This window comes from Aliiroseovarius sp. YM-037 (assembly GCF_048060095.1).
Classification (GTDB): Bacteria; Pseudomonadota; Alphaproteobacteria; order Rhodobacterales; family Rhodobacteraceae; genus JBLUOA01.
The window spans coordinates 1,750,758-2,151,033 of the sequence record NZ_JBLUOA010000001.1 but is presented as its reverse complement, the minus strand read 5'-3'; the positions used below and the strand labels follow the sequence as shown (position 1 = coordinate 2,151,033).

Sequence of the window (400,276 nt, the reverse complement as noted above, 5' to 3'; positions counted from 1 at the left end):
GTCGGCGCCGAGGCGAAGACCGGGGCCGACAAAACCAATCGAAGTCGGACGCTTAAGTAAGAGAACTTGAATGGACCACCCCCTGCGCAGCGATGATCACAAGTCGCTGCGCAGGAAGCTATACAAGCTGATTTCAAACGGCTTCACTATCCCACGACAGAGCAACATCGTTTTCGTTTGTGGTGGCAGCGAGCTCCACCACATGCGCCGTCGCTTTCAGGAAGAATTTGAGGCGCTTCTGCCCGACCACGAATTCTTCGAACCTGAGTTTGCGATGCGTAAGTACTGGACACTCGGAGATAGCGAACCGTTCGACATTACCACATTCGAAGAACTGATCGGGAACCTATCCCACTCAATCGTAATTTTCCCCGAGGCGGCGGGCTCACTTGCCGAAACAGGCTACTTTTCTGCCCGGCCAAACATCGCCAAGAAGATTCTGCTCGCAATAAACGCGGCACATCTCACCACTGACAGTTTCATATCAATCGGTCCCGCGAAGAAGATAGCCGATGTGTCCATCTTTCAACCGAACATTCAATTCGACTATGAAAATCCAAATTTTTGTCTCATTTCACAAAGACTACTTGACCGAGCGCCGCTTCACGCGACCAGACGGGCGCTGCGGATCAAGGCGTTTTCAGATATGGATAGTTTTGAACTATTTGGGATTATCCAGTCTATGGTTGCGTTACTGAGTATTGCGACAGTCGACGACATTGAGTTCTTTCTTCGCGGCTTGTTTGCCGGGCACATTGGACCGTCGAAGGCAAAGCAGATTGTTTCAATCCTCGTAGGTTCAGGGCGGCTCTCGGAAATCGGAGACTACGGCCATCTTAAGGTCAAAGACGAAGGTAGTTTTATCCTGCAAATCAAGGACGGAGCGAGGACCGAACGCGATGTTTTGATGGTCGAACTCTCGGCGGTCTATCTGGGGGCGGACCCAGAGTTTTCCTCATTGCTGGGGACCTGACATGTTGATCGAACTCCTCAGCAAGACCTCCAACATACCGGAATCCAAACTCCTGAGTTTGTCGTTGACGGCAAGTCGTCGTTACAAGGTCTACACAATTCCGAAGAGGTCTGGCGGCGACAGGTTGATTGAGCACCCCAGCCGAGAGTTGAAAGCGGTTCAACGCTGGATCGTGCAGGCTTTGTTCGCCCGGTTTCCGGTGCACGAGGCAGCAACCGCCTACCGGAAGGGTACAGGAATTAGAGAGAATGCAGAGCGGCATCGCCAAACCAAGTTCACGAACAGATACGACTTTTCGAGCTTTTTCCCTTCGTTCTCGCAAGACCGTGTCATTCACTACGTGTCAGAGCAATCCAAGAACCTTGGGATCGAACTTACACAGCGCGATTTGGACTTTGCCGGGAATATCGTGTGTCGACACCGAAGACTCACGATTGGAGCGCCGAGTTCCCCGGCGATCACAAACACGATGATGTTCGAGTTTGATCGACGAATGCATGAAGTATGTCAAAGGCGAGGACTCGTATTTACAAGATATGCTGATGACATTTTTGTCTCCTCTTTCGAGCCCAGAGAGCTAGGAGGATTGGAGGCATTGATCGTGCAAAGTAAGCGCGACATTCCCCACCTGCGGTTACGGTTGAACCACCAAAAGACAACATATCTCTCGAAGAAGTACAGCAGGAAGATCACTGGAGTCGTCATTACTCCTCAGCATACCTTATCAATAGGTAGGGAGCGAAAGAGAGAAATTAAGGCACTCGTACACAAATGGATCAAAGGCGATATTGAACCGCAGAAATTCTACTATCTGAAGGGTCTTTTCGCTTTCGCGATTGATATTGAGCCCCAGTTCGAGGCGCGACTGATAGAGAAATACGGGAAAGCACATATACAGCGTCTTAGAAGCGCCAAATTTGATCTTCCGATTGGGCTCATTTAGCGGAAGGTCGAGTTTTTCGTCTGTTTTTCTGGGCAATACCAGACATCTGTCGTCAGCGCAGCGAACTTCCGCTTCCAAACACTCGACCGGACAGGCGTTTAGAAGGCATCCTAGACGCGCTGGATAAGAGTTCGGCACCCCGACCCTAGCGAGAGACGTTCGCGGGCTTCAGTGGCCGCGAAAATCACATTCCGCCATTTTGGAACTGATTTGAGCGTCAAGGAAGAGAGTTTCAGAGTTCGGACCAATTTCAACGGCTGATCGCAATCGCCAAACGCAGCCCCGATTCCCCGGAGACTTTAAGTATCGGAGGGGGAGCGGGGCGGGCAGACCATGCATACACCCGCTTGATCCTGTATGCATTTAGTGACACCTTTTCGCCGTTCAGAGGGCTCAGATTCCAACTCGAACACTTCGCTTGAATGCCTCTCACGTGCGATCAAAATTCCCGATTGAAGCTGTAGCGCATAGCGGCCCGAAAAACCGTCAAGCGTTTTGGTGGGTAGAGGGCTTTGTGGTAATTATTTATCAGAGAGTTCGGCAAATTTGTCACGCTTCTCTGTATGCACTTAGTGACACCAGTCTCCGGTTCTAAGAACAAAATCTCTGGCGGTTGTTGCCGCAGAATCCGAGCTTGCCTAGAATCTCGATCAGAACAGTTTGCATGGGCGACATCAGCACATTCACCATAACTGGTGCGCGAACTAAACGAGATTGAAAGGCACTCGGGTTGGGACAATGGCGGCAACGAGCATCGAGCAGAAGGCACTGGGATTGCTCAACGCCTTTGAACGCGCCGGGAAGGCGGTCAGCCGGGTAACAGTTGAAGGCCGAAAAATTGAGATCGTGCTTTCGATGCCCGTGAAGGACGATGAATTTGATAGGATTGATATGCGCCATGACAAAACGTGAGCTTCCAAAACACGTCTACAAGCAGCGAAACGGTTTATATTTCCAGCGCCGGGGCTGGCGCTCTACAAAGTTCCAAAACGAATTTGGTACTCCTGAGTTCTGGCAGGAGTATGCGGGAATTCTGAACGGTGAAGTAAAGCCTGCTCGGGTGATTGCGCGAACCTTCGATGCGTTGATTAACAGCTATCACAAGTCACCACGCTACCGGGGTTTGAAGCCTCGAACGGCGCTGGATTACGACAAGTATCTGAACTTCTTTCGGGAGCGTATGGGGGATGCAAATCCAACAGCCATGAAACGTAAGGATGTGATCCGGCTACGTGATGCAAACGCCGAGAAGCCATACTTCGCCAACTATTCGCTGCGGGTTTTGCGCATCCTCATGGAGCATTGCGTTGACTTGGGTTGGCGGGATGACAACCCGGCAAAGGGTGTCTCTGAAATCAAGACCAGCAAGAAAGAGCGGGAGCCGTGGCCGCAGGCACTCTTGGACACCTACAGGGCAAGTTGTCCTTTGGGGTCCAGAGAGCGCTTGTTGATGGAGCTTTGTGTTGGCACAGGTCAGCGGATCGGCGACGTTCTCGAAATGCGCTGGTTCGACATTCAGGACGATGGCTTTGTCGTCCGGCAAAACAAGACCGGCAAAGAGCTTTGGATTCCGATCCTCCCAGAATTACAAGCTGCGCTCAACGCTGCTCGTCGCCACTCTGTTTTCATTCTGACCAACGAGCGGGGAACGAACCGGTGGTCCTATCGGGGTGCGTCACAGGCGATCAGAAAGGTCAGGGAAGCAATTGGCGCTCTCGACTATGATATTCATAGCTGGCGATACAATGCTGCTTGCGAACTCGTTCAGGCAGGTTGTAGCGATGACCTGGTTGCCGCCGTGACCGGGCAAAGTCCTGCGATGGTCTTGCACTACACCAAGAAGGTGCGGCAGAAGATCAGGGCTATCGAGGCGCAGCGTAGGCGAACACGTAGAACACCGAACTGAATAGAATTAACTGTCGCATGGGAAGGCGCGGCTCATAGCAAGCCATATGGTGCTTGCAGCGCTATAATGACGTGTCTCAGGCGTGTCTTCCAGATGACCCAACGCAAGATCTACCAGCTGGTCTAGGGTAGCCTCCGGCGGTACACACGCACTAACAATTCCGGATCCAATAAATCTGCTGTCACCATAGTGCTGGACGTCGGAACCCATGTTGACTGATCCAAGAATGAATCCTTGGCAAAAGCTGACGTCCTCTGGCGAACTTCTTCTGCAAATCTCAAGAAGTTGGTTACCACTCAATCCAGCCAATGCAGGAAGTGTGGAGGCCAAATAAATCAGTGTTGTTGCTAATTGTTTCATGTATCGCCCAGTCGTTTGATTGTCGGCGTAATTACTGTCCAAAACTTACGCATCCCGTCGTTCTTTTGAGCGCCAGTCCTTCCGAAAATTCGACCGTCAATATCTTCACCTAGGAGTGTAGATAGTTCGGCACAATGCGAACAGAACAAAAACAGAATGTTTAGACATTTGTTTAGACTCGGCTGCGCAAAGCTACGGAAACTGCTACTAAGTTATTGAAAAGATTTGGAGGCGAGTACCGGAATCGAACCGGTGTACACGGATTTGCAATCCGCTGCGTCACCACTCCGCCAACTCGCCGTATCGCTTTGTGGTAAAGGGTTATTATGGTGTTCGAAAAACGGGCGCAAGTGGTGTTTCTCGACATTTTCTCGACATTCGTGTTTTGGTTGCGTTCTGTTCTCACTGATTTTCCGCGCTCAAGCGGTGATCGGGGGCGTCTGCTCTGTTGCTGTCCCCGGGGTTCTGTGGCAAGACAGTCTGACCGAAACTAGACGAATGAGTTTAGTCATGACCGATTACGCCAAACGCCGTTCGATGATGGTGGATACCCAAGTTCGCCCGTCTGACGTTACCAAATTTCCGATTATCGATGCGATGTTGACTGTCGCCAGAGAGTATTTCGTGCCCGACAGCAAGCGCGAGACGGCGTATGTCGGTGAGAATATCGACCTTGGCCAAGGGCGGGTGATGCTTGAGCCGCGCACGCTGGCCAAGATGCTGGATGCGATTGACGTGCAGCCGGATGAAATGGTGCTCGATATCGGGTGCGGGCTGGGATATTCGTCCGCGCTTCTTGCGCGGCTGTCCGAGGCTGTTGTCGCGGTTGAAGAAGATGCTGACATGGCGGCTGAGGCCCAGTCTCTGTTGTCCGCCAGCGGGGCTGACAATGTTGCGGTGATCGAAGGCATGCTGGTCGAAGGCGCGACAAAGCACGGGCCTTACGACGCGATTATCTTGCAAGGTGGCGTGGTGCACGTTCCCGAAACGATTTTGGATCAGCTGAAGGATGGCGGGCGGATCGCCGCGCTGTTCATGGAAGGCGCGTTGGGCGTCGTTCGGATCGGTTATAAGATTGATGGCGCTGTCACGTGGCGCTTCTCGTTCAATGCCTCTGCGCCGGTTTTGCCGGGCTTTGAAGGGGCAAAGGAATTTGCGCTCTGACTCGATATTCGGCACGATCTGGTAGATTCTGAGGTCAAAGGGATGAGTGTCATGAAGGCCTCAAAAATCCGAGCCGGGATTCGCAGTTTGATCGTGGCGGGCGCGATGGGTCTTAGTGCGGTGAGCGCTCATGCTGAAACGCTGACGGACGCGCTGATCTCAGCTTATCAGGAAAGCGGATTGCTCGATCAGAACCGCGCGCTCTTGCGGGCCGCGGATGAGGATGTTGCGCAAGCTGTGGCGACCTTGCGCCCGGTCATCGGCTGGACGGCGCGGGCGACCTACAGCCACGACCCGGTCAATCTGTCGGGCGATCACCTGACGCAGTCGCTTGGGTTGTCGGCGGACTTGACGGTCTATGATTTCGGGCGCAACCGCCTTGCGATTGAGGCGGCGAAAGAAACCGTGCTTGCCACGCGGGAAGCGCTGGTTGGGATCGAACAGCAGGTTTTGCTGCGCGCAGTTGAGGCGTTCATGAATGTGCGCCGTGAGGCGGAGTTCGTCAGCCTTCGCAATAATAACGTCCGGTTGATTACGCAGGAATTACGCGCCGCGCAGGATCGGTTTGAGGTTGGTGAGGTGACGCGAACCGACGTGTCGATCGCCGAGGCGCGGCTGGCATCTGCCCGGGCTGGCCTTGCCGCCGCCGAAGGTGCGCTTGCCCAGGCGCGCGAAGAATACAAGGCCGCCATCGGGCGCTATCCGGGGCAGCTTGCCTCACCCCCAACACCGCCGCAGACCGCGCGGTCGATGAGTGCTGCGCAGGGCATAGCGGTGCAGAACCACCCTGACGTGCGCCAAGCGCAGCGCGAAGTCACCGTGGCGGAATTGAATATCCGGCGGGCCGAGGCGAATTTCCTGCCAAACGCGACGTTGAACGGCCAAACAACCGTCGATCAGGACGGGGACGCCAACGCGACGCTTAGCCTGAACTTGGGTGGTCCGATCTACCAGGGCGGGCAGCTAAAATCGCTGCGCCGCCAATCTATCGCACGGCGCGACGCCAGCCGGGCCGCGCTGCATTTGGCGACGCTGTCGGTTGCGCAGAATGTCGGCAATGCGTGGTCCTCACTGATCGTTGCGCGGGCGAGCATTGAGGCGACGGATCGGCAAGTTCGCGCCTCTCGCGTTGCCTATCGTGGTGTGCGGGAAGAGGCAACGCTCGGCGCGCGCACAACGCTCGATGTGCTCGATGCCGAACAGGAATTGCTTGATGCACAGGCCAACCGAATCTCTGCCGGGGTGGATGCGCAGATTGCGTCATATCGCCTGCTGGCTGCGATGGGACACCTGACGGTGCGCCACCTCAACCTCGGGATCGCGACCTATGATCCGGCAGATTACTACAACGCTGTTCGAAATGCGCCCACACGACCGATCAGCGAACAGGGTCAGCGGCTCGACGGGGTTTTGGAGCGGCTCAACAGAAATTAGAATCCTTACTATCTGTTGTGTGGAATCGCAGGTAGGTCTACTATCCCTGTGGGGCGCAATCGGGAATAACCCATGTCAGAACCTGTATCTAACTCTGAAATCGAAGACGTGCTGTCTTCCATTCGGCGACTCGTGTCTGATGACGCGCGTCCGACGCTCAATCGGTCGGGGGCGTCGACGGCACCGCCGGAGGATGAGGCCGGGCGGCTTGTTCTGACGCCCGCGTTCCGCGTGGCGGAGGAGGCTGAGGTTGCAGAGCCTGCCGAGGTGGAAGAGCCGCCAGCGGAAACCCCCGCTGACGAAGTGCTTCAACTGAACGCCGAAGACCACGCGCCCGCCAATATGGATTGGGCCGCCGATCCGACACCGTCAGGGCTGAGCGCGCTTGAACAAACGATCGCAGAGCTGGAAGCAGCCGTCGGCGACCGCGAGGATGAGTGGGAGCCTGACGGATCCGAGGACGAAGACGAATCTCTCGACCGGATGCCAACCTTTGATCAAGTTGCGGCAAAAGTCGTTGGAATTGATTTCAAATCAAAGCAAGAGCCTGCGTTCGAGTCCGAGATTTTCGAAGCGGTCGAGGAAACCGCGAAAGAGCGGTTGGCCGCGGATGAAGATTTCGACGAGGACGGTTTTGCTGACGAAGACGCTTTGCGCGACATCGTCGGTGAAATCGTCCGGCAAGAGCTTCAAGGCCCGCTGGGAGAGCGCATCACGCGCAATGTCCGCAAGCTCGTCCGGCGAGAGGTGCAGCGCGCAATGGCTGCGCGGGATATCGAATAGCACTCACTGATCGTCGCGAAGGCTCGATAGGCGACGCCTATTGTTCGTCATCCGATCTCACCTATGCTGTTCCAGAACGGTTGCGGAGCGAAAGGGTCGATCAGTGAACACGCCTGCACATCTCATACTGGGCGCTGCGGTGTTTTCAAAACCCCGGCAGGTGGCCGTGACTGTCGCAGCGCTGTGCGGTTCGCTCGCCCCGGATCTGTCGCTTTATATCATGGCGGGATGGTCGATCTTTATCGCGGACATTCCGGCGGAAACTGTCTTTCGCCAGCTTTACTATTCGCCGGAGTGGCAGGGGATATTTGCAATCGACAACAGCTTTGTCCTGTGGGGCATCGCGCTGGCGGTCGCGCTGTGGACGCGGGCGACGACCTTTGCGGTGTTCTGCGGCGCGGCTTTGCTGCATCTGGCGTTTGATTTCCCGCTGCACAATCACGATGCGCGAATGCACTTCTGGCCGCTCACCGATTGGGTGTTCATCAGCCCGCTATCCTATTGGGACAGCCGCCACTACGGCGGGGTGATCGGGCCGCTAGAGATTATGCTGTCGCTGGTTGCGTGTATCGTCCTGTGGCGGCGGCATTACGGCACCGCGTCGCGCTGTGCGATTGCGGTCGCTGCAACTGCGCAGATCGCGCCTGCCTTTATCTGGGCGTGGGTGTTCGCAACCAGCAACGGCTGAAACGAAAACAGGCGCCACGATGGGCGCCTGTTTTCGTTCATATGCGGTATGCTGTCTGCCTAGGCTGCTTCGGCCTGCTGACTGCGGCGTTCGCTTTCTTCGCGCGACAGGGCGACCGATGTGCGGACACCTTTCGACACGAATTCCATCAGCCCGGCAACAACGCGTTCGTTCGGGTCGATCCCCGCGCAGGACAAAACCTCGCGCCCGTCGCGCGAGCGCGCCCAGCGCGCAATCTGTTCGGGCCCGTTGCCATATTTCTTGTCGTCCGCGATGGCATCATCCAAAGCGGCCAACACAACTGCGGCGAACAACTTTCGCGCCCGATTGCCTTGCTCGTGGTTAAAAGCAGTGCCGTCAACGAAATCCAACATTCGTCGTCCTCTTTATTCTTGCTCTTGCGTTTGGTGGCTTGGTGCCCAATATGGCGAATTCTGAACGATTCGGTATGCCATTTCAGACATGCCTGCTATTCACTGGTTGCATAGCTGTTCGCTGATTTCGCCGTCTTGCGCGCCCATTACCTCCCATATATAGGTTCCGCCAAGAAATCATCAAGTTTTTGTCAGGACTCCGCCACAATGCCGAAAATCAACGGGAACGAAATCAGACCTGGAAACGTTCTAGAACACAATGGCGGCCTATGGGCTGCCGTTAAGGTCGATCACGTGAAACCCGGCAAGGGCGGAGCGTTCGCTCAAGTAGAACTCCGCAACCTGCGAAATGGTTCCAAACTAAATGAACGTTTTCGCAGCGCCGATAAGGTTGAGCGTGTCCGGCTTGAACAGAAAGACCAGCAATTCCTGTATGAAAACGACGGAATGCTCGTTTTCATGGATACGGAAACTTACGATCAGATCGAACTTCCGGCCGATATTCTTGGTGAAAGACGCCCGTTTTTGCAGGACGGAATGACCATCACGGTGGAGTTTTACGAGTCCGAAGCGCTGAATGCCTCGCTGCCGCAAAAGGTCACCTGCAAAGTGGTTGAGACGGAGCCTGTCGTGAAGGGGCAGACCGCAGCCAACAGCTTTAAGCCCGCGATCCTCGACAATGGTGTGAAGGTCATGGTGCCGCCTTTCGTTGGGCAAGACGAAGACATCATCGTCAATACGGAAACGATGGATTACGCCGAACGCGCGTAACGACCGCGATTTTTCAAAACTCAGACGGGGGGCAGGTTGATGCACAAATTCACCGCGCCGCCCGTGCTTGAAACAGATCGCCTGCGCTTGCGCGGGCATCGCGCGGATGATTTTGACGAAAGCGCCGCGATGTGGGCCGATCTAGAGGTCGTGCGATACATTACCGGAGAGCCTTCAACCGAGTCGGCCTCATGGTATCGCCTTCTGCGCTATGTCGGGCATTGGCCTGTCGTTGGTTACGGTTATTGGGTGGTTGAGGCCAAGGACGACGGACGCTTTGTCGGAGAGGTTGGTTTCGCGGACTATAAGCGCGACATCCAACCATCGCTTGAAGGGATGCCCGAGGCCGGCTGGGGTCTGAAAGGCGCTGAGCACGGCAAGGGGTATGCGTCAGAGGCGGTGCAGCGGATCGTTGCGTGGGCGGATACGGCCCTTTGCTGCGAGCGGACCGCCTGCATATTAGACCCTGAGCACGCTGCATCCATTCGCGTGGCTGAAAAGGCGGGTTACGAAACCCTCACCTTGGCAGAGCTTAATGGCCAGCCGACATTGATCATGGCCCGGACTCGCCCCGCGACGAGCTAGGGCAGGCGCACTTTCGCGTCTGCCGCCGTCATTTCGTCCGACACGCGCTGAAACCGCAGATAGGCAATGCCTTTTCCGTCCGCTTGGGTGAACAGCGTGCCCGCGGGCTTGCCGTTCGCTTCAATCGTCGTGCCGACGGGGCCGGAGCCTTCGACCAGCACCGTCGTCAGCCCCTTGGCGAGTTCTGTCTTATGCTTCATACGTGCGGTGACCTCTTGCCCGACATAGCAGCCTTTCCGGTAGTCAACGCCGTTCAACCGCTCAAACCCCGCCTCAAGAATATAGGTGTCGGGCGTCAGCTCGATTCCAGTTTCGGGGATGCAATGGGCGACGCGGATAGCGTCCCAGTCGACCGTCTCCTCCTTGCCCGGTGTTTCGGTGTAAAGCCGCCAGCCGAGCGCCGTATGGCGCGGGTCGGCCAGCGCCCCCTCGGGTGCGTCACCAAGCCCGCACCGGACGGACAGTGTCGATCGTTCAATCGCCACATCCGCCCGCAGTTTATACATCGACAACCGGCGGAGCAGTTCGTCCGCCAGCGTCGTCTTTACATCCAGCACGATCCGGTCGCCTCGCTGTAGCAGCAGAAAGTCGGCGAGGTATTTCCCCTGCGGCGTCAGCAGCGCGGCGTAGACAAGGCCATCCGACAGTTTCGCGATGTCGTTGGTCACGAGCCCTTGCAAGAAATGCTCCCCATCATTGCCAGTGATGTCGAAAAGCGTGCGGTCGGTCATTTCGCGGTCCTCATTTGCCTCAACCTGTCATATAGGATGCCGATAGGAAGGAAAGCAGATGCGGGCGCCGATTTCGATCATCATTCCGACGCTGAACGCGGAAAAAGAGCTTCCGCGCGTGCTGGCGTCGTTGGGCGAGGGGCTTCAGGCGGGTCTGATCCGCGAACTTGTTGTGACGGATGGTGGGTCGAGTGACGCAACACTCGCCATCGCAGAGGCGGCGGGGGCCTTGGTCGTGAGCGGCGATGCCGGGCGCGGTGGGCAGCTTGCGCGCGGGGCTAATGTAGCGGCGGGGGAGTGGTTGTTTTTCCTTCACGCCGACAGCCAGTTGGCAGAGGGCTGGGCGGGCGTTGTTGTCGAGTACTGGCGCACAGAGCAAAGCGCCGCGTGCTTTCGCTTGCGTTTTGCCGCACGCGGATTGATGGCACAGATCGTCGCGGGCTGGGCTAACCTGCGGACGCGGCTGTTTCGCTTGCCGTATGGCGATCAGGGGTTGCTGGTGCGGCGGGGCGACTATGATGCGGTCGGAGGCTTTCCCGACATACCGCTGATGGAGGATGTGGCGTTGGCCCGTGCTTTGCCAAAGATCGTGATGCTGCCAGTCACCATCGAAACCGGCGCGGATCGTTACTTGGTCGAGGGGTGGCTTCGACGTGGCACGCGCAATCTAAAAACGCTAATCCGCTATCTTCTGGGGGCCGATCCAAAGGCATTGGCGCAGGATTACGCCCGCCGCTGATTACCCGTCTTCCGACTTGATCTGTAGCGCGTGAAGGTCCGCATAAAGCCCACCCCGCGCGAGCAGTTCCGTATGCGTGCCTTCGTCAATCACCTGTCCGTGATCCATCACCACGATCTTATCAGCGTTCTGGATGGTGGACAGACGATGCGCGATGACCAGCGTTGTGCGGTCTGCGCTTAACTTTTCAAGCGCGTCCTGCACGGCGGCCTCTGAATGTGCGTCAAGGGCAGAGGTCGCCTCATCCAGCAGCAGAACCGGAGCGTCGCGCAGCAGGGCGCGGGCGATGGCGACGCGTTGGCGCTGCCCGCCCGACAGGTTGTCACCCCGCGGCCCGGCCGGGCTGTCGAGGCCGTCTGGGAGGTCACCGAGGAAGTCCGCGACATGCGCCGCATCCAGCACACGTTTCAACCGATCTTCGGAGATGTCCGGCTGGCCCAGCAGGATGTTCTCGCGGATGGTTTCGTCAAACAGCAGCGTGTCTTGCGAGACGACCGAAAACAGCGACCGAAGTTCGCCCAACGACAGGTCCGTGATATCGCAGCCGCCGATTGTGACCGTGCCGGATTGCGGCTCTACCAACCGGGTCAGCACGTTGAACACGGTGCTTTTGCCCGCGCCGGACGCACCAACAAGGGCGGTGGTTTTACCCGCGCCCGCGGTCAGGTTCAGGCCGTTGAGGGCAGGCAAATCGCCAAAGGCGAGCGATACATTCTCAAGCCGAATTTCCGCTTCATCGCGCGCGGGCACCTTAGCCGGGCTTTCGACGGCGATGATCGTCGGCTTTTCGTCGAACAGGCGGTAAATACGCTCAAGGCTCGTCGCCGCGACCTGCCATGTGCCGGCGATCCCACCGAGCCGCCGCAGCGGTTGGAAGGTCAGCGACATGGCGGTGAAAAAGCTCATGAACTCGCCAACCGACTTTTCGCCAGCGATAATCTCCTGTCCGCCGATCAGAAGCACGCCGAAAAAGCCAAGTCCGGTCACGATGTCGATCATCGCCGGGATCGTGGCGCGGCTGGCGGCGGTTTTGATCTCGGCCCGGACGATCCGATCGACGATCGCCTCAAACCGGCCCATCTGGTAGTCTTCCATCTGGTTCAGCTTGACCGGATTGATGCCGTGAAACACCTCATCAAGTCGGGTGGAACGATGGCTGGCTTCTTCCCGCAGTTGCCGCGTCTTGCGGCGGATATAGCGTTGCAGCGCCGCCGTTGGCAGGATTAGTACCGGGGCTGCGACGATGGCAACCAGTGTCCAGACCCAGTCAATCGACAACGCCACCGCGAACAACCAGATCAGAGAGAAGAAATCCCGCCCAACGCCCTGAATAATAACCGACCAGACGTTCTGAACGGCAAGGGTGTCGCCCTGTACCCGCTCCATCAATGCGCCTGGTGGGTTCTTTTGGAAAAATCCGCTGTCGAGCGTCATCAGATGCCGCAGCAGATCGACCTGCATTTCGGTTGAGGATCGTTGCGAAATACGGGCGAGCACGGTTTTCTTGATAAGTTCGCTAATGCCGCGAATGGCGAACAGGCCGAAGATTACACCGCCAATCCACCAGATCGCGCCGGAATCTCCGCCAACGAACACCTTGTCGAACATCGGTTCCAGCATCTTTGCGAGAACGGCAAGCGTGCCACCTTCGATCACCATCAGGATCAATGACAGGATGAGCCACGGACGGTGCTTGGAAAGATAATCGCGCCAAAGCCGCCCGAGCAGGCGGCGAGAGGAATAAGGGTCGTCTGAGGGTGCAGTCACGGACGGCTCTTCTTGCTGGCCACGGGTCGATAGGGTCTACCCCGATCTTTCGGACCGTGCAAGCCGCGCTATCCCCGGCGCGATGGGATCAGAGTGTTGAGGCCGACCGAAAAGACAAGCGCCGGGATCATGCCAAACACGGCCCACAGCGCGAAAAGCGTTGAGAACAGCAGAACAAAGGCCGTCACCAGAAACGGGTTGGTGTAATTTTCGACGGGTTTGACCGGATGTTCGCGCATCGGTACCTCTGACAGCGGGTCCGGTCAGCGTAGCGTGGCAGCGCCACGTTGGCAAAGTCACGTTCGCGTCAGGCGGCAGCGGCCTTTAACGCGCGGGGCAATGCCTCCGCCAGCAGGTCCAGATCGGCCTCGGTGCCTGCCGAGATGCGGATGCAGCGATCCTGCGGCGCGACAAAGGGCATACGGACAAAGATACCGTCCGCGACCAGCGCTGCCAGAACCGCGCGAGCGAAGTCTCCGTCCCGTCCGCAGTCGACCGTTACGAAGTTCGTGGCAGAGGGCAGGGCGGTCAGCCCGTTATCCGCCGCAATCTGAGTGATCCGATCGCGGGCAGTCGCGACCTTTTCGATGATCTTGCTTAGGTAATCCTGATCGCGAAGCGCCGCCAGCGCGCCGATCTGGGCACTGCGGTTCATGCCAAAGTGATTTCTGACTTTGTTGAATCCTTCGACCACTTCGGGATGACCGATGGCATATCCGACACGCGCCCCGGCCATGCCGTAAGCCTTTGAAAACGTGCGCATCCGAATGACGCGCCGATCCGTCGGGTCAGTCGGAGGCGCGGTCCCTTCGGGCGCGAATTCAACGTAGGCTTCATCAAGAACGAGAAGGCTGCCGCCAGGCACCGCTTCGATCATCTGGGCGATCACATCGGCAGAGTGCCAGGTGCCCATAGGGTTGTCTGGGTTGGACAGATAGATCAGCTTTGCGCCGGATGTGCTGGCCGCTGCGATCAGCGCGTCGGGGTCTTCATGGTCGCCCTTGAATGGCACCTTCACAAGCGTCCCCCCAAAACCCGCGACGTGGTAGTTGAACGTCGGGTACGCCCCTTCAGAGGTCACGACCTTGTCGCCCGGTCCGACGTAAAGCCGCACCAAATCGCCGAGAAGCCCGTCGATCCCGCAGCCCATCATCACGGATTCCACCGGGATTTCATGGTGTTGGGCAAGGGCGTGGCGCAGGTCGTGGCTTTGCGCGTCGGCGTATTTCCAGATTTCCGGTGCTGCTGCCTGCAGCGCCTCTATGACCTTGGGGGATGGCCCGAATACGTTTTCGTTTGCGCCAAGCCGGGCGCGAAAGGCGGCTTTGGCGGCGCGTTCCTGTGTTTCCGGGCCGACGAAGGGCACGGAAGCGGGTAGGTTGGCGGCAAGCGGGGTCACGCGGGGGTCAGTCATACCGCGAAATAAGCGCAAACAATCCGGCGCGGCAAGGTTGAAACCGCCCGGATCATGTCTAGATGAGAATGAGTCGCAAGTTTGGAGGCGAAATTGGCGAAACTGACACGGCGCGGTTTTATCGCGATGACGGCGGCCACCGGGGTGGCGCGCAGCCTGCCTGCCATATCGACACGGGTCGGCGGGCGGCGGATTTTGACGCTGGTTTATGACAAGTCGCTTGGCATGATGCGCGCGGTCGAGCGTTTGGTGCCGTGATCGGGCTAGGTGTCCGCGTCGGAAAACGTCATTCGCGTCACCTGTCGGTAGGTCTGATCAGGTTCTATCGAGATGCTGGGAAAGCCTGCGTTATTTGGCGCGTCGGGCCAGCGCTGTGCCTCTAGCGCGATGCCGGCATAGGGTGCAAATCCAGCCTCATCCGTATTTCGCGCGTCGTAGACTTGCAGGCCGGGTTCGGTTGTTTCCAGTGCCATCGCGACACTACCGGACGCGACAAAATGCGCGGCGGCCCGCAGTTCGCCAGAATGATCCGTCAGGCAGAAATTGTTGTCGAGCGGGGGAGTGGCCGCCTCGACCAACCGCAACTCCCGAAAATCGTAAACAGTGCCATCGACGGGAAGAACCTCGCCCGTCGGAAGGCCATCAGAGTCCGTCGGCAGCATATGCCCTGCGTTGATTTGCAACTGGTGCCCCTCGAACGTATCCGCCCCGGTCAGGTTCCAATAACTGTGTCCCGCGACGTTCATCAGGGTCGTCTGATCGGTCGTCGCCTTGATCGTCATCGTCAGGCACGCGGGTGCGTCGATTCGATAAGTGACTTCAATCTCGCGGTTCCCCGGAAAACCGCCCTCGCCATCGGGCAGGGTCAGGGCGAGCGTTACGGACGCCTCATCCATTGCAGCAATGCGCCAAACCTTTAGATGAGTCCCCACACTGCCGCTGTGCAGCAGATGGCGACCGTCTTGATTGGCCTCAAACTGGTGCATCCGCCCGCCAATCGGAGCGCGAGCGTTGGTAATCCGATTGACCACCGGGCCGATGACGGACCCGAAATAGGACATCGGCCCCTCATAAGGTGCAAGCTCCGGCGCTGTAAGGACGAGGCTATGAGGATGCCCCTGCAATCGCACGTCATGAAGCACCGCACCCCATGTCAGCACCGCCACGCGCAACCGTCCGGCACCGATCTGAATGCGGTCGACGGGTTGGTCGTCGGTGGTCGTTCCGAAGGGTTCGGATGTCATGGCAGATCGGTCCAGACGGCCCCGGCAGGGGGAACGGAAATACCATTAAAAGTAATCTGTTCAGGCGCGTAGTTTATGTAGAAGCGATGGCTTTCCGTATCGCGAATGCGCAATCCGTCGGGCAAGTCATGCGTCTGAATACCGACCCCATCGCAAAGATCGCGAACGATTGCCCGGAACGTGTCTTCGTCCGGCCACCCGGCGAGGTAGTGAAGATCACCCGCGTGCACCAAGGCTGGCGCGCCGCTTTCGGTCTGGCGCACTATTTCAGCCTCGCCTTCGATTCGCTCCACCCAATGCACGAACCGTCCACCATCGCTCAGCGGGATGTCGGTGCCGGGCGGCAGGCTCTCCGCTAATGTCACGGTCGCGTCTAAGCCGGGCAGGTTTGGACCCATTGGGATTGGTATCGACAACTCAGCCGTTTTTGACCCACTTCTCGGCCCGATCAGCGCGGTACCTTCGAAGGCTGCAAGCGCGTTGCGAAGCGCATCGGGAATGGTCATCAAACCGGGCGCGAGCACCAGCTTGTAGGCGGACAGATCGGTGGTGTCGGGTGGCAAAATATCAATCGATAGCCCGCACTGACGCAATGCGCGATAGGCGCTAAGGGCGAGGCGGAACATATTGAAATCCGCGCCTTGCGGTTGCGCCTCCCACGCCCAGCACGACTCGTAATCTAAGATCAGCGCAACATCAGCTTTCCCGGTTCCAACATCGGGTAGGGCCTCAATCTCTCGCTTGATCTCGGCCAGTTCGTCCAGCGCCGGGGCGGGCTCCCCATCCGTGCGGAGCAGTCCTGCGTGCATCTGCTCTTGCCCAAACGGAGCCTGCCGCCAACGGAAATAACACACAGCCTCCGCCCCATGGGCGAACGCTTCCCACGTCCAAAGGCGGACCATGCCGGGCAGCGGCGCCGGGTTATAGGGCGCCCAATTCACCGGGCCGGGCTGTTGTTCCATGACCCACCAGCGCCCCTTGCCGACGGTGCGGTAAAGGTCGTGGTGAAAGGCCTGCATGTCCGGATCACCTTGGCGCAGAAACCGCGCCTTGTGGTCGTCCGACGCTTCCAGTCGGTCGCTGAGGAACCCGATCGGATAACTGTCCCACGTCGCGATATCGAGGTCTCGGCCCATCGCGTAGTGATCGAAATCCGTCACCCGGCCCATGTAGTTGTGCAGGATCGGCGCGTCAGAATGGGCGCGGATCTCATCCACCTGAATTTTGTTGAGGGCGATCACCTGATCGGAACTGAAGCGCCGAAAGGCGAGCTGATGCGGATGGTTGGCCTCCGTCACCGTTTGATTTGGCAGGTCGATCTGGTCAAACCTGTCGTATTCCATCGACCAGAATACATTACCCCAAGCGCGGTTCAGCGCGTCCGGCGATTGATACCGCCGGGCAAGCCAATCCTGAAACGCGTTCCGCGCGGCGTCGGAGTAACTTAACACCGTGTCGTGGCAGCCATATTCGTTATCCGTCTGCCACGCGGCGACATGCGGGTTCGCGCCGTAGCGTTCGGCAAGCAGGCGCGTGATCCGGCGGCTTTCCTTGCGGTAGCCTTCGTGGCTGAAACAATAGTGACGGCGCGATCCGAACTTTCGCGGATGGCCGTTTTCATCCAGCGCCAGCATGTCAGGATGCTTGTCGAGCATCCAGCGGGGCGGGGTCGCCGTCGGCGTGCCAAGCACGACGCGTAGGCCGGCGTCGCCCAAAATCTCAATCGCGCTGTCGAGCCAGTCGAATTGCAGATCGCCCGGTGCCGGTTCCAGCCGCGACCACGCGAATTCACCGATCCGCACCCAAGTCAGGCCGATCTCGACCATTTGGGCCGCGTCCTGCGCCCAGCGTTCTTCCGGCCAGTGTTCAGGGTAGTAGCAAACGCCGAGCGTTCGTTTCATAGGATGACCTGATGTTCTCTCTGCCCCTTGGCATCGACGGGGGTTACGAAAGTTTTGCCCGCGTCGGGCTGCTTTGCAAGGTCATCGTCGCTGAGGCCAGTCGCGGCAGAGGTGCAAAAGAGCTTATTGAGGTCCGCACCACCAAAGGCAGGGCAGCTTGATTGTCCGGCGGGGAAGGCAACGGCATTTAAAAACTGACCGTTCGGGCTGTAGCATGCCACCCGGAACCCGCCCCATTGCGCGTTCCAGACGTTGCCTTTTTCATCCACGACAGCCCCGTCCGGGCGCCAGTTTGTATCGCTGAGGTCAAGCCAGACTTCGGGCTCACGCTCCGGCCAGCCGTCGGGTTCAGAGAGCCTCACCCGCATGATTTTCTGCGTTGGCGTGTCGGTGAAATAGGCATAATCCCCATCCGGCGAAAAGCAGATCGCGTTGGAAATCGTGATCGGTGCGAACAGGGTTCGCAATTCACCCTTGTAGTAGCGGTAAATCGCGCCTGCGTCCTTTTCACCGTTGATCCCCATCGTGCCAATCCAAAAGCCGCCCCACGGATCGGCGCGGCCATCGTTGGAACGAGTGATCGGGTTATCAGCCTCAAGCCGGCAGACCGTGTCGTGCTCTCCGCTTTCGATATCAAAGCGGCTGAGGGCGCGGTCGGAGGCGAATAGCAGCGTGGAGTCGTCCACCCAACCCGCGGCGGAAACGTAGCTGTCGAACTGCCATTCTCGCCCGTCGGCGAGCAAACGATGGCCGAGGATGTCGAACCAGAAAAGCTCCGCGCGCAAGGGATGCCAAAGCGGCCCTTCGCCCAAGGCGCAAACGCGTGCGTCGTGGATCATTTCAAAGCCTCATCATAGGCGGCGACGATATCGCGCGTCCGGGCTGCGACATCCGCGACACTGCTGTCGGGTGTGTAAAGCGACGCGCCGATGCCGAACCCGCTGGCCCCGGCTGCGACCCATTCGGCGAAGTTGCCCGGACCCGCGCCGCCAACGACGTAGACGGGTGTTTCGGACGGCAGCACCGCGCGGATCGCCTTCAGCCCCGCGACGCCAAGCAGGTTGGCGGGGAAAATCTTCAGGCCATCGGCCCCCGCCTGAAGGGCGCCGAAACATTCCGTCGGGCTGAGCACACCGGGAAAGCTCTGCATCCCCGCGGCCTTGGTCGCCTTGATAACCCCGGCGTCGAAATTCGGCGACACGATCAGCTTGCCACCGGCGCGGCCAACCTCGGTCACTGCATCGGCGGTCAGCACCGTGCCTGCGCCGATCAGGGCGTCGTTGCCAAAGGCGTCGGCCATCGCCTTAATGCTTTGATACGGATTGGGAGAGTTCAGCGGAACCTCGATCCGGTCAATTCCGGCGTCGATGATTGCGCCGCAAATCTCTGTGGCCTCATGCGGTTCGACCCCGCGCAGAATGGCGATCAACGGGCGGCTCATGCGGTTTCCTTTAGCTGGCTGTAGGCGGTGGAAAGCCCGGCGAGTGTCATGCGGCTCGCGTCGACAAGAGTTATCGGAACCCCTTGGGTTTCCAGCGCTTTTTTGTAGGTTTCGGCAAGCGATTGCGCCCCCAGAATGGCAACCTGTTGGCCAAGCCAGTAGGGGCGGGCGGCGGCGAGCTCTGCCCCGATCAACGTTCCGGATAGGCGGGCGCGGGCGGAGGCACCGTCAAGGTCGTTCAGCAGGCTTTCCGCGCGAAGGGAAAACAATCGCGCGGCGATTTGCTCGGGCTTGCTTATTGTGTTGGACAGGGCGTCGTGGAAGGCATCGTCGTTCCAGCCATCGGCGGCGACCGTGTGGCGCAGGACGGTTTGCTTTGAAATGGTCGCGAACAACTCTCCGGTCAGGAACGTCTGAAAGCTAACGACTTCTCCTGCGCTGACATGGGCCCATTTCGTATGAGTGCCGGGCAGGCAGATGACTCCGTCCCAGTTGGGATTCAGCGCGAGGAACCCGGCGATCTGCGTTTCCTCACCGCGCATTACATCGGCGGGGGATGTCTGTCGAATACCTGGAATGACAAACACATCGACTTGTGGGTGGGACACCGGTGCTTTCACAAGATTGCCGGATAGTGCGGGGCAAGGGGTGGTGGCATACGGTGCCTCAACCCAACCCTGCCGCGATCCGACCATGCCGCAGGCGATGACCGACGTTTTTTCCGCCGAAAGCCAAGGGGTGATGAGGTCGAGCAGGGCGGCTTCAAACGCCTCGCGCGCCAAGGTTCCGGCGCCGTGTGCGGACTCTGCGGATGCGATATGGGTGCCAGACACCGTCATCGCCCATGCCCTCAGGTTTGATGACCCCCAATCGACCGCGATCCAGTCGGCATATGTCGTCGCGCTGTCCGTCATCCGGTCACCACCACGCCTCCGTCAATGACCAGGGCTTGGCCGGTCATCGCTTTTGAGGTGTTCGAGGCGAGAAAAAGAACGCCATCGACGATGTCGCGCGGCTCTAGCGGATCGGGCAGGCATTGACGGGCGAGATGGGCGGCGAGGCCTTCTTCCGTCACCCACATATCCTTTTGTTTCTGCGTCAGAACCCAACCGGGGGCGAGCGCGTTGACGCGGATGTGGTCGGGGCCGAATTCGCGGGCGAGCGACCGGGTGAGGCCATTGATGCCGGAATTCGCCATCGTATACAGTGGATAACCCGCGTTGCCCATCATGTAACTGATTGAAGAGAAATTGATAATCGACCCGCCACCCGCTTTGCGCATCGTCGGTGCGGCGGCTTGACAGGCAAAGAAATAGGCCTTGAGGTTGATGTCGAGCATTTTGGTCCAAAACGTCTCATCCACCTCATTCGCAGAATGGCGGGCGTCGTTCGCGGCGTTGTTTACAAGCGCTTTCAGGGGGCCGTGGCGTTCGGTTGCTTCGTCAATCGTCGCCTTCAGCGCGGCGATGTCAGTGATGTCGCAGGGCATGAAATGCGGGCGATTGCCGTCGTGTTTTTCAGCCATTTCATCGCAGAACGCTGTGGCGTCTGAGCGGCCGACAAAAGCGACCTTGGCCCCTTGTTCAAGAAAGCCATCGGTCAGCGCGGCCCCAATGCCAGAGCCTCCGCCGGTGATGTAAACCGACGCGCCTGAGAGGTCGTGGAAGGTGGCAGTTCGGGTCATCAGATGAGTCCTCCGAAGGTCGATAAAGAGTGTATGGATCGCGTGTGGATCACGAATGGGTGGCATAGCGCAAGTATAGCCGGATAGCCCTTGTCCCCGTCGCGGTCGGCAGAATTTGAGTATTTATGGCAAGATGAAATCATAGCTTGGTGCCTTCAAGAACCCACATGGATTCGGGGAAGCTCCACGGGAGGGTGATCCCGTTATGCATAAGGTAAGCACCGGAAAGTTCGATCGGCCCGGTTTTGAGCGCGGGAGTGCCGCGTGACAGGGTGGAGAGTTCGTCGCGGTTCACGAGGTCGATCCGGTAGGTCGCCTTCGGGTCGAGTGCGGTCAGGCGCAGCGGGCGCGGTGCGATCTGGGTGCTGGTGTTGGCCTTGCCAACGAACGTCACAAAGCGGGAGGCATCGGGGGCCATTTGCTGTTCGGCGAGCACCGCCGCATCCGGGCTGTCAAGGCGCAGAATGTCAGCGCGATAGAGCCAGTCGCGGTTGTCTTTCCACCATTGCGTGATGGTCTTGAGGGTTTTAGCCTCATCTTCTGTCAACTCGCGGGGGTCCATTTCAAAGCCCATGTGGCGCTGGGCAGCGACCCACGCGCGGAAGGCCATCGGCAGGGTGCGCCCGGAGGTGTGGCAGCGGCGTGGGCCGACATGGCTTCCGGTGACCGCCATTGGCAGGAAGAGGGCGGCGTTGTGCTGCATCTTCAGCCGTTCCAGCGCGTCGTTGCTGTCAGAGAGCCAAATCCGCTGGGTGCGGGACAGGATGCCAAAGTCGATACGTCCGCCGCCGGAGGCACAGCTTTCGATCTCCACGGTCGGGAATTCCTCGCGCAGCCGGTCGATCAGCCGGTAGGAGCCGCGCGTCTGCGCCGCATCCGGCGCGGGCAGGACGCGGTTATGGTCCCACTTGATGTAGTCGATGGGGTGATCGCGCAGGATCGTGGCCATCCGTTCATAGATGAAATCCCGCACCTCTTTCAGCGCCATGTTGAGCGCCTTTTGCTGGCGGCCAAGCGTTTGATCGGCGCTGCCGAGCGCCCAGTCGGGATGGGCGCGATGCAGATCGCTGTCGGGGTTTATCATTTCCGGCTCGAACCAGATGCCGAAGCTCATCCCCAGACTGTGTACATGGTCGATCAGCGGGTGCAGGCCGTCGGGATATTTGCGAGGGTCGACCTCCCAATCCGAAAGGGCGCGGGTGTCGTCGTCGCGGTTGCCGAACCAGCCGTCATCCAGCACGAAGCGTTCCGCGCCAAGATCGGCGGCGCGGGTTGCGATGTCGTTGAGGGTATCGAGCTTGTGATCGAAATAGACCGCCTCCCAGCAGTTGTAATGGACGGGGCGGGGCGCGCCGGGTTTGGTCCACGCGACGATCCGGTCGCGCAGGTGGCGCTGGAATGCGATGGCGCAGCCGTTGAGGCCGGTCTGCGAATAGGTCAGGTAAAGCGGTGCGGTCTGGAAACGGATTGCGGCCTCCGTCTCCATCCGGGCGGCGTGGCCCCATTGGATCTGGCGGCGTCCGTCGGGGAGTTCCTCGGCGATCATCCGGTGGCCACCAGACCAGCCGTAATGGAAGGCATAGGCCTCGCCCTTCGTATTCGTCGCACCGGTGCAGGGGACGATCAGGCCGGGGAAATGTTCGTGCCCGGTGCGGCCAGTGCGGTTTTCGCGGTAGCGGATGCCGGGGGACCATGCGGTGCGGTTCAACTGAAACTCTCCGCACCAGCGGCCTGTGACGTCGATCATCTCGTCCGATTGCTGCGGACCGGGAAAGACCGGCGCGGCCAGCCAGTGCAGGTGCACGGGCCGGGTCGCCTCAAGCGTTGTTTGCGCGGTGATGATGCTGGTTTCCGGGTCCGTCACGAAATCGAAGACCAGCGTCATCGCGTTGTCCGCGTCTGTGTAGCGCAGCGTAAGGTCTTTGCCGTTCTCAACGCTTTCAAAGCAGAACTTCGGCAACAACGGCGTGCCGTCCGTGTCGCGCACGATCAGGCCGGGTTGGCCTGGGAAGGTGCGGCTGGCCTCGGGTGACAGGCTGAGATCCGGGTTTTCATCCAGCATTCCGCCCGTCACGTCCAAGGCGTGTGCCGCGTGAAGCGCCATCAGGTCTTCGTCACCCGGCAGGGGTGCACCCCAATACACCACTTCGGGCAGCCTTTCGCGGCGGGCCGCCAGCACAAGTGTCTGGTGGCCATCATCAAGTCGATAGGTCTGAGTCATTATTTACTTACTTTACGGCGCCCAGCGTGAGGCCTGCGATGAAGTGTTTCTGCATGAGGAAGAACATGGCAACCGGTGGAAGGGCTGCGACGATCGATCCGGCGCTCATCAGGTGGTAGGCCGCCCTGAATTGCGCGTTAAAGCTGGTGATCCCTGCGGTGACGGGCTGGCTTTCCGCGCCCTGTGTCAACACTACCGCCCAGAAATAGTCGTTCCAGATGAAGGTGAAGATCAGAACCGCAAGCGCTGCGATAGCCGGCTTCATCAATGGCAGCACGACATACCAGAAGATGCGCCATTCCGCGATGCCTTCGACGCGCGCGGCTTCGATCAACTCGTAAGGCAGCGCGCGGATGAAGTTCCGCATGAAGAGGGTGCAAAACCCGGTTTGAAACGCGACGTGGAACAGGACTAGCCCGGTTTTTGTGTTGTAGAGCCCCATGTCGAGCGTCAGGTCACGCACCGGAACCATCAGGATTTGGAACGGCACGAAGTTGCCCGCGACGAACAGGAAGAAGATCCAGATGTTCGAGCGGAACTTGTAGATGCCAAGGGCAAACCCCGCGAGGCAGGACAGCGCGACCGCGCCGATCACCGTCGGGACGGTAATCAGGACCGAGTTCAACATGTAGCGCGGCATGTCGGAGTTGAAGAACACCTGGCCGTAGTTGCTGAACGCCTCAAACGATCCGGGGAGACCCCAGTAGTTGCCTTGGGTGAAGTCCGTCGCTGGCTTGACCGAGAAGATGGCGACTGCGATCAACGGCAGCAGCCACATGATCAGAGCGACCGGGATCAGCGACTGATAGGTCAGTTGCCAGGAGCGGGATGTCTTCTCAATGGGTGTTGGGAACATCTTAGCGCACCTTCTCTTCTTTCCACATCGACCACAGGAAGTAGGCGATGAAAATTAGCATGATAAGGAACAGGACAACAGCGATAGCCGCGCCATATCCCATGCGGAAGCCGTATTCAGACAACGCTTTCTCGAACATATAGAACGACAGGACGCGGGTCTGACCGAACGGGCCACCGCCTGTCATGATCGAAATCAGGTCAAACGACCGCAGCGCACCGATGATCGTCACGACGAAGGCGATGAAGGTCGCGGGCTTTAGCTGCGGAATGATGACATACCACAGCATCTTCCAGCCTTTGGCACCATCAAGGCGTGCCGCTTCGACTTGCTCGGGGTCTACGGCGTTGAGGCCGGTGAGGTAGAGGATCATGCAATAAGCGGTCTGCGGCCAAAGGCCCGCGGCGATGATCCCGTAGGTCGCCAGCGTCGGATCGCCTAGCACGTTAATCGGACCCATTCCGAAAAAGCCAATGATGCTATTAAACAACCCTTCATTCGGTAGGTAGAACCACGAAAAGACGAGGCCGACGACCACTTGCGAGATCACGAAGGGGAAGAAGAACAGCGATTTGTAAATGCGGATGCCCCGGACCGTCTGGTTCAGGAACAGCGCGATGAATAGACCGCCGGGAATCGCCAGGAGATAGAGCACCAGCCATTTGAGGTTATTCCAGAGCGAGACTTCGAACGCGGAGTCGCCGGTCAGTTCGACGTAGTTCGACATGCCGACATAGCGTGCCTCGCCCAGACCATCCCATGCGTAAAAGGACACCACGAAGCTTTGGTAGATCGGCCAGATCACATAGACCGCGAAGAACAGGATCGCCGGGGCCAGGAACAGCCACGGCGTGATCGCGATTTCGTTTCGCTTGTACCAGCCGCGCTCTGAAGAAGCGGTAGGGGTCACGACGGGGGGGGCAGTTGTCATCGACACGTCTCCTCGGTGGTGCGGCACATACGGCAACCCATCGGAAATGGGCTGGCGAATGGGTCGAAAGGGCAGGCCGGGCGCCCGGGGGGACGCCCGACCCAGGATCAGATTACTGGTAAACCCGCTCGCGGACGGACTCGAGACGGTTCAGGATGTCGTCGAGGTTGTCAGGGAAGACCATGAACTCTTGAAGACCCTGCATCGCTTCGGCTGCCATTTCCGCCGGGAAGTCGCGGTCAAAGAACTGCGCAACACCGCCGGGGCTGTTGGATGAAAGCATCTCGAAGCCTTCGTTCAGGAACTTGTCGTCATCGACAGACGCGCCAGCGTTGACCGGCAGTTGGCCAAGGTTTTCACCGTTGTTAATTTCGGTCTGCACGTTGGACGACACCACAAAACGCAGGAATTCGCGCGCGTTGTCTTTGTTCGACGCGTTCGCCGGGATGTGGAACGTATCGGTCGGCGCGTCTTCGGCCAGTTCGACATCCGGGTTGATCGCCGGGAACTGGTAGAAGTCGAGCTTGCTATCGTCCAGACCAGCTTCGCGCAGCGGCGCCACGGCAAAGTTGCCTTTCAGGATCGCAGCCGCTTCGCCGGACACGATCGCGGGCAGCGATTCCTGCCAGCTATAGGACTGGTGGTTGTCAACGAACGCGCCCATGTCCAGAAGCTCGCGCCAGTTGGCGAAGGTTTGACGCACGCGGTCATCGGTCCACGGGATTTCGCCACGGGCCAGTTCCATGTGGAAGTCAAAGCCGTTGGTGCGCATGTTGAGGTAGTCAAACCAACCGCCAGCGGTCCAGTAGTTCTTGGTCCCGATCGTGTAGCACTTGCGGCCTGAATCGATGATCGCCTGACAGTTGGCCTTCATCTCTTCAAAGTTTGCAGGCTCCGTCAGGCCCAGCTCTTCGTAGATGTCTTTACGGTAGTAGATGCCCCACTGGTAGTAGGTATAGGGCACGCCCCACTGCTTGCCGTCGATGGTCATCGCACCTTTGGTCGAGGCGAGGTTTTCCGCGATCTCGGGTTCTTCCCAAAGGTCAGAGACGTCTTCGAACAGACCGGCCGACACGTAGGGGCTCATCCGGTTGGCCGCATACCACGTTGCCACGTCAGGCGCGTCGGCGGTCAGGAAGTTGCGGATTTGCGTCTTATACGCCTCACGGTCGATCACCGTGGTTTCGATGTTCAGGTCCGGGTGCATTTCCTGAAAGTCAGCGATCATCGCTTCCATCGTCGCCCGGGGTGCGGGGTTGGATGTATCAAGGAAAATTTTCAGATCACCGCTGAGTTGATGGCTTTCAGCAAATGCGCCGGTCGCCATCGTAGCAGCAGTCGCAAGCGCCGCAACGGACGCTTTCATGATGGAATGCATGGTGTTCCTCCCTAGTGCTTCCAGTCGATTTGAGTTCCAATATGTGAAACTCGGTTTTGCTTATTGATACTAAACCGCGACTCTCCTATGCTTGTCAACATCGTTCAAGCGTAACACCGATCACAACCTGATGGCGAAGCGCGGCGCGATAAGGGAGGATACAGATGGCTCAAAATGCCGGAGGAGGCACTGTAGGCAAGGCGTTGCGCGTGCTTGATCAAGTCGCGGCACATGGTGCCCCCGTGCGATTTTCTGAGCTGTTGGCGGCTTCTGAATATCCCAAGGCAACGCTGTTCCGATTCGTGCAAACACTGACCGATCAAGGGATGTTGGCTTACGATCCAGAACGCCAAACCTACGCGCCCGGCGTCCGTTTAATGCGCCTTGCCCATGCGGCATGGGCGCAATCATCGCTCGCCCCCATTGCGCGACCGTATCTGGATGGCCTTAGCCGCAAACTCGGTGAAACCGTGCATCTGGCGCAGCTAGACCACGCGCAGGTGCTTTACGTTGATAAGCGAAACGCCGCCCAACCGATTGAGATGTATTCAGAGGCGGGCAAAGTCGGCCCGGCTTATTGCACTGGCGTCGGCAAGGCGATGATGGCGTTTCTGGATGACGCCATGCTCGACGGCGTCATTTCGCAGCAGTCGTTTCACAAGTTTACGCCGGGAACACTCTCGGGCTCGGACGCGCTGCGGGCAGAGTTGAAGGAAATCCGCAGCAACGGATACGGGTTTGACCGGGAAGAACATGAACCCGGCATCATTTGTGTGGCCGTGCCGATCCTGACCCCGCGGGGACGGGTGCTTGGCGGGTTGTCTGTTACAAGCTCCACCACGCGGACCAATTTGGCCGAGATGGAAAAACTGGTGCCGGACCTGTCCGCCACTGCAAAGAACATTGCCGAAGAAGCGCAAAGTTGGCGTTTTCCGGATCATCAGAAATCAGAGACAATAGGGGTCTAAACTATGTCAGGTGTTACGCTAGGCAACGTCATCAAACGCTACGGCGACGTGCAGGTTATCCACGGTGTCGACTTGCAAATCGAAGACGGAGAGTTCTGCGTTTTCGTCGGACCGTCGGGCTGCGGGAAATCGACGCTTCTGCGAATGGTCGCGGGGCTTGAGGAAACGACCGAAGGCACGATCAGCATCGGTTCGCGCGACGTGACCCATATGGACCCGGCGCAGCGGGGCGTGGCGATGGTGTTCCAGACCTACGCGCTTTATCCGCATATGACGGTGAAGGAAAACATGGGTTTTGGCCTGAAGATGAACGGCCATCCGAAATCCGAGATCGACCAGAAAGTGGGGGAGGCGAGCCGTATTCTGAAGCTTGATGACTACCTGTCGCGCAAACCTGCCGCCTTATCCGGTGGTCAGCGTCAGCGGGTGTCGATTGGCCGCGCGATTGTTCGCGGGCCGGAGGTTTTCTTGTTTGACGAACCCCTGTCGAACCTTGACGCCGAATTGCGGGTTGAGATGCGCGTTGAAATCGCGCGTCTGCACAAGGAAATCGGCGCGACGATGATCTATGTGACGCACGATCAGGTTGAAGCGATGACGCTGGCCGATAAGATCGTCGTCCTGCGCGCGGGTTATATCGAACAGGTCGGTGCGCCGATGGAACTTTATCGCGACCCGGACAGCAAGTTCGTTGCTGGTTTTATCGGCTCACCTGCGATGAACTTCTTGAATGGCGTGGTGAAAGAGGGCGGTATCGACGTGCCCGCGCTTCAGACAACCGTTCCGGTGAAACTGCCTGCCGATCATGTGGGCCGAAGCGTCACGATCGGCGTGCGCCCCGAGCATATTGAGGTTGATCGCGCGGGCAAAACCCACTCCGTCGATCTGAGTGAATCGCTTGGCGGCGTGTCCTACGTGTATCTGATGTCCGAAACCGGCGAGAAAATCGTGGTTGAGGAACGCGGCGACGAACGGTCTAACGAAGGCGACACCGTCAGTATGCGCTTTGACACCGGGCATGTCATGGTTTTCGACGGTGAGACGGAAAAGCGCATCCGCTTTTAGCGCGGTCACGAGTTACGATTTGTTATCAGTATATTGTGTAAGAGTGTTCAGGTGGCGCGAGACCCTTTACCGGGCGCGTCTGCCTGATCTTTTCAGCGCAAGCACCGCTGGCACGTAAACGCTTAGAAACAGCAGCCGCATCACATGATGGATCGCGACAAAGGCCGGGTCCGCGCCAAGGATCGCGCCCATCGCCACCATTGTTTCCAGCCCACCCGGCGCAATGCCGATCAGCATGTCGACCGTTGAAATCCCCGTCAGTTTCGACAGCAGGATCGCTACGCCGAAGGATATTAGCAAACCCACAAAGGTCAGGGCAAATCCACCAATCGCCGCGTGGCGCAGCATGCCGGGGGTTACGCCGCTGAATCGCGTGCCGATCAACGTGCCCATGATGACAAACGCCGCGATGGATAAGGGCTGCATCACCACGCCGGGGGTTAGCCCGGTGCTATGCCCAATGCCCGAACAGATCATCCCTGCCAGCAGAAACGCCGCCGGAACCCTCAGCCGCAGCATCACGAGGCCGACGATGAAGGACATCGCGGCGAGCAGGCCGAGGTGAAGCAAAGATAGCGACTCCCCGACCCGGATCTGCAACGTCATATCCGCGTCGGTCAGCAGGCCAATCAGGATCGGCACCATCAGCGTCAGGATCAGCACGCGCATGGATTGGATGACCGAGATGACAGCGGTATTCGCACCGATATCGGTACTGAAACTCAGCACATAGGACAGATGACCGGGGCTTGAGGCCAGCAGCGCGGTGTTACGGTCAAAGCCAAACACGCGTTGGAACATCACGCTGCCCGCATACATGATGACCGCAACGCCGGCGCACATCCCGATCAGGCTGATCGGCCAAGCACGGGCGGCGGACAGAACCTCTGGCGTGACGGAGGAGCCGAGGGTGATTCCGATCAGCAGGAAACACGCATCCCGCAGAGCGGTCGGAATGCGGCAGGTCACACCGAACACACCAGCCAGCGAAACGAGCGCAGCCGGGCCAGTCAAAAAAGGGGCGGGCGCGCCGATGACCCAAGCCAGAACCGCGCCGACAACCCCGATCAGCAGCGTGGTAAGAACGACCTGCACTGGATCACCCTTTTACTTGGCGGGTTGGAGTCAGTTCACCTCTACCTCACCCAGCAGTGCGGCCCAAGAGGCGCCGTGCATATCGCGGTCGGTGATGGCCCCCTGAACGGCGGGGCGGGGCAGGCTGAACTTCACGACGTTCAGCGACGGGATTTCAAAACGCTTGATGTCCGCCGCATCGGTCTGGAACACGGTTGCGACACGCTCGGTCGATAGCCCGTCGCAGACTTGCGCGAAGGCGTCAGGCGTGCCGCAGAACAGATCGACGGTTAGCCAAAAAGGCCCCGCGTTCTTGCTGCGGACTTTTTCGACGATCCGACGAAGCTCAGGCACCCTCGTGCACCTCAAGCGTGAAGGCGTCCATCGGGTCAGACAGTTCAAGCACGTGATTAAGGGCGAATTCGTAGATGGCCCCCCGATTGAGTTCGGCGGGCGAGAACGGAAACGCGAAGGTCGGTTGTTCCTCTTCCACCGTCAACGGGTGGTGCAGCAGGTAGGGGTTCAGCACCTTGCCAATCTCCATCGCGAGTGCTTCGGTTTTGGCCGTCACGATGCCAAGCACGCCGATTTCGGGCGCGTCCCCCGCGCGAGTTTCAAGTGCGCCAAAGCTCGCACTTTGCCCGATTAGGCGGAGTTCAACGCTGTAATCATCGGGGGACAAAGCCAGCCGATCCTCAACCTTTGCGCGGCATTTCTGTTCAATGTCGGCCGCCCAGTCGGCGGCGTTGGCGACGTAGTGCGGATCACGCAACAGCACCATCAGCACGCATTGGAACCCGGCGCGCCGCGCGCCTTCAAGCTTGACCGTGTAGCGGTCGGACGGCACCCATTGAGATCCTGTGACCCGAACGGTTTTGTCGTCGATAGCGGCATAGTGGGCGGCGGTCACGTCAAGATGCCCGCCCGGTTCGTAAAGGATGAACGGGTCGCTGTTTTCGTAGAGCATATGGGCGGAAACCGTGTGCGGGGATGCCTTCGCGCCGTCGGCCATCGGGGTGACGGTGAACCCGTCCGCGTCAAAGTCGATCAGGATGACTCCCGATTGCGGTTTCGTCGCACAAAGCGCGCCGCACTCGCCGACCTTCGCCCCGTGCCACGCCGCGCCCGCGTGACAGCCGTGCATCAGCGGCAGTGCCGCGATAATCGCCGTATCGGTTGTGCGGCCCGCGATGATGATGTCGGCGCCGGTTTCGATTGCCTTGGTAATCTGCTCCGCCCCGGCAAGGGCGACGATGTTGGTGCAGGTGCGGATGCTGTCCTCCGTCACCTCTGGCGCGTGGGGCAGGGGTGTGACGCGGCCATTCCCCATCGCGGCGGCAATCGAGTCCGGCGGTTGGGAGCTTCGCAGCACCGCGATTTTCGGCGTCTGCCCCAGATCGCGGGCGATTTCGCGGGTGATGTCGAGCATCCAGTCAACCGCACTGTCCGTGCCGCAAGTGCCTGCGGTGCCGATGACAAGAGGGATGCCCGCCTTCGCCCGCGCCTCAATCAAACCGCGCCATTCGATCTTGGTGGACGAGCGGGAGTATTTCGACACCCCTTCGCCCAGATAGGCCGGGCCGGAATCGGTTGATCCGCCATCAATCGCGATGATGTCAGGCGTCATCGACAGCCCGCGTTCCAAGGCGACCTTGTCGTAGTTCAGGCCGAGCGCGCCGCTTGGCACCAATACGCGAATTTTGTCAGTCTGTGACACGTTGGGGCTTCTTTAAAATGTTGCGCAAGAACATCGGCGCGACGAACCCGGCAATTGCCGCGATCCACAGGCCAGTGGCGATCCAGCTTGAGAAAAGGTAGGTTACGTCGCCGTCGGACAGGGTCATGGCACGACGCAGCGCATCCTCCATGTTGCCGCCCAGCAGAATGCCCAGAATTACCGGCACAGTCGGGATATCCAGCTTGCGCAGGAAATAACCCAGCACGCCGAAGCCGATCATCAGCAACAGGTCGAAATAGCTGCCGGACAGGGAATAGATGCCGACGAACGAGATCATCGTGACCCCCGGCAGCAGGATCCAGGCGGGCACCGACAGCACTTTGACGAAGATTTTTACCATCGGCACGTTCATCGCCAGCAGCACGAAATTGGCGATGAGAAGTGATGCGATCAGACCCCAGACGACCTCTGGCCGCTCGGTGAACAGGGTCGGGCCGGGGGTGATATTCAGCGTCATCAGCAGCGCCAGTAGCACCGCGGTGGTGCCCGAGCCGGGCACGCCGAGGGTTAACATCGGAACCAGCGCGCCACCGGCGGCAGCGTTGTTGCCAGCCTCTGGCGCGGCGATGCCCTTGGGAACCCCGGTGCCGAAGCCGCCCTTTTCACCGGCGATGGATTTTTCCGACATGTAGGCCATGAATGACCCGAGCGATGCCCCCGCACCCGGCAAGATACCGGCGACAAAGCCGACGCCTGAGGCGCGCAACATCGTCCATTTCGTCGACATGATGTCCTTCCAAGGAATACGCACCTTGTCGAGCTTGACCCCGATGGACGATCCCGCCCCGTGGCTTTCGATGAAGAAGAACACCTCGGCGATGGCGAAGAGGCCGACGATGGCGACCAGAAAGTCGATGCCGTCGTAAAGATGCAGGTTGCCCCCGGTCATGCGCGGCAGGCCCGAGGAACTGTCGACACCGATCATCGCGATGCCGAGACCGATGCAAGCGGCGAGCGCTGACTTGGCCTGATTGTTCGAAGCCATCCCGCCGAGCGTGCAGAAGGCCAGCAGGTAAAGCGCGAAATACTCGGCCGGGCCGAACAGGAAGGCCACGCGGGCCAGCGACGGCGCCAGCAGCATCAGCCCGATCGTGGCCAGTAACGCGCCGACAAAGCTCGCGACGCCCGATAGCACCAGCGCATCGCCGGCGCGGCCCGCTTTGGCCATCGGATAACCGTCGAGCGTCGTCATCAGTGCCGGCTCGTCGCCGGGGATATTCAGCAGGATCGAGCTGATCCGCCCGCCGTACATGGCGCCGTAATAGACTGATGTCATCAGCACCAGCGCGCTTGTGGCATCGAGGCCCATGGTAAACGTAATCGGGATCAGGATTGCGACACCGTTTGAGGGGCCGAGCCCCGGCAGCGCGCCGATGATCGTGCCCAAAAAGCAGCCGCAGACCGCCAGGAATAGAGTGTAAGGCGACAACGCGATGCCGAAGCCCAAGCTGAGATTCGCAAGGATGTCCATATCAGTGCCCCACGAACGGAATGAGAATGGATATCGCGTTCCACAGCTTTTCCGGGGTCGGAATGCGGTAGGCAACGATATTGCCCAGACCGAGGGCGTATTTGAACAACACGAACAGCCCCAGCGACAGCCCGAGGCCCGAGATCGCGGCGGGTCCGGCACGGGGCGAGATCTGATAGCTGAGGATACCGGCGGCGAAGATCGTGGGCAGGATGAAGCCCAGCGGCGTCAGCAGCACGGCGTAGATCGCCAGCACCAGCACTGCCACGCCCATGGACAACCACGTGCGGGACGCTGGCCAGTCCGGATCAGGGTCCGGTTTGAAAACCATCACCAGCGAACAGATCGCCGCCACACCGCCGATCATCAGCGGAAACAGCTTGGGCAGCCATTCGCCAGAGAACTGGTTTATCTGAATCTGTGTGGCAGCCGCGAGATACGCGACTGCCGTGATCAGGGCGATCAGACCGAAAATACGGTCTGAGGCCATTACTGGGTGACCCCCAGCGCTTTCGACATTTCAGCGATGTCCGCCACCAGCCCGTCAACATAGGACTGGAAGTCGCCGCCGACTTTGGTGAACGGGGCAAGGCCGTTGTCTTTCATCGCCTGCGCCCATTCTTCGCTGTCAGCGACCTGCTGCAACTTGTCGGCCCATTCCTGGAACCGCTCGTCGCTGATGCCCTTCGGCACGTAAAGGCCGCGCCAGTTCACCGCCACAACGTCGTAGCCTTGCTCTTTCGCTGTTGGGATGTCGTCAAAGCCCGGCACGCGTTCTTCGGTCAGCACCGCCAGCACGCGGATGTCGCCGTTTTCAAGAAAGCTGACGACCTCGGACATATCGCCGGTCATCGCTTGGGTGAAGCCGCCCACCGTTTGGGTGATGGCATCCGCGCCACCGTCAACGCCGATATATTTGACGGCGGTGATGTCGGTGAAGCCCGCTTCTTGCAGTATCATAAGTGGTTTCATGTGGTCGAACCCGCCAACGGCAGAGCCACCAGCGAAAGCGACCGAGCCGGGATCGGCCTTGATCGCGTCAATAAGATCGTTCAGCGACTGATAGTCACTATCGGCAGCCACTGCGATGATGCCGGGGTCCGCGCCGATTGCACCGACGAAGCGAACTTGGTCGGCCGTCATGCCCGCATAGGCGTTTTGCGCAAGGCGCGTCGTTGTTGCAGAAGACGCCGCGACAATCAGATCGGGGTCGTCGCCGCGTTCGTTGACCACGTTACCGTAGGCCAGACCGCCGCCGGCGCCCGGCATGTTGGTGACTTGCACCGGCTGGTCGACAGCACCGATGTCAAACATGATTTTGCCAATCTGACGGCAGGTGAAATCCCAGCCGCCGCCGGGGTTGGCCGGGGCGATACATTCGGCGGCACTTGCCGCACCCACCGCACCGGTTGCCAGCACGACACTCGTCGCCAGCACTTTGAATAAGCGTTTTGTCATTCGTCTCTCCCTATTGACGGGCGGAGTTGATCTCCGCCTTGTGATTGCGGAGTCCAGTAGAGGGACCGGCGCACGTTCCGTCAAGTAAAGGAAGTGGTGCAGTGCGAATTTTAAGCACGGAGTCTCAATATCCGGGACGTGTCGGGGTTGCAGTGCGCAAAAAGGAAGCATCCGCAGGTGTTTCGCCAGCGGGTGCTTCGGGGTGTTTGGTTAATGATAGCGCGTTAGCCGCGATTCATACGGTTTTCGATCAACTCATCCACCACCGACGGATCGGCAAGGGTCGAAGTATCGCCAAGCGCGCCGTAGTCGTTTTCGGCGATCTTGCGCAGAATCCGACGCATGATCTTGCCAGAGCGTGTCTTGGGCAGCCCCGGCGCCCACTGGATCAGGTCAGGCTTGGCAATCGGGCCGATTTCGGTGCGGACCCATTTTTCAAGCTCTTTCCGCAACTCCTCCGACGGTTCAATCCCGTTCATCAAGGTCACGTAGGCGTAGATGCCTTGCCCCTTGATGTCGTGCGGATAGCCCACGACGGCGGATTCCGCGACTTTCTCGTGCGCGACGAGAGCAGATTCAACCTCCGCCGTGCCCATGCGGTGGCCGGATACGTTAATCACGTCATCGACACGCCCGGTGATCCAGTAGTAGCCATCCCTGTCCCGGCGGCATCCGTCGCCAGTGAAATAGTAGCCTTTGTAGTCGGAGAAATACGTTTTCTCGAACCGCTCATGGTCGCCATAAACGGTGCGCATCTGGCCGGGCCACGATTGCTTGATGCACAGCACACCTTCGGCTTCGGTTTCCGTAATCTCCTCACCCGATGTCGCGTCTAGGATCACAGGTTCAACCCCAAAGAAGGGTAGGGTGGCCGACCCGGGCTTCGCTGCTGTCGCGCCGGGCAGGGGGGTCAGCATGTGACCGCCGGTTTCGGTCTGCCACCATGTATCAACGATGGGCACTTTGCCCTTGCCGACGACGACGTTGTACCAGTTCCACGCTTCTGGATTGATCGGTTCACCCACAGTGCCCAGCACCTTGAGGTCAGACAGATCGCATTTCGTGACAAAGTCGTCGCCCTGACCCATCAGCGCCCGGATCGCGGTCGGCGCGGTGTAGAACTGGTTAACCTTGTGCTTTTCGCAGACCTGCCAAAAGCGCGACGCGTCGGGGTAGGTCGGCACGCCTTCGAACATCAGCGTGGTCGCGCCGTTCGCCAGCGGGCCGTAGATGATATAACTATGGCCCGTGACCCAACCGACATCGGCGGTGCACCAGAATACATCGCCGTCGTGATAGTCGAACACAATCTCATGCGTCATTGAGGCGTAGGTCAGATACCCGCCGGACGTATGGACGACGCCTTTGGGTTTCCCAGTAGAGCCTGACGTGTAGAGGATGAACAGCGGATCTTCGGCGTTCATCTCCTCCGGCGGGCAATCGGCCGGGACGTTTTCGGCCAGCGCGTTGTAGTCGTAGTCGCGCCCGTCGGTCCAAGTCGTCTGGCCGCCGGTATGTTTGACGACAAGGCATTTCACCTTGTCCTTGCAGTGCAGCAGCGCGGCGTCGGTGTTTGATTTCAGCGCAGTCTTGCGCCCACCGCGCGGGGCTTCGTCCGCGGTAATCACGACCTTCGCGTCGCTATCATTGATCCGATTGCCAAGCGCATCGGGTGAGAATCCAGCGAACACGATGGAATGAACCGCGCCGATCCGCGCGCAGGCGAGCATGGCGTAGGCCGCCTCCGGGATCATCGGCAGGTAAAGCACGACGCGGTCGCCTTTCGTCACGCCAAGGTCTTTCAGCACGTTCGCCATGCGGCAGGTGTTTTCGTGCAGGTCCTTGTAGGTAATGTGCTTGGCGGGCGTGTCGGGGCTATCCGGTTCCCAAATGATCGCTGTCTGGTCGCCACGGGCTTTCAAGTGGCGGTCGATACAGTTCGCCGCGACGTTCAGCGTTCCATCCTCAAACCACTTGATATCTACAGAGCCGAGCGTGAAGTCCGCGCTTTTGACCTTGGTGAAGGGCGTCATCCAGTCCAGACGCTTGCCATGTTCGGCCCAGAATGCGTGCGGATCATCGATCGACGCTGCATACATCTTTTCGTATTTTTCTTTGTCCACATGGGCATTGGCGGCAAAGCCCGCTGCGGGCGGGTAAATCTTGTCGGTCATGGAAGCCTCTCTTGTCCCTCAGGTCGGTGCGTCTGGCGAAATCAGATAGCCAGATATTCGGCACGCAACTCTTCGTTGTCCAGCACCTCTTTTGCGGTGCCGTCGAAGACGACCTTTCCAGTGTCGAGGATTACGGCCCGGTCGGCAAGTTCAAGCGCACGGATCGCGTTCTGTTCGACGATTACCGTGGTCATGCCCTGTTCTTTGATGATGTTGAGCGTTTTTTCGATCTCATCGACGATCACCGGGGCAAGGCCCTCATACGGCTCATCCAGCAGCAATACCTTGATCGACCGGGCAAGGGCGCGGGCGATGGCAAGCATCTGCTGTTCGCCGCCGGACAGGGTCACGCCTTCTTGTTTGCGGCGCTCGCCAAGGCGGGGGAACAGGTCATAAAGACGATCAAGCGACCAGCCGACGGGTTCGACGATCTGGGCGAGTTGTAGGTTCTCCTCAACCGTCAGGCCGGGAATGATGCGGCGGTCTTCGGGGACAAGGCCGATACCGGCGACAGCCGCTTCATAGGATTTCTTGTCGTGCAGGCGCTGGTGATCCAGCCAGATTTCCCCATGCGTCAGCGCTGGATCATCCAACCGGGCAATCGCCCGAAGGGTTGAGGTTTTACCCGCCCCGTTCCGGCCAAGAAGGGCGAGGATTTCGCCCTCATGCACATTAAAGCTGACGCCCTGAACGATATAGCTTTCGCCGTAATAGGCGTGGACATCATAGACCGAAAAATAGGCCGGAGCGGTGGCGGCCTTATTCTCGTGGCGGCTGAAATCGGGTTTTTCGTTCATATCTTCGCGTCCCTTATCCATGCGCCTGGCCAAGATAGGCTTCTTGTACCTTCGGGTGGCCTTTGATGTTTTCCGGCGTATCCTCAACCAACGGCGTGCCCTGGGCGAGCACGGTGATCCGCTCGGCCAGCGAAAAGACAACGTGCATGTCATGTTCGATGATCGCCATCGTAATGTCGCGCTTGTCTTTGATCTCTTTCAGCAGATCGATGGTGTTGTTGGTGTCCGCGCGGGCCATGCCAGCGGTCGGTTCATCAAGCAGCAGCAGGCGCGGGTCTTGCGCAAGGCACATCGCCATTTCCAACCGCCGCTTGTCGCCGCGGGAAAGCGAGGCCGCCGTCATGTCGATCTTGTCGAGCATGTTGACGTCATCCAACATCGCGCGCGCCTTTTCGACAATGTCGGTTTCTCGCGAAACCGTTTCGAAGGCGTGCATCCGGAACGATCCGTCGCGCTTGGCGAAACAGGGGATCATCACGTTTTCGAATACGGTCAGGTCGCCGAAGATTTCCGGCGTCTGGAACACGCGGCTGATGCCCATCTGGTTGATCTCATGTGGTTTGCGGCCAAGCACCGACTGGCCGTCAAACATGACCGATCCGGTGTCCGGGATCAGCTTGCCCACGAGGCAGTTCAGTAGTGTGGACTTGCCCGCGCCATTTGGCCCGATGATCGCATGAACCGAATTTTCCGCGACCGACAGATTCACATCCCCGAGTGCCTGAAGGCCACCGAACCGTTTGCCGACATCTTTGACTTCAAGAATACCCATTTCCGTATCCTCCTTACTCAGCCACGTGCGGCGCTTGTTTCGGGGCGTGCTCTCCGTCATCGCCCGAAGTGCCAGCGGATTTGCGGCGGAACAGGCGGCCGATCCGCTGACCCGCTTCGACCAGTCCACCCGGAAGGAAAATCACGACCAGCATGAACAGCAGGCCCAGAGTCAGGTGCCAGCCCTTGCCGACGAAGGGGTGGATGATGGTAACGACGAAGTCCTCGATCCCGTCCGGCAGAAAGCTGAACCAGCCATGCAATACGTTGTCGTTGATCTTCGAAAAGATGTTTTCGAAATACTTGATGAATCCTGCACCCAGCACTGGCCCCATCAAGGTGCCCGCGCCGCCGAGGATCGTCATTAGAACGACCTCGCCAGAGGCTGTCCATTGCATCCGCTCCGCCCCCGCAAGCGGGTCCATTGAGGCAAGAAGACCGCCTGCCAATCCGGCATACATGCCAGAGATCACAAACGCCGCCAGCGTGTAAGGGCGGGAATTCAGCCCGGTGTAGTTCATCCGCTGTTGGTTTGATTTCACTGCCCGCAACATCATGCCAAAGGGCGAACGGAAAATGCGCAGCGACAGGTAGAACGCGAGGATCGCGATGATCGCGCAGAAGAAATACCCGTTGTTGAAGGTGAACTGCCAGCCGCCGACTTGCGGTTCCCAAAAGTTTTCACGCATCACGATGCCGAAGAAATGCGGCACGTTCGGCTCATTCGCGCCCAGCAGCACCTGCGGATCGCTCGTGTAAACCTGAAGCCCGGTTTCGCCGTTGGTGACAGTGGTTCCGATGAACCGTCCGGCAAGGTCGGAGTAGGAGATCGCAAACATCATCTGCGCGAAAGCCAACGTCAGGATGGAAAAATAGATGCCAGAGCGGCGGAGCGAGATGAACCCGATGCCAAGGGCAAAGATGCCCGACACGACGATAGCCACCGGCAGGCCCCAGATCACGTTGTAATCCAGCAGTTTATACATCCAGACGACGGAGTAGGAGCCGATGCCGAGAAACGCGGCATGGCCGAAGGACAGGTAGCCGGTCAGCCCGAACAGGATGTTAAAGCCGATGGCGAAGATGCCGAAAATCGCAAAGCGTTGCATCAAGTCGGGGTAGCCCGCGTTGAACTGCGCGAGGGCTGATCCTTCGGGGAACGGCTGCAGCAGGATCGGTGTGAACAGCGTCAGCCCGATCACGATCAACAGGAATTTCGTATCTCTTTTGTTGAGACCCAGCATAAATCAGTCCTCCATCACGCCTTTGCGGCCCATAAGCCCTCGGGGGCGGGTGAGCAGGATTAAGATTGCGACCAGATAGATGATGATCTGATCGACGCCGGGGACGATCGCCTTGATCTCGTTCATCGATGCAAAGCTTTCGAGGATGCCAAGCAGAAAGCCGGCGAGCACCGCCCCCGGAAGGGAGCCCATGCCGCCGACGACTACCACCACGAAACTCAGCACGAGGAAATCCATACCCATGTGATAATTGGGTGAGTTAATGGGCGTATACATCACCCCGGCCAGACCAGCGACCGCCGCCGCCACGCCGAACATGATCGTGAACCGCTTGTCGATGTTGATGCCCAGCAGGCCGACCGTTTCGCGATCCGCCATTCCGGCCCGCACCACCATGCCGAAGGTGGTGAATTGCAGAAAGGCAAAGACCCCGCCGATGATGACGACTGCGAAGAAGAAATAGACCAGTCGCCAGTAGGGATAGATGATGACGTTTGGGTCAAAGCCCAGCAACACACCGAAATCGAACGAGCCGCGGAAGGCGTCCGGCGCCGGGGTCGGGATCGGGTTTGCGCCGTAGTAAAACTTGATGATCTCTTGCAGGACGATGGCAAGACCGAATGTGACGAGGATCTGATCGGCGTGGGGACGCTTGTAGAAATGCTTGATCAGGCCGCGTTCCATGATGAAGCCGATGGCCACCATGACCGGGATCGCAAAAATGATGGCAAGGGGAACCGACCAGTCGATGATCGCTGCCCCGGTTTCCGCGCCGAACCAGCTTTCGACATAGGGGGTTTCGACCTTCATCGGGTTGCCGAGGAAATCGGTTTTGGTTTCGTCCAGCTTAACGCTCGATAGCGTCAGCAGCTTTTGCACCGTAACCGCGCAGAATGCGCCGATCATGAACAGTGCGCCGTGGGCAAAGTTTACCACACCAAGCGTGCCGAAGATCAGCGTCAGGCCAAGGGCGATCAGCGCATAGGCTGAGCCTTTGTCGAGGCCGTTGAGAATTTGAAGCAGGATAGCGTCCATTGGTCCCCACCTTCAGGAAAGTTGCGGCAACGCGCCCGCCATGCGGGGTGCCGAAGACCGGCCGCGCATTGGCGCGACCGGCTGGGTTTTTGGTGTCGCTTACGCGCCCGGGTTACATTCGCCCAGATCGCCGCCTGCGAACATCGGATGGTCCGGTTCGTAGGTGACTTGCTCGGCCGGAGTAACTTCGACGATTTCCACAAGGTCGAACTCGTTTTCCGGGTTCTCCTTGCCGCGCACGACAACAACGTCCTTGAAGCACTGGTGATCGCCCGCCCGGTAAAGGGTTGGGCCGTTGCCAAGGCCGTCGAACTCAAACCCTTCAAGCGCTTCTGCAACCGCGCAGGGGTTGAAGCTGCCGGCGCGGGTCACGGCGTCGGCGTAGATCAGCGTTTGTGCATAGCAGGTCTGTGCTGCCTGGCTCGGCGGGAAGCCGTATTTTTCGCCGAACGATTTTACGAACGCGTTGGTGCCAGCATAGCGGTCGCCCAGTTCGTTTTCGATCTTCCAATCCCAGTTCTGAGAGCCCGGAATACCAGCGATGTTCTGACCCGCACCGCGCGCCATCAGCTCCGAATACAGCGGCACGACGATTTCGAAGGTCTTGCCGTTGGCTTCTTTCTCACGAAGGCCGAACTGCACTGCGTTGGTCAGAGAGTTGACCATGTTGCCGCCGTAGTGGTTTAGAACCAGAACGTCAGCGCCGGAGTTGATGACCGGTGCGATATAGGACGAGAAGTCTGTCGAGGCGAGCGGTGTGCGCACCTTGTCAACGGTTGTCCAGCCCATCGCTTCGGTCGCCGCTGCAATCGACTCTTCCTGCGTCCAGCCCCATGTGTAGTCGGCGGTCAGGTGGTAGGCCGCGCGATCTGCGCCGTAGAGTTTTTCAAGTACGGGCGCGAGCGCCGCAGCGGACATGTAGGCGTTAAAGAAGTGACGGAAGCCGTTCGCCTTCTTGTCTTTCCCGGTCGTGTCATTCGAGTGGGTCAGACCCGCCATGAAGATCACGCCAGCCTCTTGGCAGAGGCCTTGAACCGCGACAGCCACACCGGAAGATGAACCGCCGGAGATCATGATTGCGCCGTCTTTTTCGATCATCGAGCGGGCCGAGGCACGCGCGGCGTCAGATTTCGTTTGCGTGTCGCCGGTCACAAACTCGACCTTCTTGCCGAGGATGCCGGAACCGTCGAGGTTCTTTTCAGAGAAGGTCGCAAGCATACCGCCGTCGCCTTCGCCGTTCAGATGCTCAACCGCAAGCTGGAAGGCGCGCAGTTCGTCTGCACCCTCATCCGCGTAAGGGCCGGATTGCGGCACGTTAAAGCCAAGCGTGACCGTGTCGCCCTGCGGCGCGTTGGTAAAGCCGGAGTGACCGTCGGCCCAGGCAGAGCCATCAAAGATCGTGGGCATCGCAAGGCCAGCGCCCGCGAAGGCCCCGGTCTTCAATAGGCCACGACGTGTCGGTGTAAATTTGGACATAGAAATCCTCCCATTGGATTGTCTGCGCCGATGCCTCCTCCGCATGCGGCGCTCACCTTTTACAGGCTGGCCATAGTATCGGTTGCTTTCTGAAAATTTTTCAACAACTGCTTTGAACGAAACAATATTCTTGTTAATATATCGACAAATTTCGGGTTGTTTTTGTAAATAAGTTTGCAATAAGTGCCGGAAGTCCTTGTATCGACGGAGAATTTCATGCCGACACGTGTTCTGACGGGCACCCGGATCAGGAACCGCCGCTCTGCCTTGGGGCTAAAGCAGACAGAGGTCGCAACAACCATAGGTATATCACCGTCCTACCTCAATCTCATCGAACATAATCGGCGCAGAATCGGGGGCAAGCTGCTGGGCGACCTAGCCCGCGCCTTGCGGGTCGATGTTGCGGCACTGTCTGAGGGGGCGGAAACCGCGCTGCTGACGGGGCTGCGAAGTGCTGCCGCCTTGTCGGTTGAGCCGCCCGCAGAACTTGACCGGGTGGAAGAACTTGCAGGCCGCTTTCCCGGTTGGGCCGAATGCCTCGCCGCGCATCAACGCCGGGTGGAGCAGTTGGAGCGGACCGTTGAAACCTTGTCCGACCGCCTGACGCATGATCCCTACCTTTCGACGTCCATGCACGATGTTCTGTCGACGGTGACGTCGATCCGCTCCACCGCGTCGATTCTTGCGGAGCCGGGGGATATTGACCCCAATTGGCAGGCGCGGTTTCAGAAGAACATCCACGAAGACGCGCGGCGCCTGTCCGAAAGCGCACAGGCGCTCGTCACCTATCTGGACGGGGCGGGCGATGCGGAACGGAGCCTGATTTCGCCACAGGAGGAATTGGAGGACTGGCTGGACGATATCGGTGGCTACGTCGCGGGACTTGAGGATGGAACGGCTGAGGCTGAGGATTTGGTTGCCGCCAACCGCCACCTGACGACCGATGCGGCACGGCGGGCGGCCGCCGCATACTTGGCAGGCTACACTGCAGATGCCGAAGCCTTGCCGATGCAGCCCTTTCGGGAGGCTGCGGAGGCGTTGCACTTCGACCCGATGCGCCTTGCCGCGCAATTCGGCGTTTCCGTTGATCGCGTATTCCGGCGACTTGCGACCCAGCGGTTTGAGGACGACGATCAACGTATCGGTCTTGTTGAATGCGATGGCTCTGGCACATTGACATTCCGTCGGCCCATCCCCGGATTTCAACTGCCGCATTTCGGCGCAGCGTGTCCGTTGTGGCCACTTTACCGCGCGTTGTCGCAGCCCGCGGTGCCTGTGCGGATGGTGGTCGAACAGGCGGGGCGGGATACCCGTAAACTGATCGCGTTCGCCTTTGCGCAGATGAGCTATCCGGAGGGTTTTGACGGCCCCGCCGTTCTGAAGGCGCAGATGGTTCTGGTGCCGTCCGACCTGATCGGCGCCACTAGCGGGATGGGGATGGAAGTTGGGCAAACCTGCCGGATTTGCCCGAAACCCGACTGCGTCGCCCGGCGCGAGGAGTCGATTTTGAGCGACCAGTCTTAACGCCTAATCGGGCGCACCGGTCGGTTTGAAGTTTTGACAGTTGCAGAGGTAATCGCGATAGTCAGCGGCAGAAAGACTACGGCACTGTCAGGGGAGGGCAGATGGCACACACCGTTCTTTTGATCGAGGATGAGCAGAACATCACCGAGGCGATCCGCTTTATCCTGTCGCGAGAGGGGTGGCGGGTCGAAACCCATTCAAACGGCAGCACCGCGCTTGAGGCGATCCAAAGGGTTTCGCCGGATGTTGTTGTGCTGGACGTGATGCTACCGAACCGGTCGGGCTATGACATCCTGAAGGATTTGCGTGCCGATCAAGCGACGCGTGATCTGCCAGTCTTGATGCTGACCGCGCGGGGGCAGACAAAGGACCGCGAATTGGCCGAACGGCATGGCGTCAACTGCTTCATGACCAAACCGTTTTCCAACACAGAGGTGGTGGAAAGCCTGCGCGCGCTCGTCAGCCCATGAAGGAGCCGGGCGAGCCGCTGTTCCTTGCCGACGAAGGATACCGACGGCGGCGCGCGACCGATGCGGTGCGTTTGCTGCCGTTTCTCGGTCTGCTCCTGTGGCTTGTGTTTCCATTGTTGCGCGATCCCGCGACGACGCCCGAGAATGAGACTGCTGGCGCTGTCCTCTACGTCTTCGGCGTCTGGATCGGTTTGATTATCTGCGCGGCGAGCCTGTCTCGCCCCCTGCGTGAACCCCCGGATGACGTGGATGATCAGTCCGCTCCGGAGACCCAGCCATGATGGTCGGCTTCAACGCGCTGATCGCGGTGTGCCTTGCCTATGTCGCGCTTCTGTTCGTTATCGCGTTCTTTGCGGACAGGCGGGCGGCGATGGGGCAGGTGGGGTGGCTGCGCTCTCCGGTTGTCTACACGCTGTCGCTGTCGATCTACTGCACGGCGTGGACGTTTTATGGCGCGGTTGGGTATGCGGCACGGTCCGGGTTGGAGTTCGTGTCGATCTATCTGGGGCCGACCCTCGTGATGGTTGGGTGGTGGTGGCTGGTGCGCAAGCTCGTGCGGATCGGTCGGGTGCAGCGGATCACGTCGATTGCTGACCTGATCTCCTCCCGCTATGGCAAGTCGAACCTGCTCGGCGTGCTGGTCACGCTGCTCGCCGTGATTGGATCGACGCCGTATATCGCGTTGCAACTGCAATCCGTCACATTGTCCTTCGCGGTTTTTGCGAGCGATAGCACGAACGTCTGGACGCTGCCGGAGCTTAACGCCACCGCGCTTTGGGTGGCGGCGGGGCTTGCCCTGTTCACCGTTCTATTCGGCACGCGAAACCTGGACGCCAATGAGCGCCACTATGGCGTTGTAACCGCCATTGCGTTTGAAGCTGTGGTCAAGCTTGTCGCGCTGGTCGCCGTCGGCGTTTTCGTCGTCTGGGGCGTGGCCTCCGGGCCGGGCGATATCCTCGCCCGGATCGAAGCATCGCCCATCGCCGAATGGGATATGAAGCCGGGGCGCTGGGCGGGGCTGATCTTTCTGTCCGCCGCGGCCTTCATCTGCCTGCCGCGAATGTTTCAGGTGATGGTCGTCGAAAACTCCGACGAACGGAACGTCGCGACCGCGTCTTGGGCGTTCCCCCTTTACCTGATGTTGATGAGCTTGTTTGTCATCCCGATTGCCGTTGTCGGGCTGGACCTGATGCCAGCCGGATCGAACCCGGATTTGTTCGTGCTGACCTTACCGCTCGCGCTCGGGCAGGACGGGCTCGCCTTGCTCAGCTTCCTTGGCGGGTTTTCGTCTGCAACGTCAATGGTGATCGTCGCGGCCATTGCATTGTCAACGATGGTGTCAAACCACATCGTTATGCCGATCTGGCTGGCTTCGAGGCCAAAGGGGGCGACCGTGTCAGGTGATGTTCGGCGGGTGATCCTGATGTCCCGGCGGCTGTCGATTGCTGGCGTGCTGGCGCTTGGCTATGTCTATTTCCGCTATTCGGGCGGCGGTGCCGCGCTCGCCGCTATCGGCCTGATTTCCTTTACCGGGGTCGCTCAGGTCTTGCCATCCTTGATGGGCGGTCTGTTCTGGCGCCGGGCGACGCGGATTGGGGCGGCGGGCGGCCTCGTGACCGGGTTCGCGGTCTGGGCCTACACCTTGTTCCTGCCGTCAATTGGCGGCTTGGGCCTGATGTCTGAGGCGTTCCTTTTGAACGGCCCGTGGGGCGTCGAGTGGCTTCGCCCACAGGCGCTGTTCGGGATATCGGGGCTTGATCCGCTGGTGCACGCGGTCGTGTGGAGCATGGTGCTGAACTCCGTCGTGTTCTGCGTCCTGTCACTGCTCAGCTTCCCGACACCGCTTGAACGGTTGCAGGGCGCGCAATTCGTCAATGTCTTTAACCATTCGACGGGGCCAAGCGGTTGGGTCTCGGGCGAGGTCGGCGCCGAAGACCTGTTGGTCATGTCACAGCGGATCATCGGGTCCGATCAGGCGCAACGGATGTTTCAGCAGGAAGCGGACGCGCAGGGGAAGGTCGGGTTCCTACCCGACATTTCACCTGATTTTCTTGAGCGGCTGGAAAAGGAACTCGCCGGATCCGTCGGGGCCGCCACCGCCCACGCGATGATCGGGCAGATCGCCGGCGGGGCCAGCGTGACGGTCGAAGACCTGCTGGCGGTCGCAGATGAAGCCGCGCAGATCATGGAATATTCCAGCGAGCTTGAGGCGAAATCAGCAGAGCTGGGCCACACCGCGCGCCAATTGCGCGAGGTTAACGCGAAGCTGACTGAAATCTCCGTCCAGAAAGACGCGTTTCTGAGCCAGATCAGCCACGAACTTCGCACGCCGATGACCTCAATCCGCGCGTTTTCCGAAATTCTGCGCGACTCCGGCGATGTGAGCGCTGAGGAACAGCAGCGCTATTCGTCGATAATCCATGGGGAGGCGATCCGGCTGACCCGCCTGCTGGACGACTTGCTAGACCTCAGCGTTTTGGAAAATGGGCAGGTTGTTCTGAACACCGCCAAGGTTCAATTGCACGACGTGTTGGAGCGCGCGGTTTCGGCCGCAATGCCATCGGACGCCACGGGCGATCTGAAGATCATCCGCGACCTCGATAGTGAGAAAGTCGACCTCGTTACCGACAGTGACCGTCTGGCGCAGGTGTTCATCAACCTCATCACCAACGCGCGTAAATACTGCGTAGCAGAGGAGCCGTGCCTGACGATCCGCGTGCGGCAGGTGGGGGATCAGGTTGAGATCGACTTTGACGACAACGGCGAAGGCATCCCGGCGAAGAGTGAGCCGTTGATTTTTGAAAAATTTTCTCGCCTCACGGATAATCAGGCGGCGGGCGGCGCGGGCCTTGGCCTCGCCATCTGTCGAGAGATTATGTCGAACCTCGGCGGGTCGGTTCGCTATCGGCACGGAACGGGTGGCGCGTCGTTCCGGGTGACGCTGCCGCAGGGCGCGATGCCCGAGCAGGCGAAGGCGCTTAATGGTGCCGCGTAGAAGTCGCGTGATCGGTAACTGAATCTAAACCTCACCACGAAATGATCGGGCCTCGTCAGTTGGGGCAAATCGGAATGACGGATAATCAGGCATCTTCTGTCTTGCAGCGGCTTGCGTCGAAGGGCGCCGCACGCGGGCCAGCTGCCATGACGCCGATCAAGGCGCTGCACATCGCCGTATCGCGCGCGGCGGAGCGGGGTTATCAACTGCCGCTTACGGTAACGGAAGTGCGCGAGTCCGAAGAAGGGCTTTCGACGCTATGTGAGCAGTTGTCGGATGAATCTGTCTTGGCGTTGCTTCGGGCGAAGGACGGGGCGCAAGGGGTCGTGTCGCTCGATCACGGATTGCTTGCGGGGTTGATTGAAATCCAGACGACGGGCCGGATCACGCCAGCCGCGCCAGCTCCGCGTGCGCCAACGCGCACCGATGTTTCGATGTGCGAAGGCTTCGTCAACCACGTCTTTTCGTTGCTCGAACAGTTGTTGGATGCGGATCACCGGGGCGCGTGGTTCTACGGCTACCGTATGGGGCCGCGGGTCGAAACCACGCGCAAGCTCGGGCTGCTGTTGGATGATGGGCCGATGATGGTCTTACGCCTGACGCTCGATCTGGGGCAGGGGGCGAAGACGGGCGCAATGCTGCTGGCGTTGCCTGCCGATATACGGGCGGCCGCGGCGAACGGAACACTTGCACCCGATGCGGAGGATTGGCGCGAAGGGCTGCGCAACACGGTTCTCGGCAGCGAAGTCAATCTGGACGCCGTCCTGCAACGACTGACCCTGGCGCTCAGTGATGTGCAGCGGTTGGAGGTTGGCCAAATGCTCAACCTGTCGGAACGGGCCTTGTCCGACGTGCGACTAGTGGCGTCGGATGGATCAACGGTCGCTGTCGGACGGCTTGGCAAATTCCAAGGCGCGCGTGCGCTTCGCTTGAACGGTGAAGAGGTCGGCCAGACCTTCGCGTCGCGGCGGCCTTTCGATGCGGCGGTGTCAGCATCTGCCGGGCAGTCCGCGAACACCCCGCAGCAGGTTGGGGTCAGCGCTGGCGAAAATCCCGTCCCGGATGGCGTCGCAAACCGGGATACGACTGCCGCAGAGTAATCGATCGATACCTCGGGCAACGACCCATCGCGGGCGATTGCCCGCCCGAACCCATTCAATTTCACATCTGACGTATTTCCGTTGCAAACGGCGGTTACGTTGATTTGCGTCAAGGCGCGCTTCTACCGGTGGGTGTAAACTAACATCGGGAAAGGAGACGTGTAATGACGACAATGGAAACACGACGCGAGGTGCTGACAAAACGGCTTTCTGAACTGAAAAACCGCCTTCACGAAATCGAAGAAGAGCTCGAATCTCACAACTCCAAAGATTGGGAGGAGTTGGCCGTCGAGCGTGAGGAAGATGAGGTTTTAGAGGGGATGGGGCTATCCAGTCAGGCGGAAATCCGCAAAATCGAAGCCGCCCTTGGGCGGATTGATGCGGGCGAATACGGCCTCTGCGCAAAATGTGGAGATAAGATCACCAATGAGCGTCTTGATGTGTTACCCTATACTCCGTTCTGCAAATCCTGTGCTGTATAACGGTATGAGCCGATACCGAAGCATCCAACCCTGGGGAGAGTTAAATGACCTTTGAAAATCTGAAGGCAAGTGCAGTTTCGTTGATGGACGAAGTCGAACGGCGACCAGCCGATCCACGTGTGGTGCAGGCCCGGTTGCGGGCAAAAATGGCCGAGTTCAAAGCGTTTGGGCAGCCTGTGCCGTCAAAGCTGAAATCCCTCTACCACAATGTTGAGGAGGAGATGGCCGAGGCGATGTTTGACAATGTGCCTGTCTGAACACGCGCCACGCAATCTAATCTCGCGCAAGCATTTGCGGTGTTTGCATTATTTTCCCGGACTGCCATAATCCCACCAACTGTTGCGTGGGGGAGAGCATGGATCAGGCCGTAACGGTGACAGTCGAGGATGGTGTCGCCGTCCTAACAATACAAAATCCGCCCGTGAATGCGTTGAATGCGGCCGTCAGAACCGCGCTTGTTGACGCGATTGATGAGGCGAACGCCGATCCGCGAACCATCGCGATCGTGATTATTGGCGACGGCAGAACCTTCTCCGCCGGTGCGGATATCGATGAGTTCGGAAAACCGTTCGTTTCGCCTTGGCTGCCGGAGGTTTGCAACCGGGTTGAGGCATCGGCGAAGCCTGTCGTTGCGGCGTTGCACGGCACGACGCTTGGCGGGGGATTTGAACTCGCGCTGGCGGCGCATTACCGGATTGCGGACCCGAGGGCGCGGGTCGGGTTGCCCGAGGTCACGCTTGGCATTCTGCCGGGGGCCGGGGGCACGCAGCGCACGCCGCGACTGGCCGGAGCGGCCATTGCGCTTGACATGATGTTGTCAGGCCGTCCGATTTCGGCGGATGAGGCGGCAAGCGCTGGTCTGATTGACGAAATATCCGACGGCGATGTGCGGGCGCACGCGATTGCGTTCGCCGCCTCGCTGACCGAGCACGCACGTCGCCCGACGGGAGAACGGCGTGATGGATTTGCTGACAGCATCGAATACGAACAGGTGATCGCAGCGGCCCGGCAGGAGTTTGGCCGCTCGCCCCTGATCGCGCAGGGCAAGATCATTGATTGTGTTGAAGCTGCGCTTTTGCTGCCGTTTGAGGGCGGTCTGGGGTTTGAGGAATCTGCGTTCCTCGATTGCCTTGAGACCGATCAGTCCGCCGCCCTGCGTCACGTGTTCTTTGCCGAACGCCGCACTGCTAAAATACCGGAGCTTGAGGGCGCGACCCCCAGACCTGTCGAACTGGTCGGGCTGGTCGGGCGCGAACCGATGGTGGTCAATCTGGCCGCGTTGCTGCTTGATGCGGGCTTGGGCGTCGTGCTTCTGGAAAGCGGCGCGACCGCGCTCGCCGATGCGACGGGGCGGGTGGAACGGGTCTATGACCACCTTGTCAGCGGCGGCAATGTGACAGCACATGATGCGGCAGAGCGGCTGTCCCGGCTGACCGGCGTTTTACAATATGACGCGCTGTCGAGCGTGGATATGGTGATCGAAGCGACACCCGAAGACATGGACATCAAGAAAAGCGTGTTCGGCTACCTCGACGGTGTTCTGAAGCCGGGCGCAGTTCTTGTGACGACAACGTCTTGCCTCGATGTGAATGACCTCACGCAGCATATCTCGCGCCCGCAGGATGTGTTGGGCCTGCATTTCAACGGGCCGGGCGCGTCGGCAAAACTTGTTGAGGTGGTTGTTGGGACAACGACTGCGCCGGATGTGGTGGCCACTGGTTTTGCGCTGGCGAAACGGCTGGGCAAAGCGCCGGTCCGCTCAGGCATCGCGGATGGGCTTATCGGCGGTGCGGTGATGGCCGCCAGTCGACACGCCGCCGATCTGTTGGTTGAGGAGGGCGCGACGCCCTACCAGATCGATGCGGCGATGCGGGCGTGGGGCTTTGCCCTCGGCCCATATCAGGCGCTGGACGCTGCCGGGCTTGATAACGAACTCGCCCGTCGTGCGCGGATGGCACATCTTTGGGACCCCACCGCGAAAGTGGTGCAAATCACCGATAAGCTGTGCGAGTTGGGACGTTTCGGGCGGAAGTCCGGCGCCGGCTATTACGACTATGCAACCCAAAACAGTCCCGGCACCGAAAACGACGAAGTGATGGCCGTCGTCGCGCTTGAGCGTCAGGCGAAGGGCATCGTTCCGCGAGAGGTCTCGCAGGCGGAGATTCAGGACCGCCTGCTCGCTGCGATGGCAAATGAGGGTGCCGGGCTGCTTGACCGCGGGATCGCCCACCGCCCCTCTGACATCGACGTCGCGATGATCCACGGCCACGGCTTTCCGCGGGCGCGGGGCGGGCCAATGTTGTCCGCCGACCTTGCCGGATTGCTGACCGTGCGAAACCGTCTGCGCGATTATGCGATGGATGATGTGTTCTGGACGCCCGCGCCGCTGTTTGATGAGCTTATCAAGAACGGGCAGGGGTTTGATGCGCTGAACACGGTCTAGCCAAGGAAGATCCCAACGATCACCATCATCAGACCGATGGCTGACACCAGCAGCGCCGCCATGTTCAACACGACGACACGTTGAAGGCGCGCGCGCATTTCTTCGCCTTCCAACCCGGCGCGTTTCGCGCGAAACGCCAGAAGGATGCAATAGATCAATCCCGCGAGGCCAAGAAGCGACACCGCCGCGCCAAGCCAGATCAATACCTCCATCGCCTTATTCCTTTGCCGTTTCCAAAGCGGTCGTTCGAAAAAGCGGGTATCCAATGCGTCATCGATGTGCAAGCCCTTGCGGTGATCCCGGCGGGCGGATAGTCAAAGGCTCCCAGCTATGAAACGAGGCATCAGATGAACGATTTTTCCGCAGACAGCAGCTATCGCGTGACCGCAGATGAATTGCGCCAGTTCATTGAGCGCTTTGAACGGCTGGAGGCCGAAAAAAAAGACATCGCCGAGCAGCAGAAAGAGGTGATGGCTGAGGCGAAAGGCCGTGGCTACGACACTAAGGTCATGCGCAAAGTCATCGCGCTGCGCAAGCGTGATGCCGAAGACCTCGCCGAAGAAGAAGCCGTGTTGGATATGTATAAGCAAGCGCTTGGAATGTCCTGATTTTTCGGGCTTGTCGTAGGCGGTGATCTGCAAAACTACGGCGACGGCCCTTCCGCGCTGATTCTGGACAGCCCAAACGCTTTCGGGTAGTCGCACCGTTATGACCGACGCACCCACCACGTCTGACCAAAACGTCCCCCGTGCAAAAATGCTGCGGGTCGGTTTGATGAGCGGCTGGTCGTTCGGCGCAGCGATGATCGCGGTGCTTGTGATTTGCCCGATCCTCGCCGTGGTGTGGATCGCGTTCAATCCGACTGAAAATATCTGGCCGCATCTGATTTCAACCACGCTGCCGCGATACCTGTCAAACACGCTGATCCTGATGTTTTCGGTTGGGGCATTGTCCGCCGCCGTCGGAACGGGCGCGGCTTGGCTGCTGGTGATGTATCGGTTTCCGCTGTCACGCTGGCTGGAATGGCTGTTGCTGCTGCCGCTCGCGATCCCGGCCTATGTCGGGGCCTACGCGTTGGTCGATTTTTTGGAATACGCCGGACCCGTTCAAACCGCGATGCGGGATGTGTTCGGCTGGGAAAACTCCCGCGATTACTGGTTTCCCCAGATACGGTCGCGCGGTTCTGCGGTCGTCGTACTGACCGGGGCGCTGTTTCCTTACGTCTACCTGCTCGCCCGCGCGGCGTTTCGCGAACATTCCGGCACGAGTTATGAGGTGGCGCGGGCGTTGGGTGCTGGGCCAATCGCCCGTTTCCTGCGGGTTGGCTTGCCGCTGGCGCGCCCCGCCGTTGCGGCTGGCGTTGCGATCGTGATGATGGAGACGGTCGCCGATTTCGGCGCGGTTGAGTATTTTGCGGTTCAGACCCTCACCACCGGCATCTTCAGCACTTGGTTGGAAAGCAACAATGCAGGCGGCGCGGCACAGATCGCCGGAGTCGTCCTGCTGCTTGTCCTGCTGCTTGTCGGCATCGAAAAGACCAGCCGCAAGAAACACCGCTACCATAATGCGCCGAAGCATCAGCGCCCGACAATGAAGGCCGAACTGCGCGGCGCGAAGGGATGGTTCGCAACCGCGCTATGTTCGATCCCCTTCGCCGTTGGGTTCCTGCTGCCCGCCGCTGTGATCGGGGCGCACGCGCTCGACAATGCCGACCTGTGGCTTGACGCGAAATTGCTGGCGGCGCTTGGGAATACCATTCTGGTCGGCGCGTCAGCCGCCATCGTCACCGTCGCCGCCGCACTGTTCATGGTTTACGGCGTGCGGCTGACCGGGCGGCGGTTGCCGCGCCTTCTGCTGCCAGTCACGACAATCGGCTACGCCGCGCCCGGGGCGGTTTTGGCGGTTGGTATCCTTATCCCTCTGGCCTGGCTCGACCATCGCTTGGCCGACGCCATCCTCGCGATCAGCGGGTCCGATCCCGGATTGCTGATGACCGGCTCCGCCTTCGCTTTGGTCTACGCCTACGCAGTGCGGTTCTTCGCCATCGCGCAAGGCGCATCCGACGCCGCAATGGGCCGCATCTCACCCAGTCTGCCAATGGCGGCCAGGTCGCTTGGCCGAAGCGCTGGCGGCGTGCTGCGCGAAGTCCACGCGCCCTTGATCAAAGGCTCCGTCGCGACGGCGCTGCTGCTGGTGTTCGTCGACTGCGTGAAAGAGCTTCCGGCGACCCTGCTGTTGCGCCCCTTCAACTTCAACACGCTATCAACCCGCGTCTATGAGGAAGCCTCGCTCGAAAACCTCGAAACCGCCGCGCCGGCTGCGGTTCTCATCATCATCGTGGGGCTGGCGGCGGTTCTGATCCTCGCCCGATCAAACAGATAGGGCGGCGGTTCGGGAAGATTTGGCAGAGCCATCGGCACCACCAAAAATTCCACAAAACCCCCATTGCCCTTGCCGTTCAACTGCTGCTATATCGCCCTCGTCTGGCGAAGGTCCGACACAGGACCGCTCAACGGTCTGCCCCTATAGCTCAGCTGGTAGAGCAACTGATTTGTAATCAGTAGGTCCGCGGTTCGAGTCCGTGTGGGGGCACCATAGTTTCTTGCAAGTCTCAGAAATTAAATATTTTTTCTGAACCTCGTTAATCAAATCCACCCCTCAGTCCACCCTCTACCGCGTAGACTTCGCTGTTGAGCGGTGCAACGCGTTGCAATGCCGAGTATTCCATCTGTGTTGCTTGACGGTCTTAGCATTTTGGACAGCGGCTTACACTCGCCCCAGACTTTTCCACACCTATGAGGTTTGAACTACGGCGTGTCAGGCAGACAGTGATAAACGTCTCAGTTCCCAAGCAGGACAGTCTTCCAGATGCGACGCCAACCAGCAGGACGCCGAATTGGCAATTCACCAATCTCAGTAGGCGATGGGCTTCGCCAGCGTATGTCAGTAAATTCCATTGTTTTGCATTTTGAGCACTCGAAGGGCGGGATGTGGCAGGGGTGATTGTGGTCAATCACTTCGATTAGATCAGTTGCCAAATAGTGGGTGCATCTACGGCAGAGATTACAGCGTAAAACCATCAATTCCCCATTCTTCGCAGCGTCCGTTACGGTTCGAAACGGCTTTGCGGGGTGTGCAGTAATTGGTGGGCGACCTGCGGGCATAGGCGCAATTCTATATCAGAACAAAACAGGAACGCTAGTCGTAGTCGGTCTTGCCGTGCCATATTCTAGACCCTAGCATAACGGAATGTGCAACCTAACTAGCAACACCACGGCACAAGAGGCGATGCGCCAACTATTTGACGTCAAGCCCTCGCAAGACCGCTTGGGAAACTATCGCCCGCAAACAGCAATATTTCCTCGGTATAGTGCGCCAGTGGTGCGTCTAACGGCAAAAAATGAGCGCGAATTGAAATATATGCACTGGGGGTTCCTGATGCCCCAAAAATCCAAGAAGACAGGCAAGCCGATAATGCCGAAGGCCGTGAACAACGCACGTGACGACAAAGTGCAGTCAGCTCCATATTGGCGGTCTAGTTTTGAGGAGCGACGGTGTCTTGTCCCGGCAACATCGTTCTGCGAATCCAAGGGTAGGAAGCCCGCGACATATTATTGGTTCGGCTTGGCTTCAGATCATCCTGATGACCGACCGCCATTTGCGTTTGCGGGTCTGTGGCGTAAATTCGAAGGCAACTATCGTGATGAGCTTGTAGAAATTGAAACTCATACAATTGTGACAACTACGGCCAATGACATTGTCAGACCAATTCATCCTGACAGGTCGCCAGTAATTCTGTGTCCTAGCGAATACGAAGTATGGTTGATGGGGAGCACCGATGATGCCGCAAAGCTGCTCCGACCCTATCCGAGTGACGGGATGAGAATCGTAAGGCATGGCGAGGGACTGAAGGCGGATGAATGAGTTGGTCTGCCGACAACGTATCAGATGCGGCCCTAGACTGCCCCAAAAGCGGAGAAAGTAAATTGCAAGACGAAGTAGAAGAACTAGAAGAACCGTCAGGAAACTTTACGGTAGATTTTTTTTACCGAGGAACAGATTGGTTACGCCGAAGAACTTGCCATGAAAACAACCCTCAATGAAGACGAACGTGGTTGGTCTAAGCGTCTTGCGATACGGTTAGAATTGGCAGAGGCATATGCAATGCCCAACCGCGACCCCTTCAACCCACCAACAAATGCAATTGAGCAATTGCCGGAAGGCGAAAAGTTCAATGCGCGGATTGAGTTAGCCAAGCGATTTGTTGGCGAAATTGAATTTCATGCAGACCCGGAGTTCTCAATATTGATTGCGGAATTAAAGCTGACGGACTTGGTCGAACCAAAAGACCCAACCACAGGGCTAAAGCCCCAGCCAACCTCTTGATGAAAATCCGGAAAATCGTAACTGCAACAACTAGGATCAAGGAAGCAAATTCCAAATGAAAGATGTCGAATACGTTGAGGCCATGCTGTCGACGGAATACGAGACAGAGCACTCCAATGAAATTCCCTATCCTAAGCTGGATGAGGTCATTGGCGGGACTACGTTTGAGTATTTGGCGGGACGTGTCGAAGGAGAAACACCAAACGGAAGCAAGAGCCGCGAGGGGCACGACTATCTGTGGTTCAAGTACGACAGGAAGTCGATACTTTCTCACCGCTTCATTGCGGCGATAACGCTAGAGAAATGGATACCGAGGGACTTTGACGTGGACCATATAAACCACAACCCATCTGACAACAGACCTATCAATCTTCGGATTGTGACCCGCCGAGACAATGCTGGAAACAGGAGAACAGCTCTCCTTTCAGAATTGGCTGACCTCAAAGCGGTTTCTCTGGCACTCAAAGAGCGCAAACCTGCAATAAAACCGGAACCCAAACCGGAGCCGCTGCCTGTTAGTGTTAGCCCTCCGCCTGACGTGTCGTTCGACGAACCAGTTCCTCAGACTATTTACACAGGGGAAACCAAGCCAGCAACTCACGGTGGTAAGTGGCATAAAACTAAAGTTGGGTCATGGCATTTGATTTTCGACTGAATCCAGATGCCTATCAAATACATTCGACCTGCTGGGTAATAGAATTCGAGTAATTGCAGAGAAACCAATTATGGAGAACTTTGCGGTATTGCGATGACCACGAGCGACCACCAATGTCCGCTGGAGTGTCGTCAGACAGATAATTGTGGTTCGATCAGCCACAAGCACATGCGCCGGTATCTGGACGAGTTCACTTTCCGCGCAAACCATCGCAGGGAGGCAAACCTGATGTTTGATCGTCTTGTAGCGGCGTTTTAATCACCTGCGAGGCGGTTTCATCGAACTCCGCCTCGCTTATCGGGCCGACACCTTCAGCCTCGGCTTGGACGATGAACTCGTCTAGTCGCCCCTGTTCTAATGCTTGTTGCAACGTTAACATCGTGAAGATTCCCTCGTGTCGAGATTAAGTTTTTGCTATAATTGCTATATTTCGGCCAAGTCGACAAGATGGTGATATGCACGGCGAGCAACTAGAGCTAGACCTTCAACCTCCACTCCCAAGTCTAACACAGCTTTGGACCCCGGACGACATCTTTGGGGAACAAGACCCCTCAGTGGTTCTTGGGTTCAAAGAAGACCCAAGGGTGGAACGAAAGCGAGCCAAGATAAGTCAGAAGGCGTTGGCCGACTATGTTGTTATGTGGGCGAATACACAGCCCCATGGTGGTCTCGTTTTGATCGGTGTTGAAAACGATGGCTCGGTATCGGGCTGTAAGGCTGTGGCTGTTGAACATTTAAATGCCTTGAGGACTGTGGGAAGATTGGTTCCTGATGCACGGTTCGAGTTTCGCAATCTCGCAGTCAAAAACTCAAAGGGAGAAGACGACTACATAGTGATGCTCAGAGTCTTCCATCGCGAGAATAAACTAGTAGAGAATGTATCGGGAGATGCCTTCATACGTGAAGGCGATGAGAAGCGAAAATTAACGGAAGCCGAAAAAAGAGAAATAAGACTGAACCGCGGCGAATTGGATTTTGAGTCCGAAGCATGCAGCCTATCTTTCCCTGACGACTTCGCCACGGAAGTAATGGCGCAGTTCAGAACATCTTATCTTAACAAGCGACAGCTACCTTCGCGCTATAACGTTGAAGATGTTCTACAGCTGGCGAACCTAGGCAAGAAATCTGCTGATGGGTTCAAGCCAACTAACGCATGTGCGATTCTATTTGCACTGAACGCCAGGGCTGTCATGCCAGGCTGCTTTATCCGCGTTTTGCGATACGATGGACCAGAAGAGCGCTTTGGCCTCAATCTGAACTCTGTCGCGGACCGTGTCTTCGAGGGGCCTCTGGCGCAGCAAATCCAACAAGCTGAAGAATATATAGGAACACAAATTCGAAAATTCACCCGCCTCGGATCAGATGGAAAATTTGCTAGCAAGCCGGAATACCCGGACGAGGTTTGGCTGGAAGCTGTCGTAAATGCAGCAGTGCACAGATCATACAACCTGAAACAAATGAACATCTACGTGAAGATGTTTGAAGATAAATTTGTAGTCGAGTCTCCTGGTTCATTCATGCCGCCGACAACTGGTGAAACGGTCTATGAGTCCCATAACCCGCGAAACCCCAAACTGATGTGGGGGCTATACTATTTCGACTACGTTCAATGTGCATTTGAAGGCACCCGACGCATGAGGGAAGGGATGCGGCAGGCGAACTTGCCTGACCCCGTCTTTATTGACCGGCAATCGGGAACCTTTTCAGTAACAGTGACCCTTGAAAACGACGTGGAACACCGCAAACAGTACGTGCGATCAGAAGCGGCGGCCTCAATCAACCCAGAACAATATGATGGCCTTTCGGAAAGCGAAAAGATGGTGGTCAACTACCTAGCTGAAAACCATAAGGTGAATGTTACCGATGCTGGCTTGGTCATTTCTCAGGACTGGCGCGGCACAAAACAAGTTCTGGATAGTTTGGTGAGTAAGGGAATTGTTGATAGGTCACCGGGGAAGCACAGGAGCCGCCATCGCTTCTACTTCTTGAAGCGGAAGTAACTTGCCTCAAGGGGATACACCCCAAATATTAATGAGCTACGTGAAACTAGGGAAGAAACGCGCCTTCTCTCAAATCAGAATTCCAGCGATGTTGAATTTGAGGATGACGACCTCGACGACGAGGAGGAAATCGAAGATTAGCGAATTGCGTCGCTTTGTCTGCTAGTAACGTTTTCTAACATTTGACGACCAGTTAAACTACTATCTTCTAAGCTAGTGAAAAACTAGGCAATCCTTTGACTGTGCTCGTAGAATGTTCGTCGGAAAATTAGTTGCAACCCGTTGCGTCACCACATCCGGAGCCTATGTCGTCAATCCGTTGAAGACTGCTTGCCAAGGGATTTCCCGTCGGAGTATCGCGCATTGAATTCCGGACTGCCTCACCGCCTTCGTCACGGCTACGTAGGCGCGATCTACGGCCCCGTCAGGAACCGACGCGGCTTCCGCCAACCAAAACAGCATTGGGGCGCATCGGATGTGGTTGTAAGCGAACTGGGCGGTTCTATCGTGGCGGATTAATCGACCATAAGCACCGGGTCCATCGTAGTCTTGCAGCCAACCTTGCCAATGCTCTTTCTGCGACGAATACCAAGCGGCACCATAACCGACCCCGACAGCTAACTCGTGCTCCAACATCTTATGTTTTGGCGTGCCCTCATCTAGCTGGTCGATCTGTCGAAGAAGCTGGCAGGGTGTCATGTTCTTTGCTGTCGGGGTGTTGTTCATACGCGGAGCATAGAGGGTAGGTGAATGCAGGAAAGGCTAAATTAGGTCAGATAGGGTCACGAGCGAGGACCGATTGTTGGCGCGGTAAATTTTGCTTTCTCCCCGGATTTCTACTGCGCGAAGACCGCTCGCGCGGTCGTAGCGTGTATTCTAACCAATAGTAACTGTGTGTATTCTTACTGTTTGTATTCTTACTCCTGTATTCAGTCTTCGTTTAATGGACTTCTTGGAGCCGTTTATTGGATTTCTCAGGTTCATATATTGAACGCCTAGGAATGCGCTCAAGGCACTCCTAGGCTATTGGCTGGTTACTCGAAATTGCACCAGTTCGTATGTAGCCAGATGCGGGTCCGGTCCCGATGGCTTTTTCTGCTGATAGCACCCGCCGCTTCTAATGACCGCAAGGAATTATAGTATGCCGTCCTTCCAACTCCAACGCCAGCATACTCCCGGTCGCCGTAGAGCACGTTATCGCCGCATGCAACGAAGTCGCCGCGACCCCAACCTGCGCTCCGATCAACGATGTAGGAAAGAACAACGAACTCGGTTGGGGTCAAGTAACGCCGCCAGTGTCGTGAAAGCGTCTGGTATATCATCAGCTTTTCAATGGCAGTGAGCATCCGGTTTCCTCGAAGTTTCTCTTCCAGCCGGGGCGCGTTTCGAGGTGAGACTTGGGAGACATTCGCTAAATAGTCGCTCATATCCGCACCTCCGTATCAATATTCCAAGCGATCTGAGACATGAGCACATAGCGCCCATGCGTGCCCGGAAAACTGCCATCGTTAGGCTCGCGATAAGTTGCAATCTCGACGCCACGTTTGCGGAGTTTGTAGACATATGCCGCCAGCCTTATTCCGGGAGCATATTGCAACGCGGTGCAACCCGTGCTTCCCGCTGCATCGAGTTCCAGCAACATCCACAGTTCCCGACCGCTAATCGAAATAATAATGGGTTTTTCGTTGTTTGTGACGACACAGGTCTTTCTTGCCCACTTGTGGGATGGTTTTCTCATAACCGGTTCCTCTTGATTGAAGGAGCGCGTCGGACGGGCTATGCTCTGACTGCAATACTGAGTGTAAGTGAGCCCTGTCCGCTACGGCGTTCGGGGGTTTCTTAAGCGCTGCGCTGAGCTTCGAGCCGTTGCAGTGCTTCGTTCACTTCGCTTTCCTTAAAGCGAGATAAGTTCCCAATTTTGATTGGTTTGGGGAGAGTGCCGTCTTCAATCCGGCGGTAGATTGAGCTTTTGCCCAATCCAAGTTTCGCGGCAAGGTCGCGAAATGTGAGGTATTGTTCGTGCATCATTGGTCTCCAACTTGTTTCGTATGGAGTCAACGTGATCGATGGGGTTTCACACCTCATTAGAAAAGTTTAAGCGCGATTTTTCGAATGCTCAGGTGAATGGCTGTAGACTAGAACGCGACTGCAATATCGCATCAGTCGCTCGCAGCAGATCGCCTTCAAGTTTGGCGCGCTTTGTCCAAATTTCGGTGGCCGTATCCAGTGTCATGCGGACAGAGTTGGCTTCACCCGAGCTTAGGTATCGAAATGCGGCTACGACAACTTCTGCTCCAGACGTGACTTGAGAAGCACTCGACCCCTCACGAGTTTCTTTCGACTTCGTGGGTTGAATACCTAGTTGGTCTGAAAGAGCCTTCATTGCGGTCAATACTGCAACATCGCGTCGCCACCGTTTTATCGACGTTACGCCGGATTTGTTGCCTCTAGATTTGCGCGGTTCAGGGAAGCTGCCCTGTAAGACAAGGGATGAGAAATGAGCAAGTGGTTCGGGTAGTACTTCACCCCGACCGATAGCAGCTCCGCAGAGCATTTTCACCAGATGATATGCCTCTTCATCTTTGCTCGCCGCGTTCAGTAGCGCAGTCGCGCTTGCCTCGGGTGCCCTTAGGGCGGCTTTGCCCGATTTCTGATTGGCAGGCTCAACGGTGACGCCAAGTTCAATGCAAAGCATGTATGCCGTTGGTCCAAGCCATGACAATTCCTCGTTCCATAGTTGGAATGGCCCAATCATTTCTATTGCTAATGCTACCGGACGAGAAAGTCGCTTTCTTGTATCAATCTGCATTGGCCCTACGCTCCAACTTTAGAACTCTCGCATTCTGCCCAGTCACATGCGCTGCCCAGCGTTCCATCAAGACGCTTCTTTGCTCCAGAAAATCTGTCCGGCGATAAGAACGCTCCACCTTGCCACCCGTGACATGAGCCAGCGCCGTCTCAGCGACGTCTCGGGACACGTCAGTGGCTTCAGCGCACCATGTTCGAAAACTGGACCTGAATCCATGTGGGCGGGCTTCCAGACCGCACGTCTTCATATACTTGGACATAGTGGCATCAGAGATAACGCCTTTGCGAACGCCGGGAAAAAGAAAGCCGTCCCGAGCGAGCAATTTCGCGGCTTCGACAACTCGTTTCGCCTCGGCTGACAGTGGAACGCGGTATTCCTTGCCAGTCTTCATCCGGTAACTGGGAATGATCCACGTATCGCCTTCGATTTCACTGAGGTTCATGTGCCGAGCTTCAGTGGATCGGACAGCGGTCAGGATTACCAGCCTCAAACAAAGTTGCGTGACGGTTCCGTCGGATAGGCTTTCATAGAAGGTCGGGACGTCGCCCCACGGCATGGCCGGAACGTGCTCGGGTTTGTGGCGCGATTTTCCTAGCAACGCGCGAGCCTTTTCCGTCGCTTGAATATCGACATTGAGGCCCATCGCGGCTCCGTGTTTGATGACAATTCCGAGGCGGTTCATTGCCTTCTTGGCAGTTTCAGCTTTCGTGTGCCATATCGGAGCCAGCGTGTTCTTGATATCCAACTGGTCGATGTCTTCGACAGGCATTTTGCCGAGCTTGGGTAGGACGTGCAGCTCTAGCGGCGAAAACCAACGGCTCGATTTACCGTCGTTCTTTAATTCAGCTTTCCGTGCTTCGAACGCCGCTTCGGCAACAGATTGGAGTGTATTATCGGCCTTCATATCCTCTCGACGGAGCCGTTCGCGTTCTTTGATCGGGTCTTTGCCTTGTCTAGCCACAGCACGCCATCTGGCAGCGCTTGTGCGGGCCTCTCTTAAATCGACGTTTTGAAGCGCTCCTAACCCCATCTCGCGACGTCGCCCGTGAACTACGACACGCAGAAACCACTGCGAACCGCCGTCTGCTCGTTTGTGCAACCAGAGACCATTTCCATCCGAGTATTTCCCCGGAGGTGCCGTTTTCACCTTAATCGCAGTAAGCTTGTGAAGCGCCGCCACCTGTCCACCTTTCTATCCACCCCCAAATACGGGATAGTATGGTGCAAGCTGAAGTGCAACGATACATTTATCGTAATGCAATCAAGCATTTATGTCGTGAAGCGGAATGCCCTGAAACCTCATGAAATAAGACTCCAAAGCCGTGTGGGGGCACCATTAACTTACTGTTTTGAAATAATAAAATGCTCTGTCGCGGTCGACTATTGCCCAGCCGATACGCCAGCCGTCCTCACACTCATTATAGCAGATCAAAGCTCCGTTTCGGCCCCGGCTTCCCGGTCTTGCCCAATAAGGCCGTCAATTTCTACCACCACACCTTTTGGGAGTGCCCCAAAATCCAAGGCACCGGCGATGCCCTCAATCTGCTCCACCGTCCGCGCGCCGGGGATGGGGATGTTCTTGCCGTTCTTCGCCCACAGCCAGCCAATCGCGCCCTGCACCAGGCTGCGACCGTCGACGGTCAGCAACTCTCGCACGGCGTCGAGTTTCTTCAGGAAATAGGGATTCGCTTGCGTGTCCTTGAAATATTCGATCACCAGATTGGAACTCGCCCGGATGTCGCCAGCCTGCATCGTCGCGCCAGTCCCGTATTTCCCGGTAAGCAAGCCCATCGCCAACGGCGACCGGATAAGGGCGTGAAGTTGGTTTTTATCGACCACGTCTTGAATTTGCGGAACATCCACAAAGACGTTCATCGCATGTTCGACAGCTGCAAAACCCGGCCTTGATGCGACCGCTTTGACGCTTGCTGAAAAATCAGTGCTCCACCCATAGGCGCGGATTTTTCCGGCGTTGCGTGCTTTTTCCATCTCGTCGAAAACCGCTTCTGCTTCGGACACGGCAAGCTTGTTGTCATGCAGTAACATCAGATCGACGCAATCTCGCCCCAGCCGGTCAAGGCACTGATCAATCGCGGGGATGATGCGCTTCGGATCAGTGTCGCCAAAGGTCAGTTGCTTGGAGTCTTCATCAATGGCGATGCCAATCTTTGTGACGATCACGGCGTCTGGCCGGTCTGTCAGGGCGTGTGCCAACAGGCGTTCGGAATGACCGGCCCCATAGGCGGCGGCCGTGTCGAAAAGGGTGATGCCCCGATCCAATGCGGCGTGGATTGTGCGGATCGACTCGTCGTCGTTGGCCTTCGTGTAGCCCAGTGACTCTTCGCCCGAATACATCGCGCCACCTATCGGCCAGCACCCCATTCCAAGCGGTTGAATATCTGTGTCGAGAAATTTCATCGTCATGCTCCATCTTGTGACAGGCACGAAGTAAACAGCTTGGCGGTTCCATTGGAATGAAACGTAATGTAATGATCATTTCATGAATGAAACGAAATTCGATTGGGATGATTTACGTCTGTTCCTTGCTGTGGCCCGCGCAGGCGGTCTTGCCTCCGCGACCGCATCGACCGGAAAAAGCGCGCCGACATTGGGGCGGCGGATGCTTGCGTTGGAGCGTCGTCTGGGTCGCGAATTGTTTCGGCGGTTGCCAAGGGGGTATGAGTTAACCGACGACGGACACAGCCTGTTGTCGAAGGCCACCGCGCTTGAACAGGACGTGCAGCCGATCATCGCGTCTGGTTCGTCGCAGGCTGTGCCACTCGTCAAAGTTTCAGCCGGGCTTTGGGTTACGCATCGGCTTTGCACAAAGGTGGCGGAGATCATTGGCCCGGACCCGGTTCGGTTAAGGTTTATCGCTGATGACGAAGTGGCCGATATTGGACGGCGGGAAGCGTTGATCGGCATAAGAAATCGGCGACCCACGGGGGCAGGGCTGGCGGGCCGGAGGGTGGCGCGGGTTCACTTCGCCACCTACGCCCGCAACGAAAGAGTCGAAACATACGTGCAGGTCGTCGGATCGACCCCCTCCGCCAAATGGGTGCGATCGGTTGCTGATGGCAAGAATACGATTGAGGTTACAAATTCCCGAAACGCGCTGGATCTAGCTTTGACGGGGGCCGCGCGAGCGGTGCTGCCGACGTTTATTGGGGATCGATTCAGCGAGTTGAAGCAAATCTCACCCATTGTGGAGGAGTTGGAGCACGATCAATGGCTGGTGACACATCACGAAGACAGGTTCCTGCCGGAAGTGCGTCGGGTCATCGATAGAATCTACACGATCCTGAGGGCGCAAACGCAAGGCAGCTAACTTTTCTAAGCAACCCTTGGCCGTATAACGGGAAACAGAAAGCGGGAGCCTTACCGGATACCTTTTTGGGTATCAGCAAGGCTCCCGTTTGGATTGATGCGAGTTGGTCATCATAGGTAGAGGAACCAACGCCGCTGTTTGGGATCGACCCGTTTCGGTGGATAACCAAGCTCAGTCAAAGCGATAGCGTCCAAACCTCGCGTGATTTCCTGATGCTTTCGGCGGGCTTTCTGGCGGCGGTATGCGTTGACCATTGTGTTTTCGATGCTGTTGTACATTGGGTTTCCTTTCATGGTGGGATGTTCGCTGGCGCGGACCTTCTGGAGAGCCGCACCGAGCAGTGTCGGGGGTTATTTCTTGATGACGATTTCAAGGTAATCGCCGGGGACTTTGACTGTTCCGTCGGTGGCGACGTTCATGCGGTCGACCAGCGCGATGATGTCATGCTCAAGCGCATCGCGCCCCTCGGTATCCAGCGCCAAGAACGCTTTGTGCACCGGACCGTAAAGCGTGCGGAACAGATCCACGAAATGCTGCGCATCACGGTAGCGGAAGTTGAACTGGCGCATCCGGCAATCGATGGATGTCGCCGGAGCAAAGGTTTCTTCCAGCCAGCTGATGTCGCCCCAAAGCGCGGGTGATTTGACGCCGGGCGGGGGTGAGACGTGGCCGCCGAGTGTCTTGAACAACTGTCCGATGAACCCGGACGGCGTCCAGTTTGCCATCCCGATGGAACCGCCGGATTTACACACGCGCAGCAATTCCGCCGCTGCCTGTTTCTGGTTCGGCGCGAACATAACGCCGAATGTCGATACGACACTGTCGAACGCCCCGTTTTCGTAGGGCAGTGCTTCGGCATCGGCGGTTTCGAACGCGATGTTCAGGTTTTCGGCCTGCGCACGGACACGCCCCTTTTTCAACAGCGTCGGCACGTAGTCGGTAGACGTCACCTTGTGCCAACGGCGTGCCATGGCCAAAGTTGCGTTCCCGTTGCCCGCGGCAACGTCAAGCACCGTCGCGCCGGGTGCAAGATCAAGGGCTTCTGCCAGATTTTCGCCAACGATCTGAAGTGTTGTTCCGACGACCGCATAATCGCCAGAGGCCCACGCAGCGTTCTGCTTGGATTTGATGGCGACGAAGTCAGGTTGAATATCAGTTTGAAGTGTCATGGTGTTTCCTTTCAGTGCGCATCGCGCTTAGCTTCCGGCGTGATTGCCGATGGGCTACTCATCGCAGGCCACCGCAAACGCTGCTTGAGCGGATCAAGGGGAAATCGGGGGGAGTTTGAGGGGATATGCCTAAGCTACCCTAAAATACCCCGCCATTTGTCAAATAACCCTGTTTCGTGCATCCTGCGCGGCGGAGGGTGTGGTGGGCGCGACATTGGACTTCGGCCATTTTTCGATCGACACGGATGCGTTTGCGCTGCGCGTGAACGGCGCCCCGGTCGCGGTTGAGCCGTTGGTCCTGGACCTCATCATCGAATTGACCCGCCAGCCCGGCACTTTGCGCACGCGCGATGATCTGATCGAAACGGTCTGGAAGGGACGTATCGTTTCAGACACAACCATTTCGACCGCGATCAAATCCGCACGAAAAGCACTGGGCGACACGGATACCGACAAACGAATAATCCGCACCGTGCGCGGCCGCGGCTTTCAGTTTGTTGGTGACGCGACTGGCGGGCAGGGGAATACGGAAACCCCGATGGCCACGAACCCAGAGCTACCGATTTTGCGCATCGACGTCGCAACACTGGATGACTCTGTCTCGCCCGCTTTGTCCCAAGCGCTTACCGCGCGACTGCGTGCGGTCTTCAACCGAATTCCGTTTTTGAACATCGTCGCGCCGATCAGCAACGGGGGCGGGTCTTCCGCACCTGCATCAACTCATCTGATCGAAATCGCACTCTCATCAATAGACGAAGTTATCTACGCCGATGTGAGCCTATCGGATACCAAGAGCGGACTTCAAAAATGGGCGCGTCACTTTTCAGTGCCATCGCAAGACGTGATCGGAAACCTGCTGGCTGAAATCGGTTCGAAGGCAGAGCCGCAAATCCTGATGGAAGTGTCGGCGTATCTGGCGGCGCGGGATAACGACGAACCTAGGGCGCTGATCCTGAAGGCAATGCAGGTCATTGCCGGGCGCGGTTGGAATCCGAAAACCATCACCGTTGCGTCGGACCTGCTGGAGCGGTCGATTGCTAAAGACAATACGATCCCGATCGCCCACGCGATCCTGTCGCTGTTGAATGCCATTGGCTATCGCGTGGGGATGCTGCGCCATGACGACAGTGCCGTGAAGCGGGCAATTGAAAGCGCGGAAATTGCGCTGTCGCTGGAAAGCCAGAGCTCGGCCGTCTTGGGCCTTGCGGGGTGCGCCTTGTGCGATGTCGGGCAGCTTGCCCGCGGAGAGCCGATTATCAATCGCGCCCTCGATCTGGACCCGATGAACGGGCACGCCCATGCGGCAAAAGGCGCGGCGTTGATGATGAAGGGGGATTTCGCGGGCGCCGTGTTGCCGTTGCGAAAAGGCATCGAAATCAGCCCGGCAGACAGTCGGCTTGCGGTTTGGGGTGCAGTGCTTGCGGCGGCAGAGCTGAGAATCGGACAGATCGAAGACGCGCGGCGAAGTGCAGAACAGGCCATGTCACGCGATGACGTCAATTACCTTCCGCGACTCGCGGCGGTCGCGGTCCATCTGGTTGCGGACGATAAGCGGGCGTTCAAAGCAGCGCTAAAAGAACTACTGCGCGTTCATCCTGATATTACTTCAAACGAGGTGCTGTTCTTTGTCGGACAAGATGCGAAAGATGCGATTTGGCCGATTATTGAAGCTAAGCGCGAATAACCGGAACGCCCCGCCAAACCCCTACAAAATCCCCGGCAGGTTCAACCCGTTTTCGCGCGCGCAATCCTTTGCGATGTCGTATCCCGCGTCGGCATGGCGCATCACTCCGGTCGCGGGGTCGTTCCACAACACGCGCTCTATCCGGCGGTCGGCATCCTCGGACCCGTCGCAGCAGATCACCATGCCTGAATGTTGGCTGAACCCCATGCCGACTCCGCCGCCATGATGGAGCGATACCCACGTCGCGCCCGAGGCGGTATTTAGCAGCGCGTTCAGCAACGGCCAGTCGCTGACCGCGTCAGAGCCGTCCTTCATCGCCTCGGTCTCTCGGTTGGGCGAGGCGACGGAGCCGCTGTCGAGGTGATCGCGCCCAATGACGATGGGGGCGGACAATTCACCATTGCGGACCATTTCATTGAACGCTAGCCCTAGCTTGTGGCGCACGCCAAGGCCGACCCAACAGATGCGCGCGGGCAGGCCTTGGAACGAAATCCGCTCCCGCGCCATGCCGAGCCATGTGTGAAGGTGTTCGTCGTCAACAAGCTCCTTCACCTTCGCGTCGGTCTTGTAGATGTCCTCCGGGTCGCCCGACAACGCGCACCAGCGGAAGGGGCCGACGCCGCGGCAGAATAGCGGGCGGATATAGGCGGGGACGAAGCCGGGGAAAGCAAAGGCGTTGTCCAACCCTTCTTCTAGTGCCATCTGGCGGATGTTGTTGCCGTAATCGACGGTGGGAACGCCCGCCATGTGGAAATCGACCATCGCCTTGACCTGCACACGCATCGACGCCCGCGCGGCTTTTTCGACGGCCTTGGGATCACTTTCACGCTTCTGCCGCCATTCGCCCATCGTCCAGCCTTGCGGCAGGTAGCCGTTGACCGGATCGTGGGCGCTGGTCTGGTCGGTCACAACATCTGGCCGCACGCCACGCTTGACCAGTTCGGGGAAAACGTCGGCGGCGTTACCAAGCAGCGCGACAGATTTCGCGTCTCCGGCCTTTGTCCAACGCTCAATCATCTCAAGCGCTTCGTCGAGGCTTTCGGTTTTTTCGTCGACGTATTTGGTGCGCAGGCGGAAATCGATGGAGTCTGGGTTACATTCGACCGCCAGACAGCACGCCCCGGCCATCACAGCGGCAAGCGGTTGTGCGCCGCCCATACCGCCAAGGCCGCCCGTCAGAATCCATCGCCCGGACAGATCGCCGTCATAGTGTTGACGGCCAGCTTCAACAAAGGTTTCGTAGGTGCCCTGCACGATGCCTTGCGACCCGATGTAAATCCATGACCCGGCGGTCATCTGGCCATACATCGCAAGACCTTTCTTATCCAACTCGTTGAAGTGATCCCAATTGGCCCAATGCGGCACGAGGTTGGAATTCGCGATCAACACGCGCGGCGCGTCCTTGTGGGTCTGGAACACACCGACGGGTTTGCCGGATTGAACCAGAAGCGTCTGATCCTCCTCCAGCTCCTTCAAACTGGCAACGATCGTGTCAAAGTCATTCCACGTCCGCGCCGCGCGCCCGATGCCGCCATAGACCACCAGTTCGTGCGGGTTTTCCGCCACGTCAGGGTGTAGGTTGTTCATCAACATCCGCATCGGTGCTTCGGTCAGCCAGCTTTTGGCGGTGATTTCGGTTCCGGTAGCGGGAAAGACATCGCGGGTGTTCTTGCGGGGATCGCTCATGTCGTGCCTCCAAGGGTCGGGGCCAGGTTGGCCAAGGTGGTGAGGATGGTTTTCAAATGCGGGCGCAAGGCCGCGGCGCGGTCCGTGTCGTAGGTCCACGGCGCGGCTTCGGCGGCCAGATAGGTCGATTGCGCAAGCTCCATCTGTATCGCGTGAATGCCGGTTTCGGGTTGGCCGTAACGCCGGGTCGTCCAGCCGCCCTTGAAACGGCCATTTGTGGTTGCGGAGTATCCGTCGGCACTCCGGCAAATCCGCTCCACTGCCATCTGGATACGGCTGTCACAAGTCGCGCCCATATTCGTTCCGATGTTGAAGTCGGGCAGGGTGCCGTCGAACAGATAGGGGATGCGGCTGCGGATGGAGTGGCAATCGTACAGGATCGCCACCCCGTGGAGCGCGTAAACCCGGTCAAGCTCTGCCCGCAACGCCGCGTGATAGGGTGCGTGGAAGGCCACCCGCCGCGCCTCAATCTGGTCGGTGTCGGGCGGGGTGTTCCAAATCTCCTGCCCGTCGAAATCGGTCAGCGGCACCAGCCCGGTCGTGTTCTGGCCGGGGTAAAGGCTCTGCCCGCTCGGGTCGCGGTTCGCATCGATGACGTAGCGGTGGAAGATCGCCCGCACGGTCGTCGTGCCGGCCAGCAAGCCATCGTAAAGTTGGTGGATATGCCAATCTGTGTCTTCCAACCCCTTACCGCGCGCATTCAGGTTTGCGGCAATCTCCGGCGGAACATCGGTGCCGGTGTGGGGCAGGCCCAGCACAATCGGGCTGTCGCCGCGCGTGACCTCAACGGGTATCATGCGGAGAGGTCCGGTATAGCGGTGCCGGTGCTTTCCACGACCGCGCCTGAGCGGATGAGGAGCGCCGCCTGCTCCAGATCAGGGGCGAGGTAGCGATCCTCGGCCAACGTCGGAACGGTTTGCCGGAGAACCGCGATCACCTTCGCTAGCGCATCGCTCGTCGTCAAAGGCGCGCGAAACTCGACCCCCTGCGCGGCGCAGAGGAGTTCGACCCCCAAAATACGTTCGAGGTTTTCAACCATCCGACCCAAACGAACCGCGCCGTGGGCGGACATGCTCACGTGGTCCTCCTGATTGGCGCTGGTCGGGGTGCTGTCCGTCACACAGGGATTGGCGAGGTGCTTGTTCTCGCTCATCAGCGCGGCGGTGGTAACTTCGGCAATCATGTAGCCTGAATTCAGGCCGGGGTCCGGCGTCAGGAATGGCGGCAGGTCAAAGCTAAGCGTTGGGTCCACCATCAGCGCCACCCGACGTTGCGCAATCGCGCCGATTTCTGACAGAGCCAGCGCGATCATATCCGCAGCAAAACCAACGGGTTCAGCGTGGAAGTTCCCACCGGACACGATCATATCGGCACCCGCCAGAACCAGCGGATTGTCGGTGGCGGCGTTCGCCTCAACCTCCAAAGTCCGGGCGGCCATACGCAATATGTCCATCGCCGCGCCTGTGACCTGTGGCTGGCAGCGGATGCAGTAAGGGTCCTGGACGCGGGAATCGCCTTCGCGGTGGCTTTCGCGGATTTCCGAGCCACTCAGCAATTTGCGCATCGTGGCGGCGGCGTCGATCTGGCCCGCATGACCGCGCAGGGTGTGGATTTCGGGCTGTAGCGGCGCGGTGGAGCCCATGATCGCGTCGGTCGACAGCGCCGACGTGACCAGCGCGCTTTGCATCCCGCGCCACGCGCCGAACAGCCCGGCCAGCGCAAAGGCGGTGCTGAATTGCGTGCCGTTGATGAGCGCTAGCCCTTCTTTCGCACCAAGCACGACGGGGGCCAGCCCCGCACGTTTCAACGCCTCGGCACCGGGGAGCGTTTCGCCCTCAACCTCTGCCTCTCCATGCCCCATCAGAACGGCGGCCATATGTGCAAGCGGGGCAAGGTCGCCCGACGCCCCGACGGACCCCTGCACGGGGATCACCGGGGTGACGCCCTTGGCCAGCATCGCTTCGATCAGGTCCACGATCTCAAGCCGCACGCCCGACGCCCCGCGCCCGAGGCTGAGCAGCTTAAGCGCCATCATCAGCCGAGCATGTCCGCGCGGGATTGGATCGCCAACGCCGCAGCAATGAGAAAGGATCAGGTTGCGCTGTAGGTCGGCCGTATCCTCCGCCGCAATCTTGACGCTGGCGAGCTTGCCGAAGCCCGTATTGACGCCGTAAACTGCCGCGTCCCCATTCGCAGCGGCTGCAATCCGCGCCTCTGCGTCCTGCATGGCCGGGCGGCAGGACGGGTCGAGCCGAATGGCGGCTTCGTTGCGAAAGACAACCTCAAGATCGGCCAGGGTGACGGCGCCGGGGGTGAGTGTGAGGGTTTTCATTGCGTCGCCCCTACAATCCGCGTGTGAAGCGGGTTGAACCCGATGCGGTAGGACAGTTCGGCCGGGTGTTCGACATCCCAAACCGCCAGTTCGGCGCGTTGGCCTTCGGTGATCGTGCCGACATCCGTCAAACCAAGCGCACGGGCGGCGTTGACCGTTACGCCGCGCAACGCCTCCTCCGGCGTCATGCGAAACAGGGTGCAGCCCATGTTCATCGTCAGCAGCAGAGAGGTCAGCGGCGACGATCCCGGGTTGCAATCCGTCGCAAGCGCCATCGGCACGTCATGGTTGCGGAAGGCGTCAACCGGCGGTGCCTGCGTTTCGCGCAAGGTGTAGAACGCGCCGGGCAGGATGACGGCGACGGTGCCCGCATCCGCCATCGCTTCGGCTCCGTCTTCGTCGAGGTATTCGACATGATCCGCAGATAGCGCACCGTAACTTGCGGCCAATTTCGCCCCGCCGAGGTTGGAGAGTTGTTCGGCATGTAGCTTCATCGGTAGCCCCAGTTCCTTCGCCACATCGAAAACTCGCGCGATCTGGTCGGGTGAAAACGCGATGCCTTCGCAGAAACCGTCCACCGCGTCGACCAGCCCTTCGGCATGGGCAGCGCGCAGGGCGGGGATGCAGACCTCATCAATGTAGGCGTCATCGCGGCCCTTGTATTCCGGCGGCGTGGCGTGGGCGCCGAGGAACGATGTGCGCACCCGAACCGGGCGCTTGGCGGCAACGGCCCGTGCGACGCGCAGCATCCGCAGTTCGGTGTCAACGTCGAGGCCATAGCCCGACTTGATCTCCAGCGTCGTGACGCCTTCGCCGATCAACACATCGGCGCGGGTCAGTGCATTGGCCAAAAGGTCATCATCAGTCGCATTCCGGGTGGCGGTCACGGTCGACACGATGCCCCCGCCAGCGCGGGCGACCTCTTGGTAAGATGCTCCGTTCAGGCGCATCTCGAACTCAACGGCGCGGTCACCGCCATGGACGATATGCGTGTGGCAGTCGGTCAGGCCGGGGGTGATCAGACGACCGTCCAGTGAAACCTGATCAAAGCCGTTAAAACGGCCGGGCAGATCGGACTGCGGCCCGACCCAAACAATGTGCCCATCCCGCAAGGCAATCGCGGCGTCCTCAATCAAGCCGTAGGGCGCGTCGCCCCCCGCCATCGTCGCCGCCTGAAGATCGATAAGCACTTGTCCGGAGTTCGCCATGATCGGTCAACCTTCTGCAAGAATCGTCTTTTCTGGTATAAATTATCATGTAATATGTCTATACATAAAATCCTTTAGCATGGGAATAACCGGGTGATTTTTGCAAAACAGGCATTGCTTGGCGAAGTTTGGGCAGAAGACGTCCGGCTGACCGTTCAGGATGGGATGATTGCTTCGGTCGATGTGGGGGCGAAGCCCTCGGCGGGCGACGCCCGCGTTGACACTTTGCTGCCTGCGCTTGGGAACCTGCACAGCCACAGTTTTCAGCGGGCGATGGCGGGTATGACCGAGTATCGAAAAGCCGGGCGGGATAGTTTCTGGACCTGGCGCGACCTGATGTATCGCTTCATGGATCGCCTGACACCGCCGCAGATTGAGGCGATTGCGGCCCTCGTTTTCATGGAGATGCAGGAGGCGGGTTATGCCGCCGTCGGTGAATTCCACTACGTGCACCATCAAAAGGGCGGCGCGCGGTATGGCGATATCGCTGAGTTGTCACACCGCATCTTCGCCGCTGCATCGCAAACCGGCATCGGCCTGACACATCTTCCGGTGCTTTATACCTATGGCGGGGCCGGGCAGGTGGCGCTGTCCGAAGGGCAATTGCGCTTTGGCAATAGCGTTGATGAGTTTCTGGCGTTGGTCGATTCCGCAGGCGCTGGGCTGGGGGATCTACCAAGCGACACACAGATCGGTATCGCGCCGCATTCGCTGCGCGCGACCTCCCCGGACGACCTGCAAGCCGTTTTGGCGGGCCACGATAGCGGGCCGATCCACATCCACATCGCAGAGCAGCCAAAGGAAGTGGTCGATATCGAAGCATGGCTTGGCGCGCGGCCCGTCGATTGGCTGCTGAATAATGCGTCCATCAACCGGGATTGGTGCCTGATCCACGCGACCCACATCACGGACGGCGAAACGCAAGCGATGGCCGAGTCGGGTGCCGTTGCGGGCCTTTGCCCGATCACAGAGGCGAATTTGGGCGACGGTCCGTTCAATGGCCCGACCTATCTGGGGGCCGGTGGGGCGTTCGGAGTCGGGTCTGACTCCAACGTGAATATCTCTCTCACCGAAGAACTGCGCACGCTTGAGTATTCGCAGCGTCTCCGGGATCTGGCGCGGAACGTGATGGTCGCGGGTGAGGGATCGGTCGGCCACACGCTTTACACTGGAGCGGCGCTGGGCGGGGCGCAGGCGCTGGGTCGGAACGCGGGAGAGATTGCGGCGGGCCGTCTGGCCGATCTGGTTGCCATCGACAGCAGCGACCCAAGCCTTTGCGCCCTGGCGCCGGATCAAATCCTTGACGGGCTTGTCTTCACGGCCAAGGACAATGTCGTCACCGACGTATGGTCTGCCGGGCGCCATATGGTGAAGGGCGGGCGGCACGTCGCGCGGGACAGCATTGTCGGCACCTATCGCGGTGCCATCGCTGACCTGTTGGAGTCTATCTAGCCACGCCGCATCATCGCGTTCAGCGCGGGGTAGTCGATCTTTGATCGGTGGCGACGGTCAAGCGGGATTTCACTGACGACCCGGACATCATCCAACCCCAAAGCTACGGTCTTGCGGGCGCAGTCGGTTTCGTTGATCCCCGCGCCTTCGATCACCAAAACCAAGCGATCATCACCCGACCAAAGTGCGGCGCGGGTGACACCGGGCCAGCTTTGTGCTGCGACCTCAACCGGGAAGGGGTGGATGCGGTGGCCGTTCTTCGTCGCCACCGCGGACAGCCGACCGAGCAGCCAAAGCCGCCCTTCATCATCCAACCGGCCCGCGTCGCCGGTGCGGTGCCAGATCGTGTCGCCCTCGCGAAGCTTCGTGCTGCGGTCATCGGCGGGGTTGAGGTAGCCATTATTCACATGCGCACCCGCGACCTGAATCTCTTCGTCAACGATGCGCAGGCGGATGTCGGGGACGGGCTTGCCAGCCAGCAACCCTCCGCCCGTTGCCATCGTGTTGTGGTCAGCAGGGAACAGGTCCGCCCAGTCGAGTTCGGCAATCGGCTCCGCCTCGGTCGAGCCATAGACGGAAACGACGCGCAATCGCGGCTGGTTGCTTTTCAACCGTTCAACCAAGCCCGGAAAGACCGGACCACCGCCGGTAAAGATCGTGTGGACGCTGTCAGGCAGGTCGAACCGTGACAGCGTTTCGCAAAGCGCCGGGGGCAGCAGCAAGCGGGTCGCCTTGTTCGCGTCGATCCAACGTGCAAGCGCATCGCCAGTAACATCATCCTGCTGACCCGCCCGCCAGTTCGGGAGCACCGATGTGCGCCCCGCCGCGAGGTTGAGCAGGACAAAGACCGGAAAGGCGACCAGATCGACATCATCCTTGTCGGTCGTCAGCAACGGATCGACCGCCGCCTTCTGCGCCATGAGGAAACCGTGACCGCGCAAGATTGCCTTTGGCGCACCGGTAGAGCCTGAGGTGAAAGAAATCAGCGCCGGATCATCGTCAGTCAGGGGGGCAGGAGCGTGGGCGTCGGTGTCGGACGCCCTTGGGGCCAGCGTCTTGCAGCGCCAGAGTTGCGGCAGGATCAACCGCAGCCAGCGGTATCGGCCGCTGCCGAAAAACGCGCGGGGCTGGGTGGTTTTGACCGCGTGGCGAAAGCCGCGCAGGCCCATTGCCGGTTCGGGAAAAACCACCGTGGCCCCCAATGACCAAGCCGCCGCCAATGCAATGTAAAGATCAATGCCGACGGGCATCGCCACGATAATCCGATCCCCGCGCGAGATGCCGTTTGCCGCACACCGCGCAGCAAAGCCCATTGCGCGGGTGTGGAGGTCTTGAAAACTGATTTCTCCGCCTGGCTCAACCAAAGCGGTGCGCGACCCGAACCGATCAGCTGCCTCGGCAAAGACGGAAACGAGGTCAGCCATCGATTCGTAGGCCCATCAGATCATAGCGGCGGAAGACGGTCGCTCCGTGCATCCGGCTGCGTTCGGCGGAGTCGTTGTCATCGTGGATCAGCGCATGGATCGCGGTTTTGAAGCCAAGGTCATGTGCTGCCTGATGAAACGCCTTGCTCAGCGCGCGTCCGGCACCCGGTTGAAGGCTCGCGTAGGTCTTGAGGATAACGCTTTCGGGCGCTTGGCCTTCCTGAAAATTCGGGATGCCGAATAGGAAGCCGACCAACTCCCCCGTCGCGCTGTCTCGCGCCAGAAGGATCAGTTCTTTCCGAAGAAGCGGGACGAACGGCATATACATTTCCAGAAACACTTCGCGGCTGATCGGGGTGTAGAACGCGTTGTCAGAGAACGCTTTTATCGAAAGATCGTAAACATTTGAAAAGTGTTCTTCGGGTTTTGTTCCATCCCACGTCGTGACCTCAATCCGGTCGTCCGCCTGCGGTAATGTGGCAAGCGTGTCCGCCACCGACGCGCTGGCTGAGAAATAGCGGCCAATCGTATCGAACCCGGCCTGCTTGAATGCCTCGGCGTCATGTGAATTTGACGTTGGCTCCATCAAAAACGGGGATCTGCCGTCGCTTTCCGACACCAGCCGATAGCTGTTCCACGTGTTGCCGTTCATCGGGCCGATCACGGCGCTGAACCCTTCAGTCGCGACGGTTTCCGTTATCTGCCGAAGCAGGGCCGCGCCGGTTTCTGCGTCTTCGCAACGGAAATCCCCGATGCTGGCCGTCTTCATGCCGTCCCAACGCGGGGCATCGCGGTAGATCGCGGCGCGGGCCCCGTCGGATTTGATGACGTCCTTGGTCATAAAATGCCCCTTTGTGCGACGAACAGGAAGTAGAGCAAAGCGGGCGGAAGCGCGCCAAGTGCCGTCACGGTCGCACTGCGGGCCGTGGCAAACAGCGCCGGACGCGCGGCGGCGAAGCCCGCGCTGGCGGCGACGCAAAGGGCGGCGATCAGGCCAAGGTTCGGATGCCAATGCGCCTTGACCGGGTTGGATTGCACCACGGCCCACCACAAGGCGTAGAACAGAACCGCCGCGATGCAGGCGGTCAAGGCTCTGATCCAGGGCGCATGGTCAGCCGCCCAGAGCGTCGCGAACCCCGTGGCTGTCGCCGCAGTGGCAAGCGCAAAGAAGTTGAGCGCATTGGCCCCGACCGCTTCGCCCGCCGCTAGAAATCCGAAGCTGACAAGCGCAAGCGCTGCGACGATATCAAGATCGGGGAATTTTTCGGCCGAGGGGACGGCCATGCGCGCGCCTGCATGTGTTGCAAGCATCAACACGGGGAGCAGGGCGTTCTGGACCGTGGTCACGGACAGCAGCATGAACGCCGCGATCACGTAGACGCGGGCGGCGTGCGTCGACAGGCCCAAACGCGGCGCAATGGCCAGAAAGCCGATCATTGCGGACAGGAACAGCCCCATGCGGATCGTCACGTCGACGGGCGACGCGTTGATCGTCGTGGCAAGGAAAACCAGAACGCCCATCGGCAGGAACAGGTTGTCAAACCCGCGCCAACTGTCGGCCTCAACCAAAGTCGCAAATCCTGCAATAACAACAGCTAAGACAACGACATTGATCCGAGGAACATTGCTGAGCAGCAAAAGGCAAACCATCGCAAGAACGAGCGTCACGAGAAAGAACGCCGTGCTGCCCTCAACGCTTTTCAGCCCGTCTTCGACTTTGAAGAACCGTCTTCCGTAGGTGCTACCGGCCAAGGCGGCGGCGGCATCGCCAAGCGTCAGAACGGCGAGCGGCAGGACATAGAGAACCGGCACCCGATCGGATAACAGAAACACGAGGCCAACCGCGATCACGAGGAGGAATTCACCGTAGGAACGACGCTCAACACTATGAAGAGACGCGCCAAATATCCCGAGGGCAGGCAAGCGCAGCGCGACCATCACAAGCAGCGTCATGCCGAGCAGAAGGTAAACCGGCCAATCGTCCGTGAACAGCCACGGCAGCACCATCGCAAGGCACCCTGCGCCGACATGAACAGTTTTGCGCTGCACCTCAGCCGTCCATTGCCAGCGCGTGCCCACATGGCGCAGCACGGCCATCCCGGCGAGCAGCAGAGCAATTGCGCCGAATGCGACGGCTATTTGCGCGGTCGCGGTCACAGCACCTCCTCAACCACGAAATCGGAGTAGAAAAACGCCATGTCGGCGGCTTTCAAGCGGTCTTCCAGCTTGGTCAGGGTTTCAACCTGATCGGCGAAGGTGTCGGGCCTGCGCCGGGGGGCCATCATGTTCCAATAGACCAGCCGCGTGCCGGGGGCGGCCATATTCAGAAGGCCGCCGTAAGCCTCGGCCATTGCGTCAGGAGACATATATTCAAAGATGTCGGACAGGTTGAAGCCAGCGATACCGGTCTGGTCGAGCGCTTCCATCGGGCCAAGGTGGGTTTCGACGCGATCAAGGCGGTCGCGGATCGTGTCGTAATGTTCGGCCCGCCACGGCAGGGGCAGCGCATCGCCGTGGGTCGTCGTCATGATCCAGTGCAGATAGGGGTTCTGCGACGGGTCCGTCGTGACGCCCGCATGCCGCACCCGGCGCAGCACGTGATCGGCGACGCTGCCATCGACGTGATCGAAGAACGCGGCGTCGCGGCCCATCCGCCCCATGACGAAGCGGGAAAAGAACAGGCGGACCAGCCCACGCCAGCGCCATGTGTTGAACCGGGTGTCGAAGAACTTGGCCCGGTCGGTGGGGTTTCGCGGAGTGAAGATGTCATTGACGGTTCGGCGCGAATGAACAAGAGGCAATAGGTATTTGGAAAATATACGAAAATATTTTTCAAACTTACCAACACCACCAGCGCCACGGGCGATGACTTCGGGTTCCAGCGCCTTCCAAAAAGCGCGAACGTCATCTGTCTGTTCTGCCAACGCTTGGTCCAGTAGCGCGCCGCGTCGGTCGCTTGGTCGGGCGCCCATCAGCTCCAGAAACGCGCCGTGGTCCAGTGCCCGTATCGCGCCGATCCGAAGATGCAGGCAGTTCAATTGCGCAGGCGACAGATCCACCGCGATCACGCGGGCGGGGTCGAGTGTCAGCAAGGCCAGCGCGTTGTCCCCGGCAGAACAGATCGATACCAGCGTGGCACCCGCGACGTCGCCCATTGCCGCCGTCAAAACGTCTGCGTCTTCCCAAAGCTGGGCGTAGCGGATCGCGTCAAACTTCGCGCGGCTGGCGATGGAGGCGTCAGTCATTGCATTTCCTGACCTGTCCGGTGGCCCCGTCAACTTCGATCATATCGCCTGTTTGCAGCCAGCGTGTTGCGTCGCCAATACCAACCACGCAAGGGATGCCAAGTTCGCGGGCCACAATGGCAGAGTGGGAGAGGAGCGAGCCGCGTTCCACCACGATCGCCGACGCGTTGGAAAATACTGCGATCCAGCCCGGGTCGGTATTGCGGGCGACGAGGATATCCCCGGCGGTGAGCGATTCTGTGCGCGGGTCTTGGATCACGCACGCCTTGGCGCGGATGGTTCCGGCGGAACATCCGGTGCCTGTGCGGACCTCTCCGGTCGGTGGGGGCGCGTTTTTGGTGGGCAGCGATTCCGACGCGAGGATAGCCGCGCCGCGAAGGGTGATCCGTTCCGGCGGATCGGGGCGGGGTTCAGCCTCTTCCATCTCGCGCGACCGCAAGGCGACGAGGTCGGAGAGGTTGGCGGACATCCCGGCCCCTTCGATTGCGCCGAGCACCTCTTGCAACGTCAGGTAAAAGATGTCGCGCGGATCGTTCAGGCGACCAAGGGCGTGAAATTCCCGTCCGATGGCTAGGAAAACACGCCGGGCGTGGCCGAAGATGCGGGTGCGTTCAAAACGCAGGTTTTCGCGATCCCTGACCCGCGCCCGCGCCCAGTTGCAAAGCGCTTTGGCCAAGAAACGGCGGATCGGACGGCCCGGAAGCAGGGCGTTCCAATCGGGCTGCGCGCGCTCCTCATGCGGTTTCATTTCGCGTGATGCACCGGCCCGCACCGCCGCGATCAAGGACGATGGATCATCGGTGAGCGGAATACTCTCAAGCTTCAATTCCTGTGTGCAGCGGTCGCCGAATTTCGCGATGTAGGCGTCGAACTCCGCACGAAGGTCGGGGTGGGCTTCAAGCCCGTCGAGGCCGTGCGCCGACAGCGCATCCTCCGCGCCGCTTTCCCTGACCATCGCCGCCATCCGCGCAATCCGTTGCGCGGGTTCTGCCGAGATGATGTTGCCTTGCCCGATCATGATGTCGTTGTGAAAGGCCAACCCCTTATCGCCCGCCCAACGGCCCAGCAGCGCCCGCGATGCGCCAAAGCCGATCATGCACAGGAAGTCATTGACCAGCGGCGCGTCCCATTTATCAAGTAGGTTGCTTTCGATGGTCCGGTATTCCCCGGCCAGGGCGACCAGTCCGGCGTCTGACAGCGATGGGCCGGTCGTCAGCGCGGTTTCCAGTCGCGCCATAAAGCGGCGGCGCGTGCGGGACAGTAGAATGGCTTGGCCGACGAGGCCGCCCGCCACCCGCATCAGCCGTGCGATTTCAACGATCTTGCGCGAGCCTTTCGCGGGCGGTGGGCCGATGCTTTGGGTCAGTTCCTCGGGCAACGGCTCCGACACGCCCATCATGGTTTCCATATAGCCCCGGTTCAGCGAAAAGCCGGGCAGTAAGGCCAATGCACGATACCAGTTACCGAGATTGTAGTAGACCCGCCCATCGATCCGGCAGAGGAGGTTTGCGAAAATCACCGCGTTTTCACTGATCTGGCGATCCGACAGGCCCAGCAGTGATACAAACGCCCGGTAAACACGGTCATAGCTATAACTCGCGAAGGAGTAGGTGAGGGGGCTGACGAGCCCTGGATAGCTTTCGACAATGTTTGAGTTATCGAGCACGACAAGGCCGTCGTCAGCGTTCGGCGCGGGGCGAAGAGGTGTCGTGATCGGGCGCGACTGAAGGATATGGAGCCGGTCGCCATCAAGCGCCCATTCGATGTCTTGCGGGCTGCCAAAGGCGGTTTCCGCCTTGCGGGCGAGGTCTGCGACGCGGCGGGCATCCTTGGCTGTCAGGGCGGCCGGAGTCTCTGGCCCGTCGATCACGTTGCCGCCGGTGGATAGCGTCCAGTCCTCTCCGTCGACTTCGCCGCTCACCAATGCGTCGGCCAGACCGCTGACGGCGGAAACGGTCGTGCGGTCGCGGCGTCCGCTGACCGGATCGGCGGAAAAGGCGACACCCGCGGCGCGGGCCGGGATCATCCGCTGAACAATGACGGCGGGCGCGGTGCCTTCGCCGGTGCCTTTCAGGGCACGGTAGGTTTCAACAGTTTGTGAATGGCCGGAGTCATAGACCTTGCGGGCCTGCCGCGCGATGTCCTTCGCCGCGACGTTCAGGACGGTGTCAAACTGTCCGGCGTGGCTGTGATCCGCGCCGTCCTCATCGCGGCTGGACGACCGGACGGCGAAAGGGCCGGGGCTGAGGGTTTCGACGGCTTTGGCAATCGCGGCGGACAGGTCTTTGGTTTTGGTGCTTTGAAATGACGTTTCCGGAATGACGAAGAAGTCCGGAACGTCAAAGCCCTTCGAAGCCAACCGCGCAAGGTTCGCCGCCTTGCCACCGACAAGCGCCACGTCTGTGGCATCGGTTGATGTGATCGTCAGGTCAGTCATCCGACCCCCGTGAATAGCGGAAGGCAGGCAATGACGCCGTAGCACAGCAGCACCCACAGTCCGGCAGCGTTGTCCACGCGGCTTTGCCATTCGGCAGTCGGGTTGCGGCGGAAGGATGAAGCGACCCAAGCGCAGCCCGCGCAGCCAGCAAGCCCGACAAGCGCAACGACAAGAGGCGCGCCAGCAGCCAAACCGATTGCGATCAGGAAAAATAGCGCAAGCGCGACGACGCAAAGCCAGATCATCGCTGACCGCTCCGCCCCCCACAGCCCCGAATAGCTATCGACGCCTTCACGTTCGGACTCCAGCGCCCAAACCTTGCGCCCGATTTCCAGCACGCAGCCGTTGATGATCGACAGGACAAGGAACAACCACAGTGCTGGGGCCGGGCCGCCCGCTGGCACCCATTCGATTCCGGTCAGCATCAGGTCGATCAGCGGCATGATCGCCATATGGCTGACCAGATAGATCAGTGGCCGCGCCTTCAACCACTTCGCCACACCAAATTCGGCGGTCATCAGGGCAAGCCACGCCCAGACGAGCAGCAGCAGCCAGAACACACCCGCCGCCCAAAGCCACGCAACAAGCGCCGCGACGGGGACCAGCGCCAAGCCGATGCCAAGGATCAGGCGAAGCGAAACCAGCCCGCGCGGGATCGGGCGTTCGGGGCGATACCTCGTGTCATCGTCGTGGTCCTTAAACTCATCCGTCGCACGCATCTGGAAAAAGATGATGAGCGCGAGCAGAAGCCCGACGGCATATGCTCCTATCCCCGGCAACTCGCGCCCGGCGAATACAGCGGAGACATTGATGCTTGCCGCCGCGAAAACGGCAAGCAGCGGCACGGTTCGGATCAAGGGGAACCGTTCGGCCTGATAGGTCCAGAGCCTTTGGCCAACGCTCACGCGCCACGCCTCCGCGCGAGCTTTTCGTGGGCGTTGGTGAAGTGCCCCGCCGACATCGCGGCAACGATTGAGATTTCACCGCACAGGCACAGCGCCGCCGCAACTTCGGCAAGGGCCGCGCCGTTGCCCGGCCCGTCAAGGCCCATAACCCGAAGGCTCGCGGATTGGCTTGGCAACCCGGTGCCGCCGCCGATGGAGCCGACAAGAATGTTGGGCATCGTGACCGAGCAGAACAGATCATCCCCACGGGATTCCATTCGCGTGAACCCTACGGCACTTTCTGCGACACAAGCGGCGTCTTGCCCCGTCGCGATATAAAGCGCCGCCAAGCCATTCGCATAATGCGCCTGCGCGCCAAGTTGCCCGGACAGAAGAGAGCCGAGGTTCGCGACCCGCCCGTAATCCAGCATTTCACGCACATTGGTTTTCAACACGCTTTCAACAACATCTGCGGGCAGAGTGACGGACGCGCTGACCTTCCGGCCGCGTCCGGTCAGTGTGCCAAGCGATGAGGCTTTCTTGTCGCCGGAAAAATTTCCCTCGACATACCATTTTTTGATCGCGACCGGGCAATGCGCCGCCGCGTGTTCGCAAAGCGCATGGGTCGCGATTGTCACCATGTTCTGCCCTGCGGCGTCGCCCGTCGTGTAACGGCAGAGGAGAAAGACAATATTGTTGTCGATCATCGGCTCAAGCGACACGAGCTTGCCATAGCGCGTTGTCGCCTCAGCCGCCGCCTTCAGCGCGTCGATATTGGTAACAACCCAATCGACGAATTGCCCGGCCTGATATAGCCCGTCAAAGATGAATGCGGGGCTGCGCAAAACGCCTTCGTAAAGCACGGCGGTGCTGACGCCGCCCGCCCGCGACGCGGCCAACGCACCACGGGCGTAGGAGGCGACAAGCGCGGCCTCGGTCGTCGCAAGCGGAACGGCGTAGTCGCCGGACGCATTCACCCCATTGATCCGAAGCGGCCCGACAAGGCCGATCGGCATTTTCACGGTGCCGATGAAGGATTCGATATTGGCGGAGTATTTTTCGGCTGTGGCGAGCGTTTCTTCGTCAGCCAGCGCGTTTTGCGTTTCAACATCTGCCGCGAGACGCTTCCAATAGCGCAGCACCGACGCGCGGGTTGCGGACCGGACCGGGCGAAACGGGCTGTGCGTATCGCTGCGCGGTTGCAGTCGCTTTTTGTCGTCCGGCGTGGAAAACTTGCGTTGCACACGCCGCAACATCTCCGTCACATGAAAGGGGATAATCAAATTTGTTTGCCCTGTTGTGGCGCACCGGAAATTGGTCGCCGACAATATGTCTGCTTCCGCCTTCAGGTAATCTACAAGTCGGGCTTTTTTTAGACAAGTTCGTTGAGGGTAAGGTTTTCCCACCGGCGGCGCGACAAAGTTCTGTTGACAGATCGCAGGGTGCGCAGGTTGATAGATCTGCAGAAGTAAGGACCGCGCAATATGCAGATATATTTGAACGACGAACGGCGACTTGACGCCCTGAAGGATCGGCTATCAGACGTGCCGTTTCCTAGCGTTGATGTGCACCGGGTGCGGGCGCTGTTGAATCGCTGTCCGCCGGCAAGGGAAACGCCGCTGGTGGCGTCGGCGGATATCGCTTCCCGCGCCGGGGTCGCGTCGGTCCATGTCAAGGACGAGCGCACCCGCATGGGCCTTGGCAGTTTCAAGGCGCTCGGCGCGGCTTATGTCGTCGCGACGGATGCAGTGAACACCGACGCTGATGATTTGACCAAGGCGCTGTCGGGCACGACCTACGTCACCGCAAGCGCGGGCAATCACGGCATGTCCGTCGCAGCGGGCGCGCGTGCGTTCGGAGCCGATGCGGTGGTCTATATCGCTGAAACCGTGCCGGAAGGTTTCGCCAACCGCTTACGCGACAACGGCGCAACGGTCGTTCGAGAGGGCGAGGATTATGCGGCGAGCATGGCCGCCGCCTTGGCTGCTGCGGACAAAAACGGCTGGCATCTTTTATCCGACAGTTCGTGGGATGGTTATGTTGAGGTGCCGCATCGCCTGATGGAAGGTTATCTGATCCTGATGGAAGAAACCCGGTCCGCACTTTCCGCGCCGCCGACGCACATCTTTCTACAGGCGGGTGTCGGCGGGCTCGCCGGGGCCGCGGCCGCAATGGCGCGCGAATATTGGGGTGCGGACCCGATGATTGTCGTGGTGGAGCCTGAAGTCGCCCCTGCGCTGATAGAATCCGTCCGCGCCGGAAAACCGCTTTATGCCGACGGCCCTACCTCGTCGATGGGGCGGCTTGATTGCAAGGAACCATCGCTGATCGCGCTGAAGGGGCTCGCGCGGGATGCCGATGCCTTCGTGACGATATCCGAGGATGAAGCGGCCCACGCCATGCCGTTGCTTTCTGACGCGGGCCTTGCCACGACACCCTCGGGCGGCGCGGGCCTCGCCGCGCTTTTGTCGGTTGGGGAGCATCGCGAAGCGCTGAAAATCGGGCTGGACAGTCGCATCCTCACTATCCTCAGCGAAGAGCCGGAGTGATGGTATCCTCACCCCGCGGATTTGACGTTTCGGAGTATCAAGGCCGGGTCAACCGTGCCCAGACGCTGATGGGCGAGGTGGGGCTTGATGCGATACTTCTGACCACAGAACCGGATTTTCGCTATTTCACCGGATTCCTTACTCGGTTTTGGGAAAGCCCAACCCGCCCGTGGTTCCTGATTGTCCCGGCGTCCGGTGATCCGGTTTGCATAATCCCGAGCATTGGCGCGGCGTTGATGGCGCAAGCATGGGTTGAGGACGTGCGCACATGGCAATCCCCCGATCTGGTCGATGATGGTGTGTCGCTATTGGCCCAGACCTTGCGCGACGTCGTTGGAGCCTCTGGTCGCGTCGGCTTGCCGTCCGGCTCCGCGACGCATCTGCGGATGCCGCTTGCGGATTACGCGCGGCTGAAAGGCGAACTCGACCCGATCGAGCTTGAAGGCGACGCCGAGATCATGCAGCGCCTGCGGCTCGTCAAATCCGACGCCGAGATCGCCAAGATCCGCAGCGCCTGCCAGATCGCTGACCGCGCCTTCGCCCGCGTTCCTGAGATTGCAGCGGTAGGCCGCCCGCTCGACGACGTGTTCCGCCGGTTCCAGATGCTGTGTCTGGAGGAGGGGGCGGACAACGTCCCATACCTCGCCGGGGCTGCGGGGCAGGGCGGGTATGGCGATGTGATTTCCCCGGCGACGGCCGAACTGCTGATGGTGGGCGACGTGTTGATGCTTGATACCGGCCTTACCCATGATGGATATTTCTGCGATTTCGACAGGAACTTCGCGATTGATACCGTCAGCGCAGAGGCCGCCAGCGCGCACGCGAAATTGATTGATGCGGCCGCCGCCGGGATGGACGCCGCGAAACCCGGCGCAACGGCGGCAGACCTCTTTCGCGCGATGGATCAGATCGTAACCGGCGGCAGCGGCACATCTGCCGTGGGTCGCCTGGGACATGGGCTGGGGATGCAGCTAACCGAATGGCCGTCGCTGATCCCGGAGGATCAGACCGAACTTTGCGACGGCATGGTCCTGACGCTTGAACCGTCGATTGAGGTCGGCGCAGGCCGCATGTTGGTGCACGAAGAAAACATCGTGATCCGCTGCGGTGGCGCTGAATTTCTGTCCACCCCTTCTGGCCCGGCGATGGCGGCGATCGAATGACCGATCTTTCCTTCACCCTCGATACGCTGACGCCGAAACGGCTCGGCCTCGTCGTGCTACAGACCGACGAAACGATCGAACAAGATTTTCGCAGGCTGCTGCCATCTGACGTGAGCCTTCACGTGTCGCGCATCCCCAGCGGAACCGAGGTCACGCGCGCCACGCTCAAGAAGATGGAGGCGCACCTGACAGCATCCGCCAGCCTGTTTCCCCGAGCCGTTGAATTTGATGCGACCGGCTACGCCTGCACTTCTGCCGCGTCGGTCATCGGCCCGGCCCGCGTCGCCGAACTCGTCGCGTCAGGCACAAAGACTAGGGCCGTCACTGATCCCGTCACGTCACTGGTCGCCGCGTGCCGCGCCCTCGGGCTAAGCCGCATCGCCTTGCTGTCACCCTACGTCGCCGAGGTATCAGACCGCTTGCGCCGCGTGCTTGCCGAAAACGGTATCGAAACCCCCGCCTTCGGTTCGTTCAACATCGCCGACGACGCTACCGTCGTGCGGATCTCAGGTGCGTCCATCAAAGACGCGGCCTTAAGGCTCGTCAATCAACAGGAGGTTGATGCGATCTTCTTGTCTTGCACGAATCTCAGAACGCTCGATCTGATCGAGGAGCTGGAAGCCGCGATTGGAAAGCCCGTTCTGTCGAGCAACCAAGTGCTCGCCTGGCATATGTGCGGTCTGGCTGATGCGGGCGATTTACCGGGCTGGGCCGGGGCGTTGGCGGAGGTGACAGTGCGCTGACACAGACACTCGGGGAGCGGGTGTTGCGGCTAGGTTTGTGAATTCCAGAACGACCGAGTAGCCGTGGATTGTACCATTGATATTCAACTTTGAGAAAAGTAAATGGTGGCCGGAATCGGCCCCTGAAGAGCATCCTTCTCTCACACAGCGTTCGGCCAACTTACGGCGGAATGAACTTAATCGATACCGCCGTACACCCGTTCGCCAAGACAGAAGTTGGTGGGTTCAAGGTAGCTTTTGAACGAAATTCGAACGGACGATACGCTCAACCAAACAGCGCAAGGATATCCTTCAACTGATGCACCACCGCCGCTGGCGATGTGCGGGCGCGGATATCGTGCATAACATCCAGTCCACGCACCCATTCGCGGCCGCCAAACATCTCTCGGGCCTTGGCGATACCGTCGCTGATCGCCGCTTCTGAGGTGTTTTCGATCAGAAACGGATAGTCTTCGCCCAAATAGTCAGTGGCATCGTCAACCTGTCGATTGACCAACACGTTTGCGCCGACCGCCGCCGCGTTGAAGCCTTTGGTGAATGGTTTGGCCATTTTGGACTCGACGCCCGGCCGCGCGACTGGCCCTCGGACACCATAGTGCATGGGGCATTGCTGCATTGCCTCAATAGCTGATCCAAAATCCACGTCTTTCCCATAGTCGGGAATAATCACGCCAGATTGTAGTGAGCCAGGCATGATCGTATTCGACAATTTTCCGAAGTAGCCAATATTGAAAGATGTCGGTGCCTTGTCCGCGGCCCTCAGACGAGGGTCGGCGTGATGCGCGAGATGGACGGCTTGGGTGCCACGGGGGTTGTCCGAAAGCGCGGCTAGTCTCGCCGCCAGGATTTTTTCGCCCTTGTAAGACGCTGCGATGTGAACATCGGCGAGGGTCAGCGTCGCCTCTGTGGCCGGAACGTCGAGGTGATCTATGCAGAGGCCACGCACACTCTTGCGCAGAACATCGACAGCCTGCGGAGTGAACGCCGCCAGCGTGTTCTTGAGAAGGATGACGATGGCCCCGTCAAGATTTCGGGCGAACCGTCGCTGACGGACCGCGAACCTTTTTCGAGGTGGGGCCAGAACCTCAAAACTATAGCCGTCCCCGGCATGTTCACGGGCGAGGGCAGCAAGCTGATCGCAGCGCATGATCTTGCCGCCGGAATTTATATGGCCGGGGCGATGTAGGAAAACGACCCGGATCAAGGGCGTCCCAGATTGATTGTGGCCAAAGAGGCGTCCCCGAACTGCCGAACTTAACGAATTAATAACCTAACTCTGAACGCAGTCCAGAAACATTTGTCCGCTGATTCTTGGGACAGCCAGCGCAGCAACACAGTGAGTGCCGCGGGGATAGGTGATTTCGTTTTCGGGGTGCTTGGTAGCGGAGGAGGGACTTGAACCCCCGACACGCGGATTATGATTCCGCTGCTCTAACCACCTGAGCTACTCCGCCAAAAGCGAGGGTCGGAATAGGCGGTGGCGGGCGGGGCGTCAAGTGAGAAATTGGGGTTTGGGGTTGGAATGCTTGCGGTCTGCGTGTTCGACAAATCGGTTCAACGAACTGTGGTTTTTCGGGCAATAACGCTAAAGGTCCGGTCGGCCCGCGGCGGGAGCGGCTGACACCGTGTCACCAACGCTGGAAAAGGTCGCGAAGTGCGCGCACCTGATCGGCGAGGACGGCGATATCCACGCCAACCGCGGTGAACGCCGTGCCCGCGTCGATAAACCGCTTGGCCTCTGCCGGATCAAGCCACAGGATGCCGGACGGCACGTCTAATTCAGCGAGTTTTGCCAGCGCTTTGTCGATCTCTGCCAGAACATCGGGATGGTTGATCTGGCCGGGCAGGCCCATGCTCGCGCTGAGGTCCGCCGGCCCGATGAAAACACCGTCAACGCCGTCGGTCGTGGCGATCTGTTCCAATTCGCCCATTCCAGTGATGGTTTCTACTTGTACGATCAGGCAAAGCTCGTCTTCGGCCTTGGTGAAGTAATCCTCTACCGCGCCGTATCGCGTCGCGCGCGTCGATCCTGCCATGCCGCGAATGCCACGCGGGCTGTAGCGCATCGCGGCGACGGCGGCTTCGGCCTCCTTTGCTGATTGGATGTAGGGCACCAGCAGCGTTTGCGCCCCAAGGTCGAGCAACCGTTTGAAAAGCACCGGATCATTCCCGGCGGGGCGGACGATTGCAGAGACTTCGGGGTATTGTCCGATGGCCTGAAGGGCCGGCAAAACCTCAATCGTTTCAATTGCCGCATGTTCGCAATCGACCAAGACCCAATCGAACCCGGCACCGGCCAGCAGCTCTGGCACTGTGCTGCTGCTGATCGAATTCCAGATCCCCAGCTGATGCTGTCCGGCCTTCAGCGCAGCCTTGAAGCGGTTGGTCGGGTTTTTCATCGGACGATCCCTTCTGCGTCGGTGCCCAGAGGGTAGTTTTGCACACCCGGCCTGAGAGAGCCAATGGAGATCGTCTAAAGAGACTTTAGGATCGCGTCAGCGCTCGAAAGATAGGCGTTCTTCTTGTCATCGCCCATCCTGTCCCACGTCCGATAGACTTGTGCCAGCCGTGGATTGCCGCGCAGTTTCTTTTCGTTGCGGATCAGGAAATTCCAATAAAGCGGGTTGAACGGGCAGGCGGTTTTGCCGGTCTTTTGTTTCACATCATACCGGCACTTGCCGCAGTAATCGGACATCTTGTTGATATAATTCCCGCTGGCAGCATAGGGCTTGGACCCCAACAGGCCGCCATCGGCAAACTGGCTCATCCCGATCACGTTGGGGGCTTCGACCCATTCGTAGGCGTCGAAATAGACGGCCAGATACCATTCATGCACCTCATGTGGATTGACCCCGGCCAGCATGGCGAAGTTTCCCGTCACCATCAGCCGTTGGATATGGTGGGCGTATGCTTCGTCGCACGTCTGGCCGATGGCGGCGGCCATGCAAGCCATATCCGTGTCGCCGGTCCAGTAGAAGGCGGGCAGCTTTGTTGTCGCGCCAAAGAAATTTTCTTCGGTGTAGCCCGGCATGTTCAACCAATAAACGCCGCGAATATACTCCCGCCAACCGATGATCTGCCGGACGAACCCCTCAACCGCGTTGAGCGGCGCGTGTCCTTCGTAATAGGCGCGTTCTGCCCGGCGGCAAACCTCAAGCGGATCAAGCAGGCCAGTATTGATGTAGAGCGACAGGACGGAGTGATACAGGAACGGCTCTCCATCAAGCATTGCGTCTTGGTAATCCCCGAAGGACGGCAGCGCATCGTCTATGAAGGTAGCGAGCGCCTTCTCAGCGCCCTCACGAGTGACCGCGGACCAGAAGGGGCGGAGCGTGCCGAAATTATCGGGAAACTCCGCCTCAACCAGATCAAGCACGTCTTTCGTGATACGATCCGGCGAGATACGCAGGGGGCGGGGCATAAACAGGTCGCCCTTGGCCGGCTTGCGGTTTTCAGCGTCGAAGTTCCACTTGCCGCCCTCGGGCTGATCGCGGTGCATCAGAAGACCGGTTTTCTTCCGTATCTCGCGATAGAAATACTCCATCCGCAATTGCTTGCGCCCCTTCGCCCAATCTTGGAATTCTGCATGGCTGGCGATAAAGCGCGTGTCGTCGACGCATTCGACATCCGCGCCAAGCTCATCCGCCCAAGTGTCAATCTCGGCCTTCAGCCGATACTCGCCGGGCTCGGTCAGGATGACGCCCTTGGCACGGTGTCGGGTGATCGCGCGCTTCACTTCTCCGCGCAGGGAACCGGCGTTGTCGGGGTCGCCAAACTGCGTGTAGTCGACAGACCAACCCTGCGCCTCAAGCTCCTTCGCAAAATGGCGCATGGCCGAGAAAACAAACGCGATTTTCTTTTTGTGATGGGCGACATAGGTGGCCTCTTCCGCTACTTCCGCCATCAGAACGATGTCTGTCTTCGGATCCGCACGTTTCAGCGCGTGCATATCGGGGGATAGTTGGTCGCCCAAAATCAAAACGATCCGCGGGTGATCTGTGGATTGAGGTTCTTGACCACTCATCGAATTCTCCGGCAGTAGCGCTGATTGCGGCGCTGTTTTTGCATGAGGAGGCTACGATGTGGGCGTGTTAGCGGACCATTCTTCGGCTAGGGCGCGTCCACAGCGACGAACTAAAATGATAGACTGTGCGATTAGCAATCGCGTCGGCCAAACGCGGACGGTTCATCGACCGACCAAAACGAAGCTTCGGCGGCTGCCAAACAGAACTATTCAAGAATGGAAAAATGGTACTCCCTAGGGGAATCGAACCCCTCTTTCCAGGTTGAAAACCTGGCGTCCTAACCGATAGACGAAGGGAGCACCGTTGGTGAGCGGGTATTTAGCGTCTGATGTCGGGTCGCACAAGAGCAAATTTGGAAATTTTTCTGCCGGATTTCAGAATTTGTCGCGCGGCGGTTAGCCGGCTTTTGATGCGTCTTCCAGGCGGAGTTGAACGCTCGTTCGGCCGCGAAACTGGTTGAGTTCAAGGCGGCCCGCAAGATGGAAGCGCGCGCCGCCGTGGTTTTCAAGCGCGGGGCCGAGTGCTGTGTCAAACGCGCCGAAGGAAATCGCATCGATCCGCGCGCCCAGACCGTCGCCAAAACTGATTTTGAGGTGGCTGTCACCGACCCGCTTGGCAAAGAAAATCTGCTGATCGGGAAAGACATAGCGGGGGGCGGCGGCCCCCGCGCCAAACGGGCCAGCACCCTCGATTTGGTCGATTAGGTCTTCGGTCGCGGCACCTGGCATCAGGACGGAGTCGAGTTTCAGATCGGCTGGCCCCTGAGTGCCTGCACCCTGACGCTCCAACAATTCAGACAGGCGGGCCATTGCAGCGTCAAGCTGGTCGCGGGCGACTGTCAGGCCAGCGGCCATCTTGTGCCCACCGCCCTTAAGCAACAGCCCTTCAGCGGTGAGCTTTTGGATAGATGCGCCAAGGTCGACGCCAGTGACGGAACGCCCCGATCCTTTGCCTTCATCCCCATCAAGGCCGATGACGATTGCGGGTCTGTTCGTCGCCTCCTTCAGACGGCTTGCGACGATACCGACGACGCCGGGATGCCAGCCTTCGCCAGCGGCCCAGACCAGCGGGGCGTCAAGCCCGCGTTCTTCGGCTTGGGCTAGGGCGGCGTCGCGCACGGCGGCTTCGACGTCGCGCCGCTCGGTGTTCAGATCATCCAACCGCTGGGCCAGCGCTTGCGCCTCATTCGTGTCATTCGTGGCAAGCAGCCGCGCACCAAGATCGGCCTGTCCGATCCGCCCCCCGGCATTGACCCTTGGGCCAAGCAAAAAACCAAGGTGATAGCTGTTCGGTTTGCTATCCATCCGCGCAACGTCTGACAGGGCGACAAGCCCGGGGCGGTTTCGTTGCGCCATCACCTTCAGCCCCTGGCGCACCAGCGCCCGGTTGACGCCGATCAGCGGGGCGACATCCGCAACGGTGCCAAGCGCGACGAGGTCGAGCATGGCCAGAAGGTCCGGCCCTTTGTCGCCCGCCTCGCGAAGCTGGCGGCCCGCCTCGACCAGCATCAGGAACACGACGCCGGCGGCGCACAGATGGCCGAGCGTTCCGTCCTCGTCCTGCCGGTTGGGGTTCACGACGGCGAGCGCCGGGGGCAGCGTTTCGCCGCCAAGGTGGTGGTCGAGCACGATAACGTCGGCCCCCTTTGCCGCCGCGATCGGATCGTGCGACAGCGTTCCGCAATCCACGCAGACGATCAGGTCGTGATCCTTGGAAAGCGCTTCCATCGCCGGTTCATTCGGGCCGTAGCCTTCATCAATCCGGTCGGGAATATAGAGCGTCGCCTGCTGCCCTTTTTGCCGCAGCCAGTCGATCAGCAGCGCGGCAGAGGTTCCGCCATCGACGTCATAGTCGGCGAAAATCGCGATCCGTTCCTGATTGGCGACGGCTTTCAGGAACCGTTCGGCGGCGTGATCCATGTCTTTCAGGCTACGGGGATCGGGCAGCAGGTCGCGAAGCTGCGGTTCAAGGAACGCTTTGGCCTCCTGCGGTTCAACCCCGCGCCGGACGAGCGTGCGGCACAGCGCGCCGGGCAGCCCCGTCGCCTGTTCCATCGCTTCGGCGAGGCGTTCGGCCTCAATCGTCGGGCCGACCCAACGCCGCCCGGTCAAGGATTGCTCGACACCAAGGAATGCGCTCACGGCAGACGGCCCAGCAGCGTTTCGGTTGACACGACGGTCACAAACTCTCCGCTGATATGCGCGACGGCAAGGTCGTGGATCATTTCGGGGGATGGGGCGTCAGCACCCGGTTTCCACGACATATCCGCGCTGGCCGCAAAGGCGGCGCAGGCATCTTCGGCAAGTTCGACGTTAAACCCGAGGTTTGCCGCCATCCGTGCGGTTGTTGACACGCAATGCGGCGTGGTCAGTCCGCAAATCACCAGATCGGTCGCATCCATGTCCCGCAGCCGGTTCAGCAAATCCGTTCCGATGAAGGCGGAGTTCACGTCCTTACGGATCACGGTTTCCCCGGCGCCGGGCGCGACCTCTGGCTTCAGCGCGTTGCCGGGCAGGCCGGGGCGCAGGGGGCTGTCAGGCTCCGCACTCATGTGTTGCACGTGGATGACGGGGGCGTTCGCCGCGCGCCAATGGGCCAGCAGCGCGCCCGCCTTTTGTTCGGCGTCGGGATTGTTGCGCGCGCCGAATTTCGGGTCGTCGAGGCCTTTCTGGATATCGACCAGAAGAAGCACCGCTGCCATGTGTCGCCCCTTTTAGCTGGTCGGGTTCCGGTAAGACATCCGCCGGACAGAGCCGGTCTTGGACCGCATCAGCACAGTTTCGGCGGTCAGATACCCGACCTCGCGCTTGATACCCGGCACGAGCGATCCATCGGTCACGCCGGTTGCGGCAAAGATAACGTCCTGCGTGACCATGTCATCGCGGTTGTAAATCCGGTCGAGGTCTTCGATCCCGGCCTTGGCGGCGCGGGCCTTTTCGTCGTTGTTGCGGAACAGCAGGCGGCCGAAAATCTGCCCGCCCATACATTTCAACGCAGCAGCGGCCAGCACGCCTTCGGGTGCGCCACCTGATCCCATATACATATCGATCCCGGTCGTTTCAGCCTCGGCACAGTGCATCACGCCCGCGACGTCACCGTCAGTAATCAGGCGGATCGCAGCCCCGGTGGAGCGGACCTCGGCGATCAGATCCTCATGGCGCGGGCGCTCAAGGATACAGACGGTGATATTGTCCGGCTCACATCCCTTAGCGGTTGCCAGAGCGGACACCCTTGTTGCTGGCGGCATGTCGAGCGTCACGATCCCCTCGGGATAGCCGGGGCCAATCGCGAGCTTATCCATGTAAACGTCCGGCGCGTGGAGCATGGAACCACGCGGTCCCATCGCGATCACCGCCAGCGCGTTCGGCATGTCTTTCGCGGTCAGCGTCGTGCCTTCCAGCGGGTCAAGCGCGATGTCAACGCCGGGGCCGTTGCCGGTGCCGACCTCTTCACCGATGAACAGCATCGGGGCTTCGTCACGTTCACCTTCGCCGATCACGACCACGCCGTTTATGTCGAGCAGGTTAAGCTGCGTGCGCATCGCGTCGACAGCGGCTTGGTCGGCGGCTTTTTCATCCCCCCGGCCAATCAGACGGGCGGATGCCAAAGCGGCGGCTTCGGAAACGCGGGCGAGGCCCAGCGACAACATGCGATCGTGAAATTCGACCTCAGAGACCATGCGAAAATCCTGTTTCAAAGGTTCTGCCATCCGACGGGCGCCGGTGGCGTAGGGGTAGGTTAGACAGTTTCGATGCGGATCGCTACAGGGTCTTGCGCAAGAACCCCTGTTCCGCCCAGCCCGGACAGTGCGGCATCCAGCGCAGACCGGGTCACTTTGTGCGTCACGATCAGAACCGGCGCGGTTTCGGCGGAGTGTTCGTTCTGCCGCATCCGGTCGATTGACACGCCCGCTTCGCCCAGAACGCTCGACACTTTGGCCAGTGCGCCGGGCTTATCTTGCAGCTCCAACCGCAGGTAGTAGGGGGCGGGGGCCGTGGATTTCGCGGCGCGGGCCGGTTCCAGCGTGGTGGCGGGCTGGCCGAATGTCGTCAACCGGGTGCCGCGTGCAATGTCGATGATGTCGGACATGACGGCGCTGGCAGTCGGGCCTTCGCCAGCGCCCGCGCCGCGCAAGACAATCTGGCCGACCGCGTCGCCCTCCAGAATGACCATGTTCGTCGCGCCTTCCAACTGACCGAGCGGTGAATCGGCGGGCACGAGGCAGGGGGACATCCGTTGCTCCAACCCGCGGCCCGTCATCTGCGCAACGCCTAGCAGTTTGATCCGATACCCCATATCGGCAGCATGCTCGATATCTTCGATTGAAATGCGTTCGATGCCCTCAAGCTCAATCGCATCAAAGCAGACCTTGGTGCCGTATGCGATTGAAGCGAGCAGGGCGAGCTTGTGCCCCGCGTCGATCCCGCCGACATCAAGCGTCGGGTCCGCTTCGAGGTAGCCGAGGCTGTTCGCCTCCTCAAACACCTCTTTATAGGGCAGGCCAGCGCCCTCCATCCGGGTGAGGATGTAGTTGCAGGTGCCGTTCATCACGCCCATCACTCGGGTGATGTCGTTGCCTGCCAGCCCTTCGGTCAGCGCCTTTACGACGGGGATACCGCCTGCGACCGCAGCCTCAAACCGGACGACACGGCCGTTGGCTTCGGCGTCTTCGGCAAGTTCCTGTCCATGCAGCGCAAGCATCGCCTTGTTGGCGGTCACGACGTCCTTGCCTGCAGCCAGCGCAGCCTCGCAAGACGCCTTGGCCGGGCCGTCGCTGCCGCCCATAAGTTCGACGAACACGTCGATATCGTCGCGCTTTGCCAGCGCGACGGGATCGTCTTCCCAATCATATCCAGAAAGGCTGACGCCCCGGTCCTTGTCGCGGTTGCGCGCGGACACTGCGACGATTTCAACCGGGCGACCAGTGCGCGCGGCAAGCACGTTTGCCTTTTGTCGCACGATCTTGATGACCCCGACACCAACGGTGCCCAGACCTGCAATGCCAAGGCGCAAGGGTTCGGGCATGAGAAGTCTCCGTCTTTATTGGAAGGTTTTGGGTCTGTTAGCGGGATTCCTGCGAAGGTTCAATCTGTAGCAGCATCCCATGCGGGGCTAGTTGATCGCCGTCCCCCGCAACGCCGCCGCGCGGGCGCGCAGACGGGCGGCCCGTGCCCTTAGAATATCAATCTCCGCCTCGGAGTCTTCGGCCCCGTCGCCATGCGCCAGCAACGTGTCGATTGGCAGCAATGTTGGGTAGTCTGCAGCATCCGCTTGTGCGGACCGGTCGCTGCCGACTTCGGGAAAATCCGAACAACCGGCGATCAGCAATATTCCCAGACAGGCGACAAGGGTGTGTTTCATTCACGGCTCCGGTTCAGACCTGCGCACCTTACGTCAGCACCAGCGCGCAAAACAAGCGAGGTTTCGGGCGGTCGGCGCGGTTTGGGTTTGAAATGAACGCACGTTCATATAATGAAGACCCTATGGCTCGCAAGACCGGTTCACATTCACAGATCACAGGCCCGAAAGTTCGGGCGGCGGCGCAATCGTTGTTTGCGCGCAAGGGGTTTGCTGCCGTGTCGATGCGCCAGATCGCGGCCGAGGTCGGCGTTCAGGCCGGGGCGCTTTATCTATACACGCCTGATAAGCAAACCCTGCTTCTGGATCTCATGGAAACCCATCTGACCGAGCTGCTTGCCGGGTGGGAGGATTCGGACCCAAAAGGCGACGCGCAGGATCGGCTAGAGGCGTTCGTGCGTTTCCATATCCGCTTTAACCTCGACCGCGCAGACGCTGTTTTCATTGCATATATGGAGCTTCGGAACCTCACCGACGAGAACTTCGCCAAGGTCGAGGCGCTGCGCGGGCGCTATGAGGATATGCTGGAAGATATCCTGCGCGACGGTCAGCGGGCAGGTCGCTTTGACATACCGGATACAAAGCTCGCCACCCTCGCGGTGATTGCTATGTTGACGGGGGTCAACACGTGGTTCCGCGAGGGCGGACGGCTGTCGCGCGACATGGTCGAAAACGTCTATTGGGACATGGTGCGCAAGGCGGTCGCGACGACCTAGCTAATGCGCCGGTTTGATGAAAGTCCCGTTCCGCAGGTCGCTGAACGCGGTTTGCAGTTCCTCGCGGGTGTTCATGACGATTGGCCCGTGCCATGCAACAGGCTCGGCAATTGGCGCGCCAGAGATCAGCAGGAACCGCACGCCGTCCGGCCCGGCCTGCACGGTGACTTCATCGCCCGTGCCGAACTGAACAAGTGTCCGGTTTCCCGACAAATCGCGGATGTTAAGCTCCTGACCCATAACCTCTTTTTCTAAAAGAACGCCCCGCGGTTTCGACGCATCGGCGAAGGCCGCCGCCCCGGCGAAGACATACGCGAAGGCATGGCGGTAAGTGTCTATTGGGAAAGTCTTTTTCACACCCGGTGGGATGGATATATCGAGGTATTGCGGTTCTGCCGCGATCCCGTCGACCGGGCCGGTCTTGCCCCAGAATGATCCGACGACAATCCGCACGCGGGTGCCATCGTCATCAATGACTTCGGGAATATCGGCGGCTGTCACATCTTGATAGCGCGGAGCGGTCATTTTCTGGCTGGACGGCAGATTGCCCCAAAGCTGGAAGCCGTGCATCTGGCCCTTGGCGTTCCCCTTCGGCATCTCCTGATGCAGAATGCCAGAGCCAGCGGTCATCCACTGGACATCGCCCGCGCCAAGTGTGCCTTCGTTGCCAAGGCTATCGCCATGCGCGACGGTCCCTTCCAGCACATAGGTGATGGTTTCGATACCGCGATGCGGATGCCATGGGAATCCAGCCTCAAAATCCGCGGGCTGATCGCCCCGGAAATCGTCGAACAGCAGAAATGGATCGAAGGCCTCTGGGTTATCAAAACCAAAGGCGCGGTGAAGTTTGACTCCGGCCCCCTCAAGGGTCGGGCGGGCGAGGGTGGTGTTGGTCACTGGACGAATAGACATGGGTGATCCCCTTTCAAATTTGAACATAAGTCGAAGGTCGCCCAAGTCAAAGTGCAGCAGCGCACACTGTGTGTGGTCGTGTGCAGCGCTGATCTATGTCGCATTCGGACCCGACGGCGCGGTCCGCCACCGCTACGGTCCTGAAAACATTGGGAGCGTGAATGATGGCAGCGGAATTGTCGGTTGGGTTTATTGGTTTGGGGAATGTCGGCGCGAAGCTGTCCGGCAGTCTGTTGCGCAATGGTGTGAAGCTTAGCGTTCACGATCTCGATCAGTCACTTGTCGATGGGTTTGTTGAACAGGGCGCGACGGATGGCGAAAGCCCGGCAAAGATGATGGACTCCTGCGATGTGGTCATCACTTGCTTGCCAAGCCCCGCAACCTCCGCCGCCGTTGTCGAAGGCGAGGGTGGTCTGCTTAGCACCCTCACGCCCCGCAAAATCTGGATGGAGATGTCGACAACCGACGCGGCAGAGGTCGAACGCCTCGGCGCGATGGTTCAGGCAAAGGGCGGGCTGGCCGCTGATTGCCCGGTGTCCGGCGGCTGTCACCGGGCGGCGACGGGGAATATCTCGATCTTCGCGGGGTGTGAGCGGGACGCCTTTGAACAGGTTCTGCCCTTGCTGACCAAAATGGGGCGGCGCATCCTTCACACCGGGCCGCTTGGGTCTGCGTCGGTGTTGAAGGTCATCACCAACTACCTTGCCACTGCCAACCTCATCGCGTGTTCCGAAGCGTTGACGGTCGCCGCGGCCGCCGGGATGGACCTCAAGACGAGTTACGAGGCGATCCGAATATCCTCTGGCAATTCCTTCGTCCATGAAACCGAAAGCCAGGTCATCCTGAACGGATCACGCGATATTTCCTTCACGATGGATCTTGTCGCGAAGGATATCGGGTTGTTTCAACAGGTCGCTGACAGGGCAGGGGTCGCTCTCGACCTTAACCCGAAAATGATTGAAGTTTTTCAGGACGGCATCGCACGCTATGGCCCGAGGGAACTGTCGCCGAACATCATCCGCAGGCTTGAGGATGCGACCGGCCTCGATATCCGCGCGCTGGGCTTTCCGGCTGAGATGACGGATGATGAGCCGGAGGAGATCGGGGCTGAGGTGATCGTCTGACGCTCGACCTTTTGCGGGGCAGGCTGTATGGGTCGGCAACTGCAAGCGAATTGGATTCTGCGTGACCGATACATCAGACGCCGCCGGCCCCGACATCCTCGCGAGGATACGTCCGTCACAGCCACGGCGGATCGTTACGTTGTGCATATTGTTATCGCTCGGCGTTCTGGTGATCCTGATTGCATTCCTGCGGCCACCGCCCGAGTTTCATTGGCGCATATTGCTCTTGCTGTTCGGGGGCGTTGTCATTTGGTTTGCCGACCTGCTTCGCCGTGCGACGTTGAAATCGCTGATCCTGACCAAAGACGATCTGCGCGACAGCAATGGGCGGTTGCTGGTAAGGGTCGAGGATATCGTCAGCATTGATCGAGGCGTATTCGCAATCAAACCATCAAACGGCTTCATGCTGAAAACGGCGACCTCCATGGATCGCGCTTGGGCGCCGGGGGTCTGGTGGCGGATCGGCAATCGCATCGGGGTAGGGGGCGTCACCCCCGCAGGCGAAGCAAAGTCGATGGCCGAGATTATTACGGTGATGTTGGCGCAGCGCGGATAGCGCTACGCCTCTACGCAGGTGTCCCAGCAAAGGCGGGGTGCAAAGCGCGGGCTTGTGACAACGAAATTGTCAAAGTCCAGCGTCCGCAGGCCCAGACGGAACATCGGTTCATACGTCATGTGCGTTTCCACGATGATGACCGTATCAGCATGTGACATGGCCGGGATACGCGGCACGATTGCGTCCAGCGATTCCGTTGTCCATGCTTCCTGGCTTTTTGTGGATTCTGACCACTCGACCTCAAACTGCACATCGTCTTCGTCCCACGTCACGACGGACACCCTGATCCAAGTCGGGTGGGGGGAGGAGGCGAGGAAGTCGTAAACTTCGTTCAACCCGTCCAGATAGGCTTGGTTGACCGGGTTGGTCTGGCGCGACAGCATATCTGAAATCGTGTAGGCGGCCTTCATATTCGCGTTCTTCGTGCGGAAAGCGTCGAAGAAAACGAAGGTTGAGACATAGGCCCAGATCAGCAGCGGGAACATCAGCAACGCTTCTAGCGTCACGCTCGCGCGGCTGTCCTCAATGAACTCTTGAATGCGGATTTTGATATACTGTTTCAGCATGATACTCACGACGGTTCGTTGACGAAGGCAGAGGTTGAGACCAGCGCATAGCCGCCCCTGTCGTCGACTGAGGGCAGGCGAAGGCCAATGCCGGTTGAAATAAAGACCGGGTCAAACACGGCGCAGGCCCGCACCAGCATCATTTCGCTGCTGCCGCCGGATACAAAGGTTGTTACCGGTTGAATGACTTCGTCACGGTCGACGCACGTCGCGCCACCTTGCAAGGGTTGCCAGGTCACGGTGCTGACCGGGCGCAGTTCCAACAGCACCGCGTTGCCGCAATCTGGGATGACAAGCGCCTTGCTACATACCGTGTCTTTCAGTTCCTGATGCGTTGGCGGATTCCATGTGCCGAGACGAAGGTCGCGCACGGCGAGGTCCAAAGACCGCTCCAGCATGACGTGCCGGGTCATCATGATCCCGCCCTCAAAGGCCGACAGGAAGACGATGATGAAGATCGGGAACATCATCACGAATTCTAGAGTGGCGTTCCCCCGAACGTCGGACCGAAGCCGCTGTAGTAGGCGCTTTAGACTTGTCATTGGGTCAACCTCAGCGATGTGATCTCTGCCGCGATTGCCGCGAACGCATCCGATATGTCGGTGCCCTGAACATCAAAGTAATGCGATGGAGAGGATGCGCAGTCGAGCAGGGCGGCCTGACCCCCTGATGGGGCTTCGAAGGCAATCGCGTAAACCAGAATACCGGTGTTGCGGGTCTTCGCGCAGATCGTCGAAAGGCGAGAGTCTGCCTGACTACTATTGACGATCGGATCGACTGCCCATTCGGGCCCCTTATACTCGTTGTAGCTGATGTAACCGCGGTCGTAAGCTTCATACATCAGATAGCTGTCGATTCTTTTGTATTCGAAGGTCGCGTAGATTTCGGACCAACGCACGCGTGTTACGGTGTCGGTGCTTTCGGGCGGGATCACCTCAAGGCCATTTTCGTCGACGATCACATCGTCATACTCATCATAGCCGTAGGGGTGGGTCAGTTCGCGGTCGCTCCAACCGACATTCAGGCGGAAGAAGGAGTCGTCCCGCTGGGTGTCGGTGTTGCCACCATCATAACGGATCGAGAACCGGTTTTTGTTGTTGTTGTAGGCCTCGTGAAGCGGCTGACCGACATATTGGCGTTTTACCCAGATGTTCGACCAGCCATTACGATAGTGGTCACTGTCGACATCGTATTCCGTTGTATTCGCACCATCGGACATCACCACAACAACCTTCAGGCCTTCGCCGTAGACTTGCGGACGACCAAAAGAGATTGCGGGCATATCACCGGTTGCCATCATATTATTGAAGACCGGGCGCGCGGACGGGTCGAGCAGTGCAGCGCCCCATTTCATGCCCATGTCGATGGCGGTGTTACCATATGCGTCCAGATCGTCGATCTTGCCTTGCAGGTAAGATACATTGTTCGACCCAACGATGATTTCGTTTCCGCGATACGCCACGGTTGGGCACCAAGGCCTATTGATCGGCTTGGAGCTGCCGCTGCCATATTCAAAGTGCGTCACGAGGTCGAGCGGCGTTGTCGGAGAGATCGCGAGTTCGTCAAACGCACTCGACGGGAAGCGCGGGCAGTGTGAATAGAGGCCGTCGCTGGTGGGCGCGAAGTGCGAATTGACCAGATTGTATTCGGCACCCAGACGCGGGCCAAGGCTGACCGTCGCGTTGTAGGGGATGATATTTACCGTTGTCAGGCTCGGGTCCAGCGGTTCCTTGGTGGTGACCGCGTCAACAAACTCTTTCGCTGCGACTTTCAGGTTCTGAATGCGGCTGCTGCTGTTCATGGAACCCGACACGTCGAGAACCATGGAAATTTCGATATCCTGGTATTGTTCAACCGCGGTGCCACCGGCAGCGGCGACCAGGTTGTTGCGGCCCATGTTGTCCAGCCAGTATTTCATCCGGCGGCGATCGGGGTGATCGGCGGGCGGCTGGTTGGGTGGATTGAATGACATGAACAATGTCGGAATGCTTGCACGGGTGTCTGCAGTGACGGAACGGTAGTTCAACGCCTCCTGCACGTTAACGGCGACCAGAAAGTCCGACATCCCCGCTTTCGCGAAGTAGTCTTCAACAACACTCTGCGGGTCAAGATCGTTGTCGAGGTCGGCCGCCGCAAGAATTGCGCGGTCGACGGTGTTCTGAAGCGTCGTCCGGGTGGCTTCATAGCGCATCAGGTCGATGGCCATGCCCGTGATCATCAGCATGAGGACAAACATAAAGAGCGCAAAAACGGTCAGTGACCCGCGCTCGTCTTGCTTAAATTGCTTGGCCCGACGAATAATGGATATACGTCCGGTCTTTTCGGCACACTCGCCTTCTGTTCCGGAAATCGGACCCATTCGAAAAACCATTTCCTAACCCTTTCATGACACGGCCTAAGCCATGCCCCCACACACACGACTATAACGTGCGCCAAGCCATGTAGCTTCAGAGATGTGGCCAAAATTGGGCAACGATCTGTTGTAACTGGTAAATTCAACGTAAAAATCGGGGTTTTGACGATGAGCCTCTGAATCACTGTTCAATTACCGGAGACAAAGCCCCCAAATTGACGGAATTGGCATCAATTCGGCGCAGTCTTTAGGGCGCGAATGCTGACCCAAATATGCCCCGAAAGTGATTCCTTTGAGGATTTCCGCTGGGATGCGCGCGGCAAAACGTCTTAGTGTCGCAGCAGGTGTAAGGGGCAGGGGCGATTCCCTAAGCCCAGGTTTGGAGGAAAAGAATGACAAATCTCAAAGAGCCGAGTTTCCGAGAGTCAGTCGATCTGATGTTCAACCGAGCGGTTGCGCTTATGGACCTCCCGCCGGGGCTTGAGGAAAAGATACGGGTCTGTAACGCGACTTACACCGTCCGGTTCGGTGTCCGCCTTCGCGGACAGATCCATACCTTCACCGGGTATCGGTCCGTTCACTCCGAACATATGGAGCCGGTCAAAGGCGGTATCCGCTATGCCATGGGCGTCAATCAGGATGAGGTCGAAGCGCTTGCCGCGCTGATGACCTACAAGTGCGCACTGGTCGAAGCACCCTTTGGCGGGTCGAAAGGTGGCTTGCGGATTGATCCACGCGAATACGAAGAACACGAGTTGGAACTTATTACCCGACGGTTCGCCTATGAATTGGCGAAGCGCGATTTGATCCATCCCAGCCAAAACGTCCCCGCCCCCGACATGGGTACGGGCGAGCGTGAGATGGCGTGGATCGCTGACCAATACAAGCGGATGAACACGACTGACATCAATGCTGTCGCTTGTGTCACGGGTAAACCGCAAAACGCTGGCGGCATCGCTGGCCGGGTCGAGGCGACCGGGCGCGGCGTTCAGTATGCGCTGCAAGAATTCTTCCGCCATCCGGAAGACATCAAGGCGGCGGGGCTGAAAGGCACGCTGGAAGGCAAGCGGGTGATCGTTCAGGGTCTGGGTAACGTGGGTTTCCACGCGGCCAAGTTCCTGTCGCAGGAAGACGATGCGATCATCACGGGAATCATCGAACGAGACGGCGCTTTGTTCAACCCCGACGGGCTGGATGTCGATGCTGTCCGCGCTTGGATCATGAAACACGATGGGGTGACGGGCTATCCCGATGCCTCACACCACGCCGACGGCGCGACTGTGCTGGAGGAGGATTGCGATATCCTGATCCCAGCGGCGCTTGAGGGCGTGATCAATATGTCCAACGCCAAGCGCATCAAGGCGCCGTTGATTATCGAGGCTGCGAACGGCCCGGTGACGGCGGGTGCCGATGACATTCTGCGCCAGAAGGGCACGGTTATCATTCCCGACATGTATGCCAACGCGGGCGGTGTGACGGTGTCTTATTTCGAGTGGGTCAAAAACCTAAGCCACATCCGCTTTGGCCGGATGCAGCGGCGGCAGGAAGAGGCGCGACACCAACTGGTTGTGGATGAGCTTGAGCGGCTCGACCGCTACCTTGGCGATGCGTGGTCGATGACGCCGCAGTTCAAGGACAAATACCTGCGGGGCGCGGATGAGCTTGAACTGGTACGCTCCGGCCTCGATGACACGATGCGGATCGCTTACCAATCGATGCGAGAAGTTTGGCACTCCCGCAAGGATGTCGACGATCTGCGCACGGCGGCCTACCTCGTGTCGATTGGCAAGGTCGCGGCAAGCTATCGGGCGAAGGGTCTGTAGGACCGCAAAGATCACAAAGTTTGGATCGTGCCCGCAGTTGTCGGGCGCGATCCATCCAGAACCGACAAACCCAGTCGCGAAGTGACAACTTCTTGTCGCGCAGCGATGGGGAAGGCATGATCCGGTTGGTCATATTGCCAGTATCAAAGTAGGACTGTGGCTGATCGGTTAGGGAGGATCATGCGCTTTTCCGCGTGGCAGGTTCTGAAACAAGGTTTGACCGGAAACGCCGGTTGGACCCCTCATTGGCGCAGCCCGGAGCCGAAATCCGAATACGATGCCGTTATCATTGGTGGCGGAGGGCACGGCCTTTCCACGGCCTACTATCTGGCGAAGAACCACGGCATAACCAATATCGCGGTTCTTGAAAAAGGCTATATCGGGGGCGGTAATGTTGGCCGGAATACCACGATTGTCCGCGCCAATTACTTTCTGCCTGGCAACTCCGAATTCTATTCGCATTCCCTGAAGCTTTGGGAAGGGATGGAGGCCGACCTCAACTTCAATGCGATGCACAGTCAGCGCGGACTGATCAACCTGTTCCATTCGGATGGCCAGCGCGACGCGTTTGCCCGGCGCGGCAACGCGATGGTCAATCAGGGGGATGATGCGGAGCTGCTGGATCGCGATGGCGTGCGTGAGCATCTTCCTTACCTTGATTTCGACAACGCCCGGTTTCCGGTTTATGGCGGGCTGCTGCACAGGCGTGGTGGAACGGCACGCCATGACGCGGTCGCATGGGGCTACGCTCGCGGAGCTGACCAGCGCGGCGTTGATATCATCCAGAACTGCGAAGTGACCGGGATCGACATTGAAAACGGACGTGTGACTGGGGTTCAGACGACGCGCGGCGCGATCCGCGCGAAAAAGGTCGGCATCGTTGTCGCCGGTCGGTCCGGTCAGGTCGCTGCGATGGCTGGGATGCGGCTGCCAATTGAATCCCATGTTTTGCAAGCCTTTGTGACCGAAGGGTTGAAGCCCTGCATCGACCACGTCGTCAGCTTTGGCATGGGCCACTTCTATATCAGCCAGTCAGATAAAGGCGGTTTGGTGTTTGGCGGGGATCTCGATTTTTACGCGTCTTACGCCCAACGCGGGAACTTACCGATGGTCGAGCATGTGATGGAAGCCGGGATGGCGCTGATGCCGATGATCGGCAAGGCGAAGGTCTTGCGAAGCTGGGGCGGGATCATGGACATGACGCCGGACGGATCGCCCATCATCGACAAGACCGATACCGACGGTCTGTTTATCGATTGCGGTTGGTGCTACGGCGGGTTCAAGGCGGTGCCGGGGTCCGGTTTCAGCTTTGCGCATCTGATGGCGACCGGACTTCACCACGAACCGGCGGCCGGGTATCGGTTGGATCGGTTCCGCACCGGGCGCGGCCTGATGGATGAGGAGGGCACCGGTGCGCAACACAATCTGCATTAGCATTTTCGGAGAGGGTCGGATGCCTTCGGCGAGGATATTTGCGGAAAGCGGTTTTGCCGGGGTGGCGCAATGAGGATCACCTGTCCGATATGCGGTGAGCGGGACCGGCGCGAATTTTACTATGTCGGGGATGCAATCGCCTTGGATCGGCCCGCGCCGGATGCAGGCGACGTGGCGTGGGATGACTACATCCACAATCGTGAAAACCCGGCGGGCGTGACAAAGGATCTTTGGTATCATGAGGCGGGCTGTTCGGCTTGGGTTGTTGTCACGCGCAACACGGTCACGCATGAGGTTCTGTCGAGCGTCTTGGCGCGGGATCTGAAACAAGGGACCAGCGCATGAGGATCGCAGATCGTGGATTGGTGGATCGTCAAGCGCCGATTCCGTTCCGGTTTGACGGGCACGAGGTGCAGGGCTTTGCCGGTGACACGGTGGCTTCGGCGCTGCTTGCCAATGACATCAAGCTTGTCGGGCGCAGTTTCAAATATCATCGCCCTCGGGGAATCCTGACGGCCGGGAGCGAGGAGCCAAACGCGCTTTTGACTGTTGGCGAGGGCGCGTCGCAGACACCGAACGTGCGCGCGACAATGCAGGAGGTTCATGCAGGGTTGGTGACGCGTAGCCAGAACGCGTGGCCCTCAGTCTCTTTCGATGCTTTGGCGGTGAACGATTTGCTGTCGCGCTTTCTGTCAGCTGGGTTTTACTACAAGACCTTCATGTGGCCGCGGTCCTTTTGGGAAAAACTGTATGAACCAGTGATCCGCCGGGCTGCTGGCTTAGGCGGGCTTTCCGGTGTCGCAGACAGCGAGACTTACGAAAAAGCCTTTGCGTTTTGCGACCTGTTGGTCATTGGTGGCGGGCCTGCCGGATTGATGGCGGTGCTGACGGCGGCGCAAGCGGGGGCAGATGTGATCCTTGCCGAGGAGGATAACCGCCTGGGCGGGCGTTTGCTTGCCGAGGTGGAGGAGGTCGACGGCAAGCCGGGCCATGTCTGGGTTGACGAGATCCGCGCCGAGCTTGAGGCGATGGATAACGTGCGGATCATGCGGCGCACGACCGTGACCGGAGCTTATGACCAAGGAACATACGGCGCGCTGGAGCGCGTGACGCACCACATAGCAGCGCCCGACGCCAACGCGTCGACGGAGTGTTTTTGGCGGATCGTGGCGAAGCGCACGGTGCTCTGTGCCGGTGCTTTGGAACGTCCGATTGCGTTTCCAATGAACGACCGACCGGGAGTTATGCTCGCCGGGGCGGTTCGGGCCTACCTCAACCGATGGGGCGTCGCGCCGGGGCAGCGTGTGGCGGTGTTTGGCAACAACGACGACGCGCATCGGACTGCCCGCGATTTGGTTGCTGCGGGGGTTGAGGTTGCGGCGCTGATCGACAGCCGCGCAGACGCCGATATATCAGCGGATTACCCTGTGCTGACCGGGGCCGAGGTTGTCGGCACGAAGGGGCGGTTGGGGCTGCGGGAGGTTTCCGTGCGCACCGGGTCTGGCACGCAGACCATCGCCGCGGATTGCCTCGCCGTGTCGGGCGGCTGGAACCCCTCGGTTCATCTGACGTGCCACATGGGCGGGCGACCGACATGGGATGACACGATCAGCGCGTTTGTTCCGACGCCGGGCAATGTGCCGGGGCTGACCGTCGCGGGCGCGGCGGCAGGTGTATTCACCACGGCAGAGGCGCTAGCCTCTGGCGCGAAATGTGCGGCGGAGGCGGTTGGCGATCTGGGATTTAACGCTCCGCCAGCGAAGCCGCCTGTGGCGGAGGACAGCCGCTACGCAATCTCTCCGCTTTGGCAGGTATCGGCGAAGGGGCGGGCGTGGCTTGATTTTCAGAACGACGTGACGACCAAGGATGTCGCGCAGGCGGCGCGGGAAAATTACCGGTCTGTCGAGCATATGAAGCGTTATACGACGCAAGGCATGGCGACGGATCAGGGCAAGAATTCGAACGTTAACGCACTGGCGATTTTGGCGGATGCGACCGGGCGATCCATACCGGACACCGGGACGACGACATTCCGCCCGCCGTATACTCCGGTCGCCATCGCGGCGCTTGGAGCGGGCGCGCGAGGGAAGGGCTTTGCGCCGGAACGGTTCACCACGTCCCACGACGCAACCATCGAACGCGCCGCGCCGATGATCGAGGCGGGGCTTTGGTATCGGCCAAGCTATTTCCCGAAACCCGGAGAGCAGACCTGGCGCCAGTCCTGCGACCGAGAAGTTAATATGGTGCGCGACAGCGTGGGGGTTTGCGATGTCTCCACGCTTGGCAAGATTGACATTCAGGGCAAGGACACCGCCGCGTTTCTGGATTTCGTCTACATCAACACGTTATCGACACTGAAGGTTGGCCGCACGCGCTATGGGCTCATGCTCAGGGAAGATGGGCATGTGATGGATGACGGAACTACCGCGCGGCTCGGCGAAAACCACTATGTCATGACGACGACGACGGCGGCGGCGGGGCAGGCGATGCGGCATCTGGAATTCGTGCACCAATGCCTGCGGCCGGAATTGGACGTTCGGATGATCTCGGTCACGGAGCAATGGGCGCAGTTTGCCGTGGCGGGGCCGAAATCTCGGGATCTGTTGAACGGTTTGCTCGACGTGCCAATCGACAACGAAAGCTGGCCGTTCATGGCGTGTGGCGAGGTGTCGATATCGGGTGTTGACGGGCGGTTGTTCCGTATCTCGTTCTCAGGCGAACACGCCTACGAAATCGCTTTTCCCGCGCGTTACGGCGACGCGCTGTTTCGGGAACTGGTTGCGCGGGCCGAGGGTCTGGATGGCGGCCCCTACGGCATGGAGGCGTTGAACGTTTTGCGGATCGAAAAGGGATTCATCACCCACGCTGAGATTCATGGTCGCGTGACCGCGTTCGACATCGGCATGGAACGGATGATCAGCGCCAAGAAGGATTGTATCGGCAAGACTGCGGCGGCCCGACCCGGTTTGGTGGAGGAGGACAGAGAGCAGCTCGTCGGCCTGAAACCAGTCGGCACGGTCAAGCAACTGACCGCCGGCGCGCATCTGTTCAACGAGGCGGATGAGGCGGTTCGGGTCAACGATCAGGGCTATATAACCTCCGTCGGGTTCTCGCCCACGTTTGGTTGCTTTCTGGGGCTTGGTTTCCTGAAACGCGGCCGCGCCCGTCACGGAGAGGTCGTGCGCATGGTCGATCACCTGCGTGATGTCGAAACGCTGTGCGAGGTCTGCGATCCGGTCATGCACGATCCAAGCGGGGAGAAGGTTCGTGACTGAGTTGACGGCAAAAACTCCCTGCGATGGCCTGCTGCCGATCACGATTGGCGATTGCACCCTGTCAGAGGTTGAGCCGGATCGGATCACATCGGTCGCCTTCTATGACGGGCAGGAAAAGGCAGTTGGAAAAGCGCTGGGCCTGCCGATTCCGCCGCCCAACAGGACGACGGGCAAGGGGAACGCGCGGGCGATTTGGTTCGGGCAGGGGGTGGCGATGGTGCTTGGTGCTCCGGTGCCGGGCGACGTTGCGAAATATGCTGCTATCACCGATCAGTCCGACGCGTGGGCGGTGATGCGGCTGGAGGGCGCGGCTGCGGAAGATATCCTCGCCCGTTTGGTTCCGGTCGACCTTCGGTTGGCCAAGTTTGCGGTCGGCAGCACCGCGCGAACCGAGCTTCAGCATATGATGGCGTCGATCACACGGGTCGATGAACACGCGTTTGAGGTTATGGTCATGCGATCCTTCGCCCGGACGGCAGTGCATGATCTTGAAGGTCCGATGCGGACACTTTCGGCCAGACCGTAGCGCACAAAGGCGCTGGGCGACGATTTCGGTATCTGGACAAGTGACCCGGCTTCGCCTGATACTGCGCGGATGAGTCTGCCCCCCGGTTTCCTTGACGAACTTCGCACCCGCACCAGCCTGTCGCAGGTTGTCGGGCGCAAGGTGATGTGGGACAGCCGAAAATCCAATCAGGGCAAGGGCGATATGTGGGCGCCATGTCCCTTTCATCAGGAAAAAACCGCGTCTTTTCATGTGGATGACCGGAAAGGGTTTTACTACTGCTTCGGTTGTCACGCGAAGGGCGATGCGATTTCCTTCGTGCGGGAAACCGAAAACGTCGGCTTCATGGAAGCGATTGAGATTCTGGCGCGGGAAGCCGGAATGCCCGTGCCCAAGCAAGATCCCCAAGCGCAGGCGAAAGCGGATTACCGCACCGAACTTGCCGAAGTGATGGAGCAGGCGGTCCAGTATTACCGTCTGCAACTGAAAACGGGTGGCGCCACGGACGCCCGCGAATACCTGGAACGGCGGCGGATGCAGCCCGCGACGCAAGACACTTTTGAGATCGGATTTGCACCAGACGCCCGGCAGGGTGTTTTCCAGCATCTGACCGGCAAGGGTGTGTCGCCGGACCTGATCGTTGACTCGGGTCTTGCCGCGCGGCCCGATGATGGCGGCCAGCCCTATGACCGCTTCCGCGACCGGATCATCTTTCCGATCCGGGACACGCGCGGGCGGGCGATTGCGCTGGGCGGGCGGGCGATGTCACCCAATGCGCGCGCCAAGTATCTGAATTCGCCGGAGACTCCGTTATTCGACAAGGGGCGGACCCTCTACAACCAGGGTCCCGCGCGGGAAGCCGCGGGCAAGGGCCAGCCGCTGATCGTCGCCGAAGGGTATATGGACGTGATCGCCTTGGCGGAGGCGGGGTTTTCCGCGACCGTCGCGCCGCTTGGAACCGCCATTACCGAAGATCAGATCAGGCTGCTCTGGCGCATCGCGCCAGAGCCGATCATTGCGCTTGATGGCGACCGCGCCGGACTTCAGGCCGCGATGCGGTTGATCGACCTTGCGCTGCCGCTGCTTGAGGCGGGTCAATCACTACGGTTCGCGCTGATGCCCGAGGGCGAAGACCCCGACGACCTTCTGAAAGCACGCGGGGCGGGCGCGATGCAAAAGCTGATAGATCAAGCGCAGCCAATGGTCAGCTTGCTGTGGCGTCGCGAAACCGAAGGCAAGAATTTCGACAGTCCGGAGCGGAAAGCCGCGCTCGACAAATCGCTGCGTGCTGCGATCAAGACGATCCGCGATCCGTCGATCCGCAACCACTACGGTGAGGAAATCAAGCGCCTCCGGTGGGAACTGTTCGGCAACCGTCGTCCGCAACAGGGCGGGTTTCGCAAATCCAAGGGCGGGTTCAACGCGCCGCCAATGGCACCGCTTTCCGGCACTAAAAGCTCCATCCTCGCGGCGGGCGCGCGGGTGCAAGAGGCGCTGCACGAAGCGGTCATTCTGGCGACGCTGTTGCTGCACCCCGATTTGGTCGAACAATTCGAGAGCGAGCTTGAGCGGATGGAACTGTCCACCCAAGATCACAACGCGCTGCGAACCGCCCTGCTGCGCCACGCCGGGGAGGGCGACGACTGCCGCGCAAAAATTGAAGCGGAAATTGGCGTTGATGCCCTTGAAAAACTGCTGGCGGCAAGCCATGTCAGCCTCGCCCCCACCGTGCGAAACCCAGGCGATATCGAAATAGCGGCCTTATGCGTCGCTGAGGAACTCGCAAAACTCGAAGCACGACGCGGCATAACGCGAGAGATTGAGGACGCCGTTCAGGATTTGTCCGGTGTTGCTGATGAAGGGCTGACCTGGCGATTGGGTCAAGCCGCCGAAGCACGCAACCGTGCAGAACGGTCAGAAACGGAAGATACGGCGGAGTATGACATTGCCGATAACGGTGCAGCACTGAACAAAGACGAACGCTCGCGATTCGATGAACTGCTGAAGAAGATCACATTTACCAAGGGGTCCGGGGGCAACACCTGAGGGCTTTGGTAGGTTAAAACTAAACAAAACAAGGTAAACGGGTTGCGAATCACTTCGTCCCGTTATTGATTCGTTTCAGACCGAATCAGCCGCCTTCGCCGAGGAGCTTTGAATGGCCGCCAAGGATACCGACGACAACAAGACCGACGACAAGGACAACGCTCACTCACTAGACATGAGCCAGGCCGCGGTCAAAAAGATGATCGCCGAAGCGCGAGAGCGCGGATTTATCACCTACGACCAGCTTAATCAGGTTCTGCCGCCGGATCAGGTCAGCTCCGAACAAATCGAAGATGTTATGTCGATGCTCAGCGAAATGGGCATCAACATCATTGAGGATGATGAAGCTGAAGACGACGAGAAGGGCTCGACCGAAGTGGTCGAAACATCCTCGTCCCGCGAAGTGGCGGTTTCGACCACCGAAACGGAAAAGCTTGACCGCACAGATGATCCCGTTCGGATGTATCTGCGCGAAATGGGCTCGGTCGAGCTGCTGTCCCGCGAGGGCGAGATCGCGATCGCCAAACGGATTGAGGCGGGTCGCAACACCATGATCCTCGGGCTGTGCGAAAGCCCGCTGACCTTTCAGGCGATCACGATCTGGCGCGACGAACTTCTGAACGAAGAGATTTTGCTGCGGGATGTCATCGACCTTGAAACCACGTTCGGCAACACGCTGGGCGAGGAAGAGGAGGAGACAGAGCCGGTCGTCGCCAACGTCAATCTGAATGGCGCGACAAAGCCCGAAGCGAAATCCGATCAGCCGGAGCTTGATGCAGACGGCAACCCGATCAAAACCGAAGACGATGATGACGACGACGATGACGAGCAGGCAAATATGTCGCTCGCCGCGATGGAAGCCGCGCTTAAACCGCGCGTGCTGGAAACGCTCGACCGGATCGCCGACGATTTTGCCAAGCTGTCTGACATGCAGGACGCCCGGATTTCGGCAACCCTGAACGAAGACCAGAGCTTTTCCGACAAGAACGAAAAGACCTATCAAAAGCTGCGGGCGGAGATCGTTGAACTCGTCAACGAACTCCACCTCCATAACAACCGGATCGAAGCGCTGATCGACCAGCTTTACGGCATCAACCGCAAGATCATGTCGATTGACAGCAACATGGTCAAATTCGCGGACCAAGCGCGGATCAATCGGCGGGAGTTCATCGACGCCTATCGCGGGTATGAACTTGATCCGACATGGCTGGAACGGATGGGCGAAAAGCCCGGCCGTGGCTGGCAGGCTCTGCTGGAAAGATCGACGGACAAGGTCGAAGCCCTAAGGGCCGAGATGGCGCAGGTCGGCCAATATGTCGGCCTCGACATCAGCGAATTCCGCCGCATCGTCCAGCAGGTCCAGAAGGGCGAAAAAGAGGCGCGTCAAGCCAAGAAGGAAATGGTTGAGGCGAACCTGCGGCTCGTGATTTCGATTGCCAAGAAATACACGAACCGTGGCTTGCAATTCCTTGATCTTATTCAGGAAGGTAACATCGGCCTGATGAAGGCGGTCGACAAGTTCGAATATCGCCGCGGCTACAAGTTCTCGACCTATGCGACCTGGTGGATCCGTCAGGCGATCACCCGGTCCATCGCCGACCAAGCCCGCACGATCCGTATTCCAGTCCATATGATCGAGACAATCAACAAACTGGTCCGCACCGGTCGCCAGATGCTGCACGAAATCGGCCGCGAGCCGACGCCGGAAGAACTGGCCGAAAAGCTGCAAATGCCGCTGGAAAAGGTCCGCAAGGTGATGAAAATCGCCAAGGAGCCGATCAGCCTTGAAACCCCGATTGGGGATGAGGAAGACAGCCAGCTTGGTGATTTCATTGAGGATAAGAATGCGGTGCTGCCGCTGGACAGCGCGATTCAGGAGAACCTGAAGGAAACCACGACGCGAGTTCTGGCGAGCCTTACGCCGCGCGAGGAACGGGTTTTGCGGATGCGTTTCGGCATTGGCATGAACACCGACCACACACTCGAAGAAGTCGGCCAGCAGTTCAGCGTCACACGCGAAAGGATTCGTCAGATCGAAGCCAAGGCGCTCCGCAAGCTGAAGCACCCCAGTCGGTCGCGCAAGCTACGAAGCTTCTTGGATCAGTAATCAAAGCGGCGCCTTCGGGCGCCGTTTTTCTTTGCCATGGTGACGCCGACTTCATTCCTTCCTGACGATCTGCAACACGCGCTTTCCGACCGCGATTTGATCGTCTTTGATGGCGAGTGCGTTTTGTGCTCTGGCTTCTTCCGCTTTGTGCTGCGGCACGATCAGAAAGAACGGTTCGCCTTCGCCGTCGCACAGTCGAAATTGGGGGAGCGTCTGTATCACGCGCTGAACTTGCCGACGGATGAATACGAAACCAACATCGTCATCATCGACGGGCTGATCTACCAACGGCTTGATGCGTTCTGCCATGCAATGCGCGCCATTGGCGGTGTTTGGGTCGCGCTGTCCGTGCTGCGCTTTCTTCCGGGCCCGATCAAAGATTTCCTCTACCACCGCATCGCCCGCAATCGGTATCGGATCTTTGGTCGTTATGACACCTGCATGATGCCCGATCCAACGCTTCGGACACGGTTCGTTGACGGGGGCTTGGCACCATAAATTGGCGCGACGATTGCGGCGACCAAGCCAAGATTTCTTAACGTTGCCACGCAAAAAACCTTCCATTGCCACAACCCGCAGTTAAGCTGTCCGCATTCTGATGAGAGGAGTTTTATTATGCGTTCGGTCTTTTTCTGTCTTACTGCTTTGTTTGTGCTCAGTTTTGCGTCTTCGGCATCCGCCCACCATCTGTGCCCCGACTACCGGTATGAGGAAGAGGCGACGATATACGCCAGCGCGACCCAGCTTTTTCAGGCCCAGCAATACAGCCTTCGGGCCGGTGGCGACCACGAGGTCACAAGCTGCAACTACTATTCCCAAACCGGCGAACGGATCACCGGGCATTTCATCCGCCAGCCTGACTTCCAACTGAACTATCAGAAGGACGCGAACTTCAAATTGATGTTCCGGGTGCAAAGCGCCTGCGACTCCGTTCTCTTGGTCAACACGGGCGCTGGCAACTGGTATTGGGATGACGATGACGCGGGCAATCTGGATGCGCAGATCGTGCTGAGCACTCCGTCGAACGGTGTCTACGATATCTGGGTCGGCACGGTCGGCAGCGCGAATTGCGACGCGATCCTGCATCTGGAGACGTTCAAGAAGTAACGTGGTGAAGCGCTCGGCAGGCCGCAAGATAAGCCGGGCCAACGTGCATCGTTGAATATCTCAGTCCAAACCGAGGGTCCGGGTCTATACGAAATCACCCGGCACGTGCTCCGGCAGGTTGAAGGCGCCGGGGCATCGGCCCGTCTGCTCACTCTGTTCGTGCGCCACACGTCGTGCTCTCTTCTCATCCAAGAAAATGCCGACCCTGATGTGCAGACGGACCTTGCCGCGTTCTTCGAAAAACTGGTGCCACCATCGGATCATCCGGCGATGGCTTATCTACGCCACACCTATGAGGGGCCGGACGATATGCCCGCCCATATCAAGGCGGCTTTGTTGCCGGTCAGCCTGTCCATTCCAATCGAAAACGGGCGTCTGGCCCTCGGCACATGGCAGGGCATTTATCTGTTCGAACACCGCCGCGCGCCGCATGTCCGTCAGGTCGCCCTCAGCATTGTTTAGCGGTGTCGAATTCGCTCTACCCAAAACCTAGAGTTGGCCCTATAGTCATTGTGGATAACTGGGGACGAAACTCAAGGGAGAGGCCATGCGCTGCCCATTTTGCGGTAATGTTGACACGCAGGTGAAGGATTCCAGACCGGCTGAGGACCACGTGGCGATCCGTCGCCGCCGGTTCTGTCCGGCTTGCGGGGGGCGGTTTACAACCTACGAAAGGGTTCAGCTTAGGGATCTTGTTGTGGTCAAAACCAATGGCCGACGAGAGGAGTTCGACCGCGATAAACTCGAACGCTCCATTCGCATCGCGCTTCAGAAACGCCCGGTAGAACCGGAGCGTATGGATCAGATGATTTCCGGTATCGTGCGGCGGCTGGAAAGCATGGGCGAAACCGACATTCCGTCAAAAACGATTGGTGAGATCGTGATGGAGTCGCTGGCCCGGATCGACACCGTCGCCTACGTGCGATTTGCGAGCGTTTACAAGAACTTCCAAGCTGCGGACGACTTTGACAAGTTTGTCAGCGAATTGCGCCCACCGACCCCACCGGAAGAGTGACCAATCAGCCCGACGAAATCTGGATGGCGCGGGCGCTTGCGCTCGCGTCCCGCGGTTTGGGCAATGTCTGGCCCAATCCCGCTGTCGGTTGCGTGATCGTCAAGGATGGACGTGCTGTCGGGCGTGGTTGGACGCAGCCCGGCGGCCGCCCTCATGCAGAGACTGTTGCGCTGGCGCAGGCGGGCGATGCGGCCAAGGGCGCGACCGCCTTTGTCTCGCTCGAACCCTGCGCCCACCACGGCAAAACCCCGCCCTGCGCGGACGCACTGATCGCGGCAGGCATTCGGCGGGTCGTCAGTGCGGTAGAGGATAGCGACCCGCGCGTCGCGGGCGGCGGGCATAAGGCGCTGCGGGACGCGGGCGTTGAGGTGACGAGCGGCGTTATGGCCGACGACGCCCGCGCGCTGAATGTCGGGTTTTTCAAACGGGTGGAGTCGGGCCTTCCTGCGCTGACCCTGAAACTCGCGAACAGCTTTGATGGCCGTATTGCAACCGCGACGGGCGAAAGCCAATGGATCACCGGACCGGAAGCGCGGCGGGCGGTCCACGCCATGCGCGCGCGCCACGATGCGGTAATGGTTGGCGGCGGCACCGCGCGGGCGGATGATCCATCGCTGACCGTGCGCGGGCTTGGTATTTCGCATCAGCCGGTTCGAGTGGTGGTGTCACGCAGGCTTGACCTGCCGCTGGATGGGCAGCTTGCGAAAACCGCGAAAGAGGTGCCGCTGTGGTTATGTCACGGGCCGGACGCTGACCCCGGTTTGGTGGATGCCTGGAACGGGATCGGCGCGCGGCTGGTGCTGTGTGACCGAAACGCGACGGGGCAGCTTGATCCGGTATCCATCCTGCAGGCGCTCGCGGTAGAGGGCCTGACGCGGGTGTTTTGCGAAGGCGGCGGGGCGCTTGCCGCGTCCTTGCTGAGCGCGGGGGTGGTTGATGAGCTTGTCGGATTTACCGCCGGGCTTACGCTTGGGGCCGAGGGGCGACCGGGCATCGGCTCTCTGGGGCTTGGGCGTCTTGGAGATGCGCCCCAGTTTGCATTGGTCCAATGTCGCCCGATTGGGCCGGACATCCTGCATCGCTGGCGACCGATCGGTCAGCGCCACAGATGGGCGTAGCTGGCAAATATACCCTGAAGTTTCGATAGCGCGCGATTGAACGGGCCATTATTCGGCAATTGCCCGTCTTTCAATCGGTCAACGATAACTTCGACCGGGCAGGGCCGCCCTGTCACTGGGTCGAGGTATCGCGGATAGTCAATCAGCGTGGCGTGGACGAGGCCCTCAAGGCCGACATTCACCGTTCGGCGGTCAGTGACCGGTCCGCGATCATTCGTCAGACCCCATCCTGCATAAAACGGTGCGCCGAGGCAGGTGACGGCGGTGCCGCGCAGCAGCGCCTCAAGCCCCAGAAGGGAGGTCATGGTCCAGACGCGATCGACCGCATCGATCAACGCGATTGGATCCGTATCGGTCAGAATTACATCGGCGAGGGGCAGGGCGTCTGTTTCCGCGATGGCACCTGCCCGCAATTCAGCCTCAACATCCGGGTGCGGTTTGTAGAGGATAACCGCATCGGGATTGGCGGCGCGGGCGGCCTTGAGCAGATCGAGGTTCGTCTTGACCTCACCGCACCCCAATCGGATCGACGCATCGTCTTCGACCTGTCCGATCACCGCGATCCGATGGCCTTTGGGTAGCTCGGTTATGCCGTGCGCGTCGAGGTTATATTTCGATATCCGCGCCGAGGTCAGGCGTCGGATCAGTTTTCTTACGCGGGCCTCGCAAGCTGGCGAAAGGTCGACCCGCGCCGCGATCAACCGTTCTAATCGGCTTTCCCGCGTGGGGTCGTAGTAGATGCCAAGATCGTCAACGACGAGCGACAACGCAGGCACCAGCTGCGCCCCCAAGCCCTTTGAACGGACAAAGCCATCCTCAACCCGCAACACCGGAACATCGTCAGCGGCGCTGCGCAATGCCTCCGTTTCCTTGCTGGCCCAGACCAGCATGCTCCGGCCCTGCTCACGGGCGCTGGCGGCGGCCCGGTCCGGGTCGTTTTCAAACCGCAGCTTCGCTGCCCCGCCGAACCATTTCTGGAGCGCTGCGCGTTTCCACAGGCGCATCCCGACGGCGATGTGGCCGTTACGGTCATCGCGCCACGCGCGGGCTTCCGCCTCTAGCGTGCTGATCGCGTCCTCAAGCTCGCACAGCTTGTCGCGATAGGGGTCATACCATGTCGGGTAAAGGATCATCGCCGCCGCGAACAACTGCGCCCGCGAAAGCTGCCGTTCCCGTCTCGGGACGGGGTTTTCATCCTGCGTCAGCCCCCAACCGGCGTAGAAGGGTTGTCCGAAGACGCGCGGTTTGTGCCCGGCATAGATCGCTTCGAACCCGAACTGGCTGGAAACGGTGTAGACCGCCCGTGCTCCTTCCAGCAGGGGCCATGGTGAAACGGCTTCGTCAAACAGGCGGACTCGTCCGGTGGCGTCGGATTGATCGAAATAGCCGTCCCGGTGCCCGGCCAATGTTTCCGGGTGCGTTTTGATCAGGATGCGCGCGTCCGGGTGTTCGGTTTGGGCGAAGACGAGCATTTCCCTGAACGTCGCCTCGGTCGCGCCGCTGCTGGTGACAGAGGCATCACCGCGCGTCTGGTCTATGACCAAAACATAGCCCGGATCAGGGACAGGTGCTGCGGAATCGAAGGCGTTGTATTTCGACAGATGCGCGTCTTTGATCCGGTCAACCGCGTCGCGGGCACGGTTGAGCATAGCGGTATCGTCAAGCGGGTGGGTCGCCAGCAGGTGCTCAAGATCGCTCGGCGCACTCGGGTCGAAATGCACGCCGCGCGTGTCGAGGTTCAGGCCAATCGGGGCGCTTCCCGACCTGCCCGGATGGACGGACCGCAGAAAGGTATCTTCGACACGCAGGATCGGAGCATCGCGCCGCTCTGCCACAGCCTCACCCCGGGGCGACGTTGGGCTTTTGCCCCAGACACCGACCAGATCGTTGTCGCCCGGACGACCCAGCCGGATTTTGTAGCCGGAAAGTTCAAGAATACGCCGGATCCGTCCGTCGGTCAGAAAACCGCCGCTGTAAACGAATAACTGCCGCGGCGTGGTATCCGCGGCAGTCGTCAGATCCAATTGGACTGACATAGATGGATCAGTTGGTCGCCAGATTGTTCAGCGTGTCCACGCTGTTCAGCGAACCGGTCAGGGCGGAGATGGTCTTGTTCCAGCGCACGAACGGGGCTTCGGTGACATAGATCGTATCGCCATCGCGAATACCGAAATCGCGCGCCATGAACATGCCCGTCGGTTCTGTCAGATCAAGGACATAGGCCATTCGCTGCGTGCCTTGCAGATCGGTGCGGCCCAGAACGGCGTTCGCGACCGCTGCATCTTCGTTCCTGAGAACGAACATACCGGTCGGGTCCGCGACGTTAGAATTCAGCCCGCCAACCTGCGCAACCGCTTCGAGTGCGGACAGCGTTTGGCTGACGAAAGGCACGCGGTTCTGACCGCCTGTCGCGCCAAGAACGGTGTAGGTGCGGGTATCGCCTTCGACCAGAATACGGTCGCCGTTGCGTAGCGCGATGTCGTTGGAGGCGTTGTCGTAAAGATCTTGCAGCCAGATTTTGCTGCGGTGGCTGCCGCGAGTGACCGTGATCGTCGCGATTTCTGTTTCGACATTCACACCGCCGGCAGCAGCGAGCATACCTGACAGCGTCCGTGTCGGGCGCTGGATCGGATAAACGCCTTGGCCGTTGATGTCACCGACGACCGAAACGGTCGCGCCATCGCCTGCAATCCGGCGCACGGTGACTTGCGGATCGGGTGTCTGGTCTTCCAGCTTTTCGGTGATGATCCGGCGCAGCGCCTCGGGTGTGTTGTCCGCTGCGCGAATCCGGCCGGCATAGGGGACAAAGATCATACCGGCGCTATCGACCTGAACCTCTTCAAGTGCGGCGGGGGCGCCTTCGGTCGTCAGGATGCCGTCCTGCACGTTTTCCCAGAAGGTGAGGCCCAGCGTGTCGCCCGGACGGATCGTATCTGCGCCAAGTTGCCCGGCGTTGCGGAAAGAATCGCTGAACCCATAGGCGGGCGTCACGGCTGTCGCGTTCGCAACATGATCGGTCACGGCGACGACGAATGCGTTGCCTTCGTTCTGGACCGAACCTGCGAAAATCTCATTTTTTGTGGGGCCAGAGCGCGGCAGACCACAGGACGCAACTGTGCTTGCGATAACCAGAATCGCCACTTTCGACGCTAACCGCGAAGACATGCTACTCACCCTAATGGCTCCTTACACACAGACGTGCCTCAATTTTCACGGGAAATTAGCGGAAGGTTGGCGAAATGACCATGGGGTGTTTCGGCAAGGTTAACTCACCGCATATAACTGTTGCCTCGGTGCCGCGTTGCCGGACAAAAGCGCATCATACGGATCTTCGGGGGCGAGCATCAGGTCAATCACTTGCCGCAACAATTGCCGCCGCCCGCGACCGGAATAGTAGCCTCCGGTTATCTGTGATGTTTCAAGAAGATAGTGGCGATAGTCGCGATAGGCGCGGGTGTCAGGGCGGGTCGGTTGCGCGAAGAAGTCGGGCAGGGTCTGGGTCGAAACAAACTCAGGTTTCGCATAAACCGCATCGCCAAACACCCTAAGCGGCAATCCGCGCCAGAGAACTTGCTGCGCGGCGGTCGAATTTACGGTGATTGCGCTGCGGGCATAGTCAAGAAGGCGGGCAAGTTTGCCACCGCGCACGTAATGCACGCGATCCGCAACATTATGTTCGACCGCTAAGCGTTTGATTTCACGCCGTTGTGGGGCGCGACCATCCTCAAGCGGGTGGGCCTTGAAAACAAGGTGATGGTGCGCCGGGGCGCCTTGGGCAAAGCCCGCGATGGTCACTTCGAAGAACTCGGCCATCGTGTTGAACGGGCTGTGCGCCTGAAAGCTCGAATCGTGCTCTAGTTGTAGAAGGACCAGATGAAACGGGAACCCGCCGCGCTTGATCCGCTGGGTGGCGGCAATCCGGTCAATCGCCAGAAACGGCATCAGCAGAAGGCGTTTCAGGTAAAGCTGGAATTCCCGTGAGACGGGCAGTGCGCGGTGTGGGCGGAAGTTGCGAAAGTCACCGTTTCTGAGCAGGACATGCGCGTGGTAAAGCGCCCCATAAAATATGTGGTGCCGCATATCGCCCCAATGGGACGGGGCGTCCGGCAGGTCAAGGTCGATCTCCTCAAGCGCGGATTGCATTGAGGCGACGTCAAACTCCATCAGGCGGGAATGGCCGTTGGAGCCGCCCCGTTCATACGTCACCCAATAGGGGCGCATGTAGCCTTCTTCAAAGATATGGACGGTCAGCCCGGCGGCCTTTGCCTGCGCGACCGCTGTGGCGTGAATCGGGCGGGTGTCGCCGTAAAGAACGATGTCGGTGATCTGTTTCTCGGCCAGGATCGCATCGAACCGGGCGGGCCAGGCGTCGGGGGCATCCTGAAAGGGGATGAACGACGTGGAATCTGACCAGAACGCCCGATCCCCGGCATTAAAGCCGACGCGCCACACCTCGGCGCCGGTGGCCTGCATCATGCGACCCAAGCGATCAAAAAACGGGCCGTGCGGCCCTTGCAGCAGCAAGAAGCGGCGGCCTGATCCGGTTTTGACACTCATTACTGACTTCTTTCGTGGCCTCTTGTTCACTTCGATAATCTCAAACCGGCGTTTCACCAAGAAAAATGCGTATTCGCGCGGTCTGTTTCAGCCCGCGATGCTTGCGCCCCGCGCCTGCAAGGGCTAGGTGACGGATGAACTGAACCGGGCGAAAGGCACCCATATGTTCACGGGTATTATCACTGACGTTGGCCGTGTCGAAGCGCTTGAGAAGCGCGGCGACCTTAAGGCGCGTATCGGGACGGCATATGATGTGGCGGGGATTGAGATTGGCGCATCCATCGCGTGCAATGGCGTCTGTCTGACTGTGACCGCAACCGGGGCGGAGCCTTCGGGCTGGTTCGAGGTTGATATTTCCGCAGAGAGCGTGGCCAAAACCAATATCGGCGCATGGCAGGTCGGCACCCCGCTGAACCTCGAACGGGCGCTGAAGGTCGGCGACGAACTCGGCGGGCATATCGTGTCGGGCCATGTGGACGGCGTGGCTGAGGTGATCCGCATGGAAGATGAAGGCGACAGCACCCGCATCACATTCCGCGCACCGGATCATCTGGCCGGATTTATCGCGCCGAAAGGGTCGGTCGCGCTGAACGGCACGTCTTTGACGGTGAATGATGTTGATGGCACCGAGTTCGGGATCAACGTCATCCCGCACACGAAAGAGGTCACGACCTGGGGAACCATCGCCGTCGGGGACAGTGTGAACCTCGAAATCGATACGCTCGCGCGGTATGTCGCGCGGCTTCAGGAGTGGGCCGGTAAATGAGCGAACTGACGGGCGCGATCTCTCCCATTTCCAAGATTATCGAAGACGCGAAGGCTGGGCGGATGTTCATCCTCGTCGATCATGAGGATCGAGAGAATGAGGGCGATCTTGTCATCGCGGCGGAACATGCAACGCCCGATGCGATCAATTTTATGGCGACGCATGGACGCGGATTGATCTGCCTGCCGATGACGTCAGAGCGGATCGACCGACTGGGGCTGCCAATGATGGCGGTCAACAATTCGTCCCGCCACGAAACACCCTTCACCGTGTCGATTGAGGCGCGGGAAGGGGTCAGCACCGGGATTTCCGCTGCCGACCGTGCGCTGACGATTGCGACGGCGATTAATGAACAGAATACGATGGCGCATCTTGCGACGCCGGGGCACATCTTTCCGCTGCGGGCGCGGGATGGCGGCGTTCTGGTTCGTGCGGGTCACACCGAAGCCGCCGTTGATGTTGCGCGTCTTGCTGGCCTCAAACCCGCAGGCGTCATTTGCGAGATAATGAACGAAGACGGCACGATGGCGCGGTTGCCGGAACTGCTGCTCTTTGCGGAAAAGCACGGCCTCAACATCGGCACCATAGCTGACCTGATCGCCTATCGCCGCCGCCACGATCATCTGGTCAAGGAAACGCACACGCAGCAAATCACCTCGGCCTATGGCGGGGAATGGACCATGCGCGTCTTCACCGAACAGACCGAAGGGACGGAACATGTGATCCTCGTCAAAGGCGATATCACGACGCCGGAACCCGTGCTTGTGCGGACCCATGCGCTAAAGGCGCTGGAGGATGTGTTGGGCATCGGCATCGACGGCGATGCAGAACTGCCCCGCGCGATGGAGATTGTTGCGAAAGAAGGGCGGGGCGCGATTTGCCTGTTCCGCAATCCACGGGCCAAGCTGATCGAAAACGATGACGACGGCCCGCGCACGATCAAACACACCGGGCTTGGGGCGCAGATCCTGTCGGCGATGGGGCTGCACGAACTTATCCTGCTGACGGATTCCCCCGACACCCGCTATCTGGGGCTGGAGGCGTATGACCTGTCGATTGTCGGCACCCGCCCGATCACAAAGGACTGACCCATGGCTGGCCAAGAACAGCACTACATCCTGCCGCGTCCGAGCTTTGATAAGACCGTAAAGGTGCTGATCGTGGTTGCGCCTTACTACAAGGACATTGCGGATAACCTCGTTGCCGGTGCGCAGGCTGAGATTGAGGCGGCGGGTGGTACGTGGGATATCGTCGAAGTCCCCGGCGCGCTTGAGGTTTCGACAGCGGTTGCAATGGCAGACCGGCAGTCGAACTTCGACGCCTACGTCGCGCTTGGTTGTGTGATCCGGGGGGAAACGACGCATTACGACACGGTGTGCAACGACAGCTCTCGGGCGTTGCAATTGCTTGGGCTTCAGGGGCTTTGCATCGGCAATGGCATCCTGACCGTCGAAAACCGCAAACAGGCCGAGGTGCGCGCCGATCCGAAAGATCAGAACAAGGGCGGCGGCGCTGCGGCTGCGGCCTTGCATCTGCTAGCGCTCAGCCGTAAGTGGGGCGCCCAGACCAAAGGCATCGGGTTTAAGCCATCCGGCGAAAGCTTCCGATTGGCCGGCGATAATGACGGACCCACACGCGCATGACCCAACCTGACGCCCCCCTTTCCGGCAACCAGAAACGCAAGATGCGGTCCGCCTCGCGTCTGTTCGCGGTTCAGGCGCTGTTTCAGATGGAGGCGTCGGACCAGAGCTTTGACGCCGTCCGGCGGGAGTTTGAAGATCACCGTTTCGGCGAGCATCTGGAAGAGGGCGAAATGGCCGAGGGCGATATCGGCCTGTTCCGCAAACTGATTGAGGATGCGGTGACCTTTCAGGGCCGGATTGACCAGATGACCGATCGGGCGTTGGTCGCGAAATGGCCAATCGCGCGGATTGATCCGACTCTTCGGGCGCTGTTTCGCGCCGCCGGGGCGGAACTGATCGAAGGTAAGGCACCGCCGCGGGTCGTCATCACCGAATTCGTCGATGTCGCCAAGGCTTTCCACCCCGAGGGGAAAGAGCCGAAATTCGTCAACGCCGTGCTTGACCACATGGCCCGCGAGGCGAAGCCCGAAGCGTTCTAGGCGGCTGCGACGATCTGCTTCTGGATATCGGGCGGCCGACGGCTTATCTTATTAGTTGAGCAATGAAGGAGTGCGCCATGCCCCGCCCTGTCCGTCTTTACATCAAGAATGTGATTATCGGCTTTCTGCTGGCCGCTGTCTTTGTGGCGTTGCTGCTTTGGGCGAATGTCGGGAATCTTTGGCATCTGATCAGCACCAGCGATATTGGCTGGATCGCGGTCGTGATGCTGGTGATCTTCAACGGGATCGTCTTTGCGGGTGTGCAATTCGGCATCGTCATCATGCGGATGGGCCACGATGACACGCCGTCGGGCGGCAAGCGCCAGCAACCGCCGTTGATTGTCGAACATGCCACCATTCCGGTGCCAGTCGACCGCTAATCGCACTGTTTGATGGGTGACGGGACCGCCGCGACCGTGTGGTTATCTCATTCCCGAGGACCTGTATGTACAGGTGGGCGCCAGGTAATCAGGCCAGGGCCAGAACAGAGCCAGCTCCCTCGGAATTGCTTAAGGCCACCGGAATGCAACCGTGTCACGAGAAGGGCAGAACCCGCCACCACCCCACATAGGGGTTGGCCGCGGGCCCGGCAAGCCTGATCGCAGGTTTTATTCTTCCTCGTGAAGCGATGCACGCATCCGCCCCATGTGGTCGTCCCAACCTTTGTCGAGGGCGAGTGTCAGGCCAAATGCTTCGGCCCCTTGGGGCAGGCCGCTATGTTCAAGTGACAGGTGCGTGCCGCCTGCGACCTCTTCCAATGTCCATTTGACGGTGCTGATTGCGTCGCCCATCGGGGCAATCGTAAAGGTGTATTCCAGATAATCGTGTGGCGTCGCGGTCAGAACCTTGCCCCACATCAGCTTGTTGCCGCTTTCCGCGCCAAACATCTCATATTCCTCCCCATCCGAGAGCGGTTTTTTCGGCACATGAAACCAGATCGCCAGCTTGTCGGGGTCGGTCAAATAAGCCCAGACCTGTTCCTTGGTCGCGTTCAGGTAAATGGATTTTTGAATTACGGTATCGGTCATTTACTATCCTTTTCGATGGCGGTTTTCAGGTCTGACAGACGATCATCCCAGAAGGCATCAAAGTAGCTGAGCCAATCGAGAACGGGCGCCATGCCCATTGGGTTGAATTTATTGATCCGCTCGCGCCCACGGGCGCGGACGTTGATTAGCCCACCGTCTGACAGCACGGTCAGGTGCTTTTTGACGGCGGCGCGGGTCATGTCGAAATTGTCCGCGACCTCTGCGATTGTCATGTCCTGACTGCGTAGCATCAGCAGAATGTCACGACGTGTCGGATCAGCGAGGGCGCGGAAGGTGGCTTGCGTTTCGGGGGGCATTTTATCCTCTAATAATACCGAACGGTATCATTAATATGAAACCCAATGGTATCATGTCAAGCGAAACTCTCGCCTTGATATTTGTTCACGAATTGTTCATGTTTTCGGAATGGACGACGCAATCCAACCCGGCCAGCTTCTCGCGCGTGGCGTCAGCCGACATCTGCGGCACCATGCCTTTGTTTCGGTTGAGGAATTCGTTCCCGACCGTGGCTTGCGCGTTGACGTCATGGCGCTTGGCCCGAAGGGTGAGCTTTGGGTCGTCGAATGCAAATCCTCCCGCGCGGATTTTCAGACAGATCGCAAATGGCAGGGCTATCTTGAGTGGTGTGATCGCTATTTTTGGGCGGTCGATACAGAGTTTCCGACCGAACTGCTGCCGCACGACACCGGGCTGATTATTGCGGATGCCTATGACGCGGAGATTATCCGCATGGGGCCGGAAACAAAGCTCGCCGCGGCCCGGCGGAAAGTTCTGACGCAGAAATTCGCACGGCAAGCGGCGTGCCGGTTGCAAGGGTTCAAAGATCCGGGTGTGGCCGGGCTTATTTCAATGACAGGTGAGGAGGACGTGGAATGATAAAATATCTCTACCCGAACGGCGACTGGTGTTATCGGGCGCTGCACACTGCGCACGCGGTTTATCACGATGAAGATGGCAAGCTGATCGCGCGGGCGGAAAAGCCCGACGGCTCTGCGCTGTATGAGTTTGAGATTGTCGGATTTGAGCTGATCGAACCGGGGCAGGTTTATACCTGACGGGCAGTGCGACGGTTCAGGATTTCGCCATCGCCTCGGCCCGCTTGGCAGCGGCAAGGATTTCTTCGGCAATCTCGCGCGCTTCTTCGGGGTCGAAATCAAGCGGCAGGTCGACTCCGTTACCCTCAACGTAGATGCGCACCATTCCAAGTGTTGTCGGGCCAATCTGTAGATTGGCGGCAATATCGCTTTCGCGGTCGATGCCCATTTTTGCCTCCATCAATAGCGTCGTTCACCTAGCGCGCCGCCATGCGATTGGCAAGGTCGGCGGTTGGTTTGCCGGATTCCGGCCCGCCATCGTGCCGTCGCGGGGCGGCACTGGCGGCGTGTGTTTTGCGTTGCATAATTCGTATTGGAAACTGGCGTGCAACCCTCTTGCAATCGCGCAATAGTGGCGCTAAATCAGCCGCAGTGCCGCCTTAGCTCAGTTGGTTAGAGCGCCTGATTGTGGATCAGGAGGTCCCTGGTTCGAACCCAGGAGGTGGTACCACTCCCCAAGCCATACCTAGTTGGACGTTGCCCCTTCGATCTGGAACGTCTGGCGAATGTCACCGGTCATCCGGTCAAAGATCAGGATTTCATTGGCGTCTGTCACAACGGCATACCAATCCTGCGCCTGCGTGAATGAAACAGCGGTGGCCCCATCGGGAAGCGTGATTTCGTTGGGCAGGGGGACCGACGCGGGCTGTAGCCGGATGACAAGCAGGGCGATCACGACTACAAGGCCGACAATCATCGTGCCGGTCAGAATCGTAACGAGACGGCGCAAAAATTTCAGATTGGCCGGCAATGTGTCGTTGTCCGGTGTCGGAGCATCCATCATGGCTGACGCCTCTTCCTTATTGGTAACGGTCACGATTGCCGCAGACCCGCCTTCGCGTCTTGATAAGGCGCTTGCCCGCGATGTGCCAGAGGAAGCATCGCTAAGCCGGTCACGACTGGCAAAGCTGATCGCGGCAGGCAAGGTCGTGCGGCAGGGGCAGGTCTTGGACGACCCGAAGGCAAAGGTGGCCGAAGGCGACGAAATCACCATTGAGGTGCCGACCGCCGAGGAAAGCTATATTGCGGCGGAAGCCATCCCCTTGGATGTCGTGTTTGAAGACGAGCACCTAATCGTCGTCAACAAACCCGCCGGAATGGTGGTGCATCCGGCACCGGGCACACGCTCCGGCACGTTGGTCAACGCGCTGCTGGCGCACTGCGGCGATACGCTTTCCGGTGTGGGCGGAGAGAAGCGCCCCGGCGTCGTGCATCGGATCGACAAGGATACCTCTGGCCTGCTGGTGGTGGCGAAGTCCGACAAGGCGCATCACGGTCTGGCGGAGCAGTTCGCCGCCCACACCGTTGATCGGCACTATTATGCGGTGGTTCATGGCGTGCCCGACGCGTCCGATCCACGCTTGCGCGGCGTTCGCGGCGTGAGTTTTGAGGCAAGCAATGTCATGCGGGTGACGACCCAACTGGCGCGCCACAAGCATGATCGGCAAAAACAAGCGGTGCTGTTCAGCGGCGGGCGTCATGCGGTGACGCGGACGCGGTTGGTTGAAACCTTCGGCACGCCCGCGGTTGCTGCGCTGGTGGATTGTTGGCTTGAAACCGGGCGCACCCATCAGATCAGGGTGCATATGGCGCATACCGGGCACGGGCTGATCGGGGATCAAACCTATGGCGGGCGGCGGAAGTTATCGACTAAGGCGGTGGGCAAGGGCGCGGCGGATGCGGCGCGGGCGTTCCCTCGGCAGGCACTTCACGCCGCTACTCTCGGATTTGTGCATCCGGTCAGTGGTGAAATGCAGCGGTTTGAAGCGCCATTGCCACCCGATATGGCTGCTTTGATTGACGCGCTGCGTGGTCGCGGCGACGATGGGTAAATCCCCCTCACAACCGCGCGAAATTCGATGTCTGGGCATAGCGTATGAAACTTTTTCAATGCACAATCCGTTAATATTATACCGCACAGAATTGCGGACTTGAAACCGACAGTGACTATGACTAGCTGACACCATGTTAATCTCGTAAACATCGAGATAAGAGCAGACAGGGACGCGAAATGAGCAATTATACACAACTTCCAGCACCCTCCCCGGAACAGGGCCTGAATCGCTATCTTCAGGAGATCCGGAAGTTCCCGCTATTGGAGCCGGAAGAAGAATACATGCTCGCCAAACGCTGGGTCGAACACGAAGACAGCGAAGCCGCGCATCGCATGGTCACGTCGCACCTGCGTTTGGCTGCCAAGATCGCGATGGGCTATCGCGGCTACGGTCTTCCGCAGGCCGAGGTGATTTCCGAGGCGAACGTTGGTCTGATGCAGGCCGTGAAGCGGTTTGACCCGGAAAAAGGCTTCCGTCTTGCGACATATGCGATGTGGTGGATTCGCGCCTCGATCCAGGAATATATTCTGCGTAGCTGGTCGCTGGTTAAACTGGGCACAACGTCGGCCCAGAAAAAACTGTTTTTTAATCTGCGCAAAGCCAAGGCCCGCATCGGAGCGCTTGAAGATGGCGATATGCGGCCTGAAAATGTCGAGCGCATCGCGACCGACCTCAATGTGACCGAGGAAGAAGTCATCTCCATGAACCGTCGCATGTCGGGGGGTGACGCGTCGCTGAACGCCACTGTCGGCACCGAGGGCGAGGGGACGATGCAGTGGCAGGATTGGTTGGAGGACGAAGACGCCGACCAAGCCGCAGACTACGAGGCCAAGGATGAGCTTGAGGTTCGCCGCGAATTGCTTGCCGACGCGATGGACGTTCTGAACGACCGGGAAAAGAAAATCCTGACGAAGCGTCGCCTGCAGGACCAACCGCTGACGCTCGAAGAACTCTCCGGCCAGTTTGACGTTAGCCGCGAACGCATCCGTCAGATCGAAGTCCGTGCTTTTGAAAAACTGCAAAAGCGGATGCGGGATCTCGCCCGTGAAAAAGGTATTCTGGAGCGCGCCTAGAATTTCCACGTTCGTTGTGGCATCTCCGTTCGCAATCGCTGCGGACGGAGTTTTTCATGGATGAAGTGGTCAGGTGGGGTGTTCTTGGGGCCGCCAAATTCGCCCGCGAACATATGGCCCCGGCAATCCATTCCGCACGAGGGGCAGAGCTGACTGCACTCGCAACCCGGACGCCGGGCAAGGCCGAGGACTTTCAGGCGTTTTGCCCGTCGCTTCGCGTTCATGACAGCTACGATGCGCTTGTCGATGACCCGGACATTGACGCTGTCTACATTCCTCTGGCCACGCATCTGCATGTCGAATGGTCGATCCGCGCACTAAAGGCGGGAAAGCATGTTCTTTGCGAAAAGCCGATTGCGATGGCGGAGCGGGAGTTCGACGATCTGATCGCCGCGCGCGATGCCTCTGGCTGCCTTGCCGCCGAGGCTTACATGATCGTGCACCACCCCCAATGGCCACGCGTGCGTGATCTTGTTGCGGCGGGCGAGATCGGAGAGCTTCGACATATCCAAGGCTTCTTCACCTACAACAACGAATCCGATAGCGCGAATTTCCGGCAAGTCGCGGAATATGGTGGCGGGGGCGTGCGCGATATCGGCGTTTACCCCGTCGGCGCCGCACGTTTTGTCACCGGGCTGGACCCGGAAAAGATCGCCGCGCGGGTGCAATATGAAGGCGGGGTCGATACGTTCGCCGATATCAACGCGCGCTTTGGCGATGTGACCTTTAACGCCATCGTCGGGATGCGTCTGTTTCGGATGCAGGACATGGTGTTTCACGGAAGCCGCGGGCTGATCCGGCTGACGGCCCCGTTCAACCCCGGCGTATTTGCCGAAGCGCAAGTGCGCCTGCAAACCGAAGGCGGCCAAGCCCGGATCGAGCGTTTTCCGATCGGCAACCAATACCAGATGCAGGTTGAGGCGTTCTGCGCCTCAGTCCGAAACGGCGTGCCTTATCCGTGCCCGCTGGAATTCAGCCGGGGCACACAGGCGGTGCTGGACGGGATTTTCAATGCCAGCGCCTAGGGGTCAAGACGCGCCCGCAGCACGCGGAGCATGTTTTCACCCATGACCTTGCGGATTTGCGACTCTGGCAGGCCCGCGTCCAGCAAGGCTTGGGTCAGCGCCGCAAGCTCTGACGTATCGAACGCCGTGCGGACGGACCCGTCGAAATCCGACCCGAGCGATACGTGATCCTCGCCAACGACCGCAATCGCCGCCTTGATCGCCGTTGCAATCCCCGCCGGGGTTTCGTCGCATGTCACGTCCCGCCAATACCCGATGCCGATCACACCACCGGTTGCGGCGATGTCTTTCATCAGATCATCGGTGAAGTTCCGTTTCACCCGACAATGGCTGTGAAGGCCAGTGTGGCTGACCACGATTGGGATGTCGGTCATCGCAAGCACATCCCGCGCGACCTGCGGACTGGAATGCGCAACGTCGAGGATCAGCCCGCGCTCAATGACAGCGTCCACAACGCTCCGCCCGAAATCGGTCAGGCCGCGATTGCCCGTGCCGTGCAGCGAGCCGCCAAGTTCGTTGTCAAAGAAGTGCTGAAGCCCGACAAGGCGGTAGCCAGCGTCCGTCAGCTTGTCGAGGTTGGCAAGATCGCCCTCAAGCGGATGTCCGCCCTCGATCCCAAGGATCGCGCCGAGGATATCTTCGCCCGCCGCCCGACGTGTCAAAACGTCTTCAAGGTCGGTCGCATTCCGGATGATCTTGATCTGATCCGGAGCGCGGCGTTCGTAATCGTGCAGACGCTCCGCCTGATACAGTGCGCGTTCCAGCAGGCTGTCCCATGTACGCGGCGGCCAAAGCTGCGCAATCGAAAGCCGCGTGATGTTGTCGGGCGCTTCCGTCGCGTTCTGTTCGTAGTTCAGCCCCGCGGGACTTTTCGTAACCGCCGTAAAGACTTGCACGGCAACGTTGCCTTCGCGCAGGCGTGGAATATCGACCTGTCCCCGCGAACCGCGGTCCAGCAGGTCGCGGTTCCAAAGCAGGCTGTCGGCGTGCCAGTCACCGATCACAAGATCGTCGTGCAGCGCCTGCGTCGCTTCGGAGATTTCGTAAGGCGCGTGGTCAGCGACCGGGTTTAGCTGGTTTTCCAGATAGCCCGGCGCGAACCACAGGAATGCAATCAGTGCGATACCTGACACAAACAGAAATCGTCCCAGAAATTTACCGAAAGCGCGCATCTCGCCCTCCTAAACCCAGCGCGGTGGTCGTACTCATTAAAGGGTGCGGCAGTGTCCTTCGCTGCGGTATGCACCGGTTCGTCCAGAACCTGACACGCTGATCCAAGCATTTCCGCTTTGCCGTTTGATGCCCAGTCGATACTCGACCCAAAGAGACTGACGCCTTGTTGTCTGGCGCGCATACCAACCCCAAGATGCAATCAGAATGTCTTGGTTGGCACGATAGATCCTGCCGTTGTTCGTTGACCCATCGTCTTCCAGCCAGACGCTGGGTTGTACGATTTCCACTTCACCGGCTGCCTCGTTGATCTTCAGAACAAACTGCTGTGGGAACCATCCACCCGAACTCGCCAGTGATTTCATCGTGCACAGGATAGGCCGACCGTCAAAACCGGGCCCGCGGGCACTTGCGCTGGCTTGCAGTGGGGTAGCAGATGTTGTGGCGGTGGTTCCAGCGGGGGAACTTTCCTCTTTCACACAAGCGCATAGGGTCGCAAGTGCCAGCAAGGGCAGAAACTTTCTTAGCATATATCGTAGACTCCGAGTGTTATGTATTTGAAGAAGAATAATTAATCAGGTTCCACCTCTATCGCTTCCAACTCATCAATCATACTTGAAATCATGCTGAGACCCTTGTCCCAGAATTTCGGGTCCGCGGCGTCGAGCCCGAAGGGGGCGAGCAGTTCTTTGTGGTGTTTGGACCCGCCCGCTTTCAGCATGTCGAAATACTTTGCCTGAAAATCGGCGTCGCCTTCCTGGTAGACCGCGTAAAGCGCGTTCACCAACCCGTCGCCGAACGCATAGGCGTAGACGTAGAACGGCGAATGCACGAAATGCGGGATATAGGCCCAGAAAGTTTCGTAGCCGTCCATGAAGTTAAAGACCGGGCCAAGGCTTTCGGCCTGAACGCTCATCCACAGGGCATTGATGTCCTCGGGGGTCATCTCTCCTTCGGCGCGTGCGGCGTGGAGTTTACATTCGAAGTCGTAGAACGCGATCTGGCGCACGACGGTGTTGATCATATCCTCAACCTTACCGGCGAGCAGGCGCTTGCGGTCTTCTTGCGTTTCGGCGGCATCAAGCAGCGTGCGGAAGGTCAGCATTTCGCCGAACACAGACGCGGTTTCGGCCAGCGTCAGCGGGGTCGAACTCAGCAATTCACCCTGATCGGCGGCCAGCACCTGATGCACCCCATGGCCAAGTTCATGCGCCAACGTCATCACGTCACGCGGTTTGCCGAGGTAGTTCAGCATCACATAGGGATGCACGTTGGTGACGGTCGGATGCGCAAACGCGCCCGGTGCCTTGCCGGGCTTCACCCCCGCGTCGATCCAGCCCTTGTCGAAGAACGGCTGCGCAAGTTCTGCCATCTTGGGATCGAACGCGCTGTAGGCGCGGGTCACGATGTCGCGTGCCTCCTCCCACCCGATGGTTGCTTCGTGCGCAGCGGGCAGGGGCGCGTTGCGGTCCCAGACTTCCATCTTGTCAAGCCCGAGCCATTTTGCCTTCAGCGCGTAGTAGCGATGGCTGAGCTTCGGGTAGGCCGCAACGACTGCATTGCGCAGCGCCTCGACGACTTCGGATTCGACGTGGTTCGAAAGGTGGCGGCCGGTCTGCGGCGTCGGCATCTTGCGCCAGCGGTCCTCAATCTCTTTATCCTTGGCGAGCGTGTTGTGAACCCGCGCGAACAGTTTGACGTTTTCGCCAAACACACGGGCGAGCTCATGCCCAGCCGATTCGCGTTTCGCGCGGTCGCGGTCGGTTAGCAGATTCAGCGTCGATTCAAGGCTCATCTCCTCGTCGTCGATCTTGAACGTGAGGCCAGCGATCGTTTCGTCAAACAGCTTGTTCCACGCGGATGCACCGACGCTCGACTGATCGTGCAGGAACTTCTCCAACTCATCCGAAAGCTGGTGCGGCTTCATCGCTCGCATCCGGTCAAAGATCGGTTTGAACCGGGCGAGGTTCGCGTTTTCGGCATACATCGCCGCCAGCCTGTCTTCGTCCAGCCGATTGATTTCGAGCGAGAAGAACACCATCTGCGCCGTCATATCGGTGATTTTTTCCTGACAGTTCTGCAAGAATTGGGCGCGGCCCGCGTCGGTCGTGTTCTGGTAGTAGCGAAGACCCGCGAAGGACATGATGCGCCCGCCAATCAGGTCGATGGCTTCGTAGTCGTTAAGGCAGGCCAGCAACCCGGCGGCGTCGAGATCGGCCAGTTTGCCCTCGTAGGTCTTGGCGAAATCGGTGCAGGCGCTTTCCAGCCATTCCATATCCCGTTCAAGTTCCGGCGCGTCTTCAGATGCGTAAAGGTCCGACAGGTCCCATTCCGGCAACGCGCCAAGGTTGTCGTCAGAGGCGGAAGCGTTGGCATCAAAGACGGGGCGTGGGGTGGCTGGGCGCATGGGAACCTCTGGTTTGTTTGCGGTTGGATCAGAGATAGGGGCGCAGGGTAGGGGCGTGCAAGCGCGTTCCGACGAAAGCGGATTATTCGGCGGGTTGTTTTTCGGCCGGGCGGCTTGCGGCGTCGTGTTCGGAAAACAGCGCGTCGGCTTCGTTAAAGATCATCTTGCGGATTGCGGGGGTTTCCATCAGCACCTCATGCTCCGCCCCTTGGACCTTCCGAAGCGTGCCGTTGGGCCAGCAATGCATGTAACGCTCCACCGCGTCTGACACCACAATCCGTTCTTGCGAGCCAAGAAAGGTCAGCCCCGGCTGCTTCGGTGGCGGCAGCGCATGAAGTTTGCGGATTTCGGACAAGGCCGCGAACAGCCAGCGCAAGCTCGGCCCGCCAAGGGCAAGCTCCGGGTGCGCGGCAAGCTGGCGCTGCATGTAGGCATACATATCAGCGTCCGTCGTCAGCATATTGTCTTCAAACGGCGCGACAGAGACATAGGAGTCCGCCACCGATCCCGGCGTGAGGCGATGGCCCATCCCGATAAACCGGCTGAGCCATGAAAAGACCCAAGCGGCGGGCCGCTGCACATTCGACATCTGGATGCCCCACATCGGGGCTGTGAAGACGCTCGCCCGGACATCCAACCCGCGATGCAGCGCCCGAAGGCCGATACAGCCGCCCATCGAATGTCCGATCAGGAAACGCGGGCCGGGTAGATCAAGCTGATCGACCGCTTGAAGCGCCGCGTCGACGTCGTGCTGATATTCGGCGAAATCCGTCACATGGCCGGGGGCCGGGTCTTTTATCAGCCGATCTGCCAGCCCTTGCCCGCGCCAATCGATGGCTACCATCGCATAGCCGCGATCCGCCAAATCACGTGCGGCGCGGCCGTATTTTTCGATGTATTCCGTGCGCCCCGGAAACAGCAGCACAGTTCCCTTGCTGCCCTTAGCCCAGACGCCGATCCGAATACGCACCCCGTCCGCCGTGGTCAGCCACCACGCCTTGCCCCCGTCGGGTGCATCGGCAATATCGGTGAAGAGGGGCGCGTCTTCCATGGGTCAGCTCAGTAAACCGCCCAGTTTCATCGCCGCACCCATATCGCCATCAACGCTAAGTTTGCCGGTCATAAACGCGGTTGTCGGGTTCAGATCACCGTCCAGGATCGACTGGAACGTTTCGGTGTCTGCGGTCAGCGTGACGTCGGCATCATCATCGCCTTCGCGCACGCCGGAATCGTCAATGATGATTGATCCTTCATCCTCAATGACAAACTTCGCGGTTCCGTCAAATCCGCCATCAAGTTTCTGTTGCAGCGCGGCGACCGCGCCCTTCACGACTTCACTCATCTACTAGTCCTCCGATTGTGAACCCCGGACAGTGGTATTTCCCCGTGGGTGCGTTACACTAGCGCCCGTTATGAGCATTTCGGTCCACATACTCAAACCTATCGTTACGGCAGTCTTTCTGACAGTCGCGTTTTCCCTACCCGCAAGCGCGCAAGACAGCCTTGATGATCTGTTCACCCAGCTTGCAACGCCAGAGCTTGAGGCGTGGGAGCAGGTTGAGGAAAAGATCGTTGAGTCGTGGTCACGATCAGGCTCCGCATCGATGGATTTGCTGCTCAGTCGGGGGCGCGACGCGCTCGAGGAGGGTGACTCCCTTGCGGCCATCGACCACTTCAGCGCATTGACTGACCACGCACCGGATTTTGCCGAAGGCTGGCACGCCCGTGCGGCTGCCTTTTTTCAGGTCGGGGAATATGGTGCCGCGATTGACGATATACAGCGCGCACTTGCCCTGAACCCGCGCCACTTCCGCGCGATGGCGGGGTTGGGCATTATTCTTGAGGAACTGAAATACGAAACTGATGCGCTCGCCGCCTATCGCGCCGCGAACGCTATACATCCGCACCGTCCCGAAGTAGAGACCGCGATCAAACGCCTTGCCGCGCGACTCGACGGGCAAGATATCTGAAATCCCCCAAGGGACGGCGACAATGGGTGCAGAATCTCAGATCACTGCGGTGCTTGGCCCGACCAATACCGGCAAGACACACTATGCCATCGAACGGATGCTGGCGCACCGGACGGGGGTGATCGGCCTGCCGCTGCGTTTGTTGGCCCGAGAGGTTTACGACAGGATCGTGGCGCTGCGCGGCCCGTCGGTCGTGGCGCTTGTTACCGGCGAAGAACGGATCGTGCCGGCGCGGGTGCAATATTGGGTCTGCACGGTTGAGGCGATGCCAGACGGCCTCGGCGCCGATTTCCTCGCCGTCGATGAAATCCAGCTTTGCGCCGACCCGGAACGCGGCCATGTGTTCACCGACCGACTGCTGCGATCCCGTGGATTACTTGAAACGCTATTCATGGGCGCGGACACCATGAAAGGCGCGATTGCCGACCTCGTCCCCGAAGCGCAGTTCATGTATCGGGAACGGTTCTCGGAACTCACCTATGCCGGATCGAAAAAGATCAGTCGGATGCCGGGGCGCAGCGCCATCGTCGGGTTCTCGGTCGAAAACGTCTATGCGATTGCCGAACTTCTGCGCCGCCAGAAGGGTGGGGCTGCTGTCGTAATGGGGGCGCTGTCGCCAAGAACGCGAAATGCGCAGGTGGAGTTGTATCAGAACGGCGACGTAGATTATCTGGTCGCGACCGATGCCATCGGGATGGGCCTGAATCTTGACATCGATCATGTCGCGTTTTCATCTCTTACCAAATTTGACGGCCGCCGGATGCGGCCCCTTGCGCCAAATGAACTCGCGCAAATCGCTGGGCGCGCCGGGCGGCACATGAACCACGGATCGTTCGGTGTGACGGGCGAAGCGCCACCGCTTGAGGATCACGTCGCCGAAGCGATCTGCACCCACCGCTTCACGCCGATCAAGACGCTTCAATGGCGGTCGTCGCGGCTAAGTTTCGGGACAGTCGACGCGTTAATCGGCTCGCTTGAGGCGGGCACGGACGATCCACGCCTTTCGCGGGCGAGGGAGGCGGACGACCTAAACACCCTGCGCGTTCTGTCGGCCTTGCCGGATACCCGCGCCAAGCTGCGGACGGCGACTGATGTGCGCCTGCTGTGGGATGTCTGTCGTATCCCGGATTTTCGCGGTATCAGCCACGGCGAACACGCGAACCTGCTGGAGCAGATATTTGCCTATCTTCACGACCTCGGGCGCGTCCCTGACGACTGGTTCGCGCGGCAGATCAAACGGCTTGATCGCAGCGATGGTGACATCGACACGCTGTCCAAACGGCTCGCCTATATCCGAACGTGGACCTACGTGGCGCAGCGCGCCGGTTGGATAGATGACGAAAACCATTGGCGCGGGGCGACTCGCGCTGTAGAAGATCGTCTGTCAGACGCGTTGCATGAACGCCTGACACAGAGATTTGTTGACCGGCGCACGTCCGTTTTGCTGCGCCGGTTGAAGCAGAGGGAGGGCCTTGTGGCCAACGTGAACGACAAAGGTGAAGTGACTGTCGAGGACCAATTCGTCGGCCGTCTTGAGGGGTTCCGCTTCAGTCAGGACGCGGGCGCGACGGCGGACGAGGCGAAAACGCTGCGCGCCGCGGCGTTCCAGTCGCTGGCGCCCGAATTCCATCTGCGGGCGGATCGTTTCTATAACGCCCCCGACACAGAAATGGACTTTACCGAGCAGGGCGGCCTGATGTGGGGCGAGCACGCTGTCGGCAAACTCGTTGCCGGGTCCGATCCGCTGAAACCGCAAGTTGCCGCCTTTGTCGACGAAGAGGCCGGGGCCGAGATCACGGAAAAAGTGACCCGTCGTCTGCAACATTTCATTGATCGCAAGATCGCCACGCTGTTTGAACCACTGCTCGCGATGAGCAGGGATGAAGCGCTGACCGGCCTTGCGCGCGGCTTCGCGTTCCGGATGGTCGAAGGGCTGGGTATCCTGCCGCGTGACGAAGTCGCCGCCGAGGTGAAAGAGCTTGACCAGGACGCACGCGGCAGCCTGCGCAAGCATGGCATCCGCTTTGGCCAGTTCACGATTTTCATGCCGCTGTTGCTGAAACCCGCGCCGACGCGGTTGCGGCTGGTCCTTTGGTCGCTGGCACAAAACCTAAGCGAATTTCCCGAAAGCCCGCCGCCGGGCCTCGTGACGATCCCTAGCGCCACCGGTGCGCCGGAAGGCTATCACCGCATGTCCGGCTACCGCAAAGCGGGCGAACGCGCGATCCGCATCGACATGCTGGAACGTCTCGCTGATTTGCTCCGGGTCGAAGACAGCCGCGGAGGGTTTGAGGCGACACCGGATATGCTGTCGATCACCGGCATGACGCTCGATCAGTTCGCGGACCTGATGCGTGGCCTCGGCTATGCCGCTGAAAAGGGCGAGCGCACGAAGGTAAAGGCGGTCGATACTACCGTTCCAAGCGATGCAGGGCAGGCGGATACAGGCGACAAGCCCGTCATGGACAAGGCTGCCGAAGCACCCGAGGGTGGTATCGTCGAGACGCCAGAGGTGACGCCCGCCGATGATGTGCCCGCAGGCACCGAAACCATTGCCGACGAGGGCGCAGCCCCGGTCGCGGCAGAACCCAGCGACGCAGAAAAGATTGACGCCGAAATCCCCGAAACCCCTGCGGAAGAGGTTCCGACCGGAACAGCGCCCGATACAGAGGTCGCGGGGCCAGAGATGGAGGTTTTCTACACCTTCACATGGTCGCGCCCGCGTCCGAACCGGGCTGCGCCGCCCAAGGGTAAGCCGCGCGGCAAGCCGAAGGGCAAGCGCCCGCCTAAACAGCAGCAGGGCGCCAAGACCTACCAATCGGCCCCGCAGAAGAAAGACAAGATCGACCCCGATAACCCGTTCGCAGCGGCGCTGATGGGGTTGAAGGACAAGGGTTAAGTTGGCTGAGCAAACGCAAGATCCGACGATCCGCGTTGACAAATGGCTGTGGCACGCCCGCTTTTTCAAAACCCGCGGTTTGGCGACCAAGCTGGTCGCGGGCGGGTATCTTCGCATCAACTCGCGTCGTGTTTCCAAGCCCGCGCAGACTGTGGTGCCCGGTGACGTTCTGACGTTTTCGCAGGCGCGGGCGGTCCGGGTCATCAAGGTGCTTGCCATCAGTGAACGCCGCGGCCCAGCAAGCGAGGCACAGACCCTCTACGAAGATCTGTCGCCACCAAAGGACAGCGTTCCACCCGCGCCGCGCTACGAAGGAAAAGGCCGTCCAACTGGGAAAGATCGCCGCAATTCGCTCCTTTCCCGGCGGTGAGCGCTTGAATGATTGCGCGCTCTGCAATAGCTAAACGCCAGTGATACAAACCCGAGTGCCCTCATGACCTACATTGTCAATGATGCTTGCATCGCCTGCAAATACACGGATTGCGTGGAAGTCTGCCCTGTGGATTGCTTCTACGAGGGCGAGAATATGCTGGTGATCCACCCGGATGAGTGCATTGACTGCGGCGTGTGTGAACCCGAATGCCCCGCTGACGCAATCCGCCCCGATACCGAACCGGATATGGAGAAGTGGGTGGAATTCAACAGAAAATACTCCGAGCTTTGGCCGGTCATCATCACCAAGAAAGACCCGCTTCCCGATGCGGAAGAACGTGATGGCGAAGACGGCAAGCTTGAAAAATACTTCTCAGAAGCCCCCGGCGAGGGCGGCTAACGGGTGATTCGAGAAATCGGCTGAAAACGGCTGTTTTTGACGCCTAAATCACGTTAGAAACGGTGTGTATCCGCTTGTGAATTAAATACAAACGCCGCCTGCTGCGCCGCAGCACTTCCGGGGACGTCATTTTTCTGTTATACTGACCCTCGACATGACAATGCAAACGTGACCGCCATCAACCGGGTCTTCCGCCGGATGAGTGGTTAGATAGACCCAAATTTAACCGTTGTCGGTAGAACCCGTTTCTACCGCTGCGGTTTCTTACGCTGGCGGGCACCATTCTGGAAAGCAGGCAGACGATGAGTAAAAGAAAAGCAGACTTCCACCCGAACGACTACGTGGTCTATCCGGCCCACGGTGTCGGGCAGATCATTTCGATTGAAGAGCAGGAGATCGCAGGCATCTCGCTAGAGCTTTTCGTGATTTCCTTCGAGAAGGACAAGATGACCTTGCGGGTTCCCACGAACAAGGCGACCGAGGTTGGGATGCGCTCCTTGTCGTCGCCGGATGTCGTGTCAAAGGCGATGGATACGTTGAAAGGCAAGGCGAAAGTCAAACGCGCCATGTGGTCCCGCCGTGCGCAGGAATATGAACAGAAGATTAACTCCGGTGATCTGATCGCGATTGCTGAGGTCGTGCGCGACCTGCACCGCACCGACGATCAGCGGGAACAAAGCTATTCTGAGCGTCAGCTTTACGAAGCCGCGCTTGAACGCCTGACCCGCGAAGTTGCCGCCGTATCCGGCACGGACGAAGTGAACGCTGGCCGTCAGGTTGGCGACGTGCTGCTGTCCCGCGCCGCGTAAGCTGAGTTAGACGAAAGTAAGGGCCGCCCCGAAACGGGCGGCCTTTCTTATGCGAACGTGGCGCTAAGAACGCAAAGCGCCGTGATTTCTGCGACCTGCTGTGACGCGCCCAAAATGTCCCCCGTCTGCCCGCCGATCTTGCTTCGTGCGATCCGTCCGACGGCCAGCGTTGTCAGCGCGATCCAGAATGCAATCCAAACGATCGCCCAGCCGACAAACAACAACGACGCGATCACGCCAATCGCGATGGTGAGTGCGACAGCCCGCGCCTCTGGTCGGGCAACGGTTGCGCCCAGCCCGTCCGACCTCGCGGCAGGCAGCCATGCCAGCAGCACCGCCATCGGCACGCGGGAGACCGCGCCGACCGCGATCAACGGCGCGAACAGACCGATCTCCCACGATACGATTGCCGTCAGCGCCGCCCACCTGACGATGAACGACATGACCAGCGCGATCACGCCGTAGGTGCCGATACGGCTGTCGCGCATGATCTCCAGCCGTCGGGCGCGGTCCCAGTCGCCCCAAAGGCCGTCGGCGCTATCCGCCAGTCCGTCTTCGTGCATGGCGCCGGTGGTGACGGTGAAGGTGAGGAGGGTCAGCGCCGCAACGATGGCCGTATTCAGCCCAAGCCAAAGGCCGATTGTCCCGACAAGCGCCGCAAGCGCCCCGACGACAACCCCGGCGACAGGATAGGCCCAAACCGCCTGCGCAGAACGCTTCGGCGCGTCGGTTGCGGGTAGTGGCAGCCGCGTCAAAAGCTGTAGCGCCGTGACGACGTCAGAGCTTTCCACCAGCTTTTCATTCGATCCGGTCACGAACTTACCCTCTTGGTCTTTTCAAAGCGCCCCCAAGCGTTAAAGAGAACCGAAGCGCATTTCAACGAGGGCCACCATGACGCAACCGGATTTCGAAACTGTTGAGGCGTTTCGCGCCCTTCTGTCGGACGCAATGGCACCCGACCCCGACGCCCGTCAGGGCGCGCAGGATCGGAATTTGCAACTGACCAAGCCACCCGGCGCGCTGGGGCGGCTTGAGCATTTGGCAATCTGGTATGCAGGTTGGCATGGGACCGCACGGCCCGCGCTGGAGAAGCCGCAAGTCCTGATCTTTGCAGGCAATCACGGGATCGCTGCGCAAGGTGTGTCGGCGTTTCCGGCTGAAGTGACTGCGCAGATGGTATTGAACTTTCAAAACGGCGGTGCTGCGATCAATCAATTGGCCAAGGCGTTCGGCGCGTCGCTGACTGTGCATCCGATCATGCTCGATACCCCTACAGCTGATTTCACGATTGAACCCGCCATGACAGAGGCGGAATTTACCGACGCCTTGCACATCGGTTGGCAAGCGGTCGACCCGACCGCTGATTTGCTGGTCGCGGGCGAGATGGGGATCGGCAACACGACGTCAGCCGCGGCAATTGCCTGCGCGCTTTATGGCGGCGCGGGTGAAGACTGGGTCGGGTGCGGAACGGGCGTTGATGACGTCGGGCTACGCATCAAAGCCCGCGTGGTGGATGAGGGCGCGGAACGGCACGCGTCGGACGACCCTCTTGAGGTGCTGCGCTGCCTCGGCGGACGGGAAATCGCGGCGATGGCGGGGGCCATTGCGCGGGCGCGGGTTCTCGGCATTCCGGTCATCCTCGACGGGTTTATCTGCACCGCCGCTGCCGCCGTTTTGCATTCCCTGTCAGATGACGCAATCGCCCACACTGTCGCTGGCCATTTGTCGGAGGAGGGCGCCCATGCCGCCCTGCTGGATCGGATTGGGAAACAGCCGCTCCTCAGCCTTGACATGCGGCTTGGCGAAGGGTCGGGGGCCGCGCTGGCGATTGGCGTGCTGAAAGGCGCTATCGCGTGTCATTCGGGAATGGCAACCTTTGCAGAGGCCGGAGTCTCCGGCGGCTGATCAGGCGGTTTCGGCGTCGTCCTCTTCCTGCGCGATCTTCTCAACGATTGCGGTTTCAAGCTCTGCATTCAGTTCGCGGGACCGTTCGATATAGGCGTCATTTCGTGACACCGGCTGGTTCGGGTCCCAAAGCGCGGCAAGCTCTTTCAGCGCGTATCGATCGAGCTGGAAGAACGCTTTTTCGTGTTGGGACGCCTCATATTCACTAAGCCCGGTGTTTTCCAGAACGTAGCGCGCGGCGCGAAGGGAACTGTCGAACATCTCTCGCACGATATCGTTTGCCCCGGCACGGTAGAGTTCATAGGTATGCACCCGATCCCGCGCGCGGGCGATGATATGAAGGTCAGGCCTGCGCTTGCGGGCGAGCCGTACCAGCTTGACCGCATCGACGGGGTTGTCGATCGCGACGACAAAGACGGCGGCCTTGTCGATTCCCGCCGCTTGCAGCAGGTCGGGCCGGGTCGGGTCGCCAAAGAACCCTTTGAAGCCGAATTTCCGCATCAGTTGGATCGTCTCAAGATCATGATCCAGCACGGTCGTTTGCTTGCCCGCAAGCTGCACCATCCGGTTGACGACCTGCCCAAACCGCCCAATGCCCGCGATAATGATCGGGGCCTGTTCGTCGATATGGTCGGGTTCGTGGTCGGTCGTGACCTCGCCCATCCGCTGGCTCAGCCAATCGTAGAGGATGAAGAACAGCGGCGTCAGCAACATCGACAGCGCGATAATCAGCAGCAATTTCTGCCCAAGGTCCGTGGGGATGACGTTCTGTTGCAGCGCAAAGCTCGATAGGACAAAGCCAAACTCACCGGCTTGGGCGAGGCCGAGCGTGAACAGCCACTTATCCCGCTTGTGCAGGCCAAAGAAACTGGCGAGGGCGAACAGAACCACGCCCTTCAGCACCATCAACAGAATGGTCAGCCCGATCACATCGCCAAGGTCCGCCCATAAAGCGGCAAAGTTGATACCCGCGCCGACCGTGATGAAGAAAAGGCCAAGCAACAGCCCCTTGAACGGCTGGATGTCGGTTTCAAGCTCATGCCGGAATTCGGAGTTTGCCAGCAGGACACCCGCAAGGAACGTGCCAAGCGCAGGGGACAGGCCCACAACGGTCATCAGAAACGCAATGCTGATGACGATCAATAGGGCGAGCGCGGTATACATCTCGCGCAGTCGGGCTTTGTGGATGTAGTGGAACACCGGGCGGATCAGATAAATCCCGGCCAGCACGACGATCCCGACTGCGGCGAGGGTGACAAGCGTCACGCCCCAGGCGGGCAGGCTTTCTACGAAGGTCATCGCCTCTTCCGCCGGGTTGTCGCCACCGTGATCGTTCTTGTGGGACGCCGCGTTGAAAATGCCCGAAATCGCCAGCAGCGGCAGCAGGGCGAGCATCGGGATCACTGCGATGTCTTGCGTCAACAGGACCGAAAAGACAGACCGCCCGCCAGAGGTTTGCATCAGGTTTTTCTCGGACAAGGTCTGTAGCACGATCGCGGTTGAGCTGAGCGACAGGATCAACCCGATCGCCAGCGCCACTGGCCATTCATGGCCCAGCCAGATCGTTGCGGCCGTCACAAGGATCGTCGTGCCGACAATCTGCAACCCACCAAGTCCGATCAGGCGGTCGCGCATGTTCCACAGGGCGCGGGGTTCAAGCTCTAACCCGATGAGGAACAGCATCATCACCACGCCGAATTCCGCGAAATGGCGCAGGTCTTCTGCTTCTGCCCCAACAAGGCCAAGGATCGGGCCAATGACGATCCCGGCCAGAAGGTATCCCAGAACGGAGCCAAGGCCCGTCCGCGCAGCCAGAGGAACCGCGATCACCGCAGCGGCAAGGTAGATGGTCGCTGAATACAGGAAAGTTTCCATGAAATCCTCAGGTTGGCAGTGGGGCGTCCGACTTGAACTGGTTCATAACGATCTGGCTTTGCACGCGGGCCACGGCCTTGTGCGGTAGCAACGTATCATGGATCAGAGTATTCAATGCGGGCAGGTCTTCACAATAGACGCGCAGAAGATAATCGGCTTCGCCGGTCAGGGTCCACGCGCTGGTGATTTCGGGCTGGCGATCAACCAGCCCGGCAAAACTCTTGGCCGTGTCGGGATCGTGGTCAACCATCTGGACCTGCACGAAGGCCTGCACCGTCAGTCCGACGCGATGCGGATCAAGCCGGGCCGAGTAGCCGCAGATATACCCCTCAGCCTCAAGCCGTTGGCGTCGGCGACCCACCTGGCTGGCCGACAGGTTCAACAATTCGCTCAGCTCTTGCGAGGTCAGATACGCGTTTCGCTGCAGGGCGGCAAGCAGGCGGCTGTCGGTTTCATCCAGTTTCGTGCGGGGAATTTGCATGATAGGTAGGTTACGCGCGAAAACAGCGCAATTCAACCCGCGAAGATGCACCAGAACGCGCAAATTCGCCGCCGAAACGGGCGTATCCTGCACGGGAATCAGCGCACAGGAGCATGAAACATGGGACCATTCCCCCACAACGCCCCAAGATCGACCATCACCGATGAAAACCCCGCGGGCACCGACGGGTTCGAATTCGTCGAATTTGCCCACCCCGAGCCGCAGGAACTGCGCGACCTGTTCGCCAAGATGGGATACGAACACGTCGCAAACCACAAGACCAAGAAGATCGAACTGTGGAAGCAGGGCGACATCTCATACCTGCTGAACGCAGAGCCGGGATCGTTTGGCATGAACTTCGTCGAGGAACACGGCCCCTGCGCCCCGTCGATGGCGTGGCGGGTGGTGGACGCTCAGAAAGCGTTTGAACATGCGATGGCGAAGGGTGCGAAGCCCTACGAAGGCGATGGCAAGTCGATGGACGTGCCCGCGATCTATGGGATCGGCGGATCGCTTCTGTATTTCATCGACCAGTATTACGCGACCAGCCCCTATAACGATGAGTTCGAATGGATCGCCAACGCGCATCCGAAAGGCGTCGGATTCTACTACCTCGATCACCTGACCCACAACGTCCACAAGGGCAACATGGACAAGTGGTTCAGGTTCTACGGCGACCTGTTCAACTTCAAGGAAATCCGGTTCTTTGACATCGAAGGCAAGTATTCCGGCCTTGTCAGCCGCGCGCTAACCTCGCCCTGCGGTCGTATCCGTATCCCAATCAACGAAGATCGCGGCGAGAAGGGGCAGATCGTGTCCTACCTCAAGAAATATAACGGCGAGGGCATCCAGCACATCGCTGTCGGGACCGAAGACATCTATGCCTCAACCGACGCGATTGCCGATAACGGGCTGAAATTCATGCCCGGCCCGCCGGATACCTACTATGCGCTTAGCAAAGATCGCGTGGTCGGCCACGAAGAACCGCTCGACCGGATGAAGAAGCACGGCATTCTGATTGACGGCGAAGGTGTGGTCGATGGCGGCGAAACCCGCATCCTGCTCCAGATCTTTTCCAAAACCGTGATCGGCCCGATCTTCTTTGAGTTCATCCAACGGAAGGGGGATGACGGGTTCGGTGAAGGGAACTTCAAGGCCCTGTTTGAATCGATCGAGCAAGAGCAGATCGACACCGGAGAGCTGGCAGCGGAATAAACCAGCGACCGTCGAAAGACTTGGCCCCGGCGCAACCGCCGGGGCTTTTTTGTGGGGGGCGTTCAGACGTAAAGCCCGGCGACACTGTGCAAGCCGGCTTTCGGGCCTGCGCGCCGTGCGATATGACCGATCAAGACTCTTGCATTGAGGATTGCACATGCCCGTCAGATTTCGCGCCGCACAACCGTCAGATACTGAGGTAATGGTCGATTTGCTTCTTCAGGATGCGGAGCAGAGGCGGGCCGTGAACCCAACGCTTTGGAAGCTGGACGATAACGCGCGCGACAAGGTTCGGTCGACTGTCGGGTCAGCGATGCAAAACGATAACCCACCGTTCCGCCAGCAGTGGCTTCTGGCCGAATTCGACGGTGAGGTTATTGGCTTAACCCACACGATCCTGCTTCCTGTTCCGCCCATCTATGCGGGCGAGTTCGGCGCACCGGGGCTAATTATGGAGGACTGCTTTGTCGCGGACAGCGCGCCGGAGGGAACGCAGCAATCCCTTCTTAAAGCCGCTGAGGCTGATCTTGTCGAGGCGGGCGCAAAAATCTTGGTGGCGTCGTCCGCGCAAGGCGGCCCGTGGGAGGCCGAATACGCTGCCCAAGGCTATCAGCCTTTGACGCTGTATTTCGCCAAAACCGATCTGCGCGACAGCCCAGCGTCTGAAGGCGTCCGCGCGGCGCAGCCAGACGATGTGCCCGCAATCGTCGCCTCAAGCGCCATCAATCGGCGCATCCTGCACGACCTTCACAACACGTTTTGGAAACCGCATCCCGAGGCGAACGCCCGGTTCGGGTCTTGGATGGATCGCAGTCTGACTTTGCCGGATCGCGATATGTTTGTTTCGGAGCGCGGTGGCGATGTCGATGGATACGCGATTTCGCAGCCCGCAACCGCACTGCACTTCCCTGCGGCGCACGATGTCGCCGGCACTGGCTTTATCGACGACTATTTCCATAGCGATTTTGAGAACCCAGATCGGCTTGGGCGCGACGGTCTTGCAGCAACCGCCCTTTTGAATGCGGCAGAAAGCGCTTTGCAATCGCGGGGGAACAACGCCGTCTTGCTCGTTTGTCCTGCGGCTTGGTCATCGAAAATAGTGCTGTTGGAAAAGGCGGGTTACAGCAACGCGATCACTTGGTTCATCAAGACGTGAGAGCGGGCGACGGCTTTCGCCAACCCTCAGGTATCCGGCATCTGAAGCGTGATATTCCGCCCGCCCTTCGTGTATTGCAGGGCGCTGTCGCCGATGGCTGAGACGCGGCCACCGTCCACCCGGTCGCCGACTTCGACCTTGACGTAACGCCCGTTGCGCAGGCGCAGCAATGCGCGGCGTTGGGACGATGTGCCGTAGACGCCGATCAGGCTAAGCTGGCGCAGGTTGATCGCGTTTTGCACGGTTGCCTGCCGCGCGACGGATGCACGGGTGGGGATTGACGGGGCTTGGCCAGCGGCGACGCTTGCCGATGCTGCGGCGGCGGGCGCTGAATTGCCGCTGGATGCTGCGGCGGCCGCAGCGGCAGCGATGTTGGCCTGCGCCGCTTCGATGATCTGGGCGAACTGGTCTGGCCGATGACGCGGCGCGGGGGATTGCGCAACGGCAAGGGCCGTGGGCGCGGTATCGACACTTGCGGCAAGCTGCGGCGCTTCGGGACGCGGGGCAGGGCGCTGTGCTGCAAGCTCCGTCCGGGTCAGGCCGCCATATTGCGCCCGTTCAAACCGTTCTTGCAGATCGTCGGGGCGCGGGCGTGGCTTGAACGTCGCCATGATCGCGGCTTCAATCGGGTCGAGCGCCTCTGCCGGTAACGCGACAGATCGGGGCCGGGGCGGCGTGATCTTGGACGGGCGACCCGCGAAGACGGGAACGCCATCGGGGTTGATCGCCCCCTCGGCGGTTGGAATGACGAAACCACGTTCATCAAGTTCATACCGCGTGCCTTGCGGGGCCGGATTGACCTGCTGTGGCAGCTTGCCTTCGTTCGGCATCGGGTCGACGGTCGGCAGCGCGATGGCGTCATGTGATGCGGCGGGCGGGTCGATTGAGGCGACGTATAGATCGTCGAGCCCCGGCGACGGCGGTAGGCTGGGCCGCGTCGGAACACGAAGCCAGACGCCGGTTTCATCGTAAAACGCCTGCGCGACCTCTTCGGACATCGGGGGCGCGACCTCGACCTCCGCCGTTTCTGCGGGTTCGCCTTCGTCAATCGGTTCGCCCAATTCGCCTTCTTCGACATCGGCGGTCGTGGTGGTTTCGCCGCCGCCAAACCAGCTCGACAATCCATCGCCAAGGACGAAGGTCGACCAGACCGCGGCAAGCGCCAGGAACGCGAGCAGCACCAGCGTCAGGATGAGGGCAAGATGCGGGGGCTTGCCGCGCTGTGCCGGCTTCCTCTTCGCGCCAAACGCGGTCAGCGCGGCGGGCCTTTCAACGGGTGTCGGCGGCTCCACCCCTTCGATCGGGGCCGGCTTTGGCACGCCAAGCAGAGAGTCAAGGCTGGTCGCCGCAGGGGTCGGGGCGGGGACGGAAATATCCGGGGACGCCGGAACGTCCAACTGTGGCGGCGGCGATGATAGCGAGGTCGTTACGACCGGCTCCGTCGGTTTTCTGGGCGACAGCGCAGGAAGGTCAGGCGGCGATGCAATCGTGACGCCGGGTGTCTTGATCGCCGCGCCAAGCACCGGCGCGTCGCCCTTGCCGTTACCCGGAACGATCGCCAGCCGCGCTTGCGAGAGCAGCAGCGGTTCAACGGGGTCGTCGTCAGACTCAGCACTTTCCGGCTCCGCACTTTCGGTACGGCTGGAGGAGAAGGACGGGACGACAGGCTGATCCTTATCCTTGGATTTGCGCTTGCGCGGTTTGGAGGATGTAGGGCTAGGCGGCGTTTCTTCGGTGCTGTCAGGCCCCTCGGTCCGTGGCGGTTCTGCCGGTTTCTCAGGTCGCGAAATTCCCGCAGTCAGCGGGACGGTTTTTTCCGGTTTAGGCTCCGGATCAGGCTCAGACACTGGGTCAGACGCGACCTTTGGTTCTGGCTCGGGTGTCGTCTCGGGTTCTGCTGCAGCTTCCGGCTCGGGTGCGGCATCCTCTGCGAGATCGTCGGTCTGATCCGGTTCTTGAGAGTCATCATGTTCATCGTCAGAAGAAAATTCTTCGTCTACAGTATCTTGAACATCACTCTTCACGCCGCCCTGTGAAGTCTCTGCTTCGGCCTCAACCGCTTCCGGCATCTCATCAACAACCGGCTTTTCATCCTTCGGCGGATCTTCCGGCGGTGCGCTTGGCGGCTCCACCACCTTTTCCGGCTCAGCGTGCTTGAAACTCGCAGCCTCGGGCAGCGGCACGATCTTGACGGGGAACGCGTCCCGTTCGACTTTCTCGTTCCGCTCAAGGAAGGTGCTGGATGCGCCGGTCGGGCCGAAAAACGGCTCCCCCGCGAAGGTGTCGCCATCGGGGATCGCGACAAAGCTGACCGGGTTGAAGCGATGTTCGACGGCGAAATCTTCGGCCTCGTCCAGTGTGACCTTGGCAACGGCGGCGACCTGAACTTTGGCCCCCTTGGCGCGCCAGTCAAAACTTAGATCCTCAACTTCATATGGGGTGCGGTCGGCCAGCGCCGCTTTGATCTGCTCTTCCCGCTCCGCATCGCTGGGGCCGGGGGCGTCGATTTCGGTATATAGGATTTCGGAATTCGGCAGGATCAGCTTTGTCGCCAACCCGCGCCCGCCCAGTTCGACCGCTGTCTGGCGCAGGAACTCCAACGTCTCGGTGAAATCGAAACTATCAAGCGCCGTTTCGCCGATAAGATGCCAGCCCCCTGGCGTGCGATGCAGAAGGCTTATTCCGTCGTGCGAAAGATTCAGGGCGAAATTGGGTTTCATCTCGTCAAACTAGCACAAACGCTCGCTGGCCTCGGGTACATCAATACTGAACTATTTCTACATCAGTAAGTTAGGCAAGAAAAGCAGAAGCCCCAAGGATTTGGTTGCGGGGCGCGTCTAAAGGGGCGAGTTTGAACCGAATGAAAGGAATGACAATGCGGTTTTTGATAGTATTAGTGGCGAGCCTTGCAATGGCGGTTCCCGCGATGGGCGAACAGATGCGCCAAATCACGGTGACGGGCGAGGGGCGAGTCGATGCAGCCCCGGACATGGCTACGATATCGCTGGGCGTGGTGACAGAGGGCAAAACAGCGGCAGAAGCGATGGCCGCGAATTCCGAACGGGTCAGCGCGATGCTGAAACAGCTTTCGGCGGCGGGGATCGAAGATCGGGATATGCAGACCAGCAACCTGAACATCAATCCGCGGATGGATCACAACTCCTCCAGCACGCGGTCCGGGCCGATCGTGATCGGGTTTGTCGCGTCAAACACTTTGACGGTGCGGATGCGTGATCTGGCGACTATGGGCGGAACGCTTGATTCCGTGCTGGAAAGCGGAGCCAATCAGTTCCACGGCCTGAGCTTCGGGTTTCAGGACCCGCAGCCGCATCAGGACGACGCGCGGCGTCGCGCGGTTGAGGATGCGCGCCGCAAGGCAGAGCTTTATGCAGAGGCGGCAGGTGTCACGCTTGGCAACGTCATGACAATTTCGGAACACGGGCGAGCGTCACCGCAGCCGATGATGATGATGGAGGCGTCGATGGCCCGTGGCGCAGATGTTCCGATCGCCAGCGGTGAAGTCACGACGCAGGCGAATGTCACGATCGTTTATGAGCTTGTCGGCGGGGAATGACCCCCGCCGATCAGTGACAATCAGCTTGTCGCCTTGCTTAGCGCCTGGTCAAGGTCGGCGATGATGTCGTCGGCATCCTCGATCCCGATCGAAAGTCGCACGACATTGGGGGCCGCGCCTGCGGCCTCCTGCTGTTCTTCGGTCAACTGCCGGTGGGTTGTTGAAGCGGAGTGAATAATCAGCGACCGCGTATCACCTAGGTTGGCGACATGGCTGAACAACTCAAGGCTATCGACCAGTTTCACGCAAGCGTCATAGCCGCCCTTGACCGCGACCGTGAACAGCGCACCGGCACCTTTCGGGCAGATGTTTTTGACGCGGTCGTAATAGGGGCTGGATTTTAGCCCGGCATAGGTGACGCCTTCGATCCGGTCGTCGTTTTCCAGCCAATTCGCCACTTTTTCCGCGTTGGCGACGTGCTTATCCATCCGCAGGCTTAGCGTTTCGATCCCCATCAGCGTGTAATGCGCCGCTTGCGGGTTCATCGTCATACCAAGGTCGCGCAGACCAACGGCGATGGAGTGGAACGTGAACGCCATCGGGCCAAGCGCTGCGTGGAAGTTGAGGCCGTGATAGGCGTCTTCCGGTGTAGAGAGGGAGGGGAACTTGTCGCTCGCCGACCAGTCGAAATTGCCGGAGTCGACAACCGCGCCGCCGGTGACCGTGCCGTTGCCGGTCAGGTATTTCGTCGTCGAATGCACGACCAGCGTCGCGCCGTGCTTGATCGGGTTGCACAGGTAGGGCGTCGCCGATGTGTTATCGACGATCAGCGGAACGCCCGCGTCATTTGAGATCGCGGCGATGGCGTCAAGATCGGTGATATAGCCGCCGGGGTTCGCGATGGATTCACAGAACACCGCGCGGGTGTCGTCATCAATCGCAGCTTTGACCGCATCGGTGTCGTCGAAATCAACGAATTTCGCGCTCCACCCAAAGCGTTTGATGGTGTGGCTGAACTGCGTGACCGTGCCGCCGTAAAGGCGGGTGGAAACCACGATATTGCGGCCCGGACCCATCAGCGGGAACAGCGCCATAATCTGCGCCGCATGGCCCGACGAACAGCAAATACCGCCAACGCCGCCTTCAAGCGCCACGATCCGTTCGGCCAAGGCGCTGACGGTCGGGTTGGTTAGGCGGGAATAGATGTAGCCAACTTCTTGCAGGTTAAACAGCGCGGCGGCGTGTTCCGCATCCCGAAAGACGTAGGCGGTCGTCTGATAGATCGGAACCTGACGGGCACCTGTGGCCGGGTCCGGGTTGGCGCCTGCGTGGATTTGCAGCGTGTCGAAGGCTTGGGTGGGCTTGTCTGTCATTGCGGTATCTCCCTGAAATCAAGCTTTGGTCTAGTGGAACAAGGCGCAATCCTCAACTTTATAAATCGAGGGCGGGGCGGATGTCAGCGCATCCAGAACCCTTCGCGCTTGATCCGGTTTCTGATCTGTTGTTCGCGGCGGGGCAGGTTGTTCTGGTCAAACATCGCCCGAACCTTGGTGCCGCGGCCCTGAAATATCATCCGTTTTGCCGGGTCGTATTGCTTCAGCACCTTCTTGATCTTGTTCGGCGCGGCGGCGCTTTCCAGCACATCAACGACGCGATCCGATTCACGGGCATAGAGCAGCGGCAGCACGCGGTAGTGGCAGGTGACATCCCCATCAAGGCCCGCAAGCTCTGGCCCCGGACGTCCACCGCCGAAGGAATGAATGACAAGCGGCAGCGCGATTTGATCGAGCCATGGGTCCATCTGCTGGCAAACCAATTCTTCCGGTGCGTTGTCGCGGATTTCCAGCGCGTATTCCGCAAAGCGATAGCCAAATTCATGCGGACAGCGAAAGTGGAACCAACCGGCGTTGAAATAAAGGTAACGTTCCCAGTATTCGTCTGGCTGGCTGAGGTCGAGCGTGCTTTCATACTCAAGCCCGAACTTGTCATAAAGCGCCTTCCACGTCTGGCCATAGCCGGGGCCATAAAGTTCGATCACTGGCCACGTGTCCTCGCGCCGCATCGACGCGCTGGGCCGGTCGAAGTCGAAGGCGACCTGCGACAGCGGGCCGGTGACAAGCGTGTCAGTGTCGAAAAACACGAACGGCTCGCCTTTTGGCAGGGCCAGCAGCGCTTCGATCTTGTTGCCGTAGGGGTAGGACTCTCCGAAATGGACGCTGTCGAAGGGGATGATCTCGGCGCCCAAATGTTCAAGCAATTCGCGCGTTGCGGCGTTGGTGATACGTGGATCATCGCCCCATTTTGGGCCGGGCTGGGGTTCCGCAACAAACAGCCGACCGGCAAAGTCGGGGTCGGACTGGCGCAGGGACGCGGCGAACAGCACCGCCTCATACTGCAAACGGCCCGACTGGCCGACGATCATCACGTTAAAGGGGGGTCGCTTTGCGGGGTTCTTTGCCATACTCTGCCTGCGCACTCTCCGGGGTCGGAGGCGTGTTTTGCGCGACTATAGCGAGGTTATGCGCCCGTCAAAAGGCAAGTTTCGCCGCGCATATGGGAGGACGAATGCGACTAGGACTTGCGATACTGACCGCGCTGATGGCGATGCCGGCCAGCGCACAGCAATTCACCACAGCGGGCGAGGTGCGGCCGATCCTGACGGCGACCCGTGCCAACTGGATCGCGCTGCGCCGGTATGAGGGGCAGGATCTGCTCTACTTCACACAGCTTGAAAGCTGGCGCTGTGGGCTGAGCGAGGTTCGATTTTCGATCAACGGCGGACGGGAACAGGTGTGGCCGCTGGAAACCTGCTATGAAGGCACCCCGACGCCGAATGCGATCCAAGGCAATAACGGCTTGCCCTACACCGCCCTGCCGCTCGATTCCGTCAATCAAGTAACTGTCACGGTCATCTACGACGACGGCAGCGAAGATTCGGCGAGATTTGAGCGTCAGGCGATCCTGATCCCCTGACGCGTTCTTATTTCGTTAAGATAAGTTTGCCCTGCCGGGTGATCCGCAGGGTATATAGCTGCCCGTTCAACGCGATATGGGCGAGGCTTCCGTTCTGCGTCAGCTCTTCTGCGTCATAAACGGGAAGGTCGGCGGGCCTGACCGGGCTGGTCGACTCCAGCTGGCTTGGGCGAGTCATCATCATCGCAAAGGTCCTTTCGGCACGATCGTTTCAGATTTGGCTGGCCCGAAGGGGTGGCTTGCGATATTTCTGACTGAAAGAGTAGGAATTGTCAACGCGAGGTTTCAGATGCGGCAAAGCCCGCGCGAATTGGCCGATGGTTTGGGGCGAAGGGATTCAGATGTGGAGTGGGAGCAGACTGCACCATTATCGCTTACACGAAACGATTGCCAAAGGTTCGGTTTTGGGGGAGTCAGTCGCTTTCCAACGGGAAAGGAAGTGGTGGGCGACCCTGGAATCGAACCAGGCATGAGTCTCCTCGGCGGAGTTACAGTCCGCTGCCGCACCTTGCAGCACGTCGCCCAACGGGGCAGGGGATAGCCTTCGCGGTGTGATGCGTCAACAGGAAAATCCCTTGCACCTGACCACGCCCCATCGCATTGTCCGACGCGCATTGAACGAGGTTGGAACCGCAATGAAAAAGCCGAAATGGGTCGTCGAAAAAGAGCAGGCGAAGAAAGCGTCGGCGGCGGAAACCGTCTGGCTGTTCGGCCTGCACGCGGTTCGCGATGCGCTGCGCAATCCGGCGCGGGAAAAGCTGCGGCTGATCGTGACCAAGAACGCGTCCGACAAACTGGCCGATGACATCGCCGTGTCGGGGATGGAGGCAGAGGTCGTCGATCCGCGCAAATTCTCCGCGCCGCTCGACCCGCAATCGGTGCATCAGGGGGCCGCGCTTGAGGTCAAGGCGCTTGACTGGGGCGCGCTGGAAGAATGCTGCATGGCGGCCGACGGCAGGCCGCCGCGCGTCGTGCTTCTTGATCGGGTGACGGACCCGCACAACGTCGGCGCGATCCTGCGCTCTGCCGAGGTGTTCGGCGCGCGCGCCGTCATCGCGCCCGCCCGCAATTCCGCGCCCGAAACCGGGGCGCTCGCCAAAACCGCCTCTGGCGCGTTGGAGAGGCAGCCTTACCTTCGCATCCGCAACCTTGCCGACGCGATGACGACCCTGCAAGGCATGGGGTATCTGGTGCTTGGGCTTGACGGGGAGGCCGACGAAACGCTTGAAGATGCGACGCGCGATATGCTCGACCGCCCGATCGCGCTGGTCCTTGGGGCTGAAGGTCCGGGCCTGCGCCACAAGACGAAAGAGACGTGCGACAAGCTTGTCCGTATCGATTTTTCCGGCGGGTTCGGATCGCTGAACGTGTCGAACGCGGCGGCGGTCGCGCTATATGCCGTGCGCGGGTGATCGCCCACGTGTGATCACAGTTGCGTCAGCCCCCTTCTTTTCGCACGTCCGATCCCCGATCTTGGATCGGAAGACGAAACGGAGGAACAGTCATGACCACACGACGCGCCTTTCTTGGCCTGCTTGTCGCCCTGCCGGTTGTCGGCACCATTGTCAGACCGGCTATCGCCGCAGCGCCCGAGGTGTTCGCGCCCGGTGGCGTGGCGATCAACGGCTATGACCCAATCGCCTACTTTACCGACGGTGCCCCCGTCGAGGGCAGCGCTGATAATAGCGTCAGTTGGAACGGCGCGACGTGGCATTTCGCGACCCCCGAAAATAAGGAACAGTTCGCCGCCGATCCCGCCGCCTTTGCCCCGCAATACGGCGGCTATTGTGCCTACGCGGTGTCGAAGGGCGCGACGGCCTCGACAGAGCCGGACGCATGGACGGTGCATGACGGCAAGCTTTACCTGAACTACAGCCTGTCGGTGCGCGGAATCTGGCAGCAGGATATTCCCGGCAACGTCGCGCTTGCGGATCAAAACTGGCCCGGCGTCCTTGAAAACTAGGTGCTCTGGGTCGCGGGTCAGCGTTCACAAGAGTTTTACAACCCCTTTATAAGCTGACCCCACGACCCCATGTCTAAGGCGAGGCGCAATCTCGGAACCTTGCGCCTTTCTTCACTGTCCCTCGTTCCGTAACTGGCGCCCTTGCATTCTTGCTTGGGCGCTTTTTTCTGCCGCCACAGAATGTTAGGGGGGAGTATGACCTATTCTGATGATCTGTTGCGCACCATCCTGACCGAAACCAAAACCATCGCCTGTGTGGGGATGTCGTTGAACCCCAACCGGGCGAGTCACGAAGTCTCCCACTATCTGCATGAACGCGGCTACCGGATCATTCCGGTCAATCCGGGGCACGTCGGGACGCCGATCTTGGGCGAGGTCTTTCAGCCAGATTTGTCGGCGGCGCGTGGCGTCGCGCAGATTGACATGGTGGATGTGTTCCGTCGGTCAGAAACCGTTCCAGAGGTGGTGGATGACGCGCTGGTCAATTTGCCCGATCTTAAGGTGATCTGGATGCAGCTTGGCGTTCAACATGCAGAGGCCGCCGCGCGCGCCGAAGCGGCTGGCGTGACCGTGATACAGAACCGCTGTCCAAAGATCGAATATGCCCGCCTGATCGGGCGCTAGCGCGGGGCGCACACGCCCCGGCAAAAGGCTATCTTAGCCTTCAGCCATGCAACGCTATCTAGAAAATTGGAGCGGGCGATGAGATTCGAACTCACGACCCTAACCTTGGCAAGGTTATGCTCTACCCCTGAGCTACGCCCGCATCCATTGGGTGAGGCGTGAGATAATGGCAAGCCTCTCACGCTGCAAGGGGAAAATCGTCCTTTCGGCGAATTTTTCTACTGCGCCCCCTTCGCGCGGCGGCGGTTTCGCGCGCGCAGAAGGTTCAGACCCTCGACAGCGCCGGCAAACACCATCGCCGCATAGATGAAACCGCGTTCCACATGAACGCCAAAGCCGTCAGCGACAAGGGCCATGCCGATCATCACGAGGAACGCGAGGGCCAGCATTTTCGTTGACGGGTGCGATTCCACAAAGCTCGCGATTGGTTCTGCCGCGGCCATCATAACAAGGATCGCAACGACCACAGCAGCGATCATAACCTCAAGATGATCCGCGATGCCGACGGCCGTAATCACGCTGTCGAGCGAGAAGACAATATCAAGCACCATGATCTGAAAGATGACCGCTGTGAATCCTGCGGCCACCACCGAAGTTTCCTCATGCTCGCCCTCTACCTCTTCGAAAATCTCGGTCGACGCCTTCCAGATCAGGAACAGGCCACCGGCCAGCAGGATCAGATCGCGCCAACTGAAGGATTGGCCGAACAGTTCGAAGATGGTATCTTTCAGCGATACGATCCACGCGATTGAGAACAGCAGTGCGATCCGCATCACCAGCGCCCCGGTCAACCCGATCATCCGGGCACTGCGGCGTTGTTCTTCGGGCAGGCGCGACGCGGTGATCGAGATGAAGATGACGTTGTCGACGCCCAGCACGATTTCCAGAATCGTAAGTGTCAGGAAGGATGCCCAGACGGACGGATCACTCAGAAGTTCGGTCATGCGTGGTCTCCAATAAGCGTCAGGTCTCGTAAGATTGAATATCGCGGGCGGGAAGATCGAAATCCTCCGTATGCACGATGGTGCTGTCCGGTGTGATCAGAACGATTCCGTAGGCACCGGGTTCCACGATGGAATGCGCAGTGCCCGCTGCGCCCAGCAGCATGGGCATCTGGTGGCACGGGCTTTTCAGGATCGAAAACGGGATGCCGCCGATCTGGCCCGAGATCGTTCGGTGGACATGCCCCGCGAAGATGTGGGTGACATTCGGCATGTTCCGAAGCCGCGCGATGAAAGCGTCGCTGTCGTCCAGGCGGATCGAATCCATCCCGTCGAAACCGACGGAAAACGGCGGGTGATGCATGAACACCATCAGTTTCCTGCCACCCGCCTCGGCAATCGCCGTGTCAAACCACGCGAGGCGATCTGGGCAAAGCCGTCCGGCATGGTGGCCGTCGGGGTAGGGTGGGCCATCGAGCGTATCGAGAAGGATCAGCCGGGTGCCTGCGACGTCGATTACCGTTTGGACGTGGCCGGAGCCTGTGACGGGCGTATCAGGGAAAACCTCAAGAAACGCCTCCCTCCGGTCATGATTGCCGACCATCAGGTGCACCGGGATCGGCACATCGCGAAGCGCCCCCGCGAGCCGTTCGTATTCCTTGCGTGAGCCGAAATGAACAAGGTCGCCCATCACAATCAGCCGTTCAGCATCCGGGTGGTGACCCAGCGCATGTCGTAGCCCGGTCTGAAACCTCTCAAGCGGATCAAGGCCGATGATCTGTTGACCGGCCTTGGTGATATGCACGTCCGTAAAGACAAGTATCTTGCTGGCGTTGGTCAGCACCGCGCGTCCTTTCCCTAATCAACCCACGCCATTTGACATGGCCGGGCCTTGAATACCAAGACCGGAAAGAACGCGGGGTGATTACTCCAATTCGACAAGCAGATCCTTCGCGTCGATCTGGGCGCCCGGCTGAACATGCACGGCGGCGATGGTCGCGTCGCGCTCCGCATGAAGCCCGGTTTCCATCTTCATCGCCTCGATCGTCAGCAGCAGATCGCCCTGCTTGACCTTCTTACCCACGACCGCCGAGACGGATGCCACAACCCCCGGCATCGGCGCGCCGACGTGATCCGCGTTGGCGGGGTCGGCCTTGGGGCGGGCCTGGGTCTGCGACTTGATCAAACGGTTCGGAACGCGGATGACACGGGGCTGGCCGTTCAGTTCAAAGAACACCTTCACTTCGCCGTCTTCGTTGGTTTCGCCAACGGCCTGCAAACGGATTTCCAGCGTTTTGCCCGGATCAATCTCTGCCGTGATCTCCTCGCCCGGCTCCATGCCGTAGAAGAATGTCTTGGTCGGCAGCGTGCGGACCGGGCCGTATTGGCGGTGCCGGCCCATGTAGTCGAGGAAGACTTTGGGATACATCAGGTATCCGTTCAGGTCTTCGCCATCGACCTTGAACCCCTCAAGCTCCTCAATCAGCGATTTACGGGTTTCTTCAAGATCGACAGGCTCCAGCCGTTTTCCGGGGCGTTCCGTGTCGGGCTTTTCGCCCTTCAGAACCTTGTTCACTATCCCTTCAGGGAATCCGCCCGGCGGCTGGCCGAGGTTGCCGCGCATCATGTCCACCACGCTGTCGGGGAACGACACATCGGTTTCGGGGTCTTCGACATCCGAGCGCGACAGGCCTTGGCTGACCATCATCAAGGCCATGTCCCCAACGACCTTTGACGATGGCGTGACCTTCACGATATCGCCGAACATCAGGTTCACGTCCGAATAGGTCTGCGCGACCTCGTGCCAGCGGTCTTCAAGACCAAGCGACCGCGCCTGCGCCTTGAGGTTGGTGAACTGTCCGCCGGGCATTTCGTGCAGGTAGACTTCGGAGGCGGGCGCCTCCAGCCCACTTTCAAACGCCTTGTATTGGGCGCGGACGCCTTCCCAGTAGTTGCTGATCTCGCGGATCGCGCCGATGCTAAGGCCCGTATCGCGTTCGGTGTGGCGGAGCGCCTCGACGATAGAGCCGAGGCAGGGCTGCGACGTGCCGCCCGAAAACGCATCCATCGCACCGTCGACAATATCGACACCCGCCTCGGCAGCGGCAAGCACCGTTGCGCCCGCGATACCGGATGTATCATGTGTGTGGAAGTGGATCGGCAGGCCGACCTCATCCTTCAGCGCGGTCACGAGCTTGCGCGCGGCGGTGGGTTTCAGCAGCCCCGCCATGTCTTTCAAGCCAAGCAAGTGCGCCCCGGCGGCCTGAAGGTCTTTCCCCATATTTACATAGTATTGCAGATCATACTTCGCGCGATCCGGATCGAGGATATCGCCAGTGTAGCAAATTGTGCCTTCGCAGACCTTGCCGTTCTCGATCACCGCATCCATCGCGACGCGCATGTTTTCGATCCAGTTGAGGCTGTCGAACACACGGAACACGTCGACTCCGGTTTCAGCCGCTTGGCGCACGAATTCCTGCACGACATTGTCGGGGTAATTGGTATATCCGACGCCGTTCGATGCGCGCAGCAGCATTTGCGTCATGACGTTCGGCAGCGCCGCCCGCAGATCGCGAAGACGTTGCCACGGGCATTCCTGCAGGAACCGGTAGGCGACGTCGAACGTCGCGCCGCCCCAGCATTCGATGCTGAACAGTTGCGGAAGATGCGCGGCGTAGGCGGGGGCGACCTTTATCATGTCGATCGAACGCATCCGGGTCGCAAGCAGCGACTGGTGCCCGTCGCGCATGGTCGTATCGGTCAGCAGCAGTTCGGAGCGGTCGCGAACCCAATCGGCCACCGCTGCCGGTCCCTTGTCATCCAGCAGGTTCCGGGTTCCGGGGGCGGGATCAACGCGGGGTTTAGGTGCCTTTGGCGGCTTCGACACTGCCGCCGGCTTTTCCCGCCCTTGCGTTTCCGGGTGACCGTTTACCGTGATGTCCGCGATATAGATCAGCAGCTTCGTCGCCCGGTCGCGGCGCTTGCGGAATTCGAACAGCTCCGGCGTTTCGTCGATGAATTTCGTCGTGTATTCGTTGTTCAGGAACGTCGGGTGCTTCAGCAGGTTTTCGACGAAAGCGATGTTTGTCGACACGCCGCGAATCCGAAACTCCCGCAGGGCGCGGTCCATCCGGCGGATCGCGGCGTTCGGCGTTTGAGCCCATGCCGTGACCTTTACCAGCAATGAGTCGTAATAACGCGTGATAACCCCGCCGGAATAGGCGGTGCCGCCGTCAAGACGTATCCCCATGCCGGTGGCGGAGCGGTAGGCGGCGATCCGGCCATAATCGGGAATAAAGTTGTTCAGCGGATCTTCGGTCGTGATCCGGGTTTGCAGCGCGTGGCCGTTCAGGCGCACGTCGTATTGTGAGGCTTTGCCGGTCGCCTCAGCAATCGTCTTGCCCTCCGCAATGCGAATTTGCGCCTGCACGATGTCGATGCCAGTGACCTCTTCCGTCACGGTATGTTCGACCTGAACGCGGGGGTTCACCTCGATGAAATAGAATTTCTCATCATCCATATCCATCAGGAATTCGACCGTGCCCGCGCATTCGTAATTCACATGCGCGCAGATTCTCCGGCCAAGCGCGCAGAGGTCTTCGCGCTGCTCGTCGGTCAGGTATGGGGCAGGGGCGCGTTCAACGACCTTCTGATTGCGCCGCTGGACGGAACAGTCGCGTTCGTAAAGGTGATACATCCCGCCGTGCTGATCGCCGAGGATCTGAACCTCAACATGGCGGGCACGCTGGATCATCTTTTCCAGATAGCCCTCGCCGTTGCCAAACGCGGCCTCAGCCTCGCGCCGCCCTTCGAGGACTTTTTCCTCGACCTCAGACTCACTCATGATCGGGCGCATCCCGCGACCACCGCCGCCCCAGCTAGCCTTCAGCATGAGGGGATAGCCGATTTCCGCAGCCTCGCGCCGGACGGCATCCATATCGTCGCCCAGAACATTGGTTGCCGGGATCACTGGCACGCCAGCCTCAATCGCGACGCGCCGGGCGCTGGCCTTGTCACCCAAAGCCCGCATTGTCTCGGCTTTCGGACCGATAAAGGTGATGCCCGCCGCATCGCAGGCATCGACAAATTCAGGATTTTCCGACAGCAGACCATAGCCCGGATGGATCGCGTCGGCACCGGACATCTTTGCGACGCGAATAATCTCTTCAATCGAAAGATAGGCTGCGACCGGGCCCAACCCTTCGCCGATCCGGTAGGCTTCATCGGCCTTGAAACGGTGCAGGCCCAGCTTGTCCTCCTCCGCAAAGACCGCCACGGTTTTCTTGCCCATCTCGTTCGCGGCCCGCAGGATTCGAATTGCGATCTCGCCCCGGTTTGCGACCAATATCTTTTGAAATTCGGGCATCAGAACGCTTCCTTTACGTCAGGTCCGTGGATCAGTTGCTTATCGGTAAGCGTCGCCGCGTTGCAGCGCAATACCGAGGTTTTGGTATTTTCTAACAAAAGCTGGGTTCAAGGGGTTTCGGATTTGGCAGGCGTGATGACCGTGTCGCGCAGTTCAGGCAGCGTGGCGGTCCCAAGCTGCCCCATGTTCGCGGCCATGTCCTGCGTCAGCATATCAACAAGATGCGCCGGACCCTCCGCGCCCAAAGCGCCAAGCGCATAGTGAAAAGCCCGGCCCAGCATGACGAAATCCGCCCCAAGCGCGAGCGCGCGAAGGATGTCCAACCCGCCCTCAACCCCGCCATCAAGGATGATCGGATAGTCCTGACCGACCGCCTGCCGGACCGCGGGAAGGGTTTCGATGGTCGCCGGGGCGGCGTCGAACTGGCGGCCCGCGTGATTGCTGATCCAGACACCGTCAACGCCCGCGTCTTTCAGTTTGATCGCGTCCTCCGCCCGTAACACGCCTTTGACGATGAACGGCCCATCCCATGCGTCACGCAGGCTGTGCAGATAGTTCCAATCGGGCGAGGTGCGCAGCAGGTATCCTGCATGAGCATTTGACGGCAAGCCTTTGGTTTCGCCTGAATAGCTGTCGATAAACCGCATCCGCGGCATACCGTGCTGCAGTGTCCCCAGCGCCCAGGCCGGACACCGCGCGACCTGCGCCATCAGGCGCGGGGTCAGGCGGGGTGGCTGCACAAGCCCGCCGCGCGTTTGGCGTTCGCGGCGGCTGGCGACCGGGACGTCCACCGTCAGCACAAGCGTTTCAAACCCGGCGGCACGGGCGCGGGCCAGCATACCGTCGAGGATCGACAAATCGCGGGGCGGGTAGAGTTGGAACCAGCCATGATCGCCCAAAACCGGTGCGACCTCTTCGGGGGTTCGTGATGCCACAGTGGACAGGCTGTAGGGAATACCTGCCTGCGCCGCCGCGCGGGCCAGCAACCTTTCGGCATCGGGCCAGATCAAGCCGGACATTCCCACGGGCGCGATGCCGAAGGGCAGGGGGTGCGTCTGTCCAAACAGCTTGGTCGATAGATCGACCTCAAGCTCCCCATGCAAGATCGACGGTCGCAGCAGCACCCGGTCAAGCTCGGTGCGGTTCCGCACCAGCGTCGCCTCATTACCGGTGCCGCTATCCAGATACTCCCACACGAAATGCGGGATTCGCCGACGGGCGCGGGTCCGTAGGTCAGAGATCGCAGGGTAGCGTTGAAACAGGTCCATCCGGGTATTAGCGATGGCCGCCCGGCCGTTGTCCAGCGCGAAGGCGTCGTTCTGTAATTTGGCGCAGAACATTACGCGAACACCTCTTTCATTTGTTAACGCGCCTCGCTATCTTGCCGGGCATGAGCAGCACAGACGAAAATGACGCGCCGGGCGCGCTATCGCTATCCGCGCAAGCTATGGCGGCGCGGCCCATGCCGTATCTGGATGAACTGAACCCCGCGCAGCGCGAAGCGGTTGAGGCGCTGGATGGTCCTGTCCTGATGCTCGCCGGGGCGGGGACGGGGAAAACCAAGGCGCTGACGGCGCGCATTGCGCATTTACTGACCACCGGACGGGCGCGACCCAACGAAATTCTTGCCGTGACCTTCACCAACAAAGCGGCGCGAGAGATGAAGAACCGCGTCGGCGCGCTGCTGGGTCATACGGTCGAGGGTATCCCGTGGCTTGGCACCTTCCATGCGATTTGCGTAAAGCTGCTGCGCCGCCATGCGGAATTGGTGGGGCTGAAATCGAATTTCTCGATTTTGGATACCGACGACCAAATTCGTCTGTTGAAACAATTGATCCAAGCTGCGGGCATCGACGACAAGCGCTGGCCCGCGCGGCAGTTGGCGTCGATCATCGACAACTGGAAAAACCGCGCCTGGACGCCGGAAACTCTGCCTGCGGGTGAGGCCTCGGCGTTCAACGGCCAAGGGCCGGAGCTTTACGCCCAATATCAGGCGCGATTGAAAACCCTCAACGCCGTCGATTTCGGCGACCTGCTGCTGCACGTCGTGACGATCTTTCAGCAGCACGACGACGTTTTGGCGCAATACCAGCGTTGGTTTCGCTATATCTTGGTCGACGAATACCAGGATACCAACGTCGCGCAATATCTCTGGCTGCGGCTGCTGGCCGGGGGGCACAAGAATATCTGCTGCGTTGGCGATGATGACCAGTCCATCTATGGCTGGCGCGGGGCCGAGGTTGGCAACATCCTGCGATTTGAAAAGGATTTTCCGGGCGCGAAGGTCGTGCGGTTGGAGCAGAACTACCGCTCCACCCCGCATATTCTTGGCGCTGCGGCGGGGGTTATTTCGGGCAACGAGGGGCGGCTTGGAAAGACGCTGTGGACCGAGGTTGACGAGGGCGAAAAGGTCCGCCTGATCGGCCACTGGGACGGGGAAGAGGAGGCCCGCTGGATCGGCGAAGAGGTCGAATCCATGCAGCGCGGCACGCGTGGTATGACCCCGATGAGCCTTGATGACATGGCCATCCTCGTCCGCGCCAGTCACCAGATGCGAGCGTTCGAGGATCGGTTCCTGACCATCGGCCTGCCCTATCGCGTGATCGGCGGCCCGCGCTTCTACGAGCGGATGGAGATCCGCGATGCGATGGCTTATTTCCGCGTCGTGGTCAGCGGTGACGACGACCTCGCCTTTGAACGGATCGTCAACACCCCGAAACGCGGGGTGGGGGATAAGGCGCTTCAGAATATCCAACGCGCGGCCCGTGATCTAGGCGTGCCGCTGCTGGATGCGACGCGGGCGCTGCTGGGCGCGGGCGAGATCAAGGGCAAGGCGAAGGGCGAACTGGAAAAGCTGGTCGCCGGTTTTGATCGCTGGTCCGCTGCCGTTCACGACCTGACCGTCAGCCACGTTGAACTCGCCGAAACCGTGCTGGAGGAATCTGGTTATATACGTTCATATTTCAAGCCCCAAACTGAGGAAGAAGAGGAACGGGGCGATCCTTTGGTGCCGAAGGACGCCGAGGCGCCGGGGCGGCTCGAAAACCTCAAGGAACTCGTGAAGGCGCTTGAAGGGTTCGAGAACCTGCAAGGGTTCCTCGAACATGTCGCGCTTATCATGGACAATGAAAGCCAGGAGACGGAGGAGAAGGTCACGATCATGACCCTTCACGCCGCCAAGGGGCTGGAATACCCCGCTGTTTTTCTGCCGGGGTGGGAGGATGGGTTGTTCCCCTCCCAAAGGTCGATGGACGAATCCGGCCTGAAAGGGTTGGAGGAAGAACGCCGCCTTGCCTATGTCGGCATCACCCGTGCGGAGGAGTTGTGCACGATTTCCTTCGCCGCGAACCGCCGGGTGTATGGCCAATGGCAGTCTGCGCTTCCGTCCCGCTTTATCGACGAACTTCCGCAGGAACATGTTGAGGTGCTGACGCCCCCCGGCCTTCACGGTGGCGGCTACGGCGCTGCGGCGGCAGGAATGGGTGCGCGGATGGAGGATCGCGCGGCGCGGGCGGATGCCTATAATTCCCCAGGTTGGAAGCGGATGCAGGCGCGCAGTTCGACGCGCCCGATCAGCCAGCCGAAAGAGTCGCGCAATATTGTCATAGATTCCGAGGCGGTGTCGGCCTTTACCCAAGGCGATCGGGTGTTTCACCAGAAATTCGGCTACGGCACCGTGATGGGGATCGAGGGCGACAAGCTAGACATCGAATTTGACAAGGCGGGTGGTAAGAAAGTCGTTGGCCGTTTCGTCATGCCCGCCGCCAACGCGGATGACGTTCCGTTCTGACGCGCCCCATATCCCGCGCATAAAAAAACGGCGGCGCCCGGGGAGGAGTAAGGGCACCGCCGTTCAAATTCCATGCACAGAACCCCAGGGAGGAGGAAGTGGCCCTGTGCAATCGCGGGGTCGTGCGACCCCTGATCCAATGAAATGACGCTAGGGAGGAGGAAACGCATCATTCCATCGGTTGCTCCGAACCCAAGGGAGGAGAGGGCTCTTCGCATCTGGTTGGGGCTTATCTTGCGCCCCGCATCTTGCGGGGTGACGGCGCCAGGGAGGAGAGGCAGCCGTCACCCAATTAGAGCACCCGGGGAGGAGGTCGGGCGATCCAATCTGTTGTTCTTATTTGCCGTAAGCAGCTTCGTATGCGACAGAGCGCAGGGAGCCGCGGCTAAGGCCGAGGTCGTCAAGTTCACGTGTGCTGAGTTCGTTCAGCTCTTTGAAGGTCCGGTTGAACAGGCGACGACGCTCCAGACGTTCGGTGACGTCTTTCAGGAACGCGGATACGCGATCACCAAGGCCAGCTTCAAACGTGCGGGTTGTTGTTACAGTAGCCATTTCAGTTCTCTTTCATCTCGTTTATTGCTGCGCCGTATTGCGCTAACACCGAGGAAGATAGGCAAATGCTGCAGATGCACAATCCCTAGCAACGTCAATGCCGCTATGCAGCAAGTGCATAAGTGGCACTGACATATTGGATTGTATGTATTACAAGGAGTTAGCGGGAAAATAGACGTGTTTATGACCCCGAAAAAAGGTGTTACGCAGCGTCAATTTGGAAGCGATTGGAGACGGAAATGACAGTAACGCGCGACGATATTCTGGCCGCCCTCAAGAAAATCTCCTTGCCGGACGGGGGTGATTTGGTTTCGCGCGACCTTGTGCGGGCGTTGTCCATCGACGGCGGAGTCGTCCGTTTCGTGATCGAGGCTGAGTCCGCCGAGGTCGCGGCGAAGCTTTCGCCGGTCAGGGATGTGGCCGATCAGGTTGTTTCGGCGATTGAAGGGGTAGACTCAACGTCCATCGTTCTGACCGCCCCTGCCGCATCGTCGAAACCCGCTCCTTCGGGTCCGCCGAAAGGTGATGCGCCAAGCCTCAAGATCGGGCGACACCCGACCGGGCAGCAGGGACCGCAGGCGGTGACGGGCGTTGATCGCATTCTGGCGATTGCGTCGGGGAAGGGGGGCGTCGGGAAATCGACTGTGTCGTCGAACCTTGCCGTGGCGCTCGCCCGGCAGGGGCGGCGTGTCGGATTGCTTGACGCGGACATCTACGGCCCCTCGCAACCCCGCATGATGGGGGTCAACAAACGCCCGGCCTCGCCCGATGGCAAAACCATCATCCCGCTTCAGGCGCATGGGGTCACGATGATGTCGATTGGCCTGATGGTCGACCCGGATCAGGCGGTCGTCTGGCGCGGTCCGATGTTGATGGGCGCGCTGCAACAAATGCTTGGTCAGGTCGAATGGGGGGAGCTTGACGTTTTGATCGTCGATCTGCCGCCGGGCACCGGGGACGTTCAACTGACCCTGTGCCAGCGCACCGCGCTGACCGGGGCGCTCGTCGTTTCGACGCCGCAGGACGTTGCGCTTCTGGACGCGCGCAAGGCGATCAATATGTTCGCAACATTGAAGACCCCGGTTCTGGGGCTGATCGAGAATATGTCGGCCTATGTCTGCCCCAATTGCGGGCACGAGGCGCATATCTTCGGCCACGGCGGCGTGCGGAAAGAGGCGGAGAAACTGGGCGTGCCGCTGCTGGGCGAGCTGCCGCTTGATCTGCGCGTGCGCGAAGCCGGAGACGCCGGAACGCCCATCGCGGCAGAGGACGGACCGCTTTCCGAAGCCTATGCGCAGCTTGCCGCGGGATTGGTGAAGGGCGGGATCGCCTAGGCGGATCGGCGGGCCAGCCCCAGCAGGTTCGACGCCGCAAACAGCAGGGCCGCGACGCAGACGATCGTCGGCCCTGTCGGTGTGTCGTAAAGGAACGACAGCCGCAGCCCCAGCAGCGCCGACGCCGCGCCGATAACCGCGGCGAGCGCGGCCATGATTTCCGGCGTTTTGCTGATCGGGCGCGCGGTTGCGGCCGGTATAATCAGCATCGCGGCGATCAGCAGGGCACCGACCACCTTGATCGCCACTGCGACGACAATGGCAAGGCTGACCGTCAGGATCAGTTGTTCCCGCCGCGGGTCTATGCCGCTCGCATAGGCAAGATCTCGGTTCAGGGTCGCCGTCAGCATCGCCGACCAACGCCACCCGATCAGCGCGAGCACCAGCGCGGCCCCGCCCCAGATCACAACAAGGTCGGTGACCGTCACAGCAAGGATTTCGCCGAACAGGTAGGCCATCAGATCAAGGCGCACGCCGCTGATGAAAGACACCGCAACCAACCCAAACGCCAGCGCCGAATGGGCGAGCACGCCCAGCAATGTGTCGATGGCATAGCGCCGTTCGGACAGGGTGGAGACGGCCAGCGCCATGACAAGCGCCACGGCAAGCGCCCCGACGAAGATCGACGTTGAAAGCGCCAGCGACAGCGCCACGCCCAAAATCGCCGCGTGCGCGGTCGCATCACCAAAATACGCCATCTTGCGCCAGACGACAAAGCAGCCGAGCGGGGCGGCCGCCACGGCAACGCCAACGCCCGCCAGCGCGGCGCGGATCAGGAAATCATCAAGCATCGACAGCAGGCTCCGCATGCGAATGATGGTCGTGGTCGTGGTCGTGGTCGTGGTCGTGGTCGTGGTCGTGGCGGTAGAGCGCGAGCGCCCCGTGCGTTCCCGTGCCGAACAGCGCCCGATATTCCGGGGCAGAGGCGACAACCTCCGGCGTGCCCTGACAGCAGACGTGGCCGTTCAGGCAAATCACCTTGTCCGACGCGCTCATCACAACGTGCAACTCATGGCTGACCATCAGCACCGCGCAGCCGGTTTCCGTCTGCACCTGTTCGATCTGCTGATAGAAAGACGCGGAGCCGGGCTGATCCAGCCCGGTCGTCGGTTCATCCAGCACCAAAAGCTCGGGCCGTTCCAGCAGGGCGCGGGACAGCAAGACACGCTGAAACTGCCCGCCGGACAGTGCCGCCATTTGCCTACCGATCAAGCCAGTTGCCCCGGCGTTTTCAAGGGCAGCGCGGATGTCAGCGTCAGACCGTCGCGTCGGAAGGTTCAGGAACCGACCAACCGTAAGGGGCAGGGTCGGGTCGATATGCAATCGCTGCGGGACATAGCCGATGCGCAGCCCGGCTTTGCGTTTGACACTGCCGCGGCTCGCCCTCTGCGCCCCTATGATCGCGCGGAGCAGCGTCGTCTTGCCGGAGCCGTTGGGGCCAACGACGGTCACGATTTCACCGGGCGCAATCGCCAGATCGACATGGGCCAGTGCCGTGTGATCGCCGACCTTCACAGTCAGGCCGCTGACATTGACAAGGCTCATCACGGCGCGTCCTCGGATTTGCAGACGGGGCAAAGCCCTTCGGCCTCCACCACCGTCTTTTCAATCTGAAACCCAAGCGCCTCAGCCGCGTCGCCGAGCGTGCCGGTCGCGACGCGCGACTGTGCCTCGACCACCGCACCACAGGCGCGGCAGATCATGAAGGCGGGTGAATGCACCTCTCCGGGGTAGGAGCAGGCGATATAGGCGTTCAGCTTTTCGACCTTGTGGGCAAAGCCGTTCGACACCAGAAAATCGAGCGCCCGATAGGCAACGGGGGGTTGCGATCCCATCCCTTCCGCGCTGAGCTGGTCGAGGATTTCATATGCCCCCATCGCCCGGTGCTGGCCGAGCAGGATTTCCAGAACGCGATGCCGAACCTTGGTCAGTTGCAGCTTGTGCGCCGCGCAATATTGCTCCGCCGCTGAAAGCGCATCGGATACGCAGACCGCGTGGTCGTGTTTTTCAAATCCGATGCTGACCATTTCGGTTTCCTTCGTTCGGCGGAGTAGTTCGACTTGATATGATATAACGTTTCATATAGTGGATATGCAACTGTTATAACATCACATGGATTCACGATGCTCAAATTGATGCGCTGCGCTGTTGCACTGACCGTTCTTTCTGCTGGAAACGTCTTGGCTGAACCCCCGACCGTCACCACGGACATTTTGCCGGTTCACTCTCTTGTCGCAGCAGTGATGGAGGGCGTCGCTGAGCCGTCGGTCATCATTTCCTCGGGCGCGACGCCGCATGACTATTCGATGCGCCCGTCGGACGCGGGTTTGCTTCAGGATGCAGAGGTTGTGTTCTGGGTCGGGCATGATCTGACGCCGTGGCTGGGGGATAGCATCGGATCGCTCGCGCCGGACGCCCGGATCGTGGAATTGCTGGAGCATGAGGGCACTGCCACGTTGTCGTTTCGTGAGGGTGCGCAGTTCGGGGCGCATGGTCACGACGACGATCACGGTCACGATCATGAGGGGGACGACCCCCACGCATGGCTCGACCCTGCGAACGGGCAGGCGTGGCTGCGCCTGATCGCAGAGGTTTTGGCCGAAACCGACCCCGAAAATGCCATCCAATATGCCGCCAACGCGGATGCTGCGATTGCAAAGATCGACGCAGTGGTTGCCGATGCCGAAGCGCAAATTTCAGAGGTGCGCGGGCGCAACTATGTCGTCTTCCACGATGCGTTTCAGTATTTCGAAACCCGGTTCGATATCGAAGCCTCTGGCGCAATTTCCATCGGGGATGCCGAAACGCCAAGTGCGGCGAGGATTGCCGAGATCACCGCGCTGATTGACGAAAAAGACATCGCCTGCGTGTTTGCAGAGCCGCAGTTCAATTCGGCGCTGGTCACGACCGTGTTTGGGGAGGCCGACGCCAAGGCCGCTATTATCGACCCGTTGGGATCGACCCTACAGACCGGGCCGACGCTTTATCCAAACCTGATCCGGGACACGGCGGGGTCGCTGGCAGATTGTCTTAGGTAACAGATGCCTGCCCGCCGATGCTGCCCTTGGCAATCGACACCGATTTGATAATCGCGTGGCAGTCCGCGCCGACCCTTAGCGCCAGCACGCGGGCAGACCGCTGGGTGACGCGGGCGAGGATGTGATCCTGCCCGACCTGCACCCGCGCAATCACGCCGGCGTCTTTCCCTTCTTTAAGCGACGTGATCGTGCCGGAAAAGATGTTGAGCGCCGATAGCCCCGACGGCTTTTCCCGCGCCAGCATCACGTCCTGCGCCAGAACGCGAACGCGCACTGTGGCCCCGGTTTGGGCGGAGAGCGTCGGCAGGAACAACGTGCCGCCCGACGCGCGCAGTTCCGTCAGGCCGTCATCGTGGTGTCTGACGATTTCGGCGGTCAGAATCGCGCCAGCTTCCCGCAATCCGAACAGCGGGGCGAGGTGCGGATCGGACATGACGTGCTCTGCCGGACCAGCGCTGGTGACGCGGCCATCGGTGAGGATGACGACCGTCGTGGCAAGCCGCGCGACTTCGGCGACGGAGTGGCTGACGTAGAGGGTCGGGATGTCGGTTTCATCCCTAAGCCTTTCAAGATACGGCAGAATTTCGTCTTTCCGCGCATCGTCAAGCGCGGCGAGCGGCTCGTCCATCAACAGCAACTCCGGTGAGGACAACAAGGCCCGCCCAAGCGCCACCCGCTGCTTTTCCCCACCAGACAGGGACTCCGGGCGACGGTTAAGCAGGGGGCCGATCCCCAACATTTCAACAATGCGCTGTGCGTCGGCCGGTTTGATCTGCGATTTCGACCACCGCTGCCCGTAGTGCAGGTTTTGGCTGACGGACAGATGGGGGAAAAGCCGGCCGTCCTGAAAGACATACCCGATGCGGCGGCGATGGGCGGGCAGAAAGTGCCCCACGCCGGTATCCATCAAGGTCTGATCGCCCAACGTCACGCGCCCTTGATCCGGCTTCAACAGCCCCGCGACCGCGTTCACCAGCGTCGTCTTGCCCGACCCTGACCGCCCAAAAAGGGCCGTCACCCCGGCGGGGGCGTCGAATGTCGCATCAAGCGCGAAGTCGGGAAACGCGTGCTGGACTGATACGGAAAGTGTCATCGCGCCCCGATCCGTTGCCGGACCCGCCGGGCAAAGACTTCGGACAGGATCAGTGCGCCCATGGCGATGACGATCGATATGACCACCAGCCTAAGCGCCGACGCCTCACCGCCGGGCACTTGCAGGAAGGAATAGATCGCCGAGGACAGGGTTTGCGTTTTGCCGGGGATGTTCGACACAAAGGTGATGGTGGCCCCGAACTCCCCTATGGCTTTGGCGAAGGCGAGGATCGTGCCGGTGATGATCCCCGGCAGGGTCAGGGGCAGGGTGACGGTCAGAAACACGTGGATGCGCGACGCGCCCAAGGTGCTGGCCGCCTCTTCGAGCTTTGGATCGACGGATTCAATCGCCAGCCGGATTGCCCGCACCATCAACGGGAACGCCATAACCGCAGCGGCCAGCGCCGCCCCCGTCCAGCGGAAGGCCAGCACGATGCCGAGGGTGTCTTCAAGGAACCCGCCAACCGGCGCCCGCGTGCCGAATGTCAAAAGCAGCAAGTATCCTGTCACAACCGGCGGAAGGATCAGCGGCAGATGGACGATGCCGTTGAGGAGTTGCTTCCCCACAAACTCCTTCCGCGCAAGGACATGCGCGACCGCGATGCCGAACGGCAGGCTGAGCAACGTCGCCCAAAACGCGACCCGCAGCGACAGGGCGACCGCAGACCATTCTTCGGGGCTGAGAAACTCCATCACATGCCATCCTCGCTGAGGGTGGTGAACCCATGCGCTTGGAACGCCGCGCTTGCCGCCTCGCCGCGCAGATGGGCGAGGAAATCGACGCTGAGGGGGTTCTCGCTTTCTGCCACGACCGCTGCGGGATACCGAATGGGCGGATGCGATTCCGGCGGGAAGGTTGCAACGACGGTCGCGTCGTCATCCGCGCTCGCGTCGGTCGCATAGACGATGCCCATCCGCGCCTCGCCCGTGGCGACCAATGCCAGCGCCGCGCGCACGTTTTGGGTTTGGGCGACCATCGGCGCGACGTCGCTCCAAACGCCGAGGCTGGTCAACGCGGCCTTGCCGTAAATGCCCGCTGGCACAGCCTCAACCAGCGCCATGGCGAGCCATTCGTTGCCCAGACGGTCGACCAGTTCGCCCGGCGATGACAGGTCCACTGGTTGCGCGTCAGGTTTCCCGGCGATCAGCACCAATTGGTTGGTAAGCAGATCGACGCGGGTGTCTGGTTTGATAAGACCGTCCGCCTGCAAAACGTCCATCCAGTCGGAATTGGCCGAGATAAAGATGTCCGCAGGCGCGCCCGCCTGAATTTGCTTGGCGAGCGCGGAGCTTCCGGCGAAGACCGGCACAACCTCATGCCCGGTTTCGCCCTCCCACGCCGCGCCGATGTCGTCGAGCGCGTTTTTCAGGCTCGCCGCCGCGAAAACCGTGACCTCGCCCGCAAAAACTGGTGATCCCAACAGCAGGGCTCCGGCCACGAATAGGCCAGCCGCTGTCATTTGGGCCACCGCAGGCGCGCGCATTGCTGGACTCCTCCGCATCACATGGTTTGGCGAAATATCTGGCGGGGGATGGGTCAATGCAACAGCAAACTCAGCGGGCCGCTGCTGCGGGTCACTCTCTGTCCGCGATGAGGTCCGACAGCGCTTGGGACGCGGCGACCAGCCTTGGCTGGTGACCCATCAGCCGTTCAAGCGTGATCCGCTGGACCGGGGCGTGGATCGAAACCGTCGAAAGCAGCCGGTCCTGATCGTCTTTCACCGGGACGGCGATGGCGACCATGCCGTCCATAAACTCCTCATCATCGGTGGAGTATCCGCGGGACCGGATCGCCTCAACTTCTTCGCGCAAGGTCTTGCTGTTGGTGATCGTGCGCGGCGTCTGGCGGTCGAGCTTTGCCGCGGCCAGAAAGCGATCAAAATGGGTGGAGGGCAGGGAGGACAGATACATCTTGCCGCTGGCTGTGCAATGAAACGGAACGGTCGTGCCGATGGGCAACTGGATGCGCAGGGGCCATTTTGTTTCGACCCGATCAAGGTAAACCATCGCGTCGCGGTCCGGTGTCGCGATATTGCAGGTCTCGCCTACATCCTCGGCCAGTGATTTCAGGATCGTCAGCCGCGCCGTGCGCACCCTGAGCGACGAAAGCACATTCACCGACAGTTTTCGCAGCCGACGACCGGGGCTGTAGGATCGCCCATCGATGTCGCGTTGCAGGAAACCTTCCTGTTCCAGCGTGTGAAACAACCTGTGGATCGTTGGTTTCGGCAGGTTAAGGGTCTCGTTCACCTCGGTCGGAGTGACGGGCACGCCGACCCTTGCCAGTTCCTCCAGCAACAGCAGCAAGCGCATATTGGTCGGGATCGTTCCGCTATCGGTTGTGGCTGCGTCGTCGGGCATAGGTCACATCTGTCGCTATCTGTCTGGCAGCAGCATCAGCGCGAGGTCTGGCGTCAGGCAAACCAGCAACCAAACCCCGATCAATGCCGCGAGGTAAGGCACCGTATAACGAAGCAACCGGAAATATGGAACGCCCGTTACGCCGCTCGCGACATAAAGGTTCAGACCATAGGGCGGGGTGATAAAGCCGATGGACGCCCCGACAAGGAAGATGACCGAGAAATGCACAGGGTCGATCCCGACCGACGCCGCGATCGGCGCGAGGATCGGCGCAAGGATGATCGTGACCGGAAGGCTCTCCAAAATCATGCCAGAGACAAAGACAATCGCCATCGACGTGAACAGTACGGCATAATAGCCGCCCATTCCGGTTACAAACCCGCCGATCACCTGTTGCGCCCCCAGCAGTGACAGGATCTGCTGCATCACGACGCTGACCGCGATCAGCGGGGCGAGGATACCGGTGATCTGCGCCGAACGCACAACGATTGAAGGAATTTCCGTGAGTGTAAAGCCTTCAACGACGAGCATGTCTGAATAGGTTTTTTCCGTGACCGGGGTGTTGGCGTCGTTCTTCATCAGTTTGTTGAGTGGATAGCTAACGAGGCCAACGATGACACAGAATCCGACGGTCACGCCCGCCGCTTCGGTCGGGGAGAACTTGCCGGTATAGATGCCCCAAAGGACAAGGCCGATGGCGAAAAAGCCAAGCCACGCGCCCAGCCCGGTTTTCAGAACGCGGGCGATCTGCAATGGGATCAGGTAGCCCCAGCCGTTCTTCACACAGATGATCCAGCAGGCGAACTGCATCGCGAACACCATCAGCGCGCCGGGGATGATGCCCGCGACGAACAGGTCCGAAATCGGCAGGTTCATCAGGAAGCCGTAGACGATGAAGATGATCGACGGCGGAATGATGATGCCCACCGTGCCGCCCGCCGCTGCGGTTGCGGCAGAAAAGCGTTCGTCATAGCCGCCCTTGACCATTTCCGGGTGCAGCATTGACCCAATCGTCGCCGTGGTCGCGGAGTTTGAACCAGAGATCGCTGCAAACAACCCGCAAGCCCCGATAGACGCCATCGCAAGGCCGCCACGTAACCAGCCCAGACAGGCATAGGCGAAATCGGACAGCCTTCGCGCGATGCCGGATTTGTTGATCAAGTCACCGGTCAGGATGAACAGCGGCATGGCCAAAAGTGCGAAGCCTTTGTTGAATACGTTCAAAAGCTCCGCGCCCATGTTGTCGAGCGTCAGCCCCATCACGAAGCTGCACCCGATCACCCAGTAGGCAATAATCAGAAGGACGGGCACGCCGATCATGAACAGAAAGGTCACGCCCAGCGAAATAATGGTTATCCAGGTGCCATCGGTCATCCCGTGTCTCCTCCGATGACGGCTTGCCGGATCAGCGGTTCACCCGTGCGATAATTGTGCAAGTCTTCCAGCAGGTTTTCGAGAACCCGCCCCGCCATCAGGATAAAGGCGAAGGGCACGGTGACAATGAACCACCACTGCATAGTGTTGTCGGTTCCCAGCACGATCTGGAAATTGGCGATGGAGTTGACGGTCACCCGCGCGGTCGTCGTCACCACGATCACGCAGAAGCCGAACCAAAGGGCGGCGTCCAGCATCAGGCACCCCAACTGCAGGGGTCGCGGCATGTTCACGCGGAATTCGTTAAAGCTAAGGTGCGTGCGCAGTCTGACGTTATAGGAACACCCGAACCACGCCATGATCATGAACAGAAGGGGCGGAATCGTCGTCGACCACGGGGGTTGGCCCGACAAAACAAAGCGCTGGATCACCCCGACAAAGATAATCGCGGCGATGGCAAGGTAGGTGTAAACGATGATCGCCCGCTCCAGATGGCGATCCAGAAACGGAATACGACGATACATGAAGGCAACCAAAACGGCCCCGATGGCTGTCACCGCCCCAAAAACCAACCACGCGCCATTGGCGCGAAAGGCGGATTTCATCGTGAACGGATCGCCCGCGATAAGCGAAGAAATGATACTACCAGCTTCGGCCCAGATCGACATATCCAACCCCTAATATGCTCGGATGCCTCGGATTTTGGTGGAAAAGGCTGGCCCGCGTTTTCGCAGGTCAGCCCTTTCTAGGAGTCTATCGTATCAGCCTTTCCACCAGCGGCGGGGCTCAACATTCTCAGGCTTCATATCGACCGGGATTTCGCGGGCGATATTGTAGATTTCCTGATAGGTGTCGATGCCACCGGCCCAGCCGTTCAGACGCTCGCGCCATTCTTCCCAAAGCTGGGGCTGGAACTCGGGCGAACACATTTCCTCGGCCATTTTGATCTGATCGTCGGCGAGGAACGCGTTGCGCACGTTATTCTCTGCAAAGATCGTGCCGGGAAGCTGCGGATCGGAGTGACCGACGGTTTTGACCAGCGCGGCTTCGTTGGCTGCCTGCACGTGGGTCTGCGCCCAGTAGGCGGATTCCATCACCGCGTCTTGCAGGTAGTCTTCCAGACCGTTGAACACGGACGCCGACATCGACGTGTGTTCCGTGCCGCAGAAGAACTTGAGGTCGACGGATTGGCTGACAACCGGCGCCATATTCGCATATGCCACGGCAGAGGCCCACGTTTCCGCGCCGTCGATCAGACCCTGCTTCAGACCATCAAGCGTTTCTTCCCAAGCCACCGGAACCGGGTTCAGGTTCAGCGCCTGCATCGCAATCCGGCCAAGCTGTGTGCCCGTCACGCGGTTCTTGGTGCCGAAGAGTTCTTCGAGCTTGGTGACCGTCGGCTTGTCCTCCCACGCCAAACCCATCTGGATGCCGCGAAGTTCACAATGGCTGAACAGGAACTTCAGACCGTGGTTCGCTTCCAGTGGATCACGCAGGATGCGCTGCGATTCGGGGTGGTAGAGGAAGTGATACTGCGCTGCACGGCTTGGGAACATATAGGCGTAGTCGAGCACGTTCAGATAAGGCGCACCCCCGGCAGAATTCTGCGTGGATGCAGCGTAGATATCGACGATCCCTTGCTGGGTTTTCTCAACGCAGGATGTCTGACCGCAAATCGCGTTGTCACCGATGAATTCGATGCGAATTTCGCCATCAGTCCGGCTTTCCAGATCGCGTGCAAATTCAAGCGCTCCTGCGCGTTCGATCAACAGGTTACGGGCATTAAAGCCAGCCGCGCCGAATTTCAGCGTGTGCTTTGCCTCTTTCGCGAAGCGCCGTTCGTATGTCGACTCTGCCGCTCTGGCGAGGTTCGCGATGCTCATCGCGCCGCCGAATGATCCTGCGGCCAGAAGCGTTGAGCTCATCCCATATTGGCCAGCAAGTTTAAACAGATCCCGACGGGATATTCCGCCAAGTTTGTTCGCGATACTCATGTGATTTCCTCCCAGAAAGTTATCATTATTGAGACTTATGGTTTCAAAAAAGGCTAGTATATTTGTAAGCACCTGTATAGAATTTTTTTGATACAGCGGTGGGGGACAGCTTTGTGAACGCAGATTTCGTGATTGTCGGAGCAGGGTCAGCCGGGTGCGTGCTGGCCAATCGGCTAAGTGCCGATCCCAACAATCGCGTTGTTTTGCTAGAGGCTGGCGGGCGCGATACAAACCCGTGGATTCACATTCCGGTCGGTTACTTCAAGACAATGCACAATCCCAGCGTCGACTGGTGTTACCGGACCGAACCCGATCCGGGGTTGAACGGTCGGTCGATCGACTGGCCGCGCGGCAAGGTTCTGGGCGGGTCATCGTCGCTGAACGGCTTGTTATATGTCCGTGGGCAGCAAGAAGACTACGACCGATGGCGTCAGATGGGAAACACCGGCTGGGGTTGGGACGATGTGCTGCCGCTGTTCAAACGGGCAGAGGATCAGGAACGCGGCGCGGACGACTATCACGGCATTGGCGGGCCACTGTCGGTGTCGAACATGCGGATACAGCGCCCGATTTGCGACGCGTGGATCGCCGCTGCGCAGTCGGCGGGCTATCCGTTCAACCCAGATTATAACGGCGCGACGCAGGAAGGGGTTGGGTATTTCCAACTGACCACCCGCAACGGACGCCGATGCAGTTCGGCGGTTGCCTATCTGAAACCGATCCGGGATCGCGAGAACCTGCAGATCATCACGAAGGCGCAGGTGCAGCGCATCCTGCTGGACGGAAAACGCGCCACCGGTGTCGCCTATCGCGATGCGAGCGGGGTGGAGAAAACGATTCATGCCGACCGCGAGATCATATTGTCCTCCGGCACCATCGGTTCGGCGCAGATCTTGATGTTATCGGGGATCGGCGACCCCAATCACCTGAAAGAAAACGGGGTCACTCCGGTTCACACGCTAAAAGCCGTCGGCCACAACATGCAGGACCACCTTCAGGCACGGCTTGTCTATAAATGTAATGAGCCGACCCTGAATGACGAAGTGCGTAGCCTGTTCAATCAAGCCCGGATCGCGTTGAAATACGCCTTGTTCCGCGCCGGCCCCATGACGATGGCGGCAAGCCTTGCGACCGGGTTCCTGAAAACCAAGACGCATCTCGAAACGCCTGACATCCAGTTTCATGTGCAGCCGTGGTCCGCCGACAGCCCCGGCGAAGGGGTGCATCCGTTTTCGGCATTCACCATGTCCGTCTGCCAATTGCGCCCCGAAAGCAGGGGAGAGATCCGCCTGAACGGCCCCGATCCACTGACCTATCCCAAGATCGTGCCGAACTACCTGTCGACGGAAACCGACTGCCGAACCATCGTCGATGGCGTGAAGATCGCCCGGACCATCGCGCAGCATGCTCCGCTTGCCTCAAAGATATCCGAGGAGTTTCGCCCACCCGCCGCGCTGTGCATGGACGATTACGACGGCACGCTTGACTGGGTGCGGGACAACACCGCGTCGATCTATCACCCGACCGGCACCTGCAAGATGGGCGCGGGCGAAGATGCGGTTGTCGATCACAAGTTAAAGGTTCACGGGATTGAGGGGCTGCGCGTTGCAGATTGTTCGATCATGCCTGAAATCGTGTCAGGCAACACCAACGCCCCCGCGATCATGATCGGCGAGAAAGCGAGCGATCTGGTGTTGAACGACGCTTAGACGCTCTGCGCCTTCAGAAACGCATCTACGTCACCGCCCGACGGAATAGCGTCTGCCGCGCCCGGTTTGCCGATCTGAAGCGCCGATGCCGCACTCGCCCGCGCCAGTGCCTGTTGCGGCGTTGCGCCCTGACACAATGTGCCAAGGTAGTAGCCAAAGAACGTGTCACCCGCGCCGGTGGTGTCAATGACTTCGACCTTATGGGCTGGCTGGATGATAGTGTCTTTCCCGGCGCTATGAAGAACCGCGCCTTCCGCGCCCTTGGTGATCAGCAGGCTGGCGATGCCGAGGTCTTCGGCGGGTTTTCCGGCAGCTTCGGCAAGCTGGGCCGCTTCGATTTCATTCACCGCCAGCAGGTCAACATGATCGAGCATCCCGAGTGTTACGTTCGCATCAAAAGGGGCGGCAGCGTAGGCAACGCTCAGCCCCGCCTCTCGTGCGGCGATCGCGGTTTTCTGAACGTCGGAGGTTTCGTTCTGAAGCAGCAGCCAATCCCCCGCCCGCGCGTTCTCGATTAGCCGTTCGGGGAGATCACCCGGCAGCGCGAAATTCGCGCCGGGGAACAACGTGATCGCGTTCTCGCCCGAGTCCGCGACCATGATGATGGCGTGGCCCGTCGGGATGTCGACCGTTGCGATTGAAGATGTCTCCACCCCCTTGTTCGCCAGCACGTCACGCGTCCATTCGCCTTCGGCGCCGACCGCTCCGTAGTGGTGGACCGCGCAACCGCTTTGCGCGGCGGCAATCGACATGTTGGCCCCTTTACCGCCCAGACCTTCTGACCGATCCTGACAGGCAAGCGTTTCGCCCGGCGAGGGGATGTGGGGCACGCGATAGACGATATCAATGTTGATAGAGCCCAGATTGTGGATTTTCACGGCAACCTCATCCTATCGATGCGTTTAGGTAACTGTGATGGGATCGGGGCGGTGCCGCAAGCCAAGATGTGAACGGATTTGCAGTTCAAAGGTTTGACGGAAATTCAATATTCGATTAGAACAAAAGAAGAACATTGGAATCGGATTTTGTGTGTCGTGCATGTCATACGCCTTAATGAAACGAAAACTGGCTGGGCGAAACGAAGGGGTGCCAAGCGCTCGTTCCGCCGCCATGTTGTCAGAGGTTTTTCCAACCACTGCGGTCGATGCGGGGGCGTTGGGGTTCGTTTTGTCACGGCTTCCACGCACGTCTTCTGCGATCCTGTGGATACAGGATCGCCTGTCCCAGAAAGAGGCGGGGCGCCCCTACCTGCCGGGACTGGGCGCGCAGCGCCCCATTCTGCGGGTGGATGTTACGCGCCCCGTCGATGTTCTTTGGGCGATGGAGGATGGCTTGCGCTGCAAGGGGTTGTGCGCGGTTATCGGCGAAATCTGGGGCGATCCGCCTGCGCTCAGCTTTACCGCCACCAAACGGCTGGCCTTGCGGGCCGAAGCGGGGCAGGTTCCGTGCTGGCTGATCCGGCGCGCCTCAAGCCCAGATCTGAGCGCGGCGCGGGATCGCTGGCGTGTGGCGTCCGTTCCGTCGGCCCCGCACCCCGACGATGCCAAGGCACCGGGCGACCCGCGCTGGCGGGTGGAACTTTTCCGGTCGCGCCAGTCGCGCCCCGGCGAATGGCTGGCCCGCTATGACAGCGCGTCGGATCGTGTTCATTTCACTGCCCCACTTCGCGATGGAGCGGTGGCAGAGGGTGATGGAACGCTCGGGCAACGCGCCGCCGGATGACCTGCCCGTTGTTCTGGCCCGCGAAGGCACGCATGGCCCGGTCGTTCACGCCGCGAACCGCGCCGCCCAGTTAAGCGGTATCCATGCGGGTGCGCGGGTGGTCGATATGCGCGCGATCTGCCCGGATTTACGGGTGGAATACGCCGATGTCGCGGGGGACGCACAGGCGCTTGAAAAACTGATGCTCTGGGCGCGGCGCTGGTGCCCGTGGACGGTGATGGATGGTGCGGATGGGCTGGTGCTCGACACCACGGGGTCGGACCACCTGATGGGGGGTGAGGCCGCGATGCTGGTCGAAATGGAAACCCGCCTGTCCCTGCTTGGTTTGACCGCTGGCTTGGCCGTCGCGCCGACTTGGGGCGCGGCGTGGGCCTTGGCCCGTTATGGCGATGTGCGTGCGGTCTGCGGTCAGGATCAGATAGCCGCGCAGCTTGCCCCCTTGCCGGTATCGGCCTTGCGGCTGGATGCGGAAACATTGCTGCTGTTGCGCCGTCTGGGCCTGAAAACCATCGGTGCTGTGGCAAAGGTGCCGCGCCTTTCGCTGACCCGCCGCTTTGCCCGGACCGATATTCAGGCCAACCCGCTAATGCGGCTGGATCAGGCGATGGGGCGTCTGGCAGAACCCGTTTCAAGCGTTGAGGCGCGCCAGACCTTCCGCGTGACCTGCCGCTTGCCCGAACCTATCCAGGATCCGGTGCCCTATCTGCCCGACCTGTGCGGGGAATTGTGCGAAAAGCTGACGCAAGCCGGGTTCGGCTGCCGCCGCCTTCACCTCGTCGTCTATAAAACGGACGGAGAGGTCAGCACCGTTGATGTCGCTACCTCTACCCCCAGCCGGGATGCGGACCATCTGCTACGGCTTTTCCGGGACAAGGTTGAACGGATCAACCCCGGTTTCGGCTTTGACCTCATCACGCTTCAGGCTGGCGCGGTTGAAGCTGTCGAGGTCGCGCAGCGGCGGCTTGATGGCGGCGTTGACGAAGATTTGCACCTGTCGCGTCTGATCGACAGGCTGACGGCCCGGTTCGGATCGCGTTCCGTTACTCGCCCGGTTCCATGCGAAAGCCATGTGCCGGAACGGGCCGAGGCGCGGTCGAACGCCTTGGCCGACGCGCCGGACCCCTCAGGCGTTGTGACGAAACCCCGCCCGGTCCGGATGCTGGAGCCGCCCGAGGAGGTGCGCGTGCTTTATGCCGTTCCCGAAGGGCCACCCGTGCAGTTTATCTGGCGGCGTCAAACCCATCGCATCACGCGCTATGCCGGCCCCGAACGCATCGCGCCGGAATGGTGGCATGACCGCCCCGGCACGCGGCTTCGGGATTACTTCAGGATCGAGGATCAGGCGGGCCGCCGGTTCTGGCTATACCGCGAAGGGCTGCATGGCGACGGGCGTGGGGGCGACCCGCGCTGGTTCCTGCACGGGATGTTCGCCTGATGCCCGAGATGGACAACCAGCGCCCGCGCCGCACCTTGCCCGAGGGGGGATTTACCCCGAACCCCCGCACGCCTTTTGTCGAACTTGGGGTGACAAGTTGCTTTTCATTCCTGCGCGGCGCGTCCGATGCGGTGGACCTTGCCGCGACCGCGTGGGCGCAGGGGCACGACGCGTTGGGGATTGCCGACCTCAACACACTGGCCGGTGTCGTGCGTATTCATGCAGAGGCCCGGAAAGCCTGCCTGCGTCCGGTGATCGGCTGTCGCTTGCAACTGATTACGGGTGAGGCGTTTCTGGCCTATCCCCGCGACCGCGCGGCCTATGGGCGGCTTTGCATGCTGCTGTCCAAGGGCAAGATGGAGGATCGGGACGGCAACTGGCAGGCGAAGGGCGTGTGCGACATCACATTGAAAGACCTCGCCACCCATGCGGAAGGGGTGCAACTGATCGCGCTGCCCGGCGATGACCTGGCCCATTTCGCCGCCGATCTGCGCCGTCTGGTCCGCGCGCTGCCGACGCTGCGCCATGTCGCGGCAAGCTATCTTTACCGTGGGGATGACCGCGCACGGATCAACCGGTTGGACCGGATGGCTCGTGATCACGGGCTGTCGATCCTCGCCACCAATGACGTGCATTACCACGCGCCGGATCGGCGGCCGTTGCAGGACGTCATGACCTGCATCCTGTACAAAACGACGATCACCAAGGCGGGCCTGCTGCTGGATGCCAATGCCGAACGCCACCTGAAATCACCTGCCGAGATGCAGCGCCTGTTCGCAGAATGGCCGCACGCGATCCGCGCGAGTCGCGACGTTGCGGATGCCTGCAAATTCGATCTCACCGAACTCGCCTATGAATACCCGCAGGAAACAGTGCCGGACGGGCGCACACCGCAGGAATATCTTGAGGAACTCACCTGGAAGGGCGCCAAGTGGCGCTATCCCGACGGAACCCCCGACAAGACCCGCGCGGTGCTGAAGAAAGAACTCGCGATGATCGAAAAGCTCGACATCGCGCAGTATTTCCTGACGATCCGCGACGTGATCCAGTTCGCGCGGCATGAGGTCAGCCCACCGATCCTGTGCCAGGGGCGCGGCTCCGCCGCCAATTCCGCTGTCTGCTACGTTCTCGGCATCACCGCCGTCGATCCATCTAAGCACGACCTGCTGTTCGAACGCTTCATCAGCGAGGAACGCAAGGAACCCCCCGATATCGACGTCGATTTCGAACATGAACGGCGCGAGGAGGTGATCCAGCACATTTACGACAAATACGGCCGCGACCGGGCCGGCCTTTGCGCGACCGTCATCCACTACCGCCCGCGCATGGCGATCCGCGAGGTCGGCAAGGTCATGGGGCTAAGCGAGGATGTGACCTCGGCTCTTGCCAAGACGATTTGGGGTAGTTTCGGCAAGGAGGTGGGTGAAAAAGAGGCGGCGGAAGCGGGGCTTGACCTGACCGACCCGCTGATGGCGCGCACGATTAAGCTGGCCGATCAGATGATTGGGATGCCGCGCCACCTGTCCCAGCATGTCGGGGGCTTCATCCTGACGGAAAACCCGCTGACCCAGACCGTTCCCATCGGCAACGGCGCGATGAAGGAACGCAGTTTCATCGAATGGGACAAGGACGATATCGACGAATTGCGCATCCTCAAGGTCGATGTGCTGGCGCTGGGTATGCTGACCTGCATCCGCAAGGCGTTCGACATGATCGAGGCGCATCATGGCGAAAAATACCGCCTTGCGACCGTGCCCGAGGAAGACGAAGCGGTTTACGATATGCTGTGCAAGGGCGACAGCCTTGGCACGTTTCAGGTGGAAAGCCGCGCGCAGATGAACATGCTGCCCCGCCTGAAACCGCGCAGGTTCTATGACCTCGTCATTCAGGTCGCCATCGTCCGGCCCGGCCCGATCCAGGGCGACATGGTGCACCCCTACCTGCGAAGGCGCAGCGGGAAAGAGCCGGAGGAATACCCCTCACCGGGGCCGGAGCATGACCCGGCTGAGCTGGAGAACATCCTGAAACGCACCCTTGGTGTGCCGATCTTTCAGGAACAGGCGATGAAGATCGCGATGGTCGCGGCGCAGTTCTCTCCGTTGGAGGCCAACCAGTTGCGCAAGGCGATGGCAACATTCCGGTCGCGCGGCACGATTGGGGAGCTTGAGGAAAAGATGGTTGGACGCATGATCGGCCGGGGCTATGACCCTGAATTCGCCCATCGCTGTTTCAACCAAATCAAAGGCTTCGGTGATTACGGCTTTCCCGAAAGCCATGCGGCGAGCTTTGCGCTGCTGGTCTATATCTCAAGCTGGATCAAGCATCATTACCCGGATGTGTTCTGCGCCGCGTTGCTGAATTCGCAACCGATGGGGTTCTATGCCCCGGCCCAGATCGTGCGAGATGCGCGGGAGCATGGGGTAGAGGTGCGCGCGCCGGACGTGAATTACAGCAATTGGGACAATACGCTTGAACCCACCGCCCCCGGCACCTTCGCTGTGCGTCTGGGGTTGCGACAGGTCGATGGAATGCGCAAGGAAACGGCGGAGAGGATGTCTCGCCTGCGCGACACGCCATATCGCGACCTTGAAGATCTCAAAACCCGCGTAAAACTGGATGCCGGGACAATGCGCCGGCTTGCCGCTGCGGACGCGTTCCGGTCAATGGGACTGGACCGCCGTGCCGCCTTGTGGGAGGCGCGGGCGCTGAAAGATGCGCCCGACCTGCCATTGTTCACGTCGAACGATGTGAGGGACGAGGGGGGCGAAACCCCCGTTGCCCTGCCGCAAATGCCGATTTGTGAACACGTCGTTGCCGATTATCAGACGACACGGCTTTCGCTGAAGGCGCATCCGATGTCCTTCCTGCGCAAAAGCATGGCACGGCAAGGGTATAGCGCGGCGGGCGAACTGCCCAATATGCGGAACGGGCAGCCGGTTTCACTTGGCGGGATCGTCCTAATCCGGCAACGGCCCGGCAGCGCGAAGGGTGTGTGTTTCATCACGCTTGAGGATGAAACCGGTGTCGCCAACCTTGTCGTCTGGTCGAAGGTGATGACGCAGTATCGCAAAGTCATCATGCGGGCCCGGCTGATCGACGTGCGCGGATATGTGCAGCGGGATGAGGATGTGATTCACATCGTCGTGCACCATCTTGAGGATCGCACCGACGCGCTGAACCGGCTGTCCAATGACCCGCTGGATGTTCAGGTCGCCCGTGCCGATCATGTCGTGCGGCCCTTGCCATCCTCTTCGCACCGGCATCCGCGCGATGTTCGTATCATCCCGAAATCAAGGGATTTTCACTGAACGGGCGTTGAAGGCCGCACGGCAAGATGTAACTGACCGAAGCGCCCGACCTCGCGCTTACTCCGTCTTATCCGCCGTTAGGGCCACGTCGACCCCGACCGAGAACCCGACATTGCTTTCATCGGGCATTGATTGACCAACTCCGAAATCGAGGCGTTGGAGGGTTAAGGCGCCCTCCATCGTCGCGGTGTCGCCATCGAGGGCGAGCGTGAATGGCAGGCTGACCCGCTGTTTCACGCCCTTCATCGTCAGTGTGCCATCGGCTGTATAGGCGTCGCCCGCGCGGGTGATATCAGCCGCGAACACCGCTGTCGGATGGTTCGCCGCGTCAAAGAAATCCGCGCCCATCGCTTGTTCGGTGACCGACCCGAGGGTGAGGGACGCAATATCGACCGTGACTTCGACCTGTCCTGCAACGCCGCTTTCGACGGTTTCGTCAAAGGTGATGTCGGCAGACCAGTTCGCGAATTCACCCCTGACATCGCTGCCAAGTTGCTTGACGGTAATGGCGAGCGTTCCGTCCGTGACCTGCCAGTTGCCCTGGGTTTCGGTTTGTGTGGTTTCGACGGGCTGTTTTGGGGTTTCGAGGCCTGGAAGATACCAAAGGAATGTGCCAACGACCAAAGCGACTCCGTAGGCGGCGACGGCGGCGAGGATTGGCAGGCGGGAGTGGGTCTGCGCTGGCAAATCGGGCAGGGCGGGGTAGCCCGGCAGCATCCGGCGCAGGGTGGCATCGCGGTCGATGACGTGGTGTTTCAACGCCCCGGCGATGTGCAGCAAGACGGAAAACGCCAGCACCCGTTCAAACGCGAAGTGGAGCGAGCCGAACAAATGCGCGACCCAAAGGTCGTTTGTCGGGACGAAAGGCAGGTTCTGCCCGAACGGCCACCAGATCGGCGCGAAGCCTTCGGTGGCGGCGTGGTGAATCCACCCGGTCAGCGGCACCAGCACGAGGGCAGAGTAGAGCAGCCAGTGGATCGTCTGGGCCAAAAACGCTTCGGGTTTGTTGTCGGCGTTCAGCAGGCCGGGTTTTGGCTGGGTGATCGCCCAAGCGATGCGGGCGAGGGCGATGAAAAACACCGCAACGCCCAAAGTTTTGTGGATCGAGAACAGGAAAGCCTTCCACTGAAGCTCTTCCGACGTGGCGAAGGGCGCGTCATGGGCGACGATGCCAAGCGGAATCAGCGTCACGACCAAAAGCGCGGTGGTCCAGTGAAACCATTTGGTCACGGCACCATACCGCGTGCTGCTGTTTGAAATCGGCATTGCGCCCCCGGAATCCTGACTCGCCGGAGTGTGCGTTCACGCTTCGCCAACTGCAATGGCTTTTGCTGCACAACGCCCGTGCAGGAATGCAGGGGGCGATTGCGAAGCGCGGCGAGGCAGGGTATCTCCAAGGAAACGCGATAAAGGAGGGGCTATGAGCCGCGCATTCGTATTTCCGGGACAGGGCGCACAGACAGTCGGGATGGGCAAGGCATTGGCCGAAGCATATCCCGAGGCACGCGCCGTTTTTGATGAAGTCGATGAGGCTTTGGGCGAAAAACTGAGCACGCTGACATGGGAAGGCGATCAGGAAACGCTGACCCTGACGCAGAATGCGCAGCCGGCGCTGATGGCAACATCGCTTGCCGCGATGCGCGCGCTTGAGGCGGAGGGCGTGACGATCGACGCCGCGGCCTACGTTGCCGGGCATTCGCTGGGCGAATATTCGGCGCTCGCCGCTGCTGGGGCCATGACGATTGGCGACACCGCGCGGCTGTTGCGCATTCGCGGCAAGGCGATGCAAGAGGCCGTTCCGGTCGGTGAGGGCGCGATGGCGGCGCTGCTGGGGCTGGATTTCAACACGGCCGCCAAAGTCGCGCAGAACGCCGCGCAGGGCGGGATCTGTCAGGTTGCGAATGAAAACGATCCGTCGCAAAGCGTGATTTCCGGTAATAAAGAGGCCGTCGAACGCGCGGTTGAACTGGCGAAAGAGGCCGGAGCGAAACGGGCGGTGATGCTGCCTGTATCGGCTCCGTTCCACTGCACGCTGATGTCCCCCGCCGCCGGAGAAATGGCGCGCGCGCTGGACGAAGTTGACATCAAGGAACCGAAAGTGCCGCTCGTCGCGAACGTGCTGGCGGCGCCGGTCACGTCAAGCGGTCTGATCCGGTCGCTGCTGGTCGATCAGGTGACGGGACGGGTCAGGTGGCGCACCTCGGTCGAATGGATGATCGAAAACGGCGTGGATGAGTTCTGGGAGATCGGCGCAGGTAAAGCGCTGTCCGGCATGATCCGGCGGATTAACCGTGATGTAACCTCGCTTACCGTCGGCACACCGGACGAAGTCAAGGCAACCGTTCAGACGATGAACTAAGGGGCATAAATGTTTGATATAACTGGAAAGAGCGCGTTGGTCACAGGTGCTTCGGGTGGCATTGGCGGGGCGATTGCGAAAGCACTGCACGCAGCGGGCGCGACGGTTGCGCTGTCTGGCACGCGGGTTGATCCGCTTGAGGCATTGGCGGCGGAACTGGGTGATCGTGCCCATGTGCTGCCCTGCAATCTGTCGGACGCAGAGGCCGTGGACGCGCTGCCAAAACATGCGGTTGAGGCGATGGGATCGGTCGATATCCTCGTCAACAACGCAGGAATCACCCGCGACAACATCTTTATGCGGATGTCGGATGAGGATTGGCAGTCGGTGCTGGATGTCAATCTGACCTCGACCATGCGGCTGTGTCGGGGGGTCATGCGCCCGATGATGAAGGCGCGCTGGGGTCGAATCGTAAATATCTCATCCGTTGTTGGCGCGACAGGGAATCCGGGGCAGGCGAACTATGCGGCGTCAAAGGCCGGGATGGTCGGCATGTCGAAATCCATCGCTTATGAGGTCGCGAGCCGGGGAATCACCGTCAATTGCGTCGCCCCGGGCTTTATTACGACCGCGATGACCGAAAAGCTGACCGATGATCAGAAATCGGGAATCCTGACGTCGGTGCCCGCCGGACGGATGGGCGATGCGGAGGAGATCGCAGCGGCCGTCCTTTATCTTGCAAGCCCCGAGGCAGGCTATGTCACCGGAACGACCTTGCATGTGAACGGCGGTATGGCCATGTTGTAGGCGGCTTCGGCGATTTGCCGGAACCCAAGCGAAAGCGTTTGCGAAGCCTGAATGATGTGTTATAGGCGGCGCAGTTTTTACCGGTGGCGCGGTATATGCCCGTCGGTTTCCCGCCAAAAGCGGGGCCAGAGCGGCCTAAACTTGTGGAAACACCGGGCCAAACGGAAGCAAATACGGGGGCTGTCCCCGAAGACATGTGAGGAATTGAAATGAGCGACGTCGAAGACCGCGTGAAAAAGATCGTTGTCGAGCATCTGGGTGTTGAAGAAAGCAAGGTCGTTGAAAACGCCTCTTTCATTGATGATCTGGGCGCTGACAGCCTGGACACCGTGGAACTGGTTATGGCTTTCGAAGAGGAATTCGGTATCGAAATCCCCGACGATGCAGCCGAAACCATCCAGACGTTTGGCGACGCGACGAAGTTCATCAAAGAAGCTTCGTAAGCCATTCCTCGACCAAGATGTGAAGGCGGCACCCAATCGGGTGCCGTTTTTCGTTGCGCGGATGCCTTGTCCTGACATTCGGCGTGTCTTGTGCTAGATTAATGCAGAGTGTGTAGCCGCCGAAGACAGGCACGCGTGGCCAATTGCCCGGTGCTTGCCCAAGCCCATATCTGCCGAGCGCACGAGGACTGCCATGATCGTAATTCCTACAATCGAACTTCAGAACGGTAAGTGTGTAACCCTGTATCGCGGGCGTATCAATGAGCCGACAATTTGGCACGTCGATCCGGTTCAGCGGGCGATTGATTTTGCCCATGCCGGGGCCGAATGGATGCATGTGACGGATTTCAACGCGGTCGTGAATGACGGCGACAACAGCGATCTGGTGACGCGGATCATCCGCAGCGCTGGCGTGCCGGTTCAGCTTGCCGGTGGTTTCCGCACGATGGAGCATGTCGAGGCCGCCATCGACAAGGGTGCGGGCCGGGTCGTGATCGGGACCGCCGCGGTGCGCAACCCGGATTTCGTGAAGCAGGCTGCAAAGCTTCACCCCGATCAGGTGGTGCTGGCGGTGGACGTGTTCCAAGGCAACGTCGTGATCGACGGCTGGCGCCAGAAAACCGCGTTTGAGCCTGAAAGCTTTATCCGCGAATTTGAAACCGCGCCGCTGGCCGCGATTCTCGTCACGGATGTCGATACGGATGTGGGCGACAGCGATGGGTCGATTGGCCTGATCTCTCACCTTGCGGACATCGCCCGCGCGCCGGTGATCGCGAGCGGGGTGGTCCGAACACTCGACGATATTGCGCGGCTGAAATACGTGCGCAACATCGCAGGGGCGTTGTGTGGCCGTGCGCTGTTCAGCAAGACGTTCAGTCTGCCCGAGGCGCTGGAGGTTGCGAAGCGCGACGCGTCAGAACCCGTCGCAGAGATGATCTGAGCCGCGAAGGCCAACCCGTTGATTAACAAGCGCCCCGGAAGCTTTGCCTTTCCGGGGCGTTTCTTTGCCTGCTGCGCGAAAGCGCCTTGCCCCCCGGTCCCGTCGCGCGGTATCAGTTCGGGAACTTCGCGCTAGGAATAAGAGGGCAATGCCATGCGTCGTGTCGTCGTTACAGGATTGGGAATGGTCACACCACTGGCTGACGGGGTCGAGGAGACCTGGTCACGGCTGATAGACGGGCAGTCGGGCGCCGGCCCGATCACGCGGTTTGACGCAAGTAATGTGACGACGAAATACGCCTGCGAAATCCCGATGGGGGATGGCAGCGACGGCACGTTCAGCCCCGACGCCTATATGGAGCCGAAAGAGCGCCGGAAGGTTGATGACTTCATCCTCTACGGTATGGCTGCGGCGGATCAGGCGGTGAAAGATGCCGGCTGGACGCCTGAGGATGAGGAAAGCCGTCTGCGCACGGGCGTGATGATCGGGTCTGGTATCGGTGGGCTGACGTCGATTGCCGAAACGGCGGTTCTGATCAAAGAACGCGGCCCACGCCGGGTATCGCCGTTCTTTATCCCCGGTGCGTTGATCAATCTGGTGAGTGGTCAGGTCGGTATCCGCTATGGCTTCAAAGGGCCGAACCACGCGGTTGTGACGGCCTGTTCGACGGGTGCCCACGCGATTGGCGACGCGGCACGGCTGATCCAGTGGGGCGACGCTGATGTGATGATTGCCGGGGGCACCGAAAGCCCGATTTCGGAGATCGGGATAGCGGGCTTCAACGCCTGCAAGGCGCTTTCAACGGGCCACGAGGATGATCCGACCAAGGCCAGCCGCCCTTACGACGCGGATCGCGATGGGTTCGTGATGGGCGAAGGCGCGGGCGTTGTCGTGCTGGAAGAATACGAACACGCCAAGGCCCGTGGCGCGAAGATTTATGCCGAGGTTCTGGGCTATGGCCTGTCTGGCGATGCCTACCACATTACCGCGCCGAGTTCTGACGGTGATGGCGGATACCGTTCCATGAAGGCCGCGCTTGAGCGGGCCGGGATCGAGCCGGGCGAAGTCGATTATATCAACGCGCATGGCACATCGACGATGGCGGATACGATTGAACTTGGCGCGGTGGAACGCCTGATGGGGGATGCAGCGGCGAAGGCGACGATGTCGTCGACCAAATCCGCGATTGGCCACCTTCTGGGCGCTGCGGGCGCTGTCGAGGGGATTTTCTGCATCCTCGCGATCCGCGACCAGATCGCGCCGCCGACGCTGAACCTTGAAAATCCGGCGGTAGAGCCGAAGCTGGACCTTGCGCCGTTGAAGGCTGTGAAGCGCGAGATCAACGTCGCGCTGTCGAATTCCTTTGGTTTTGGCGGCACGAATGCGTCGCTCGTGTTGGGAAAGGTCACTGACTGATGTGGCGCAACATCGCCTCGACCGGGCTGACACTGCTTGTCGTGCTGGTTTTTGCGCTGGGTGGGCTGATCGCCTGGGCCAAGTCGCAATACACGGCTGCCGGGCCGCTTGAAGCGTCGATCTGTCTGCGGGTCGAAGGCGGGCAGAAGATGGCGAATGTCGCGAGCAAGCTCGCTGACGAGGGTGCGATTTCAAGCTCTGCCCTGTTTCGCATGGGTGCGGAATACACCGAGCGGGCGAGGGATCTGAAGGCGGGCAGCTTCCTCGTGCGCGCGGGAAGCTCGATGGATGAAATCACGGCGATCATCACCGGGAGCGGGCGGTCGACCTGCGGGACCGAGGTGAACTTCCGGGTCGGCGTTTTGACCAATAAGGTCGTGGTGAGTGAACTTGACCCGGCCACGGACGAATATGTCGAACTCGCCGCGTTCCAGCCCGGTGTCGATGAGGTGCCGGAAACCTACACCGAAGTGCGCGATGATGCGGATGTACGGTATCGCGTAACGCTCGCCGAGGGCGCGACAAGCTGGCAGATCACCGAAGCGCTGAAAGCCGCGGATTTCCTTGAGGGCGAAGTTGAGGCCGTGCCGGATGAGGGCACGCTGGCGCCGGATAGCTATGAGGTGACAGCCGGAGCTGATCGCGCAGAGCTGATCGCGCGGATGCAGGACGCGCAGCAGGCGATCATGACCGAAGCGTGGGAAAACCGGGCGGACGACCTGCCCATCGCGACGATTGAGGAAGCGCTGGTGCTGGCTTCTATCGTCGAAAAGGAAACTGGTGTGCCGGAAGAGCGTCCTCAGGTGGCATCCGTCTTTGTCAATCGCCTGAACCAAGGGATACGTCTGCAAACTGACCCGACGGTGATCTATGGTCTGACCAAGGGGCAGGGCGCATTGGGGCGCGGGCTACGGCAGAGCGAGCTGCGCAGCAATACACCGTGGAACACCTATGTGATCGACGGGTTGCCGCCGACACCGATTGCGAATCCCGGCCGGGCGAGCATTGAGGCCGCGCTGAACCCCGCGGACACGCCATATCTGTTCTTCGTGGCCGACGGGACGGGCGGGCACGCCTTTGCCGAAACGCTGGCCGAGCACAACGAGAACGTCGCCCGCTGGCGCCAGATCGAAGCGGAGCGGAACGAGGCGACGTCAGAGTAATCGGCGGAACTGGGAGAGTGCGCGTGTCAGACTTGCCGGTTATCGCGAGCTTTTGGCACGGGTCCGATCTTACGTTTTTTGAACAGGTTGTGGTTCAGTCCTATCTGGACCGCGGGCATCGGTTCCAGCTTTATGCGCTGGGGCCGATTGGCGGTGTTCCGGCCGGGGCGGAGGTGTGCGATGCCCGCGAGATTCTGCCCGCCCTTCCGTTTTCGTTGGAACCGCCCGACCGTCACCGCGTCGCTGTGTTTTCAGATATTTTCCGCCTGCACCTGATGGCGAAGCAGGATTGCATCTGGGTCGACATGGATGCCTATTGCGTCCGCCCGTTTGATTTTGGACCCGGCCCGATCTTTGCCTGCAACCCGGAGGGCCGGGCGTTGACCGGGGTGATGCGACTGCCGCCGGAGTCGCCGTGCCTGCGCGGGATGCTTGATTTCGTGATGGCCGAAAACCCGATTCAGCCGTGGCGGGGAAGGCGGTTTCGGGCAAGCCGCGCAGCTGAGGTGGCGAATGGCGCGCGCTGGGGTATCAAAGATCTATCCTGGGGGTGTTCCGGCCCAAAGGCGTTTACGCATTTCTTAAAAGAGAGCGGCGAGTATGTCGCCGCAATGGCGACCCCGGTGTTTTACCCTTTGTTGAGGGACCAAGTGCTAAAGATATTTGATCGAAAGGGTCCATGGGATGAGATTGAGCAGCCCGAAACGCGATCTGTTCATCTGTTCGGGTTTGCAAAGCGGTTGATTCTGTCCGACCTCGGGGGTTTGCCGCCGAAGGGTAGCTATTTGGACGGGATTTGCCACCGTCACGGGGTGGATGCAGGTGCTGCACCGGTGCGGGCGGAAAGTATCTTTTGAGCGTGACCCCCTTTTTTTATTGGCTAAAGCCATTGTGAGTCACAAAATCAAATACAACCAGGAAGAATGTTCTTGACTTATCGAACGCCTTAAAGTATACCTTCGGGCAAGCTAGAAGAAGTGGGCAAGCGGCCTCGGGGTGACCCGGCGGCCGTTTTTTCGTTTCGCTCGTGCGGAGAGCATGAGAGGCAGGTTCAGAAAAACATGACAGATACAGGGCCCGTGGGGGATGCGGGGACATCGGATTCAATCAATTCGGTGGCCAGAGACCAATTGAATCGTGCGGCTGAAGCGCTGAACGAAAAGATCAAAAAGCTAGAGGCCGGATCGGACGTCGATGCTGTGGAAACAAAGAAGAGAATCCGCGCATACGGCGAGGCCGTGACCGTCGCGAACAAGGAAAAGGAGCGACTGGATGAGCAACTTAGAAAGGCAGAGGGTGCCGTCTGCTATACCCCAATCGACTTTGACGTCGCGCGGGCTGAGATCGGGCGCCGCCTTGATCGCCTCAGAGCCGCTAGAGGTTCAGACGGCCTTTCTGGATGATCTGGATGAAGGAGCGCTTTCGGCGCTCCTTTTTCTTTTCCAGTTCTGGGCGATGGACCATCAAATGCCGCCGGATGGCGATTGGAAGACATGGGTGATCCTTGGCGGGCGCGGTGCGGGCAAGACGCGGGCCGGGGCGGAATGGGTGCGCAGCGAAGTAGAGGGCAGTCGCCCGCTGGACCCGGGGCGGTCCGCCCGGGTCGCCTTGGTGGGCGAAACGATAGAGCAGGTTCGCGAGGTCATGATTTTTGGCGATAGCGGTATATTGGCGTGCTCCCCCCCGGATCGGAAACCGGAATGGCAGGCGACGCGCAAACGGCTGGTCTGGCCGAACGGCGCCATCGCGCAGGTGTTTTCGGCGCATGAACCGGAGAGCCTTCGCGGGCCGCAGTTTGACGCGGCATGGGTCGATGAGTTTGGCTGCGCAGCGATAGATAAGGGCGCGAACCAGCCGAACAAATTTCTCGACCCCAAGTCGTCGGAATCAAGCCTGCCTCACTATTCGGACGGCCGCCGGGACGAGTTAATGCAGTTGCAATATTTACGCGCTATGGCGGAATTCTGGTCTGATCCCGGGAATAATCCAACATCCGAAGAGTATGGCGTGCAGATGGTCGATATGTCCCGCGCGCACGTTTGGGCATGGGATGCGCGACCGTTTCCGCATTTCCCCAACAACTCCGCGCTATGGAGCGATGGGGAGAATTACGCTCGTGGCCACTGGTTGAACGGGCGAACGGCGGCCATCGCGTTGTCCGATTTGGTCAGGGAAATTTGCGCGAGATCAGGTGTGGACTACGTCACTGTGGACGACCTTTGGGGATATGTCCGGGGCTATGCTATCGACGGCGCGTCGGATGCGCGGGCCGCGTTGCAGTCTTTGATGCTCGCCTATGGGTTTGATGCGGTGGAACGCGACGGCAATCTGGTTTTCAGAACGCGGGACGGGCATCCGGACGCGTCGCTTGACCCCGAGCGTTTGGCGCTGGAGGGGCCGGATGTCGCGCGGATAGAGGCAGTGCGTTCGCACGCGGCGGAGTTGGCTGGGCGCGTCCGGTTGAGCTTTGTCGAGGCGGAGGGTGATTTTGCCATTCGTTCGTCTGAGGCGATTTTTCCGGATGATACGACTTATGGCGTTTCGCAGTCGGAGTTACCGCTCGCGCTGACGGCTGCGGACGGGCGTGCAATCGCGGAGCGGTGGTTGGCGGAGTCGCGCGTGGCGCGGGATACGGTTCGATTTTCGTTGCCCCAATCCGCGCTGGCGTTGGGGGCGGGCGATGTCGTCACGCTCAACGCGGACAGCATTTTCGGGCGGTTTCGTATTGACCACGTCGATCAAGGTGGATCGCAAATGGTTGAGGCAACGCGGGTTGAGGACGGGGTTTATGAACCAAGCGATGGCGCGGATGATCGTCCCCGGGTCGATCCGTTTGTGCCGACGGTGCCAGTCTCTCCGATCTTTTTGGATTTGCCGGTCGCGGCGGAGGCCGAGCAACCGCATGCGCCTTTCTTGGCCGTCGCCGCCGATCCGTGGCCGGGGAACGTTGCGGTTTTTAGTTCAGCGAATGATAGCGGATATGCGCTCAACACGCTGATTTCGGCTGCGGCGACGGTTGGTAGGACCGAAACGCCGCTGAGATGGGCGAGGTCAGGCGTCGTTGACCGAGGCAACGCGTTGCGGGTGCGGTTGAGCACGGGAACGCTGTCGAGTGCTACCTGGGCCGATGTGCTGAACGGCGCAAATCTCGCCGTGATCGGCGACGGATCAACCGACAACTGGGAGATTTTTCAGTTCGAGAAGGCCGACCTGGTTGATGGCGATACCTATGACCTTAAAACGCGTCTGCGTGGGCAGTTCGGGTCAGATGGGGCGATCCCAGATAGCTGGCCGATTGGAAGTTACTTCATCCTTCTGAACAAAACCCTCCAACAGATCGAGTTGTCGCCATCCGCGCGGGACTTGGCGCGTCATTATCGGATTGGGCCGGGGGGAAGACCCAATGATGATCCGAGCTACGTTCACAGCGTCGAAGCGTTTTCCGGGATTGGTCTGAGACCGTATTCCCCGTCCCATCTTACCGTGCGTGAGGATGAGAACGGCGCGCTATTGGTCCGTTGGACGCGGCGAACCCGGATCGATGGGGACAGTTGGAGTTCCTACGAGGTTCCGCTGGGCGAGGAGCGGGAACGGTATCTTGTTCGCTTGACACAGAATGGTTCCGTCGTGCGGGAGGAGGTGGTTTCGACGCCGGAGTGGGTTTATTCCGCAAGCGCCCGAACAGCTGACGGTCTGACCGGGTTTTACGAGGTCGCGGTCGCCCAAATATCGGATCGATTTGGCCCGGGTTTGTTTGCTCTCGGTTCCGTGGGTGCTTGACGGTTAAAGGAGGCGGCTATGCGTCCTGTCTTGTATGGTGACGTGCGCGCGGCGGCGCTTGTTTTGCTTGGTTTGCCCGAAGTCGCGCGTGAGGTGGCAGTCCGTCGGATGCTAAGGCAAGCAAACGCGGCGGATGCATATCGCAAGCGATACGGTCGGGCCCATCCGTTCTGGGGTAATGGATCGCTGATGTCCGCCGCTGGTGTGTCCGGCAGGTCCGAGCCGTTTTTGGATGACCCGGAGTATTGCGACTGTCTTTCGACGGTCTTTCAGGCAATCATCGATTGGCGCGGGGAAAACGCGTCTATGACCCGGCCGCGCAGGTCACACAGATCGTTGTCGTCGGATCGAGATCAAGACGTTTAGGGGCGATTTCGTCGCCGCACTCTACGCAATAGCCGAATTCGTCTTCTTCAATTCGGGCAAGCGCTGATTGAATTCGGCTTTTAAGTTGTTCCCGCCGTGCCTGCGCCGCCTGTGCAATCGCCTGATTTTGGATGGCATCCATACGGCTGAGTCGGCCAACCGATTGTTGGTCAAGCATCACCGTCTTGGTTCCTTCGGTCCCGCGTTGTGTCTCGTCGGCAAGTTCGGATTGCATTTCAAGCAAACGGAACTTCATCTCTTTCAGTCGAATTTCGTCCATATGCCGGTTTTTCCGTTTCTGGCCTTTGTGCTTGGCGAAGAATGACTATCTATGTAGAACGGCACGGCGAATGAAGGAAGACAACATCATGGCCGAGACGCGCGCAAAACTTTCTGAGATTGATCCAGTCTGGCAACGTATCCGTGAGGAAGCCGAGATTGCACATCGGGACGAACCGATGCTTGGCGGATTGCTTCATTCCTCTGTGCTTCACCATAAATCCCTCGAACATGCTTTGGCCTATCGGATCTCATTAAAGCTGGGGTCGGGCGAAATGTCCGAACAGCTGTTGCGGGAATTCGCGGATGAGGCTTTTGCCGACGATGAGACACTTGCCGGTGCTGCACGGGCCGACCTCGTCGCGGTTCTTGAGCGTGACCCGGCCTGCCACCGCCTTATGCAGCCACTGTTGTTCTTCAAGGGGTTTCAGGCCGTTCAGGCCTATCGATTGGGCAACTGGCTGTGGCGTAAGGGACGGCGGGATATGGCGTATTTCATCCAGATGCGTGTTTCCGAAGCCTTTGGAATCGACATTCATCCCGGCGCGAAAATCGGTAAGGGCATCATGATTGACCACGCGCACTCCATCGTGATTGGGGAAACTGCGGTTGTTGGTGACAATGTTTCTATGTTGCACTCGGTGACGCTCGGCGGAACCGGCAAAGAAGATGAAGATCGCCACCCCAAGATCGAAAACGGTGTTTTGATCGGGGCAGGCGCGAAGGTTCTGGGCAATATTCGCGTTGGGCATTGCAGCCGCATCGCGGCGGGGTCTGTCGTTTTGGAGGACGTGCCGCCTTGCAAAACCGTGGCGGGTGTTCCGGCGCGTATTGTTGGAGAGGCCGGGTGCGATCAGCCATCGCTGACGATGGACCAGCTGCTTAACCTCGTCGGCGGAACCACGGACGACGCGAATTCGGACTCCGGCTGAGGCCCTCAGGCCAGCATTGCGATCGGGTTTTCCAGATTGTCGACGATTGCCTGTAACAACTCGGCCCCTAGCGCCCCGTCGATGACGCGATGATCGACAGACAGCGTGCATGACATCATGGTTGCCACTGTCAATTCGCCATCTTCCCCGACAACTGCTTTCTTCTGACCCGCGCCGACAGCGAGAATCGCTCCGTGAGGTGGATTGATGACTGCATCGAAATTCTCGATGCCGAACATCCCGAGGTTTGAAATCGCAAAACTGCCGCCTTGGTATTCATGCGGTGCGAGTTTCCGGTCGCGGGCGCGTGTCGCGAGGTCTTTCATCTCGGCGGAAAGAGTCGATAGAGTTTTGGACTCTGCGTCTTTCAACACGGGTGTGAATAGGCCGCCTTCGATCGCAACCGCGACTGCGACGTCAGACGGTTTCAATTGTAATACCCTGTCCCCGGCCCAAACTGCGTTTGCCGCCGGAACGGATTGCAGGGCGAGGGCGCAGGCCTTGATGATGAAGTCGTTCACGCTGAGCTTGATGCCGCGCCCTTCGAGTTGCTTGTTCAACTGACTGCGGAATTTTAGCAGCCCGTCCAGTTGGACGCTCCGGCGCAGATAGAAATGCGGTATCGTCTGTTTTGCTTCGGTCAGTCGCGCGGCGATGGTTTTGCGCATCCCGTCTAGGGGTATTTCCTCATACTCACGATCTTCATACATCTTGGCGATGGTGTCGGCGGATACAGTTGGCACGGAGGTGGTTTGAGGCGTTACCGCGCTATCCACAGGTTTTGCCGCTTTGGCGACAGGTTTTGCATCTTCGACATCTGCCTTGACGATCCGACCCTTTGGACCTGACCCGGCGATCTGCGAAAGATCGATCCCGCGATCCGCGGCGATCCGGCGGGCGAGGGGGGACGCGAAGACCCGATCTCCGTCATCGCGTTTGGGCGCGTGTGCAGGCGTGTCCTTTGGCGTGCTTTTGGTGACGCTCTCGGCGTCCTTTGTCGGTGCGGGTTTTGCCCCGCCATCGCTCGCCGACGTGTCGACATCGTCCATGCTCTCGCCGTCTTCCAGCAAGACCGCGATCGGCGTGTTGACGGCGACGCCGGAACTTCCCTCGGTCACCAGTAGCTTCCCAACCACACCCTCGTCGACGGCCTCGAATTCCATCGTGGCCTTGTCGGTTTCGATTTCTGCAAGCAAATCGCCAGAGGATACCTCATCCCCTTCCTTGACGAGCCATTTCGCGAGCGTGCCTTCTTCCATCGTGGGTGACAGGGCGGGCATCAGGATTTCTGTGGGCATCCGTCTTTTCCCCTTACCGATAGGTGACTTGGTTGACGGCCTCGACAACCTCGTCCGTGGTTACGAGCGCGAGCTTTTCAAGATTGGCGGCATAGGGCATCGGAACGTCCTTGCCCGTGCAATTGATGACTGGCGCGTCGAGGTAGTCGAACGCCTGCTCCATTAGAACCGCTGAGATATGGTTGCCGATGGAGCCGACGGGAAACCCCTCTTCGACAGTGACGCAGCGGTTCGTTTTCATCACCGACTGGATGACCGTATCGGTGTCCATCGGGCGTAGGGTGCGCAGGTCTATGACCTCGGCGGATACGCCATCTTCGGCGAGCCGATCTGCCGCTTCCAAGGCATATTGCATACCGATCCCGAAGCTGACGATCGTGACGTCTGTCCCCTCGCGCCAAATCTTCGCGCGTCCGAATGGAACGGTGAAATCGTCCATCACCGGGACGTCAAAGCTACGCCCGTAGAGAATCTCATTCTCAAGGAAAATCACCGGGTTCGGATCGCGGATCGCTGATTTCAAAAGACCCTTGGCATCGGCGGCGGAGTAGGGCATCGCGACCTTCAGCCCCGGCACTTGGGCGTAGAGTGCGGCGTAGTCATGGCTGTGCTGGGCCGCGACGCGGGCCGCAGCGCCGTTTGGCCCCCGGAACACCATCGGTGCGCCCATCTGTCCGCCAGACATATAAAGCGTTTTCGCGGCGGAGTTGATGATCTGATCCATCGCCTGCATTGCGAAGTTGAAGGTCATAAACTCTACAATCGGCTTCAGACCCCCAAAGGCCGCGCCGACCGCGATCCCGGTAAATCCGTGTTCGGTGATCGGCGTGTCGATGACACGTTTGCTGCCAAACTCATCCAGCAACCCTTGGCTGACTTTGTAAGCCCCCTGATATTCAGCGACTTCCTCACCCATCAAATAAACCGTGTCGTCCCGGCGCATTTCTTCGGCCATTGCGTCGCGAAGTGCTTCGCGCACAGTGGTTGCCTTCATTTCCGTGCCTTCAGGGACTTCGGAGTCGGGTTGCACCGTGGCCGTCTTTGGCTGGGCGGGGGTTTTTGCTTCGGGCTTTGATGATGCGGGGGCGTCAGGCTTTGCCGATGCCGTGGGGGAGCTTTCGCCGACCGCCGACGCATCCTCGCCGTCTTCCAGCAGCACGGCGATTGGCGTATTCACCGCGACGTTCTCTGTGCCTTCGGTGACAAGTATCTTGCCAACGACGCCTTCATCGACGGCTTCAAACTCCATCGTCGCCTTGTCGGTCTCGATCTCGGCCAGAATGTCGCCTGACGATACGTCGTCGCCCTCCTTGACCAGCCATTTGGCGAGCGTGCCTTCCTCCATCGTCGGGGACAGCGCGGGCATCAGAATTTCGGTCGCCATGTTCAAAGCTCCCCTTCATCCGACTTTATCATCCCAACTACATTGCCTTGGCCATCCTCGACATAAGCGCAGCGTCCAATGCCCGGATAATCCTCGGGCGGCAGCGCTTCGGCGCCACCGTTTGCCAGCGCCCATTCGTATCGCGCATCGCAATCGTCAACCTCGAACGTCATGGTTCCCCCGCGAATGGGGGCGCCCTGTTCCGGCGCGTCGCCCATGCGGCGCATCAGACCGGCGGTGACGCCCTTGTCCATGCCGACCTCATCGCCTTCAATCAGGTGATAGTCCATTTCTTCGCCGCCGGGCATGGCCGCGAACGTCCAGCCGAACAGCCCGCTATAGAATGCCTTGGCTCTTTCGACGTCGGTCGCGTGAATCTCAAAATGGGGCATTACAGGGCCTCCTGCGGGATTTCTTCGGCGTAGATGTCTGTCCACAACTCTTCTACAGCGGGTTCGGGGCTTTCTTTTGAGAATTCAGCAGCCTCGTTGACCACCGCCTTAATCTCTTTATCGATGGCTTTCAGGTCATCTTCGCTTGCGTGTTTGCCTTGCAGCAGCAGGTCGCGGACGTGTTCAATCGCGTCCCGTTCATCCCGCATTTTCTTAACTTCATCGCGGGTGCGGTATTTCGCAGGGTCAGACATTGAATGCCCGCGATACCGGTAAGTCTTCATCTCAAGAATATAGGGACCTTTGCCAGCCCGGCAGTGGGCAACGGCCTCTTCGCCCGCGGCCTTCACCGCCAAGACATCCATGCCGTCGACCGCTTCGCCCGGAATGCCAAACGCCTCGCCCCGCGTATAGAGGTCAGGCGTGGACGACGCGCGTTGCAGCGACGTGCCCATCGCGTATTGGTTGTTTTCGATTACGAAGATCACCGGCAAATCCCAAAGCGACGCCATATTGAAGGTTTCGTAAACCTGCCCCTGGTTGGCCGCACCATCCCCGAAATACGCGAATGACACGCGATCATTGCCAAGGTATTTGTTCGCAAAGGCCAGCCCCGCGCCAATCGGCACTTGCGCACCAACAATGCCGTGCCCGCCGTAAAAATCCTTCTCTTTCGAGAACATGTGCATGGAGCCGCCCTTGCCCTTGGAATAGCCGCCCTCGCGCCCGGTCAGTTCGGCCATCACGCCCTTCGGGTCCATGCCACAAGCCAGCATATGACCGTGATCGCGATATGAGGTGACGCGCTTGTCGCCTTCTTCAGCGGCGGCTTCCAAGCCAACGACAACCGCTTCCTGACCGATATAGAGGTGGCAAAACCCGCCGATCAGGCCCATGCCGTATAGCTGGCCGGCCTTCTCTTCAAACCGCCGGATCAGCAGCATCTCGCGGTAGTATTCCAACAGCTCTTCTTTTGAGACGTTAGGTTTCCTGGATGTTTTCTTTGCAGCCATTGGTCATCCCCCGACGATTGCATGGTTAGTTCAGCGCTAAACCATTGTTTCGAGGAGTTTACACAAGGTGGACAGAAAGAAAAGGCGACTCCGCCACGATGTCAGGGAATGACGATTTCGTCCGCGCGCACCATGCCAAGAATTTCCCGTGCCTGTTCGTCTAGCAGATCAAGGTCAAGATAGGTGTCCGAAAGGCGGCGGGTTTTGTTTTCCAGTTCGGCCACCGCGATCTGGTAGGTTTTCAGATCGTCCTGCAATTCGGCTTTTTCAGCTTGAATTTGCAGCCGTTGAAACAGCCCGTAATCGCCCTGAACAGCCGCAAACGTAAAATACACGCCAAGCGAAAAGCAAATGGCGAAATATAGAATGGCACCGAGTGTCGGGCGTTTGCGGTTCATCTTCTCTGCCTCGTTCCAGCCTCTTGTCTGGCGGGTAACAGCACCATGACACAGGTGATTCGCTTTGTGAATCCCCGATTAACCAATCAGGCGAAAAATCTTTCAGAGTCATGGCCTTGAGGTCGTGAAATCCTACCATCACAAAGACCACCAAATCCGGTAAACTCGGGGGAGGAGGAGATCGCATGACCGATGCCGATACCGACGCCCTCAATCAGCCGACGCCACTCGGTTCGCGCAACCTCTATGCGGAGGATACGGCCCTCGTCGATTATGTGGATGCTTACGGCGGGGATGGCAGCGCCCTCAACCAATTCGGCGTTTGGATCGGGTCGGAAGACGCCCGAGAGGCCGGGCGCCTCGCCAACCGTCACGCGCCGGAGCTTGCGCTGTTTGATCGCGGCGGGCGACGGCTTGATGAGGTTCGGTTCCACCCCGCCTATCATCAACTGCTGACACAGGGGCTTTCCGCAGGCTACGCCGCCGCACCGTGGGAAGGCGCGGCTGGCGGACATCTGACCCACGCCGCAATGGTCTATCTGCAAAGCCAGACGGAACCCGCAACAGCCTGTCCAATGACGATGACCTACGCGGCGGTGCCCGCACTGACTGGTCCGCTTGGTGATCTCTGGCGGCCAAAACTGATCTCGCGCACCTATGACCCAACCATCGCGCCGGTGTCCGAAAAGGCTGGCGCGACGATGGGTATGGCCATGACCGAAAAGCAGGGCGGCTCTGACGTTCGCGCAAATACGACACGGGCGGAGCCGGATGGGGAGGGTTATCGCCTCTACGGTCACAAATGGTTCTGCTCCGCTCCGATGTCCGATGGCTTCCTGACGCTTGCGCAAGCGCCCGGTGGCCTCACCTGTTTCCTTGTGGCCCGCTGGTTGCCAGACGGAACCCGCAACGGGGTCCACCTGATGCGATTGAAAGAAAAGCTCGGCAACCGCGCCAATGCCTCCGCCGAAATCGAATATCACGGCGCATGGGCTGAACGGCTGGGGGAGAAGGGCGACGGCGTCCGCCAGATCATCAGGATGGTGCACCACACCCGGCTGGATACCGCGCTCGCTCCGGTGGGCCTCATGCGTGCGGCATTGACCGAGGCGCATTGGTGGTGCGCCGGGCGCACCGTCTTTCAGCGCCACCTGATCGACCAGCCGTTGATGCGCACCGTGCTCGCCGACCTCGCGCTTGAATGGGAAGGGGCGCTCGCGCTCGGGATGCGCGTTGCCGCGGCGTTTGACCGGGACGACGAAGCGCCCTTCGCCCGTATCGCCGTCGGGCTGGCGAAATTCCTGAACAACAAACGCTGCCCGAACGTGATTTATGAGGCGATGGAGTGCCTCGGCGGGATGGGCTACACCGATGACACCCCCCTGCCGATGCTCTATCGCGAAGCGCCGCTTAACTCAATCTGGGAAGGGTCGGGCAATGTCATATGCCTCGATATCCTGCGCACACTGGCCCGCGACCCTGACGCTGGCGCCGCCTTGTTTGCAGAGGTGGAGGCCAGCAAAGGCGCTTACCAAGCCTATGACACTGCCCTGAAAGACCATCGAAACCGCTGGGCAAAGTCCGTGCCGGAGGACGAGGCCCGCCTGTTCGCAGAACGCACCTCGACCCTGCTTGCCGCCGCGATCCTGATCCGCCATGCACCTTCAGCCGTCGCTGACGCCTACGTAAAAACCCGCGTGGCTGGCGGACGCGGCCATGTCGCGGGAGCCGCATCAGCCCTCGACACCGACGCGCTCATCGCACGCCTCGCGCCCGCTTCATCTTTCTGAAAATATCCCCGCCGGAGGCGGCGCAACCGCGCAGGGTCAGCAACGCCAGCGAACGCCGCTCAGCCCGCCACAGACGCCGAATAGATGCTGTCGATTGTCGAATCCAACGTCCCGTCGAACTCGGCATCGCTTTGCTTTGCCGACAAACCTTCGGTCAATGCGCGGGAGAAACTGGCGATCACGCCTGTATTCTCGGCCAGCTTTTCATTCGCTTCCGCCCGTGAATACCCGCCCGACAGCGCGACGATCCGCATAACACGGTCATGCTCAACCAGCGATTTGTATTGGTTCGCCTTGCTTGGCAGCGTCAGTTTCAGCATGACCTGCTGATCCGCAGGCATTGCGTCCAGTTGCTTGGTCAGCTCGGCCAGCAGGATGTCTTCCGCCTCGGCCTTGTCGCTGATCGAAATCGTCACTTCCGGCTCAAGGATCGGAACGAGCCCATGCGCAAGGATCTGACGCCCGACTTCAAACTGCTGCGCGACGTTGGCGGCAATACCGGAAGGGGAAGCGGCGTCAATCACCGACCGCATCTTGGTGCCGAACATCCCGGCATCCACGGCGCGTTTCAGCGTGTCATCGAGCCCGTCGATTGGCTTCATCAGGCGAACGCCGTCGACCTCATCCTCAAGCCCCTTATCGACTTTCAGGAACGGAACCACCCCGAAATCATCCCAAAGACACTTCGCGGCGGGTTTGCCGCCGATGTCCCGGTTCATCGTTTTTTCAAACAGGATTGCCCCGATCACGCGTTTTCCGTCGAACGCTGGCGACAAAACAATCCGCGAGCGCATATCGTGGATCAGGTCGAACATTTGGTCGTCTGAGGAATAGGCGTTCTCTTCAACCCCATACAGGCGCAACGCCTTGGGGGTGGAGCCACCACTTTGATCGAGGGCCGCGATAAACCCGTTGCCCGACCGCATTTGTTCCGCTTGTTTTTCGTTCGACATATCGTTTTCGCCCAATCACACTAAAAAACGGGGGATAACCCCTTTCGCAGCGGTTCTAAGCGACAGGGGGGATCGTTGCAATCGTGGTCGCGCTAACGGCGGTGATTTCCGCTATGTTTCGTCAAGGGCGGCAACGCCGGGCAGCTCTTTGCCTTCCATCCACTCAAGGAAGGCACCTCCCGCGGTTGAGATGTATGTGAAATCATCGGCGGCTCCTGCCGCGTTCAGCGCAGCAACCGTGTCGCCGCCGCCTGCGACGCTGACCAGTTTGCCGGATTTCGTCAGGTCCGCCGCGGTTTTCGCAGCCGCGTTGGTTGCGGCATTGAACGGTTCAATCTCAAACGCGCCGAGGGGGCCGTTCCAGATCAGCGTCTGACACTCCCCGAACACGCCGTTGATCTTCTCGACGGTCTCTGGCCCGGCGTCGAGGATCATGCCGTCGGCAGGGCAGGCGTCTGCCGCGACGACTTCGTTCGCGGCACCAGCGGCAAATTCCTTCGCGACGACGACATCGACAGGTAGAACGATGGTGCAGCCCGCATCCTCCGCCGATTTCATAATCTCAACCGCTGTATGGGTCATATCGTGTTCGGCCAGCGATTTGCCGACGTTAATCCCTTGCGCGGCGAGGAAGGTGTTGGCCATCCCGCCACCGATCACGAGGTAATCGACCTTGGTCACAAGGTTGCCGAGCAGGTCGAGCTTCGTCGACACTTTCGCACCACCCACAACCGCACCGACGGGGCGCGCGGGCGCACTCAGCGCCGCTTCAAGCGCTTTCAATTCGGCCTGCATCAGCCGTCCGGCGCAGGCAGGTAAAAGCTGCGCAATGCCTTCGGTCGATCCATGCGCCCGGTGTGCGGCGGAAAACGCGTCGTTGCAGTAAAGCTCCCCCAGCGCGGCGAGAGAGGCTGCGAACATCGGGTCGTTCTTTTCTTCGCCGTCGTGGAACCGTGTGTTTTCGAGCAGCAGAACTTCGCCCGTTTGCAAAGCGCCAACCGCCTTTTTCGCAGGCAGACCGATACAATCCTCGGCAAATCGGACGGGCACGCCGAACGCCTTTTCAAGCTCCGGCACCAGCGGTTTTAGCGACATCTCGGGCACGATCTTACCTTCGGGGCGGCCAAAATGCGCCAGCAGGACAGGGCGCCCACCTTTTTCAAGGATGTCCTTCACCGTCGGCACGATCCGCTCGATCCGGGTCGCGTCCGTCACTTTGCCATCCTCAACCGGGACGTTGATATCCACACGGGTCAGCACAGTTTTTCCGGCAAGCTCCATATCGTCGAGGGTCTTCCAGGTCATCGTGCATCCTCCGGGTTGTGGTTTCACCTCTACTCACCCGATTGCCGGGGGAACGTCAACAGGTCGCTTTGCCCTTTTCCTCTGCCACGCACGCCATTAGGGTCGCGCCCGAGTTAAGAAGTAAAGGAGCGCCCGATGGCCGAGATCAAAGACCCCGAAAACACAATCCTGATGGAGCTGAAAGACGGGACCGTCACCATAGAACTGCTTGCGGACGTCGCCCCCAAACATGCAGAGCGGATGAAGGAACTCGCCCGTTCTGGTGCCTATGACAACGTGGCGTTTCACCGGGTCATCGACGGATTCATGGCCCAGACCGGGGATGTTGCGAACGGCAATATGGAAAACAACTTCGATCTGGGTCGTGCGGGCACGGGTGGGTCTGACTTGCCGGATCTGCCCGCAGAGTTTTCCAAGCTGCCGCATGATCGCGGAACGCTTGGTGCTGCGCGCTCGCAGAACCCGAATTCTGCCAACAGCCAGTTTTTCATCAACTTCAAGGATAACAGCTTCCTTAACGGTCAATACACGGTCTATGGCCGCGTGATCGACGGGATGGAGCATGTGGACGCCATTCAACGGGGCGAGCCGCCCGCGAGCCCGGACCGCATGATAAGCGTTAAGGTTGCTGCGGATGCGTGAAAGTTCGCTCTTCCTCGGGGCGGTCGCGATCCTTGCGGCGGGTGGCGTTGCCGCGTGGCTTTACATGGGCCAGACCAGCGAAACGCAGGTTGAGATTGCCGATGGCGATACGCCGGGGCCAAACCTGCTGATCGAGGTCGCGGGTTCGACCGAAGGCACCATCGTGGTCGACCTTCTGCCGAACGTTGCGCCGAACCATGTAGAGCAGATGACCGCACTGGCGGAGGAGGGTGCCTATAACGGTGTCGTCTTCCACCGGGTGATCGACGGCTTTATGGCCCAGACGGGCGATGTGGAGCACGGCAAGGTCGATGGTGACATCAGCGCCGCCGGAACCGGCGCGTCAGATCGCCCGAACATCGACGCCGAATTTTCCAACGTGCCGTTTCGCCGGGGCACGGTCGGTATGGCCCGGTCGGCCAGCCCGAATTCGGCCAACAGCCAGTTTTTCATCATGTTCGACGAAGCACCGCATCTGAACGGCGAATACACGGTCGTCGGGCGGGTGATCGAAGGGATGGACGTCGTCGACGCAATCAAAAAGGGCGACAGCGCCCGCAATGGCGGCGTTGATGCGCCTGACCACATGGCCGAAGTAACCGTCGCACGCTAGGTCAAACTCCCGTGAAGGGGGCTATCGCGGGGGCATCCCGTCTGTCAGGTTTCAGATGGCAGAGGAGGTGCCCCATGCGATTGATCCCCTTGATGACCGTAGCGGCGCTGTGCGTCTTTGCGCTGATGACCGCGGCAAGCGCCAATCCCGACCGTTGGCGCAGCGAATGGCCTGATACGGATTTCGAAAACTCCAGCGTCAGTAATTGGGGTGAAATCCTTGATGGGGGTCCGCCGAAAGACGGTATTCCGGCGATCACGGGGCCGAACTTTATCCCTGTTGTCACCGAAACCGACATCCCCGACATGGAACCTGTCATCACCGTCGAAATCGCCGGCGAAACGCCCCGCGCATATCCGCTGCGCTATCTGACATGGCATGAGATCGTCAACGATACCGTCGGCGGTGTTCCGATTGCCGTCACCTTCTGCCCGCTTTGCAACTCAGGCATGACGTTCGACCGGCGGCTTGATGGGAAGGTGCTGGAATTCGGTGTGTCAGGCAAGCTGCGGAATTCCGACATGGTGATGTATGACCGCCAGACCGAAAGCTGGTGGCAACAAGCTATAGGCACCGGGATCGTGGGGGAGTTTAACGGTAAGGAACTGACCCAGCTTCCGTCATGGATGGAGAGTTTCGGTCAGTTCAAGGCCCGCAACCCCGGCGGTGCTGTGATGGCTGAACCTGCCTCAAACCGACCCTATGGTCGCAACCCCTATCGGAACTACGACAGCTCCACCCGGCCATTCCTTTATTCGGGTGAGATGCCGCCGCATGACATTCCGGCGCTTGCGCGGGTCGTGCGGGTTGGTGATCGGGCATGGCCGGTGTCGCGGCTGCGGGAGGCTCAGAAAGTCACCGAAGCGGGCCTGACCATCGATTGGACAGCCGGCCAAGCCTCAGCGCTCGATACCGACAAGATCGCGGATGGGCGCGATGTGGGAACGATCCGCGTGCGCGACGGGCAGGGGCGCGACGTGCCCCATGACGTCATGTTCGCGTTTGCCTTCCACGCGTTTTTCCCGAATGGGCAGTGGATGCTGAACTAGGCGGAACTTCCCTGCCTAGTCTTTCAACACCACCAACGCGTGCCGCTTTTTCCCGGCGGATAGCTTCCGCGCCTGCCCCAGATCTTCGGTGTGGAAGACCAGCCCCGCATCGACCAGCGGCGCGTCGTCAAGCTTGGCTCCGTTATCGGCGATCAGGCGTTTCGCGTCCTTGCCCGATTTCGCAAGCCCCGCGCGCACGATCAGTTGGACGACGGAAATCCCGTCCCCGATATCTTCGCTGCTAAGGGACAACGTCGGCAGATCATCCCCGATCCCGCCCTTTTCAAACACCTCGCGCGCGGTTGCTTCGGCGGCGGCGGCGGCATCTGCACCGTGGGCGAGCGTCGTGACCTCATTCGCAAGGCGGACCTTGGCGTCGTTGATCTCGGCCCCATCAAGCGCGCCGAGGCGTTCGCATTCGTCCAATGGCAACTCGGTATAAAGCTTCAGGAACCGGCCAACATCCGCGTCGTCAGTATTGCGCCAGAATTGCCAGAAATCATAGGGGCGGCGCATATCCGGGTTCAGCCAAACCGCGCCGTCTTGCGACTTGCCCATCTTCTTGCCGTCCGATGTGGTCAGTAGGGGGGACGTCAGCCCGAAAATTTCGTGGTCCAGCACGCGCCGGGTCAGGTCGATCCCGTTGACGATATTGCCCCACTGGTCCGACCCGCCCATCTGAAGCCGGCAGCCGTAGCGGCGGTTCAACTCAAGAAAATCGTAGGCCTGAAGGATCATGTAGTTGAATTCGAGGAACGACAGCGATTGTTCGCGGTCGAGCCGCGATTTCACGCTTTCAAACGATAGCATCCGGTTGACGGAGAAATGCCGCCCAATATCGCGCAGGAAATCGAGGTAGTTGAGATCGTCCAGCCATTCCGCGTTGTTCAGCATCAGCGCGTCCGTCTCGCCCTCACCGAACGTGACATAGGCGGCGAATACCTTCTTTATGCCCGCGATATTCTCTTCGATCATATCCGGCGTCAGCAGCGGGCGTTCGTAGGCGCGGAACGATGGATCGCCCACTTTGGTCGTGCCGCCACCCATCAGGACGATCGGCTTGTGACCGGTCCTTTGCAGCCAGCGCAGCATCATGATCTGGATGAGCGATCCAACATGCAGCGACTGTGCCGTCGCGTCGAACCCGATATAGGCAGGAACAACACCCTCAACCAGCGCTTCGTCCAGCGCTTGATAATCGGTGCAGTCGGCCAGGAAGCCGCGCTCGATCATCACGCGCAGGAAGTCGGATTTGGGGTGGTAAGTCATCGCATTTTATCCGTGGTTGATGGTTCCGACTTGGGGTATATCGGGGCGGGCGAAGAAGGGGAAGTGTATGTTGAAAACCGACGTGGTTTGGGCGCTGGGCGCTATGTCTGGAACGTCGCTGGATGGGGTCGACGCGGCGCTGTTGCGCACGGACGGGCACAGTATTCTTGAATTTGGCGAAAGCGATTACCGCCCCTACACCCCGGAAGAGCAAGCCGTCATAGCCGACGCGCTGGGCCGCTGGCAGGGCGAGCCGGGCGTTGAAGAAGCCGCCGAAACCATCGAAACCGCCCATGCGGAGGTTCTGTCCCAGTTCGGCGATGCGGAACTGATCGGCTTTCACGGCCAAACCCTCGCCCACGATCCACACGGGCGCGGCACGCATCAGGCGGGTGATGGGCGCGTGCTGGCCGAGGTCTTGCAAACCCCCGTCGTTTGGGATTTCCGCAGCAATGATATCGAAATGGGCGGCGAGGGTGCGCCGCTCGCCCCGTTCTTTCATTTCGCCTGCGCAAAGTGGATGGAGGCGGAAAAGCCGCTCGCGTTCGTCAACCTCGGCGGCGTCGGCAACCTGACTTGGGTGGACCCCCGAAAGGCAGCGCCGGAGGATGAGGGCGCGTTGCTTGCCTTTGACACCGGCCCAGCCAACGCACCGATTGACGATCTGATGCGCCAGCGCGGGCTTGGCAGCTACGACTCCGACGGAGCGCTTGCCGAAACCGGAGAGGTGGACGAACGGATCGTCGAGGATTTCCTTGAACACGCCTATTTCTACCGGATGCCGCCGAAATCGCTTGATCGCAACGATTTCCCCGATTTGACAGAGCAGGTCGCGGTGCTTGAAGACGCTGACGCCGCAGCGACGCTGACGGCAATCTCCGCCGCATCCGCCGCGCGCGGACTGGAACATTGTCCGGTGCCGCCCGAGGGGGTCTTGGTGACGGGCGGCGGGCGCAAAAACCCGACGCTGATGGCGATGCTGGCCGTGTTGATGGATTGCCCAGTTGCGCCGGTCGAAGACGCTGGCCTGAACGGCGATATGCTTGAGGCGCAGGCGTTCGCATACCTCGCCGTGCGGGTGGCGAAAGGGTTGCCGACATCCGCTCCGGGAACGACAGGCGTGCGGGCCGCGGTTGGCGGTGGGCGCAAAAGCGCGCCGAAGGGGCGCCGCAAGTAGGCGCGATTTGATCTTTGTCGCGCGATGCCGCTACACTCCGCATCGGTGGCGAAGAGGAGGGGAAACCGGTGAAGCAACGATTGAAGGCTGCGGCCTGCCTGATCGCCCTCGGCCTATCCCCCGCGATCGCGAAAGATGGCCAAAAGCTCGGCAACGGGTATGAGCGGTTCGCGTTGGAGCATCAGTTCGCCTTTGACGTGTTTGAAGAGTTGAACGTCCGCTCCGTTGACGTGAACCGCGAATATTGCGGGTTTCTCTACTACGACGCGCAGGGAAATTTGCACGCGACCCCGCCGGAAAAGGGCGGGACGCATTCTTGCCTGCCAATCCGACCGACATCGGGGCAGGTTTTCGCGTCCTACCACACACACGCCGCGTTTGATCCGAACAGCCTGAACGAATACCCATCCGAACAGGATATGGAGGGGGATTTTGCCAATCGACAGAACGGCTATATCGCGACACCGGGCGGGCGGATGTGGTTTGTGGATCATGGAAAGCAGGTCGCCCGGCAGCTATGCGGCTATCGCTGTTTGCCGTTTGATCGGCGCTATGTCGAAACCAGGAAGAACCGCCCGAAAACCGCTGTCACGCTCCCCAACCTCACGATCATTGTTGAGGAGACATTCGGCGAGTGATCCCTAGCTGACCGCCCGCCGATAAAGATGCCACGTCGCGTGACCCAGAACCGGCATGATGACAATCAGCCCCAGCAGCAGCGGAATAGACCCGATCAGCAGTCCTGCAGCGACCATCATGCCCCAGATGCAGATTGTGCGCGGGTTTTGCGACAGCACGCGGGTTGAGGTGACAACCGCAACCGCCAGCCCGACTTGACGGTCGATCAGCAGCGGGAAGGACACAACGCTGATCGCCAGCACGGCAAGCGCGAAGATGAAGCCGACGCCGAAGCCCAACAGGATCATCGCCCATCCGGCCACTGTGGTCAGCACCTCCGTCAGGAAGACGCCGATAGAGGCTGGCGGCTCAGGCCCCAGCGTCGCGGCGTAGATCAGGTTTGCGAGGAACAGCCAGACCAGCAGGATCGCCAGCAAATACAGCCCTAACATGATAATCGGGCCGAGTGATGGTGACTTCAGCACCCCGAACGCGTCGGCCCAGCTTGCATCTTGCCCGGCCTCTCGCCTGCGGCTCATCTCATACAGGCCGACGGCTGCGACCGGGCCGATCAGGGCAAAACCTGACATCAGCGGGAATAGCAACGGCAATAGCGCGCGATCAAAGGCGAACCAGATCAGTAACATTCCGACGACAGGGTAGAGGAAGCAAATCACCAGCACATCACTGCGAAACGCGCCGAAATCGTCGAACCCCTTGCGAAGCGCGATGCGCAAATCCTCTGTGCCGATTGTGTTCACAACGGGCATTTCCGTGATTTCGGTGGCGTCTGGGCGTCGCACCTTTCCGATGGCGGATCCCAGATGATTTGCGGCGGCGCCAACCGTTTGCGCCCCCCACGATAGCGGATTTCCGATGGTCTTGACCATGCTCAGACTCCCTTAGAAACAAGTTTCAAGCGGGGCCGAGCAATCTATGCTGGCTGGACGTCACTGTCCGGCGCAGAGGCATCGGCCTCTTGCCGGGCAGTATAGCACGTTTGTGTGGTTGGTTGCTCACGTCTGCGCGACCGGGGCGCAGACGTGAGAAATCGTGGGGGTTCCTAGCGCAGAATGCTGCGCCCAGCGTATTCCGCCGTATCGCCCAGCATTTCCTCAATTCGGATCAACTGGTTGTATTTCGCCAGCCGGTCAGAGCGCGAGAGCGAGCCGGTCTTGATCTGCCCGCAATTCGTCGCGACGGCAAGGTCAGCGATGGTAGCGTCTTCGGTTTCACCCGAACGGTGGCTCATCACATTGGTCATGCGGGCGCGGTGGGCCATATCGACAGCCTGCAGCGTCTCTGTCAGGGTGCCGATCTGGTTAACCTTCACGAGCATCGAGTTGGCGCAACCCTTTTCGATCCCGTCAGCAAGGCGGGCCGGGTTCGTAACGAACAGGTCATCCCCAACCAGTTGCACCTGATCGCCAATCGCGTCGGTAAGCAGCTTCCAGCCGTCCCAGTCATCCTCGTCCATCCCGTCTTCGATCGAGATGATGGGATAGTCCGAAACCAGCGCCTTGAGGTAGTCGACGTTTTCGGGCGAGGACAGGGATTTTTCTTCACCCGCAAGCTCATACTTGCCGTTCTTGAAGTATTCTGTCGCTGCGCAGTCCAGCGCAAGGTGGATGTCTTCGCCCGGTGCGTAGCCGGCCTTTTCGATGGCTTTCAGAATGAAATCCAGCGCGTCGCGCGTCGAATTCAGGTTCGGGGCAAAGCCGCCCTCATCCCCGATCCCGGTGTTATGACCAGCAGCGGAGAGTTCTTTTTTCAGCGTGTGGAAAACTTCGGACCCCATGCGAACCGCGTCGCGGATATTGGCCGCGGCGGTCGGCATAATCATGAATTCCTGAATGTCGATCGGGTTGTCCGCATGTTCACCGCCGTTGATGATGTTCATCATCGGAACAGGCAAAACGCGGGCCGAGGTGCCGCCGACATAGCGGTAAAGCGGCTGCATGGTGAAATCCGCGGCCGCCTTCGCCGCGGCAAGCGATACGCCAAGGATCGCGTTCGCACCCAGACGGCCCTTGTTGTCGGTTCCGTCAAGTTCGATCATCGCGGTGTCGATGGCGGTTTGTTCGGTCGAGTCAAAGCCGATCAGCATATCCGCGATTTCGCCGTTCACGGCCTCAACAGCTTCCAGGACACCTTTGCCCAGATACCGGCCCTTGTCGCCGTCCCGCTTTTCAACGGCCTCATAAGCGCCGGTCGATGCGCCGGATGGCACGGCGGCGCGGCCAAGCGTTCCGTCTTCTAAGATCACGTCAACTTCGACGGTGGGGTTGCCCCGGCTGTCGAGGATTTCGCGGGCGTGGATGTCGAGGATAATGCTCATGATCTGGTCCTTGTTGAGACTCGGGTTGGCGCGTCTATAGCAGGCAGGTCAGGAATTTCAAATGGGCCCTGTTAGCGATAACGGCGTTAAGGTGACACTTGGCGCGACCGGCGCTGAAGCCGATGTTCGCGCGTCAGCGTGTAAAGGCCCGACGCGATGATGATTGCCGCGCCGATCAGCGTCCACGCGTCTGGCCGTTCATTGAACACGGTCACGCCGATTATCAGCGCAAAGATCAGCCGGGTATACCGGAACGGGGTCACAACGGCGATTTCACCGACCCGCATCGCGGCGGTGATCGCGTAGTAGGCGAAGACCCCGACCAATATCCCCGCGCATAGGGCCGCAGTGACGCCTGGCGTCGGTGTCACCATCGACTGTTCCATCACCAGCAGCAGCACCGTGCCGGTCGGGATCAGCATCGCAAACCCATAGGCCGATAGCTTGACGCTTGAAATGCCGGGCGGAACTGCGCGGGTCGCAAGGTCGCGGATCGCCAGCCCGATAACCGCTTGCACGGCGAAAAGCGAAGCAGGTTCAAACCCCGAAAGGCCGGGGCGGATGATGATGAGAACACCGATGAGGCCGACGATAATCGCGCTCCACCGTCGCCAGCCAACCTCGGCCCCCAGAAACAGCGCGGCACCCAGCGTGACGACAAGCGGCGTTGCCTGAATAATCGCCGATGCGCTTGACAGGGGGGTCAGCGCGATTGCCGTGACAAAGCCGATGGTACCGACGATTTCCGCCAGGTTTCGCAGGATAACCGGCGTGCAAAGCAGATCGCGTGACACCAGCGGATCACCCTTGCGGATCGCGACAATGGCGAAGGCAAGCGCACCGCCCGCGCCAAGGGCGATGATGATCTGGCCAATTGGCATAACCTCAGCGACGGATTTGATGAACATATCTTCGATGGCAAAGCCCGCCATCGCGGCGACCATCAGAAGAATGCCGCGGGTATTGTCCATCGAAAGGCTCCGAAAACCGTGGGGATGCCGATGGCGTATCGCAATGTCCGGGAAAGAGAAAGGCGTATTCGCCGGGCCTAGCCCTTCTTCAACGGAACGCCGTAAAGCTCCAACCGATGACCGATCAGCCGATAGCCAAGCTTCTGGGCGATGCGGTCTTGCAGTTCTTCAATCTCGGGGTCGACGAATTCGATCACTTCGCCGGAGTTCATGTCGATCAGATGATCGTGATGGTCGCGATCCGCCGCCTCATATCGGGCGCGCCCGTCGCCGAATTCAAGCTTATCGAGGATGCCAGCCTCTTCAAACAATTTCACCGTGCGATAAACCGTGGCAATCGAAATCTTCGGATCAAGTGCTGCGGCGCGGGTAAAAACCTCTTCCACGTCGGGGTGATCGTCGGCGGATTGCAAAACCTGTGCGATGACCTTGCGTTGTTCGGTCATCCGAAGGCCTTTCGCCTCGCAGCGTTCAATGATTGTCCCGGTCATAGGCTCCTCGCCGTGGTCGTGTCTTGTGTTGGGCGGGTGTAGTCGATTTTCGGGAACGGCTCCATAGGGTCGATAAAAAAGACGCCCGCGAGGGGCGCCTTTTCCGTTTCATGTCGCACGCTCAGCTATAAAGCGGCGGCGCGCCCAGATGCGCGTGAACCGCGTTCACGTCGCGCTGGCCGATATCCATTGCTGAGGCGAGTTGATGCAGGTATTTCGCCTCGTTCTGATTGTCGAGGTCGATGGCCATGACGGACATCATGTAAACCTGCTGCTCCATTCCGCGCGGCACTTGCCGGGCAAGGCCGTCGATATCGATGGGTGCTGCGATTTCGTTGTTCACGAAATCCCGCTCGGCCGCTGAAACGTCACCCAGATTGTCGAGCAGTTTTTTCTTCTCCGCAGCATCAATCTTGCCGTCGGATTTCGCGGCTTGGATCATTGCGCGCAGCAATAGACCGGCTGCGGCTTCCTGATCGGGGGTGGGTTGTTGAGGTGGCTCACCGCGTTCAAACGTCTGGTTCAGCATATCGCCGAAGCTGCCGCCCGGTTTTTCCGCCTGCGCCTTGCCGGTCAGGCTTTCCAGAAGCCCGCCAAGGCCGCCACCTGCCGCACCGCCAGCCAAACCGCCGAGAAGGTCGTTCAGACCGCCGCCGCCGCGCGTTGCCGCGTCACCGCGACCACCGCCGCCGCCAAGCTGTTCCAGAAGGTCGCCCAGCCCACCGCCGCCGCCACTTTGCTGCGCGCTGCGCTGGCCCGCTTGCGAAGATCCGCCGCCGAGGATCGATCCCATCATATCCTCAAGGCCGGTGCCTTGTTGCTGCGCCCGTTCACGCGGCGAATGTTCCCCGCCGAACAGCCCACCGTCGGATGTCTGCCCGCGGGCTTGCCCGCCTTTTTTCATCATCGTGCTCGCTCCTTTGGCCAGCGCGACGCCAATCGCAACCTTTGCAAGTGTCTTCATCAAGCTCATAAATTCTCTCCCCACACACTATCCAATGCACCTTTCTACACTGTAGCGGAGCAAACATGGGGAAAAATCGACAGGCTTTGTCAGAGTCGGCGATTTTGGGCGGTTGTCACATCAATTCCGGTTCCCGGCCAAGGCGCATCGCGACACGCTGCACGGTCAGGCCCTGCACGATGATCGAGAACAGCACAACGACGTAGGTCGCCGTCAGGATAAGGGGTTTCCATTCGTTGTCCGGCATACTCAGCGCCAGCGCGACGGAGATCCCACCTTTCAGCCCGCCCCACGTCATGATCGGGATGGTGCCGGGCGAAAATGTGCGGAACGGGCGCAGCAGCAGCACGGGAACCGCCACCGCCGCCAGACGCGCTACCAACGCGAGTGCGATCGCGAAGACCCCCGCCATCAGCGCATCCGGCGTGAAGGCGACCGCGAAGACCTCGAACCCGATCATCAGGAACAAGACCGCGTTCAGGATTTCGTCGATCATCTTCCAGAAGGCATCGACATATTCGCGGGTTTCCTCGCTCATCCCGTGTTTCATGCCGACATCCCCGATGAACAGCCCCGCGACGACCGCCATGATCGGCGCGGAGATATGGAGCCAGACGGCAAGCTCATACCCCCCGAAGGCGAGGCCGAGCGTAATCAGCACCTCAAGCGACGGGTCGTCGATCCGCCGCATCACCCGGAACACCAGCCAGCCGAGAGCGCCACCCAGCAGCGCGCCGCCAAGCGCTTCCTGCAGGAACAGTTTGACCGCATCGCCAAGGCCCGCGGCGTGGCCGTCGTCTCCGGGAAAGGCGAGGCCCACGAGGACGAGGAAAACGACATAGCCGACGCCATCGTTGAACAGCGATTCCCCCGCGATCTTGGTTTCAAGCGATTTCCGCAGGTTGGCTTCTTTCAGGACGCCCAGCACCGCGACCGGGTCCGTCGGTGAAATCAGCGCCCCGAATACCAGCGCGATCAGCAGGGGGAATCCGGTGATCCAGCTGAAGCCGACGCCGACGATCGCCGTCGACAGCCCGACACCGATCGTTGCCATCAGGAAGACCGCCCGCCATTCCGCGCGAAGGTCCGCCAGGCGCACGTGAAGCGCCCCCGCGAACAGCAGAAGGCCCAGCATGCCTTCCAGCAGCGCCTCGGAAAAATGGATGCCGGTCACCTGCTCGCGCACGATATCCGCCATGCCAAGCGACGGAACGATCAGGTCAAGCCCCATCAGCGCGAGCGATGCGAACAGCGCGACGATCAGGATGCCGATGGCGCTCGGCAGTTTCAGGAACAGGTAGTTGATGGCCCCGAACGCGCCCGCCAGCACGATCAGGAGCGACGTAATCTGCAACAGGTTCATGCGCGGTCCCTTCCTACTGTCGTCGTCCTAGCACGGGGCGACGACCGCCGGAACCACCGTGATCGCGATGGCTACCGAGGGTGTTGCAGAACCGGGAAGGGTTTAGTCGGACGGAGGCGCGGGTGTTTCGGAAATTGCCAGGTCCGCCCAGATCGGCAGATGGTCGGACGCAACGCTCGACACCGGGGTTTCGACGACCCCCGCGTCGCGAAGCGCGACCCGGTTGCACAGCGCGACACGGTCCAGCCCGGCAACGGGGCGGGCCGCATGAAAGCTCATTCCGGGGGAGTGGACGGTAAACGCGCCCTCCAGCGGCTCCATCCCGCGGTCGGGGGTCCATTCATTGAAGTCGCCCAGGATGATCGTCGGCATCTCGTCCCGGCGGGCCAGCGCCGCGCGAACCGCGGCGAGTTGCTGCAGCCGGTAGCGGCGGATCAATCCAAGGTGAAGGCCGACGATCCGAACCGGGCCGTCATCGCTGTCGATCTCTGCCAATACCGCCCCGCGGGGTTCCAGCCCCGGCAGGTCGATCCGCGCCGTGTCTCTCAGGGCCATGCCCTTGCGCAGAAGCAGCGCGTTCCCGTGCCAGCCAAGGCTGACCCCATTGACGGCAAGCGCTGCCGGCTCAAAGTCGGAATCGGCGGCGATCACGTCACGGGGCAGGGCGGCTGGCCGCGCTCCCAGCCTGCGATCGGCTTCCTGAACGGCGATCACATCCGCATCCAGCCCGTTCATCACGTCGATGACCCGCCCCGGCGCGCGTTTGCGATCAAGGCCGACGCATTTGCGAATATTGTAACTTGCAACACGGAGTGGCATGTCATCGATATATGCGAAATAGCGTGAATTGAAAGATGCCCATACGACGCTTCACCTTCGACAACCTGCGCGGCCACTCTTATCTGGTCTACGCGATCTGGTTCGCGCTACTCGCCGCGGGCATCGGTGCGGTGATCGAACGCAACTGGTCGCTGGTCTATCTGGCCATCGCAACCTTCATCCTGTCGCTGCTGCCGGTGTTCTTCGCCAACCGGTTCGGTATCCGCCTGCCAGTCACCTTTTTCGCAATGGTCGTCGCCTTCATCTTCAGCACCATTTTTCTGGGCGAAGCCTACGATTTCTACGAACGTTTCTGGTGGTGGGATATGGTGCTGCACGCCGGTTCCGCCGTCGGGTTTGGCCTGATCGGTTCGATTTTCATGTTCATGTTGTTCGAAGGTGACCGCTACGCCGCGCCCTCATGGGCCATCGCCTTTATGGCGTTCTGCTTTGCCGTAGCAGTGGGCGCGATCTGGGAGATTTTCGAATTCGGCATGGACCAGATCTTCGGCCTCAACATGCAGAAATCCGGCCTTATCGATACGATGTATGACCTGATCGTCGATGTGATCGGCGCAATCATCGGGGCGAGCGCAGGCTACGCCTACCTGCGCTATCGCCGCCGCACCGGCCTCGCCGGGCAGCTCGCCGATTTCATCGAAAACAACCGCCGCTTCTTCCGCAAATCCGACCGGCGCCCGAAATCGAAATAGCGCAGCCCTCTCACCATTTTCCGAAAATATCCCCGCCGGAGGCTCCGGCACTAGCTACACGCACGGCGCCCTACGTTCCGCAAAACGTCTGCAACACTTCCTCATCCGGCTGCGGCGGCCGCTGCAAATCTTCGGCATCCGGCTGAACTGCGAACGGGTCCGACAATACCCGGTTCAATCGCTCAAACGGCGCGAAATCACCCTGGACAGCGGCTTGGATCAATTCCTCAACCCGGTGATTACGCGGAATGAGGGCGGGGTTTGATCGGGCCATCAGCGCCTTCTGTTCATCCTCGCTGCTGCCGTCGCGGGCTAGGCGGGCGTGCCAGCCTGCGGCCCATTGGTCCCAGCCGGCGGGGTCGGTGAAATGGTCGCGTTCCCGTCCCGACCCGAGCGCGCGGAAGGTGTTGGTGAAATCCGCATCACCTTCGGCCATCCGGTCGAGCAGCCCGCCGATCAGCGCGCCATCGCCATCCTCAGCGTTCGTCAGCCCGATTTTCGCGCGGAACACGCCAAGCCATGCGTCGCGGAACAATGGCCCGAATTCATGCACGGCTTCGGTCGCGGCCTCGACGGCGGCTTCTTCGTTTTCGTCGATCAGAGGCAGCAAGCTCGTCGCGAGTTGCGCGAGGTTCCAGACCGCGATGTCGGGCTGGTTCTGATAGGCATAGCGCCCCTGCCGATCAATTGATGAAAAGACGGTGGCGGGGTGGTAGCGGTCCATAAAGGCGCACGGGCCGTAATCGATGGTTTCGCCTGCGATCTGGCAATTGTCGGTATTCATCACCCCGTGAATGAAGCCCACACCCATCCATTGCGCGATCAACCGGGCCTGCCGCCGGATCACGCCTTTCAGCAGATCCAGTGCGCCGTCTGCGTCAGGGTAGTGCCGCCGGATCACATGGTCGGTCAGCATCTGCACCGCTTCGGCATCGCCCCGGACCGCGAAGAACTGAAACGTGCCAACACGGATATGCGATGAGGCAACGCGCGTCAGAACCGCTCCGGGGTATGGCTTTTCGCGCACCACAGCCTCGCCGGTTTTGACAGCAGCAAGCGCGCGGGTCGTGGGGATGCCAAGGGTGTGCATCGCTTCGGACACCACGTATTCCCGCAGCACTGGGCCAAGCCACGCGCGCCCGTCGCCTGCACGGCTAAACGGGGTGCGGCCAGCGCCTTTCAACTGAATATCGCGCCGGACACCGCCTGCATCGATCACTTCGCCAAGCAGGATCGCCCGACCATCGCCAAGCTGTGGAACGAAGTTGCCGAACTGGTGACCCGCATAAGCCTGTGCAATCGGCTCTGCCCCATCGACGCGGGCGTTCCCGGCCAGCACCGCAACACCGTGAGGCGTGCGCAGGGCGTCTGGGTCGATCCCAAGCGCCTCGGCCAGCGATTCATTCACCGTGACGAGCGATGGCTCTGTCACCGGGGTCGGGGATTGTCGGGCAAAGAACCGGTCGCCAAGCTGGGTGTAGCTGTTGTCGAATGGGATGGTGAGCGTCATCAAAGTCTCCTTCCCTCCGAGATAGGCGTGCTGCGCCCGGTTTTACAGGGTGCGCGTCATCAGGAAATACTCTGACCGCGCCTTGAACCCGGCCCGTTGATAGAGCTTCATTGCTTTGGGGTTGTCGTGATCCACTTCCATATGAAGCGCCTTCACGCCCATGTCGCGTAGCATCGGCACCAGCGTCATCAGCGCCTGACTGCCCATCCCGCGGCCCCGCACACTTTCGCGGATAAAGAATTCGTCCAGAAACGCATCGCGCCCGCCAAGCTCAATCGAAAACCCAAACGACACTGCGACATACCCGACCGGCGCCCGGCGCGGCCCGATCAGCCAAGCCGCCGCCTGTACGTCGCCCGAAAACAGCAGATCAATTGCTGCAGCCCGGTCATCCGCAGTGGTTTGAAGATTGCCCCAGGCGTGAAACTTTTCGACCAAGGCCAGCAGGACGGCGCGGTCATCCTGCCCCGCGAGGTGAAGCATATTCATAGCCGGGCGAGCCTTTCGGTCAGCAGGTCAAAGAAGCCATCCGCATCGACATCCCCGATGAACATCGCGTTCGGGGCGCGGTCGGTGACGCGCCACCAATCGGCGACGGTCATTCCCATCGTCAGATCGGATGACGTCTCGACCTCAACATTGACGTGGCGGCCTGAAAACAGCTCTGGCCGGATCAGCCATGCGATGACGCACGGGTCATGTAGTGGCGCACCGTCTGATCCGTATTTCTCTATGTCAAAGCGTTCGAAAAAGTCTGTCCACTCGGCAACCATGCGCCCGACTTCGGTTCCGATGCCGCGGAACGCTTCGATCCGGGCGCGGGTGGTCAGTGCCTTGTGCGTGACATCAAGCGGCATCATCGTGATCGGCACGCCAGAGCGCAGCACGATATCGGCGGCTTGCGGATCGACGTAGATGTTGAACTCCGCCGCCGGGGTCACATTGCCGCCCTCAAAATAGCCGCCGCCCATCAGAACGATTTCCTGCACGCGGGCCTTGATGTCGGGCGCGCGGTTAAAGGCGGTCGCAATATTGGTCAGCGGCCCAATTGGGCACAGCGTAACTGTGCCCGCAGGTTCGTTCCGCATGGTTTCGATAATGAAATCAACGGCGTGTTGATCCTGTAGCGGCATCGTCGGGTCGGCCATGGCGGGGCCGTCCAACCCAGTTTTGCCGTGAACCTCCTCTGCCGTCACCAGCGTGCGTTCAAGCGGCGCATCGCACCCAGCAAACACCTTGGTTTCCGGCTTTCCGGCAAGTTCGCAGACAATGCGGGCGTTTTTCTGGGTCAGGGGCAGGGGGACATTGCCCGCCACTGCGGTGATCCCCAGAACCTCAACGTTTTCGGGGCTGGCGAGGGCCAGCAGAATGGCGACCGCGTCGTCTTGTCCGGGGTCGGTATCGATAATGATCTTGCGGGGCATGTCCGTCCTTTTCGCGTTCGCGCCGAAAGTGGAGGAGCGGCGGGCGGATGTCCAGCGGTGCCGAACGTGCCAAGCGGCCCGTTGCTGAGCCGCCAAAGAAAAAGCCCCCGCCGTTTCCGGCGAGGGCTTGGGTCGGTTGCCGTGAGTGGCTTAGCTGCCTGCGTCGAAATCAACTTCTTCCGTCAGGCGCAGCGCGTCGGCGCGCAGTTTTGCGAGGTCCATCAGGTTGACGTCATCGGCGGTGAAGTCGCCCCAACCCTTCACAAGATCGACGGCCTCGGTGCCTTCGGCGATCGGGTACTCAAAGTTCGCCTCGGCATAGATTTCCTGCGCCTCGGGCGAGGTCAGAAATTCCATCAGTTTCAGCGCATTTTCTTCGTTCGGCGCAGCCGCCGTCATCGCAACACCGGACACATTGACGTGCGTGCCGCCGTTTTCAAAGGTCGGGAAGACGATGCGAACGCTGTCGGCCCATTCGCGCTGTTCCTCATCCGACAGCATTTTTCCCATGTAATAGGTGTTGCCCAAGGAGATGTCGCATTCGCCGGCCCAGATCGCCTTGACCTGCGCGCGGTCGTTGCCTTCGGGCGAACGGGCGAGGTTGCTGCGAACGCCCTGCAACCATTCGCGCGCCACTTCTTCGCCGTGATGATGGATCACGGCAGAGGTCAGCGCGACGTTATAGGGGTGCAGACCGGAGCGGGTGCAGATACGGCCCTGCCATTTCGGATCGGCCAGATCTTCGTAGGTGGTGATTTCGCCATCCGCAACGCGGTCTTTGGAGGCATAAACGACGCGCGCACGGGTCGTCAGGCCAAACCAGTGGCCGTCGGGGTCGCGATATTGCTCTGGCACGTTTTCATTCAGCGCTTCGGATTCAACGGGTTGCGTCAGCCCGGCCTCAACAACCGCGTTCAGACGCGAGATATCGACCGTAAAGACCAGATCGGCAGGGGAGCGGTCACCCTCTGCCTGAAGACGCTCGACCATCCCCTTGTTCAGGTGAACGACGTTGACGTCGATTCCAGTCTCGGCGGTGAACGCATCCGTCAGCGGCGCGATCAGCTCGGGCTGGCGGTAGGAGTATACGTTCACTTCGTCAGCGAGTGCGGGCGCAGCCACAGCCATTGCGGCGGATGCGAAAAGGGCGGGTTTCAGTCGTGCAAACATGATTACTCCGAGGTTTTGGTTGCTGCCCTCCATATCCCTGACAATTTTAGTCGGGTCAATACCTGATTTTTTCAGTCGGAATTTCTTTGCTCGATTTTCACCTCCTCCCAAAGCGCGTCCATTTCCGCAAGATCGGACTGTTCCGGCGTCTTACCGCGTTCTGCAAGTTTGGCCTCTACTGCATTGAACCGCATTGTGAATTTCGCATTGGCGGCACGCAAGGCGGCTTCGGGGTCGACTTTCAGATGCCGCGCCAGATTGGCGATGACGAACAGCAGATCGCCGAACTCTTCCTCAACCTCGACCTGTGACAAACTCTCGCGTGCTTCGGCAAGCTCGCGGGATTCTTCGACGATTTTATCGACCACCTGATCGGTTGAGGGCCAGTCAAACCCCACGCGAGCGGCGCGTTTTTGCAGCTTTACAGCACGTAACAGGGCGGGCAGGCCGATGGCGACCCCTTCAAGCGTGCCGCGTTCCGCCTTCGCCGCACGCTCCGCCGCCTTGATCTTTTCCCAATCGCGGGTTTGCTGGTCGGCGGACTTGTCACGGCTTTCATCGCCGAAGACATGCGGATGGCGGGCGACCATCTTATCGGAAATCGCGCGGGTTACGCTGTCAAAACTGAACAGCCCGGATTCCTCGCCCATCTGCGTGTGATAGACGGTTTGCAGCAGCAGATCGCCAAGCTCGCCTTCCAGATCCGCCCAGTCCTTCCGCTCAATCGCGTCGGCAACCTCGTAGGCTTCTTCGATGGTGTAGGGCGCGATTGATGCGAAATCCTGTTCGACATCCCAGGGGCAACCAGTATCCGGGTCGCGCAGGCGTCGCATGATTTCCAGTAGGCGCGGAACGCCGCCGTTTGGATCGTTCACAAGGGCGTCGGAATCATTCGTCATTGCATCTTGTCCGCAGGTAAGGAAGGCTTTGTGCTAGTTAGTCACGCGTGTGTTCAGGAGTCCACCATGCCCGTCGTCAACCGTATTGCCGACTTCTCCGATGATATGAAAACATGGCGCCGGTATCTGCATCAGCACCCGGAGCTGGCGTTCGATTGCCATAAGACTGCGGCATATGTTGTTGAAAGGTTGCGTGAATTCGGAGTTGATGAAATCCACGAAGGGATCGCAACGTCAGGTGTCGTTGCCATCATCAATGGCCAGAAACCGGGGCGCACGATTGGCCTTCGCGCCGATATGGACGCCCTGCCGATTGAGGAGGTGACGGGCGTTCCCCATGCCTCAACCATCCCAGGAAAAATGCATGCCTGCGGTCATGACGGGCACACCGCGATGTTGCTCGGCGCGGCCCGCTACCTTGCTGAAACCCGCAACTTCGCTGGGCGCGTAGCGCTGATCTTTCAACCCGCCGAAGAAAACGGCGGGGGCGCTGGCGTGATGGTCGACGAAGGCGTGTTCGACAGGTTCGAGGTTGAGGAGGTTTATGCCCTTCACAACCTGCCAAACGAAGATGTCGGGCGTTTTATCACCACGCCGGGGCCGATCATGGCGGCGGTCGACACGTTCGAAATTCACATCACCGGGCAGGGCGGGCACGGCGCGTATCCGCACCAGACCCGTGATCCGATCGTGGCGGCGGTCGGGATCGTCAGCGCTATTCAGACGATTGTCAGTCGAAACACCCTCGCGACCGATGATCTGGTGATTTCGGTGACTCAGATACATACCGGTTCGGCGGAGAATATCGTGCCGCAAACCGCCTTTGTCGGTGGGACGGTCCGGTCATTTGATACCGGCGTGCGGGAGTTGATCGAAAGCCGGATGGAAGAGGTCGTCGCCGGGCAGGCGGCGGCGTATGGGGTTGAGGCGCAATTGATCTACGATCAGCAGTATCCGGCGACGATCAACGATGCGGATCGCACAGCCTTCGCCGTCGATGTCGCGAAGCGGGTTTCGGGCGACGCGGCCGTCGATGGCAACGACGGGCAGCAGATGGGGGCGGAGGATTTCTCCTACATGCTACAAAGCCGACCGGGGTGCTATCTATTCCTCGGCCAAGGCGAAAGCGCAGGGCTGCACCACCCGGCCTATGACTTCAACGACGATGTCGCGCCAGTCGGGGCGAGTTTCTTTGCCCGCACGGTAGAGCTGGCCTTACCTGTATGAATTTCGTTTGGATACAATCGACTATGTGAGGCTTCTAAGATGCCCAACCAACCCATCAGCGGCAATGACCTCGCCCGATTTTCGGGGCCGAACACCTTTATGCGATTGCCACAAGCGGATGGGCCAGAGGGGCTGGATGTCGGAATCATCGGCGTGCCCATCGATATCGGAACAAGCTGGCGATCCGGCACGCGGTTCGGCCCGAAACAGATCCGCGCCGAAAGCGCGATGATCCGGCCCTACAACGTGCAGACGGGTGCCGCGCCTTTCGATCACCTCCAGGTCGCTGACCTTGGCGATGTGCCGATCAACACGTTCAATCTCGGCAAGACTATCTCAATAATAACAGAATATTACGATGCGATGTTGAAGCACGGCGTCACGCCGCTGACCCTTGGCGGCGATCATACGCTGACTTTGCCGATCCTGCGATCCATCGCAAAGAAGCACGGCCCGGTCGCGCTGGTTCATGTCGATGCCCACGCGGACGTCGGCGATCATATGTTCGGAGAAAAAGAGGCGCACGGAACCGTCTTTCGTCGCGCCTATGAAGAAGGGCTATTGAACCCTAAGAAAGTCTGGCAAATCGGGCTGCGGGGCACGGGCTATACTGGCGGTGATTTCGACGATCCGAAAGGGTGGGGATTCAACGTCATCCAAGCGCGGGAGCTTTGGCATAAGCCATTGAATACGTTATCGAACAGCATCGCCGCGGAAGTCGGCGCAACCCCGATATATATCAGCTATGACATCGACAGCCTTGATCCCGCCTATGCCCCCGGCACCGGAACGCCCGAGATTGGCGGGTTGACGACTCCGCAGGCGATGGAACTGCTGCGGGGGCTTCAGGGTTTGAACATCGTCGGGGGCGATTTGGTAGAGGTTTCGCCGCCTTATGATCCGTCTGGGAACACGGCGCTGGTTGGGGCGAACCTTGTCTATGAAATGCTCTGCCTGCTGCCCGGCGTTGGGATGCGATAAGGGCTTAACGTAATGATTCTAAAGACTATTGGTGTGCTTCTGCTGCTTTTTTGTGCGGCGGTTGCCTATGTGCGGCTTGCGCCGCTCCACCCCGACCGATGGCACCACGCTTTGGATATTCCGGCCGATGCGCCGAGCGGAGAAGTGTTTGACGTCACCGCAGGCCATGCGGCGTTTCGGGCGGAGTATGACATCCCCGCCGCGCAGTTGCTTGAGGCGTTTGATGCGGTCGCGCTGACCTCGCCGAGAACAAAGCGGCTCGCCGGATCACCGGAGGAGGGTATGGTAACCTACGCCACCCGGTCGCGCGTTATCGGGTTTCCTGATTTAACGACAGCATCGGCCACGGAGAGCGCGGCAACAACCTCGCTGACCATTCACGGGCGTTTGCGGTTTGGGGCGTCAGATCTCGGCGTCAATGCCGCCCGGATCAGCGGCTGGGTTGACGCTTTGCATCGGCGGTTGGAGCTTTGACGACACGCAGGCCCGCCCGGTTTCGCGCCACATGGGATTGTTCAGCGACATCTCGCACCGCGCCATGAAGGCCCGTCCATCGACGAACAGGCAGATTTCTTCGCCCAACTCGACCCGCGCCCCGACCTTGTCTGTGCAGTAGCAATCGATGGTGCGCCCACCCTGATTGACGTCGCCCCAAACGGGGCCCGCAAGGCAGGCAAAAAGAACGATCAGACGTGTCATGCAGGAATCATAGCACGCCACAGCCCCTTGACCAAATCACGCGTTTGAGGGATTGGGGAGCATGGTTCCCACAGAAAAGCTCACCCAGATCACGGAACGATTCGAGTATCTTGAGGCTAAGATGGCCGAGGGTGCATCAGGGGCTGAGATAGCGACGCTCGCCCGCGAATATTCGGAGCTGAAACCGGTTGTCGAACAAATCGCGGGCTACCGTCAATTGCTTTCCGATTTGGAAGACGCCGAGGCGATGCTGGCTGATCCCGAAATGCGCGAACTGGCGGAGGAGGAGCTACCCAGGCTTCGCCAACGTCTGCCGGATGAGGAAGCCGCGCTGCAACTCGCCTTATTGCCGAAAGATGCGGCAGACGCCCGACCTGCGTTGATCGAAATCAGGCCCGGCACCGGCGGGGAGGAGGCGGCGCTGTTCGCAGGTGATCTGCTTCGGATGTATCAACGCTACGCCGAGGCGCGGGGATGGCGCTTTACCGTGCTTGAAGAAAGCGCGACAGAGCTTGGCGGCATCAAGGAGGTTGTGGCCAATATCCAAGGCGACAACGTGTTTGCGCGGTTGAAATATGAATCCGGCGTGCACCGGGTGCAGCGTGTGCCTGAAACGGAGTCCGGCGGACGTATCCACACGTCAGCCGCAACCGTCGCCGTTCTTCCAGAAGCCGAAGATGTTGATATCGCAATTGATCCCAACGACTTGCGGATCGATACGATGCGATCCTCCGGCGCAGGCGGGCAGCACGTCAACACGACCGATTCCGCGGTTCGGATCACGCATATCCCGTCCGGCATCGTCGTCACCAGTTCCGAAAAATCCCAGCACCGGAACCGTGAAATCGCGATGCAGGTTCTAAAGACACGGCTGTTCGATCTGGAGCGCCAGCGGGTCGACAGCGAACGCGCCGCCGACCGGAAGGCACAGGTTGGCTCCGGCGACCGGTCGGAACGCATCCGCACCTATAATTTCCCGCAAGGGCGCATGACCGACCATCGGATCAACCTCACGCTCTACAAGCTTGATCAAGTGATGCAGGGCGATTTGGATGAGGTGATCGACGCGCTGACCGCCGACGATCAGGCAAGCAAACTGGCCGAGATGGGCGCATGACCACGGCGCAGGATGCGCTGCGGGATGCAGTGCAGCGCCTTCGCGCGGCGGGTGTGAATGATCCGGCGCGGGATGCACGGGTTCTGCTGGCCCATGCGTTAGGGATTTCCCGCGACCGGCTGACTTTGGTGATGCCGGACGACATGCCTGATACCGCGCTGGATCGGTTCAACAAGGCGATCACGGCACGCGAAGCCCGCCAGCCCGTCGCCCAAATCACCGGGCGTCGCGCGTTTTTCGGGCGGGATTTCATTGTTACGCCCGACGTGCTCGATCCACGGCCTGAGACGGAACTGCTGGTTGAAGCCGCGCTATCCCGTCCGGGGGACAGAGTGCTCGACCTTGGCACCGGGTCGGGCTGCATTCTTTTGTCTGTTCTGGCGGAGCGTGCCAGCGCAACCGGCCTCGGCGTTGATGCGTCGAAAGCGGCGTTGGATGTGGCCCGCCGCAATGCCACAGCCCTTGGTGTGGCGGATCGCGCGACGTTTCAATCCGGTGACTGGTTGTCAGGCATCACGGGACCCGTCGACCTAATCCTGTCCAACCCGCCTTATGTCACCGAAGCGGAGATGGCCGCACTATCCCCGGAGGTTGCCAATTGGGAACCGGCAGAAGCGCTGACCCCGGGCGGCGACGGGCTTGCCGCCTATCGAACGATCTGCGCCGATGCGCCGAACGTGCTTGCGCCGCAGGGGTGGTTGATCGTCGAAATCGGCTCTGGCCAAGCCGATCTGGTTGCCGGGTTGTTTGGCCAAGCCGGATTTCAGAAGATCGAAGTGAAGCAGGACCTTGCAGGCCACAACAGGGTAGTTTTAGGGCAATTAGGCTGACTTTCCGCGACGTTTTGACAGGAAATGGGCGTTTTTCCGCATTCCGGGTAGATTCTGCTTGCCCCCATGCGCGGGTCGTGTTTACTCAGGGATACGAGGCTGGTGATCGCACTTCCGGTCCCCCTTGTTAGTAAGCCAGCACATAGTCTGACCCGGTTCAAAAGACCTCGCGCCAAGGCGCGGTAGCGGTTAAGGCAAATGCCACATCAAGGCCTTTACGAAGTAAAAATATGAGATCATCCAAAAATCGTTCGCGCGGCAAGCAGAACCGCAATCGTTCCTCCTCCGGGAATAACGTCAATCGTGTTTTTGACAGTTCCGGACCTGAGGGCAAAGTGCGCGGCACGCCGCAGCAAATCATTGACAAGTATCAGCAGTTAACGCGTGATGCGCAGCTGGCAAATGACCGTGTCGCCGCTGAGAATTTTCAGCAACACGCGGAGCATTACACAAGATTGCTTGGCGAAGCCCAACGAGAGGCGGAAGCCAAACGCGCCGAACAGGAAGCGCAGCAGCGCGACCGTCAGGCGCAACAACAACAGCAGCGCAATGACCGCGAGGATACACCGCGTCAGCAGGACCCGGCCAACGCGCCGCAGCCCGATGCAGCGCCGCTCGATGTGACCAGCGAAGGTGACAGCGGTTTGGTTGAGACGCCCGAAACTGCGCCAAAGCCGAAACGTCAGCGCAAGCCGCGCGCACCGAAATCGGAGCCGCAGCAAAACTCGGACCAAAACCCGGATACACCCGAAGCCGCCGAGTAGGCGAGGGGCGGTCAGCTTGTTCCGGCAATCTGTCGGGCGAGGGCGCAAAATTCCTCAATCGAAAGCTGTTCGGCCCGTTCGGTCGGGGCAATGCCCGCTGCGATAAGATGATCCTCAATGCCGGGCGCAAACCCCTTTAAGGCGGCGCGCAACATCTTGCGCCGCCGATTGAAGGCCGCAGCCACCAGTCTGCCAAGAAGCACGGGATCGGCGGGGAAAAGCGGCTCCGCCCGCTGTTTCAGATGCACGACGGATGAATGCACCTTCGGCGGCGGCGTGAAGGCGTCGGGCGGTAGAGTCATTACGATCTGCGCCTCCGCCCGCCACTGCGCCAGAACCGCAAGGCGCCCATAAGCCTTGCTGCCCGGCTGGGCGACGATCCGTTGGGCAACCTCTTTCTGAAACATCAGCGTCAGGCTGTCCCAGAACGGTGGCCAACTGTCCGGTGTCAGCCACCGTACCAACAGCTCTGTCCCGACATTGTAGGGCAGGTTCGCTACTACTTTGATCGGCGCGGTAAGGTGGTCGGCGACGTTCAGGTCCAACGCATCCGCATTGATAACTTCGAGTCGCCCGGGATAAGCCTCCGCAATCTCCCGCAGCGCTGCCAGGCAACGAGGGTCTTTTTCAACGGCCAGAACCCGTCGGGCTCCCTCGGCCAGCAGTCCTCGCGTCAAACCACCGGGGCCGGGGCCGATCTCTAGCACGTCCGCACCGCTCAGATCGCCAGCCTGCCGCGCGATCTTGGCGGTCAGATTTAGGTCCAGCAAGAAATTCTGCCCAAGCGATTTTCGCGCTGACAGGCCGTGTGTCGCGATGACCTCTCGTAAAGGCGGCAAGGAATCGATCATGCGCCGCCCCTTGGTTTCATCTTGCTAAAAATACTCAGGCCGTCCGTCTGCCAAGCAGCGCCGGTCAAAGAGATTTTATGCCTCCGGCGGGGATATTTTTTGAAAGCGGTATCGGTCATCGGCCTGCCGTGCGTGCCTGCGCCATTTCTGCGGCGAGGCGGAGCGCTTCGATGGTTGAGGATGGATTGGCGATGCCTTGTCCCGCGATGTCGAATGCGGTTCCGTGGTCTGGCGATGTGCGAATGATGGGCAGACCAAGCGTGACATTCACGCCCCGGTCGAAATCGAGCGTCTTGATCGGGATTAGGGCTTGGTCGTGATACATGCAGATCGCGACGTCATACTGGCCGCGGGCTTTTGCGTGAAACATCGTGTCGGCGGAGTGTGGGCCGGTTATGCTGAGGCCGTCGGATTGGAGTTGATCGATAACAGGCGCGATCAGGCGCAGGTCTTCCTGACCCATCACCCCGCTTTCGCCCGCGTGGGGGTTCAGTCCCGCGACGGCGATCCGGGGCGCCGGGAGGGCAAAGTCGCGGATCAGCGCCTCGTGCGTGATACGGATCGTGTCGCGCAGGAGGTCTTCGGTCAACGCGGCTGGCACATCGGCAAGCGCGATGTGGATCGTCACGGGAACCACGCGCAGGTCGGGACTCGCCAGCATCATGACGACCCGGTCGGCGCCGGTCAGCGCGGCGAGGTATTCGGTGTGACCGGGATACTTGAACGCGGCCCCGTCGATCAGTGCCTTCTTGTGGATCGGCGCCGTGGTCAAGGCGGAGGCCGCGCCGGACTGTGCAAGCTGCACGCCCCTGGCGATGATGTCGAGTATGGCTTGGGCGTTTTTGGGGTCCGGTACTCCGGGCGTCGCTTGTGCAGGGAAGGGGTGCTCCAAAACCGGCAGGGCGCGCGGCATCACGGATACTGCGTCGGCGGGGTCGGAGATAATCTCGAACGGGCGGCCCTCCGGCAAATGCGCGGGATCACCGATCAGAAAGAACGAAAGCTCCCCTTTCAGCCGTTCCCACGCCTTTACTGCAAGCTCCGGGCCGACGCCGGCAGGTTCGCCGCAGGTCAGCGCGATGGGCGCTTGGCTCATGGGGTTACGATGGTCGCCTCGGCCCGCAATTCGGCGAGGTAGCTATCGGCGTAGGACGCAAGACGTTGATTGGTGAGGCGCTGGCGCAGATCCGTCCGCGAAATGTCGGCGGCTTGTTCGCTGACCCGACCGCACAGCATTAGGAAGACGAGCGTATCGCCACCTGCGCGGGTGAGGGCTGTCGAAACCTCGTTATCGTCAAGCTTGGCAAGTTCCATCGCAATGTCGCCGGGGATTTCGGCGGTTGGCAGGGTGTCACGCTCCAAAACTTCGGGCGGCTGATCCTTTGCGACGCCGTATAGGTCATCGCAGGTATCGACCCGGTCGCGGATGCGGCTTGCTTGGCCGAGCGCCTGTTCGCTGCGACCGCCGGGGATGTAATACGCGGCGTATTCGACCGAGACAGTGTTTTGTTCCGGCGCGCCGGTTTCTTCAATCGCGCGAAGCTGGAACAGCGCGATGCCGTTCGGAATATCGATCGGGTCCGAAACCTCGCCGGGGCTGAGGGTCAGGACTTGTGTGCGGATCGCTGGGGGCAGGTTGCCAATCGGAACCCAGTCGATCCGTCCGCCACGACCGCGCGACGGGGCCGCCGATACGCTTCGCGCAGTGGATGCGAAGGCGGGTAGGGTCGATATCTGGCTGATCTGCTCTGCCCGGCGACGTTGGGCCGCTGCATTGGCGGGGGTGACGGGCAGGATGATCTCGGACAGCAGAACGCGCACGCCGCCTGCATTGCTTGACAGGGCGAGGGCGCGGTCGATTTCTGACTCAGTGATTTGAACACGGGGGCCAAAGCGGGTGCGGACGACTTCGCGCCACGCAATACCGGCTTTCACGAAGTCGCGGAACGCGGGTTCTTCAATGCCACCTTGACCGATGGCCTGAATGAATTGTTCCGTTGTCAGTTCTGCACGGCCCGCAAATTCAGACATGCCTTCTGCGATCTGCTCTTCCGTGACTTCGATACCAAGCGCATCGGCAGCCTGAAGGCGCAGGCGGTCGTCGATCAGACCTTGGCGCGCTTCATCCTCGATATTGCCGGGTTGGTTCAGCAAGCGCAGGAATTTAAGCCGCTGGTCGAGCTCATAATTCGTGACAACCGCATCGTTGACGATAATCGCCGGGGAAAACAGCGTTTGCGCCATCGCGGGCAGCGCGGCAAAGCCAACGACCAAGAGGGTGAGGAGGAGGGGCGCGCGTTTGAAAAAGTGCATGTCCGTCTGCTCTTTCCTTATCCGGTGCATCTGCGGGAATAGCGGCGGTTCGATCCGTTCGTGCCAAACCCGGTCAGCGATATTGTCAGACCGAAGTCCGTTGTTGGGCTTACACTAGTCGAGCTTGTAAACCGACGCGAGAGGGAAAGATCGACTTTCACACACTCGTTTTCGTATTCCAGCCCGATCCCGGCCCGTGCGGCGCGATCCGCTATGAAATCAAAGCGCCAATCTGCCTTACCTGTCCAGTTTTCGTTGATCCTGAACGCGCCGTCCAGACTCCATTCCGATGTCTCAGGGCGGTTTTCGGCGGGGGCGGCGTCCATCCAGATGTAGGAAGACGCAAGCGCGACCCGTTCGCTGCGCCAATCAAGGCGCGTTTCGTTGCGGGTGAATTCCAGCCTGTCATCGAACAGCGCCCGGTTCAGGATCGAAATATTGCCCGGCAGTTTTAGTTGCAACGCCGCCAGCCAGTCAGAGCTTGTGCCAGGCAGGCCGGACCCGGCGGTGAACTGGCCCAGATCGTCGGCGCGGAAGATACGGCCAACGGTCAGCCCCATGCTCCACCCCTTAGGATCATAGCGCGTCCATGTCAGGCCGACATTGGCACGCAGCCCGCGTTCCAGCACATCACCGCCGGGAAAGCGCGAGAGGGAATAAAGGTTGCCTTCGTCAAACTCCAACAGCGTGCTGTCCTCATTCGGGACGTTGCGCAGGTTTTCATCGGTCCAGAGGACTTGAACGACCGGTTCAAGCAGGTGGGATACGCCGTTTGCCCCGGACCGGGCCATGGGCCAGCGAAGTTCGGTGCCGATTGTGGCGCTGTGGAAGAACCCTTCCTCCTCACCCGGACCGCCCTGCGCGACGGCGAAGTAATCAGCATCAAGCTGTCCCAGAACCGCCGCCACCATCCCATTGCCAAGCGTCCAGTCGCGGCGCCAGTCAAGCTGTGCGGACAGGCTCGCCATATCACGGCCATCGTTGCCGGGGGTGGTTGATCGGCGGTAGAGGCTTTCGCCCTCAAGCCGCAGATCGGCCTGACCGCCAAAGAACGCCGGTTCAAAACGTCGGTGATACAAAGCGCCGCCAAGGACGGATGGGATCGTGTCGTTGTTCTCCGTATCGCGGAGCGATTTGAAATAAACGAGTTCTGTCCTAATCAGCTCATCCCGGCGGGCGCGACCGATCATCACCTCGCTGTCCAGCCGGTCTTTGTCGGAATAGCCGTATTCAAGCAGATAGGCGTCGTCAGACACGACCTCCAAATCAAAGGTCAGTTCGAAGTCGCGGGGCAGGTCGAACTTCCCATCAGCAAACAGATAGCCGCGGGTTTCGTTTGGCCGAATGTCATCGTCGGAGATCGCGCCTTCAAACGTGATGTCGCCCGTGCGGTACGCCTGCCGATAGCGAAGCTCCAGCGTGCGGGTGGAGCCGGAAAAATACGGCGTCAGCGTTAGATCCCGGTGATCGCCCAGCCGGATGAAATACGGAACCTTCAGCCCGAACCCAAGGCGGGAGTTGCTTCGGATCGTCGGGATCAAAAAACCGGTCGCCCGCTGTAAGGTCGGATCGGGCAGGCGCAGGCGAGGTAAGTAGAAGATCGGAACGTCCATCACCCGAAGTTGCGCGTTTTCGAAGTAAAGCTGGCGTTCTTCCTGATCGTGGATGATCCGCCGCGACCGGATTTGCCATAGCGGGACGGGGTTGTTTGGGCAGACCTGACAGGAGGACGCGACGGTCTTGTAAAGCTCCGTATACCGCCCGCCGACGCGGTTTATCTCGGCGGCGGCAAGCTGAAGCTGTTGGTCCAGCACCATCCGTGCGCCGCGCATGATCCCGTTGCGCAGATCGGTGGAAAGTTCCGCACTGTCGGCGAGCAGCAGCACTCCGTCGCCTTCGGTCACGGTCAGCGGTCCTTCGATCTGAAGCTGGCCAGTGGCGCGGTCAAACGTGATCCGCCGGGCCTGAAGCCGGGCGCTTTCGTAGAACACCTCAACATTACCTTCGGCCACCAGCTGGCTGGTGCCGTCGATCCGCACGCTGTCCGCGATCAGGCTGGCACCGTTCTGCGCCTGCGCGGTGGCCGCCGCGCATGTCAGCAGAAGGAAGACGACGAAGGCACGCAGCATCAGCCATCCTCCATATGCAGCAATAGCCCGAGCGACAGCAGGATTGCTGCGACAGGGGGCGCCCACGCGGCGAGGGTGATCGGGATCTGCCCGTTCTGCCCGAGAACCTGTGCGAAATTGCGGATAAAGAACAAACCAAACCCCAATAGAACCGCCGACAACACCATAATCCCCGTCCGACCAAAGCGCGTATGCCGCATGGTGAAGCCGGCCCCAATTAACACCATTGAAACCAACATGAACGGCAGGGCAAGCTCCATCTGAAACCAGACGCGATAGCTGCGGGCGGAAAATCCGGCGCGGTCAAGGCGGTCGATGAAGGCGGGCAAGTCCCAGATCGCGATGGCGCTTGGCGTGCCAAAGCTGTCCCGTATCTGATCACGGGTCAGGTCAGAAGGCAGGCGGTAGCCCGCGTGAAACTGCGAGTCCCGTTCTGGATTATCGGACCCGGCGAGGGGCCAGATTTTCGCGCCGATCAGCAGCCACGCCCCTTCGACAAGCGTGGCGGTTTCCGCTTCGATCCGGCGGATCGGCAGGCCCTCGCGATCAAAGGTCATGAAGCTTGCGTAGCGCAGGCGGGTGCCGTCAAGGTTCGCTTCCTGTGCGTGAATGACGGTCTGGCCGTCCTCGCTGCCTTGGCGCAGCCATAGGCCGTCTTCGGACACCGACAAAACGCTCGCGTCGCCAGACGCGTAGGCACGAGAGCGGGCCTCGTATTCCTTCGACGTTGCCGCGACGATCGGGTTGAATATCGCAACCGCTGCGACCCCGATGGCCAAAGCCACCAGAACCGGCGCGATCAAGGCCCGCATCGCAGAGCGGCCCGACGCGCGGGTGACGACCAGCTCGCTTGACCTCGCAAGGGCCAGAAACAGCGCGACGGTCGACAGGATGATGATAAGCGGCAGAATGCGATAGAGTGTCTCCGGGACGTTCAGCGCGGAGAGCGCGACGAGTTCGGTCAGGCTGACCTCACTGCTGTCAAACTTGCGCAACTGTTCGGCAATGTCGATCAGCAGCAGAATGCCCAGGAACACTCCGAAGACGAGCGCGAATGTCCAGACGAACTTGCGGGCGAAGTAGAAATGCAGCCTCATCCAGCCGCCCTCCGCCAGCGCTTGAACAGGGTCGGGTGGGCGGACAGCCAAAGGATCGCCGCTGACAGGACAACCCCAAGCAGGATCGGCACATAAAGCAGCACCCAGAGTGAATCGTCCCGCCACGCGAGGTCTGACATCTTGTTGTCGATGGATTTCAGGATCACCAGCAACACGACGGCTAGGATGATCTGGCGCCAAATGCCAAACCGGCTGAACCCGCCAAGCAGCAGGCAGGAAAACCCGACCAAGGCGGTTACAACGGCCAGCAGGGGTTGCGAAAAGCGGTTGTTCGCCTCGTTCAGAAAGGCCGTGCGCGTCGTGCCGGTTTCTTCGAGCAGGGCGGGTGTCATCGACAGCAACTCAGCCGTCGAAAGCTGGCTGGGGCTGCGAGGGCGGTCGCCCGTGTCCTGTATCAGCCCGCCGATATTGTAGGCGAAATCGTTGAAGCTGGTCGTGAACAGCCGCCCATCGTCGCGCAGGGCCTGCGACATGCCGTCGAACATCAGCAGCTTTGGCGTGCCGGAGTCGTAGACCAACAGCGCCCGTTTCGCGGTGTAGGTCGTGGTTTCAGACGCGCTGCGGCTGTCGGACAGGAAAATGTCGCGCAACTCTCCGGCTGGGCTGATTTCGCGGATGTAGAATGTGACCCCGGCGGTCGGGTGAAGGAAACTGCCCTCACTTAGAAACCGCGCGGCGATGTCTTCGGAAATCTCATCCCGCCGCTCCGCCAATTCGCGGTTCGACGCGGGAACAAGGAAGTGCGTCAGAACGGACAACAGCAGCGCCACGATCAAACCGAAGTAAACGACGGGCCGCGCCAGCCGAAACCCGCTGAACCCGGTCGACTGCATGACGACAAGTTCACTTTCGGAGGATAGGCGATTGGTCACGTAGACCGTCGCGACAAAGGCCGAAATCGGTAGTACGACGCGGATGACGTTCGGCAATGTCAGGGCGGTAAATTCAAGGAAAACAACGGCGGATTGGCCGTCTGCGATCAACTGGTCAAACAGAAGAACCGCGCGGTTCACCCAATAGACCATGACCAGCACAAGCGAAAAGAAGCCAAACAGCACCATGAGTTGCGACAGCATGTATCTGTCGAATCTCGCCACTGCCGCACTCCTCAAAACACCCGAATTGCTCGGCAACCTAGCGGATTTGGCGGGCGGGGAAAACTGCTATCTGGCCAATCCGCGAACAAGGGTCTACCAATGGCCGCAACCAGATTCAGGAGAGTTCTATGACCACGCCGAGAGAAATCAACTTCAAGGAAACCGACCTCGACGCGATTGCAGAATGGGAAGGGCGCGTGGCGGTCTTTCTTGGCGAAGATGGTAAGATGGACCAGACCGCACGTCGCGTGAACCGTCTAACCAAAGGGGCGCTGGCCCGGATGGCGGACGCACCGGGTTTCGCCAAGATGAAGCTCGGCGAAACCAAAGAACTGTCTTGGCCCGCCGGCATGAAGGCCGAAGCGTTGATCGTCGCCCGCCTTGATCGCCGCCCGTCGACCGAAGATGCCCGCAAGGCCGGGGCAGAGATTGCAAAAGCCGCCGGAACCTCGCCGCTGCTAGTGCTGGCCGGAAACCTCAACCGCGCGCCGGACGTATCCCTTGGTCTCGCGCTGCGCGGCTACGATTTCAACGCCTACAAGTCTGATGCGAAGGATCCGGCGCCCGCGATGACCTTCATGGCCAACAAACCCGAAGAGGTTGCCGCCGAAGCCGCCCCGATGGCCGCAATTGCCGAAGGTGTGTTCTTCACCCGCGATCTTGTGAATGAGCCTGCGAATGTTCTAACCACGGACGATTTCGCCGCGCGGCTCGCCGCGATGCAGGAAATCGGGTTGGATGTCGAAATCCTTGAAGAAGCGGACCTTGAAAAGCTTGGGATGCGCACGCTGCTGGGTGTCGGGCAGGGGTCGGAGTCCCCGTCCAAGGTTGTCGTGATGCAGTGGAACGGCGGCAAGAAAGGCGACAAGCCATTCGCGTTGGTCGGTAAGGGCGTTGTCTTTGACACCGGCGGCATCTCGATCAAACCCGCAGGCGGTATGGAAGACATGACGATGGACATGGGCGGCGCGGGTGTCGTTGCCGGCGTTATGCGGACGCTCGCGCTGCGCAAGGCCAAGGCGAATGTTGTGGGCCTTGTCGGGCTGGTTGAAAACATGCCCGACGGTAAGGCGCAGCGCCCCGGTGATGTCGTAAAGTCCATGAAGGGCGACACGGTTGAGATTATCAATACCGACGCCGAAGGGCGGCTCGTCCTTGCGGATGTGCTTTGGTATGCGCAGGATCGATTTGAACCGACGGGGGTTATCGACCTCGCCACGCTCACCGGTGCGATCATCATCGGTCTTGGTCATGAAAACGCGGGCGTGTTTTCCAATGATGATGCGCTGGCCGATGCGTTCCTAAAGGCCGCGAAGGCCGAAGGCGAAGGCGCGTGGCGCTTGCCACTGGGCCAAGCCTATGACGACGCGCTGAAGTCCCGGATTGCCGATATGAAGAACGTTGGCGGACGGGCCGCGGGATCAATCACCGCAGCGCAATTCCTGCAACGATTTATCAAGAAAGACACGCCCTGGATTCACCTCGACATCGCCGGGGTTGCCAGCGTCAAATCCGACACGACGCTTGCGCCGAAGGGCGCGACCGGCTGGGGGGTCATGGCGCTCGACCGGATGATCCGCGACAAGTTTGAGGGCTGATGGGCGCTGCGTTTTTCTATCACCTGACGGACAGCCCGCTTGAGGTCACGTTGCCCATGCTTCTGGGCAAGGCGCGGCAGGCGGGCTGGCGCGTCGCAGTGCGCGCGACGTCCGAGGACCGGTGCAAATGGCTTGATCAGCGTTTGTGGCTTGGCCCGGAGGATGGGTTCCTGCCGCATGGCTGCGCGGGAACGGGGTTCGATGCGGATCAGCCGATCCTGCTGACCACCCGTGCGGAATTGCCGAACACACCCGCGTGCCTGATGACGGTAGATGGCGCGGAGATTTCCGCTGATGAGGTCAATGGGATGGAGCGGTGCTGCGTCCTGTTTGACGGCAACGATGATGCTGCCGTGCAAAACGCGCGGACCCAGTGGAAGGCGCTAACGGATGCCGGATGTAGCGCCGAATACTGGGCGCAAAGCGGCGGGCGATGGGAAAAGAAGGCAGAGCGTTAGCGGGTCAGGATCAGGTTGTCGCCCGTAATCTCGATCCGGTCGAATTCGCCAAGATAGCTCATCCCAAGCAATGATCCGTCCATCGGTGCCTCATTCACATAGGCAACCACGTTCCGGTCGGTGATATTGCCAAGCCGCACTTCGTCCAAGACCACCTTTGCCGTGCGGACGACTCCGTTGGCCGTTTGCGCTTGGCCGAGATAGGCGAGGTCATTCGGATCAAGGCCGATCTTCCGCGCATCGTCGGGTGACAACACCATTGTCGTCGCGCCCGTGTCGACGGCAAAGCGCACCGGCTCCCCCTCAAGCATCAATGTCAGGTAGTAGTGGCCGTCAATCGCGCGTGGCACTTCGACAACTTCGCCGTTTCCGATGACATTTTGCTGCGGCAGCACATCCTTGCGGATGTCGCCCCAAAGCCCGACAGCGGCGATGACGCCGACAAAGATCAAGCCCCAAACAGCGGCATGTTGCATCGTCTTGCCAAGCGAATTGCGATTTTGCGCGATAAACCACGCCAGAACTGCCGCACCGAGCAGCACAAGATACATCAGCCTGCCAATTTCGTCCCCGGCCATCGGTTCCCCTTCGTTAATGCCGCTTTCACCCAATATAGGGGCTTCAGGTCGGGATCACAGCCATGAAGCCATCAATTACGAATTGGACCGAAAGCGCGGCCAGCAACATGCCCAGCAGACGGGTCACGACGTTGATCCCGGTGGGGCCAAGCACGCGTTCGATCAGACCTGCCGCAAGGAACGTGATGAAGACAAGCACGATCAGCGAGAGCAGGATCAGGTAGACCGCGATATTGGCGGCAAGGTCGTCACCAGCCTCTCCGGTCAGCAGGATCATCGTCGCGATTGCCCCGGGTCCGGCGATCAGGGGTGTCGCGAGCGGGAAGATCGACGGATCATCCGCGTTCGACGATTGATCGCGCCGCCGCTTGGTCCGGCGTTCAAACAGCATGTCGAGGGCGGTCAGGAAAAGCAGAATGCCCCCAGCGATACGGAAGGCGGGTAGGGAGATTCCGGCGAAGCCCAACACGGCCTCTCCGAACAACCCGAACAGAGCGAGCAATGCGCCCCCCGTGATACAGGCCCGCAAGCCGACGGCGCGGCGGTGCTGCGTCGTCTCTCCGCGGGTCAGCGCAACGAAAAGCGGGGCCAGCCCTGGCGGGTCGATCACGACGAAGAGCGTGATGAACGCTGTCAAAAGTGATGCAACTTCCATCTCTAACCCTCTGCGGTTTCTAATCTTTCTTGCGCGCGCATCCAAAGATCCTCGGCCCGGTCAAGCGCCTCGCGAACCTCAGCATATTTGCGTTGCCAGACTTCGGCTTCGGCAAGGCGTTCGCCCTCATACATCGTCGGGTCGGCGAGCTTCTTGGCCAGCTTATCGCTCATCTCATTCAGCTTCGTCAGCCGTTCTTCGCATTTGCGCACCTCGGCGCGCAAGGTCAGCACACGATCGCGGGTCGGGCGCTTTGCGGGTTTTGGCTTTTCGGTCTTCGCGGGCGCATCACGGCTTAGCAGCATCTTGCGATAGGCGGCGAGGTCGTCGTCATAGGGTTTGACGGTTCCGTCTTTCACAAGCCACAGCCGATCCGCGACCATGCTCAGCAGATGCATGTCGTGGCTGACAAGGATCACCGCACCGGTATATTCGGTCAGCGCCGTCACCAACGCTTCGCGGCTTTCGATGTCGAGGTGGTTCGTCGGCTCATCAAGGATCAGCATATGCGGCGCGTCGATGGTGGCGAGCATCAGCGACAGCCGCGCTTTTTGCCCGCCGGATAGCCGCCCGACGACCGTATCCGCTTGCTCTGCCCCAATGCCAAAGCCACCGAGCCGCGCACGCAGCTTGGCCGGGGTTTCGTCGGGCCGCAAGCGGCGGATGTGATCAAGCGGGGTTTCGTCGATGAACAGCTCATCCACCTGATGCTGGGCAAAATAACCGACCCGCAGCTTGTTGGTCTTGGTGACACGCCCGGACATCGCATGAAGGCGGTCCGATAACAGTTTGGAAAGGGTGGATTTTCCTTCACCGTTCTTACCCAAAAGGGCGATCCGATCATCCTGATCGATTCGCAGATCAAGGCGGCTGAGCACCGTCGTATCGCCATAGCCGACCGATGCGCCTTCAAGCTGCAGGATCGGGGGTGAAAGCTCCTCTGGCTTTGGGAAGGTGAACGCCTTTAGCGCGGCCTCCTCGGGCCGGGTGATTGGCTTCATCTTCTGGATCATCTTCAGCCGGGATTGCGCCTGCTTGGCCTTGTCGGCCTTGTAGCGAAAACGATCCACGTAGCTTTGCAGATGGGCGCGACGGGCGTCTTGCCGCTTGGCCTCGGACTCCGCCGCCGCAAGCCGGGCGGCACGGGTTTCCGCAAACGTGTCGTATGGGCCTTGGTAAAGCGTTAGTTTCCGGTCTTCCAGATGCAGAATCGCGCCGACCGCACGGTTCAGCAGCCCACGGTCGTGGCTGATAATCAGAACCGTGTGCGGATAGCGTGCAAGGTAGTTTTCAAGCCAGATCGCCCCTTCAAGGTCGAGGTAGTTTGTAGGTTCGTCCAACAGCAGCAGGTCGGGGGCGGAAAACAGCACTGCTGCGAGGGCAACACGCATCCGCCAGCCGCCGGAAAAGTCGGAACAGGGCATCAACTGTTCTTCGGGGTCAAATCCAAGGCCGCGCAAGATTGAGGCTGCACGCGCCTCCGCCGACCATGCATCGATATCCGCTAGGCGCGTCTGAACCTCAGCAATGCGGATCGGATCGGTGGCTGTTTCGGCCTCGGCCATAAGCTCGGCGCGTTCGGTGTCGGCAGCCAAGACCGTGTCGAGAAGCGAGACGTCAGATGACGGCACCTCCTGGCTGACGCCGCCGATCCGGGCGCGGGACGGCAGTTCGATCTTGCCGCCTTCAAGCACAAGCTCCCCCCGGATCAGGTTGAACAGGGTGGTTTTGCCCGTGCCGTTCCGCCCCACAAGCCCAACCTTGTGGCCGGTGGGAATATTGGCCGATGCCGCGTCAATCAGCGGTCGGCCTTCGACGGAATAGCTGATCTGGTCGATTTTCAACATGCGCGGGGTGTGCAGCATACGCGCGGCGCGGTCAATCACCGCTTTTCAACCGCCTGACCGCATGTTAGGAGCGCGGCGAAATTCCATTCAGGCGGGGCAGGCGCTTCGCTGGCGCAAACCACAGACCAAGGAAAACACCACATGGCGATCCAACGCACATTTTCGATCATCAAACCCGACGCAACCAAGCGCAACCTGACTGGCAAGATCGTTGCCAAGTTTGAAGAGGCTGGCCTGCGCGTTATCGCGCAAAAGCGCATTCACCTGACGAAAGCGCAAGCGGGCGTGTTCTACGAAGTGCACAAGGAACGCCCGTTCTACGACGAACTGTGCGAATTCATGTCGTCAGAGCCGATTGTCGTTCAGGTTCTAGAAGGCGAAGACGCGATTGCGAAAAACCGCGAAGTCATGGGCGCAACCAACCCGGCGGAAGCTGACGAAGGCACGATCCGTAAGGAATTCGCGCTGTCGATCGGCGAAAACTCCGTCCACGGCTCCGACGCACAGGAAACCGCAGCGGTTGAGATTGCTTATTTCTTCTCCGGCCTCGAACTGGTCGGCTAAGCGCTTTCTGGATTGATCAGAATGGCCGTCCGCGCAGTTTCTGCGTGGGCGGTTTTCATTTCGAGATGCACGCGCAGCAGCGATACGTTGCGCGTGTTGGCCTTCCAGCCAACGTCAAAGATGTCACCCAGAACCGGCACAGCACCAAGGGCGGCGTCAACGATCACGTTCATCGCCATGCGGATCACCAGCCGACGCGGCGCCCCTAGCCGATGCGCGCGGTGAATAATGTAAGCCGCAGGCGCAAGGCCCAACACGTCCCCCACGACGGGAAACAGACCGAACAGCGCGTCAAGCCCGACCCGCATCTGCGTTCCAGGCAGCGGCAACAGGTTCTCCAGCCCATGCGCCACGGATTCAAGCCGTTTTAGTTCTCTTTTTGTAAGCTCATCCATGTAAGATATATGGGGTGTGAGGGGGCGATTTTGTAGTCAAAATCGACATGTGTGTGAATTTAGTGAGATTATAAACTTTCAAAATCAATTGCTTAAATAAAATAATTAAAGTAAATCATCGTAACATCACACCTCAGACTTTCGACCCTTTTTGCCCATCCAAGTCGTTTGGCACCGGCGTTGCAATAACGCCAATCGCGTCAAGCTGCGCTTCGAAATCGGATTTCTCTTTGTCGAAACTCTCGGCCTTGATCGCATCAAATCGCTTGCGAAGATCGGCCTTCTCGCGCCCTTTGCAATCGTTCCACGGGCGGCCCTGCAATCCCATCACCAAAACGTAGTAGCCGATGAAATGCGGACGGCTGCCAGACTGTAGCAGGCGCCGATAGGTTTCGTCGGCCCCTAATGCGTGGATGTCTTCGGCGCTGTGAATACTCGCCCGCTCACAGGCGGTTTCCATCGCCGGGCCAAGGTTGCGTATGCTGGATATAGGAGTCGCCATCGTCGTCAGAATGGCGTCGCCCTTGCCCCTCGGCAAGCGTTTTCAGATCGCGGCCCAATCGTCGAACTGAAAAGGTGGCTTCGGCTTTTCGCTGCCTTCCTTTGTCGGCTGCTCTTTCGGCTCCTGCGGCTTCGGAGGATGCTGACTTGCCATGCTCTACTCTCTTTCCCGGATCAACCGGAACTGGCCTGTTGGCGCACCTCTCTGTCGGAGGCGTAAGGAAAGATTGGCAGGGGTTTGTGGTCCGGCAATGCCGAAAATAGGGCGATTCCGGCACGAATGAGGGGCGGGATGGGTAAGGGCCGGGCTATTCCTGAACCTTCAGAATACGGCTGTGCTTTCGAACTTCGGCACGGATTTGGCCGAAGGTCTGCAGCCCGCGGGCCTCAAGAATGGGTAGCATCGCGACCAAGACCTTGGCAGTTGCAATGGCATCGCCTAACGCCGTGTGCCGCCGGTCGGCAGGAATCTCGACCCCAAGCCGGTCGCAAATCGCATCCAGCGTATGTTCGGCCGATCCGCCGAACACGACCGCGGACAGATGCACCGTATCAAGGATCGGATTGTCGAACTGCACGCCCGACACACCCGCTTGCCGATGTAGAAACGCCATATCGAAGGGCGCATTGTGGGCGACGATGACGGAGTCGCTGGTGAAACGGTGGAAAGATTTGCAGACCTCAGTGAAGGGCGGGGCGTCGGTGACCATTTCGTTGGTAATGTGATGCACCTTGGTCGAAATCGCCGGGATCGGACGGCCCGGATTGACGAGGCTGTCAAACTCCTCACCCGGAACGATCCTGCCATTGACGATGCGCACCGCGCCGAGTTGCACGACCTCATCCCTCAACGGATCGAGCCCGGTCGTTTCGCTGTCAAACACCACAAGGGTCAGATCGCGCAGGGATGTATCGTTCGGGTCGGTCGGGCGTTCTTTGTCAAGTAGGTCAAAGTCGTAAACCAATGGCCGCGCGGCATCGTGGTCAAGCGGCTCAAGCATCAGGGTATAGCCCGCACCGATCCCGAACAGGCGGATGTGACCGGAATAAACAGCGCCGGATTTCCCGCTGATCGAGATTTTCCGACGGGCGGCGGCGTCGCTTTCCATCTCGGCCAGCACCGCCCTGATCGCATCCTCATCCAGATAGTCAAAGACCGAGCAGTTCAGTCGGGCGGGGGCTTCGCGGTCCATCAGATCGGCGGCTTGACCGTCATATAGAACGATCTTGTGGTCACGGGTGGCGACGATCACGGCGATTGGAATGTCGGACAAGATCCGCAGCAATTGCGCGCGTTGCCGTTCCAGTCGCGCGGTTTTTTGGGAGACGGTCTCGGCATGATCCGCCGAGGCTTGGCCAAACTTTTCCTGCAAAACTGACGCGGCCGGGGCGAGGTCGCCAAGATATTTGGCCATCTCTGCGTCAATCTTAGCTTCTGCGTTACCCGCAGCCCCAACCCGAAGTTGCGAGGCCATCCCTTCGATTGGTTTGCTGACGTTTTCATCAAACAGCCGCCACACGAAGGTAACGAGCGCGAGCAGCGCAAAGCCGGCGATGAGCCCGGAAGACACGAATGATGACAGCGCATCCGGGTCGCCAAGCTGCCGAAACCCCAACCACAACGCACCTACAGTGATAATCAGCCCGCCAAAACCGATCAGGCAGAAGAACAGAAAGATGCGAAGGCGCAGGCTGAGGGTTTTCATGTCACATCTCTGTACAGGCCGCGGTCAGGATTGGGTCGTCGGTGTCAACGGTGCGCCAGTCGGCGTTCAGGACTTCTCCGCCATCGCCGAATTCGATGCCGTCAACGATATCGGCAATCCGAGTGTCGGCGCAGTCGAACAGCATCGGCACCTTAGCCGTGCGTGCCCAGCGACCATAAAACACGAGGTCAACGATGCGTTGATCCGGTTGTTCGGGATGGGTGCGGGCGGTGGCGGGGTCGGCGGCGACAAAGCGCGACACGAACGGGCGCGCGTAGGTCCACGGACGGTAGAAGGCGCTCTCCTCAACCGTTTGGGCGACGATCATCCCGTCGGGCATCGTGGCCTTTGTGCGGTCAAACCAACTGTATTCGTTGGTGATCGTAGCTGCCAGCATCGCAAGCCCGGCGGCCACGGGGACCAGCCATTTCGGAAGGCGGCCCTTCAACGTCCGGTTCACCGCCCAGACGATCAGCCCGGCAGCCGCGCCAGCAATGATGGTGCCGATCAGTTCGAAGAACATATGTCTTCCTCCATTTTCATCGGCCTATCCCAAGACGCCCCGGCCTTGCATCAGCGCGGATTGCATCGTTTTAATCACCACGAAGGCGTCCCGCAAATGGCTGCGTTCGAATGACGACAGCGTCGCGGGCGGCAGGAAGTTGTTCGGCGCCTCGCCGTGCTTGATAAGGGTCGCTTGATGTTCCAGCCGAGATTGCGCGACGAGGTCATAGGCGTCCAGCAGGTCGTGCCCGCCGCTTTCGCTGATGATGTCGCTTGCAATGGCGGCCTCAACCCGGGCGCGGGTGTTCACGACATCAAGCTTGCCTTGCAGCGCATACATCCGCCCCAGATCGACCACGGGCACAACGCCGTTCAGCTTCATATCAATCGTATCGCGATGCTCGCCGGACCGAATGGTGGCAAGCCCCCGAAGCAGCCCCAACGGGGTGGCGTGGGTCAGGGCGTTGCTTGCCATATGGGCGGTGAAGATCGAATTGGCCGCCGCAGCCTCAAGCGTGTCGGTCTGAAGTCCTTCGAACAGCGACGCATCGCCCCCGATGGGCCGCAGGTCAAACATGACAGAGGCGAGCATCTGCGCCTCTTTGCTGGGGCTTTTGATCCACTGCTGGAAATAGTCGCGCCAAACCGACAGGGGTTGTCGCCAGCGCGGATTGGTCGCCATCATGTCGCCGGGGCAGTAGACGTAGCCGCAGGCATCAAGACCATCGCTGACGAATTGCGCGAACGGTTCAAAATAGGCGAGGTCGTTTTGGCTCAACCCGTCCTCGAGAATAAGGCAATTGTCCTGATCCGACACGCCGGTTTGTTCCTGCCGCCCCTGACTGCCGCAGGCGAGCCAGACGTAGCGGGCGGGCGGCGGGCCGAACCTGTCCTCGGCCAAACGTAACAGTCGCCGCGTCACGACATCGGCGATGTCGGTAATCATGCGGGTCACGACATCATGGCGGTTCCCGGCGGCGACAAGTTGCACCAGCAGATGTGGAATGCGCGCGGTGACTTTGGCCAGCGCGTCAACGCTTTCGGCCCGTGCGGCGTCGGAAACGAGGCCGGCGGTGTTTGAGGCCTGAAACCGTGTCAGATCGGTTTGGGTCACGATCCCGACGAGTTTGTCGGCCGAGACGATGGGCAGGTGCGCCAACCGATGTTCCATCATGATATGCAGCACGTCGCTGCCGATGGCCGATTGGGGCAGGGTGCGCGGGTTGGCTGTCATCAAGTCGTGCACGGGCGTGTCGAGCGCCAATCCCTCGGCCAGCGCCTTGTTCGACAGATCGCGCAAGGTCAGGATGCCGGCGAGCGCGTCGTTCTCGACAACGCAAAGGCAAGAGATGTGTCTATCGCGCATGAGCCGCGCCGCGTCTTGAATAGTCATCGACGGCGGGCAGGTCATCGGGTTTGCAACCATTAGGGTTTCAACCCGCACATTGGTCAGATCAAACGCCCGCTGCGCCTCTCGCGTGCGATCGGCGCGGGTGCGGTCAAAGAAGCGGCGGAAGGGTTCATGCTCCGCCCGCAACTTGTGAAACAGATCGCGCGGCAGGCAGAGGAGGGTCGTGTCCTTAGTCGCCTGTGCCGAGGTGACCGCGCGCCCATCCCTCAGCAAACCACGTTCCGCAAAGGAGTTTTCCCGTTGGAGGAGTGAGACTTCGTTCCCCGCTTCGTCGCGAACCGAAACCTCACCGCTTGCGATGATGTAGAGACCCTTGAGGCGGTCGTCGAAGGCATAGACCTTTTCGCCTGCTGCCAGTTCGAAACGCTTAAGCCGTGCGACGATATCGACAAACACCGGCTCAGGCAGGGTGTCGTAGGGCGACAGGTGGGGAAGGAAGGAAAGTGTTGGGTCGGTCATCAATTGGTCCCGCAATCAGGGCATCCGAAGTGCCGACAGGGTAAAGGCAGAAATGGAAAGAGGCCAGCGGACGCAATGCCGCTGGCCCCCAACTGTTTTAGTGATCGACAGCCGCACCGGCACCGGCAGGCACACGCACGCTTTCGACCAGGTTCTTGATCTCTTGCGGGGTGTCTTTCGTCGACATCGACACCGCGTAGGCAACCGCGAAGTTGATGATCGCACCAACCGCGCCGATGGCCGTCGACTGGATGCCGAACAGCGACCCGTCCACCGTATCCGGGAACGAATTGGTGCCTGCAACGAAGAACCAGCCCTTATGCAGGAAGATGTAGACCAGCGTGAAGATCAGGCCCGACAGCATCCCCGCAACCGCGCCGACGTTATTCACGCGCTTCGAGAAGATACCCATCATCAAAGCCGGGAAGATCGACGCAGCCGCCAGACCAAAGGCCAAGGCCACGGTTTGCGCCGCAAATCCCGGAGGATTGAGGCCCAGCCAGGTCGCCACACCAATCGCCACCGCCATCGCGATCCGGGCTGACAGAAGTTCGCCCTTTTCGGAGATGTTCGGATTGATCGCGCCTTTCACAAGGTCATGGCTGACCGCCGAAGAGATCGCCAGAAGCAGACCCGCCGCCGTTGACAGCGCCGCCGCAAGGCCACCCGCCGCGACCAGACCGATGACCCAACCCGGAAGGTTGGCAATCTCGGGGTTGGCCAGGACAAGGATGTCGCGGTTGAAGTTGGTCAGCTCATTGCCTTCCCAACCGTTCTCCGCTGCCTTGGCTGTCATCTCTTCGGATGCGTCGTTGTAATACTGAATCTTGCCGTCACCGTTCTTGTCTTCCCAATCGAGAAGACCAGTCTTCTGCCAAGTCAGCATCCAGTCGTATTCCGGCGCCGTTTCGATGGTTTCGACGGAAACCGCCTCGCCACCCGTGCCATTGGGCCACATCAGTTCGGTGATGTTCAGGCGCGCCATCGCACCGACAGCCGGGGCCGTCAGGTAAAGCAGCGCGATAAACACCAGCGCCCAACCCGCGGACCAACGTGCGTCAGACACCTTCGGCACGGTGAAAAAGCGCATGATGACGTGGGGCAGACCGGCGGTGCCGATCATCAGGGACAGCGTAAACAGAACCATGTTCAGGTTGTCTTTATGCGCCTCAGTATAGCTCGCGAAACCAAGCTCGGTGACGATCTGGTCGAGCTTCGTCAGCAGGTAGACGGAGCCTTCACCACCGGTTGCAGTCGTCTCAGAGAACAGACCAAGCGCCGGGATCGGCGTGCCGGTGAGTTGCAGCGAGATGAACACAGCCGGGATCGTGTAGGCGAGGATCAGCACGACATATTGCGCAACCTGCGTATAGGTCACGCCCTTCATGCCGCCAAACACCGCGTAGGCGAACACGACGGTCGCGCCGATCAGCAGGCCCGACGTGTTGGAGATTTCAAGGAACCGGCCAAAAGCCACGCCCACCCCTGTCATCTGTCCGATCACATATGTGGTCGAGGCCACGATCAGACAGATCACAGCGACAAGACGTGCAGTTGGGGAGTAGAAACGGTCACCGATAAACTCAGACACGGTAAATTTGCCGAATTTCCGCAGGTAAGGGGCAAGAAGCAGCGCCAAAAGCACGTAGCCACCCGTCCACCCCATCAGGAACGACGAATTGTCATAGCCCGTGAAGGCAATTAGGCCCGCCATCGAAATGAACGACGCAGCAGACATCCAGTCTGCCGCCGTTGCCATGCCGTTGGTGACAGGGTGAACGCCGCGACCCGCAGCGTAGAATTCCGACGTGGAGCCCGCACGGGCCCAGACGGCGATGCCAATGTAGAGCGCGAAACTAGCGCCCACGAACAGCAAGTTCAGTGTAAACTGGTCCATCAGATCAGTCCTCCTCTACGCCGTATTCACGGTCGAGCTTGTTCATCCGCCACGCGTAGAAAAAGATCAGCGCGAGGAAGACGAGGATTGAGCCTTGCTGGGCGAACCAGAAGCCAAGATCGGTGCCGCCGACGGCAATGCCAGACAGCATGGGCCGCAGCAAAATGCCGAAGCCGAACGAAACGAGCGCCCAGATAATCAGGCTGACGACGATGATCCGGATATTGGCTGACCAATAGCCAGCGCCGTCCTCTGCCGCTTTGGTTGGTTTTGATTGATCCGCCATGTTGGCGTTCCTCCTTCATTGAAAAGTTGTTCTTTGGACCGTCGGCGCCCGTAGCCCCGACGGGTGTTCTTGGTCAGGTTGTGGCGTGGTCGGCGATCTTAGCGATGTCGCGGGCGATAGCGTTGATATCGCCCATCGCGTCGACCTCTTTCAGAACGCCTTTGTCGCCGTAGTAGCGCAGCAGCGGCGCAGTTTCTGCGTGGTAGGCATCAAGCCGGGACATCACCGTTTTGGGGGTGTCGTCGGCCCGGCGCTGCATGTCTCGTGCGCCGCAGACATCGCAGGTGTCGGCCTGTTTCGGCGGCTTGAACGCTTCGTGATAGCCTTCGCCACACGCGCCGCAGGTAAAGCGGCCCGAGATGCGCACAACCATCTTCACGTCGTCCACAATCAGCGAGATTGCGGCGTTGACCGCCTGACCGTTATCGGTCAGCAGCCGGTCCAGCGCTCCGGCCTGTCCGGTGGTGCGTGGGAAGCCGTCAAGGATAACGCCCTTGGCGCAGTCAGGCTCCGCCATCCGGTCGCGCAGGATTGCGACGACAATGTCATCGCCGACGAGTCCGCCCGCGTCCATCACATCCTTCGCCTGATTCCCGGCGTCCGTCCCAGCGGCCACGGCTGCGCGCAGCAAATCGCCAGTGGAAAGCTGCACGAGGCCGAACCGTTCTTCCAACAGACGCGCCTGCGTGCCTTTACCCGCACCCGGAGGGCCAAGCAGGATCAGCACAGGCGCGGCTTGCGGTGTTCCAGACCCGTCCATCACGCGTCCTTCCGGTTCATGCGGTTGTCGATCAGGTCGTCCACCACTGCCGGTTCCGCGAGGGTTGAGGTGTCGCCCAGCGTGGCGAAATCATCCTCAGCGATCTTGCGCAGGATGCGGCGCATGATCTTGCCAGAGCGTGTTTTCGGCAGCCCCGGCGCCCATTGCAGTAGATCGGGCTTGGCAATCGGGCCGATTTCGGTGCGGACCCATGTTTCAAGCTCTTTCCGCAGCTCATCGCTCGGTTCGATGCCGTTCATCAGGGTGACGTAAGCGTAGATGCCTTGCCCCTTGATGTCGTGCGGATAGCCTACCACAGCGGCCTCGGCGACCTTGGCGTGGGCCACAAGCGCGCTTTCGACTTCGGCGGTGCCCATACGGTGACCTGACACGTTGATGACATCGTCAACCCGCCCGGTGATCCAGTAGTCACCATCGGCATCCCGGCGGCAGCCGTCGCCGGTGAAGTAGTAGCCTTTGTAGTCGGAGAAATAGGTTTTCTCGAACCGTTCATGGTCGCCCCAGACTGTGCGCATCTGGCCCGGCCAGCTATCGGCGAGCACTAGCACGCCTTCCGCTTCGGTCGATGTGATCTCCTCCCCGGTTTGGGGGTCAAGAACTTTGGGCACGATCCCGAAGAACGGCTGTTGGGCAGAGCCGGGCTTTAGGTGGGTCGCAAAGGGCAGGGGCGTCAGAAGATGCCCGCCGGTTTCCGTCTGCCACCATGTATCGACGATGGGGCATTTGCCCTTGCCGACGACGGTGTTGTACCAATTCCACGCCTCGGGGTTGATCGGTTCTCCCACGGTGCCCAGCACTTTCAGGTCGGACAGGTCGCACGCCTTCACCGGATCATCCCCCGCGGCCATCAGGGCGCGGATCGCGGTCGGTGCCGTGTAGAATTGGTTGACCTTGTGCTTTTCGCACACTTGCCAGAAGCGGCCTGCGTCGGGATAGGTCGGCACGCCTTCGAACATGATCGTCGTCGCGCCATTGGCGAGCGGTCCGTAGACGATATAGCTGTGGCCTGTGACCCAGCCGACATCCGCCGTGCACCAGAATACATCGCCGTCGTGATAGTCGAAGACGAGTTCGTGCGTCATTGCGGCATAGGTCAGATACCCGCCGGAAGTATGAACGACACCCTTCGGCTGGCCGGTCGATCCGGATGTATAGAGAATGAACAGCGGGTCTTCAGCACTCATCGGGGCAGGGGCGCAATGATCGTCCGCCTCAAGCGCGAGCTCGTTGTAGTCGTAGTCATGGTCCGTCCAGGTCGTCTGACCCCCGGTCCGCTTCACGACGAGGCATTTCACCTTGTCGCTACAATGCAGGAGGGCCGCATCGGTATTCGATTTCAGTGCGGTCTTGCGCCCGCCACGGGGTGCTTCGTCAGCCGTGATGACGACCTTCGCGTCGCAGCCATTGATCCGCGCGCCAAGCGCGTCGGGCGAGAAACCCGCGAACACAATCGAATGGATCGCCCCGATCCGCGCACAAGCCAGCATCGCATAAGCGGCCTCGGGGATCATCGGCAGGTAGATCACCACCCGGTCGCCCTTGCGCACGCCAAGGCTTTCCAGAACATTGGCCATCTTGCAGGTGTTGCGGTGCAGTTCCTTGTAGGTGATGTGCAGCGCTTTGTCGTTCGGATCGTCCGGTTCCCAAATGATCGCGGTCTGATCGCCGCGGGTCGCAAGGTGCCGGTCGATGCAATTGGCCGAGACGTTCAGGACGCCATCCTCGAACCACTTGATCGACACATTGCCGAGGTCGAAATTCACGTCTTTCACCTTGGTGAACGGTTTGATCCAGTCCAGACGCTCCGCCTGTTTGGCCCAAAATGCCTCCGGATCAGTGACGGACGATTGATAGAGCGACTCGTATTGCGCGGCGTTTACATGCGGCGTCCGCCCGTCGGTCGGCGCAACGGGCGATCTTTTTGAGTTGTGTTCGTTGGATTTATCAATCGTGTCCATTCCGGCCTCCTCAAACCAATGGCAGCGGGGAGGCATGTCGTAATGACAAATGAGCGCTCAACCCACAGCTATGTAAAAGGAGATAGCACAGAGCTTGTCAAAAAATCTGTATCTAACTGTAATAATAACTATTTTCTGTAAATTATTTTTCCAAGTAATTGTTACAGTGTAAACAAGGCCTGCGACAAATTGCCAAACGCCAACAATCTCAAGGCGTTGCTTGTTAATCCGCAAAACCCGGCCCCGGATCGTAGCGCCCCAAACGCTCGGCAGGTTGTCGCTGGCCTATAGGGTATGTGTGACTCGGAATCCGTTGTGGAATACAAGAGTGGTGGCGTGAAGAGTATTCACAACGCCTTCAGAATGGCCGTGAGAAGAGCACAGCTGAAGGGCGTAACTCCTCATGTCCTGCGCCACACGGCTGGGGCACCGCAATAGTTTTGGGGTGTGCGATCACCCCTCGCATTAGCGATGAATTGATCCGCGAGGTGGGAGATTTCATTTTCGGAGCAGAAGGGCAACAAGGAGAGTTTGGTGCGTGAGCTCATTTCCGCTCTAAAGGGCAGTCTCTTTTGATCGGGATTTTTCCAAGAATGCCGGCCAAGTTCATTGAACCTGCGCGCAAAAGATAAAATACGGGCTGTGAGCATCAAAAAAGTCCTCAACCTATTGAGGCCAAGGGCTTTTTATGGCTCCGGCGGTAGGGATCGGAGCTAAATTGTTCGTGGCTATGTCAAGCATTTGATTTAGCTAGCGTTTTCTTTTCTCGAAGGAGGCTCTGGTTTGGTTTTGTGCAACTTTCTGTGCAACCTCATGTGTAACTTATTGTGCTAACGTGGTGAAGGGTCGTCCGGCTTAGTTTCGCCTTTTTCGATCGTATTGAGCAACTCCCGAAGCCTTGCCGCTGACAACTCGCGTTCCTTCAGAAGAGCTCTGCCGATCCTGACGATGTCATCCTGATGCTGGTCTGCGATCCGGATCGCGCGCTCCTGCTGTTCATGGAGAAGCGTATCAACTTCTTTGATCGCACTCGGTGCGACGCCTGAAGGGTTAGCGAGGTCGACCGACGTGAAGGCCAGCTGACCGCCGAGCTCCCACTCAAACAGCGTTTTTTCAGCAATCCTGGTTGCGAAGGCGAGATCTGATTGCGCCCCGATCCCTCGTAATCACCGAACCGTCATCGCACAGATTGATCTTGAACCGATATGGTTGTGCGAGGTGCTCTTCCGCAGCGTCGATTGCCCTTTTGGCAGCGGTTGCCTTTTCGGATTCTGTTCCGCTGGCGATCACCTTGCCGTAGCTTTTTGCCATCCACTCAAAGGATAGCTGGCGCTTAACGACTTTGTTTGACGTTATCTCGTCGATGTGGATCTCGACGCCTTTGTGCTCAACGTAGGTCTTGATCCTTTTCGGTCTTCGCACCGGCGCCGAGTGCTTTAGGGCCCGTCGCCGGTGCGATGACAACGCACCGAAGAAATCTCGACCGGATGGATTCACATCGCGAAGGTCAAACTTTTGTTCGGGAACGGTGCTGAGCTCGTCCGCTGGAAGCGCCTTTCTTTTTCTCCAGGGTGGCGTGGTGTTCTTCGAAACCGCCTCAATCTGACGCTTTGCCCATTCTGGGGAAAAGGCCATGCTCGGCGTTGCTTGCTCCGCGAAGATTTGAGCGGTGCCCGCAATGACCGGCATTCGCGCAAGACTCTTGTCCAGGCTCGGTATCGAAGTGTTGAACTCAGGCGCATAGGCTCGAATAGCTGCGCTTTCGTGCTCATCCATGTCCTCATAGGCGCAGGGCGCAAACGCCATAGACCAGGGAAGCGATGTGTCTGGGACTTTGTGATAAACTCGCCCGAGACTGTCAACTGATCGTTGGCTGAGTTGATTGCTCTGTCCGATGTACACCACCCGGTCAGCGCATCCGATCAAGTAGATGCCGGTATGAAGCCAAGAGCACCCAAGAAGCGATGAAAGTTCATCGTGGCGGTTCCGGAGAAAGACCTGCCGCTTCCAAAGGTGGAAGAGCGCGCTGCTTGTTAGCATCATGACCCCAGCAGAAACATATGGATGGACAAGACTTAGGGCATCCCACCGCAGCTTTGAAGCTCAAGTGTTCTGACAACGAGATTGCTGCGGGCGTGTATCGACCCAGAAGAAGCCGACTCATGCCATAGTGAAGCACGTGGCAATCAACATGGCGATGGGCGAGAACAACAAACGAAGAACGGTGCCTCTCAAACCTGCGCTCGTTAACGAAATCATGCAGGAAAATCGACGGTGCCGGAAGCGAGCGTTTCATTTGCGCGGCCGCTGCTCGTCTGGCTCCACTGGTGCGCCCGCAGCCGGAAATTTGTTTAAGTACGCCATCGCCAAGTTGAACCAACAATTTCTCTCTCGTGACTATCCGAGGAACTCAAGCGTTTACTGTCTAAAAAGCGTTGAATCAGTTCTCTGTCTTTTACAGCAGTTTCGTTCATTAGCGAAATGCGAATGCCATAAGGTGCCTTGTTCGTCAGATCATCGACATAGCGGTCGCGGAATACCTGCGGCACGGTCGTGACTGCTCCGTCGTCTGAGCCCATTAGTTCGGTGCCTTCGGGCACGAATATCTGGGAAAGGATGGTGCCGGAATTTCGCAGATAACTGAAGCCGCCGCGCTCCGTGTCGCGGAAGAAAAGGGGGCGAAATCCAGCCTTCTCGAAGGTTGCAGCGCGGGCACTCCTCATAGGCGCGTTGACGTCACCGGCGATCAGCCAGTCGCCGTCAATATCCGGGCGTTTCACCATTTCCTCGATGATGAACCCCATGATGCTGGCCGCTACGATTTTGCGCATCTGAATGTTGCGGTGTTCTCCTAAAAAGAACGGGACAAGCCGCAAACTGAAATGTGGCTCATGTCCGGGAACCTCGATGTCGAAGCGCGCCGGAAAACTCGGAAAAACCGGACCTGAAATCGTCTTAAGGCCGATGTCTTCCTGTGCCCTGACCCGCCATAGGTCTTCGACGTGCGCCGGCCACGGATCCCGTATCACGTTCAATGCTCGGGTATTGTAGAAGATCGCCGTCATCGGTAATTCTGGGTGGCTCTCATCGTCAGCGAACACGAAGCCGAATTCCTGAGCAAAGATGTCCTCAAGTTCGTCGCGCAGCCTGTATCCCGTTTCACGCGAAATGCCGTCCAGAACCCACAAGTCCTGTGTGATGTCGGCAAAAACTTGGGCGGCGCGGCGCAGGGCATCGCCGTCGTCTTTGTGCTGGTTAAGCCAGTTCATATTCCAGACCGAAACGTCGATATCCTGATTGGTTGCGTGGACCGCTTCGATAACCTTTCGCCGTCCGATCTCCGTCTCCTGGGGACCAATAGTATTGTCGACGCCGGTGGGGCTGTCAGGAGAGAAATTGCGGCCCAGCGCGCCGTAAGGCCCTGTGACCGTGTCAGTGTCGACGAAGTGTCGGAGCACCTCACGGAGATTTGCTTCGTTGGCGGCCGCCTGTGTAAGTTCGCGTTCGAGATGAACGGCGATGGCCGAGAACTGTATTCCCTCGTTTGCTACGCGATAGGGAGTGCCGTCTTGCAGTATTGTGGCCCGGTTCGAGTGCTTTTCAATAAGGTCTTGGTCGTCCCGGAATGCGTGATGCAGGCCGCAGAGTTTGCCGTTCCGAGTGATCACAGGCGCCCCGGACGACCCGCCCTCGGTATCGGCGGCGTAAAGCAGCAGATCGACCTCGACATTCAGCAGTTCGGTGTCGTCCAGCGACACCTTCTTGAAGTCGCCGTTTGGGTGATGGATGACGAAGACCGGATCATAGACCCGCCCGGCGAATGAGGCGCGCGACATCGGTATAAAGCCGTAATCCTGCGCGGCTTCCTCGCCGATCCAAGCAAAGGTGAAGTCCAGTCCGCCGACGGCTGGGTCGGTCAAAAAGAGGCGTGAGGGGTCCAGTTGGAGGCTGCGCTTCGGTGTTCGGCCGATCGCCTTTTGCGAGAGCAGACTGCCGAGGTCGCGCTCATGCTCGAAATCCACGACGGCGGACGCTGTGACGGCTTCCGAGTTGAGCACATGATTGTTGGTAACCAGCAAGTTCGGTCCGACCAGAAACCCTGTTCCGGTCCATCGGTTTTCTAGGCCACGAAAGTCCACGCCGGAACAGGTTATCTTGCAGACCGCACGGCGGTAAGTGGCGAGAATTTCGAGCAGACTGGCATCGACCATGTTCTTCTTGCCGACGGCGGCTTCGAACCCTTGCGCTTCACTCCAGCCGCGCATCATCCGTTCGGCGTTGTGGACACTGCGGCTTCCTCGCAGTTGCGAATACGCCTTATCGTTTGTCCAGCGACTGATGAAATCGACGCCAGGCTGCGTCACGGCTTGATCCAGTCTACGTCAGAGCCGCGGGTATCGATGTGCACGAAGTTCTTGCTGTCGTAGCGCCCGATCCCGCCGATAAAGGCGGGGTTTTCGCTCCGAACCTTTTTGGCGATTTCGTGCCATTCCCTGATCGTTCGTCCCGAGGCGGTCCAATCAATCGCGTTGTACTTCATGTGCAAGCTGCCTGACGCGCCGCGGACGCAGCTGTTGTAGGCGCTGTTCCGGTAGCCGCTGAGGATTTTGACCGGGTGTCCGATACGCTCGCGGATTTCGTCCAGCATGCGGGCGGTGTTAGCGATGTTGTTCCAGAGGGACCGAGGCGGCGGGGCGTTCTTGCCCTTGCACGAGCCTCCCGCATTGCTGTTGCCTAGGAACAGCAGCTCGGTTGCGGAGAAGTGCCTCAACCCGAGCCCCGCCACGAAGGCGGAGAAGGCGGCGAAGTCGAAACCTGAACTTTCGAAGCCTGCGTAGGCTGCCCTGAATTGTTCCAGGTGCTCAACCGCCCCTTGGTCGAGCGTTGAGAAATCGATCCCCTGCGATCCGTCGAGGAAGACGTCTTCGTTGCGGTCCGGCTCGACATACTCGCTCGTGCGCGCGGCCTGTGCGAACATCGTGTCGAGCAGGGTCTGGCCTGCGGCACTCTCGAACGGAACGCCAAGTGACGAGGCCCCCCGTGCGGTCAACCCGCCGCCCGGAGGCGCTTCGGCGAGGCCGAGGAATTGCGGGATCGACAGACCGCTTGCGACCGCGTTCGCATGGATGGCGTCCTCGAAATCATACTCGGCCACCAATTCGAACGCGTCGGCCGCTTCCGTGCCGGCTCCAAAGAACGCATCGATGCCGTCGGCCAGCGCTTTGGCGATGCATTCGCGATAGGTTTCCGTCTTGATACGGTTTTCCTCGTCGATGCGATCCATGAAACTGACCTCATGGAGACACACGGCGGTGTCGGCATGGTGCCGGTTTTCCCGGATAACGCCGAAGCTGCCGCGCAATATCCCGTCGGTGCTGCGGGTGTCGTTCCGGTTAGTAAGCCCCAATTCGGCAACCATCGCTTTTTGTACACGCCGCATCAGGAGGATGCTTGCGGCCGATGTCGTGGTCGGGTGAACGTAGGTTTCCGTTCCCTGCGCATTATGCGCGGTCGAGGCGTTGAAGTGCACCGAGACGAAGCAGCCCGCTCGCGCATCGCGGGCGACCTTGCGCCGCCCTTCGATAGAGACATTCATATCCGTGTCGCGTGTCACGAGCACGGTATGTCCGCGCGCCGTTAGGACATCGCGGGCGCGTTGGCAGACATCGAGTGTCCAAGTTTTTTCCAGCGTGCCGGAGGGGCCAATGGCGTTGTTCCAGCTCGAACCGCCGAGGCTCGCGGTTCCGCCGTGGCCCGGGTCGAGAACGATGGTGCGCCCCACTGTGTCGCTTTCGAACGGCCAGACGCCCACGGTGGTTGCATCGTTGGCCTCGGCCGACGCCGCTTCGAAACCGGAACTCGACAGATGCGCCCTGATGGCGCCAATCAACGGTTTTGCAGCACGTTCGAACCCCTTGCTTTCGGGATGCAATTCGTCCCGCCAACTGTTTGGATGGTCGCCGACGGTGCCCTTCATGTTCACAAACTGATAGTTAGGGAACTCCGGTGCCAGTTGGTTCAGGCGACCGCTAAAATCATCCAAGATGACCTCGATCACCTTGCGCCCAAGCTTCAGATCGATCCCCACGTTTTTTAGGGGCGCGCCGAAATACTTGCCGCCGTTCTTGGGGAAAGGCGTGTCATAGGCATGACCGAACACCATCACCCCGGGATGGTTGTCTCGCACATCCGTCAGTATTTGACGATAGAAACCAAGGATTTCCCGTGACACCTGATCCAGTGCTGCTTTGTTCACCAGATCCTCAGGCGCCGCGCCGGATGAGAATGGCAGCAGCAGGTTCTCAAACCGACCGTCCCCCAGCAGATCGTTTCCGCCGCCCGAGAGCAGGAGGATCGGAGACTTGGTATCCTGCAGCGCGCGCTTGTATTCGCGTTGTTGCGTCATGCGCTGAACAAGATCGCCGGCCGCGCCTAGAGAGAAGACGGCGAAGTCCCTTTCGAAACTCACTTGATCGATAAGGTCATCCAGCAGCAGGGGATACTGGAACCAGCTGTCGCCCTCTGAAACGATTCGTGTCCCGTCGAAGCCGAATAGTGTTTTCAGGCGGTAGTTGACCAGACGTTCTGCCCGCGCCAGGCGGTTCGCCCAGTTGACCATCGTGGCACCCTCGAACGACGTTTCGAGCTGGGCCCGCAGTTCCGGCTTGAGTTCGATGGCTGCGTCATAGGGCTGTTCGCCGTAATCGGTTTCCTGCAGAAGGTCTTTCTGCAACGTTTGGATTGCACCCAAATCATTGTTTTGAACGGCTTCGGTAATTTTCTGTTGAATTAATCTAGGATTCATTCCTACCTCCCGTAGTAATTAATCTATGGCTCGTGCATCCAAATGAGCTTAAAACGCTCGATTAAGCTGACGTCAGTGCAGCCGCAGCGAAAGAGCCCCTTATCCTGCCCAGTTGACCTCCAAGAACTGTTCGATCTTGCTCCCCCAGCGAGTGTCTCCTCTGACGTGCCGTAGCGCAGCAACGACTATGGTGGTCGGAACGCAGCTCTAGGCCGCAAAATGTCGATTCAGTTCTCAGCGCGCGGGATGCCGCGGATCGACCAGTTGAAAAACTGGAGTTTTTCGGTCGGCTGGTAGCCCGAAAAAGTGTGCACAAACGCCTGATCGAGCGCTGAGGGCGACGCATAGATGATCCGAGCCAGAGATTCCAAGAACCGCAGCGTCAGCAGCCCGGTTTCCGGGTTTTCGAAATCGGTGCGAGCGAAGATCGCGTAGCGTTCCTCGGTATAGGTGACGCGCGCCAGCGAGTAGGCGCAGTCCGGCACGGCTGCAAGGTTGCGTTCAACGATCTCGATGTCACCGACATAGTAGAGGATTTCGCTATCGCAAAATGCCGCCGCCGCGTCGATATGGTTGTCGAATAGCCGGATCGGAACCGGGCGCGAGCCGGCGACCGCCTGACCGGTATCAACAAGCGCATTGCAAGCGTGGTTGGGTTCGGTCCATTCGTCGCCTTTCGTAAGGTAGTCCCGGACCAAAGGTTCAAACTGCGGCCACTCGCCATTGTCGAGGATCAGGTGGATGCCGTTGGTCTCTGCCGTGGTGCGGCCAACGATTCCCGCGATCGAGCCGCAATACTGCGGTGGGATCTCCGGCTGTTTCGCGAAGGTTATACCGGAAATGTAGATCGGCATCGACGCAAGGAACTCGCGTACCCTCTCTCGCGTGATTGTCGCCGGATCGCAGAGCAGGTCGATCCCGCCATTGCGCAGTTCCTCGAACCGGTTGCTTGCTTGGACGTTGACCGGCACCACCTTCAGCCGGTCGCCCATCTGCCGTTGCAGGTCCAGCAAGGCTCGATCGCATAGATAGACAACGAAGCCGTCATACCCCTGATTGATCAGCGGGCCGGGTATGGATATGGTGCTCGCCCGGCGCCCGGACCGCTGATAGGAAAACGGCGCCGCGTCCGTGCGGACCCCGATGCGGAGTTCCACCTCCTGCGCCGCTGCGCCGTGGCCGGACAGCGCCAGCGCAACAATGGCCAGGCAGCGGGCTAGGTGCGGCATTGCGATCACGGTCCTATTCCTCCGTCCATTCGAGCAGCAACGCGAAAGTGACAAAGAAGATCAGCGCGGGCAGCGCAAAGCCCGAGGTTTCCTTGATTATGCGCGCGAGCCAGAATTCGTCTTCGCCGCCGCCTGAATAACCGCTCACCACGATGACCAGTGCCCAGACCGCGAATAGCGCGAATACGCCAAGCGCAATGCTAACCGTCTTGCGTGCGGGCAATTCGTCGTGCAGATCGGTGACAAGGAAATAGAATATGCTGATAAGGAAGCCCCAGCCGAAACACATGAGATAAAAGCCGCCGCCGCTCTGGACCGAGTCTTCAAGCTGGCTCTTGGTCATGACAGTACCGCTGCTGATAAGCAATCCAATGGACTTTTCCCCGATATCGCCGATGAAACAGGCGATAATGGCTGCGATCCCGGGGATGATCGCCGCAATACTGAACCGCAGGAACGGCAACCGGTTGACCGTATAGGCCGGCCATTGACCCGAATCGATACGGGTTTCACGAACGATCACCGCCAGCGCGGCGCTGGCGAGAAACATTAGTGTTATTCGCACCGCCGCCCACAGACCGAACCGGATCGACACATTGATTTCTGCGGCGATGACCTCGGCAAGGGTCCGCCCGCCATAGGCCCCATATACGAATAGAAGATCGGCCAGCGTGACGATCACAATCGTCGCAACGAAAGTGGTGGCAAGCGCTCCGGCAAGACTTTGGGAATCCGGGTCGGTGTGCCGCTCCAGCAGCTTATCCATAATCCGCGCCGTCGGTGTAGCATCACTCACCAATGCGATGGAGCGGCTCTGGATGAACAGCACCGCGAACAGCGCTTGCAGGTTGTCGCGCGTGTCGAGCACTTGCCTGTGAAGCTCCTCCAACGCACCGTGGTTCTCCCGCAGGGACGAAAGTCGATCGCTGAGCGCTTTTACGGAATCGCGTTCGCTATCGATCAGCTCATTGACGGATTCCAAACTGTCCTGAGTGAAAATTCGGTCGCCGAGCTGCCCTGTGACAGCGGGCGACAGAATGTCGATCACCCGAAGCGCATTGCGGGTTTCCTCGATCATCTGACTTTTCAAAATGTCTTCGGACAGTTCTTCAATGCTGTCGGAATAGCTGGTCGACAACGGCAACGGAAGATTCGGGGCGAGGATTTCGTAATCTACGCGTTTCAACTGCCCGATGATCCGGTAGACGCCCCGTGGAATACCCGCCAGCCGGTGCGCGAACGCCCGCGTGTAACGTTCGATCGGCGCGAACAGGCCGGAAGACAGCGAAAAAATGATGCTTGCCGAGACGAAGATCGGTTTGCCATAGTCGTCTACACCACCTGCGCCCTCTTCTTGTCCCGTCGGCGACACGTGCCCGATTGCGCCAGCCAATTTCTGGCCCGCTTCGGGTGTGTTGAGCAACTCGTACAATTCGAGCGACGTCAAGAAGGCCGCGTAGGCCGAAAGATAGATGATGACATAGATGATGAAGCCACGCAGATACTCCGACTTGGAGCAGAGCGACGAAATGTCGAGCTTGCGCAGCACCGGAAAGCGGTTATGCGCGTGAACGACAACCGGTTTCTCGAATTGACGATAGGCCTCGGCAATCAGTGTGATACCGCCGAGGATGACAGCTACGGTGTAGGCAATACCTGACATTCGTGCCGGTCAGCGGCACAACTGGATTTCAGGATTGCACGGACCAAGTCCGGGAACGGGACGCCCACCATCGCCAAAACGTCCAGCGCTAACGTCGAACGCCGCAGAATATGCAGGCGCAAAAGTTGCGAAAAAAAATACGACTGTGCAAAAGATTTTCATCGAAAACTCTTTCCATGCAGTTTCGATAGACAGAAATAATGCCACATGTTCGCATATTTTTCAACGTATACGTGTGGCTTGCTCTGTCGAAACGGGTCTGCGGCGGCGCGGACGTGGATCGCGACGGTCGGAGGCTGTGGTCCCCTGAAATCGTTTTCGGCCTGGGCCCGACGAGGTGCTGCGCAATCAATCCTCAAGCGCGGATAAATTCGTCGTAAGGTGTCACTTGACGAGTTTCTTGCGTGTGGCCAGCAAACCAAATCGCTATGACCTTCAAGGATCTCCGGCCATTCTCCGACTGCATTAACGGTGGCAATGCGAGACGCCGCGATGCGTCAATTGAAACTGGACGTGTCACGGTTTGATGCCGCTTCTTTGGTAGCATTTATTCCAACAAAGGAGACGAACTATGGGACTGAAACGAACGGACGAGTTCCGGGCCGATGCGGTGCGGATCGCGCTGATGAGCGGGCTGAAAAGGAGGCAGGTAGCGTCAGATCTGAGTGTTGGCTTATCCACCTTGAATAAATGGGTCACGGCGCATAGCGACACTGAAGTGGTATCCGACAAAGACTTGGACCTTGCCCGCGAGAGTGAGCGGCTTCGACGCGAAAACCGCATTCTTAAGGAGGAGAGGGACATCCAAAAAAAGGCAACGCAGTTCTTCGCGGGCCAGAAGCCATGAGGTTTCGGTTCATTGAAGAACACCGCAATGCGTTCGGAGCCAAACGAATGTGCGACCTGTTGGCCGTCAGCCCGCGTGGTTTACGTGCATACCGTACCCGCCCGGCCAGTCAAAGACAGTGGAGAGACATGGTCGTGCTCGCGCACATCAAGGAGCATCCCGTTTCAGCCTTGGGAGATACGGACGACCGAGGATCACGGAAGAGTTGAAGGAGTTTGGTCTGAACGTCGGCCACCGTCACATTGGTTGCTTGATGCGTGAAAACGGCATTCGTGTAGAACGGTCAAAGAAATACAAGGTGACGACCGACAGCAACCACGCCTTCAAGGGTATTCTCTTGTGAATTCTGTCTTGCAATGAACCGTTTTTAACAGTGCGTTCGCGAAGGCCGCTGTTAGCGCAGATGCAGCGAAATGGCGCTTTGTTCCGCAGACTTCCAGTTCGCCGCTCGTTCGATTGTGGCGTCGCGGCGAATGTCTCCTTCGACGGGCCGCACCGCAGCGCTGCGAGCCCCGTGCCAACGGCAGGAATGGGCCGCTCTCTAGTGCGACGTTGTAAGGAAGCCAGTTGGTGACACGACGCCCTGCATGGAACTCGTCCTAAATTTGCTCGAACCTTGAACACCCTCAACCTTCAGTTAACTTGCTAGAAATTGAAGTAAGCCGAAGATCTCAAATGCCGTTGTCGACTAAGAACATTGTAGAGGGCATTGTAGGAGGAGCCATACTGGCCGCTGGTTCGTATTTCTTCGTCCAGTACTGGAATCGTGAAACCCCTCAGGAACAGTTCAAAAACTCAGCATTTGAGTTACTCACACGAGCAGCTTCTGCTGAAGGTTTGCTGCGTGCCTCCTGTATCTCTGATCAAGTTGCGGTGACTGAGGCATATTGGAACCTGGTTGCGCCTCGCAACGCGCAAATTTTTCCGCGCGACCTCTGGGTCGAATTAGACGAGGAGCTTGCAGACGAAAGTGCGTTCTCCATCGCGCATAGACTCGCTGTGACAACGGATGACTACAGTGGATCGATTTACCCGGCAAGCGACATAGCGCGAGTATTTGGGGAGATCCGGATAGCCACTTTAAGTCTTCAAGACAATTACAATCCAACTGCTCTAGAAGCCAGCGCAGAGAGTACAGATTGGAAGGCAACCCGTCACCAAATGGGGTCATTGCTTAGAGAGAACTTCTCGGCAATGCAGGAAAGTCGTGCTGGTGGAGTCGAAGGTAGCGTTCATTTCTCAGAGGGAATGGTGCTAGACCGCCCCCCGAGTGTCACCGCTGTCATTGTCTCATCCAAGGCTTTGGACCAAAGAAATGAGGGATATTGGTGGTCGACCTGCAATCAGAAGGTCTTCGAATGTGCAAATGCAGTCCTCGAAAAAGATAACCTTGCACTGGCCTTCAACCGAATCCGAGAAATTGACAGCGAAGTGGCCACAGACGAGCGGCTTGGGAACCAGAGTCTCCGCGATGGATATGCCAGCCCATTTCTCATGTCGGCGGCATTTTTCGAGCACCTAAGCAGCCGTAACTTTGTTTCTGCTGGTGCCGACGGTGATAGTTCCGAGAGTTACAACGTGTCGTACGAACAGTGCACAGAACTTTTCTTCGACTTGTTTCCGGTAGATTTGGATGACTATGAGACTGCGCTAGAAGTAGCTGTGTCAATAAAGAGGGATGCCGAAACGAACCCGGAAGACGGGTAGTCCAGCTCAGAGGACGCATTTGCTTTCGGGAGAATTCGAACGCAATCAACGGGCGGCTTCAATAGCAAAGGCGCCCTTTAGCCTGGGGCTAGATTTTCAGCCCTTTGATCACACAGACGGGCTAAATGCGTCTGGCGTGCCGTGATCGACTAGAAAAACCAGTAGTATCCGGCCACTGAGATCAAACTAAGTGCGAGGGCGCTTTGCAGAAGACCTATCCAGGCCAACGCACCGACTGCCTCTACGATAGTGGTCTTTGGAACCGCTTTCAGTAGCCCATCCAGCACGCTCATGCGCTCAATCCCCACTCGAATGGAGGCAATTATGCTGTAGACAATTCCCGCAACAACCAAAGGGCGACCGAAGCCGCCAATCGGATCTGTCTGCTCATCCGTGCGCCGCGGTGTTCTGTAGATGTTTCGGGATATCCGGCCTTCGGGTGTCACCCAGAACATCTCTCCCGTCCAACTTTTTCGGGACAAGTGCACCAATATGTAGGCAACCGCAAAAATCGCTGCTTGTGCCAGCCCAATCCACACTGCTCGCCACATTGCGCCGCCGTGATCTAGGAACGCCTTGTGCCATATGCTGCGCGTGAGCATCGGCAAGAATGATGATTGCTCACCTGCATGCCAGCGAGCAATGGCCAACTCAGTAGTTGTTCGGCCGATTGCCTGTCGAACTTCCCTCCGACCAGCGCCGTCACCTGCCTCTGATAGTATCTTCTTGAGCTTGACCAATGCGGCCAAGTCTGGCCGCTCCGCAAGACGCTCACAGTTTTCGAAGCTGAGTTCGGACCAATCGCTCTTACAGAAGCCAACCCTCAAGTGAGCCAACCCAGATAGACTACTTGCGGTATCGCCAGTGACATCTCCACGTGTTTGCCAGACAGCTCCGCCTACCGCTGCGTTATCCAATACTGCCTCATCAATCACTGTGTTGATCAAGCGAGCGTTCGATAAATTCGCGCGTGCAAGATCAGCCTTGGAAAGGTTTGCGCCAGTCAAATCTGCATCAGAGAGGTCAGCACCAACTAGAACAGAACCATCCAGTTGCGCAGCTGCAAGGCTGGCACCAACAATGCTGGCATCGGTGAGACGTGCCCCTGAGAGAAGTGCCCCCTCCAAGCGAGATCCATCAAGCACGGCTCCGACCAAGGTCGAACCAGTGAAATCAAATCCGCTCAAGTTGGCACACCTTAGGTTGGCCCCCGACAAGTTGGCTCCCTTGAAGAGCGTCGCAGCCTCCTCCTTCGAAAGGTCGCTTGCCAGGTTTTGCCCCGAGAGATTTGGCGGATTCAAACCGACCCCCGACTCCGCTTCCTCCTGAGCGTGTCTGGCGATTTCGGCCACGATTTCCTCAGCTGGAGTCGGCTCCGACTGTATAGCGCTGCAATCTACAGCCCTCGCATCTCGTGCTTGAGCTAGCGTGAAGGCTACTGCCACGGCTAGCATCGGAATAAGTCGGGTCAATTGTCCACGCTCCAATCACCGAGGTCACCAATGCTGGCGTCTGGCAAGAAATTTGCGTCTATTCTAGGACTCGTCAGCCACCGAGCTTGAACGTCCTCTATTGGCAAGATTGCGCCATCCTCGATCACGATACCTTGCATCTCCTGCAGAACCGAACGTCGCTCCTCAGCGTCGAATATGAATGGGAGGCGTTCGTGCAATTCGTCGTAGCGCTCGTTTTCGAAGCCGAATGAGAAGTTCGAACTCTGGAATTGGTACGTTGCGTCTGTGGGGTCCAGCTCCTGGTAGAAGACTGGTCGTATCGCCAGATCGAAGTTGTCGGCAAACTGAAGCTCTTGAAAAAACTGTGCACTCTCAAGTTGTACTAGCCGAGGATTCAAATCAATTTGTTGAAGCTGCTCGGCTACTCGTCTCGCGATTTCGAGCTCTGACTGGAAGACCCGCGATGCAATCCTAATCTCGCGCCCCGTGGCTCCGACTTCTTCAACCAACGCGCGCGCGGCCCCACTATCCGGACTAAGCGTCGGCTCACTAATGGACCCTAGGAGATGCTGGGGAACAAATCCGTATGCTACCGATACGAGCCCCTCCGACAAGGGCGCGTCGGAGTATATCGACTGGACAATTTCCTGTGGGTCTATGCCCAATTGTATAGCCCTTCGCAGTTCGGGCGTATCAATCGTCTTTGGATTAATCGCCACGTAGCGCACAAACGATGCGGGTGTGTCGACTACCCTTACGCGATCACTAAACAGCAAGTCAGTGAGCAGTGGCGAACGATTGTATAGAACCTCAGGAGTCGCTCTCATCACGTCAATCTCGCCCGCCGCGAATCTTGCATCAGCTACTCTGTCATTGTGAATGACGATAAAACTCGCACGCTCTAGCTGAGCGCTCTCTCCTGACCAGTTCTCATCCCTTTCCAAGCTCAAGTGTGAACCAGGAACGAGCTCACATATTTTGAATCTCCCGCTTGTGGGCCCCTGATCGATACCAAAACTGGTGGTGCCAGCGGACGAACTCCTCGAACCTTCAACAACGCAGGCCGCCCCCCAAGGTAATACCTTCTTCGCGAAATCAGCGACCGGACTCTCCAGCACAATTTCGATGGAGTCACCGGTGTTCGTCACGTCCTTAAGCTGTGCCCAAAACACCGAGTTTCTCGGCTTCTTTTCAGCCCCCATGCCCGCTACACGCCGAAAAGATGCGACCACATCGTCCGCGCTGATGTTAGAACCGCTGGACCAAGTCTGGGAGCGCAGGGCGAAGCTGTACTTCCTACCATCATCGCTAACCTCCCAACCAGTTGCCAGATGCGGGACGATTTCCCACTCAACGTTTCCCTGGGTGGTTTGCTTGGCCCTCACTAGCGGAGCAAGGATGTTGCGGGTAATGACCTCGTCTTCGCCTCGCGTGTCCATTGGGTCGAAGGAATGGAAGTCGGTACGCCGACGAATTCGCAATCCGCCGGAGTGGCAGCTTGCATGGACTGCCGGGGCAGCAAGGACCACTGCAGATCCAGTTCCCAAGCGCAGAGCATCTCGTCGGGAAAAAAGCTTCTGGGCCAATGCTACCTCCTACAATGCTTATTTCGGTATGTTCGTTTGGGCCTCGTGAAAAAACGTCTCCCACAAACATTCACACTGTGAATGATGCAACATCTGTTCACATCAGCTCAAGGTCCGCTTAAGGGAAACTGCATTGCAGCACTGAGTGACACAATGAACGGCAGGAATGGGCCGGTAGCGAACCGTCGCGATACTTGCTTGCAGAAGGTGTTGAGAAAGACATAGGAGCAGGCAAAGTCATTGAGAGGCGCAACCCGGCGCCAGAGCTTCTGAGCGGACAGCCGATGGTCTTTCAGGGCGCTCTGGCGGGGTTGAGCTTCAAGAAAAAGTATCGGGTTGTGACGCTCAGCTTTCACCGCGATGACATTGATGTCGCGGCGTTCAACTCTGGCGACCCAGTGTTAAGGCAACAGGTCGCTGCCGCCGTGGAACTGGTCTTTGAAACGGCGTTTGCCGGGGTGCCCTTGGAAGCGCGCCCGCCTCATCTCGTGACAACCCATACGCATCTCGGACGGCTCGAAGTGAACATCGCGGTGCCGAGGTTCGTGCTGTCACCAGAGGGTAAGATCAGGAGCATCAATCCACATCCAATGCAGCGCGGCTGCCCGCCCGAGCAGATCGTCTTCCGTCTGGTCCGCAAGCTCTTGAATGTCGGACCAGGTAAAATCCTGGTGTTTGGGCTTCTTCAGAAAATGGATGTGAACCTCCGAAATGCGTTCTTCGAAGATTCGGAAGTGGTGCTGCTCGACTTCGGTGACCGTTTGCACTTCGGCGAGCAGGCAGAACAATTTGACTTTCGAGCGTCGGGCATCTGCAGTCTTGTCATCAATTTTTCCAGCGGCCTGTGCGGATTTGATGCTTCGTTCGCACGCGCCGGCAAAGTCCACTCCGTAAGGGAATTTCTTCGGAGAGAGCCACGAGGACGGGTGCTTTAGATGTGGATAACCCCGGGATCCGTCTGCGAAAATACAGTCTTCCGGATTGGCGGTAGAGGTACGAAGGGGATGGCATCTGCTCTCCTGAGTATGGAGAGCCACCTGACGAGACCAAGGAAGTCCCTGAACCGGAGAGGCAACTGCTTGTGCAACCTCATGTGCAACCAATTTCACCCCAGGCTTCGCTGAGCATCGAAGCCAAAACTGAAAATCACACATTTTCAGTAGCTTGAGGGGGAATTGGCTCCGGCGGTAGGGATCGAACCTACGACCAATTGATTAACAGTCAACTGCTCTACCGCTGAGCTACGCCGGAACACGTCGGGTGATATAACGGCGGGGTGGGGCCGCGTCCAGAGGGTTTTATCACAAAATTGCAGGAAAATTCACCCGGTCAGCGCAGGGTGAAAATACTGTCGAACCCAAGTGCGCCGTCGACCGACACAAGACCCCGCACGTGCTGGTCGATCAGGTGGGCAAACACGTTCCTTTCTGCGGCGGGCAGAAGGGCAGGCGGAACATCCGTATATATCCGCGCGGTGAGGGAGGCGGCGGTGCTTGGCCCCAGCCGAAGCGCGTCGAGGATTTGCGCGTCGCGGGATTTTCGGTGGTCGATTAACCAGTTAAGTCGGTCTTTTGGCTCTGTCACGGGGGCGCCGTGTGCCGGGTGGTAGATGCGGCTGTTGCGCGCCATAAGGCGTTCGCAGGATGCCATGAAGGCCGTCAGGTCGCCGTCAGGGGGCGAGACAAGCGAGCTTGCCCAGCCCATCACGTGATCGCCGGTGAACAGGGTTTCGCCCATTTCAAAGCACATATGGTTGGCCATGTGACCCGGCGTCCAAAGCGCGGTGAGGTGGGTTCCGCCGACGGTAATCTCTTCTTCATCGGACAAAATCACATCGGGCGCGAAATCGGGGTCAACCCCTTCGCCGCCCCCGACCGCGCCGGTTTTGGCAAGGCCCGACATATGCTCGGCCCGTCCGGCGAGGCTGTCGCCGAGGGCCATGACCGGCGCATCCGTTGCGTCGGCGAGCGGACGGGCAAGGGGGGAGTGGTCGATGTGGCTATGCGTGACAAGGATGGCGTCGACCTTTGCGCCGTCGATTGCGGCGATCAACGCGTTGAGGTGCTGCGGGTCATTCGGCCCGGGGTCGATCACGGCAAGACGATCGGTGCCGATCAGAAACGTATTCGTGCCGTGCAAGGTCATTGGCGACGGGTTCGGGGCGAGTATGCGTCGCAGGCCGGGCTCAAGCTCTGCCACAACACCCGGCTCAATATCTGATTTGTCGGCCATTCGATTTACCTGCTTCCTGTTTTGCGCGTCGCCCGCTACGGTTTCGCCATGTTCTTTGCCTGGCTCAAACGCTATATGCCCCGCGGTCTTTACGGTCGCGCTGCGCTTATTCTGATTGTGCCGATTTTCACGATCCAACTGGTAGTGTCCATAGTCTTCATCCAACGACATTTTGAGGACGTGACCCGTCAGATGAGCACAAATGTCGTTCGGGAGCTTTCGTTCCTTTTGGATGAAATCGACGGCGAGCAATCGCTCGACGGCGCGCTGGAAGAGTTGGAGGAGCTGAGGGAGCCGCTGGCGTTTCGGACGGAGCTTCCGACGGACGAGGTGATTGAGGATGGCAGGCTGTTCTACGATCTGTCGGGCCGCATCATCATCGAAGTGTTGCGGACGGCAGAACCGGATATCAAAGCGATAGATCTTTCGACAGCAGACCACCTTGTCTCGCTGCTTGCTCCGACGCGTCATGGGGACATGCTGGTCGAATTTTCGCGGCGCCGGGTTTCCGCGTCGAACCCACATCAGTTGCTTGTGCTCATGGTGTTTACCGGCCTGCTAATGACGCTGATCGCTTTCCTGTTTCTGCGGAACCAGCTTCGCCCGATCAAGCGCCTTGCCGTCGCATCGGAGGCGTTCGGCAAGGGGCGGTCGGTACCATACCACCCGTCTGGTGCGACAGAGGTTCGGGCGGCGGGCAGTTCGTTCCTGAACATGCGCAACCGGATTGAGCGCCAGATTGAACAGCGCACGCGGATGCTGTCGGGGGTCAGCCACGATCTGCGCACACCGTTGACCCGGCTGAAGCTAGGGCTGTCGATGGAGGAGCAGGACGAGGACGTCGCCGCAATGCTGCGTGATGTTGAGGATATGGAGCAACTTCTGGACGGTTTCCTCAACTTCGCACGCGGCGATGCGGCCGATGAGTTGCTGGAGAGTGATCCGATCACGATTGCCCGCGAAGCGGTCGAGAAGGCCGCGCGGGGAGGCCGTGACGTGGCGATTGGCTCGGTCGAGGGGGTAGGGCAAGTCATGCTGCGCCCGGTGGCGATTGGGCGTGCGCTCGACAATCTGATCGGTAATGCGCTGCGCTATGGCACGCGGGCGCGGGTCAGCGTCGCGTTGACCGATAAGGTTGTCCGATTCACGGTCGAAGACGACGGACCCGGGATCGCGCCGGAGGATCGGGAGGAGGCGTTAAAGCCGTTCGTCCGATTGGAGCCTGCTCGCAACCAGAACAAGGGCAGCGGGGTCGGCCTTGGTCTATCCATTGCGATTGATGTCGCGCGAGGGCATGGCGGGACGCTGCGACTGGGGGAGAGTGATGACCTCGGCGGCCTGAAGGTTGATCTGGTCCTCGCCCGTTAAAGCAATCCAGCTTCGTCGTTGGCCCTGAATTCCGGCAGTTTGACTATTGCGCGGGCCTGCGGAGCCATACCGGGTAGCGGCACGGTTGGGTTGCCTGATTGCAGTGCCCAAGGCTCCGCTGGAGGAACAAGCTCTCCGCGCAGTTCGGTCAGCAGGGTTCGATGGTCGGCGGTCGCTTTGACGATGCCTTCGGTGCGCTTGCGGCTACGCGCCAGGTAGGTTTTCCACCGCGCGGCGTCTAGCGCGCCGCCGCTGTCGAACGTGCCCTCGCCATAGCCGGTTTCGTAGACCCGTTTGCCGAGCAGCACAGTCGTGTAGGTCGCCGACGAGAATAGCGATGCGAACCCCAGATCAAAAGTCGCGGGCAGTTTGTATTTCCAAAGCTCCAGATTTTCGGCAAGGCTGTCCGGCACCTCAAGCTGGCTGCGGGCGTCTATCCAATATTCGTCATCCGTCCGATTGCCGAGCGCATAGTGAAGGCAGATGAAATCGCGCACCTCGTCGTAAAGCTTGCCGGTCAGCGTATTATACCGCTTGCGCAGCGGGTCGGCGAAATCTGAATCCGGGAACAGGTTGATCAGCCATTTCACGCCCGCGTCGATCATGTGGATGGCTGTGGATTCCAGCGGTTCTATAAAGCCGCCGGACAGACCGATTGCGACGCAATTCTTGACCCAAGCGTTCTGGTTCCGTCCGACACGCATGGGGATCACCCGCGGCTCCGCATCTTTGACGCCGAGGTGTTTTACAAACTCTTCCCGCGCCTCTTCATCCGTCCGATGGGCGCTGGAATAAACGTAGCCGGTGCCAATTCGATTAAACAGCGGCACGCGCCAGCTCCACCCGGCCCCAAGGGCGGAGGCGTGGGTCATCGGTTCGATCTTCTCATCCGGGTGCGGGATCTGGACCGCCATCGCCCGATCATTGGCGAGGTATTTGGAATAGCTGACGAACGGTTCTTTTAGCGCCTCGTTGATGATAAGTCCGCGAAATCCGGTGCAGTCGATGACAAGTTCAATCGGGTGGTGGCCGCGATCTTTCAACTCTAGTCCGGTGATGAAGCCGCGTTCATCCTGTTTGACCTCAAGCATGTCATCAAGGATGTGTTCCACCCCGCGGGCGATGCAGACCTCTTTCAACATCCCCGCAAACCGCCCGGCGTCGAGATGATAGGCATAACCGACGGTTGAGTCGTATTCTTTGCCGCCCAAGGGACGCGGGCCTTTGCAGGCGGCACCCAAATCCACGCTTGGTGAAAAGGACTGAACGAAATCAAGCCCGCCTGCGCCGTATTCCTGAAAGAAATATCCCGCGTCGATCTGATCTATCATCGGCGCGCGGGCGAACGGGTTGACGTAGCTGATCGGCTTGCCCTTCGCGTCGTTGTTCCAGTTGTCGAACATGACGCCAAGCTTGAAAGACGCGTTGCAGGTTTTGAAAAACTGCTGTTCCGAAATGCCGACCTTGCGCAGGGTCATCGGCATACCCGGCACGGTCGCTTCGCCCACACCGACTGTCGGGATGTTTGGGGATTCAATCAGCGAAATTTTCATCGACCGTTTACCGTCAGAATTTGATCGGGCAAAGGCATCGAGCAACACGGCGGTCATCCATCCCGCCGTGCCGCCCCCGACGATTGTGACATTGCTGATTGGCTTCCCCATCGGGCGACTCCTCGGTCAAATTTGGATCACTAAAATACGCGCCAAACGAGCCAAAAATACCAACGCGCCCGTCGTTGAACGTGACCTTAGCGCGGGCGGGGGGACATTGCTATATCGTGTTTTGAAGGGGTGACGGTGGTAGGCCCGGAGGGACTCGAACCCCCAACCAAAGCGTTATGAGCGCTCTGCTCTAACCAATTGAGCTACAGGCCCGACCTGAGGCGCATGGGTAGCAGACGGGCCGTCCGGGTCAAGCTATTTGGCTTTCCGAAAATCAGAAAATACGCTAACGCTTTCAGTGATTATTGGAGGCTGCATATGCGATCATCAAAGACGGCGCTCGTGTTGGTGTTCACGGTTGTCTTCGGCGTTTTGTTCGTCGGGATTGGCATCGTGCTCTATGCAGGCTTTGACATGACGACACCCGGCTGGCTTAGCCCGGTTGCCGTGGTGATTGCCGCCGTGATCGCCGGGCGTCGGTTCTACGCGAAGGAGGGCGCGCCGCCCGTGCCAACGCAGTCCTGGCATCTGGCGGCGTGGTTTACCTTTGGTGCGTTTCTGGTCGTGACGGTAGCATCGGTTTTGCTGTCGCCGGAACTGACAGCACTTTGGCCGATGAATCCTTCGCTGCTGATAACGCTGATGCTGGAAGGGCGGGCGACCGGGCCGCTGATCGTGCTGAATGTCATCGTGATCGCGTTGCTGTTTCTTGCCGCGCGGGTGTTTTTTCCGCAAGGGGCTAAGATGCGCGCGGCCTCAGAGACCTGATCGCGCATGGACAGCGCCGCCGCGCCCTGCTAACCCGCGCTCAGCAAAATTTGGATCAAATGGGGATCTGCCGATGACCTCTGGCAAGAACGGGCTGACCTACGCGGATGCGGGCGTGGATATCGATGCGGGCAATGCGCTGATCGACCGGATCAAGCCTGCGGCGAAACGCACCGCGCGGCCCGGCGTGATGGCGGGTTTGGGTGGCTTTGGCGCGTTGTTCGACCTAAAGGCGGCGGGCTATTCCGATCCAATCCTTGTTGGCGCGACGGACGGCGTCGGCACCAAGCTCCGGATTGCGATTGATACCGGGCGGTTCGATACAATCGGGATCGACCTCGTTGCGATGTGCGTCAATGACCTGGTCTGTCAGGGGGCGGAGCCGCTGTTCTTCCTCGATTATTTCGCGACCGGCAAGCTGGAGCTTGAGGCCGCGACGACCATCATCGAAGGCATCGCCGAGGGCTGCGCGCAATCCGGTTGCGCCCTGATCGGCGGCGAAACGGCTGAAATGCCGGGGATGTATCACGGCGGTGATTTTGACCTTGCGGGCTTTGCCGTTGGCGCGATGGAGCGGGGCGGCGATCTGCCTTCTGGCGTTGCTGTCGGTGATGTCCTTCTGGGCCTTGCATCGAACGGGGTGCATTCCAACGGCTATTCGCTGGTCCGAAAGGTGGTCGACCTTTCCGGCCTTGGCTGGGATGGCGACAACCCGTTTGGTGAAGGCACGCTGGGCGACGCGCTGCTCGCCCCGACGCGCCTTTATGTGAAGCAATGCCTCGCCGCCGTGCGGGCAGGGGGCGTTCACGCGCTTGCCCATATCACAGGTGGTGGCTTGACCGAAAACCTTCCCCGCGTGCTGCCTGACGGCGCCGGGGCAGACATTGACCTTGGCGCTTGGACGTTGTCGCCGGTCTTCCGCTGGTTGGCCGAAACCGCTGGGATTGAGGAACGCGAACTTCTCAAAACCTTTAACGCCGGTATCGGCATGGTGCTGGTGGTGGCTGAGGATCAGGCGGATGCGCTGACGGTGCAGTTGGAGGGTGACGGCGAGACTGTCTACCACCTCGGCCACATCACTGACGGCGCGGGCGTGCGCTATTCGGGCAAGCTCCTTTGACGAAACGCGTTGCGATCCTGATTTCCGGCGGCGGCTCAAACATGGTGGCGCTAGCAGAGGATATGGTTGGCGATCACCCAGCGCGGCCCGTTCTGGTGCTGTCGAACGATCCGAAAGCGGGTGGCTTGCAAAAGGCGCGCGACATGGGCATCGCCACCGCCGCCGTCGATCACCGGCCCTTCGGCGATGACCGCAGCGCGTTTGAAGCGGCCTTGAAGGAAGAACTTGACCGTACCGGACCCGACATTATCTGCCTTGCCGGGTTCATGCGAATTCTAACGCCGTCTTTCATCGCCGCCTACGCCGGACGGACGCTGAATATTCACCCGTCCCTGCTGCCGAAATACAAAGGGCTCAACACCCACGCCCGCGCGATTGAGGCCGGGGATGCCGAGGCCGGCTGTTCCGTTCACGAGGTCACCGCGGACCTTGATGCCGGTCCGGTGCTTGGGCAGGCGCGTGTTGCGATCCGGCCCGATGAAACACCGGAAACGCTGGCCGCGCGGGTTCTGCCGCTGGAACACCGCCTTTACCCCGCAGTTCTGCGCCGGTTTGCCAGCGGTGATCGCAGCTTGGTTACTTTGTCCTAACGCTTCCCATCGCTGCCGATTTCAAATAGAACAGGCGGAAGCATAACAAGAACAACACGACGAGCTTTCATGAAGACCATCACCACGACCGACGAATTGGCCAATTTTTGCGAAGCGGCCAAGGCACATCCCTATGTCACCGTGGACACGGAGTTTCTGAGAGAGCGGACCTATTATTCCAAACTGTGCTTGGTGCAGCTTGCGATGCCGGGCAAAGATGACAGCACTGCTGTCTTGGTCGATCCGCTGGTCAATGGCCTGTCGCTTGAACCGCTTTATGATCTGTTTCGCGATGAAAGCGTGGTCAAAGTGTTCCATGCGGCGCGACAAGATCTTGAGATTTTCTTTATCGAAGGCGGCGTGTTTCCCAAACCGTTGTTTGATACGCAGGTTGCCGCGATGGTCTGTGGGTTCGGCGAACAGGTCGGCTATGAAACCCTTGTGCGCAAGATTGCGCGGGCGAGCGTCGATAAGACCTCGCGCTTTACCGATTGGTCCCGTCGTCCGCTGACGGACGCCCAGAAGACCTATGCGCTGGCCGATGTAACGCATCTGCGGGTCGTCTATGAATTCCTCGCGGCGGAGCTGAAGAAATCCGGCCGCAGCCCGTGGGTGGAGGAGGAGCTTGAGGTTTTGACCTCCCCCGATACCTACATCATCAAGCCGGATGAGGCTTGGCGGCGGGTCAAAACGCGCACGAACTCTGGTAAGTTTCTCGCGCTGGTGCGTGAACTGGCCCGGTTTCGTGAAACCCATGCACAAAGCGCGAATGTTCCCCGCAATCGGGTCTACAAGGACGACGCGCTGTTGGAGCTCGCCTCAACCAAACCGCGCAGCTTGCAAGACCTCGGGCGGTCCCGGCTATTGCTGCGCGAGGCTCGCAAGGGCGTGATTGCGGAGGGGATTCTGGCGGCTGTCACGGCGGCGCTTGAGTCTGACCCTGCAACCCACCCCAAGCCTGACACGTCGCGCGACAAGCTGAACGTTAATCCGGCGCTGGCGGACTTGCTGCGGGTCTTGCTGAAATCAAAGGCAGAAACCGAAGGTGTTGCGCAAAAACTGGTTGCGACGGCGTCAGAGCTCGACGCGATAGCGGCTGGTCAGCGCGATGTGCCGTCGATGAAGGGTTGGCGCAATACGGTGTTCGGGGCGGACGCCCGGCGTCTATGCGAAGGCAAGGTCGCGCTGGCGGCCAAGGGCAGTCAGGTTACGGTTGTCGCGCTGACGGAAAGCGCGGTCAGCGACGGCTGATCCGGCTGGTTTGTGATCCCAGCACGCGGATTGACCGCACCCCCTGAAGTTTGATGTTGGAAACTTCCCGTGCGACCACGACCTCGCGCGATTGCTGCGTTGAAACGCGTTGGAAATCAAACGGTTCTGCGAGGCGGAAGCTGTAGGTCAACACGCCGTTTTCATCAGGCCGTTCGCGGTTTTCGGCGATCAGTTCAGCGTTGAAGAACCCTTGGGTTGGTGGCAGGCCAACCGCCCGGATGATCGCGCCGCCCGGCGTGCGGTCGATTTGAAGGTCAATCACCTGCGATACCAGCGGACGCGCATCGCGCGGTGCCGCTTCGCCGTCGGCGCCGACGGTCAGCGTTTCTTCTTGCTGGCCGCGACCGAACCAGTTGAACGGATTAAGGCGGCTGCCACAGGCGCTGAGCAGCAGCGCGGCGATGGAAAGTGCGATGATCGGGGTCTTCATAGTTACCGGTCCCTCATGTTCCCTTTCGGGTTAGCCCAAAGTGCGTTGCTTGAAAACCCGTCATGATGTGGTCTGGACCTTTTGTCCGCGCGGGCCTAGGTGAAAGGCACACTAGTTACAGGAGCGCCGCGTGCCGACCGAAGCCTTTGAAGAAATTGCAGAGACCTTCGACTTTCTTGACGATTGGGAGGAACGATATCGCTATGTCATCGAGCTTGGCAAAGCGATGCCGCCGCTGGATGACGCCGTGAAGGTTCCCGCGACCAAAGTTGACGGATGCGCAAGCCAGGTTTGGATTTTGCCGCAGATCGACGGGCAGGGGCAGGGCGCGACATTCCAGTTTCAGGGTGACAGCGATGCGATGATCGTGCGCGGCTTAATCGCCATTCTCGGCGCGCTTTACAACGGCGTGTCAGTGGATGAGGTGTTGAAAACCGACGCAGCGGCCGAACTGAAACGGCTGGGGCTTGATGAACATCTATCGTCGCAGCGATCGAACGGACTGCGGGCGATGATTGAACGGATCAGGCTGCTGGCTGCCGAAACTTGCGCCTAGCCGAGTCTCTGTAGCGTTGTTTCAAGGTCGCCATACCCGGTAAAGCGGCGTTCATATGCCAACCCCAAACGCTTTGCGCAATCTTCGGCCTTCGCATCAAGTGCGGGGTCATTAATCTGCGCCTGATAGACCAGCTTGGTGTAGTTGCCAAAGATCATGTCACGCAGTTCCGGGTGTTTATCAAGGCCCATCGGCTTCCAGATGAACGCATCGAATTGCCGGACGAGGAAATCCGTCAGGTAGAAGGCGGTAAACTCCGTTTCGGAAGTTTTGGCAAAAACCTCATTGCCTTCAAAGAACGAATAGCAATGCGGCCCTTCGACCATCTCAACGCCCAGTTCTTCGCATTTTGCCTGTAGCTGTCCACCGGTTCCGCAATCGGCATAGACAACAAAGATGTCATCATACTGATCGCGATGTTCGATGACGGATTTTTCTACCGCCTCGGTGATCTTTTCAGGGTAAAGGTGGTATTTGGCGGGCAGGCAGGTCAGGTCCAGATGGGACCAGTCATTCGCCTCTTTCAGCGCAAGAATTTCGCGGGCGAGGGCACCGCAAGCTATCAGAAGGATTTGGCCGCCGCCGCCAGCCTTGACCAACCCATCCTCCGTCAAACTGTGATCGCTGAGCTTCATTTCAGCCGCACAGCGGTGCCGTAAAACACGACTTCTGACGCAGCTTGCTGGATGGTTGAGGTTTGCATCCGCACGCCGACAATCGCATCGGCCCCAAGCAGGCGCGCTTCGGCGATCATCCGGTCATAGGCCTGTTCCCGCGCCCCGGCGAGCAGCTGGTTGTATTCCCGCACCTCTCCGCCGACGAGGTTCCGCAGGCTCGCCACGATGTCAGACCCCAGATGTTTCGCGCGAACGGTGGAGCCTTTGACAAGGCCGAGCGCCTGTGCGACCTCGCGCCCCGCAATCCCGTCGGTCGTGACAACCATCATTTCACTTTTCGATTCGGTCATAGTGATCATCCTCCGCGTTCGATAGGCGTTCTGCGATGACACGCCAGACGACGTAGCCGACAAGGGCCGCGGGGATAAAGGCGATCCATCCGATGACGGGCACCTGCATACTCGCCGCGACCAGCGCACCGATCCAAACCGTCGCCGCCGCAGCGGCCACGACACAGACAAGCAGCAGCACAAATTTATCGAGTGGCATCACATCCTCCAGTCCAGATATGCGCCCGGTCTAATGTAAAAAGACCCCGAACGCGATTGCGCCGGGGTCTTTGCAATCCAAAATCCCGGACGTTTAGCCGGCAGCGGCCTGATTATGCTTCCGCGCCATGAATTCCTTGGCGGTTTCAACAGCAACGGCTGCATCGCGACAGTAGGCGTCAGCGCCGATTGCTTTGCCGAACTCTTCGTTCAGGGGCGCACCGCCGACCAGCACGATATAGTCATCGCGCATGCCTTTTTCGACCAGCGTATCAATGACCACCTTCATGTAAGGCATCGTGGTCGTCAGCAAGGCCGACATGCCCAGAATATCCGCGTCTTCGGCCTCAAGACCCTCGACGTAGTTTTCAACCGGGTTGTTGATGCCAAGGTCCACAACCTCAAACCCGGCGCCTTCCATCATCATGCTGACAAGGTTCTTGCCAATGTCGTGGATGTCGCCCTTGACCGTGCCGATCACCATCTTACCGACGCGCGGCGCACCGGTTTCGGCCAGCAGGGGCTTCAGGATGGACATGCCGGATTTCATCGCGTTCGCGGCCAAAAGCACCTCGGGGACGAAAAGGATACCGTCGCGGAAGTCCTTGCCGACGATGGTCATGCCAGCGACCAACGCTTCGGTCAGAACGCGGTAGGGTTCCCATCCGCGACCCAGCAGAATGTCGACTCCTTCGTCGATTTCTTCCTTGAGACCATCGTAAAGGTCATCGTGCATTTGCAACACAAGCTCGTCATCGGGGAGTTCCGACAGGATGATATCGTCTTCTTCGGCCATGTTCTTTTCCCTGGCTCTGGCGCGGATGCGCCGGTTTCCTAACTGACTATTCGGCTTTTTGCGGTCGTTCGGGTTGCTAAATAGCGACATCGCTGACGCTGCAACCGACGAAATGCCCTGCAACAAAGGCAAACTTGGCGTTTCCTTCGCCGGATTTCGTTGCCGGGCTGGTCTGTGCGCGACAAATGTTCTATTTTTGTTCTATGACAGCCCGTGATCCACAAAACCCCAGAATAGGCACGGCGCGTGGCCGTGGCGCCCGCACCAATCGCGCGGGCCGGTATGAAAGGTTTGCCGAGGAGGTCATTGATGACGGCTGGCCCGGGGATGGAGAGGCGCTGCCCCCGCTGCGGACTGTTGTGACCGAGGAGGCGCCGCGCAGTGCGCTTAACTACAACAGTTCGCCAGACTTGCCGTTTGATCGGTCCGTAAACCCCTATCGCGGGTGCGAACATGGCTGCATCTACTGCTATGCCCGTCCGGGGCACGCGTGGTTGGGGATGTCGCCGGGGCTGGACTTTGAAACGCGGCTGATCGCCCGTCCCACGATGCCAAGCGTGCTCGCGAAAGAACTGGGGCGCCGGTCTTACAACCCCGCGACGATTGCGATCGGAACCTATACCGACCCGTATCAACCGATTGAACGGGAACGAAAAATCATGCGCGGTATCCTCGAAGTGCTGGCGGCGCATCGGCACCCCGTCGCCATCGTGACCAAGGGCACGTTGATTGAACGCGACATTGATATCCTGTCGTCCATGGCCGCGCAAAATCTGGTGCGGGTCGGGGTGTCGGTGACGACTCTGGACCGCGACATCGCCCGCAGGATGGAGCCGCGCGTGCCGCCGCCCGCCCGTCGTTTGCAGGTGATCCGGCGCTTGACGGATGCTGGCATTCCGGTGCGGGTTATGGCCTCGCCCCTCGTCCCCGGACTGACGGATCATGAGCTTGAGGCGATTCTGACCGCCGGGAAGGAAAACGGTGCGACGGCGGCCAGTTGGATCATGCTGCGCTTGCCGCAAGAAGTCTCTCCGCTGGTGCAGGAGTGGCTGGCGGAGCATTTCCCAAACCGCGCGGCGGGAGTCATGGCGAGATTGCGCGAAATGCACGGGGGCAAGGATTACGACGCCGCGTGGGGGCGTCGGATGCGGGGCGAGGGGCAATATGCTGAAATGGTCGCCCATAGATTTGCCCTTTCTGTTCGTCGTCTTGGTCTTTTGACCGACCTGTCGCCATTGCGGGCCGATCTGTTCCAGCCGCCGGGGGGACGGCAACTGGAATTGTTCTAACGGTTTAGCGCGCGCGGCGGCGATTGCGCCGGGGGGCAACCGTATCGTCGCCCGTGCCATCCGACGCGGAAGAAAACGCACCAAGCGCTGCAGTGATTTGATCCAGCGTTGGCCGCGCGCCGGGTTCGTGCGCCTCAAGCCGGGCACGCATTTGTTCCAGATGCGCAGGGGTCGTGCCGCAGCAGCCGCCGATGATCGTCGCACCGCAATCGCGGGCAAGGCAGGCATAGTCGCCCATCAGCGCAGGCGTTCCATCGTAATGGATATGTCCGTCGACGTATTTCGGAATGCCTGCGTTGCCTTTGGCGACGATCGGTATTTCGGCGCCTTGCGCGGCGAAACCCAGCACCGTGCGCAGCAGGTCCGATGCACCGACGCCGCAATTCGCACCGAAGGCCAGCGGCTTGTGGGGCAGCTTGTCGACCAGATCCACCAGCGCGGCGGAAGTCAGGCCCATCATCGTGCGGCCCGCGGTATCAAAGCTCATCGTGCCGCACCAGGGCATGTCGGCTTTTTGGAATGCTTCGGCCGCCGCCTTGAATTCTTCGGGGGCCGAGATCGTTTCGAGCCACAGCACGTCCGCGCCGCCCTCTTTCAGCGCTTCGGCCTGTTCATGGAACATCTCGACCGCCCCGGAATAGGTTAGGGAGCCCATGGGTTCCATAATCTCACCGGTCGGGCCGACTGACCCGGCGACAATAACATCGCGCCCTGTGGCGTCGGCGATTTCACGGCCAATTTCGGCGGCGGCGCGGTTCAACTCTCCGACCCGACCTTGCGCGTCGTGAAGTTTCAGGCGCGAAGCATTGCCGCCGAAGCTGTTGGTCAGAAACAGGTCGCTGCCCGCGTCGACGGAACCTTTGTAGAGCGCACGGATCTTGTCCTGCTCGGTCACGTTCCAAAGCTCTGGCGCGTCACCGGACATCAACCCCATATTAAACAGGTTGGTCCCGGTGGCTCCGTCCGCAAGAATCCAGTCGCGGTGTGTCAGCATTGTTGTCAGCGCGTCGGCCATCTGTCTGCCTTTCCGGTCAATGCCGGGCAAAGCAACGCACCCGTCCGGCGTGTGCGCAATGCCACGGGTATCGCCCAGAGGCAATTGCGAATTCCTCATAATGAAGTTGAGCGGCGTCGTATTCCAGATGTCCGATAAGACAGGATCAGCGACAAAACCGCCCGAAAATGAAAAACGCGCACCAATGGGTGCGCGTTCGGTGGGTGTCAGGCGTAACGCCTATGCTTCGTCAAGAAGCTGGCTTTTCGCGACTTTCAGCAATTGTGCGATCTTTTCGCGGATTTCGGCCTCTGTCGCCTTGTCGCCCAGATCGCCCGCTACCTTGCGCACGACGTCTTCGTGGCCGGCCTCTTCAAAATCGCTTTTCACGACCTCAACCGCATAGGCGTCAGCGTCGGCACCGCTTTTGCCGAGCAGTTCGGCGGCCCACAGACCCAAAAGCTTGTTCCGGCGCGCTTCGGCCTTGAACTGCATTTCAGCATCGTGGGCGAATTTGTTTTCAAACGCGTTTTCGCGATCGTCAAAGGTGGTCATGTCGGCCTCTCTCAGATGGGTATGGTCGCTTTTCTACAGATATGACCTCGCCGGACCCGTGCTGCAAGGCATAATCGCCGGAAAGCGGGCGGCAAGGCGCCCCATGTTCTTGCGACGGAAGGGGGCATGGCGTATAGGGCGCGGGACGGGACGGGGACTCATCCCCTCCGCACATTCCGGAGTCCGCATGGCACGTCGCAAAAAGCTTTACGAAGGCAAGGCCAAAATCCTTTATGAAGGCCCAGAGCCGGGAACGCTTGTTCAATACTTCAAGGACGACGCGACCGCGTTCAACGCCGAAAAGAAGGACGTGATCGACGGCAAGGGTGTGCTGAACAACCGGCTGAGTGAGTTCTTCATGACCGGGCTGACATCTATTGGCGTTCCGAACCACTTTATGAAGCGTCTGAACATGCGCGAACAACTGATCCGCGCGGTTGAGATTGTGCCGCTTGAGGTCATCGTTCGCAACGCCGCCGCCGGGACGATGGCAAAACGGCTGGGTATGGAAGAAGGCACCGCGCTGCCGCGCCCGATTGTCGAGTTCAGCTACAAAGACGACAGCCTTGGCGATCCGCTCGTGCCTGAGGAATATATCATCGCGTTCGGTTGGGCGAGCCAGCAGGATTTGGACGACATCGTCGCGCTGGCCTTGCGGGTGAACGATTATCTGTCAGGCGTCATGTATGGCGTCGGCATCAAGCTGATTGATTTCAAAATCGAAATAGGCCGGATTTGGGAAGGGGACTTCATGCGGCTGATCGTGGCAGATGAAATCAGCCCGGATAGCTGCCGCCTGTGGGACATCGAAACCGGGCGTAAGCTCGATAAAGACGTGTTCCGCCGTGATCTAGGCGATCTGGCGGATGCCTATACAGAAGTTGCCCGCCGCCTTGGGGTCATGCCGACCAACGTGACCCACGCCGTTAAGCCGACCATCATCAACTGAAGGAATTGCCGATGAAAGCCCGTGTTCAGGTCATGTTGAAAGACGGAGTGCTCGACCCTCAGGGGGAGGCTGTGCGCCATGCCCTTGGTGCATTGGGATTTGACGACGTAACCGGCGTTCGCCAGGGCAAGGTGATCGAACTTGATCTGGCTGAAACGGATAAGGCCCGCGCCGAGGAAAGCGTGACCAGCATGTGTGAAAAGCTGTTGGCGAACACGGTGATTGAAAGCTACCGGGTTGAGATTGACTGATCTGCTGAAGGAACGCGTTTTATGAAAGCTGCCGTCATCGTCTTTCCGGGGTCGAACTGCGACCGCGACCTTGCCACCGCGCTGACAGAGGCCGATGCCGATGTGCAGATGGTCTGGCATAAGGATACATCGTTGCCCGATGGTCTTGATTTCGTGGGCGTTCCGGGTGGGTTTTCCTTCGGCGACTACCTGCGCTGCGGTGCGATTGCGGCGCAATCGCCGATTTGCCGGTCCGTCGTCGAATTTGCGAATAAGGGCGGCTATGTCTTTGGTGTCTGCAACGGCTTTCAGGTTTTGACGGAAACCGGATTGTTGCCCGGTGCACTTCTGCGCAATGCGAACCTGAAATATATCTGCAAGACGACTCCTCTAAGAGTTGAAACGACCGACAGCGCCTACACCCGTGGCTATGATGCGGGGCAGGTGATTGATATCCCGATCGCGCATCACGATGGCAACTATACTATTGATGAGGCTACGCTTTCCCGGCTTCGCGGCGATGACCGGGTCGCGTTTTCGTATGATCAGAACCCGAATGGATCAACCGCCGACATCGCAGGCGTCCTGTCCGAAAACCGCCGCGTGCTTGGCATGATGCCGCACCCGGAACGCGCCTCTGACGAAGGCCATGGCGGCACGGACGGGGCGGCGCTTTTCCGCGCGTTGACAGATGCGCTGGTAACGGCCTGATTTCTTTGGCTTGAGCCGCGGCAGCGCACGGCGTAGATTTGCCAAATGACTGCTGCCGATAACGCGCCTCCAAGACTACCGAGTCAGGTTCGCCTTTCCCGTCGCCTTCGGGCTGCGATCGGTATTCTCATTATCGCGGCGGTCGGTGTTGTCTGGTTCACCAATCTTTTCCTGACCGAGAGGTTCACCGAAAGCACCCGCAACCGGGCGGAGCTTCGGCTTGCGCTTTATTCCGGCAACCTGCTGAGCGAGTTGAAGCGGGCCTCCATCGTTCCGCAATTGCTCGCCCGCGACCCGGCATTGATCGGCGCACTGAACTCGAACGACTATTCGCAATCGACCCAGCGTTTGATTTCATATCTTGAGGAGATTGGCGCGGAATCGCTGCTGCTTCTCGACAATGATGGCAGGACCGTTGCTGCGACCGATCGGAACCTGATCGGATCATCTCATCGGACCAGCGCCTATTTCGTGAACGCCGTTCGGTCCAACGATACGGTGTTCACGACCGCCGAAAGTGATCGGGGCGTGACGGATTTCACCTATTCCCGTCGCGTGGAAATGGGTGGGCGCAACATCGGTGTGATCGTCGTCAAAGTCGATCTGCGAAAGTTTGAGGATTCCTGGGCCGGTATTTCCGACGCTGTGATGGTCACGAACAGTGAAGGAGAGATCATCCTGTCGACCGAACCGCGCTGGCGCGGGCTGACCGAAGCCGAAGCGCTTGAGGTCCGATCCGCCCCTTCCGCGATTTCGCGGGCGATTCAGGCAACGACGGATTGGACGCCACTGCCGCCCGACGCCTACCTTCAGGGTGAGGCTGTGATGCGCCTAGGCACACGTATTCCGTTCCAAGGGTGGCAGATCACGTCGTTCACAACCTATGCGTCGGTCCGGGCGCGGGTGAACGGGGTTCTTGCGCTTGAGATCATGGGCTTCGCGATCCTCATGGCGCTGACGTTTTATTTGCTGTCTCGCAAGGCTCAGTTGCGGTCGATGGTGTTCCAGCAAGAGTCGGCGGACCTTCGCCAGCTAAACCAACGTCTGCAGCGGGAAATTGCCGAACGCGAGAAGGTCGAAAAGGACCTTGAAGTCGCCGAACAAACGCTCGCGCAATCCTCAAAACTCGCCGCCTTGGGTGAGATGTCAGCGGCGGTCAGTCATGAGTTGAATCAACCGCTCGCCGCGATGAAAACCTACCTTGCCGGGGCCAAGCTGCTGCTGCAACGAAAGCGCCCCGACGAGGCGCTATCGTCGTTCCAGCGGATCGACGATCTGATCTCTCGTATGGGCACGATCACCCGCCAACTAAAAAGCTATGCCCGCAAAAGTGGTGATGCGTTTGAGCCTGTAGATACAAGGGCTGCGGTCAGTTCCGCCCTGTCGATGATGGAGCCGCAACTGAAAAGCCGGAAGGTCGAGATCATTACGACCTTGCCACGCGAAACCGTGTTGGTCATGGCCGACCGCATCAGGCTGGAACAGGTGATAATCAACCTGCTGCGCAACGCGCTTGACGCGACGCAATCCGCCGATGAACCAAAGATCGAAATCCTACTGTCCGCCGGAGAGACGGCGACCCTGACCGTCCGCGACAACGGGCAGGGGATCGAAGATCTCGATAACCTGTTTGAACCGTTTTATACCACCAAGCAGCCCGGCGACGGCGTCGGCTTGGGGCTTGCCATTTCCTCCGGGATCGTAAACGACCTTGGTGGACGTCTGACCGCCCGGAATGGGGCGAACGGGGGGGCTGTATTCGAAATGCAACTCCCCATATTGACCGATGAAGTAGAAGCAGCCGAGTGAGGCCCGAAATGGCGCAGGCCATGAAAATTGCGATCGTTGATGACGAAAAAGACATGCGGCAGTCGATCAGCCAGTGGCTGGCCCTGTCCGGGTTCGATACCGAAACCTTCGCCAGCGCCGAAGATGCGCTGAAGGGGCTAAGTTCGGATTATCCAGGGGTTGTCGTCAGCGACATCAAGATGCCCGGCATGGACGGAATGCAATTCCTGAAAAAGCTGATGAGCGTTGATAGCGCGCTGCCGGTCATCATGATTACCGGCCACGGCGACGTTCCGATGGCTGTTGAGGCGATGCGTGTTGGCGCGTTCGATTTCCTCGAAAAACCGTTCAACCCCGACCGGATGACGGAGCTTGCCAAGCGTGCAACACAGAACCGGCGTCTGACGCTCGACAATCGCGCGCTGCGCCGCGAGCTGAGCGACGGGTCGACCATCATGAAGAAGTTGATCGGCGCGTCGCCGGTGATGGAGCGTCTGCGTGAAGATATCCTTGATCTGGGGCAGGCTGACGGTCACGTCCTGATCGAAGGCGAAACCGGGACGGGTAAATCCTTGGTCGCCCATGCGCTGCACGCAGTTGGAACGCGCGCAGGCAAGAAATTCTCTCTCGTGTCTTGTGGCGCATATGAAGACGAGGTGCTGATCAAAAAGCTATTCGGCCCGATGGAAGAGGGCGGAGAGCAGCCGCTGGTCGAAGAAACCCGAGGCGGCACGCTGGTGCTTGAAGATATCGAGGCGCTGAGCCATCAGGCGCAGGCGCGGCTTTTGACCTTCATCAACGATCAAGGCAGCCCCGCCGAAACCCGCGTGGTCGCGATCTGCAACCTGCAAGAACAGGACAAGACATGCGAAGACGCGCTGCGCCCTGATCTGTTCTACCGCCTTGCCGCCATGAAAATTACTATCCCGCCACTGCGTCAGCGGGGCGAGGATGTGCTGATGCTGTTCACCCGCCTGAGCGAACAATTCGCTGACGAATATGGCTGCGAAGCCCCCGATGTCAGCGCGCAAGAAGCCGCGCAATTGCTGCAAGCCCCGTGGCCCGGCAATGTGCGTCAGTTGATTAACGTGGCCGAGCGTGCGGTGCTGCAAAATCGGCGTGGATCGGGCACGATTGCCAGCTTGCTGATGGCTGACAACGAAGAAGTGCAGCCGGTGATGACGACCGACGGCAAGCCGCTGAAAGAGTATGTCGAAGCGTTTGAACGGATGCTGATCGACAACACGATGCGGCGCCACAAAGGCTCTATCGTCAACGTGATGGATGAGCTTTGCCTGCCGCGCCGGACCCTGAACGAAAAAATGGCGAAATACGGCCTGCAACGGTCCGACTACCTGTGACCCAATGATTGCTGGCCCCTGAACGCAGGGGCCGACATCGGAAACGCCGTTCCACACGCGAGACGGCGTTTTTCCCATTGTCATTTGCCGATCTTCGCCCTTATGTTGAGCAGACGTTCCTTCACGGTCGAAATCCGCGATTGAGCCGAAAAGTTTTGATGTTTCCGAGAGATCACTAGGGAATCGGGTGGGCTTGGAAACACACCGAAATTTGGTCGAAAGACCTGATGTTTGCCCGCGAAGCCGAACCCGGCCGGGCGCTATAACGGGTGCCCGCACGGGCATCGGAGAAGAAACGCGATGAGACGCGACAACACGAATGGACACGACAGGCGGAGAGGTTTCTCTGCCGGTGCGCTATTCGACGCAGCTCATATCGCCCAAACACGTCACCTCAATCACACTGCGGCCCCACCAGGGCGTGGTGCTGCATTCAGGTGCAAAGAGTATTCATGGCTAAGAAAATGCTTATCGACGCCACCCACGCTGAGGAAACTCGCGTCGTGGTGGTTGACGGAAACAAGGTCGAGGAGTTCGATTTTGAATCCGAAAACAAACGCCAGCTTGCTGGCAACATCTATCTTGCAAAGGTAACACGGGTCGAACCGTCGCTTCAGGCGGCGTTTATTGACTATGGCGGCAATCGCCACGGGTTCCTTGCGTTTTCGGAAATCCATCCGGATTACTATCAAATCCCGGTCGCCGACCGCGAAGCGCTGCTTGATGAAGAGCGCGCCTACGCCGAAGCGATGCGCGAGGAGGACGAGAAACCTGCGCCGAAGAAACGCAGGGGGCGCGGTCGTGGCAAAGCCAAGGCCGAAGATGTGAAATCGGACGACGCGGTTGAAACGCAAGACGTCAACATCAGCGGCATGGATGTCGTCGATCTTGATGAAGAAGCGGCTGCGGAGGCGCCGGAAGGCAGCTCTCCGATGGAACTCGTTGCGGAGACGCCGGTAGAGACTCCGGCGGCGGACGAGGACACGGAAATCGAGGTTGCGATCGACGAAGACCCCGACAGCGATGACGACGACGAAGAATCGCTGCCGGACGCCACAGAACGCGATGATGAGATTGAGTCCGTCGCGGATGAAGATGTGACCGAAGAAATTCGCCGTCCCCGCAAGCCGCGACCGAAGCGCTACAAAATCCAGGAAGTCATCAAGGTCCGCCAGATTTTGCTGGTGCAAGTGGTGAAAGAAGAACGCGGCAACAAGGGTGCCGCGCTGACCACATATCTGTCACTGGCCGGACGTTACTGCGTTCTGATGCCGAACACGGCGCGGGGCGGCGGGATCAGCCGCAAGATCACCAACGCCGTTGACCGCAAGAAGCTGAAGGCAATCGCGAACGAAATTGACGTGCCGCAAGGGGCCGGGCTGATCGTCCGCACCGCTGGCGCGAAACGCACGAAAACCGAGATCAAGCGCGACTACGAATACCTTCAGCGTCTTTGGGAACAAATCCGCGAACTGACGCTGAAATCCATCGCGCCTGCGAAGATCTACGAGGAAGGCGACCTGATCAAGCGGTCGATCCGTGATCTTTACAACCGCGACATCGATGAGGTGTTCGTCGAGGGTGAAACCGGCTACCGCGTGGCCAAGGACTTCATGAAGATGATCATGCCGTCCCACGCTAAAAACGTGAAACACTACAACGACCCGATGCCGCTTTTCGCGCGCTATCAGGTGGAAAGCTACCTCGCCGGGATGTTCAACCCGACGGTGCAGTTGAAATCCGGTGGCTATATCGTAATCGGCGTGACCGAAGCGTTGGTAGCAATTGACGTGAACTCTGGTCGGGCGACGAAAGAGGGCTCAATCGAGGAAACGGCGACCAAAACCAACCTTGAGGCCGCGGAAGAGGTGGCTCGCCAGTTGCGCCTGCGTGACCTTGCGGGCCTCATCGTCATCGACTTCATCGATATGGATGAACGCAAGAACAACGCCGCAGTTGAGAAAAAGCTGAAAGACAAGCTGAAAACCGACCGTGCGCGCATTCAAGTCGGGCGCATTTCCGGCTTTGGCCTGCTTGAGATGAGCCGCCAGCGCCTGCGCCCCGGTATGATTGAGGCGACGACCCAGCCCTGTAGCCATTGCCACGGAACCGGTTTGCTGCGCTCGGACGACAATCTTGCGCTATCTGTTCTGCGACAGTTGGAAGAAGAAGGCGTGCGCCGCCGCTCACGCGAGGTTTTGTTGAAGGCGCCTGTGGGCATCGTCAATTTCCTTGTGAACACCAAGCGCGAACACGTTGCCCAGATCGAAGCCCGCTATGGTTTGTCGATCCGCATCGAAGCGGACCCGTTCCTCGTGAGCCCGGATTTTTCAATCGAGCGGTTCAAGACGGCAACACGGGCCGTGCCCGAGGCGTCAGCGCCGGTCGTTTCTGTCGATATGTCGATCATGGATAAGGTCGATGAGGATGAAGATACAGCCGATGATGTGACGGCAACCGCGCCGGAGCAGGACGAAAACAACGAACAGCCGAAGAAACGCCGGCGTCGGCGTCGGCGGCGTGGTCGTGGTGGCCGCGGCGGCGATGATGCGGAGCAGAACAACGGTGTAGATGCGTCCGCAAAGGCTGACTCGGAGACCGACGAGGCTGCCGAGAAGCCCGCAGCAGAAGAGAAATCGGACGACGCCAAGGATCAGGTAGCGGCAGAAGCCGAGACTGCAGAGGCACCGGAAGAAAAGCCGAAGAAAACCCGCAAACGGGCACCGCGCAAGAAAGCCGCCGAAAAGGAAGCGGAGGCATCAACAGATGCAACCGCGACCGAAGACGCGGCTGTGGCGTCGGAGGAGGCTCCGGCCAAGCCGAAACGCAAGCGCGCGCCGCGCAAGAAGGCCGTTGCCGCATCGGACACCCCGGATATTCCCGACAACACGCCGGTCGAGAATCCGAACGATGCGCCGCCCGAAGCACCGCCCGCTCCGCCCGCTGAATCGCCGGTAGAGACACCGCAGGAAACGCCGCCAACCCCGCCGCGCGAGGTTCCGGCAGAGCCGCCAAAGCGCGCCAGCCGCAAAGCCGCGCAACCCGCGCTGGCCGAGGCTGAGGGTGCTGACGCGTCAAAGCCGAAGCGCCGTGGCTGGTGGTCAATGGGCCGATAAACTGCGAATTCGCGAGAATTCTGGAAACGCCGGGGCGAAAGCCTCGGCGTTTTTAGTTGGCAGGGGCGTTTTTTCGGATCAGATAGGCAGGGCCGTCCGCGTCGTCCGTTGGGGGGGCTATCAATTCATTGCCCGATTCCGCGCAGTAATGCGGGACATCGACAATCGCCGCCGGATCGTCCGCCAGAAGACGCAGAACTTCGCCCGGTTTCATCGACCTCAACCGCTTGCTTGCCTTCAAAACGGGCAGGGGGCAGCGCAGCCCGGTCGCATCGATTTCGTCGTCCCATTGCATAGGCGCGACATAGGCGCGCGATTGCGACTTGTCCACGGGAATGTGACATTGTCCCCCCGTGACCCCTCCGTTCGGATGGCGTATTGCAGGGAAAACGAAGGACGACTGAATGTTCGGAATTGATCTGTTTGACGCCTCGCTTGTCCCATCGCTGATTGTCGCGGTGCTGGGTGGGCTGTTGTCATTCCTCAGCCCCTGCGTTTTGCCGATTGTGCCACCATACCTGGCCTATATGAGCGGGATCAGCATCGGCGAGATGGGGGCAGAGGCCGCCGCGCGTCGCCGCGCCCTGCTGTCGGCTGTCTTTTTTGTTCTGGGTCTTTCGACGGTTTTCATCATCCTTGGAGCGACTGCGTCGGCATTCGGAAAGTTCTTTCTGCAAAATCAGGAATGGTTCGTCACACTGTCGGGGATCGTCGTGATGATCTTTGGCGCGCATTTCATCGGTGCCTACCGGATCGGCATTCTTGACCGTGAAGTGCGCGTTGATGCCGGGGATCGCGGCGGGTCGGCCTTTGGGGCGTATGTGCTCGGCCTCGCCTTCGCGTTTGGCTGGACGCCCTGCATTGGTCCGCAGCTTGGCACGATCCTGTCCATTGCGGCGCAGGACGGATCCATCGGGCGCGGAACATTCCTGCTGGGCGTTTATGCGCTTGGCCTTGGTATTCCGTTTCTTCTGGTTGCCGCGTTCTTCCCCCGCCTGACGGGGGTCATGGCGTGGATGAAACTGCATATGGAGCGGATCGAACGGATCATGGGTCTGCTGCTGTGGACCGTTGGCCTGATGATGGTGACGGGCAAGTTCACTGATCTGGCGTGGTGGCTCAACGAAACCTTCCCGATCCTGCAACGTTTCGGCTGAATTGGCTTAAACTCGCGCCGCTCGTCCGCTAGGCTCTGGCGAAAGTGCGGGCGGGGCGATGGCATCAACGGTGAAACAAGGGGCAGTCAAACGACGGCGGGTGTTCTACATCCCCGGCTATGATCCCTTTCCGCCGCGCCGCTACCGAGAGCTTTATCGCAAGGAAAGTGCGCTTCAGGCCGAAATCTCCGGTTACGACATTTCAATAGCGCCAAACCCGGACGGAGAAAACTTCGGTTGGAGTGTCGATGCGATGATCGATGGCGTTCAGACCAAGACCGAAGTTGAAGTGCTTGTCTGGTCCGACATTGTGCAGCGGTCGATGAGCGCGTCGATCTTCGTCACCTATGTTCGGTTGGTGAAGACGTCGTGGATCTACACCCGCTCCGGCGCATTGTTCAGGTTGGCCAAGACTCGCAAGGGGCCGGTGATCGCGGCGCTTTATCCGATATTCATGCTTTTGTTGCAGTTGGCGGTGGCGCTATTGATCGGGTGGGGGATCGGCGCGGTGGTGGCCTTGTTGCATCCGATGCTGGGGTGGGTCGCGGCTGGCCTGACGATAATCATCTTGCTCCACTGGTTTCGCAAACTCGACGGTAAGATATTTGCCTACTATCTGATGCAGGACTACGCCCATTCCGCGCAGCATGACGGCGCGACCCCGCCCGCCTTGGCAGAGCGGTTGGGAGAGTTTCAAAACTACGTCACAGATTCCTTGCGGTCCGACGTGGATGAGGTTCTGATCGTCGGGCATTCGTCGGGCGCGCATCTGGCGGTGATGATGTTGACGGCGATGCTCCGGTCCGGGCGGGTGCCGGCGGATGGGCCGGTGCTTTCCTTTCTGACGTTGGGCCATGTCGTGCCTATGGTGTCGTTCTTACCCAAGGCGGATTGCCTCCGCCGGGATTTGCGGGAAATGTCCGAACAAGCCCTCATTCCGTGGGTGGATGTGACCGCCCCGGGCGACGGGTGCGCGTTTGCCCTATGCGATCCGGTGGCCGTGACAGGCGTTGCGCGTGAGGCAAAGAAATGGCCGTTGGTGTTCTCCGCTGCATTTACCCAGAGCCTGAGTGCGGAGCGTTGGGCGTCGCTGCGTTGGCGGTTCTTCCGTCTGCATTTTCAGTATCTCTGCGCGTTTGATCGGCCGCGGGACTACGATTATTTCCAAATCACCGCCGGGCCAAAGACCCTTTGGGACCGCTATCGCGACCGCGTGCCGTCACGGTCCCGTCTGGAAACGCCCTTGTCGGGCTATCGTTCGGTGGCCGAATGAAACCGCCAAAACCGGAAACACGACCCGACAAGGTCTCGCTTCTGCGTTACATGCGGTTGTTTCGGCGGGATATCTTGTCGGCGCAGCCGGCAAAGCTATACCGCGCGTGGATGGCGGAGTTTCGCACGCCCTTTTTCCGCTCCTATCTCATCAACCAACCGGAGTTGATCGACGAGGTGTTGACAACCCGCCCGGATGACTTTCCGAAATCAAACCGGATCGGGGAAGGGTTGCGCCCGCTGCTTGGTAATTCGGTTTTTCTGACAAATGGGGAGGAATGGAAGCGGCAGCGTCGCATCATCGACCCGGCCTTTGAAGGTGGGCGGCTGCGCGATACATACCCGGCCATTTGGGCGGCGGCGGAATCCGCAGTCGCGCGGCTTGACCAGAAAATCGGCGCTGGCCCCGTCGAGATTGAAGAAGAGATGAGCCACGCCGCCGCCGATGTCATCTTCCGAACGCTGTTCTCCATTCCCATCGAACATCATGTGGCGCGTCAGGTGTTTCAGCAGTTTCGCGACTATCAACGGACGCAGCCGATCCTGAACCTCGCCGCGTTTATCCCGCTGCCTCGCTGGATGCCCCGGTTTCATCGTCGTCGCGCGACGGCCGCAGCCCGATCAATCCGGTCACTGATCGGTCAACTGACGGCGGAACGGATGGAGGCCATTCAGGCGGGCAGGGCGCCGGATGACCTGGCGACCAAGATCATGACGACGCCGGACCCAAAGACCGGAGAGGTCTTTTCGACCGACGAAATGATCGATCAGGTTGCGATCTTTTTTCTGGCAGGGCACGAAACCAGCGCATCAGCGCTCGCTTGGGCGCTCTACCTTGTCGCGCAGTTCCCGGAATGGCAGGACAAGTTGGTGGATGAGGCACGGGCGCTTGATGACCGGGCCGACGGTGAAATGCCGAAACTGCCGCTAAGCCGGGACGTGTTTCGCGAAACACTGCGGCTTTATCCGCCCGTCCCGATGATGGTGCGACAGAACCGCTGCCCCGAAACGTTCCGCGACCGACCGGTAAAGAGCGGTAGCCAGATCGTCATCAGCCCGTGGCATTTGCATCGGCATGAACGGCTTTGGGACAAGCCTGACGATTTCGACCCCGCCCGATGGAAAACCGACAACGGTCGGCAATGCGCGCGGGACGCCTACATACCATTTTCCACCGGCGGCCGAGTGTGCATTGGGGCTGGCTTTGCGATGGTTGAGGGGCCGCTGATTTTGTCGATGATCCTGCGGCGATTCCGAATCGGTTTGGCGAAAAATCGCGCACCGATTCCGGTCGCGCACCTCACCGTAAGGTCAAGCGAAGGAATTTTGCTGGACATCTTGCGTCGGTGACGTGGCGTCACAAAGATTCGTCCGACTCAGGTAATTTACTGAAAAGTAAACAAAATCCTAATTGACTGTGCTTTTTTGTGACACCTTTTCGCCTGAATTCCCCCTCCTGCCAGCATTTTTGTTGGCTATTTTTTGCCTATGAGCGAATATTAGCCGATACCGAGGAGGCCTGGATGTCTGCAACCACCTATGCCAACGGCAAAACCGAACGACCGCTGCTGAGAATTGCTATCCCGTCTTGGGGCTTTGCACGCCGCGCTGCTGCGCGCCAAGAAGCCGCCGGACCGCTAGCCACGCGTGAAGAGCTTCAGCAGCTTTTTGGCACCGAATTGTCGCGCACCTCGCGCGTTCGTCTTTCGTCTTTGGAACGGAGCGAGCTGCAGAAAAACGCAGCCCTGCGCAAAGCGCTTTACGACGACGTCTAAGCTGTCTGCCTACCGGCTTTTGTAGTAATCCAATACGAACAGCCGGATCGCGGACGCGAGGCCAATATCCGCGCCACGCGCCGCATCAATCTCCGCAGCCAGCGCATTGATCGGTTGTCCGCGCGACTCGGCGATTTCCCTGAACGAAAACCAGAATTCATCCTCCAGCGATACGCTGGTGCGATGGCCGCTGAGCGTCAGAGAGCGTTTGACCGGTCGCGCGGTCATTCGTCCCGCCGATGATCTTCGATGTGCCGGCGTGCCTTGTCGGCCTCGGATTTTTCCTGCGCCCGCTGTTCTTTCGTCCGGCCAAATTTGATCGCATTCTCTTCCGCCCGGACCCTGGCCGCCTGCCGTGCCCGGTCTTTCCGGGCGCGGTTCAGGTTGATCGGTTGGCTCACGCCTTGGGGCCGATCATATTTTCGGGGCGAACCACGCGTTCGAAGGTTTCTTCATCCACGAAACCCAGCGCGATGGCTTCTTCCTTCAGCGTTGTCCCGTTCTTATGCGCGGTTTTCGCAACGGTCGTGGCGTTGTCGTAGCCAATCGTCGGGGCGAGCGCGGTGACAAGCATCAGCGATTCCCGCATCAGTTTTTCGATCCGATCCGTGTTAGCACGGATACCCACAACGCAATTGTCGGTGAAGGCAACCGCCGCGTCGCCCATCAACTGCATGGATTGCAGCACGTTGTAGGCCATCATTGGTTTGTAGACGTTAAGTTCAAAATGCCCCTGCGATCCGGCAAAGCCCACCGCCGCGTCGTTGCCGAAAACATGGGCGCAAACCTGTGTCAGCGCCTCGCATTGCGTCGGGTTCACCTTGCCGGGCATGATGGAACTGCCGGGTTCATTTTCCGGCAGCATCAATTCGCCCAAACCGCAGCGGGGGCCAGAGCCGAGCAAACGGATATCGTTTGCGATCTTGAATAGGCTGGCGGCGACGGTTTTCAGCGCGCCGGACATCTCAACCATCGCGTCATGTGCGGCGAGGGCTTCGAATTTGTTGGGCGCGGTCACAAACGGCAGATCCGTGATGCGGGCCATGTTCGCCGCGACTTTTTCGCCCCAACCGGGTTTGGTGTTAAGCCCCGTTCCGACGGCCGTCCCGCCTTGGGCGAGTTCATAGATCCGGGGCAGGGCGGTTTTCACCCTCTCAATCCCCATTGCGACCTGATGGGAGTAGCCCGAGAACTCCTGCGCCAAGGTCAGCGGGGTTGCATCCATCGTGTGGGTGCGGCCGATCTTGATGATTCCGTCGAACTCCTTGACCTTTTCGGCCAGCGCTGCGTGCAGTTTCTCAAGCCCCGGCAGCAGCACGTCGCGGGCGGTCATCGCCGTCGCGATGTGCATGGCCGTCGGGAACGTGTCGTTGGAGGACTGTCCCATATTGCAGTGATCGTTGGGGTGAACAGGCTCTTTCGATCCGATTGTGCCACCCAGTATTTCAATCGCGCGGTTCGCAATCACCTCGTTGGCGTTCATGTTGGACTGCGTGCCAGAGCCGGTTTGCCACACGACGAGCGGGAAGTGATCGTCAAGTTTGCCCGCGACGACTTCGCCCGCTGCCTGGACAATCGCATCGCCCTTTTCTTTATCGAAGCCGCCAAGGTCAATATTCGCCTCGGCGCAGGCCTGCTTGATAACGCCGAGCGCATGCACGATGGCGATCGGCTGGCGTTCCCATCCAATCGGGAAATTCTTCAGCGAACGCTGTGTTTGCGCGCCCCAATACTTGTCGGCGGGAACGTCAAGCGGGCCAAAGCTGTCGGTTTCTGTGCGGGTCTGGGTCATCCGGATTCTCCTGAAGAAGTCGCGGTCTTTCTACCCGGCTTCGTGCGAAATTCAATGCGATATACAGTGGTATACGATGTTTGGTGCGCGACCAATTGCCCGAATGGGCGGGGGCCTACTTTCGGAAACTGTCGAGGCTCACGACCTCCGCGTCTTGCGGAATCTCCTCTTCTTCCTCGGCTTCGGTCATCGGTGCCTCGGGAATATCATCGTTACTTGCGTCTTCTGAATCGTCCTGCGTTTCGAACCTCAGGCCGAATTCGACCGATGGATCGACGAAGGTTACAATCGCATCATAGGGAATATAAAGCGGCTCTGGCTGCTCGCCAAAGTTGAGCGTTACGGAAAACCCTTCATCCGTTACGTCAAGATTGTCGAACCAGTGCTGCATCACGACGGTCATCTCGTCCGGGTAGCGATCCGACAGCCAGTCGGCGATTTCAACGTCGGGGTGTAGCGTGTCGAACGTGATGAAAAAGTGGTGTTCGCCCGGCAGGCCATGCTTGGAAACGTCTGTCAGGACTTCCTGAATCAGCCGCCGCATGGCGCGATGCATCAGGTTTCCATAGTCGATTGTACTAGACATAAGGCCAACCTCAGTATCGGGGGCGTCGGGTGAACGTGAATTCAACATACGGGATTCGATGCGGGCGGCAAGGGTGCGCCCGAGAATTTCCCGAACGCGCCGCTGCGATCAGATCATACTGAGCGCAGCAGCCGCCGCCGCGCATAGGCCAAGCACAATCGGCAACCCCTGATGGAGTCGCAGGATCAGATAGGCCGCGACGATGGCGAGGCCGATGGCAGTCGGCTCAACGCTCGAAAGCTCTGGCACGGGGGCGCGGAGAGGGCCGAACTGCCGTTCCGTCACATTCGTAAAGAAGACGTGGATGCCAAACCACACGGACAGGTTCAGGATCACGCCGACCACGGCGGCAGTGATGGCGCGAAGGGCGGAAGACAGCCGAGGCCAATGCGCCAACCAGTCAATAAAGGGTGCGCCGACGAATATCCAAAGGAAGCACGGAACGAACGTGACCCACAGCGCAACCGCCGCCGCCGCGATGGCGAGCGCCACGCCACCAATGCCAAACCCGGCCTGAAAGCCGACGAACTCCGTCACCAAAATAAGCGGGCCCGGCGTCGTTTCGGCAAGACCGAGGCCATCAACCATCTGCGCGGTTGACAGCCAGCCTTTATCTTCGACAACCTCCTGAGTCATATAGGCGAGTACCGCGTAGGCGCCGCCGAACGTTACGACGGCGAGTTTGGAGAAGAACACGCCCACCTGCGTCAGAAACGTCGCGCCGGATGCCCAAAGAACGACGACCGGTGCCCACCAGATTGCGAGCCACGTCGCAATCGTCGGGATCGGCAGGCGCAAGCCGCTTGGCGGTGCGGTGTCATCCCCAGTTGCGGTGAAATATCCGAACAATCCAGCGAGCAGGACGATCAGCGGGAAGGGCAGGTCGAAGAAAAATATCCCGATGAAGGAAAGCGCCGCAAGTATCCAATGTGCTGTGCCTTGCAGTGCCTTCTTCGCGATGCGAAGGAGCGCTTCGATCACGATCACGATCACGGTGGCTTTGACGCCAAGGAACAACGCTTCGACCAACGGAACGGAGCCGAACAGCGCGTAGCCGAGGCTGAGCGCGAGGACGACCAGAGCACCGGGAATGACAAACAATAGCCCCGCGATCAGCCCACCTAGCACACCTTTCAGCCGCCACCCTGCGTAGGTCGCAAGCTGCATCGCCTCAGGGCCGGGCAGCAACATGCAGAAGGAGAGGGCGGAGAGGAATTTCTCCTCATCCAGCCAGCTCCGTTCCTCCACCAATTCGCGGTGCATCAGCGCGATCTGCGCTGCGGGACCGCCGAAAGAAAGCACCCCGATCCGTGCGAATACGCGGGTGAGGTCAGATAACGATAGCTCTGTCATTAGGTGCGGCCCGTGGGCCAATCATGGCCCTCGTCAAACCCGTCGCGCGCCCAGCGGTAGAGCGCGTCGTAAAGCGCCATGCCCGCATTCAACTGTGCGATATCATCGCGGTATTGCCGGGACAGCCCGACCGAAATCGCGAGCAATCCGGCGGCGGCAGAGTGCAGGTCATGGCGGTTTGTGTCGGCGCCCCGGATAACCTCAGCCAGCCGCATCAATGGCTCGGACTGCAGCTGAAACTCCTCAAGCATGGTATCAAAGCTGCATTTGTCGCCGCGATGGCTCCAGAACACTCCGTCGATGTCAAACGGGGTTGCGCCGTAGCGGTCGGCAACGCCTTCAACCTCGGACGGGGAGACAAACAGGAACCGCGCATCGGGATCAACGAAGCGGCGGATCAGCCAGGGGCAGGCGATGCGGTCGATTTTTGGTCGGTGCCGCGTCACCCAGAGGGTGCTGCCGCCTACGGGCTCGGGAACCGCCGACGCGGGGATTCGCATCGTGCCTTTGGCGTCCCGCCAACCATACATGCCGCCGGACAGATATTCAGCCTCCAGCCCCTCAGTCCGCAACCACGCGACGAGCCCTTGACTAAGCTTGATCCCCTTCTGGCAGGTAACGACCGACCGCCGCCCATCCAGCCTCCCGATCAGGCCGGGCAGATCGGTATGTGGGTGTCGGAACGATCCGGGGATAAGGTAAGGATCATCCGCGAAGTCGGGATCGATCGATATATCGACAATCACCGGACAATCCGGTGTGCCGACAAGGCGAAGCAGTTGGCTTACAGAAATTTCGTTGGGCGCAGTCATGGCATCCTCCCGTCAGGGTTAGGGTTGGATGCGAAACTTGGGCTGACGCCTCACGGGGCGTTCGCGCGGCCCCATGGGCGCATATTGGGCAATGGGCCATGCCTGAGTCAATCGCTTCGTCGGGGGTCAGGCGATCGGTTCGCCCATCAGGCAGATTTCAAATGTGCTTTCCGGCAAAAGGCCGAGCTGTTCAAACAGACCGATTGAATCGAAATGATTATAGCTTTCTACCAGAACACCATCCGCGATTTTCGCGACCGTCTGGCCGGAGAACATCACCGGCTTGTCGGTGTTGCGATCCGTGGCAGCGACAGAGATCACCGCCGCGACCCAATCGCCGTTTTCGACGAACCGCCCGATTGTAACCTTAGCCTTGCCGACGAGCTGCAGCATAGCGGCGGCGAACGCCTCAAACTCATCCGGGCCGACATGAGCGTCGTCGACCAAGCCGCGGGCCAGCGTGTCGGGCTTGAACATTTCGGCGATTGCGGAAAGGTCTTCTTCTTCCCAAACGCGCTGATACCACGTTTCAAGAAACTGCCGTTTGTCCATTCTGAGCCTCGCCTGACGGTTTGAAACTGACCGAAGCCTAGGCCGACAAAGTTAAGCGGACGTTAGTTGAACACGGATTTCTTGGGAAAGTGCAGGCTTCTGTTGCCAGGTGCCTGCGAACCCCGCCTTACGCGGCTAGGCGCAAGGGCTTAGTTTTCGGCGACCCGAACTGCTTACGCAGCCAGAGCCATAGCCGGAGCTTTGTTGTCATTTGCAACTAGCTTTTGTGAACCGATAACGGTGGTATCCCGCCGAGACAAAGCTAACCCCTTTAGACGTCCGTCGATCCTATTTCGGCCCCATGATCCCCAAATGAAGGATGTTTGGTGGAGCCGCCGGGTACCGCCCCCGGGTCCGATCCGCTTATTACGAGCGCGTTTATGTCCATAGTCCCGAAGGACAGACCAGACATAGGCGGTTGGCTTGGGAATCTCAAGGGGTGATGGTTGGGGTGTCGTCGGTCGTTTCCGATTGCAGCATCGGCATAATTAGATTTTATAACAATGCGCTACGATGGGTATCTAACCTGAATCCGGTGCCACTGCTCAGCCAAAAATTTGCCGATGTTGCCCTAAGCATTCGATCTCGCCGCCGCACGGCTGGCAAGAACACTCGCCGCGAGAGCTTGGGTTTCCTGCTCCAGCGCTGTCAGGGCGGCGCTTGCGGCCCCCCCATCCCGGCGCTCGACCGCATCCGCGATGTCGGTATGAAGCGCCACGATCCGGGCGCGGTCGCGGGCGGTGAAGGTGATCATGTTCATCAGCGGCTCAATCGCCTCAACCGCTCCGGCAAGCTGATAGGACAAAACCGGATTTCCCGCACCGTCGACAAGCGCCCGGTGAAACGCGACGTCTGACGCACAAAACGCCTCATCCGACAGGCCGGGTTGGCTTTGCCGATGAATTTCGGCCCGCATCGTGGCGAGGTGATCGCTGCTTCGCCGGGCGGCGGCCAGCGGCGCGCAGGCCCGTTCCAGAACGAAACGCGCTTCGCATGCCGTTTCGAAATCGACGTCGTTCATCGATAGCAAAAGGGTAGAGGTCGTGATTTGATGACCATAGGCGTCTTCGAAGCGCAATCGGTTCACAAAGGCACCGCCGGTCGCGCCGCGTTGGGTCCGTATAAGGTTCTGCGCCGCAAGCCGTTTCAGCGCTTCGCGCACGGTAGAACGGGAAACTCCGAACTGCTCGGTCAGTTCTGCCTCGGACGGCAGGCGTTCATCGACGATTAGCTCGCCGGAAATAATCGCGGTTTTGATCGCTTCGGCGATCTGAACGGACAGGTCGGTTTTCTTTTCTGTGTCTTTTGCCATGAAATTCATTTGTCAGACAATTAAAAGTCTGACAATTGTACGCGCAAGTATTCGGGAATCATAGATGCAGCGACTCGGCCAAATTAGATGGATCACCAGCGCGCTTTGGATCGCGGTTTTTGCAGGGATTCTGCTGTCGTGGTGGATGATGTATTCGATGGCCGTGGACATGGACCTTGACCTGATCGGGCGGCCCGGTCCGATGGGCGAGGCCATGCGCAACATGGACCCGCGGATGGACATGTATATGCCCATGGCCACGTTCGGGCCGCTGTTCGGCATGTGGGCCGTCATGATGGCAGCGATGATGCTGCCGACTCTGGTCCCAACGCTGCGGGCCTATGACGATCTGATCGCCAGCGCCAACGGCACGCCGATGGGGTGGCTTGGTGTTTTGCTGGGATACGCGGTGATGTGGGTCGGATTCGCCGCGCTGATTACCGCTGTGCAACTGGTCCTGCTGTTTTCCGGTATCGTCGATATGCTGGGGATCGCGACGTCGACTCTGTTCGCCGGGGCGTTGCTGATCGCGGTCGGCCTTTTCCAGTTCACCCGCATCAAGGATATTTGCCATGGCGTCTGCCACAGCCCGATGTCCTATTTCCTCGGCCACTGGCGGACAGGATTTATTGGAGGGCTGCGCATGGGACTCGGGCTTGGCGCGTTTTGCGTCGGCTGCTGTTGGGGGTTCATGGCGCTCGGCTTTGTCGGCGGGGTGATGAGCCTTCTTTGGATGGGCCTCGCCACGCTGTTCATGGTGGTCGAAAAGCTGCCGGATATCGGACGATACGTTACAAAACCAATGGGTGTGCTGCTGATCGTGGGCGGCGTCGCGGTCATGGTCGCACCCCTTATACTGAAAGGATAAGAGATGGCAGATGCGACGGAGACAAAGCCCGAGTGGGTTCTGAAGGGGGAGCTGTTTTTGAACTGCTCCTGCGAATTGTTCTGCCCATGTGTCGTCAGCCTTGGCGCGCATCCACCGACTGAGGGGCATTGCCACGCGTGGATGGCAATTGCCGTAGATGAAGGGCATTACGACGGAGAGGACATCGGCGGGCTGAACATCGGTCTGCTGGTCGATATTCCAGGCCGCATGGGCGAGGGCAACTGGAAGGTCGCGGCCTATGTGGACGAACGGGCCAGCGATGCGGCTTATGACGGTCTGCTGAAGATTTTCAGCGGCGCGGCGGGCGGCACCACGGGGCTGTTCACCATGCTCGTGTCGGAAATCATTGGTGCCGAACGCGCCCCGGTTGAGATTGAGCGGGACGGCCGCCGCCGCGCGATCACCGTCGGGCGCAAAATTCAGGGTGAGATTGAGATGATTGATGGCGCCAGCCCCGAGCATCCCGTGATGATCACGAACTCCCAATACTGGATGGGGCCGGACATCATCGCCGCACAAGGCACGCGGTCCAAGCTGCGGGCGCATGGCCGGGTTTGGGATTTCGGCGGCAAATCGGCAGAGATTTGTCCGATTGACTGGAAAGGTCCAGGGCGGTGAAGGTCCGGTCTCATCTGAAGGATCACATCTGATGGCGCGGATTTCACCCAACGGGCGCGTCCGTCGCACTCCGTTTTCCGACGGTGTCGAGGCGGCGGGCGTCAAGGGTTACACCGTTTACAACCACATGCTACTGCCGACCGTTTTCGAGAGCTTTGAGGCGGATTATCACCACCTGAAACGCCATGTGCAGGTCTGGGATGTCGCCTGCGAACGGCAGATACAGGTGAAAGGGCCGGACGCCCTGCGCATGATCCAGTTCCTGACCCCGCGCGACCTTGACAAGATGACAGCGGACCGGTGCCTGTATATTCCCGTTGTGGATGCAATGGGCGGGATGCTGAACGATCCAGTATTGATGCAGGCCGCGCCCGACACCTACTGGATTTCCATTGCGGACAGCGACCTATTGCTGTGGATCGAGGGGTTCGCCTGCACCCAGGGTTTCGACGCGGAGGTGAGCGAGGTCGATGTCTCGCCCCTCGCCGTTCAGGGCCCGAAATCCGACGACCTGATGGCGCGGGTGTTTGGCGATGGCGTCCGCGCCCTGCGGTTCTTTAGCTGCGGACGGTTTGGCTTTGAGGGACGGCCAACGCTGATCTCACGCTCCGGCTATTCCAAGCAGGGTGGGTTTGAAATATACGTTGAAGGCACGGAAAACGGTATGACGCTGTGGAACGCGCTGTTCGCGGCGGGCGAGGATCTGAATGTCCGCGCCGGGTGTCCCAACCTGATCGAGCGGATTGAGGGCGGGTTGCTAAGCTACGGCAACGACATGACCCGCGAAAACACGCCGCTGGAATGCGGGCTGGGGCGGTTCGTGGATGCCTCGCAACTCGATCATTGTTTCGGCGGGCGGGCCTTGAAGGAAGAACTGGCGGAAGGGTCAAAGCAGATGATCCGCCCCATTGCGATTGAGGGCGACATCCCGCCCTGCGACCGCGTGTGGCCGGTCTACGCGGATGGGAAACGGGTTGGGCAGGTCAAATCTGCGGTCTGGTCGCCCGATCACAAAATCAACGTCGCGATGGGCATGATCGCCCGCACCCATTGGGACACCGGAACAGCCATCGAAGTCGAAACACAGGACGGGATGCGATCCGCAACCGTTCAAGAGAAATTCTGGAGATAAGGAGTAGAACGATGTTCAACGCACTCGTGGTAAATAAGGACGAAGACGGTAAGACCCATGCCGAGGTGAAGGGGCTTGAGCTGTCCGATCTCCCGGATGCCGAAGTCACGGTCGCCGTCGAATACTCCACCGTCAACTACAAGGACGGGCTGTGCATTGGTCCCGGCGGCGGGCTGGTGCGGAACTACCCGCACGTGCCGGGGATCGATTTTGCCGGCACGGTCGAGGAGTCGAGCGACGATCGCTATAAGCCTGGCGACAAGGTCGTCCTGACCGGCTGGCGCGTCGGTGAGGCGCATTGGGGCGGCTACAGCCAGAAGGCGCGTGTGAAGGCCGATTGGCTGGTTCCGCTGCCGGAAGGGCTTGATGCACGGCAAGCGATGGCGGTCGGCACGGCCGGGTTCACCGCAATGCTCGCCGTGATGGCGCTTGAAGATCATGGGTTGGAGTCTGGTCACGGGCCAGTTCTGGTCACTGGTGCAGCTGGCGGGGTCGGATCGGTTGCAACCGCAATTCTCGCCAAGCTGGGGCATGAGGTTGCGGGTGTCACCGGGCGGCCCGAAACGGCGGATTACCTGAAATCCCTTGGTGCGACGCAAATCGTCCCGCGGGAAGAACTGAACGAAACCACCAAGCGGCCCTTGGAGGGCGAGACTTGGGCCGGGTGTGTTGATGCCGTCGGTGGTGAAATGCTGGCGCGCGTGCTGGGCCAGATGAAATATGGGGCATCCGTGGCCGCCGTGGGCCTTGCAGGCGGCGCGGGTTTGCCTGCGACCGTCATCCCGTTCCTGCTGCGCGGCGTCAACCTTCTTGGGATCGACAGCGTGATGCAGCCCTACGACAACCGCCTGCGTGCGTGGCAGCGTATCGCCAGCGACCTGCCGATGGACAAGCTGGAATCGATGGTCGTTCCGGCGACGCTGGGCGATCTGCCAAAGCTTGGCGCGGATATTCTGCAAGGTCAGGTGAAGGGCCGGGTCGTCGTAGACGTCAACGCCTAAGCCGTGCGCCCAAGCCCCTGCCGGGGCGGGCCTATGAAAAGAAACGGCCGCCCCTTGGTTGCATCCGGGGCGGCTGTTTTGTTAGGGCTTGGACATGCTGGGAACCAAGCGTTGGTCTTTTGCGTTATCAAAGCAGGCGCTTATGCGCCGAACTTTGTAGTGTGTGTTCTGATCGCCGTTATCGGAGACGCGAGAGAAAAATTTTAAACTTCCGGCCGATCGCTTGGACGTTGTCCAGGCGATCGCGTTGTTGGCGCGGTTCCCACCCATAATCAGCCGACAGCTCCGGACACAAACAAGAGGGTCAGTATGACTGATGAAACCAGTTCGCAGGGCATTCCCGAACCGGAAGGTGCTGCGGACATAATCGATACCGACTACGAAATTGGACAAGATAATATCGACGGGACACTTGGGCCGCTTGGGTTCGACATTCACAACCCGGTCTTCGCGATTTCGGGTCTCGCTATTGTAGCGTTTGTCTTTTACGCGCTGGCGCTGCCCGAACAATCCGCTGGCGTCTTTAGCTGGCTGTTTTCTGCCGTCACAAAGGGCTTTGACTGGTTCTTTCTGGGCGCTGCAAACATTTTTGTTCTGTTTTGCCTGTTCCTGATCGTCAGCCCGTGGGGCAGCGTTCGCTTGGGGGGACAGGAAGCGTCGCCCGACTACACCTATCTTGGGTGGTTTGCGATGCTGTTTGCCGCCGGTATGGGCATCGGCCTGATGTTCTTCGGCGTGTCCGAACCGATGAGCCATTTTTCATCCTCTCTTGGCGGTGTGGCCGTTGGCGAAGACGGCGTGCGAACAGACTGGGCGCCCCTTGGCGGTGCCGAGGGTAATGAGTCCGAGGCGATTCGCCTTGGCATGGCCGCGACCATCTTTCACTGGGGTCTGCACCCTTGGGCGATCTATGCGGTCGTTGCGCTGGCGCTGGCGTTGTTTAGCTACAACAAGGGCTTGCCGCTGACGATCCGATCCGCCTTCTATCCGATCTTCGGGGATCGTGTCTGGGGCTGGACTGGGCATATTATCGATACGCTCGCGGTGTTTGCGACGCTGTTCGGGCTCGCGACCTCGCTGGGCTTCGGCGCGACGCAGGCGAGTGCCGGTCTGAACGAATTGTTCGGCGTGCCGCTTGGATCCACCACCGAAGTCGTGCTGATCACCGCGATTACAGCAGTCGCGCTGGTTTCCGTCCTGCGGGGCTTGGATGGCGGCGTTAAGGTGCTTTCGGAAATCAACATGGGCCTTGCTTTCATTCTGCTGTTCTTCGTGCTGATCGTCGGCCCGACGATTGTTCTGTTGACCGGGTTTGGCAGCTATCTGGTGGCTTATGTGGAATACCTGCCTGCGCTGTCCAATCCCTTCGGACGCGAGGACGTGAACTTTAGCCAAGGTTGGACGTCCTTCTACTGGGCCTGGTGGATCAGCTGGTCCCCCTTCGTCGGCATGTTCATCGCGCGGGTTAGCCGTGGCCGGACCGTGCGCGAATTCGTGATTTGCGTCTTGCTGATCCCGTCGCTGGTCTGCGTTCTGTGGATGTCGGTCTTTGGCGGTGCAGCGATCCAGCAGGTTGTCTCCGACGGATACACCGTCGCACAGGAAGCAGCGCTGGAGCTGAAGCTGTTCAAAATGCTGGATGTGCTTCCGCTGGCGGCGATCACGTCGTTTGTGGGCATCGTTCTGGTGATCGTGTTCTTCGTGACGTCGTCTGACTCCGGCTCTCTGGTGATCGATACGATCACGGCGGGCGGTAAGGTCGACGCACCGGTGCCGCAGCGCGTGTTCTGGTGCATCTTTGAAGGCGCGGTTGCGATCGTGCTGCTGATCGGCGGTGGCCTGCAAGCGCTTCAATCTATGGTGATATCGACGGGTCTGCCGTTCACGATCATCCTGCTGTTGATGTGCTGGGCGATCTTCAAGGGACTTGTCGCCGAACGGCGCGAAACCTGAATGATCGGTAATAGCTGAGAATTGGCCCTCCGGCGCTTGCGTGTCGGGGGGCTTTCTTATTGAGTGGCCCCATGAAAAAGCTTGATATCGAATTCGTGCGGGCACAGTTCCCCACCTTTGCCGAGCCGGGCCTTCAGGGGCAGGCATTCTTTGAAAACGCAGGGGGCAGCTATACCTGCCAGCCGGTGATTGACCGGCTGACCCGCTACTACCACCAACGCAAGGTGCAGCCCTACGGCCCCTACGATGCAAGCCGCCTCGCGGGCGAGGAGATGGATGAGGCCCGGTCGCGCCTTGCCGCGATGATGGGTGTCGCGACGGAGGAGGTCAGCTTTGGCCCCTCGACCACGCAGAACACCTATGTGCTGGCGCAAGCATTCCGGCAGCACCTGTCGCCGGGGGACGCGATCATCGTGACCGATCAGGATCACGAGGCGAACTCAGGCCCGTGGCGGCGGCTGGCAGACGACGGTATCGAGGTGCGGGAATGGAAGATCGACCCCGGAACGGGTCATCTTGATACCGAGGTGCTTGCCGGACTGCTTGACGACAGGGTCAAACTGGTCTGCTTCCCGCATTGTTCAAACGTCGTCGGAGAGGTCAATCCGGTGCCGGATATCTGCAAGATGGCGCGGGCGGCGGGCGCGTATTCCTGCGTTGACGGGGTCAGCTACGCGCCCCACGGTATTCCGAACGTCGCGGCCCTTGACCCGGATGTTTACCTGTTCTCGGCCTACAAGACCTATGGTCCGCATCAGGGAATCATGGTCATCAAGCGGGAACTGGGTGAATCGCTGCCCAACCAGGCGCATTATTTCAATGCGGATTCCCTCTACAAGCGCTTCACGCCAGCCGGGCCCGACCATGCGCAGATTGCGGCATCCGCTGGCATGGCGGACTACGCGGACGCGCTTTACACCCATCACTTCGATGGCCGCGCCGATCCGTTCGAGCGAGCCGCCGCCGTGCACGACCTGATGCGCGCGCGGGAAACGAAGCTGCTTCAACCGGTGCTGGATCACATCGGCCAGAAGAACTCCGCCCGATTGATAGGGCCGGGTGATGCCGAGGGCCGCGCGCCGACCGTCGCGATGGAGCTGAACGGCCCCGCGGAGCCCGCCGCCGCGGAACTGGCAAAGCACGGGATCATGGCTGGCGGTGGGGATTTCTACGCGGTCCGGGCGCTTCAGGCGCTTGGCATTGATCCGGCGAAGGGCGTCCTGCGTATCAGTTTCGTGCATTACACGCACGAAGATGAAATCGCGCAGCTTCTGGATGCGCTCGACAAGGTGATCTGAGCTTTGGTTGACACATCCCCGGTATTGCTGTGGTTCAGGCGGGATCTGCGCCTGCACGACCATCCGGCCTTGCGGGCCGCGATTGATAGCGGGCGGCCGGTCATCCCGGTTTTCATTTGCGACGAAACCGTTGAGGGGCTTGGCGCCGCGCCAAAATGGCGGCTGGGTTTGGCCGTAGAGCACCTTTCCAAAACGCTGTCTGACAAGGGCGCGCGGCTGATCCTGCGGCGCGGCAATGCGCTTTCTGTCCTGCGGGCGCTAACTGAAGAAACCGGTGCTTGTGCGGTCTACTGGTCCCGGCTTTATGATGCAGCCTCCAAGGCGCGCGATACCGAGGTGAAGGCAGCCCTGAAAGACGAGGGGGCAGAAGCGAAAAGCTTCGCCGGGCATCTGTTGTTTGAACCTTGGACAGTCGAAACCAAGGATGGCGGGTTCTACAAGGTCTATAGCCCGATGTGGCGGGCCGTGCGCGGGCGCGATCCGGGCGCGCCGCTGAACGCGCCGGGGGCGTGGCCTTCGCCGGGCGCATGGCCTGCAACGGATCAACTGACGGATTGGTTTCTGGGGGCATCAATGCGCCGCGGTGCGGACATCGTGGCTCCCCATCAAACGATCGGAGAGGACGCCGCTCGCGATCGCCTCTACCGGTTCACTGACGAATACATCGGGCGCTACAAGGCCGAACGCGATTTTCCTGCCCGCCCGGTGACATCGGGCTTGTCAGAAAACCTGACCTACGGCGAAATCAGCCCCCGCGTGATCTGGCAGGCTGGCCACCGCGCGATGGACGAGGGCGCGAATGGGGCCGAACATTTCCTGAAAGAACTCGTCTGGCGCGAGTTTGCTTATCACCTGATCCACCACACCCCCCGGATTGAGGCGGAGAATTGGCGCGAGGGGTGGGACGGCTTTCCTTGGCGCGATGACAACGATGAGGCCGAACGCTGGCGGCAGGGGCGCACGGGCGTTCCGCTGGTCGATGCGGGTATGCGGGAAATGTATGTCACCGGAACGATGCACAACCGGGTGCGCATGATCGTGGCGAGCTACCTGACCAAGCATCTTATGACACACTGGCGAGTGGGCCAAACGTGGTTCGAAGACTGCCTGACCGATTGGGATCCCGCATCAAACGCGATGGGGTGGCAGTGGGTCGCCGGATGCGGCCCGGACGCCGCCCCGTATTTCCGGGTGTTCAACCCCGAAACGCAGGCGGAGAAGTTTGACGGGGACGGCACCTACATCCGCCGCTGGCTGGCTGAGGGTCAATCTGACCCGACCGAGACCGCGAAAAGCTATTTCGATGCCATTCCAAAGGCTTGGGGCTTGTCACCCAGCGACCCTTATCCCGACCCAATCGTTGCGCTAAAGGATGGCCGCAAAGCCGCACTTGATGCTTATGAAGCGTGGAAATCCTGAAAAGGGCGGATTTCTGCTGCAAAATTGGCCGATTTCTGGTTCTCTTTCAAAAAGACAACAAAACTACAGGTGCATCATGCCAACCGCCGCCCGTCTTGTCGGAGCCATCTGTTTTGCCGGACTTGCCTTTCTGGTGTCAGGCATGATTATCCCGCTTCTTCCCGATGGCGACAGAACCGTAATGCTCGGCATTATCAATGCAGGCGTTGGCCTATTCTGCGGCTGGAAAGTCATGGGACCGCGCGCAGGCTATGGCTTTCGTGGCGCGGTTGGTGGCGGTTTGACCACTACGGCAGCGATGGTGATCGTCGCGTTGTTCATTCATTCAACAACGGAAATGGTGCGGCTTTCCCTGCGCAAGTCCTATGACGGTGCGACCGAGGCCGTCGTCGGTATTTTCGAGATTGGCATTGAATATGCCAAGATCATCGCCACCCCGGAAATCATCGGAACGCTTTTGATTGGCGGAATCCTTGCGGCTTTTGTAACAAACGCTGCAGATGCCCGTTGGGCGTGAATCAAAGCAGGACTCAATGTCGAAAAGAATGTTCTTCTACGGCACTCTGTGCCACCTTCCGCTATTGGAAGCGGTGATTGGTCGCGGTCTGGGAAAAGATGAAGTTCGCGACGCAACCCTCTTGAATCACGCAATTTACTGGGTAAAAGATCAAATCTTTCCCTGCATCGTCGAAGAACCCGGCGCAAGCGCCGAGGGGATCGTGTTTGAGGCAAGCGCCGAGGATGCCGCCCGGCTGAACTATTACGAAGGCGGGTTTAACTACAACTTGCGGATGCTGACGCCCGAGGGTGAAGACCAACCCGTCGAAGTCTATTTCCCCGATCCGGGCCACTGGGAGATTGGCGCGCCATGGCGTTTGGCTGATTTTGTTGCGCAATACGCGGCCATCACGCTTGAGGCGGCGACAGAGGTCATGCGGCTATACGGCAAGATCGACGCGGCAGAGGCATCGCGGCGTTTACCGATGCTTCGCGCGATGGCGACTGTCACCTCGCGCCGGATTGTGCAGCCGACCCTGTCAGAGAGAACCGATTTCGATCTTTCCGATATCAGCTTGAAGAACTTTCGCCGTGCGTATCAGGATTTCTTCGCGCTCGACGAATACGAAATCAGCCACAAACGCTTTGACGGCGGCGAAAGCGGTGTATTGCGCCGGGCGGCCTTCATTTCGGGGGATGCCGTGATCGTGCTGCCCTATGACGCGAAACGTGACCGTGTTCTGCTGGTTGAACAGTTCCGCGTCGGCCCGTTTTCGCGCGGCGATCTGCATCCGTGGATGCTTGAACCCATTGCGGGGCGGATCGACGCCGGTGAATCGCCCATTGAAACCGCTCATCGCGAGGCGGAGGAAGAGGCGGGACTGACCCTGACCGACCTTCTGCCGGTCAGTGCGCATTATCCCACGCCCGGCGCGTCGACAGAGTTTTTCCATTGCTATCTGGGGCTTACGGACCTTCCTGAGACCGGAATTGGTTACGGTGGACTGCCGGGCGAAGGGGAAGACATTCGCACGCATATCATTGGCTTCGATGCGTTCATGGACCTGATCGAAAGCGGAGAGGCCGAAGTCGGCCCTCTCGTCCTTTGTGGTCTGTGGTTGGCGAGACACCGCGACAGGCTGCGTTCCTCCGCTTGAGTTCCGCAAAACCGCGTCCTACACAGGAGCCCACAGGAAATGGGGCCGGACCGCTATGCGTATTTGTGAAAATCTTGAAGACACGATCGGCAAGACACCTCTGATCAAACTCACCCGCGCAAGCAAGGAGACCGGCTGCGATATCTACGGCAAGGCGGAGTTTCTAAACCCCGGCCAGTCGGTCAAGGATCGCGCGGCGCTTTACATCATCAAGGATGCGGTGGCCAAAGGCACGTTGCGCCCCGGCGGCACGATTGTTGAAGGCACTGCAGGCAACACCGGCATCGGCCTTGCGTTGGTTGGTGCTGCGATGGGGTTCAAGACGGTTATTGTGATCCCGGAAACGCAAAGCCAGGAAAAAAAGGATATGATCCGGCTGGCAGGCGCGGAGCTGGTGCAGGTGCCCGCGGCACCCTATAAAAACCCCAACAACTATGTGCGCTATTCCGAACGGCTGGCGGCTGAGCTTGCCAAGACGGAACCGCAGGGCGCGATATGGGCCAACCAGTTCGACAATGTCGCCAATCGCCAAGCCCATGTCGAAACCACTGCGCCCGAGATTTGGGAACAGCTTGACGGTAAGGTCGATGGTTTCATCTGTGCGGTCGGCTCAGGCGGCACGCTTGCGGGTGTCGCCGAAGGATTGCGGGCGCGCAAGCCCGACGTGAAAATCGGACTGGCCGACCCGGAAGGCGCGGCGCTCTACAGCTATTTCACCACAGGGGAGTTTGCGTCCGAAGGCACCTCAATCACTGAGGGGATCGGGCAGGGGCGGATCACCGCGAACCTTGAGGGGTTAAAGGTCGATCATGCCTACCGGATACCGGATAGCGAGGCGCTGCCGATTGTCTTTGACCTTCTTCGGGAGGAGGGCCTTGTTATGGGTGGATCGACCGGCATCAACGTAGCCGGCGCGATCCGGCTTGCAAAGGACATGGGGCCGGGGCATCGGATTGTGACGATCCTCTGCGACTACGGCAACCGTTATCAATCCAAGCTGTTCAATCCGGAATTCCTGACGGAAAAGGGGTTGCCTGTTCCAGCGTGGCTTGATGCTGCGCCGCGCAGCATTCCCGGTGTTTTTGTAGATTGATGTCAACGCTTCGCCTCCTTCTGGTGTGTCTGTTCGCGGTCGTCGCGACGGCGGCGGTTGTCGTCCCGACGCCTCTATTTGCGCAGAATGGGCTTAGTGCTGAGGACTACGACGAATGGGCCAAGGTTGCTGACCGGGCGGAGGCCGCAGTTGAAGCGGGCCGCGCGTCCGAATTGGCGCTTGAAGACCTGCGCGCGCAGCTGACCGAGTGGCGAACCCGGTTTGCCAACGCTCAGAACACCAACAGTGCGCGGATCGAAACGCTGCAATCGCAGTTATCGGCCCTCGGCACCGCCCCCGAAGACGGGAGCGAGCCCGAGGAGATCACCGCCCGACGGGACGAACTGACCCAAGCGCTCGCCGTCGCGCGGGTGCCCGTGTTGCGGGCGGAGGAGGCGCATAGCCGCGCGGACGGCTTGGTCAGCCAGATCGATACGCTGATCCGCGAACAGCAAACCGACGCGCTGCTTGAACTGTGGCCAACACCGTTAAACCCGATCAACTGGGAAGACGCCGTTCGCGAATTCGGCGCAACAACGGGGGAGTTTACGCGGGAAACTACGGTATCGCTGGCCGATCCGACGCAGCAAAGCGTTTTCAAGAAAAACCTGCCGCTGATCCTGCTTTTATTTGCGATTGGGTTAGTGCTCGCCATGCGCGCCCGGCGCTGGACAGAGGCGCTGGTTGATCGGATATCGGTCAAACGGACGATTCTGCGTGATTGGCTATGCGGCCTGATCAGCACTGTCGGGCAGATCGTGTTGCCCTTCCTCGGCGTGCTCGCCCTGACCGAAGCCGTTTACGCCACCGGATTTGTCGGACTGCGCGGCGATGTGTTGCTGTCGGGTATTCCGTTGGCCGCGATTGCCTTCCTTCTGGCGCGTTGGTTGGGAATGCGGATTTTTCCGAAGGCCGCTGCCGACGACGCATATTTTGACCTGACCGCGGAACAGAACGCGCGTGGCCGCTGGATTTCCGGCGGGCTTGGTCTGCTGCTGGGTTTGCAGGTGTTGCTGACGGCCTTTGCGGTGTTTGAAAACTACAGCAACACCGCGCTGTCGGTGCTGGCGTTCCCGTTGATCGTTTTGTTCGCGATCCTGACCTTCGGCCTTGGGCGTTTGATCCGTAATCATAGAACGCGGATTTCCGACGAGACGGAGGAACTGACCTTCCGCGCCCGCTTGGTCGGCATGATCGGGTTGGCGGCAATGCTCGCCTCGGGCCTTGCGATTGTGCTGGCCGCGATCGGCTATTACAGCGCCGCGGTCACGCTGGTCTATCCGACGGCGGTATCGCTCGCGCTGTTTGCCTTGCTGTTGATCTTGCAACGTTGGGTCACAGACATCTACGCGCTGTTCAGCGGCAGCCGAGAAACGGCGAATGAGGCGCTGGTTCCCGTCCTGATCGGCTTTGGCCTGACGCTCGCCGCAACACCGCTGTTCGCGCTGATCTGGGGTGCGCGCGTTGCCACCCTGCGGGAGTTCTGGACGAAATTCACCAACGGGATCACCTTTGGAGAAACCACCATCTCCCCCTCGGTTTTCCTGACGCTTGCGGTCATCTTCACCATCGGCCTCGTCGTCACGCGGCTTGTTCAGGCGACGCTGCGCAATACGGTGTTGCCGAAAACGAAACTCGACACCGGCGGGCGGAACGCCATCGTGTCAGGCACGGGCTATGTCGGGATATTCCTTGCGGCGATCATCGCGATCACCGGGGCGGGGATTGACCTGTCGTCGCTTGCGATTGTCGCGGGTGCGTTGTCGGTCGGGATCGGTTTCGGCCTTCAGAATATCGTATCAAACTTTGTCTCCGGCATCATCCTGCTGATTGAACGCCCGATTTCGGAAGGGGATTGGATTGAGGTTGGCGGCAATTCCGGCTACGTGCGTTCGATTTCCGTCCGGTCGACGCGGATCGAAACCTTTGACCGCGCCGATGTGATCGTCCCGAACGCCGACCTGATTTCCGGCGTCGTGATGAACATGACCAAGGGCAGCCTGACGGGACGGGTGATTGTTCCGGTTGGCGTCGCCTATGGCAATGACACGCATAAGGTCGCGTCAATCCTGCAAGAGATCGCAGAGGCGCATCCGATGGTCGTGCTGAACCCCGCGCCGGGGATCATTTTTCAAGGATTCGGGGCCGACAGCCTCGACTTTGAAATCCGCGCGATCCTGCGGGATGTGAACTGGATGCTGAGCGTCAAGTCCGACATGAACCACGAAATCGCCCGTCGATTTGCCGAAGAGGGTATCGAGATTCCGTTTGCTCAGCGTGATATCTGGCTGCGTAATCCCGAGGTCCTGACAGGCAAGGATCAGCCCCCGCAAGCCGGGCCTTCGAAGCAGGAAAAAGCGCAGCCCGCCACGAAGACTGATGCGACGGCGGAGATTGATTTTTCGACCAAGGGCGAGCCGACGGAAGACGACTGATCCGCAGCCGGGTGAGCCATCCATTGCACCGCAAAATCACCGTTTGATTTTCTACAGAAACCCCCTTGCAAGCCCCCATGTTTGAAGGCTAAACAGCACGCCACGGAGAGGTGGCCGAGTGGTCGAAGGCGCACGCCTGGAAAGTGTGTAGGCGGGAGACCGTCTCCAGGGTTCGAATCCCTGTCTCTCCGCCACATGCCTTTCGCGCCGCGAAATGCCACCCTACATCAGAAAACCAGATTCAGCATCGTCAGCGATACGACGAGGAATATGATCGTCATGATCCCGCCGCTCTTGACGAAGTCGACGACCTTGTAGCCCGCTGGCCCCATGATGAGCGCATTTACCTGATGGGTCGGAATGATGAAGCTGTTTGAGGTTGAGATCGCCACGGTCAGCGCGAAGATCGCCGGGTTTGCGCCCGCTGCCACCGCGATCGAAACGGCGAGGGGGACGAGAAGAACCGTCGCCCCGACATTCGACATCACCAGCGAAAACACCGTTGCAAGTATCGCCACTCCGATCTGAAGTGACAGGATCGACCAGCCGTCGAGGAGCACCAAAATCTGCTGGGCGATCCACGCGGCGGTGCCGCTGTTCTGCACCGCTTGACCGAGGGGGATTAGGCTTGCCAACAGGAAAACCGTGTTCCAGCCAACGGCGCGATACGCCTCATCAATGCTGAGCACTCGGGTCAGCAGCATTCCGACCGCGCCGACCAGCAGGCACAGCGACAGGCGGATGTCGGTGAACAGGATCAGCGACAGCGAGATCAGAAAGAACAGCACCGCCCAGCCGACCTTCTGCGGGCGCAGTTCTTCTTGCGGAAAATCAGAGGTCACGATGACAAAGTCCTGATCCCGTTTCAGTCGGGTCAGATTGTCCCATTTCGTATGCGCGACCAGCATGTCGCCGGGGCGGAAATCGACCAGACCGATCTGGGTCGGCTCGTGGTCGTCGGTTTCGACATGGCTCAGGGTTTCTTCGCCCCGGTGAATGGCCAGCAGGCTTAGCCCGTAGGTCTTGCGAAGCAGCATCTCCCGCGGGCATTTGCCAATAAGGGTGCTATCGGGCGGGATGACGATTTCCGCGATGCCGGCATTGGTCGGGGCGAACTCCTCGGCAAAGACGTCCAGCGACGGGCGGATTGTCAGGCCGTATCTCCGCGCAAAATTCTCAACCACTGTGGCCTTGCCGATGATCGCCAAACGGCAAGGGGCGGCGATTTCGGCGGTGAGGATTTGCACCATCGACGTCTTGCCGCGATAGAAGGTCGAGATGATGTAGAGGTTATTTTCAAGGTTGATGTCCGCCAGCACCTGCCCGACAAGGTCGCTTTCTGCGGGCACGTCGACCTCAAACACATCGGCGCGCAGGCCGTAAACCCGTTGCAGGTATTCCGACGTGCCATGACCAGTCGCCGCGTCCAATCTGACCGAGTCGCCGGGCAGCACCCAACGGCCAAAGATCAGGAAGTAGAAAATACCGCTCAGGATTAGGGCAAAGCCGATGGGGGTCACGGAAAACAGGCCGAACGGTTCCATCTTCTGGGCGTCGGGCAGGCCGGTATTGGCGGTTTGGATCAGGTCATTTAGCAGGATCAACGGGGACGAGCCAACCATCGTCATGGTGCCCCCAAGGATCGCGCAAAAGCCCATCGGCATCAGAAGGCGGCTTAACGGGATATTCGCGCGGGCCGATATTCGGCTGACAACGGGCAAGAACAGCGCAGCCGCGCCGACGTTTTGCAGGAAACTGGATATGAAGCCAACGGTGCCGGACACGATCGGCAGCACGCGCGCTTCGGTCGTGCCGCCGTATTTCAGGATAGCCGCGGCGACCTTATTCATCAGCCCGGTTTTATCCAACCCCGCCCCGACGATCATCACCGCAATGATCGAAATAACGGCGTTCGACGCGAACCCGTCAAACAGATGGTTCACATCGGCCAGTTGTTCGAGGCCGGGCAGGTAGCTGAGGATGCCGACTATAACGAGGACAAGAATGGCCGCGAGGTCGATCCTGATAATTTCCGAAACGAATAAGAAAACGGTGAAGGCCAGCAGCCCAAGCACCACACCCATTTGGAATGTAAATACAATCTGTTCCAAGCTGATGATCCTTTGAATAAAGGCGTTGGAACCTTCAACACTACGCCAAAGACCGGCAAAAGTGGAACGTCTATCTTGAATCGATGATTTTGGCGGTGGTTTTTGGGTGGCTCAGATATGCGTGCGAGACGGCCTGAACATCTTGTTCATCGCCTCGCTTTCCAGATCGGCGATCATCGGTCGCCGCACGCCGGGCAGCACGCAGACATCGTATATTTCCGACGCCAGCCCTTCGATTGCGATGCGATGCTCAATCTCTCCGGTATTCAGGTTAACCACGGAGATCGAACATTCCGGTTTCAGCCCTTCATCCTTTAGACGTTGGTTAAGTGGGGTGCTATCGTTGCCCTCAAACACCCCGTTCTCGCGGGGTTTCGATGCGCCGACGAAGGCGTAATTCTTCCAGAACGACACGCCGCGGGTAAAGCCGGGGATGAAGCAGATCGGCGTGTATTCTCCGCTGTCACGGTCGATCTGTCCGAACTCGCCCGCACCGCTATTCGCAACGTAAAGCTGCCCGTTATGGATCTGGGGGGAGTGGGGCATGTGCAGACGTTCGCAGATCACCTCATCAGTCGTGACGTCGATCAACAAGCCAGACCCCGCGTCTTTCGGAAGTGACCGCCAGCCGAGCAACGTGTCGGTGTTTGAAAAGCACGTCACGTATTTTGGCCGCCCATGTTCAAGCGCCAGACAGTTCAGGTGGCACCGGTCGCCATGCGCGAATTCGCTGATGAAGGGTGGCTTCCAAAGCGGCTCAAAGCTCCATTTTTCGTGGAGCCGTCCAATGCAGTTGAAATTGCAAGAGATGAAGTAAACGCCATGTTCGCTGGCCCTCACATCATGCAAATTTATCATGCCGGTCGTCGTGGCCCCAACGGGCGCAAAGATCGCGTCATTGCCTTGCGAGGTCTGGCCCTTGCGCAGGAAATTCTCAAACCGCCAAACCTGCTTCAGGCTCGCCATCCAGAGCGTTCCATCGTGAAGGCTAAGCCCCATTGAGCGGTGAAAGGACGCGTCGGAAAACGAAAAATGCCCGAGGTCGTCGAGCCCCATCATGAACACCTTGCCGATGTGGTAGGTGTTGAACGCCAGCGAAACCCGGTGTTTCGCAAGCCATCCTTTGAAGCCGTGCGACGGGATTAGGTTGATCGTCTCCGTCCGCGTTTCGGGCACGCGGGGCAGGGTAAGATCGACACCTTGCGCATTTTCCGGATCGTCCCGCATCGAAAAACTCCGAGATTTACTGACAAACTTGTTTCATTTAGGCATAGCTAACACACCCGTCCGAATTTCAGAAATGGACTTGCTGATGCCAGAAGATCAAGAGGATGCCGGTGATCTGATCCAAGTCTCTCCGCTTTACCCTAACGACGATGTTCTGCGGGTTTTCGGAGAGATTGCGTTTCTTTGCTTTTACTCAAACCTCTACCAAAAATGGTCGATGCAGGCGATCGCCAAGGTGTTTGAGCCGCCGATCTACCTCAAGCAATTTCAGGTTTATCGCGCACGGGGCGTGCCACGGGGCGTCGTGACCTGGGCGAAACTGAACGCCGAGGCTGAGGCAAAGCATATTGCTGGCACTGGGCTTGATAATTTCGAAGAATGGAATTCTGGCGATCAGCTTTGGATCATGGATATCATGGCGCCTTGGGGTCACGGCAAAGACATTATCGAAAATATCAAGGCGACCATTGAGGTCGACAGCGTCAAGACGGTGCGCATCCACAACGGCCAAAAGAAAATCCTCGAATGGCACCGGTCTGCGGGAACGAAAAAGTGGAAAAGTCGCGTCACACCGATTGAATAGAGCGCCGATTGCGGCGCGTTATCGTGCTTTTTGCAACATTTCGGCGGGTTCGATGTCTTAAAACCTGCGTTTTTCCCCTGACATGCGATCAAGCGAGCAGATTAATATATAGTTAAAGAACAGGGTGTGATTCCGTCTTTTCCAGATGACGGGTCGGATGGTACGCAACGACTAACAAGTGGCGACTGAATTATATGGTAAGTTTGTCAGGTCCGACGACCGCGAGTATGACCGAAGGCTTCAACGGAGCCGGAAACACAACAGCGAGCGGGACGGTTATAAATACAGAGCCGGGAACGATCTCTTGGGTTGCCGGTGGCTATAACATCCTGTCGGTGCCGACTTTCGGAACGCTCACGATAAATCAGAACACGGCGAATAACGAAGGCGGCTATACGTGGTCTTTCGTGTTCGACTCGGACGATCCGGCGCTTGACGGGCTGGACGCTGGCCAGTCGATGACGGTCACTTTCAACATTCAGGTGTTCGATACATCGTGGACAGGCGGCGCGCAGACGACCGTGAACGGGACCACCGTGGTCGACACCCATCAGGTCACAATCACCATATTCGGCGAGAACGAGGTATGCTTTACCCGCGGCACCGAAATCCTGACCTCTGACGGGCCAAAACTGGTCGAGGCGTTGAAGGTCGGCGATCTACTCGTCACCCGCGACAACGGCGTGAAACCGATCCGATGGATTGCGTCCTCCGTTGTGTCGGAAGAACGTCGGCGCGGTAATTCGAGCCTTGAGCCGATTGTGATCGAAGCGGATGCCTTGGGGCGCAACACGCCCGCGAAGGATCTGCACGTTTCGCCCCAGCATCGCATCTTGATCGAAGGCGGTCATGTCGATCTGATCGTCGCGGAATCCGCCGTGCTCGCCAGCGCGAAAAGCCTGCTGAACGGCAAGACCATCCGGCACAGCGGCGACGCGTTCCCAGAGCTTGAATACTGGCACATTGCGCTTGATGATCACGAGGTGATTTTCGCCAACGGCTGTCCGGCCGAGAGCTTCCACGTCGGCGACGTTGCGCTAACGGCGATGTCCGCCGCCCAGCTTGATGAGCTTGAAAGCCTGTTCCCCGGCATCACCACCGACAGCCGAACGTTGTCTCTGCCCGAGGTGAAAGCTTATGAGGGCCGGGTGCTGAGCTCGATGTTGTTAGATTCGCGGGATTTGTCGGCACCCGTCCGGTAGCGGTATGATCTCGGCGCTGGTCCGCGCCTATCCGTTCGCGGGCCGCAGCAGCAATATCTGAACATCAGCCACATTCGTTCCCGTCGCGCCGGTCATCAAAAGATCGCCGGCGGATTTCAGGGCGGCGTAGCTGTCGTTGTTGGCCAGCAGCGCTTTGACATCTTGTCCGGCCATACTGATCCGGTTGAGGGTTCCGGGGTCGACCACGCCTCCGGCAGCGTCGGTCGGGCCGTCCCGGCCATCGGTTCCGCCGCTTAGGAAAACCCAGTGTCCGCCAAGAAGCCCATCGGCGATCTGTGCGACCCGCAACGCGAGTTCCTGATTGCGTCCGCCGCGCCCGTCGCCTTTAATCTTCACTGTCGTCTCACCGCCAAAGATCAGTGCTGTGGGTTTTTTGGCAGCCTCCTTGACCGCCGCCCTTACGATCTTGTCGGCCGCTGTTTGCACGTCGCCGGTCAGATGATTGTCCGCGATCCGTGCGTCCCAATCGGTAGCGGCAGAGTGGGCCGCCGCGAGGCTGACCCGATTGCTGCCGATCAGTGTGTTTTCTGCCGGAGTGTCGGCGGCGGTGTCCTTCTTCGTCGAAAGGTAGCTGCGGACGCGATCCGGCAGGTGATCCCAAATGCCGTTATCCCGCAGAAGCTTCATCGCGTCCGCGCTGGTGCCGAGGGGCGCAACCGTCGGGCCGCTTGCAATCGCGCGAAGGTCATCGCCGATCACATCGGACAGGATCAGCGCCGTGACCGGGGCAGGGGCCGCGTAGCGCAGGAAGCCACCTCCCTTAAGGTCGGACAGTTGCTGCCGGACTAGGTTCATCACGTTGATATCAAGCCCGCTTTCAAGAAGCAGCCGATTGACAGCCATCTTGTCACCCAGCGTCAGATCGCCCGCCGGGGCCGGGATCAGCGCGGAACCGCCGCCGGAGATGAGCGCGACGACCCGGTCGTTCTCCGCCACCTCGGACAGCAGCGCGATGATCCGCTGCGCCGCGTTGTAGCCCGCCTGATCGGGCACCGGATGCCCGGCCCGCAGGATTTCAACGCCCGGCACGGTGTGTTCGTTTTCGCGGTGTGTGACGCCGAGGGCACGGACTGGCCCTGCGATGTGATCCAACGCTTCGCCAAGCATAGCCGGGGCGGCTTTGCCAATTGCGATGACGTAGGTTACGCCGCTATCCTCCGGGCTCGGAGCCGAATGCTCCGCAAAATAGCGCCGCACAGCGGTCGCGGGGTCGGCGGCCTGCACTGCAGCATCGAACAGCCGCCGCGCCATCCGTCGCATTTCATCAATCGGCATCGAGGCCCCCATTTTCGTCAACGCTTTGTAGACCCGGATCGCCATACGGTAAATCTGTGACTTTAGCAGCGTCAGTCGAAATAACCTTTAGCGTGTTTTCGAGTTATCGCTTTCATAGGGTGTGCCTATGATCTAGTAGAAAATATCGATTTTTCTTGTTCATTAAACCTGCAACACTCGGTTCATGGTCATGGGGCCGTTACAAAAAACAAAGAAAAGCACGCGCGTGCACCCAACAGAAGAGGAGACTGAACGCATGAAAATCCGCAAATCGCTTGTTATGTCGATTGCGGCGGGGATGCTGTCTGCCACGAGCCTTGCGGCGCAAACGGAGCTTACCGTTTACACCGCCGTCGAAGCAGAAGACCTTGCCCGCTATGCTGCTGCATTTAATGAAGAACACCCTGATATCACGATCAATTGGGTGCGCGATTCCACCGGGATTATTACCGCGAAACTGCTGGCCGAACGGGACAATCCGCAGGCCGATGTGATTTGGGGGCTGGCTGCAACGTCGCTTCTGCTGCTGAAATCCGAAGGGATGCTTGAACCCTACGCCCCCGCCGGTGTTGAGGAACTTGATCCCAAATTCGTCGATGGCGACAGCCCGCCCGCGTGGGTCGGTATGGACGCCTGGGTTGCGGCGGTCTGCTACAACACGGTTGAGGCCGAGGCGAACGGCCTGACGCCGCCGACCTCGTGGCAAGACCTGACCGACCCGATGTATGAAGGCCACGTTATCATGCCGAACCCGAATTCCTCGGGCACCGGCTTTCTTGATGTTTCAAGCTGGCTTCAGATCTTCGGGGAAGAGGGCGGCTGGGAGTATATGGACGCGCTTCACCAGAACATTGCGCGTTATACCCATTCCGGGTCGAAACCGTGCAAGCTGGCCGCGGCTGGCGAAATCCCGATTGGCGTTTCTTTCGCCTTCCGCGGAGCGAAATCCAAAGCCGACGGCGCACCGCTGGAGATCATCGTGCCGTCCGAGGGTGTCGGCTGGGATATGGAAGCGACCGCAATCGTTGCGGGCACCGACGACATTGAAGCCGCGCAAAAGCTGGTCGACTTTACCGTCACACGCGGCGCGATGGAGATGTATAATTCGGGCTACGCTGTTGTCGCGATGCCGGGTGTTGCGAAACCCGTCGAACATTTCCCGGAAGGTCTGCTTGACGCGATGATCGAAAACGATTTCGAATTCGCGGCGAACAACCGGGCCGCGATCCTTGAAGAGTGGCAAGGCCGCTACGACGGGAAATCCGAGCCCCGCGAATAATTGCAAATGGGAGGAGCGTTCGCGCTCCTCCTGACCCGGCCTACCGCTTGGTGGCCTAGCCTGAACCACGCCCATTGACCTATCGAAGACAAGGACGTCCACCGTGAACAACGCGGCCGCCATCAAAACCCCCTACCTGCAAATCGACGCGCTTTGGAAAGCATTCGGGGATTTCCTTGCCCTAAAGGACATTTCTCTCGCGATAGAGGAAGGGGAGTTTGTGTGTTTCCTCGGTCCGTCGGGATGCGGCAAGACCACGTTGCTGCGCGCGATTGCGGGCCTTGATTTGCAAACCCAAGGGTCGGTGCATCAGGACGGCAAGGACGTGTCGAACCTTCCACCGTCAGAGCGGGATTTTGGCATCGTGTTCCAATCCTACGCGCTGTTCCCGAACCTTTCGATTGAAAAGAATATCGCGTTCGGGTTGGAGAATACCGGGCGTTCAAAGGCTGAAATCAACCACCGCGTTGCAGAGCTTCTTGATCTCGTCGGCTTGCCCGACCAAGGGCGCAAGTATCCGGCACAGCTTTCCGGCGGGCAACAGCAACGGATTGCACTGGCGCGGGCGATTGCGACCAATCCCGGCCTTCTGCTGTTGGATGAGCCTCTATCAGCGCTCGACGCGAAAGTTCGCGTGCACTTACGGCATGAAATCAAAGAATTACAGCGCAAACTTGGTGTGACAACCGTGATGGTGACGCACGATCAGGAAGAAGCGCTTTCGATGGCCGACCGGATCGTTGTGATGAACCACGGCGTTATCGAACAGGTCGGCACGCCGACGGAAGTTTATCGCGAGCCGCAAACGCTGTTCGTCGCGGATTTCATCGGAGAGATGAACCAAATCCCGTCCTCAATCGGGGAAACCGGGCGCCTTCGCATTGGCGAAAAACACTTTGCCTGTCACGCCCATGACTTCCGCGATGGCGAGGACGTCGTCGCCGCGATCCGCCCCGAAGACGTTATCCCACGGGGTGCAGGTCATACTCCTGAAGAAGGCAACGAAAACGGCCTTGAAGTTCTGCTGAACGAGATGGAGTTCCTTGGCTCTTTCTGGCGATGCCGTCTGCAAAGTGCACAATTTGGCGACAACGAGTTGATCGCCGATTTTTCCATCAATGCCGTGCGACGGCTAGCGCTTGAAGAAGGCAAGACCATCGCAATCGAATTGCCGGAAGGCAGGCTGATGGCGTTTGAACGGGCAGGGGACTAGGCCGTGACTGATACGACACCCCAAACGCTCCCGTCCGGTCCGCGCATTCGCGGAAAGCTGAGCCGGGACGACCTGATCATGCGCGGCGGCATGGTCGTGATTGCGCTTTATCTGATCGTCACGCTGATCTTTCCGCTTTACGCGATGCTGTCCAAAAGCTTTTCGACCTTCAAGTTTGAGCTTGGGCAGTATGAGGTGCAGGAGAGCGACGAAGGTGGGCAGTTTGTTACTGATCCTGTCACGTTTGCCACCTTGAACGAACAGCTTGACGTCGTGCCTGACTCCGATCTAACCGCCGGGGCGGATGGCAGGTTGCCGGTCACGCAATTCTTCCCTGATTTCAGTTTCCGCAGCCCCGTCCTTTATCGATTGCGCAACACGAACGAAGACGGTCGGTTTCTCGTCGGGTCCACATTGCAAACGGGGACGGAGTGGGTGGAGCTTGATTCAAACACCTTCCGGCGTGTGCAGTTGCGGCCCGTGAAGGATGTTGGCCTCGGCAACTTCGAGAATTACTTTTCGACGCCAGCGCTGTTCAAGTCGATCCAAAACTCCTTGGTGATCGCGTTGATCAGCACGGTGGTTACGGTCACGCTGGCCTTTGGGTTCGCTTACGCTCTCAGCCGAAGTTGTATGCGTTTCAAGGGCGCATTCAAGCTGATCGCAATGGCGCCGATCCTCGTGCCGTCACTTCTGCCGGGGATCGCATTGGTCTACCTGTTCGGTAATCAAGGGATGCTGAAGGAACTCTTGTTCGGGGCAAGTATTTACGGGCCAATCGGCATCGTGATCGGGTCGGTGTTTTTCACCTTCCCGCACGCGTTTCTGATTATTTCGACGGCCTTGGCGATTTCGGACATGCGCCTTTACGAAGCGGCGGTGTCCTTGCGCGCAAGCCCGTGGCGCACGTTCTGGACCGTGACAATTCCGGGCGCGCGGTATGGTTTGATCTCGGCCGCGTTTGTCGTGTTCAACCTTGTCATCACAGATTTTGGATTACCGAAAGTGATCGGCGGGCAGTTCAATGTGCTGGCGGTCGACATCTACAAGCAGGTGATCGGACAGCAGAATTTTGAAATGGGCGCGGTGGTGTCTGTCGTGCTGGTTGTCCCGGCGATCTTTGCCTTTGCCATCGACCGATTGGTGCAGGGCAAACAGGTGGCGTTGCTCTCGGCCCGGTCCGTTCCGTATCAGCCGACGCCGAACACCAAGGCGGATTGGGGCTGGTTCGCCTATTGCTGCGCTGTTGCCGTGTTTATCGTCGGATTGCTGGCTGTCTGCCAGTTCGCGGCGCTGATCAAGTTCTGGCCCTATGACCTCAGCTTCAGCCTGCGCAACTTCCAGTTTGACCGGATGGATGGCGGCGGTTGGGCCTCCTATTTCAATTCCATCAAATTGGGGCTTCTAACCGCGATCTTTGGCACGGCGATTGTCTTTTTCGGTGCCTATTTGGTTGAGAAATCCAATGGCTTCAAAACCGGGCGCAACCTGTTCCAGATGTTCGCCATGTTGCCGATGGCCATTCCGGGGATGGTGCTGGGCCTTGCCTATATTTTCTTCTTCAACAACCCCGCGAACCCGCTGAACGCGATTTACGGCACGATGGCGATTCTTGTCGTTTGCACGGTGACGCATTTCTACACGGTCTCTCACCTCACGGCGGTGACCGCGCTAAAGCAAATGGATCGGGAGTTTGAGTCTGTCTCCGCCTCACTGAAGCAGCCAACGCTCAAGCTGTTTTCGCGGGTGACGGTGCCGGTGTGCTTGCCCGCCGTTCTCGACATTTCAATCTATCTGTTCGTGAACGCGATGACGACGGTATCGGCGGTGGTGTTTCTTTACTCGCCAAAAACGAACCTCGCCTCAATTGCCGTGCTGAACATGGACGACGCGGGCGATGTCGCGCCAGCGGCGGCAATGGGGATGATGATCTTTTACACCAACGCAACCGCACGCATTCTGCATTTGATCGCGTCGAAAGGCATCTTGAAACGAACGCAGGCTTGGCGGTCGCGCTAGGGTTTTGCACCAAGCGCTGAGGCGTGTTCCATGAACGCGCGGATGACCCGAACGTCGCGGCGCTGGGAGAGGTAGATCAGGGTTTCGTTCATGCTGATCGTGACTCCGGTCAGGGGGATTTCGACGATCCGGTCATCACGCCCGACCTCGGCCCCCGAAACGAAACCGACCCCGGCACCGGAGGCGACGACCTCCCTCATCGCTTCACGGCCTTCCGCCTCAATCGCGGGGATGAGTTTGACTTTCAATTGGGCTGCGGCATCTTCGAGTTTCTGGCGGGTTTTTGATCCCTTCTCTCGAAACACCAACGGCATTTCGGCCAGATCGTGCAGATCAAGTTGGCGCGTCTCGGCGGGGAAAAATCCTTTCGCCGCAATCGCCACAATGGGCGATGCACCCAGGTCCAGCTTTTCCATGTCCTGACCGGGGGCGATACTGCCGACGATCCCAATTTCGGCGTTGTAGGCGCGAAGTTCGCTCAGCACTTCTTCGGAGTTTCCGGTTCGCAGCGAAACCAGCACCTTGGGGTGTTTCTTGCGAAACCGGGCCAGCACGCCGGTGATGTAATGCGCAGAGTCCGCGATGATGCGCAGCGATCCTTCGACGGCGGCGCGGGTTTCGGACATGTATTCTTCGATCTGCTCTTCGACCTCGAACAATTGCCGGGTCAGAAGGAACAGACGTTCGCCTTCTTTGGTCAGTCGAACCCGCTTTCGGTCGCGTGAAAACAGCAGGACATCGTGATCCTGTTCGAGCTTCCGCACCTGTTCTGAGATTGCGGGTTGCGTCAAAAACAACGCCTCTGCCGCGCGGGAAAACCCGCCGTGAAGGGCTACATTATGAAATGCTTTAAGCTGGCTATGGCGCATCTGAAACCGTCATTTCGTTGTTATCATTTTTGCTTATATTTCGATACCAATTAGCAATTTTACATATGTATGGGCTTTCGTCAAAAGTCGAATAAGCACCGCGCGACAGGAGGTTGAAGATGGGGGCAGATCCGCAGAAAATCGAAGCGCCTCGATTGGGGGAACCTTACCTTCTGACCCCTGGTCCGTTGACCACGTCTTTTCCCGTGAAAGAAGCGATGCTGCGCGATTGGGGCAGCTGGGATGACGATTTCCGCGCGATGACAGCGGAAATGCGCGCGCGCCTTCTTGCAATGATTGGCGATGCATCCGCCGGGTTTGACTGCGTGCCGATGCAAGGCTCCGGCACCTTCGCGGTTGAGGCGATGCTGGGGTCGTTCATTCCGAAGGACGGAAAGGCGCTTTTGCTTGCCAACGGGGCATACGGCAAACGGGCGGCGCAAACGTTGGAGTATCTGGGCCGTGACCATGTGGTGATCGACAAGGGTGATTTCCTGCCGCCGCGAGGGGCAGAGGTTGCACAAGCGCTAAGTGCCGATCCGGCGATCACGTATGTCGTCGCGATACACTGTGAAACCAGTTCTGGCATCCTCAATCCGCTGGCGGAGATATCAGAGGCGACCTACGCCGCCGGCCGCAAACTGCTGGTCGATAGCATGTCGGCTTTTGGGGCCATCCCGCTCGACCCATCCGAAATCCGGTATGAGGCGATGGTGTCTTCGGCAAACAAGTGCATCGAAGGCGTGCCGGGGTTTGGCTTTGTCATTGCGCGGGTGGAGGAGCTTGAGGCCGCGAAAGGCAACTCAAACTCCCTCAGCCTCGATCTCCACGCGCAGTGGTCGCATATGAACAAGACGGGTCAGTGGCGGTTCACGCCCCCAACCCATGTGGTTGCTGCGTTTATGGAGGCGCTGCGTGCGCATGAAGCCGAAGGCGGCGTTGCCGGACGGGGTGCGCGTTACACCGCGAACCGGGACAAGGTCGTAGCGGGGATGCGGTCCCTTGGGTTTGAAACCTTGCTTGATGACCGCTGGCTGTCGCCGATCATCGTGACATTCTTCTGCCCGGCCGATCCGGCGTTTTCGTTTGATCGGTTTTACGAGTTGATGAAAGCCAAGGGGTTCATCATCTACCCCGGCAAGCTGACCGTTGCGGACAGCTTTCGGATCGGTTGCATCGGGCAGATGGACCCTCATGTTATGGCGGACGTCGTCACAGCGGCAAAGGTATGCCTGTCCGATATGGGCGTGGAAAACGCAGCTCCGCCAGCGGCGGCATTGAAAGAACGTGAACGCCTCGCGGCGTGAAGAAGAAGGAAGACTGAATGACTATTCAAACCCCGGTTGAGGCCAACGAACGCGTATATCCAACGCCGAAGGTGCCTGCGATTGCGATTTGCCTAGATGGCTGTGAACCGGCTTACCTTGATGCGGCGATTGCCGATGGGCTGATGCCGACGCTGAAACGGATGCGTGAAACCGGAACGGATCGGCTGGCGCACTCGGTCATTCCGTCCTTCACCAATCCGAACAACCTGTCCATCGCCACCGGGCGTCCGCCGTCCGTGCACGGGATTTGCGGCAACTTCCTGTTTGACCCGGATACGGGCGAAGAGGTGATGATGAACGACGTGCGCTTCTTGCGGGCGCCGACCGTTTTCAAGCAGTTTTACGACGCGGGTGCGAAGGTCGCCATCGTGACGGCCAAGGACAAGTTGCGTGCGCTTCTCGGCGCGGGGCTGTCTTTTGACGACGACCGGGCGAAGTGTTTTTCAGCGGAGAAGTCGGATACGACCACTACCGCCGAGCACGGGCAGGACAAGGCCAGCGCGTGGCTCGGGATGCCGCAGCCGGAGGTTTATTCCGCCGACCTATCGGAATTCGTCTTTGCGGCTGGCGTCAGGCTGCTGCGTGACTGGAAACCGGACGTGATGTATCTGACCACGACGGATTACGTGCAGCACAAATACGCGCCCGATGACGACGAGGCCAAATCGTTCTACGCGATGTTTGACAAGTATCTTGCCGAACTTGACGGGATGGGCGCCGCGATCGTCGTGACCGCCGACCACGGTATGAAACCGAAGCACCTCGCCGACGGCTCTCCCGCCGTTGTTTATGTACAAGATCTGATGGACGAATGGCTCGGCAAAGATGCGGCGCGGGTGATCTTGCCGATCACGGACCCTTATGTTGTGCATCACGGCGCGCTTGGGTCTTTCGCGACTGCCTATCTGCCGGATGGCGCGGATCATGCCGACATCATTGCAATGCTGAAGGCGACGGATGGGATGATGGCCGTTGTCGACAAAGCCGAGGCGATGAAACGCTTCGAACTTCCCGGCGACCGGATTGGCGATGTTGTCATGATCTCGACCGAGAATATGACCATCGGCACCTCGGCCCATCGGCACGACCTCGCAGCGCTGAAGGAACCCTTGCGCAGTCACGGCGGATTGACGGAGCAGGAAGTGCCGTTCATCGTAAACCGGGTGATTGACCTGCCATCGGCCCCAACCTTGCGCAACTTCGACGCCTTCTTTTACGCGACAACAGCGGCGGCGCTTTGACCATGAAAGACAATGACATGACGAAAAAGATCGAAGTTCGCGACGACGGAATGCGTATCGGAGGCGAAAAGGTCTTCACCGACGATGTGGTTGAGGTTCTGTATCCCTACACGGATGAGATGATCGGCACCGTTCCCGCGGGAACTGCCGAACACGCCGCCCGCGCGTTCGAAATCGCGGCGGCCTACAAGCCGAAACTGACGCGTTACGAGCGCCAGCAAATCCTGTTTCGAGCAGGTGAACTGATCCGCGAAAAACGCGAAGAACTCGCCCATTGGCTGACGCTGGAACTTGGTATTTGCCAGCAACATGCGCTTTACGAAACGGGGCGGTCTTACGATGTATTCACGCTTGCCGGGCAAATGGCGATTTTGGATGACGGTCAGATATTTTCCTGTGACCTGACCCCGCAGGGCAAGGATCGCAAGATTTTCACCAAGCGCGAACCCGTGCGCGCGATTTCAGCGATCACACCCTTCAATCACCCGCTGAACATGGTCAGCCACAAGATCGCGCCCGCGATTGCCACGAATAACTGCGTGGTGTGCAAACCGACGGAATTAACACCGCTCACGGCGATTTCCCTCGCGGATATTCTCTACGAGGCGGGGCTGCCGCCAGAAATGTTCCAGATCGTCACCGGACGACCCGAGGACATCGGGGAAGAGATGATAACCAACCCCAACATCGATATCATCACGTTCACCGGCGGCGTCACCGTCGGCAAGCTGATCGCCAACAAGGCCGGGTATAAGCGCACAGCTTTGGAGCTTGGGGGTAATGATCCGCTGATTATTCTCAATGACCTCGACGATGCCGATCTTGAAAAGGCCGCGACGATTGCGGTTGCAGGGGCCACGGGGAATTCCGGCCAGCGCTGCACGGCTGTGAAACGCATTCTGGTGCAGGAAAGCGTCGCCGATAAATTTGTGCCGCTGGTGCTGGAGAAAGCCAAGGCGATCAAGTTTGGCGATCCGATGGACCCGGAAACGCAGCTTGGCTGCGTGATCCATTCGCAAGCCGCAGAGCTATTTGAAAACCGCGTTCTGGATGCCGAAAAGCAAGGCGCGAAAATCCTCTATCATCCCGGACGTCAGGGCGCGTTGCTGCCCCCAATCGTTGTCGATCACGTGCCACATGACAGCGAACTTGTCATGGAGGAAACTTTCGGCCCCATCGTCCCAATCGTTCGGGTTCCCGATGATGACGTAGCGGTTATGGAGATTTCCAACAGCACCGATTTCGGTCTGTCGTCCGGTGTTTGCACCAACGATCTGCGCCGCGCCACGGCCTTTATCGAAGGGCTTGATGTCGGGACGGTAAATATCTGGGAACAACCCGGCTACCGCATCGAAATGTCGCCCTTCGGCGGGATCAAGGATAGCGGCAACGCGGTCAAAGAAGGTGTGCTTGAGGCGATGAAGTTTTTCACCAACGTTAAGACGTATTCGCTGCCCTGGCCAAGATAGAATGGCTGGCCTAACCCATACGGAGGGCGAATCCAACACATCGGACGAGCGGAAGCGGTGGCGGGCCGAAAGCAGCGGTGAGATGTCAGGGCCGCTATTGGCCCGCGACGCCGATGCCTTTCTTCATCAAAGCCTGTCGAGTCCATGCGTGAGCACGATTGCCAAGGCCGACGGCATTTGGATCGAAGATCTGGACGGGCGACGCTACATGGATTTCCATGGAAATTCCGTGCACCACATCGGCTATGGCCATCCTCGGCTGATCGAAGCGATCAAGGCGCAGCTTGACGATCTGCCATTCGCCCCGCGCCGCTTTACGAACGAACCAGCGGTGGAGCTTGCGGAGAAGCTGGCGGCGATCTCTCCGGGTGATCTTGGCAAGGTTTTGTTTGCGACGGGTGGGTCCGACGCGAACGAAGTCGCACTAAAAATCGCACGGGCCGCGACCGGGCGGTTCAAGACGGTCAGTTTTTGGGATGCGTTCCACGGTGCCGGTTTCGGCGCGGCCAGCGTTGGGGGCGAGGCAACCTTTCGTTCTCACATAGCAGGGCCGTTGATGCCCGGCACCGAACACGTCGCGCCGTTCGCTTGCTATCGATGCCCCTACAATCACGCGGGGCCAGATGTCTGCGGTTTGGCCTGCGCACAGATGGTCGATTACGTTTTGGAGCGGGAAGGCGACGTCGCCGCCGTAATTGCCGAACCGATGCGGGCGGTGCCATACGTTCCGCCCCCCGGCTTCTGGAAAGCGGTGCGAGAGGCGTGCAACCGCCACGGTGCCCTGCTGATCATGGACGAGATTCCGACGGGGCTTGGTAAAACTGGCCGGATGTTCGCGTTTGAGCATGATGAGGTCGTGCCCGATATCGTAACACTCGGCAAAGCGCTTGGCGGTGGCATATTGCCTATCGCCGCCTGCATCGCGCGGCGTGATCTGGACGTCTACGGCGACTTTGCCATCGGCCACTACACGCACGAGAAAAACCCTGTAACCGCCCGCGCCGCCCTGACAACGATTGAGATTATCGAGGATGAGGGTCTGGTTGATCGCGCGGCGGATCTTGGCGCTTATGCGATGGAGCGCCTGCAGAACGCCCTTGGCGATTGCGCGATTGTCGGGGATATCCGGGGCCGCGGGCTGATGTTCGGAGTCGAGATCGTGCAAAGTCGCGAAGACAAGACTCCGGGCAACGAAATGGCGGAACGGATTTACTACGCTTGCCTTTCCGCGGGGTTGAGTTTCAAGATCAGTCAGGGTTGCGTTCTGACCCTGTCACCGCCGCTGACGATTGAACGCGATGACCTCGCCCATGCCCTGTCGATTGTCGAAACCGCAATCTGGGCAGAGACGGGATGACAGCGCTGACCGCGTCTATCGTGTTGTTTGCGGCGTTCCTTCATGCGTTTTGGAATGCGGTGGTGAAAGGGGCGGGTGACAAGACCTTGGTTCTGGGCTTGATCGCGCTTGGTCATGTGGTGCCAGGGATCGCGCTGATCGCGCTGGCACCTGCGCCGGATTTCGCGTCTGCGCCCTACATCATTGCCTCAACAATCATTCACTGGGGATACTACGTGCTGTTGAATGTCGCCTATCGGACGGGCGACCTTTCCATTGTCTACCCGATCGCGCGCGGCCTTGCGCCGGTGCTTATCGCGCTTGGCGCGCAGGTCTGGGTGGGAGAGCGGCTGCCGGGCCTCGCGTGGGCGGGCATCCTTTGCGTGTCTGGCGGGATCATGGTGCTGACGCGGGGCGTGTTTAACAGTGGCGTTCACGTTATGGGGTTGGCCGCAGCATTCGGGACCGCGATTATCGTCGCGTCCTATTCGATTGTCGACGGTGTCGGCGTCCGCCTGTCCGGGTCAGCCATCGGCTATATCGGCTGGCTGTTCACCGCAGAGCTTATCGTCGCAATCTTCATCTTTTCAACCCGTTGGGATCGCCTTAGGGCGATGCCGACCCGCACGATCTGGCTCGGGTTCTTCGGTGGTGTCGTTTCCGGGGCGGCCTACGGCCTCGTGCTCTATGCCAAAACCCTCGCGCCGCTGGGGATCGTGTCGGCGTTGCGCGAAACCTCTGTCATTTTCGCAGCCATGATCGGAGTGATGTGGTTTGGAGAGGGACCAAAGCGCAATCGGCTGTTGGCGGCGACCATCGTTGCCTGTGGGATCGTTCTGATCGGAGTGGCGTCTTGAACTGTTTTGGCAACGAACCGCAAGAATTTCGGGGTAAGGTAAGCGTTTGGGTGAAGATTTACCCTTATGTAGCTAATATCAATGAGAAAATGAAACGCGATAAGGTGAAAGCTCTGAAATTGGTGATGCAGAACAGGTTGAAAACAACCGATAGTCAACCCCACTGGACCCGCTGACAGATGGTTGTCGTATCCTTCCTTGTTCAGCTTGCTGGGGCGACGATGCTGTTGCTTTACGCCGTTCGCATGGTTCGGACAGGGATTGAGCGGGCTTTCGGCGCGTCATTCAAGCGGACGGTCACGACGGCCAGCAATCCGGTAAGCTCTGCCGTGACGGGCGTTGTCATGGCGATTGTATTGCAATCGTCGGCGGCGGTTGCGTTGCTTGTGACAGGGTTCGTGTCAACGGGGGTGCTGGCGTTTGGCGCGGGGCTGTCGGTGGTGCTTGGTGCCGATCTGGGGTCTGCTTTGCTGATTCAGGTGCTGTCCTTCCGGCTTGATTGGTTGGTGCCGCTGTTGCTTGCCGTCGGAGCTGGGTTGTTCATTAAGTCCGACCGCCGCGCTCTGAAGCAGGCAGGGCGGATCGTCCTTGGCATCGCGTTTATCCTCATCTCCCTGCGGTTCCTGCGCGAAACGATGGACCCAATCCGCGATAGCGCGTTTTTGCCCGCGATTGCCGGGTATCTTGAACGAGATTTCATTACCGCGTTCCTTGTCGGGGCGGCGCTGGCGTTTCTGATGCACTCAAGCGTTGCGGTGATCCTGATGTGCGTCACGCTTGTCGCGATTGGGGCCATTCCGGTGACGGCGGGGGTGTCGCTGGTGTTGGGGGCCAACATGGGCAGCGCGCTGATCCCGATTTGGCTTAGCCGGGGTATGTCGCCCGTCGCGCGAAGGGTTCCGTTTGCCAATCTGCTGCTGCGCGGAAGCGGTGCGATCATCGCCTTATTGGCCATAAATCGCACATCGGTCCTTCCGTACTTTGGCGATCCGACCGCGTCGCAAACTCTCATCAATATCCACATCCTGTTTAACGCGGCGTTACTTCTTGCGCTGCCATTCTGTCGATACCTCGAAGCGCCGATGGCGGGTTTTTTACCCGCCGAACCGGTGGCGGAGGGGGAGGAGCAGCGCATCCACCGCAGCGTTTTGACCGACGCACCGCCGGCCACGCCGGCCCTCGCGCTGAGCAACCTCAAGCGCGAAGTGTTGCGCATGGCGCAGGTTGTCGAGGCGATGTTTGAACCCGCGATGGGGATGTTTTCAAACAGTGACAAGGCGCGGATCAAGGCATTGGTTGCGCAGGATGAGGTCGTGAACACGGCCCTTGACGGTATCCGCCGCTATGTCGCCGACCTGCCAAGCGATGAGATGACGAAATCCGAAAACAAGCGTGCCCGCGATCTGGTCGAATACGCCATCGCACTTGAGACCGCCGGGGATATCGTCGCGAAGCGACTGCTTCCCTTGGCGGAAGAAAAAGCGCGCCACGGGGTCCGGTTCTCTCAGGCCGGGTTTCAGGAGCTTGTGGGGATTCACGAACGGATTTGCGCGAACCTGACACTCGCCTCGAACGTCCTGCTTTCAGACGATCTGGAAAGCGCCCGCCTGCTGCTTGAGGAAAAGACCGAGATGACCCGGCTGGAACGGTCCAGTCGAAAACGGCATTTGCGGCGGCTGAGCGAGGGAACCGCCGACAGCTTTGAATCGAGCGACATTCACCTTGAGGCGTTGCGATCCTTCAAGGACTTCAACAGCCAGATTGCCGCCGTTGCCTATCCGATCCTATATCGGGGCGGGCAACTGCTTGAAACGCGTCTGATTGAAACGATGAGTGATGAAGATACCGCCGACTAAGTGGTCTGGTTTTTAAGAAGATGCGCGGCGCACCCGGTCAGCGCGGCATAGTCATCAAAGACTATATCGACCGGGAACCCGGCCATGAATTCCGCAAATCGGCCCTTGTCGTGGAATGCGTCACTGAACCCTTCGGAGGCAAGGTAGGGGGCCAGCGCCCTTGCGACGCCGCCGACCAGATGGATGCCGCCGAACGGCAGATGCACCAGCGCCAAATCCCCGGCGACCGTCCCCAGGAGGGTGCAGACATGGCGCACCGTCGCCAGCGCCCGCGCTTCCCGTTTCGCCGCGTCGGCCATGATGTCGGCCGCTTTGCGGACATCCTCTTCCCCATCCTCAAGCGCGATCCAGGAACAGACCCGTTCCAGACCGCGCCCGGACAGCACATCTTCGACCGCGGTAAAGCCGTGATGACGCGCTTCAATATGGCGGCTCATGCGGATTTGATCGTCGCTGTGAACGGGCAGGGACATATGCCCACATTCCGACGGGATCACAGCACGCCCCGCGCCCGTTTCATGCACGACAGCGGCGTTGAAACCGGTGCCAACGCCGATCACCAATTGCGATGCGTTAGGCGCGGCTGGCTTTCCCGGCAGGACCGAGGTCAGGTTTTCCGGATTGACGCGCCCTAGGGCGTAACCCTGCGCCTGTAGGTCATTCAGGATCGCGACGTTGTCGGTCCCCGCAGCCTTGGACAATGTTGGCGCGTCGATCGACCAGCTCAGGTTGGTTAATGCTCCGACGCCGCCTCGGACCGGGCCGGCGACCGCGACACAAACGCCGTCGCAGCGGTCTTCGGATTGCTGGTCGAGATATTGCAGCAAGACCGACCCCAGAGAGTCGAAATCCGCGTTTCTGAACCGCTTGACGCTGTCGGTGCGCAAGTCCGCGCCTCGGGTCAGCGCGATGCGGGTATTTGTGCCGCCAATATCTGCAACAAGCAGAGTGGGGGGCGAAACTGCGGATGCCATCTGCTTGTCCTTAACGAGTTAGCGCTATCTTCAGCGTGTGATACGAGTTTTTTGGGGTTCGCTGCAAGCTTTCAAAATCCACATGGACGAGGCCAAAGCGCTTTTCGTATCCAAGCGTCCATTCGTAATTGTCGAGTAGCGACCAGACGAAATACCCACGCACCGGCGCGCCGTCTGCGATTGCCTTTTGAACAACGTCAAGATGGTCGGCCAAGAACGCGGTCCGCTCGGGGTCGTCGATTGCGCCGTTCTCCAGAACATCCGCCCGCGCCATGCCGTTTTCGGTGATGTAAAGCGGCAGCCCTTTGGTGTAGTCGCGATGGGTTCGTTCGATGAATTGCGCAAGGCCCTCCGGGTAGATTTCCCAGCCCATTTGGGTCTTGGGCAGCGGCCCGTCCACCTCTTTCAGCGCGGGCCAGGGGCCATCGTCGGGGGCAATCAGCTTGCGGGTGTAGTAGTTGATCCCGCACCAGTCGAGAGGGGCCGCGATGGTGTCAAAATCATCCTGCCACCCGGCTGGCAGGTGCGGTTCAATCCCCTCAAGCACATCGGCGGGGTATTCTTTGCCAAACAGACCGGACAGGAAGAAACGATTGTATATGCCGTCGTAACGCATCGCGGCGGCTTTCGCGGCTTCACTATCGTCGGCGGGCATGGCGTATTCCATATTGCAGACCGCGCCGAGGTTGCTCATACCCAAACCGCGCATGGCCTCAATAGCGTGTCCATGCGCTAGCAGAACGTGGTGCATCGCCCGCGACGCTGCCCGGATGTCACGCAGCCCCGGCGCATGATAGCCCATGAAGTGGGACAGCCACGCGACGCACCACGGCTCATTGATAGGGGCCGCGGAATGGAGGCGGTCGCCGATACGGCCCATAATGATTTCGGTGAAATCGGCAAACCACCCCGCGATATCCCGATTGCGCCAACCGCCAAGGTCGGCAAGGGGTTGCGGCAGTTCCCAGTGATAAAGCGTTGCAAACGGCTTTAGCCCGCGTTCCAGCATCGCATCGACCAGACGGTCGTAGTAATCTAGCCCCTTGTCGTTGGGCGTGCCGCGCCCTTCGGGCAGCACCCGCGCCCAGCTTGTCGAAAATCGATAGGCGTCAAACCCACCGTTGGCGACGAGGTCCAGATCCTCCCCGTAGCGGTGGTAGTGGTCGCAGGCCAGATCGCCGTTTTCGGCAAGAATGACATTGCCGGGGGTGGCTGCGAAACTGTCCCAGTGGGTCGGGCCTGCACCTCCGAATTTGTGTCCTTCAATCTGATAACTTGAGGTCGCGGCGCCAAAGGTGAACCCCTCGGGAAAGTCTGAGCGTGACAGCATGGTCTAACCCTTCACTGGCCCTGTTGACAGGCCAAGCATCAACTCAGCCTCAAGCAGCACGTGTTCGGGTGGGGCGCCGGGGTTTTCAATCTGGCGGATCAGCATTTCGGCGAGCCGCGCCCCGGCGTCGCGGACCGAGGACCGCGTCGCAGTATAGATCGGAACATCCTCACCATTTCGCAGATAGGACAGCGCGTCGTCATGGGTGATGACCGATACATCGCGCCCCATTTGCAAGCCCGCGTCTTCGATTGCGCGGCGCACGCCGAGTGCTCCGATGAAGGACGACACGAGGAATGCGGTTGCTGGATTATCGCCCGTCAGCATCGTTTGCGCGGCGCGGAACCCGTTGCCTTCGGTCATCTCGGCCGACGACATCAGGTGAGGGGAGGGTGTTAGATCCCGCTCGGCAAGCGCGACCTCATATCCCTGTCGCCGCCGCGCTGCGAAGTCCATGTCTTCGAAACCGTTGATCAGACCAATTTGCCGATGCCCCAGATCAAGCAGGAACTCCGTCGCTCGTTGAAACGCCCTACGGTTGTTTACGTCAAGCCACGCATATTCAAGTTGAACCCCCGACGCGCGCCCGTGCGAAACGAAAGGAAGCCCGATATCCAGCAGCATTTCGATCCGGGGGTCGTTGACCCGTGGGCCGTGAAGGACGATGCCGTCAACCGACCCTTTCGATTTCATATCGCGATAGGCGCGTTCTTCATCCTCGTCGCGAACGATGGATAGCACCATGTCGTATCCGCTTGCTGAATAGGTTTCTCCGGCGCCTGCGATGAAGTCCGAAAAGATCGGGTTCACCATCTCGTGCTTGCTGACCACGGGAATGACATGCCCGATGGCTCGCGCGCGACCGGTGGCCAGACTGCGGGCGCGGGTGTTCGGGCGGTAGTTGTGACGCTCTGCCGCTTCGGTGACACGACGGCGGGTTTCCTCTTTCACCTCGGGATAGCCGTTCAGTGCCCTACTGACGGTGGTTTGTGAAAGGCCAAGAACGTCCGATAGTTGCTTCAGGTTCATCGCGGATGCCTCAAAGCGCTTTGAAGATGTTAAGATACGTTAGCGCCGTGATTAATGCCGGTCAAAAGAATCATTCTGGCGGTGGGTGATAATCGGCGGGTTTCGCCAATTTTTCCCAAAAAAGTTGACACTGGGTCAAAATGAGGTGAGCCTTTAGGCATTCAAAGCGCTTTGGAAATGATTCGCCAAAGCGTTTATGCTCATTGAGCTTTATCTGGGAGGATAATCATGAAATCCGCAATTTTCTCCGGCGTTGCAACCCTCGCGCTTAGCGCGGGTATGGCGACGGCTGACGGCCATTTGATGTTCGCGCCGGGTGAGGGCGACTTCAACTGGGAAAGCTACGAAGAATTACAGCAAACCGACCTGAGCGGCCAGACCATCAGCGTTTTCGGCCCGTGGCTTGGCCCGGACAAAGAGACCGTTGAAAACATGATCGCCTACTTCGAGGCGGCAACCGGGGCAGAGGTTGAATACTCCGGCTCAGACAGCTTTGAACAGCAGATCGTGATCGACGCCGAAGCAGGTAGCCCGCCGAACGTGGCAGTCTTCCCGCAGCCCGGCCTGGCCTCTGATATGGCGTCACGCGGGCTTCTTGCGCCGCTTTCGGATGGCACCGCCGACTGGATTCGCGACAATTATGCCGCTGGTCAATCTTGGGTTGATCTTGGCACCTTCACGGGCGCCGATGGCGAAGAGGATCTTTACGGCTTCTTCTACAAGGTCGATGTGAAATCGCTGGTCTGGTTCGTTCCTGAAAACTTTGAGGATGCGGGCTACGAAGTGCCAGAAACGATGGAAGAGCTGAAAGCGCTCACCGATCAGATCGTTGCGGATGGCGAAACGCCGTGGTGCATCGGACTGGGGTCCGGTGGTGCGACGGGTTGGCCAGCAACCGATTGGGTCGAAGACCTGATGCTGCGCACGCAGGAACCGGCAGTTTATGATCAGTGGGTTAGCAATGAGATTCCGTTTAACGACGAACGCGTCGTTGCGGCGATTGAAGAATTCGGCGCGTTTGCGCGGAACGATGATTACGTTGCGGGGGGTGCCGGCACCGTTGCCTCGACCGATTTCCGAGACAGCCCCGCTGGCTTGTTTGCCTCGCCACCGGATTGCTACATGCACCGTCAAGCGAGCTTTATCCCAGCCTTCTTCCCTGAGGGAACCGAAGTCGGGCTGGACGTAGATTTCTTCTACTTCCCTGCTTACGAGGAAAAAGACCTCGGCACGCCTGTTCTTGGTGCGGGCACGCTCTGGGCGATCACCAACGACAGCCCGGCAGCACAAGCCTTCATCGAATTCCTGCGGACACCGATCGCGCACGAAGTCTGGATGGCGCAGAAAGGTTTCCTCACCCCGCATCGCGGCGTGAATACGGACCTTTATGCCGATCCCACGCTGAAAAAGATGGGCGACATCCTTCTTGGCGCGGATACGTTCCGGTTTGACGGGTCGGACCTGATGCCGGGGCCGATTGGCACGGGTGCATTCTGGACCGCCATGGTCGACTACGCTGGCGGCAAAGACGCCGAAGCGGTTGCGACCGAGGTTCAGGAAACCTGGGACTCGATCAAGTAATATCCGCTAAGCGACTACCCCGGCACTGAAAGGTGTCGGGACACTCATCGGGAGGACCGCGCGATGGAACAGCTCTTCTGGGCGTTTTTTACAATGGTGGCCGGTGTCTTTGGCTGCGTTGCCTATTTCTTTCTTTCAAACCTAGCGCTGGATTCGATCTATCCGGCGAAAGGCCCGCAGGCTGGCGCAAACATCAACAAGGCCAACGCGATCCGACCGTGGCTGTTTCTGTTTCCGGCGCTATTCGTTCTGGGCGTTTACCTCGTCTACCCGGTTATCAACTCTATCTGGCTTAGCCTTTACGATGCAAATGGCGATGATTTCGTCGGAACGGCCAACTATGAATGGCTGATCCAAGACGGTAAGTTCCTTGAATCCATGCGCAACAACTTGCTCTGGCTTGTTGTTGTACCGACCTTATCGACATTGTTCGGGCTTATTGCTGCTGCCCTGACCGACCGGATCAAGTGGGGCAACCTTGCCAAATCCCTCATCTTCATGCCGATGGCGATCAGCTTTATCGGTGCGTCGGTGATCTGGAAATTCGTCTACGACTTCCGCGGCGCGGATCAAGACCAGATCGGCCTGCTGAACGCCATCGTCGTCGCGATGGGCGGGGAGCCTGAGGCGTGGATCACGGTGCCGTTCTGGAATTCCTTCTTCCTGATGCTGATCCTTGTCTGGATTCAGACGGGTTTCGCGATGGTAATTCTGTCTGCCGCGCTGCGCGGCATCCCCGAAGAAACCATTGAGGCCGCAATCCTCGACGGGGCATCGCCGCTGCAAATCTTTGCCAAGATCAAGGTGCCGCAAATCTGGGGCACCATCGCGGTCGTCTGGACAACAATCACGATCCTCGTCCTCAAGGTCTTTGACATCGTGCTTGCCATGACGAATGGCCAATGGGGCAGCCAGGTGCTCGCCAACCTGATGTTTGACTGGATGTTCCGGGGCAATGACACGGGGCGGGCCTCGACCGTCGCGCTTGTCATCATGCTTCTGGTGACGCCGATCATGGTTTGGAACATCCGCAACGCGCGTAAGGAGATGTCGTAATGGATAACATTGCAGGCACTCAGGCCCGGTTGACATGGGCCGTTAACATAGCCGTTTTCGTGCTGGTCCTGCTTTGGACGGTGCCGACAATCGGCTTGCTCATATCATCGTTCCGCGACCGGGATCAGATCACGACATCCGGTTGGTGGACGGCGCTGTCGGCCTCCGAACAGAACATCGTTGCAAGGACCGCCGCACCGGATGAAGCCGTTGAAGAGAACGGCGTCTGGGTTCTGGCCGGCAACGTGTTCGAAGACGGATCTGGCGACGTGAAGGCGTTTGGCGTCAGTTCTCGCGCCCCGACAGAATACGCACCGGGCGAAACCGCAGAGCGCCGCGGGGCGGAGATTACCGTGTCCGAGGATGGCACCTATCGCGTGACGTCTGCTGAGCCGTTTGAAGGTGCCCGTGGCATCCGATTGTTCGTCACCTCAGTCACGCCGCCGATCTTCACGCTCGAAAACTACAAAACCGTGCTGTTTTCGGAAGGTATCGGCAAGAGTTTCATCAACACGATGACGGTGACGATCCCGGCAACCGTCATACCGATCCTCGTGGCGGCCTTCGCGGCTTATGCGCTCGCCTGGATGGAGTTTCCGGGCAGGGCGCTGATTATCGCGCTTATAGTCGGATTGCTCGTCGTGCCGCTCCAGATGGCGCTGATCCCGCTGCTCAAGCTGCACAACTCGATCGGCATCGGAAAGGCCTATCTCGGGATATGGCTCGCGCATACGGGGTTTGGCTTGCCGCTTGCCGTCTACCTCTTGCGAAACTATATCGCCGGCCTTCCGCGCGAGATTATCGAAAGCGCGAAGGTCGATGGCGCGACCGACTTCCAGATATTCCTGAAGATCATCCTGCCCCTCAGCTTCCCGGCCCTGGCGTCGTTCGCGATCTTCCAGTTCCTGTGGGTCTGGAACGACCTGCTGGTCGCGACCGTGTTCCTTGGGAATAACGAGGATCAGCTGGTGATGACCGGACGGCTTCGGGAACTTCTCGGCTCTCGTGGCGGCGATTGGGAAATCCTTGCCGCATCGGCCTTCGTGTCGATTGCGGTGCCGCTGATCGTCTTCTTTGCAATGCAGAAATACCTGGTCCGCGGCTTGCTCGCCGGATCGGTCAAAGGTGGATAGACCGCGAATGAACATGCAGACTGACTTTTCAAATACGCAACTCGCCGGCGGCGATGCTGACTGGTGGCGTGGCGCGGTCATCTACCAAATCTATCCTCGGTCATTTCAGGACAGCACCGGGGGCGGGACGGGCGATCTGCGCGGGATCGTGGAGCGTTTACCGCATATTCAATCGCTCGGCGTCGATGCGATCTGGATTTCGCCGTTCTTCACCTCTCCGATGAAGGACTTTGGCTACGACGTCAGCGACTATCGCGATGTCGATCCGATGTTCGGCACGATCGGTGATTTCGACGCAATCGTCGCGCGGGCGCATGATCTGGGCCTGCGGGTGATGATCGACCTTGTGTTAAGCCATACCTCGGACGAACATCCCTGGTTCAAGGAGAGCCAGCAAAGCACTGATAACAAAAGGCACAACTGGTATGTCTGGGCGGATGCAAAGCCAGATGGCACACCCCCGAACAACTGGCTTTCGGTCTTTGGCGGATCGGCTTGGGCGTGGGATACGCGGCGATGCCAATACTATTTGCACAATTTCCTGCCGTCGCAGCCCGACCTCAATTTCCATGAGCCTGAAGTGCAAGAGGCGCTGCTCGACGTTGCCCGGTTCTGGTTAGAGCGCGGGGTAGATGGCTTCCGCCTCGATACGATCAACTTCTACGTCCATGACCAGCAGTTGCGGAACAATCCCGCCCTGCCGCCGGAGGAGCGGAATGAGGCGATCGCCCCGGCGGTGAACCCCTATAATCACCAGAACCACATCTACTCGAAGAACAGGCCAGAGAACATTGATTTTCTTCGGAAACTTCGCGCGGTTATGGCGCCCTATAACGCGGCTGCCGTTGGCGAAGTCGGCGATGCCCAACGCGGGTTGGAAATCATGGGCCAATATACCGCTGGCGATGACCTTATGCAGATGTGCTATGCGTTCGAGTTTCTGGCAAAGGACCAACTAACCGCCGGTCGCGTGGTCGACGTCATGCGGAAAGTCGATGAGGTCGCGCCCGATGGCTGGCCGTGCTGGGCCTTTTCCAATCACGACGTTATGCGCCACGCGAGCCGCTGGGATCTGACCGAGGATGCCGAACGCGCCCTGATCGTGCTTCTGATGTGCCTGCGCGGCTCTGCCTGCATCTATCAGGGGGAGGAGCTTGGACTGCACGAGGCGGACCTTGCGTTCGAAGACCTGCAAGATCCTTATGGCATCCGCTTCTGGCCCGAATTCAAGGGGCGGGATGGCTGCCGCACGCCGATGGTGTGGGACAGCGGAAATCGTAACGCCGGGTTTAGCGAGGGCAAGCCGTGGTTGCCGGTCTATTCGGAACATCTGCCACGGTCGGTCGCGGCGCAGGAAGAGGACCCGAACGCGCTGCTGCATAGTTACCGTGCCGCGATTGCTTTGCGAAAGGCCTATCCGGTTCTGGCAACGGGCAAAATGGCCGATTTGATGCGCGACGGCGATGTGCTGCGCTTCACGCGGCAGGGCAAAACCGGATCGGTGTTTTGCGTTTTCAACATGGGCGAGGACGCGAATAGCGTTGATCTGCCGAACGGAAACTGGGGCGCGGTGGAAACCAATCTTGGAACAGTGGCGCCCGAGCACCGGCAACTGAAGCTCGGACCGTGGCAGTTCTCGCTGCTGCAGAAAGAACAGGACTAGGGAGAAGACGATGGCGGATCTAAAACTTACGGACGTCGCAAAATCCTACGGTGAAGTGGATGTTCTTGCGAATATCGACCTTGATATCAAGACCGGGGAACTCATTGTTTTTGTTGGTCCTTCGGGCTGCGGCAAGTCAACGTTGCTGCGAATGATCGCCGGGCTTGAAAAAATCAGCGGTGGCACGCTTGAGATTGACGGCGCCGTGATGAACGACGTTCCACCGGCGCAACGCGGCATTGCTATGGTTTTCCAAAGCTACGCGCTTTATCCGCATATGACGGTGCGCGACAACATGGCGTTCGCCCTGAAAATCGCGAAAATGCCAAAGGCTGAGATCGACAAGTCCGTCGAAAACGCCGCGCGTATCCTCCAACTAACCGACTATCTTGATCGTCTGCCCAAGGCGCTGTCGGGTGGTCAGCGGCAGCGCGTTGCAATCGGGCGGTCGATCGTGCGCGACCCGAAAGTCTATCTGTTTGATGAGCCGCTGTCGAACCTCGACGCCGCCCTGCGAGTCGCCACGCGGATCGAGATCGCCCAGTTGAAAGAGGCGATGCCGAATTCAACCATGATCTACGTCACCCACGACCAGGTCGAGGCGATGACCCTCGCAAGCCGCATCGTCGTTCTTGCCGGCGGCGGTATTGCGCAGGTCGGCTCTCCGCTGGAACTTTATGAAAAGCCGGAGAATGAGTTTGTGGCGCAGTTCATCGGCTCTCCGGCGATGAATCTGCTGTCCGGGGAGGTCACCGCGACAGGTGCGCAAACGACCGTCAAGCTGGACGGTGGCGGCGTTGCTATTTCCGACGTGCCGACCGAAGCGGGCGACAAAGGCGCACGGGTGAATGTCGGCGTCCGCCCCGAGGATTTCGTGCCGACCGAGAACAATCCGCTTTACACCGGTCGGGTGAATATCACCGAGGCATTGGGCGAGGTCACGCTGCTTTATTTCGAAGCACAGAATGGCGAAGAGCCGGTGATCGCAAAGATACCGGGCATCGCGTCCGGCCTGCGTAAGACGAGTGTTTCCCTCGCTGCGCCAGCGAATAAAGTGCATCTGTTCCGGGACGGAAAGTCTCTCCTCTACCGTTAGGTCTGGATGACGTTACGTAAGTCGCTTTCTGTGTGATGGCGGATGGCTTGATCCGTGTCGTCGCATCAACGGTCCTTAGTTTCATAGCCGTGCCAAGAAAGCCCAATCCCGCAAGGCGAAAACAGCCTATGCGGGAATATCGCTGGAGCCCTGAAGACTCGTTAAAACTGTTCACAATATACAAGGGTGCAACCTGCGGTGAATTGGCGACAGAGCGTCACCGCCTCGCGCAATACGTTGCCGACGTCGCGCACGCACAGCGTATATCAGCCCGCAGTGATACTGCGGCGGTTTCGGCAGGTGTTGTGATCTCGCCGCTTTTCCTGCTCGCCTTGCCGAGCACCGTGGACAAATCCGCACAATTGTCCGTCGCACGCGGCCACTACCGGGCGATTGAACAGGCGAGCCTGTCCGCTGGTTGCGGCACGATGACCGACTACCGGAACTATCGGTATGAGATGGGCATCGGGCGTCAGCCCGGTCAGTTCCCGCCGCTATAATCCAAACGTGGCCGCGTGCGACCCGTTGCGCGCGGCCCAATCGGCGGGCGCGATCCGCGAGCTTTGCCTTACCTCTTTTCTTTCCCGCCGACCCGTGTAATAGGGACGCGTCAAACGAAGCATCCAAGGAGAACCCCCATGGAGATTCGCGAGGCGCTTACCTTCGACGATGTCCTACTGGTCCCGGCCGCATCCAATGTGCTGCCGTCAACGGCCGATACCTCGACCTTTGTGACAAAGTCGATCCGGATGAACATTCCGCTGCTCAGCTCTGCCATGGATACGGTGACAGAGGCGCGCATGGCGATCAGCATGGCGCAAGCGGGTGGCATTGGGGTGATCCACCGCAACCTTGATATCGAAGCGCAGGCGCAAGAAGTGCGCCGGGTGAAACGGTTTGAAAGCGGGGTTGTTTTCAATCCGATCACTCTGCGGCCCGAACAAACGCTCGCCGATGCGAAAGCGTTGCAGGAACGGTATCGCGTCACCGGGTTTCCGGTTGTCGACGATCAGGGCCGCGTCGTTGGTATCGTGACCAACCGCGACATGCGCTTTGCCTCCGATGACGCGACCCCTGTGAGTGTGATGATGTCGTCGGATAATCTTGCCGTATTGCAGGAACCTGCCGACCGGGAAGAGGCGAAAAGCCTCATGCGGGCGCGCCGGATCGAAAAGCTGCTGGTGACGGATGCGAACGGAAAGCTGACCGGGCTGCTGACGCTGCGGGATATTGAACAGGCGGTGCTGAACCCGACCGCGTGTAAGGACGAACTCGGCCGCCTGCGGGTTGCGGCGGCGTCGACCGTTGGTGACGCGGGGTTCGAACGAACGCAGGCGCTGGTTGATGCGGGCGTTGATATGGTTGTCATCGACACGGCGCACGGGCATTCCGAAGGGGTTGCCGCAGCTGTTGAGCGGGCGAAGTCCCTTTCCAACCAAGTTCAGATTGTCGCTGGCAATGTTGCCACAGCCGAAGCGACCCGCGCATTGATTGGTGCAGGTGCGGATGCGGTGAAGGTCGGGATCGGCCCCGGTTCGATCTGCACAACCCGAATGGTGGCGGGCGTCGGTGTGCCGCAGCTAACTGCGATTATGGATTGCGCGAAAGGGGCTGAAGAGTCCGGCACCCCGGTGATTGCCGATGGCGGTATCAAGTTCTCTGGCGATTTCGCCAAGGCGATTGCCGCCGGAGCGTCCTGCGCGATGGTCGGCTCAATGATCGCCGGAACGGATGAATCGCCTGGCGAAGTCATCCTCTACCAAGGTCGCAGCTTCAAAGGCTATCGCGGGATGGGTAGCCTTGGCGCAATGGCCCGCGGCTCTGCCGATCGGTATTTCCAGAAGGATGCCGCCAGTGATAAACTGGTGCCCGAAGGGATCGAAGGGCAGGTGCCGTATAAAGGGCCGTCCAGCGCCGTGATCCATCAGCTTGTGGGTGGCCTTCGGGCGGCGATGGGTTACACCGGATGCGCGACTGTGGATGCGATGCGGAAGAACTGTAGTTTTGTGAAAATCACCGGCGCCGGATTGAAGGAAAGCCATGTGCATGACGTGCAGATCACCCGCGAAAGCCCCAACTATCGGGGGATGTAAGCCGGTGCGTTTGACCCCCGCATGACCTTGGACGCAACGCAATGACTCCGGCCGCGAGAGTAGCCGTAGCGATTGAGGTTCTTGACGCCTACCTCGCCGGCTCGCCCGCTGAAAAGGCGCTGACGAACTGGGCGCGGCGCAGTCGCTTCGCAGGTTCCGGCGACCGCGCTGCTATTCGCGACCATGTCTTTGGTGCGCTTCGCAATCGCCTGTCATTCGCAGCGCTCGGGGGTGGCGAAACCGGGCGCGGCCTGATGATCGGGCAACTACGTGCGGAAGGGCAAGACCCCACGGCCGTGTTCACTGGCGAAGGCCACGCGCCGACTGCCCTGACGGCGGAGGAGCAGGCGTTGCCCGATAGTGAAATGCCGGAGGCTGTGGCGCTCGACTGCCCCGCTTGGTTACTGCCGCGCCTCAAAGCCTCATTGAACGACGATTTTGCCCCGGTGATGCGGCTGATGAAGGATAGGGCGCCCGTCTTTCTACGCGTCAACACGCGCAAGGCGTCACGGGATGATGTTCAATCGACGTTGCTGGCCGAAGGGATCGAAACCCGACCACACCCGCTGTCGGATAAAGCGCTGGAGGCGACGTCCAATCAACGCCGTATCAAGAACTCCGCGCCGTTTCAAAATGGGCTCGTGGCGCTTCAAGACGCCGCGTCGCAATTCGTTGCGGACCATGTGCCATTGGATGGGCGCACCCGCATCCTCGACTACTGCGCAGGCGGGGGCGGTAAAGCGCTGGCCTTCGCGACGCGTGGGGCGGGTGAGGTGATCGCCCACGACATCGATTTCCACAGGATGTCCGACATCCCCGATCGGGCAAAGCGGGCGGGGGCGCGGATCGCGTTGGCCGCCACCGACGATCTGACAGCGAAATCCCCCTTCGACGTCGTGTTCTGCGATGCCCCGTGTTCCGGCAGCGGCGCTTGGCGGCGGTCACCCGAAGCGAAGTGGGCTTTGTCAGAGGCGCGGTTGGCGGAATTGACCACCACGCAAGCCAGCATACTGGATCAGGCGGCGGAGCATGTTGTGCCCGACGGCACGCTCGCCTACGCGACATGCTCATTGCTCCACGATGAAAACCGCGGGCAGATTGATTCGTTTCTTGAGCGGGCGCCGGGGTGGGGGCTTCAAACGGATTACCGCCTGACGCCGCTTGATGGGGGCGATGGATTTTACCTCGCGCTCTTGACCAGAGGCACGGCTCAACAATAAACAACCCATAGTTGAATCGCCCGAGATTTACGCTGGTTAAGTTGAGCTTAACGATTGATCACCGAAATGGAGGGGCCACGAATCGAAACAGGGGGCCTCCGTGTCGCAAACGACAGCATCACTTCCGCCGATTATCCGCAAAGCAGACGGATTTTCCGGGCCTTCGTTCTATCTGGGGGTCGTTTCCATCCTGATGATCGGGCTGGCATTCGTGGCGTCCAGCCACGCGATTGGGGTTGTCCTCGCAGCGGTCGGCGCGACATTCGGGTTTATCGCCGTGCTGACGTCGGCGCTAAAGCTGGGTCAGCGTAAGAAACACGGGCGTTTGACCAAGCAAATCGCGGCTTTGACGGAACTCGACAAAGCCTCGTGCTTCGTGACCGACAGGGACGGAGAGATCGTCTATCAAAATACGACAGCAGCGGATCGGTTTTCGGATTGCAAAGCGTTCTCGCTGGCGCACGTGTTCCGCGATTTGTTTGCCAACCCGTCTGCAGTGTTGTTCCGGCTGCAAAACAAGGCGCAAGCGGTCGGGGCCGCACAAGAAGATGTCGTGACCCGCCGCGGCCACACGCGGCTGTCGGTGCATCGGATTGCCGAGGATGCGTTCTATTGGCGGATTGACGATTTTGGTCAACGCAGCGCAAAGTCCCGTGGGGCGGAGGGCGTTAGCCTGCCGATGTTGACCGCATCGAAATCCGGGACCGTGTTGTTCATGAATGAAGCGATGCGCAAGGTGCTTGGCGGGCGGGTCAAAACGCTCGACCGCGTGTTCAATCACCTGCCGATTACCGCTGGGGCGGAGAACGAGGTGATCGGCAAAGACGGCCTTATCAAAAGCCTCGTCGCAGAGATTGAAGGGGCGAGCGGGCGAAGCGAAATCTACCTGATCCCCGGCTTGGAAGCGTCTGCAAATCAGGATGGGCGTCGCCTGCCGACAATGGATGAACTGCCGGTTCCGCTGCTGACGATTGCGAAGGGCGGCCAGATCATTGACGCCAATCGTCTCGCCCGCGATATGCTGGCGGACCCGATTGAGCCGGGTGCAACCATGTCCGATCTGGTCGAAGGTCTGGGGCGTTCGGTCAACGACTGGTTGGAGGATGCCTTCGATGGCCGCGGCTTGCAGCGGTCCGAGGTGATCCGCGCAAAGAAACCTGAGCCAGAGGCGTTCTTGCAGATTTCGCTTGCCCGGTTCATGGATGGGGACGAACCGACGCTAATCGCGATCCTGACGGACGCGACTGAGCTGAAGACGCTGGAAGCGCAATTCGTCCAAAGCCAGAAGATGCAGGCGATTGGTCAGCTTGCGGGCGGCATCGCTCACGACTTCAACAATCTACTGACGGCCATCACCGGCCATTGCGATTTGCTTCTGCTGAGGCATGATCAGGGCGACCCAGATTTTGGTGATCTTGTCCAGATCAACGAAAATGCCAACCGTGCGGCGAGCCTTGTGGGGCAACTTCTGGCGTTCTCGCGCAAGCAGAATTTGCAGCCCGAGGTCATAGATCTTCGTGACACGCTGTCTGACCTCACCCATCTTCTGAACCGCCTTGTGGGGGAGCGTGTATCCCTGACCCTCTCGCATGACCCCGACCTCGCGCCGGTTCGCGCGGATCGCCGTCAATTGGAACAGGTCATCATGAATCTGGTCGTCAACGCCCGCGATGCGATGGTGAACGGTGGAGAAATTCGGATAGAGACTGAGCTTCGGACGTTGACCCAAACCCTGAAGCGGGATCGCGCAAAGGTTCCACCGGGTAAATATGCGACAATCAAGGTTATCGATCAGGGGCATGGCGTGCCGCAGGATAAGCTTGCCAAGATTTTTGAGCCGTTTTACACAACCAAACGGGTTGGCGAAGGAACCGGGCTGGGCCTGTCGATGGCCTACGGCATCGTCAAGCAAAGCGGCGGTTTCATCTTCGTCGACAGTGTCGTTGGTGGAGGGACGGAGTTCACGCTGTTCTTCCCGACCCATACCCAAGTCGCCGCGGTGCCGGCGGAGCGTTCCCCATGCTTGACCGAAACCGCCCTTCCGCCGCGCGGGGAAGGCGTGGTTTTGCTGGTCGAGGATGAAGCGCCTGTCCGGTCCTTTGCGTCTCGCGCGCTTCGGATGCGCGGCTATACAGTGCTTGAGGCGGAAAGCGCTGAAGATGCCCTGAAAACGCTTGAGGACTCGACGTTGAATGTCGATCTGTTCGTGACCGATGTGATGATGCCGGGGATGGACGGGCCAAGCTGGGTGAAGCGTGCCCTTAAAGAGCGGCCGGAGGTTAAGGTTGTGTTCGTGTCAGGCTACGCGGAGGATGCGTTTGGCGATAGTCCAGAGGTGATCCCGAACTCCGTCTTCTTGCCCAAGCCGTTTTCGTTGAATGAGTTGACCAACACCGTTCAACGCCAGCTTCACTGACGGATTTTCTCATAAAGCGCGAAATCGTGGGCGAGTTCCTTTCGCAATCGGGCCTCTGTTTTTGTTGTCAGTTGGAGTTCGAATTTCGGCGATACATTCACTGGTCTGAGTGTTAGCTGTCGCCCCAATCTCTCTTCAAAAAAACAACGAAGGCGATCCAGCTGCGTAAAGTCAAAAATTTGATCCACTTTGGGCACGTCGCCATTGCCACATAAAAACCGCCCCTGCGATCCAAGGTCCGCGTAGGCAGGTCGTTCGTCGGCGAGATAAGCATTGATGAACGCATCAAAGGAAACATCGCGGGTGCTTTTTTCGGAGCCGACCAAAGCATCGCGCGAGCGGTATCGATACCAGCTACCGAGCCAATCAATTGGTTCCCGCATCACGGCAACCGTCGTCAGATTCTTGGAATTTTTCGGGAAGAATAATGGGTGGTAGGTCTTGTGAAACGCCTGCGCCGGAGTGTGCTTTAATCGCGGCGGGTGCCGCATCGAGACATCGGCAAGTTCCCCAACCATTTCGTGGATCGCGCTGCTGCCGGTCTTGGTCGATGACAGGAAAACCAGCTTTTCTTTCCAAAATACCAACATCTTGCGGTCGCCCTGCCTGATTTCAGAAAGAAATGTTCCGCGTAAACTAGCGCTTAACCTTCCGGGGTAAAAGTGAGGATACGAAAAATTAAGTTGAAATGTTCTCTTTTTGGTCCCATAAGAAATTAGAACAAGAGGTGAACAAGAGCAACGATTGCCGCCCGCTTGCGGGTGTGGAATAAGGAAGCAATGAAATGGCGACGGCAGATTTACTCAACATGACTGATAAGAAAAGCGGCGATAAGCAAAAGGCGCTCGATAGCGCGTTGGCGCAGATTGAACGGCAGTTCGGCAAGGGTTCGATCATGAAGCTCGGCGACGAAAACGCCGTGCAAGAGATTGCGTCGACCTCAACCGGATCGCTCGGTCTTGATATCGCGCTGGGAATCGGCGGTTTGCCCAAGGGGCGGGTTGTTGAAATTTACGGCCCGGAAAGCTCCGGCAAGACGACCCTGACGTTGCATTGTATAGCGGAAGAACAGAAAAAAGGCGGTGTTTGTGCGTTCGTTGACGCAGAACATGCGCTTGATCCGCAATATGCGCGGAAACTCGGCGTGGACCTTGATGAACTGCTGATTTCGCAGCCGGACACCGGTGAGCAGGCGCTTGAGATTACCGATACGCTCGTTCGGTCTGGTGCAGTCAACATGGTGGTTGTCGACTCCGTCGCAGCGCTGACCCCCAAATCCGAACTTGAAGGTGATATGGGCGACAGCAGCGTCGGTGTGCACGCCCGTTTGATGAGCCAGGCGATGCGCAAGCTGACGGGTTCGATCTCCCGCTCTGGCTGCATGGTGATCTTTATCAACCAGATTCGGATGAAGATCGGCGTTATGTTCGGTAGCCCGGAAACGACGACGGGCGGCAATGCGCTGAAGTTCTATAGCTCCGTCCGGCTTGATATTCGTCGGATCGGTGCGATCAAGGATCGGGATGAGGTTGTCGGCAATGCAACCCGCGTCAAGGTCGTCAAGAACAAGGTGGCTCCGCCGTTCAAGCAGGTTGAATTCGACATCATGTATGGCGAAGGAATCTCCAAGATGGGTGAGCTTTTGGATCTTGGCGTAAAAGCCGGCGTTGTTGAAAAATCCGGCGCGTGGTTTTCCTACGGGGATGAGCGGATCGGGCAGGGGCGCGAGAACGCGAAGCTTTACCTGAAAGAAAACAACCGGATCGCGCTTGAAATCGAAGACAAGATCAGGGCCGCGCACGGGTTGGATTTCGACATGCCTCCGACCGTCGAAGAAGACGATATCCTGGAAGCCTGAATGGGCCGCTAACGGCCCTCAGTGGATCGAAACAGGAAAAGACCCGGGTGCAGATCGCATCCGGGTCTTTTCTTGCAGTGGACAGCCCCGGATGCGGGCGATAAACCGTCCAGAAGCCGACGATCGCGAACCTTACGAGAGAGCCCGCGCCAATGCCCAGTCTCAACGACATCCGCTCGACCTTCCTTAACTATTTCGAAACCAATGGTCATGAGGTGGTCGACAGCTCCCCCTTGGTGCCACGAAACGATCCGACGCTGATGTTCACGAACTCCGGCATGGTGCAGTTCAAGAACGTGTTTACGGGGGTTGAGCATCGCGATTACAGCCGCGCAGTGACAAGCCAGAAATGTGTGCGTGCGGGCGGTAAGCACAACGATCTGGACAATGTGGGTTATACGGCACGGCACCATACCTTCTTTGAAATGCTGGGGAATTTCAGCTTTGGTGACTACTTCAAAAGGGATGCAATCCCGTTTGCGTGGGATTTGATCACCAAGGAATTTGGCATCGACAAGGACAAGCTGCTTGTCACGGTCTTTCACACGGACGACGACGCGGCAGACATCTGGAAGAAACACGCCGGGTTGCCGGATGATCGGATCATCCGCATCGATACGGCGGATAATTTTTGGTCGATGGGACCGACTGGCCCGTGCGGGCCGTGCACCGAGATTTTCTACGATCACGGCGATCACATCTGGGGCGGCCCGCCGGGCAGCAACGATGAGGATGGCGACCGGTTTATCGAAATTTGGAACCTCGTCTTCATGCAGTTTGAGCAGTTCGAGGACGGGCATCGCGAAGACTTGCCGCGCCCGTCGATCGACACCGGTATGGGTTTGGAGCGGATTGGCGCCCTTCTGCAAGGCAGCCATGATAACTACGACACCGATCTGTTCCGCGCCCTGATTGAGGCGTCCGCGCATCTGACGAATGTTGATCCCTATGGCGAACAAAACGTCCATCACCGGGTGATCGCGGATCATCTGCGGTCGACGTCATTCCTGATCGCGGATGGTGTTATGCCCTCGAACGAGGGGCGCGGCTATGTTCTGCGCCGGATCATGCGCCGGGCGATGCGGCACGCGCATCTGTTGGGTGCGCAAGATCCTGTTATGTATCGGCTGGTGCCGGAGTTGGTGACGCAGATGGGGCAGGCATTCCCGGAACTTGGTCGTGCGCAGCCATTGATCGAAGAGACGCTGAAGAACGAAGAAACGCGGTTTCAACAGACGCTTGACCGCGGGTTGCGCCTGCTGGACGACGAACTGGGCAAGCTGCCCGATGGGGCGGCCCTGCCGGGGGAGGCTGCGTTCAAGCTCTACGACACTTATGGTTTCCCACTTGACTTGACCCAGGACGCGCTGCGCGAGAAGGGTCGGTCGGTCGACACCGAAGGTTTCGATGCCGCGATGGCGGAGCAGAAGGCGAAGGCGCGTGCGGCCTGGTCGGGGTCTGGCGAAACCGCCGACGCCGCGATCTGGTTCGACCTGGCGGAGGAGCACGGGGGAACCGAATTCCTCGGCTACGACACCGAAGTGGCCGAGGGTCAGGTGCTGGCGCTCGTCGACGGTGGCAAGCGGATCGATGCGGCGAAGGCAGGAGCTTCCGTCCAGATCGTAGTCAACCAGACACCGTTCTACGCCGAGGCCGGCGGCCAGGTCGGCGACAGCGGAGAGTTGCGGACGGACACCGGCGCCGCCCGGATTACGGATACGAAGAAAAGCGCCGGGGTTTTCATCCACTTCGCTGAGGTGATTGAGGGGCAGATTGAAACGGGCCAGGGGGCTGAGCTGACGGTCGATCACGACCGCCGGACGCGCATCCGAGCCAATCATTCCGCCACGCATCTGCTGCATGAGGCGCTGCGCCGTCATCTGGGTGATCATGTTGCGCAGCGGGGATCGTTGAATGCAGATGATCGGTTGCGGTTCGATTTTTCGCATAGCAAGGCGCTTTCGTTAAGCGAAATCAAAATGGTGGAGGAGGAAGTTAATGCCTTCGTTCGCCAAAACACGCCGGTTGAAACCCGCATAATGACGCCGGATGACGCCCGCGAAATCGGCGCGCAGGCGCTGTTTGGTGAGAAATATGGCGACGAGGTTCGCGTGGTTTCAATGGGTGAGCTTGATGGCTCCGATAAAGGAACGGATCGCAAGACCTATTCGATTGAGTTGTGCGGCGGTACCCATGTGCGTAGAACGGGCGATATCGGGTTGTTCGTCATGCTGGGCGATAGCGCCAGTTCGGCAGGCGTTCGGCGGATCGAAGCCCTGACGGGTGAGGCGGCGTTCCGTGCGATGTCCGATCAGGATCACCGTCTGGCCGAGGTTGCATTGCAACTGAAGGCGCAGGCGGCTGAGGTGCCGGACCGGGTAAAAGCACTGCTTGATGAGCGGAAAGCGCTGAAAAGTGAGGTCGCGACCCTTCGCCGTGAACTGGCGATGTCGGGTGGGGGCGGCGCGGCTGCTCCGGACGCCGAAAAGGTTGGCGATGTTTCATTCGTCGCGCAAAAACTGGATGGGGTCAGCGGCAAGGATCTGCCCGCGATGATTGATGAGCACAAGGCGCGGATTGGCTCTGGCGCGGTGCTCTTGATCGCGGATGCGGGCGGCAAGGCTGCCGTGGCCGCCGGTGTGACACCTGATTTGACAGACCAGATTTCGGCGGTCGACCTCGTGAAAGCCGCCGTGGCGGAACTCGGCGGGAAGGGCGGCGGGGGCCGTCCGGACATGGCGCAAGGTGGCGGCAAGGACGCAGAAAACGCAGCGGCGGCAATCGCGGCCGCGAAAACCATACTGGAGGGATGACAGATGCCGGCACTTTGGATAGCGCATGTAACGGTCACGGATGAGGATGCGTATGGAAAATACGCGGCCCTGGCTGGCCCGGCGATTGCCAAACATGGCGGGCATTTCATCGCCCGCGCAGGCCGCTATGTGCAGCTTGAGGGCAAGGATCGCCCGCGCAATGTGGTCGCGAAGTTTCCTTCGGTTGAGGCGGCGGAAGGGTGTTATCACTCACCCGAATATCAGGAAGCGCTCAGCCACGCGCGGGGCGCGTCTGAGCGGGAATTGCTGATCGTCGAAACGACGGAGTAGCGCCGCCTAGCTTGCCACGCGCGACTGACGCTTGCGTTCATGCGGATCGAGGAACCGCTTGCGCAGACGGATGGCGTTTGGCGTCACCTCGACCAGTTCATCATTGTCGATATAGGCGATGGCTTGTTCAAGGCTCATCGTGATCGGGGTGGTCAGGCGCACCGCCTCATCCGTGCCAGAGGCGCGGACGTTGGTCAGCTTTTTGCCCTTCAGTGGATTCACCTCAAGGTCATTTTCGCGGCTGTGTTCGCCGATGATCATGCCCTCGTAAACAGGCTCCTGCGCGCCGATGAACATTTTGCCCCGATCTTCGAGGTTGAAGAGCGCGTAGGCGACCGATGTGCCGTTTTCCATTGAGATCAGAACACCCGCGCGGCGGCCAGGGATCGGCCCGCGATGCGGCGCCCATTCTTGGAACACGCGGTTCAGCACGCCCGTGCCGCGGGTGTCGGTCAGAAACTCACCGTGATAACCGATCAGCCCGCGTGATGGGACATGCGCGATGATCCGGGTTTTTCCCGCGCCGGCTGGCTTCATCTCCACCAGTTCGCCCTTGCGCGTTCCGGTGATTTTTTCGATGACCGCGCCGGAGTAATCGTCATCAACGTCAATCGTGACTTCTTCGATCGGCTCCATCTGCTGGCCGTCCACGTCGCGGAACAGCACTTGCGGGCGGGAGATCGACAGCTCGAACCCTTCGCGCCGCATGTTTTCGATCAAAACCCCCATCTGGAGTTCGCCACGGCCTGCAACCTCGAACGCTTCGCCGCCGGAAGTGTCGGTGACGCGGATGGCGACGTTGGATTCAGCCTCTTTCATCAGGCGTTCGCGGATGACGCGGCTTTGCACCTTTTTGCCGTCACGCCCGGCAAGCGGGCTGTCGTTGATGCCAAATGTTACGGTGATCGTCGGCGGATCAATCGGTTGCGCGGGCAGGGCTTCGGTCACCGACGTCGCCACAAGGGAATCGGCTACCGTCGCTTTCGACATCCCAGCGAGCGACACGATGTCACCGGCTTCGGCCACGTCGATCGGTTGCTGGCTGAGACCCCGGAAGGCGAGGATTTTCGTGACGCGGAAGTTTTCGACCAGCGATCCATCGCGGCTGAGTGCCTTGATGGTTTCGCCTGTCTTCAGCGTGCCGGATTCGACCCGACCCGTCAGAACCCGTCCGATGAACGGATCGGCGCCGAGGGTCGTGGCGAGCATGCGGAACGGTTCGCCGCGATCTTCAATCTGTTTCGGGGCAGGGACATGATCGACGATCAGATCAAACAGCGCGGTCAGATCCTTGCGCGGGCCGTCAAGCTCCATATCCGCCCAGCCGGACCGACCGGAGGCATACATCGCAGGAAAATCAAGCTGGTCGTCATCCGCGCCGAGGTTCGCAAACAAATCGAAACACTCGTCAAGTGCGCGGTCAGGTTCCGCGTCAGGTTTGTCGACCTTGTTCAGCACGACGATAGGACGCAGGCCAAGGGCAAGTGCTTTTGACGTCACGAATTTGGTCTGCGGCATCGGACCTTCGGCGGCATCGACCAGCAGAACAACGCCGTCGACCATGCTCAGGATACGCTCAACCTCTCCGCCGAAATCGGCGTGGCCGGGGGTGTCGACGATGTTGATCCGTTTGCCGTTCCACTCAAGCGAGGTCGCTTTGGCCAGAATGGTAATGCCGCGTTCACGCTCAAGATCGTTGGAGTCCATCGCCCGTTCCGCAACCGATTGGTTTTCGCGGAAAGCACCGGATTGTTTCAGGAGTTCGTCAACAAGAGTCGTCTTACCGTGGTCAACGTGTGCGATGATTGCGATATTGCGCAGGTCCATTGGATCAGCCTTAAAGGGAGGGTTGCGCGGCGCATACCGTGCAACCGCAGAAAAGGCCAGCCCTTAGTGTGTCGAGGTCGTGGAAAAGAGGTGGATGATCAGAATGCCCGCCAATATCATGGTCATGCCAAGGATCGCGGGCAGGTCGAGTCGCTGGCCGAAAATCACCCAGCCGATGATCGCGATGAACACGATCCCAAGGCCCGACCAGATCGCATACATGATGCCGACGGGCATAACCTTCAGCGTCAGCGCGAGAAGGTAGAAGGAAACCGCATAGGACACGACCACAAGGATCGACGGCACCGTCTTGGTGAACTGCTGGCTGGCTTGCAGGGCAGAGGTGCCGACAGTTTCCGCGGCGACGGCGAGGATCAGATAGATATAGTGAACGGGCATGGCGCACCTTTTCTGCGGAATCTGGCGGAGATATCGGCCATCTCTACCCGTTCAATCAGGTGGTGGCAAAGCCTGTCGTAATCGGCGGAGTGGTGGCCATTAACGAAAAAGGGCCGGCGATTACGCCGGCCCTTTCAATCTGCGTTGTGGCGCGTTGTTAGCCCGCAAGCGCCTTGTTCAGATTTTCGTCAATCTTCTCAAGGAAGCCTTCGGTCGTCAGCCATTTCTGATCCGGCCCCACCAGCAGGGCGAGGTCTTTGGTCATCGAACCGCTTTCGACCGTATCCACGATGACCTTCTCAAGCGTTTCGGCGAAGTTCATCAGCGCGTCGTTGCTGTCAAGTTTCGCGCGGTGCTTAAGGCCACCCGTCCAAGCGTAGATCGATGCGATGGAGTTGGTCGATGTCGCCTCGCCTTTTTGATGCTGGCGGTAGTGGCGCGTGACGGTGCCGTGCGCGGCTTCAGCCTCAACAATCTTTCCATCCGGCGTCATCAATTGCGAGGTCATCAGGCCGAGCGAGCCGAAGCCCTGCGCAACCGTGTCAGACTGTACGTCGCCATCGTAGTTTTTACAGGCCCAGACGAACTTACCCGACCATTTCATCGCCGCGGCGACCATGTCATCGATCAGGCGGTGTTCGTATGTGATGCCAGCTGCCTCGAACTTCTCGGCAAATTCTTCGTCATAAACCTTTTGGAACAGGTCTTTGAAGCGTCCATCATACGCCTTGAGGATGGTGTTCTTGGTCGACAGATAGACCGGCCAACCAAGGTTCAGGCCGTAGTTCATGGACGCGCGGGCAAAGTCGATAATGCTCGCGTCAAGGTTATACATCCCCATCGCAACACCTGCAGAGGGGGAATCAAACACCTCTTTCTCAATGACTTCGCCGTCTTCACCGACGAATTTCATCGTCAGTTTGCCGGGGCCGGGCATCAGGAAATCGGTCGCCTTATACTGGTCGCCAAAGGCGTGACGGCCAATGACAATCGGGTCGGTCCAGCCGGGCACAAGGCGCGGCACGTTGGAACAGATGATCGGTGCACGGAAGACAACGCCGCCAAGGATGTTGCGGATCGTCCCGTTCGGCGAACGCCACATCTTTTTCAGGCCGAATTCCTCAACCCGTTGTTCGTCGGGCGTGATCGTAGCACATTTCACACCAACGCCGATTTCCTTAATTTTTTCAGCGGCATCAATCGTGATTTGGTCGTTCGTTTCATCCCGAACTTCCATACCAAGGTCATAGTATAGCAGATCAACGTCCAGATAAGGCAGGATCAGTTTCTTCTTGATGAAGTCCCAAATGATGCGGGTCATTTCATCTCCGTCTAGTTCGACGACGGGGTTTTCCACCTTGATCTTGGTCATGGGCTGGCCTCTCGGTTGTTTTGAATCGATTGCTTGGCGCCTTCTAGCGCAAAACAATCCGATGGGAAAGACGGTATGCGGCGGTATACGAATGAAGCGGTCATAAAACCGCCACCTTTGTTTTGAACAACGCTTTGGATGAAGAAAAGGACCAAAGAATGATGCACGAGGCAGAATTTAACGCGCTCGCCCGCGCGCAGCAGATCACCCGCTGGTCAGGGCAGGGCGCAATGATCCTTGGCCTGTTGGCCGTCGCTGTGCTTGCGCTTTGGGTGCGGAGTGAGCCGTTTGATCTGAGTAGCCTCAGCGCGTTGCCGTTCATCTATGTCCTGCCAATCTTTGTTGTTGTGCTGGGTGTCGCCCTTTGGGCGGTCGGTCTTGTGACCCGGCGTGTCACCGAAAAGATGCGAGAAAATGAGGTTGAGGGCCGCGACAACGAAGGCATCAAGGTCGCTATCGTTGCGGCAATCCTGCTGTCTTGGGTGGTTGTGCTTGGGCCGACGACGCTGACGCTGTTCGGGCTTTCCGACATTGGCGCGCTGGAGCGGTTCAATTGGACCTTCCTGCTGTTTTTCGTGCCGGTCGCTGCGCAGGTGTGTTTGATTGCCAAGCCTCAAAAAGATCGGAAAATGCCGAAGCCGCTGGTTGCGATCTTGTTGGTTGCTCCGCTGCTGATTATCGGCGGGGTCTACTTCTGGTTCAGGTCACAGATCGGCTGATCAAGGGTTATTGAGCGCGTTCGAACCATGGGCGGATCAGATCGCGGACATAGGACCAGACCGCAGGCGCGCCACGGTTCACTTTTCCACCGACCCGGCTGTCGATCTGGGACAGCGTGACGTCGTATTCTTCCCAACTGCCGCCGCCTGACGCCAGGTTCAGAAGGAGCGGTTGCACCCGGTCGATGGATTTCGCGAAGATAGCGTCTGGAGTCTTGGCCGCCTCGAATTCGTCCCAGAGGGTGCGGAAGGCGCTGGCTTGATCGTCCGGGAGCAGTCCGAAAATCCGATCAGCGGCGGCCTGTTCTTTTGCGTCTTGAATATTGGTGTCGATCTGAGCGTGGATCGGGGCATCACCTGCGTCAATCTCTACGATGTCGTGAAGCAGCAGCATCTTGATGACGCGATCGATCTGAACCGCGGGGGAAGCCTGATCCGCCAAGACGAACGCATACATCGCGATGTGCCAGCTATGTTCGGCGGAGTTTTCCAGGCGCGAATTGTCGGTCAGCGGTGTCGCCCGCAGGATCGATTTCAGCTTGTCTATTTCCTGAAGAAACGCGAACTGCCGGGCCAGCCTGTCGGTGGTGATGACCTGATCCCGCATCGCCCCCGTCTAGCCTTCGGTCTTGAGGGCAGATAGCTTTTCTTTCAGAAACTGCCGCGCGCGTTCATCTGCTCGGCGGACGCGGGTTGCTGTCAGGAACGCCTCCTGAGCGGTTTGGGAGCTTGCGCCGAGGATTTCCGCAACCTCGGCGATGACCTTGTCGTCACCGCTGGCCTTGAGGACTTTCAGCGCGTCCTTGGCAAGTTCATCTGCAAGATCTTCAACTATGCTCATGACGCCAGCCCCTTCTCCTAGCGTGTGGTTTCGGTCAGGCGGCGGCGGACGTATTCATCGACGCTGCCAAGCATCGTGTCCATATGCGGCTCTTCAAAGAAGTGACCGGCGCCATCGACCTCTTGGTGGGTGATGGTGATGCCTTTTTGTTCATGCAGCTTTTCCACCAGCAGATGGGTGTCGGTCGGCGGCGCAACCCGGTCAGCCCCGCCGTTGATGATCAGGCCAGAGCTGGGGCAGGGCGCGAGGAAGCTAAAGTCATACATGTTCGCGGGCGGAGAGACTGAGATAAAGCCGGTGATCTCAGGCCGCCGCATCAGGAGCTGCATTCCGATCCACGCGCCGAAGGAAAAGCCCGCAACCCAGCAGTGCTTTGCGTTCTGGTTCATCGACTGAAGGTAGTCGAGCGCTGAGGCCGCGTCGGACAATTCACCGACGCCCTGATCGTATTCGCCCTGACTGCGTCCCACGCCGCGGAAGTTAAACCGCAGGACCGTGAAGCCCATGTTGTAGAACGTATAGTGCAGGTTGTAGACGACGCGATTGTTCATCGTTCCGCCAAACTGCGGATGCGGATGAAGCACAATGGCGATCGGTGCGTCTTTTTCCTTTTGCGGGTGATAGCGTCCTTCAAGGCGGCCTTCCGGCCCCGGAAAAATAACCTCGGGCATTCCTGTCCTTGTCTTTCTGTCGCGGGCCGGGCGGTATTCTTGACGAAATCGCTCGGACTCATTAGAACCGTTCTAAATTCCGGCGGGTGCCGGACGGGTCTTCAGGAAGTAAGCGTAAGGCCGTCTAAGGTCAATGAATTTGCGGGGTCGGGGCTATGAAACTCAGCACAAAAGGGCGCTATGCGATGGTTGCCTTGGCCGATCTGGCGTTGCAACCGTCTGATGACCTCGTGTCGCTCGGCGAAATCTCGCGTCGGCAGGATATTTCGCTGCCGTATCTGGAGCAGTTGTTCGTGAAACTGCGCCGGGCGGAGCTGGTCGAATCGGTGCGCGGCCCCGGCGGTGGTTATCGGCTGGCGCGTCCGGCGGCTGAGATCCGCGTGGCAGATGTTCTTGGTGCAGTCGACGAAACCGTTAGTGCGATGCACACAGGTGCCGGTGCGTCCGGCGGCGTTTCGGGGTCGCGGGCGCAATCCTTGACCAATCGTCTGTGGGAAGGGTTGAGCGCCCAAGTTTACGTCTTTCTGCATCAAACACGGTTGTCGGATGTGGTGAGCAATGATCTGGCACCCTGTCCGGCTGTGCCGACCCTGTTCACGGTGGTGGATGAGGGATGAAGGGTGACGTTGCACATCTGCGCCAGTGCGGCGCATTGGGGCGCTGCCCCAAACCCCGGAGTATTTTCGGCAAGATGAAGCTGGGGGCGTGATGGATCGGGCCTACCTCGACTGGAACGCGACGGCACCGCTACGCCCGGAGGCGCGCGAGGCGATGATTGCTGCGATGGATGTCGTGGGCAATCCATCCTCTGTTCATGCAGAAGGGCGGGCGGCGAAGGCTCTGGTTGAGAAGGCGCGAGCGCAGGTTGCGGCGGCATTTGGGGCGGATGGCGCGGACGTGATCTTTACGTCGAGCGCGACGGAAGCGGCAGCGCTTGCGCTTGCGGGGCGTGGGTTGGTTGGTTCTGCGGTTGAACATGACGCGGTTGCGGCGTGGGTGGCGGAGCAGCTTTCGGCGGATCGTGATGGGCGGGTTGACGTTGCTGATCCCGGTCGATCGGTCTTGCAGGCCGCGAACAGCGAAACCGGGGTTCTGCAAGACTTGCCGGACGGGTTGGCCGTGACGGACGCAACGCAAGCGTTCGGCAAGGTGCCGTTTGCGTTCAACTGGTGTGGGGTTGAGATGGCTTTGATTTCCGCCCACAAGATCGGTGGGCCGAAAGGTGTCGGTGCCTTGGTCGTGCGACGGGGCACTGATGTTCCGGCTCAGATCAAAGGTGGCGGTCAGGAAATGGGCCGCAGATCCGGCACTGAGAACATCATTGGGGTCGCCGGATTTGGCGCGGCGGCGGAGGCGGCAGCTCGTGATTTGAGCGATGGTGTTTGGGCGAAAGTTGAGAAACTTAGAAACATTCTAGAAAAAGCTCTGGAAGAATCTGCAAAAGAGACTATTTTTGTCGGGAAAGGCGCGCAACGGATTCCAAATACGTCTTGCTTTGCCACCCCCGGCTGGAAGGGTGAAACGCAGGTAATGCAGATGGATTTGGCTGGATTTTCTGTTTCGGCGGGATCGGCCTGTTCTTCGGGCAAGGTCCGGGCGAGCCGCGTGCTTATGGCGATGGGGTATGACGACAGCGTCGCATCCTCGGCCATTCGGGTCTCTCTCGGCCCGACGACGACGGAAGAGCAGGTGATGCGGTTTGTCGATGCTTGGACAAGCGCATATGCCAGACGCAAAACGCGCGTGGCGTGAAAAAACGGGTAGGATGATGGCTGCACTGGATGAAGTGAACGTAAAAGAAGGTGTCGAGGAAGAAACCGTCGAGGCCGTGAAATCCCTTGCCGGGAAATACAAATACGGCTGGGAGACCGAGATTGAAATGGACTATGCCCCCAAGGGGCTGAGCCATGACATCGTGCGGCTGATTTCCGAGAAGAACGAAGAGCCGGAGTGGATGACCGACTGGCGCATTGCTGCTTATGATCGCTGGTTGAAGATGGTTGAGCCGGACTGGGCGATGGTCGAATACCCCGAAATCAAGTTTCAGGAGCAGTATTACTACGCCCGTCCGAAAAGCATGGAAGTGAAGCCGAAGTCGCTGGACGAGGTCGATCCGAAACTGCTTGCGACCTACGAAAAGCTCGGTATTCCGCTGAAGGAGCAGATGATCCTCGCGGGTGTCGAAGGGGCGGAGGCTGCGCCCGCCGAGGGCCGCAAGGTCGCGGTCGACGCGGTGTTCGACTCCGTTTCCGTTGGTACGACCTTTCAGGCGGAGCTGAAGAAGGCCGGCGTCATCTTTTGTTCGATCAGTGAGGCGATCCGCGAGCATCCAGAACTGGTGAAGAAATACCTCGGCTCTGTGGTGCCGGCGTCTGACAACTTCTATGCGACGTTGAACAGCGCCGTGTTCTCGGACGGGTCGTTCGTTTACGTGCCGCCCGGCGTGCGCTGCCCGATGGAACTGTCGACCTATTTCCGTATCAACGCGGAAAATACGGGCCAATTTGAACGCACGCTGATCATCGCCGATAAGGGCAGCTACGTCAGCTACCTCGAAGGCTGCACGGCACCGCAACGCGATACCGCACAGCTTCACGCCGCAGTGGTTGAGATTGTGGTCGAGGAAGACGCCGAGGTGAAGTATTCGACCGTCCAGAACTGGTATCCGGGTGATGAGAACGGCAAGGGCGGGATCTATAACTTCGTAACCAAACGCGCCGATTGCCGGGGTGATCGGGCGAAAGTGATGTGGACGCAGGTCGAAACAGGCTCTGCCGTGACGTGGAAATACCCGTCTTGCATTCTTCGCGGCGACGATAGTCAGGGCGAATTCTACTCCATCGCTATCACCAACCACATGCAGCAAGCCGACACTGGCACAAAAATGGTGCATCTGGGCAAACGCACGAAGTCGCGGATCGTGTCGAAGGGGATCAGTGCGGGCAAGGCGCAGAACACCTATCGCGGGCTGGTTTCAATGCACCCGAAAGCGAAGGAAAGCCGGAACTATACGCAATGCGACTCCTTGCTGATCGGCGACAAATGCGGCGCGCATACGGTGCCCTATATCGAAGTCAAGAATAACTCCTCGCGGGTTGAGCATGAGGCGACGACCTCAAAGGTCGATGACGAACAACTGTTCTACTGCCGCCAACGCGGTATGGGTGAAGAGGAGGCGGTGGCGCTGGTCGTCAACGGGTTCGTCAAAGACGTGCTGCAGGCTTTGCCGATGGAATTCGCGCTTGAGGCACAGCAGCTGGTTGCGATCTCGCTTGAGGGGAGCGTGGGGTAGTTGGCATTGAACCGACCATTGATTTCCATATTAGAGCGGCTCCGTAGATTCTTTTCGGGGCATAGATTGCGTGAGATCATGACCGGCGCACTTCTTCCGGTTTCGTTCGTGATTCCGGTGTTATTGACGCAAGAGCTTTGGTCGATGTTTGGCGAGTCCGGTATCGGTAAGGTCGTGGCGATTATGTCGGGTGTGATTGTCTTTGTCGTCCTTAAGGCGTTCGATCTGTATTTCAGCCATGCTCTTATTCAGGCGGAGCAGACTGATGCGGCAGAGTCCTGAGCCATGTGGTTGAAAGGCATCTCCCTCCTCTCCGCCATTCTCACCGGCGTGTTCTGCGCTGGCTTCGCGCTGTTCGTCAACGCGATTACCCCCATGGTAAGCACCTATCAGGTCGCACTGCTCGCGAGCATTTCGGGTTTTCTCGGCTCGCTGTTTGCCCAAATCGTTTTGGGGAGGCGTACGTAATGTCCGGCAACGCGCTTGAAGAAGGTCTGATGCAGCAGCTTGGCAATCCCAGCCATGTTGATGCAGGCCGTGTCGCGGTCCCGTTTGGGGCGGTGGCTGGTATCTTGACCTACCTCATTCTGGGCGCGGTGTTTGGTGGTGGCTGGTCGATCTGGCGCTTTTTGCTGGCGGCGATTGTGTGTGCGGGTGTTGGCGGGATGATCTACCGAATGATCGAACGCAAGCGATTGGATGCTGAAAACAAACGCCAGGCGGAACGTCGGGCCAGCCAAACTGCCGAAACGGAACGGCAGATTGCCGAGATGGTGAAACGGACGGAGGGGGAAGCAAGATGACTTCGGACGTGGTTGATATCAATGCGCTGCCCGGCTTCACGATGGAGCCTGAGGGCGGATCGAAGAGATTTGGTGGGACGATTGCGGATATCGATGGGGCGCTCGGACTCTCGATGCTCGGCGCGATGTTTGTGACGGTTGAGCCGGGTAAGCGCGCGTTTCCGTTTCACAGTCACCTCGGCAATGATGAGATGTTCGTTATTCTTGAGGGTGAGGGCACGTTCCGCATCGGCAAAACCGAACACAAAGTGTCTGCCGGCATGGTGTGTGGTGCGCCGAAGGGCGGGCCCGACACCGCCCATCAGTTGATAAATACGGGGAGCAAACCGCTTAAATACATCGGTATTTCGACGAAACAGGACCCGGACGTGGTCGAATACCCCGATAGCGGAAAGTTTGCAGCCCTTGCCGTTTTTCCCGGCGAGGATTGGATGTCGGCGCATTTGCGGTTCGTTGGGCGAACTGACAGCGCAGTGGATTACTGGGATGGCGAAGACGCCTAACCCATCGGATGAATGAGGAAGAAATGCTAGAAATCAAGAACCTGCACGTCAAACTTGAAGAAGAAGATAAGCGCATTCTGAAGGGTGTCGACCTGGCCGTTGGCGCCGGTGAGGTGCACGCGATTATGGGGCCAAACGGCTCTGGCAAGTCGACGCTGTCCTATGTGCTGTCCGGCCGTGACGGTTACGAAGTAACCGAGGGCAGCGCGACCCTGACGGGCGAAGATTTGCTTGATCTCGATCCCGAGGAACGCGCGGCGATGGGGCTGTTTCTTGCCTTCCAATACCCGGTCGAAATTCCGGGCGTCGGGAACATGACGTTTATGCGCACCGCAGTGAATGCCCAACGCAAGGCGCGTGGGGAGGAGGAGCTGTCCGCTGCCGACTTTCTAAAGCTGATACGCGCGAAGGCAAAAGATCTGAAAATCGACGCCGATATGCTGAAACGTCCGGTGAATGTCGGCTTCTCCGGCGGCGAAAAGAAGCGGAACGAGATTTTGCAGATGGCAATGCTTGAGCCGAAGATGTGCGTTTTGGATGAAACCGACTCTGGCCTCGATGTCGATGCGATGAAACTGGTCGCGGATGGTGTGAATGCGCTGCGTGATGCGGGGCGGTCATTCTTGGTTATCACACATTATCAAAGACTTCTGGACCACATTAAACCCGACGTTGTTCACATCATGGCGGATGGTCGGATCGTGAAGTCGGGTGGACCCGAACTCGCGCTTGAGGTTGAACATAACGGATACGCGGATCTGCTGTCGGAGGATGCGTAATGGCGCTCGCGCAGACAAAACATGATGAAACCGAAGCGCGGCTGGCGACTCTATCGATGCCGGCGGGCGCGAACTGGGCCAAGGCGAGCCGCGAGTCAGCTCTCGCGCGTGTTCGTGCGGCGGGTCTGCCGGGGCGTCGGGATGAGTATTGGAAATTCACTCGCCCGGATCGTCTGACTGCGGCGGTCGCCCCACACGCGGCGATTTTCGATGCGGGGGATGAGCCGCCTCTGTTCCACTCCATCGATTGCCTCAAGGTTGTTTTCGTGGATGGCGTTTTCGATGCCGACGCGTCGGACGATCTTTCGATGGAAGGCGTTGAGATTGAGCGTTTGGCAGACGCCACAGCGACGGACATCCACTGGGCGATGGACCTGTATGGCCGATTGGAAGAACGCGGCCAGACCCCGGTTTCGCGCCCGCTTGCAGCCCTGAATACGGCTTTTGCGAGTGATGGTATCGTGATCCGCGCGACTAAGCCGGTCAGCAAGCCAATTTCTCTGGTTTATCTCCATAAATCAGAGAGTTCCGACGCGATCTTGCATCACGCCATCAAGGTCGAACGCGATGCAGAATTGACGGTGCTGGAAAACGGCCCCGCGGCGGCACGGTTTAACAAGGTGATGGAAGTCGACGTCGCGGACAACGCTAAATTCCACCACGTCCGCGCCCAAGGTCGCGATCACGAACGCTGCGCGGCGACGCATCTGTTTGGGCGGCTCGGCATGGAAAGCACGTTCAAAAGCTTTACGCTGACCGCCAACGGCGTGATGACGCGGAACGAGGTCGTTTTGGACATAAAGGGCGATGACGCGGTTGCGCACGTCGCCGGGGCCGCGATGGGCGACGGAGACTTTCACCACGATGATACCGTTTTCATCACCCACGATGCGGTGAATTGCGAAAGTCGGCAGGTGTTCAAGAAAGTTCTGCGGAACGGGGCGACTGGTGTTTTCCAAGGCAAAATTCTTGTCCAACCGGGGGCGCAAAAAACTGACGGGTATCAGATTAGTCAGTCCTTGCTGCTGGACGGGGACAGCCAGTTCCTCGCCAAGCCGGAGCTTGAGATTTATGCGGATGACGTCGCTTGTTCGCATGGGTCCACCTCTGGCGCAATCGACGAGGACGCACTGTTCTATTTGCGCGCGCGGGGTGTGCCAGAGGCCGAAGCACAGGATTTGCTCGTCCTCGCTTTCCTTGCCGAAGCGATTGATGAGATCGAGGATGACGCGATTTCCGAAGACCTCGTGACCCGGCTTGAGGGCTGGCTGTCGCGTCGGCGCGACTAAGTCGCAATGTCTGTCACCCGCGACATCGTTGAGGCATACCGTGCGCCGCGCCGTGTTATGGCGCGGCAGCTTGCCGCTGGCGTGGGCGAAGAACGTGCTCTTGCCTACGTAATGACCGCGTGCTTCCTGATGTTTGTCGCGCGTTTGCCGCTTTTGTCCCGGCAGGCGCACATCCGCCCCGAAGATGGGGAGTTTTCAACTTTGGCAGGCGGCGCGTTTCTTGGCGCTGTTCTGATGGCGCCGCTTGTGTTCTACGCCCTCGCCGCGCTGAGCCATGCGGTAGCAAAAGCGTTTGGCGGGCAGGGCACTTGGCTATCGGCGCGCTTGGCGCTGTTCTGGTCGCTGCTGGTGATTTGCCCGCTGATGCTGTTTCACGGGCTTGTCGCCGGGTTTATCGGTGAAGGTCCGGCGCTCACCCTTGTCAATGTGGGTGTGGGTGTCGTGTTCCTATGGCTTTGGATCAGCGCCCTGCGCGTGGCCGAGGCGGGTAGCCCGCTCGCGCCTGACGCGACGGTCGGCTGACGGACAGACGAAGGACACGCCCGATGACGCCTCTCAGCTTTCTGCTCGCTCTCGTCAAACTGTCGGTCCGCAACCCGAAAGAGGGCGCGGCGCGGGTTCTGGCGCTCGGGTTGAGCCGTCAGGCGATCTGGATTTCGCTCGCCATCACGCTGACACTCGGCACGATCCTTGGCTATGTGCATGAGGCTGTGACGCCCGAAGCACTCGGCGTGGATGGGGAGCCTATCAGGCTGCCCGATCCGTTCGTGTCCGTTGCTGTTACGGCGGTGTTGCTGGTTGCGCTTGATTTTGTCATCGCACAGCTAGGGCGCGGCTTTGGCGGAACAGGCACTTTCTTTGACATCCTGCTTGTCGATGTCTGGCTCCGGGTTATCGCGCTGTTCGCGATGGTCGTGGATATTGTTGCTTTCCTGATCTCCCCCGAACTGGGGCAGGTCGTGTTGTTTGCGACCTATATCTACCTGCTTTGGCTGATGCTGAACTTCGTGTCGGTTGCTCATGGTGGGATATCCCTTGGCAAAACCTTTCTGGTGATCTTCCTTGCTGGAATGATCGCGTTTTTACCATTCCTGCTGCTGCTCAGTATGTTTGGATTGGCCCCGAATATTGGAGCGTGACGATGTATGACGTTGCTGAGATCCGCAAAGACTTCCCGATCCTGTCGCGGACGGTGAACGGGAAACCGTTGGTCTACCTCGACAACGGGGCGTCGGCGCAGAAGCCGCAGGCGGTGATCGACGCTGTGACGCGCGGCTATGCCGAGGAATACTCCAACGTCCATCGGGGTCTGCACACACTCTCCAATATCTCAACCGAGCGGTATGAGGCCGTGCGCGGCATCATTGCGCGGTTCCTTGGTGCGCCGGATGAACGGGAGATCGTGCTGAACTCCGGCACGACCGAGGGAATCAATACGGTTGCATATGGCTGGGCCATGCCGCGGATGGAGGCTGGGGATGAGATCATCCTGAGTGTGATGGAGCATCACGCGAATATCGTCCCGTGGCACTTTCTGCGCGAACGCTTGGGCGTCGTCCTGAAATGGGTCGATGTGGATTCGAACGGTGACCTCGACCCGCAGCGAGTGTTGGATGCGATCAGCGACCAGACCAAGCTGATTGCCGTTACCCACATGTCAAACGTCCTTGGCACCGTTGTTGACGTCAAGGCGATCTGCGATGGCGCGCGCGAACGCGGTGTGCCGGTCCTTGTCGATGGCAGTCAGGCGGCGGTTCACCAGCCGGTCAATGTGGCCGACATCGGATGCGATTTCTACGCGATCACCGGGCATAAGCTTTATGGGCCGTCTGCGTCCGGTGCGATCTTCATGCGACGTGAACGGATGATCGAGATGCGGCCGTTCATGGGTGGCGGCGACATGATCCGCGAAGTCGGGCAAGACGCGATCACCTACAACGTCCCCCCCATGATGTTTGAGGCCGGAACGCCCGGCATCGTGCAAACGATCGGTCTGGGGGCCGCTCTCGACTATATGATGGCGCTTGGAATGGAAAACATCGCGGCGCATGAGAAGGTTCTGCGCGACTACGCCCGTGATCGTCTGGACGGGCTGAACTGGCTAAACGTGCAGGGAACCAGTGCGACCAAGGGGGCGATCTTTTCAATCACACTGAACGGGGCCGCGCATCCGCATGACATCTCAACCGTTCTCGACAAGAAAGGCGTGGCTGTGCGCGCGGGCCACCACTGCGCCCAGCCGTTGATGGAGCGGCTTGGCGTCAGCGCCACGGCGCGCGCCTCCTTCGGGCTGTATAACACGCGTGAGGAGGTCGACGTGCTGATCGACGCATTAGAGCTATGTCACGAACTTTTCGCCTGAATTAGCGATTGCGGGGCAGGGGCCAATGCCCTATATCCACCGCCAACGCACCTGTAGCTCAGCTGGATAGAGCGCTGCCCTCCGAAGGCAGAGGCCAGAGGTTCGAATCCTCTCAGGTGCGCCAATCTTCTCAACCGTTTAGCGTGATTTCGGTTTTGCCCACTGGGGCTACCGACCAAGATATTACCAAGAACTGGTCGATAAGTTAGGTTCTGACTTCGGAAACACACCACGAATAAAAAAAGCGCCGACAAAGCGGCGCCTTTCATCGTCAATGCGGTTCGTCTTACCGACCCCAGCTGCGAACCTGTCCACAATCCATATGAACGAAGTTGGAGCGGGAGTAGCGCCCGACGCCACCTGCCGCACATGCCTTCGCTGCCGCAAATATCTGTCCGACAGACCGAGAGTTCAGCCGAAGATCAGCCGCCTTGCCGGACATATGGAGAGAGTTGCGGGCAACCCCGCGCGAGCGGCTGCGCAGCATCGCGTTGGTGGCCGGGCTGCGATAGCCGGACAGGAGCATGTAAGGTTCGTTCACGTCCATCAGCCTGTGCGCGGCGGCCATGATGTCGACATTTCGCGCGTCGATGGTAATCGCCTCGTCGCTGCGCCAGTCGCGCATAAAGTGGTTAATCTCTGTCAGCGCTTCGCGAATATACTCGCCCTCGACCCAATAGATTGTGTCGATGCTTTCGCCGGTTCGGCCAGAATACATGCGAACCCGTCGTATGTCCCCGCCGCCTCGCAAGAAGCCTGCTGCGTTGGTGTAAGTTGGTGCTGCTGTTAGTGCAGTCGCTGCAAATGCTCCTAGCAATGCGCGCCGCGAGAGCCCGGTATTCGTTTTAACAGTCATGTGAGTGCGCCTGTCCCGTCGCCTTTCTTCCCGCTTTGGCAGCGGTTCGATAATCTCATCCCCAGATGCACGGTTTTTATGACATATCTCGAATCGGCAACCAAGCGTTGATTGTGTCGCACCCCCGTTTTCAAGCAAAATCGGCAAAAACCTGCTGAAACCAAACGGTCGTGCCGATTTTGCTAGGTCGGGGTGGCATTTGATGCACAGGGCCAGGTTTTGTTGCTGTTTTTACCAAATGTGAGTGGACTTTCGGCAACTCTTCCCGAAAGTTTTAGGTGGTAACGAACTAACGCTGCTTTTCGAGGTTTGAAATGAATTTTCCAATGGCTCAGCCACGCGTGGCCAGACTGGTCGTGGCGCTCGCTGCATATTTTATCGCAGCGACACTGATCGGGGCGCCGGCGACGGCGCAAGTCACCGCCTTCAAACAGGCCGTCGCAGAGGCCGCGTCGGACGACGAGGCGATAGCAGCGTTTTACCGTGGACGGAATTATGAACCGCTTTGGACGGGGGACGGATCACGCGACCGGCAGCGTCGGCGGGCGTTTTTGCGGGCTTTGAATTCGGCGGGCGATCACGCCCTGCCGGTCAACCGTTACAGACCCGACGAAATTCGCGCGATGCTGCGCGATGTGCGCACGCCCCGCGAACGCGGCGCATTGGAAGTGGACCTCAGCCGTCGTTATCTGCGCTTCTCACGCGATTTGCAGACGGGCATCATCGACAACCCGCGTCGGGTCGACAGCGGTATCGTCCGCCAGATCCCACGCCGCGATCGGGTGGAGCTGTTGCAAACGCTCGCGACACGTTCGCCGAACGCGGTGTTCCGGTCGCTCGCGCCGCGCACGCCGGAATACACCCGGTTGATGGCTGAAAAAGAACGGATGGAGCGTTTGCTTGGTCGTGGTGGATGGGGCCCGAATGTTGCGGCCAGCAAGCTCGAACCTGGCGACAGCGGTGATCGCGTGGTGACTTTGCGCAACCGTCTGATCGCGATGGGCTACATGCGCCGCAACGCGTCCACACGCTTTGACGGCGCGATGCAGCAGGCTGTTCAGCAGTTCCAGATCGATCACGGCCTGACGCCGGATGGCGTCGCGGGTGAAGGCACGATCCGCGAGTTGAACAAATCCGTCGAAGACCGGCTTCAGTCAATCGTCGTCGCGATGGAGAGGGAACGCTGGCTGAACCGCGACCGCGGGGATCGGCATGTTCTGGTCAACCTCACCGATTTCACCGCGAAGATCATCGACAATGGCCGTGTGACGTTTGAAACCCGCTCTGTCGTTGGGGCGAATGACAGCGATCGTCGCTCTCCGGAGTTTTCCGACGTGATGGAGCACATGGTCATCAACCCGACATGGAACGTGCCACGGTCGATTGCCGTGAAAGAGTATCTGCCGCAGATGCAACGCAACCGGAACGCCGCCGGGCACCTTCGCCTGATCGACCGGCGGGGTCGGGTCGTGAACCGCGCGAATGTCGATTTCACGCAGTATACAGCGCGGACCTTCCCGTTCGACCTGAAGCAGCCGCCGTCGAACCGGAACGCGCTTGGTCAGGTCAAGTTCATGTTCCCGAACCAGTATAATATCTACCTTCACGACACCCCGGCGCAGAACCTGTTTGCCCGCGAGGTCCGGGCGTTTTCGCATGGGTGTATCCGCTTGAACGACCCGTTCGACTTTGCCTACGCGCTTCTTGCGCGGCAGGTTTCGAATCCCCAAACGTTCTTTCAGGAACGGCTGGGAACCGGGCGCGAGACCTTCGTGGAGCTTGAAAAGCAGGTTCCGGTTCACCTGATCTATCGCACCGCGTTCACCCAAGCGAAGGGGCGCACGAACTATCGCCGCGATATCTATGGCCGCGACGCGCGGATCTGGAACGCGCTCAGCGATGCCGGGGTAGCACTTCGCGCCGTTCGTGGCTAAATAGCCCCTGTGCGGAACGCGCTTCCGCGAGCTTGGGGATATGAATGGGATTCACGATCGCAGAAATCGCAGCGGCGCTGGGGGCTGAGGCTGTCGGCGCTGTTGAAACATCCGTAACCCACGCATCAGAACCGGGCGAAGCAAGCGCCGACGCGCTGGCCTTGGCGATGGACCCCAAATATGCCGAAACGCTCGGTCAGGGGAAGGCGCGGGTCGCGATCCTTTGGAAAGGTGCGGATTGGCAGGCGCTAGGGCTGCGTGCTGCGGTTCTGGTGGAACGCCCGCGCTACGCGATGTCGGGCCTTACGAAATTGATGGATCCTGGACCGGAAATCGCTCCGGGCATACACTCAACAGCGATCATTGATCCGGCAGCGGATATCGGTGAAGGCGCGGCCATTGGGCCTTTTGTCGTTATCGGGCGCGGCGTGCGGATTGGACCGGGCGCGCGGATTGCGTCGCACGTGACGGTTGGCGAGGCGGCGCAGATCGGGCAGGGCGCGTTGATCCATTCTGGCGCGCATATCGGGGCGCATGTGGTCATCGGTGATCGTTTTATCGCCCAACCGGGTGCAGTCGTCGGGTCTGACGGTTTTTCCTTTGTTACGCCGGAAAAGTCGGGCGTTGAAAAAGCCCGCGAAACGCTGGGCGACCAAGGCGAAATCACCGGGCAAAGCTGGACGCGTATCCATTCGCTCGGCGCGGTTGAGATTGGCGATGATGTTGAGGTTGGCGCGAACGTCACGATTGATCGCGGGACCATCCGTCCAACACGGATTGGGCGGGGCAGCAAGCTCGATAACCAAGTGCATATCGGTCACAACGTCGAGGTGGGCGAAGATTGCCTGCTTTGCGGTCAGGTCGGTATTGCCGGGTCGGCAAAGATCGGGAATCGCGTCGTGCTGGGTGGGCAATGCGGGGTGTCCGACAATATCTTTGTCGGGGATGATGTCGTTGCGGGTGGAGCCACCAAGATTTTCACCAACGCGCCTTCGGGCCGTGTTCTGCTGGGTTCGCCTGCGGTCAAGATGGACAGCCATGTTGAGATTCAAAAGTCACTCAGGCGGCTGCCCCGAATGATGAAGCAATTTGCAGAACTTCAAAAAGCTGTTTCAAAGCGCGGTCAGAAGGACTAAATGAACCGCAAGCAGGACCGGGGGCGACATGTCTGACGAGATCAAAGAAAAAATCATCAAGATCATCGCGGAGCAGGCCGTATTGGACGTCGAAGATGTAAAGGTGACCTCGACGCTGGAAGACCTTGGCATCGACAGCCTTGGGCTGGTGGAAAGCATTTTCGCGATCGAAGAGGAATTCGATATCCAGGTGCCGTTCAACGCGAACGAGCCTGCGGAAAGCGAATTTGACATATCCTCGGTCGCGTCAATCGTCGAAGCCGTCCGCGGACTGGTCGCAGAACAGACGGCATGAAGCGAGTCGTTATTACCGGGCAGGGAACGATCAACGCGCTTGGCACGTCGGTTCCCGAAACGCTCGACGCGATGCGCGAAGGTCGGTGCGGTATCGGCGATCTTGAAATCCGCGATGTAGACCGGCTGTCGATCAAGATCGGCGGGCAGGTGAAGGGATATGATCCCGAGGATCACTTCAACCGCCAGCAAATCGCGCTCTACGACCGTTTCACCCAATTCACACTGCTCGCGGCGAATGAGGCCGTTGATCAATCCGGGCTTAGCTTTGAGGGCACGCTTTCGCAGGGCGCCGGGGTCATTCTTGGCACCGCGGGCGGCGGGGTCAATACGTGGGACGACAACTACCGCACGGTCTACGAGGACGGCAAGAACCGCGTCCATCCGTTCGTCGTTCCGAAGCTGATGAACAACGCGGCGGCCAGCCACGTGTCGATGGAGCATAACCTGAAAGGGCCAAGCTTCACCGTGGCAACCGCCTGCGCGTCGTCCAATCATGCGATGGGGCAGGCGTTTCAGTTCATCCGGTCCGGCATGTGTCAGGTCATGGTCACGGGCGGTTCTGAATCGATGCTGTGCTTCGGCGGCGTCAAGGCGTGGGAAGGCCTTCGCGTGATGAGCCGCGATGCCTGCCGCCCGTTCTCTGCCAATCGCAACGGCATGGTGCAGGGCGAAGGTGCGGCGGTGTTCGTGTTTGAAGAGATGGAACATGCGAAGGCTCGTGGTGCCGAGATTCTGGCCGAGGTGGTTGGTTTTGCTATGACGTCCGACGCCGCAGATATCGTGATGCCGTCAAAGCAGGGCGCGGCCCGTGCGATTGCCGGCGCGATGACCGATGCCAAGGTTAATCCGGCTGAAGTTGGCTATATCAACGCCCACGGGACGGGCACGGCAGCGAACGACAAGACGGAATGCGCGGCTGTCGCGGATGTTTTCGGCCACCACGCGGATCGCCTGATGATTTCTTCGACGAAATCCATGCACGGCCACCTGATCGGCGGAACGGGCGCCGTGGAGTTGCTGGCCTGTGTCATGGCGCTGAAAGACGGGGTGATCGCCCCCACCATCGGCTACGAGGAGGCCGACCCCGAATGCGCGCTCGATGTCGTTCCGAACGAGGCGCGAGAGCAGAAGGTCGACGTGGTGCTATCGAATGCCTTTGCGTTCGGCGGCCTGAATGCGGTGCTGGCGCTGCGCGCCGCTTGATACCCCGACTTCCGCCAAAGAAAAACGCCGCCCGGATCGGGGCGGCGTTTCGTGTCTTAACACCGTAACCGCGATCAGTTCGGTGTCAGCGAGTCAAATGCGGCGGTGAAGCCGGTCAACGACATCGGCACTTCGACGCGCTGATCGGGGGCGGCAACCGGAACGATTGATACGGTCGCAGCATTTCCGCGCTTGAACGCTGCAACGTCATCGGCAGAAAGGCCGACCCGCGCATAGCATCCTTCTTGGTCACACCAGGTGAAGTTATAACGTTTCGCCGCACCGCCATCGATCTTGAGGGTCAACTGCTCGGTCAGAAGCGTCATCAGCGGAACTGCGATGGTCGCCCCGGCAGCCGCTTGCGCGTTTTCCGGCAGGGGGAACATGCTGACCTCGGCAACGGGGTTACCCTCAGCGGCCTTCAGTGTTTGGTTGATCTGGCAGGGATCATTCTCAGTCTCTTCGGTGCGGACGCAGCGGACTTCCCAATCGCCGGATGTCTCACGGACGTAGAGCTGGGGTCCATTCTCCGCGCCGACTTCCTGCCCCATATCGAGGCCAGCCGCCGGATCGTCTGCTTCGCTGGCTTCAGCGGCGGGGGCTTCTTCTTCTGCGGGCTGCTCGGTCGTGTCTTGGGCAATCGCCGGGAAAGCGGCCGCCAGAAGACATGTGATCGCGAGCGGTTTGAGATAATCGTTCATTTGGTCATTGCTCCGTTTTTCACGCGCCGTGTAGCACGCGGCATTTCTGCTGTCAGTCGGGAAATCCGTGTTTCGCGTTCTGACCAGCGGGGTTCTGCCATGATTTCGCGTGGAATGACAACAAGAGGTCGCTAGACACGAAAAAAGGGCCGCAAGCTGGCCCTTTTCCCTGATCTTTTCTCCCCGTCGGACTGGCCGACTTAGTAATTAAGCAGCAAGCTACGGCCTTTCCCTTTCTCGGTCAACAGTCAATATTCGACTAAGTTCATGGTCTTGCGGAAGAAAGCCGGATCAGGGGCGCCCCTTCAATAGATCAACGCGAAAACGATCCCAGATGGTCAAGAAATACCGCCCGGAAACAAGGTAAAGCTGGCGTGAAACGGTTAAGACTGTATTTTCGGCGGACGTGTTCGCAGTAGAGGAGTCGCAGCAGTGGGTGATCGGATTTTTATTGGCGGGGGCGGCGATGTTTATGCCGATCCGCAGGCGCTACTGCTGAAATACGCGAACCGGCATGGGTTGGTTGCTGGCGCAACCGGGACAGGTAAGACCGTGACGCTGCAAATCCTTGCCGAAGGGTTTTCCAATGCGGGCGTGCCGGTTTTCTTATCCGATGTGAAAGGCGACCTGTCCGGGCTGGCGGAGGCTGGTTCCGAAAGTTTCAAACTGCACGACGCGTTCATGAAACGCGCCGCGACCATCAGGTTTGATGATTACGCCTATGGCGGGTTCCCGGTCACGTTCTGGGATCTGTTCGGCAAACAGGGCCATCCGATCCGCACGACGGTGTCTGAGATGGGGCCGCTGCTAATCGCGCGCCTGCTGGAACTGACGGAAGCGCAGGAAGGCGTGCTGAACATCGCGTTCCGGGTTGCGGACGAACAGGGTCTTCCGCTGCTTGACCTCAAGGATCTGCAGGCGCTGTTGGTGTGGGTTGGTGAGAATGGCAAAACGCTCGGCCTGCGGTATGGCAATGTTTCAAACGCATCGGTTGGCGCGATCCAGCGTCGGCTTCTCGTGCTGGAAAATCAGGGCGGGGCGGAGTTGTTTGGAGAGCCGGCGCTTGCGCTGTCCGACATCATGGCAACGGCGCAGGACGGGCGCGGGCGGATCAACATCCTTGCCGCCGACACGCTGATGGGCGCGCCCCGGCTTTATGCGACTTTCCTTCTGTGGTTGCTGTCTGAGCTGTTTGAAGAACTGCCCGAGGTCGGCGATCCCGACAAACCCAAGCTGGTTTTCTTCTTTGATGAAGCGCATCTGCTGTTTGACGGCGCGCCTAAGCCGCTGGTCGAAAAGGTCGAACAGGTCGCGCGTCTGATCCGGTCGAAGGGCGTCGGAGTGTTCTTTATCACCCAGAACCCAGACGACATTCCTGAGGATATTCTTGGCCAGTTGGGCAACCGCGTGCAGCACGCGTTGCGAGCCTTTACTGCGCGGGACCGCCGCGCCCTGCGTCAAGCGGCCGAGACCTATCGCAGCAATCCGAAGTTTGACACGAGTGATGCCATTCGCGATGTCGGAGTGGGGGAGGCTGTGACATCGATGCTGGAAAACAAAGGTGTTCCTGGTGTTGTGGAGCGGACTTTGATCCGGCCGCCGTCGTCGCAACTTGGGCCGATTTCCACGGAAACCCGTCAGTCGCATATCGATACGTCTCCGATCGCGGGGAAGTATGAGGCGAAGAATGATCGCGTTTCGGCCTATGAGGTGCTGCAACAGCGGGCCGAAGAGGCCGCGCAGGCTGCCGAGGAAGCAGAGCGGCGCGAAGAAGAAGCAGAGATGGCAGAGCGTGAATACCGCGCTGGCCGCCGTTATTCCGGCAACCGCGTGGGCCGTTCGACATCGCGCAAGACCCGCGCCGATCAAAGCTGGGGCGAGGCGATTGGCAATGCTGTTGTCAAAGAGCTTTCCGGCACCACGGGCCGCCGCATCGTGCGCGGTATCTTCGGAACGTTGTTCAAAGGACGCTGATCGCCCCTAAAGCGGCCTAATCTTTAGCTGGGTAATCCGGTTCGCGGTGCGTTCGATCACTTCGAACCGGAAGCCGTGAAAGCTGAACACTTGCCCCTCGGTCGGGATTGTCTGGGCTTCGTGGATGACGAGGCCTGCGACGGTGTTGGCCTCCTCATCCGGCAGGTTCCAATCGGCGGTGCGGTTCAGGTCGCGGATGGTTGTCGCACCATCAACGAGGAAACTGCCATCGTCTGATCGCTGAATCTCAGGTTCTTCCGAGGTGTCGAATTCGTCGGTGATCTCTCCGACGATTTCTTCCAGAATATCCTCAAGCGTGATCAAGCCCTGAAGCGCACCGTATTCATCGACGACCAGCGCAAAATGCGTGTGCCGTCGCAGAAATTGCCGCATCTGATCGTCAAGCGTCGTGGTTTCCGGCACGAAATAAGGGGTCATTGCGACGTCGAGCACATCAAAATCCTTGAGCGCCGTCTTGGACGTGCCAGACCCGCGCCGGAACTTATCCATCGCGCGCAGTAGGTTTTTCGCATGAACCACGCCAACGATGTTCTCGGGATCATTCTGATAGACCGGTAGCCGCGTATGGGCCGAATCCAGACATTGCGACAGTATGTCCTCGGGCTGTTCGCTCGCGTCGATCATTTCGATTTGCGAGCGGTGAAGCATGATCTCTTCAACCGTGCGGTCGCCCAGATCAAGCGCGCCAAGCAGCCTGTCGCGGTCTTCTTTTTCCACCATCCCTTCGGAGTGGCCGAGGGAGATTGCGCCTGCAATCTCCTCCCGCACGGCGAGGATGTGACTGTCGGGATCGGTTTTGACGCCAACCAGTCCGAGGATCAGCCGGACCAGCGACCGGACCGCCATGACGATTGGGGAAAAGACCCGGATGACGATCGAGATCACCGGGGACACGCGCGCCGCCGCGACTTCGGGGTTCGTGATCGCATAGGTCTTTGGCAGCACTTCGGCGAAGATCAGGACGAGAAGGGTCATCACAAGGGTCGCGAGGGCCACGCCGCTTTCGCCAAAGACACGGGTGAACAACGCGGTCGCCAGCGACGCGGCGAGGATGTTGACAAGGTTGTTGCCAAGCAGAACCGCCCCGATCAGGCGTTCGTTGTCCTCTGTCACCGCAAGCGCCTTTTGCGCGCCGCCGTTCCCCTTGTCCGCCTGCGCACGCAGTTTACCGCGCGACGCCGCGGTCAACGCGGTTTCGGACCCCGAGAAAAACGCCGACAGCAACAACAACGCGAGAATAGCCCCTGATGTGATCCAGAACGCTGCGTCCATGACTTTCTTCCATGCCTTCCCGACGCCGTCATCTGGCGCCAATTTCATCAATTATGTCTAGTTATCCGGGCGGATCGGAATAATCCAGCGCGGTTACTCTTCCTCGTGGACGAGGGGGTGATGCTCTAGCACCAGATCTTTCAGGCGCTCATCAAGCACGTGGGTGTAGATCTCGGTCGTTGCGACGTTGGCGTGGCCAAGCAGCGTTTGAATGGATCGCAAATCCGCGCCGCGCGCCAGAAGGTGCGTCGCGAACGCGTGGCGCAGGGTGTGCGGCGTCACAAGGTCCGTCGACAGCCCGGCGGATCGGGCGATGCTCTTGAGCAGTAGGAAAAAGCTTTGCCGCGTTATGTGGCCGGACTTCGACCGTGATGGGAATAGAAAACGGGAGGGCGTGCGCCCGCTTTTCTGCGCGGCTTCCTCAATCTCATCCCGAACCACCAGCCATTCCGCGAGCGCCGCGCGGGCCGGGGGGGAGAGAGGAACCATGCGTTCCTTCCCGCCCTTGCCGCGCACGAGGATAAGCTGCGGATCGCCCCGGACGGCGGCGACGGGTAGCGTGACAAGCTCACTCACCCGCATTCCGGTCGCGTAGAGAAGCTCCATCAGACAAGTCGTGCGCAACTGATCGGTTGGGGATCGTCCATGGGTCCGTGCGGTCGTCAGGAGCGTATCAACCTCCGCCTCGGTCAGCGTTTTGGGCAGGCGTTTGTCGCGGCTTGGCCCTTTGATTTGTTGCGCGGGATTCGTGTCGCGCCAACCTTCTTCAAATCCGAAGCGGTAAAGCTGCTTGATGGCCGACAAGCGCCGGGCGCGGGTGGCGCGAGACAGCCCTTCTTCATCGCAACTGATCAGATAGTTTTCAATATCCGCACGCTCAGCGGTGTCGATGTTCAACCCGCGATGGTCCAGCCAATCGGTGAACTTAACCAGATCCCGCCCGTAGGCGGCAATCGTGTTGGCGGCTGCGTTCAGCTCCGCCGCCTGCGCTTCGAGGAATGTCGCAATCCTGCGTTTCACGGCTTAGCTCCGCCCGGACATGAGGAGGAATTGCAAGCTTGCCTGCCGTGCCGTGTCTTCAAGGCCAACGGATCGAAAAAACCTGAGCGACCGACTGATCTGTTCCAGATCGCCTTCCGCCCCTTGAGTGAACCGATCAACGGCCGTCAGGATCGCTTCGCCGAGGCGGTCTTCATTCAGCAGGTTGGAAAACTCAACCGAAGGCGCCCCGCCGTCAAACCCATCCCGGACGGCCTGCGCGCGATCATTCGTGGCAATCGCCGTGTCTGGTCGGCCTTGGGCGAGGGCGGTAAGGAACTTATCGTCTGGTGTTTTGGTCGGGCGGTTCCGGGCGGCAACCTCATAGTCATCCGACAGAAGGGCTGCGCGAAAGGCGAGGTCGGCAGTAGCTCCGTCCAATTCCATCTCTGAAAGCTGCGGGGCATAAAGACGGGCGAACACACGCGACAAGCCCGCGCGCGCCATTTCGCGCCATGCCCGTGCGAAGGTTTCGTTAACCGCGTCGGCGTCGCTGTCGCTGACAGCCGCGTCGAATTCCTGCAAGGCGTCAACGCGATCCCATAGGCCACCTGATGCAGCAGGCGACCGTTCGGAATAGATGCCAAGTAATCTGTTGTCCGAAATCGCGCCAACGCGGGCAAGGCGTTCTGCCGCTTCTATCCGCGCTTTCCAGCCGGCGGTCGACCGCAGATCGGCATGGGCAAAGGCGCGGGGCAGGGTTTGGGTCGGCAGCGGCTCCCCAATCGCCTCGAACATGCGGAACACGAGCGGCGTCGGGCGATCCGGGATCGGCAGGGGCGGGTCGCCTTCAAAAAGCTCAGGGTCGAGGAACCGGGAAATCAGGTCATATTCCGCCTGATCGACCACCCCTAAAGACGCCGCTGAATTCAGCGTCAGCGCCGCGGCGTCCCAGTCGCCATTCCGCGCGAGGCAGAAAATGCGGGCCTGATAGGTCGGGGCAATGTCGCTGTTTGATCGAAGCGCTTCGCAGGCGCGATCCTCGGTCCCGGTCAAAAGCGCAACATCAAACCAGCGCCGGAACAGATCCGGCGTTGTCGGACCGGCCTGATCCAAAAGCGCCTGTGCGTCATCAAGTGCCCCGATGTCGAGAAGTTTGTCGACTCGCGCCAGAAGCACCGATCCGTCAGAAGCAACCGGCGCGTCAGCCTCAGCCAGCAGAACCCGTTGCCGCAAAGCTGCTGTAGCCGGTAGCGTTTCGACCGGGCTGTCCAGCACCGCCGAAATGATCGCCTCACTTTCGCCGCGGCCCCAAAGGTTCGTCGGGAATCCGGTCACGGCGGGCGACAGGATACCGACAGCATCGGGTGGCGTCGCATCAAGCGGTTGAACCGTTATCGATTCAATCGCGGCGGTGTTGGCAACAGCCTCTTCGTTGGGCGTCATGACAACGGGGGCTGTCACCGATTCTGACAGCCAGTCGATGGCGGACATCGGCGCTTCGGCTGACGCAAGGGATACCGCGCCCAAACAGGCCCCGACAGAGGCCAGCAAACGCGCCAGAACCCTGGAAGATGCCGCTTTAGTTGACATCCAGCGTCACCGCATCGCTCTGTTCGGATTGTTCGGGGGACAAATCACCCAGATAGGCAAAGCCGGCAAGGCCAACGAATCCCACAACAATTAGGAATATCAATAGCTTGAATAGTCGTGCCATCATATGATGTCCTCTGCCCGCTCGATCTTTGATAGCGCTTTGAACGCTTTGTCTGACTTTATATATAGCCTTTTCAGCAATATCACGCCATTGAGGGCAAGAAATTTTATTTGCGCGAGACTGTGCCGTTATGGGCCAACGCCTTAAAAAGACTGTGGTGCTTGTCGGAATGATGGGCGCCGGGAAAACCGCTGTCGGCAAAGCGGTCGCTGCGAAGTTGGGTGTGCCGTTTCTTGATTCGGACGAAGAAATCGTTCGCGCCGCTAACATGACCATTGCCGAGATTTTTGAACGGGACGGGGAAGAGTTCTTTCGCGATAAGGAAACGCAGGTCATCACGCGGCTTCTTGAGGAACAATGCGGGATTCTTTCAACCGGTGGTGGCGCATTCTTGGCCCAACGGAACAGGGCGATCATTCGGGATAAGGGGATATCGGTCTGGCTGCGGGCCGATCTGCGGTTGTTGTGGAATCGGGTGCGGCACAAAACCACGCGCCCGCTTCTCAGGACGGAGAATCCGTATGAAACTCTGCGCGACCTCTACGAAACGCGCGTGCCGCTTTATGCCCGCGCTGACATTGCGGTCGATGCGCGTGCGTCCTATTCCATTGACGAAATGGCGCAGGCGGTGATTGCCGCGCTTGAAACGAGACCGGATGTGCTGGAGCCTGCCCAATGACCGAAACCTTGCGCGTGGATTTGCAAGATCGTTCCTATGACATTCGGGTGGGGTCCGACTTGATTGCACGCGCTGGTGCCGAAATCGCGCCGCTGCTGTCGCGCCCGCGCGTTGCGGTTTTGACCGATGAAACCGTCGCAGACCTTCACCTTGATGCGCTGAAGGCGGGCCTTGCTGCCGACGGCATTGAAATGACCGCGCTTGCTTTGCCATCGGGCGAGGCAACCAAATGCTGGGCGCAATTCAGTCGCGCGGTCGAATGGTTATTGGATCAACAGGTTGAGCGGAACGACGTCGTCATCGCGTTCGGCGGTGGTGTTATCGGCGATCTTGGCGGCTTTGCGGCTGCGGTGCTTCGGCGCGGGGTGCGGTTTGTGCAAATCCCGACGACGCTGCTTGCTCAGGTCGACAGCTCTGTTGGCGGTAAGACCGGGATCAATGCGCCGCAGGGGAAGAACCTGATCGGCGCGTTTCATCAGCCCTCATTGGTCCTTGCGGACATCGATGTGCTGGACACCCTCAACCCGCGCGATTTCCTTGCCGGGTATGGTGAGGTCATTAAATACGGACTTCTGGGGGACGCCGATTTCTTCGACTGGCTGGAACAGAACGGCCCCGCTTTGGCGGATGGTGACACGACGCTTCGGGCAGAGGCGGTGCGGCGGTCCTGTCAAAACAAAGCTGACATTGTGGCCGCTGATGAGACGGAGCAGGGGGTTCGGGCGCTCTTGAACCTCGGCCATACATTCGGGCACGCGCTGGAGGCCGCGACGGGTTATTCCGACCGCTTGTTGCACGGCGAAGGCGTCGCGATTGGATGCGCTTTGGCGTTCGAGGTTTCCGCGCGGCTTGGCCTGTGTTCGCAGGAATGCCCAAGCCGGGTGCGGGCGCATTTCAAGGTGATGGGTCTAAAGACCGATCTTGCGGATGTTCCGGGCGATTTACCGGACGCTGATCGCCTGATCGCCCTGATGGGGCAGGACAAGAAAGTCGTCGATGGCACACTGCGGTTCATTCTGGCGCGCGACATTGGGAATGCGTTTATCACGTCGGACGTGGATATTTCGACTGTCCGCTCTGTGTTGAGCGAAGCTTTGGAAAATCGCCAAAGCTGAAATATCAGGTGGCGCCGAAACGCCACCGATTACCGGTTAGAACGGGATTTCGTCGTCAAGGTCGCTGGGCGCCGGGCCGGATGATCCGCTGTCGTAGCCGCCGGAGGACTGGCCACCGCCATATCCGCCGCCGCCACCACCGCCGCCCTCGCCACGCCCGTCGAGCATGGTCAGAACGCCGTTGAAGCCTTGTAGAACAACCTCGGTCGAATACCGATCCTGACCGCTTTGATCCTGCCACTTCCGGGTCTGAAGCTGGCCTTCGATATAGACCTTGGACCCCTTGCGCAGATACTGTTCAGCAATCCGGACGAGCCCTTCCTGAAAGATGGCAACCGAATGCCATTCGGTCTTTTCCCGCCGCTCTCCGGTGTTTTTGTCTTTCCAGTTTTCAGACGTGGCGATCCGCAAATTGCAGACTTTGCCGCCGTTCTGGAACGTCCGCACTTCTGGATCGCGGCCCAGATTACCTATCAGGATCACTTTGTTCACCGAACCGGCCATTGGGCTTCTCCCTCGAATCTCTCGTTTCTGGTTTCGGACTTTAGACCACCGCATCAACGTAAATAAAAGCCTTATTGCCGTCGGACTGGCGAACATGGAAAAAAACGGTATAGTTGCGCGCGAAACGTGTGGGGCGGGTCATGAAGAAATTAATTGTTCTGACACTTATTTTGTTGTTTCCGGGGCAGGCATTCGCCGAAGGGTTATCGCTTTCAAGCTCGTCGCGATCTTCCGTTTTTCGTTCTCAAACGGCCGTTCTGGATAGCCGCGCGGCGTCGCAATATGCGAACTCCGTCCGTTTGCAACCACCGTCGGTCAATACGCCGTCAAATGCCGGGAACGTGCGTTATTCCGGGCGCTACAACGGCCCTTACCTGCAAATGGCCCGCGACGCCGCGCGACGGCATGGCGTTCCGGAGGATTTATTCCTGCGGTTGGTGCAACAGGAATCCAATTGGAACGCTGGTGCGCGGTCGCATAAAGGGGCGCTTGGCCTTGCCCAGTTAATGCCCGCAACGGCGCGACGATTGGGGGTAAACCCGCGTGATCCATATCAAAATCTGGATGGTGGTGCGCGCTATCTGCGTCGACAGTATGAGAAATTCCGCACATGGCGCTTGGCCCTAGCGGCCTATAACGCAGGCCCGCAAGCGGTGGAGCGTCACGGAGGCGTCCCGCCATACCGCGAAACCCGCAACTACGTCCGCGTGATCCTCGGTAGTTGACGGCGTATTCCCGCCTGTTGAAAAAATCGTTTCGGAACCAAAGCCCGAGCCCCTCGTTCTTCTCTCCGTAATCGCCAGACGCTCTGCGCTGGCTTTGACCGAAAGGAAGAACAAATGACTATGTTCAAAACGGTAGTATTTGGTGCGGCGCTCGCCGCGACGTCGACATTTGCTTATGCGGATGACGTCCAATTGTCTGAAATCGATGTGCAAACTGATCTCAGCGCGGTTGAAGGGGCGAATGCCATGGAGTATTGGCCGACCCTGAACGATGACCTGCGGGCGGCGATTGCCGCTCAGGTGGATTTGGCTGAAGACGCGAACCGCGTGATGGTTGAGATTCACTCCGTCACACTCGATGGATCGGGCGTTCTGCCAGAATCAGGCGAATTCAACCAGTTGCAAGGCACTATTGCAGTGTTTGAGCCGAAAACCGGCCAAGAAGCGGACGATGGCGATATCGCCCCGGTGACGAGCTATCCGCTCAACCTCGACGCATCCGTTGCCGATGGTGGCGTTGCGCCTGAAGGTTGGATCCGGATTCCGCCATCCACGGATGATTTCTACACGGCACTGGTCAACACTTTCGCGATCGAAGTCGTGAAGAACCTCGAAGAAATGTAATCAGTTTCCTTAGTTACCTCAGGTCGCCGCGTCAGAGCGGCGGCCTGTTTCAACGCCCTTCTGGTCCCTCATATCCACGTTCAACCTTGGCAACGCGCAGCGTGTAATGCGAATACCAGCGGAATTTACCGAGCTTTTGAGCCAATAGATGCTCAGACACTTTCTTCCATGCAATTAACGCTTCCTCATCCGCCCAATAGCTGACGGTGATCCCCAGCCCGTCCGCATCCCGCGTGGTCTCTACGCCGATATATCCGGGTTGTTCTTCGGCCAATTCCATCATCTTGTCGGCCATCGCGCCGTAGCCGCTATCGCCAGCTGTCCGCTGAGCGGTGAAAATCACGGCGTAGTAGGGTGGCTCCGGCATCGGGGCGAAGCGTGACATCTATCCGCAGTCGACTTTGGTAATGATCCCGTTTTCATCGACATGGATACGTAGGCGTTCGGGAACGCTGCCATCGGCATCTATACCGGGTCGAACGATCTGCATCAGGTGCATGTCGAAGGTCGGCGGCAGATCCATTTCGTGCTTGCCGACCATATGCTGCATCGCCGCCGCGCCACATGGATCGGGTGCAGCGCCGCGACCACTGTCAGCCGCAGCATGACACGCGCCAAGCATAAAGGGGATCAATACGAACCGTCGCATGAGCAAAGTATTCCGATTTCCGCGCGGAAAGGGAAGCCTATTCAGCGGCAACCTTAATCACAGGCTCCATCCGCGCGAGGATATCGTCGGCGAGGTGACATTTGACCTGATGCCCCTTTTCCAGATAGCGGACGGGCGGAACCTCCTGTTCACAAAGATTACCCGGCACTTCGGATTTCCAACGGCACCGTGTTTGGAACGGGCAGCCGCTGGGCGGGTTCATCGCGGATGGAATGTCGCCTTCTAGGACGATGTGCTTTTTCTCAATCGACGTATCGGCGATTGGCACGGCGGACAGAAGCGCTTCGGTATAGGGGTGATAGGGCGGTGCGAAGACCTGATCGGTCGATCCCATCTCAACCACATGGCCCAGATACATCACCATCACCCGGTCGCTGAGATAGCGCACAATGGACAGGTCGTGGCTGATGAACAGCAGCGTGGTTTTATTCTCGCGCTGGATTTCCATCAGCAGGTCGGTCACGGCGGCCTGCACCGACACGTCGAGCGCGGAAACCGGTTCATCCGCCACGACGATCTGCGCGTCACCCGCAAAGGCGCGGGCGATGCCGACCCGTTGCTTTTGCCCGCCGGACAGTTGCCGCGGCATCCGTTCCGCAAAGGCGCGGGGCAGCTTCACGAGGTCGAGCAGTTTCAGCATCCGCTCGCGCCGCTCAGCCTCATTCGCGCCGATGCCGAAGATTTCAAGCGCTCGGATGATCTGCCGCCCGACGGTCATCGACGGGTTCAGCGTGTCAAACGGGTTCTGGAACACCATCTGGACGGAGGAGATTGTCTGTGTATCCCGCTCTTCGATTGGGATGTCCTGAATCTCGGTGTTGCCCATGACGATCTTGCCGTCCGTCGCCGTTTCAAGCCCCATCAGCACCTTGGCGAAGGTGGACTTGCCGCAGCCGGATTCGCCCACGATGGCAAGCGTTTCGGACTCCCGTGCCTCAAAACTGAGGGTTTCGTTGGCCTTCACGACCTTGGTGTTGCCGCCGCCGAACAGGGCGCTGGCCGCGACCTCGTAGTATTTCTTGAGGTCGTCGATGCGCAGAACGACATCGCCGACTTTGGCTTTTTCGGTGGTCACAGCGGCCGCGATCGGTGCGTTCCAGTCGATTTCTTCAAATCTGAGGCATCTGGTTTCATGCCGCTCGACGCCGCCGACCGGCGCCATCTTGATGTCACCCTGATCGCAGCGCCCCAGTTCAAAATAGTCGCAACGCGGGCCGAAGTTACACCCTTTCGGGCGCTCATGCGGCAGGGGGAAATTGCCGGGGATCGCCACAAGGGGGCGTGCGTTTTTGTCAGCGCCGGGTAGCGGGATGGAGCGGAACAGCGCCTGCGTATAGGGGTGCTGCATCTCGTCAAAGACGTCTTTGATCGAGCCGCGTTCAACCGCTTCACCCGAATACATCACACAAATTCGATCACAGGTTTCAAGGACGAGGCCGAGGTTGTGACTAATGAACAGCATCGATGTGCCGTATTTCTTGCCGAGGTTTTTGACCAACTCAACGATCCCGGCCTCAACCGTCACGTCAAGCGCGGTTGTCGGTTCGTCAAGGATCAGAAGCGCCGGTTTGCTCATCAACGCCATCGCAATGACGATCCGCTGCTGCTGGCCGCCCGATAGCTGGTGCGGAAAGCTGTCGAGGATACGCTTCGGGTCCGGCAGTTTCACGTCCGTCACAACCTCAAGCGCGAGTTTGTATGCTGCGTCTTTGCTAGCCCCCTCATGGATCATCGGAACTTCCATGAGTTGCTTGCCTATCTTCATCGCGGGGTTCAGGGACGCCATCGGTTCCTGATAGATCATTGCGATTTCGTTCCCGCGGATGTCGCGGAGTTCTGCCGCGCTCATCTCGCTCAGATCGCGGCCTTTGAACTTGATCGATCCGCCAACGACACGTCCGTTCACGCCAAGGTCTTGCATGACCCCCAACGCGACGGTGGATTTACCGCAGCCGGATTCGCCGACCAACCCGACAGCTTCGCCGGGTTGGACGTGGACGGTAAAATCCATAACCGCCGGAATTTCCCGAAGCCGCGTGAAAAAGCTGATCGACAGCTTGTCGATCTCAAGAACGGGGCCGTCATAGTCGCGTTTTGCCATGATCTTCTTCCCTCAGTCTTTCAGTGATTCTTCACGCAGGCCGTCGGCCAGCAGGTTCAGCCCAAGCACCATGCTCATCAGCGCGAGTGCTGGGGGCAGGGCAGGGTGCAGATAGACCGACAGAAGCTTGCGGCCTTCGTTGATGGTTGACCCCCAGTCGGGGCTTTCCGGCGGAAGACCCAACCCGAAGAAGCCGAGCGTTCCAAGCAGGATGGTCGTGTAGCCAATCCGAAGGCAGAAATCGACGATCAGCGGGCCACGCACGTTCGGAAGGATTTCCCAAAGCATGATATACCATTTGCCCTCGCCGCGTGTTTGGGCCGCAGCAACATAGTCGCGCGTTTTCACGTCGAGCGTCAGGCCGCGAACGATCCGGAACACTGTCGGTGAGTTGACGAACACAACCGACACGAACACAACGAGGATACCGCCCGGAACGTCAAACCCATCCATCCATGCCGGGATTAGATCGAGCTTGCTGCCCGCCTCCGAGATCAGCGACAGGTAAAGCCATCCTGCAACCCCCAACACTCCGATCAAAAGCGGCGTGCGAATGCTCGGCTGCGTGTAGAAACGCGAATTCAGCAGAACCGCGAGGAAGATGATCGGGAAGATGAACAGCACTGCCGCCATGTAGTTCGGAATACCGGTCGCCACGATCTCTGGCGTGACGAGCAGATAGAACAGCAGGATAACCGGGAAGGCGAGGATGAGGTTTGCCAGGAAGCTAAGGAACGTGTCGAGCTTACCGCCAAAATACCCGGCTGGAAGCCCAAGCGTGATCCCCACCATAAAGGCGAACAATGTCGCGAGCGGTGCAATCTGCACCACGACCCACGCGCCTTTGATCATCCGGCTGAACACATCGCGGGCAAGGTTGTCGCCGCCCAACAGGAAGTAGGGATAGGCCGCTTCGCCCTCTGGCACCGGAACGCCCGGCGATTTGTTCTTAAGGCCCGAAATCTGGTCAAGCGGATCATGGGTGATGATCCAATCCATCGCGCCAAAGACGCCGGTAAAGACCCAGAACATGACAAGGCCAAAGCCGATCATGCCGATGGTGCTGTCAAACAGTTTGCCATAAAGGCCGAGTTTGCGTTTGTAGCTGATGGACAGCCAAAACGTGACAATCAGTGCGATCCAAACAGGGATGAACTGAATGATGATCTGGACGATAATTCCACCTATGGAAAGGGGTTCCATCTTTCAGTCCTCCTTATGATACGCGGATGCGTGGGTTGAGGTAAACGTAGCCGATATCGCTTATCAGCTGCGTCAGCAGCACGACGAACACCGACACGACCGAAACACCTAGCAACAGCTCGATGTCGTTGTTGCCGGCGGCCTGAACCAGCGTCCAGCCAAAGCCCTTATAGTTGAACAGCGTTTCAACAATCACGACACCGTTCAGCAGGTAAGGGAACTGCAACATGATGACGGTAAACGGCGCGATCAGCGCGTTGCGCAGTGCGTGTTTCATCACGATGTTCGAGAACTTGACGCCCTTCAGTCGGGCGGTCCGAATATACTGCGCCGTCATGACTTCGGTCATCGAGGCGCGAGTCATCCGCGCGATATAGCCCATGCCATAAAGCGCAATTGTCAAGACGGGCAGGGTGAAGTTTTCAAAGGTGATGTTGTCCATCGCACTGGCCGCAGTGCCCTTGAACCACTTCAAGCCGACCGCTGACGATGCGAATACCGCGATCAGGATAACGCCCGACACATATTCCGGCGTGGCCGTCGTCACGATTGAGAACGTGGATAAACTTCGGTCAGTCTTTGACCCTTCGCGCATCCCCGCCAAGACCCCGACGACCAAGGCCATCGGCACCATGATTATCATCACCCAGAACATCAGCTTGCCGGTCAGCGCCAGCCGTTTGCCGACAATCGGCCCGACGTCGTCCTTGAAAACGGTTGAATATCCCCAGTTGCCTTGCAGAACGCCGCAGAAGGACGGCGCGTCCTCTGCCGAGACACCTTGGCCGATACAACGTCCAGTGACCGTTCCATCCTCTGCCGTGTAGGTGAACCCCGGCAACACGCCGAGCCATTCGCCGTATTTAACGACCGTTGGCTGAAGGTAGCCGCGCGTCAAAAGCCACGATGTCACCTGTTCGTCCGACATCCTTTGGTTGCCCGCCGTCTTGGCGAGTTTCTCAAGGTTCGGATAGAGATTTGTCAGAAGGAAAACGATGAAGGTGAGGCATAAGGCCGTCAGCAGCATCATTCCAAGGCGGCGGAGAATGAATAGTCCCATAGTCGTCCCTGTTGTTTGTTACGGTGCGCGCCGTTTCGGCGTCGTTTTGTGCGCATGTTACGCAACGGTCCGTAAACGTGAACAGGGCCGCATCGTGCGGCCCTGTCTTTGCGTTAAATCAGGCTGCAAAACCCAGTTTATAGAGGTGGATTTCGTGGGCCGGATGCTTCTCGCCATTCACCACGGAGCCGTTGTGGTGGTTATAGAGTGAGCGCCAGTAAGGCTGAATGATCACGCCTTCATCGACCATGATCTGTTCGATCTTGGCCATAACCTCGCGCCGCTTGTCCGCATCCGCGATGGCAAGTGCTTCGGTCATCAGGCTGTCAAACTCAGCGTTGGAGAATCCAGCCTCGTTCCATGCCTCGCCGGTCCGATAGGCCAGCGCGAGGATCTGAACGCCGAGCGGACGGTGGTTCCACTGTGTGCTGCTGAACGGGTACTTCAGCCAGTCGTTCCAGAAGGTCGCACCGGGCAGGATCGTCCGTTTGATCGGAATGCCCGCGTCGCGGATTTGCGCCGCAATCGCGTCACCCGTGTTGCGCTGCCAATCGTCGTCAACGGTGATCAGTTCATGCTCGAAATCGGCAAAGCCAGCCTCTTCGATCATCGCTTTTGCTGCGGCCGGGTCGAATTCCGCCGGGCCGATATCCGCGTATTCCGGGTGGATCGGGCAAACGTGGTGGTTTGCCGCAACTTCACCGCGGCCAGCGTAGCCCAGTTCAAGACAGACTGCGTTGTCGACTGCCATGGCCAGCGCTTTGCGAACCCGCACGTCGGCATAGGGTTGCTGCCCGTCGAAATCCGTCGGCTGGTGCGACCGGATCACGGTGGTCGCGCCGGTCACGGTTTCAGACACTGTCCAACCGATGCCATCCATTACGTCAACGAAGTCGCCGACGGTTTCGTAAAGCAGATCAATCTCTTCGGATTCGGCTGCGGCGATATAGGCTGACGGGTCGGTGCCATAGTCAATGAACTCAACCCGATCAACATAGGGGCCGCCATAGACTTCGGTGCCCCACCACGGCATGTCTGTCACACGTTCGACAACGCATTTCACGCCAACTTCCATTTCGACGGGGCGGAACGCGCCAGTGCCGATCGTATCTTCAAACGGCGCATCCGCGCTGTAGCTTGAATGAACGATAGCGGCTGGATAGTCGCTCATGCTCGCGACGAGGGTGATGTCGGCAGCGGACAGGTTCAGTTGAACTGTGCTTTCGTCGACGACCACAATCGCGCCTTCGCGGGCTTTCCCGGTTGCTTCATCCACCAGACCAGCAACGCGCGTCGCCATGGAGTTCGCGTCGACCGATTTGTCGCACCAACCAGCGATATTGCGGGCAACATCCTCGGCAGTGAAATCATCGCCGTTGTGCCACTTGATGCCTTGGCGCACTTTCAGCGTATAGACGGTCGCGTCATCGCTGACTTCCCAGCTATCGAGAAGCATGCCGCGGAACGATCCGTCAGCATTGTATTCGACCAGATATTCAAGGAAGCCGCGCGATTGGTTGCCAATTTCGCTCCAGTCAGAGGTGCGCGGGTCTTTCATCGCTTTGACCTGCTGCTGGATCCTCAGCGTGCCGCCTTGCTGAATGTGGCCCTCGGCGCGGGCAGGAGCCGTTGCACCGATCAAGCCGTAGGCGGCGACCGATGTCGCACCCAACGCTGTCGCACGCGACAGAAACTCCCGGCGAGACATTTCGCCAGCCTTATATTCGTCCGCATACATCTTTACAGCGCGATGCATGGGTTTTCCATTGATGGTTGATTGCGTCATCTTACTCTCCCTGAGACACATGATTTATTGGTGTGCGCCCGGAAAAGCCTTCCGGACAGACGATGCAATACGAAGCGATGTTCGGAGCAGACGTTTTGGGCGCAGTGTTCACAGGACCATTCCGCACGACTAACCCCCCCACGTCAACGCCCAGTATCGGCAATTGACGTCACAAAAGCGACATTGTGATCGCACAAATGCGACATCGACTGAATACGATTGCATACCTTGAAGGGGATGCGGGCCGTCTAGTTGCTGCGGCGGAAAGCCGATGGCGTCTTGCCCGTATGGTTCTGAAACGCCCTTGAGAAATACGCCGCCGAGGTGAACCCAAGCTGTGCCGCGACCTGATTGACGGGCAGGCGGGTTTCGCTGAGCAGTCGGCGCGCCTCATACAAAATCCGGTCTTTCAGGATCGACGATGCGGACCGCCCCGCCACCTGATTACAAACCCGCGATAGATGCGTCGGCGTGATGCCGAGGGCGCGGGCATAATCCGATACCGTCCGGCCAGAGCGGAACTCCCCCTCCACCATATCCGTGTATCGTGCGACCAGATCGGCGCTGCGGGTCGCGGTTTCCGTATCGCTTTTATAGCGGTCCTGCGCCCGCTGCAGCCAGACCGAAAACAGCCCCGCGTGGTGATACGCGGCCTTGTCGTTGTCAGCCAGATCGCTGCCGATTTCGCGTTGCAGGCTTTCTAGAATGCCGGTCAGTTCAGCCTGTGGATGCACATCGCGTATCCGCAGGTGTAGCGGCGTCTTCGGCAGATCGAGGTTCAAAGACGTCGGAAAGAACGCGGCCGTCCCAAAGATCGACGCCGTCATTTCAAACCCGTGCATCGTGCGGGCCGGTATGAAAACAGCGTTATGTGCGCCAAACCCGCGCGTCCGGCCCGAGATGGTGATCCGGCCCTGTCCGCGCGTGACCCACAACAGCAGGTCCGACGAATAGCTGCGCATGGCTTCCACCCGCCACCGCCCGCCTTGCGCCATACGCGCAATTGGAATGATGCGAATGTCCTGCGGTGACGTTGGTACGGGGACCATTATTTTACGCGTCTCAAAGCCATTTCCGGCCAATTAAACCGGTAAACTCGGTAAAACAAAAGGAAAAAGTTAACGGTTCAATCAACGCGGCAGATCGTTGCGTAAAGGCAGCGGCGCTTAGGTCACGGCAACCGGGTGCCAGTCCTTCATTCGGGCCCGGAACCAGGTGCGTTGCCGTTTCGCATATTGGCGCGAGGCGATGATGGCGCGGTCAATGGCGTCGTCAAGGGTGATCTCTCCGCTCAGGTGGGCGATCAGCTCCGGCGCTCCGATGGCTTTTGACGACAGGCGCTTGGGGTCCCAATCGGGCAGCATCCTTCGCGCTTCCTCCAAGGCTCCGGCGTCGATCATGGCGTGGAACCGGTCCGTTATCCGACTATTCAGCACTTCCTTGTCGGCGTTCACCACCAACGGCGCCGTGCGCGACAGCGGCAGCAATGGCGGCGGCGTGTCGTCTTGCCATGATGCAAGGCCGCGGCCGGTGGATCGCAACACCTCCCAAGCGCGCTGAACGCGGGCGGGGTTGTTGGTATCGATCCGATTTCGCGTTTCCGCGTCAAGCTCCGCCACCATCGCGCCAAGGCCATAGTTCGCGAGGAACCTGTCTCCCTCCGCGCGGATGTCAGGGCCGGGCAGGGGAATCTCTGCCAATCCTTCGGTGAGCGCGCGAAAGTAAAGACCGGTTCCGCCAATGATGATCGGGCGAGGCTGGCCGTCCGACAGAAACGGCTCAGCCTCACGCAACCATTGTCCGACGGAATAGTCCTGTTGATACGGAACGTGGCCGTAAAGGTGGTGCGGTGCACGGGCGAGGTCAGCGTCGCTTGGCCGCGCGGTCAGGATGCGCCAGCCGTCATAAACCTGTAGCGCGTCGGCATTGATAATCGCGCCGCCCCGATCCTCCGCAATCTGAAGCGCAAGCGCTGATTTTCCTGACGCGGTCGGACCGGCGATCAGGACCGGGCGGTCCTTCGGAATGTCGATGTCCAGACGCATTCGTCGATGCCGATTTCCTGTGGGTCGGGACTATGGGTTGTGCACTGGCAAATTTCCCCCGTCTACCCCGTTGTATCCTGAACCGTTTTCGGACATTTTGCGCTCAGTCAATAAAGCAGCCGGCCGGGGGACATTCATGGCAGATCAGGACGAAGACCAGCCGCAAACGACATTCAAACGTGTCCTTCTGAAAATCTCGGGCGAAGCGCTGATGGGCGATCAGGGATACGGCCTGCACCCGCCCACGGTTGAGCGCATCGCCAAAGAGGTGAAGACGGTCCACGATATGGGCGTCGAAATCTGTATGGTGATCGGCGGCGGCAACATCTTCCGTGGCTTGCAAGGCTCGGCGCAGGGGATGGAGCGGACGACAGCAGACTATATGGGAATGCTCGCGACTGTGATGAATGCCCTTGCGATGCAATCGGCACTTGAGGGTTTGGGCATCTTCACCCGTGTCATCAGCGCGATCCCGATGGATCAGGTGTGTGAGCCATACATCCGCCGCCGCGCCGTGCGGCACCTCGAAAAGAAACGGGTCTGCATTTTCGCCGCTGGAACCGGCAACCCCTATTTCACCACCGACACCGCCGCCACCCTGCGCGCGAATGAGATGAGCTGCGAGGCGATCTTCAAGGGCACGAAGGTCGATGGCGTCTACGACAAAGATCCTGTGAAATTCGCGGATGCCAAACGGTTCGAGGCCGTGACCTACGACGAAGTGCTGCAGCAGCACCTTGGCGTGATGGACGCATCGGCCATTGCACTGGCGCGGGACAACAACCTGCCGATCATTGTCTTTTCGCTCGACGAACCGGGCGGTTTCAAAGGTATTCTTGCCGGGCAAGGCACCTATACAACCGTTCACGGTTGACGATATACAACGAACCAGCGGGCGAAACCGCCCCTTTGAAGTGAGAGATACGCCATGGCGGACGACGATATTGACCTTGATGATCTTCAGCGGCGCATGGACGGCGCGATGGCCAGCCTGCGGACAGAGTTTGCATCCCTGAGAACCGGACGCGCGTCTGCCTCAATGCTCGAACCTGTCATGGTCGAAGCCTACGGGCAAAAGACGCCGATCAATCAGGTCGGCACCGTCAACGTCCCGGAATCGCGCATGGTTACGATCAATGTGTGGGACAAGGCTTTGGTCGGTCCGGTCGAAAAGGCCATTAGAGAGAGTGGGTTGGGCATCAATCCTCAACTAAACGGCACGATCATCATGCTGCCGATTCCCGAATTGAACGAAGAACGGCGCAAGGAACTCAGCAAGGTCGCGGCCCAATACGCGGAACATGCCCGTGTAGCGGTGCGCAACGTGCGGCGCGACGGTATGGATCAGCTGAAAAAGCTGAAAGCCGACGGGATGAGCGAAGATGACCACAAAATTTGGACGGATGAGGTTCAGGATCTGACAGACAGATCCATTCAGGCCATCGACTCGGCGCTGGAGCAGAAGCAAGAAGAGATCATGCAGGTCTGACCCTGCCAGTCTCCGGAAAGGGAACGCCGTTGGCGAGTTCGAGCGAAGCACATAAAGGGCCGCGACACGTTGCGATTATAATGGACGGCAACGGACGCTGGGCGACCCAACGCGGCCATCCCCGGCTGTTTGGGCATCGGGCCGGCGCGCGGCGCGTGCGGGAAATCGTGGAATCCTGCCCCGGTCTTGGCGTCCGCTACCTTACGATTTTCGCGTTTTCGACCGAAAATTGGAAACGGACTCAAAACGAAGTGGCCGGGCTGATGTCGCTGTTCCGTCGCTACATCACCCGAGAGGCGCAGGCGCTTTACAAGAACAACGTCAAAGTGCGGTTCATCGGGGATCGCGTGCGTCTGGATGAAAAACTGACCGCGCTGATGGACGAACTGGAGCTTCTGACCGCCGACAATGACGGCACGGAACTGACCGTCGCGCTGAACTATGGCGGACGGGATGAGGTTGCGCGCGCGACAAAACGGCTGGCCGAGGATGTCGCCGCCGGGCGCCTGAATCCTGCCGAAATCGATGTAGAAACGCTTCCTAAGTATCTGGATACATACGTTTTACCGGATCCAGACCTTGTCATCAGAACAAGCGGAGAGGCGCGGATCTCCAACTTCCTTCTGTGGCAGTCGGCCTATGCGGAATACGAGTTTATCGACACGCTCTGGCCGGATTTCACGCCTGAGATTTTCGCCGACGTCCTTCAAGGATACGGAACCCGCGAACGTCGCTTTGGGGCGGTGCCGGGATGACCGTTCCGGAAAGCTCCGGCAATTGGAACGACCTTAGAACGCGGGTTATCTCGGGCGTGACGCTCGGTGTGATTGGGCTTGTCGATGTTTGGGCGGGTGGCGCGTGGTTCATGGCGCTGATCGCGGTTGTGTGCGGGCTGATGGTGTGGGAACTGACCCGGATGACCAACCCCGACAACTCCGCCGCTGCCCTGCAATTGGGGGCTTTGGGGGCGGTTGCGATTGTTCTGGCGTATTTCCTGCCGAGCTACTTGTCCGTCCCGCTGCTGGTTGCACCCGCGATTGTGGGGATCAGCCTGCTGACCGCGTTCCGCGCGCGGTTCCTTGTCTACTGTGTTGCGATCCTGTTGGCTGGCGATGGATTTCTGATTATTCGCGATAGCTTTGGCCTTGCCTGGATGCTTTGGCTGGTTCTGGTCGTCATCGCCACGGATGTTGCCGGTTACTTCGCGGGGCGCGCGTTCGGCGGGCCGAAGTTCTGGCCCCAGATCAGCCCGAAGAAAACGTGGTCGGGCACTGTTGCCGGATGGATAGCGGCGGCGGTCGTTGGTCTTATCTTCGCTTTGGTCACAGATATCGGCCTTAAGGCGGTACTGCTGGGCCCACCATTGGCTTTCGGTTCTCAACTTGGCGATATCGCTGAAAGTGCCTTGAAGCGTAAGGTCGGGGTCAAGGACAGTTCGGCCCTCATCCCGGGGCATGGCGGCGTTATGGACCGGTTTGACGGCATGATGGGCGCGTCACTTACGTTTATGCTGCTCAGCTTTTACGCGGCGGCCCGCGCCACGGCGCTTTAGGTTATGCGGCGCGTTTCGATCTTTGGTGCGACCGGGTCCATCGGGCAAAGCACGATTGACCTGATACGCCGCGCGCCGCAGGACTATGATGTTGTCGCGCTGACTGGCGGTCGGAATATTGCGCAACTTGCCCGCGATGCCATTGATCTTAAGGTAGATATTGCCGTCACGGCGCATGACAATCTGTTGCCGGACCTTCGCGCGGCGCTTGATGGGTCAGGGATCGAAGCGGCGGCGGGGCCCGCTGCAATCGAAGACGCCGCAAGCCGTCCGGCTGACTGGATCATGTCGGCCATCGTTGGCGCGGCAGGATTGCTGCCGGGGTTGCGTGCGCTAGAGCAGGGAACTACCCTCGCGCTGGCCAACAAGGAAAGCCTCGTCACCGCTGGCCCGCTTTTGATGGCGACGGCCAAGACGCACGGCGCGACGGTCTTGCCGGTGGACAGCGAACACTCCGGCGTATTTCAGGCGCTGGTGGGGGAGGATATCGCGGCGGTTGAGCGTGTTATCATCACGGCCTCAGGCGGTGCGTTTCGCGATACGCCGATGGAACAACTCGCCAATGCAACACTGTCCGAAGCTTCCTCGCACCCCAACTGGAACATGGGCCAGCGGATCACGATAGACAGCGCATCCATGTTTAACAAGGCGTTGGAGTTGATTGAAACGAAAGAGTTCTTTTCTATTTCGCCGGATCAGATCGAAGTCCTTGTTCACCCCCAATCCCTCGTCCACGCGCTTGTCGGATTCCGCGACGGGGGCATCATGGCGCATCTGGGGCCGGCGGATATGCGGCACGCCATCGGCTATGCGCTTCATTGGCCAAAGCGGGGCGAGGTTCCGGTTGATCGCCTTGACCTCGCGCGGGTTGGATCGCTTGATTTCCGCGCGCCAGACCTCGCGCGGTATCCCGCCCTTAGGCTCGCGCGCGATGTGATGGAGGCGGGTGGGCTGACCGGTGCGGCGTTCAACGCGGCGAAGGAACGGGCGCTTGATGGTTTTATCGAGGGCGACCTCGGGTTTTTGCAAATGGCAGACGTGGTTGAGGCGGTGCTTGACCAACTCTGTCGCGACGAAAATCTGGCCAGCGAGGAAATAAACCTTGATAACGTGCGCCGGGTCGACCATCTGGCACGGAAGCGGGCAGAAGACGTGATCCGCGGCAAACAAGGATAATAGGGAACGCATCGTTTGGATTTTCTCGGGTTTCTTCCGTCGGTTGGTGGCGTTGCGTTCACCATAATTGCCTTCATCATCGCCCTGTCGGTGATCGTCGCGATCCATGAATACGGCCATTACATCGTCGGGCGCTGGTGCGGGATCAAAGCGGATGTATTTTCGCTGGGGTTCGGTCCGGTGCTGTGGTCCCGCCCGGATAAATACGGCACGCAATGGCAGGTCGCGGCGCTTCCGTTTGGCGGTTACGTCAAGTTCAGGGGCGATTCCAACGCGGCGAGCGGCAAGGACGCAGACGCCGCCGAGGGGCTGAGCGCGGAAGAATTGCGGGCTACCATGCACGGCGCCCCGCTATGGGCGCGGGCAGCGACGGTTGCGGCAGGGCCGATCTTTAATTTCGTTTTGTCGTTCCTTGTCTTTGCCGGGCTGGCCCTGTCGTCCGGCGTGGCGTCAGATCCACTGACCATCGATGAAATCTACGCGCTGCCGGATCGCGGTTATGAAATCGCGGATGGCGATGCCCTTCTGAAAGTCGAGGGGCGCAGCTTTGATGATCCCGAAATCTCCGCCCATATCGACACGCTGCCAAGCCAGGAAACCTGGACATACACGGTGTTGCGTGACGGTGCGGAGGTCGATGTCAAAGGCCCACCACTCTCTCCAGCCCGCGCTGGGTTCGTTGACCCGACCGGCGCAGCCCACGAGGCGGGGATGCGGGAAGGTGACGTTATACTATCAATCAGCGGGAGCGAAGTTCACCGCTTCGGCGACATGATCGACCTCGTCAACGCGTCGGAAGGGCAATCCATCCCGGTGCAAATCTGGCGTGATGGCGCGGAAAGTACGCTGAACATCGCACCCCGCAGCCGCGACATCGCGAACCCGGATCAGACGTTTGAAACCCGTTGGGTGATGGGCGTGAACAGCGACTACTTCTTTGATCCACAGGTTGAGACTCCGGGCGTCTTTGAGGCGATGAAGATCGGGGTTGAGCGGCTTGTTGGGTTTGTAACGCTGACATTCTCGGGCCTCTATCACATGATCACAGGCGCGATCAGTTCCTGCGGTGTGTCCGGGCCAATCGGCATCGCCCAGATGTCCGGCACAGCGGCCAGCCAAGGAGCAGGAACGTTCATCATGTTCATCGGGATTCTTTCAACCGCCGTGGGCCTGCTGAACCTGTTTCCGATCCCGGTGCTTGATGGCGGGCACCTTGTTTTCCACGCCTACGAGGCAGTGACCGGCAAACCGCCAAGTGACAAGGCGCTGAAGGTCCTGATGACCATTGGTTTGACCTTATTGCTGTCCCTCATGGTCTTTGCCGTCACGAACGACCTTTTCTGCCCATAGGCCACGCTGCCCAATTCCTGCCATATTCGGTTGTTAACTTACTGAATGAACGTAAGTTTGAACCAAGAGGTGCCTCCGATGCACACACTTCAAAGCGGATATCGCGGCCTGTCGCTGTTGTTCGATCTGAACTGGGATCGGCTGCTTTATGTTGCGACAATCCTCGCGGCCCTGATGGTCGGGGCGTTCGTGGGGACTCTGTAAGGTTCGGACCCGTCTAAAATCTTATCTCTGATCGTGCGGCGCAGATAATCTTGCGTTCGCGCCTTTCTGCCTTTTGACAAGGGATTGTAGACCCGTTAGTCAAGAGCCACTAGGGATATCATTTGGATTGGGGTTCATGGCCAAATTTGTGGTTGGAAGTGGCGCGGTATTCCAGGGGGCAAAGACCCACATACGCGCCGGTTTTTTCGCGATTGTTTTTCTTATTTCCGCCGTTTCGATCATGGCTCCGCAGGGGGCGCAGGCGCAGAACTTCAGCTTCAATTCGGTTGAGGTTGTCGGCAACCAGCGCATCGAACCCGCTACAATCCTGACCTATGCAGGAATTTCCCGCGGTGAAACCGTATCGGCGGGTGAGTTGAACGATGCCTACCAGCGCATCCTCGCCAGCGGTTTGTTCGAGACGGTTGAGGTTGAGCCGCAAGGCAGTCGCCTTGTCATCCGCGTTCGTGAGTTTCCTACAATCAACCGCATCAGCATCGAAGGGAATCG

At 59.4% G+C, this 400,276-nt stretch carries 377 protein-coding genes, 11 tRNA genes, 1 other RNA gene and 2 pseudogenes (1 of these 391 running past the window's edge); 193 read left to right on the top strand and 198 right to left on the bottom strand.

Annotation, left to right across the window (positions count from 1 at the left end; genetic code table 11):
- Positions 1–70 precede the first annotated feature (70 nt).
- The 4 genes from ACEWPJ_RS10590 to ACEWPJ_RS10575 all read left to right on the top strand — a co-directional run bounded on the left by ACEWPJ_RS10590 (position 71) and on the right by ACEWPJ_RS10575 (position 3,822).
- Positions 71–973 (top strand): retron St85 family effector protein, encoded by a 903-nt coding sequence (locus ACEWPJ_RS10590; protein WP_416512971.1) that lies wholly within the window; start codon positions 71–73, stop codon positions 971–973.
- A gap of 1 nt (position 974) precedes the next feature.
- Positions 975–1,916, top strand: a complete 942-nt coding sequence (locus tag ACEWPJ_RS10585) for a retron St85 family RNA-directed DNA polymerase (RefSeq protein WP_416512970.1) — start codon at positions 975–977, stop codon at positions 1,914–1,916.
- 738 nt (positions 1,917–2,654) lie between these two features.
- Positions 2,655–2,828, top strand: coding sequence for a hypothetical protein (locus tag ACEWPJ_RS10580; protein ID WP_416512969.1), 174 nt, complete (start codon positions 2,655–2,657; stop codon positions 2,826–2,828).
- Positions 2,815–3,822, top strand: coding sequence for a tyrosine-type recombinase/integrase (locus ACEWPJ_RS10575; RefSeq protein ID WP_416512968.1), 1,008 nt, complete (start codon positions 2,815–2,817; stop codon positions 3,820–3,822). Before ACEWPJ_RS10580 ends, ACEWPJ_RS10575 begins: the two co-directional genes overlap by 14 nt.
- A 6-nt stretch (positions 3,823–3,828) precedes the next feature.
- Here ACEWPJ_RS10575 and ACEWPJ_RS10570 read toward each other — a convergent pair whose 3' ends face one another.
- Together ACEWPJ_RS10570 and ACEWPJ_RS10565 are read right to left on the bottom strand one after the other, a co-directional pair.
- A complete protein-coding gene (locus ACEWPJ_RS10570; protein ID WP_416512967.1) occupies positions 3,829–4,182 on the bottom strand; it encodes a Rap1a/Tai family immunity protein in 354 nt (117 codons plus the stop codon).
- A 226-nt stretch (positions 4,183–4,408) separates the two neighbouring features.
- Positions 4,409–4,482 (bottom strand) — tRNA-Cys (locus ACEWPJ_RS10565).
- 210 nt (positions 4,483–4,692) lie between these two features.
- Between ACEWPJ_RS10565 and ACEWPJ_RS10560 the strand changes: the two genes are divergently transcribed.
- The 4 genes from ACEWPJ_RS10560 to ACEWPJ_RS10545 all read left to right on the top strand — a co-directional run bounded on the left by ACEWPJ_RS10560 (position 4,693) and on the right by ACEWPJ_RS10545 (position 8,251).
- The gene (locus ACEWPJ_RS10560) at positions 4,693–5,346 is read left to right on the top strand and encodes a protein-L-isoaspartate O-methyltransferase family protein (RefSeq protein WP_416512966.1); all 654 of its coding nucleotides are present in this window, start codon (positions 4,693–4,695) and stop codon (positions 5,344–5,346) included.
- Between the two features lie 51 nt (positions 5,347–5,397).
- Positions 5,398–6,780, top strand: a complete 1,383-nt coding sequence (locus ACEWPJ_RS10555) for a TolC family outer membrane protein (protein WP_416513038.1) — start codon at positions 5,398–5,400, stop codon at positions 6,778–6,780.
- Positions 6,781–6,852: 72 nt separating this feature from the next.
- Positions 6,853–7,563 (top strand): hypothetical protein, encoded by a 711-nt coding sequence (locus ACEWPJ_RS10550; protein ID WP_416512965.1) that lies wholly within the window; start codon positions 6,853–6,855, stop codon positions 7,561–7,563.
- A 103-nt stretch (positions 7,564–7,666) separates the two neighbouring features.
- Positions 7,667–8,251, top strand: coding sequence for a cobalamin biosynthesis protein CobQ (locus tag ACEWPJ_RS10545; protein WP_416512964.1), 585 nt, complete (start codon positions 7,667–7,669; stop codon positions 8,249–8,251).
- 59 nt (positions 8,252–8,310) lie between these two features.
- Here the strand turns inward: ACEWPJ_RS10545 and ACEWPJ_RS10540 are convergent, their stop codons facing one another.
- Positions 8,311–8,625, bottom strand: a complete 315-nt coding sequence (locus tag ACEWPJ_RS10540; protein ID WP_416512963.1) for a DUF6280 family protein — start codon at positions 8,623–8,625, stop codon at positions 8,311–8,313.
- Positions 8,626–8,832: 207 nt separating this feature from the next.
- Between ACEWPJ_RS10540 and efp the strand changes: the two genes are divergently transcribed.
- Positions 8,833–9,396, top strand: coding sequence for an elongation factor P (gene efp, locus ACEWPJ_RS10535; protein ID WP_416512962.1), 564 nt, complete (start codon positions 8,833–8,835; stop codon positions 9,394–9,396).
- A 39-nt stretch (positions 9,397–9,435) separates the two neighbouring features.
- Positions 9,436–9,981: a GNAT family N-acetyltransferase gene (locus ACEWPJ_RS10530; protein WP_416512961.1), complete on the top strand. Its 546-nt coding sequence runs from the start codon at positions 9,436–9,438 to the stop codon at positions 9,979–9,981.
- Here the strand turns inward: ACEWPJ_RS10530 and ACEWPJ_RS10525 are convergent.
- Positions 9,978–10,712: a YgfZ/GcvT domain-containing protein gene (locus ACEWPJ_RS10525; protein WP_416512960.1), complete on the bottom strand. Its 735-nt coding sequence runs from the start codon at positions 10,710–10,712 to the stop codon at positions 9,978–9,980. The two genes, ACEWPJ_RS10530 and ACEWPJ_RS10525, sit on opposite strands and share 4 nt — an antisense overlap.
- Positions 10,713–10,770: 58 nt before the next feature.
- On the opposite strand from ACEWPJ_RS10525, the gene ACEWPJ_RS10520 reads away from it, so the two are divergent.
- Positions 10,771–11,451: a TIGR04283 family arsenosugar biosynthesis glycosyltransferase gene (locus ACEWPJ_RS10520; protein WP_416512959.1), complete on the top strand. Its 681-nt coding sequence runs from the start codon at positions 10,771–10,773 to the stop codon at positions 11,449–11,451.
- On the opposite strand, the gene ACEWPJ_RS10515 is transcribed toward ACEWPJ_RS10520, so the two are convergent.
- The 3 genes from ACEWPJ_RS10515 to ACEWPJ_RS10505 form a co-directional block, all read right to left on the bottom strand.
- On the bottom strand, positions 11,452–13,218 hold the full coding sequence (locus tag ACEWPJ_RS10515) for an ABC transporter ATP-binding protein (protein WP_416512958.1): 1,767 nt from the start codon (positions 13,216–13,218) through the stop codon (positions 11,452–11,454).
- A 68-nt stretch (positions 13,219–13,286) separates the two neighbouring features.
- Positions 13,287–13,457, bottom strand: coding sequence for a hypothetical protein (locus ACEWPJ_RS10510; protein WP_416512957.1), 171 nt, complete (start codon positions 13,455–13,457; stop codon positions 13,287–13,289).
- Positions 13,458–13,525: 68 nt separating this feature from the next.
- Positions 13,526–14,632: a pyridoxal phosphate-dependent aminotransferase gene (locus ACEWPJ_RS10505; protein WP_416512956.1), complete on the bottom strand. Its 1,107-nt coding sequence runs from the start codon at positions 14,630–14,632 to the stop codon at positions 13,526–13,528.
- Between the two features lie 93 nt (positions 14,633–14,725).
- Between ACEWPJ_RS10505 and ACEWPJ_RS10500 the strand changes: the two genes are divergently transcribed.
- Complete coding sequence (locus ACEWPJ_RS10500) at positions 14,726–14,890, top strand: twin-arginine translocation signal domain-containing protein (protein ID WP_416512955.1); 165 nt, start codon at positions 14,726–14,728, stop codon at positions 14,888–14,890.
- A gap of 5 nt (positions 14,891–14,895) precedes the next feature.
- Here the strand turns inward: ACEWPJ_RS10500 and ACEWPJ_RS10495 are convergent, their stop codons facing one another.
- From ACEWPJ_RS10495 to ACEWPJ_RS10450, 10 genes are all read right to left on the bottom strand, one after another.
- Complete coding sequence (locus ACEWPJ_RS10495) at positions 14,896–15,876, bottom strand: aldose epimerase family protein (protein WP_416512954.1); 981 nt, start codon at positions 15,874–15,876, stop codon at positions 14,896–14,898.
- Complete coding sequence (locus ACEWPJ_RS10490) at positions 15,873–17,777, bottom strand: beta-galactosidase (RefSeq protein WP_416512953.1); 1,905 nt, start codon at positions 17,775–17,777, stop codon at positions 15,873–15,875. The genes ACEWPJ_RS10495 and ACEWPJ_RS10490 overlap by 4 nt, the downstream gene beginning before the upstream one ends.
- A complete protein-coding gene (locus tag ACEWPJ_RS10485; RefSeq protein WP_416512952.1) occupies positions 17,774–18,616 on the bottom strand; it encodes an SMP-30/gluconolactonase/LRE family protein in 843 nt (280 codons plus the stop codon). Before ACEWPJ_RS10485 ends, ACEWPJ_RS10490 begins: the two co-directional genes overlap by 4 nt.
- A complete protein-coding gene (locus tag ACEWPJ_RS10480) occupies positions 18,613–19,218 on the bottom strand; it encodes a 2-dehydro-3-deoxy-6-phosphogalactonate aldolase (protein ID WP_416512951.1) in 606 nt (201 codons plus the stop codon). Before ACEWPJ_RS10480 ends, ACEWPJ_RS10485 begins: the two co-directional genes overlap by 4 nt.
- Complete coding sequence (locus tag ACEWPJ_RS10475; RefSeq protein WP_416512950.1) at positions 19,215–20,132, bottom strand: 2-dehydro-3-deoxygalactonokinase; 918 nt, start codon at positions 20,130–20,132, stop codon at positions 19,215–19,217. The genes ACEWPJ_RS10480 and ACEWPJ_RS10475 overlap by 4 nt, the downstream gene beginning before the upstream one ends.
- Positions 20,129–20,902 carry an SDR family NAD(P)-dependent oxidoreductase gene (locus tag ACEWPJ_RS10470; RefSeq protein ID WP_416512949.1) on the bottom strand — a complete coding sequence of 258 codons (774 nt, stop codon included), beginning with the start codon at positions 20,900–20,902 and terminating at the stop codon, positions 20,129–20,131. The genes ACEWPJ_RS10475 and ACEWPJ_RS10470 overlap by 4 nt, the downstream gene beginning before the upstream one ends.
- A 139-nt stretch (positions 20,903–21,041) precedes the next feature.
- Positions 21,042–23,123, bottom strand: a complete 2,082-nt coding sequence (locus ACEWPJ_RS10465) for an alpha-galactosidase (protein ID WP_416512948.1) — start codon at positions 23,121–23,123, stop codon at positions 21,042–21,044.
- A 7-nt stretch (positions 23,124–23,130) separates the two neighbouring features.
- Complete coding sequence (locus tag ACEWPJ_RS10460) at positions 23,131–23,979, bottom strand: carbohydrate ABC transporter permease (protein ID WP_416512947.1); 849 nt, start codon at positions 23,977–23,979, stop codon at positions 23,131–23,133.
- Position 23,980: 1 nt separating this feature from the next.
- The gene (locus tag ACEWPJ_RS10455; protein ID WP_416512946.1) at positions 23,981–24,910 is read right to left on the bottom strand and encodes a carbohydrate ABC transporter permease; all 930 of its coding nucleotides are present in this window, start codon (positions 24,908–24,910) and stop codon (positions 23,981–23,983) included.
- Positions 24,911–25,022: 112 nt separating this feature from the next.
- Positions 25,023–26,288 carry an ABC transporter substrate-binding protein gene (locus ACEWPJ_RS10450; RefSeq protein WP_416512945.1) on the bottom strand — a complete coding sequence of 422 codons (1,266 nt, stop codon included), beginning with the start codon at positions 26,286–26,288 and terminating at the stop codon, positions 25,023–25,025.
- Between the two features lie 164 nt (positions 26,289–26,452).
- On the opposite strand from ACEWPJ_RS10450, the gene ACEWPJ_RS10445 reads away from it, so the two are divergent.
- Together ACEWPJ_RS10445 and ACEWPJ_RS10440 are read left to right on the top strand one after the other, a co-directional pair.
- Positions 26,453–27,256, top strand: a complete 804-nt coding sequence (locus ACEWPJ_RS10445) for an IclR family transcriptional regulator (RefSeq protein ID WP_416512944.1) — start codon at positions 26,453–26,455, stop codon at positions 27,254–27,256.
- Positions 27,257–27,259: 3 nt separating this feature from the next.
- On the top strand, positions 27,260–28,321 hold the full coding sequence (locus tag ACEWPJ_RS10440; protein ID WP_416512943.1) for an ABC transporter ATP-binding protein: 1,062 nt from the start codon (positions 27,260–27,262) through the stop codon (positions 28,319–28,321).
- 66 nt (positions 28,322–28,387) lie between these two features.
- On the opposite strand, the gene ACEWPJ_RS10435 is transcribed toward ACEWPJ_RS10440, so the two are convergent.
- From ACEWPJ_RS10435 to ACEWPJ_RS10380, 12 genes are all read right to left on the bottom strand, one after another.
- The gene (locus tag ACEWPJ_RS10435) at positions 28,388–29,416 is read right to left on the bottom strand and encodes an AbrB family transcriptional regulator (protein ID WP_416512942.1); all 1,029 of its coding nucleotides are present in this window, start codon (positions 29,414–29,416) and stop codon (positions 28,388–28,390) included.
- A gap of 30 nt (positions 29,417–29,446) precedes the next feature.
- On the bottom strand, positions 29,447–29,749 hold the full coding sequence (locus tag ACEWPJ_RS10430) for a DUF4387 family protein (RefSeq protein ID WP_416512941.1): 303 nt from the start codon (positions 29,747–29,749) through the stop codon (positions 29,447–29,449).
- Complete coding sequence (locus tag ACEWPJ_RS10425; protein WP_416512940.1) at positions 29,742–31,112, bottom strand: acyclic terpene utilization AtuA family protein; 1,371 nt, start codon at positions 31,110–31,112, stop codon at positions 29,742–29,744. Before ACEWPJ_RS10425 ends, ACEWPJ_RS10430 begins: the two co-directional genes overlap by 8 nt.
- Positions 31,099–32,604: a tripartite tricarboxylate transporter permease gene (locus ACEWPJ_RS10420; RefSeq protein ID WP_416512939.1), complete on the bottom strand. Its 1,506-nt coding sequence runs from the start codon at positions 32,602–32,604 to the stop codon at positions 31,099–31,101. Before ACEWPJ_RS10420 ends, ACEWPJ_RS10425 begins: the two co-directional genes overlap by 14 nt.
- 1 nt (position 32,605) lies before the next feature.
- On the bottom strand, positions 32,606–33,094 hold the full coding sequence (locus ACEWPJ_RS10415) for a tripartite tricarboxylate transporter TctB family protein (protein ID WP_416512938.1): 489 nt from the start codon (positions 33,092–33,094) through the stop codon (positions 32,606–32,608).
- Positions 33,094–34,062, bottom strand: a complete 969-nt coding sequence (locus ACEWPJ_RS10410) for a Bug family tripartite tricarboxylate transporter substrate binding protein (RefSeq protein WP_416512937.1) — start codon at positions 34,060–34,062, stop codon at positions 33,094–33,096. Before ACEWPJ_RS10410 ends, ACEWPJ_RS10415 begins: the two co-directional genes overlap by 1 nt.
- A 224-nt stretch (positions 34,063–34,286) precedes the next feature.
- Positions 34,287–36,236 carry an acetate--CoA ligase gene (acs, locus tag ACEWPJ_RS10405; RefSeq protein ID WP_416512936.1) on the bottom strand — a complete coding sequence of 650 codons (1,950 nt, stop codon included), beginning with the start codon at positions 36,234–36,236 and terminating at the stop codon, positions 34,287–34,289.
- Positions 36,237–36,277: 41 nt separating this feature from the next.
- Positions 36,278–37,033, bottom strand: a complete 756-nt coding sequence (locus ACEWPJ_RS10400; RefSeq protein ID WP_416512935.1) for an ABC transporter ATP-binding protein — start codon at positions 37,031–37,033, stop codon at positions 36,278–36,280.
- A gap of 13 nt (positions 37,034–37,046) precedes the next feature.
- Complete coding sequence (locus tag ACEWPJ_RS10395) at positions 37,047–37,805, bottom strand: ABC transporter ATP-binding protein (RefSeq protein WP_416512934.1); 759 nt, start codon at positions 37,803–37,805, stop codon at positions 37,047–37,049.
- 13 nt (positions 37,806–37,818) lie between these two features.
- Positions 37,819–39,048: a branched-chain amino acid ABC transporter permease gene (locus ACEWPJ_RS10390; protein WP_416512933.1), complete on the bottom strand. Its 1,230-nt coding sequence runs from the start codon at positions 39,046–39,048 to the stop codon at positions 37,819–37,821.
- Positions 39,049–39,051: 3 nt separating this feature from the next.
- Positions 39,052–40,083: a branched-chain amino acid ABC transporter permease gene (locus ACEWPJ_RS10385; RefSeq protein ID WP_416512932.1), complete on the bottom strand. Its 1,032-nt coding sequence runs from the start codon at positions 40,081–40,083 to the stop codon at positions 39,052–39,054.
- A 99-nt stretch (positions 40,084–40,182) separates the two neighbouring features.
- Complete coding sequence (locus tag ACEWPJ_RS10380; RefSeq protein ID WP_416512931.1) at positions 40,183–41,559, bottom strand: substrate-binding protein; 1,377 nt, start codon at positions 41,557–41,559, stop codon at positions 40,183–40,185.
- A gap of 216 nt (positions 41,560–41,775) precedes the next feature.
- Here ACEWPJ_RS10380 and ACEWPJ_RS10375 point away from each other — a divergent pair, with 216 nt between their 5' ends.
- From ACEWPJ_RS10375 to ACEWPJ_RS10340, 8 genes are all read left to right on the top strand, one after another.
- Entirely contained in the window at positions 41,776–43,083 is a 1,308-nt protein-coding gene (locus tag ACEWPJ_RS10375) for a helix-turn-helix domain-containing protein (protein WP_416512930.1), read from the top strand.
- 101 nt (positions 43,084–43,184) lie between these two features.
- Positions 43,185–43,553 carry a response regulator transcription factor gene (locus tag ACEWPJ_RS10370; RefSeq protein ID WP_416512929.1) on the top strand — a complete coding sequence of 123 codons (369 nt, stop codon included), beginning with the start codon at positions 43,185–43,187 and terminating at the stop codon, positions 43,551–43,553.
- Positions 43,550–43,834 carry a hypothetical protein gene (locus ACEWPJ_RS10365; protein WP_416512928.1) on the top strand — a complete coding sequence of 95 codons (285 nt, stop codon included), beginning with the start codon at positions 43,550–43,552 and terminating at the stop codon, positions 43,832–43,834. The genes ACEWPJ_RS10370 and ACEWPJ_RS10365 overlap by 4 nt, the downstream gene beginning before the upstream one ends.
- Positions 43,834–46,548, top strand: coding sequence for an ATP-binding protein (locus tag ACEWPJ_RS10360; RefSeq protein ID WP_416513037.1), 2,715 nt, complete (start codon positions 43,834–43,836; stop codon positions 46,546–46,548). Before ACEWPJ_RS10365 ends, ACEWPJ_RS10360 begins: the two co-directional genes overlap by 1 nt.
- Before the next feature lie 74 nt (positions 46,549–46,622).
- Complete coding sequence (locus ACEWPJ_RS10355) at positions 46,623–47,648, top strand: FliM/FliN family flagellar motor switch protein (RefSeq protein WP_416512927.1); 1,026 nt, start codon at positions 46,623–46,625, stop codon at positions 47,646–47,648.
- A gap of 164 nt (positions 47,649–47,812) precedes the next feature.
- A complete protein-coding gene (locus ACEWPJ_RS10350) occupies positions 47,813–48,130 on the top strand; it encodes a TraR/DksA family transcriptional regulator (RefSeq protein ID WP_416512926.1) in 318 nt (105 codons plus the stop codon).
- Between the two features lie 44 nt (positions 48,131–48,174).
- The gene (locus tag ACEWPJ_RS10345; protein WP_416512925.1) at positions 48,175–48,387 is read left to right on the top strand and encodes a hypothetical protein; all 213 of its coding nucleotides are present in this window, start codon (positions 48,175–48,177) and stop codon (positions 48,385–48,387) included.
- A 98-nt stretch (positions 48,388–48,485) separates the two neighbouring features.
- Positions 48,486–50,573, top strand: a complete 2,088-nt coding sequence (locus tag ACEWPJ_RS10340; protein ID WP_416512924.1) for a 3-hydroxyacyl-CoA dehydrogenase NAD-binding domain-containing protein — start codon at positions 48,486–48,488, stop codon at positions 50,571–50,573.
- Here the strand turns inward: ACEWPJ_RS10340 and ACEWPJ_RS10335 are convergent.
- Positions 50,570–50,785 carry a hypothetical protein gene (locus ACEWPJ_RS10335; protein ID WP_416512923.1) on the bottom strand — a complete coding sequence of 72 codons (216 nt, stop codon included), beginning with the start codon at positions 50,783–50,785 and terminating at the stop codon, positions 50,570–50,572. The genes ACEWPJ_RS10340 and ACEWPJ_RS10335 overlap by 4 nt on opposite strands.
- A 135-nt stretch (positions 50,786–50,920) precedes the next feature.
- On the opposite strand from ACEWPJ_RS10335, the gene ACEWPJ_RS10330 reads away from it, so the two are divergent.
- From ACEWPJ_RS10330 to ACEWPJ_RS10295, 8 genes and pseudogenes are all read left to right on the top strand, one after another.
- A complete protein-coding gene (locus tag ACEWPJ_RS10330) occupies positions 50,921–51,181 on the top strand; it encodes a DUF2312 domain-containing protein (RefSeq protein ID WP_416512922.1) in 261 nt (86 codons plus the stop codon).
- Positions 51,182–51,281: 100 nt separating this feature from the next.
- On the top strand, positions 51,282–52,955 hold the full coding sequence (locus ACEWPJ_RS10325) for an ABC transporter permease (protein ID WP_416512921.1): 1,674 nt from the start codon (positions 51,282–51,284) through the stop codon (positions 52,953–52,955).
- Positions 52,956–53,092: 137 nt separating this feature from the next.
- Positions 53,093–53,168: transfer RNA gene (locus ACEWPJ_RS10320), tRNA-Thr, on the top strand.
- Between the two features lie 654 nt (positions 53,169–53,822).
- Positions 53,823–54,497, top strand: a complete 675-nt coding sequence (locus ACEWPJ_RS10315) for an SOS response-associated peptidase (RefSeq protein WP_416512920.1) — start codon at positions 53,823–53,825, stop codon at positions 54,495–54,497.
- Between the two features lie 159 nt (positions 54,498–54,656).
- Complete coding sequence (locus tag ACEWPJ_RS10310) at positions 54,657–54,959, top strand: hypothetical protein (RefSeq protein WP_416512919.1); 303 nt, start codon at positions 54,657–54,659, stop codon at positions 54,957–54,959.
- Positions 54,960–55,014: 55 nt separating this feature from the next.
- Positions 55,015–55,614 carry an HNH endonuclease signature motif containing protein gene (locus tag ACEWPJ_RS10305; RefSeq protein ID WP_416512918.1) on the top strand — a complete coding sequence of 200 codons (600 nt, stop codon included), beginning with the start codon at positions 55,015–55,017 and terminating at the stop codon, positions 55,612–55,614.
- Positions 55,615–55,764: 150 nt separating this feature from the next.
- Positions 55,765–55,872 (top strand): annotated as a pseudogene (locus tag ACEWPJ_RS10300) (IS1595 family transposase); the annotation flags it as partial.
- Between the two features lie 197 nt (positions 55,873–56,069).
- On the top strand, positions 56,070–57,614 hold the full coding sequence (locus ACEWPJ_RS10295) for an ATP-binding protein (protein ID WP_416512917.1): 1,545 nt from the start codon (positions 56,070–56,072) through the stop codon (positions 57,612–57,614).
- Positions 57,615–58,648: 1,034 nt separating this feature from the next.
- Here the strand turns inward: ACEWPJ_RS10295 and ACEWPJ_RS10290 are convergent.
- The 6 genes from ACEWPJ_RS10290 to ACEWPJ_RS10265 form a co-directional block, all read right to left on the bottom strand.
- Complete coding sequence (locus tag ACEWPJ_RS10290; protein ID WP_416512916.1) at positions 58,649–59,041, bottom strand: hypothetical protein; 393 nt, start codon at positions 59,039–59,041, stop codon at positions 58,649–58,651.
- Positions 59,038–59,352: a winged helix domain-containing protein gene (locus ACEWPJ_RS10285; protein WP_416512915.1), complete on the bottom strand. Its 315-nt coding sequence runs from the start codon at positions 59,350–59,352 to the stop codon at positions 59,038–59,040. The genes ACEWPJ_RS10290 and ACEWPJ_RS10285 overlap by 4 nt, the downstream gene beginning before the upstream one ends.
- Before the next feature lie 101 nt (positions 59,353–59,453).
- Positions 59,454–59,642: a helix-turn-helix transcriptional regulator gene (locus ACEWPJ_RS10280; protein WP_416512914.1), complete on the bottom strand. Its 189-nt coding sequence runs from the start codon at positions 59,640–59,642 to the stop codon at positions 59,454–59,456.
- Positions 59,643–59,730: 88 nt separating this feature from the next.
- Positions 59,731–60,423, bottom strand: coding sequence for a hypothetical protein (locus ACEWPJ_RS10275; RefSeq protein WP_416512913.1), 693 nt, complete (start codon positions 60,421–60,423; stop codon positions 59,731–59,733).
- A complete protein-coding gene (locus tag ACEWPJ_RS10270; protein WP_416512912.1) occupies positions 60,413–61,603 on the bottom strand; it encodes a tyrosine-type recombinase/integrase in 1,191 nt (396 codons plus the stop codon). The genes ACEWPJ_RS10275 and ACEWPJ_RS10270 overlap by 11 nt, the downstream gene beginning before the upstream one ends.
- A gap of 248 nt (positions 61,604–61,851) precedes the next feature.
- Positions 61,852–62,841, bottom strand: a complete 990-nt coding sequence (locus tag ACEWPJ_RS10265; protein ID WP_416512911.1) for an aldo/keto reductase — start codon at positions 62,839–62,841, stop codon at positions 61,852–61,854.
- An 82-nt stretch (positions 62,842–62,923) separates the two neighbouring features.
- On the opposite strand from ACEWPJ_RS10265, the gene ACEWPJ_RS10260 reads away from it, so the two are divergent.
- The gene (locus ACEWPJ_RS10260) at positions 62,924–63,751 is read left to right on the top strand and encodes a LysR family transcriptional regulator (protein ID WP_416512910.1); all 828 of its coding nucleotides are present in this window, start codon (positions 62,924–62,926) and stop codon (positions 63,749–63,751) included.
- A gap of 110 nt (positions 63,752–63,861) precedes the next feature.
- Here the strand turns inward: ACEWPJ_RS10260 and ACEWPJ_RS10255 are convergent, their stop codons facing one another.
- Both ACEWPJ_RS10255 and ACEWPJ_RS10250 read right to left on the bottom strand, forming a co-directional pair.
- On the bottom strand, positions 63,862–64,029 hold the full coding sequence (locus ACEWPJ_RS10255; protein ID WP_416512909.1) for a hypothetical protein: 168 nt from the start codon (positions 64,027–64,029) through the stop codon (positions 63,862–63,864).
- Between the two features lie 72 nt (positions 64,030–64,101).
- Positions 64,102–64,920 carry a class I SAM-dependent methyltransferase gene (locus ACEWPJ_RS10250; RefSeq protein WP_416512908.1) on the bottom strand — a complete coding sequence of 273 codons (819 nt, stop codon included), beginning with the start codon at positions 64,918–64,920 and terminating at the stop codon, positions 64,102–64,104.
- 202 nt (positions 64,921–65,122) lie between these two features.
- Between ACEWPJ_RS10250 and ACEWPJ_RS10245 the strand changes: the two genes are divergently transcribed.
- Positions 65,123–66,604: a winged helix-turn-helix domain-containing protein gene (locus ACEWPJ_RS10245; protein WP_416512907.1), complete on the top strand. Its 1,482-nt coding sequence runs from the start codon at positions 65,123–65,125 to the stop codon at positions 66,602–66,604.
- Between the two features lie 21 nt (positions 66,605–66,625).
- On the opposite strand, the gene hutU is transcribed toward ACEWPJ_RS10245, so the two are convergent.
- The 4 genes from hutU to hutI are packed head-to-tail and all read right to left on the bottom strand — an operon-like array spanning position 66,626 to position 71,830.
- Positions 66,626–68,290 carry a urocanate hydratase gene (gene hutU / locus ACEWPJ_RS10240; protein ID WP_416512906.1) on the bottom strand — a complete coding sequence of 555 codons (1,665 nt, stop codon included), beginning with the start codon at positions 68,288–68,290 and terminating at the stop codon, positions 66,626–66,628.
- A complete protein-coding gene (gene hutG, locus ACEWPJ_RS10235; protein ID WP_416512905.1) occupies positions 68,287–69,087 on the bottom strand; it encodes an N-formylglutamate deformylase in 801 nt (266 codons plus the stop codon). Before hutG ends, hutU begins: the two co-directional genes overlap by 4 nt.
- Positions 69,084–70,622, bottom strand: a complete 1,539-nt coding sequence (gene hutH / locus ACEWPJ_RS10230) for a histidine ammonia-lyase (protein WP_416512904.1) — start codon at positions 70,620–70,622, stop codon at positions 69,084–69,086. Before hutH ends, hutG begins: the two co-directional genes overlap by 4 nt.
- Complete coding sequence (gene hutI / locus ACEWPJ_RS10225) at positions 70,619–71,830, bottom strand: imidazolonepropionase (protein WP_416512903.1); 1,212 nt, start codon at positions 71,828–71,830, stop codon at positions 70,619–70,621. The genes hutH and hutI overlap by 4 nt, the downstream gene beginning before the upstream one ends.
- A 93-nt stretch (positions 71,831–71,923) precedes the next feature.
- Between hutI and ACEWPJ_RS10220 the strand changes: the two genes are divergently transcribed.
- The gene (locus ACEWPJ_RS10220) at positions 71,924–73,282 is read left to right on the top strand and encodes a formimidoylglutamate deiminase (RefSeq protein ID WP_416512902.1); all 1,359 of its coding nucleotides are present in this window, start codon (positions 71,924–71,926) and stop codon (positions 73,280–73,282) included.
- Here ACEWPJ_RS10220 and ACEWPJ_RS10215 read toward each other — a convergent pair.
- The 7 genes from ACEWPJ_RS10215 to ACEWPJ_RS10185 are packed head-to-tail and all read right to left on the bottom strand — an operon-like array spanning position 73,279 to position 82,555.
- Positions 73,279–74,706 (bottom strand): AMP-binding protein, encoded by a 1,428-nt coding sequence (locus tag ACEWPJ_RS10215; protein ID WP_416512901.1) that lies wholly within the window; start codon positions 74,704–74,706, stop codon positions 73,279–73,281. The genes ACEWPJ_RS10220 and ACEWPJ_RS10215 overlap by 4 nt on opposite strands.
- On the bottom strand, positions 74,699–75,547 hold the full coding sequence (locus ACEWPJ_RS10210; RefSeq protein WP_416512900.1) for a hypothetical protein: 849 nt from the start codon (positions 75,545–75,547) through the stop codon (positions 74,699–74,701). The genes ACEWPJ_RS10215 and ACEWPJ_RS10210 overlap by 8 nt, the downstream gene beginning before the upstream one ends.
- Positions 75,544–76,863 carry a diacylglycerol/polyprenol kinase family protein gene (locus ACEWPJ_RS10205; protein WP_416512899.1) on the bottom strand — a complete coding sequence of 440 codons (1,320 nt, stop codon included), beginning with the start codon at positions 76,861–76,863 and terminating at the stop codon, positions 75,544–75,546. Before ACEWPJ_RS10205 ends, ACEWPJ_RS10210 begins: the two co-directional genes overlap by 4 nt.
- The gene (locus ACEWPJ_RS10200) at positions 76,860–77,951 is read right to left on the bottom strand and encodes a DUF3419 family protein (RefSeq protein WP_416512898.1); all 1,092 of its coding nucleotides are present in this window, start codon (positions 77,949–77,951) and stop codon (positions 76,860–76,862) included. Before ACEWPJ_RS10200 ends, ACEWPJ_RS10205 begins: the two co-directional genes overlap by 4 nt.
- Entirely contained in the window at positions 77,944–80,388 is a 2,445-nt protein-coding gene (locus ACEWPJ_RS10195; RefSeq protein WP_416512897.1) for a PEP/pyruvate-binding domain-containing protein, read from the bottom strand. Before ACEWPJ_RS10195 ends, ACEWPJ_RS10200 begins: the two co-directional genes overlap by 8 nt.
- Positions 80,385–81,293 (bottom strand): UbiA family prenyltransferase, encoded by a 909-nt coding sequence (locus ACEWPJ_RS10190; RefSeq protein WP_416512896.1) that lies wholly within the window; start codon positions 81,291–81,293, stop codon positions 80,385–80,387. Before ACEWPJ_RS10190 ends, ACEWPJ_RS10195 begins: the two co-directional genes overlap by 4 nt.
- Positions 81,290–82,555: a hydroxymethylglutaryl-CoA reductase gene (locus tag ACEWPJ_RS10185; RefSeq protein ID WP_416512895.1), complete on the bottom strand. Its 1,266-nt coding sequence runs from the start codon at positions 82,553–82,555 to the stop codon at positions 81,290–81,292. Before ACEWPJ_RS10185 ends, ACEWPJ_RS10190 begins: the two co-directional genes overlap by 4 nt.
- A 201-nt stretch (positions 82,556–82,756) precedes the next feature.
- Between ACEWPJ_RS10185 and ACEWPJ_RS10180 the strand changes: the two genes are divergently transcribed.
- From ACEWPJ_RS10180 to ACEWPJ_RS10170, 3 genes are read left to right on the top strand one after another with little or no spacing between them, the layout of a single operon-like run.
- The gene (locus tag ACEWPJ_RS10180) at positions 82,757–83,821 is read left to right on the top strand and encodes a pyridoxal-phosphate dependent enzyme (protein ID WP_416512894.1); all 1,065 of its coding nucleotides are present in this window, start codon (positions 82,757–82,759) and stop codon (positions 83,819–83,821) included.
- The gene (locus tag ACEWPJ_RS10175; RefSeq protein ID WP_416512893.1) at positions 83,821–84,984 is read left to right on the top strand and encodes a M24 family metallopeptidase; all 1,164 of its coding nucleotides are present in this window, start codon (positions 83,821–83,823) and stop codon (positions 84,982–84,984) included. Before ACEWPJ_RS10180 ends, ACEWPJ_RS10175 begins: the two co-directional genes overlap by 1 nt.
- Positions 84,981–85,727, top strand: a complete 747-nt coding sequence (locus tag ACEWPJ_RS10170; RefSeq protein WP_416512892.1) for an aspartate/glutamate racemase family protein — start codon at positions 84,981–84,983, stop codon at positions 85,725–85,727. The genes ACEWPJ_RS10175 and ACEWPJ_RS10170 overlap by 4 nt, the downstream gene beginning before the upstream one ends.
- Positions 85,728–85,992: 265 nt before the next feature.
- Here ACEWPJ_RS10170 and ACEWPJ_RS10165 read toward each other — a convergent pair whose 3' ends face one another.
- From ACEWPJ_RS10165 to ACEWPJ_RS10120, 10 genes are all read right to left on the bottom strand, one after another.
- Positions 85,993–86,931, bottom strand: coding sequence for a hypothetical protein (locus ACEWPJ_RS10165; RefSeq protein WP_416512891.1), 939 nt, complete (start codon positions 86,929–86,931; stop codon positions 85,993–85,995).
- A gap of 173 nt (positions 86,932–87,104) precedes the next feature.
- Positions 87,105–87,181, bottom strand: a tRNA-Met gene (locus ACEWPJ_RS10160).
- Positions 87,182–87,355: 174 nt separating this feature from the next.
- The gene (locus ACEWPJ_RS10155; RefSeq protein ID WP_416512890.1) at positions 87,356–88,126 is read right to left on the bottom strand and encodes an HpcH/HpaI aldolase family protein; all 771 of its coding nucleotides are present in this window, start codon (positions 88,124–88,126) and stop codon (positions 87,356–87,358) included.
- Between the two features lie 74 nt (positions 88,127–88,200).
- On the bottom strand, positions 88,201–89,751 hold the full coding sequence (locus tag ACEWPJ_RS10150; RefSeq protein WP_416512889.1) for a cryptochrome/photolyase family protein: 1,551 nt from the start codon (positions 89,749–89,751) through the stop codon (positions 88,201–88,203).
- Between the two features lie 225 nt (positions 89,752–89,976).
- A tRNA-Glu gene (locus tag ACEWPJ_RS10145) sits at positions 89,977–90,051 on the bottom strand.
- Positions 90,052–90,147: 96 nt separating this feature from the next.
- Positions 90,148–91,893, bottom strand: a complete 1,746-nt coding sequence (gene recJ, locus ACEWPJ_RS10140; protein WP_416512888.1) for a single-stranded-DNA-specific exonuclease RecJ — start codon at positions 91,891–91,893, stop codon at positions 90,148–90,150.
- Positions 91,890–92,453 (bottom strand): cysteine hydrolase family protein, encoded by a 564-nt coding sequence (locus tag ACEWPJ_RS10135; RefSeq protein ID WP_416512887.1) that lies wholly within the window; start codon positions 92,451–92,453, stop codon positions 91,890–91,892. The genes recJ and ACEWPJ_RS10135 overlap by 4 nt, the downstream gene beginning before the upstream one ends.
- A 12-nt stretch (positions 92,454–92,465) precedes the next feature.
- Positions 92,466–93,431, bottom strand: a complete 966-nt coding sequence (glpX, locus tag ACEWPJ_RS10130; RefSeq protein WP_416512886.1) for a class II fructose-bisphosphatase — start codon at positions 93,429–93,431, stop codon at positions 92,466–92,468.
- 59 nt (positions 93,432–93,490) lie between these two features.
- A complete protein-coding gene (locus tag ACEWPJ_RS10125) occupies positions 93,491–94,777 on the bottom strand; it encodes a homoserine dehydrogenase (RefSeq protein WP_416512885.1) in 1,287 nt (428 codons plus the stop codon).
- A gap of 87 nt (positions 94,778–94,864) precedes the next feature.
- Positions 94,865–95,113 carry a hypothetical protein gene (locus ACEWPJ_RS10120; RefSeq protein WP_416512884.1) on the bottom strand — a complete coding sequence of 83 codons (249 nt, stop codon included), beginning with the start codon at positions 95,111–95,113 and terminating at the stop codon, positions 94,865–94,867.
- Positions 95,114–95,235: 122 nt separating this feature from the next.
- Between ACEWPJ_RS10120 and ACEWPJ_RS10115 the strand changes: the two genes are divergently transcribed.
- Positions 95,236–95,826 carry a TetR/AcrR family transcriptional regulator gene (locus tag ACEWPJ_RS10115; RefSeq protein WP_416512883.1) on the top strand — a complete coding sequence of 197 codons (591 nt, stop codon included), beginning with the start codon at positions 95,236–95,238 and terminating at the stop codon, positions 95,824–95,826.
- Here the strand turns inward: ACEWPJ_RS10115 and ACEWPJ_RS10110 are convergent, their stop codons facing one another.
- Positions 95,827–96,738: a pirin family protein gene (locus ACEWPJ_RS10110; RefSeq protein WP_416512882.1), complete on the bottom strand. Its 912-nt coding sequence runs from the start codon at positions 96,736–96,738 to the stop codon at positions 95,827–95,829. It abuts the gene before it with no gap.
- 176 nt (positions 96,739–96,914) lie between these two features.
- On the opposite strand from ACEWPJ_RS10110, the gene ACEWPJ_RS10105 reads away from it, so the two are divergent.
- A complete protein-coding gene (locus ACEWPJ_RS10105) occupies positions 96,915–97,862 on the top strand; it encodes an NAD(P)-dependent oxidoreductase (RefSeq protein WP_416513036.1) in 948 nt (315 codons plus the stop codon).
- A gap of 61 nt (positions 97,863–97,923) precedes the next feature.
- Complete coding sequence (locus ACEWPJ_RS10100) at positions 97,924–98,418, top strand: hypothetical protein (protein ID WP_416512881.1); 495 nt, start codon at positions 97,924–97,926, stop codon at positions 98,416–98,418.
- A gap of 2 nt (positions 98,419–98,420) precedes the next feature.
- Here ACEWPJ_RS10100 and ACEWPJ_RS10095 read toward each other — a convergent pair whose 3' ends face one another.
- The 3 genes from ACEWPJ_RS10095 to ACEWPJ_RS10085 are packed head-to-tail and all read right to left on the bottom strand — an operon-like array spanning position 98,421 to position 101,343.
- Complete coding sequence (locus ACEWPJ_RS10095) at positions 98,421–98,984, bottom strand: TadE/TadG family type IV pilus assembly protein (RefSeq protein ID WP_416512880.1); 564 nt, start codon at positions 98,982–98,984, stop codon at positions 98,421–98,423.
- Positions 98,985–98,989: 5 nt separating this feature from the next.
- Positions 98,990–99,526: a TadE/TadG family type IV pilus assembly protein gene (locus ACEWPJ_RS10090; RefSeq protein ID WP_416512879.1), complete on the bottom strand. Its 537-nt coding sequence runs from the start codon at positions 99,524–99,526 to the stop codon at positions 98,990–98,992.
- Positions 99,523–101,343, bottom strand: a complete 1,821-nt coding sequence (locus ACEWPJ_RS10085; protein ID WP_416513035.1) for a pilus assembly protein TadG-related protein — start codon at positions 101,341–101,343, stop codon at positions 99,523–99,525. Before ACEWPJ_RS10085 ends, ACEWPJ_RS10090 begins: the two co-directional genes overlap by 4 nt.
- Before the next feature lie 386 nt (positions 101,344–101,729).
- Between ACEWPJ_RS10085 and ACEWPJ_RS10080 the strand changes: the two genes are divergently transcribed.
- The 12 genes from ACEWPJ_RS10080 to ribD all read left to right on the top strand — a co-directional run bounded on the left by ACEWPJ_RS10080 (position 101,730) and on the right by ribD (position 115,767).
- Positions 101,730–103,160 carry a Glu/Leu/Phe/Val family dehydrogenase gene (locus tag ACEWPJ_RS10080; RefSeq protein ID WP_416512878.1) on the top strand — a complete coding sequence of 477 codons (1,431 nt, stop codon included), beginning with the start codon at positions 101,730–101,732 and terminating at the stop codon, positions 103,158–103,160.
- Between the two features lie 180 nt (positions 103,161–103,340).
- Complete coding sequence (locus ACEWPJ_RS10075; RefSeq protein ID WP_416512877.1) at positions 103,341–104,594, top strand: sarcosine oxidase subunit beta family protein; 1,254 nt, start codon at positions 103,341–103,343, stop codon at positions 104,592–104,594.
- 69 nt (positions 104,595–104,663) lie between these two features.
- Positions 104,664–104,939, top strand: coding sequence for a sarcosine oxidase subunit delta (locus ACEWPJ_RS10070; RefSeq protein ID WP_416512876.1), 276 nt, complete (start codon positions 104,664–104,666; stop codon positions 104,937–104,939).
- Entirely contained in the window at positions 104,936–107,869 is a 2,934-nt protein-coding gene (locus ACEWPJ_RS10065) for a sarcosine oxidase subunit alpha family protein (protein WP_416512875.1), read from the top strand. Before ACEWPJ_RS10070 ends, ACEWPJ_RS10065 begins: the two co-directional genes overlap by 4 nt.
- Positions 107,862–108,395 carry a sarcosine oxidase subunit gamma gene (locus ACEWPJ_RS10060; protein ID WP_416512874.1) on the top strand — a complete coding sequence of 178 codons (534 nt, stop codon included), beginning with the start codon at positions 107,862–107,864 and terminating at the stop codon, positions 108,393–108,395. The genes ACEWPJ_RS10065 and ACEWPJ_RS10060 overlap by 8 nt, the downstream gene beginning before the upstream one ends.
- Positions 108,396–108,464: 69 nt before the next feature.
- Positions 108,465–110,420, top strand: coding sequence for a DNA primase (gene dnaG, locus ACEWPJ_RS10055; RefSeq protein WP_416512873.1), 1,956 nt, complete (start codon positions 108,465–108,467; stop codon positions 110,418–110,420).
- A gap of 112 nt (positions 110,421–110,532) precedes the next feature.
- A complete protein-coding gene (rpoD, locus tag ACEWPJ_RS10050) occupies positions 110,533–112,527 on the top strand; it encodes an RNA polymerase sigma factor RpoD (protein WP_416512872.1) in 1,995 nt (664 codons plus the stop codon).
- Positions 112,528–112,563: 36 nt separating this feature from the next.
- A complete protein-coding gene (locus tag ACEWPJ_RS10045; protein ID WP_416512871.1) occupies positions 112,564–113,025 on the top strand; it encodes a thiol-disulfide oxidoreductase DCC family protein in 462 nt (153 codons plus the stop codon).
- Between the two features lie 117 nt (positions 113,026–113,142).
- Positions 113,143–113,634, top strand: a complete 492-nt coding sequence (locus ACEWPJ_RS10040) for a hypothetical protein (RefSeq protein WP_416512870.1) — start codon at positions 113,143–113,145, stop codon at positions 113,632–113,634.
- 51 nt (positions 113,635–113,685) lie between these two features.
- Positions 113,686–114,096, top strand: coding sequence for a secondary thiamine-phosphate synthase enzyme YjbQ (locus tag ACEWPJ_RS10035; protein ID WP_416512869.1), 411 nt, complete (start codon positions 113,686–113,688; stop codon positions 114,094–114,096).
- 85 nt (positions 114,097–114,181) lie between these two features.
- Positions 114,182–114,649, top strand: coding sequence for a transcriptional regulator NrdR (gene nrdR / locus ACEWPJ_RS10030; protein ID WP_416512868.1), 468 nt, complete (start codon positions 114,182–114,184; stop codon positions 114,647–114,649).
- Positions 114,650–114,672: 23 nt separating this feature from the next.
- Positions 114,673–115,767, top strand: a complete 1,095-nt coding sequence (gene ribD / locus ACEWPJ_RS10025) for a bifunctional diaminohydroxyphosphoribosylaminopyrimidine deaminase/5-amino-6-(5-phosphoribosylamino)uracil reductase RibD (protein WP_416513034.1) — start codon at positions 114,673–114,675, stop codon at positions 115,765–115,767.
- On the opposite strand, the gene ACEWPJ_RS10020 is transcribed toward ribD, so the two are convergent.
- From ACEWPJ_RS10020 to ACEWPJ_RS10010, 3 genes are all read right to left on the bottom strand, one after another.
- Positions 115,746–117,803, bottom strand: coding sequence for a capsular polysaccharide biosynthesis protein (locus ACEWPJ_RS10020; RefSeq protein WP_416512867.1), 2,058 nt, complete (start codon positions 117,801–117,803; stop codon positions 115,746–115,748). The genes ribD and ACEWPJ_RS10020 overlap by 22 nt on opposite strands.
- Before the next feature lie 7 nt (positions 117,804–117,810).
- Positions 117,811–118,932, bottom strand: a complete 1,122-nt coding sequence (locus tag ACEWPJ_RS10015; protein WP_416512866.1) for a polysaccharide biosynthesis/export family protein — start codon at positions 118,930–118,932, stop codon at positions 117,811–117,813.
- Between the two features lie 99 nt (positions 118,933–119,031).
- A complete protein-coding gene (locus ACEWPJ_RS10010) occupies positions 119,032–120,324 on the bottom strand; it encodes a capsule biosynthesis protein (RefSeq protein WP_416512865.1) in 1,293 nt (430 codons plus the stop codon).
- A gap of 163 nt (positions 120,325–120,487) precedes the next feature.
- Between ACEWPJ_RS10010 and ACEWPJ_RS10005 the strand changes: the two genes are divergently transcribed.
- From ACEWPJ_RS10005 to ACEWPJ_RS09985, 5 genes are all read left to right on the top strand, one after another.
- Positions 120,488–121,090: a riboflavin synthase gene (locus tag ACEWPJ_RS10005; protein ID WP_416513033.1), complete on the top strand. Its 603-nt coding sequence runs from the start codon at positions 120,488–120,490 to the stop codon at positions 121,088–121,090.
- Positions 121,087–122,178 carry a 3,4-dihydroxy-2-butanone-4-phosphate synthase gene (ribB, locus tag ACEWPJ_RS10000; RefSeq protein WP_416512864.1) on the top strand — a complete coding sequence of 364 codons (1,092 nt, stop codon included), beginning with the start codon at positions 121,087–121,089 and terminating at the stop codon, positions 122,176–122,178. Before ACEWPJ_RS10005 ends, ribB begins: the two co-directional genes overlap by 4 nt.
- Positions 122,179–122,181: 3 nt before the next feature.
- Entirely contained in the window at positions 122,182–122,733 is a 552-nt protein-coding gene (locus tag ACEWPJ_RS09995; RefSeq protein WP_416512863.1) for a 6,7-dimethyl-8-ribityllumazine synthase, read from the top strand.
- A complete protein-coding gene (gene nusB / locus ACEWPJ_RS09990; RefSeq protein WP_416512862.1) occupies positions 122,730–123,212 on the top strand; it encodes a transcription antitermination factor NusB in 483 nt (160 codons plus the stop codon). Before ACEWPJ_RS09995 ends, nusB begins: the two co-directional genes overlap by 4 nt.
- A 77-nt stretch (positions 123,213–123,289) precedes the next feature.
- Complete coding sequence (locus ACEWPJ_RS09985) at positions 123,290–123,592, top strand: hypothetical protein (protein WP_416512861.1); 303 nt, start codon at positions 123,290–123,292, stop codon at positions 123,590–123,592.
- 228 nt (positions 123,593–123,820) lie between these two features.
- On the opposite strand, the gene ACEWPJ_RS09980 is transcribed toward ACEWPJ_RS09985, so the two are convergent.
- Both ACEWPJ_RS09980 and ACEWPJ_RS09975 read right to left on the bottom strand, forming a co-directional pair.
- The gene (locus ACEWPJ_RS09980; RefSeq protein WP_416512860.1) at positions 123,821–124,240 is read right to left on the bottom strand and encodes an SRPBCC family protein; all 420 of its coding nucleotides are present in this window, start codon (positions 124,238–124,240) and stop codon (positions 123,821–123,823) included.
- Positions 124,237–124,557, bottom strand: coding sequence for an ArsR/SmtB family transcription factor (locus ACEWPJ_RS09975; RefSeq protein WP_416512859.1), 321 nt, complete (start codon positions 124,555–124,557; stop codon positions 124,237–124,239). The genes ACEWPJ_RS09980 and ACEWPJ_RS09975 overlap by 4 nt, the downstream gene beginning before the upstream one ends.
- 109 nt (positions 124,558–124,666) lie before the next feature.
- Here ACEWPJ_RS09975 and ACEWPJ_RS09970 point away from each other — a divergent pair, with 109 nt between their 5' ends.
- Together ACEWPJ_RS09970 and ACEWPJ_RS09965 are read left to right on the top strand one after the other, a co-directional pair.
- Complete coding sequence (locus tag ACEWPJ_RS09970; protein WP_416512858.1) at positions 124,667–125,137, top strand: MmcB family DNA repair protein; 471 nt, start codon at positions 124,667–124,669, stop codon at positions 125,135–125,137.
- Positions 125,134–125,316: a hypothetical protein gene (locus ACEWPJ_RS09965; RefSeq protein WP_416512857.1), complete on the top strand. Its 183-nt coding sequence runs from the start codon at positions 125,134–125,136 to the stop codon at positions 125,314–125,316. Before ACEWPJ_RS09970 ends, ACEWPJ_RS09965 begins: the two co-directional genes overlap by 4 nt.
- A 16-nt stretch (positions 125,317–125,332) precedes the next feature.
- Here the strand turns inward: ACEWPJ_RS09965 and ACEWPJ_RS09960 are convergent, their stop codons facing one another.
- Complete coding sequence (locus ACEWPJ_RS09960) at positions 125,333–125,524, bottom strand: DUF6324 family protein (RefSeq protein ID WP_416512856.1); 192 nt, start codon at positions 125,522–125,524, stop codon at positions 125,333–125,335.
- Between the two features lie 205 nt (positions 125,525–125,729).
- Between ACEWPJ_RS09960 and ACEWPJ_RS09955 the strand changes: the two genes are divergently transcribed.
- Positions 125,730–125,806, top strand: a tRNA-His gene (locus tag ACEWPJ_RS09955).
- 15 nt (positions 125,807–125,821) lie between these two features.
- On the opposite strand, the gene ACEWPJ_RS09950 is transcribed toward ACEWPJ_RS09955, so the two are convergent.
- Positions 125,822–126,139: a DUF6476 family protein gene (locus tag ACEWPJ_RS09950; protein ID WP_416512855.1), complete on the bottom strand. Its 318-nt coding sequence runs from the start codon at positions 126,137–126,139 to the stop codon at positions 125,822–125,824.
- Between ACEWPJ_RS09950 and ACEWPJ_RS09945 the strand changes: the two genes are divergently transcribed.
- From ACEWPJ_RS09945 to ACEWPJ_RS09935, 3 genes are all read left to right on the top strand, one after another.
- A complete protein-coding gene (locus ACEWPJ_RS09945) occupies positions 126,138–127,187 on the top strand; it encodes an RluA family pseudouridine synthase (protein WP_416512854.1) in 1,050 nt (349 codons plus the stop codon). The two genes, ACEWPJ_RS09950 and ACEWPJ_RS09945, sit on opposite strands and share 2 nt — an antisense overlap.
- Before the next feature lie 179 nt (positions 127,188–127,366).
- Positions 127,367–128,263 (top strand): RNA polymerase sigma factor RpoH, encoded by an 897-nt coding sequence (gene rpoH / locus ACEWPJ_RS09940; RefSeq protein WP_416512852.1) that lies wholly within the window; start codon positions 127,367–127,369, stop codon positions 128,261–128,263.
- Positions 128,264–128,319: 56 nt separating this feature from the next.
- Positions 128,320–129,288, top strand: a complete 969-nt coding sequence (locus ACEWPJ_RS09935) for a Gfo/Idh/MocA family protein (protein ID WP_416512851.1) — start codon at positions 128,320–128,322, stop codon at positions 129,286–129,288.
- Here the strand turns inward: ACEWPJ_RS09935 and ACEWPJ_RS09930 are convergent.
- The 5 genes from ACEWPJ_RS09930 to ACEWPJ_RS09910 all read right to left on the bottom strand — a co-directional run bounded on the left by ACEWPJ_RS09930 (position 129,285) and on the right by ACEWPJ_RS09910 (position 134,207).
- A complete protein-coding gene (locus ACEWPJ_RS09930) occupies positions 129,285–130,460 on the bottom strand; it encodes a dipeptidase (RefSeq protein ID WP_416512849.1) in 1,176 nt (391 codons plus the stop codon). The two genes, ACEWPJ_RS09935 and ACEWPJ_RS09930, sit on opposite strands and share 4 nt — an antisense overlap.
- 36 nt (positions 130,461–130,496) lie before the next feature.
- A complete protein-coding gene (locus ACEWPJ_RS09925) occupies positions 130,497–130,823 on the bottom strand; it encodes a hypothetical protein (protein ID WP_416512847.1) in 327 nt (108 codons plus the stop codon).
- Between the two features lie 206 nt (positions 130,824–131,029).
- Positions 131,030–132,865, bottom strand: coding sequence for a M3 family oligoendopeptidase (locus tag ACEWPJ_RS09920; protein ID WP_416512846.1), 1,836 nt, complete (start codon positions 132,863–132,865; stop codon positions 131,030–131,032).
- An 82-nt stretch (positions 132,866–132,947) separates the two neighbouring features.
- Positions 132,948–133,916, bottom strand: coding sequence for an alpha/beta hydrolase (locus tag ACEWPJ_RS09915; RefSeq protein ID WP_416512844.1), 969 nt, complete (start codon positions 133,914–133,916; stop codon positions 132,948–132,950).
- A 3-nt stretch (positions 133,917–133,919) separates the two neighbouring features.
- The gene (locus ACEWPJ_RS09910) at positions 133,920–134,207 is read right to left on the bottom strand and encodes an SCP2 sterol-binding domain-containing protein (RefSeq protein ID WP_416512843.1); all 288 of its coding nucleotides are present in this window, start codon (positions 134,205–134,207) and stop codon (positions 133,920–133,922) included.
- Between the two features lie 70 nt (positions 134,208–134,277).
- On the opposite strand from ACEWPJ_RS09910, the gene ACEWPJ_RS09905 reads away from it, so the two are divergent.
- The 5 genes from ACEWPJ_RS09905 (at position 134,278) to ACEWPJ_RS09885 (ending at position 139,315) form a co-directional block, all read left to right on the top strand.
- Positions 134,278–134,835 (top strand): tetratricopeptide repeat protein, encoded by a 558-nt coding sequence (locus ACEWPJ_RS09905; RefSeq protein ID WP_416512841.1) that lies wholly within the window; start codon positions 134,278–134,280, stop codon positions 134,833–134,835.
- A gap of 22 nt (positions 134,836–134,857) precedes the next feature.
- The gene (locus tag ACEWPJ_RS09900) at positions 134,858–137,734 is read left to right on the top strand and encodes a helicase-related protein (protein WP_416512839.1); all 2,877 of its coding nucleotides are present in this window, start codon (positions 134,858–134,860) and stop codon (positions 137,732–137,734) included.
- A 1-nt stretch (position 137,735) separates the two neighbouring features.
- Complete coding sequence (locus ACEWPJ_RS09895; RefSeq protein WP_416512838.1) at positions 137,736–138,104, top strand: RNA-binding S4 domain-containing protein; 369 nt, start codon at positions 137,736–137,738, stop codon at positions 138,102–138,104.
- 63 nt (positions 138,105–138,167) lie between these two features.
- Positions 138,168–138,506 carry a ferredoxin FdxA gene (gene fdxA, locus ACEWPJ_RS09890; RefSeq protein ID WP_416512836.1) on the top strand — a complete coding sequence of 113 codons (339 nt, stop codon included), beginning with the start codon at positions 138,168–138,170 and terminating at the stop codon, positions 138,504–138,506.
- Between the two features lie 302 nt (positions 138,507–138,808).
- The gene (locus tag ACEWPJ_RS09885) at positions 138,809–139,315 is read left to right on the top strand and encodes a CarD family transcriptional regulator (protein WP_416512834.1); all 507 of its coding nucleotides are present in this window, start codon (positions 138,809–138,811) and stop codon (positions 139,313–139,315) included.
- A 47-nt stretch (positions 139,316–139,362) separates the two neighbouring features.
- Here the strand turns inward: ACEWPJ_RS09885 and cobS are convergent, their stop codons facing one another.
- On the bottom strand, positions 139,363–140,130 hold the full coding sequence (cobS, locus tag ACEWPJ_RS09880; protein ID WP_416512833.1) for an adenosylcobinamide-GDP ribazoletransferase: 768 nt from the start codon (positions 140,128–140,130) through the stop codon (positions 139,363–139,365).
- Between the two features lie 76 nt (positions 140,131–140,206).
- On the opposite strand from cobS, the gene cobT reads away from it, so the two are divergent.
- Positions 140,207–141,220 carry a nicotinate-nucleotide--dimethylbenzimidazole phosphoribosyltransferase gene (cobT, locus tag ACEWPJ_RS09875; protein WP_416512831.1) on the top strand — a complete coding sequence of 338 codons (1,014 nt, stop codon included), beginning with the start codon at positions 140,207–140,209 and terminating at the stop codon, positions 141,218–141,220.
- Here the strand turns inward: cobT and ACEWPJ_RS09870 are convergent, their stop codons facing one another.
- Together ACEWPJ_RS09870 and ACEWPJ_RS09865 are read right to left on the bottom strand one after the other, a co-directional pair.
- Positions 141,221–143,095 carry a monovalent cation:proton antiporter-2 (CPA2) family protein gene (locus ACEWPJ_RS09870; RefSeq protein ID WP_416512830.1) on the bottom strand — a complete coding sequence of 625 codons (1,875 nt, stop codon included), beginning with the start codon at positions 143,093–143,095 and terminating at the stop codon, positions 141,221–141,223.
- Positions 143,096–143,102: 7 nt separating this feature from the next.
- Entirely contained in the window at positions 143,103–143,576 is a 474-nt protein-coding gene (locus tag ACEWPJ_RS09865; protein WP_416512828.1) for an Lrp/AsnC family transcriptional regulator, read from the bottom strand.
- Between the two features lie 120 nt (positions 143,577–143,696).
- Here ACEWPJ_RS09865 and hppD point away from each other — a divergent pair, with 120 nt between their 5' ends.
- Positions 143,697–144,791 carry a 4-hydroxyphenylpyruvate dioxygenase gene (gene hppD, locus ACEWPJ_RS09860; RefSeq protein WP_416512826.1) on the top strand — a complete coding sequence of 365 codons (1,095 nt, stop codon included), beginning with the start codon at positions 143,697–143,699 and terminating at the stop codon, positions 144,789–144,791.
- 157 nt (positions 144,792–144,948) lie between these two features.
- Positions 144,949–145,947, top strand: coding sequence for a hypothetical protein (locus ACEWPJ_RS09855; protein ID WP_416512825.1), 999 nt, complete (start codon positions 144,949–144,951; stop codon positions 145,945–145,947).
- A 26-nt stretch (positions 145,948–145,973) separates the two neighbouring features.
- Here ACEWPJ_RS09855 and ACEWPJ_RS09850 read toward each other — a convergent pair whose 3' ends face one another.
- The gene (locus tag ACEWPJ_RS09850; RefSeq protein WP_416512824.1) at positions 145,974–148,667 is read right to left on the bottom strand and encodes a hypothetical protein; all 2,694 of its coding nucleotides are present in this window, start codon (positions 148,665–148,667) and stop codon (positions 145,974–145,976) included.
- A gap of 155 nt (positions 148,668–148,822) precedes the next feature.
- Here ACEWPJ_RS09850 and ACEWPJ_RS09845 point away from each other — a divergent pair, with 155 nt between their 5' ends.
- The gene (locus tag ACEWPJ_RS09845; protein WP_416512822.1) at positions 148,823–149,521 is read left to right on the top strand and encodes an SIMPL domain-containing protein; all 699 of its coding nucleotides are present in this window, start codon (positions 148,823–148,825) and stop codon (positions 149,519–149,521) included.
- A gap of 20 nt (positions 149,522–149,541) precedes the next feature.
- On the opposite strand, the gene ACEWPJ_RS09840 is transcribed toward ACEWPJ_RS09845, so the two are convergent.
- Together ACEWPJ_RS09840 and ACEWPJ_RS09835 are read right to left on the bottom strand one after the other, a co-directional pair.
- A complete protein-coding gene (locus ACEWPJ_RS09840; protein WP_416512820.1) occupies positions 149,542–150,834 on the bottom strand; it encodes an O-acetylhomoserine aminocarboxypropyltransferase/cysteine synthase family protein in 1,293 nt (430 codons plus the stop codon).
- An 83-nt stretch (positions 150,835–150,917) separates the two neighbouring features.
- Positions 150,918–151,883 carry a hypothetical protein gene (locus ACEWPJ_RS09835; RefSeq protein ID WP_416513032.1) on the bottom strand — a complete coding sequence of 322 codons (966 nt, stop codon included), beginning with the start codon at positions 151,881–151,883 and terminating at the stop codon, positions 150,918–150,920.
- Positions 151,884–152,026: 143 nt separating this feature from the next.
- On the opposite strand from ACEWPJ_RS09835, the gene ACEWPJ_RS09830 reads away from it, so the two are divergent.
- Positions 152,027–152,434 (top strand): hypothetical protein, encoded by a 408-nt coding sequence (locus ACEWPJ_RS09830; RefSeq protein ID WP_416512818.1) that lies wholly within the window; start codon positions 152,027–152,029, stop codon positions 152,432–152,434.
- Between the two features lie 7 nt (positions 152,435–152,441).
- Here ACEWPJ_RS09830 and hemP read toward each other — a convergent pair whose 3' ends face one another.
- Together hemP and ACEWPJ_RS09820 are read right to left on the bottom strand one after the other, a co-directional pair.
- Positions 152,442–152,618: a hemin uptake protein HemP gene (hemP, locus tag ACEWPJ_RS09825; RefSeq protein ID WP_416512816.1), complete on the bottom strand. Its 177-nt coding sequence runs from the start codon at positions 152,616–152,618 to the stop codon at positions 152,442–152,444.
- 256 nt (positions 152,619–152,874) lie between these two features.
- A tRNA-Tyr gene (locus ACEWPJ_RS09820) sits at positions 152,875–152,958 on the bottom strand.
- A gap of 111 nt (positions 152,959–153,069) precedes the next feature.
- On the opposite strand from ACEWPJ_RS09820, the gene rlmB reads away from it, so the two are divergent.
- The 3 genes from rlmB (at position 153,070) to ACEWPJ_RS09805 (ending at position 155,021) form a co-directional block, all read left to right on the top strand.
- Positions 153,070–153,846: a 23S rRNA (guanosine(2251)-2'-O)-methyltransferase RlmB gene (gene rlmB / locus ACEWPJ_RS09815; RefSeq protein WP_416512815.1), complete on the top strand. Its 777-nt coding sequence runs from the start codon at positions 153,070–153,072 to the stop codon at positions 153,844–153,846.
- A 92-nt stretch (positions 153,847–153,938) separates the two neighbouring features.
- Positions 153,939–154,397 (top strand): YHS domain-containing (seleno)protein, encoded by a 459-nt coding sequence (locus ACEWPJ_RS09810; RefSeq protein ID WP_416512814.1) that lies wholly within the window; start codon positions 153,939–153,941, stop codon positions 154,395–154,397.
- A 195-nt stretch (positions 154,398–154,592) separates the two neighbouring features.
- Positions 154,593–155,021, top strand: coding sequence for a CoA-binding protein (locus ACEWPJ_RS09805; RefSeq protein WP_416512813.1), 429 nt, complete (start codon positions 154,593–154,595; stop codon positions 155,019–155,021).
- Between the two features lie 67 nt (positions 155,022–155,088).
- Here ACEWPJ_RS09805 and ACEWPJ_RS09800 read toward each other — a convergent pair.
- The 5 genes from ACEWPJ_RS09800 to ACEWPJ_RS09780 all read right to left on the bottom strand — a co-directional run bounded on the left by ACEWPJ_RS09800 (position 155,089) and on the right by ACEWPJ_RS09780 (position 161,596).
- A tRNA-Gly gene (locus tag ACEWPJ_RS09800) sits at positions 155,089–155,163 on the bottom strand.
- A 76-nt stretch (positions 155,164–155,239) separates the two neighbouring features.
- Positions 155,240–155,965 (bottom strand): TerC family protein, encoded by a 726-nt coding sequence (locus tag ACEWPJ_RS09795; RefSeq protein WP_416512812.1) that lies wholly within the window; start codon positions 155,963–155,965, stop codon positions 155,240–155,242.
- Positions 155,966–155,984: 19 nt separating this feature from the next.
- Positions 155,985–156,806: a metallophosphoesterase gene (locus ACEWPJ_RS09790; RefSeq protein WP_416512810.1), complete on the bottom strand. Its 822-nt coding sequence runs from the start codon at positions 156,804–156,806 to the stop codon at positions 155,985–155,987.
- Positions 156,807–156,887: 81 nt separating this feature from the next.
- Positions 156,888–160,328, bottom strand: coding sequence for a pyruvate carboxylase (locus tag ACEWPJ_RS09785; RefSeq protein ID WP_416512808.1), 3,441 nt, complete (start codon positions 160,326–160,328; stop codon positions 156,888–156,890).
- A gap of 107 nt (positions 160,329–160,435) precedes the next feature.
- Positions 160,436–161,596, bottom strand: a complete 1,161-nt coding sequence (locus ACEWPJ_RS09780) for an alpha-hydroxy acid oxidase (protein WP_416513031.1) — start codon at positions 161,594–161,596, stop codon at positions 160,436–160,438.
- A 122-nt stretch (positions 161,597–161,718) separates the two neighbouring features.
- Between ACEWPJ_RS09780 and ACEWPJ_RS09775 the strand changes: the two genes are divergently transcribed.
- Positions 161,719–164,118 carry an ATP-dependent helicase gene (locus tag ACEWPJ_RS09775; RefSeq protein WP_416512807.1) on the top strand — a complete coding sequence of 800 codons (2,400 nt, stop codon included), beginning with the start codon at positions 161,719–161,721 and terminating at the stop codon, positions 164,116–164,118.
- Positions 164,119–164,454: 336 nt separating this feature from the next.
- Here the strand turns inward: ACEWPJ_RS09775 and ACEWPJ_RS09770 are convergent, their stop codons facing one another.
- Positions 164,455–164,670: a DUF1127 domain-containing protein gene (locus ACEWPJ_RS09770; RefSeq protein WP_416512806.1), complete on the bottom strand. Its 216-nt coding sequence runs from the start codon at positions 164,668–164,670 to the stop codon at positions 164,455–164,457.
- Positions 164,671–164,909: 239 nt separating this feature from the next.
- On the opposite strand from ACEWPJ_RS09770, the gene ACEWPJ_RS09765 reads away from it, so the two are divergent.
- Positions 164,910–166,004, top strand: a complete 1,095-nt coding sequence (locus ACEWPJ_RS09765; protein WP_416512804.1) for an Mrp/NBP35 family ATP-binding protein — start codon at positions 164,910–164,912, stop codon at positions 166,002–166,004.
- On the opposite strand, the gene ACEWPJ_RS09760 is transcribed toward ACEWPJ_RS09765, so the two are convergent.
- The 3 genes from ACEWPJ_RS09760 to ACEWPJ_RS09750 are packed head-to-tail and all read right to left on the bottom strand — an operon-like array spanning position 166,001 to position 168,031.
- Positions 166,001–166,795, bottom strand: a complete 795-nt coding sequence (locus ACEWPJ_RS09760; RefSeq protein ID WP_416513030.1) for a metal ABC transporter permease — start codon at positions 166,793–166,795, stop codon at positions 166,001–166,003. The two genes, ACEWPJ_RS09765 and ACEWPJ_RS09760, sit on opposite strands and share 4 nt — an antisense overlap.
- Complete coding sequence (locus ACEWPJ_RS09755) at positions 166,788–167,549, bottom strand: ATP-binding cassette domain-containing protein (protein ID WP_416512803.1); 762 nt, start codon at positions 167,547–167,549, stop codon at positions 166,788–166,790. Before ACEWPJ_RS09755 ends, ACEWPJ_RS09760 begins: the two co-directional genes overlap by 8 nt.
- Positions 167,549–168,031 carry a transcriptional repressor gene (locus ACEWPJ_RS09750; protein ID WP_416512801.1) on the bottom strand — a complete coding sequence of 161 codons (483 nt, stop codon included), beginning with the start codon at positions 168,029–168,031 and terminating at the stop codon, positions 167,549–167,551. The genes ACEWPJ_RS09755 and ACEWPJ_RS09750 overlap by 1 nt, the downstream gene beginning before the upstream one ends.
- Before the next feature lie 96 nt (positions 168,032–168,127).
- On the opposite strand from ACEWPJ_RS09750, the gene ACEWPJ_RS09745 reads away from it, so the two are divergent.
- Positions 168,128–169,042 (top strand): zinc ABC transporter substrate-binding protein, encoded by a 915-nt coding sequence (locus tag ACEWPJ_RS09745; protein WP_416512799.1) that lies wholly within the window; start codon positions 168,128–168,130, stop codon positions 169,040–169,042.
- On the opposite strand, the gene modC is transcribed toward ACEWPJ_RS09745, so the two are convergent.
- From modC to ACEWPJ_RS09710, 7 genes are all read right to left on the bottom strand, one after another.
- Positions 169,035–170,135, bottom strand: a complete 1,101-nt coding sequence (modC, locus tag ACEWPJ_RS09740) for a molybdenum ABC transporter ATP-binding protein (protein ID WP_416512797.1) — start codon at positions 170,133–170,135, stop codon at positions 169,035–169,037. The genes ACEWPJ_RS09745 and modC overlap by 8 nt on opposite strands.
- Entirely contained in the window at positions 170,132–170,827 is a 696-nt protein-coding gene (gene modB / locus ACEWPJ_RS09735) for a molybdate ABC transporter permease subunit (protein ID WP_416512795.1), read from the bottom strand. The genes modC and modB overlap by 4 nt, the downstream gene beginning before the upstream one ends.
- A complete protein-coding gene (modA, locus tag ACEWPJ_RS09730) occupies positions 170,827–171,618 on the bottom strand; it encodes a molybdate ABC transporter substrate-binding protein (RefSeq protein ID WP_416512793.1) in 792 nt (263 codons plus the stop codon). Before modA ends, modB begins: the two co-directional genes overlap by 1 nt.
- A 91-nt stretch (positions 171,619–171,709) precedes the next feature.
- Positions 171,710–172,495 (bottom strand): IclR family transcriptional regulator, encoded by a 786-nt coding sequence (locus tag ACEWPJ_RS09725; RefSeq protein WP_416512791.1) that lies wholly within the window; start codon positions 172,493–172,495, stop codon positions 171,710–171,712.
- Positions 172,496–172,510: 15 nt separating this feature from the next.
- A complete protein-coding gene (locus ACEWPJ_RS09720) occupies positions 172,511–173,869 on the bottom strand; it encodes a TRAP transporter large permease (protein WP_416512789.1) in 1,359 nt (452 codons plus the stop codon).
- Positions 173,866–174,537, bottom strand: coding sequence for a TRAP transporter small permease (locus ACEWPJ_RS09715; protein WP_416512787.1), 672 nt, complete (start codon positions 174,535–174,537; stop codon positions 173,866–173,868). The genes ACEWPJ_RS09720 and ACEWPJ_RS09715 overlap by 4 nt, the downstream gene beginning before the upstream one ends.
- Before the next feature lie 93 nt (positions 174,538–174,630).
- On the bottom strand, positions 174,631–175,863 hold the full coding sequence (locus ACEWPJ_RS09710; protein WP_416512785.1) for a TRAP transporter substrate-binding protein: 1,233 nt from the start codon (positions 175,861–175,863) through the stop codon (positions 174,631–174,633).
- Positions 175,864–175,976: 113 nt separating this feature from the next.
- Between ACEWPJ_RS09710 and ACEWPJ_RS09705 the strand changes: the two genes are divergently transcribed.
- Complete coding sequence (locus ACEWPJ_RS09705) at positions 175,977–177,572, top strand: GMC family oxidoreductase (protein WP_416512783.1); 1,596 nt, start codon at positions 175,977–175,979, stop codon at positions 177,570–177,572.
- On the opposite strand, the gene ACEWPJ_RS09700 is transcribed toward ACEWPJ_RS09705, so the two are convergent.
- Positions 177,569–178,450, bottom strand: coding sequence for a ribokinase (locus tag ACEWPJ_RS09700; protein ID WP_416512781.1), 882 nt, complete (start codon positions 178,448–178,450; stop codon positions 177,569–177,571). The genes ACEWPJ_RS09705 and ACEWPJ_RS09700 overlap by 4 nt on opposite strands.
- A gap of 175 nt (positions 178,451–178,625) precedes the next feature.
- On the opposite strand from ACEWPJ_RS09700, the gene ACEWPJ_RS09695 reads away from it, so the two are divergent.
- Genes ACEWPJ_RS09695 through ACEWPJ_RS09685 form a run of 3 tightly spaced genes read left to right on the top strand, consistent with a single transcriptional unit; the run spans position 178,626 to position 184,037 of the window.
- Positions 178,626–179,294: an ImuA family protein gene (locus ACEWPJ_RS09695; RefSeq protein WP_416512780.1), complete on the top strand. Its 669-nt coding sequence runs from the start codon at positions 178,626–178,628 to the stop codon at positions 179,292–179,294.
- Positions 179,263–180,729 carry a Y-family DNA polymerase gene (locus ACEWPJ_RS09690; RefSeq protein WP_416512778.1) on the top strand — a complete coding sequence of 489 codons (1,467 nt, stop codon included), beginning with the start codon at positions 179,263–179,265 and terminating at the stop codon, positions 180,727–180,729. The genes ACEWPJ_RS09695 and ACEWPJ_RS09690 overlap by 32 nt, the downstream gene beginning before the upstream one ends.
- Positions 180,729–184,037 (top strand): error-prone DNA polymerase, encoded by a 3,309-nt coding sequence (locus tag ACEWPJ_RS09685; protein ID WP_416512776.1) that lies wholly within the window; start codon positions 180,729–180,731, stop codon positions 184,035–184,037. The genes ACEWPJ_RS09690 and ACEWPJ_RS09685 overlap by 1 nt, the downstream gene beginning before the upstream one ends.
- Positions 184,038–184,094: 57 nt before the next feature.
- Here the strand turns inward: ACEWPJ_RS09685 and ACEWPJ_RS09680 are convergent, their stop codons facing one another.
- A complete protein-coding gene (locus ACEWPJ_RS09680) occupies positions 184,095–185,303 on the bottom strand; it encodes a cytochrome b/b6 domain-containing protein (protein ID WP_416512775.1) in 1,209 nt (402 codons plus the stop codon).
- Between the two features lie 154 nt (positions 185,304–185,457).
- On the opposite strand from ACEWPJ_RS09680, the gene fabD reads away from it, so the two are divergent.
- The 8 genes from fabD to ACEWPJ_RS09640 all read left to right on the top strand — a co-directional run bounded on the left by fabD (position 185,458) and on the right by ACEWPJ_RS09640 (position 194,885).
- Positions 185,458–186,396 carry an ACP S-malonyltransferase gene (gene fabD, locus ACEWPJ_RS09675; RefSeq protein WP_416512773.1) on the top strand — a complete coding sequence of 313 codons (939 nt, stop codon included), beginning with the start codon at positions 185,458–185,460 and terminating at the stop codon, positions 186,394–186,396.
- 9 nt (positions 186,397–186,405) lie between these two features.
- Entirely contained in the window at positions 186,406–187,143 is a 738-nt protein-coding gene (gene fabG / locus ACEWPJ_RS09670; protein ID WP_416512771.1) for a 3-oxoacyl-ACP reductase FabG, read from the top strand.
- A 209-nt stretch (positions 187,144–187,352) separates the two neighbouring features.
- Positions 187,353–187,586, top strand: a complete 234-nt coding sequence (locus tag ACEWPJ_RS09665; protein WP_416512770.1) for an acyl carrier protein — start codon at positions 187,353–187,355, stop codon at positions 187,584–187,586.
- A 193-nt stretch (positions 187,587–187,779) separates the two neighbouring features.
- Complete coding sequence (locus ACEWPJ_RS09660) at positions 187,780–188,526, top strand: HisA/HisF-related TIM barrel protein (RefSeq protein ID WP_416512768.1); 747 nt, start codon at positions 187,780–187,782, stop codon at positions 188,524–188,526.
- Positions 188,527–188,679: 153 nt separating this feature from the next.
- Complete coding sequence (fabF, locus tag ACEWPJ_RS09655; protein ID WP_416512766.1) at positions 188,680–189,942, top strand: beta-ketoacyl-ACP synthase II; 1,263 nt, start codon at positions 188,680–188,682, stop codon at positions 189,940–189,942.
- Positions 189,942–191,105, top strand: coding sequence for an endolytic transglycosylase MltG (mltG, locus tag ACEWPJ_RS09650; RefSeq protein ID WP_416512765.1), 1,164 nt, complete (start codon positions 189,942–189,944; stop codon positions 191,103–191,105). Before fabF ends, mltG begins: the two co-directional genes overlap by 1 nt.
- A 23-nt stretch (positions 191,106–191,128) precedes the next feature.
- A complete protein-coding gene (locus ACEWPJ_RS09645; RefSeq protein WP_416512763.1) occupies positions 191,129–191,962 on the top strand; it encodes a hypothetical protein in 834 nt (277 codons plus the stop codon).
- A gap of 415 nt (positions 191,963–192,377) precedes the next feature.
- Positions 192,378–194,885, top strand: coding sequence for a phage tail protein (locus ACEWPJ_RS09640; RefSeq protein ID WP_416512761.1), 2,508 nt, complete (start codon positions 192,378–192,380; stop codon positions 194,883–194,885).
- Between the two features lie 304 nt (positions 194,886–195,189).
- Here ACEWPJ_RS09640 and ACEWPJ_RS09635 read toward each other — a convergent pair whose 3' ends face one another.
- Positions 195,190–195,486: a TraR/DksA family transcriptional regulator gene (locus ACEWPJ_RS09635; protein ID WP_416512759.1), complete on the bottom strand. Its 297-nt coding sequence runs from the start codon at positions 195,484–195,486 to the stop codon at positions 195,190–195,192.
- 133 nt (positions 195,487–195,619) lie between these two features.
- Here ACEWPJ_RS09635 and cysE point away from each other — a divergent pair, with 133 nt between their 5' ends.
- Positions 195,620–196,462, top strand: a complete 843-nt coding sequence (gene cysE / locus ACEWPJ_RS09630) for a serine O-acetyltransferase (RefSeq protein ID WP_416512757.1) — start codon at positions 195,620–195,622, stop codon at positions 196,460–196,462.
- A gap of 5 nt (positions 196,463–196,467) precedes the next feature.
- Here cysE and ACEWPJ_RS09625 read toward each other — a convergent pair whose 3' ends face one another.
- From ACEWPJ_RS09625 to ACEWPJ_RS09605, 5 genes are all read right to left on the bottom strand, one after another.
- Positions 196,468–197,760 (bottom strand): pyruvate dehydrogenase complex dihydrolipoamide acetyltransferase, encoded by a 1,293-nt coding sequence (locus ACEWPJ_RS09625; protein ID WP_416512756.1) that lies wholly within the window; start codon positions 197,758–197,760, stop codon positions 196,468–196,470.
- A 13-nt stretch (positions 197,761–197,773) separates the two neighbouring features.
- Positions 197,774–199,144 (bottom strand): pyruvate dehydrogenase complex E1 component subunit beta, encoded by a 1,371-nt coding sequence (locus ACEWPJ_RS09620; RefSeq protein ID WP_416512755.1) that lies wholly within the window; start codon positions 199,142–199,144, stop codon positions 197,774–197,776.
- Positions 199,145–199,146: 2 nt separating this feature from the next.
- Complete coding sequence (locus ACEWPJ_RS09615) at positions 199,147–199,536, bottom strand: VOC family protein (RefSeq protein WP_416512753.1); 390 nt, start codon at positions 199,534–199,536, stop codon at positions 199,147–199,149.
- Positions 199,536–200,549, bottom strand: a complete 1,014-nt coding sequence (gene pdhA / locus ACEWPJ_RS09610; RefSeq protein WP_416512752.1) for a pyruvate dehydrogenase (acetyl-transferring) E1 component subunit alpha — start codon at positions 200,547–200,549, stop codon at positions 199,536–199,538. The genes ACEWPJ_RS09615 and pdhA overlap by 1 nt, the downstream gene beginning before the upstream one ends.
- A 101-nt stretch (positions 200,550–200,650) precedes the next feature.
- On the bottom strand, positions 200,651–200,947 hold the full coding sequence (locus tag ACEWPJ_RS09605) for an FtsB family cell division protein (protein ID WP_416512751.1): 297 nt from the start codon (positions 200,945–200,947) through the stop codon (positions 200,651–200,653).
- 185 nt (positions 200,948–201,132) lie between these two features.
- Between ACEWPJ_RS09605 and ACEWPJ_RS09600 the strand changes: the two genes are divergently transcribed.
- Positions 201,133–202,737 (top strand): acyl-CoA dehydrogenase family protein, encoded by a 1,605-nt coding sequence (locus ACEWPJ_RS09600; protein WP_416512750.1) that lies wholly within the window; start codon positions 201,133–201,135, stop codon positions 202,735–202,737.
- Between the two features lie 59 nt (positions 202,738–202,796).
- Here the strand turns inward: ACEWPJ_RS09600 and ACEWPJ_RS09595 are convergent, their stop codons facing one another.
- Both ACEWPJ_RS09595 and ACEWPJ_RS09590 read right to left on the bottom strand, forming a co-directional pair.
- Complete coding sequence (locus ACEWPJ_RS09595; protein WP_416512748.1) at positions 202,797–203,690, bottom strand: fructose bisphosphate aldolase; 894 nt, start codon at positions 203,688–203,690, stop codon at positions 202,797–202,799.
- A gap of 111 nt (positions 203,691–203,801) precedes the next feature.
- Positions 203,802–204,995: a phosphoglycerate kinase gene (locus ACEWPJ_RS09590; protein ID WP_416512747.1), complete on the bottom strand. Its 1,194-nt coding sequence runs from the start codon at positions 204,993–204,995 to the stop codon at positions 203,802–203,804.
- A gap of 135 nt (positions 204,996–205,130) precedes the next feature.
- Between ACEWPJ_RS09590 and ACEWPJ_RS09585 the strand changes: the two genes are divergently transcribed.
- From ACEWPJ_RS09585 to ACEWPJ_RS09575, 3 genes are all read left to right on the top strand, one after another.
- The gene (locus ACEWPJ_RS09585; protein WP_416512745.1) at positions 205,131–205,637 is read left to right on the top strand and encodes a peptidylprolyl isomerase; all 507 of its coding nucleotides are present in this window, start codon (positions 205,131–205,133) and stop codon (positions 205,635–205,637) included.
- Positions 205,630–206,250, top strand: coding sequence for a peptidylprolyl isomerase (locus tag ACEWPJ_RS09580; RefSeq protein WP_416512744.1), 621 nt, complete (start codon positions 205,630–205,632; stop codon positions 206,248–206,250). Before ACEWPJ_RS09585 ends, ACEWPJ_RS09580 begins: the two co-directional genes overlap by 8 nt.
- Positions 206,251–206,324: 74 nt before the next feature.
- Complete coding sequence (locus ACEWPJ_RS09575; protein ID WP_416512742.1) at positions 206,325–207,299, top strand: DUF3179 domain-containing protein; 975 nt, start codon at positions 206,325–206,327, stop codon at positions 207,297–207,299.
- A gap of 15 nt (positions 207,300–207,314) precedes the next feature.
- On the opposite strand, the gene tyrS is transcribed toward ACEWPJ_RS09575, so the two are convergent.
- Entirely contained in the window at positions 207,315–208,568 is a 1,254-nt protein-coding gene (gene tyrS, locus ACEWPJ_RS09570; protein WP_416512741.1) for a tyrosine--tRNA ligase, read from the bottom strand.
- Positions 208,569–208,635: 67 nt separating this feature from the next.
- Between tyrS and ACEWPJ_RS09565 the strand changes: the two genes are divergently transcribed.
- Both ACEWPJ_RS09565 and ACEWPJ_RS09560 read left to right on the top strand, forming a co-directional pair.
- Positions 208,636–209,745: an anhydro-N-acetylmuramic acid kinase gene (locus tag ACEWPJ_RS09565; RefSeq protein ID WP_416512739.1), complete on the top strand. Its 1,110-nt coding sequence runs from the start codon at positions 208,636–208,638 to the stop codon at positions 209,743–209,745.
- A 68-nt stretch (positions 209,746–209,813) separates the two neighbouring features.
- Positions 209,814–210,383, top strand: coding sequence for a DUF4329 domain-containing protein (locus tag ACEWPJ_RS09560; protein ID WP_416512737.1), 570 nt, complete (start codon positions 209,814–209,816; stop codon positions 210,381–210,383).
- Positions 210,384–210,386: 3 nt separating this feature from the next.
- Here the strand turns inward: ACEWPJ_RS09560 and ACEWPJ_RS09555 are convergent, their stop codons facing one another.
- The 7 genes from ACEWPJ_RS09555 to ACEWPJ_RS09525 all read right to left on the bottom strand — a co-directional run bounded on the left by ACEWPJ_RS09555 (position 210,387) and on the right by ACEWPJ_RS09525 (position 217,309).
- On the bottom strand, positions 210,387–211,253 hold the full coding sequence (locus tag ACEWPJ_RS09555; RefSeq protein ID WP_416512736.1) for a DUF2189 domain-containing protein: 867 nt from the start codon (positions 211,251–211,253) through the stop codon (positions 210,387–210,389).
- Positions 211,254–211,426: 173 nt separating this feature from the next.
- A complete protein-coding gene (gene eno / locus ACEWPJ_RS09550) occupies positions 211,427–212,701 on the bottom strand; it encodes a phosphopyruvate hydratase (RefSeq protein WP_416512734.1) in 1,275 nt (424 codons plus the stop codon).
- Positions 212,702–212,787: 86 nt separating this feature from the next.
- Complete coding sequence (locus tag ACEWPJ_RS09545) at positions 212,788–213,672, bottom strand: DMT family transporter (protein ID WP_416512732.1); 885 nt, start codon at positions 213,670–213,672, stop codon at positions 212,788–212,790.
- Positions 213,673–213,749: 77 nt separating this feature from the next.
- The gene (locus ACEWPJ_RS09540; RefSeq protein WP_416512731.1) at positions 213,750–214,163 is read right to left on the bottom strand and encodes a Fur family transcriptional regulator; all 414 of its coding nucleotides are present in this window, start codon (positions 214,161–214,163) and stop codon (positions 213,750–213,752) included.
- Between the two features lie 121 nt (positions 214,164–214,284).
- Positions 214,285–215,136 (bottom strand): tellurite resistance TerB family protein, encoded by an 852-nt coding sequence (locus ACEWPJ_RS09535; RefSeq protein ID WP_416512729.1) that lies wholly within the window; start codon positions 215,134–215,136, stop codon positions 214,285–214,287.
- A 106-nt stretch (positions 215,137–215,242) separates the two neighbouring features.
- Positions 215,243–216,490, bottom strand: a complete 1,248-nt coding sequence (locus ACEWPJ_RS09530; RefSeq protein ID WP_416512728.1) for a cation:proton antiporter — start codon at positions 216,488–216,490, stop codon at positions 215,243–215,245.
- Between the two features lie 102 nt (positions 216,491–216,592).
- Complete coding sequence (locus tag ACEWPJ_RS09525; protein WP_416512726.1) at positions 216,593–217,309, bottom strand: endonuclease/exonuclease/phosphatase family protein; 717 nt, start codon at positions 217,307–217,309, stop codon at positions 216,593–216,595.
- Between the two features lie 35 nt (positions 217,310–217,344).
- On the opposite strand from ACEWPJ_RS09525, the gene ACEWPJ_RS09520 reads away from it, so the two are divergent.
- Positions 217,345–218,022 (top strand): hypothetical protein, encoded by a 678-nt coding sequence (locus ACEWPJ_RS09520; protein ID WP_416512724.1) that lies wholly within the window; start codon positions 217,345–217,347, stop codon positions 218,020–218,022.
- Positions 218,023–218,092: 70 nt separating this feature from the next.
- Here ACEWPJ_RS09520 and ACEWPJ_RS09515 read toward each other — a convergent pair whose 3' ends face one another.
- From ACEWPJ_RS09515 to mazG, 5 genes are all read right to left on the bottom strand, one after another.
- The gene (locus tag ACEWPJ_RS09515; protein ID WP_416512722.1) at positions 218,093–219,532 is read right to left on the bottom strand and encodes a protein adenylyltransferase SelO; all 1,440 of its coding nucleotides are present in this window, start codon (positions 219,530–219,532) and stop codon (positions 218,093–218,095) included.
- Positions 219,533–219,574: 42 nt separating this feature from the next.
- Positions 219,575–220,021 carry a GNAT family N-acetyltransferase gene (locus ACEWPJ_RS09510; protein ID WP_416512721.1) on the bottom strand — a complete coding sequence of 149 codons (447 nt, stop codon included), beginning with the start codon at positions 220,019–220,021 and terminating at the stop codon, positions 219,575–219,577.
- Positions 220,018–220,956 carry a nucleoside hydrolase gene (locus ACEWPJ_RS09505; protein WP_416512719.1) on the bottom strand — a complete coding sequence of 313 codons (939 nt, stop codon included), beginning with the start codon at positions 220,954–220,956 and terminating at the stop codon, positions 220,018–220,020. The genes ACEWPJ_RS09510 and ACEWPJ_RS09505 overlap by 4 nt, the downstream gene beginning before the upstream one ends.
- A gap of 150 nt (positions 220,957–221,106) precedes the next feature.
- Complete coding sequence (locus tag ACEWPJ_RS09500; protein ID WP_416512718.1) at positions 221,107–222,126, bottom strand: Fe(3+) ABC transporter substrate-binding protein; 1,020 nt, start codon at positions 222,124–222,126, stop codon at positions 221,107–221,109.
- A 71-nt stretch (positions 222,127–222,197) separates the two neighbouring features.
- Positions 222,198–223,025 carry a nucleoside triphosphate pyrophosphohydrolase gene (gene mazG, locus ACEWPJ_RS09495; RefSeq protein WP_416512717.1) on the bottom strand — a complete coding sequence of 276 codons (828 nt, stop codon included), beginning with the start codon at positions 223,023–223,025 and terminating at the stop codon, positions 222,198–222,200.
- A 66-nt stretch (positions 223,026–223,091) separates the two neighbouring features.
- Here mazG and ACEWPJ_RS09490 point away from each other — a divergent pair, with 66 nt between their 5' ends.
- The 3 genes from ACEWPJ_RS09490 to ACEWPJ_RS09480 are packed head-to-tail and all read left to right on the top strand — an operon-like array spanning position 223,092 to position 225,707.
- Entirely contained in the window at positions 223,092–224,252 is a 1,161-nt protein-coding gene (locus tag ACEWPJ_RS09490) for a M20 aminoacylase family protein (RefSeq protein WP_416512715.1), read from the top strand.
- 39 nt (positions 224,253–224,291) lie between these two features.
- On the top strand, positions 224,292–225,233 hold the full coding sequence (gene speB / locus ACEWPJ_RS09485) for an agmatinase (RefSeq protein WP_416512713.1): 942 nt from the start codon (positions 224,292–224,294) through the stop codon (positions 225,231–225,233).
- A gap of 12 nt (positions 225,234–225,245) precedes the next feature.
- A complete protein-coding gene (locus ACEWPJ_RS09480) occupies positions 225,246–225,707 on the top strand; it encodes a DUF1499 domain-containing protein (RefSeq protein ID WP_416512711.1) in 462 nt (153 codons plus the stop codon).
- Here the strand turns inward: ACEWPJ_RS09480 and ACEWPJ_RS09475 are convergent.
- The gene (locus ACEWPJ_RS09475) at positions 225,636–225,932 is read right to left on the bottom strand and encodes a hypothetical protein (RefSeq protein ID WP_416512710.1); all 297 of its coding nucleotides are present in this window, start codon (positions 225,930–225,932) and stop codon (positions 225,636–225,638) included. The genes ACEWPJ_RS09480 and ACEWPJ_RS09475 overlap by 72 nt on opposite strands.
- Positions 225,933–225,993: 61 nt before the next feature.
- Here ACEWPJ_RS09475 and prfA point away from each other — a divergent pair, with 61 nt between their 5' ends.
- The 3 genes from prfA to ACEWPJ_RS09460 all read left to right on the top strand — a co-directional run bounded on the left by prfA (position 225,994) and on the right by ACEWPJ_RS09460 (position 228,643).
- Positions 225,994–227,049: a peptide chain release factor 1 gene (gene prfA, locus ACEWPJ_RS09470; RefSeq protein ID WP_416512708.1), complete on the top strand. Its 1,056-nt coding sequence runs from the start codon at positions 225,994–225,996 to the stop codon at positions 227,047–227,049.
- Positions 227,046–227,879, top strand: a complete 834-nt coding sequence (gene prmC / locus ACEWPJ_RS09465; protein ID WP_416512706.1) for a peptide chain release factor N(5)-glutamine methyltransferase — start codon at positions 227,046–227,048, stop codon at positions 227,877–227,879. Before prfA ends, prmC begins: the two co-directional genes overlap by 4 nt.
- 230 nt (positions 227,880–228,109) lie before the next feature.
- On the top strand, positions 228,110–228,643 hold the full coding sequence (locus ACEWPJ_RS09460) for a DUF4167 domain-containing protein (protein WP_416512705.1): 534 nt from the start codon (positions 228,110–228,112) through the stop codon (positions 228,641–228,643).
- 11 nt (positions 228,644–228,654) lie between these two features.
- Here ACEWPJ_RS09460 and rsmA read toward each other — a convergent pair whose 3' ends face one another.
- From rsmA to lptF, 6 genes are all read right to left on the bottom strand, one after another.
- Positions 228,655–229,494, bottom strand: a complete 840-nt coding sequence (rsmA, locus tag ACEWPJ_RS09455) for a 16S rRNA (adenine(1518)-N(6)/adenine(1519)-N(6))-dimethyltransferase RsmA (RefSeq protein ID WP_416512703.1) — start codon at positions 229,492–229,494, stop codon at positions 228,655–228,657.
- A 115-nt stretch (positions 229,495–229,609) separates the two neighbouring features.
- Positions 229,610–230,590 (bottom strand): 4-hydroxythreonine-4-phosphate dehydrogenase PdxA, encoded by a 981-nt coding sequence (gene pdxA, locus ACEWPJ_RS09450; protein WP_416512701.1) that lies wholly within the window; start codon positions 230,588–230,590, stop codon positions 229,610–229,612.
- Positions 230,587–231,807, bottom strand: a complete 1,221-nt coding sequence (locus ACEWPJ_RS09445; protein WP_416512699.1) for a peptidylprolyl isomerase — start codon at positions 231,805–231,807, stop codon at positions 230,587–230,589. Before ACEWPJ_RS09445 ends, pdxA begins: the two co-directional genes overlap by 4 nt.
- Positions 231,808–231,824: 17 nt before the next feature.
- Positions 231,825–233,936 (bottom strand): LPS-assembly protein LptD, encoded by a 2,112-nt coding sequence (locus ACEWPJ_RS09440; RefSeq protein WP_416512698.1) that lies wholly within the window; start codon positions 233,934–233,936, stop codon positions 231,825–231,827.
- Positions 233,936–235,033, bottom strand: a complete 1,098-nt coding sequence (lptG, locus tag ACEWPJ_RS09435; RefSeq protein WP_416512696.1) for an LPS export ABC transporter permease LptG — start codon at positions 235,031–235,033, stop codon at positions 233,936–233,938. The genes ACEWPJ_RS09440 and lptG overlap by 1 nt, the downstream gene beginning before the upstream one ends.
- Positions 235,030–236,130 carry an LPS export ABC transporter permease LptF gene (gene lptF, locus ACEWPJ_RS09430; protein ID WP_416512694.1) on the bottom strand — a complete coding sequence of 367 codons (1,101 nt, stop codon included), beginning with the start codon at positions 236,128–236,130 and terminating at the stop codon, positions 235,030–235,032. The genes lptG and lptF overlap by 4 nt, the downstream gene beginning before the upstream one ends.
- Positions 236,131–236,279: 149 nt before the next feature.
- Here lptF and ACEWPJ_RS09425 point away from each other — a divergent pair, with 149 nt between their 5' ends.
- Together ACEWPJ_RS09425 and ACEWPJ_RS09420 are read left to right on the top strand one after the other, a co-directional pair.
- Complete coding sequence (locus ACEWPJ_RS09425; RefSeq protein ID WP_416512693.1) at positions 236,280–237,749, top strand: leucyl aminopeptidase; 1,470 nt, start codon at positions 236,280–236,282, stop codon at positions 237,747–237,749.
- On the top strand, positions 237,749–238,207 hold the full coding sequence (locus tag ACEWPJ_RS09420) for a DNA polymerase III subunit chi (RefSeq protein ID WP_416512691.1): 459 nt from the start codon (positions 237,749–237,751) through the stop codon (positions 238,205–238,207). Before ACEWPJ_RS09425 ends, ACEWPJ_RS09420 begins: the two co-directional genes overlap by 1 nt.
- On the opposite strand, the gene ACEWPJ_RS09415 is transcribed toward ACEWPJ_RS09420, so the two are convergent.
- Genes ACEWPJ_RS09415 through ACEWPJ_RS09405 form a run of 3 tightly spaced genes read right to left on the bottom strand, consistent with a single transcriptional unit; the run spans position 238,204 to position 241,287 of the window.
- Entirely contained in the window at positions 238,204–238,785 is a 582-nt protein-coding gene (locus tag ACEWPJ_RS09415) for a retropepsin-like aspartic protease family protein (RefSeq protein ID WP_416512689.1), read from the bottom strand. The genes ACEWPJ_RS09420 and ACEWPJ_RS09415 overlap by 4 nt on opposite strands.
- Positions 238,786–238,828: 43 nt before the next feature.
- Positions 238,829–239,440 (bottom strand): MarC family protein, encoded by a 612-nt coding sequence (locus tag ACEWPJ_RS09410; RefSeq protein ID WP_416512687.1) that lies wholly within the window; start codon positions 239,438–239,440, stop codon positions 238,829–238,831.
- Positions 239,441–239,442: 2 nt separating this feature from the next.
- A complete protein-coding gene (locus tag ACEWPJ_RS09405; RefSeq protein WP_416512685.1) occupies positions 239,443–241,287 on the bottom strand; it encodes an ABC-F family ATP-binding cassette domain-containing protein in 1,845 nt (614 codons plus the stop codon).
- Positions 241,288–241,428: 141 nt separating this feature from the next.
- Here ACEWPJ_RS09405 and ndk point away from each other — a divergent pair, with 141 nt between their 5' ends.
- Positions 241,429–241,851: a nucleoside-diphosphate kinase gene (gene ndk / locus ACEWPJ_RS09400; protein WP_416512683.1), complete on the top strand. Its 423-nt coding sequence runs from the start codon at positions 241,429–241,431 to the stop codon at positions 241,849–241,851.
- Here the strand turns inward: ndk and ACEWPJ_RS09395 are convergent.
- From ACEWPJ_RS09395 to ACEWPJ_RS09330, 14 genes are all read right to left on the bottom strand, one after another.
- On the bottom strand, positions 241,848–242,246 hold the full coding sequence (locus ACEWPJ_RS09395; RefSeq protein ID WP_416512681.1) for a DUF4112 domain-containing protein: 399 nt from the start codon (positions 242,244–242,246) through the stop codon (positions 241,848–241,850). The two genes, ndk and ACEWPJ_RS09395, sit on opposite strands and share 4 nt — an antisense overlap.
- Before the next feature lie 133 nt (positions 242,247–242,379).
- Positions 242,380–242,748, bottom strand: a complete 369-nt coding sequence (locus ACEWPJ_RS09390; RefSeq protein ID WP_416512679.1) for a TfoX/Sxy family DNA transformation protein — start codon at positions 242,746–242,748, stop codon at positions 242,380–242,382.
- Positions 242,749–243,055: 307 nt separating this feature from the next.
- Entirely contained in the window at positions 243,056–244,453 is a 1,398-nt protein-coding gene (locus ACEWPJ_RS09385; protein ID WP_416512677.1) for an exonuclease domain-containing protein, read from the bottom strand.
- Between the two features lies 1 nt (position 244,454).
- A complete protein-coding gene (locus ACEWPJ_RS09380) occupies positions 244,455–244,976 on the bottom strand; it encodes a hypothetical protein (RefSeq protein WP_416512676.1) in 522 nt (173 codons plus the stop codon).
- A gap of 24 nt (positions 244,977–245,000) precedes the next feature.
- Complete coding sequence (locus ACEWPJ_RS09375; protein ID WP_416512674.1) at positions 245,001–246,827, bottom strand: DUF294 nucleotidyltransferase-like domain-containing protein; 1,827 nt, start codon at positions 246,825–246,827, stop codon at positions 245,001–245,003.
- 97 nt (positions 246,828–246,924) lie between these two features.
- Positions 246,925–248,724, bottom strand: a complete 1,800-nt coding sequence (locus tag ACEWPJ_RS09370; RefSeq protein ID WP_416512672.1) for a sodium:solute symporter family protein — start codon at positions 248,722–248,724, stop codon at positions 246,925–246,927.
- Between the two features lie 4 nt (positions 248,725–248,728).
- Positions 248,729–249,010: a DUF4212 domain-containing protein gene (locus tag ACEWPJ_RS09365; RefSeq protein ID WP_416512670.1), complete on the bottom strand. Its 282-nt coding sequence runs from the start codon at positions 249,008–249,010 to the stop codon at positions 248,729–248,731.
- 73 nt (positions 249,011–249,083) lie between these two features.
- The gene (locus ACEWPJ_RS09360) at positions 249,084–249,770 is read right to left on the bottom strand and encodes an adenylate kinase (protein ID WP_416512668.1); all 687 of its coding nucleotides are present in this window, start codon (positions 249,768–249,770) and stop codon (positions 249,084–249,086) included.
- Positions 249,770–251,749: an acetate--CoA ligase gene (acs, locus tag ACEWPJ_RS09355; RefSeq protein WP_416512666.1), complete on the bottom strand. Its 1,980-nt coding sequence runs from the start codon at positions 251,747–251,749 to the stop codon at positions 249,770–249,772. The genes ACEWPJ_RS09360 and acs (ACEWPJ_RS09355) overlap by 1 nt, the downstream gene beginning before the upstream one ends.
- Positions 251,750–252,862: 1,113 nt before the next feature.
- A complete protein-coding gene (locus ACEWPJ_RS09350) occupies positions 252,863–253,525 on the bottom strand; it encodes a hypothetical protein (RefSeq protein WP_416512664.1) in 663 nt (220 codons plus the stop codon).
- Between the two features lie 575 nt (positions 253,526–254,100).
- The gene (locus tag ACEWPJ_RS09345; protein ID WP_416512662.1) at positions 254,101–256,113 is read right to left on the bottom strand and encodes a trypsin-like serine peptidase; all 2,013 of its coding nucleotides are present in this window, start codon (positions 256,111–256,113) and stop codon (positions 254,101–254,103) included.
- Positions 256,110–258,554 carry an N-acetylmuramoyl-L-alanine amidase gene (locus tag ACEWPJ_RS09340; protein WP_416512660.1) on the bottom strand — a complete coding sequence of 815 codons (2,445 nt, stop codon included), beginning with the start codon at positions 258,552–258,554 and terminating at the stop codon, positions 256,110–256,112. Before ACEWPJ_RS09340 ends, ACEWPJ_RS09345 begins: the two co-directional genes overlap by 4 nt.
- A gap of 227 nt (positions 258,555–258,781) precedes the next feature.
- Positions 258,782–259,783: a transporter substrate-binding domain-containing protein gene (locus ACEWPJ_RS09335; RefSeq protein WP_416512659.1), complete on the bottom strand. Its 1,002-nt coding sequence runs from the start codon at positions 259,781–259,783 to the stop codon at positions 258,782–258,784.
- A gap of 13 nt (positions 259,784–259,796) precedes the next feature.
- Positions 259,797–261,446: a hypothetical protein gene (locus ACEWPJ_RS09330; protein ID WP_416512657.1), complete on the bottom strand. Its 1,650-nt coding sequence runs from the start codon at positions 261,444–261,446 to the stop codon at positions 259,797–259,799.
- A gap of 571 nt (positions 261,447–262,017) precedes the next feature.
- Between ACEWPJ_RS09330 and ACEWPJ_RS09325 the strand changes: the two are divergent.
- Positions 262,018–262,618: pseudogene (locus ACEWPJ_RS09325) on the top strand (IS3 family transposase); the annotation flags it as partial.
- Between the two features lie 350 nt (positions 262,619–262,968).
- The gene (locus ACEWPJ_RS09320; protein WP_416512655.1) at positions 262,969–264,000 is read left to right on the top strand and encodes a hypothetical protein; all 1,032 of its coding nucleotides are present in this window, start codon (positions 262,969–262,971) and stop codon (positions 263,998–264,000) included.
- A gap of 149 nt (positions 264,001–264,149) precedes the next feature.
- Here ACEWPJ_RS09320 and ACEWPJ_RS09315 read toward each other — a convergent pair whose 3' ends face one another.
- Both ACEWPJ_RS09315 and ACEWPJ_RS09310 read right to left on the bottom strand, forming a co-directional pair.
- Positions 264,150–265,352, bottom strand: coding sequence for a pentapeptide repeat-containing protein (locus ACEWPJ_RS09315; protein ID WP_416512653.1), 1,203 nt, complete (start codon positions 265,350–265,352; stop codon positions 264,150–264,152).
- Positions 265,353–265,468: 116 nt separating this feature from the next.
- Positions 265,469–267,040 carry an ABC transporter substrate-binding protein gene (locus tag ACEWPJ_RS09310; protein ID WP_416512651.1) on the bottom strand — a complete coding sequence of 524 codons (1,572 nt, stop codon included), beginning with the start codon at positions 267,038–267,040 and terminating at the stop codon, positions 265,469–265,471.
- 194 nt (positions 267,041–267,234) lie between these two features.
- Between ACEWPJ_RS09310 and ACEWPJ_RS09305 the strand changes: the two genes are divergently transcribed.
- Positions 267,235–267,975 (top strand): hypothetical protein, encoded by a 741-nt coding sequence (locus tag ACEWPJ_RS09305; RefSeq protein ID WP_416512649.1) that lies wholly within the window; start codon positions 267,235–267,237, stop codon positions 267,973–267,975.
- A 241-nt stretch (positions 267,976–268,216) separates the two neighbouring features.
- Here the strand turns inward: ACEWPJ_RS09305 and ACEWPJ_RS09300 are convergent.
- A tRNA-Asn gene (locus ACEWPJ_RS09300) sits at positions 268,217–268,291 on the bottom strand.
- A gap of 78 nt (positions 268,292–268,369) precedes the next feature.
- On the bottom strand, positions 268,370–269,272 hold the full coding sequence (locus ACEWPJ_RS09295; protein WP_416512647.1) for an MBL fold metallo-hydrolase: 903 nt from the start codon (positions 269,270–269,272) through the stop codon (positions 268,370–268,372).
- A 48-nt stretch (positions 269,273–269,320) separates the two neighbouring features.
- Here ACEWPJ_RS09295 and ACEWPJ_RS09290 point away from each other — a divergent pair, with 48 nt between their 5' ends.
- The gene (locus ACEWPJ_RS09290) at positions 269,321–270,640 is read left to right on the top strand and encodes an ATP-binding protein (protein WP_416512646.1); all 1,320 of its coding nucleotides are present in this window, start codon (positions 269,321–269,323) and stop codon (positions 270,638–270,640) included.
- Here ACEWPJ_RS09290 and ACEWPJ_RS09285 read toward each other — a convergent pair.
- Both ACEWPJ_RS09285 and ACEWPJ_RS09280 read right to left on the bottom strand, forming a co-directional pair.
- Complete coding sequence (locus ACEWPJ_RS09285) at positions 270,637–272,304, bottom strand: tryptophan halogenase family protein (protein ID WP_416512643.1); 1,668 nt, start codon at positions 272,302–272,304, stop codon at positions 270,637–270,639. The genes ACEWPJ_RS09290 and ACEWPJ_RS09285 overlap by 4 nt on opposite strands.
- A gap of 136 nt (positions 272,305–272,440) precedes the next feature.
- A tRNA-Ile gene (locus ACEWPJ_RS09280) sits at positions 272,441–272,517 on the bottom strand.
- A gap of 105 nt (positions 272,518–272,622) precedes the next feature.
- On the opposite strand from ACEWPJ_RS09280, the gene ACEWPJ_RS09275 reads away from it, so the two are divergent.
- From ACEWPJ_RS09275 to rnd, 4 genes are all read left to right on the top strand, one after another.
- Positions 272,623–273,072 (top strand): ABZJ_00895 family protein, encoded by a 450-nt coding sequence (locus ACEWPJ_RS09275; protein WP_416512641.1) that lies wholly within the window; start codon positions 272,623–272,625, stop codon positions 273,070–273,072.
- 73 nt (positions 273,073–273,145) lie between these two features.
- Positions 273,146–274,192 (top strand): phosphoribosylformylglycinamidine cyclo-ligase, encoded by a 1,047-nt coding sequence (gene purM / locus ACEWPJ_RS09270; protein WP_416512640.1) that lies wholly within the window; start codon positions 273,146–273,148, stop codon positions 274,190–274,192.
- Positions 274,189–274,782 (top strand): phosphoribosylglycinamide formyltransferase, encoded by a 594-nt coding sequence (purN, locus tag ACEWPJ_RS09265; RefSeq protein WP_416512639.1) that lies wholly within the window; start codon positions 274,189–274,191, stop codon positions 274,780–274,782. The genes purM and purN overlap by 4 nt, the downstream gene beginning before the upstream one ends.
- A 69-nt stretch (positions 274,783–274,851) precedes the next feature.
- Complete coding sequence (gene rnd, locus ACEWPJ_RS09260; protein WP_416512637.1) at positions 274,852–276,033, top strand: ribonuclease D; 1,182 nt, start codon at positions 274,852–274,854, stop codon at positions 276,031–276,033.
- Here rnd and ACEWPJ_RS09255 read toward each other — a convergent pair.
- Entirely contained in the window at positions 276,020–276,484 is a 465-nt protein-coding gene (locus ACEWPJ_RS09255; RefSeq protein ID WP_416512636.1) for a hypothetical protein, read from the bottom strand. The two genes, rnd and ACEWPJ_RS09255, sit on opposite strands and share 14 nt — an antisense overlap.
- Before the next feature lie 130 nt (positions 276,485–276,614).
- Between ACEWPJ_RS09255 and ACEWPJ_RS09250 the strand changes: the two genes are divergently transcribed.
- Positions 276,615–277,040, top strand: a complete 426-nt coding sequence (locus tag ACEWPJ_RS09250) for a SufE family protein (protein ID WP_416512635.1) — start codon at positions 276,615–276,617, stop codon at positions 277,038–277,040.
- Here ACEWPJ_RS09250 and ACEWPJ_RS09245 read toward each other — a convergent pair.
- The 4 genes from ACEWPJ_RS09245 to ACEWPJ_RS09230 form a co-directional block, all read right to left on the bottom strand.
- Positions 277,037–277,675, bottom strand: a complete 639-nt coding sequence (locus ACEWPJ_RS09245; protein WP_416512634.1) for a DUF1638 domain-containing protein — start codon at positions 277,673–277,675, stop codon at positions 277,037–277,039. The genes ACEWPJ_RS09250 and ACEWPJ_RS09245 overlap by 4 nt on opposite strands.
- Entirely contained in the window at positions 277,672–277,986 is a 315-nt protein-coding gene (locus tag ACEWPJ_RS09240) for a YbjQ family protein (RefSeq protein ID WP_416513029.1), read from the bottom strand. Before ACEWPJ_RS09240 ends, ACEWPJ_RS09245 begins: the two co-directional genes overlap by 4 nt.
- 1 nt (position 277,987) lies before the next feature.
- Positions 277,988–278,206 (bottom strand): hypothetical protein, encoded by a 219-nt coding sequence (locus ACEWPJ_RS09235; RefSeq protein WP_416512633.1) that lies wholly within the window; start codon positions 278,204–278,206, stop codon positions 277,988–277,990.
- Positions 278,207–278,299: 93 nt separating this feature from the next.
- Positions 278,300–279,001 carry a corrinoid protein gene (locus ACEWPJ_RS09230; RefSeq protein ID WP_416512632.1) on the bottom strand — a complete coding sequence of 234 codons (702 nt, stop codon included), beginning with the start codon at positions 278,999–279,001 and terminating at the stop codon, positions 278,300–278,302.
- A 203-nt stretch (positions 279,002–279,204) separates the two neighbouring features.
- On the opposite strand from ACEWPJ_RS09230, the gene ACEWPJ_RS09225 reads away from it, so the two are divergent.
- Positions 279,205–280,290, top strand: coding sequence for a PA0069 family radical SAM protein (locus tag ACEWPJ_RS09225; protein WP_416512631.1), 1,086 nt, complete (start codon positions 279,205–279,207; stop codon positions 280,288–280,290).
- A 4-nt stretch (positions 280,291–280,294) separates the two neighbouring features.
- On the opposite strand, the gene bmt is transcribed toward ACEWPJ_RS09225, so the two are convergent.
- Positions 280,295–281,305 (bottom strand): betaine--homocysteine S-methyltransferase, encoded by a 1,011-nt coding sequence (bmt, locus tag ACEWPJ_RS09220; protein ID WP_416512630.1) that lies wholly within the window; start codon positions 281,303–281,305, stop codon positions 280,295–280,297.
- A 219-nt stretch (positions 281,306–281,524) separates the two neighbouring features.
- Complete coding sequence (locus ACEWPJ_RS09215) at positions 281,525–281,839, bottom strand: DUF1476 domain-containing protein (RefSeq protein WP_416512629.1); 315 nt, start codon at positions 281,837–281,839, stop codon at positions 281,525–281,527.
- A gap of 187 nt (positions 281,840–282,026) precedes the next feature.
- Between ACEWPJ_RS09215 and purC the strand changes: the two genes are divergently transcribed.
- The 6 genes from purC (at position 282,027) to ACEWPJ_RS09185 (ending at position 289,994) form a co-directional block, all read left to right on the top strand.
- Positions 282,027–282,788 (top strand): phosphoribosylaminoimidazolesuccinocarboxamide synthase, encoded by a 762-nt coding sequence (purC, locus tag ACEWPJ_RS09210; RefSeq protein WP_416512628.1) that lies wholly within the window; start codon positions 282,027–282,029, stop codon positions 282,786–282,788.
- An 11-nt stretch (positions 282,789–282,799) separates the two neighbouring features.
- Positions 282,800–283,039 (top strand): phosphoribosylformylglycinamidine synthase subunit PurS, encoded by a 240-nt coding sequence (purS, locus tag ACEWPJ_RS09205; protein ID WP_416512626.1) that lies wholly within the window; start codon positions 282,800–282,802, stop codon positions 283,037–283,039.
- Positions 283,040–283,060: 21 nt separating this feature from the next.
- Entirely contained in the window at positions 283,061–283,729 is a 669-nt protein-coding gene (gene purQ / locus ACEWPJ_RS09200; protein WP_416512625.1) for a phosphoribosylformylglycinamidine synthase subunit PurQ, read from the top strand.
- A gap of 45 nt (positions 283,730–283,774) precedes the next feature.
- Positions 283,775–285,538 carry a sensor histidine kinase gene (locus tag ACEWPJ_RS09195; protein WP_416512624.1) on the top strand — a complete coding sequence of 588 codons (1,764 nt, stop codon included), beginning with the start codon at positions 283,775–283,777 and terminating at the stop codon, positions 285,536–285,538.
- Positions 285,539–285,546: 8 nt separating this feature from the next.
- Complete coding sequence (locus ACEWPJ_RS09190; RefSeq protein ID WP_416512622.1) at positions 285,547–286,878, top strand: sigma-54-dependent transcriptional regulator; 1,332 nt, start codon at positions 285,547–285,549, stop codon at positions 286,876–286,878.
- A 452-nt stretch (positions 286,879–287,330) separates the two neighbouring features.
- The gene (locus ACEWPJ_RS09185; protein WP_416512620.1) at positions 287,331–289,994 is read left to right on the top strand and encodes an Rne/Rng family ribonuclease; all 2,664 of its coding nucleotides are present in this window, start codon (positions 287,331–287,333) and stop codon (positions 289,992–289,994) included.
- 52 nt (positions 289,995–290,046) lie between these two features.
- Here the strand turns inward: ACEWPJ_RS09185 and ACEWPJ_RS09180 are convergent, their stop codons facing one another.
- The gene (locus tag ACEWPJ_RS09180) at positions 290,047–290,289 is read right to left on the bottom strand and encodes a sulfurtransferase TusA family protein (RefSeq protein WP_416512618.1); all 243 of its coding nucleotides are present in this window, start codon (positions 290,287–290,289) and stop codon (positions 290,047–290,049) included.
- A 109-nt stretch (positions 290,290–290,398) separates the two neighbouring features.
- Here ACEWPJ_RS09180 and ACEWPJ_RS09175 point away from each other — a divergent pair, with 109 nt between their 5' ends.
- From ACEWPJ_RS09175 to ACEWPJ_RS09160, 4 genes are all read left to right on the top strand, one after another.
- On the top strand, positions 290,399–291,151 hold the full coding sequence (locus tag ACEWPJ_RS09175) for a cytochrome c biogenesis CcdA family protein (RefSeq protein WP_416512616.1): 753 nt from the start codon (positions 290,399–290,401) through the stop codon (positions 291,149–291,151).
- Positions 291,152–291,209: 58 nt separating this feature from the next.
- The gene (locus ACEWPJ_RS09170; RefSeq protein WP_416512614.1) at positions 291,210–292,424 is read left to right on the top strand and encodes a hypothetical protein; all 1,215 of its coding nucleotides are present in this window, start codon (positions 291,210–291,212) and stop codon (positions 292,422–292,424) included.
- The gene (locus ACEWPJ_RS09165; protein ID WP_416512612.1) at positions 292,421–293,773 is read left to right on the top strand and encodes a cytochrome P450; all 1,353 of its coding nucleotides are present in this window, start codon (positions 292,421–292,423) and stop codon (positions 293,771–293,773) included. The genes ACEWPJ_RS09170 and ACEWPJ_RS09165 overlap by 4 nt, the downstream gene beginning before the upstream one ends.
- Before the next feature lie 173 nt (positions 293,774–293,946).
- Entirely contained in the window at positions 293,947–294,198 is a 252-nt protein-coding gene (locus ACEWPJ_RS09160; protein WP_416512611.1) for a hypothetical protein, read from the top strand.
- Positions 294,199–294,207: 9 nt separating this feature from the next.
- Here the strand turns inward: ACEWPJ_RS09160 and ACEWPJ_RS09155 are convergent, their stop codons facing one another.
- The 9 genes from ACEWPJ_RS09155 to ACEWPJ_RS09115 all read right to left on the bottom strand — a co-directional run bounded on the left by ACEWPJ_RS09155 (position 294,208) and on the right by ACEWPJ_RS09115 (position 300,605).
- The gene (locus ACEWPJ_RS09155; RefSeq protein ID WP_416512610.1) at positions 294,208–294,426 is read right to left on the bottom strand and encodes a ribbon-helix-helix domain-containing protein; all 219 of its coding nucleotides are present in this window, start codon (positions 294,424–294,426) and stop codon (positions 294,208–294,210) included.
- A complete protein-coding gene (locus tag ACEWPJ_RS09150; protein ID WP_416512608.1) occupies positions 294,423–294,599 on the bottom strand; it encodes a DUF4169 family protein in 177 nt (58 codons plus the stop codon). Before ACEWPJ_RS09150 ends, ACEWPJ_RS09155 begins: the two co-directional genes overlap by 4 nt.
- Positions 294,596–295,990 (bottom strand): class II fumarate hydratase, encoded by a 1,395-nt coding sequence (gene fumC / locus ACEWPJ_RS09145; protein ID WP_416512607.1) that lies wholly within the window; start codon positions 295,988–295,990, stop codon positions 294,596–294,598. Before fumC ends, ACEWPJ_RS09150 begins: the two co-directional genes overlap by 4 nt.
- Before the next feature lie 115 nt (positions 295,991–296,105).
- A complete protein-coding gene (locus ACEWPJ_RS09140) occupies positions 296,106–296,576 on the bottom strand; it encodes an SspB family protein (protein WP_416512605.1) in 471 nt (156 codons plus the stop codon).
- A 108-nt stretch (positions 296,577–296,684) separates the two neighbouring features.
- Positions 296,685–297,929 carry a chromate efflux transporter gene (gene chrA, locus ACEWPJ_RS09135; RefSeq protein WP_416512604.1) on the bottom strand — a complete coding sequence of 415 codons (1,245 nt, stop codon included), beginning with the start codon at positions 297,927–297,929 and terminating at the stop codon, positions 296,685–296,687.
- Positions 297,929–298,741 (bottom strand): chromate resistance protein ChrB domain-containing protein, encoded by an 813-nt coding sequence (locus ACEWPJ_RS09130; RefSeq protein ID WP_416512603.1) that lies wholly within the window; start codon positions 298,739–298,741, stop codon positions 297,929–297,931. The genes chrA and ACEWPJ_RS09130 overlap by 1 nt, the downstream gene beginning before the upstream one ends.
- 126 nt (positions 298,742–298,867) lie before the next feature.
- Complete coding sequence (locus ACEWPJ_RS09125) at positions 298,868–299,293, bottom strand: ester cyclase (RefSeq protein ID WP_416512601.1); 426 nt, start codon at positions 299,291–299,293, stop codon at positions 298,868–298,870.
- Positions 299,294–299,381: 88 nt separating this feature from the next.
- Positions 299,382–299,733: a transfer-messenger RNA gene (gene ssrA / locus ACEWPJ_RS09120) on the bottom strand.
- Positions 299,734–299,864: 131 nt separating this feature from the next.
- Complete coding sequence (locus tag ACEWPJ_RS09115; RefSeq protein WP_416512599.1) at positions 299,865–300,605, bottom strand: FadR/GntR family transcriptional regulator; 741 nt, start codon at positions 300,603–300,605, stop codon at positions 299,865–299,867.
- 64 nt (positions 300,606–300,669) lie between these two features.
- On the opposite strand from ACEWPJ_RS09115, the gene ACEWPJ_RS09110 reads away from it, so the two are divergent.
- The 12 genes from ACEWPJ_RS09110 to ACEWPJ_RS09055 all read left to right on the top strand — a co-directional run bounded on the left by ACEWPJ_RS09110 (position 300,670) and on the right by ACEWPJ_RS09055 (position 314,292).
- Positions 300,670–301,473 (top strand): DUF2182 domain-containing protein, encoded by an 804-nt coding sequence (locus tag ACEWPJ_RS09110; RefSeq protein WP_416512597.1) that lies wholly within the window; start codon positions 300,670–300,672, stop codon positions 301,471–301,473.
- 3 nt (positions 301,474–301,476) lie between these two features.
- Entirely contained in the window at positions 301,477–302,112 is a 636-nt protein-coding gene (locus ACEWPJ_RS09105) for a DUF1326 domain-containing protein (protein WP_416512596.1), read from the top strand.
- Between the two features lie 31 nt (positions 302,113–302,143).
- A complete protein-coding gene (locus tag ACEWPJ_RS09100) occupies positions 302,144–303,244 on the top strand; it encodes a dimethylsulfoniopropionate demethylase (RefSeq protein WP_416512594.1) in 1,101 nt (366 codons plus the stop codon).
- 11 nt (positions 303,245–303,255) lie between these two features.
- Positions 303,256–304,245, top strand: coding sequence for an acryloyl-CoA reductase (gene acuI, locus ACEWPJ_RS09095; protein WP_416512593.1), 990 nt, complete (start codon positions 303,256–303,258; stop codon positions 304,243–304,245).
- 309 nt (positions 304,246–304,554) lie between these two features.
- Positions 304,555–306,198, top strand: a complete 1,644-nt coding sequence (locus tag ACEWPJ_RS09090; RefSeq protein ID WP_416512592.1) for a BCCT family transporter — start codon at positions 304,555–304,557, stop codon at positions 306,196–306,198.
- Between the two features lie 71 nt (positions 306,199–306,269).
- Entirely contained in the window at positions 306,270–307,496 is a 1,227-nt protein-coding gene (locus ACEWPJ_RS09085) for an aminotransferase class V-fold PLP-dependent enzyme (protein ID WP_416512590.1), read from the top strand.
- Between the two features lie 3 nt (positions 307,497–307,499).
- Positions 307,500–308,915 carry a cryptochrome/photolyase family protein gene (locus ACEWPJ_RS09080; protein WP_416512589.1) on the top strand — a complete coding sequence of 472 codons (1,416 nt, stop codon included), beginning with the start codon at positions 307,500–307,502 and terminating at the stop codon, positions 308,913–308,915.
- Complete coding sequence (locus tag ACEWPJ_RS09075) at positions 308,869–309,432, top strand: TrgA family protein (RefSeq protein ID WP_416512587.1); 564 nt, start codon at positions 308,869–308,871, stop codon at positions 309,430–309,432. The genes ACEWPJ_RS09080 and ACEWPJ_RS09075 overlap by 47 nt, the downstream gene beginning before the upstream one ends.
- A 16-nt stretch (positions 309,433–309,448) precedes the next feature.
- Entirely contained in the window at positions 309,449–310,570 is a 1,122-nt protein-coding gene (locus tag ACEWPJ_RS09070) for an NUDIX domain-containing protein (protein WP_416512586.1), read from the top strand.
- Positions 310,571–310,625: 55 nt separating this feature from the next.
- Positions 310,626–311,663 (top strand): cysteine synthase A, encoded by a 1,038-nt coding sequence (locus tag ACEWPJ_RS09065; protein WP_416512584.1) that lies wholly within the window; start codon positions 310,626–310,628, stop codon positions 311,661–311,663.
- Positions 311,663–314,098: a DUF3772 domain-containing protein gene (locus tag ACEWPJ_RS09060; RefSeq protein WP_416512582.1), complete on the top strand. Its 2,436-nt coding sequence runs from the start codon at positions 311,663–311,665 to the stop codon at positions 314,096–314,098. Before ACEWPJ_RS09065 ends, ACEWPJ_RS09060 begins: the two co-directional genes overlap by 1 nt.
- 104 nt (positions 314,099–314,202) lie before the next feature.
- Positions 314,203–314,292: transfer RNA gene (locus ACEWPJ_RS09055), tRNA-Ser, on the top strand.
- 33 nt (positions 314,293–314,325) lie between these two features.
- On the opposite strand, the gene ACEWPJ_RS09050 is transcribed toward ACEWPJ_RS09055, so the two are convergent.
- Together ACEWPJ_RS09050 and ACEWPJ_RS09045 are read right to left on the bottom strand one after the other, a co-directional pair.
- Complete coding sequence (locus ACEWPJ_RS09050; RefSeq protein WP_416513028.1) at positions 314,326–316,182, bottom strand: SLC13 family permease; 1,857 nt, start codon at positions 316,180–316,182, stop codon at positions 314,326–314,328.
- A 138-nt stretch (positions 316,183–316,320) separates the two neighbouring features.
- Complete coding sequence (locus tag ACEWPJ_RS09045) at positions 316,321–317,436, bottom strand: TIGR03032 family protein (RefSeq protein WP_416512580.1); 1,116 nt, start codon at positions 317,434–317,436, stop codon at positions 316,321–316,323.
- 85 nt (positions 317,437–317,521) lie between these two features.
- On the opposite strand from ACEWPJ_RS09045, the gene ACEWPJ_RS09040 reads away from it, so the two are divergent.
- Together ACEWPJ_RS09040 and ACEWPJ_RS09035 are read left to right on the top strand one after the other, a co-directional pair.
- Complete coding sequence (locus tag ACEWPJ_RS09040; RefSeq protein WP_416512578.1) at positions 317,522–318,019, top strand: toxin-activating lysine-acyltransferase; 498 nt, start codon at positions 317,522–317,524, stop codon at positions 318,017–318,019.
- A gap of 194 nt (positions 318,020–318,213) precedes the next feature.
- Positions 318,214–319,221, top strand: a complete 1,008-nt coding sequence (locus tag ACEWPJ_RS09035; RefSeq protein ID WP_416512576.1) for a Hint domain-containing protein — start codon at positions 318,214–318,216, stop codon at positions 319,219–319,221.
- A 27-nt stretch (positions 319,222–319,248) separates the two neighbouring features.
- On the opposite strand, the gene ACEWPJ_RS09030 is transcribed toward ACEWPJ_RS09035, so the two are convergent.
- Positions 319,249–320,517 (bottom strand): glycerate kinase type-2 family protein, encoded by a 1,269-nt coding sequence (locus tag ACEWPJ_RS09030; protein WP_416512574.1) that lies wholly within the window; start codon positions 320,515–320,517, stop codon positions 319,249–319,251.
- Between the two features lie 256 nt (positions 320,518–320,773).
- Between ACEWPJ_RS09030 and ACEWPJ_RS09025 the strand changes: the two genes are divergently transcribed.
- The 3 genes from ACEWPJ_RS09025 (at position 320,774) to ACEWPJ_RS09015 (ending at position 325,028) form a co-directional block, all read left to right on the top strand.
- The gene (locus ACEWPJ_RS09025) at positions 320,774–321,796 is read left to right on the top strand and encodes a putative 2-aminoethylphosphonate ABC transporter substrate-binding protein (RefSeq protein WP_416512572.1); all 1,023 of its coding nucleotides are present in this window, start codon (positions 320,774–320,776) and stop codon (positions 321,794–321,796) included.
- Between the two features lie 103 nt (positions 321,797–321,899).
- Complete coding sequence (locus ACEWPJ_RS09020) at positions 321,900–323,009, top strand: putative 2-aminoethylphosphonate ABC transporter ATP-binding protein (protein WP_416512570.1); 1,110 nt, start codon at positions 321,900–321,902, stop codon at positions 323,007–323,009.
- A 3-nt stretch (positions 323,010–323,012) separates the two neighbouring features.
- Complete coding sequence (locus tag ACEWPJ_RS09015; protein ID WP_416512568.1) at positions 323,013–325,028, top strand: putative 2-aminoethylphosphonate ABC transporter permease subunit; 2,016 nt, start codon at positions 323,013–323,015, stop codon at positions 325,026–325,028.
- On the opposite strand, the gene ACEWPJ_RS09010 is transcribed toward ACEWPJ_RS09015, so the two are convergent.
- Complete coding sequence (locus ACEWPJ_RS09010; protein ID WP_416512566.1) at positions 325,025–325,897, bottom strand: LysR substrate-binding domain-containing protein; 873 nt, start codon at positions 325,895–325,897, stop codon at positions 325,025–325,027. The two genes, ACEWPJ_RS09015 and ACEWPJ_RS09010, sit on opposite strands and share 4 nt — an antisense overlap.
- Positions 325,898–326,016: 119 nt before the next feature.
- Here ACEWPJ_RS09010 and ACEWPJ_RS09005 point away from each other — a divergent pair, with 119 nt between their 5' ends.
- The 6 genes from ACEWPJ_RS09005 to ACEWPJ_RS08980 all read left to right on the top strand — a co-directional run bounded on the left by ACEWPJ_RS09005 (position 326,017) and on the right by ACEWPJ_RS08980 (position 333,984).
- Positions 326,017–327,204, top strand: coding sequence for a 2-aminoethylphosphonate--pyruvate transaminase (locus tag ACEWPJ_RS09005; protein WP_416512564.1), 1,188 nt, complete (start codon positions 326,017–326,019; stop codon positions 327,202–327,204).
- A 17-nt stretch (positions 327,205–327,221) separates the two neighbouring features.
- Positions 327,222–328,466 (top strand): phosphonoacetate hydrolase, encoded by a 1,245-nt coding sequence (phnA, locus tag ACEWPJ_RS09000; RefSeq protein WP_416512562.1) that lies wholly within the window; start codon positions 327,222–327,224, stop codon positions 328,464–328,466.
- Between the two features lie 2 nt (positions 328,467–328,468).
- On the top strand, positions 328,469–329,935 hold the full coding sequence (gene phnY, locus ACEWPJ_RS08995) for a phosphonoacetaldehyde dehydrogenase (protein ID WP_416512560.1): 1,467 nt from the start codon (positions 328,469–328,471) through the stop codon (positions 329,933–329,935).
- A 1-nt stretch (position 329,936) separates the two neighbouring features.
- Entirely contained in the window at positions 329,937–331,292 is a 1,356-nt protein-coding gene (locus tag ACEWPJ_RS08990) for an aspartate aminotransferase family protein (RefSeq protein ID WP_416512559.1), read from the top strand.
- Positions 331,289–332,128, top strand: coding sequence for an EamA family transporter (locus ACEWPJ_RS08985; protein ID WP_416512557.1), 840 nt, complete (start codon positions 331,289–331,291; stop codon positions 332,126–332,128). Before ACEWPJ_RS08990 ends, ACEWPJ_RS08985 begins: the two co-directional genes overlap by 4 nt.
- A 179-nt stretch (positions 332,129–332,307) precedes the next feature.
- A complete protein-coding gene (locus ACEWPJ_RS08980; RefSeq protein WP_416512555.1) occupies positions 332,308–333,984 on the top strand; it encodes a Na/Pi cotransporter family protein in 1,677 nt (558 codons plus the stop codon).
- Here ACEWPJ_RS08980 and ACEWPJ_RS08975 read toward each other — a convergent pair.
- Genes ACEWPJ_RS08975 through ACEWPJ_RS08965 form a run of 3 tightly spaced genes read right to left on the bottom strand, consistent with a single transcriptional unit; the run spans position 333,981 to position 337,317 of the window.
- A complete protein-coding gene (locus ACEWPJ_RS08975; protein WP_416512553.1) occupies positions 333,981–334,958 on the bottom strand; it encodes a glucokinase in 978 nt (325 codons plus the stop codon). The genes ACEWPJ_RS08980 and ACEWPJ_RS08975 overlap by 4 nt on opposite strands.
- A gap of 10 nt (positions 334,959–334,968) precedes the next feature.
- On the bottom strand, positions 334,969–336,288 hold the full coding sequence (locus tag ACEWPJ_RS08970) for a GH1 family beta-glucosidase (RefSeq protein WP_416512551.1): 1,320 nt from the start codon (positions 336,286–336,288) through the stop codon (positions 334,969–334,971).
- A gap of 3 nt (positions 336,289–336,291) precedes the next feature.
- On the bottom strand, positions 336,292–337,317 hold the full coding sequence (locus tag ACEWPJ_RS08965; protein ID WP_416512549.1) for a substrate-binding domain-containing protein: 1,026 nt from the start codon (positions 337,315–337,317) through the stop codon (positions 336,292–336,294).
- Between the two features lie 228 nt (positions 337,318–337,545).
- Between ACEWPJ_RS08965 and ACEWPJ_RS08960 the strand changes: the two genes are divergently transcribed.
- From ACEWPJ_RS08960 to ACEWPJ_RS08920, 9 genes are all read left to right on the top strand, one after another.
- Positions 337,546–338,898 (top strand): ABC transporter substrate-binding protein, encoded by a 1,353-nt coding sequence (locus tag ACEWPJ_RS08960; protein ID WP_416512547.1) that lies wholly within the window; start codon positions 337,546–337,548, stop codon positions 338,896–338,898.
- Positions 338,899–338,961: 63 nt separating this feature from the next.
- The gene (locus ACEWPJ_RS08955) at positions 338,962–339,954 is read left to right on the top strand and encodes a carbohydrate ABC transporter permease (RefSeq protein WP_416512546.1); all 993 of its coding nucleotides are present in this window, start codon (positions 338,962–338,964) and stop codon (positions 339,952–339,954) included.
- Positions 339,954–341,087: a carbohydrate ABC transporter permease gene (locus tag ACEWPJ_RS08950; RefSeq protein ID WP_416512545.1), complete on the top strand. Its 1,134-nt coding sequence runs from the start codon at positions 339,954–339,956 to the stop codon at positions 341,085–341,087. The genes ACEWPJ_RS08955 and ACEWPJ_RS08950 overlap by 1 nt, the downstream gene beginning before the upstream one ends.
- 7 nt (positions 341,088–341,094) lie before the next feature.
- Positions 341,095–342,750, top strand: coding sequence for an alpha-amylase family glycosyl hydrolase (locus ACEWPJ_RS08945; RefSeq protein ID WP_416512543.1), 1,656 nt, complete (start codon positions 341,095–341,097; stop codon positions 342,748–342,750).
- A 10-nt stretch (positions 342,751–342,760) separates the two neighbouring features.
- On the top strand, positions 342,761–343,846 hold the full coding sequence (locus tag ACEWPJ_RS08940; RefSeq protein ID WP_416512541.1) for an ABC transporter ATP-binding protein: 1,086 nt from the start codon (positions 342,761–342,763) through the stop codon (positions 343,844–343,846).
- A gap of 203 nt (positions 343,847–344,049) precedes the next feature.
- Positions 344,050–344,346, top strand: coding sequence for a hypothetical protein (locus ACEWPJ_RS08935; protein ID WP_416512540.1), 297 nt, complete (start codon positions 344,050–344,052; stop codon positions 344,344–344,346).
- 138 nt (positions 344,347–344,484) lie between these two features.
- Positions 344,485–345,939 (top strand): IMP dehydrogenase, encoded by a 1,455-nt coding sequence (guaB, locus tag ACEWPJ_RS08930; RefSeq protein WP_416512538.1) that lies wholly within the window; start codon positions 344,485–344,487, stop codon positions 345,937–345,939.
- Positions 345,940–345,980: 41 nt separating this feature from the next.
- On the top strand, positions 345,981–347,159 hold the full coding sequence (locus tag ACEWPJ_RS08925; RefSeq protein WP_416512536.1) for an RsmB/NOP family class I SAM-dependent RNA methyltransferase: 1,179 nt from the start codon (positions 345,981–345,983) through the stop codon (positions 347,157–347,159).
- Between the two features lie 100 nt (positions 347,160–347,259).
- Positions 347,260–349,575: an ATP-binding protein gene (locus ACEWPJ_RS08920; RefSeq protein WP_416512535.1), complete on the top strand. Its 2,316-nt coding sequence runs from the start codon at positions 347,260–347,262 to the stop codon at positions 349,573–349,575.
- Here the strand turns inward: ACEWPJ_RS08920 and ACEWPJ_RS08915 are convergent.
- Positions 349,569–350,093, bottom strand: a complete 525-nt coding sequence (locus tag ACEWPJ_RS08915; protein ID WP_416512533.1) for a gamma-glutamyl kinase — start codon at positions 350,091–350,093, stop codon at positions 349,569–349,571. The genes ACEWPJ_RS08920 and ACEWPJ_RS08915 overlap by 7 nt on opposite strands.
- Positions 350,094–350,359: 266 nt before the next feature.
- Between ACEWPJ_RS08915 and recA the strand changes: the two genes are divergently transcribed.
- The 3 genes from recA to ACEWPJ_RS08900 all read left to right on the top strand — a co-directional run bounded on the left by recA (position 350,360) and on the right by ACEWPJ_RS08900 (position 354,537).
- Entirely contained in the window at positions 350,360–351,433 is a 1,074-nt protein-coding gene (recA, locus tag ACEWPJ_RS08910; protein ID WP_416512531.1) for a recombinase RecA, read from the top strand.
- A gap of 152 nt (positions 351,434–351,585) precedes the next feature.
- Positions 351,586–354,246, top strand: coding sequence for an alanine--tRNA ligase (gene alaS / locus ACEWPJ_RS08905; RefSeq protein WP_416512529.1), 2,661 nt, complete (start codon positions 351,586–351,588; stop codon positions 354,244–354,246).
- Positions 354,247–354,249: 3 nt separating this feature from the next.
- Positions 354,250–354,537 (top strand): DUF1330 domain-containing protein, encoded by a 288-nt coding sequence (locus ACEWPJ_RS08900; RefSeq protein ID WP_416512527.1) that lies wholly within the window; start codon positions 354,250–354,252, stop codon positions 354,535–354,537.
- Positions 354,538–354,543: 6 nt separating this feature from the next.
- Here ACEWPJ_RS08900 and typA read toward each other — a convergent pair whose 3' ends face one another.
- The 3 genes from typA to ACEWPJ_RS08885 all read right to left on the bottom strand — a co-directional run bounded on the left by typA (position 354,544) and on the right by ACEWPJ_RS08885 (position 358,135).
- A complete protein-coding gene (gene typA, locus ACEWPJ_RS08895) occupies positions 354,544–356,364 on the bottom strand; it encodes a translational GTPase TypA (protein WP_416512526.1) in 1,821 nt (606 codons plus the stop codon).
- A gap of 63 nt (positions 356,365–356,427) precedes the next feature.
- Complete coding sequence (locus ACEWPJ_RS08890) at positions 356,428–356,763, bottom strand: DMT family transporter (protein ID WP_416512525.1); 336 nt, start codon at positions 356,761–356,763, stop codon at positions 356,428–356,430.
- Between the two features lie 157 nt (positions 356,764–356,920).
- Complete coding sequence (locus ACEWPJ_RS08885) at positions 356,921–358,135, bottom strand: NADP-dependent isocitrate dehydrogenase (protein WP_416512524.1); 1,215 nt, start codon at positions 358,133–358,135, stop codon at positions 356,921–356,923.
- Between the two features lie 158 nt (positions 358,136–358,293).
- On the opposite strand from ACEWPJ_RS08885, the gene ACEWPJ_RS08880 reads away from it, so the two are divergent.
- Entirely contained in the window at positions 358,294–358,854 is a 561-nt protein-coding gene (locus tag ACEWPJ_RS08880; RefSeq protein ID WP_416512522.1) for a hypothetical protein, read from the top strand.
- Positions 358,855–358,861: 7 nt separating this feature from the next.
- Here the strand turns inward: ACEWPJ_RS08880 and ACEWPJ_RS08875 are convergent, their stop codons facing one another.
- Genes ACEWPJ_RS08875 through ACEWPJ_RS08865 form a run of 3 tightly spaced genes read right to left on the bottom strand, consistent with a single transcriptional unit; the run spans position 358,862 to position 360,366 of the window.
- Complete coding sequence (locus ACEWPJ_RS08875; protein WP_416512521.1) at positions 358,862–359,461, bottom strand: HD domain-containing protein; 600 nt, start codon at positions 359,459–359,461, stop codon at positions 358,862–358,864.
- A 9-nt stretch (positions 359,462–359,470) separates the two neighbouring features.
- Positions 359,471–359,695, bottom strand: a complete 225-nt coding sequence (locus tag ACEWPJ_RS08870; protein ID WP_416512519.1) for a hypothetical protein — start codon at positions 359,693–359,695, stop codon at positions 359,471–359,473.
- 17 nt (positions 359,696–359,712) lie between these two features.
- Complete coding sequence (locus tag ACEWPJ_RS08865; protein WP_416512518.1) at positions 359,713–360,366, bottom strand: alpha/beta hydrolase; 654 nt, start codon at positions 360,364–360,366, stop codon at positions 359,713–359,715.
- A gap of 155 nt (positions 360,367–360,521) precedes the next feature.
- Here ACEWPJ_RS08865 and ACEWPJ_RS08860 point away from each other — a divergent pair, with 155 nt between their 5' ends.
- From ACEWPJ_RS08860 to ACEWPJ_RS08800, 13 genes are all read left to right on the top strand, one after another.
- Complete coding sequence (locus tag ACEWPJ_RS08860; protein WP_416512516.1) at positions 360,522–360,983, top strand: Rrf2 family transcriptional regulator; 462 nt, start codon at positions 360,522–360,524, stop codon at positions 360,981–360,983.
- A gap of 91 nt (positions 360,984–361,074) precedes the next feature.
- The gene (locus ACEWPJ_RS08855; protein WP_416513027.1) at positions 361,075–362,118 is read left to right on the top strand and encodes a cysteine desulfurase family protein; all 1,044 of its coding nucleotides are present in this window, start codon (positions 361,075–361,077) and stop codon (positions 362,116–362,118) included.
- Between the two features lie 16 nt (positions 362,119–362,134).
- Complete coding sequence (gene sufB, locus ACEWPJ_RS08850) at positions 362,135–363,658, top strand: Fe-S cluster assembly protein SufB (protein WP_416512514.1); 1,524 nt, start codon at positions 362,135–362,137, stop codon at positions 363,656–363,658.
- A gap of 78 nt (positions 363,659–363,736) precedes the next feature.
- Positions 363,737–363,940, top strand: a complete 204-nt coding sequence (locus ACEWPJ_RS08845; protein ID WP_416512512.1) for a hypothetical protein — start codon at positions 363,737–363,739, stop codon at positions 363,938–363,940.
- A gap of 3 nt (positions 363,941–363,943) precedes the next feature.
- A complete protein-coding gene (locus ACEWPJ_RS08840; protein WP_416512511.1) occupies positions 363,944–364,126 on the top strand; it encodes a hypothetical protein in 183 nt (60 codons plus the stop codon).
- A complete protein-coding gene (locus ACEWPJ_RS08835; protein ID WP_416512510.1) occupies positions 364,126–364,461 on the top strand; it encodes a hypothetical protein in 336 nt (111 codons plus the stop codon). The genes ACEWPJ_RS08840 and ACEWPJ_RS08835 overlap by 1 nt, the downstream gene beginning before the upstream one ends.
- Entirely contained in the window at positions 364,458–364,964 is a 507-nt protein-coding gene (locus tag ACEWPJ_RS08830) for a cupin domain-containing protein (protein WP_416512509.1), read from the top strand. Before ACEWPJ_RS08835 ends, ACEWPJ_RS08830 begins: the two co-directional genes overlap by 4 nt.
- A 23-nt stretch (positions 364,965–364,987) precedes the next feature.
- Positions 364,988–365,743 (top strand): Fe-S cluster assembly ATPase SufC, encoded by a 756-nt coding sequence (sufC, locus tag ACEWPJ_RS08825; protein ID WP_416512508.1) that lies wholly within the window; start codon positions 364,988–364,990, stop codon positions 365,741–365,743.
- Positions 365,743–367,032, top strand: a complete 1,290-nt coding sequence (gene sufD / locus ACEWPJ_RS08820) for a Fe-S cluster assembly protein SufD (RefSeq protein ID WP_416512507.1) — start codon at positions 365,743–365,745, stop codon at positions 367,030–367,032. Before sufC ends, sufD begins: the two co-directional genes overlap by 1 nt.
- 6 nt (positions 367,033–367,038) lie before the next feature.
- Positions 367,039–367,554: a YIP1 family protein gene (locus tag ACEWPJ_RS08815; RefSeq protein WP_416512506.1), complete on the top strand. Its 516-nt coding sequence runs from the start codon at positions 367,039–367,041 to the stop codon at positions 367,552–367,554.
- Positions 367,555–367,577: 23 nt separating this feature from the next.
- The gene (locus tag ACEWPJ_RS08810; RefSeq protein WP_416512505.1) at positions 367,578–368,171 is read left to right on the top strand and encodes a YIP1 family protein; all 594 of its coding nucleotides are present in this window, start codon (positions 367,578–367,580) and stop codon (positions 368,169–368,171) included.
- Between the two features lie 2 nt (positions 368,172–368,173).
- On the top strand, positions 368,174–369,394 hold the full coding sequence (locus tag ACEWPJ_RS08805) for a cysteine desulfurase (RefSeq protein WP_416512504.1): 1,221 nt from the start codon (positions 368,174–368,176) through the stop codon (positions 369,392–369,394).
- Between the two features lie 47 nt (positions 369,395–369,441).
- Positions 369,442–369,518 (top strand) — tRNA-Arg (locus tag ACEWPJ_RS08800).
- Positions 369,519–369,680: 162 nt separating this feature from the next.
- Here ACEWPJ_RS08800 and ACEWPJ_RS08795 read toward each other — a convergent pair.
- Entirely contained in the window at positions 369,681–370,250 is a 570-nt protein-coding gene (locus ACEWPJ_RS08795) for a YcbK family protein (RefSeq protein WP_416512503.1), read from the bottom strand.
- A gap of 326 nt (positions 370,251–370,576) precedes the next feature.
- On the opposite strand from ACEWPJ_RS08795, the gene ACEWPJ_RS08790 reads away from it, so the two are divergent.
- The 4 genes from ACEWPJ_RS08790 to ACEWPJ_RS08775 are packed head-to-tail and all read left to right on the top strand — an operon-like array spanning position 370,577 to position 374,820.
- The gene (locus ACEWPJ_RS08790) at positions 370,577–372,184 is read left to right on the top strand and encodes a L,D-transpeptidase family protein (protein ID WP_416512502.1); all 1,608 of its coding nucleotides are present in this window, start codon (positions 370,577–370,579) and stop codon (positions 372,182–372,184) included.
- Between the two features lie 44 nt (positions 372,185–372,228).
- A complete protein-coding gene (gene lpxD / locus ACEWPJ_RS08785; protein WP_416512500.1) occupies positions 372,229–373,320 on the top strand; it encodes a UDP-3-O-(3-hydroxymyristoyl)glucosamine N-acyltransferase in 1,092 nt (363 codons plus the stop codon).
- A gap of 28 nt (positions 373,321–373,348) precedes the next feature.
- Positions 373,349–373,615, top strand: a complete 267-nt coding sequence (locus tag ACEWPJ_RS08780) for an acyl carrier protein (protein WP_416512499.1) — start codon at positions 373,349–373,351, stop codon at positions 373,613–373,615.
- Positions 373,612–374,820, top strand: coding sequence for a beta-ketoacyl-[acyl-carrier-protein] synthase family protein (locus ACEWPJ_RS08775; protein WP_416512497.1), 1,209 nt, complete (start codon positions 373,612–373,614; stop codon positions 374,818–374,820). Before ACEWPJ_RS08780 ends, ACEWPJ_RS08775 begins: the two co-directional genes overlap by 4 nt.
- Positions 374,821–374,894: 74 nt before the next feature.
- On the opposite strand, the gene ACEWPJ_RS08770 is transcribed toward ACEWPJ_RS08775, so the two are convergent.
- The gene (locus tag ACEWPJ_RS08770; RefSeq protein WP_416512496.1) at positions 374,895–375,521 is read right to left on the bottom strand and encodes an invasion associated locus B family protein; all 627 of its coding nucleotides are present in this window, start codon (positions 375,519–375,521) and stop codon (positions 374,895–374,897) included.
- 432 nt (positions 375,522–375,953) lie between these two features.
- On the opposite strand from ACEWPJ_RS08770, the gene ACEWPJ_RS08765 reads away from it, so the two are divergent.
- Positions 375,954–377,495 (top strand): helicase HerA-like domain-containing protein, encoded by a 1,542-nt coding sequence (locus ACEWPJ_RS08765; protein WP_416512495.1) that lies wholly within the window; start codon positions 375,954–375,956, stop codon positions 377,493–377,495.
- Positions 377,496–377,501: 6 nt separating this feature from the next.
- Here ACEWPJ_RS08765 and ACEWPJ_RS08760 read toward each other — a convergent pair whose 3' ends face one another.
- Genes ACEWPJ_RS08760 through ACEWPJ_RS08745 form a run of 4 tightly spaced genes read right to left on the bottom strand, consistent with a single transcriptional unit; the run spans position 377,502 to position 381,483 of the window.
- Positions 377,502–378,836, bottom strand: coding sequence for an HlyC/CorC family transporter (locus ACEWPJ_RS08760; protein ID WP_416512493.1), 1,335 nt, complete (start codon positions 378,834–378,836; stop codon positions 377,502–377,504).
- 45 nt (positions 378,837–378,881) lie between these two features.
- Positions 378,882–379,808, bottom strand: coding sequence for a tyrosine recombinase (locus ACEWPJ_RS08755; protein WP_416512492.1), 927 nt, complete (start codon positions 379,806–379,808; stop codon positions 378,882–378,884).
- Between the two features lie 3 nt (positions 379,809–379,811).
- Positions 379,812–381,359 (bottom strand): hypothetical protein, encoded by a 1,548-nt coding sequence (locus ACEWPJ_RS08750; protein ID WP_416512491.1) that lies wholly within the window; start codon positions 381,357–381,359, stop codon positions 379,812–379,814.
- Complete coding sequence (locus ACEWPJ_RS08745; protein WP_416512489.1) at positions 381,349–381,483, bottom strand: hypothetical protein; 135 nt, start codon at positions 381,481–381,483, stop codon at positions 381,349–381,351. The genes ACEWPJ_RS08750 and ACEWPJ_RS08745 overlap by 11 nt, the downstream gene beginning before the upstream one ends.
- A 130-nt stretch (positions 381,484–381,613) precedes the next feature.
- Between ACEWPJ_RS08745 and ACEWPJ_RS08740 the strand changes: the two genes are divergently transcribed.
- Both ACEWPJ_RS08740 and aroB read left to right on the top strand, forming a co-directional pair.
- A complete protein-coding gene (locus ACEWPJ_RS08740; protein WP_416512487.1) occupies positions 381,614–382,162 on the top strand; it encodes a shikimate kinase in 549 nt (182 codons plus the stop codon).
- Positions 382,159–383,277 carry a 3-dehydroquinate synthase gene (aroB, locus tag ACEWPJ_RS08735; RefSeq protein ID WP_416512485.1) on the top strand — a complete coding sequence of 373 codons (1,119 nt, stop codon included), beginning with the start codon at positions 382,159–382,161 and terminating at the stop codon, positions 383,275–383,277. The genes ACEWPJ_RS08740 and aroB overlap by 4 nt, the downstream gene beginning before the upstream one ends.
- 36 nt (positions 383,278–383,313) lie before the next feature.
- On the opposite strand, the gene ssb is transcribed toward aroB, so the two are convergent.
- Positions 383,314–383,781 (bottom strand): single-stranded DNA-binding protein, encoded by a 468-nt coding sequence (gene ssb / locus ACEWPJ_RS08730; RefSeq protein ID WP_416512484.1) that lies wholly within the window; start codon positions 383,779–383,781, stop codon positions 383,314–383,316.
- 140 nt (positions 383,782–383,921) lie between these two features.
- On the opposite strand from ssb, the gene ACEWPJ_RS08725 reads away from it, so the two are divergent.
- Together ACEWPJ_RS08725 and ACEWPJ_RS08720 are read left to right on the top strand one after the other, a co-directional pair.
- The gene (locus tag ACEWPJ_RS08725) at positions 383,922–384,506 is read left to right on the top strand and encodes a lytic transglycosylase domain-containing protein (protein WP_416512482.1); all 585 of its coding nucleotides are present in this window, start codon (positions 383,922–383,924) and stop codon (positions 384,504–384,506) included.
- Positions 384,507–384,620: 114 nt separating this feature from the next.
- Entirely contained in the window at positions 384,621–385,130 is a 510-nt protein-coding gene (locus ACEWPJ_RS08720) for a hypothetical protein (protein ID WP_416512480.1), read from the top strand.
- 49 nt (positions 385,131–385,179) lie between these two features.
- On the opposite strand, the gene ACEWPJ_RS08715 is transcribed toward ACEWPJ_RS08720, so the two are convergent.
- The 8 genes from ACEWPJ_RS08715 to miaA form a co-directional block, all read right to left on the bottom strand.
- A complete protein-coding gene (locus ACEWPJ_RS08715) occupies positions 385,180–385,515 on the bottom strand; it encodes an antibiotic biosynthesis monooxygenase family protein (RefSeq protein WP_416512479.1) in 336 nt (111 codons plus the stop codon).
- Positions 385,516–385,779 carry a hypothetical protein gene (locus ACEWPJ_RS08710; protein ID WP_416512478.1) on the bottom strand — a complete coding sequence of 88 codons (264 nt, stop codon included), beginning with the start codon at positions 385,777–385,779 and terminating at the stop codon, positions 385,516–385,518. It abuts the gene before it with no gap.
- Between the two features lie 37 nt (positions 385,780–385,816).
- Positions 385,817–387,901, bottom strand: coding sequence for a dipeptide ABC transporter ATP-binding protein (locus tag ACEWPJ_RS08705; RefSeq protein WP_416512477.1), 2,085 nt, complete (start codon positions 387,899–387,901; stop codon positions 385,817–385,819).
- Between the two features lie 12 nt (positions 387,902–387,913).
- On the bottom strand, positions 387,914–389,104 hold the full coding sequence (locus ACEWPJ_RS08700; RefSeq protein ID WP_416512476.1) for an ABC transporter permease: 1,191 nt from the start codon (positions 389,102–389,104) through the stop codon (positions 387,914–387,916).
- A 13-nt stretch (positions 389,105–389,117) separates the two neighbouring features.
- Complete coding sequence (locus ACEWPJ_RS08695; protein ID WP_416512474.1) at positions 389,118–390,164, bottom strand: ABC transporter permease; 1,047 nt, start codon at positions 390,162–390,164, stop codon at positions 389,118–389,120.
- A 118-nt stretch (positions 390,165–390,282) separates the two neighbouring features.
- Positions 390,283–391,950: an ABC transporter substrate-binding protein gene (locus ACEWPJ_RS08690; protein ID WP_416512472.1), complete on the bottom strand. Its 1,668-nt coding sequence runs from the start codon at positions 391,948–391,950 to the stop codon at positions 390,283–390,285.
- A gap of 248 nt (positions 391,951–392,198) precedes the next feature.
- Positions 392,199–392,999 (bottom strand): AraC family transcriptional regulator, encoded by an 801-nt coding sequence (locus ACEWPJ_RS08685; RefSeq protein WP_416512470.1) that lies wholly within the window; start codon positions 392,997–392,999, stop codon positions 392,199–392,201.
- Positions 393,000–393,116: 117 nt separating this feature from the next.
- Entirely contained in the window at positions 393,117–393,995 is an 879-nt protein-coding gene (gene miaA, locus ACEWPJ_RS08680; RefSeq protein WP_416512468.1) for a tRNA (adenosine(37)-N6)-dimethylallyltransferase MiaA, read from the bottom strand.
- Positions 393,996–394,131: 136 nt separating this feature from the next.
- Here miaA and pyrH point away from each other — a divergent pair, with 136 nt between their 5' ends.
- The 8 genes from pyrH to bamA form a co-directional block, all read left to right on the top strand.
- Positions 394,132–394,869 carry a UMP kinase gene (pyrH, locus tag ACEWPJ_RS08675; protein WP_416512467.1) on the top strand — a complete coding sequence of 246 codons (738 nt, stop codon included), beginning with the start codon at positions 394,132–394,134 and terminating at the stop codon, positions 394,867–394,869.
- A gap of 54 nt (positions 394,870–394,923) precedes the next feature.
- On the top strand, positions 394,924–395,484 hold the full coding sequence (gene frr, locus ACEWPJ_RS08670) for a ribosome recycling factor (RefSeq protein ID WP_416512466.1): 561 nt from the start codon (positions 394,924–394,926) through the stop codon (positions 395,482–395,484).
- Between the two features lie 29 nt (positions 395,485–395,513).
- On the top strand, positions 395,514–396,239 hold the full coding sequence (uppS, locus tag ACEWPJ_RS08665; RefSeq protein WP_416512464.1) for a polyprenyl diphosphate synthase: 726 nt from the start codon (positions 395,514–395,516) through the stop codon (positions 396,237–396,239).
- A complete protein-coding gene (locus ACEWPJ_RS08660) occupies positions 396,236–397,036 on the top strand; it encodes a phosphatidate cytidylyltransferase (RefSeq protein WP_416512463.1) in 801 nt (266 codons plus the stop codon). Before uppS ends, ACEWPJ_RS08660 begins: the two co-directional genes overlap by 4 nt.
- A gap of 3 nt (positions 397,037–397,039) precedes the next feature.
- On the top strand, positions 397,040–398,212 hold the full coding sequence (dxr, locus tag ACEWPJ_RS08655) for a 1-deoxy-D-xylulose-5-phosphate reductoisomerase (protein WP_416512461.1): 1,173 nt from the start codon (positions 397,040–397,042) through the stop codon (positions 398,210–398,212).
- 15 nt (positions 398,213–398,227) lie between these two features.
- On the top strand, positions 398,228–399,562 hold the full coding sequence (gene rseP, locus ACEWPJ_RS08650; protein ID WP_416512459.1) for an RIP metalloprotease RseP: 1,335 nt from the start codon (positions 398,228–398,230) through the stop codon (positions 399,560–399,562).
- 78 nt (positions 399,563–399,640) lie between these two features.
- The gene (locus tag ACEWPJ_RS08645; protein WP_416512458.1) at positions 399,641–399,766 is read left to right on the top strand and encodes a hypothetical protein; all 126 of its coding nucleotides are present in this window, start codon (positions 399,641–399,643) and stop codon (positions 399,764–399,766) included.
- Between the two features lie 136 nt (positions 399,767–399,902).
- A protein-coding gene (gene bamA, locus ACEWPJ_RS08640; protein ID WP_416512456.1) for an outer membrane protein assembly factor BamA crosses the window boundary here: on the top strand, positions 399,903–400,276 show its start. It continues 1,972 nt past the right edge of the window; only the first 374 of its 2,346 coding nucleotides appear in the window; it begins with the start codon at positions 399,903–399,905; the stop codon falls past the right edge of the window.

Coding starts and splice junctions, on each gene's coding strand:
- ACEWPJ_RS10590 (WP_416512971.1), top strand. CDS start 71: ATGGACCACCCCCTGCGCAGCGATGATCACAAGTCGCTGCGCAGGAAG.
- ACEWPJ_RS10585 (WP_416512970.1), top strand. CDS start 975: ATGTTGATCGAACTCCTCAGCAAGACCTCCAACATACCGGAATCCAAA.
- ACEWPJ_RS10580 (WP_416512969.1), top strand. CDS start 2,655: ATGGCGGCAACGAGCATCGAGCAGAAGGCACTGGGATTGCTCAACGCC.
- ACEWPJ_RS10575 (WP_416512968.1), top strand. CDS start 2,815: ATGACAAAACGTGAGCTTCCAAAACACGTCTACAAGCAGCGAAACGGT.
- ACEWPJ_RS10570 (WP_416512967.1), bottom strand. CDS start 4,182: ATGAAACAATTAGCAACAACACTGATTTATTTGGCCTCCACACTTCCT.
- ACEWPJ_RS10560 (WP_416512966.1), top strand. CDS start 4,693: ATGACCGATTACGCCAAACGCCGTTCGATGATGGTGGATACCCAAGTT.
- ACEWPJ_RS10555 (WP_416513038.1), top strand. CDS start 5,398: ATGAAGGCCTCAAAAATCCGAGCCGGGATTCGCAGTTTGATCGTGGCG.
- ACEWPJ_RS10550 (WP_416512965.1), top strand. CDS start 6,853: ATGTCAGAACCTGTATCTAACTCTGAAATCGAAGACGTGCTGTCTTCC.
- ACEWPJ_RS10540 (WP_416512963.1), bottom strand. CDS start 8,625: ATGTTGGATTTCGTTGACGGCACTGCTTTTAACCACGAGCAAGGCAAT.
- efp (WP_416512962.1), top strand. CDS start 8,833: ATGCCGAAAATCAACGGGAACGAAATCAGACCTGGAAACGTTCTAGAA.
- ACEWPJ_RS10530 (WP_416512961.1), top strand. CDS start 9,436: ATGCACAAATTCACCGCGCCGCCCGTGCTTGAAACAGATCGCCTGCGC.
- ACEWPJ_RS10525 (WP_416512960.1), bottom strand. CDS start 10,712: ATGACCGACCGCACGCTTTTCGACATCACTGGCAATGATGGGGAGCAT.
- ACEWPJ_RS10520 (WP_416512959.1), top strand. CDS start 10,771: ATGCGGGCGCCGATTTCGATCATCATTCCGACGCTGAACGCGGAAAAA.
- ACEWPJ_RS10510 (WP_416512957.1), bottom strand. CDS start 13,457: ATGCGCGAACATCCGGTCAAACCCGTCGAAAATTACACCAACCCGTTT.
- ACEWPJ_RS10505 (WP_416512956.1), bottom strand. CDS start 14,632: ATGACTGACCCCCGCGTGACCCCGCTTGCCGCCAACCTACCCGCTTCC.
- ACEWPJ_RS10495 (WP_416512954.1), bottom strand. CDS start 15,876: ATGACATCCGAACCCTTCGGAACGACCACCGACGACCAACCCGTCGAC.
- ACEWPJ_RS10490 (WP_416512953.1), bottom strand. CDS start 17,777: ATGAAACGAACGCTCGGCGTTTGCTACTACCCTGAACACTGGCCGGAA.
- ACEWPJ_RS10485 (WP_416512952.1), bottom strand. CDS start 18,616: ATGATCCACGACGCACGCGTTTGCGCCTTGGGCGAAGGGCCGCTTTGG.
- ACEWPJ_RS10480 (WP_416512951.1), bottom strand. CDS start 19,218: ATGAGCCGCCCGTTGATCGCCATTCTGCGCGGGGTCGAACCGCATGAG.
- ACEWPJ_RS10475 (WP_416512950.1), bottom strand. CDS start 20,132: ATGACGGACAGCGCGACGACATATGCCGACTGGATCGCGGTCGATTGG.
- ACEWPJ_RS10470 (WP_416512949.1), bottom strand. CDS start 20,902: ATGACCCGAACTGCCACCTTCCACGACCTCTCAGGCGCGTCGGTTTAC.
- ACEWPJ_RS10465 (WP_416512948.1), bottom strand. CDS start 23,123: ATGACTCAGACCTATCGACTTGATGATGGCCACCAGACACTTGTGCTG.
- ACEWPJ_RS10460 (WP_416512947.1), bottom strand. CDS start 23,979: ATGTTCCCAACACCCATTGAGAAGACATCCCGCTCCTGGCAACTGACC.
- ACEWPJ_RS10455 (WP_416512946.1), bottom strand. CDS start 24,910: ATGACAACTGCCCCCCCCGTCGTGACCCCTACCGCTTCTTCAGAGCGC.
- ACEWPJ_RS10450 (WP_416512945.1), bottom strand. CDS start 26,288: ATGCATTCCATCATGAAAGCGTCCGTTGCGGCGCTTGCGACTGCTGCT.
- ACEWPJ_RS10445 (WP_416512944.1), top strand. CDS start 26,453: ATGGCTCAAAATGCCGGAGGAGGCACTGTAGGCAAGGCGTTGCGCGTG.
- ACEWPJ_RS10440 (WP_416512943.1), top strand. CDS start 27,260: ATGTCAGGTGTTACGCTAGGCAACGTCATCAAACGCTACGGCGACGTG.
- ACEWPJ_RS10420 (WP_416512939.1), bottom strand. CDS start 32,604: ATGGACATCCTTGCGAATCTCAGCTTGGGCTTCGGCATCGCGTTGTCG.
- ACEWPJ_RS10415 (WP_416512938.1), bottom strand. CDS start 33,094: ATGGCCTCAGACCGTATTTTCGGTCTGATCGCCCTGATCACGGCAGTC.
- ACEWPJ_RS10410 (WP_416512937.1), bottom strand. CDS start 34,062: ATGACAAAACGCTTATTCAAAGTGCTGGCGACGAGTGTCGTGCTGGCA.
- acs (WP_416512936.1), bottom strand. CDS start 36,236: ATGACCGACAAGATTTACCCGCCCGCAGCGGGCTTTGCCGCCAATGCC.
- ACEWPJ_RS10400 (WP_416512935.1), bottom strand. CDS start 37,033: ATGAACGAAAAACCCGATTTCAGCCGCCACGAGAATAAGGCCGCCACC.
- ACEWPJ_RS10395 (WP_416512934.1), bottom strand. CDS start 37,805: ATGGGTATTCTTGAAGTCAAAGATGTCGGCAAACGGTTCGGTGGCCTT.
- ACEWPJ_RS10390 (WP_416512933.1), bottom strand. CDS start 39,048: ATGCTGGGTCTCAACAAAAGAGATACGAAATTCCTGTTGATCGTGATC.
- ACEWPJ_RS10385 (WP_416512932.1), bottom strand. CDS start 40,083: ATGGACGCTATCCTGCTTCAAATTCTCAACGGCCTCGACAAAGGCTCA.
- ACEWPJ_RS10380 (WP_416512931.1), bottom strand. CDS start 41,559: ATGTCCAAATTTACACCGACACGTCGTGGCCTATTGAAGACCGGGGCC.
- ACEWPJ_RS10375 (WP_416512930.1), top strand. CDS start 41,776: ATGCCGACACGTGTTCTGACGGGCACCCGGATCAGGAACCGCCGCTCT.
- ACEWPJ_RS10370 (WP_416512929.1), top strand. CDS start 43,185: ATGGCACACACCGTTCTTTTGATCGAGGATGAGCAGAACATCACCGAG.
- ACEWPJ_RS10365 (WP_416512928.1), top strand. CDS start 43,550: ATGAAGGAGCCGGGCGAGCCGCTGTTCCTTGCCGACGAAGGATACCGA.
- ACEWPJ_RS10360 (WP_416513037.1), top strand. CDS start 43,834: ATGGTCGGCTTCAACGCGCTGATCGCGGTGTGCCTTGCCTATGTCGCG.
- ACEWPJ_RS10355 (WP_416512927.1), top strand. CDS start 46,623: ATGACGGATAATCAGGCATCTTCTGTCTTGCAGCGGCTTGCGTCGAAG.
- ACEWPJ_RS10350 (WP_416512926.1), top strand. CDS start 47,813: ATGACGACAATGGAAACACGACGCGAGGTGCTGACAAAACGGCTTTCT.
- ACEWPJ_RS10345 (WP_416512925.1), top strand. CDS start 48,175: ATGACCTTTGAAAATCTGAAGGCAAGTGCAGTTTCGTTGATGGACGAA.
- ACEWPJ_RS10340 (WP_416512924.1), top strand. CDS start 48,486: ATGGATCAGGCCGTAACGGTGACAGTCGAGGATGGTGTCGCCGTCCTA.
- ACEWPJ_RS10335 (WP_416512923.1), bottom strand. CDS start 50,785: ATGGAGGTATTGATCTGGCTTGGCGCGGCGGTGTCGCTTCTTGGCCTC.
- ACEWPJ_RS10330 (WP_416512922.1), top strand. CDS start 50,921: ATGAACGATTTTTCCGCAGACAGCAGCTATCGCGTGACCGCAGATGAA.
- ACEWPJ_RS10325 (WP_416512921.1), top strand. CDS start 51,282: ATGACCGACGCACCCACCACGTCTGACCAAAACGTCCCCCGTGCAAAA.
- ACEWPJ_RS10315 (WP_416512920.1), top strand. CDS start 53,823: ATGTGCAACCTAACTAGCAACACCACGGCACAAGAGGCGATGCGCCAA.
- ACEWPJ_RS10310 (WP_416512919.1), top strand. CDS start 54,657: ATGAAAACAACCCTCAATGAAGACGAACGTGGTTGGTCTAAGCGTCTT.
- ACEWPJ_RS10305 (WP_416512918.1), top strand. CDS start 55,015: ATGAAAGATGTCGAATACGTTGAGGCCATGCTGTCGACGGAATACGAG.
- ACEWPJ_RS10295 (WP_416512917.1), top strand. CDS start 56,070: ATGCACGGCGAGCAACTAGAGCTAGACCTTCAACCTCCACTCCCAAGT.
- ACEWPJ_RS10290 (WP_416512916.1), bottom strand. CDS start 59,041: ATGAGCGACTATTTAGCGAATGTCTCCCAAGTCTCACCTCGAAACGCG.
- ACEWPJ_RS10285 (WP_416512915.1), bottom strand. CDS start 59,352: ATGAGAAAACCATCCCACAAGTGGGCAAGAAAGACCTGTGTCGTCACA.
- ACEWPJ_RS10280 (WP_416512914.1), bottom strand. CDS start 59,642: ATGATGCACGAACAATACCTCACATTTCGCGACCTTGCCGCGAAACTT.
- ACEWPJ_RS10275 (WP_416512913.1), bottom strand. CDS start 60,423: ATGCAGATTGATACAAGAAAGCGACTTTCTCGTCCGGTAGCATTAGCA.
- ACEWPJ_RS10265 (WP_416512911.1), bottom strand. CDS start 62,841: ATGAAATTTCTCGACACAGATATTCAACCGCTTGGAATGGGGTGCTGG.
- ACEWPJ_RS10260 (WP_416512910.1), top strand. CDS start 62,924: ATGAATGAAACGAAATTCGATTGGGATGATTTACGTCTGTTCCTTGCT.
- ACEWPJ_RS10255 (WP_416512909.1), bottom strand. CDS start 64,029: ATGTACAACAGCATCGAAAACACAATGGTCAACGCATACCGCCGCCAG.
- ACEWPJ_RS10250 (WP_416512908.1), bottom strand. CDS start 64,920: ATGACACTTCAAACTGATATTCAACCTGACTTCGTCGCCATCAAATCC.
- hutU (WP_416512906.1), bottom strand. CDS start 68,290: ATGAGCGATCCCCGCAAGAACACCCGCGATGTCTTTCCCGCTACCGGA.
- hutG (WP_416512905.1), bottom strand. CDS start 69,087: ATGATACCCGTTGAGGTCACGCGCGGCGACAGCCCGATTGTGCTGGGC.
- hutH (WP_416512904.1), bottom strand. CDS start 70,622: ATGAAAACCCTCACACTCACCCCCGGCGCCGTCACCCTGGCCGATCTT.
- hutI (WP_416512903.1), bottom strand. CDS start 71,830: ATGGCGAACTCCGGACAAGTGCTTATCGATCTTCAGGCGGCGACGATG.
- ACEWPJ_RS10215 (WP_416512901.1), bottom strand. CDS start 74,706: ATGGCTGACCTCGTTTCCGTCTTTGCCGAGGCAGCTGATCGGTTCGGG.
- ACEWPJ_RS10210 (WP_416512900.1), bottom strand. CDS start 75,547: ATGACCAAGGACGTCATCAAATCCGACGGGGCCCGCGCCGCGATCTAC.
- ACEWPJ_RS10200 (WP_416512898.1), bottom strand. CDS start 77,951: ATGACTGACGCCTCCATCGCCAGCCGCGCGAAGTTTGACGCGATCCGC.
- ACEWPJ_RS10195 (WP_416512897.1), bottom strand. CDS start 80,388: ATGACTGACCTGACGATCACATCAACCGATGCCACAGACGTGGCGCTT.
- ACEWPJ_RS10180 (WP_416512894.1), top strand. CDS start 82,757: ATGCAGATATATTTGAACGACGAACGGCGACTTGACGCCCTGAAGGAT.
- ACEWPJ_RS10175 (WP_416512893.1), top strand. CDS start 83,821: ATGGTATCCTCACCCCGCGGATTTGACGTTTCGGAGTATCAAGGCCGG.
- ACEWPJ_RS10170 (WP_416512892.1), top strand. CDS start 84,981: ATGACCGATCTTTCCTTCACCCTCGATACGCTGACGCCGAAACGGCTC.
- ACEWPJ_RS10155 (WP_416512890.1), bottom strand. CDS start 88,126: ATGAAAAACCCGACCAACCGCTTCAAGGCTGCGCTGAAGGCCGGACAG.
- ACEWPJ_RS10150 (WP_416512889.1), bottom strand. CDS start 89,751: ATGAGTGGTCAAGAACCTCAATCCACAGATCACCCGCGGATCGTTTTG.
- ACEWPJ_RS10135 (WP_416512887.1), bottom strand. CDS start 92,453: ATGGCAGCGGTGCTTCTTCTGGTCGATATCCAGAAAGGCCTCGACGAC.
- glpX (WP_416512886.1), bottom strand. CDS start 93,431: ATGGTCTCTGAGGTCGAATTTCACGATCGCATGTTGTCGCTGGGCCTC.
- ACEWPJ_RS10125 (WP_416512885.1), bottom strand. CDS start 94,777: ATGCCCGAACCCTTGCGCCTTGGCATTGCAGGTCTGGGCACCGTTGGT.
- ACEWPJ_RS10120 (WP_416512884.1), bottom strand. CDS start 95,113: ATGAAACACACCCTTGTCGCCTGTCTGGGAATATTGCTGATCGCCGGT.
- ACEWPJ_RS10115 (WP_416512883.1), top strand. CDS start 95,236: ATGGCTCGCAAGACCGGTTCACATTCACAGATCACAGGCCCGAAAGTT.
- ACEWPJ_RS10110 (WP_416512882.1), bottom strand. CDS start 96,738: ATGTCTATTCGTCCAGTGACCAACACCACCCTCGCCCGCCCGACCCTT.
- ACEWPJ_RS10095 (WP_416512880.1), bottom strand. CDS start 98,984: ATGCTGAAACAGTATATCAAAATCCGCATTCAAGAGTTCATTGAGGAC.
- ACEWPJ_RS10090 (WP_416512879.1), bottom strand. CDS start 99,526: ATGACAAGTCTAAAGCGCCTACTACAGCGGCTTCGGTCCGACGTTCGG.
- ACEWPJ_RS10085 (WP_416513035.1), bottom strand. CDS start 101,343: ATGGGTCCGATTTCCGGAACAGAAGGCGAGTGTGCCGAAAAGACCGGA.
- ACEWPJ_RS10080 (WP_416512878.1), top strand. CDS start 101,730: ATGACAAATCTCAAAGAGCCGAGTTTCCGAGAGTCAGTCGATCTGATG.
- ACEWPJ_RS10075 (WP_416512877.1), top strand. CDS start 103,341: ATGCGCTTTTCCGCGTGGCAGGTTCTGAAACAAGGTTTGACCGGAAAC.
- ACEWPJ_RS10070 (WP_416512876.1), top strand. CDS start 104,664: ATGAGGATCACCTGTCCGATATGCGGTGAGCGGGACCGGCGCGAATTT.
- ACEWPJ_RS10065 (WP_416512875.1), top strand. CDS start 104,936: ATGAGGATCGCAGATCGTGGATTGGTGGATCGTCAAGCGCCGATTCCG.
- dnaG (WP_416512873.1), top strand. CDS start 108,465: ATGAGTCTGCCCCCCGGTTTCCTTGACGAACTTCGCACCCGCACCAGC.
- rpoD (WP_416512872.1), top strand. CDS start 110,533: ATGGCCGCCAAGGATACCGACGACAACAAGACCGACGACAAGGACAAC.
- ACEWPJ_RS10045 (WP_416512871.1), top strand. CDS start 112,564: ATGGTGACGCCGACTTCATTCCTTCCTGACGATCTGCAACACGCGCTT.
- ACEWPJ_RS10040 (WP_416512870.1), top strand. CDS start 113,143: ATGCGTTCGGTCTTTTTCTGTCTTACTGCTTTGTTTGTGCTCAGTTTT.
- nrdR (WP_416512868.1), top strand. CDS start 114,182: ATGCGCTGCCCATTTTGCGGTAATGTTGACACGCAGGTGAAGGATTCC.
- ribD (WP_416513034.1), top strand. CDS start 114,673: ATGGCGCGGGCGCTTGCGCTCGCGTCCCGCGGTTTGGGCAATGTCTGG.
- ACEWPJ_RS10020 (WP_416512867.1), bottom strand. CDS start 117,803: ATGTCAGTCCAATTGGATCTGACGACTGCCGCGGATACCACGCCGCGG.
- ACEWPJ_RS10015 (WP_416512866.1), bottom strand. CDS start 118,932: ATGTCTTCGCGGTTAGCGTCGAAAGTGGCGATTCTGGTTATCGCAAGC.
- ACEWPJ_RS10010 (WP_416512865.1), bottom strand. CDS start 120,324: ATGAGTGTCAAAACCGGATCAGGCCGCCGCTTCTTGCTGCTGCAAGGG.
- ACEWPJ_RS10005 (WP_416513033.1), top strand. CDS start 120,488: ATGTTCACGGGTATTATCACTGACGTTGGCCGTGTCGAAGCGCTTGAG.
- ribB (WP_416512864.1), top strand. CDS start 121,087: ATGAGCGAACTGACGGGCGCGATCTCTCCCATTTCCAAGATTATCGAA.
- ACEWPJ_RS09995 (WP_416512863.1), top strand. CDS start 122,182: ATGGCTGGCCAAGAACAGCACTACATCCTGCCGCGTCCGAGCTTTGAT.
- nusB (WP_416512862.1), top strand. CDS start 122,730: ATGACCCAACCTGACGCCCCCCTTTCCGGCAACCAGAAACGCAAGATG.
- ACEWPJ_RS09985 (WP_416512861.1), top strand. CDS start 123,290: ATGCCCCGCCCTGTCCGTCTTTACATCAAGAATGTGATTATCGGCTTT.
- ACEWPJ_RS09980 (WP_416512860.1), bottom strand. CDS start 124,240: ATGACCGATACCGTAATTCAAAAATCCATTTACCTGAACGCGACCAAG.
- ACEWPJ_RS09975 (WP_416512859.1), bottom strand. CDS start 124,557: ATGCCCCCCGAAACGCAAGCCACCTTCCGCGCCCTCGCTGATCCGACA.
- ACEWPJ_RS09970 (WP_416512858.1), top strand. CDS start 124,667: ATGGACGACGCAATCCAACCCGGCCAGCTTCTCGCGCGTGGCGTCAGC.
- ACEWPJ_RS09965 (WP_416512857.1), top strand. CDS start 125,134: ATGATAAAATATCTCTACCCGAACGGCGACTGGTGTTATCGGGCGCTG.
- ACEWPJ_RS09960 (WP_416512856.1), bottom strand. CDS start 125,524: ATGGGCATCGACCGCGAAAGCGATATTGCCGCCAATCTACAGATTGGC.
- ACEWPJ_RS09945 (WP_416512854.1), top strand. CDS start 126,138: ATGGCTGACGCCTCTTCCTTATTGGTAACGGTCACGATTGCCGCAGAC.
- ACEWPJ_RS09950 (WP_416512855.1), bottom strand. CDS start 126,139: ATGATGGATGCTCCGACACCGGACAACGACACATTGCCGGCCAATCTG.
- rpoH (WP_416512852.1), top strand. CDS start 127,367: ATGAGCAATTATACACAACTTCCAGCACCCTCCCCGGAACAGGGCCTG.
- ACEWPJ_RS09935 (WP_416512851.1), top strand. CDS start 128,320: ATGGATGAAGTGGTCAGGTGGGGTGTTCTTGGGGCCGCCAAATTCGCC.
- ACEWPJ_RS09930 (WP_416512849.1), bottom strand. CDS start 130,460: ATGCGCGCTTTCGGTAAATTTCTGGGACGATTTCTGTTTGTGTCAGGT.
- ACEWPJ_RS09925 (WP_416512847.1), bottom strand. CDS start 130,823: ATGAAATCACTGGCGAGTTCGGGTGGATGGTTCCCACAGCAGTTTGTT.
- ACEWPJ_RS09920 (WP_416512846.1), bottom strand. CDS start 132,865: ATGCGCCCAGCCACCCCACGCCCCGTCTTTGATGCCAACGCTTCCGCC.
- ACEWPJ_RS09915 (WP_416512844.1), bottom strand. CDS start 133,916: ATGGAAGACGCGCCCCTCTTCACCGATATTGCCGATGCACCCGACGGG.
- ACEWPJ_RS09910 (WP_416512843.1), bottom strand. CDS start 134,207: ATGAGTGAAGTCGTGAAGGGCGCGGTCGCCGCGCTGCAACAGAAACTT.
- ACEWPJ_RS09905 (WP_416512841.1), top strand. CDS start 134,278: ATGAGCATTTCGGTCCACATACTCAAACCTATCGTTACGGCAGTCTTT.
- ACEWPJ_RS09900 (WP_416512839.1), top strand. CDS start 134,858: ATGGGTGCAGAATCTCAGATCACTGCGGTGCTTGGCCCGACCAATACC.
- fdxA (WP_416512836.1), top strand. CDS start 138,168: ATGACCTACATTGTCAATGATGCTTGCATCGCCTGCAAATACACGGAT.
- ACEWPJ_RS09885 (WP_416512834.1), top strand. CDS start 138,809: ATGAGTAAAAGAAAAGCAGACTTCCACCCGAACGACTACGTGGTCTAT.
- cobT (WP_416512831.1), top strand. CDS start 140,207: ATGACGCAACCGGATTTCGAAACTGTTGAGGCGTTTCGCGCCCTTCTG.
- ACEWPJ_RS09870 (WP_416512830.1), bottom strand. CDS start 143,095: ATGGAAACTTTCCTGTATTCAGCGACCATCTACCTTGCCGCTGCGGTG.
- ACEWPJ_RS09865 (WP_416512828.1), bottom strand. CDS start 143,576: ATGCAAATTCCCCGCACGAAACTGGATGAAACCGACAGCCGCCTGCTT.
- hppD (WP_416512826.1), top strand. CDS start 143,697: ATGGGACCATTCCCCCACAACGCCCCAAGATCGACCATCACCGATGAA.
- ACEWPJ_RS09855 (WP_416512825.1), top strand. CDS start 144,949: ATGCCCGTCAGATTTCGCGCCGCACAACCGTCAGATACTGAGGTAATG.
- ACEWPJ_RS09850 (WP_416512824.1), bottom strand. CDS start 148,667: ATGAAACCCAATTTCGCCCTGAATCTTTCGCACGACGGAATAAGCCTT.
- ACEWPJ_RS09845 (WP_416512822.1), top strand. CDS start 148,823: ATGCGGTTTTTGATAGTATTAGTGGCGAGCCTTGCAATGGCGGTTCCC.
- ACEWPJ_RS09840 (WP_416512820.1), bottom strand. CDS start 150,834: ATGACAGACAAGCCCACCCAAGCCTTCGACACGCTGCAAATCCACGCA.
- ACEWPJ_RS09835 (WP_416513032.1), bottom strand. CDS start 151,883: ATGATCGTCGGCCAGTCGGGCCGTTTGCAGTATGAGGCGGTGCTGTTC.
- ACEWPJ_RS09830 (WP_416512818.1), top strand. CDS start 152,027: ATGCGACTAGGACTTGCGATACTGACCGCGCTGATGGCGATGCCGGCC.
- hemP (WP_416512816.1), bottom strand. CDS start 152,618: ATGATGATGACTCGCCCAAGCCAGCTGGAGTCGACCAGCCCGGTCAGG.
- rlmB (WP_416512815.1), top strand. CDS start 153,070: ATGAAAAAGCCGAAATGGGTCGTCGAAAAAGAGCAGGCGAAGAAAGCG.
- ACEWPJ_RS09810 (WP_416512814.1), top strand. CDS start 153,939: ATGACCACACGACGCGCCTTTCTTGGCCTGCTTGTCGCCCTGCCGGTT.
- ACEWPJ_RS09805 (WP_416512813.1), top strand. CDS start 154,593: ATGACCTATTCTGATGATCTGTTGCGCACCATCCTGACCGAAACCAAA.
- ACEWPJ_RS09795 (WP_416512812.1), bottom strand. CDS start 155,965: ATGACCGAACTTCTGAGTGATCCGTCCGTCTGGGCATCCTTCCTGACA.
- ACEWPJ_RS09785 (WP_416512808.1), bottom strand. CDS start 160,328: ATGCCCGAATTTCAAAAGATATTGGTCGCAAACCGGGGCGAGATCGCA.
- ACEWPJ_RS09780 (WP_416513031.1), bottom strand. CDS start 161,596: ATGGACCTGTTTCAACGCTACCCTGCGATCTCTGACCTACGGACCCGC.
- ACEWPJ_RS09775 (WP_416512807.1), top strand. CDS start 161,719: ATGAGCAGCACAGACGAAAATGACGCGCCGGGCGCGCTATCGCTATCC.
- ACEWPJ_RS09770 (WP_416512806.1), bottom strand. CDS start 164,670: ATGGCTACTGTAACAACAACCCGCACGTTTGAAGCTGGCCTTGGTGAT.
- ACEWPJ_RS09765 (WP_416512804.1), top strand. CDS start 164,910: ATGACAGTAACGCGCGACGATATTCTGGCCGCCCTCAAGAAAATCTCC.
- ACEWPJ_RS09760 (WP_416513030.1), bottom strand. CDS start 166,795: ATGCTTGATGATTTCCTGATCCGCGCCGCGCTGGCGGGCGTTGGCGTT.
- ACEWPJ_RS09755 (WP_416512803.1), bottom strand. CDS start 167,549: ATGAGCCTTGTCAATGTCAGCGGCCTGACTGTGAAGGTCGGCGATCAC.
- ACEWPJ_RS09750 (WP_416512801.1), bottom strand. CDS start 168,031: ATGGTCAGCATCGGATTTGAAAAACACGACCACGCGGTCTGCGTATCC.
- ACEWPJ_RS09745 (WP_416512799.1), top strand. CDS start 168,128: ATGCTCAAATTGATGCGCTGCGCTGTTGCACTGACCGTTCTTTCTGCT.
- modC (WP_416512797.1), bottom strand. CDS start 170,135: ATGACACTTTCCGTATCAGTCCAGCACGCGTTTCCCGACTTCGCGCTT.
- modB (WP_416512795.1), bottom strand. CDS start 170,827: ATGGAGTTTCTCAGCCCCGAAGAATGGTCTGCGGTCGCCCTGTCGCTG.
- modA (WP_416512793.1), bottom strand. CDS start 171,618: ATGCGCGCGCCTGCGGTGGCCCAAATGACAGCGGCTGGCCTATTCGTG.
- ACEWPJ_RS09725 (WP_416512791.1), bottom strand. CDS start 172,495: ATGCCCGACGACGCAGCCACAACCGATAGCGGAACGATCCCGACCAAT.
- ACEWPJ_RS09720 (WP_416512789.1), bottom strand. CDS start 173,869: ATGACCGATGGCACCTGGATAACCATTATTTCGCTGGGCGTGACCTTT.
- ACEWPJ_RS09715 (WP_416512787.1), bottom strand. CDS start 174,537: ATGTCGATCTGGGCCGAAGCTGGTAGTATCATTTCTTCGCTTATCGCG.
- ACEWPJ_RS09710 (WP_416512785.1), bottom strand. CDS start 175,863: ATGAGTATCGCGAACAAACTTGGCGGAATATCCCGTCGGGATCTGTTT.
- ACEWPJ_RS09695 (WP_416512780.1), top strand. CDS start 178,626: ATGAAACGAAAACTGGCTGGGCGAAACGAAGGGGTGCCAAGCGCTCGT.
- ACEWPJ_RS09690 (WP_416512778.1), top strand. CDS start 179,263: ATGGAACGCTCGGGCAACGCGCCGCCGGATGACCTGCCCGTTGTTCTG.
- ACEWPJ_RS09685 (WP_416512776.1), top strand. CDS start 180,729: ATGCCCGAGATGGACAACCAGCGCCCGCGCCGCACCTTGCCCGAGGGG.
- ACEWPJ_RS09680 (WP_416512775.1), bottom strand. CDS start 185,303: ATGCCGATTTCAAACAGCAGCACGCGGTATGGTGCCGTGACCAAATGG.
- fabD (WP_416512773.1), top strand. CDS start 185,458: ATGAGCCGCGCATTCGTATTTCCGGGACAGGGCGCACAGACAGTCGGG.
- fabG (WP_416512771.1), top strand. CDS start 186,406: ATGTTTGATATAACTGGAAAGAGCGCGTTGGTCACAGGTGCTTCGGGT.
- ACEWPJ_RS09665 (WP_416512770.1), top strand. CDS start 187,353: ATGAGCGACGTCGAAGACCGCGTGAAAAAGATCGTTGTCGAGCATCTG.
- ACEWPJ_RS09660 (WP_416512768.1), top strand. CDS start 187,780: ATGATCGTAATTCCTACAATCGAACTTCAGAACGGTAAGTGTGTAACC.
- fabF (WP_416512766.1), top strand. CDS start 188,680: ATGCGTCGTGTCGTCGTTACAGGATTGGGAATGGTCACACCACTGGCT.
- mltG (WP_416512765.1), top strand. CDS start 189,942: ATGTGGCGCAACATCGCCTCGACCGGGCTGACACTGCTTGTCGTGCTG.
- ACEWPJ_RS09640 (WP_416512761.1), top strand. CDS start 192,378: ATGAGCAACTTAGAAAGGCAGAGGGTGCCGTCTGCTATACCCCAATCG.
- ACEWPJ_RS09635 (WP_416512759.1), bottom strand. CDS start 195,486: ATGCAATCCGAACTTGCCGACGAGACACAACGCGGGACCGAAGGAACC.
- cysE (WP_416512757.1), top strand. CDS start 195,620: ATGGCCGAGACGCGCGCAAAACTTTCTGAGATTGATCCAGTCTGGCAA.
- ACEWPJ_RS09625 (WP_416512756.1), bottom strand. CDS start 197,760: ATGCCCACAGAAATCCTGATGCCCGCCCTGTCACCCACGATGGAAGAA.
- ACEWPJ_RS09620 (WP_416512755.1), bottom strand. CDS start 199,144: ATGGCGACCGAAATTCTGATGCCCGCGCTGTCCCCGACGATGGAGGAA.
- ACEWPJ_RS09615 (WP_416512753.1), bottom strand. CDS start 199,536: ATGCCCCATTTTGAGATTCACGCGACCGACGTCGAAAGAGCCAAGGCA.
- pdhA (WP_416512752.1), bottom strand. CDS start 200,549: ATGGCTGCAAAGAAAACATCCAGGAAACCTAACGTCTCAAAAGAAGAG.
- ACEWPJ_RS09605 (WP_416512751.1), bottom strand. CDS start 200,947: ATGAACCGCAAACGCCCGACACTCGGTGCCATTCTATATTTCGCCATT.
- ACEWPJ_RS09600 (WP_416512750.1), top strand. CDS start 201,133: ATGACCGATGCCGATACCGACGCCCTCAATCAGCCGACGCCACTCGGT.
- ACEWPJ_RS09595 (WP_416512748.1), bottom strand. CDS start 203,690: ATGTCGAACGAAAAACAAGCGGAACAAATGCGGTCGGGCAACGGGTTT.
- ACEWPJ_RS09590 (WP_416512747.1), bottom strand. CDS start 204,995: ATGACCTGGAAGACCCTCGACGATATGGAGCTTGCCGGAAAAACTGTG.
- ACEWPJ_RS09585 (WP_416512745.1), top strand. CDS start 205,131: ATGGCCGAGATCAAAGACCCCGAAAACACAATCCTGATGGAGCTGAAA.
- ACEWPJ_RS09580 (WP_416512744.1), top strand. CDS start 205,630: ATGCGTGAAAGTTCGCTCTTCCTCGGGGCGGTCGCGATCCTTGCGGCG.
- ACEWPJ_RS09575 (WP_416512742.1), top strand. CDS start 206,325: ATGCGATTGATCCCCTTGATGACCGTAGCGGCGCTGTGCGTCTTTGCG.
- tyrS (WP_416512741.1), bottom strand. CDS start 208,568: ATGACTTACCACCCCAAATCCGACTTCCTGCGCGTGATGATCGAGCGC.
- ACEWPJ_RS09565 (WP_416512739.1), top strand. CDS start 208,636: ATGTTGAAAACCGACGTGGTTTGGGCGCTGGGCGCTATGTCTGGAACG.
- ACEWPJ_RS09555 (WP_416512736.1), bottom strand. CDS start 211,253: ATGGTCAAGACCATCGGAAATCCGCTATCGTGGGGGGCGCAAACGGTT.
- eno (WP_416512734.1), bottom strand. CDS start 212,701: ATGAGCATTATCCTCGACATCCACGCCCGCGAAATCCTCGACAGCCGG.
- ACEWPJ_RS09545 (WP_416512732.1), bottom strand. CDS start 213,672: ATGGACAATACCCGCGGCATTCTTCTGATGGTCGCCGCGATGGCGGGC.
- ACEWPJ_RS09540 (WP_416512731.1), bottom strand. CDS start 214,163: ATGACCGGGACAATCATTGAACGCTGCGAGGCGAAAGGCCTTCGGATG.
- ACEWPJ_RS09535 (WP_416512729.1), bottom strand. CDS start 215,136: ATGAGCTTGATGAAGACACTTGCAAAGGTTGCGATTGGCGTCGCGCTG.
- ACEWPJ_RS09530 (WP_416512728.1), bottom strand. CDS start 216,490: ATGAACCTGTTGCAGATTACGTCGCTCCTGATCGTGCTGGCGGGCGCG.
- ACEWPJ_RS09525 (WP_416512726.1), bottom strand. CDS start 217,309: ATGCCACTCCGTGTTGCAAGTTACAATATTCGCAAATGCGTCGGCCTT.
- ACEWPJ_RS09520 (WP_416512724.1), top strand. CDS start 217,345: ATGCCCATACGACGCTTCACCTTCGACAACCTGCGCGGCCACTCTTAT.
- ACEWPJ_RS09515 (WP_416512722.1), bottom strand. CDS start 219,532: ATGACGCTCACCATCCCATTCGACAACAGCTACACCCAGCTTGGCGAC.
- ACEWPJ_RS09510 (WP_416512721.1), bottom strand. CDS start 220,021: ATGAATATGCTTCACCTCGCGGGGCAGGATGACCGCGCCGTCCTGCTG.
- ACEWPJ_RS09505 (WP_416512719.1), bottom strand. CDS start 220,956: ATGCCCCGCAAGATCATTATCGATACCGACCCCGGACAAGACGACGCG.
- ACEWPJ_RS09500 (WP_416512718.1), bottom strand. CDS start 222,126: ATGTTTGCACGACTGAAACCCGCCCTTTTCGCATCCGCCGCAATGGCT.
- mazG (WP_416512717.1), bottom strand. CDS start 223,025: ATGACGAATGATTCCGACGCCCTTGTGAACGATCCAAACGGCGGCGTT.
- ACEWPJ_RS09490 (WP_416512715.1), top strand. CDS start 223,092: ATGCCCGTCGTCAACCGTATTGCCGACTTCTCCGATGATATGAAAACA.
- speB (WP_416512713.1), top strand. CDS start 224,292: ATGCCCAACCAACCCATCAGCGGCAATGACCTCGCCCGATTTTCGGGG.
- ACEWPJ_RS09480 (WP_416512711.1), top strand. CDS start 225,246: ATGATTCTAAAGACTATTGGTGTGCTTCTGCTGCTTTTTTGTGCGGCG.
- ACEWPJ_RS09475 (WP_416512710.1), bottom strand. CDS start 225,932: ATGACACGTCTGATCGTTCTTTTTGCCTGCCTTGCGGGCCCCGTTTGG.
- prfA (WP_416512708.1), top strand. CDS start 225,994: ATGGTTCCCACAGAAAAGCTCACCCAGATCACGGAACGATTCGAGTAT.
- prmC (WP_416512706.1), top strand. CDS start 227,046: ATGACCACGGCGCAGGATGCGCTGCGGGATGCAGTGCAGCGCCTTCGC.
- ACEWPJ_RS09460 (WP_416512705.1), top strand. CDS start 228,110: ATGAGATCATCCAAAAATCGTTCGCGCGGCAAGCAGAACCGCAATCGT.
- rsmA (WP_416512703.1), bottom strand. CDS start 229,494: ATGATCGATTCCTTGCCGCCTTTACGAGAGGTCATCGCGACACACGGC.
- pdxA (WP_416512701.1), bottom strand. CDS start 230,590: ATGAGCCAAGCGCCCATCGCGCTGACCTGCGGCGAACCTGCCGGCGTC.
- ACEWPJ_RS09445 (WP_416512699.1), bottom strand. CDS start 231,807: ATGCACTTTTTCAAACGCGCGCCCCTCCTCCTCACCCTCTTGGTCGTT.
- ACEWPJ_RS09440 (WP_416512698.1), bottom strand. CDS start 233,936: ATGCTGCGTGCCTTCGTCGTCTTCCTTCTGCTGACATGCGCGGCGGCC.
- lptG (WP_416512696.1), bottom strand. CDS start 235,033: ATGAGGCTGCATTTCTACTTCGCCCGCAAGTTCGTCTGGACATTCGCG.
- lptF (WP_416512694.1), bottom strand. CDS start 236,130: ATGCTGTCGCAACTCATGGTGCTGTTTGGCTTCTTTTCGCTTGTGCTG.
- ACEWPJ_RS09425 (WP_416512693.1), top strand. CDS start 236,280: ATGACCACGCCGAGAGAAATCAACTTCAAGGAAACCGACCTCGACGCG.
- ACEWPJ_RS09420 (WP_416512691.1), top strand. CDS start 237,749: ATGGGCGCTGCGTTTTTCTATCACCTGACGGACAGCCCGCTTGAGGTC.
- ACEWPJ_RS09415 (WP_416512689.1), bottom strand. CDS start 238,785: ATGGCCGGGGACGAAATTGGCAGGCTGATGTATCTTGTGCTGCTCGGT.
- ACEWPJ_RS09410 (WP_416512687.1), bottom strand. CDS start 239,440: ATGGAAGTTGCATCACTTTTGACAGCGTTCATCACGCTCTTCGTCGTG.
- ACEWPJ_RS09405 (WP_416512685.1), bottom strand. CDS start 241,287: ATGTTGAAAATCGACCAGATCAGCTATTCCGTCGAAGGCCGACCGCTG.
- ndk (WP_416512683.1), top strand. CDS start 241,429: ATGGCGATCCAACGCACATTTTCGATCATCAAACCCGACGCAACCAAG.
- ACEWPJ_RS09395 (WP_416512681.1), bottom strand. CDS start 242,246: ATGGATGAGCTTACAAAAAGAGAACTAAAACGGCTTGAATCCGTGGCG.
- ACEWPJ_RS09390 (WP_416512679.1), bottom strand. CDS start 242,748: ATGGCGACTCCTATATCCAGCATACGCAACCTTGGCCCGGCGATGGAA.
- ACEWPJ_RS09385 (WP_416512677.1), bottom strand. CDS start 244,453: ATGAAAACCCTCAGCCTGCGCCTTCGCATCTTTCTGTTCTTCTGCCTG.
- ACEWPJ_RS09380 (WP_416512676.1), bottom strand. CDS start 244,976: ATGTTCTTCGAACTGATCGGCACCATCATTGCTGGCGCGGCTGCCGGG.
- ACEWPJ_RS09375 (WP_416512674.1), bottom strand. CDS start 246,827: ATGACCGACCCAACACTTTCCTTCCTTCCCCACCTGTCGCCCTACGAC.
- ACEWPJ_RS09370 (WP_416512672.1), bottom strand. CDS start 248,724: ATGGACCAGTTTACACTGAACTTGCTGTTCGTGGGCGCTAGTTTCGCG.
- ACEWPJ_RS09365 (WP_416512670.1), bottom strand. CDS start 249,010: ATGGCGGATCAATCAAAACCAACCAAAGCGGCAGAGGACGGCGCTGGC.
- ACEWPJ_RS09360 (WP_416512668.1), bottom strand. CDS start 249,770: ATGGACGGGTCTGGAACACCGCAAGCCGCGCCTGTGCTGATCCTGCTT.
- acs (WP_416512666.1), bottom strand. CDS start 251,749: ATGGACACGATTGATAAATCCAACGAACACAACTCAAAAAGATCGCCC.
- ACEWPJ_RS09350 (WP_416512664.1), bottom strand. CDS start 253,525: ATGGATGAGCACGAAAGCGCAGCTATTCGAGCCTATGCGCCTGAGTTC.
- ACEWPJ_RS09340 (WP_416512660.1), bottom strand. CDS start 258,554: ATGAATCCTAGATTAATTCAACAGAAAATTACCGAAGCCGTTCAAAAC.
- ACEWPJ_RS09335 (WP_416512659.1), bottom strand. CDS start 259,783: ATGCCGCACCTAGCCCGCTGCCTGGCCATTGTTGCGCTGGCGCTGTCC.
- ACEWPJ_RS09330 (WP_416512657.1), bottom strand. CDS start 261,446: ATGTCAGGTATTGCCTACACCGTAGCTGTCATCCTCGGCGGTATCACA.
- ACEWPJ_RS09320 (WP_416512655.1), top strand. CDS start 262,969: ATGCCGTTGTCGACTAAGAACATTGTAGAGGGCATTGTAGGAGGAGCC.
- ACEWPJ_RS09295 (WP_416512647.1), bottom strand. CDS start 269,272: ATGGCCGACAAATCAGATATTGAGCCGGGTGTTGTGGCAGAGCTTGAG.
- ACEWPJ_RS09290 (WP_416512646.1), top strand. CDS start 269,321: ATGTTCTTTGCCTGGCTCAAACGCTATATGCCCCGCGGTCTTTACGGT.
- ACEWPJ_RS09285 (WP_416512643.1), bottom strand. CDS start 272,304: ATGGGGAAGCCAATCAGCAATGTCACAATCGTCGGGGGCGGCACGGCG.
- ACEWPJ_RS09275 (WP_416512641.1), top strand. CDS start 272,623: ATGCGATCATCAAAGACGGCGCTCGTGTTGGTGTTCACGGTTGTCTTC.
- purM (WP_416512640.1), top strand. CDS start 273,146: ATGACCTCTGGCAAGAACGGGCTGACCTACGCGGATGCGGGCGTGGAT.
- rnd (WP_416512637.1), top strand. CDS start 274,852: ATGAAGACCATCACCACGACCGACGAATTGGCCAATTTTTGCGAAGCG.
- ACEWPJ_RS09255 (WP_416512636.1), bottom strand. CDS start 276,484: ATGAAGACCCCGATCATCGCACTTTCCATCGCCGCGCTGCTGCTCAGC.
- ACEWPJ_RS09245 (WP_416512634.1), bottom strand. CDS start 277,675: ATGAAGCTCAGCGATCACAGTTTGACGGAGGATGGGTTGGTCAAGGCT.
- ACEWPJ_RS09240 (WP_416513029.1), bottom strand. CDS start 277,986: ATGATGGTTGTCACGACCGACGGGATTGCGGGGCGCGAGGTCGCACAG.
- ACEWPJ_RS09235 (WP_416512633.1), bottom strand. CDS start 278,206: ATGCCACTCGATAAATTTGTGCTGCTGCTTGTCTGTGTCGTGGCCGCT.
- ACEWPJ_RS09230 (WP_416512632.1), bottom strand. CDS start 279,001: ATGGCCGAAGAAGACGATATCATCCTGTCGGAACTCCCCGATGACGAG.
- ACEWPJ_RS09225 (WP_416512631.1), top strand. CDS start 279,205: ATGACAGCCCGTGATCCACAAAACCCCAGAATAGGCACGGCGCGTGGC.
- bmt (WP_416512630.1), bottom strand. CDS start 281,305: ATGGCCGACGCGCTGACAACAATGCTGACACACCGCGACTGGATTCTT.
- ACEWPJ_RS09215 (WP_416512629.1), bottom strand. CDS start 281,839: ATGACCACCTTTGACGATCGCGAAAACGCGTTTGAAAACAAATTCGCC.
- purC (WP_416512628.1), top strand. CDS start 282,027: ATGGCACGTCGCAAAAAGCTTTACGAAGGCAAGGCCAAAATCCTTTAT.
- purS (WP_416512626.1), top strand. CDS start 282,800: ATGAAAGCCCGTGTTCAGGTCATGTTGAAAGACGGAGTGCTCGACCCT.
- purQ (WP_416512625.1), top strand. CDS start 283,061: ATGAAAGCTGCCGTCATCGTCTTTCCGGGGTCGAACTGCGACCGCGAC.
- ACEWPJ_RS09195 (WP_416512624.1), top strand. CDS start 283,775: ATGACTGCTGCCGATAACGCGCCTCCAAGACTACCGAGTCAGGTTCGC.
- ACEWPJ_RS09190 (WP_416512622.1), top strand. CDS start 285,547: ATGGCGCAGGCCATGAAAATTGCGATCGTTGATGACGAAAAAGACATG.
- ACEWPJ_RS09185 (WP_416512620.1), top strand. CDS start 287,331: ATGGCTAAGAAAATGCTTATCGACGCCACCCACGCTGAGGAAACTCGC.
- ACEWPJ_RS09180 (WP_416512618.1), bottom strand. CDS start 290,289: ATGCAATGGGACGACGAAATCGATGCGACCGGGCTGCGCTGCCCCCTG.
- ACEWPJ_RS09175 (WP_416512616.1), top strand. CDS start 290,399: ATGTTCGGAATTGATCTGTTTGACGCCTCGCTTGTCCCATCGCTGATT.
- ACEWPJ_RS09170 (WP_416512614.1), top strand. CDS start 291,210: ATGGCATCAACGGTGAAACAAGGGGCAGTCAAACGACGGCGGGTGTTC.
- ACEWPJ_RS09165 (WP_416512612.1), top strand. CDS start 292,421: ATGAAACCGCCAAAACCGGAAACACGACCCGACAAGGTCTCGCTTCTG.
- ACEWPJ_RS09160 (WP_416512611.1), top strand. CDS start 293,947: ATGTCTGCAACCACCTATGCCAACGGCAAAACCGAACGACCGCTGCTG.
- ACEWPJ_RS09155 (WP_416512610.1), bottom strand. CDS start 294,426: ATGACCGCGCGACCGGTCAAACGCTCTCTGACGCTCAGCGGCCATCGC.
- fumC (WP_416512607.1), bottom strand. CDS start 295,990: ATGACCCAGACCCGCACAGAAACCGACAGCTTTGGCCCGCTTGACGTT.
- ACEWPJ_RS09140 (WP_416512605.1), bottom strand. CDS start 296,576: ATGTCTAGTACAATCGACTATGGAAACCTGATGCATCGCGCCATGCGG.
- chrA (WP_416512604.1), bottom strand. CDS start 297,929: ATGACAGAGCTATCGTTATCTGACCTCACCCGCGTATTCGCACGGATC.
- ACEWPJ_RS09130 (WP_416512603.1), bottom strand. CDS start 298,741: ATGACTGCGCCCAACGAAATTTCTGTAAGCCAACTGCTTCGCCTTGTC.
- ACEWPJ_RS09125 (WP_416512601.1), bottom strand. CDS start 299,293: ATGGACAAACGGCAGTTTCTTGAAACGTGGTATCAGCGCGTTTGGGAA.
- ACEWPJ_RS09115 (WP_416512599.1), bottom strand. CDS start 300,605: ATGGCAAAAGACACAGAAAAGAAAACCGACCTGTCCGTTCAGATCGCC.
- ACEWPJ_RS09110 (WP_416512597.1), top strand. CDS start 300,670: ATGCAGCGACTCGGCCAAATTAGATGGATCACCAGCGCGCTTTGGATC.
- ACEWPJ_RS09105 (WP_416512596.1), top strand. CDS start 301,477: ATGGCAGATGCGACGGAGACAAAGCCCGAGTGGGTTCTGAAGGGGGAG.
- ACEWPJ_RS09100 (WP_416512594.1), top strand. CDS start 302,144: ATGGCGCGGATTTCACCCAACGGGCGCGTCCGTCGCACTCCGTTTTCC.
- acuI (WP_416512593.1), top strand. CDS start 303,256: ATGTTCAACGCACTCGTGGTAAATAAGGACGAAGACGGTAAGACCCAT.
- ACEWPJ_RS09090 (WP_416512592.1), top strand. CDS start 304,555: ATGACTGATGAAACCAGTTCGCAGGGCATTCCCGAACCGGAAGGTGCT.
- ACEWPJ_RS09085 (WP_416512590.1), top strand. CDS start 306,270: ATGAAAAAGCTTGATATCGAATTCGTGCGGGCACAGTTCCCCACCTTT.
- ACEWPJ_RS09075 (WP_416512587.1), top strand. CDS start 308,869: ATGGCCGCAAAGCCGCACTTGATGCTTATGAAGCGTGGAAATCCTGAA.
- ACEWPJ_RS09070 (WP_416512586.1), top strand. CDS start 309,449: ATGTCGAAAAGAATGTTCTTCTACGGCACTCTGTGCCACCTTCCGCTA.
- ACEWPJ_RS09065 (WP_416512584.1), top strand. CDS start 310,626: ATGCGTATTTGTGAAAATCTTGAAGACACGATCGGCAAGACACCTCTG.
- ACEWPJ_RS09060 (WP_416512582.1), top strand. CDS start 311,663: ATGTCAACGCTTCGCCTCCTTCTGGTGTGTCTGTTCGCGGTCGTCGCG.
- ACEWPJ_RS09050 (WP_416513028.1), bottom strand. CDS start 316,182: ATGGGTGTGGTGCTTGGGCTGCTGGCCTTCACCGTTTTCTTATTCGTT.
- ACEWPJ_RS09045 (WP_416512580.1), bottom strand. CDS start 317,436: ATGCGGGACGATCCGGAAAATGCGCAAGGTGTCGATCTTACCCTGCCC.
- ACEWPJ_RS09040 (WP_416512578.1), top strand. CDS start 317,522: ATGCCAGAAGATCAAGAGGATGCCGGTGATCTGATCCAAGTCTCTCCG.
- ACEWPJ_RS09035 (WP_416512576.1), top strand. CDS start 318,214: ATGGTAAGTTTGTCAGGTCCGACGACCGCGAGTATGACCGAAGGCTTC.
- ACEWPJ_RS09030 (WP_416512574.1), bottom strand. CDS start 320,517: ATGCCGATTGATGAAATGCGACGGATGGCGCGGCGGCTGTTCGATGCT.
- ACEWPJ_RS09025 (WP_416512572.1), top strand. CDS start 320,774: ATGAAAATCCGCAAATCGCTTGTTATGTCGATTGCGGCGGGGATGCTG.
- ACEWPJ_RS09010 (WP_416512566.1), bottom strand. CDS start 325,897: ATGCGCCATAGCCAGCTTAAAGCATTTCATAATGTAGCCCTTCACGGC.
- ACEWPJ_RS09005 (WP_416512564.1), top strand. CDS start 326,017: ATGGGGGCAGATCCGCAGAAAATCGAAGCGCCTCGATTGGGGGAACCT.
- phnA (WP_416512562.1), top strand. CDS start 327,222: ATGACTATTCAAACCCCGGTTGAGGCCAACGAACGCGTATATCCAACG.
- phnY (WP_416512560.1), top strand. CDS start 328,469: ATGAAAGACAATGACATGACGAAAAAGATCGAAGTTCGCGACGACGGA.
- ACEWPJ_RS08990 (WP_416512559.1), top strand. CDS start 329,937: ATGGCTGGCCTAACCCATACGGAGGGCGAATCCAACACATCGGACGAG.
- ACEWPJ_RS08985 (WP_416512557.1), top strand. CDS start 331,289: ATGACAGCGCTGACCGCGTCTATCGTGTTGTTTGCGGCGTTCCTTCAT.
- ACEWPJ_RS08980 (WP_416512555.1), top strand. CDS start 332,308: ATGGTTGTCGTATCCTTCCTTGTTCAGCTTGCTGGGGCGACGATGCTG.
- ACEWPJ_RS08975 (WP_416512553.1), bottom strand. CDS start 334,958: ATGGCATCCGCAGTTTCGCCCCCCACTCTGCTTGTTGCAGATATTGGC.
- ACEWPJ_RS08970 (WP_416512551.1), bottom strand. CDS start 336,288: ATGCTGTCACGCTCAGACTTTCCCGAGGGGTTCACCTTTGGCGCCGCG.
- ACEWPJ_RS08965 (WP_416512549.1), bottom strand. CDS start 337,317: ATGAACCTGAAGCAACTATCGGACGTTCTTGGCCTTTCACAAACCACC.
- ACEWPJ_RS08960 (WP_416512547.1), top strand. CDS start 337,546: ATGAAATCCGCAATTTTCTCCGGCGTTGCAACCCTCGCGCTTAGCGCG.
- ACEWPJ_RS08955 (WP_416512546.1), top strand. CDS start 338,962: ATGGAACAGCTCTTCTGGGCGTTTTTTACAATGGTGGCCGGTGTCTTT.
- ACEWPJ_RS08950 (WP_416512545.1), top strand. CDS start 339,954: ATGGATAACATTGCAGGCACTCAGGCCCGGTTGACATGGGCCGTTAAC.
- ACEWPJ_RS08945 (WP_416512543.1), top strand. CDS start 341,095: ATGAACATGCAGACTGACTTTTCAAATACGCAACTCGCCGGCGGCGAT.
- ACEWPJ_RS08940 (WP_416512541.1), top strand. CDS start 342,761: ATGGCGGATCTAAAACTTACGGACGTCGCAAAATCCTACGGTGAAGTG.
- guaB (WP_416512538.1), top strand. CDS start 344,485: ATGGAGATTCGCGAGGCGCTTACCTTCGACGATGTCCTACTGGTCCCG.
- ACEWPJ_RS08925 (WP_416512536.1), top strand. CDS start 345,981: ATGACTCCGGCCGCGAGAGTAGCCGTAGCGATTGAGGTTCTTGACGCC.
- ACEWPJ_RS08915 (WP_416512533.1), bottom strand. CDS start 350,093: ATGGTTGGGGAACTTGCCGATGTCTCGATGCGGCACCCGCCGCGATTA.
- recA (WP_416512531.1), top strand. CDS start 350,360: ATGGCGACGGCAGATTTACTCAACATGACTGATAAGAAAAGCGGCGAT.
- alaS (WP_416512529.1), top strand. CDS start 351,586: ATGCCCAGTCTCAACGACATCCGCTCGACCTTCCTTAACTATTTCGAA.
- ACEWPJ_RS08900 (WP_416512527.1), top strand. CDS start 354,250: ATGCCGGCACTTTGGATAGCGCATGTAACGGTCACGGATGAGGATGCG.
- typA (WP_416512526.1), bottom strand. CDS start 356,364: ATGGACCTGCGCAATATCGCAATCATCGCACACGTTGACCACGGTAAG.
- ACEWPJ_RS08890 (WP_416512525.1), bottom strand. CDS start 356,763: ATGCCCGTTCACTATATCTATCTGATCCTCGCCGTCGCCGCGGAAACT.
- ACEWPJ_RS08885 (WP_416512524.1), bottom strand. CDS start 358,135: ATGACCAAGATCAAGGTGGAAAACCCCGTCGTCGAACTAGACGGAGAT.
- ACEWPJ_RS08880 (WP_416512522.1), top strand. CDS start 358,294: ATGATGCACGAGGCAGAATTTAACGCGCTCGCCCGCGCGCAGCAGATC.
- ACEWPJ_RS08875 (WP_416512521.1), bottom strand. CDS start 359,461: ATGCGGGATCAGGTCATCACCACCGACAGGCTGGCCCGGCAGTTCGCG.
- ACEWPJ_RS08870 (WP_416512519.1), bottom strand. CDS start 359,695: ATGAGCATAGTTGAAGATCTTGCAGATGAACTTGCCAAGGACGCGCTG.
- ACEWPJ_RS08865 (WP_416512518.1), bottom strand. CDS start 360,366: ATGCCCGAGGTTATTTTTCCGGGGCCGGAAGGCCGCCTTGAAGGACGC.
- ACEWPJ_RS08860 (WP_416512516.1), top strand. CDS start 360,522: ATGAAACTCAGCACAAAAGGGCGCTATGCGATGGTTGCCTTGGCCGAT.
- ACEWPJ_RS08855 (WP_416513027.1), top strand. CDS start 361,075: ATGGATCGGGCCTACCTCGACTGGAACGCGACGGCACCGCTACGCCCG.
- sufB (WP_416512514.1), top strand. CDS start 362,135: ATGGCTGCACTGGATGAAGTGAACGTAAAAGAAGGTGTCGAGGAAGAA.
- ACEWPJ_RS08845 (WP_416512512.1), top strand. CDS start 363,737: ATGACCGGCGCACTTCTTCCGGTTTCGTTCGTGATTCCGGTGTTATTG.
- ACEWPJ_RS08840 (WP_416512511.1), top strand. CDS start 363,944: ATGTGGTTGAAAGGCATCTCCCTCCTCTCCGCCATTCTCACCGGCGTG.
- ACEWPJ_RS08835 (WP_416512510.1), top strand. CDS start 364,126: ATGTCCGGCAACGCGCTTGAAGAAGGTCTGATGCAGCAGCTTGGCAAT.
- ACEWPJ_RS08830 (WP_416512509.1), top strand. CDS start 364,458: ATGACTTCGGACGTGGTTGATATCAATGCGCTGCCCGGCTTCACGATG.
- sufC (WP_416512508.1), top strand. CDS start 364,988: ATGCTAGAAATCAAGAACCTGCACGTCAAACTTGAAGAAGAAGATAAG.
- sufD (WP_416512507.1), top strand. CDS start 365,743: ATGGCGCTCGCGCAGACAAAACATGATGAAACCGAAGCGCGGCTGGCG.
- ACEWPJ_RS08815 (WP_416512506.1), top strand. CDS start 367,039: ATGTCTGTCACCCGCGACATCGTTGAGGCATACCGTGCGCCGCGCCGT.
- ACEWPJ_RS08810 (WP_416512505.1), top strand. CDS start 367,578: ATGACGCCTCTCAGCTTTCTGCTCGCTCTCGTCAAACTGTCGGTCCGC.
- ACEWPJ_RS08805 (WP_416512504.1), top strand. CDS start 368,174: ATGTATGACGTTGCTGAGATCCGCAAAGACTTCCCGATCCTGTCGCGG.
- ACEWPJ_RS08795 (WP_416512503.1), bottom strand. CDS start 370,250: ATGACTGTTAAAACGAATACCGGGCTCTCGCGGCGCGCATTGCTAGGA.
- ACEWPJ_RS08790 (WP_416512502.1), top strand. CDS start 370,577: ATGGCTCAGCCACGCGTGGCCAGACTGGTCGTGGCGCTCGCTGCATAT.
- lpxD (WP_416512500.1), top strand. CDS start 372,229: ATGGGATTCACGATCGCAGAAATCGCAGCGGCGCTGGGGGCTGAGGCT.
- ACEWPJ_RS08780 (WP_416512499.1), top strand. CDS start 373,349: ATGTCTGACGAGATCAAAGAAAAAATCATCAAGATCATCGCGGAGCAG.
- ACEWPJ_RS08775 (WP_416512497.1), top strand. CDS start 373,612: ATGAAGCGAGTCGTTATTACCGGGCAGGGAACGATCAACGCGCTTGGC.
- ACEWPJ_RS08770 (WP_416512496.1), bottom strand. CDS start 375,521: ATGAACGATTATCTCAAACCGCTCGCGATCACATGTCTTCTGGCGGCC.
- ACEWPJ_RS08760 (WP_416512493.1), bottom strand. CDS start 378,836: ATGAAATTGGCGCCAGATGACGGCGTCGGGAAGGCATGGAAGAAAGTC.
- ACEWPJ_RS08750 (WP_416512491.1), bottom strand. CDS start 381,359: ATGTCAACTAAAGCGGCATCTTCCAGGGTTCTGGCGCGTTTGCTGGCC.
- ACEWPJ_RS08745 (WP_416512489.1), bottom strand. CDS start 381,483: ATGGCACGACTATTCAAGCTATTGATATTCCTAATTGTTGTGGGATTC.
- ACEWPJ_RS08740 (WP_416512487.1), top strand. CDS start 381,614: ATGGGCCAACGCCTTAAAAAGACTGTGGTGCTTGTCGGAATGATGGGC.
- aroB (WP_416512485.1), top strand. CDS start 382,159: ATGACCGAAACCTTGCGCGTGGATTTGCAAGATCGTTCCTATGACATT.
- ssb (WP_416512484.1), bottom strand. CDS start 383,781: ATGGCCGGTTCGGTGAACAAAGTGATCCTGATAGGTAATCTGGGCCGC.
- ACEWPJ_RS08725 (WP_416512482.1), top strand. CDS start 383,922: ATGAAGAAATTAATTGTTCTGACACTTATTTTGTTGTTTCCGGGGCAG.
- ACEWPJ_RS08720 (WP_416512480.1), top strand. CDS start 384,621: ATGACTATGTTCAAAACGGTAGTATTTGGTGCGGCGCTCGCCGCGACG.
- ACEWPJ_RS08715 (WP_416512479.1), bottom strand. CDS start 385,515: ATGTCACGCTTCGCCCCGATGCCGGAGCCACCCTACTACGCCGTGATT.
- ACEWPJ_RS08710 (WP_416512478.1), bottom strand. CDS start 385,779: ATGCGACGGTTCGTATTGATCCCCTTTATGCTTGGCGCGTGTCATGCT.
- ACEWPJ_RS08705 (WP_416512477.1), bottom strand. CDS start 387,901: ATGGCAAAACGCGACTATGACGGCCCCGTTCTTGAGATCGACAAGCTG.
- ACEWPJ_RS08700 (WP_416512476.1), bottom strand. CDS start 389,104: ATGGAACCCCTTTCCATAGGTGGAATTATCGTCCAGATCATCATTCAG.
- ACEWPJ_RS08695 (WP_416512474.1), bottom strand. CDS start 390,164: ATGGGACTATTCATTCTCCGCCGCCTTGGAATGATGCTGCTGACGGCC.
- ACEWPJ_RS08690 (WP_416512472.1), bottom strand. CDS start 391,950: ATGACGCAATCAACCATCAATGGAAAACCCATGCATCGCGCTGTAAAG.
- ACEWPJ_RS08685 (WP_416512470.1), bottom strand. CDS start 392,999: ATGGTCCCCGTACCAACGTCACCGCAGGACATTCGCATCATTCCAATT.
- miaA (WP_416512468.1), bottom strand. CDS start 393,995: ATGCGTCTGGACATCGACATTCCGAAGGACCGCCCGGTCCTGATCGCC.
- pyrH (WP_416512467.1), top strand. CDS start 394,132: ATGGCAGATCAGGACGAAGACCAGCCGCAAACGACATTCAAACGTGTC.
- frr (WP_416512466.1), top strand. CDS start 394,924: ATGGCGGACGACGATATTGACCTTGATGATCTTCAGCGGCGCATGGAC.
- ACEWPJ_RS08660 (WP_416512463.1), top strand. CDS start 396,236: ATGACCGTTCCGGAAAGCTCCGGCAATTGGAACGACCTTAGAACGCGG.
- dxr (WP_416512461.1), top strand. CDS start 397,040: ATGCGGCGCGTTTCGATCTTTGGTGCGACCGGGTCCATCGGGCAAAGC.
- ACEWPJ_RS08645 (WP_416512458.1), top strand. CDS start 399,641: ATGCACACACTTCAAAGCGGATATCGCGGCCTGTCGCTGTTGTTCGAT.